The organism is Micromonospora citrea (assembly GCF_900090315.1).
In the GTDB taxonomy this organism is placed as follows: Bacteria; Actinomycetota; Actinomycetes; order Mycobacteriales; family Micromonosporaceae; genus Micromonospora; species Micromonospora citrea.
The window spans coordinates 6,318,714-6,780,086 of sequence record NZ_FMHZ01000002.1; the positions used below are offsets into that span (position 1 = coordinate 6,318,714).

Annotated in this window: 252 protein-coding genes, 1 tRNA gene and 7 pseudogenes (2 of these 260 running past the window's edge); 163 read left to right on the forward strand and 97 right to left on the reverse strand. The window is 75.2% G+C overall.

The genetic code is table 11. The features are described 5' to 3' along the window. Positions 1-676, reverse strand: the 5' end (the start) of a protein-coding gene (locus GA0070606_RS32775) for a hypothetical protein (protein WP_176737172.1). The gene continues 1,064 nt to the left of window position 1, outside the view; only the first 676 of its 1,740 coding nucleotides appear in the window; it begins with the start codon at positions 674-676; its stop codon lies off the left edge, out of view. Between GA0070606_RS32775 and GA0070606_RS28775 the strand changes: the two genes are divergently transcribed. Further along, complete coding sequence (locus GA0070606_RS28775; protein WP_245725000.1) at positions 587-1,618, forward strand: tetratricopeptide repeat protein; 1,032 nt, start codon at positions 587-589, stop codon at positions 1,616-1,618. The two genes, GA0070606_RS32775 and GA0070606_RS28775, sit on opposite strands and share 90 nt — an antisense overlap. Continuing rightward, positions 1,615-2,631: an HAD-IIA family hydrolase gene (locus GA0070606_RS28780; RefSeq protein ID WP_091106353.1), complete on the forward strand. Its 1,017-nt coding sequence runs from the start codon at positions 1,615-1,617 to the stop codon at positions 2,629-2,631. Before GA0070606_RS28775 ends, GA0070606_RS28780 begins: the two co-directional genes overlap by 4 nt. A 91-nt stretch (positions 2,632-2,722) precedes the next feature. Here GA0070606_RS28780 and GA0070606_RS28785 read toward each other — a convergent pair whose 3' ends face one another. Then, on the reverse strand, positions 2,723-3,061 hold the full coding sequence (locus GA0070606_RS28785) for an SCP2 sterol-binding domain-containing protein (protein ID WP_091108317.1): 339 nt from the start codon (positions 3,059-3,061) through the stop codon (positions 2,723-2,725). A 114-nt stretch (positions 3,062-3,175) separates the two neighbouring features. Between GA0070606_RS28785 and GA0070606_RS28790 the strand changes: the two genes are divergently transcribed. The 13 genes from GA0070606_RS28790 (at position 3,176) to GA0070606_RS28850 (ending at position 19,051) form a co-directional block, all read left to right on the forward strand. Beyond that, complete coding sequence (locus tag GA0070606_RS28790; RefSeq protein WP_091106354.1) at positions 3,176-3,874, forward strand: phasin family protein; 699 nt, start codon at positions 3,176-3,178, stop codon at positions 3,872-3,874. A 127-nt stretch (positions 3,875-4,001) separates the two neighbouring features. After that, positions 4,002-4,214, forward strand: a complete 213-nt coding sequence (locus GA0070606_RS33925; RefSeq protein ID WP_091108319.1) for a hypothetical protein — start codon at positions 4,002-4,004, stop codon at positions 4,212-4,214. A gap of 22 nt (positions 4,215-4,236) precedes the next feature. Next, the gene (locus GA0070606_RS28800) at positions 4,237-5,097 is read left to right on the forward strand and encodes a TlyA family RNA methyltransferase (protein WP_091106355.1); all 861 of its coding nucleotides are present in this window, start codon (positions 4,237-4,239) and stop codon (positions 5,095-5,097) included. Between the two features lie 67 nt (positions 5,098-5,164). Beyond that, complete coding sequence (locus tag GA0070606_RS28805; RefSeq protein ID WP_091106356.1) at positions 5,165-6,049, forward strand: NAD kinase; 885 nt, start codon at positions 5,165-5,167, stop codon at positions 6,047-6,049. A gap of 192 nt (positions 6,050-6,241) precedes the next feature. After that, a complete protein-coding gene (recN, locus tag GA0070606_RS28810; protein ID WP_091106357.1) occupies positions 6,242-7,999 on the forward strand; it encodes a DNA repair protein RecN in 1,758 nt (585 codons plus the stop codon). Positions 8,000-8,118: 119 nt separating this feature from the next. Continuing rightward, positions 8,119-9,297 carry a putative cytokinetic ring protein SteA gene (gene steA, locus GA0070606_RS28815; protein ID WP_091108321.1) on the forward strand — a complete coding sequence of 393 codons (1,179 nt, stop codon included), beginning with the start codon at positions 8,119-8,121 and terminating at the stop codon, positions 9,295-9,297. A gap of 27 nt (positions 9,298-9,324) precedes the next feature. Then, positions 9,325-10,266, forward strand: a complete 942-nt coding sequence (locus GA0070606_RS28820) for a copper transporter (RefSeq protein ID WP_091106358.1) — start codon at positions 9,325-9,327, stop codon at positions 10,264-10,266. A 58-nt stretch (positions 10,267-10,324) separates the two neighbouring features. Continuing rightward, positions 10,325-11,191, forward strand: coding sequence for a hypothetical protein (locus GA0070606_RS28825; protein WP_091106359.1), 867 nt, complete (start codon positions 10,325-10,327; stop codon positions 11,189-11,191). Position 11,192: 1 nt separating this feature from the next. Further along, complete coding sequence (murJ, locus tag GA0070606_RS28830; protein WP_091106360.1) at positions 11,193-12,890, forward strand: murein biosynthesis integral membrane protein MurJ; 1,698 nt, start codon at positions 11,193-11,195, stop codon at positions 12,888-12,890. A gap of 55 nt (positions 12,891-12,945) precedes the next feature. Beyond that, a complete protein-coding gene (locus GA0070606_RS28835) occupies positions 12,946-14,127 on the forward strand; it encodes a glycosyltransferase family 4 protein (protein ID WP_091108323.1) in 1,182 nt (393 codons plus the stop codon). Continuing rightward, positions 14,127-16,517, forward strand: a complete 2,391-nt coding sequence (locus tag GA0070606_RS28840; protein ID WP_245725001.1) for a hypothetical protein — start codon at positions 14,127-14,129, stop codon at positions 16,515-16,517. The genes GA0070606_RS28835 and GA0070606_RS28840 overlap by 1 nt, the downstream gene beginning before the upstream one ends. 150 nt (positions 16,518-16,667) lie before the next feature. After that, a complete protein-coding gene (locus GA0070606_RS28845; protein WP_091106361.1) occupies positions 16,668-18,419 on the forward strand; it encodes a CTP synthase in 1,752 nt (583 codons plus the stop codon). A 26-nt stretch (positions 18,420-18,445) separates the two neighbouring features. Then, a complete protein-coding gene (locus GA0070606_RS28850) occupies positions 18,446-19,051 on the forward strand; it encodes an NUDIX domain-containing protein (protein WP_091108325.1) in 606 nt (201 codons plus the stop codon). Positions 19,052-19,130: 79 nt separating this feature from the next. On the opposite strand, the gene GA0070606_RS28855 is transcribed toward GA0070606_RS28850, so the two are convergent. Then, positions 19,131-19,454 (reverse strand): TM2 domain-containing protein, encoded by a 324-nt coding sequence (locus GA0070606_RS28855; RefSeq protein WP_342672196.1) that lies wholly within the window; start codon positions 19,452-19,454, stop codon positions 19,131-19,133. A 224-nt stretch (positions 19,455-19,678) separates the two neighbouring features. Here GA0070606_RS28855 and ald point away from each other — a divergent pair, with 224 nt between their 5' ends. From ald to GA0070606_RS28900, 9 genes are all read left to right on the forward strand, one after another. Beyond that, positions 19,679-20,794, forward strand: coding sequence for an alanine dehydrogenase (gene ald, locus GA0070606_RS28860; protein ID WP_091106363.1), 1,116 nt, complete (start codon positions 19,679-19,681; stop codon positions 20,792-20,794). 11 nt (positions 20,795-20,805) lie between these two features. Continuing rightward, entirely contained in the window at positions 20,806-21,798 is a 993-nt protein-coding gene (locus GA0070606_RS28865) for a site-specific tyrosine recombinase XerD (protein ID WP_091108327.1), read from the forward strand. Between the two features lie 226 nt (positions 21,799-22,024). After that, positions 22,025-22,948, forward strand: a complete 924-nt coding sequence (locus GA0070606_RS28870; protein WP_091106364.1) for a ParA family protein — start codon at positions 22,025-22,027, stop codon at positions 22,946-22,948. A gap of 35 nt (positions 22,949-22,983) precedes the next feature. Continuing rightward, the gene (locus tag GA0070606_RS28875) at positions 22,984-24,198 is read left to right on the forward strand and encodes a segregation and condensation protein A (protein ID WP_091106365.1); all 1,215 of its coding nucleotides are present in this window, start codon (positions 22,984-22,986) and stop codon (positions 24,196-24,198) included. Continuing rightward, a complete protein-coding gene (gene scpB / locus GA0070606_RS28880) occupies positions 24,195-25,217 on the forward strand; it encodes an SMC-Scp complex subunit ScpB (protein WP_091106366.1) in 1,023 nt (340 codons plus the stop codon). The genes GA0070606_RS28875 and scpB overlap by 4 nt, the downstream gene beginning before the upstream one ends. Continuing rightward, positions 25,204-25,974, forward strand: coding sequence for a pseudouridine synthase (locus tag GA0070606_RS28885; protein ID WP_091106367.1), 771 nt, complete (start codon positions 25,204-25,206; stop codon positions 25,972-25,974). The genes scpB and GA0070606_RS28885 overlap by 14 nt, the downstream gene beginning before the upstream one ends. 155 nt (positions 25,975-26,129) lie before the next feature. Then, positions 26,130-26,810 carry a (d)CMP kinase gene (gene cmk, locus GA0070606_RS28890; RefSeq protein WP_091106368.1) on the forward strand — a complete coding sequence of 227 codons (681 nt, stop codon included), beginning with the start codon at positions 26,130-26,132 and terminating at the stop codon, positions 26,808-26,810. Beyond that, the gene (gene der / locus GA0070606_RS28895) at positions 26,807-28,210 is read left to right on the forward strand and encodes a ribosome biogenesis GTPase Der (RefSeq protein ID WP_091106369.1); all 1,404 of its coding nucleotides are present in this window, start codon (positions 26,807-26,809) and stop codon (positions 28,208-28,210) included. Before cmk ends, der begins: the two co-directional genes overlap by 4 nt. A 196-nt stretch (positions 28,211-28,406) precedes the next feature. Continuing rightward, positions 28,407-28,480 (forward strand) — tRNA-Pro (locus tag GA0070606_RS28900). Between the two features lie 84 nt (positions 28,481-28,564). Here GA0070606_RS28900 and GA0070606_RS28905 read toward each other — a convergent pair. Beyond that, positions 28,565-29,786, reverse strand: a pseudogene (locus tag GA0070606_RS28905) (tyrosine-type recombinase/integrase). A gap of 3 nt (positions 29,787-29,789) precedes the next feature. Between GA0070606_RS28905 and GA0070606_RS28910 the strand changes: the two are divergent. Then, positions 29,790-31,079 (forward strand): IS256 family transposase, encoded by a 1,290-nt coding sequence (locus tag GA0070606_RS28910; RefSeq protein ID WP_091106370.1) that lies wholly within the window; start codon positions 29,790-29,792, stop codon positions 31,077-31,079. Positions 31,080-31,130: 51 nt separating this feature from the next. Further along, on the forward strand, positions 31,131-31,256 hold the full coding sequence (locus GA0070606_RS33795) for a hypothetical protein (RefSeq protein WP_281191030.1): 126 nt from the start codon (positions 31,131-31,133) through the stop codon (positions 31,254-31,256). Here the strand turns inward: GA0070606_RS33795 and GA0070606_RS28915 are convergent. Continuing rightward, positions 31,239-32,639: a pentapeptide repeat-containing protein gene (locus GA0070606_RS28915; RefSeq protein WP_176737464.1), complete on the reverse strand. Its 1,401-nt coding sequence runs from the start codon at positions 32,637-32,639 to the stop codon at positions 31,239-31,241. The two genes, GA0070606_RS33795 and GA0070606_RS28915, sit on opposite strands and share 18 nt — an antisense overlap. 315 nt (positions 32,640-32,954) lie before the next feature. Here GA0070606_RS28915 and GA0070606_RS34075 point away from each other — a divergent pair. Next, positions 32,955-33,167: pseudogene (locus GA0070606_RS34075) on the forward strand (transposase); the annotation flags it as partial. A gap of 70 nt (positions 33,168-33,237) precedes the next feature. Further along, a pseudogene (locus GA0070606_RS28920) lies at positions 33,238-34,158 on the forward strand (IS3 family transposase); the annotation flags it as partial. 409 nt (positions 34,159-34,567) lie between these two features. Here the strand turns inward: GA0070606_RS28920 and GA0070606_RS28925 are convergent. From GA0070606_RS28925 to GA0070606_RS34085, 6 genes and pseudogenes are all read right to left on the reverse strand, one after another. Beyond that, the gene (locus tag GA0070606_RS28925; RefSeq protein ID WP_091094740.1) at positions 34,568-35,854 is read right to left on the reverse strand and encodes an IS256 family transposase; all 1,287 of its coding nucleotides are present in this window, start codon (positions 35,852-35,854) and stop codon (positions 34,568-34,570) included. Positions 35,855-36,015: 161 nt separating this feature from the next. Then, a complete protein-coding gene (locus GA0070606_RS28930; RefSeq protein WP_091106373.1) occupies positions 36,016-36,378 on the reverse strand; it encodes a hypothetical protein in 363 nt (120 codons plus the stop codon). 554 nt (positions 36,379-36,932) lie between these two features. After that, the gene (locus GA0070606_RS32985) at positions 36,933-37,382 is read right to left on the reverse strand and encodes a hypothetical protein (protein WP_218106084.1); all 450 of its coding nucleotides are present in this window, start codon (positions 37,380-37,382) and stop codon (positions 36,933-36,935) included. Next, the gene (locus GA0070606_RS33590) at positions 37,379-37,519 is read right to left on the reverse strand and encodes a hypothetical protein (RefSeq protein ID WP_245724857.1); all 141 of its coding nucleotides are present in this window, start codon (positions 37,517-37,519) and stop codon (positions 37,379-37,381) included. The genes GA0070606_RS32985 and GA0070606_RS33590 overlap by 4 nt, the downstream gene beginning before the upstream one ends. Positions 37,520-37,871: 352 nt before the next feature. Continuing rightward, positions 37,872-38,210, reverse strand: a pseudogene (locus GA0070606_RS34080) (DUF2254 family protein); the annotation flags it as partial. Continuing rightward, a pseudogene (locus GA0070606_RS34085) lies at positions 38,144-38,635 on the reverse strand (DUF2254 family protein); the annotation flags it as partial. The pseudogenes GA0070606_RS34085 and GA0070606_RS34080, both read right to left, overlap by 67 nt. A 27-nt stretch (positions 38,636-38,662) precedes the next feature. Here GA0070606_RS34085 and GA0070606_RS28945 point away from each other — a divergent pair. Next, positions 38,663-40,372, forward strand: coding sequence for a glycoside hydrolase family 3 protein (locus GA0070606_RS28945; protein ID WP_176737465.1), 1,710 nt, complete (start codon positions 38,663-38,665; stop codon positions 40,370-40,372). A 284-nt stretch (positions 40,373-40,656) separates the two neighbouring features. Next, complete coding sequence (locus tag GA0070606_RS28950; RefSeq protein WP_091106375.1) at positions 40,657-41,391, forward strand: VOC family protein; 735 nt, start codon at positions 40,657-40,659, stop codon at positions 41,389-41,391. Between the two features lie 103 nt (positions 41,392-41,494). Here the strand turns inward: GA0070606_RS28950 and GA0070606_RS28955 are convergent, their stop codons facing one another. Then, the gene (locus GA0070606_RS28955; protein ID WP_091106376.1) at positions 41,495-42,370 is read right to left on the reverse strand and encodes an alpha/beta fold hydrolase; all 876 of its coding nucleotides are present in this window, start codon (positions 42,368-42,370) and stop codon (positions 41,495-41,497) included. Positions 42,371-42,863: 493 nt separating this feature from the next. On the opposite strand from GA0070606_RS28955, the gene GA0070606_RS28960 reads away from it, so the two are divergent. Continuing rightward, positions 42,864-43,490, forward strand: coding sequence for an ATP-binding protein (locus GA0070606_RS28960; RefSeq protein ID WP_091106377.1), 627 nt, complete (start codon positions 42,864-42,866; stop codon positions 43,488-43,490). Between the two features lie 308 nt (positions 43,491-43,798). Here GA0070606_RS28960 and GA0070606_RS28965 read toward each other — a convergent pair whose 3' ends face one another. Together GA0070606_RS28965 and GA0070606_RS28970 are read right to left on the reverse strand one after the other, a co-directional pair. Next, positions 43,799-44,329, reverse strand: a complete 531-nt coding sequence (locus tag GA0070606_RS28965) for a hypothetical protein (protein ID WP_141721874.1) — start codon at positions 44,327-44,329, stop codon at positions 43,799-43,801. A 108-nt stretch (positions 44,330-44,437) separates the two neighbouring features. Continuing rightward, positions 44,438-45,025, reverse strand: coding sequence for a TetR/AcrR family transcriptional regulator (locus GA0070606_RS28970; protein ID WP_091106379.1), 588 nt, complete (start codon positions 45,023-45,025; stop codon positions 44,438-44,440). 47 nt (positions 45,026-45,072) lie between these two features. Between GA0070606_RS28970 and GA0070606_RS33595 the strand changes: the two are divergent. Next, positions 45,073-45,621 (forward strand): annotated as a pseudogene (locus GA0070606_RS33595) (GNAT family N-acetyltransferase); the annotation flags it as partial. An 856-nt stretch (positions 45,622-46,477) separates the two neighbouring features. Here the strand turns inward: GA0070606_RS33595 and GA0070606_RS28985 are convergent. The 4 genes and pseudogenes from GA0070606_RS28985 to GA0070606_RS29000 form a co-directional block, all read right to left on the reverse strand. Further along, positions 46,478-47,185: a VOC family protein gene (locus GA0070606_RS28985; RefSeq protein ID WP_091106382.1), complete on the reverse strand. Its 708-nt coding sequence runs from the start codon at positions 47,183-47,185 to the stop codon at positions 46,478-46,480. Between the two features lie 265 nt (positions 47,186-47,450). Beyond that, a pseudogene (locus GA0070606_RS28990) lies at positions 47,451-48,445 on the reverse strand (glycosyltransferase family 2 protein); the annotation flags it as partial. Between the two features lie 60 nt (positions 48,446-48,505). Then, on the reverse strand, positions 48,506-50,290 hold the full coding sequence (locus tag GA0070606_RS28995) for a hypothetical protein (RefSeq protein WP_091106384.1): 1,785 nt from the start codon (positions 50,288-50,290) through the stop codon (positions 48,506-48,508). 165 nt (positions 50,291-50,455) lie between these two features. Then, the gene (locus GA0070606_RS29000; protein ID WP_176737466.1) at positions 50,456-51,418 is read right to left on the reverse strand and encodes a leucine-rich repeat domain-containing protein; all 963 of its coding nucleotides are present in this window, start codon (positions 51,416-51,418) and stop codon (positions 50,456-50,458) included. 293 nt (positions 51,419-51,711) lie between these two features. Between GA0070606_RS29000 and GA0070606_RS29005 the strand changes: the two genes are divergently transcribed. From GA0070606_RS29005 to GA0070606_RS29015, 3 genes are all read left to right on the forward strand, one after another. Continuing rightward, positions 51,712-52,386 (forward strand): formylglycine-generating enzyme family protein, encoded by a 675-nt coding sequence (locus GA0070606_RS29005; RefSeq protein ID WP_245724858.1) that lies wholly within the window; start codon positions 51,712-51,714, stop codon positions 52,384-52,386. Positions 52,387-52,552: 166 nt separating this feature from the next. Then, positions 52,553-53,098 carry an RNA polymerase sigma factor gene (locus GA0070606_RS29010; protein ID WP_245724859.1) on the forward strand — a complete coding sequence of 182 codons (546 nt, stop codon included), beginning with the start codon at positions 52,553-52,555 and terminating at the stop codon, positions 53,096-53,098. Next, positions 53,091-54,410 (forward strand): WD40/YVTN/BNR-like repeat-containing protein, encoded by a 1,320-nt coding sequence (locus GA0070606_RS29015; protein ID WP_091106386.1) that lies wholly within the window; start codon positions 53,091-53,093, stop codon positions 54,408-54,410. Before GA0070606_RS29010 ends, GA0070606_RS29015 begins: the two co-directional genes overlap by 8 nt. 196 nt (positions 54,411-54,606) lie before the next feature. Here GA0070606_RS29015 and GA0070606_RS29020 read toward each other — a convergent pair whose 3' ends face one another. Beyond that, complete coding sequence (locus tag GA0070606_RS29020; RefSeq protein WP_091106387.1) at positions 54,607-55,227, reverse strand: TetR/AcrR family transcriptional regulator; 621 nt, start codon at positions 55,225-55,227, stop codon at positions 54,607-54,609. A gap of 109 nt (positions 55,228-55,336) precedes the next feature. Here GA0070606_RS29020 and GA0070606_RS29025 point away from each other — a divergent pair, with 109 nt between their 5' ends. Together GA0070606_RS29025 and GA0070606_RS29030 are read left to right on the forward strand one after the other, a co-directional pair. Continuing rightward, a complete protein-coding gene (locus tag GA0070606_RS29025) occupies positions 55,337-55,804 on the forward strand; it encodes a MarR family winged helix-turn-helix transcriptional regulator (RefSeq protein WP_218106086.1) in 468 nt (155 codons plus the stop codon). Beyond that, positions 55,801-57,438 (forward strand): MFS transporter, encoded by a 1,638-nt coding sequence (locus GA0070606_RS29030; protein ID WP_091106388.1) that lies wholly within the window; start codon positions 55,801-55,803, stop codon positions 57,436-57,438. The genes GA0070606_RS29025 and GA0070606_RS29030 overlap by 4 nt, the downstream gene beginning before the upstream one ends. A gap of 174 nt (positions 57,439-57,612) precedes the next feature. On the opposite strand, the gene GA0070606_RS29035 is transcribed toward GA0070606_RS29030, so the two are convergent. Then, positions 57,613-58,470: a hypothetical protein gene (locus GA0070606_RS29035; protein ID WP_091106389.1), complete on the reverse strand. Its 858-nt coding sequence runs from the start codon at positions 58,468-58,470 to the stop codon at positions 57,613-57,615. A 71-nt stretch (positions 58,471-58,541) separates the two neighbouring features. Then, positions 58,542-59,246 (reverse strand): cellulose binding domain-containing protein, encoded by a 705-nt coding sequence (locus tag GA0070606_RS34090; RefSeq protein WP_091106390.1) that lies wholly within the window; start codon positions 59,244-59,246, stop codon positions 58,542-58,544. Between the two features lie 160 nt (positions 59,247-59,406). Between GA0070606_RS34090 and GA0070606_RS29045 the strand changes: the two genes are divergently transcribed. Continuing rightward, a complete protein-coding gene (locus GA0070606_RS29045; protein ID WP_091106391.1) occupies positions 59,407-60,645 on the forward strand; it encodes a S8 family peptidase in 1,239 nt (412 codons plus the stop codon). A 122-nt stretch (positions 60,646-60,767) separates the two neighbouring features. On the opposite strand, the gene GA0070606_RS29050 is transcribed toward GA0070606_RS29045, so the two are convergent. Next, the gene (locus GA0070606_RS29050; RefSeq protein ID WP_091106392.1) at positions 60,768-61,328 is read right to left on the reverse strand and encodes a GNAT family N-acetyltransferase; all 561 of its coding nucleotides are present in this window, start codon (positions 61,326-61,328) and stop codon (positions 60,768-60,770) included. Further along, a complete protein-coding gene (locus GA0070606_RS29055; RefSeq protein ID WP_091108341.1) occupies positions 61,325-63,391 on the reverse strand; it encodes a penicillin acylase family protein in 2,067 nt (688 codons plus the stop codon). The genes GA0070606_RS29050 and GA0070606_RS29055 overlap by 4 nt, the downstream gene beginning before the upstream one ends. A 97-nt stretch (positions 63,392-63,488) precedes the next feature. Between GA0070606_RS29055 and GA0070606_RS29060 the strand changes: the two genes are divergently transcribed. From GA0070606_RS29060 to GA0070606_RS29090, 7 genes are all read left to right on the forward strand, one after another. After that, on the forward strand, positions 63,489-64,199 hold the full coding sequence (locus GA0070606_RS29060; protein WP_091106393.1) for a siderophore-interacting protein: 711 nt from the start codon (positions 63,489-63,491) through the stop codon (positions 64,197-64,199). Next, a complete protein-coding gene (locus tag GA0070606_RS29065) occupies positions 64,196-64,774 on the forward strand; it encodes a hypothetical protein (protein ID WP_091106394.1) in 579 nt (192 codons plus the stop codon). The genes GA0070606_RS29060 and GA0070606_RS29065 overlap by 4 nt, the downstream gene beginning before the upstream one ends. A 143-nt stretch (positions 64,775-64,917) precedes the next feature. Continuing rightward, positions 64,918-66,474 (forward strand): pyridoxal phosphate-dependent decarboxylase family protein, encoded by a 1,557-nt coding sequence (locus GA0070606_RS29070; protein ID WP_091106395.1) that lies wholly within the window; start codon positions 64,918-64,920, stop codon positions 66,472-66,474. Between the two features lie 27 nt (positions 66,475-66,501). Then, the gene (locus tag GA0070606_RS29075; protein WP_091106396.1) at positions 66,502-67,800 is read left to right on the forward strand and encodes a lysine N(6)-hydroxylase/L-ornithine N(5)-oxygenase family protein; all 1,299 of its coding nucleotides are present in this window, start codon (positions 66,502-66,504) and stop codon (positions 67,798-67,800) included. A 5-nt stretch (positions 67,801-67,805) separates the two neighbouring features. Beyond that, positions 67,806-68,402, forward strand: coding sequence for a GNAT family N-acetyltransferase (locus GA0070606_RS29080; protein WP_091108343.1), 597 nt, complete (start codon positions 67,806-67,808; stop codon positions 68,400-68,402). Beyond that, positions 68,399-70,210, forward strand: coding sequence for an IucA/IucC family protein (locus GA0070606_RS29085; RefSeq protein WP_091106397.1), 1,812 nt, complete (start codon positions 68,399-68,401; stop codon positions 70,208-70,210). Before GA0070606_RS29080 ends, GA0070606_RS29085 begins: the two co-directional genes overlap by 4 nt. Then, the gene (locus GA0070606_RS29090) at positions 70,207-71,712 is read left to right on the forward strand and encodes an MFS transporter (protein WP_091106398.1); all 1,506 of its coding nucleotides are present in this window, start codon (positions 70,207-70,209) and stop codon (positions 71,710-71,712) included. Before GA0070606_RS29085 ends, GA0070606_RS29090 begins: the two co-directional genes overlap by 4 nt. Before the next feature lie 104 nt (positions 71,713-71,816). Here GA0070606_RS29090 and GA0070606_RS29095 read toward each other — a convergent pair whose 3' ends face one another. The 4 genes from GA0070606_RS29095 to GA0070606_RS29110 form a co-directional block, all read right to left on the reverse strand. Then, positions 71,817-72,374: an NADPH-dependent FMN reductase gene (locus GA0070606_RS29095; protein WP_091106399.1), complete on the reverse strand. Its 558-nt coding sequence runs from the start codon at positions 72,372-72,374 to the stop codon at positions 71,817-71,819. Between the two features lie 12 nt (positions 72,375-72,386). Then, positions 72,387-73,346, reverse strand: a complete 960-nt coding sequence (locus GA0070606_RS29100; RefSeq protein WP_091108345.1) for an ROK family protein — start codon at positions 73,344-73,346, stop codon at positions 72,387-72,389. Between the two features lie 84 nt (positions 73,347-73,430). Then, positions 73,431-73,784 carry a DoxX family protein gene (locus GA0070606_RS29105; RefSeq protein ID WP_091106400.1) on the reverse strand — a complete coding sequence of 118 codons (354 nt, stop codon included), beginning with the start codon at positions 73,782-73,784 and terminating at the stop codon, positions 73,431-73,433. A 94-nt stretch (positions 73,785-73,878) separates the two neighbouring features. Next, positions 73,879-74,310 carry a type II 3-dehydroquinate dehydratase gene (locus GA0070606_RS29110; RefSeq protein WP_091106401.1) on the reverse strand — a complete coding sequence of 144 codons (432 nt, stop codon included), beginning with the start codon at positions 74,308-74,310 and terminating at the stop codon, positions 73,879-73,881. 335 nt (positions 74,311-74,645) lie between these two features. On the opposite strand from GA0070606_RS29110, the gene GA0070606_RS29115 reads away from it, so the two are divergent. From GA0070606_RS29115 to GA0070606_RS29125, 3 genes are read left to right on the forward strand one after another with little or no spacing between them, the layout of a single operon-like run. Then, a complete protein-coding gene (locus GA0070606_RS29115) occupies positions 74,646-75,809 on the forward strand; it encodes a DegT/DnrJ/EryC1/StrS family aminotransferase (RefSeq protein ID WP_091106402.1) in 1,164 nt (387 codons plus the stop codon). Then, the gene (locus tag GA0070606_RS29120) at positions 75,806-76,939 is read left to right on the forward strand and encodes a Gfo/Idh/MocA family protein (RefSeq protein ID WP_091106403.1); all 1,134 of its coding nucleotides are present in this window, start codon (positions 75,806-75,808) and stop codon (positions 76,937-76,939) included. The genes GA0070606_RS29115 and GA0070606_RS29120 overlap by 4 nt, the downstream gene beginning before the upstream one ends. Before the next feature lie 37 nt (positions 76,940-76,976). Then, the gene (locus GA0070606_RS29125) at positions 76,977-77,672 is read left to right on the forward strand and encodes an HAD-IA family hydrolase (protein ID WP_091106404.1); all 696 of its coding nucleotides are present in this window, start codon (positions 76,977-76,979) and stop codon (positions 77,670-77,672) included. Between the two features lie 153 nt (positions 77,673-77,825). On the opposite strand, the gene GA0070606_RS29130 is transcribed toward GA0070606_RS29125, so the two are convergent. Together GA0070606_RS29130 and GA0070606_RS29135 are read right to left on the reverse strand one after the other, a co-directional pair. Then, the gene (locus tag GA0070606_RS29130; protein ID WP_091106405.1) at positions 77,826-81,533 is read right to left on the reverse strand and encodes a non-ribosomal peptide synthetase; all 3,708 of its coding nucleotides are present in this window, start codon (positions 81,531-81,533) and stop codon (positions 77,826-77,828) included. A gap of 77 nt (positions 81,534-81,610) precedes the next feature. Next, positions 81,611-85,270 (reverse strand): non-ribosomal peptide synthetase, encoded by a 3,660-nt coding sequence (locus GA0070606_RS29135; protein WP_091106406.1) that lies wholly within the window; start codon positions 85,268-85,270, stop codon positions 81,611-81,613. 1,071 nt (positions 85,271-86,341) lie between these two features. On the opposite strand from GA0070606_RS29135, the gene GA0070606_RS29140 reads away from it, so the two are divergent. Next, positions 86,342-87,535 carry an ATP-grasp domain-containing protein gene (locus tag GA0070606_RS29140; RefSeq protein WP_091106407.1) on the forward strand — a complete coding sequence of 398 codons (1,194 nt, stop codon included), beginning with the start codon at positions 86,342-86,344 and terminating at the stop codon, positions 87,533-87,535. Positions 87,536-87,717: 182 nt separating this feature from the next. On the opposite strand, the gene GA0070606_RS29145 is transcribed toward GA0070606_RS29140, so the two are convergent. Together GA0070606_RS29145 and GA0070606_RS29150 are read right to left on the reverse strand one after the other, a co-directional pair. Beyond that, a complete protein-coding gene (locus GA0070606_RS29145) occupies positions 87,718-88,758 on the reverse strand; it encodes a 3-dehydroquinate synthase family protein (RefSeq protein ID WP_091106408.1) in 1,041 nt (346 codons plus the stop codon). Next, positions 88,739-89,578 (reverse strand): hypothetical protein, encoded by an 840-nt coding sequence (locus GA0070606_RS29150; RefSeq protein WP_245724860.1) that lies wholly within the window; start codon positions 89,576-89,578, stop codon positions 88,739-88,741. The genes GA0070606_RS29145 and GA0070606_RS29150 overlap by 20 nt, the downstream gene beginning before the upstream one ends. Before the next feature lie 226 nt (positions 89,579-89,804). On the opposite strand from GA0070606_RS29150, the gene GA0070606_RS29155 reads away from it, so the two are divergent. Genes GA0070606_RS29155 through GA0070606_RS29165 form a run of 3 tightly spaced genes read left to right on the forward strand, consistent with a single transcriptional unit; the run spans position 89,805 to position 107,457 of the window. Beyond that, complete coding sequence (locus GA0070606_RS29155; protein WP_091106409.1) at positions 89,805-104,903, forward strand: type I polyketide synthase; 15,099 nt, start codon at positions 89,805-89,807, stop codon at positions 104,901-104,903. A gap of 57 nt (positions 104,904-104,960) precedes the next feature. Next, positions 104,961-106,535: a bifunctional 3-(3-hydroxy-phenyl)propionate/3-hydroxycinnamic acid hydroxylase MhpA gene (gene mhpA, locus GA0070606_RS29160; RefSeq protein WP_245724861.1), complete on the forward strand. Its 1,575-nt coding sequence runs from the start codon at positions 104,961-104,963 to the stop codon at positions 106,533-106,535. Positions 106,536-106,569: 34 nt separating this feature from the next. Then, positions 106,570-107,457, forward strand: a complete 888-nt coding sequence (locus tag GA0070606_RS29165; RefSeq protein ID WP_091106410.1) for a class I SAM-dependent methyltransferase — start codon at positions 106,570-106,572, stop codon at positions 107,455-107,457. A 212-nt stretch (positions 107,458-107,669) separates the two neighbouring features. On the opposite strand, the gene GA0070606_RS29170 is transcribed toward GA0070606_RS29165, so the two are convergent. Beyond that, positions 107,670-108,431 carry a thioesterase II family protein gene (locus tag GA0070606_RS29170; protein WP_091106411.1) on the reverse strand — a complete coding sequence of 254 codons (762 nt, stop codon included), beginning with the start codon at positions 108,429-108,431 and terminating at the stop codon, positions 107,670-107,672. A 287-nt stretch (positions 108,432-108,718) separates the two neighbouring features. Between GA0070606_RS29170 and GA0070606_RS29175 the strand changes: the two genes are divergently transcribed. The 15 genes from GA0070606_RS29175 (at position 108,719) to GA0070606_RS29245 (ending at position 271,489) form a co-directional block, all read left to right on the forward strand. Continuing rightward, entirely contained in the window at positions 108,719-114,418 is a 5,700-nt protein-coding gene (locus GA0070606_RS29175) for a type I polyketide synthase (RefSeq protein WP_091106412.1), read from the forward strand. Positions 114,419-114,462: 44 nt separating this feature from the next. Continuing rightward, complete coding sequence (locus GA0070606_RS29180; RefSeq protein WP_091108351.1) at positions 114,463-134,037, forward strand: type I polyketide synthase; 19,575 nt, start codon at positions 114,463-114,465, stop codon at positions 134,035-134,037. A 238-nt stretch (positions 134,038-134,275) separates the two neighbouring features. Beyond that, a complete protein-coding gene (locus GA0070606_RS29185; RefSeq protein WP_091106413.1) occupies positions 134,276-135,136 on the forward strand; it encodes a metallophosphoesterase family protein in 861 nt (286 codons plus the stop codon). Between the two features lie 324 nt (positions 135,137-135,460). After that, entirely contained in the window at positions 135,461-158,059 is a 22,599-nt protein-coding gene (locus GA0070606_RS29190; protein ID WP_091106414.1) for a type I polyketide synthase, read from the forward strand. A 26-nt stretch (positions 158,060-158,085) separates the two neighbouring features. Beyond that, positions 158,086-187,896, forward strand: coding sequence for a type I polyketide synthase (locus GA0070606_RS29195; protein WP_091108353.1), 29,811 nt, complete (start codon positions 158,086-158,088; stop codon positions 187,894-187,896). 347 nt (positions 187,897-188,243) lie between these two features. Beyond that, on the forward strand, positions 188,244-198,398 hold the full coding sequence (locus GA0070606_RS29200; RefSeq protein ID WP_091106415.1) for a type I polyketide synthase: 10,155 nt from the start codon (positions 188,244-188,246) through the stop codon (positions 198,396-198,398). 43 nt (positions 198,399-198,441) lie between these two features. Further along, complete coding sequence (locus GA0070606_RS29205) at positions 198,442-213,078, forward strand: type I polyketide synthase (RefSeq protein ID WP_091106416.1); 14,637 nt, start codon at positions 198,442-198,444, stop codon at positions 213,076-213,078. Between the two features lie 42 nt (positions 213,079-213,120). Then, positions 213,121-224,337 (forward strand): type I polyketide synthase, encoded by an 11,217-nt coding sequence (locus GA0070606_RS29210; RefSeq protein ID WP_091106417.1) that lies wholly within the window; start codon positions 213,121-213,123, stop codon positions 224,335-224,337. Between the two features lie 61 nt (positions 224,338-224,398). Further along, entirely contained in the window at positions 224,399-238,549 is a 14,151-nt protein-coding gene (locus GA0070606_RS29215) for a type I polyketide synthase (RefSeq protein ID WP_091106418.1), read from the forward strand. Between the two features lie 47 nt (positions 238,550-238,596). Next, positions 238,597-249,555 (forward strand): type I polyketide synthase, encoded by a 10,959-nt coding sequence (locus tag GA0070606_RS29220; protein WP_091106419.1) that lies wholly within the window; start codon positions 238,597-238,599, stop codon positions 249,553-249,555. Between the two features lie 72 nt (positions 249,556-249,627). After that, the gene (locus tag GA0070606_RS29225) at positions 249,628-254,586 is read left to right on the forward strand and encodes a type I polyketide synthase (protein WP_425413113.1); all 4,959 of its coding nucleotides are present in this window, start codon (positions 249,628-249,630) and stop codon (positions 254,584-254,586) included. Continuing rightward, positions 254,583-264,053, forward strand: coding sequence for a type I polyketide synthase (locus GA0070606_RS29230; protein WP_425413114.1), 9,471 nt, complete (start codon positions 254,583-254,585; stop codon positions 264,051-264,053). Before GA0070606_RS29225 ends, GA0070606_RS29230 begins: the two co-directional genes overlap by 4 nt. 25 nt (positions 264,054-264,078) lie before the next feature. Beyond that, positions 264,079-269,529 (forward strand): type I polyketide synthase, encoded by a 5,451-nt coding sequence (locus GA0070606_RS29235; RefSeq protein ID WP_091106422.1) that lies wholly within the window; start codon positions 264,079-264,081, stop codon positions 269,527-269,529. 86 nt (positions 269,530-269,615) lie between these two features. Then, entirely contained in the window at positions 269,616-270,662 is a 1,047-nt protein-coding gene (locus GA0070606_RS29240; protein WP_091106423.1) for an ABC transporter ATP-binding protein, read from the forward strand. Further along, positions 270,659-271,489 (forward strand): ABC transporter permease, encoded by an 831-nt coding sequence (locus GA0070606_RS29245; protein ID WP_091106424.1) that lies wholly within the window; start codon positions 270,659-270,661, stop codon positions 271,487-271,489. Before GA0070606_RS29240 ends, GA0070606_RS29245 begins: the two co-directional genes overlap by 4 nt. 721 nt (positions 271,490-272,210) lie before the next feature. On the opposite strand, the gene GA0070606_RS29250 is transcribed toward GA0070606_RS29245, so the two are convergent. Next, positions 272,211-275,033 carry a helix-turn-helix transcriptional regulator gene (locus tag GA0070606_RS29250; RefSeq protein WP_091106425.1) on the reverse strand — a complete coding sequence of 941 codons (2,823 nt, stop codon included), beginning with the start codon at positions 275,031-275,033 and terminating at the stop codon, positions 272,211-272,213. 774 nt (positions 275,034-275,807) lie between these two features. Then, on the reverse strand, positions 275,808-278,651 hold the full coding sequence (locus GA0070606_RS29255; protein ID WP_091106426.1) for an AAA family ATPase: 2,844 nt from the start codon (positions 278,649-278,651) through the stop codon (positions 275,808-275,810). 1,210 nt (positions 278,652-279,861) lie between these two features. Between GA0070606_RS29255 and GA0070606_RS29260 the strand changes: the two genes are divergently transcribed. Next, the gene (locus GA0070606_RS29260) at positions 279,862-281,235 is read left to right on the forward strand and encodes an AMP-binding protein (protein ID WP_091106427.1); all 1,374 of its coding nucleotides are present in this window, start codon (positions 279,862-279,864) and stop codon (positions 281,233-281,235) included. 36 nt (positions 281,236-281,271) lie between these two features. Here the strand turns inward: GA0070606_RS29260 and GA0070606_RS29265 are convergent, their stop codons facing one another. Beyond that, positions 281,272-281,733: a cold-shock protein gene (locus GA0070606_RS29265; protein ID WP_091106428.1), complete on the reverse strand. Its 462-nt coding sequence runs from the start codon at positions 281,731-281,733 to the stop codon at positions 281,272-281,274. Positions 281,734-281,902: 169 nt separating this feature from the next. Between GA0070606_RS29265 and GA0070606_RS29270 the strand changes: the two genes are divergently transcribed. Next, positions 281,903-282,562 carry a 4'-phosphopantetheinyl transferase family protein gene (locus tag GA0070606_RS29270; protein ID WP_091106429.1) on the forward strand — a complete coding sequence of 220 codons (660 nt, stop codon included), beginning with the start codon at positions 281,903-281,905 and terminating at the stop codon, positions 282,560-282,562. A gap of 93 nt (positions 282,563-282,655) precedes the next feature. On the opposite strand, the gene GA0070606_RS29275 is transcribed toward GA0070606_RS29270, so the two are convergent. Then, on the reverse strand, positions 282,656-284,065 hold the full coding sequence (locus tag GA0070606_RS29275; protein ID WP_091106430.1) for an acyl-CoA synthetase: 1,410 nt from the start codon (positions 284,063-284,065) through the stop codon (positions 282,656-282,658). 253 nt (positions 284,066-284,318) lie between these two features. Here GA0070606_RS29275 and GA0070606_RS29280 point away from each other — a divergent pair, with 253 nt between their 5' ends. The 5 genes from GA0070606_RS29280 (at position 284,319) to GA0070606_RS29300 (ending at position 287,855) form a co-directional block, all read left to right on the forward strand. Next, positions 284,319-285,023 (forward strand): HAD-IA family hydrolase, encoded by a 705-nt coding sequence (locus GA0070606_RS29280; protein ID WP_218106088.1) that lies wholly within the window; start codon positions 284,319-284,321, stop codon positions 285,021-285,023. Between the two features lie 248 nt (positions 285,024-285,271). Beyond that, on the forward strand, positions 285,272-286,213 hold the full coding sequence (locus GA0070606_RS29285) for an ABC transporter ATP-binding protein (RefSeq protein ID WP_091106432.1): 942 nt from the start codon (positions 285,272-285,274) through the stop codon (positions 286,211-286,213). Continuing rightward, positions 286,210-286,947 carry an ABC transporter permease gene (locus tag GA0070606_RS29290; protein WP_091106433.1) on the forward strand — a complete coding sequence of 246 codons (738 nt, stop codon included), beginning with the start codon at positions 286,210-286,212 and terminating at the stop codon, positions 286,945-286,947. The genes GA0070606_RS29285 and GA0070606_RS29290 overlap by 4 nt, the downstream gene beginning before the upstream one ends. A 259-nt stretch (positions 286,948-287,206) precedes the next feature. After that, the gene (locus GA0070606_RS29295; protein WP_091106434.1) at positions 287,207-287,452 is read left to right on the forward strand and encodes a DUF5988 family protein; all 246 of its coding nucleotides are present in this window, start codon (positions 287,207-287,209) and stop codon (positions 287,450-287,452) included. A 22-nt stretch (positions 287,453-287,474) separates the two neighbouring features. Beyond that, the gene (locus GA0070606_RS29300; protein ID WP_091106435.1) at positions 287,475-287,855 is read left to right on the forward strand and encodes a VOC family protein; all 381 of its coding nucleotides are present in this window, start codon (positions 287,475-287,477) and stop codon (positions 287,853-287,855) included. Positions 287,856-287,951: 96 nt separating this feature from the next. On the opposite strand, the gene GA0070606_RS29305 is transcribed toward GA0070606_RS29300, so the two are convergent. From GA0070606_RS29305 to GA0070606_RS29335, 8 genes are all read right to left on the reverse strand, one after another. Continuing rightward, positions 287,952-288,902 (reverse strand): DUF6528 family protein, encoded by a 951-nt coding sequence (locus GA0070606_RS29305; protein ID WP_091106436.1) that lies wholly within the window; start codon positions 288,900-288,902, stop codon positions 287,952-287,954. 183 nt (positions 288,903-289,085) lie between these two features. Further along, positions 289,086-290,807: a hypothetical protein gene (locus GA0070606_RS32255; protein WP_141721876.1), complete on the reverse strand. Its 1,722-nt coding sequence runs from the start codon at positions 290,805-290,807 to the stop codon at positions 289,086-289,088. Between the two features lie 5 nt (positions 290,808-290,812). Then, a complete protein-coding gene (locus GA0070606_RS29310; RefSeq protein ID WP_091106437.1) occupies positions 290,813-292,264 on the reverse strand; it encodes a VWA domain-containing protein in 1,452 nt (483 codons plus the stop codon). A 36-nt stretch (positions 292,265-292,300) separates the two neighbouring features. Further along, the gene (locus GA0070606_RS29315) at positions 292,301-294,469 is read right to left on the reverse strand and encodes a serine/threonine-protein kinase (protein ID WP_091106438.1); all 2,169 of its coding nucleotides are present in this window, start codon (positions 294,467-294,469) and stop codon (positions 292,301-292,303) included. Continuing rightward, positions 294,466-295,329, reverse strand: a complete 864-nt coding sequence (locus GA0070606_RS29320) for a hypothetical protein (protein WP_141721878.1) — start codon at positions 295,327-295,329, stop codon at positions 294,466-294,468. Before GA0070606_RS29320 ends, GA0070606_RS29315 begins: the two co-directional genes overlap by 4 nt. A gap of 22 nt (positions 295,330-295,351) precedes the next feature. Further along, positions 295,352-296,491, reverse strand: a complete 1,140-nt coding sequence (locus GA0070606_RS29325; protein ID WP_091106440.1) for a transporter substrate-binding domain-containing protein — start codon at positions 296,489-296,491, stop codon at positions 295,352-295,354. Continuing rightward, positions 296,488-297,882, reverse strand: a complete 1,395-nt coding sequence (locus GA0070606_RS29330; RefSeq protein ID WP_091106441.1) for a hypothetical protein — start codon at positions 297,880-297,882, stop codon at positions 296,488-296,490. The genes GA0070606_RS29325 and GA0070606_RS29330 overlap by 4 nt, the downstream gene beginning before the upstream one ends. Before the next feature lie 235 nt (positions 297,883-298,117). Further along, positions 298,118-299,356, reverse strand: coding sequence for a PucR family transcriptional regulator (locus tag GA0070606_RS29335; RefSeq protein WP_091106442.1), 1,239 nt, complete (start codon positions 299,354-299,356; stop codon positions 298,118-298,120). 83 nt (positions 299,357-299,439) lie between these two features. Here GA0070606_RS29335 and GA0070606_RS29340 point away from each other — a divergent pair, with 83 nt between their 5' ends. From GA0070606_RS29340 to GA0070606_RS29360, 5 genes are all read left to right on the forward strand, one after another. Beyond that, the gene (locus GA0070606_RS29340; RefSeq protein ID WP_091106443.1) at positions 299,440-300,528 is read left to right on the forward strand and encodes a ferredoxin reductase; all 1,089 of its coding nucleotides are present in this window, start codon (positions 299,440-299,442) and stop codon (positions 300,526-300,528) included. Between the two features lie 14 nt (positions 300,529-300,542). Beyond that, entirely contained in the window at positions 300,543-301,688 is a 1,146-nt protein-coding gene (locus tag GA0070606_RS29345) for a fatty acid desaturase family protein (protein WP_091106444.1), read from the forward strand. 257 nt (positions 301,689-301,945) lie between these two features. Then, positions 301,946-303,118, forward strand: coding sequence for an alanine--tRNA ligase-related protein (locus GA0070606_RS29350; RefSeq protein ID WP_091106445.1), 1,173 nt, complete (start codon positions 301,946-301,948; stop codon positions 303,116-303,118). Between the two features lie 234 nt (positions 303,119-303,352). Then, positions 303,353-305,170 carry an acyl-CoA dehydrogenase gene (locus tag GA0070606_RS29355; RefSeq protein WP_091106446.1) on the forward strand — a complete coding sequence of 606 codons (1,818 nt, stop codon included), beginning with the start codon at positions 303,353-303,355 and terminating at the stop codon, positions 305,168-305,170. Positions 305,171-305,232: 62 nt separating this feature from the next. Next, positions 305,233-305,589 carry a hypothetical protein gene (locus GA0070606_RS29360; RefSeq protein ID WP_091106447.1) on the forward strand — a complete coding sequence of 119 codons (357 nt, stop codon included), beginning with the start codon at positions 305,233-305,235 and terminating at the stop codon, positions 305,587-305,589. Positions 305,590-305,624: 35 nt separating this feature from the next. On the opposite strand, the gene GA0070606_RS29365 is transcribed toward GA0070606_RS29360, so the two are convergent. Beyond that, positions 305,625-307,316, reverse strand: a complete 1,692-nt coding sequence (locus tag GA0070606_RS29365) for a long-chain-fatty-acid--CoA ligase (protein WP_091106448.1) — start codon at positions 307,314-307,316, stop codon at positions 305,625-305,627. A gap of 108 nt (positions 307,317-307,424) precedes the next feature. Here GA0070606_RS29365 and GA0070606_RS29370 point away from each other — a divergent pair, with 108 nt between their 5' ends. Then, entirely contained in the window at positions 307,425-309,056 is a 1,632-nt protein-coding gene (locus GA0070606_RS29370) for a glycosyltransferase 87 family protein (RefSeq protein WP_091106449.1), read from the forward strand. Here the strand turns inward: GA0070606_RS29370 and GA0070606_RS32780 are convergent. Then, positions 309,013-309,189 carry a hypothetical protein gene (locus tag GA0070606_RS32780; RefSeq protein WP_176737469.1) on the reverse strand — a complete coding sequence of 59 codons (177 nt, stop codon included), beginning with the start codon at positions 309,187-309,189 and terminating at the stop codon, positions 309,013-309,015. The two genes, GA0070606_RS29370 and GA0070606_RS32780, sit on opposite strands and share 44 nt — an antisense overlap. Positions 309,190-309,306: 117 nt before the next feature. Beyond that, positions 309,307-310,020, reverse strand: a complete 714-nt coding sequence (locus GA0070606_RS29380; protein WP_091106451.1) for a polyamine aminopropyltransferase — start codon at positions 310,018-310,020, stop codon at positions 309,307-309,309. Between the two features lie 132 nt (positions 310,021-310,152). On the opposite strand from GA0070606_RS29380, the gene GA0070606_RS29385 reads away from it, so the two are divergent. Beyond that, positions 310,153-311,157 (forward strand): alcohol dehydrogenase catalytic domain-containing protein, encoded by a 1,005-nt coding sequence (locus tag GA0070606_RS29385; RefSeq protein WP_218106089.1) that lies wholly within the window; start codon positions 310,153-310,155, stop codon positions 311,155-311,157. Positions 311,158-311,277: 120 nt separating this feature from the next. Here GA0070606_RS29385 and GA0070606_RS29390 read toward each other — a convergent pair whose 3' ends face one another. The 6 genes from GA0070606_RS29390 to GA0070606_RS29415 all read right to left on the reverse strand — a co-directional run bounded on the left by GA0070606_RS29390 (position 311,278) and on the right by GA0070606_RS29415 (position 316,499). Continuing rightward, positions 311,278-311,772: a hypothetical protein gene (locus GA0070606_RS29390; protein ID WP_141721880.1), complete on the reverse strand. Its 495-nt coding sequence runs from the start codon at positions 311,770-311,772 to the stop codon at positions 311,278-311,280. 124 nt (positions 311,773-311,896) lie between these two features. Further along, positions 311,897-312,553 carry a response regulator transcription factor gene (locus GA0070606_RS29395; protein WP_091106454.1) on the reverse strand — a complete coding sequence of 219 codons (657 nt, stop codon included), beginning with the start codon at positions 312,551-312,553 and terminating at the stop codon, positions 311,897-311,899. Beyond that, on the reverse strand, positions 312,535-313,659 hold the full coding sequence (locus GA0070606_RS29400; RefSeq protein WP_141721881.1) for a hypothetical protein: 1,125 nt from the start codon (positions 313,657-313,659) through the stop codon (positions 312,535-312,537). The genes GA0070606_RS29395 and GA0070606_RS29400 overlap by 19 nt, the downstream gene beginning before the upstream one ends. After that, complete coding sequence (locus GA0070606_RS29405; RefSeq protein ID WP_176737470.1) at positions 313,652-314,710, reverse strand: sensor histidine kinase; 1,059 nt, start codon at positions 314,708-314,710, stop codon at positions 313,652-313,654. Before GA0070606_RS29405 ends, GA0070606_RS29400 begins: the two co-directional genes overlap by 8 nt. A 287-nt stretch (positions 314,711-314,997) precedes the next feature. Further along, on the reverse strand, positions 314,998-315,612 hold the full coding sequence (locus GA0070606_RS29410) for a maleylpyruvate isomerase mycothiol-dependent enzyme family protein (RefSeq protein WP_091106457.1): 615 nt from the start codon (positions 315,610-315,612) through the stop codon (positions 314,998-315,000). A gap of 2 nt (positions 315,613-315,614) precedes the next feature. Beyond that, positions 315,615-316,499 carry an NAD(P)-dependent oxidoreductase gene (locus tag GA0070606_RS29415; protein WP_091106458.1) on the reverse strand — a complete coding sequence of 295 codons (885 nt, stop codon included), beginning with the start codon at positions 316,497-316,499 and terminating at the stop codon, positions 315,615-315,617. A 124-nt stretch (positions 316,500-316,623) separates the two neighbouring features. Between GA0070606_RS29415 and GA0070606_RS29420 the strand changes: the two genes are divergently transcribed. Further along, positions 316,624-317,631: a GlxA family transcriptional regulator gene (locus GA0070606_RS29420; protein WP_425413074.1), complete on the forward strand. Its 1,008-nt coding sequence runs from the start codon at positions 316,624-316,626 to the stop codon at positions 317,629-317,631. 303 nt (positions 317,632-317,934) lie between these two features. On the opposite strand, the gene GA0070606_RS29425 is transcribed toward GA0070606_RS29420, so the two are convergent. The 5 genes from GA0070606_RS29425 to GA0070606_RS29445 all read right to left on the reverse strand — a co-directional run bounded on the left by GA0070606_RS29425 (position 317,935) and on the right by GA0070606_RS29445 (position 320,687). Then, complete coding sequence (locus tag GA0070606_RS29425; RefSeq protein WP_091106459.1) at positions 317,935-318,321, reverse strand: DMT family transporter; 387 nt, start codon at positions 318,319-318,321, stop codon at positions 317,935-317,937. A 64-nt stretch (positions 318,322-318,385) separates the two neighbouring features. Further along, on the reverse strand, positions 318,386-318,706 hold the full coding sequence (locus GA0070606_RS29430; RefSeq protein WP_091106460.1) for a DMT family transporter: 321 nt from the start codon (positions 318,704-318,706) through the stop codon (positions 318,386-318,388). Beyond that, a complete protein-coding gene (locus GA0070606_RS29435; RefSeq protein WP_091106461.1) occupies positions 318,703-319,221 on the reverse strand; it encodes a tRNA-specific adenosine deaminase in 519 nt (172 codons plus the stop codon). The genes GA0070606_RS29430 and GA0070606_RS29435 overlap by 4 nt, the downstream gene beginning before the upstream one ends. After that, positions 319,218-319,829: a DsbA family oxidoreductase gene (locus tag GA0070606_RS29440; RefSeq protein ID WP_245724862.1), complete on the reverse strand. Its 612-nt coding sequence runs from the start codon at positions 319,827-319,829 to the stop codon at positions 319,218-319,220. Before GA0070606_RS29440 ends, GA0070606_RS29435 begins: the two co-directional genes overlap by 4 nt. A gap of 216 nt (positions 319,830-320,045) precedes the next feature. Beyond that, positions 320,046-320,687: a flavin reductase family protein gene (locus GA0070606_RS29445; RefSeq protein ID WP_091106462.1), complete on the reverse strand. Its 642-nt coding sequence runs from the start codon at positions 320,685-320,687 to the stop codon at positions 320,046-320,048. Positions 320,688-320,986: 299 nt separating this feature from the next. On the opposite strand from GA0070606_RS29445, the gene GA0070606_RS29450 reads away from it, so the two are divergent. The 3 genes from GA0070606_RS29450 to eccB all read left to right on the forward strand — a co-directional run bounded on the left by GA0070606_RS29450 (position 320,987) and on the right by eccB (position 323,451). After that, a complete protein-coding gene (locus GA0070606_RS29450) occupies positions 320,987-321,532 on the forward strand; it encodes a dihydrofolate reductase family protein (RefSeq protein WP_245724863.1) in 546 nt (181 codons plus the stop codon). A gap of 4 nt (positions 321,533-321,536) precedes the next feature. After that, positions 321,537-321,827: a DUF4287 domain-containing protein gene (locus tag GA0070606_RS29455; protein ID WP_091106463.1), complete on the forward strand. Its 291-nt coding sequence runs from the start codon at positions 321,537-321,539 to the stop codon at positions 321,825-321,827. Positions 321,828-322,062: 235 nt separating this feature from the next. Beyond that, positions 322,063-323,451, forward strand: coding sequence for a type VII secretion protein EccB (eccB, locus tag GA0070606_RS29460; RefSeq protein WP_091106464.1), 1,389 nt, complete (start codon positions 322,063-322,065; stop codon positions 323,449-323,451). Positions 323,452-323,536: 85 nt separating this feature from the next. Here eccB and GA0070606_RS29465 read toward each other — a convergent pair whose 3' ends face one another. The 4 genes from GA0070606_RS29465 to GA0070606_RS29480 all read right to left on the reverse strand — a co-directional run bounded on the left by GA0070606_RS29465 (position 323,537) and on the right by GA0070606_RS29480 (position 327,678). Further along, entirely contained in the window at positions 323,537-324,142 is a 606-nt protein-coding gene (locus GA0070606_RS29465) for a class I SAM-dependent methyltransferase (RefSeq protein WP_091106465.1), read from the reverse strand. A gap of 316 nt (positions 324,143-324,458) precedes the next feature. After that, positions 324,459-325,325, reverse strand: a complete 867-nt coding sequence (locus tag GA0070606_RS29470) for a carbohydrate ABC transporter permease (RefSeq protein WP_091106466.1) — start codon at positions 325,323-325,325, stop codon at positions 324,459-324,461. Next, complete coding sequence (locus tag GA0070606_RS29475) at positions 325,325-326,287, reverse strand: carbohydrate ABC transporter permease (protein ID WP_091106467.1); 963 nt, start codon at positions 326,285-326,287, stop codon at positions 325,325-325,327. The genes GA0070606_RS29470 and GA0070606_RS29475 overlap by 1 nt, the downstream gene beginning before the upstream one ends. Continuing rightward, positions 326,284-327,678 carry an ABC transporter substrate-binding protein gene (locus GA0070606_RS29480; RefSeq protein ID WP_091106468.1) on the reverse strand — a complete coding sequence of 465 codons (1,395 nt, stop codon included), beginning with the start codon at positions 327,676-327,678 and terminating at the stop codon, positions 326,284-326,286. Before GA0070606_RS29480 ends, GA0070606_RS29475 begins: the two co-directional genes overlap by 4 nt. Before the next feature lie 116 nt (positions 327,679-327,794). On the opposite strand from GA0070606_RS29480, the gene GA0070606_RS29485 reads away from it, so the two are divergent. From GA0070606_RS29485 to GA0070606_RS29495, 3 genes are read left to right on the forward strand one after another with little or no spacing between them, the layout of a single operon-like run. Then, on the forward strand, positions 327,795-328,832 hold the full coding sequence (locus tag GA0070606_RS29485) for a zinc-dependent alcohol dehydrogenase (protein WP_091106469.1): 1,038 nt from the start codon (positions 327,795-327,797) through the stop codon (positions 328,830-328,832). Beyond that, positions 328,833-329,651 carry a sugar phosphate isomerase/epimerase family protein gene (locus GA0070606_RS29490; protein ID WP_091106470.1) on the forward strand — a complete coding sequence of 273 codons (819 nt, stop codon included), beginning with the start codon at positions 328,833-328,835 and terminating at the stop codon, positions 329,649-329,651. It abuts the gene before it with no gap. Beyond that, positions 329,648-331,063 (forward strand): MGH1-like glycoside hydrolase domain-containing protein, encoded by a 1,416-nt coding sequence (locus GA0070606_RS29495; RefSeq protein ID WP_245724864.1) that lies wholly within the window; start codon positions 329,648-329,650, stop codon positions 331,061-331,063. Before GA0070606_RS29490 ends, GA0070606_RS29495 begins: the two co-directional genes overlap by 4 nt. 18 nt (positions 331,064-331,081) lie before the next feature. On the opposite strand, the gene GA0070606_RS29500 is transcribed toward GA0070606_RS29495, so the two are convergent. The 4 genes from GA0070606_RS29500 to GA0070606_RS29515 all read right to left on the reverse strand — a co-directional run bounded on the left by GA0070606_RS29500 (position 331,082) and on the right by GA0070606_RS29515 (position 333,825). Continuing rightward, positions 331,082-331,489 (reverse strand): arsenate reductase ArsC, encoded by a 408-nt coding sequence (locus GA0070606_RS29500; protein WP_091108362.1) that lies wholly within the window; start codon positions 331,487-331,489, stop codon positions 331,082-331,084. A 14-nt stretch (positions 331,490-331,503) separates the two neighbouring features. After that, a complete protein-coding gene (gene arsB, locus GA0070606_RS29505; RefSeq protein WP_091108364.1) occupies positions 331,504-332,613 on the reverse strand; it encodes an ACR3 family arsenite efflux transporter in 1,110 nt (369 codons plus the stop codon). A gap of 44 nt (positions 332,614-332,657) precedes the next feature. Beyond that, positions 332,658-333,341: an arsenate reductase/protein-tyrosine-phosphatase family protein gene (locus GA0070606_RS29510; RefSeq protein ID WP_091106471.1), complete on the reverse strand. Its 684-nt coding sequence runs from the start codon at positions 333,339-333,341 to the stop codon at positions 332,658-332,660. A 148-nt stretch (positions 333,342-333,489) separates the two neighbouring features. After that, positions 333,490-333,825, reverse strand: a complete 336-nt coding sequence (locus GA0070606_RS29515) for an ArsR/SmtB family transcription factor (protein WP_091106472.1) — start codon at positions 333,823-333,825, stop codon at positions 333,490-333,492. 62 nt (positions 333,826-333,887) lie between these two features. On the opposite strand from GA0070606_RS29515, the gene GA0070606_RS29520 reads away from it, so the two are divergent. Beyond that, entirely contained in the window at positions 333,888-334,991 is a 1,104-nt protein-coding gene (locus tag GA0070606_RS29520; RefSeq protein ID WP_218106091.1) for a flavin-containing monooxygenase, read from the forward strand. 94 nt (positions 334,992-335,085) lie between these two features. Here GA0070606_RS29520 and GA0070606_RS29525 read toward each other — a convergent pair whose 3' ends face one another. After that, a complete protein-coding gene (locus GA0070606_RS29525) occupies positions 335,086-335,463 on the reverse strand; it encodes an ArsR/SmtB family transcription factor (protein ID WP_091106473.1) in 378 nt (125 codons plus the stop codon). Positions 335,464-335,591: 128 nt separating this feature from the next. Between GA0070606_RS29525 and GA0070606_RS29530 the strand changes: the two genes are divergently transcribed. The 14 genes from GA0070606_RS29530 (at position 335,592) to GA0070606_RS29595 (ending at position 367,742) form a co-directional block, all read left to right on the forward strand. Beyond that, on the forward strand, positions 335,592-335,918 hold the full coding sequence (locus GA0070606_RS29530) for an ArsR/SmtB family transcription factor (RefSeq protein WP_091106474.1): 327 nt from the start codon (positions 335,592-335,594) through the stop codon (positions 335,916-335,918). Beyond that, the gene (locus tag GA0070606_RS29535; RefSeq protein ID WP_091108368.1) at positions 335,918-336,415 is read left to right on the forward strand and encodes a GNAT family N-acetyltransferase; all 498 of its coding nucleotides are present in this window, start codon (positions 335,918-335,920) and stop codon (positions 336,413-336,415) included. Before GA0070606_RS29530 ends, GA0070606_RS29535 begins: the two co-directional genes overlap by 1 nt. Before the next feature lie 76 nt (positions 336,416-336,491). Further along, a complete protein-coding gene (locus tag GA0070606_RS29540; protein WP_245724865.1) occupies positions 336,492-337,901 on the forward strand; it encodes an FAD-dependent oxidoreductase in 1,410 nt (469 codons plus the stop codon). Further along, complete coding sequence (locus GA0070606_RS29545) at positions 337,901-339,172, forward strand: MFS transporter (protein ID WP_218106092.1); 1,272 nt, start codon at positions 337,901-337,903, stop codon at positions 339,170-339,172. The genes GA0070606_RS29540 and GA0070606_RS29545 overlap by 1 nt, the downstream gene beginning before the upstream one ends. A 29-nt stretch (positions 339,173-339,201) precedes the next feature. Further along, complete coding sequence (locus tag GA0070606_RS29550) at positions 339,202-339,606, forward strand: DUF2267 domain-containing protein (RefSeq protein ID WP_091106476.1); 405 nt, start codon at positions 339,202-339,204, stop codon at positions 339,604-339,606. Between the two features lie 334 nt (positions 339,607-339,940). Next, positions 339,941-343,432 (forward strand): AMP-binding protein, encoded by a 3,492-nt coding sequence (locus tag GA0070606_RS29555; protein WP_091106477.1) that lies wholly within the window; start codon positions 339,941-339,943, stop codon positions 343,430-343,432. Next, entirely contained in the window at positions 343,429-346,644 is a 3,216-nt protein-coding gene (locus GA0070606_RS29560; RefSeq protein ID WP_091106478.1) for a thioesterase domain-containing protein, read from the forward strand. Before GA0070606_RS29555 ends, GA0070606_RS29560 begins: the two co-directional genes overlap by 4 nt. Further along, a complete protein-coding gene (locus GA0070606_RS29565) occupies positions 346,641-348,968 on the forward strand; it encodes a lantibiotic dehydratase (protein WP_245724866.1) in 2,328 nt (775 codons plus the stop codon). The genes GA0070606_RS29560 and GA0070606_RS29565 overlap by 4 nt, the downstream gene beginning before the upstream one ends. Further along, positions 348,965-352,471 carry a non-ribosomal peptide synthetase gene (locus tag GA0070606_RS29570; protein ID WP_091106480.1) on the forward strand — a complete coding sequence of 1,169 codons (3,507 nt, stop codon included), beginning with the start codon at positions 348,965-348,967 and terminating at the stop codon, positions 352,469-352,471. Before GA0070606_RS29565 ends, GA0070606_RS29570 begins: the two co-directional genes overlap by 4 nt. A 14-nt stretch (positions 352,472-352,485) precedes the next feature. Continuing rightward, positions 352,486-357,948, forward strand: coding sequence for a type I polyketide synthase (locus GA0070606_RS29575; RefSeq protein WP_091106481.1), 5,463 nt, complete (start codon positions 352,486-352,488; stop codon positions 357,946-357,948). Between the two features lie 29 nt (positions 357,949-357,977). Beyond that, positions 357,978-358,931 (forward strand): TauD/TfdA family dioxygenase, encoded by a 954-nt coding sequence (locus GA0070606_RS29580; protein ID WP_091106482.1) that lies wholly within the window; start codon positions 357,978-357,980, stop codon positions 358,929-358,931. After that, positions 358,931-359,119 (forward strand): MbtH family protein, encoded by a 189-nt coding sequence (locus GA0070606_RS29585; RefSeq protein WP_091106483.1) that lies wholly within the window; start codon positions 358,931-358,933, stop codon positions 359,117-359,119. Before GA0070606_RS29580 ends, GA0070606_RS29585 begins: the two co-directional genes overlap by 1 nt. Further along, positions 359,116-362,235 carry a non-ribosomal peptide synthetase gene (locus GA0070606_RS29590; RefSeq protein ID WP_091106484.1) on the forward strand — a complete coding sequence of 1,040 codons (3,120 nt, stop codon included), beginning with the start codon at positions 359,116-359,118 and terminating at the stop codon, positions 362,233-362,235. Before GA0070606_RS29585 ends, GA0070606_RS29590 begins: the two co-directional genes overlap by 4 nt. Then, positions 362,235-367,742 (forward strand): non-ribosomal peptide synthetase/MFS transporter, encoded by a 5,508-nt coding sequence (locus GA0070606_RS29595; protein WP_091106485.1) that lies wholly within the window; start codon positions 362,235-362,237, stop codon positions 367,740-367,742. The genes GA0070606_RS29590 and GA0070606_RS29595 overlap by 1 nt, the downstream gene beginning before the upstream one ends. A gap of 40 nt (positions 367,743-367,782) precedes the next feature. Here the strand turns inward: GA0070606_RS29595 and GA0070606_RS29600 are convergent, their stop codons facing one another. From GA0070606_RS29600 to GA0070606_RS29610, 3 genes are read right to left on the reverse strand one after another with little or no spacing between them, the layout of a single operon-like run. After that, positions 367,783-369,048, reverse strand: a complete 1,266-nt coding sequence (locus tag GA0070606_RS29600; RefSeq protein ID WP_091106486.1) for a hypothetical protein — start codon at positions 369,046-369,048, stop codon at positions 367,783-367,785. A 43-nt stretch (positions 369,049-369,091) separates the two neighbouring features. Further along, positions 369,092-369,607 (reverse strand): NUDIX hydrolase, encoded by a 516-nt coding sequence (locus GA0070606_RS29605; RefSeq protein WP_245724867.1) that lies wholly within the window; start codon positions 369,605-369,607, stop codon positions 369,092-369,094. Continuing rightward, on the reverse strand, positions 369,604-369,795 hold the full coding sequence (locus GA0070606_RS29610) for a hypothetical protein (RefSeq protein ID WP_091106487.1): 192 nt from the start codon (positions 369,793-369,795) through the stop codon (positions 369,604-369,606). Before GA0070606_RS29610 ends, GA0070606_RS29605 begins: the two co-directional genes overlap by 4 nt. 9 nt (positions 369,796-369,804) lie before the next feature. Here GA0070606_RS29610 and GA0070606_RS29615 point away from each other — a divergent pair, with 9 nt between their 5' ends. Next, positions 369,805-370,179: a hypothetical protein gene (locus GA0070606_RS29615; protein WP_091106488.1), complete on the forward strand. Its 375-nt coding sequence runs from the start codon at positions 369,805-369,807 to the stop codon at positions 370,177-370,179. Positions 370,180-370,474: 295 nt separating this feature from the next. Here GA0070606_RS29615 and GA0070606_RS29620 read toward each other — a convergent pair whose 3' ends face one another. Beyond that, entirely contained in the window at positions 370,475-371,077 is a 603-nt protein-coding gene (locus GA0070606_RS29620) for a DUF4291 domain-containing protein (RefSeq protein WP_091106489.1), read from the reverse strand. An 88-nt stretch (positions 371,078-371,165) separates the two neighbouring features. On the opposite strand from GA0070606_RS29620, the gene GA0070606_RS29625 reads away from it, so the two are divergent. Then, positions 371,166-371,648 (forward strand): type II toxin-antitoxin system PemK/MazF family toxin, encoded by a 483-nt coding sequence (locus GA0070606_RS29625; protein ID WP_091106490.1) that lies wholly within the window; start codon positions 371,166-371,168, stop codon positions 371,646-371,648. 24 nt (positions 371,649-371,672) lie between these two features. Here GA0070606_RS29625 and GA0070606_RS29630 read toward each other — a convergent pair whose 3' ends face one another. Together GA0070606_RS29630 and GA0070606_RS29635 are read right to left on the reverse strand one after the other, a co-directional pair. Continuing rightward, the gene (locus tag GA0070606_RS29630) at positions 371,673-372,323 is read right to left on the reverse strand and encodes a flavodoxin family protein (protein WP_091106491.1); all 651 of its coding nucleotides are present in this window, start codon (positions 372,321-372,323) and stop codon (positions 371,673-371,675) included. A 167-nt stretch (positions 372,324-372,490) separates the two neighbouring features. Beyond that, a complete protein-coding gene (locus tag GA0070606_RS29635) occupies positions 372,491-373,141 on the reverse strand; it encodes a GGDEF domain-containing protein (protein ID WP_091106492.1) in 651 nt (216 codons plus the stop codon). Positions 373,142-373,404: 263 nt separating this feature from the next. Here GA0070606_RS29635 and GA0070606_RS29640 point away from each other — a divergent pair, with 263 nt between their 5' ends. The 3 genes from GA0070606_RS29640 to GA0070606_RS29650 all read left to right on the forward strand — a co-directional run bounded on the left by GA0070606_RS29640 (position 373,405) and on the right by GA0070606_RS29650 (position 375,620). Further along, positions 373,405-373,644, forward strand: coding sequence for a DUF397 domain-containing protein (locus GA0070606_RS29640; protein ID WP_091106493.1), 240 nt, complete (start codon positions 373,405-373,407; stop codon positions 373,642-373,644). A gap of 136 nt (positions 373,645-373,780) precedes the next feature. Next, on the forward strand, positions 373,781-374,662 hold the full coding sequence (locus GA0070606_RS29645; protein WP_425413115.1) for a helix-turn-helix domain-containing protein: 882 nt from the start codon (positions 373,781-373,783) through the stop codon (positions 374,660-374,662). Between the two features lie 109 nt (positions 374,663-374,771). Beyond that, positions 374,772-375,620 carry an SAM-dependent methyltransferase gene (locus tag GA0070606_RS29650; RefSeq protein ID WP_091108373.1) on the forward strand — a complete coding sequence of 283 codons (849 nt, stop codon included), beginning with the start codon at positions 374,772-374,774 and terminating at the stop codon, positions 375,618-375,620. Positions 375,621-375,768: 148 nt separating this feature from the next. Here the strand turns inward: GA0070606_RS29650 and GA0070606_RS29655 are convergent, their stop codons facing one another. Then, positions 375,769-376,284, reverse strand: a complete 516-nt coding sequence (locus GA0070606_RS29655; protein WP_091106495.1) for a CGNR zinc finger domain-containing protein — start codon at positions 376,282-376,284, stop codon at positions 375,769-375,771. Between the two features lie 27 nt (positions 376,285-376,311). Between GA0070606_RS29655 and GA0070606_RS29660 the strand changes: the two genes are divergently transcribed. From GA0070606_RS29660 to GA0070606_RS29675, 4 genes are all read left to right on the forward strand, one after another. Further along, positions 376,312-377,556: an MFS transporter gene (locus GA0070606_RS29660; RefSeq protein WP_176737471.1), complete on the forward strand. Its 1,245-nt coding sequence runs from the start codon at positions 376,312-376,314 to the stop codon at positions 377,554-377,556. A 21-nt stretch (positions 377,557-377,577) separates the two neighbouring features. Next, positions 377,578-378,633 carry a LacI family DNA-binding transcriptional regulator gene (locus GA0070606_RS29665; RefSeq protein ID WP_091106497.1) on the forward strand — a complete coding sequence of 352 codons (1,056 nt, stop codon included), beginning with the start codon at positions 377,578-377,580 and terminating at the stop codon, positions 378,631-378,633. A gap of 2 nt (positions 378,634-378,635) precedes the next feature. Then, on the forward strand, positions 378,636-378,839 hold the full coding sequence (locus tag GA0070606_RS29670; protein WP_091106498.1) for a hypothetical protein: 204 nt from the start codon (positions 378,636-378,638) through the stop codon (positions 378,837-378,839). Between the two features lie 134 nt (positions 378,840-378,973). Continuing rightward, positions 378,974-380,497, forward strand: coding sequence for a serine/threonine-protein kinase (locus tag GA0070606_RS29675; protein ID WP_091106499.1), 1,524 nt, complete (start codon positions 378,974-378,976; stop codon positions 380,495-380,497). A 27-nt stretch (positions 380,498-380,524) separates the two neighbouring features. On the opposite strand, the gene GA0070606_RS29680 is transcribed toward GA0070606_RS29675, so the two are convergent. After that, entirely contained in the window at positions 380,525-381,352 is an 828-nt protein-coding gene (locus GA0070606_RS29680; protein WP_245724868.1) for an MOSC domain-containing protein, read from the reverse strand. Positions 381,353-381,500: 148 nt separating this feature from the next. Further along, entirely contained in the window at positions 381,501-382,379 is an 879-nt protein-coding gene (locus GA0070606_RS29685; protein WP_091106500.1) for an alpha/beta fold hydrolase, read from the reverse strand. Positions 382,380-382,546: 167 nt separating this feature from the next. Between GA0070606_RS29685 and GA0070606_RS29690 the strand changes: the two genes are divergently transcribed. The 7 genes from GA0070606_RS29690 to GA0070606_RS29720 all read left to right on the forward strand — a co-directional run bounded on the left by GA0070606_RS29690 (position 382,547) and on the right by GA0070606_RS29720 (position 392,043). Continuing rightward, positions 382,547-386,080, forward strand: coding sequence for an ATP-binding protein (locus GA0070606_RS29690; protein WP_091106501.1), 3,534 nt, complete (start codon positions 382,547-382,549; stop codon positions 386,078-386,080). A 123-nt stretch (positions 386,081-386,203) separates the two neighbouring features. Beyond that, a complete protein-coding gene (locus tag GA0070606_RS29695) occupies positions 386,204-387,016 on the forward strand; it encodes a DedA family protein (RefSeq protein WP_091106502.1) in 813 nt (270 codons plus the stop codon). A gap of 4 nt (positions 387,017-387,020) precedes the next feature. Further along, a complete protein-coding gene (locus GA0070606_RS29700) occupies positions 387,021-388,166 on the forward strand; it encodes a sensor histidine kinase (RefSeq protein WP_176737472.1) in 1,146 nt (381 codons plus the stop codon). Beyond that, positions 388,157-388,801, forward strand: a complete 645-nt coding sequence (locus GA0070606_RS29705; protein WP_091106503.1) for a response regulator — start codon at positions 388,157-388,159, stop codon at positions 388,799-388,801. Before GA0070606_RS29700 ends, GA0070606_RS29705 begins: the two co-directional genes overlap by 10 nt. An 834-nt stretch (positions 388,802-389,635) precedes the next feature. Then, on the forward strand, positions 389,636-390,229 hold the full coding sequence (locus tag GA0070606_RS29710) for a hypothetical protein (protein ID WP_091108379.1): 594 nt from the start codon (positions 389,636-389,638) through the stop codon (positions 390,227-390,229). A gap of 134 nt (positions 390,230-390,363) precedes the next feature. Beyond that, on the forward strand, positions 390,364-391,335 hold the full coding sequence (locus tag GA0070606_RS29715) for a pirin family protein (RefSeq protein WP_091106504.1): 972 nt from the start codon (positions 390,364-390,366) through the stop codon (positions 391,333-391,335). A gap of 42 nt (positions 391,336-391,377) precedes the next feature. After that, positions 391,378-392,043, forward strand: coding sequence for a hypothetical protein (locus tag GA0070606_RS29720; protein ID WP_091106505.1), 666 nt, complete (start codon positions 391,378-391,380; stop codon positions 392,041-392,043). Between the two features lie 220 nt (positions 392,044-392,263). Here the strand turns inward: GA0070606_RS29720 and GA0070606_RS29725 are convergent, their stop codons facing one another. Further along, a complete protein-coding gene (locus GA0070606_RS29725; RefSeq protein WP_218106093.1) occupies positions 392,264-392,911 on the reverse strand; it encodes a DUF1345 domain-containing protein in 648 nt (215 codons plus the stop codon). A 62-nt stretch (positions 392,912-392,973) separates the two neighbouring features. Next, positions 392,974-393,243: a DUF2795 domain-containing protein gene (locus GA0070606_RS29730; protein WP_091106506.1), complete on the reverse strand. Its 270-nt coding sequence runs from the start codon at positions 393,241-393,243 to the stop codon at positions 392,974-392,976. Positions 393,244-393,397: 154 nt separating this feature from the next. On the opposite strand from GA0070606_RS29730, the gene GA0070606_RS29735 reads away from it, so the two are divergent. Next, the gene (locus GA0070606_RS29735; RefSeq protein ID WP_091106507.1) at positions 393,398-393,808 is read left to right on the forward strand and encodes a DUF2267 domain-containing protein; all 411 of its coding nucleotides are present in this window, start codon (positions 393,398-393,400) and stop codon (positions 393,806-393,808) included. A gap of 65 nt (positions 393,809-393,873) precedes the next feature. On the opposite strand, the gene GA0070606_RS29740 is transcribed toward GA0070606_RS29735, so the two are convergent. Beyond that, entirely contained in the window at positions 393,874-395,040 is a 1,167-nt protein-coding gene (locus GA0070606_RS29740) for a CaiB/BaiF CoA transferase family protein (RefSeq protein ID WP_091106508.1), read from the reverse strand. A gap of 74 nt (positions 395,041-395,114) precedes the next feature. Between GA0070606_RS29740 and GA0070606_RS29745 the strand changes: the two genes are divergently transcribed. The 9 genes from GA0070606_RS29745 to GA0070606_RS29785 all read left to right on the forward strand — a co-directional run bounded on the left by GA0070606_RS29745 (position 395,115) and on the right by GA0070606_RS29785 (position 402,658). Further along, entirely contained in the window at positions 395,115-396,293 is a 1,179-nt protein-coding gene (locus tag GA0070606_RS29745) for a glycosyltransferase family 4 protein (protein ID WP_091106509.1), read from the forward strand. After that, a complete protein-coding gene (locus tag GA0070606_RS29750; protein WP_218106095.1) occupies positions 396,286-397,275 on the forward strand; it encodes a glycosyltransferase family 9 protein in 990 nt (329 codons plus the stop codon). The genes GA0070606_RS29745 and GA0070606_RS29750 overlap by 8 nt, the downstream gene beginning before the upstream one ends. Positions 397,276-397,438: 163 nt before the next feature. After that, positions 397,439-398,653, forward strand: coding sequence for a DUF418 domain-containing protein (locus GA0070606_RS29755; protein WP_218106097.1), 1,215 nt, complete (start codon positions 397,439-397,441; stop codon positions 398,651-398,653). A gap of 239 nt (positions 398,654-398,892) precedes the next feature. Further along, positions 398,893-399,912, forward strand: a complete 1,020-nt coding sequence (locus tag GA0070606_RS29760) for a TerC family protein (RefSeq protein ID WP_091106510.1) — start codon at positions 398,893-398,895, stop codon at positions 399,910-399,912. 80 nt (positions 399,913-399,992) lie between these two features. Then, positions 399,993-400,583: a sulfite oxidase-like oxidoreductase gene (locus GA0070606_RS29765; RefSeq protein WP_218106193.1), complete on the forward strand. Its 591-nt coding sequence runs from the start codon at positions 399,993-399,995 to the stop codon at positions 400,581-400,583. Then, entirely contained in the window at positions 400,580-401,320 is a 741-nt protein-coding gene (locus tag GA0070606_RS29770; RefSeq protein WP_091106512.1) for a ferredoxin reductase, read from the forward strand. The genes GA0070606_RS29765 and GA0070606_RS29770 overlap by 4 nt, the downstream gene beginning before the upstream one ends. A gap of 14 nt (positions 401,321-401,334) precedes the next feature. Further along, positions 401,335-401,628 (forward strand): DUF6510 family protein, encoded by a 294-nt coding sequence (locus tag GA0070606_RS29775; protein ID WP_091106513.1) that lies wholly within the window; start codon positions 401,335-401,337, stop codon positions 401,626-401,628. A gap of 59 nt (positions 401,629-401,687) precedes the next feature. Then, a complete protein-coding gene (locus tag GA0070606_RS29780; protein WP_091106514.1) occupies positions 401,688-402,059 on the forward strand; it encodes a nuclear transport factor 2 family protein in 372 nt (123 codons plus the stop codon). 62 nt (positions 402,060-402,121) lie between these two features. Beyond that, positions 402,122-402,658: a GNAT family N-acetyltransferase gene (locus GA0070606_RS29785; RefSeq protein ID WP_245724869.1), complete on the forward strand. Its 537-nt coding sequence runs from the start codon at positions 402,122-402,124 to the stop codon at positions 402,656-402,658. A gap of 36 nt (positions 402,659-402,694) precedes the next feature. Here GA0070606_RS29785 and GA0070606_RS32785 read toward each other — a convergent pair whose 3' ends face one another. Both GA0070606_RS32785 and GA0070606_RS29790 read right to left on the reverse strand, forming a co-directional pair. After that, positions 402,695-402,856 (reverse strand): hypothetical protein, encoded by a 162-nt coding sequence (locus GA0070606_RS32785; RefSeq protein ID WP_176737473.1) that lies wholly within the window; start codon positions 402,854-402,856, stop codon positions 402,695-402,697. A 148-nt stretch (positions 402,857-403,004) separates the two neighbouring features. After that, complete coding sequence (locus GA0070606_RS29790; RefSeq protein WP_091106516.1) at positions 403,005-404,453, reverse strand: M20/M25/M40 family metallo-hydrolase; 1,449 nt, start codon at positions 404,451-404,453, stop codon at positions 403,005-403,007. 107 nt (positions 404,454-404,560) lie between these two features. Here GA0070606_RS29790 and GA0070606_RS29795 point away from each other — a divergent pair, with 107 nt between their 5' ends. The 3 genes from GA0070606_RS29795 (at position 404,561) to GA0070606_RS29805 (ending at position 409,488) form a co-directional block, all read left to right on the forward strand. Then, positions 404,561-406,714, forward strand: a complete 2,154-nt coding sequence (locus GA0070606_RS29795; protein ID WP_091106517.1) for an amylo-alpha-1,6-glucosidase — start codon at positions 404,561-404,563, stop codon at positions 406,712-406,714. A gap of 51 nt (positions 406,715-406,765) precedes the next feature. Beyond that, positions 406,766-408,067 (forward strand): NAD(P)/FAD-dependent oxidoreductase, encoded by a 1,302-nt coding sequence (locus GA0070606_RS29800; protein WP_091106518.1) that lies wholly within the window; start codon positions 406,766-406,768, stop codon positions 408,065-408,067. Between the two features lie 236 nt (positions 408,068-408,303). Then, a complete protein-coding gene (locus tag GA0070606_RS29805; RefSeq protein WP_091106519.1) occupies positions 408,304-409,488 on the forward strand; it encodes an alpha/beta hydrolase family protein in 1,185 nt (394 codons plus the stop codon). Between the two features lie 47 nt (positions 409,489-409,535). Here the strand turns inward: GA0070606_RS29805 and GA0070606_RS29810 are convergent, their stop codons facing one another. After that, entirely contained in the window at positions 409,536-410,372 is an 837-nt protein-coding gene (locus tag GA0070606_RS29810) for a spermidine synthase (protein WP_091108387.1), read from the reverse strand. Positions 410,373-410,439: 67 nt separating this feature from the next. Beyond that, positions 410,440-411,420: a DUF2267 domain-containing protein gene (locus GA0070606_RS29815; RefSeq protein ID WP_091106520.1), complete on the reverse strand. Its 981-nt coding sequence runs from the start codon at positions 411,418-411,420 to the stop codon at positions 410,440-410,442. Between the two features lie 213 nt (positions 411,421-411,633). On the opposite strand from GA0070606_RS29815, the gene GA0070606_RS29820 reads away from it, so the two are divergent. Continuing rightward, a complete protein-coding gene (locus tag GA0070606_RS29820) occupies positions 411,634-411,948 on the forward strand; it encodes a hypothetical protein (protein WP_091106521.1) in 315 nt (104 codons plus the stop codon). Positions 411,949-412,023: 75 nt separating this feature from the next. Here the strand turns inward: GA0070606_RS29820 and GA0070606_RS29825 are convergent, their stop codons facing one another. Then, positions 412,024-412,422, reverse strand: coding sequence for an STAS domain-containing protein (locus GA0070606_RS29825; RefSeq protein WP_091106522.1), 399 nt, complete (start codon positions 412,420-412,422; stop codon positions 412,024-412,026). Between the two features lie 60 nt (positions 412,423-412,482). Next, positions 412,483-412,881, reverse strand: a complete 399-nt coding sequence (locus GA0070606_RS29830) for an STAS domain-containing protein (protein WP_245724870.1) — start codon at positions 412,879-412,881, stop codon at positions 412,483-412,485. A 250-nt stretch (positions 412,882-413,131) separates the two neighbouring features. On the opposite strand from GA0070606_RS29830, the gene GA0070606_RS29835 reads away from it, so the two are divergent. The 5 genes from GA0070606_RS29835 to GA0070606_RS29855 all read left to right on the forward strand — a co-directional run bounded on the left by GA0070606_RS29835 (position 413,132) and on the right by GA0070606_RS29855 (position 417,566). Continuing rightward, the gene (locus tag GA0070606_RS29835; RefSeq protein ID WP_091106524.1) at positions 413,132-414,886 is read left to right on the forward strand and encodes a PP2C family protein-serine/threonine phosphatase; all 1,755 of its coding nucleotides are present in this window, start codon (positions 413,132-413,134) and stop codon (positions 414,884-414,886) included. After that, positions 414,883-415,932, forward strand: a complete 1,050-nt coding sequence (locus tag GA0070606_RS29840) for a cobalamin B12-binding domain-containing protein (protein WP_091106525.1) — start codon at positions 414,883-414,885, stop codon at positions 415,930-415,932. The genes GA0070606_RS29835 and GA0070606_RS29840 overlap by 4 nt, the downstream gene beginning before the upstream one ends. An 84-nt stretch (positions 415,933-416,016) precedes the next feature. Beyond that, entirely contained in the window at positions 416,017-416,364 is a 348-nt protein-coding gene (locus tag GA0070606_RS29845) for an STAS domain-containing protein (protein ID WP_091106526.1), read from the forward strand. A gap of 69 nt (positions 416,365-416,433) precedes the next feature. Further along, positions 416,434-416,880 carry a response regulator gene (locus tag GA0070606_RS29850; protein ID WP_091106527.1) on the forward strand — a complete coding sequence of 149 codons (447 nt, stop codon included), beginning with the start codon at positions 416,434-416,436 and terminating at the stop codon, positions 416,878-416,880. Positions 416,881-417,038: 158 nt separating this feature from the next. Next, the gene (locus tag GA0070606_RS29855) at positions 417,039-417,566 is read left to right on the forward strand and encodes a F0F1 ATP synthase subunit B family protein (RefSeq protein ID WP_091106528.1); all 528 of its coding nucleotides are present in this window, start codon (positions 417,039-417,041) and stop codon (positions 417,564-417,566) included. Positions 417,567-417,624: 58 nt separating this feature from the next. Here the strand turns inward: GA0070606_RS29855 and GA0070606_RS29860 are convergent, their stop codons facing one another. From GA0070606_RS29860 to GA0070606_RS29870, 3 genes are all read right to left on the reverse strand, one after another. After that, complete coding sequence (locus tag GA0070606_RS29860) at positions 417,625-418,461, reverse strand: hypothetical protein (protein ID WP_091106529.1); 837 nt, start codon at positions 418,459-418,461, stop codon at positions 417,625-417,627. A gap of 620 nt (positions 418,462-419,081) precedes the next feature. After that, positions 419,082-419,510: an OsmC family protein gene (locus GA0070606_RS29865; protein ID WP_091106530.1), complete on the reverse strand. Its 429-nt coding sequence runs from the start codon at positions 419,508-419,510 to the stop codon at positions 419,082-419,084. A 127-nt stretch (positions 419,511-419,637) separates the two neighbouring features. Further along, a complete protein-coding gene (locus GA0070606_RS29870) occupies positions 419,638-420,585 on the reverse strand; it encodes a serine/threonine-protein kinase (protein ID WP_091106531.1) in 948 nt (315 codons plus the stop codon). A gap of 169 nt (positions 420,586-420,754) precedes the next feature. Here GA0070606_RS29870 and GA0070606_RS29875 point away from each other — a divergent pair, with 169 nt between their 5' ends. The 3 genes from GA0070606_RS29875 (at position 420,755) to GA0070606_RS29885 (ending at position 423,451) form a co-directional block, all read left to right on the forward strand. After that, on the forward strand, positions 420,755-420,988 hold the full coding sequence (locus GA0070606_RS29875; protein WP_091106532.1) for a hypothetical protein: 234 nt from the start codon (positions 420,755-420,757) through the stop codon (positions 420,986-420,988). A 251-nt stretch (positions 420,989-421,239) separates the two neighbouring features. Further along, the gene (locus GA0070606_RS29880; RefSeq protein WP_245725004.1) at positions 421,240-421,983 is read left to right on the forward strand and encodes a response regulator transcription factor; all 744 of its coding nucleotides are present in this window, start codon (positions 421,240-421,242) and stop codon (positions 421,981-421,983) included. Between the two features lie 28 nt (positions 421,984-422,011). Next, entirely contained in the window at positions 422,012-423,451 is a 1,440-nt protein-coding gene (locus GA0070606_RS29885; protein ID WP_245725005.1) for a sensor histidine kinase, read from the forward strand. Positions 423,452-423,464: 13 nt separating this feature from the next. Here GA0070606_RS29885 and GA0070606_RS29890 read toward each other — a convergent pair whose 3' ends face one another. Next, positions 423,465-424,319 carry an arginase family protein gene (locus GA0070606_RS29890; protein WP_091106534.1) on the reverse strand — a complete coding sequence of 285 codons (855 nt, stop codon included), beginning with the start codon at positions 424,317-424,319 and terminating at the stop codon, positions 423,465-423,467. Between the two features lie 37 nt (positions 424,320-424,356). Between GA0070606_RS29890 and GA0070606_RS33800 the strand changes: the two genes are divergently transcribed. Further along, positions 424,357-425,043 (forward strand): helix-turn-helix domain-containing protein, encoded by a 687-nt coding sequence (locus GA0070606_RS33800; protein WP_091106535.1) that lies wholly within the window; start codon positions 424,357-424,359, stop codon positions 425,041-425,043. Positions 425,044-425,086: 43 nt separating this feature from the next. On the opposite strand, the gene GA0070606_RS29900 is transcribed toward GA0070606_RS33800, so the two are convergent. After that, positions 425,087-425,482: a VOC family protein gene (locus GA0070606_RS29900; protein WP_091106536.1), complete on the reverse strand. Its 396-nt coding sequence runs from the start codon at positions 425,480-425,482 to the stop codon at positions 425,087-425,089. Between the two features lie 191 nt (positions 425,483-425,673). Between GA0070606_RS29900 and GA0070606_RS32790 the strand changes: the two genes are divergently transcribed. The 4 genes from GA0070606_RS32790 (at position 425,674) to GA0070606_RS29915 (ending at position 430,979) form a co-directional block, all read left to right on the forward strand. Beyond that, positions 425,674-425,823 carry a hypothetical protein gene (locus tag GA0070606_RS32790; protein ID WP_165947858.1) on the forward strand — a complete coding sequence of 50 codons (150 nt, stop codon included), beginning with the start codon at positions 425,674-425,676 and terminating at the stop codon, positions 425,821-425,823. Positions 425,824-425,829: 6 nt separating this feature from the next. Then, positions 425,830-427,254 carry a class I SAM-dependent methyltransferase gene (locus GA0070606_RS29905; RefSeq protein WP_091106537.1) on the forward strand — a complete coding sequence of 475 codons (1,425 nt, stop codon included), beginning with the start codon at positions 425,830-425,832 and terminating at the stop codon, positions 427,252-427,254. Then, positions 427,247-429,460: a sulfatase-like hydrolase/transferase gene (locus GA0070606_RS29910; RefSeq protein ID WP_342672180.1), complete on the forward strand. Its 2,214-nt coding sequence runs from the start codon at positions 427,247-427,249 to the stop codon at positions 429,458-429,460. The genes GA0070606_RS29905 and GA0070606_RS29910 overlap by 8 nt, the downstream gene beginning before the upstream one ends. A 235-nt stretch (positions 429,461-429,695) precedes the next feature. Continuing rightward, positions 429,696-430,979: a citrate synthase gene (locus GA0070606_RS29915; protein WP_091106538.1), complete on the forward strand. Its 1,284-nt coding sequence runs from the start codon at positions 429,696-429,698 to the stop codon at positions 430,977-430,979. Between the two features lie 96 nt (positions 430,980-431,075). Here GA0070606_RS29915 and GA0070606_RS29920 read toward each other — a convergent pair whose 3' ends face one another. After that, complete coding sequence (locus GA0070606_RS29920) at positions 431,076-432,479, reverse strand: glycosyltransferase family 4 protein (protein WP_091106539.1); 1,404 nt, start codon at positions 432,477-432,479, stop codon at positions 431,076-431,078. 333 nt (positions 432,480-432,812) lie between these two features. On the opposite strand from GA0070606_RS29920, the gene glgX reads away from it, so the two are divergent. Genes glgX through treZ form a run of 3 tightly spaced genes read left to right on the forward strand, consistent with a single transcriptional unit; the run spans position 432,813 to position 438,986 of the window. After that, positions 432,813-434,930, forward strand: a complete 2,118-nt coding sequence (gene glgX / locus GA0070606_RS29925; RefSeq protein ID WP_091106540.1) for a glycogen debranching protein GlgX — start codon at positions 432,813-432,815, stop codon at positions 434,928-434,930. A gap of 1 nt (position 434,931) precedes the next feature. Then, complete coding sequence (gene treY, locus GA0070606_RS29930) at positions 434,932-437,256, forward strand: malto-oligosyltrehalose synthase (RefSeq protein ID WP_091106541.1); 2,325 nt, start codon at positions 434,932-434,934, stop codon at positions 437,254-437,256. Next, on the forward strand, positions 437,253-438,986 hold the full coding sequence (gene treZ / locus GA0070606_RS29935; RefSeq protein ID WP_091106542.1) for a malto-oligosyltrehalose trehalohydrolase: 1,734 nt from the start codon (positions 437,253-437,255) through the stop codon (positions 438,984-438,986). Before treY ends, treZ begins: the two co-directional genes overlap by 4 nt. Positions 438,987-439,023: 37 nt before the next feature. On the opposite strand, the gene GA0070606_RS29940 is transcribed toward treZ, so the two are convergent. Next, positions 439,024-439,899 (reverse strand): alpha/beta fold hydrolase, encoded by an 876-nt coding sequence (locus GA0070606_RS29940; protein ID WP_091106543.1) that lies wholly within the window; start codon positions 439,897-439,899, stop codon positions 439,024-439,026. Between the two features lie 185 nt (positions 439,900-440,084). Here GA0070606_RS29940 and GA0070606_RS33605 point away from each other — a divergent pair, with 185 nt between their 5' ends. The 7 genes from GA0070606_RS33605 (at position 440,085) to GA0070606_RS29970 (ending at position 448,065) form a co-directional block, all read left to right on the forward strand. Then, on the forward strand, positions 440,085-440,420 hold the full coding sequence (locus tag GA0070606_RS33605) for a helix-turn-helix domain-containing protein (RefSeq protein WP_281191042.1): 336 nt from the start codon (positions 440,085-440,087) through the stop codon (positions 440,418-440,420). Between the two features lie 327 nt (positions 440,421-440,747). Beyond that, positions 440,748-440,951 (forward strand): hypothetical protein, encoded by a 204-nt coding sequence (locus GA0070606_RS33610; protein WP_245724872.1) that lies wholly within the window; start codon positions 440,748-440,750, stop codon positions 440,949-440,951. 613 nt (positions 440,952-441,564) lie between these two features. After that, a complete protein-coding gene (locus GA0070606_RS29950; protein WP_091106544.1) occupies positions 441,565-442,572 on the forward strand; it encodes a trypsin-like serine peptidase in 1,008 nt (335 codons plus the stop codon). A gap of 125 nt (positions 442,573-442,697) precedes the next feature. Beyond that, on the forward strand, positions 442,698-443,249 hold the full coding sequence (locus GA0070606_RS29955) for a YciI family protein (RefSeq protein WP_091106545.1): 552 nt from the start codon (positions 442,698-442,700) through the stop codon (positions 443,247-443,249). A gap of 566 nt (positions 443,250-443,815) precedes the next feature. Then, positions 443,816-445,384 (forward strand): pectate lyase family protein, encoded by a 1,569-nt coding sequence (locus GA0070606_RS29960; RefSeq protein ID WP_091106546.1) that lies wholly within the window; start codon positions 443,816-443,818, stop codon positions 445,382-445,384. 531 nt (positions 445,385-445,915) lie between these two features. Beyond that, entirely contained in the window at positions 445,916-446,869 is a 954-nt protein-coding gene (locus tag GA0070606_RS29965) for an SRPBCC family protein (RefSeq protein WP_091106547.1), read from the forward strand. 23 nt (positions 446,870-446,892) lie between these two features. After that, on the forward strand, positions 446,893-448,065 hold the full coding sequence (locus GA0070606_RS29970) for a zinc-dependent alcohol dehydrogenase (RefSeq protein ID WP_091106548.1): 1,173 nt from the start codon (positions 446,893-446,895) through the stop codon (positions 448,063-448,065). Positions 448,066-448,117: 52 nt separating this feature from the next. Here the strand turns inward: GA0070606_RS29970 and GA0070606_RS29975 are convergent, their stop codons facing one another. Further along, positions 448,118-449,116 carry a hypothetical protein gene (locus tag GA0070606_RS29975; protein WP_091106549.1) on the reverse strand — a complete coding sequence of 333 codons (999 nt, stop codon included), beginning with the start codon at positions 449,114-449,116 and terminating at the stop codon, positions 448,118-448,120. A 1,024-nt stretch (positions 449,117-450,140) separates the two neighbouring features. On the opposite strand from GA0070606_RS29975, the gene GA0070606_RS29980 reads away from it, so the two are divergent. Then, positions 450,141-450,827: a GNAT family N-acetyltransferase gene (locus tag GA0070606_RS29980; RefSeq protein WP_091106550.1), complete on the forward strand. Its 687-nt coding sequence runs from the start codon at positions 450,141-450,143 to the stop codon at positions 450,825-450,827. A gap of 13 nt (positions 450,828-450,840) precedes the next feature. On the opposite strand, the gene GA0070606_RS29985 is transcribed toward GA0070606_RS29980, so the two are convergent. After that, complete coding sequence (locus tag GA0070606_RS29985) at positions 450,841-452,319, reverse strand: glutamate-cysteine ligase family protein (protein WP_091106551.1); 1,479 nt, start codon at positions 452,317-452,319, stop codon at positions 450,841-450,843. Between the two features lie 185 nt (positions 452,320-452,504). Between GA0070606_RS29985 and GA0070606_RS29990 the strand changes: the two genes are divergently transcribed. Next, on the forward strand, positions 452,505-452,843 hold the full coding sequence (locus GA0070606_RS29990; RefSeq protein WP_091108392.1) for a DUF3817 domain-containing protein: 339 nt from the start codon (positions 452,505-452,507) through the stop codon (positions 452,841-452,843). 157 nt (positions 452,844-453,000) lie between these two features. Here the strand turns inward: GA0070606_RS29990 and GA0070606_RS29995 are convergent, their stop codons facing one another. Together GA0070606_RS29995 and GA0070606_RS30000 are read right to left on the reverse strand one after the other, a co-directional pair. Next, positions 453,001-453,861: an alpha/beta fold hydrolase gene (locus GA0070606_RS29995; RefSeq protein WP_091106552.1), complete on the reverse strand. Its 861-nt coding sequence runs from the start codon at positions 453,859-453,861 to the stop codon at positions 453,001-453,003. 61 nt (positions 453,862-453,922) lie between these two features. Next, positions 453,923-454,471 (reverse strand): hypothetical protein, encoded by a 549-nt coding sequence (locus GA0070606_RS30000; protein ID WP_091106553.1) that lies wholly within the window; start codon positions 454,469-454,471, stop codon positions 453,923-453,925. Positions 454,472-454,611: 140 nt separating this feature from the next. Between GA0070606_RS30000 and GA0070606_RS30005 the strand changes: the two genes are divergently transcribed. The 3 genes from GA0070606_RS30005 to GA0070606_RS30015 are packed head-to-tail and all read left to right on the forward strand — an operon-like array spanning position 454,612 to position 458,641. Then, entirely contained in the window at positions 454,612-455,736 is a 1,125-nt protein-coding gene (locus GA0070606_RS30005) for a baeRF2 domain-containing protein (RefSeq protein WP_091106554.1), read from the forward strand. Further along, complete coding sequence (locus tag GA0070606_RS30010) at positions 455,729-457,492, forward strand: thiamine pyrophosphate-binding protein (RefSeq protein WP_091106555.1); 1,764 nt, start codon at positions 455,729-455,731, stop codon at positions 457,490-457,492. Before GA0070606_RS30005 ends, GA0070606_RS30010 begins: the two co-directional genes overlap by 8 nt. 51 nt (positions 457,493-457,543) lie before the next feature. Beyond that, positions 457,544-458,641, forward strand: a complete 1,098-nt coding sequence (locus GA0070606_RS30015; protein ID WP_091106557.1) for an iron-containing redox enzyme family protein — start codon at positions 457,544-457,546, stop codon at positions 458,639-458,641. A 123-nt stretch (positions 458,642-458,764) separates the two neighbouring features. Here GA0070606_RS30015 and GA0070606_RS30020 read toward each other — a convergent pair whose 3' ends face one another. Beyond that, positions 458,765-458,995 (reverse strand): CDGSH iron-sulfur domain-containing protein, encoded by a 231-nt coding sequence (locus GA0070606_RS30020; RefSeq protein WP_091106559.1) that lies wholly within the window; start codon positions 458,993-458,995, stop codon positions 458,765-458,767. A 199-nt stretch (positions 458,996-459,194) separates the two neighbouring features. Here GA0070606_RS30020 and GA0070606_RS30025 point away from each other — a divergent pair, with 199 nt between their 5' ends. Continuing rightward, a complete protein-coding gene (locus tag GA0070606_RS30025) occupies positions 459,195-460,607 on the forward strand; it encodes a hypothetical protein (RefSeq protein ID WP_091108394.1) in 1,413 nt (470 codons plus the stop codon). A gap of 229 nt (positions 460,608-460,836) precedes the next feature. After that, positions 460,837-461,373, forward strand: partial view of a SigB/SigF/SigG family RNA polymerase sigma factor gene (locus GA0070606_RS30030; protein WP_091106561.1) — the 5' portion only. Its footprint extends 603 nt past the window's final position; 537 of the gene's 1,140 nt are visible here — the first part of the coding sequence; its start codon is at positions 460,837-460,839; the stop codon falls past the right edge of the window.

The following is a 461,373-nucleotide window of genomic DNA, read 5'->3' on the forward strand; positions in this document are numbered from 1 at the left end:
CGGCTACCGCGGCGGTGACCGCGAAGGCTTCCGTGGCGGTGACCGTCGTGAGGGTGGCTTCCGCGGTGGTGACCGCGAAGGTGGCTTCCGTGGCGGCGACCGTCGTGAGGGTGGTTTCCGTCGTGAGGGCGGAGACCGTGCGGGCGGCGGCTTCCGTGGCGGTGACCGCGAGGGCGGCTTCCGCGGTGGCGAGCGTCGTGAGGGCGGCGACCGTCCAGGTGGCGGCTACCGCGGCGGTGACCGCGAAGGCTTCCGTGGCGGTGACCGTCGTGAGGGTGGCTTCCGCGGTGGTGACCGCGAGGGTGGCTTCCGTGGCGGCGACCGTCGTGAGGGTGGTTTCCGTCGTGAGGGCGGAGACCGTCCGGGCGGTGGTTTCCGCGGTGGTGACCGCGAAGGCTTCCGCAGTGGCGAGCGTCGTGAAGGTGGCTACCGGGGTGGTGACCGTGAGGGCGGTTACCGGGGCGGTGAGCGCCGCGACGAGCGGCGGGACCGTCCGGAGTCGGAGGAGCGTACGCAGGCTCCGGCGCTGCCCGACGAGATCGTCGCCACCGACCTCGACAAGGACGTCCGGGCCGAGCTGCTGTCGCTGGCCAAGCCGGTCGCCGAGACGGTCGCCCGGCATCTGGTTGCCACGGGTCAGCTGATCGACGAGGACCCGGCGGAGGCGTTGGCGCACGCGCTGGCCGCCCGTCGGCTGGCGTCCCGGATCGCCGCCGTCCGCGAGGCGGTCGGGCTGGCCGCGTACCACGCGGGGGAGTGGCAGAGCGCGATCGCGGAGCTGCGCACGTACCACCGGATGACCGGGCTGCAGAGCCACCTGGCGGTGCTGGCGGACTGCGAGCGGGCACTGGGCCGGCCGGAGCGGGCGATCGACCTGTTCCGTGGCGCGGACCGGGAGAAGCTGGACCAGGCGGTGGCGATCGAGCTGCTGATCGTGGCGGCCGGCGCGCGCGGCGATCTCGGCCAGAAGGACGCCGCGGTGGCCATGCTCCAGGTTCCGGAACTGACCACGGAGGCGACCGAGCCGTGGACGGCGAGGCTGCGTTACGCGTACGCCGACGCGCTCCTCGCGGTCGGTCGTAGCGAGGAGGCCCGCGAGTGGTTCTCCCGGGCGGCCGACGTGGACGCGGAGGGCGAGACGGACGCCGCCGAGCGCCTGCTGGAGCTCGACGGGGTGCTGATCGAGGGCGACGAGGAGGACGAGGCCGAGGCCATCGCCTCCGGTCCCGGCGCCCCCGGTGCGGTGCCGGCCCGTCCGGACGCCGACCTGACCGGCGACGCCGAGTCCACGGGCCCCGACGACGAGCGGCGCGAGCCGACCGGGGCCACCGACGAGGCGGACACGGTCGGGACCCTCGACGATCGGGACGAGGGCGCCGACGAGCGCGGTGAGACCGTGGCTCTCGACGAGCGCGGCGAGGCTGCGGTCGAGGCGGTGCAGACGGACGATCTGGCCGACGACGAGCTGACCGACGACGAGGCGCGTGTTGTCGCGGCCGGCCCTGGCCGCACCGCCGACGCCACCGTCAGCGAGGGCGACAGCAGCGACGCCTCCGGCACCGGAGGCGACGGCAGCGACGCTGTCGGCACCGGCGAGTCGGGCACCGCGCAGCGATGACGACGCGCGCCGGGGAGCGGCTTGTCGACGGGTACGCCCTGGTCGTCTTCGACCTGGACGGCGTGATCTACCTGATCGACCGGCCGATCCCCGGCGCGGTCGAGGCGGTCGGCCGGCTGCACGCGGAGGGGCGGGCGGTCGCGTACGCGACCAACAACGCCTCGCGCCGCTCCAGTGAGGTGGCCGACCTGCTGACCGGGATGGGCGTCGCCGCCCGGCCGGAGGAGGTTCTCACCTCCGCGGCGGCCGCCGCCGAACTGCTCCGCGACCAGCTTCCCGCCGGCGCCGCGGTGCTGGTGGTCGGCGCCGAGGCGCTGCGGGCCGAGGTCCGCGCCGCCGGCCTGACCCCGGTGTCCCGGGCCGACGAGTCGCCGGTCGCGGTGGTGCAGGGGTACGGGCCGCAGGTCGGCTGGGCCGACCTGGCCGAGGCGTCGGTGGCGGTACGCGGCGGGGCGACCTGGATCGCCACCAACACCGACCGGACGCTGCCCAGCGGTCGTGGCCCGTTGCCGGGCAACGGCGCGCTGGTCGCCGCGCTGCGCACCGCGCTCGGCCGCGATCCCGACGTGGTGGTGGGCAAGCCCGAGCCGGCGTTGTTCGCCACCGCGGCCCGTCGCGCCGGGGACGGCCGTGCGCTGGTGGTCGGCGACCGCCTGGACACCGACATCGAGGGAGCCCGACGGGCGGGGCTGGACAGCCTGCTGGTGCTCACCGGCGTCAGTGACGTGGCCGAGCTGCTCGCCGCCGCGCCGCAGCGTCGGCCGACGTACGTCTCGATGGACCTGGCCGGGCTCTTCGACCCGACGGCGGTGGTGCGGGTCCCGGCTGCCGGGGACTCCGGCGGATGGTCGGTGGCCTCGCGGGACGGCGTGCTGGAACTGTCCGGGCAGGGCCGTGCGCTGGACGCGCTGGCGGCGCTGTGCGCGGGCGCCTGGTCGGCCGGGTCGGCGCGGGTGCGTGCCGGGTCGGCGCAGGCCGGGCAGGCACTGACCGCGCTGGGTCTGGCCGGCTGAGCGACCCGGGGAGCCGCGCCGGGCGGCCCGCCCGGGGCGGCACCGGGAGTCTGAGGACCCGGCCGGACCGCACCGCGGCCCTCGCCCGGGATCAGAGCAGCTTGCGCAGCTTCATCAGGTCGAACGGGTTCGCCTTGATCGACACTCGGCGGGACGTGACCGCCCGGGTGACGTCCAGCTCACCGCGGACCAGGGCGAGCAGGTCGTCGCTGCTCGTGCTGAGCGCGATCTTGGCCTTCGGGTCGTCGCCGTCGGCCAGGTCGACCAGGCGTCCACCGGCGAGCCGACCGTGGAACGCCGTGTCGAGGTCGGTGATCCGGCAGGCCAGCGTGCGGTCCAGGTCGATCTTCTCCCGTACCGTCTCCGCGTCGCGGTCCAGCCGGGCGGCCAGATCCCGCAACGCCTGTCGGCACTCGTCCACGCTGGCCACGATCGCCCCCTCGCCGTCTCGCCACGCCGTCCCCGGCACCGTACCGCACAGGGCGTCGCGGGGTGCCCGGTAGCGTGACACCTGCACACCCCCGCCCCGCGGAAGGACTCAGGCATGCAGGACGCGTGGCGCGCCTACCTCGAGCTGGCCATGGGCCTGACGGAGGCGCCCCGGAAGAAGGCCCAGGACGCGGTGCGCCGCCTCGTCGGCTCCGGCGGCGCGACCGCCGGTCAGCTGCAGGCGCTCGCCGAGGAACTCGTCTCCACCGGTGCGGCGAACCGGGAGGCGCTGACCAAGCTGGTCCGGTTCGAGGTCGACCGGGCCCTCGGCGCGGTGGGGCTCGCCACCGCCGACGAGGTCGCCGAGCTGACCCGTCGCGTGCACGAGCTGGAGCGTCAGCTCCGGGAAGCCCGCACGACGTCCGCCGCCCCGTCGCCGGCCGCGTCCGCCGTCCCGCCGGCCGCGTCGGGTGTCTCGGTCGACGCCGGTGCGACGTCGGTGGTCCCGGGTGCCGCCGAGCCGGCCGCGCCCCCCGCCGCCGCGTCGGGCGGCCCCGCCGCGACGCCGCCGGTCGCGAAGAAGGCGCTGGCCAAGAAGGCCGTCGCGAAGAAGGCCGTCGCGAAGAAAGCCGTCGCCAAGAAGGCCGTCGCCAAGCGGGCGCCGTCGGCCGTGACCCCGGCCGGGGACACCGCCGTGGACGCGGTCCGGCCGGCGAAGAAGGCACCGGGCCGCACGGAACAGCCGGGCGGCACCGGACAGCTCAACGGTATGGAGCAGCCGGGTCGCACCGAACAGCCGGGCGGCGGGGCGTGACCCGCCCCAGGCCGGCGGCCGGGAGCGGGTCGTGACCGGCCCGTACCGCCCCGGGCCGCCGCCGGGCGCCGCGCCGGGTGTCAGACCGGGCCCGCCGGGAGGTGCCCGACCCGGACCGCCGCCGGGCGTGCGGCCCGGACCGCCGCCCGGACCGCGCCCGGGGCCGCCGCCGCGTCCGGAGCCGCCCGAGGATTACGCGGAGGCGCGGCACCCCGCCGTCGACGCCGCCGTGCGGGCGATGGCCAACGCCGCGACGCTCGCCCCGGCCGACCAGATCGCGCAGTACGAGGCGGCGTACGAGACGCTGCGGGAGACCCTCGCCACCATCGACCAGGCCTGACCGGACCGGAGAAGAACCACGCATGGCACGTCGTAACCGGCTGGACGCCGAACTCGTCCGCCGCGGTCTGGCCCGGTCCCGGGAGCAGGCCGCCGCGCTGGTGGAGGCCGGCCGGGTCCAACTGCGCGGGGTGCCCGCCCGCAAGCCCGCCGCGATGGTCGACCCCGCCGACCCGTTGCTGGTCACGGGAGAGGATCCCAGTTCGGAGTACGTCTCCCGGGGCGGGCACAAGCTGGCCGGCGCGCTGGCCGCCTTCGCCCCCGGCGGGCTGGGGGTGGCCGGTCGGCGCTGCCTGGACGCGGGCGCCTCCACCGGCGGTTTCACCGACGTGCTGCTGCGCGCCGACGCGGCCGAGGTGGTCGCCGTCGACGTCGGCTACGGGCAGCTCGCCTGGCCGCTGCGCAACGACCCGCGGGTGCGGGTCTTCGAGCGCACCAACGTCCGTACGCTGACTCCGGAGACCATCGGCGGGCCGGTGGACCTCACGGTCGCCGACCTGTCGTTCATCTCACTGCGGTTGGTGCTGCCGGCGTTGGCCGGCTGCACCCGGCCCGACGGCGACCTCGCACTGATGGTGAAGCCACAGTTCGAGGTGGGCAAGGAGCGGGTCGGTGCCGGCGGGGTGGTCCGCGACCCGGCGCTGCGGGCCGAGGCGGTGCTCGACGTGGCCGGCGCGGCGGCGCGGCTCGACCTGGGCCTGGCCGACGTGGCCGCCAGCCCGCTGCCGGGGCCGAGCGGCAACGTCGAGTTCTTCGTATGGTTACGCCGGGACGCACCGCCGGCCGACCCGGAGCGGGTGCGTGCCGTGGTGACCGCCGGGCCGCAGGGCCCGGCGCCGTCCGGCGACCTGCCGGGCGCGGCGACGGAGGAGGTGGCCGGGTGAGCGAGCTGGCGAATCCCGCGGTCGCGGCTGCGCCGCGTCGGGCGGGAGCGACGGGACGGCCGTCCCGGTGAGCCGCACCGCCCTGCTGGTCACGCACACCGGGCGCCGCCGCAGCACCGAGCACGCGCGGGCGGTGGCCGCCGACCTCATCGCCGCCGGTTTCGAGGTGCGCGTCGTCGCCGAGGAGGCCGACGACCTCGACCTGCCCGGCGTGGTCCCGATGACCGGCCCGGAGGCCGCCGAGGGTGCGGAGATCGTCTTCGCGCTGGGTGGGGACGGCACGTTCCTGCGCGCCGCGGAGCTGGCCCGGCCGGCGAAGGCGCCGCTGATCGGCATCAACCTCGGCAAGGTCGGCTTCCTCGCCGAGGCGGAGATCGACGACCTCGACAGCGCCGTACGCGACGTGGTGGACCGCAACTACACGGTGGACGAGCGGCTCACCCTCGACGTGACCGCCGAGTTCGACGGCGGCCCGACCATCGAGTCGTGGGCGCTCAACGAGATCAGCGTCGAGAAGGGCGAGCGCGCCCAGATGCTGGAGCTCCTCGTCGACGTGGACGGCCGCCCGTTGTCCCGGTACGGCTGCGACGGCGTGGTCTGCGCGACCCCCACCGGCTCGACGGCGTACGCGTTCTCCGGCGGCGGCCCGGTGGTCTGGCCCGAGGTGGAGGCCCTGCTGCTGGTGCCGATCAGCGCGCACGCGCTGTTCAGCCGCCCGCTGGTCACCGCGCCCACCTCCACGTTCGCCATCACCGTCGACCCGTTCACCACCCTCGCGGTGCTCTCGTGCGACGGCCGGCGCGTCTACGATTTGCCGCCCGGGGCCCGGGTCACCGTGCGGCGCGGCGCGCTGCCAGTGCGCATCGTGCGGCTGCGCGACCGCCCGTTCACCGACCGGCTGGTGGCGAAGTTCGACCTGCCGGTGCAGGGCTGGCGCGGCAACCGCCGCTGACCCGCGACCGCCCTCTCGGCCGGTCGGGTCCGGCGGTGACCACGGCCGACCCTGTTGCCGGCTGCCGGCCTCGTCCGGGGTCGGGCCCGTCACGTCCGACACCGGGCTGAGCTGTACGACGCCGTCGGGCACGCCACGACGCCGCGTCGCCGGCTGGTCAACTGTCGGGGGCCGCGTCTACTGTCGGATGCTGTGCTGGAAGAGCTGCGCATCACCGGACTGGGCGTCATCGAGGACACGACGCTGCCGCTGACCGGCGGCATGAACGTCATCACCGGCGAGACCGGTGCGGGCAAGACGATGGTCGTCACCGGCCTCGGCCTGCTCTTCGGTGGCCGCGCCGACGCCGGGCGGGTCCGGGCGCAACCCGGCCGGGCGGTGGTGGAGGGGCGGCTGCGTCTCGACGGCCGGGTGGCCGCCGCGGTGCACGCCCGGATCATCGACGCCGGGGGCGAGCCCGACGAGGACGGCTCGGTGCTGCTCAGCCGCACCGTCACCGTGGAGGGCCGCTCCCGGGCCCACCTGGGCGGGCGCAGCATGCCGGTGTCCATGCTCGGCGAGGTGGGCGAGCAGGTCGTCGCCGTGCACGGCCAGTCCGACCAGCTGCGGCTGCTGCGCCCGGCCGAGCAGCGGGCCGCGCTGGACCGTTTCGCCGGCCCGGAGCACGAGAAACTGCTCGACGCGCTGCGCGAGGCGTACACCCGTTGGCGCGGGGTGGTCGACGACCTGGCCGACCGGCGGCGCAACGCCCGCGAGCGCAACCAGGAGGCCGACCTGCTGCGGCTCGGGCTGGACGAGATCACCCGGGTCGACCCGCAGCCCGGCGAGGACGACGAGCTGAAGGCCGAGGCGCAGCGGCTGGAGCACGCCGAGGGGCTGCGCACCGCGGCGCAGGTGGCCCACCAGTGCGTGGCCGGCGGCGTGGAGGCCGCCGACGAGACCCCCGACGCCACGGTGCTGCTGGGCACGGCCCGGCGCACCCTGGAGGCGCAGGCCGGCACGGATCCGGCGCTGGGGGAGCTGGCGGGGCGGCTGGAGGAGGCGGCCACGCTGGTGGCGGACGTCTCCGCCGAGCTGTCGGCCTACCTCGCCGCGCTCGACGCCGACCCGGCGCGGTTGCAGGCGATCTACGAGCGTCGGGCGGCGCTGCGCGCGCTGACCCGCAAGTACGCCGACGACGTCGACGGGGTGATCGCCTGGGCGGAGCGGGCCCGCACCCGACTGTCCGACCTGGACACCTCCGACGAGCTCCTCGACGAGTTGGAGCGGGAGTCGTCGCGGCTGGCCGGCGAGGTGGCCGACCTGGCCGGCCGGGTGTCGACCTCCCGCCAGGAGGCGGCGACCCGCTTCGCCGAGCAGGTCACCGTGGAGCTGGCCGGCCTGGCCATGCCGCACGCCCGCATCGAGGTGGCGGTGCTGCCCCGACCGGCCGGCCGCGCCGAGCCGAGCCTGCGGGTCAACGGCGCCGAGGTCGGCGTCGGCCCGGACGGCGGCGACGAGGTCGAGCTGCGTCTGCTGGCCCACCCCGGCGCGCCGTCGCTGCCGTTGCAGCGGGGCGCCTCCGGCGGCGAGCTGTCCCGGGTGATGCTCGCCATCGAGGTGGTCTTCGCCGGCTCGGGCGGGCCGCCGACGCTGGTCTTCGACGAGGTGGACGCCGGCGTCGGCGGTCAGGCGGCGGTGGAGATCGGCCGGCGCCTGGCCCGGCTGGCCCGCAGCCACCAGGTCCTCGTCGTCACCCACCTGCCGCAGGTCGCCGCGTTCGCCGACCGGCACCTGGTGGTGGCGAAGGACACGGGCGGGGCGGTCACCACGAGCGGGGTGCGGGTGGTGGAGGACACGGAGCGGGCCCGGGAGCTGGCCCGGATGCTCGCGGGTTTGCCCGATTCCGACCTGGGTATCGCCCATGCCGAGGAGCTTCTCGCCGTGGCGGCCCGGGAAAGGCGCCCCTGAGACCGGCGATTGTGAGCACAGGCACACCGGCCCGCGCGCCGGTGTGCTTCCCTGGGTAGGCGGCCCTGCTCAGGCATGTCGCGACAGATTTGCCTGCCTCACATGCCAGGATGGTCACGATGCGTCTACCCACGTTGCGCCGGACCCGGAACGCGGAACCGGGCAAGATCCTCGGCACCGCACGCCTGGACCGCCGGACGAAGCGCCTGGTCGGCCGGCTCCGCCCCGGTGACATCGCGGTCATCGACCACGTCGACCTCGACCGGGTCGCCGCCGACTCGCTCGTCGCCGTCGGTGTCGCCGCCGTGCTCAACGCGAAGCCGTCGGTCTCCGGGCGCTACCCGAACCTCGGCCCCGAGGTGTTGATCGGCGCGGGCATCCCGCTGCTCGACGACCTGGGCGAGGGCATCTTCGAGCGGCTGCGCGAGGGCGACACGGTCCGCATCGAGGGCAACACCGTCTTCGCCGGCGACGAGCCGGTGGCGCACGGCAGCCTCCAGGACGCCGAGACGGTGGCCAAGGCGATGGCCGACGCCCGGGAGGGCCTGTCGGTCCAGCTCGAGGCGTTCGCCGCCAACACGATGGACTATCTCAAGCAGGAGCGCGACCTGCTCCTCGACGGCGTCGGCGTGCCGGAGATCCAGACCGAGATCCAGGGGCGGCACTGCCTGATCGTGGTGCGCGGCTACGACTACAAGGCCGACCTGGACGTGCTGCGTCCCTACATCCGCGAGTTCAAGCCGGTGTTGATCGGCGTCGACGGCGGCGCGGACGCGCTGGTGGAGGCCGGCTACACCCCCGACATGATCATCGGCGACATGGACTCCGTCACCGACGACGTGCTGCGGTGCGGCGCCGAGGTGATCGTGCACGCCTACCCGGACGGGCGGGCGCCCGGCCTGGCCCGGGTCACCGGGCTCGGCGTGCCGGCGGTGACCTTCCCGGCGGCGGCGACCAGCGAGGACCTGGCCATGCTGCTGGCCGACGAGAAGGGCGCCTCGCTGCTGGTCGCCGTCGGCACCCACGCCACGCTCGTGGAGTTCCTCGACAAGGGCCGTGGCGGCATGGCCTCGACGTTCCTGACCCGGCTCAAGGTCGGCGGCAAGCTGGTCGACGCCAAGGGCGTGAGCCGGCTCTACCGGCAGAGCATCTCCGGCTCCTCGCTGCTGCTGCTGGTGCTCTCCGCGATCGCGGCGATGGCCTCCGCCGTGGCGGTGTCCACCGTCGGCAAGGCGTATTTGGGCGTGGTCTCCGAGTGGTGGAACAATTTCGTGTTCCAGCTTGAACAGCTTTTCTAGCGTCCGACCGATCAAGAGGCTGCAGGTGTGATCAACTTCCGGTACCACGTGGTGTCCCTGACCGCGGTCTTCCTGGCTTTGGCGATCGGTCTGGTGGTCGGCACCGCCGCCCTGAACGGCCCGGTGGCCGACTCGCTCAAGGAGAACGTCAACGAGCTGCGCAACCACAACCAGCAGATGCGCCAGCAGGTCCAGAGCATGGAGCGCGAGCTGGAGCTCGAGGAGGACTTCGCCGCCCAGATCGCGGAGGTCGTCCTGCCCGGCACCCTGACCGGCAAGCGGGTGCTGGTGCTCAGCCTGCCCACCGGGCGCGACCACACCGAGGGCGTGGTCAAGATGCTCCAGCTCGCCGGGGCCGAGGTGACCGGCCGCGTCGACCTGCAGGACAAGTTCATCAACCCCGACAACAACAACAACCTGCTGGAGCTGGCGGTGACCGCCGCGCGGCCGACCAGCGCGCCGACGTCCGGGCTGCCCGGCAACGGGCACGGGGTGGAGACGTCCAGCGCGCTGCTGGCCAGCGTCCTGCTGGACCGGGCCCCCGGCGCCGCCCCGGTCAGCGAGGCCGACCGGCGGGCGGTGCTGGCCGCGTACACCAACGCCAACTACCTGACCACCGAGGAGCGGGTCAGCAAGGCGGCGGAGGCGGTCGTGGTGGTCAGCGGGCAGCCGTACGTGGACAAGGACTCGGCGAAGAAGGACGAGTCGGTGCTCAAGGTCGCCGAGCAGTTCGACCAGGCCGGGACGCTCGTCGTGGCCGGCAACGGCTCGGCCGGCGGCAACCTGGTGGCGGCTGTGCGCAGCGACCCGGTGCTGGTGCAGAGCATCTCCACCGTCGACAACGCCAACACCGTCCAGGGCCAGCTGGTCACCGCCCTCGCGCTGGTGCAGCAGGTCACCGAGAAGAAGGCCGGTCAGTACGGCGTCGCCGACAACGCCGCGTCCCTGCTGCCTAGACTGCCCCAGTGAGCGAGCGACGTACCCCGGTGTCCGGATCCAGGTTCTCCGCAGAGCGGGAGGGGGCCGCGTGAGCGTGCTCGGTCGACTGTTGATCGCCGGGGCGGGCGCCGCCGTCGCCCGGTACGCGCTGCGCGAGGTGCGCACCTCGCCGGCCGGACCGGCGCTGGACCGGACGAACTTCCGTGGCTGCACGGTGACCCTGGCCGCCGGGCCGGCCCTCGCCGTCGGCGCCGCCGGGGCGGGCGCGTTCGGCGCCTCCAGCGCGTCCTCGGGCGCCGCGGCCCTCGTCGCCGGGGTCGGCGCCGGCGCGGTCGGGCTCTACGACGACGTGGTCGGGGCGCGGCCGGAGCAGAAGGCCGCCAAGGGCTTCGCCGGGCACCTGGCCGCGCTGCGGGAGGGGCGGGTCACCGCCGGGCTCGTGAAGGTCGTCGGGGTGGGCGCGGCCGGTCTCGGCGCCGCCGCGCTGCTCGCCGCCGACCCCCGGGTCGCCGGGCACCGGCGCCGCCAGCGGCAGGGTGCCCTGGGCCGGGGCGTCGACGTGCTGCTCGGCGCGGGCGTCATCGCCGGCACCGCCAACCTGCTCAACCTGCTCGACCTGCGCCCCGGCCGGGCCCTGAAGTCCGGCATCCTGCTCGGCGCCCCGCTGGCCGGCGGCCCGCACGGGGGCATCGCCGCCGGCGCGGTCGGCGCCGCCGCCGGGCTGGTGGCCGACGACCTCGCCGAGGACGTGATGCTCGGCGACAGTGGCGCCAACGCCCTCGGCGCGCTGCTCGGCGTGGCGCTGGCCGCCCGCAGCGGCCCGGTCGGGCGGGCCGGGCTGCTCGCCGTGCTCGCCGGCCTCACCGCGGCCAGCGAGAAGGTCAGCTTCACCCAGGTCATCCAGCGCACCCCGGGGCTGCGCGAACTCGACGCGCTGGGCCGTCGCGCCGACTGACGTGACGACCCCGGCACCCCTCGCCGGCGCCGGCCGCGTGGCCGGAGCGGCCGCGCTCATCGCCGTACTCACCGTGGTCAGCCGGCTCGCCGGCTTCGGCCGCACCGCCGTCTTCACCTGGGTGGTGCAGAAGAGCGACCTCGGCGGCATGTACGTGATCGCCAACACGGTCCCGAACATCATCTTCGAGATCGTCGCGGGTGGCGCGCTGGCGAGCCTGGTCGTACCGCTGCTGGCCGGACCCGTCGCGGCCGGCGACCGGCGGGCGGTGGCCGCCACCACGGGCGCCCTGCTCACCTGGACGGTCACCCTGCTGGTGCCGCTGGCCGTGCTCGTCGCGGTGGCCGCCGGCCCGATCGTGTCGCTGATCAGCGAGGGGCGCTCGCCGGCCGAGCTGGAAGCCGGCGCGCGGATGCTGCGGGTGTTCGCCCCGCAGCTGCCGCTCTACGGCATCGGCATCGTGCTCACCGGCGTGCTCCAGGCGCACCGCCGGTTCGCCTGGCCGGTGATCGCGCCGCTGCTGTCCAGCCTCACCGTGATCGTGGTCTACCTCGCCTTCGGCGGCGTCGAGGGGCGCGGCGCCGGGGTGGGACAGGTGAGCCGCGGGGGAGAGCTGATCCTGTCGGCCGGGACGACGGCGGGCGTGGTGGTGCTGTCGCTGTCGCTGCTGGTCCCGCTGCGCCGGCTAGGGCTGCGGCTGCGTCCCGGGTACGCCTTCCCCGCCGACGCGCGGGCGCGGGTGACGGGGCTGGCGGTGGCCGGCGCGGTGACCGTCACCGCGCAGCAGCTGGCGTTGCTGGTGCTGCTGAACCGGGTCTCCGGCGGCCCGACCGGCTCGCCGCAGGTGTTCAACCTGGCCCAGACCATGTACCTGCTGCCCTGGGCGGTGCTGGCGGTGCCGCTGGCGACCGCGGCGTACCCGGCGCTGGCGACCGCGGCGACCGCCGGGGACGACGACGACTACCGGCGCACGCTCTCCTCGACGACGCGCGGGGTGCTGCTGTTCAGCTGTTTCGGCGCGGCGGCGCTGGTCGGCACGGCCGGGCCGGTCGCGGCGTTCTTCTACCCGACCGGTCCCGGCTCGACGGCCGCCGGGATCGCCGGCTTCGCCCCCGGGCTGCTCGGCTACGGCCTCTTCGCGGTGCTCTCCCGGGCCCTCTACGCCCGGGGCGACACCCGCCCCGCCACGGTGGCGATCTCGGCCGGCTGGCTGGCCGTGCCGGCGGCGGCGGTGCCGCTGGCGGCGGTGTTCCCGGTGGCGGACCGGGTGCTGGCCGTCACCCTCGCCAACTCGGTCGGGATGCTGCTGCTCGGTGGCCTGCTGCTCGTCGCCGTGCGGCGCGCGGCCGGGCCCGCCGCGCTCGCCGGCGTGGCCCGCGCCGGCGCCGCCGGACTGCTCGCCGGGGCCCTGGCGGCGCTCGCCGGTGCGGCCGCCGCGCGCTGGCTGGACGCGGCCGGCGACGGCACCCCGACGACACCGGCCGCACTCGTGCAGGGCATGCTGTCCGGAGTCCTGGTCGGTGTCGTGTTCCTCGCCGTCGTGTGGCTGGTCGACCGGCGGGACGTGCGACCGCTGCTCGCCGGGGTGCTCCGGCGACTGGGGCGGGGCCGGCGCGGGCCGACGGCCCCCGCCGGACGGACGGGTGCGGGCGAGATCCCCCCGGAACGGGGTGACGGGAAGGAGACGGTGTCCCGGTGAGCGGGTGCAGGACGGGTGACCGGCCGGCGGCGACCGACGAGCGGGGGTGGTCGAGGTGACGGAACCGGCACCGGTCACCGACTGGCGCGGCACCGTGGCCCTGCTGCTCGCCTCCAGCACCGGCGGGGTCGGGCAGCACGTGCGTTCGCTCGCCCGGGGGCTGACCGCCGCGGGCGCCTCCGTGCTGGTCTGCGGGCCCGCCGCGACGCAGGAGCAGTTCGACTTCACCGGTGTCGGCGCCCGGTTCACGCCGGTGGAGATCCCGGCCAGCCCGACCCCGGCCGACGCCCGCGCGGTCGCCGCGCTGCGCCGGGCCCTCGCCGCCGAACGGGTCGACGTGCTGCACGCCCACGGGCTGCGCGCCGGGCTGGTCGCCGTCCTCGCCCGCCCGGCCGCGCCACTCGTGGTCACCTGGCACAACGCGGTGCTCGCCGGCGGGTTGCGCGGCGGCGTGTCCCGCCTCGTCGAGCGGGTCGTCGCCCGGGGCGTCCGCGTGGCGCTCGGCGCCTCCGCCGACCTGGTCGAGCGGGCCGCCGCGCTGGGCGCGACGGACGCCCGGCTCGCCCCGGTCGCCGCGCCCGCGCTGCCCGCGCCGCGCCGCCGCCGGGCCGCCGTCCGCGCCGAGTTCGGCGTCGGCCCGGACCAGCCGCTCGTCCTCTCCGTCGGCCGGCTGCACCCGCAGAAGCGGTACGACGTGCTCATCGACGCGGCCGCCCGATGGCGCTCCCGGACCCCGGCGCCGGTCGTGGTGGTCGCCGGCAGCGGCCCGGCCTACCTGCCGCTGGCCGCCCGGATCTCCGCCGCCCGCGCCCCGGTGACCCTGCTCGGGCACCGCACCGACGTGGCCGACCTGCTCGCCGGGGCCGACCTGGCGCTGGTCACCAGCGACTGGGAGGCCCGCCAGCTCTTCGCCCAGGAGGCGATGCGGGCGGGCGTACCGCTGGTGGCGACCGCCGTCGGCGGGCTGCCGGAGCTGGTCGGCGACGCCGCGGTGCTGGTGCCGCCGGGGGACGTGGACGCGGTCGACGCGGCCGTGTGCGGCCTGCTCGACGACGCGGCCGGCCGGGCCGACCTGGGCCGGCGCGGCGCCGAACGGGCCGCGACCTGGCCCGGCGAGGCCGACACCCTCGCCCAGCTGGGCGCGCTCTACGCCGAGCTGGCGCCGGCCCCCGGCGCCGACGGCGGGCCCACGGAGCCCGGACGTGACGGCCACGCCCCGTCGACGGGACGCCGGTGATGCTGCGCAGACTCGCCCCGGCCCTGTTGACCCTGGTCGTGGTGGCGCTCGGCATCACGGCGCTGACCGCCCGGCCGCAGCGGGCGGCGCCCGAGCGCACCGCCGACTTCGTCGTGCTGGCCGGCGTGGCCGGGCTGCGCTGGGAGGACGTTGACGCGCAGACCACGCCGACGCTGTGGCGGATGGCGCGGGACGGCTCGATCGGCTCCCTCTCGGTGCGCTCCGCGCACCGGCCGACCTGTCCCGTGGACGGCTGGCTGACCCTCGGCGCGGGCAGCTACGCGGCGTGGAACGGAAGCCGGCAGAGCGAGGGCTGTCCCCCGACGGCGGTGACCGTCGAGCAGCCCGACGGCATCGGCGCGAACCTGCCCGACCAGGAGAGCGTCGTCCGGCACAACCAGGAGCGGCTGCCGTGGGGCACGGTGCCCGGGGCGCTGTCGGAGTCGGTGCGCTGCTCGGTGGCGGTGGGGCCGGGCGCGGCGGTGGCCGCCGCCCGGCCGTTCGGCCGGGTCGACCGGTACGCGGCCGCGCTGCCCGAGGACCCCGCCGAGCTGCTCGGCTCGTGCGTGCTGAGCATCGTCGACCTCGGCACGGTGACCGGCGAGGACCCGGCGAGGCGGGCCGCGGCGGCCCGCGAGGCCGACGCCCGGCTGGCCCGGGTGCTCGCCGCCCGGCCGCCCCGCTCGGTGGTGTTCGTCGCCGGGGTGTCCGACACCGACGTGCCGTCCCGGCTGCACGTGGCCGTCGCCGACGGGCCGGGCTGGGAGCGCGGGTGGCTCACCTCGGCCAGCACCGGCCGGGAGGGCTACCTGCAACTGGTCGATCTCGCGCCGACCGCGCTCACCGCGCTGGGCCGGCCGATGCCCGAGCGGCTCTTCCTCGGCCGGCCGGCCGTGTCGGTCGACGGCCGCCCGGCGGACCTCGCCACCGCGATCGCCCAGCCCGCCGACGCCGACCGGGAGGCCGCCGCCCAGCGCCGGGTGGCCGACTGGTTCTTCGCCCTGCTCGCCGGCGTCCAGGTGCTGCTGGCGGTGGCGGTGCTGCCGCTGCTGCGCCGGGCCCGCCGGCACGCCGGCCCGTACGGCCCGGAACCGGTGTCGCCGCGCGTCGTGTCGGTCGTGGAGCTGCTGCTGATCGCGGCCGCCCTGGCCGTCCCGGCCGCGCTGCTCGCGGACGCGGTGCCGTGGTGGCGCGGCGACCACGCCGGCGTCTACTTCGCCGGGGTGACCGTCGTGCTGCTGGCCGCCGCGACCGCGGTGGTCCGGCTGGCGCCCGGCTACGCCAGCACCCTCGGCCCGCTCGGCGCGGTGGCCGGCCTGACCACCCTGGCGGTCGGCGTGGACGTGCTCACCGGCGCCCGCCTGCAGCTCAACGGGGTGGTCGGCTACTCGGCCCTGGAGGGCGGCCGGTACGCGGGGCTGGGCACGGTCGGGCTCGGGGTGTTCCTGGCCGGGGCCCTGCTGAGCGCGGGCTGGCTGGCCCAACGGGTCCGCCGGTCCTGGCGGCCGATGGTCGTGGTGGCCGTCGGCGGCGTGGCCGTGGTGGTCGTGGGCAGCCCGTACCTGGGCGCCGACCCGATCGGCGCGATCGCGCTGACCGCCGGGCTGAGCGTCGCCGCCGCGATCAGTGCCGGCGGTTGGCTGACGATCAGCCGGCTGGCCTGGGCGACCATGGCCGGGCTGGCGCTGACCATCGGCTTCGCGGTGCTGGACCTGCGCCGGCCCGCCGCTGAGCGGGGCAGCCTGGGCCGCTTCCTGGCCGCCGTCGGCGACGGCACCGGCGGGCTGACGGTGCACCGCTCCAGCACGGCCAACTTCGAGACCCTGGTCAACAGCCCGTTGACGGTGCTGGCCCTGGCCGGCGCCCTGCTGGTCTGGTTCGCCCTGCTCCAGCCCTGGGGCGGGCTGATGCGGCTGTTCGGCATCTACCCGGCGGTGCGGGCGGCCATGGCCGGCACGGCGGTCGCCGCGGTGATCGGCGGGCTGCTCGGCGGCGACGCCCTGGACGTGGCCGGCGCGGCGGGCGCCCTGGTGGTGCCGATGGCGGCGCTGGCCGCGCTGCGGGTGCTCGACCACTCCACCGACCGCACCCTGCCTGACGCGGCCGGCCAGCGCGACGGCGAGCCGGACGGCGACGACGCATCCGGCGGCGACGCACCCGGCGGGGACGGCGACGGGCCGGGTGGTGGCGACGGGCCGGGTGGTGGCCACACCGGAGGCCCGGGCGGCGACGGACCGGACGGTGACGGCGACGGACCGGACGACGGCGGACCGGGCGGCGACGGCGGGGGACCGACCACCGGGTCCCGCGCGGACGGGCGGGCGACCCGGGCGAACGACGGCGACCGCGCGTCGACCGACCGGCCATCGACCGAGGTCACGGCCTCCTGACCCGGCACGGCGACCCCGGGAGGCCGGTACGGGTGCGCCCGGCGGCGACGGCGGGTGAGGTGTTACCGTGGAATCCCGTGGATCGCGTGATCACTTTGCTGATCGGCACGGCGGTCTGCACGACCGCGACGGACGACACGGGAGCAGGCCTTGGCCCCTTCAGCACGGACGACCAGGCACATTTTCGTCACCGGGGGAGTCGCCTCCTCGCTGGGTAAGGGCCTCACCGCCTCCAGCCTCGGCAACCTGCTCACCGCGCGCGGTCTGCGCGTGGTCATGCAGAAGCTCGACCCCTACCTCAACGTCGACCCGGGGACGATGAACCCGTTCCAGCACGGCGAGGTCTTCGTCACCGAGGACGGCGCCGAGACCGACCTCGACGTCGGGCACTACGAGCGGTTCCTGGACCGGGCGCTCTCCGGCAAGGCGAACGTCACCACCGGCCAGATCTACTCCGACGTGATCGCCAAGGAGCGGCGCGGCGAATACCTGGGCGACACCGTCCAGGTCATCCCGCACATCACCAACGAGATCAAGTCCCGGATCCTGGCGATGGCCGACCCGGACGACGACGGCCAGGTGCCGGACGTGGTGATCACCGAGGTCGGCGGCACGGTCGGCGACATCGAGTCGCTGCCGTTCCTGGAGGCGATCCGCCAGGTCCGCCACGACCTGGGCCGGGACAACTGCTTCTACCTGCACGTCTCGCTGGTGCCCTACCTGGCGCCGTCGGGGGAGCTGAAGACCAAGCCGACCCAGCACTCGGTGGCGCAGCTGCGCAGCATCGGCATCCAGCCGGACGCGCTGGTGCTGCGCTGCGACCGGGAGATTCCCGACAAGGTCAAGCAGAAGCTGTCGCTCTACTGCGACGTCGACCGGGAGGCCGTCACCGCCGCCCCGGACGCGCCGAGCATCTACGACATCCCGAAGGTGCTGCACCGCGAGGGCCTGGACGCGTACGTGGTGCGCCGGCTCGGCCTCTCCTTCCGGGACGTGGACTGGGCCAGCTGGGACGACCTGCTGGACCGGGTGCACCAGCCCCGGCACACCGTCACCGTCGCCGTGGTCGGCAAGTACGTCGACCTGCCCGACGCGTACCTGTCGGTGAGCGAGGCGATCCGGGCCGCCGGCTTCGGCCACCGGGCCCGGGTGCAGCTGCGCTGGGTGCCCAGCGACGAGTGCGTCACCCCGACCGGCGCCGCGGCCGCCCTGGCCGGCGTGGACGGCATCGTGATCCCGGGCGGCTTCGGGGTGCGCGGCATCGAGGGCAAGATCGGCACCGCCCGGTACGCCCGGGAGAACGGCATCCCCCTGCTCGGCCTCTGCCTCGGCCTGCAGTGCATGACCATCGAGGTGGCCCGGCACCTGGCCGGCCTCGAGGGCGCCAACTCGCTGGAGTTCGACGAGGAGGCCAGGCACCCGGTCATCGCCACCATGGCCGACCAGGAGGACATCGTCGCCGGCAGGGGCGACCTGGGCGGCACGATGCGGCTCGGGGCGTACCCGGCGAAGCTGGCCGAGGGCTCGCTGGTGGCCGAGGCGTACGGCAGCACCGAGGTCAGCGAGCGGCACCGGCACCGGTACGAGGTGAACAACGCCTACCGCGACGCGCTGACCAAGGCGGGCCTGCACATCTCGGGCACCTCGCCGGACGGTCGCCTGGTCGAGTTCATCGAGCTGGACCGCAGCCTGCACCCGTACTTCGTGGCGACCCAGGCGCACCCGGAGCTGAAGAGCCGGCCCACCCGGCCGCACCCGCTCTTCGCCTCCTTCGTCAGGGCGGCCGTGGCCTACTCCGAGGCCGACCAGCTTCCGGTGGACCTGGAGCCGGCGGAGAACGCGGCGGCGAAGAAGGCCGCCCGCAACGGCGGCGCCGCCGCGAAGGCGGCGTCGGCCTCGTGAGCGGGCGCACCGGCGGGCAGGGCGGCGTGAGCCCCGTCGAGCACCGCTACGAGGTGCGTTCCCGCACCGAGCGCTACCACGGGCGGATCTTCGACGTGGTCAGCGAGGAGGTGACCATGCCGGGCGGCGGGACCGGGGTCCGCGACTTCGTCCGGCACGTCGGCGCGGTGGCCGTGGTGGCGCTCGACACAGCCGGCCAGGTGGTGCTGATCCGCCAGTACCGGCACCCGGTCGGGCGGCACCTGTGGGAGCTTCCCGCCGGGCTGACCGACGTCTCCGGCGAGGACCTGGCCGCCGCCGCGGCCCGGGAACTGGCCGAGGAGGTCGACCTCGTGGCGGGCCGGCTCGACGTCCTGGTCGACCTGCACAGTTCGCCGGGCTTCACCGACGAGCTGGTCCGGGTGTTCCTCGCCCGGGAGCTGACCGACGTGCCGGCCGAGCGGCGCCACGAGCGCAGCGAGGAGGAGGCCGATCTCCAGGTCGTCCGCATCGACCTCGACGAGGCCGTCGGCATGGTGCTGGCGGGGGAGATCACCAACGCGTCGTGCGTGGCCGGGCTGCTCGCCGCCGCCCGGGCCCGCGACACCGGCTGGTCGGCGCTGCGCCGGGCGGACACCCCGCCGCCGCGCTGAGCCGGCGCGGGGTGGCGGTACGACGAGAGGGGCCGTGCGGTTCGCCGCACGGCCCCTCTCGTCGTCTCTAGGTCGGGGGTCAGTCGCGCAGCGGCCGGCCCTGGCCGTCGACGCCACCGTTGACCAGGATCAGGATGCCGTCGATGACGCCCCAGATGCCGCCGAGACCGCAGGTCACGAGGGTCACCACGAGTTGGAGGACGCCGGTCTTGGTGTCGCCCATGTAGAACCGGCCGGCGCCGAAGCCGCCCAGCACGATGCCGAGGATGCCGGCGACGACCTTGCTCTTGTCGGAGACGCCCGTCGGGTAACCGGGCTGGTAAGGAGGAGTGGTCATGAGGCGACACCCTAGTGATCGACTCTCGTCCTGTCCGCAGCGGTACCCGGTGGATGGGACGATAATGGGTGAACACTGTCCTGACGGCTGAGGTGACGTCCCACCGTCGGCCGGGTCGATGCCTGACACTTCGTCAGGGTGGGCGGTCACCGGATGTCACTGTGCTGGCTCGCCGAGGGCGTCGGCGCGCCTAGACTGCCGCCGGCGGGACGGTGGACCGCGGCGGCAACGGGGCCGTCGTGGCACCGCGCAGTCGGGGGAGCGCAGCCCCGAAGAGAGGTGTCTGCATCGTGAAGGTCGGAATCCCCCGCGAGGTCAAGAACCACGAGTACCGCGTGGCGATCACGCCGGCGGGCGTCAACGAGTTCGTCCGCAGCGGTCACCAGGTCTTCGTCGAGTCCGGCGCCGGGGTCGGGTCCAGCATCAGCGACGACGAGTTCGCCGCCGCCGGAGCCAAGATCCTGGCCAGCGCCGACGAGGTGTGGGACACCGCCGAGCTGGTGCTCAAGGTCAAGGAGCCGATCGCCGAGGAGTACCACCGCATGCGCGAGGGGCAGGTGCTCTTCACCTACCTGCACCTGGCCGCGTCGAAGGCGTGCACCGACGCGTTGATCGACCGCAAGGTCACCGGCATCGCCTACGAGACCGTCGAGCTGCCCGACCGGTCGCTGCCGCTGCTCGCCCCGATGTCCGAGGTGGCCGGCCGGCTGGCCCCGCAGGTCGGCGCGTACCACCTGCAGCGGCAGGGCGGCGGGCGCGGAATCCTGATGGGCGGCGTCTCCGGCGTCTACGCGGCCAAGACCGTCGTCATCGGGGCCGGCGTCTCCGGCATGAACGCCGCCGCGATCGCGCTGGGCCTGCAGGCCGAGGTGCTGCTGCTGGACAAGAACGTCGCGCGGCTGCGCCAGGCCGACGCCATCTACCGCGGCCACCTCCAGACGGTCGCCTCCAACGCGTACGAGATCGAGCGGGCCGTGCTCGACGCGGACCTGGTCATCGGCGCGGTGCTCGTGCCCGGCGCGAAGGCCCCGACCCTGATCTCCAACGAGCTGGTCTCCCGGATGAAGCCGGGCAGCGTGCTCGTCGACATCTCCATCGACCAGGGCGGCTGCTTCGAGGACTCGCGTCCCACCACGCACGCCGACCCGACCTACCAGGTCCACGAGTCGATCTTCTACTGCGTGGCGAACATGCCGGGCGCCGTGCCGCACACCAGCACCTACGCGCTGACCAACGTCACCCTGCCGTACGCCCTGGAACTCGCCAACCACGGCTGGCGCGAGGCGCTGCGCCGGGACCCGGCGCTGGCGCTGGGCCTGAACACCCACGACGGCCAGGTCACCTACGGCCCGGTCGCCGAGGCGCACGGCATGCCGGCCCTGTCGCTGGCCGACGCGCTGGCCTGAGAGGCGGCGGGCTGACCGGGACACCGGACGGGGCGGGCGCGGGCGCGGAGCCCGCGCCCGCCCTGCGCCGTGCCGTCCGCGGCTACCTCGACCATCTCACCGTCGAACGGGGACTGTCGGCGAACACGCTGTCGTCGTACCGCCGGGACCTGGAGCGCTACCTGGACAGCCTGGCGGCGGCCGGGGTGCCCGACCTGGCGTCCGTCGGCCCCGGCCAGGTCGAGGAGCACCTGGCCCGGTTGCGGGCCGGCGACGACGCGCACCCGCCGCTGGCGGTCTCCTCGGCCGCGCGGGCGGCCAGCGCGGTGCGCGGGCTGCACCGCTTCGCGCTGCGCGAGGGGCTGGCGGGCGCCGACCCCAGCCGCGACGTGCGGCCGCCCACCCCGCCGCGCCGGCTGCCCCGCGCGCTGCCGGTCGACGACGTGGTCCGGCTGCTGGAGACGGCCGGCGCCGTGACCGCCGCCGGCGACGGCGCGCCGCTCGCGCTGCGCGACCGGGCGCTGCTGGAGTTCCTGTACGGCACCGGGGCGCGGATCTCCGAGGCGGTCGGCGCGGCCGTCGACGACCTCGACGTCGACGAGGGCACCGTGCTGCTGCGCGGCAAGGGCGGCCGGACCCGGCTGGTGCCCATCGGCGGGTACGCGGTCGAGGCGCTGCGCGCCTGGCTGGTGCGCGCCCGGCCCGGGCTGGCCGCCGCCGGCCGGGGCACCCCGGCGGTGTTCCTCAACGCCCGCGGCGGCGCGCTGACCCGGCAGGGCGCCTGGACCATCCTGCGCCGCGCCGCCCAGCGGGCCGGCCTGTCCGTCGACGGGCCGCAGGCGGTCTCCCCGCACACCCTGCGCCACTCCTACGCCACCCACCTGCTCGACGGCGGCGCGGACGTGCGGGTGGTGCAGGAGTTGCTCGGCCACGCCTCGGTGACCACCACCCAGGTCTACACGCTGGTGACCGTCGAGCGGCTGCGCGAGGTGTACGCCACGGCCCATCCCCGGGCGCGCGGCTGACGGATTCCGGCCGAACCGCCCGCCCGCGCTGACCGGTTCGGCGGGGGTGACCTGGTCGGCGGGGCGGCGACACGCCGAGCGGGTGCGACCGGCCCGCGGAGCGGTGGCGTACAGTCGGCATCGGCGCGGACCTCCTGGGGCAGGCGGACCGGGGTGCGCAGCGGCGCCGCGAAGGACGTCGGACGGCTCCGACGCCGGGTGGTCGTCGGGAGGGGGCAACGAGGACATGGCTGGCAACGGTGACCGTGCCGAGACCTGGACGTCGGAGCTCCGCGAGCAGCAGGCCACGCTCGGAGCGGATCTGGGTCCGGCGGATCCGGCGGCCTACACGATGCGCAAGCCGATCCCCGAGCCGATGCCGACCGATCGGCACGGCCCGGCGCGGATCATCGCGATGGCCAACCAGAAGGGCGGCGTGGGCAAGACCACCACGACGATCAACCTGGGCGCCGCGCTGGCCGAGTACGGCCGCAGGGTCCTGCTCGTCGACTTCGACCCGCAGGGCGCGCTCTCGGTCGGGCTGGGCGTCAACCCGCACAACCTCGACCTGTCGGTCTACAACCTGCTCATGCAGGACGACGTCACCGCCGAGGACGTCCTGATCAAGACCGACGTGGCGGGGCTGCACCTGCTGCCGGCCAACATCGACCTCTCGGCGGCCGAGATCCAGCTGGTCAACGAGGTCGCCCGCGAGATGGCCCTGGCCCGGGTGCTGCGGTCCATCCGCAAGGAATACGACTACATCCTGATCGACTGCCAGCCCTCGCTGGGCCTGCTGGCGATCAACGCGCTGACCGTCGCGCACGGCGTGCTCATCCCGCTGGAGTGCGAGTTCTTCAGCCTGCGCGGTGTCGCGCTGCTGCTGGACACCATCGACAAGGTGCGCGAGCGGCTCAACTTCGACCTGGAGCTCGAGGGCATCCTCGCCACCATGTACGACAGCCGCACCACCCACTGCCGGCAGGTGCTCCAGCGGGTGGTGGAGGCGTTCGGCGACAAGGTCTACCAGACGGTCATCACCAAGACCGTCAAGTTCCCCGAGTCGACCGTCGCCGGCGCGCCGATCACCACGCTCGACCCGGCCTCGTCCGGCGCCCGCAACTACCGCCAGCTGGCCCGCGAGGTGATCGCCGCCCAGGCGGAGCGGTAGGCCGGGGTGCACCTTCGCGCCGTACCGGCCGGGGCGTGGACTACGGTCTTCCGGTGACCGCGCCCCCCCTCGATCCTCCGACGACGCCGGAGCAGCCGCCCGTGCGGGCCGCCGGGCCCGCCGCCGCGCCGACCGACCCGGCGGGCGTGTCCGGGGCCCCGGCCGGATCCGCAGGCACGTCCGGCGCGGCTGACGCGGAGGCGCCGGCCGATCCGACCGCGACTGATCCGGCGGCGACGGACTCGGCGGTCGCGGGCGAGTCCGGGGCGGCGGGCGCGTCCGAGGGTGCGGCCGATCCGGCGGACGCGTCGGAGGCGGCGGAGGCCGGCGGTGGGTTCACCGTGCGGCTGGCGAACTTCACCGGGCCGTTCGACCTGCTGCTCCAGCTCATCAGCAAGCACAAGCTCGACGTCACCGAGGTGGCGCTGCACCGGGTCACCGACGAGTTCATCGCCTACATCCGGGCGATGGGCGACCAGTGGGACCTCGACGAGACCAGCGAGTTCCTGCTCATCGCCGCCACCCTGCTCGACCTGAAGGCGGCCCGGCTGCTGCCCGCCGCCGAGGTCGAGGACGAGGAGGACCTCGCCCTGCTGGAGGCACGGGACCTGCTCTTCGCCCGGCTGCTGCAGTACAAGGCGTACAAGGAGGCGGCGGCGCACATCGCCGCGCTGGAGGAGGTCGGCGGCCGGCGCTATCCCCGCGCGGTCACCCTGGAGCCCCGGTACGCCGAGGCACTGCCCGACCTGGTGCTCGGCATCGGCCCGGAGCGGCTGCTCAGGCTGGCCGTCAAGGCGATGACCCCGAAGCCGACGCCCGAGGTCTCCATCGCCCACGTGCACATGGTGCGGGTCAGCGTCCGCGAGCACGCGGCGATCCTCACCGAGCGGCTGCGCCGGGCCGGCACGGCGACCTTCTCGCTGCTCTGCGCCGACTGCGACGTCACCCTGGAGGTGGTGGCCCGGTTCCTGGCCCTGCTGGAGCTCTACCGGGAGGGGCTGGTCGCCTTCGTCCAGGAGCAGGCGCTGGAGGAGTTGACCGTACGCTGGACCGGCCCCGCCGACGGCGGCCCGGACCTGCACATCGACGAGTACGCCGGCACCCCGCCCGAGCCGGCATCGAACCCCGCCACGACCGAGGCGCCTGCCGAGGATCCGGCCGGCGGTGCTCCGGCCGCCGGCGGTACCTCGGCCGAGCCGTCGGGGGCGGCGGGGGGACCGGACGGGAACGAGGAAGGAACAGCGGGATGAGCAGCGACGAGCGTCGGGACTCCCTGGCCGACCAGGCGGCCGCCTGGGTGCCTCCCTGGCAACGTCCCACGCCCGCCACCACCCCCGAAACCGTCACCGAAACCGTCACCGTCACCGACGCCGTCACCGTCACCGTCACCGACGCCGTCACCGACACCGATGCCGTCACCGACACCGATGCCGCCACCGACACCGATGCCGTCGCCGAGGCTGACGCCGGCACGGTCCCCGAGACCGCTGCCGGCGCCGCCGAGGGTGGTGCCGGAGATCTTGACGAGTTGTCGCCCCTGGAGGGGCCGAAAGCTACCGACATCTCCGAAGGGCCGGCGGCGGCCGGGTCCGTGGCGGCCGGGCCTGCGGCGGGGGTGCCGGCGGGGGTGCCGGCGGGGGAGGGCGCGGGTGGCGGCGTACCGGAGAAGGCGTCGAGGGCCCGGCGGCGGGCGACGCCGGCTCCCGAGCCCGCGCCGGAGCTGGACGACGCGGAGCTACGCGGCGCGCTCGAGGCGATCCTGCTCGTGGTGGACGAGCCGGTCAGCGAGCTGACCCTCGCGCAGGTGCTGGAGCAGCCCGCCGAGCGGATCGGCCCGATGCTCGACGAGATCGCCGCGGGCTACACCGCCGCCGGGCACGGTTTCGAGCTGCGCCGGGCCGCGGGTGGCTGGCGTCTCTACACCCGGCCGGAATACGCGACCTACGTGGAACGGTTCGTGCTTGACGGGCAGTCCGTGCGACTGACCCAGGCCGCGCTGGAGACACTCGCCGTGATCGCCTACAAGCAGCCCGTCACCCGGTCGCGGATCTCCGCCATCCGGGGTGTCAACTGCGACGGGGTGATCCGTACCCTGGTCTCTCGCGGGCTGGTGGAGGAGTGCGGCACCGAACCGGACAGCGGGGCGTTCCTCTACCGGACCACCACGATGTTCCTGGAGAAGCTCGGGCTGAACAGCGTCGACGACCTCCCGCCGCTGGCCCCGTTCCTTCCCGACGACGTAGAAGAGCTTGCCGATGCCACGCGATGACCGCACCCCCCGCCCCGACGCGCCCGCCTTCGAGGGGGCCGAGCGCCTCCAGAAGGTGCTGGCCGCCGCCGGCGTCGGTTCCCGGCGCGCCTGCGAGGACCTGATCTTCCGCCGCCGGGTCACCGTGAACGGCCGGGTCGCCCAGCTCGGCGACAAGGTCGACCCCGCCACCGCCGTCATCCACGTCGACGGCGAGCGCCTCGTCGCCGACACCCGCCTGGTCTACCTCGCCATGAACAAGCCCCGCGGGGTCGTCTCCACGATGGCCGACGAGAAGGGGCGCACCGCGCTCGCCGACTTCCTCGGCAACCGGGTGGAGCAGCGGGTCTACCACGTCGGGCGGCTCGACGCCGACAGCGAGGGACTGCTGCTGCTCACCAACGACGGCACCCTCGCGCACCGGCTCATGCACCCGTCGTACGGGGTGCAGAAGACCTACCTGTGCGAGGTGTCCGGGCCGATCCCGCGCAACCTGGGCAAGAAGCTGACGGCCGGCGTGGAGCTGGAGGACGGCCCGGCGAAGGCGGACTCCTTCCGGGTGGTGGACACGCTGGGACGCACCGCCCAGGTGGAGCTGAGCCTGCACGAGGGGCGCAAACACATCGTCCGGCGGCTGCTCGCCGAGGTCGGCCACCCGGTGAGCCGGCTGGTGCGTACCGCCATCGGGCCCATCCGGCTGGGCGACCTGCGCGCCGGGCGCACCCGGCGGCTGACCAACGCGGAGGTCGCCGCCCTGTTCAAGGCCGTGGGTGACTGACCGCCCGGTTCGGGGGTACGGCTGCCGGTAGGCTCCGTGGCGGCCCGGCGGCCGGCGGCGACTCCGCGCGACGCCGGGCATCATTGAGAACGTTTGGACAACCGCTCGCGGGACGCGATGGGCGTGTCGTGAGGTACGGGCTGAGGAGGACAACGGTGGAGGAAAACGTACGGGCCGGGCGCTGCGTGGTCGCTGTGGACGGGCCGTCCGGTTCGGGTAAGTCCACCGTCTCCCGGCGGCTCGCCGTCGGCCTCGGTGCCCGCTACCTCGACACCGGCGCCATGTACCGGGCCATCACCTGGGCCGTGCTGCGCTCCGGCGTCGACCTGACCGACGCCGAGTCGGTGGCCAAGGTCGCCGGCGAGGTGGACCTGCGCATCGGCACCGACCCGAAGGGGTACGGCGTGACCGCCGACGGCGTGAACGTCGACGCCGAGATCCGCGGGCCGGAGGTGACCGGGGCGGTGTCCGCCGTGGCCGCCGTGCCGGCGGTACGCGCGCTGCTGGTCAACCGGCAGCGCGAGATGATCGCGAACGCCGGCCGGATCGTGGTCGAGGGCCGCGACATCGGGTCCGTGGTGGCCCCGGACGCCGACCTCAAGGTCTACCTGACCGCCTCCGAGGCGGCCCGGGCCGCCCGGCGCAGCGCCGAGGACGCCACCGACGTGGCGGCCACCGCGGCCGACCTGGCCCGGCGGGACCGGCTCGACTCGACCCGCAAGGCCGACCCGCTGACCCAGGCCGCCGACGCCGTGGTGCTGGACACCACCGAGCTGGGCATCGACGAGGTCGTCGAGCGGCTGCGCGCCCTGCTGACCGAACGGGGCGTGGCATGACCGAAGCCGAGGGTTGGGTGGAGCTGCGGGAACCCGACGTCGACACCGAGGAACCGACCGGCCCGCAGCCGGTCGTGGCCGTGGTCGGCCGCCCCAACGTGGGCAAGTCGACCCTGGTCAACCGCCTGATCGGCCGCCGGCAGGCGGTCGTGGAGGACATCCCCGGCGTGACCCGGGACCGCGTCCCGTACGACGCCCAGTGGGCCGGCCGTCAGTTCACCGTGGTGGACACCGGCGGTTGGGAGCCCGACGCCAAGGACCGGGCGGCCGCTATCGCGGCGCAGGCCGAGACGGCGGTAGCCACCGCCGACGTGGTGCTGTTCGTGGTCGACGCGATGGTCGGCTCGACCGATGTGGACGAGGCGGCGGTGCGGATGCTGCGCCGCAGCGCCAAGCCGGTGATCCTGGTCGCGAACAAGGCCGACAACACCTCCATCGAGATGGAGGCCACCTCGCTGTGGTCGCTCGGCCTCGGCGAGCCGTATCCGGTGTCGGCGCTGCACGGCCGCGGCTCGGGCGAGCTGCTCGACGCCATCATGGACGCGCTGCCGGAGGCGCCGAAGATCGTCGAGAACCGCCCGCGCGGGCCGCGCCGGGTGGCCCTGGTCGGCCGCCCGAACGTCGGCAAGTCCAGCCTGCTCAACCGCTTCTCGGGGGAGGAGCGGGCGGTCGTCGACTCGGTGGCCGGCACCACCGTCGACCCGGTCGACAGCCTGGTGGAGATCGGCGGGGAGACCTGGCAGCTCGTCGACACGGCGGGCCTGCGCAAGCGCGTCGGCAAGGCCAGCGGCACCGAGTACTACGCCAGCCTGCGCACCGCCTCGGCGATCGAGGCCGCCGAGGTCGCCGTGGTCCTGCTGGACTCCAGCGAGGTCATCAGCGAGCAGGACCAGCGGATCCTGTCCATGGTCACCGAGGCCGGCCGGGCGCTGGTGATCGCCTTCAACAAGTGGGACCTGGTCGACGCCGACCGTCGGTACTACCTGGACAAGGAGATCGAGCGCGAGCTGCGCCGCATCCCGTGGGCGATCCGGCTCAACCTGTCGGCGCGCACCGGCCGGGCGGTCGACAAGCTCGCGCCGGCGCTGCGCAAGGCCCTGGCGAGCTGGGAGACCCGGGTGCCGACCGCACAGCTCAACTCGTGGCTGACCGCGCTGGTGCAGGCCACCCCGCACCCGGTGCGCGGCGGCCGGGCGCCGAAGATCCTCTTCGCCACCCAGGCGGGCGTGGCCCCGCCGCGCTTCGTGCTCTTCACCACCGGCCCGCTGGACGCCGGCTACCAGCGCTTCGTCGAGCGCAAGCTGCGCGAGGAGTTCGGCTTCGAGGGCAGTCCGATCGAGATTTCGGTACGCCCCCGCAAGAAGCTCGGCCCCGGCGGCCGAGGCAAGGCGCACGGCTGACCCTGGCCCGACGATGCCGGGTGGGAGCACGCTCCCACCCGGCTTTTTCGGCCCCTCGCCCCACCTATCCTCCTAGGATGCCGTACGGGTAGTGGGGTGGTCGACGCGCCGGCGGTACGGGAGGGGCCGATGCGGAGGACGGGATGATCCTGCGCTAAGCTGTACCGGCTGCTGCGGGGAGAACCCACGGGAGCATCGGGACGTGGCGCAGCTTGGTAGCGCACTTGACTGGGGGTCAAGGGGTCGTCGGTTCGAATCCGGCCGTCCCGACAGCACGAAAAGAGGCCGTCGACCGGGGCATACGCCCTGGCCAACGGCCTCTAACTCGTACTGGGGTAGTAGGGATTTGCTGATCTAGACGGCGCGTAGCTGGGGACCATCTGGGGACCGGCGAGCCTTCAGGTGGGCGCTGAGCGCCGTTCCCGCATCGGTGATCGACTGCCGGTCGGGGTGCAGGTACCGCTGTGTCGTGCTGAGCGACCCATGCCCGGCGATCTTCGCAGTACGTGCACCGGAACCCCCGCATCGGCCATCCAGGTCAACCCGGTGTGCCGCAGGTCGTGCCGGCGTAGATGTTCGTAGCCCAGCTTCGTCACCACCTCATCCCAGTGCGTCGCGTCCCGCAGTACGGCAGTGCTGATCCGCCCCAACGCGGCCCGGTGAACAGTCGGGAGTGCGGCTCGGCGACCGAGTCCAGGCGGCGGGCGACGATCGGCCGCACTTCCTCGACCAGCGGAACCACGCGTGCGCGCTTTCCCTTGGTGCCCTTGTCGACCAGGCCGCCAGGGCTCGGCGTGGTCTGTCGACGTACCGTCCACATCCACGACTTCCGGTCGATTTCCTCGGCGCGGACGCCGGAAACCTCGCCGATTCTGGCCGCTGTGCAGGCGGCGAAGATGACCACGTCTCCCCATCCGGGAAAGGCGTTCGCGGACCGTTCCACCAGCGCGGCGGCGAGCGTGGTCAGCGATTCCCAGTTGGGCAGGGCGAGCGTGCGCGGGTCGTCCAACTCGTCCTCTGCCCGCCGGTATTCGCGCTGCCAACCGGTCACCTGTGCGGGATTGCGCGGGTTGATGCCGTCTCGCACGGCCTGCTCCATAACTCTGGCCAGCACGGCCAGGCTGTTCTTGACCGTGGAACGGCTGCACTCGTCGGCAATCCAGCCGTGCACGGCCCGGTGACCGGCACCGTTCGTGATCATTCGTACGGGGATGTGACCGAGGGCAGGCACCACCCGCTTCCGCCAGCCCGCGAGGTATGGATCTAGCGTCTTCCGCTCCAGACCACGTAGCGCCAGCGTCATCACGCTATCGCCGTACTCGGCCAGTCGCTTTGTCGCGGCGACCGGGTCGACGCCACCTTGCGCCGCACTGACCATCCCATCGATCCACGCTTGAGCCTCCTCGTGAGTGGCGGCTGTCGTGGACTTTGACAGCCGGCGCTTCGTCGTCGGGTCGACCCATCGGACGCGTGCCCGGTAGGGGCGATCTCGACCTGGGCGGCATTCCACATCGGAGGCGAGATGCACCGAGGGACTGTAAGACGAACGGTGTAACTCCTGATCAAGGAGCAGCATCTGATGTCTGATGGATCGACGATCGCCGTGGATACTGCCGCTGTGGCGAGGAACGTGCCGGGGCAACCGGCGGAGGGTGTCGACGCGGAGCTGGTCGCCCAGCTGGTGGAGCAGGCCCGTGCGGCGGGTCTTCAGTTGACCGGCGACGATGGTCTGCTGCAGCAGCTGACGAAGCGGGTTCTGGAATCCGAGATCACCGATCACCTGGGCTATGACAAGGGCGACCCGGCGGGCAAGAACAGCGGGAACTCCCGCAACGGTGTGCGGGCCAAGACGGTGCTCACCGACGTCGGCCCGGTCGAGATTGAGGTGCCGCGGGATCGCGATGGCAGCTTTGCCCCGCAGATCGTCAAGAAGCGGCAGCGCCGACTGTCCGGCGTGGATGACACGGTGATCTCCCTGTCGGCCAAGGGCCTGACCACCGGGGAGATCCAGACTCACCTGGCTGAGGTGTATGGCGCCGAGGTGTCGCGGCAGACGATCTCGACGATCACGGACAAGGTCGTCGAGGGGATGACCGAGTGGCAGAACCGGCCCCTGGACCCGGTCTATCCGGTGATCTTCCTCGACGCGGTGCACGTGAAGATCCGCGACGGGAAGGTCGCCAACCGGCCCATCTACCTGGCCCTGGCCGTCACCGTCGAGGGGACGCGGGACATCCTCGGTCTGTGGGCCGGCGACGGCGGCGAGGGCGCGAAGTTCTGGCTTCAGGTCCTCACCGAGCTGAAGAACCGCGGCGTTCAGGATGCGTGCATGGTGGTCTGTGACGGGCTCAAAGGGCTGCCTGATGCGATCGGCGAGGTGTGGCCGGAAGCGGTGGTGCAGACCTGCGTGATTCATCTGCTGCGGGCGTCGTTCCGGTATGCCGGCCGGCAGCACTGGGACGCCATCGCCAAAGCTCTCAAGCCCGTCTACACCGCGCCGACCGAAGCCGCCACCAGGGCTCGCTTCGCCGAGTTCACCGAGGCGTGGGGCGGCAAGTATCCAGCGATCGTCCGGTTGTGGCAGCAGGCGTGGGCGGAGTTCGTGCCGTTCCTGGCCTTCGACGCCGAGATCCGCACCGTCGTGTGCTCCACCAACGCCATCGAGAGCGTCAACGCCCGCATCCGCCGCGCCGTCCGCGCCCGTGGGCACTTCCCGAACGAGGCCGCCGCGCTCAAATGCGTCTACCTCGCCGTGATGAGCCTCGACCCGACCGGGCAGGGCCGCCGACGGTGGACCATGCGCTGGAAGCCCGCCCTGAACGCCTTCGACATCGCCTTCGAAGGACGCCTGTCCGCAGGCCGCAAGTAGCCGTCAACAACCCGAGTCACACCGTTCGTTTGACAGACCCGCCCTCAGGCCATGGCCGCCCTACGCAACGCCGCGATCGGTGCCCTGCGCACCGCCGGCATCACCAATATCGCCGCCGCCAACCGCCACCACGCCCGCGACAGCACACGCCCCCTTGCACTACTCGGCATCACCTGACGACTTTGCCGAGGCCCTGGGGGGAAGCCCATGCCCCGACGTGTCGCCACCAGCGGCATTCTGACGCGCCGCGAGAGCCGCAATTAGGGGACCTGTCCCCTGTACGTCGGCCTCTCGCAGATTCACCCAATCCAAGTTAGCAGCCCATAGGTTAGCCCCGCTCATGTTCGCGCACCGGAAATCCGCCATATGCAGGTTCGTGCGCCGGAGATCCGCCTTACGCAGATTCGCGTCCCTGAAATCCGCCTTACGCAGGTTTGCGCCCCGGAGCTTGGCCAGAGCCAGACCCGCAGCCCGGAGATTCGACTCCATCAAGTACGCATACCGAAGATCCGCCTCGGTCATGTTCGCGTTCTGGAAGTCCGCCCCAGCCAGGCCCGTGCGCCGGAGGTCCGCCCCGCGCAGATTCGCGTCCCTGAAATCCGCCACGAGCAGGTTTCCGCCCCTGAGATCCGCTCCAACCAGGTCAGTGCGCCGGAGATCCACCCTGCGCAGATTCGCGTTCCGAAGGTTCGCTCCAGGCAGCTTCGCGTCCCGGAGATCCGCTCCAACCAGGTGGGCGTCCCTGAGGTCCGCCTCCACCAGATTCGCGTTCCGAAGATCCACCCCGCGCAGGCGCGCCTTCCGAAGGTTCGCCTTAGCCAGGTGGACGTTCTGGAGATCCGCCTCCACCAGGTTCGCGTTTCGCAGATCCACCCCGCTCAGGTTCGCCTCCCGAAGGTTCGCCATAAGCAGGCACGAGTCCTGGAGATTCACGTTGTGTAAATCCGCAGCCCGGAGATCCGCCTCAGTCAGGTCTGCGCCCCTGAGATCCGCTCCACTCAGTTTCGAGCCTCGCAGGTGCAGGGTTGCCAGGTTGATGGGGTTGCGCTCGCGGCGGCGAGGGCGGTGGCCTAGAGCAGTGAGTGCTGCTTGCACGTCTGCCTCGGGTTCGGCAAGCGGAAGTGGCCGCGGATAGATCGAAGAGTCCACGTCGCCACGGACGCGGGGGGCACGGTGACGAATGAACGCTACGAGCACTTCGATGATGTCCGCGTGATGGTCGGCCGAGTCCCGCAAGACGTGTTCGAGCGCGTGGATACCACCGATGCGGATGTACAGTTCGTCAGATCCGAGCCGTTCGAGAGCCTTGGTGAACCGGTCGGTGACCTGACCGCGGTGGGCCAGTCGGTAGCTGCGGGCGGTGTAGAGCAGACCGACAAGCACGACCAGGGCGCCGCCAAAGGAGATGGCCAGCAACCGAGCGTTGTGGGCCGCGGTCAGCTTCTCCGCTGGGCTCAACGGCGCCGTTGACGGCCCCAGTGCTGGGGACGTGGCCTCGGGCGGCAGCAGCACCGCGGGCGCGCGCAGCACCATGAGCACGTAACCGACCAGGATCAGCACCGTCAGTACGGCAAGCGCGGATACTGCTAACACCCGACGCGTCGGCCAGACATCTCTCGCCACCCGACCATAATGGGTCACTACGGCAAGGGGCCCCAGGGCGTACCAGCCGATGGCTCCGGCGTAGCCGGATTTGTTGGCCACCCAGGCAGCGACGAACCGGCTGTGCGCGGGACCGGATCGTCGCGGCCGGCGGGTCGGCAGCGAGGAGTGGCTACTACGTGTCCGACAAACATCTCGACGGAGCCTGAAGTGACCCCCCTGAGACCGGACACCTCCTGACTTGGCATCCTGGCCGAGGAGGAGGAAACCGCTGTGGCTCGACATAGCAAGTACCCCGAGGAGTTCCGCCGCCAAGCCGCGGCTCTGGTGCTCGACTCCGGTCGCACGATCCGCGACGTGGGCCGAGAGTTGGGCGTCAACCACGAGACGCTGCGCAACTGGGTCGCGCAGCTGCGGCAGGAACGCGACGGCGGCCGGTCCAGCGACCTGGCCGCTGACGAGCGGGCCGAGCTGATCCGGTTGCGGCGGCAGGTCGCCCAGCTGGAGCTGGAGAAGGAGATCCTGAAAAAGCCGCGGTCTTCTTCGCACGCGAGACGGAGCGGTGAACCGGACCGACGTGTATCGGTTCATCGACGCGGAGAAGGCCACCTACCCGGTCCGTCTGCTCTGCCGCCTCCTCGGCGTGGGCCACAGCGCCTTCTACGACTGGCCTCGGCAGGGACGCCACCGCGCTGCCGAGCGGGAACGCCACGACCAGCGGCGCGTCGAGATCACCCAGCAGGCGTGGTCAGAGCACCGCGGCGTCTACGGCGCCAGGCGGCTCACCGCCGAGTTGCACGAACGCGGCTACCGCTGGAACCGCAAGGCGGTGGCAAGGCTGATGCGCCTGGCCGGTATCGAAGGCGCCCACCGCCGGCGGCGCGGGAAACCCCGTCGCGAGGCCGCGTCCACTGCGACAGCGCCGGACCTAGTCGGGCGCCAGCTCACCGCGACCGCCCCGAACCGTTTGTGGGTCGCTGACATCTCCTACCTGCGCACCTGGGAAGGGTTCCTCTACCTCGCCGTCGTGGTTGACGCCTACTCCCGTCGAGTCGTGGGTTGGGCGATGGCCGATCATCTGCGCACCGAACTGATCCTCGACGCGGTCGGCATGGCCATCCAGCACCGCCGACCCGCCCGAGACCAGGTCATCCACCACTCGGACCGCGGGACGCAGTACACGTCGTTCGAGTTCGGCCGGACCCTGCGTTCCTGCGGCGTCCTGGCCTCAATGGGCTCGGTCGCCGACTGCTACGACAACGCCATGGCCGAGACGTTCTTCGCCACCCTCAAGACCGAGCTGGTCTACACCCGGGCCTGGCCGTCACGACACGAGCTGGAGATGGAGGTCTTCTCCTACATCGAGGGCTTCTACAACCCTCGCCGCCGGCATAGCCGTCTGGGTAACGTCAGCCCTGACACCTACGAGAAGATCCACCACCAGTCCCTGACAGATACCGAGGTGTCCGGCCGATAGGGGTCACTTCACGTAGACGTCGCCCGCCTTCAGACGCTCTCAATAGGAAGAGCATCAGCGACGCTGTTTTTGGCCAGATGAGACGGGGCCCCTTTTTGCCAACGCTGCCTGTCTCACCGAGGCTTGGTGGCGACTACTCGGCTTTACGGGCGCCGGGTGGTTCAGCAACTCCGCAATCTCGGTGAAGTTCCTGAGAGAGAGTGACGAGAGGAGAGGCAAGCGATGGCTCATCTCCTCAAGCCATTGCTCTCGCTGGTTTCCGCCGTACTCGTTGAGGTCGTTCTTCAACTGCCGGACACGCTCCGCGACGCTGGCGGAGACAGCGCCTCAACGCGAGGCCGGTTGCGCTCAAACTCCTCAGCGGCCAGCTCTGGGGCTGTCTCGCCAACGGTGTTTCCGGCGATCTTGGTTAGTAGGTTTCAGCGGCTGGGAAGCGGTCGCTGAAGGTGATGGCGAAGGCGTTCAACGCGGGTTTCCAGCGCATCGTCCATCGGGCTCTGCCTGCTCCGGTGGGGTCCAGGGACCGGGTCACCAGGTACAGACACTTCAACGCGGCCTGCTCGTTCGGGAAGTGGCCGCGGGCCTTGATCGCTCGCCGGTAGCGGGCGTTGAGGGACTCGATCGCGTTGGTCGAGCAGATCACCGTGCGGATCTCGACGTCGTAGTCGAGGAACGGAATGAACTCCGTCCAGGCGTTGTCCCACAACCGGATCACCGCCGGATACCGGCCGCCCCACTTGTCGGCCAGGTCGTCGAACGCCGCCCTGGCGGCGGTGGCGTTGACCGCGGTGTAGATCGGCTTGATGTCACGCTTCAACTCGTCCCAGTACTTGCGGGAGGTCAACCGGAACGTGTTGCGGATCAGATGAATCACGCACGTCTGCACCACCGTCTGCGGCCACACGTTCGTGACCACCTCGGGCAGCCCTTTCAGCCCGTCGCAGACGAGGAAGAACACGTCCTTGACGCCGCGGTTGCGCAGGTCGGTCAGTACACTCATCCAGAACTTCGCGCCCTCACCACCTGTGCCGGCCCACAGCCCGAGGATGTCCTTCTCGCCGTCGAGAGAGACGCCGATCGCGGCGTAGAACGGCCGGTTCGCCACCTGCCCGTCCCTAACCTTGACCACGATGGCGTCGATGAACACCGCCGCGTAAATGGCGTCCAAGGGCCGGTGGGACCAGTCGGTCATCTCCTCGATGACCTTGTCGGTGATCCGGGAGATCGTCTCCTTCGACACCGACGCTCCATAGATCTCAGCGAAGTGCGCCGAGATCTCCCCGGTCGTCAATCCCTTGGCATACAACGACAACACCACCTCGTCGACCCCCGACAGGCGCCGCTGCCGCTTGCGGACGATCTGAGGATCGAACGTGCCGGCCCGGTCCCGTGGCACGTTGATCTGCACCGGCCCGCTGGTGTCGGTCAGCACCGTCTTCGGCCGGCTGCCGTTACGGATGTTGCCCGACCCCGCACCGGCCGCATCGTGCTTGGCGTAGCCGAGATGCTCGGTCATCTCCTCGTTCAACGCGGTCTCCAGGACCGTCTTGGTCAACTGCTTCAACAGACCGTCCGGCCCGGTCAACGACAGGCCCTGTTCCTTGGCCGCCCGAACGAGCTCGGCAGCGGCCTGCTCCTCCGCAGACGGCTCAGGCCGCTTCTTCCGTCCGGTCACGTCGTTCAGTGTCGCGGTCATCACGGCACCCTCCTCACCAGGCACAACGCCCGGTGGGTCAGGCCGGAAACACCGTTAGATCCACAGACCCCCAGCTCTGGGACGATTAGCCGAAGACGCTTCTGATGGTGGAGCAGGCGAATCGGGGGGAATCGTCAATACCTGTGGACAGGTGAGGCCCGTCAGTCCCCGGTGGTCTTGTGCCCGTTGGCCGCGAGTAGGTGGCGGAGCCTTCGGATCTCAGCGATCAAGCGTGGGACGTTGCGGCGGGCGGTGGCGATGAACTGGGCGTTCTCGTCCCATCGTTCATCCGCGATATCGACGTAGCGGGGGTGCTGGACGAGGGTGGCGGCCACCAACTCGTGATGGTCGAAGTTCGGCCAGCGTTCAGCGAGCCCGGTGTCCGGGTTCGTGCTGATAGCGACCAGGCCCATGGCGAAGTCATCGTCGAGTTGACGCACGTGCCAGGGGCCCGGAGTCGCTGCGTCGGCAAGCTCCTCGATCTCGGCGAGTTCCTCGTCGGTCATCGGTTGGGGGGCGTCCATCAGGCGACGAGCTCCTCACGTTCGACCAGGCGTCCGTTGGTAAACCGCGCAGCCAGCATCCGCCGCGCACCCTCCCGAACAATAATCCAGCAGCGAGACGCCATCGCGTCGCTGCCCGTCCTCGGCGACTACTGTCACCACCGGGCGTGCCTTCCCGACCGACGCGCCAACGTCGGCCTTGCTCGAGACCTACACGAATCGATCACCGGGAAGGTACGCCTTTCCCGGCTAATCCACAGGTCTTGAGCATTCCTCGCGAATCGGCACGATGAGCCTCTGGCCGTCTCGATGCTTTGCCGTGTCGAGCCAGACTGATGTGTCGACCAGCTACCGGAGCGCAGGTTGAGGATACTAGTTACTCAATGCAAGACCAGGTGCGCCCACATTTCCTGCCTGGCCCGCAGGGCCTTGGGGCACACAGGGGGCACAAGACACTGTCAAGCGTCATCAACCAGCGGCCAACGACGACAGCGTTCGCGTGGCCATAAGCAGGCGTCAGCCGCCGATACCGCTGGTGGATGTGCCGGGGAACTCGGTTCCGCTTCAACGTCTCACTATCGGATGGTCAGGGGATCGGTGGGATCGACTTCCCGAGCCAGGAGCGCGAAGCGGTGAGAGAACTCGATGCTTTCGTCTAGATGCAAGCTGGTGACCGGCGACTCGCCCGACGGCGGTGTGTCGATGCGGACCGCGAAGCGTGTGCGGACCAGCGTATGGTCCGGGCCGTCCTCATCGATCTCGACGAGGACGGGCGGCGTACCAGGGGAACCGCTGCCCGACGCCGTCCATCTGTATCGCAGTTCAACCGTGCCCTGGTGAGGGCAACTCCAGGTGAGTTGACTTACCGAGGCACCGCCGGCGGCGTTGGCCCATGCGGTCCAACCGGTGCCGTCACCCCGAAGGCAAAGCCAACTCGACTCCATCGACCCGTAGTCGTACGGGCCGCTGTCCCACAGGCCCACCAGGTTCTCGTCCCGCACGCGTAGCATGATCTCAGCGTTCACGCGCCGTATCCCTCCTCCCTGGGATTGATCCGACCGTCCGTCCAGGAGAGGTGGGTGACCAACTGGGTGACGACGGGCGCGAGCGGCGGTGGACGTCCATGGACCTTCGTGGACCGCTTCCGCAGTTCGGCAGTCATGGCGAGGCAGGTCAGCGAGCCCTGTCGGTTGCCTGGGGGCAAGGGGTCGCCGGTTCGAATCCGGCCGTCCCGACAACAACAATAGGCCGTTGACCGGAGCATATGCCCTGGTCGACGGCCTATTGCTTGTGCTGAGACCGACGTGGCTACTGGCTCCTGCGGGATGGTGTCTCGTCGGAGCGGGGCAGCCTGCGACACCGGTTGATGGCGGGCAAATGGTCGTCGATCGCGATGCTGGCGAGGTCGGTGAGGATCCGGTCGAGGAGGTGCGTGATCCTGGGTTGGTCGCATCCGGCGTGGGTGACACCGTCGATGGCGACGCCGAGGAAGCGGTCGAAGACTGGCGTCGCGCGATGGCACGTAGCTGCCCGTGCTTGTCTGTGACGGCGGTGGATCGGTCGGGTCGTGTGGCGATTCGGCGGAGCAGGTCGCGGAGTTCCTGGATGGCGCGTACGGCCGTGGTGAGGTCGTTGACGCCGGGGGACAGCGCGCGTTCGGCGGTATCGCCCAGTTGCCGGACCCCGAAGCCGGTGTCCTGGCCGGGGGTGCGTTCCGGGCCGATGCTGAAAGTCTCAGCCGCGGTGCGAGGCCGCAGTGGCTGCGGTGTGGCGCCGGGGACGGGTGGACCTCCAGCAGTGGTTGACCGGCGGTGACGAAGTCGCCTGGGGAAGGCCGTACGACGACGAGGCAGTGGTGGCGGGTAGCGGTGCGGGCCAGCCGTTCGACGTCGATGTCGGTGATCATGCCGCTGCTGTCGGCGGGGACGACCTGGACCGGCGGTCCGGGCGGGAGTCTCGGGCTCGCCTTCGACCAGAACCGGCAGGCGGTCGCTCCATCAGCCGGTGATGCTGCCACTACTGAGTGATTCGAAAGCGACAAAACCCCACATTCATTTCCGGTCGGGCAGGGTCCGAGGAGGTGGACGCCGAGAGCCGGGGTCCCTGATCGCTGGAGGAGAACGGCATGTTCCGTCGGACAACCGGAGCCGTCCTGCGGGTTCCCGCCGTGCTCGTCGCACTGGGCGGCCTCGTTCTCTCCGTGGGCGGATCGGCCGGGGTGGGCGCGCTCCCGGATAGACTCGCGTACCGGGCCGACGAGGGCCCGGACAGGGACCATTCAGTCGACCGGCGCATCCGAGCGATCATGGCTGACCTGACCCTGGCGGAGAAGGTCGGCCAGATGTTCGTCCTGCAAGTGAACGGCGACACCGCCACCACCACGAATCCCACCGATGTGGCGGCCAACCAAGCCCTCTACGGCAGCGACGTCCGCAACGGCGCGGAACTGCTGGCGAAGTTTCACCCCGGCGGCATCATCTACTTCAACGCCACCAACAACCTGGGCCACCCGCAGCAGGTCGCGCTGCTCTCCAACGGGCTGCAGAAGGCGGCGTTGGCCGACCACGGCGTGCCGGTGCAGATCAGCACCGACCAGGAGGGCGGCTCCGTCTCCCGGATCCCACCGCCCTCGGCGGTGTCGCCGGGCAACATGGCGATCGGCGCGACGTTCGACCGTGACGTGTCGTACTCGACGGCCGCCTCGACCGGCAGGCAGCTGCGGGCGATGGGTATCAACATGGACCACGCCCCGGTGGTGGACGTCAACACCAACCCCCGTAACACGGCCGACGGGACACGTGCGTTCAGCGACCGGACCGAAACCGTCTCCGCGTTCGGAGCGGCCGCCGTCCGCGGATACCAGCACAACGGGGTGGCCGCCACGGCCAAGCACTTCCCCGGCCTGGGCAGCGCGGAGGCCAACCCGGACACCGGGGTGGCAGTCGTCACCGAAACCCGCGAAGAGATCCTGCGGACCGACATCCCCCCGTTCCGGGCAGCGATCGACGCTGGGGTGAAGTCCATCATGCCGACCGCGGTGATCGTTCCCGCCCTGGATCCCACCAGGACCCCCGCCGTCCTGTCCAAGCCCATCATCACCGGGCTGCTTCGCGACACGCTGCACTACGACGGCGTGATCGTCACCGACGCGCTGCGCGCGGACGCGCTCAAGGACATCCCGCAGGACCAGGTGATTCTCGGCGCCATCAACGCCGGCAACGACGAGTTGCTCCTGCCGGCGGATCCGCCGGCCGCCATCGCCACCGTGCTCGACGCCGTACGCGAAGGCACCATCAGCCGGCACCGTATCGACCAGTCCGTGTACCGGATCCTGCGTATGAAGGCCGAACTGGGGCTGTTCGACGACCCGTTCACGACCAGCGAGGCGGTCGACTCGACGGTGGGCACCCCGCGCGAGCAGCAGATCATGGCCGACGCCGCGCACCGCTCGATCACCCTGCTCCGCAACCAGGCCGGCGTGCTGCCGCTGCCGGCGAACTCCGGCCAACATGTGCTGGTCACCGGCTGGGGCTTCAATTCGGTCCCGTCCCTGGCCGACAAGCTGTCCGCCAAGGGCCTGGTCGCCACCCCGATGTGGACCGGATCGCCCGACCAGCAGACCATCCAACAGGTGGTGGCGGCGGCCGGCGCGAGCGACGTCACCGTGGTGCTCACCAACAACGCCTGGGGCGACGTGACCCAGCAGAACCTGGTCAAGGCGCTGCTCGCCGCGAAGGTGAAAGTGGTGACGGTCGCCGTCGGAGGTCCCTACGACATCGCCTACTTCCCGTCGGCCCCCACCTACCTCGCGGCGTACGGCTACCGCGACGTCTCCCTCGCTGCCCTGGCGAACACCCTGGTCGGCACCGAGCCGATCGGCCGCCTGCCGGTCACCATCCGTACGCCGGACGGTACGCAGGTCCTCTACCGGTACGGATCGGGCATGGGTTTCGGTGACGGAGCCCAGGCAACTGCCCCAGGAGGGTCGGCGTTCGCCGGTCAGCCGGAGCGGTGACGCCGGACGCGGTCCTGTGCTAGCCCCTGTTTCGTAGGGCTTCCGGGCGGTGCGGCGGGGCCCGGCGTGACGGTGACGACAGAGGTTGAGGTCTCCGGTAGATCGGGTAGCGACCAAGCTGAGGTTCCCCCCGGCAGCTTGGAGAATTCCGGTCGTGGTCTTGTAGGCCCTGCACAGGAGGTTCTCTGTGCCCGCCCCTGGCAGGTGTCCGGACGAGCTGGGCACCGAGGTCGAGGCCGAGGCGACTGATCTTGATGTGCCGGACTGCCGTTAGTATCGTCGGCGTGGCGACCCGGCTGGTGCAGATCAACATGAAGGCTCGGGATGACTCCGCGCTGGGCGGTTTCTGGGCGAAGGCGCTCGGCTGGGAACTCTCCAGCGAGGGCCCGGGCGTGACCAACCTCGAACCTGAGGGCTTCGTCTACCCCGACCCTGTCGCCGTCTGCGTCGACCTCATCGTCTCCCCGGAACCCAAGACGGTGAAGAACCGGGTGCACGTCGACCTCGCGACCACCTCGGCGGCGCATCAGGCGGAGGTGGTCGCGCGCCTGACCGAACTCGGCGCGACGCCCGCCGACGTGGGCCAGGGTGACGTGCCGTGGACCGTCATGGCCGACCCGGAGGGCAACGAGTTCTGTGTGCTCGACCCCCGACCGGAGCACCGGGACATCGGACCGATCGCCGCGGTGGTGGTCGACTGCGTGGATCCGCGAGCCATGGCCGAATTCTGGGGCAGGGCCACGGACTGGACCGTGCACCGGGTGACCGACCACGAGGCGGTGCTGCGCTCGGCCAGGGGCGTCGGCCCGTATCTGCGGTTCGTCCGCGCGTCGGAGCCGAAGACCGTGTGGAACCGTGTCCATCTCGACGTCCGTCCGTACCCCGGTGACGACCTGGAGGTCGAGGCTGCCAGGCTGCGGACTCTCGGCGCCGCCTCCGTCGACCTGGACCACGATGTCCCGTGGCGGGTCATGGCTGACCCGGAGGGCAACGAGTTCTGCCTCCTCACCCCGGCCTGACCCAAAGCCTCGTCGTCCGCTCACGACGGCCACGAGCCCGCTGGTCACGCTGTCCGGGGTGAGAGCCGATCCGACGCCGTCCGCGTGCGGCGGTGGAGTCGGCTCACGCGTTGTCGAGCACGAACGTCCGCATGAGTTCGGCGCACTCGGCCGCGTGCGTCTCCAGCAGGAGATGGCCGCCGTCGTAGATGTGTGCGTCCATGCGATCGAGGGCGCGGTGGTAGGCGAGAACCTCGTCGACGTCGAAGTACGGGTCGTGCCGTCCCCACAGCACGAGCGCCGGCGGCTGGTGGGCGCGATGGTATTCGGCGAGCTCGTCGAAGCGGGCGACGTGGTTGGCGTAGTCGGTGAACAGCGCGAACTGCGCGTCGATGTTGCCGGGCCGGCTCATGCGTTCCCAGTCGAGGTGCCACGACTCGGGGGCGTGCAGGGTGCGCAGGCGATCCGGCAGCCCGGCGAGGTACTGGTCGCGGGTGCCGGCGAAGTTCAGCCAGTCCGGCAGTTCGGCGCGCTTCTCGTCGGTCGGGTCGGCCCAGTACGCCCTGGCGCTGTCCCACTGCTCGCCGAGGCCGTCGTCGTGCGCGTTGCCGCTCTGGACGATGAGGCCGCGGATGCGGGTCGGCGCGCGGGTGGCCAGGTGGTATCCCACCGGTGCGCCGAAGTCGTGCAGGTAGACGAAGAAGCGCTCGACCCCGAGCTGGTCGAGGAGACCCTCGATCGTCCGTGAGAGGTTCTCGAACGTGTAGTCGTAGTCGCCGACGGTGGGCGACGAGGACATGCCGAAGCCGGGAAGGTCGGGCGCGATGACGTGCGCGACGTCGGCGAGCGTGGGCATGGTCTCGCGGAACGTGTGCGACGAGCTGGGGAACCCGTGCAGCAGCAGTACCGTCGGCTGGCCGGGGCGCCCGGCCTCGCGGAAGAACACGTCCAGGCCGCCGACGTCGGCCTGGCGGTGGCGGACCCTCTGGACGGCCTGCATGGTGTCCTCCTCTGGTTCCCCCTGACGGCGGTCACCCGCCGCTGTGGGCTATGAGATCGACGAGCGCCATGCCGGCGATCGCCGTGGCGGTCGCCACGACGGCGGTCGCGACCGCTGGTGCGCCGGGCAGTGGCGCGAGCGCCGCCGCGCCCACTCACCAGCCCATCGTGCCGGACCCGGACCGATGCGTCGGACCGTTTCGACACCGGTGTCCGGAACCGCCGCGGATCGAGCCTTGCGTCGCCCCGGTCAGCGTGCCCCGTGCGTCGGCCCGGTCAGCGTCCACCGGGTCGGCCGCGACGGGTCGTGCGGTCATGGCCGCCTGCGCCGAGCGCCTGGCCCTGTGCCGTCGCCGCTGTCGGCGCGACAGCCGTGCACGGTCTGGGCAGCGTCAGCTGGGCTGTGGCGGCCGGTGTCCGCCCAACGCGACGGCGGCGCCGGCGAGACATCCCACGAACGGCCAGCAGACCAAGCTGGGCAGTAGCCTGCTGCTGTGACGGTGCAGGGGTACAGCGCGGCCGGGATCCAGGTCGTCGAGTTCGACGAGTCCGTACGGACCCGACCCGTCATGTACTTCGGGGCTGAACGCGGTGACCCTGACCTGGCCACGCACGTTCTGTGTGCCGTGCTGGCGCACGGGCTCCACCCGGCTGCTCGGGTCGCTGCGGCGCACACCCCGCAGGTCAGGGCGGAGATAATCGGCGACCTCGCCTTCGTGGTGAGCGACGACCGAGCTGATGCCCTTGACCCGCTCGGCTCCGCCCGCCCGGGCTACCACGGCTCGCTCCTCGGTGCCGGCCGGTGGGTCAGCGCCGCGGCGGGCGCCGTGAGTTCGCGCACCGTGGTCGAGGTGTGGCGGGACGGGCGCGGCCTCCGCCAGGAACTGGCCGGCCTACGTCCGGTCGCGGTTCCCCAGGTCATCGACCCACCGGCAGGAGCAGGGACACGCGTGTCCTTCGAACTGGACGATGCCTATTTCGGGCAGGGCCACGCCATGGCCGGGGACCTGACATCGCTGGACCTGCACGGCCCGCACTGCAACGACCCAGCCGGGCCCGGGCAGGTCACCCTCGTCGACTTCCGGCACGAGGGCGACCCGATCGTGAACCGTTACCGATGACTCCACCGCGCCCGCACCTACGAGGGGCAGGACGAGCCTGATCGGGGCCTGTCAGGCCACGATCGAGAGTCTGCGAGCGGGGAACCGCAACCCACCGTCGCGGTGCTCCTACTGCCCCTCGGTCAGGGCCCCTCGCCCGGTCACACATGTCGAGGAAGCCTCCTGCCGAATCCGTCGTGTCGCTGCGAGATTCGTGAACGGGAGGCTTCCTCGCCGAGTTCGTCACGGTCCGAGGAGGGGCCGACCGATGTCGCAGCCGGCGAGCCGGCGGTGGCGTTGGCCGAGCCGACCCGGGGGCTGCCTGGCAGTTACTTGTCGTACCAGGTCCAGAGGTAATCGAGATGCATGACGTAGAACTGTTCCAGGTATCCCGCGGACGTGGCGTGCCTGCCTGCCTCGGCCCAGTCGAAGTTGCACTTGGCCCAGGTGCCGTAGCCGTGGTTGTTCCGGCAATAGCGGCTGCCGACGCCGTTGGAAGAGCTGACGAAGCCCATCGCAGCGTAGCCGTCGGCCTTGCCATCCCTGACGTAGACGTGGTCGCCGTAGTAGTCGATGCAGATCTGCGTGTACGCGTAAGCGAGGCTCGTCGTCATGCATTCGCCCTGCGGTAGCCCGACCACCACACCGGTCTGGCAACTCGCGTTGTCGGACGCGCAGGTCTTGTAGTAGTTGCCTTCCGCCATGGCTGCGGGCGGCAGGGCGAACACCGTGACCATGGTGGCCGCGAGCAGGACCGCGCCGCGCTTGAAGGTCCGGTTCAGCTTGTGACGCAGGCGATGGGTGAGGGTCTTCAAAAGGAGCGTCCATTCTGGAGCGATGAATCGCACCTTGCGATCCATGCCCTTTATACGCGTTCGTTCGCCGTGGCGTTGCCCCACGATCAGTTCGTGTGCCGCAAGTCCGGTCGCTCGCTCGGCGGTGTGAGGTCGGCTGCGAATCGCCGAGGCTCAGCCGGTGAGCGCTGCGAGGAAGTCGTCGACGAGCCGGGTCTGCGTCGCGGCCGGCAGCCGCTCGGGATCGAAGAGCGCCTGAACCACCAGCCCGTGGGTGAACGACAGGACCGTCGTCGCGAGCGCGGCCGGGTCGCCGTCGGGCAGCTCGCCCAGCCGTTGGGCGTCCTCGATGCAGGTGCGCAGGCCCGCCCGGATGCGTTCGTAGCGGAGGGTCTGGGCGGCGAACAGCTCCGGGTCGGACAGGGCGACGTCCCAGGAGCCGACCCAGATGCGGTTCATCGCGGCGGCGTCGGGAGTCAGCGGGAGGATGTTGAGGATCTGCGTGCGCAGCGCCGCGAGTCCGGGAGCGGGAGCGGCCCGGCGGGGGCGTTGCGCGGTGCGGACCTCGAGGATGTCCAGGGCGTGCGCGATCAGTTCGCGCTTGCCGGCGAAGTAGTGGGTGACCAGCCCGGTGGACGATCCCAGGGCCGCCGCCACGGCGCGCATGGTGAGGCCGCCGAAGCCGTGCTCGGCCAGGACCTGCCAGACGGCCTCGGAGACGTCCTGGCGGCGGGAGTCGTGGTCGGTACGTGCGGGGCTCATGGTCTGCTAGCGTACATGCCAAACGTTTGTTATGTACGGAGGTCGTGATGTTCGCGTTGCCCCTCGCCGAATCGGCCGTGCTGCGCCCGCTGGAGACGTGGCAGGCCGAGGAGTTCCTCGCCCACCTGGACCGGGCGCGCGAGCACATCGCGCCGTGGGTGTCGCCCTCGTTCGTCGCCCGGGACGTCGGCGAGGCTCGCGCGGTCCTGCGGCGATTCGCGGACAAGCGGGCCCAGGACGGCGGCGGCATCTGGGGCATCTGGCTCGACGACGTGCTGGTCGGGGGCGTCATGTTCGTCTCCTTCGACACGGCGCTGGGCGTCTGCGAAGCGGGCTGCTGGCTGGAGCCCGGCGCGCAGGGCCGCGGGCTGATCACGCGCGCCGCGGAACGGGTCATCGACTGGGCCGTCGAGGAGCGCGGCATCGCCCGCGTCGAGTGGCGCACCAAGTCGCGCAACGAGCGCAGCATCGCGGTCGCGCGGCGGCTGGGCATGAGCCGGGACGGGACGCTGCGTCAGGTCTATCCGGAGGCCGGGGGCGGCCGGATCGACCTCGAGATCTGGTCGGTGCTGGCCGACGAGTGGCGGGCCCGCCGGCCGGCCGGCCGAGCCGCTTCGGCGTCGGGGAGCACGACCGCCGGTGATGCGAAGGCCGAGATCGACGCTCTGATGGCCACCTTCCTGGGTGCGTTCGCCAACCCGGGCGGCAGCAGACCCGACGTCGAGGCGATCTACGAGGTGTTCATCCCCGAGGGGACGATCATCAAGAACGTCGGCGGAAGCCCCGTCGTCCACGACCTGCGCCAGTTCGTCGAGCCACGCGTGAAGATCCTCACCGACGGGACGCTGACCGAGTTCCGGGAGTGGGAGGAGTCGGAGACCACCGAGATCCACGGCTCGATCGCCCACCGGCTGAGCGAGTACCGCAAGTCCGGCTGTCTCGACGGCGAGTGGTTCGAGGGCCGGGGCGTCAAGACGACGCAGTTCGTCAAGACCCCGGCCGGCTGGAGGATGAGCGCGCTGGCCTGGGACGACGAGCCCGCCGTCGAGCCCGCCCGGCGGGGGAGCGGGGCCGGCTGAGATCAGAGCCAGCCGCGGCGGACGGCCACGACGCCGGCCTCGAACCGGGTCGTCGCCCCAGCCGCTCCGTCAGCAGGGCGATGCGGCACACGCTGCCCGCCGAGCCGACCAGCGTGGGAGCCGATGATCATGCCGAGCTACCGGCTCGGCCTGTCGGAGGACAACACCGCCCCTGCCGCCCGGCACCGGATCACGGTCGGCGCGCAGTCCGGGGCCGGCGTCACGACGAAGCTCGCCGGCGTGAAGATGTGGATCTCACCGGACGGCGGCCGGACCTGGAAGCCGGCGTCGGTGAAGGCCGGTCCGGGCCGCACCTTCCAGGTCACCTACCAGCGCGGAACAGGTCAGGGCCAGAGGGCCACCGGAAGCGAGGTCAGCTCGCCCGCAGGCAGAACTCGTTGCCGTCGGGATCGGCCAGCACGACGGTGTCGCCCGCGCCGGCGTCGAGCAGCGTCGCCCCGAGGGAGACCAGCCGGTCGACCTCCGTCTGCCGGTCGACATCGGGCGAGGCGAGGTCGAGACGCTGCGGGTTCCGCACCTCCTTCGGTGCCAGCGGCGGGCCGCCCCACGCGACCTTCGTGCCGCCGTGCGGTGACTGGATCGCGGTCTGCTGGTCCTGGTCCCACACCAGCGGCCAGCCCAGCACCGCACCCCAGAAGAGACCCACCTCCCGGGTGCCGTCGCAGGCGAGTTCGCCGAGGAGCCCGCACCCGGCGAGGAACGCGTTGCCCGGCTCGATCACGCAGAACTCGTTGCCCTCGGGGTCGGCCAGGACGACGTGCCCCTCCTCGGGGCGCTGCCCGACGTCGAGATGGCCGGCGCCGAGGCCCAGCGCCGACTCCACAGTGTGCCGCTGGTCGGCCTGGCTGGCACTGGTCAGGTGGAGGTGCATGCGGCGGTGGGGCCCCACCCCCTCCGCGGCGCCCGGGACGAACCGGAGGCCGAGCTGGCCCTCCTCGCCGGGCAGGAGCACACCGCCGGCGTCCTCGACGACCTCCCGATGCAGCATGGCGGCCCAGAACCGCGCGAGGCGGACCGGGTCGCGGGCGTCGAAGGTCACCGTCAGCAGCTGCGAGATCATCGCCTCACAGTAGGCACGGGCCGGCACGGCAACAACGCGATTAACCCGGGCATCACCACCGCCTCCGGGAGGTCGGGCGCCGCGCCGGGCGCCCGACCTCGGTGGCGCGAGCAGCGGCCGTGGCACCCGCCGCGAGGAGGGCGAAACCGGTCGACCTTCCTACCGTTCCCGCCCCTCGCCCATGGGCCCGTCGGCCACGGGCCCGCCGGCGGCCCGGCGCGCCCGGCGCCGCGCCGGGTCCTCGCGCGCCGCCACGCCCTGCCGGCCGCGCTCGACCGTCCGCACCGCCGGCCCGGCGGGTGAGCGGGCCGCCTCCCCGGTCTGCGTGACGAGATGCTCGGTCTCCTGGACGAGATAGTGCGGCCGGCGCTTGGTCTCGTAGTAGATCCGGCCGATGTATTCCCCGACGACGCCCAGGATCGTCATCTGGACGCCCCCGAGGCCGATCACGCTGACGATGATGGTGGTGTAGCCCGGAACGTCGATCCCCTTGCTGACCGCGTCCGCGACCACCCAGGCCATGTAGACCACGGCGATCAGCGTCAGGAACAGCCCGCCGTAGATCGCCAGGCGCAGCGGCCGGTTGTTGAACGACAGCAGCCCGTCGAACGCGTAGTTGAGGAGCTTGCCGAACGTCCACCTGCTGTGGCCCGCCTGCCGGGTCTCGTTGCGGTGCGCGACCACCACGGTGCGGAACCCGATCCAGGAGAACAGTCCCTTGGAGAAACGGTTGTACTCGGGCATCGCCAGCACCGCGTCCACCGCGAGCCGGGACAGCAACCGGAAGTCGCCGGCCCCGTCGAGCAGCCGGACGTCGACCCACCAGTTGACGAGCCGGTAGAAGGAGCGCGACGCCAGCATCCGCAGGAGCCGGTCGCCGCGCCGGTCCCGGCGGGCGACCACCTGGTCGAAACCCTGCCGATAGAGGGCCACCATGTCGGGCAGCAGGCGGGGTGGATGCTGGAGGTCGGCGTCCATGATGACGACCGCCTCCCCGGTGGCCCGTTCCAGGCCGGCCAGCATCGCCGCCTCCTTGCCGAAGTTCCGGCTCAGCGACGTGTACCGCACGGCGGGGTCGGTGGCGGCGAGCCGGCGCAGCGCCGCCAGGGTGCCGTCGGAGCTGCCGTCGTCGACGTACACCACCTCGATCTCGACGTCGGAGAGTTCCGCGACGGCGGCGGTCACCGCCGCGTGCAACCGCTCGACCGACGCCTCCTCGTTGAAGCAGGGCACGACCAGCGAGAGGAGCACCTCGCTCACCCCGTCCGATCCGCGCCTACGCGTCCCCGCCCGGTGCCACGGCGCCCCGCGCCGACCCGGTCAGAGGTGGTAGACCAGCACACCGTCGATGTCCTCCCGGGTGATGCCCAGCCCGGCGACGGGCCGGGACGAGATGCCCTCCCACGGCGTTCCGGCGGCCCAGCCCGGCAGGGCCACCACGGTCCGGACCCCGATGCCGCGCAGGTACGCCACGCTGGCCGCGTCGGGAAAGGCGGCCGTCGCGGCCCGGGTGCGGGCCTGGGTGGCGGGCTCGAACCCGGCCAGGCCGTTGGTCACCCGGGGAAATCCGTCGGTCGTCCACAGCATGAAGACCAGGTCGATCGCGCCGCCGGCGGGCAGCACCAGCATCGGCTCCCCGGCCGTACGCATCGCGGCCGGCGGCGGCGGCACCACCGGGTGCGGCGTCCGGTTGATCCCCTCCAGGGTCACCAGGGCCAGCGGCACCAGCAGGACCGCCGGCGCCAGCAGCCGGGACCAGCCCCGCGCCGACCACCGCCGTGCCTCGTCGGCGAGCGCCGTCACCGCGCCGGCCGCCAGCGTCGCGAGCAGCAGGCTCGTCCAGTGCATCATCCGGCCCGGCGTGCGCAGCGCGTCCCAGCCCGGCAGGTGCTTCGACAGCGTCAGGTAGCCCGGGTCGCCGTCGCCGCCGAGGGTGGCACCCAGGCCCAGCAGCACCGTGCCGAGCACGCCGAGCCCCAGGGCGGCGCGGCGCCGGACCGGGTACACCGAGGCGGCCAGCCCCGCCGCGGCCAACGCGAGCAGCACCATGCCGGGCAGCAGCGCCATCTCCGGCGGCCAGGACAGCTGTTCCCGCGCCGCCGCGTGCCGCTCGCCCCACAGCCAGGAGTCGGCCGGCGCGGTGGCGAACCCGGTCAGCGGCGGCGAGAACATCTCCGTCCAGGCCAGCGTCCGTTCGGCCTGCGGATTGAGGTCGACGACCCGCAGGTAGACCAGGCCCAGCGCCAGCGTCACCGCGCCGAACACGGCGCCACCGGCCAGATCCGCGAGCAGCAGCCGACGGCCGAACGGGGGCCGCCGCCCGCGTCGCCACCAGGACCAGCCGTAGCCGCCCGCGCCGACGAGCACCACGGCCAGCAGGAAGTAGACCAGCGGCAGCCCGATGCCGAAGCCGAGGCTGACCTGCCAGGCGGCGACGAGCCAGCCGGCCAGCGCCCAGCCCGGCCGGCGTCGCTCCGGCCGGTACCCGTGTCGCAGCGACCAGCCGTGACCACGGGCCAGCATCGCCAGACACAGCGCGATCCCACCGCTGGACAGGATGTTCAGGTGGCCCGCGTGCGCCAGCCGCCAGGGCGCGTACGCCCACGCCACCCCGGCGACGGCCGCGCCCCACCGGCCCGCCCCGAGCTGCCGCACCAGCGCGTACGCACCGACGAAGGCCAACGCGTGCACCAGGACGTACAGGACGTTGTAGCGGATCAGGGCGGCCTCGAAGCCCGCGCCGAGCATGCCCGCCGGGGCGTACCCGAGCAGGGTGTCGCTGTAGGCGTACGTGTACGTCTCGGGGAAGAACGTGTTGGAGTGCCAGAGGCCGAACGGGTCGTTGCGCACGGCGTGCCCGGCCCACGCGATCTGCCACGCCTGCAGTGTCGGGTCGCCGATGTCGCCGGGCACCGTGCTCGCCGGGTGCCGCAACGTCGGCCAGGTCAGCGCCACCGCCAGCAGGAGCCCACCGAGCACCGCCGCCGTCCACTCGTGCCGCAGCCACCGCCGTCGTCGCCACCCGTCGCGGGGTGCGGCGGCGGGAGCCGGGTCGCGGTCGGTCACGTCGGCGGGTGGTGGGGCGTCGGTCGACCCGGTGGTCATGAAGATAGATGATTCACGATGCCCGACACGGTGTCGACGTGCGCCCGGAATGTGGGCGGGCGTAGGCCGCTCGGCCCGCTCTGGCGAGCCGCTGCCACAGCTGGGCACCCACGAAGTCGCGCGTGCCACCCGGACAGGCCGGGCCCGGCGCGCGCGACAGGTCCGTCACGGCGTTCGGCTTCGTGGCGCGCGACAAGCGCGTCTGGCAGCGCGTCCGGTCAGCGTCCTGCCGTCCAGGTTGAGCGACACGAGACTGGTGAGGCGCCCCAGCGTCTCGGGCAACACGTCGAACGGATTGCCGTCGAGGGACAGACTCTCGAGGTTGGTCAGGTTTCCCAGCGTGTCCGGCAGCACGGTGAGCCGGTTGTCACTCAGGTCGAGCGCCACGAGAGCGGTCAGCTTTCCCACCGCGTCGGGCAACTCGGTGAGCTGGTTGCCGCCGAGCAACAGAAGGGTGAGGCCGGTCAGCTTCCCCAGTGTGCCCGGTAGTGCGCGAAGCTGGTTGCCGCCCAGGTCGAGCGTCACGAGGTTGGTCAGGTCTCCGAGCGCGTCCGGCAGCGCGGTGAGCTGGTTGCCGCTCAGGAAGAGCATGGTGAGACTGGTCAGGCTCCCCAACCCGGCCGGCACCGCCGTGAGCTCGTTGTCGCGTACGTCAAGCCGGGTGAGGGTGGTGGAATGCGCCAGTGCGTCCGGTAGCGCGGTGAGCTGGTTGCCGCCGAGGTCGAGGGTTTTGAGGTTTGTCAGGTTCCCCAGCGCGTCCGGCAGCGCGGTGAGCCGGTTGCCGGCCAGCAAGAGCTGTTCGAGGTCGGTCAGGTTCCCGAGCGCGTCCGGTAGTACGGCGAGCTCGTTGTCGCGTAGGTCAAGCTCGGTGAGGTTGGTCAGGCTTCCCAGTGCGTCCGGTAGCGCGGTGAGCTGGTTGCCGCCCAGGTCGAGGGTTTGCAGGTTGGTCAGGTTTCCCAGTGCGTCCGGCAGCACGGTGAGCCGATTGCCGCGCAGGTCGAGCCGCCTGAGCCTGGTCAGTCCGCCCACGGCTTCGGGGGCGGCGTCGAGCCCGAGCCAGCTCAGGTCCAACGTCCGGGCGCCGTTGCGACGCGCTTCCCGTACCCGTTCCGCGGCTTCGGAATTCACGCGCCCCCCCGGCCCGTCCACAGCATCTCGACCGGCTGCCCACGCCGGCAGCCAGCCGGACAACCCGTGACCCGATCATAGAAGACCAGCACTGCACGCCCGCCCGGGACGACCGTGGTCAGCAGTTGCCGGTGCTGGCGCGCGATCCGCGGTGGTGGGCGCAGCCGTCTGCCACGGGCGGCCCGGGCGTGGCGGGCTTCTGCCGGGCCGACCGCCGGGTAGCCCAGCATTTGCCTCCGACCGGCGGCGGTGCCCACGCCGCCGGTCGGACGGCCGGTAAGCTCGGTGCGCCGATGAACGGATATCCGACGACCACGATGGTCACCGTGCCGGCAGGACGGGTGAGCCTGTCGGACCGGCGGACGCGACGTGTCTGGTCGGTCGAACTCGCGCCCTACCAACTCGCGGCGTTCCCGGTCACCCGGGCGCAGTACCTGGACCTCACCGGCCAGCGGTCGGGCACCCCCGAGGGGGACCGCCTTCCGGTCGTGGGCGTCTCGTGGTGGGACGCGGTCCGGTTCTGCAACGCCCTGTCCCGACGCCACGGGCTCGCCCCCGTCTACCACCTGCACGGTGACGGCGACGAAATCGAGCGGGACGCGACCGCCGACGGGTACCGGCTGCCGACCGAGGCGGAGTGGGAGTACGGCTGCCGTGCCGGTACGGCGGGACCGCGCTACGGGCCGCTCGACGACATTGCCTGGTACCGGGGCAACTCCCAGGAGCGGATCCACGACGTGGGCGGCAGGCGGCCCAACGCGTGGGGCCTGCACGACATGCTCGGCAACTCGTGGGACTGGTGCTGGGACATCTACGACGCCGAGGTCTACGGCAGTTACCGGGTGCTCCGTGGCGGTGGCTGGTTCGACGAGCACTGGAGCTGCCGGGCCTCCGTGCGTCGCCGCAGCCATCCGAGCCTGCAGATCGACGATGTGGGGTTCCGCGTCGCGCGTTCCATCCTGCGCTGACGCGCCTCGGGTGCCGTGACGGCGCACGCCCCACGGTGCCGCCGCCGTCTGCCGGGCACCGCGCACCGCCGTGCGCGAGAGAACGGCGATTCGACGGCCCGAGGGTGTCACCGGGTCGGCTGCCGGTTGGTCCTATGAGTGCACGGGCCGACGAGGAGGGGACGATGTGACCAACATCCACGAGCAGATCCGGGAGCTGTACGCCGTCGCGGCGCCGCGCCTGGTCTCGCAACTGTTCGCGATCACCGGCGACTACGCGGAGGCTCAGGACGTGGTCCAGGACGCCTTCGTTCGGGCGCTGGACCGGCCGGGCCGGTTCGGCGAGGTGGAGCACCCGGAGGCGTGGCTGCGTACGGTGGCACTCAACATCGCCCGGAGCCGGCACCGCCGGCGGACGCTCTTCGCCCGGCTGGCGCGCGCCGGCCGCCTCGACGACGCACGGCAGGGCTCCGCGGGCCTGTCGCCCGACCACGTCGCCGTCGTCGCCGCGCTTCAGCGGCTTTCGCGTCCCGCGCGGGAGGCCGTCGTGCTCCACCACATCGCGGACATGTCGGTGGCCGACGTGGCCGAAGCCCTGGGCTGTTCGGTCGAGGCGGTCAAGACCCGCCTCGTCCGGGCCCGGCGCGCCCTCGCCCCCGATCTCGACGACAGGGCCGACAGCGCCGACGCCCGGCCAGGAATCATGATCGAGAGAGGTTCCCTCCATGCCTGACCTGGATTTCGCCGGACTCGACCGCGCCGCGCAGGCGGCCTTCAAGCCGGACTTCACCGAGGTGCGCCGCCGGGCGGCACGCCGGCGGCGGACCCGACTGGCCGCGGCCTCGATGGCGACGCTCTCGCTGGTCGCCGTCGCCGGGGCGGCGGTGGCCTCCGGCGGTCTGCGCGACGCGAACCCCCAGGTGTCGGTTCCCGGCTTCGGCGGGACCTCGACGCCGCCCTTCATCCCCACGGCCGCGCCCTCCGGCACGCCGAGTCCCCTTCCCACCACGGGGCGGACCGTCCGGCGGGGCAGCGTCGTCGCGGGCGACCTCGACCACTTCTACCTGCGGTGGAGCGACTGCCGGGGAGACGGGCCCGCCATGATCGCCAGCGCCGGGGTCGAACCGCCCGTCGACTGCGCGCTGATGGTGGCCGGCACGGCCGACCGGGGCGCGACCTGGCAGAGCCGGGAACTCCCGCTGCCCCGCAACGCGCATGTCGTCCTCGCCGCGGCGGGACCGCGGACCCTGATCGCGTCGTACCAGGACGGGTCCGGGATGCGGCAGGGCTGGCTCGCGAGCGTCGACGGGGGCGAACGGTGGCGGGAGGTCACCGTCGGCACGGCTTCCCGGGTGCCGGACGGCTGGCGTGTGCTCGACGAGCTGTCGCGCCCGCACATCGACGCGATCGTGGCGGCGAACCCGGTCACGGGCGACGTCGTGCGGGTGACGCACACCGCGGGGCTGAAGCTGGCCACGCTCGTCGATGACGTGCCCCCCGGGGCGGGCATCTGGGTCAGCGGGTACGAGAACGAGGACACGGAGCCCGACGGCCGGCTCGTCGGCCGGGGCAGCGCGATCGCGGTGAGCCGCGACGGGGGCCGGACCTGGACGCGGCACGTCTTCGCCGGTCGACTCACCGCCGGCGAGGACGTCGCGCTCGACGTGGCCACCCGGGACGGTCGGACCGTCTACGCCGTCGGCAGCATCGACGGCACCCTGGTCGTCCACCGCAGCGGCGACGGAGGCCTTACCTGGCGGCGCGCCGCCGGCACGGCGGACGTCGGCGACCGGCCGCTGCGTGCCTCCGTGCGTGCCGACGGGACGCTGCTCGTCCAGGCGGGCCTCGTGGCCGGCGACCGGCCGCTGATGTTCAGCAGCGGTGACGGCGGGCAGCGGTTCTTCCCGATGGAGCCCGCGCCGGGCGCGGCCGTCGTGCCGGTGCCGGGCGGGTACACGCAGAGCGGGGGGCCGCACGTGGCGGGCATGTGGTGGTCCGCCGACGGAGTCGCCTGGTCCTTCCTGGGCGCCCCCGACCTGCCCTGAGGTGGGCGCGGCTCCCCGCGGCAGCGGCGACGGCGGGGGCCGCGCAGCGGCGACGGTCAGGTTCCGGTCGGCCGACCGGAACCTGACCGTCACGCGGTGCCCCGGCCGGTCGGGCTTGCCTCGCGCCGCCCGGTGCGGCCGGCCGGTCGGGCGTGCCTCGCCGGGCGGGCCCGGCGGTGCGTGCCGGGACGCTGGCTCAGCCGGCGTACGGAGGGGGACCGGCGGCCGGGCCGGGCGGTGCGGACGCCTGTGCGAGGGCGGCCCGGATGACGTCGCGCAGCGGCCCGTCGGGGTGGTCGATCCAGTGCTGGACGGCGACCCGGAGGCTGGCCAGGAAGGTCGCCGCCAGCACCCGTGAGCGCAGCGCCGGGTCGGGGCCGTCGAGGCGGGGGACCAGCTCGTCGGCCAGGTCCCGCTCGATGGTGGTGTACGCGGCGATCTGGTGGGCGACGAGCGCCGGGTGGCCCCGCAGTTGGCGGCGGCGGACCAGCCAGGAGGGCGGGGCGTTGCCGTACGCCTCCTCGGCGAGGCGCTCGGCGGCCCGGCTCAGCACCTGCCACGGCGACGCGTCGGGCGGCTGCCGGCGGACCAGCTCCAGCAGCCGGCGCAGCCGTACGGCGTCGCCGTGGAAGATCGCCTCCTCCTTGCTGGAGAAGTAGTTGGAGAACGTCCTGCGGGAGACGTTGGCGGTGTCGGCGATCGCCTCGACGGTGACCCGGTCCAGCCCGTGCTCGGTGGCCAGGCGCAGGGCGGCCTCGTGCAGGGCGAGGCGGGTCGCCGCCTTCTTCCGCTCCCGTAGCCCGGGGGACTCGTCCATGCCGACAGCCTAGTGGCGACGTGATTCGTTTCTCATCGCGCAAACTTGCCCATAGGGCAAGATCTGCAGATGCTTGTATGCGGCAACCATCTGCGACGCGGGAGGAACGGTGGACGGCACCGCTCGTCAACTCGGCACCAGGCTGCACGAACTGGTCCGGACCGTACGGCTGATCCGGCGTCGCCGGGCCGACGCCCGGCCCCTCGTGCCGCTCGGCCTGGTCGGCATGCTCATGCAGATCGACCAGCTTCCGCCCGGCTGCCACGCGCGGGAACTCGCCGCCCGCACCGGCCTCGACCCGTCGACCGTCAGCCGCGCCGTCGCCTCGCTCGTCGGACTCGGCCTGGTCGAGCGGGGCACCGACCCCGCCGACATGCGGGCCAGGGTCCTGGCCCTGACCCCGGCCGGCCGCACCGCCCTGGCCGAGGTCTTCGACTGGTACGGCGGGGTGCTCGACCGGGCGCTCGCCGACTGGACGCCCGACGAGATCGCGGCGCTGAGCGGGGCGCTCGGCCGGTTCACCCGTGACATCGAGACCGCCCTCGGACACCCCGACAACCTGGAGGCCGCGCGATGAGCGCACCCACCACGACGACCGGCGACGCGCCGATGACCCATCGGCAGACGCTGGAGGCGCTCAGCGGCCTGCTGCTGGTGCTCTTCGTCGCCATGCTCAGCGGCACCGTCGTCTCGACGGCGCTACCGAAGATCATCGGCGCCCTCGACGGGTCGCAGACCCAGTACACCTGGGTGGTCACCGCCACCCTGCTCACCGCCACCGCGACCACGCCGATCTGGGGCAAGCTCGCCGACCTGTTCAACAAGAAGCTGCTGGTGCAGGTCGCCATCGTCGTCTTCCTGGTGGGCTCGGTGGTCGCCGGCCTCGCCCAGACCGCCGGCCAGCTCATCGCCGCCCGCGCGTTCCAGGGCATCGGCGTCGGCGGCCTCCAGGCGCTCGTCCAGGTCGCCATCGCCGCGATGATCCCGCCGCGTGAGCGCGGCCGCTACAACGGCTACCTCGGCGGCGTCATGGCCGTGGCGACGGTCGGCGGCCCGCTGCTGGGCGGGCTCATCGTCGACACGTCCTGGCTCGGCTGGCGCTGGTGCTTCTTCGTCGGGGTCCCCGTCGCCGTCATCGCGCTGATCCTCCTCCAGTTCACCCTGCGACTGCCGACGGTCCGCCGCGACAACGTGAAGATCGACTACCTGGGCGCGACCCTGATCGCCGCCGGGGTCAGCGTGCTGCTCATCTGGATCTCCTTCGTCGACGACTCGTTTTCCTGGATCTCCTGGCAGAGCGCGGCCATGGTGGGCGGCTCGGTCGTCCTGCTGGCCCTGGCCGTCCTGGTGGAGTCGCGCGCCGCCGAGCCGGTGGTCCCGCTCGACCTGGTCCGCCAGCGCACCACCGCCCTGGCCATCCTGGGCAGCCTGGCGGTCGGCATGGCCATGTTCGGCGGCGCCGTCTTCCTCGGTCAGTACTTCCAGATCGGCCGGGGCTACAGCCCGACGGAGGCCGGGCTGCTGACCATCCCGATGATGGCCGGCGTCCTCGGCTCCTCGATCGTGGCCGGCCGCATGATCACGAAGTCGGGGAAGATCAAGCCCTACATCCTCGTCGGGGCGGTCGTGCTCGTCGTCGGATTCGCCCTGCTCGGCACCATCGACCACCGGACGTCGCTGGTGCTGGTCGGCGCGGCCATGTTCATCGTCGGCGTCGGGGTCGGCATGACCATGCAGAACCTCGTCCTCGCCGTGCAGAACACCGTCTCCCTCAAGGACATCGGCGCGGCCAGCTCCACCGTCGCGTTCTTCCGCTCCCTCGGCGGCACCATCGGGGTGTCGGTGCTCGGCGCGGTCCTCGCCCGCCGGGTCACCGACCAGATCACCACCGACCTCGCCGCCGCGGGCATCCCCACCTCCGGCGACGCCGGCGGCAGCCTCAACGTCGACGCCATGCCGGCCGTGGTCCAGCAGATCGTCCGGGCCGCGTACGGCGACGCCACCGGCCACATCTTCGTCATCTCGGCGGCCATCGCCGTGGTCGGCATCGTCGCCGCGGCCCTGCTCAAGCCGGTCACCCTGCGCACCAGCCTGGACCTGCCGGACGCCGCCACCTCGGCCGCCGTCGCCGCCGACGCCGTCGACGGTGCTCCCGCCCTCGACCAGGTGGACGTGGACGCCGCGGCGAAGGGGGCGCCGGTCCGCCGCTGAGGCCCGACCCGACAACGCAGCCGGGGCCGCCGCCGTCGCTTGCGCGACGGTGGCGGCCCCGGCTCGTGTCCGCGAGGGGTGCGGACGGTCGCGCGAAGGGCCCGCCCAGGGGGCGCGGAAACGCATCGGGGAGGGACGGTGGCCCGTCCCTCCCCGATCGTCGAACCGTGCCCGTCAGGCCAGGAACTTGTCCAGCGCGGCCTCGACGGTGCCGGCGTCCGGCGACGCGTACGCCTTCATGGTGTTCTTGTTGTACGAGATGAAGCTCGGGCACCGGCTCGCCGGGGCGCTCACGGTGCCGCCGTCGCCGATCTTCTCACCGGTCTTCGCGGCGTGGAAGGTCAGCGTGTAGCGCGACGAGACGTAGTCGATCGTGACCTGCTTGCCCGAGCTGGTGTACTGGCACTTCTTCGGCGTGCCCTCGCTGCCCTCCACGAACTTCAGGCAGCCGACCACCGAGACCGTCTCGAACTGGGCGCTCCTGGCGTAGTACGGCTTGTTCGAGGCGATCGTCTTCGACGACCAGAACGTCGGCCGGTCGGGGTTGTTCGAGAAGACGTACGCCTTGGCCCCGGACGGCCCGTTGTAGGGCGCCGCGTTCAGGATCTGGCTGCCCTCGCAGACGTCGCCCAGGTCGCTGGAGTAGCGGGCGGTCACCGCGTTGTTGCTGTTCGGCTGCTCCGACTCGGACTGCTCGGGGCTGGGCGAGGTGGAGGTGTCGGGGCCTGGGTTGCCGGCGGTCGGGTTGGCGGTGGCGGACGCGATCGGGGTGGGATCGTCGTCGTCGTTGTTGACGAGGAGGAAGCCGATTCCGCCACCGCAGAGCACGAGCAGGACCACCACGGCGGCCGCCGACAGGCCGATGATCAGGCCCTTGTTCGACTTCTGCGGCGGCGGGACGGGGGCCCCGAACTGCGGCGGCTGCCCGGGCTGGCCGTATCCCGGGTACCCGGCCGGCGGGGCCGGCGGCCCGCTCCACGGGGTGACGTTCGGGTCCGGCTGCCCTCCGTACGGGGGGTGACTGTCGGTCATCTGAAGCCCTTATCGCTGTCGACGTGTGCCCAGGGACGGGGAACATGCAACAGGGTAGTGAGGGCTCCAAATCACGCCAGTTGTCGGCGAGCGGCCGGAGGCCCGGTCTTCGGCGACGGACACCCCGCTCGATCACGCTGCGTGCGCGACATGATCCCGTACGTCGATGCGGTCGGCGGCGGGATCGAGGGCCCGAGGAAGCGGATCCCGGTTTCCGGCGCGGGAATCGGACGTCTGGCCGCCTCGGTGTCGGCGCCGGGGCGGCCCCGGACGATCTCCGTGACGTAGATCACTGTAACGTTTGTGGAACCGGCGCGACGGTAGTGGCGGGACGCCCTCGCGTCCGCGCCGTCGGGGTGTCGTCCCGGTCGGGCCGAGGCGCACCCGACCGTCGGCGCGGTGCCGCCGTCTCCGCTGCCCGGGAACCCGAACGAGGTCTGACCGCCGGGTGGGAGGGCGCCGTTCCCGCCCGCGTCGCGTGCCGTCGCCTCGGCCCCGTCCTGCGTCAGCCGGGCGTTGCACGACTGGGTGACCCGGTCGCCGGCCGGAAGGGTCAGGCGCGCGGTCCAACCGGTGGTCGCGATGGCGCCGGAGTTGCGCACCGTCACCTCACCCTGGAAGCCGCCCGGCCATCGGCCCACCGGCCGGTGGTGCGCCTCGCACCCGGCGGGCGGGCCGGTGGGCGTCGGGTCGGGGTGTGCTGTGTGACGGCCCGTCGCTTTCCCCCCCGCAGTCAACCAGAGGCGCTGACGTATCTCAATGGAATCTCGCCTCACGCAAGGGTTTCACGTCGACATCTTCAACATCGTCCTCAGACTGTGAACACCAAAGAAATATACGGACGTGAATGTGATGGCTAAGGTTTCCTCATCGTTCACCGCCTCGGCGGGTGCGCCACGAGCCGCCCGCGGGCCAGGACAGCAGGAGGACCGGGAGATGACACTCCCTCGCACTCAACGGCGTATCGTCGCCGGCGCCGTCGGCGTGCTCGCCAGTGCCGCCATGGTCACCACCATGATCGGCTCCCCGGCGGCGGCAGCCCCGGCGACCGGTGAGATCCGCGGCGCCGGCGGCGCGACGGCCGTGACCGACAGCTACATCGTCGTGCTCAAGGACAGCGGCGTCGGCGGTCGCGCCGGCACCCGGCAGGCCGAGGTGCGCAGCGCCGCCGGCACGCTGGCCGCGCGCTTCGGCGGGACGGTGGGGCACGTCTACGGCGACGCGCTCAACGGCTTCGAGGTGCGGCTGTCGGAGCGGGCCGCCAAGCGCCTCGCCGCGCACCCCGCCGTCGACTACGTCGAGCAGAACCACACCGTGACGACGACGGCCACCCAGAACAACCCGCCGTGGGGCCTCGACCGCATCGACCAGCGCGCCCTGCCGCTGAGCCGCACGTACACGTACAACAGCAGCGGCACCGGCGTCACCGCGTACGTCATCGACACCGGCATCCGGACCACCCACGTCGACTTCGCCGGCCAGGCCGTCGACGGCTTCGACGCGGTCGACAACGCGCTGCCGGCCACCGACTGCAACGGCCACGGCACCCACGTCGCGGGCACCGTCGGCGGCAACACCTACGGGGTGGCGAAGAACGTCCGGCTGGTGGGCGTGCGGGTGCTGAACTGCCAGGGCAGCGGCACCTGGGCACAGGTCATCGCCGGCATCAACTGGGTCACCTCCAACCACCAGGCGGGTCAGCCGGCGGTGGCGAACATGAGCCTCGGCGGCTCCTACAACGCGTCGCTGAACACCGCGGTGGCGAACTCGATCGCCGACGGCATCACCTACGCCGTGGCCTCCGGCAACTCGAACGCCAACGCCTGCAACTTCTCGCCGGCCTCCGTGCCGACGGCGCTGACCGTCAACGCCTCGCAGAGCAACGACGCGCGGGCCTCGTTCTCCAACTGGGGCACCTGCACCGACATGTTCGCCCCCGGCGTGGGCGTCCTGTCGGCCTGGTCCACCAGCGACACCGCCACCTCGTCGATCAGCGGCACGTCGATGGCCTCGCCGCACGTCGCGGGCGCTGCCGCCCGGGTGCTCAGCGTCAACCCGAGCTGGACCCCCGCCCAGGTGCACTCCTACCTGGTCAGCCAGGCCACGCCCAACGTGATCACCAACCCGGGCACCGGCTCGCCGAACCGGCTGCTCTACCTCGCGCCCACCTTCTGACCGTCGCGTCGCGGCGCCGGCCCCGGGGCCTTCCGCCCCGGGGTCGGTACGCGTGCGGCGGGCCGAGCGGACGCGGGTGCTCCGGCCCCGAGCCCTCGTCGGCCGCCCGGTCCCGCCGGCCGTCAGACCGGTACCGGCTGGTCCGACTCGAACCGTTCCCTGGTCAGGAACGCCAGCCGGGCCCGCTTGTCGGGCATGTCGACCTCGTCGCCGAAGGTGAAGCCCTCCCGCTCCAGCCGCTCCAGCGCGCGCTGGTTGCGCACGTCGGGCTCGACCACGACCCGCTGCCGCGTCGGGTCGCTGAACAGGAACCGGACCAGCGCCGAGCCGACGCCGGCGGTGAGGCCGCGCGGCGGGCGGTTGCCGGGCGCGAGCAGCAGGTGCATCCCGACGTCGCCGGGCCGGACGGCATAGCGCTCGCCGACCGGGTCCGCCTCCGGCTGGTAGGTCTGGAACAGCCCGACCGGCGCGTCGTCAAGCATGATCAGGTATGCGTGGTGGGTGGCGAGCCCGTCGACGAACTCGTAGATCTCCCGCACGTCGTCCACCGAGTACGACCCCATGCCCCAGAACGACGCCCGGGGCTCGGTCACCCAGCCGTGCACCAGTTCCGCGTCGCGCTTCGGGTCCAGCACGACGAGCGACAGCTCGCCGAGCCCGGGAATCTTCTCCTGGTGGGTCACGGTGTCTCTGCTCCTGGTTCCGGGGTGAGTTCTCGCCAGTCGGTGACCACCGGGGCCAGCGCGCCGCCGGCCCACAGCGGCAGTTGGTCGTCGAAGTGCACGTCGCCGGGCCGTCCGGACGCGCCGAACGGCACCACCCAGCGGCTCTGCGCGCGATCGGTCAGGTCCCACACGTAGCGGGCCACCGGGCCGCGCCAGCACGCGTCGGACACGCCGGGGACGCTGGAGGTGGCCAGCACGCACTCCGTGTCGCCGGGCAGCGCGACCCGCGCCCGCATCGCCTCCACCGCCGCGCCGACCGCCGGCGCGACCCCGAGGTGGACCGGGTGCAGCAGGTGCCGCCGCCCCCACGGCCCCGGCGGGTCGCCCGCCGCGACGTCCTCGAGGGCGGCGGCGGCCACCGGGTCGACGTCGCCGCCGAGGCGGTGCAGGCCGGCGACGACGCCGTCCAGGGCGTGACCGATGCGCGACAGCGGGTCGGTCCACGGCGCGAACAGCCCGTCGAAGGCGCTCGGGGCGTGCAGCGGGCGCAGGCTCGGGTGCTCGTGCAGCCGGCGGGCCAGGGCCGCGCGCCAGGCCGCGAACGCGCCCGCGTCGGTGCTGTCGGCCCGCATCCGGCCGTCCCAGGCGACCAGCCGGTCCCGCAGGCGCCGCGCCGGCGCGCCGAGGCCGTCGGGGTGGAGCCGGTCGAGCACGCCGCGCAGGGTCGCGGCCTCCAGCCGGGTGTCGGTGTGTACGGCCTCCGGGCCGGCGCCGTCGGCCAGCAGGGCCCGGATGCGGCGGGCGCGGTGCGGCGGGGCGAAGTCGGCGCCGAGGTCGGCGGTGTCGGCGCGGCGGTCGTTGGCGCACACCGCGACACCGTCGACGCGCGTGCGGCGTGGCGGCGCGTAGTCGCCCCGCCACCGGTACCGCGGGTCCCAGCCGGGCACCGGCTCGCGCCGGCACCGCTCGTCGCGGATCGGCACGAGCCCCGCGACGAGTTGGGCCACCGCCCCGCGCCGGTCGGCGACGAGGACGCTGTTGACCGGCTCGACCCAGTCCCGCAGCGCCTCGGCGACGTCGTCGACGCTGCGCGCCCGCAGCAGCGGCAGCAGAGCGTCGAAACCGAGCCGCGCCTCGACCCGCGCGGGGGCCCGCAGGCTGATCGCCTCGCCGGTGCCCCGGTCGTGGTCGACGACCGGTCCGCGCGGGGTCTCGATCACCTCGACGGATTCCGGCTCGTCGCCGCGCACCGCGATCCGCTCGACGTGGCGGTGCGCCGGCACCCAGCCGTCGCCGTCGCGGACCAGCACGCGGTCGCCGTCGCGGCGCAACCGCTCCCGGTAGAGGTCCTGGTAGTCGGCCATCGCGTTGGTGACGGCCCAGGCCACCTCGCCGGCGTGGCCGAAGTGGGGCAGGCCCGGGACGCCCGGGAACGCGAGGCCGAACACGTCGAACTCGGGGCAGGCGAGGCGCACCTGCTGGTAGATGCCGGGCAGTTCGAGGACGCGGTGCGGGTCGCCGGCGACGACCGGCGCCCGGCCGGTGACCGGGTCGCCGGGCACCGCCCAGGCGTTGCTGCCCGACCCGCCGGGCCCCTCGACGGCGAACAGGCCGGTCGCCGCCGGGCCGAGGGTGCCGGCGACGTGGGCGTGCCACAGCTTGTTGGGGAAGGTGGAGAAAAGCACGTGCTGGACGAGGAAGACGCCCAGCGGCGACCACGGCCGCCACGCGCCCGGCGCGCAGCCGACCGCCGCGAACTCGGGCGCCGCGGCGGCGCCCTCGGCCAGCCCTTCATTGACCCCGTCGACGTAGGCGCCGACCCAGCGCCGGGTCGCCGGGGCGAGCCGGTCGAAGCAGCGCCGGGCGGTGTCGTCGAGGCGGGCCCGGCGGGCGAACCTGTCCCAGCCCAGCTCGGCGGGGCCGACGTGCTCGGCGAGTCGGCCCTCCGATCGCCACCGCTCGACCTCGATCTGCCAGGCCCGGTCGAGGGCGGCCACCCGGCCCTGCAGCCGGGCGAGGTCGTCGACGGTGTCGGCGCGCAGGTGGGGGATCCCCCACCGGTCGCGATGGACCCCGGTCATCGCGGCGCTGGTCGCACGGGCGGCCGTACCGCCTGCCACAGGAACATCAACTTAGGTTACCCTCCCCTAACTGAGGTGGACCTTACCTGGAGGGTGCGTGAAGCGAAACTGGGAGGCCCTGGTGCTGAAGGCCATGGGCGGCCGGGACTTCCGGCTGACCGTGCTCGGCGCCGAGTCGGTCGGTGGGAACTACCGCCGGCTGCGCATGGACGGCGGCGGGCTGCTGGAGGCGTACGGCGTCCACCCCACCATGTGGGTCCGGCTGTGGTTCGACAACGACGGCCGTCCCCACCAGCGCGCGTACACCCTCGTCGACCCGGACCCGGCGACCGGCCGGTTCGACCTCGAGTTCGCCATCCACGACGGGTGCGCCGCCCGCTGGGCCGCCGCCGCCGAGCCCGGCGACACCATCGACGCCACGATGCAGGGCAGCGCGTTCAGCCTGCCGGACCCCGCCCCGCGGCACCTCTACCTGGTCGGCGACGCCGCCTCGCTCCCGGCCGTGAACAGCCTGCTCGACGCGGCCCCCGACGTCCCGGCGACGGTCTGGCTGGAGTACGCCGACGAGGGCGAGAAGGCCCTCACGCCGCGCGCCCGGGAGCGGCACGAGGTCACCTGGGTGCCGCGCCGCGACGAGGGGCGGCACCTGGTCGACACCGTCTGCGCGGCCCTGCCCGCCGCCGACGACGCGCACTACTGGGTGGCCTGCGAGGCGGCCAGCACGCGCGGCATCACCAGGCACGTGCGGCGGACGCTGGGCGTCGGCAAGCACCAGCTCACCTCGCTCGCCTACTGGAGCGCCAGGTGAGGGGTCGGCTCGGCACGCTCACCGCGCTCTACGTCACCCAGTACCTCGGCATCGGCTTCATCACCGTCGGGCTGACCGCCATCCTGCGCGACGGCGGCACCTCGCTGGACACGCTGGCGCTGCTCCAGGTCGTCGGCCTGGTCTGGCCGGTCAAGTTCCTCTGGGCGCCGATCCTCGACCGGTACGGCTCCCGCCATCGGGGCCACTCCCGGTCCTGGCTGCTGGTGCTCCAGGGCGGCCTGGTGCTGGCCCTGCTGGCCCTGCTGCCGTTCGACCGCCCGGCCGAGCGGCTCGGCCCGGTCGTCGCGGTCTGTCTCGCGTACATGGACTACTCCCGGCCCGGCACCGGCGGCACCGACTTCACGGTGCTGTCGTCGTTCGGGCTGGTCTGCTCGTTCGTGGCCGCCTGGCTCGCGCTGGTCGCCGCCGACCTGGTCGGCGATCCCGCCGTCGCGGTGGCCTCCGTCGTCCTGGTGGCGCTCGGTGTCGCGGCCGGTGTGGGGCACCGGAGGCGGTTCCGGCGCCCCGCCGCGGCGACGCCGGTGGAGTGGGTGCCGGCGGCGGTTTCGAACTGAGCGATATCGATATCACTCGGCAACAATGTTGACACGAACTTAGGTTAGGGTAACCTAAGTTCGCTCGATCATCGGATCACGCGCGGAAGGCGACGTCCACCGTCCCCCGCCATCGTGTCCACTCCCGACCGTTGAGGACCCGCATGAGCCTGCCCGGATCCACCGCCCAGGCACCGTCGACCCGGGTGACCCCCGGCGCCGACGGCGCCCGCGCCCACCTGCTCACCGCCGGCTCGGTCGACGACTACCGGCGCGTGCTCGCCGCCGGCGTCGACCGGGTGGCGACCCGGGTGGCCGGCGCGGACCGGCCGTTCACGGGCGTGACGCCGGACGAACTGGCGCCGCGGATCGCCGGCATCGACCTGGACCGGCCGCTCGGCGACACCGACGCCGCGCTCGACGAACTCCAGGACGTCTACCTGCGCGACGCCGTCTGGTTCCACCACCCCCGCTACCTGGCGCACCTCAACTGCCCGGTGGTGATCCCGGCCCTGCTCGCCGAGGCGGTGCTCAGCGCCGTCAACTCCTCCCTGGACACCTGGGACCAGAGCGCCGGAGCCACCCTGATCGAGCGCCGGCTCATCGACTGGACGGCCGAGCGGATCGGCCTCGGCCCGGTCGCCGACGGCGTCTTCACCAGCGGCGGCACCCAGTCCAACCTCCAGGCGATGCTGCTGGCCCGCGAGGAGAGCTGCGCCCGGGAGACCGGCCGGTCGACCGAACGTCCGTCCCGTCCCGAGCTGCTGTCCCGGCTGCGCATCGTCACCTCGGCCGCCGGCCACTTCAGCGTGCAGAAGGCGGCAAAGCTGCTCGGCCTCGGCGCGGACGCGGTGGTCGCCGTGCCCACCGACGCCGAGCGGCGGATGCGCACCGACGAACTGGCCCGCGAGATCGACCGCTGCCGCCGCGAGGGCCTGGTGGTGATGGCCGTGGTCGCCACCGCCGGCACCACCGACTTCGGCACCGTCGACCCGCTGCCACAGATCGCCGACATCTGCGCCGCCGCCGGCGTCTGGCTGCACGTCGACGCCGCGTACGGCTGCGGGCTGCTCGTGTCGCCGACCCGGCGGCACCTGCTCGACGGCATCGAACGGGCCGACTCCGTCACCGTCGACTACCACAAGTCGTTCTTCCAGCCGGTCAGCTCCAGCGCCCTGCTGGTGCGCGACCGGCGGACGCTGCGGCACGCCACCTGGCACGCCGACTACCTCAACCCGGCCCGCATGGTCGAGCAGCGCATCCCCAACCAGGTCGACAAGAGCCTTCAGACCACCCGCCGCTTCGACGCCCTCAAGCTCTGGCTGACGCTGCGGATCATGGGCCCGGACGCGATCGGCGCGCTCTTCGACGAGGTGGTGGACCGCGCCGCCGACGCCTGGCAGATGCTCACCGAGGACCCCCGCTTCGAGGTGGTCACCCGGTCACAGTTGAGCACCGTGGTCTTCCGCTACCTGCCGACCGACGCCGGCCGCGACGTCGTCGACGAGGCCAACCTGCACGCCCGCGAGGCGCTGGCGGCCTCCGGCGCCGGGCTCGTCGCCGGCACCAAGGTCGACGGCGCGCACTACCTCAAGTTCACCCTGCTCAACCCCGAGACCACGCGGGACGACATCGCCCACGTCCTCGACCTCGTCGCCGAACACGCCGGCTGGTACGCGCGGACCACGGCCACCGCCGAGCTGTCCTGCCCCGTCGGCTGACGACCCGACCCCGCCCTGGAGAACCGCATGTCCGCGTACGACTTCATCGCCGTCGGGCTGGGCCCGTACAACCTGGGCCTGGCGTGCCTGACCGAGCCGATCGACGACCTCGACGGCCTCTTCTTCGAGGAGCGGGAGAGCATCAGCTGGCATCCCGGGATGCTGCTGGAGTCCACCCGCCTCCAGACGCCGTTCATCGCCGACCTCGTCACGCTCGCCGACCCGACCTCGCCGTACTCCTTCCTCAACTACCTCAAGGAGACCGGGCGGCTCTACCCGTTCTACATCCGGGAGAGCTTCTTCCCGCTGCGCAGCGAGTACGACGACTACTGCCGGTGGGCCGCCGCCAAGCTGCGCAACGTCCGGTACGGGCACCGGGTCACCGCCGTCGAGTACGACCCGACCGACGAGCACTACGTCGTGACGGCCACGGTGACCGCCACCGGGGAGCGGGTCAGCCACCGCGCCCGGCACCTCGTGCTCGGCACCGGCACCCCGCCGTACGTGCCCGACGCCTGCCGGGGGCTCGGCGGCGACGCGATCCACAACTCCCGCTACCTGGAGCACCGGGCGGCGCTGCGCGCCAAGCGGAGCGTCACCGTGGTCGGCAGCGGGCAGAGCGCCGCCGAGATCTACCACGACCTGCTCGGCGACATCGACGCCCACGGCTACCAGCTGAACTGGGTCACCCGGTCGCCGCGGTTCTTCCCCCTCGAATACACCAAGCTGACCCTGGAGATGACCTCGCCGGACTACGTGGACTACTTCCACGCCCTGCCGGAGGCGACCCGCTACCAGCTGGAGTCCGCGCAGAAGGGGCTGTTCAAGGGCGTCAACTCCGACCTGATCAACGACATCTACGACCTGCTCTACGCCAAGAGCCTCGGCGGCCCGCTCCCGACCCGGCTGCTGACCAACACCGAGCTGACCACCGCCGCGTACGACGAGGCCAGCGGGGCCTACACGCTGGGGCTGCGCAACGTCGAGCAGGGCCGCGACCTCACCCTGGACACCGAGGGACTGGTGCTGGCCACCGGCTACCACTACCGCGTCCCCGAGTTCCTGCGGCCGGTGCGGGACCGGATCCGCTGGGACGGCCACGGCCGCTTCGACGTGGCCCGCAACTACAGCATCGACCACACCGGCCGGGGCATCTTCCTGCAGAACGCCGGCACCCACACGCACAGCGTCACCTCGCCCGACCTTGGCATGGGCCCGTACCGCAACTCGTGGATCATCCGGGAGCTGCTCGGCCGCGAGCACTACCCGATCGAGAAGCGCATCGCGTTCCAGGAGTTCGGGGCACCGGCCGGGGTCGCGTCGTGACCGACGTGCTCCACCGCCGCGTCGACGACCGGCTCGGCGAGTTCGCCCTGTGCGCCCTCGACCCCGACGCCCACGCCGCGCTGCTGCACCGCTGGGTCACCCACCCCAAGGCGGCGTTCTGGCTGATGCAGGACGCCGACGTGGCCCGCGTCGCCGAGGAGTACCGGCGCATCGCCGCCCACCCCCACCACGACGCGTTCCTCGGCCTGCACGACGGCCGGCCCGCCTTCCTCGCCGAGCGGTACGACCCCGCCCGCGTCGAACTCGTCGGCCTGTACGACGCGGCCGACGGCGACGTCGGCATGCACTTCCTCTGCGCGCCCGCGGACACACCGGTCCACGGCTTCACCCACGCGGTCATCACCACCGTGATGACGTGGCTGTTCGCCGACCCGGCCACCCGACGCGTCGTGGTCGAGCCCGACGTGCGCAACACGGCGGTGCACGCGCTCAACGCGGCCGTCGGCTTCACCGTCGTCGGTCGGATCGCCAAGCCCGAGAAGGACGCGCTGCTCAGCGTCTGCACCCGCGCCCAGTTCGAGGCCGCGACCGGCGCCGCCCACACCCCTCCCGCCGCAACCCGAGGAGACCTGCCCACGTGAACCCCTCCGCATCCGTGGCCCACCTGACGCCGGAGAGCTGGGCCCGCGCCAACCGGCTGCTGGTCCGCAAGGCCCTGGCCGAGTTCGCCCACGAACGGCTGCTCACGCCCGAGCCGGTGCCCGCCGAGGCGGACGGTCCCGCGACGCGGGAGCGCCGGTACGAGGTGCGCGGCGACGACGGCGAGGTGGCCTACCGGTTCACCGCCGACCTGCTGGCCCTGGACCACTGGCGGATCGACGCCGACAGCATCACCCGCCACCGCGGCGACGCCGAGCTGCCGCTGGACGCCCTCGAGTTCTGCCTCGACCTGCGCGGCGCGCTGGGCCTGAGCGACGAGATCCTCCCCGTCTACCTGGAGGAGATCAGCTCCACCCTGGCCAGCACCGCGTACAAGCTCGACAAGCCGGCGACCAGCGCCGCCGACCTCGCCCGCGCCGACTTCCAGACCATCGAGACCGAGATGACCGAGGGCCACCCCGGCTTCGTGGCGAACAACGGCCGCATCGGCTTCGACATCGACGAATACCGCGCGTACGCCCCGGAGGCGGGCCAGCCGGTGCGGCTGATCTGGCTGGCCGCGCACCGCGACCGGACGACGTTCACCTGCGCCGCCGACCTGGACTACGACACCCTGCTGCGCGCCGAACTCGGCGACGACACCCTCGCCCGGTTCGCCGACACCCTGACCGGGCTCGGCCTCGACCCGGCCGACTACCTGCTCATCCCCGTGCACCCGTGGCAGTGGTGGAACAGGATCTCCGTCACGTTCGCCGCCGAGGTCGCGCGGCGCCGGCTCGTCTGCCTCGGCCCCGGCCCCGACGAGTACCTCGCCCAGCAGTCCATCCGCACCTTCTTCAACGTCACCGACCCGACCCGGCACTACGTCAAGACCGCCCTGTCGGTGCTGAACATGGGCTTCATGCGAGGGCTGTCGGCCGCGTACATGGAGGCCACCCCGGCCATCAACGACTGGCTCGCCGACCTGATCGCCGGCGACGAGGTGTTCGCCCGCACCGGGCTGACGATCATCCGCGAGCGCGCGGCGATCGGGTACCGGCACCTGGAGTACGAGGCGGCCACCGACCGGTACTCCCCGTACCGCAAGATGCTGGCCGCGCTGTGGCGCGAGAGCCCGGTGCCCGGCCTGGAGCCCGGGCGGCGGCTGGCCACGATGGCGTCCCTGCTGCACACCGACCGCGACGGCCGCTCGTTCGCCGCCGCGCTGATCGCCCAGTCCGGGCTGGCGCCGCGGGTGTGGCTGCGCCGCTACCTCGACGCCTACCTCACCCCGCTGCTGCACAGCTTCTACGCCCACGACCTGGCGTTCATGCCGCACGGCGAGAACGTCATCCTCGTCCTCGACGGCGGGACGGTCGAGCGGGCCATCTTCAAGGACATCGCCGAGGAGATCGTGGTCATGGACCCGGAGGCCGACCTGCCGCCGCAGGTGCGGCGGATCCGGGCCGACGTGCCGGAGGACATGAAGCTGCTGTCGATCTTCACCGACGTCTTCGACTGCTTCCTGCGCTACCTCAACGCGATCCTGGCCACCGAGGGCGTGCTCGACGAGGAGACCTTCTGGCGCACCGTCGCCGAGTGCGCGGCCGACTACGCCGACAGCGTCCCGCACCTGGCCGACCGGCTGCGGCGCTACGACCTGTTCGCCCCGCAGTTCGCGCTGTCCTGCCTCAACCGGCTCCAGCTGCGTAACAACCGGCAGATGGTCGACCTGGCCGACCCGTCGGCGGCGCTGCAACTGGTCGGCACCCTGGCCAACCCCATCGCCCGCTTCGCGCCGACCCGATGACCGCCGTCACGGCCGCGCCGGCCGTCGGGGCGGCGGTCGGCGCGGACGGCCGGGTGCGGGGGCGGTGGCTGATCCTCGCCGTGCTCTGCCTCGCTCAGGTCACCGTGGTGCTCGACAACACCGTGCTGACGGTGGCGATCCCCGTGCTGACGACCGAGCTGTCCGCCGGCACCGCCGACGTCCAGTGGATGATCAACGCGTACGCGCTGGTCCAGTGCGGCCTGCTGCTCAGCGCGGGCAGCGCCGCCGACCGGTACGGCCGACGCCGGATGCTGCTGGCCGGCCTGGTGCTGTTCGGGCTCGGGTCGCTGGCCGCCGGGCTCGCCCAGACCAGCGGCCAACTGATCGCCGCCCGGGCCGGCATGGGCGTCGGCGGCGCGCTGCTGGTGACCGCCACCCTCGCGGTGGCGATGCAGGTCTTCGACGACGCCGAGCGGTCCCGGGCCATCGGGCTCTGGGCCGCGGCGAGCGCGCTGGGCTTCGCGGCCGGGCCGCCCTTCGGCGGGCTCGTCCTCGCCCACCTCCCGTGGGGCGCGATCTTCCTGGTCAACGTGCCGATCGTGCTGGTCTGCCTGGTGGCGTCGTGGGCGCTGGTGCCGGAGTCGCGCCGCCCGAGCGGCGGGCGCCTCGACCTGGGCGGGGTGCTGCTGTCCACGGCGGGCCTGACCGGGGTCGTCCACGCGATCATCGCCGGGCCGGAACGCGGCTGGACGGCCCCGCCGGTGCTCGGCACGGCGGGCGCCGGCGTGCTCCTGCTCGCCGCCTTCGTGGCCTGGGAGCGGCGGGTCGCCGACCCCATGCTCGACATGCACTTCTTCCGCAGCCGCCGCTTCGTCGGGGCGGTCTCCGGCGTCGTCCTGATCACCTTCGGGGCCACCGGCGCGCTGTTCCTGCTGACCCAGCACCTCCAGTTCGTCCGGGGCTACCCCGCCTGGGAGGCGGGCCTGCGGATGGTGCCGTTCGCGCTCTCCATCGTCCTGCTCAACGTGGCCGGGGTCGCCGCGCGGGTGATCCGGCGGCTCGGGCTGGCGTGGTCGATCGCGCTCGGCATGGCGCTGCTCGCCGGCGGCCTCGCCCTAGTCACCCACGCCCCGTCGGACGGCTACGAGGTGCTGCTGCCGGGGCTGCTCGTGATGGGCGCCGGCTGCGCCCTGGCCAACCCGGCCATCGTCGAGGCGGTGATGAGCGCCATCCCGCCGGAGAAGGCCGGGGCCGGGGCGGGAGTCGACGGCACCATGACGGAGGTCGGCGGCAGCCTCGGCATCGCCGTGCTGGGGGCGATCCTCAACGCCCGCTTCGCCGCCCTGCTGCCCGCCGCCCTCGCCGGCGCGGGATCGTTTCCCGCCGCCCTGGCCGCGGCGCGGAGCGAGACCGAACGCGCGGTCGTCGCCGAGGCGTTCCGCTCCGCGTTGGAGACCGGCCAGACGGTCGGCGCCGTGGCCGTCTTCGCCGGCGGCTGCGTCGCCGCCGCGCTGCTGCGCCGGGCCGAGCGGGCCGGCTGAGCCGGGCGCTCACCGCCACCTCGGCCGCCGGGGCGTCGACGGGGACGGGCGGGTCGCGCCCGCCCGGCCCGGGGCGTCCGGGCCGGGCGGGCGCGCCCGGACGGTCAGGCCCGCAGCGTCCGCAGCGCGCCGGCCCAGGCGACCACCTCGTCGAGCATGGTGCCGACGGCCTGCTCGTGGTGGGCCACCGGCCGGAAGTCGCGGAAGTTGACGAAGTCGGTCGTCAGGGAGAGCGCCACCTGCGAGCGGACGTCGGCCACCCCGAGCTGCCCGAGCACCAGCCGCAGGTGCTCCGCCGCCCGGGTGCCGCCGTGCACGCCGTAGCTGACGAAACCGGCGGACTTGTGCTGCCACTCCTGGAACAGGAAGTCGACGGCGTCCTTCAGCGCGCCGGGGATCGAGTGGTTGTACTCCGGGGTGACGAAGACGAACCCGTCGCACCGGGCGACGGTCGCCGCCCAGCGGCGCACGGCGGGGCGGGTGGACGGCGCCATCGACGGTGGCAGCACCTCGTCGAAGTGGGGCAGGCCGTAGTCGGCGAGGTCGACCAGCTCGGCGGTGAGGTCGCCCCGTTTGGCGGCGAGGTCACGCACCCAGCGGGCCACGACGTCCGCCTTGCGCCCGGGCCGCGTGCTGCCGGCGATGACACCGATCCTGACCATGGTCGATCTCCTTCACGGGGTGGAAACGGGACTGCGGGAGTGCGGCGCCCCGGCCAGCCCTCGGGCCAGCTCCACGGCGCCGTGCAGGGACGAGAGCCCACCGAGGGCGGCGGGGAGCACCGGCGGCGCGGGACGGCCGGGCCGGCCGGCCGACCGGGCCCGGTCGGCGACGAGCGGGACGAAGCCCGGCAGTCCGGCGGCGAACCCGCCGCCGACGATCGCCACCGCCGGATCCAGCAGCTCGCCGAGGCTGACCACCGCCGCCGCCAGGGCGCGGCAGCTCGCCTCGACCGCGTCGACGGCCCAGGTTCGGCCGTCGCGCAGCCCCGCCCGCAGGTCGTCGAAGCTCACCTCGGCGCCTCGGGCGGCGCCCGCCCGGCGCAGCGTGGCCGGGCCCGACGCCACCGACTGGAGGCAGCCGCGCCGCCCGCAGTCGCAGCGCGCGCCGTCGAGGGCGACGACCATGTGCCCGACCTCGGCGGACGAGCGGCCGGGCACCGACCGCCCCGCCAGCACCACCCCGCCGCCCACACCGGTGCCTACGCCCAGATAGACCACGTCGTCGTGGCCGGCGTGCCGGGCCTCGGCCAGCGCGGCGAGGTCGCCGTCGTCGGCGACGGCCGTGGTCGCGTCGGGGAAGACGCGACGCAGCGCGCCGGCGAGGTCCAGGCCCGCCCAGCCCGGCCGGCCGGGCCACGTCGTGACGGTGCCCGCCGCGTCGGTGGTCGCCGGCATCGCCACTCCGACCGCGCCGACGGGTCCCCACGCCCCGCGCAGCCGGTCCGCCTCGGCGGCCAGTACGGCCAGGTCCGCCGTCGCGTCGCCGCCGCGCGGCCAGTGGAAGACCCGGTCGTACGCGGGCCGGCCGGCCGCCTCGGCGCGCAGCGCCACCTTGGTGCCGCCGACGTCGACGCCCAGCACGCCGTCGGGGCGTCGCGGGTCGGGCCCGGCCGGACGCCGGGGGTCGGGCACGCCGTCGGGGCGTCGCGGGTCGGGCCCGGCCGGACGTTGCGGGCCGGGCCCGACGGCGGGGCCCTGCGGGTCGGGCACGGCGGCTCAGCCCTCCAGCACGTGGAGGACCACCAGCGCCACCGCGGCGACGGCGAAGATCACCGGCGTCAGGGTCATGGCGGCAGGATCCTTCGCCCGGGCGTGGTAGACCACCGCGCCGACCATCTGCAGGGCGAGGCCGACGGCCGCCGCGATCCCCAGCGGCGCCCAGAGCAGCCCGAGCAGCAGCCCGGCGACGGCGGCGAGTTCCAGCACCCCGAGCGCGCGGGTGAGGCCTGGGGAGACGCCCAGGTGGTCCATCCGCTCGCGCATCTGCGCCTGCCCGGTCAGCTTCGGCACGGCGGTGCCGAGGAATACCGCGGCGAGGACGGCGGTCAGGACGATGACGGGAATCTGCACGGGAGGTCCTTCGCGTCAGGGGGCAGGATGCGCACGACCGTACCGGTGTCGGGTCGGCGCGGCCGGGGGCGGCGGGCGGCGGCGCGTCCGGTCCTCACGGGACGGTCGCGACGAGGGCGCGGGCGGCCAACCGGTAGCCCAGCGGCCCGAGCCCGACGATGACCCCGCTGGCCAGCGGGGCGATGACCGAGTCGTGCCGGAAGCTCTCCCGGGCCCAGACGTTGGACAGGTGCACCTCGACGAACGGCCGCGGGTAGTTGGCCAGCGCGTCGCGTAGGCTCCAACCGGCGATCATCAGCGCGCCCGGGTTGACGATGGCGCCGACGGTGTCGTAGCGGTCCTGGATCGCGCGGATCATGGCACCCTCGCAGTCGTGCTGCTCGGCCACCACCCGCCAGCCCCGCGCGGCGACCTCCTCGCCGACCGCCCGTTCGATGTCGTCGAGGGTGTCGGTGCCGTAAATTTCCGGCTCCCGCCTGCCGAGGATGCCCAGGTTCGGGCCGTTGAGCAGCAGCACGTCCGACACGCTTCACCTCGCGGGGGCACGGCCCTGTCCCCACAGGACCCGATGACTGGTCCTCCGCAGTCTTACCGGACGGCCGGCGTCGGGCGACCCGGCGGCGGCCGGGCAGCGGGTGGACTAAGGGGTGCCTAGGGGCTGTTAGGGGAGGTGACCCCGCGCCCCGTTCGGTTACCGTCCTCCCTGCTGAGGCGATGCCGCCGGCCCCACGGGGGCGTCACCCGTCTCGAACCGGCCATTCGGCGCCCCGGCGCGTCCGGACCGCGTACCGGCGGTCCCGGGTCGTCCCGCCCGATGTCCGGCGAAGCCCCTGGTCTGCCCGAGTTGGGAAGTGGGAAGTCATGAGTGGTCAGCCCTCGACGGTGTCGGAACTCCCCGAGTGGCCGCAGTTCGGTGACGAGGAGCGCGCCGGACTGATCCGCGCCCTCGAGCAGGGCCAGTGGTGGCGGATGGGCGGCAGCGAGGTCGACTCCTTCGAGCAGGAGTTCGGCGCCTACCACGGCACGCCGCACGCGCTCGCCGTCACCAACGGCACCCACGCCCTCGAGGTCGCCCTGGAGGTGCTCGGCGTCGGTCCCGGCACCGAGGTGATCGTCCCCGCCTTCACGTTCATCTCGTCCTCGCTGGCCGCGCAGCGCCTCGGCGCGGTCGCGGTGCCGGTCGACGTCGACCTGGACACCTACTGCGTCGACCCGGCCGCCGTCGAGGCCGCCATCACCCCCCGCACCCGGGCCATCATGCCCGTGCACATGGCCGGCCAGTTCGCCGACATGGACGCGCTGAGCAAGCTCGCCGCCGACGCCGGGGTGGCGCTGCTTCAGGACGCCGCGCACGCCCAGGGCGCGCAGTGGCAGGGCAAGCGGGCCGGCGAGCTGGGCTCGGTGGCCGCGTTCAGCTTCCAGAACGGCAAGCTGATGACCGCCGGCGAGGGCGGCGCCATCCTCTTCCCCGACGAGGAGCTGCGCGAGCGGGCGTTCCTCGTGCACAGCTGCGGCCGGCCCCGCACCGACCGGGACTACCTGCACAGCACCACCGGCTCGAACTACCGGATGGGCGAGTTCACCGCCGCCGTGCTGCGCGCCCAACTGGCCCGGCTCGACGCGCAGATCGCGGTGCGCGAGCAGCGCTGGCCGCTGCTGGCGAGCCTGCTCGCCGAGATCCCCGGCGTCGTGCCGCAGGGGCGCGACGAGCGCGGCGACCGCAACCCGCACTACATGGCGATGTTCCGGGTCCCCGGCATCACGCTGGAGCGCCGCCGCGCCGTGGTGGACGCCCTGATCGCCCGGGGCGTCCCGGCGTTCGTGGCGTTCCGGGCCATCTACCGGTGCGACGGCTTCTGGAAGGCCGGCGCCCCCGACGAGTCGATCGAGTCGATCGCGGCCCGCTGCCCGAACGTCGAGCAGATCCACGCCGACTGCGTCTGGCTGCACCACCGCACCCTGCTCGGCACCGAGCAGCAGATGCACGAGATCGCCACCGTGCTCGCCGACGTCCTCGCCGGATGACCGGCCTGCCCCCGGCCGCCGCGACCGACCGACCGGTCCGGGTCGCGGTGGCCGGTCTCGGGTGGGCCGGGCGCGAGATCTGGCTGCCCCGGCTGGCCGCGCACCCGGGCTTCACGGTGACCGCCGTGGTCGACCCGGAGCCGGGCGTCCGCGACCGGGCCCGCGACAGCCACCACGTCCCCGCCTCGTACGCCGACGTCGACGAGTTGCCCGCCGACACGGTCGACCTGGTCGTCGTCGCCGTGCCGAACCACCTGCACGCCGCCGTGGCCGCCCGGCTGCTGCGCCGGGGCGTGCCGGTGTTCCTGGAGAAGCCGGTCTGCCTGACCTCCGCCGAGGCGACCCTGCTCGCCGACGCGGAGCGCGCCGGCGGCGCGGTGCTGCTGGCCGGCAGCGCCGCCCGCTACCGGGCCGACGTGCGGGCACTGGCCGAGGCGGCCGGCGAGCTGGGCAAGATCCGGCACGTCGACGTGGCCTGGGTCCGCGCCCGGGGCGTGCCCGACGCGGGCGGCTGGTTCACCCGCCGCGACCTCTCCGGCGGGGGCGCGCTTGTCGACCTCGGCTGGCACCTGCTCGACACCGTGCTGCCGCTGCTGGGCCCCACCACGGTCACCCACGCCATCGGCAGCGTCTCCGACGACTTCGTCAACGACAGCGCGGCCCACGCCGCCTGGCGCGGCGACGCCGTCGCCGGTGGCCGCGCCCCCGGCGACGTCGAGGACACCGCCCGGGGCTTCCTGCTCACCGCCGACGGGTCCTCCGTGGCGCTGCACGCCTGCTGGGCCTCGCACGAGTCGCTGGACCGCACCACCATCACGGTGCACGGCGCCACCGGCTCGGCGACGCTGCGCTGCACCTTCGGATTCAGCCCCAACCGGGAGCCGTCACCCGTGCTGACCCGCACCCGCGACGGCGAAACCGTCCGGCTGCCGCTGGCCGAGGAGCCGATCGGCGCCGAGTACGGTCGTCAGCTCGACGCCCTCCCCGGGCTGCTGGCGGACCCTGCCGGCCGGGGCGCGGCCGTCGCCGAGGCGCGCCGCACCATCGACGTCATCGAACGGATCTACCACGCCGCCCGGCCCACCGAGCCGGAGCGGCAGCACGCGCTGACGGGCCATCGCGACAGGTGAGAACCACCGTCGGCCCCATTCGCCTCCGGGAGCAGCCATGAGCCATCCACCGTCCACCGTCGAGGTGACCCCGCGATCGCCGACGCGCGGCCCGATCCGCGCGGTCGTCTTCGACCTCGACGGCGTCGTCGTCGACAGCTCGGCCGTCATGCGGGAGGCGTTCAGCATCGCGTACGCCGAGGTGGTGGGCGACGGGCCGGCGCCGTTCGAGGAGTACAACCGGCACATGGGCCGGTACTTTCCGGACATCATGCGGCTCATGGGGTTGCCGCTGGAGATGGAGGAGCCCTTCGTCCGGGAGAGCTACCGGATGGCCCACCTGGTGCCGCTCTTCCCCGGCGTCCGGGAGACCCTGGAGACGCTGCACGCGAGGGGCGTCCGGATGGCCGTCGCCACCGGCAAGAGCGGCCCCCGGGCCCGCTCGCTGCTCGACACGCTCGGTGTGCTGGGGCTGTTCGACCAGGTGATCGGCTCCGACGAGGTGGCCCGCCCGAAGCCCGCCCCGGACATCGTGCTCCAGGCGCTCGGCCACCTCGGCGTGCCGCCGGAGCAGGCCATGATGGTCGGCGACGCGGTCATCGACCTGCTCAGCGGCCGGGACGCCGGCGCCACCGCGGTCGCCACCACCTGGCACGGCGGGGACGTCGCCGCGCTGCTGGCCGCCGGCCCCGACCTGGTCCTGCACGCCCCGGGCGAACTGCTCGCGCACTGCCCCGCCGTCCTCGTCCACTGATTCCCTGTCGGGGATCGGTTGTCAAGGTGGTGGCTGACCCGCACCGACGGCACCCGGTCGCTCCGGCGGTTCGCGCGACGCACGTACCCGGCCGGCCGCCACCCCCTGCCGCCGGGCCCGCCGCACCGGCCGGCCACGGCGGCTGCGGGGCTGTCAGCGTGCCTCGTCGGCGGCCTCCGGGCCGGCCCGCAGGAAGCGCAGCACGGAGGTGGCCAGCACCTCGGCGACCTCGGGCGGGACCAGGTCGGTGCGGACGGTCACGCGCACGAGCACGTCCTCGTCGCCGGGCAGCACCTCGACGAGGCAGGCGCCCGACCACTCGCGGGCGTACGGCTCGACGACCTCCTCGGTGCGGCAGCCGGGCAGCTCGAGCGGAAGGACGACGTTGTCCTGGTACGCGAAGGTCGGCAGGCTGTTGGCCACCTCCCGCGACAGGCCGACGGCCGGGTCGGCGGTGCTCTCCAGGAAGGGGACGTCCTGCGCGGCCATCAGCTCGTCGATGCTCTGCTGCACGGCCCGCACCAGGTCCCTCCCGGGGGCGTCGAACCGGACCCGGAGGCAGTTGGAGTTGATCCTGCTCGTGAAGGTGGAGTCGAGGACCCGGCTGCCGCGCTGGGCGACGATCATCAGCATGCCGATGTCGTCCTGCCCGTGGACGGCGCGCAGCGCCGAGGCGTAGGCGGCGGCGAAGTAGGCGGAGCGGCTGAACCGGCGTTCGCGGCCGGCCCGGTCCCAGCGCTCCAGCACGTCGCGGCCGACGGTGACGGCGTATCCGGTCTTCGGGCCCCAGGCCGGCGTCCGCTCCAGCAACTCCTGGGACCGGCCCTGGCCCTGCCGGGGCAGGCCGCGTAGCTGTTCGCGCCAGTAGGCGCGTTGCGCCGCCAGGTCGGCGGCGTCGCGCAGGCGGGTGTGTTCGTCGTGGTACTCGCGCAGGGTGGGCGCTGGTTGGTTCCAGGTGGGGGTCTTGCCGGTGAGTCGGGCGGTGTAGGCGTGGGCGAGGTCGCGTACGAGCAGGGAGTGGGACCAGCCGTCGTAGGCGATGTGGTGGATGCCGATGCCGAGGAGGGTGCGGTCGGTGGAGCGTTCGCGGAGGAGGGCGGCGCGCCAGTTGTGGCCCTGGGTGTAGTCGAGGGGTTGTTGGACGGCTTCGGTGAGTCGGTCGAGTGCCTGTTGTGGGTTGGTGGCGTCGGTGAGGAGTCGGAGTTGGGGCATGCCGGGGTTGGGTGGGATGAGGGCGACGGGTGGGTCGGTGCGGCGGTAGCGGGCGTGGAGGGCTTGGTGGCGGCGGTGGACGTCGCCGAGGGCTGCCATCAGCGCGCGCAGGTCCAGCGCACCCTCGATCCACCAGGTGACCGGGCAGACCAGGTCGGGCGGGAGCATGACGAACTTGGCGACCGAGAGGGCCAGCGGAACGGGCCCGGACGGGTCGGGGCGTGCGGTGCCGGGCGTCTCCGTCCCGACGCGGCGGCGGGGCGCGGTGGTGAGCCACCGCGCCAGCTCGCGGGGAGTGGGGGTGCGGTGGATCTGCGAGACGGGCACGAGCACGTCGGTGGCCTCGTCGATGGCGGCGGCCACCGCGGCGGACTGGAGGGAGGTGCCGCCGAGGTCGAAGAAGCTGTCGCGGGCGCCGACGCCCTCGACGCCCAGCACCGTGGAGAACACGCCCGTGACCAGTCGTTCCTCGGCGGTCACGGGCTCGACGAACTCCACGCCGAGGTCGGGGCGCTGCGAGCCGGGCTCGGGCAGGGCCTGCCGGTCGATCTTGCCGGTGCCGCCGACGGGGAACCGGTCGAGGACCATGACCACGGCGGGGACCATGTAGGAGGGCAGGGCGGCCGTGGCGTGTGCGCGCAGCTCGCTGACTACCGGGGTGCGGCTGTCGCGGCCGGTCACGTAGCCGACGAGGCGGGCGACGCCTTGCTTCTCCCGGCGCACGACCACGGCCGTGCCGACGTCGGGGTGCTGTTCCAGGACGGCCTCGATCTCGCCGAGTTCGATGCGGATGCCGTTGACCTTGACCTGGTGGTCCATCCGGCCGAGGATCTCCAGCGCCCCGGCGGCGTTCCACCGGCCCAGGTCGCCGGTGCGGTAGGCGGTCCCGCCGCCGTACGGGTCGGTGACGAACCGTTGCGCGGTCAGTTCGGGGCGGTGCAGGTAGCCGTCGGCGACGCCCCTGCCGGTGATGAGGATCTCGCCGGGGACGCCCATGGGGACGAGGTTCAACCGCGCGTCGACGACGCGGATCTGCCGGTTGGGCATGGGCCGGCCGATCGGCACGTACGCGCCGTCCCAGCCGGTCGACGCGTCGTACCAGGTGCAGGCGATGGCGGCCTCCGCCGGCCCGTAGGCGTTGACCAGGCGGGCGCCGGCGTCCAGCCAGCGTCGGGCCATGCGGGGCGGGACGGGCTCCCCGGCGAGCGTCACGCAGGACATGCTCGGGCAGTCGGCGGGGTCGACCGCGGCGAGGTTGGTGGGCGGGCAGAACGCGTGGGTCACCTGCTCCTTGGCGATCAGGTCGGTCAGCCGGCGGGCGTCGAGCAGGTCGTCGCGGGAGCACACCACGACCCGGGCGCCGGACGTCAGCGCGGTGTAGATCTCGCCCAGCGCCACGTCGAAGACCGGGGCGCAGCAGTGCAACATCCGGCTGTCGGGCCCGACCCCGCACTCCTCGCGCATCCAGGCGAGGAAGTTCGTCAGCATGGCGTGGGTCAACACGACACCCTTCGGGGTGCCCGTGGAGCCGGACGTGTAGATCACGAACGCCGGCCCGGAGGCGTCCACCGCCGGCAGGTCGACCGGCCCGGTCGCCGCCACCGCGGGCCACTCGTCGTCGAGGGCGATCACCCGCACGCCGTCGGGCCGGGGGACACGCGGGGCGACCTCGCCGACGGTGAGCACGACGCGGGCGCCGTGGTCGGCCAGGAGCATCCGCATCCGCTCCGCCGGCCACGACACGTCCATCGGCGTGTACGCCGCCCCGGCGCGCAGCACCGCGAGCGTGGCGACGAGGGTCCACAGGCTGCGGTCCAGCGCCAGCGACACCACGTCCCCGACGCCGACGCCGGCCGAGCGCAGGTGGCGGGCCAGCAGCTCCGACCGGCGCGCCAGCTCACCGTACGTGAGGACCTCGCCGCCGGCGACGCCCGCGACCGCGTCGGGTGCCCGGCGCGCCCACGCCAGGACCAGGTCGTGGATCGGCCCGTCCGGCACCGGACGGTCCGGACCCCGGCCCCACCCGAGCAGCCGCTCGCGGTCGGCCGCGTCCAGCAGCGGCAACCCCGACAGCGGTACGTCGGGCTGCCGGATCCCGGCCGACGCCAGCAGCACGGTCTGGTCCAGCAGGCCCCGCGCCCAGTCCGCGGACCAGCCCTCCGCCGCGTGGTCCACCCGCAGCCCGGACCCGTCCGAGGCCACCGTCACCACCAGGTCGACGCCCACCGTCTCCGGGCCGGCCTCGGCGACCGGACCGTCGACGAGGTCCACCGCGACCGGGCCCGGCGCACCCGCACCCGTCACCGGTGCGGCCCACGCCGCGGCCACCCGCCGCACCAGCGCACCGAAGGTCGGATCGTCCGCGACGGCCACCCGCACGACCGACGTGCCCGACCGCAGGCCCAGCGCCACCTCGTCCTGCCCGGTGTACCGGGCCAGCACCGCGACGAGGCCGGCCAGCAGCACCACGCCGGCGGGCTCCGGGCCCGTCAGGTCGGGCAGCTCGGGCCTGCGCGACTGCGAGGCCGAGCGGGCCGGCCACAGCAGGGGCCGCCGCAGGTCCGCCATCAGGTCGAGGGCCTCGATGTCGGCGCCGGGGCCGGCGGCACCCGTGGCCCCGGCCGCACCATCAACGATCCCGACAGACATGGGCGAACCTCCGATCAGGGCCGGCGCCACCTGTGCGGCCGCGGCCGGGTCGACGAGTCAGGAACTCCGTGCGCGATTCAGCCGGCGGTGGGGGCCGCCGGGGGCCCGGCCTCGAGGAACCGGAGCATGTGGCCGTTCAGCTCCTCGGCGAAGCGGTACGGCAGGTAGTCGGTGCGGATGGTGACGCGCAGCAGGGCGTGGTCGGCGCGGGGCAGCACCTCGACCGTCAGCCCGTTGGGGACCTCCCGGGCGTACGGCTCCACGACCTCCTCGGTCCGGCAGCCCGGCAGTTCCAGCGGAAGGACGACGTTGTCCTGGTAGACGAACGTCGGCAGGCTGGCGACCACCTCGCCGGAGATTCCGGCGGCGGGGTCGTCGGCGATCTCCGCGAAGGGGACGTCCTGGGCTCGCATCAGGTCGCCGACCGTCTCGTTGACCCGCAGGACGAGCCCGCCGTCCTCCGGCCCGTCGAACCGGACCCGGACGCAGTTGAGGTTGAGCCGGGTCGTGAAGGCGGAGTCGAGGACTCGGCTGCCCCGCTTCGCCACGACCATCAGCAGGCCGATGTCGTCCTGCTGATGGACGGCGCGCAGCGCGGAGGCGAACGCGGCCACGAAGCAGCTCGACCGGCTGAACCGCTGTTGCCGCGCCGCCTCGTCCCAGCGGCGCATGATCTGGGGGCCGACCTCGGCGATGTGCCCGGTCTTCGGGCCCCACGCCAGCGCTTGCTCCAGCGACGCCGTGGGCTGGGCCCGGCCCTGCCGGGGCAGGCCGCGTAGCTGTTCGCGCCAGTAGGCGCGTTGTGCCGCCAGGTCGGCGGCGTCGCGCAGGCGGGTGTGTTCGTCGTGGTACTCGCGCAGGGTGGGCGCTGGTTGGTTCCAGGTGGGGGTCTTGCCGGTGAGTCGGGCGGTGTAGGCGTGGGCGAGGTCGCGTACGAGCAGGGAGTGGGACCAGCCGTCGTAGGCGATGTGGTGGATGCCGATGCCGAGGAGGGTGCGGTCGGTGGAGCGTTCGCGGAGGAGGGCGGCGCGCCAGTTGTGGCCCTGGGTGTAGTCGAGGGGTTGTTGGACGGCTTCGGTGAGTCGGTCGAGTGCCTGTTGTGGGTTGGTGGCGTCGGTGAGGAGTCGGAGTTGGGGCATGCCGGGGTTGGGTGGGATGAGGGCGACGGGTGGGTCGGTGCGGCGGTAGCGGGCGTGGAGGGCTTGGTGGCGGCGGTGGACGTCGCCGAGGGCTGCCATCAGCGCGCGCAGGTCCAGCGCACCCTCGATCCACCAGGTGACCGGGTTGACGACCTCCAGGGGCGACATCAGGCACTTGGCCACCTGCTGCGCGAGCGGAACCGGGCCGGGACGCTGGCGGGCCTGGCCGGCCGCCGCGCCGCTGTGGGGGCGGCGGGGCGCGGCGGTGAGCCAGCGGGCCAGGGCCTGCGGCGTCGGGGTGCGGTGGATCTGCGACACGGGCACGACCACGTCCGTGGCCTCGTCGATGCGCGTGGCGACGGTCGCCGACTGCAACGACGTGCCGCCCAGGTCGAAAAAGCTGTCGCGGGTGCCGACCCGGTCGATGCCGAGGACGGTCGCGAACACCCCGGCGACGAGCCGTTCGGAGTTCGTCGCGGGCTCGACGAACTCCACGCCGAGGTCGGGGCGCTGCGAGCCGGGCTCGGGCAGGGCCCGCCGGTCGATCTTGCCGGTGCCGCCGAGGGGGAACCGGTCGAGGACCATGACCACGGCGGGGACCATGTAGGAGGGCAGGGCGGCCGTGGCGTGTGCGCGCAGCTCGCTGACTACCGGGGTGCGGCCGTCGCGGCCGGTCACGTAGCCGACGAGGCGGGCGACGCCTTGCTTCTCCCGGCGCACGACCACGGCCGTGCCGACGTCGGGGTGCTGTTCCAGGACGGCCTCGATCTCGCCGAGTTCGATGCGGATGCCGTTGACCTTGACCTGGTGGTCCATCCGGCCGAGGATCTCCAGCGCCCCGGCGGCGTTCCACCGGCCCAGGTCGCCGGTGCGGTAGGCGGTCCCGCCGCCGTACGGGTCGGTGACGAACCGCTGCGCGGTCAGTTCGGGGCGGTGCAGGTAGCCGTCGGCGACGCCCCTGCCGGTGATGAGGATCTCGCCGGGGACGCCCATGGGGACGAGGTTCAACCGCGTGTCGACGACGCGGATCTGCCGGTTGGGCATGGGCCGGCCGATCGGCACGTACGCGCCGTCCCAGCCGGTCGACGCGTCGTACCAGGTGCAGGCGATGGCGGCCTCCGCCGGCCCGTAGGCGTTGACCAGGCGGGCGCCGGCGTCCAGCCAGCGTCGGGCCATGCGGGGCGGGACGGGCTCCCCGGCGAGCGTCACGCAGGACATGCTCGGGCAGTCGGCGGGGTCGACCGCGGCGAGGTTGGTGGGCGGGCAGAACGCGTGGGTCACCTGCTCCTTGGCGATCAGGTCGGTCAGCCGGCGGGCGTCGAGCAGGTCGTCGCGGGAGCACACCACGACCCGGGCGCCGGACGTCAGCGCGGTGTAGATCTCGCCCAGCGCCACGTCGAAGACCGGGGCGCAGCAGTGCAACATCCGGCTGTCGGGCCCGACCCGGCACTCCTCGGGCATCCAGGCGAGGAAGTTCGTCAGCATGGCGTGGGTCAACACCACGCCCTTCGGCTTCCCCGTCGATCCCGATGTGTAGATCACGAACGCCGGCCCGGAGGCGTCCACCGCCGGCAGGTCCACCGGCCCGGTCGCCGCCACCGCGGGCCACTCGTCGTCGAGGGCGATCACCCGCACGCCGTCGGGCCGGGGGACACGCGGGGCGACCTCGCCGACGGTGAGCACGACGCGGGCGCCGTGGTCGGCCAGGAGCATCCGCATCCGCTCCGCCGGCCACGACACGTCCATCGGCGTGTACGCCGCGCCCGCCCGCAGCACGCCCAGGGTCGCCACCAGCGACCACAGGCTGCGGTCCAAGGCCAGCGACACCACGGCGCCGGCGCCCACGCCCATCGACCGCAGGTACCCGGCCAGCGAGGCCGACCGGCGGTCCAGCTCCGCGTACGTCAACACCTCCGCGCCGGCGACGCCCGCCACCGCGTCCGGCGTGCGCCGCGCCCACCGCAGCACCAACTCGTGGATCGGCTCGGCCGGCACCTGCCGCTCGGCGCCCCGGCCCCACGCCAGCAGCCGCTCCCGCTCCGCGTCCTCCAGCAGCGGCAGCCCCGACAGATCCCGCTCGGGCGCATCCAGCCCCGCCCGCGTCACGGTGGCCACCTGGTCGAGCAGGCCCCGCGTCCAGTCCGCCGAGAACCCCTCCGCCGCGTAGTCCACCCGCACCGCCGACCCGTCGGCCGCCACCGTCACCACCAGGTCCACCGCCACCACCGCCGGCCCGGCCTCGGCCACCGGAGCGTCCACCAGCCCCACCACCACCGGGCCGGCGTCCGCCGCGACCGGCGTCGCCAACGCCGTGCCCACCCGCGACACCAGCTCCCCGAAACCCGGATCGTCCGTCACGTCCACCCGCAACCCGCCACCGGACGACAGACCCACCACCACCTGGCTCTGACCGGTGTACCGGGCCAGCACGCCCACGAGTCCCGCCAGCACCGCCTCGCCGGTCGCCCCGCCGGGCAGCAGGCGGTGCGCCGACGCGGCCCGGGCCGGCCATGCCGTCGGCCGACGCAGGTCGCCCACCAGCTCCAGAGCCTCGGCGTCCACGGCGCCGGCCCGGGCCCGCTCGTACCCGACAGACATGAGCTCAACCTCCGATTGACTGGGGTGACCGGACACCGGGTGGCCGCGGCGGCCGGTCAGCCGGTGTGCCGTACGCCGGACGGCACGCCGTGTCGGGCCGGGTGGCCGTCGGTCGGGCGCACCCCGGCCCCGTGCGGCGGCCGGGCCGGCTCGCGAGCCCGGCGGCCGGAGGTGTGGCCGTGGCGCGGGAACAGCCGTGCCGTCGGGTGGGGTCGCGGCCCGGATCGCGGACCGCGACCACGTCGCCGGTCGACGGGGGCGGGCGGGTGTCCGCTCCGGTCACCCGCGCCTCCCGTCCGTCCGGGCGCCGCACACCCACCGCCGCCCCGCGATCCGTTGGGGTGAAAGGGAACGACGAACCGATGGGGCCCGACCCTACGAAGCCTCGGGCCCGGGAGTACACCCCTAGAGCTACGCCCCGTCGACCCCTAGTGCCGCCGCCGGGCCGACCGGTGGCCGGTGCCGCGTGCCGGCCGGCACGGCCGCCCGGCGCGGTGCCGGAGTCGCCACGCCCGCCATTTGCGCCGGTCAACGTGTTCCGGTCGGGGCACGCCGGCGGAATTGCCCCGGCGGACATTGTCCACCGTGGAACGGCGTCGTACTCCGAAACGGCCGGTGCGCGATCGTCCGGACGCGACCGTGGACGATCGCGTGGCCTTTCGAATGCAGCTTTTCGGTCAGCCGGGGACGAGGGCGCCGCTCGGAGAATCGGCGATTCCGGCGGCGGAAAGGGCCGTCCGTGCTCGGCTGACCGGCCCATCCCGGGGTAATGAGACCTGACTATGCTTTCCCGATCATGACCCAGTCGGTGGCTGCGATCGCGGACACCGCCTGACGGTGTGCACCTCGCCGAGGCAGCGCTGACCACAAGCCAGCCCGCAACCCTGGCCGGTCCAGCCTGAACCCCCGTTCGGCCGGTGCACGCGGCACGCCCGACTCTCGTGGCCGAGCGGCCCCACCCGACGCCGGGAGCCCACTCGACGACCACGGTCACCGCTCGACCGTGGTCGTGGCGCACCCGGACTCCGTGCCACCCCGAGGCCCCCGTGGGCCGGCATGTCAGGAGATCTCATGGATGAGCCCGTCCAGGTGCAGGTGTTCGCTCCCGAGGGAGTGCTGCTCGCCCGGCCACCGGACCCGGTGGCGACCGCCGGCAGCCGCTATCTCGCCGGCGCCGGCTCAGCACTGCACAACGGCCTGGACATGATCACCGGGCTGCACCTGACCCTGCCGCACCAGGCGGCGGTCATCTGCAGCACCGGATCGAGCGCCGACAAGTCGCTGCGCCTGCTCGCCCGGTGCGGGCTGAAGACCCCGACCGATCTGCGCGAGTTCCGCTCCGGCGCCCAGGCGACGCGGCTCGCCCGGGAGGCCGCCGAACGGGGCGAACTGCTGGAGTTCCAGTTCCCCCCGCACGATCCGCGGCTGCGACAGGCGCGGGCCCGGGTGTCGCCGGATCTGCTGGCCCGCCTCAACAACAAGACCGTGCTGGAGACACTGATCGCACCGGAACACCTGCCCCGCCGCCAGGTCGCCACCCCCGCCGAGGTGCGACGAATCGTCCGGCAGGATCGCCGACCGGCCGTCGTGAAACCGGCCGGTGTCGAGGTGTACAGCGGAATCGCCATCTTCACCAGGCGATTGCAGGAACGGCTGAACAGGTCGCTGTTCAACCAACTGGAACAGATCAGCGACCGGTGGATCGTCGAGGAGGAGGTGCCCTTCCGCACCATCTGGGGACTCCAGTTCGGCGTGACGGAAAGCGGGTCGGCGCACTACTTCGGCGCGTCCGTGCACCTGCCCCAGCCCACCTCCACGTGGGTCGGCTGCGTGATGGACGACGACGCCCCGCCACCGGCGGAGCTGGTCGAGGCGCTGACCGTAGGGGTCCGCAAGGCCAGCGCGCTCGGATACCGGGGCTACTGCGCGTTCGACGCCGGCATCAGCCGGGACGGCCGGCTGCGGGTCATCGACCCGAACTTCCGGGTCAGCGGGGCCACCGCGTCCGTGCTGCACCGCAGCTCGCTGCTGGGCCGGCACCCGTGCGCGATGACGACCTTCTTCTCCCTCGCGCCCGGCGTCGACGCCGAGCCGATCCTCGCCCCGTTCATCGATCGCGGGCAGCTCGTCGTGTTCATGCACCACGACCCGGCGGAGACCGACAACGGCCCGCAGCCGGCGACCATCGTCGGCATGGTCGGCGCCTCCGACCGGTACGCCTGCGGGGTGCTGGTCGCGCAGATCCAGCGAGCCCTCGGCAGCTGACGCGGCACCCCCGGGCCGCGGCGGCGGCCCGGGGGAGACCCGACGACCGGCCGGGCCCGGTGGGCATCCCGCACCGCGGATCGGCGGCGCGGTGCTGCCGGCCCCGCGCCGAGCCGACCCCGCGCACCCTCATCGGACGCCGACCCGCCCGGCCGGTCCCGGCGACGGCCAGGACCCGCCCGTCACATGCCCGTGAGGGCGGCGCGGACGGCCGCCTCGGGAACGTCGGCGACCAGCTCGGGGCCGGCCGGCCCGTCCAGCACGAACGACAGGCCGGACGTGGTCTTCTTGTCCCGCCGCATCAGCGCGACCAGCTCGTCGTGGTCGACGCCGCCCGGCAGCGCCGGGTCCAGGCCGTAGTCGACCACCACCTCCCGGTGCTCGGCGACCCGGTCGGGCGGGACGCGGCCGAGGACGCCGGCCAGCCGGCCCGCGAAGACCGTGCCGACGCCGACCGCCTCGCCGTGGCGCAGCCGGAAGTCGGTGGCCCGCTCCAGCGCGTGCCCCAACGTGTGCCCGTAGTTGAGGATGTGCCGCAGCCCGGCGTCGCGCTCGTCGGCGGCCACCACCGACGCCTTGAGCGCGACGCAGGCGGCGATCTGCTCCGCCACGGGCCGGTCGCGCAGCTCGCCGGCGCCGATGAAGTGCGCCCGGGCGATCTCCCCGTAGCCGTTGCGCCACTCCCGCTCCGGCAGCGTGCCCAGGTGCTCGGTGTCGCAGAGCACCGCCCGGGGCTGCCAGTACACCCCGACGAGGTTCTTGCCCTCCGGCAGGTTGACCGCCGTCTTCCCGCCGACGCTCGCGTCCACCTGGGCCAGCAGCGAGGTCGGCAGGTGGATCACCGCGACACCCCGGTGGTAGAGCCCGGCGGCCAGCCCCACCACGTCCGTGGTGGTGCCGCCGCCGCAGGAGACCACCGCGTCGGCGCGGGTCAGCCCGAACTCCGCGAACACCCGGCAGAGCTGCTCCACGGTGGCCAGGGTCTTGTCGTGCTCGCCGTCGCGGGCCGGCACCACCCGGTGCGGTACGCCCGGGTCGGGTGTCCACTCCGGCGGTCGGGCCGAGACCACCACGACCCGCCGCGCGCCGATCCGCGCCACCTCCGCCGGCAACCGGTGGCGCACGCCGGGGCCGATCAGCACCGGGTACGCGCGCTCGCCGAGCGCCACCTCGATCCGGGCCGGGTCGGCGAGGGCGGGACGGTCAGGTGCGGACGCGTGCATGCGGTTGCGCTCTCCTCTGCTGCGGGACGGGGGCCGGTGCGCCGACGGCGGGGCGGTCACGGACCATCGACAGGCGCAGCGCCAGCGCCGCAAGCGAGTCGACGTCCGCCCCGATGCCCCACCGCTCGTGGGTGAGTTGCGCGTGGTGCGCCAGCAGGAAGCCGCGCGGCGCCGCCGGGTGGTCCCGGTCGACCACGTCGGACACCCGGTCCAGGTAGAGCCGCCAGGCGGCGGCGACCTCCCCGCTCAGCGGCAGGTCGCCGGCCGTCAGGACGATCTTCTCCGCCTCGGCGTCCGCCTGCGCGGCCAGGTCCCGCCGCTGCGCCCCGGTGAGCCGCTGGGCGCGGTCCTGCCAGTGCAGGAAGAGGAACGCCAGCCGGTTGGCTTGCGGCACCAGCCCGGTCAGGTGCCGCAGGTGCGCCACCGCCAGCGGCAGCTCGACGCCGGCCAGCCAGGGGGCGTCCCCGCCGAGCAGGACCAGGGCCAGGTCGCTGCCAGCCGAGGCCAGCGGGCCGCCCCGGGCGGCGTCGCGCACCGCGTCCGGCGCCGGGGCGAAGGACACCCCCGGGTCGTACGCGAGCAGCCGCGCCCGGACCGCGTCGAGCGCGCTCCGGTCCCCGTGGAACCCGAGGCGCAGCCACCGTCCGGTGGCGGTGTCGGGCAGGTCGAAGAACCAGTCCGTGCCCGGATCGGCGCGGCGGGCGGCGGTGACGAGGTCGGTGAGGACCGTGCCGACCAGCTCGGGCACCCGCGCCTGCGGGCGTCCGTCGGGCGGTACGGCCAGGCGGGCGAACAACCAGCAGCGTTCCAACGACGGCACCTCGGCTGACGGGCGGGTGGAGCACGGGGCTCGACGGTCTGCGGGGGTCGCCCCATCATCGACCTGCGGAGACTCCCGCCATCGGATCGGCGCTCGGATCTGGGGACGACTTAGGGGGTGACAGGGGTAGGTTGCCGGCGGGGCGCTGGGAAGACTTGGGCCGTTACGGCGAGCGAGGTCTACGCCGCGGACGAGGGAGTCTCGCCGACGGACGGAATGTGGTGACATGCTTCGGAGCGACCTGATCCAGCCGTTGCCCGACCTGCTCGCGGCCCATGCCGCCAGCTTCGGCGACAAGGTCGCGTTCCGCGACGACCGCCGGTCGGTCCGGTACGCCGATCTGCACGCGCGTACCCGCCGACTGGCCGGGCACCTCGCGGCCTCGGGCGTCGGCCGGGGCGACCGGGTGGCCTTCTGCCTCGGCAACCGGGTGGAGACCGTGGAGACCTGGCTGGCCGTCACGCGGGCCGCCGCCGTCGGCGTACCGCTGAACCCCCGCAGCACGGACGCGGAGCTGGCCCACCTGCTCGACGACTCCGGCGCGGTGCTGGTGGTCACCGACCCGGAACACCTCGACCAGGTGCTGCGGCTGCGCGCCGAGCGGCCGGCGCTGCGGGTGGTGGCCACCGGGGGCGTTCCGGTGCCCGACGGGGTCACCTCCTGGGACGCGCTCGTCGACACCGAGCCCGGGGTGGACGCCCGCGACGACCTGGGCCTCGACGAGGTCGCCTGGATGCTCTACACCTCCGGCACCACCGGCCGGCCCAAGGGCGTGCTCTCCACCCAGCGCACCTGCCTCTGGTCGGTCGCCTCCTGTTACGTGCCGATCCCCGGGCTCACCGCCGCCGACCGGGTGGTCTGGCCGCTGCCGCTGTTCCACAGCCTCTCCCACATCGGGTGCGTGCTCAGCGTGACCGCGGTCGGCGCCACGGCCCGGCTCGTCGACGGCTTCTCCGCCGACGACGTGCTGCGCGCCGTCGACGCCGACGAGGCCACCGTGCTGGCCGGCGTGCCGGCGATGTACCACCACCTGGTCACCGCCGCCCGGGAGACCGGGTTCCGCGCTCCGGCCCTGCGGGTCTGCCTCGTCGGCGGGGCGATCACCACCGGCGCGCTGCGGCGGGCGTTCGAGGAGGTCTTCGACGCGCCGCTGCTCGACGCGTACGGCAGCACGGAGACCTGCGGCTCGATCGCCGTCACCCGGCCGGACCAGCCCCGCGTGGAGGGCTCCTGCGGGCGCGCCGTGCCGGGCGTCGACGTGCGCCTGGTCGATCCGCAGAGCGGCCTGGACGTGCCGACCGGCGCCGAGGGCGAGGTCTGGGTGCGCGGGCCGAGTCTCATGCTCGGCTACCACGGCCTGCCGGAGGTCACCGCCGCCGCGCTGCGCGACGGCTGGTACCGCACCGGGGACCTGGCCCGGCGCGACGCCGACGGCAACATCTTCGTCACCGGACGGCACCGGGAACTCGTCATCCGCGGCGGCGAGAAGATCCATCCCGCCGAGGTGGAGGAGGCGCTGCGCGCCGTGCCCGGCGTCGCCGACGTGGCGGTGACCGGCCGCCCGCACGACGTCCTCGGCGAGGTGCCGGTGGCGTTCGTGGTGCCCGGCCCGGCGGGCTTCGACCCCCGGGCGGCGTACGCGGCCTGCCGGAAGGAACTCTCCTACCACAAGGTGCCGGAGGCGCTGTACGAGATCGCGCGGGTGCCCCGCACCGCCTCCGGCAAGGTCACCCGCCGGCTGCTGCACGACGAGCCGGCCCGGCTGCGCGCGGTCAACGGCAGCCACCACGAGACGCTGCGCCGGCTCGTCTGGCGACCGCTGGACCTGACCGCCGTACCGCCGGTCGAGACGCCCGTCCCGACGGCGGCCCTGGCCGCCGCCCCGGCCCGCCGCTGGGCGGTCGTCGGGCCCGACGGCACGGCACTGGCCGACACGCTGCGGGCGGCGTCGACGGCCGACCGGTTCCGGTCCCACCCGGACCTCGCCGCCCTGCGCGCCGCCCCGGACGTGCCCGACGTGACGGTGCTGGCCGTCGACCCGGCCGACGCCGACCCGACGGACCTCGCCGACCGGCTGCGCGGCTGGCTCGACGACGACCGCTTCGCCGGCACCCGCCTGGTGCTGCTGACCGCCGCGGCCGGCGACGCCACGAGCGGGCCCGGCGCGTCCAGCCAGGCGGACGCCGACCCCGGCGCGGGGCGCGCGACGGCGGGTCCAGGCACCGGCGGCTCGCCCGGCCACCCCGGCGCGGGGCGCGCGGCCGCCGCAGGCGATGCCGCCGGGTGGACCGGACCCGATCCGTCGGCCGGCGCCGTCCCGGCGATCGGGCGCGCCCTCCAGGCCGCGCACCCGGACCGGATCGTGCTGGTCGACGCCGACGCCGCCTCGCTCGGCCTGCTGCCCGCCGTGGTGGACGCCGGCGCCGCCCAGGTCGCCCTCCGCGCCGGGACCGCCCGGCACGCCGTCCTCGCGCCCGCCCCCGCGACCGTGCCGGCGCGGCCGGCGGTGGTGGCCGACCCGGCCCACCCCGTCGTGGTGGCCGGCGCCGACGGGCCGACCGGCGCGGCGCTGGCCCGGCACCTCGTCGCCGTGCACCACGTCCGCCGGCTGCGGCTGCTCCACGTCGGCGACACCGCCGGGGCCGCCCTGACGGAGCTGGCCGCCGAACTCACCGCCGCCGGCGCCGAGGTCACCGCGCTGCCCGCCGACCTGGCGGGCGTCGACCCGCCCGGCGGGGTCTTCCTCTGCCCGTCCGACCGCGACCTGGCCGACGACGACGCCGTGGCCCGGCTGCTCGGTCTCGCCGGGAGGCTGGACGCCGCCGCCCGGCAGCCGGCCGCCGCGTTCATCGTCCTCGTCCCGTCCGCCCTGCTGCTGGGCGCCGCCGACCGGGAACGGGCCGCGTCGGCCGCCGGCGCGCTGCACGCCCTGGCCGCCCGCCGCCGGGCCGCCGGCCTCCCGGCCCGGATCGTCGGCACGACCGGCGTCGACCGGGCGTCGTCGCCGACCGCCGGGGCGACCGGACGGCACCCGGGGGAGGGGACCGGCGTCCGGCCGGCGGAGGCCCGCGTCGACCTCGACGCGTTCGACGTGGCCCACGACGGCGACGAACTGCTGCTGCTCGCCCGCCCCCCGGGGCACACCGACGCCGCCCACCCCGCCTGGCGTACGCCCGCCGGGGCCGACCGCGACGCCGCCGACGACCGGGACGCCGCCGCGCTGCGCCGCCGGCTGGCCGGGCTGGGCACCGCCGAGGGCGACCGGATCCTGCTCGACCTGGTCCGCGCCGCCACCGCCGAGGTGGCCGGCCTGCCCGGGCCGGCCGCCGTCCGCCCTGCCCGGGCCTTCAAGGAACTCGGCTTCACGTCGGTCAGCGCGGTCGCCCTGCGCGACCGGCTGGCCCGGGCCACCGGCGTACGGCTCTCCGCCACGGCCGCCTTCGACCAGCCCAGCCCGGACGCCCTCGCCCGGCACCTCGCCGCCCGGCTGCGCGGTGCCGCCCCGGAGCCCGGCACGGCACCGGACCGGTCCGCGCCGCCGCCCACGGTCGACGACCCGGTGGTCGTCGTCGCCATGGCCTGCCGGCTGCCCGGCGGCGTCGGCTCCCCCGAGGAGCTGTGGGAGCTGGTCGACCAGGGCCGGGAAGGGCTCACGGGGTTCCCCGCCGACAGGGGCTGGGACCTGGCACACCTGTTCTCCGACGACCCCGACCGCCCCGGCACCTCCTACGTGCGGGTGGGCGGCTTCCTGAGCGACGCGGCCGACTTCGACGCCACCCTGTTCGCGATCAGCCCCCGCGAGGCGCTGGCCATGGACCCGCAGCAGCGGCTGCTGCTGGAGACGTCCTGGGAGCTGTTCGAACGCGCCGGCATCGACCCCACCTCGCTGCGGGGCAGCGCCACCGGCGTCTTCACCGGCGTCATGCACCACGACTACGCCGCGAACCTGCGCCAGGCCCCGCCCGGCACCGAGGGCTACCTCGGCGTCGGCACCGCCGGCAGCGTCGTCTCCGGCCGGGTCGCGTACGCGCTCGGACTGGAGGGGCCGGCGGTCACCGTCGACACCGCCTGCTCGTCGTCGCTGGTGGCGCTGCACCTGGCCGCCCAGGCGCTGCGCTCCGGGGACTGCTCCCTCGCGGTGGCCGGCGGCGTGGCGGTGATGGGCACCCCGCAGGCGTTCGTGGAGTTCAGCCGGCAGCGCGGGCTCGCCCCGGACGGCCGGTGCAAGGCGTTCGCCGACGGCGCCGACGGCACCGGCTGGTCCGAGGGCGTCGCGGTGCTGCTGCTGGAACGGCTCTCCGACGCCCGCCGGCGCGGCCACCCCGTCCTCGCCGTGCTGCGCGGCTCCGCCGTCAACTCCGACGGCGCGTCGAACGGGCTGACCGCCCCCAACGGCCCCGCCCAGGAGCGGGTCATCCGTCGGGCGCTGGCCGCCGCCGGCCTCGCCGCCGCCGACGTGGACGTCGTCGAGGCGCACGGCACGGGTACCCGGCTCGGCGACCCGATCGAGGCGCAGGCGCTGCTCGGCACGTACGGCTCCGGCCGCGGCGACGCCGAACCGCTGCGGGTGGGCTCGCTGAAGTCCAACCTCGGACACACCCAGGCCGCCGCCGGCGCCGCCGGTGTGATCAAGATGGTGCTCGCCATGCGGCACGCGACGATGCCCCGCACCCTGCACGTGGACAGGCCGACGTCCGAGGTGGACTGGTCGGCCGGGGCCGTCGAGGTGCTCACCGAGGCCCGGCCGTGGCCCGACGCGGGCCGCCCGCGCCGGGCCGGCGTCTCGTCGTTCGGCATCAGCGGCACCAACGCCCACGTCATCGTCGAGGCGCCCCCCGCCGGCCCGGCGGCGGACGGGCCGCCCGCGTCGCGGCCCGAAACGGCCGACCGGCGGACGTCGCCCGGGGCCGTCGCGCGGCCGCCCGTGCCGTGGCTGCTCGCCGGCGCCTCCCCGGAGGCGCTGCGGGACCAGGCCGCCCGGCTGCTGACCTGGCTCGACGGGCCCGGGGCGGACGCCGACGCCGCCGACGTCGGGCACGCGCTCGCCACCACCCGGGCCGCCCTGGAGCACCGCGCCGTGGTGCTGGCCGGCGATCCGGCCGCCGCCCGCGCCGGGCTGACCGCGCTGAGCCGGGGCGAACCCGATCCGGACGTCCCGGAACTGCTGACCGGCCGGGTCGTCGACGGCCGACTCGGCCTGCTCTTCGGTGGGCAGGGCGGCCAACGGCCCGGCATGGGCCGCGAGCTGCACGCGGCGTACCCCGTCTTCGCCGACGCCTTCGACGCCGCCTGCGCCGAACTGGACCGCTGCCTCGCCGGCCACGCCCCGCACCCCGTCGCGGACGTGGTGTTCGCCGCCGACGGCGGCGAGCCGGCCGCGCGGCTCGACCAGACCCTCTACACCCAGCCGGGGCTGTTCGCCTTCGAGGTGGCGCTGTACCGCCTGCTGGAGAGCTGGGGCGTGCGCCCCGACGCGGTGCTCGGGCACTCCGTCGGCGAACTGGCCGCCGCGCACGTGGCCGGGGTGTTCTCCCTCGCCGACGCGGCGGCGCTCGTCGCCGCCCGGGCGCGGCTCATGCAGCAGCTGCCCGCCGGGGGCGCGATGGTCGCCGTCGAGGCCGACGAGGCCGAGGTCGCCGCCCACCTGACCGACCGGGTCGGCCTCGCCGCCGTCAACGGCCCGACCTCCGTGGTGATCTCCGGCGACGCCGACGCCGCGCTGGCCGTCGCGGCCACCCTGCGCGCCGCCGGGCGGCGGACCAGCCGGCTGCGGGTGTCGCACGCGTTCCACTCGCCGCGAATGGAGCCGATCCTCGACGAGTTCCGCGCGGTGGCGGCCGGCCTCACGTACCGCACCCCGCACCTGCCGGTGGTGTCCAACCTGACCGGGCACCCCGTAGACCCGGCCCGGCTCTGCTCGCCCGACTACTGGGTGGCGCACGTGCGCGGCACCGTCCGCTTCCACGACGGCGTGCGGGCCCTGCACGGGCAGGGCGTCACCACCTTCCTGGAGGTCGGGCCGGCCGGCGTGCTCACCGCGATGGCCCAGGACTGCCTCGCCGCCGAGGCCGACGAGCTGGCCTTCGTGCCCGCCGTGCGGGGCGTCTCCGGCGAGCCGGCGGCGCTGCTCGCCGCCGTGGCGCGACTGCACGTGCGGGGCGTCGCCGTGGACCGCGCCGCCCTCGCCGGCCCCGGCCCGCACCGCCCGGTCGACCTGCCCACGTACGCCTTCCAGCGCCGGCACTACTGGCTGCCCGCCGGCACCACGGCCGGCGGCCCCACCGGCGCGGGACTGGCCGACGCCGGGCACCCGCTGCTCGGCGCGGTGCTGCCGGTCGCCGGCACCGGGGAGGTGGTCTGCACCGGCCAGGTCTCCGCGGCCGCCCAGCCGTGGCTGGCCGCCCCCGACGACGGCACGCCGGCGCTGCTGCCCACCACGGCGCTGCTGGACATGCTCACCCATCTCGGCGAGCGGCTCGGCGCCCCGACCGTGCGGCGGCTGCGCGTCCCCGAGCCGGTGCCGCTGCCCGCCGAGCTGACCGTCGAGATGCAGGTCCGCGTGTCCGCGCCGGACGAGCACGGGCACCGGACGGCGCAATGCCACGCCCGGCCCGGCGACGGACATCCGTGGCGGGAGGTCGCCGAGGCGGTGCTCGGTCCCGCCGACCCGGCGATCGGGCACCGCGCCCTCGCCCCGGCCTGGCCGCCCGCCGGCGCCCGGCCGGTCGACCTGACCACCCCGCAGCGCCGGGCGGCCGCCGGGGAACTGGCCCGGGCCGCGTGGGTCGCCGCCGGCCGGCTCCACGTCGACGTACGCCTGCCCGAGGACGCCCGGGACCCGGACGCCGAGCGGTACGGCGTGCACCCGCAGGTGCTGGACGCGGCCCTGCGCCTGCTCCCGTTCGCCGACCTCGCCCCCGCCGGACCGGGCGGCGCGACCACCGGCGACGCCGCGCCCACGGCCCGGCTGGCGGCCACCGACTGGACGGGGGTACGCGTCCACGCCACCGGCGCGCACGCCCTGCGCGTGACCCTGGCCCCCGCCGGGGCGGACGCGGTGACGCTGAGCGCTGTCGACGCCACCGGCGCGCCCGTGCTCGACGCGGACCGGGTGGTGCTGCGGCCCGTGGAGCTGCCGCCCGCCGACGCGCCGACGCCCGCGCCCGCCGGGCTGTACGCCGTCGACTGGTTGCCGGCGGCCTTCCCGGCGACGCCGGCGCCCGCCTGGGCGCTCGCCGACGACGCACCCCCGGACGGGCCGCTGCCGCCGCTGCTGGTGCTGCGCGTTCCCGACGGCGACCCGACCGCCCCGGTGCCCGACCGGGCGCACGCCGTCGGCCTCGCCGTCCTCGACGCGCTCCAGCGCTGGCTGGCCGACCCCCGCGCGGAGACCTCCCGGCTGGCCGTGGCGGTCCGCGACGCCGACCCGGTGCACGCCCCGGTCATCGGGCTGGTCCGGGTCGCCCAGGCCGAGCACCCGGACCGCTTCCTGCTGCTGCGCCTCGACGCCACCGACGACGCCACCGTCCGGGCGGCGCTGGCCGTCGCCGCCGGCGAGCCCGAGGTCGCCGTCCGCGACGGCAGGGCGGCGCTGCCCCGGCTCAGGCCCGTCGCGCACCCGCCGGCCGGCACGCCGGCCCCGGCGCTGGCCGGCGGCACCGTGCTCGTCACCGGCGGCACGGGCGGGATCGGCCGGCACGTCGCCACCCACCTCGCCACCGTGCACGGCGTCGCCGAGCTGGTCCTGCTCAGCCGCACCGGCCGGGCCGACGACTGGACCACCGACCTGACCGACGCCGGCGTCACGGTCCGCGTGGTCGCGGCCGACGTGGCCGACCGGGCCGCCCTCGCCGAGGTCGTCGCCCCGCTGGCCGACCGGCTGGTGGCCGTGGTCCACGCCGCCGGGGCCACCGACGACGCGCTGCTCACCGACCTCGACCCGGACCGCTGGGACCGGGCCCTGCGGTCCAAGGTGCACGGGGCGTGGCACCTGCACGAACTCACCGCCGAGCTGGACCTGGCCGCGTTCGTGCTGTTCTCCTCGGCGGCCGCCGTCTTCGGCAGCCCCGGCCAGGGCAACTACGCCGCCGGCAACGCGTTCCTCGACGCGCTGGCCGCGCACCGCCGCGCCCACGGCCTGCCGGCGACCGCCCTGGCCTGGGGGCTGTGGGCCACCGAGGACGGCATGGCCGGCCGGCTCACCCCCGCCGACCTGGCCCGGCTCGCCCGGGGCGGCACCCGCCCCCTGGACACGGCCGCCGGCCTGGCGCTGCTCGACGCCGCGCTGCGCGCCGACCGGCCGGCCGTGGTGCCGATCGGCCTCGACCTCGCGGCCGTCCGCGCCTCCGGCGAGGCTCCCGCCCTGCTGCGGGCCCTGCTGCCGCCGCCGCCCCGCCGGGCCGTCAACGCCGGCGCCGCGCCCGCCACCACCGAGGGCTTCGCCGACCGGCTGGCCGAACTGGCCGAGCCCGACCGCGCCGCCCTGCTGCTGGAGGTCGTACGCGCCCGCTGCGCCACCGTGGTCGGGCACACCGGCCCCGACCAGGTCGAGCCGCGCCGCCCCTTCAAGGAGCTCGGCTTCGACTCGCTGATGGCGGTGGAACTGAGCAACCGGCTCACCGCCGTCACCGGCGTCCGGCTCGCCCCGCACGCCGTGTTCAACCATCCCACCCCCGAGCTGCTCGCCGCCCACCTGCACGCCCGCCTGCTCGGCACCGCCGCCACCGAGGTCACCGACGCCACCACCGTCGCCCTGGACGAGCCGGTCGCCGTCGTCGCCATGGCCTGCCGGTTCCCCGGCGGCATCGGCTCCCCGGAGGAGCTGTGGCGGCTGCTCGACGCCGGCGGCGACGTCATCGGCGACCTGCCCGACGACCGGGGCTGGCCGCTGGCCGACCTCTACGACCCGGTGCCCGGCACCCCCGGCCGGACGTACGTGCGCGCCGGCGGGTTCCTCACCGGCGTCGCCGACTTCGACGCCGAGTTCTTCGGCATCAGCCCCCGCGAGGCCCTCGCCATGGACCCGCAGCACCGGCTGCTGCTGGAGACGTCGTGGGAGGCGCTGGAACGGGCCGGCATCGCCCCGGTCACCCTGCGCGGCAGCCGCACCGGCGTCTTCGCCGGCACCCACGGGCAGGACTACGCCGACCGGATCGCCCCGGGCGTCGCCTCCGACGACGGGGAGGTCACCGCCGACGAGGGGCACCTGCTCACCGGCACCGCCGGCAGCGTCCTGTCCGGGCGGGTCGCGTACGCGCTCGGGCTGGAGGGACCCGCCGTCACCGTGGACACCGCCTGCTCGGCGTCGCTGGTGGCGCTGCACCTGGCCGTGCAGGCGCTGCGCCAGGGCGACTGCGACCTGGCCCTGGCCGGCGGCGTGTCCGTGATGTCCACCCCGGCCGGGCTGACCGGGTTCAGCCGGCAGCGCGGTCTCGCCGCCGACGGGCGGTGCAAGGCGTTCGCCGAGGACGCCGACGGCTTCGGCATGTCCGAGGGCGTCGGGGTGCTGGTGGTGGAACGGCTCTCCGAGGCCCGCCGCCGGGGACACCCGGTGCTCGCCGTGGTCCGCGGCTCGGCGGTCAACTCCGACGGCGCGTCCAACGGGCTCACCGCCCCGAACGGACCGAGCCAGGAGCGCGTCATCCGGGCCGCGCTGGACGCCGCCGGGCTGACCCCCGCCGACGTGGACGTGGTGGAGGCGCACGGCACCGGCACGTCGCTGGGCGACCCCATCGAGGCGGAGGCGATCCTCGCCACGTACGGGCAGCGTCCCGCCGGCGCCGCGCCGGTGCTGCTCGGCTCGGTCAAGTCCAACCTCGGCCACACCCAGGCCGCGGCCGGCGTCGCCGGGGTGCTGAAGATGGTCCTCGCCATGCGGCACGGTCGGCTGCCCCGCACCCTGCACGCCGAGCGCCGCAGCTCCCGGGTCGACTGGGACGCCGGGTCGGTGGAGCTGCTCACCGAGGCCCGCCCCTGGCCCCGGACGGACCGGCCGGCCCGCGCCGGCGTCTCGTCGTTCGGCATCAGCGGCACCAACGCGCACGTGATCGTCGAGGCCGCCGCCGAGCCGCCACCGGTCGCCGCCGAGCCGCCACCGGTCGCCGCCGGGCCGGCGTCGGTCGCCGCCGGGCCGGCGTCGGTGGCGGTCGGGTCGGCACCGGTCGCCGTCGGGTCGGCACCGGTCGCGGGCGGGCCGGCGTCGGAACCGCACGGCGGGGCGGGGGCGAACCCGGAGGCCGCCGCCGGCACGCCCCGCGCGCTGCCGTGGCTGCTCTCCGCGCGCACCCCGCAGGCACTGGCCGGGCAGGCCCGCCGGCTGCGTGCCCACCTCGCCGACCGGCCCGACCAGCGCCCCCTCGACCTGGCGTGGTCGCTGGCCACCAGCCGGAGCGTCTTCGACACCCGGGCGGTGCTCGTCGGCGCCGGCCCCGACCGGATCGCCGCGGCCCTCGACGTGCTCGCCGAGGGCCGCCCCGACCCGACAGTGGTACGCGGCGACGCCCGCCCCGCCGGCAGGTGCGTCTTCGTCTTCCCCGGCCAGGGCTCCCAGTGGCTCGGCATGGGGCTGGACCTGCTCGACGAGTCCCCGGTGTTCGCCGAGCGGATGGCCGCCTGCGACGCGGCACTGCGGCCGCACCTGGACTGGTCGCTGCTGGACGTGCTGCGCCAGGTGCCCGGCGCGCCCGGCCTCGACGAGGTCGACGTGGTGCAGCCCGCCCTGTTCGCGATGATGGTGTCCCTCGCCGAGCTGTGGCGCTCGTACGGCGTGCAGCCGGCCGCCGTGGTCGGCCACTCGCAGGGCGAGATCGCCGCCGCCTGCGTCGCGGGGGTGCTCTCCCTGCCCGACGCCGCCCGGGTGGTGGCGCTGCGCAGCCGCGCGCTGCGGGCGCTGGCCGGGCACGGGGCGATGGCCTCCGTCGCGCTGCCCGCCGACACGGTCCGGGACCGCGTCGCCCGCTTCGGCGACCGGATCGCGGTGGCCGCCGTGAACGGCCCGGCCGCCGTGGTGGTCTCCGGCGAGCCCGACGCGGTGGCGGAACTCCTCGCCGAACTGGCCACCGAGCAGGTGCGGGTCCGTCGGATCGCGGTGGACTACGCCTCCCACTCCGCGCACGTGGAACGCATCCGCGACGAGCTGGCCGACGCCCTCGCCGGCATCGCCCCCGGCCCGGCGGCCGTGCCGCTGTTCTCCACCACCGACCTGCGCTGGCTCGACGGCGAGGAGATGGGCCCCGACTACTGGTACCGCAACCTGCGGCAGCCGGTCGAACTGGAACGGGCCGTCCGGTCGCTGCACGACCAGGGCCACGACACGTACGTCGAGTGCAGCCCGCATCCGGTGCTCACCGTCGGGATCGAGGAGACCCTCGCCGACCACGACGGCGGGGCCGTGGTGGTCGGCTCGGTGCAGCGGGACCAGGGCGGCCACGACAGGTTCCTGCTCTCCCTGGCCCAGCTGCACGTCGCCGGGTCCGCAGTGGACTGGCGGCCGGCGCTGGCCGGCGGCCGGCGGGTCGACCTGCCCACGTACGCGTTCGCCCACCGCCGCTACTGGCCCCGGCCCGTCGCCGGTCCCGGCGACGTCGGCGCGGCCGGCCTCGACGCCGCCGGGCACCCGCTGCTCGGGGCGTCGGTGGCGCTCGCCGAGGCGAGGGGACACCTGTTCACCGGGCGGCTGTCGACCGACGCCCAGCCGTGGCTCGCCGACCACCGGGTCACCGACAGCGTGCTCGTGCCCGGCACCGGGCTGGTGGAGCTCTGCCTGCGTGCCGGCGACGAACTCGGTCACCCCGTCCTCGACGAGCTGGTCATCGAGGCCCCGCTGACCCTGTCCGCCGGTGGTGGCGCCACCCAGGTGCAGGTGGCGGTCGGCCCGGCGGGCGACGACGGACGCCGCGCCGTGACCCTGCACTCCCGTCCCGCCGAAGGGTCGGCCGGCGGCCCCTGGACCCGGCACGCCAGCGCCACCCTCTCCGCCGCCCAGCCCGCCGCGCCGGCGCCGCTGACCGAGTGGCCGCCGCGCGACGCCCGCCCCGTCGACCTGACCGGGTTCTACGCCGGCCTCGCCGCCGACGGCTACGCGTACGGGCCGGCGTTCCAGGGGCTGCGCGCCGTGTGGACCAGCGGCGACGAGGTCTACGCCGAGGTGGAGCTGCCGGCGGCCCAGCGCCTCGACGCCGACCGCTACGGCCTGCACCCGGCCCTGCTCGACGCCGCCCTGCACGCCGCCCACTTCGGCGGCCTCGCCGAGGCGGGCGCCGGCCGGCTGCTGCTGCCGTTCGCCTGGAACGGCGTCGCCCTGCACGCCACCGGCGCGACCGCGCTGCGGGTCCGGCTCACCCAGGTCGGGCCGCACGCCATCGCGCTGACCGCCGCCGACCCCACCGGCGCTCCGGTCGCCGACGTGACCGCCCTGACGATGCGGCCGATCTCGGCCGGCGAACTGGCCGTCGGCGACGACCGGGCCACCCGGGACGCCCTGTTCCGTGTCGACTGGACGCCCCTGCCGCCGACCGACGGCGTCGCCCCGGTCACGGCCGTGGCGGTCGCCCCCGGCCTCGACGGGTTCCCGCTCCACGCGGGTCTCGACGGGCTCGCCGCCGCCGTCGACGCGGGGCTGGACCTGCCCGGGGTCGTCCTCGTGCCCCTCGACGCGGACCCGGCGCGGCCGACGCCCCGGGCGGCCCGGCACGCCGCCGTCGCGGCCCTCGACGCGGTGCGGCGCTGGCTCACCGAACCCCGCTGGGCTTCGTCGCGGCTGCTGCTGGTGACCCGGGGCGCGGTGGCCGTGCACCACGCCGGCGAGGTGACCGACCCGGCCGCCGCCGCCGCGTGGGGGCTGGTCCGCTCCGCCCAGTCTGAGAACCCCGACCAGGTGCTCGTCGTCGACGTCGACGCCGACGGCATCGACCCCGACCGGGTCGCCGCGCTGTTGGCGGCGGACGAGCCGCAGGCCGCGATCCGCGGCGGCGTCGCGTACGTGCCACGGCTGGCGCGCGCCGCCTCGGCGGGCGAGCTGACCGCACCGCCCGCCGCCGCGTGGCGGCTCGACGCGCCGGTGCGCGGCAGCCTGGAGAACCTCACCCTCAGCCCGACCGACGCGGCCGACACCGCCCTCGGCCCCCGCGAGGTCCGCGTCCGCGTCCGCGCCGCCGGCCTGAACTTCCGCGACGTGCTCAACGCGCTCGGCCTCTACCCGGGCGACGCGGGGCCGCTCGGCGGCGAGGGCGCCGGCGAGGTCGTCGAGGTGGGCGCCGAGGTGACCGACCTGCGCCCCGGCGACCCGGTGTTCGGGGTCTTCGTGGGCTGCTTCGGGCCCGTCGCCGTCACCGACCGCCGACTGCTGGCCCCGATGCCGGCCGGCTGGTCGTACGTCGAGGCCGCCTCCGTGCCGGTGGTCTTCCTAACCGCCTACCACGGCCTGGTCAACCTGGCCGGGCTCGGCCGGGGCGAGTCGGTGCTGGTGCACGCCGCGGCCGGCGGCGTCGGCATGGCCGCCGTGCAGCTCGCCCGCCACCTCGGCGCCGAGGTGTACGCCACCGCCAGCCCCGCCAAGTGGGACACGCTGCGGGCGATGGGCCTCGACGAGGAGCACCTGGCCTCGTCCCGAACCCTCGACTTCGAGACCCGGTTCGCCGCCGCCACCGGCGGGCGGGGCGTCGACGTGGTGCTGGACTCCCTGGCCCGCGAGTTCGTCGACGCCTCGCTGCGGCTGCTGCCGCGCGGCGGGCGGTTCGTCGAGATGGGCAAGACCGACATCCGCGACGCCGACCGCGTCGCCGCCGACCACCCGGGAGTCGCCTACACGGCCTTCGACCTGACCCTGGAGGACCCCGACGAGGTGCAGCGCATGCTCGCCGTGCTGCTGGGGCTCTTCGAACGTGGCGTGCTCACCCCGCTGCCCACCCAGGTGTGGGACGTGCGCCAGGCACCGGAGGCGTTCCGCCACGTCAGCCAGGCCCGGCATGTCGGCAAGGTCGTGCTCACCATGCCCCGGCCGTGGGACCCCGACGGCACGGTGCTGCTCACCGGCGGCACCGGCACCCTGGGCCGACTGGTCGCCCGGCGGCTGGTCGAGACCCACGGCGTGCGGCGGCTGCTGCTCGTCAGCCGGCGCGGCGAGCGGGCCCCGGGCGCGGCCGAGGCGCTCGCCGAGCTGCGGGCCCTGGGTGCCGAGGCCACGGCCGTGGCCGCCGACGTGTCCGACCGGGACAGCCTCGCCGGGGTGCTGGCGGCCGTGCCCGCGCGACACCCGCTGACCGCGGTCGTGCACCTCGCCGGGGTGCTCGACGACGGGGTGGTCACCGCCCTCACCCCGCAACGCCTCGACACGGTGTTCGCGCCGAAGCTCGACGCCGCGTGGCACCTGCACGAGCTGACCCGGCACCTCGACCTCGCCGGATTCGTGCTGTTCTCCTCCGGCGCCGGCGTCTTCGGCGTGCCCGGTCAGGGGAACTACGCGGCGGCCAACGCGTTCCTCGACGCCCTCGCCCAGGCCCGTCGCGCCGAGGGCCTGCCGGGCCGCTCGCTGGCCTGGGGCCTGTGGGAGCAGGCCAGCGAGATGACCGCCAGGCTGGACCGGACCGACCCCCGCGTCACCGCCCGCGACGGGCAGCTCGCCATCCCGTCCGACCTCGGCATGGCCCTGTTCGACGCGGGCCTGCGGACGGCCGCGCCGGTGCTGGTGCCGACCAGGATCGACGTCGCCACGCTCGGCGGGATCGACCGCCCGCCGGCCCTGCTGCGCGGGCTGACCCGGCGGGAACGCCCCACCGCCCGGTCGGCCGCGCCGGCCACCGGCGGCCGCACCCTCGCCGACGAACTGGCGGCCCTGGCCGGCCCCGACCGGCACGCCCTGCTGGTCGACCTAGTCCGCGAGCAGGCGGCCGGCGTACTCGGGCACGGCAGCCGCGCGGCGGTCGCCCCCGGCCGGGCGTTCAGCCAGCTCGGCTTCGACTCGCTGACCGCCGTCGAGCTGCGCAACCGGCTCACCACGGCGACCGGCCTGCGGCTGCCGGCCACGCTGATCTTCGACTACCCGGACCCGAACGCGCTGGCCGCGTTCCTGCTCGCCCAGCTCGCGCCCGACACCGGGCCCGACGTGCCGCCGGTCCTGACAGACCTGGAGAACCTGGAACGGTCGTTGACCGAGGCCAGCGTGGAGCCGGAGCTGCACGCCCAGATCGGCTCCCGGCTGGAGGTGCTCGTCGCCAAGTGGCGCACGATGCGCGCCGGCTCGGGCGGCGACCCCGACCTCGACATCGACCTCGACCGGGCCAGCGACGACGAGATCTTCGACCTCATCGACGCCGAACTCGGCCTCTGACCCCGGACGCGCACGCCGTCCCACCACACCCTGCCCGACCGACCCGCGAGGAATGCGATGGCGATGCCGATGACCGACGTGCTGATCGTGGGCTACGGCCCGGTCGGTGAGATGCTCACGATCCTGCTGGCGCAGCGCGGTCTCACCGTCACCGCCGTCGAGCGGTGGGCCACCCCGTACAACTTCCCCCGCGCCGTGTCGTACGACGGTGAGGCGAGCCGCATCCTGGCCGCCGCCGGGGTCGCCGACCGGCTCGGCCCCGTGGTGGAGTCGTCCGGGGAGTACACCTTCAAGAACGGCTTCGGGCGGACCCTGCTGCACGTCAAGGTCACCGGCGACGGGCCGATGGGCTGGCCCGACTCGGTCTCCTTCTACCAGCCCGGCCTCGAGGCGCTGCTCGCCGAGCGGGGCGCGGAACTGCCGGGCGTCACGGTGCTGCGCCCGTACCAGGTGACCGGCCTGGCCGAGCACGACGACCGGGTCGAGGTCACCGTCGCCGGCCCGGACGGCGAGGAGGTGCGCGCCGCCCGCTGGGTCGTCGGCTGCGACGGGGCCAACAGCTTCGTCCGCGAGCACCTGGGCGGCGGCGTCACCGACCTCGACTTCACGTACGACTGGCTGGTCTGCGACGTGGTGCCGCACGAGGCCCGCGAGTTCAAGCCGAACAACCTCCAGGTCTGCGACCCGGCCCGGCCCCGCACCGCCGTGTCGGCCGGGCCGGGGCACCGGCGGTGGGAGTTCATGCGGGTGCCGGGGGAGAACCGGGCGGAGTTCGAGAGCGTCGAGAGCGTGTGGCGGCTGCTCGGCCTCTTCGACATCACCCCCGACAACGCGACCCTGGAGCGGTACGGCGTCTACACCACCCAGGCCTGCTCGGCCGACCGCTGGCGCTCCGGGCGGATCCTGATCGCCGGCGACGCGGCGCACGTGATGCCGCCGTTCATGGGGCAGGGGATGAGCTCCGGCTTCCGCGACGCCCTCAACCTCGCCTGGAAGCTCGACCTGGTGCACCGCGGCCTCGCCGACGACGCCCTGCTCGACACCTACCAGGAGGAGCGCTGCGCGCACGTGCAGCACGCCATCCGGATGTCCATGGACTCCGGCACGGTGATCTGCGAGACCGACCGCGCCGCCGCGGCCGGCCGCGACGCCGCCATGCTCGCCGAGCTGCGCCGGCGCACCGCCCGGCCGCGCACCCGTTCCCTGCTGGAGCCGCTGGCCGGCGGGCTCCTGCACGACCGGGCCGGCGAGACCGGCGCCGGCGCGCCGATGCCGCAGGGGCGCGTCGAGGTCGACGACCGTGCCGGGCGCTTCGACGAGGTCGTCGGCACCGGCTTCGTCCTGCTCTGCGCCGAGGACCTCGACGGCCTGCTCGACGCGGACGCCCGGGAGTTCCTGGCCTCGCTCGGCACCCGGGTCGTCCGGGTCGTTCCCGCCGGCGCGCCCGCCCCCGGGCCCGGCGCCGCGCCGACCGCGTACGACCTCGACGACGTGTACCTGCCCCTGCTCAAGCGGTACGACGCCGTGGCGGTGCTCGTCCGGCCCGACTTCTACGTCTTCGGCACGGCCGCCGACCCGGCCGGTGTGCCCGCGCTCGTCGAGGACCTGCGCCGGCAGGTACGGCGCGGCTGACCGGCATCCCACCCCCACCGGAAGGAACACCCGCATGTTCGAGAACCTGAAGATCGCCGGCCGGGCGATCCGCACGGTCTTCACCGCCGACCCCATCACCCGGGTCCGGCGCTTCTACGAGATCCAGTCGCCCGACGTGGAGTTCGCGGCGCGCCGCACCCACTACATGAACGTCGGCTACTGGACCGACGGGGTCACCGACCTCGACACGGCGGCCGAGGCGCTGGCCGACAAGCTCGCCGACGCCGCCGGGCTCAAGCCCGACGACACCGTCCTCGACGTCGGCTTCGGCTACGCCGACCAGGACTTCAAGTGGCTGCGCGAGCGCCGGATCGCCAAGGTGTACGGCCTCAACATCACCCCGCACCACGTCGAGGCCGCCCAGCGCCGGGCCCAGGAGGAGGGGCTGGCCGACCGCACCGACTTCCGCCTCGGCAGCGCCACCGAACTGCCCTTCGAGGACGACACCTTCGACCGGGTCGTGGCGCTGGAGTCCGCGTTCCACTTCTATCCGCGCAGCGCGTTCTTCGCCGAGGCGCTGCGGGTGCTCCGCCCGGGCGGCGTGCTGGCCACGGCCGACATCATCCCGGTCAGCGGCAACGTCGTCCGGGCCGCCATCCAGTCGGGGCCGCTGAGCTTCGTCAAGTTCAGCATCCCCAAGGAGAACTGGCACGACCGGGACACCTACCGGCAGGAGCTGGTCGAGGCCGGCTTCGCCAACCCGGAGGTGCACTCGATCAAGGACCGGACCTGGGAGGGCTGGCGGGCGTACATGGCCGACCGGACCAACGATCCCGAGTTCCGCGCCGTCGTCAAGCCCGCCGTGCGCAAGAGCATGGCCGCGCACTGGAAGAACCAGGACCTGATGAAGCGCGAGCTGGCGCAGCTCGACTACGTGATCGCGGTGGGCCACAAGCGGTGACGCCGTACGCGGCCGAGGGGCCCGCCGACCGGTGGCGACACCGGTGGACGGGCCCCTCGACCGTCGGGCACGGGACGACCGGCGCGGCGACGCCGCTGGCCGGGCCTTCCACCTACCGGGACGACCGGCGCGGCGACGCCGGTGGCCGGGCCTTCGGCCGTCGTGGGCCACGGCCGGTCGGCGGCCTGCGGCGGCCCGCCGGGCGGGGTGGATCAGACGGCCGGCGCCGCCGTCAGGGCCGTCGAGATGGCGCGCAGGACGGCCGCCTGGTGCTCGGCCAGGAAGAAGTGCCCGCCCGGATAGACCTTCAGGTCGAACGGGCCGGTGGTGTGGGTCGACCAGGAGCGGGCCTCCTCGACCGTCGTCTTCGGGTCGCTGTCGCCCGTGAAGACCGTGATCGGGCAGCTCAGCGGCGGACCCGGCCGGTAGGTGTAGGTCTCCGCGGCCCGGTAGTCGCTGCGGATCGCCGGCAGCGCCGCCCGCAGCATCTCCTGGTCGCCGAGGACGGCAGGGTTGGTGCCGCTCAGCTTCCGTACGTCGGCCAGCAGGCCCTCGTCGTCGAGCAGGTGCACGGTCTCGTGCCGGGCCTGCGACGGCGCCCGGCGACCGGAGGCGAACAGGTGTGCCGCGGCGCCGCCGTCCTGCTCGATCAGCCGGGCCAGCTCGAAGCCGACGCTGGCGCCCATGCTGTGCCCGAAGACGGCCACCGGCTCGTCCAGCCACGGCCGCAGCACCGTGAACACCTCCCGCGCGAGCTGGTGGATGTCGCCGACGCACGGCTCGTGGCGCCGGTCCTGCCGGCCCGGGTACTGGATCGCCAGCACCTCCACGGCGGGGGAGAGGCTGCGGGAGACGGGAAAGTAGAAGCTGGCCGACCCGCCGGCGTGGGGCAGGCACACCAACCGCCTGGCGCCGCCCGGCGCCGGGTGGAAACGTCGCACCCACAGGCCGTTGTCGGTATCTGGCGTGGTCATCCTCGGCGGTCCTTCCCGGCGGCTGGAGTTCCCGACCGGGCCGTACGCGCACCCGGTCGAGGCGACGCTAGTGCGACTGGTCGGCACCGGGACACCCCTAGCTGGCCGGACGCCCGGTTAGGGGTTGTCCGCCCTCGCGCACACCCAATAACTTCTCCCCGCAGATGGGGATCCTCGTGGCTCTCGGCCGAGCGAGCCGAACGACAGATACAGGTGTCGCCTGAGACTTCTGCGCATTCGTACCGTCGCTTACGTCGAGTCTCCGCCGTGCATCGCGATGGGCTGGGTTGATGGACACCGAAGACAAGCTCCGGGAGTACCTGAAGAGAGTCACCGCCGACCTGCGGCGGACCCGGCAACGGCTCCGCGACGTCGAGGCCGACGCGCAGCAGCCGATCGCGATCGTCGGCACCGGCTGCCGGTTCCCCGGCGGCGTGCGGACGGCCGAGGAGCTGTGGGACCTCGTCGCCGCCGGCGGGGACGCCATCGCCTCCTTCCCCACCGACCGCGGCTGGGACCTGGACGCGCTCTACGACCCGGAGCGGTCCCGGCCGGGCACCTCGTCGGTGCGGGAGGGCGGCTTCCTGCCCGACGCCGCCGACTTCGACCCCCGGCTGTTCGGGGTGTCGCCGCGTGAGGCCCTCGCCATGGACCCCCAGCAGCGGCTGCTGCTGGAGACCTCCTGGGAGGCCGTCGAGTCCGCCGGCATCGACCCGACCAGCCTGAAGGGCGCCCGCGTCGGCGTCTTCGCCGGCATGACCCACAGCGGGTACGCCCACCCGCCCGAGACCCCGCCGGCGGGCGTGGAGGACTACCTGGGCCTCGGCAACGCCGGCAGCATCGCCTCCGGCCGGGTGGCGTACTCGTTCGGCTTCGAGGGGCCGGCGGTGACGGTGGACACCGCGTGTTCGTCGTCGCTGGTGGCGCTGCACCTGGCCGTGCAGGCGCTGCGGTCAGGCGAGTGCGACCTGGCCCTCGCGGGCGGCGTGACGGTGATGCCGACCCCGGCGGTCTTCGTCGACTTCACCCGGCAGGGCAACCTCTCTCCCGTGGCCCGGTGCCGGGCGTTCGCCGACGCGGCGGACGGCACCGCGCTCGCCGAGGGCGTGGGCGTGCTGCTGGTGCAGCGGCTGTCGGATGCGCGGCGGGACGGTCGGCGGGTCCTGGCGGTGGTCCGGGCCACGGCGGTGAACTCCGATGGCGCGTCGAACGGGTTGACGGCGCCGAACGGCCCGTCGCAGCAGCGGGTGATCCGGCAGGCGCTCGCGTCGGCGGGGTTGTCGGCCGCCGACGTGGACGTGGTGGAGGCGCACGGTACGGGCACCACCCTTGGCGATCCGATCGAGGCGCAGGCGTTGCTCGCGACGTACGGGCAGGGTCGGGACGGCCACGAGCCGTTGTTGTTGGGTTCGGTGAAGTCGAACATCGGTCACACGCAGGCGGCTGCCGGGGTGGCCGGCGTGATCAAGATGGTCCTGGCGATGCGGCACGGGGTGGTGCCGGCGACCCTGCACGTCGACGCGCCGTCGTCGCACGTGGACTGGGCGTCCGGTGCGGTCGAGTTGGTGACCGAGACGCGGGACTGGCCGGCGGTGGGGCGTCCGCGTCGGGCGGGTGTGTCGTCGTTCGGCATCTCCGGCACCAACGCGCACGTGATCATCGAGCAGCCGGAGCCGGGTCTTGCGGCGCCGACTGCGGGCGAGGTGGTGGCTGCGGAGCCCGCGGCCCCGCTGGGTGCGGCGCTGGTGGAGTCGGTGCCGGCGGTGGGCGGCGGAACCGGTTGGACCGGGTCGGCGGACGCGGAGTCGGAGACCGTCGCGGCGCCAGCGGTGGGCGTGCCGGTGCCGTGGGTGGTGTCGGCGCGTTCGGAGCGGGGTCTGGTGGGTCAGGCGGCGCGGTTGGCGTCGTTCGTGCGGGGCCGGTCTGGTCTTGGTGTGGTGGATGTGTCGTGGTCGTTGGTGGTGTCGCGGGCGGCGTTGGAGCACCGTGCGGTGGTGTGGGGCTCGGACGTCGACGAGTTGGTCGCGGGTTTGTCGGCTGTCGCCGAGGGTCGGTCGTCGGTGGTGTCGGGTGTGGTGTCGGCGGGTCGTCGGGCGGTGTTGTTCACGGGTCAGGGTTCGCAGCGTGTGGGTATGGGTCGGGAGTTGTACGGGGCGTTCCCGGTGTTCGCGTCGTCGTTCGACGCGGTGTGTCGGGAGATTGATCCGCTGTTGCCGCGTCCGTTGCGTGAGGTGGTGTTCGCCGAGCCGGGCACGTCCGACGCTGGTCTGGTGGATCAGACGGTGTTCGCGCAGGCGGGGTTGTTCGCGGTGGAGGTGGCGTTGTGGGAGCTACTTGCTTCGTGGGGTGTGCGGGCGGATTTCCTGGCGGGTCATTCGATCGGTGAGGTGACGGCGGCGTATGTGGCGGGGATGTTGTCGCTGTCGGACGCGTGTGTTCTGGTGGCGGCGCGGGGTCGGTTGATGCAGGCGTTGCCGGCTGGTGGGGTGATGGCGGCGGTCGGTGCGTCGGAGGAGGCTGTCGCCGAGCTGGTCGGTGTGACCGGTGCTGCGGTGGATGTGGCGGCGGTGAACGGTCCGGCGTCGGTGGTGGTGTCGGGGGCTGCCGGTGAGGTGGCGTCGGTGGTGGCAACCTGTCGTGGGCGGGGGTGGCGGGTCAAGGAGTTGTCGGTCAGTCATGCGTTCCATTCGCGCCTGATGGATCCGATGCTGGACGAGTTCCGGGCGGTGGTGGCGGGGCTGGACTGGCAGCCGCCGAAGGTGCCGATCGTGTCGAACGTGACCGGCGCGGTGGCCGACGCCGCCGAGGTCACCGACCCGGGCTACTGGGTGCGGCACGTACGTCAGCCGGTGCGGTTCGCCGACGCGGTGCGGACCCTCCACCAGCAGGACGTGACGCAGTTCCTGGAGGTGGGCCCCGACGCCGTGCTGACCGCGATGGCGCAGGACTGCGTCGAGGAGACCGGCGACGTCCGGTTCACCGCCACGCTGCGCGCCGGCCACCCCGAGGCCGACACCCTGCGCACCGCCCTCGCCGAGCGGTACGTCACCGGCGGCCACGTCGACTGGGCCGGCTACCTCACCGCCCTCGACGGGGCCGGCCCCGAGCGGGCAGCCGGGGCACGCCCCCGCACCATCGACCTGCCCACGTACGCCTTCGACCACCAGCGCTACTGGCTCAACGCCACCACGACCGCCGGCGCGGGGGCACCCGGCCTCGGCGTCCGCCCCGTCGACCACGCGCTGCTCGGCGCCGCCGTACGCGTGGCCGACGACGACGTGCGGATCTTCGGTGCCGAACTCTCCACGCGTACCCATCCGTGGATTGCCGAACACGTCGTCTGGGACTCGGTGGTGGTGCCCGGCGCCGCCCTGGTCGAGATGGTCCTGCACGCGGGCGCGCAGGTCGGCTGCGACACCCTCGACGAACTGACCCTCCAGGCGCCGCTGACGCTCGCCGAGCAGGACACCCGGGTGGTACAGGTGAAACTGGGCACGGCGGACGAGGAGGGTCGCCGGCCCGTCACCATCCACTCCCGGTCCGCCGCCGACCCGGACGCCGAGTGGGACCGCCACGCGGTGGGCGTCCTCGCCCCGGCCGCACCGCAGCCCTGGCCCGATCCGTCGCCCTGGCCGCCCACCGCAGCCCACGGCGTCGCGGTCGACGGGATCTACACCGAACTGTCCCGCCTCGGCGTCGAGTACGGCCCGCTCTTCCGTGGTCTGCGCGCCGTCTGGCGCGCCGACGACGAGGTCTGCGCCGAGGTGGCGGTGCCCGACGACACCGACATCACCGGGTTCGGCATCCACCCCGCCCTGCTCGATGCGGCGCTGCACGTCGTCGGCCTGCTCGACTCCGACGCGGAGGCGTCCGCCGTACGCCTGCCCTTCGCCTGGACCGGCGTCACCCTCGCGGCGGTCGGCGCGACCGCGCTGCGCGTGCGCGCCCGGCGCAGCGGCGGCGGCGTCACCCTGACCCTGGCCGACCCGGCCGGCGCCCCCGTCGCCCGGATCGGCTCGCTGGTCTCCCGCCCGGTCACCGCCGAGCAGGTACGCGGCACCGGCACGGGCGTCGGCTCCCTGTACGACGTCGGCTGGCAGACCGTGCCGTCGGGCGCCCCGGCGACCGGCCGCGCCGTGCTCCTCGGCGACGCCCCGTCCGACCTGTCCGGGCTCCCCCGCTACGGGCTCACCGAGCTGGCCGAGGCGGTCGACGTCGGCCTGCTCGACCAGGAGCTGGTGCTGCTCGCCGCGTACGCCGACGAGGAGCGCGACCCCGTCCCCGCCGCGACGCGCGCCCGGCTCGCCGCCGTGCTGACGGCCGTCCAGGGTTGGCTCGCCGACGGGCGGCTGGCGGACCGGCGGCTGGTCGTGCTGACCCGGGGGGCTGTGCCCGCCGGCGACACCGACCGGGCGACCGACCTGCCCGGCGCCGCGGTCTGGGGACTGCTGCGGTCGGCCCAGGCGGAGCACCCCGACCGCTTCGTGCTCGTCGACCTCGACGAAGGGCGGCGTCCGGAGCCCGGCACGGTGGACCTGGTGGCTCGCGCGGTCGCCACCGGCGAACCCCAGCTCGCCGTCCGGGGCGACCGGATCCTGGCGCCCCGCCTCGCGCCCGCCGCCCTCGACCCCGCGCTGGGCGTCGAACCCGACCCCGACGGGACGGTACTGGTCACCGGCGCCACCGGCGCCCTCGGCGGCCTGCTGGCCCGACACCTGGTCACCGCGCACAAGGTGCGTCACCTGCTGCTGGTCAGCCGTCGGGGGTCCGACGCCCCCGGCTCGGCCGAGCTGCTGGCCGGGCTCACCGCGCTCGGCGCGCAGGCTCGGCTGGTGGCCGGTGACATCGCCGACCGGGACACCGTCGCCGCCCTGCTGGCCGACGTCCCCGCCGAGCACCCGCTCACCGGGGTGGTCCACGCCGCCGGCGTCCTCGACGACGCGGTGGTCTCGGCGCTGACGCCGGAGCGGATGTCGGCCGTGCTGTCCGCCAAGGCCGACGCCGCGTGGCACCTGCACGAGCTGACCCGGGGCCGCAACCTGTCGATGTTCGTCCTCTTCTCGTCGGTCGCCGGCGTCCTCGGCGGCCCCGGGCAGGGCAACTACGCCGCCGCGAACGCGTTCCTCGACGGCCTGGCCCACCACCGGCGCGCCGCCGGCCTCGCCGCCACCTCCCTGGCCTGGGGCCTCTGGGCCGCCGACAGCGGGATGACGGGCACCCTCGACGCCGCCCAGCGGCAACGGATGAGCCGCAACGGCCTCAGCCCGCTCGACACCGACCACGGGCTGCGCCTGTTCGACGCCGCCCTGCGCGGCGGCCGCCCCCACCTCGTGCCGGCGCTGCTCGACCTCGCCGCGCTGCGCCGTCAGTCCGACACCGGCCAGCTCCCGGCCCCGCTGCGCGGCCTGGTCCGGGCCCGGCGGCGCGTCGCCGACGGCGCCCGCGACGGCGGGCCGTCCTTCGCGCAGCGCCTCGCCGGCACGCCGGAGGCCGAGCGCGGCCGGCTGGTGGAGGAACTGATCAAGGCGCAGGTCGTCGAGGTGCTCGGCTACCCGCCGGCGACCGTCGTCCCGTCCGCGCAGACGTTCACCGGTCTCGGCTTCGACTCGCTCACCGCGGTGGAACTGCGCAACCGGCTCACCGCCGCCACCGGGATCCGCCTGCCCGCGAGCCTGATCTTCGACTGCCCCACGCCCGCCGCGCTGGCCGACTTCCTGCTGGCCGACGTCGCGCCGCCCGCGCCCGCGCCGAGCCTGCTGGCCGAGCTGGACCGGCTGGAGGCCGCGTTCGGCGCGACCGGGCCCGACGAGCTGGCACGACTGGCCGGCGACGACGAGACGCGCACCGCCGTCGCGGTCCGCCTCCGGGCGCTGGTCACCCGGTGGAGCGACGCCACCGACCGGCCGGCCGACGTCAGCCAGGCCATCGACGACGCCTCCGACGACGAACTCTTCGACTTCATCGACCAGAAGTTCGGCCGATCCTGACCACGAATCCGCCGCTTGCCCCTCAGCGACAGGTGATCATCCCGATGGCGAACGAAGCCAAGCTCCGCGAGTACCTCAAGCGCGTCACCGCTGACCTGCACGAAACCAGCGAACGCCTGCGGGCCGTCGACGAGCAGAACCACGAGCCCGTCGCGATCGTGGGGATGAGCTGTCGCTACCCGGGCGGGGTGCACAGCCCCGAGGCGCTGTGGCGGCTGGTCGAGTCCGGCACCGACGCCGTCACGGAGTTCCCGGCCGACCGGGGCTGGGACGTGGCGAACCTCTACGACCCCGACCCCGACGCGCACGGCAGGTCGTACACCCGCGAGGGCGGCTTCCTGCACGACGCCGGCGAGTTCGACGGCGGGTTCTTCGGCATCTCCCCCCGGGAGGCCCTGGCGATGGACCCGCAGCAGCGCCTGCTGCTGGAGGTCGCCTGGGAGGCCGTCGAGCGGGCCGGGATCGCCGCCGACTCGCTCAAGGGCAGCCGCACCGGCGTCTTCACCGGCGTCATGTACCACGACTACGTCTCCCGCCTGGACGGCGTGCCGGAGGAGGTCGAGGCGTTCGTCGGCACCGGCAACCACGGCAGCGTCGTCTCCGGCCGGATCGCCTACACCTTCGGCTTCGAGGGCCCGGCCGTCACCGTCGACACCGCCTGCTCGTCCTCGCTGGTGGCGCTGCACCTCGCCGTCCAGGCCCTGCGCTCCGGCGAGTGCACCCTCGCGCTGGCCGGCGGCGTCACCGTCATGTCCAGCCCCGACACGTTCATCGGCTTCAGCCGCCAGCGCGGACTGTCCCCGGACGGGCGGTGCAAGTCCTTCGCCGCCGCCGCCGACGGCACCGGCTGGAGCGAGGGCGCCGGGCTGCTGCTGCTGGAACGGCTCTCCGACGCCCAGCGCAACGGCCACCCCGTGCTCGCCGTGGTGCGCGGCACCGCCGTCAACTCCGACGGCGCCTCCAACGGCCTCACCGCCCCGCACGGCCCGTCGCAGCAGCGGGTGATCCGCCAGGCCCTCGCCAACGCCCGGCTCGCCCCGGCCGACGTCGACGCCGTCGAGGCCCACGGCACCGGCACCCGCCTCGGCGACCCCATCGAGGCGCAGGCGCTGCTCGCCACGTACGGCCGCGACCGGGCCGCCGACCAGCCCCTCTGGCTCGGCTCGATCAAGTCCAACCTCGGCCACACCCAGGCCGCCGCCGGCGTCGCCGGCGTGATCAAGATGGTCATGGCGATGCGGCACGGCGTCCTGCCGAGGACCCTGCACGTCGACGAGCCGTCCCCCCACGTCGACTGGTCGGCCGGCGCGGTGAGCCTGCTCCGCGAGGCGCGCCCGTGGCCGCGCGGGACCCGGCCGATGCGCGCCGGCGTCTCCTCGTTCGGCGTCAGCGGCACCAACGCCCACGTCGTCGTCGAGGCCGCCCCGCCCGCGCCGCAGCCGCCCGCCGACGCCGTCGCCGGCCCCGACCCGATGCCGTGGGTCGTCTCCGCGCGCAGCGCCGCCGCCCTCACCGCCCAGGCCGACCGGCTGCGCTCCTGGCTCGCCGAGCACCCCGACGCCGCGCCGGCCGCCGTCGGCCGGGCGCTGGCCACCGGACGGTCCGCACTGGAGCACCGGGCCGTGGTGCTCGGTACCGACCGGGACGACCTGGTCGCCGGGCTCGGCGCGCTGGCCGACGGCGTCCCGGCGGCGTCCGTGCGGCGCGGGGTCGCCAGCCCCACCCGCGTCGCCGTGCTCTGCACCGGCCAGGGCGCCCAGCGCGTCGGCATGGGCCGGCAGTTGTACGCGGCGTTCCCGGCCTTCGCCGAGGCGTTCGACGCCGCCTGCGCCGAGCTGGACAGGCACCTCGACCGGCCCCTGCGCGAGGCCCTCGACGGCCCCGCCGACCTGCTCGACCGCACCGGAAACGCCCAGGCGGCGCTGTTCGCCGTCGAGGTGGCGGCCTACCGGCTCGTCGAGTCCTGGGGCGTCGTGCCGGACTTCGTGGCCGGCCACTCGGTCGGCGAGGTCGCCGCCGCGCACGTCGCCGGCGTGCTGTCGCTGCCCGACGCCGCCCGCCTGGTCGCCGCCCGGGGCACCCTGATGCAGGCGCTGCCCACCGGCGGCGCCATGGTGTCGATCCGCGCCACGGAGGCCGAGGTGCGCCAGCACCTCGACACCGCCGCCGAGGCCGCCGGCGCCGGGCTGGCCGCCGTCAACGGCCCGGAGTCCGTCGTCGTCTCCGGCGACGAGGACGCCGTGCTGGCCGTCGCCGCACACTTCGCGGCCCTGGGCCGCAGCACGAAGCGGCTGCGGGTCAGCCACGCGTTCCACTCCGCCCGGATGGACCCGATGCTCGACGCGTTCGGCGACGTGCTCGGGCAACTGACCTTCGCCGCGCCCCGGATCCCCGTGGTCTCCACCGTGACGGGCGCGGTGCTCGACCCCGACGAGGTGCGCTCCCCGGCGTACTGGCTGCGCAACGTCCGCGACACCGTCCGCTTCGACGCGGCCGTGACCACCCTGCGCGAACTCGGGGTGGGCGCGTACGTCGAGGTGGGCCCGGGCGGCGTGCTCTCCGCGCTCACCCAGGAGATCGTCGGCACCGACCAGGCGGTGTGCGCCCCGATGCTGCGCGCCGACCACGACGAGGCGGCGACCGCGCTGGCCGCCGCCGCCACCGTGTGGGCGCGGGGCGTGCCGGTGGACTGGGCCGCCCTGTTCGCCGGCCCGCCCGCGCCCGTCGACCTGCCCACGTACGCGTTCCAGCGCGAACGCTACTGGCTGCTGCCGCTGCCGCAGCCCGCCGACGTGACCGCCGCCGGGCTGACGCCGACCGGCCACCCGCTGCTCGGCGCGGTGTTCCGCTCCGCCGACGGCGACGAGGTGACGCTCACCGGCCGGCTGTCCGTGGAGACCCAGCCCTGGCTGGCCGAGCACGCCGTACGCGACGTGCTGCTCTTTCCCGGCACCGGCTTCGTGGAACTGGCGTTGCGGCTCGGCGCGGAGGTCGGCGCGGACCGGCTCGCCGAGCTGACCCTCCAGGCGCCGCTGGTGCTGCCCGAGACCGGCGGCGTCGACGTGCAGGTCGCCGCCGAGCGCACCGGCGGCGGATCGTGGCGGCTCACCGTCCATGCCCGCCGCTCCGGCACCGACGACCTGTGGGTGCGGCACGCCACCGGCCTGCTCACCCCGGAACCGGGGGAGGACGGCACCCCGCTGACGGCCTGGCCGCCGGCCGGCGCCACCGCCCTCGACGTGTCCGAGCTGACCGGGCGGGCGGCACAGGCCGGGTTCGCGTACGGCCCGGCCTTCTCCGGGCTGCGCGCCGCCTGGCGGGTCGGGGCCGACGTGTACGCCGAGGTGGCGCTGCCCGGGCCGGCGGCCGACGAGGCCGGCGCGTACGGGCTGCACCCGGCGCTGCTCGACGCCGCCGTGCAGGCGGTCGGGCTGGGCATCGTCGGCCCCGGCGAGGCCCGGCTGCCGTTCGCCTGGTCGGACGTGACGCTGTCCGCCCACGGCGCCGCCACGCTGCGCGTACGCCTGACCCCCACCGGAGTGGACACGGTGGCCATGCTGGTCGCCGACGCGGCCGGTGACCCGGTCGCCCGGGTCGGGGCCCTGGTGCTGCGGCCCCTGCCGGCGGGGGACCTCATCTCCGGCGGGTCCCCGTGGCGTCGCTCGCTGTTCCGCCTCGACTGGCCCCGGCACGCCGGCGGTGCCGGCGGCGCCGCCGACGGCACGAGCTGGGCGGTGCTCGGCGACCGTCCCGCGCCGCTGCCCGCCGACCTGCCCGTCGCCCGGCACGCCGACCTCGACGCGTTGCTCGCCGCCGGGGTCCCCGACGTGGTGCTGCTCCCGGTGGCCGGCGCCGCCGCGACCGGCCCCGGCCCGGTCCACGACCTGCTCGCCGAGGTCCTCGCCGTGCTCCAGGGCTGGCTCGCCGCCGAGCGGCACACCGGCGGTTCCCGGCTGGTCGTCCTCACCAGCGGCGCCGTCGCCGTGGACGACGACGCGGACGTCACCGACCTGGCCGGTGCCGCCGTGTGGGGCCTGCTGCGCTCCGCGCAGGCCGAGCACCCCGGCCGCTTCCTGGTCGTCGACGCCGACGACCGGGAGCCCTCGGCGGCCGCCCTCGCCGGCCTGCTGCGCACCGACGAGCCGCAGGCGGCGGTACGCGACGGCGTGGTGCGCGTGCCCCGCCTCGTCGCCGCCCCGGAACCCGACGCGCCGGCACCGGCGCTCGACCCGGAGGGCACGGTGCTGGTCACCGGCGGCACCGGCGCCCTCGGCGCGCTGACCGCCCGCCACCTGGTCACCCGGCACGGCGTCCGCCACCTGGTGCTGACCAGCCGGCGCGGGGCCGACGCCGAAGGCGCCGCCGATCTGCTCGCCGACCTCGCCGACCTGGGCGCCACCGCGACGGTCGAGGCGTGCGACGCCGCCGACCGGGCCGCCCTCGCCACGCTGCTGGAGCGGATCGACCCGGCGCATCCGCTCACCGGCGTGGTGCACACCGCCGGCGTGCTGGCCGACCGCACCCTGACCTCGCTGACCGCCGAGTCCCTCGCCGACGTGCTGGGGCCGAAGGTGGACGCCGCCGCGAACCTGCACGAGCTGACCGCCGGCAGCGGGCTGGCCCTGTTCGTCACCTACTCGTCGGCGGCGGGCGTCACGGGCAGCCCCGGCCAGGCCAACTACGCGGCGGCCAACGCCTTCCTGGACGCGCTCGCCCACCGGCGGCGCGCATCGGGCCTCCCCGCGCACTCCCTGGCCTGGGGGCCGTGGGCCGGATCGGGCGGCGGCATGACCGCCGGCCTCGACCGGGCCGACACCGACCGGCTGGCCCGCGCGGGCGTCCGGCCGCTCCCCGAGGCGGACGGCCTCGCCCTCCTCGACGCCGCCCTGTCGACCGGCCTGCCCACGACGGTGCCGATGGCGCTGGACGGGCCGGCGCTGCGCGCCCAGGCCGAGGCGGGCACCCTGCCGTCGGTCCTGCGCGGCCTGGTCCGGGCGCCCCGGCGCCGCGCCGCCCGGTCCGGGCCGGCGGAGACCGCCGCCCTGACCGAACGGCTCGCCGGGCTCGACCGCGAGGAGCGCGCCGCAGCCCTGCTGCGGCTCGTCCTCGACCAGGTCGCGGCGGTGCTGGGGTACGCCGACGCCGCGGCCGTCGAGGCCGCCCGCCCGTTCACCGAGCTGGGCTTCGACTCGCTGACCGCCGTCGAGTTGCGCAACCGGCTGGGCGCGGTCACCGGCCTGCGCCTGCCCGCGACCCTGATCTTCGACCACCCGACCCCGCTCGCCCTCGCCGAGCACCTGGACGCCGAGACCGGAACCGACGCCGGCGCGCTGCCGGCCCCGGTCGCCGCCGTCGCGGCGCTCGACGAGCCCATCGCGATCGTCGGCATGAGCTGCCGCTACCCCGGCGGCGTACGCAGCCCCGAGCAACTGTGGGACCTCCTCGTCTCCGGTGGCGACGGCATCACCGGCTTCCCGGCCGACCGCGGCTGGGACGTCGAGGACCTGTACGACCCGTCGGGCGCGCGCCGGGGCAGCAGCTACGCCCGCGAGGGCGGCTTCCTGACCGACGCCGGCGACTTCGACGCCGACCTGTTCAAGATCTCGCCGCACGAGGCCCTCGCCATGGACCCGCAGCAGCGCCTGCTGCTGGAGACCTCGTGGGAGGCGCTCGAGGACGCCCGGATCGATCCGCTCGCGCTGCGGGGCCGCCCCGTCGGCGTGTTCGCCGGCATGATGTACCACAACCACGCCGCCGGGCTGGCCGACGTTCCGGAGACCCTCGACGGCTACCTCGGCGTCGGCACGGCCAGCAGCGTGCTCTCGGGTCGGGTGGCGTACTCGTTCGGGTTCGAGGGGCCGGCGGTGACGGTGGACACGGCGTGTTCGTCGTCGCTGGTCGCTCTGCACCTGGCGGTGCAGGCGCTGCGGTCCGGGGAGTGCGACCTCGCCCTGGCCGGCGGCGTCACCGTCATGGCGACGCCCGAGACGTTCATCGACTTCTCCCGCCAGCGGGGCATGGCCCCCGACGGCCGGTGCAAGTCGTTCTCCGACGCGGCGGACGGCACCGGCTGGTCCGAGGGCGTCGGCGTGCTGCTGGTGCAGCGGCTGTCGGACGCGCGGCGGGACGGCCGCCGGATCCTGGCGGTGGTGCGAGGCACGGCGGTGAATCAGGATGGTGCGTCGAACGGGTTGACGGCGCCGAACGGCCCCTCGCAGCAGCGGGTGATCCGGCAGGCCCTCGCCAACGCCCGGCTGGGGGTCGCCGACGTCGACGTGGTGGAGGCGCACGGCACGGGTACGACGTTGGGCGACCCGATCGAGGCGCAGGCCCTGCTCGCCACGTACGGGCAGGATCGCGACGAGCCCTTCCTGCTGGGCTCGGTGAAGTCGAACATCGGTCACACGCAGGCGGCTGCGGGGGTGGCCGGGATCATCAAGATGATCTTGGCGATGCGGCACGGTGTGGTGCCGGCGACCCTGCACGTGGACGCGCCGTCGTCGCACGTGGACTGGTCGTCGGGTGCGGTGGAGCTGGTGACCGAGTCTCGGCGGTGGCCGGGCGTGGGTCGTGCGCGTCGCGCGGGCGTGTCGTCGTTCGGCATCTCGGGAACCAACGCGCACGTGATCATCGAGCAGCCGGAGCCGGCTGCTGTGGCGCTGCCGGCGGACGGGGCGGCGGTCGCGGAGTCCGCCGTGGCGTCGGTCGTGCGGGTGCCGGTGCCGTGGGTGGTGTCGGGACGCTCCGAGCGGGGTCTGGCGGGTCAGGCGGCGCGGCTGGCGTCGTTCGTGCGGGAGCGGTCCGATCTCGCGGCGGTGGATGTGTCGTGGTCGTTGGCGACGACCCGGGCGGCGTTGGAGCACCGTGCGGTGGTGTGGGGCCGGGACGCGGACGAGTTGGTGGCCGGTTTGTCGGCGGTCGCCGAGGGTCGGTCGGCGGTGTCGGGTGTGGTGTCGGCGGGCCGTCGGGCGGTGTTGTTCACGGGTCAGGGTTCGCAGCGTGCGGGCATGGGCCGCGAGCCGTACGAGGCGTTCCCGGTCTTCGCGTCGGCGTTCGACGCGGTGTGCGCGCACTTCGACGGTCTGTTGCCGCGTCCACTGCGGGAGGTGGTGTTCGCCGAGGCGGGCAGTGCCGACGCCGACCTGGTGGACCAGACCGTCTTCGCGCAGGCTGGTCTGTTCGCGGTCGAGGTGGCGTTGTGGGAGTTGCTCGCCTCGTGGGGTGTGCGGGCCGACTTCCTGGCGGGTCACTCGATCGGTGAGGTGACTGCCGCGTACGTGGCGGGGATGGTGTCGCTGCCGGACGCGTGCACGCTGGTGGCGGCGCGGGGCAGGTTGATGCAGGCGTTGCCGGCCGGTGGGGTGATGGCGGCGGTCGGCGCGTCGGAGGCCGATGTGCGCGACGTCATCGATGCTGCGCGTGCAGCGGTGGACGTGGCGGCGGTGAACGGGCCGGCGTCGGTGGTGGTGTCGGGTGGCGCCGAAGAGGTTGCGTCGGTGGTGGCGTCCTGCCGTGGGCGGGGCTGGCGGGTCAAGGAGTTGTCGGTCAGTCACGCGTTTCACTCGCGGTTGATGGAGCCGATGCTGGACGAGTTCGCGTCGGTGGTGGCGGGGCTGTCGTGGCAGCCGCCGAGGATCCCGGTCGTGTCGAACGTGACGGGTGCGGTGGCGGACGCGGGGGAGATCACCGACCCCGGCTACTGGGTGCGGCATGTGCGGCAGGCGGTGCGGTTCGCCGACGGGGTGGCGGCTCTGCGGGCACAGGGTGTCGACACGTTCCTGGAGGTGGGTCCGGATGCGACGTTGACGGCGATGGTGGCGGAGATCGTCGCGGATGCCGGTGTGCGGCGGGTTGCGGCGTCGCGGCGGGATCAGTCGGAGGTCGCCGCGCTGGCGTCCGCGTTGGGGCAGTTGTGGGTGGCGGGTGTGCCGGTGGACTGGGCGGCGTACCACGGGCAGACCGGCGCCCGGCCGCGCGTGGTCGACCTGCCCACGTACGCCTTCGATCATCGGCGCTACTGGATCAATGCGGGGACGCGGTCCTACCGGCCGCCGGTCGCGGGGCGTACCGAGGCCGACGAGGACTTCTGGCGGGCCATCGAGGCGGAGGACGTCGCGAGCCTCGCCGCGAGCCTCGCCGTCGACGCGGACGCCCCGCTCGCGGACGTGCTGCCGGCGCTGACCGCCTGGCGGCGCCGCCGAGACGCCGAGGCCACCCTCGACTCGTGGCGCTACCGGGTGACGTGGCACCCGCTCACCGACGAACCCGCCGACACCGGGCCGGCCGACTTCCTGCTCGTCGTACCGGCCGACGCGAACGCGACCGTGACGGACTGGATGACCGCCCTCGGCGCGGACGGCGCGCGGGTCGTCCGGGTCGACGCCGCGTGCGACCGCAAGCGCATCGCCCACGACCTCGTCCAGGCCTCCGTCGGGCACGCCGGCGACCCGCTGCCCGTGCTCTCCCTCCTCGCGATCGACGACCGGCCGTACGCCGAATCCGTTCCGGCCGGGCTCGCGGGCACCATCGCGCTCGCCCAGGCAATCGGGGACGCCGGGATCGCCGCCCGACTCTGGATCGCCACCCGCGGCGCGGTCTCCATCGGCGCCCGCGACCGGCTCGTCGACCCCGTGCAGGCGATGGCGTGGGGCTTCGGCAGCGTGCTGCGGGCCGAGCACCCGCACCGCTGGGGCGGCCTCGTCGACCTGCCCGAGCAGCCGGCACAGGGCGTCGCGCACAGGATCCGTACGCTCATCGGCGGCACCGGCCGGGAGGACGAGGTCGCCCTGCGCCAGGCCGGCGCGCACGCCCGCAGACTGGTACGCGCGGACCGGGACGCCCGCCCGCGCCGTTCCTGGACGCCGCGCGGCACGGTGCTGGTCACCGGCGGCACCGGCGCCCTCGGTGGGCACGTCGCCCGGGCGTTGGCCGGCGACGGCGCCGAACACCTCCTGCTGGTCAGCCGGCGCGGTGCCGAGGCGCCGGGCGCCGCCGCGCTCGCCGACGAACTCACCGGGCTCGGCAGCCGGGTCACCGTGGCGTCCTGTGACGTGGCCGACCGGGCCGCGCTCGCGGCGCTGCTCGACTCGGTCCCCGACGAGCTTCCGCTGACCGCCGTCGTGCACACCGCCGCCGCCCTCGACGACAACGTGATCGACGCGGTCAGCGTCGACCAGCTCGCCACCGCGCTGCGGGCGAAGGTCGACGCCGCGCGCAACCTGGACGAACTGACCCGGGGCCAGGACCTCTCCGCGTTCGTCCTCTTCTCCTCGCTCGCCGGTCTCCTGGGCGCCGCCGGTCAGGCGACCTACGCGCCCGGCAACGCCTTCCTCGACGCCCTGGCGCAGCGGCGTCGCGCCGAGGGGCTGCCGGGGACCTCGCTCGCCTGGGGCCTCTGGGCCGACGGCGGGGTGAGCGCCGGCGAGTTCGAGCGGCGCCTGCGCCGCACCGGGTTCGGCGCGATGGCGCCGGAGACCGCCGTGCGCGCCCTCACCCGGGCGCTGGACCGCGACGAGACGTACGTCGTGGTGGCCGACATCGACTGGGCCCGGGCGGCCGCCGCCGGTCGACGGCACGCCCCGCTGGTCCGGGACCTGCTGGCCGACGCGGGCCCGGCGGCGGCAGCCGCCTCCGCGCCGGCGGCCGACCTGCGCCTCCGCCTGTCCGGAATGTCCGGCACCGAGCAGCTGCACGCGCTCCGCGAGCTCGTCCGCGCCGAGGTGGCGGCCGTGCTGGGGCACGAGTCCGCCGACCGGGTGGCGCCGGAGCGGGCCTTCCAGGACCTGGGCTTCACCTCGCTGGCGGCGGTCGAGCTGCGGAACCGGCTCGACGCGGCCACCGGCCTCACGCTGCCCAGCACGCTCGCGTTCGACTACCCGAACTCGACAGTCCTCGCCGGGCACATCCACGCCGAACTGCTCGGCGGCCAGGTACTTCCCGCCGCCGCCACCGTGACCGGTCCCGTCGTGGATGACGACCCGATCGTCATCGTCGGCATGGGCTGCCGTTTCCCCGCCGGAGCCGAGTCGCCCGACGGGCTCTGGAGCCTGCTGACGGCCGGCGTCGACGCGATGTCGCCCTTCCCGACCAACCGGCACTGGGACCTGGCGTCGCTGACCGGCCCCGATGCCGAGGGGGACGGCCACTCCTACGTCACCCGTGGCGCGTTCCTGGCCGACGCGGGCGGCTTCGACGCCGACTTCTTCGGAATCTCGCCCCGCGAGGCACTCGCCATGGACCCGCAGCAGCGGCTCCTGCTGGAGGTCACCTGGGAGGCGTTCGAGGACGCCCGGATCGAGCCCCTCGCGCTGCGCGGCAGCCGCGTCGGAGTGTTCGCCGGCACCAACGGACAGGACTACGAGACCGTCGTGCGCCAGGCCGGCGAGTCCCTCACCGGGTTCGGCGCGACCGGCGCCTCCGCGAGCGTGCTGTCGGGCCGGGTGGCGTACTCGTTCGGCTTCGAGGGGCCGGCGGTGACGGTGGACACCGCGTGTTCGTCGTCGCTGGTGGCGCTGCACCTGGCCGTGCAGGCGCTGCGGTCCGGCGAGTGCGACCTGGCCCTCGCGGGCGGCGTGACGGTGATGGCGACGCCGGGCGCCTTCATCGAGTTCTCCCGGCAGGGCGGACTCTCGGCGGACGGCCGCTGCAAGGCGTTCGCCGAGTCTGCGGACGGCACCGCGTGGGGCGAGGGCGTCGGCGTCCTGGTCGTGCAGCGGCTGTCGGACGCGCGGCGGGACGGTCGGCGGGTCCTGGCGGTGGTCCGGGCCACGGCGGTGAACTCCGACGGTGCGTCGAACGGGTTGACGGCGCCGAACGGCCCGTCGCAGCAGCGGGTGATCCGGCAGGCGCTCGCGTCGGCGGGGTTGTCGGCCGCCGACGTGGACGTGGTGGAGGCGCACGGTACGGGCACCACCCTTGGCGATCCGATCGAGGCGCAGGCGTTGCTCGCGACGTACGGGCAGGGTCGGGACGGCCACGAGCCGTTGTTGTTGGGTTCGGTGAAGTCGAACATCGGTCACGCGCAGGCGGCTGCCGGGGTGGCCGGCGTGATCAAGATGGTCCTGGCGATGCGGCACGGGGTGGTGCCGGCGACGCTGCACGTCGACGCGCCGTCGTCGCACGTGGACTGGGCGTCCGGTGCGGTGGAGTTGGTGACCGAGACGCGGGACTGGCCGGCGGTGGGGCGTCCGCGTCGGGCGGGTGTGTCGTCGTTCGGCATCTCCGGCACCAACGCGCACGTGATCATCGAGCAGCCGGAGCCGGGTCTTGCGGCGCCGACTGCGGGCGAGGTGGTGGCTGCGGAGCCCGCGGCCCCGCTGGGTGCGGCGCTGGTGGAGTCGGTGCCGGCGGTGGGCGGCGAAACCGGTTGGACCGGGTCGGCGGACGCGGAGTCGGAGACCGTCGCGGCGCCAGCCGTGGGCGTGCCGGTGCCGTGGGTGGTGTCGGCGCGTTCGGAGCGGGGTCTGGTGGGTCAGGCGGCGCGGTTGGTGTCGTTCGTGCGGGGCGGGTCTGGTCTTGGTGTGGTGGATGTGTCGTGGTCGTTGGTGGTGTCGCGGGCGGCGTTGGAGCACCGTGCGGTGGTGTGGGGCTCGGACGTCGATGAGTTGGTCGCGGGTTTGTCGGCTGTCGTCGAGGGTCGGTTGTCGGGTGTGGTGTCGGCGGGTCGTCGGGCGGTGTTGTTCACGGGTCAGGGTTCGCAGCGTGCGGGCATGGGTCGGGAGTTGTACGGGGCGTTTGCGGTGTTCGCGTCGTCGTTCGACGGGGTGTGTCGGGAGATTGATCCGCTGTTGCCGCGTCCGTTGCGTGAGGTGGTGTTCGCGGAGCCGGGCACGTCCGACGCTGGTCTGGTGGATCAGACGGTGTTTGCGCAGGCGGGGTTGTTCGCGGTGGAGGTGGCGTTGTGGGAGTTGTTGGCGTCGTGGGGTGTGCGGGCGGATTTCTTGGCGGGTCATTCGATCGGTGAGGTGACGGCGGCGTATGTGGCGGGGATGTTGTCGCTGTCGGATGCGTGTGTTCTGGTGGCGGCGCGGGGTCGGTTGATGCAGGCGTTGCCGGCTGGTGGGGTGATGGCGGCGGTCGGTGCGTCGGAGGAGGCTGTCGCCGAGCTGGTCGGTGTGACCGGTGCTGCGGTGGATGTGGCGGCGGTGAACGGTCCGGCGTCGGTGGTGGTGTCGGGGGCTGCCGGTGAGGTGGCGTCGGTGGTGGCAACCTGTCGTGGGCGGGGGTGGCGGGTCAAGGAGTTGTCGGTCAGTCATGCGTTCCATTCGCGCCTGATGGATCCGATGCTGGACGAGTTCCGGGCGGTGGTGGCGGGGCTGGACTGGCGGGTGCCTCGGGTGCCGGTCGTGTCGAACGTGACCGGTGTGGTCGCGGATCCGTTGGAACTGGTGGATCCGGAGTACTGGGTGCGGCACGTACGTCAGCCGGTGCGGTTCGCCGACGGGGTGGCGGCGTTGCGGCAGCAGGGTGTCGACACGTTCCTGGAGGTCGGCCCGGACGCGACGTTGACCGCGATGGTGGCGGAGATCGTCGCCGACGTGCGGCGGATCCCGACGGCGCGACGGGACCAGGCGGAGGTCGGCGCGCTGACCGCCGCCGTCGGGCAGCTCTGGGTGGCCGGTGTCGCGGTGGACTGGGCGGCCTACCACGGGCAGATTGGCGCCCGGCCGCGCGTGGTCGACCTGCCCACGTACGCCTTCGACCACACCTGGTACTGGCCTGAGGCCGCCGTCCCGACCCGGCGGGACGCCCACGCCGACGCGCTCGACGGGCGGTTCTGGGCGGCCGTGGAGTCCGGCGACCCCGACCGGATCGGTGGCGAGTTGGGCGTCCGCGCGGACGAGCCGTTCAGCGAGGTCCTGCCGAAGCTCGCGCAGTGGCGGCGGTTTGCCCGGCAGAAGTCGACGGTGGACTCGTGGCGGTACCGGGTCGAGTGGCGGCCCGCGACCGTGGCCGCGCGCGACGGCCTGACCGGCACGTGGCTGGTGCTGATCGTCCCCGGTCAGGAGGACCACCCGCTGCTCGCCGGGCTGGCGGAGCGCGGCGCCGACGTGGTGCCGGTGGTGCTGGACGAGTGGGACCGCGACCGCATCGCCGGCCAGCTCACCGAGGCACGGGAGACCAGCGGGCCGGTCGCCGGCATGGTCTCCCTGCTGTCGCTGGCCGGCGCGGGCGTGGTCGAGGCACTGGCGGTGGCGCAGGCGCTGGCCGTGGCGACGGTCGACGCGCGCCTGTGGTGGCTGACCTCCGGCGCCGTCGCGGTGGACGACTCGGAGACCCCGGGCGACCTGGCGGGTGCGGCGGTGTGGGGTTTGGGTCGGGTGGTGGGTTTGGAGTTGCCGTTGCGGTGGGGTGGGTTGGTGGATGTGTCGGGTGGTTGGGGTGGGGTTGTGTGGGGTGGTTTGTGTGGGGTGTTGTCGGGTGTGTCTGGTGAGGATCAGGTGGCGGTGCGGTCGTCGGGTGTGTTTGTGCGGCGGTTGGTGCGGGCGGGTTCGGTGGGTTCGTCGGGTGGTTCTGGGTCCGGTGGTTTTCGGTTGTCGGGGACGGTGTTGGTGACGGGTGGTACGGGTGCGTTGGGTGGTCGGGTGGCGCAGTGGGCGGTGGGTGTGGGTGCGGAGCATGTGGTGTTGGTGTCGCGGTCTGGTGGTGGTGCGGTGGGTGTGGGTGAGTTGGTGGGGCGGTTGGAGGGGTTGGGTGTGCGGGTGTCGGTGGTGGCGTGTGATGTGGCGGATCGGGGTGCGGTGGCGGGGTTGTTGGGGGAGTTGGCGGGTCGTGGTGAGCGGTTGCGGGCGGTGGTGCATGCGGCGGGTGCGGGGCAGTTGACGTCGTTGGGTGAGGTGGGTGTGGGTGAGGTGGAGGAGGTGTTGCGGGCGAAGGTTGGTGGTGCGGTGGTGTTGGATGAGTTGACTGCTGGTTTGGATTTGGATGCGTTTGTGGTGTTTTCGTCGATTGCGGGGGTGTGGGGTTCGGCGGGTCAGGTGGGGTATGCGGCGGCGAATGCGTGTGTGGATGGGTTGGTGGGGTTGCGGCGTGGGCGTGGGTTGGTGGGGACGTCGGTGGCGTGGGGTCCGTGGGGTGAGGCGGGTATGGCGGTGGGGGTGGCGGGGGAGCAGTTGAGTCGGCGTGGTTTGCCGGGGATGGCTCCGGAGTTGGCGGTGGCGGCGTTGCAGCGGGTGTTGGAGGGTGGTGAGTCTCATGTGGTGGTGGCGGATGTGCGGTGGGAGCGGTTCGTGTCGTCGTTCACGGCGTTGCGGCCGTCTCGGTTGTTCACCGAGATCCCCGAGGCGCAGTTGGCCATCGAGGCGGCGGCCCGCACCGAGGACGGCCCCACCGACCAGGCTTCCGCCTTCCGACAGCGGTATGCCGCACTTACGCCGTCGGAGGCCGAGGCCGCCCTGCTCGACCTCGTACGGAGCCAGGTCGCCGCGGTGCTCGGCCATGCCACCGTGGAGGCGGTGCCGCCGGACCGGGCGTTCCAGCGTCTCGGCTTCGACTCGCTCACCGCGGTCGAGTTGCGCAACCGGCTGACCGCCGAGACGGGCCTCGCACTGCCCACCACGCTCGTCTTCGACCACCCGACGCCGGCCGCCCTGGTCGCCTTCATCCGGGAGACCGTGCTCGGCGCACCGGGCGACGCGCCGGCCGGGCGTACGGTCACCGTCGTCGACGACGACCCGATCGTCATCGTGGGCATGGGTTGCCGCCTCCCCGGCGGCGTCGGTTCGCCGGACGAGTTCTGGCAACTGCTCGCCACGGGGCGCGACGGCATCTCCGACTTCCCCCTCGACCGGGGCTGGGACGCGTTCCTCGGCGGCGGCCTGTCCGACACGTCCTTCGTCCGCACCGGCGGCTTCGTCTACGACGCCACCGAGTTCGACGCCGAGTTCTTCGGCATCTCGCCGCGCGAGGCCCTCGCCATGGACCCTCAGCAGCGGCTGCTGCTGGAGACCTCCTGGGAGGCCGTCGAGTCCGCCGGCATCGACCCGACCAGCCTGAAGGGAAGCGCGGTCGGCGTCTTCGCCGGCGCCAGCTTCCAGGGGTACGCCAGCGGGTCGGTCGGCCGCGCCCAGGAGGTCGGCGGTCACCTGCTCACCGGCAACGCGACCAGTGTGCTGTCGGGCCGGGTGGCGTACTCGTTCGGCTTCGAGGGGCCGGCGGTGACGGTGGACACCGCGTGTTCGTCGTCGCTGGTGGCGCTGCACCTGGCCGTGCAGGCGCTGCGGTCCGGCGAGTGCGACCTCGCCCTCGCGGGCGGCGTCTGCGTCATGGCGTCCCCGGCCACCTTCGCCGAGTTCTCGATCCAGGGCGGCCTGTCGGCCGACGGCCGGTGCAAGTCGTTCTCGGAGGACGCGGACGGCACCGGCTGGTCCGAGGGCGTGGGCATGTTGCTGGTGCAGCGGTTGTCGGACGCGCGGCGGGACGGTCGGCGGGTCCTGGCGGTGGTCCGGGCCACGGCAGTGAACCAGGACGGTGCGTCGAACGGGTTGACGGCGCCGAACGGCCCGTCGCAGCAGCGGGTGATCCGGCAGGCGCTCGCGTCGGCGGGGTTGTCGGCCGCCGACGTCGACGTGGTGGAGGCGCACGGGACCGGCACCAGGCTCGGTGACCCGATCGAGGCGCAGGCGTTGCTGGCGACGTACGGGCAGGGGCGTGGGGAGGCCGCGCCGCTGCTCCTCGGCTCGGTGAAGTCGAACATCGGCCACACCCAGGCCGCCGCCGGCGTGGCGGGGATCATCAAGATGGTCCTGGCGATGCGGCACGGGGTGGTGCCGGCGTCGTTGCACGTGGGCGAGCCGTCGTCGCATGTGGACTGGGCGTCGGGTGCGGTGGAGTTGGTCACCGAGACGCGGGACTGGCCGGGGGTGGGGCGTCCGCGTCGGGCGGGTGTGTCGTCGTTCGGCATCTCGGGCACGAACGCCCACGTGATCCTGGAGCACCCGGGGCCGGCGGCTGAGCTTGAGCCGGTGTCGGCGGTGCAGCCGGCGCCTGTGGCGGAAAAGCCCTCGGCGGTGGTGGTGGAGTCCGTGGCGGGGGAGGACTCTGCCTCGGCACCCGTTGCGCCAGCCGTGGGCGTGCCGGTGCCGTGGGTGGTGTCGGCGCGTTCGGAGCGGGGTCTGGTGGGTCAGGCGGCGCGGTTGGCGTCGTTCGTGCGGGAGCGTTCCGGCCTTTCCGTGGCGGATGTGTCGTGGTCGTTGGTGGTGTCGCGGGCGGCGTTGGAGCACCGTGCGGTGGTGTGGGGCTCGGACGTCGACGAGTTGGTCGCGGGTTTGTCGGCTGTCGCCGAGGGTCGGTCGGCGGTGTCGGGTGTGGTGTCGGCGGGTCGTCGGGCGGTGTTGTTCACGGGTCAGGGTTCGCAGCGTGTGGGCATGGGTCGGGAGTTGTACGGGGTGTTCCCGGTGTTCGCGTCGTCCTTCGACGCGGTGTGCGGGCACCTGGAAGGGCTGCTGCCGCGTCCGTTGCGTGAGGTGGTGTTCGCCGAGCCGGGCACGTCCGACGCTGGTCTGGTGGATCAGACGGTGTTTGCGCAGGCGGGGTTGTTCGCGGTGGAGGTGGCGTTGTGGGAGCTACTTGCTTCGTGGGGTGTGCGGGCGGATTTCTTGGCGGGTCATTCGATCGGTGAGGTGACGGCGGCGTATGTGGCGGGGATGTTGTCGCTGTCGGACGCGTGTGTTCTGGTGGCGGCGCGGGGTCGGTTGATGCAGGCGTTGCCGGCTGGTGGGGTGATGGCGGCGGTCGGTGCGTCGGAGGAGTCGGTCGTCGAGTTGATCGAACTCGTGGGCGTGGCGGTGGATGTTGCGGCGGTGAACGGTCCGGCGTCGGTGGTGGTGTCGGGGGCTGCCGGTGAGGTGGCGTCGGTGGTGGCGGCGTGTCGTGGGCGGGGGTGGCGGGTCAAGGAGTTGTCGGTCAGTCACGCGTTCCATTCGCGCCTGATGGATCCGATGCTGGACGAGTTCGCGTCGGTGGTGGCGGGGCTGGACTGGCAGCCGCCGAAGGTGCCGATCGTGTCGAACGTGACCGGCGCGGTGGCCGATGCCGCCGAGGTGACCGACCCGGGCTACTGGGTGCGGCACGTACGTCAGCCGGTGCGGTTCGCCGATGGTGTGGCGGCGTTGCGGGCGCAGGGGGTGGACACCTTCCTGGAGGTCGGCCCTGACGCGGTCCTCACCGCCATGGCCGCCGAGGCGGACACGGCCGACGATGTGCGGTACGTCGCCACGCTGCGCCGCAGCCAGCCCGACGTCACCACCCTCACCAATGCCGTCGGGCAGCTCTGGGCTGCCGGCGTGGCCGTCGACTGGAGGGCGTACCTCGGCCAGGCCGGTGCCCGGCCGCGCGCGGTGGACCTGCCCACGTACGCCTTCGACCGGCAGCGCTACTGGCTGGAGGATCCCCGGCCCGCCTCGCCCGGCGCGGGTGCCGTCACCCCGTCCGACGAGCAGTTCTGGGCGGCCGTCGAGTCCGGGGACCTCGGCGTGCTGGGCGAGGAGTTGGCGGTGGGCGCGGACGAGCCGTCCACGGCGCTGCTGCCCAAGCTCGCCCGGTGGCGGCGGGCGACGCAGCAGCGGGCCGCCGTCGACTCCTGGCGGTACCGGGCGACGTGGCGTACGGCAGACATGCCCGCCTCGGCGACGTTGGCGGGGACCTGGCTGCTGCTGATGGCGCCCGGGCAGGAGGACCACCCGGTGGCCGCGGAGCTGACGGCCCGTGCCGACCGCGCGGTACCGGTGCTGGTCCCGGCCGGCGCTGACCGTGACCGGGTGGCGCGGCTGCTGCGGGAGGCGATGGGATCCGACGACAGGGACGCCCACGTGGTGTCCCTGCTGTCGCTGGCCGACCCCCGGGAGCCGTCCACCACCCGGGAGCCGTCCACCACCCGGGAGCCGTCCACCTCTCCGGAGCCGGACGCCGTGCCGGCCGCCGCCGAGGTGACGACGGCGCTGGTCGTGGCGCAGGCGCTGACCGACGTCGGCGGGGCGGGCCGGCTGTGGTGGCTGACGCGCGGGGCGGTGTCGGTCGGCGGATCCGACGAGTTGACCGATGTCGCGGGTGCTGCGGTGTGGGGTTTGGGTCGGGTGGTGGGTTTGGAGGTGCCGTTGCGGTGGGGTGGTTTGGTGGATTTGCCGGGGTTGTTGGGTGGGGGTGTGTGGGGTTGGTTGTGTGGGGTGTTGTCGTCGGCTGGTGGTGAGGATCAGGTGGCGGTGCGGTCGTCGGGTGTGTTTGTGCGGCGGTTGGTGCGTGCGGGTTCTCCGACGGGTGTGGGTTCTGGGGCGGGTGTGGGTGCGGGTTCGGGTGGTTTCCGGTTGTCGGGGACGGTGTTGGTGACGGGTGGTACGGGTGCGTTGGGTGGTCGGGTGGCGCAGTGGGCGGTGGGTGTGGGTGCGGAGCATGTGGTGTTGGTGTCGCGGTCTGGTGGTGGTGCGGTGGGTGTGGGTGAGTTGGTGGGGCGGTTGGAGGGGTTGGGTGTGCGGGTGTCGGTGGTGGCGTGTGATGTGGCGGATCGGGGTGCGGTGGCGGGGTTGTTGGGGGAGTTGGCGGGTCGTGGTGAGCGGTTGCGGGCGGTGGTGCATGCGGCGGGTGCGGCGCAGTTGACGTCGTTGGGTGAGGTGGGTGTGGGTGAGGTGGAGGAGGTGTTGCGGGCGAAGGTTGGTGGTGCGGTGGTGTTGGATGAGTTGACTGCTGGTTTGGATTTGGATGCGTTTGTGGTGTTTTCGTCGATTGCGGGGGTGTGGGGTTCGGCGGGTCAGGTGGGGTATGCGGCGGCGAATGCGTTTTTGGATGGGTTGGTGGTGTCCCGGCGTGGGCGTGGGTTGGTGGGGACGTCGGTGGCGTGGGGTCCGTGGGCTGAGGCGGGTATGGCGGTGGGGGTGGCGGGGGAGCAGTTGAGTCGGCGTGGTTTGCCGGGGATGGCTCCGGAGTTGGCGGTGGCGGCGTTGCAGCGGGTGTTGGAGGGTGGTGAGTCTCATGTGGTGGTGGCGGATGTGCGGTGGGATCGGTTCGTGTCGTCGTTCACGGCGTTGCGTCCGTCGCGTCTGTTCACCGACATCCCCGAAGCACAGCCCGCACAAGCCGAGGAGACGCCGAAGGGCGAGGACCGCGGCGCGGCGTCGGCGCTGCGCGAGCGGCTCGCCGCCGCCTCCGGACCGGAGCGCGACCGCATCCTGCTCGACCTGGTCCGCGGCACCGCCGCGGCGGTGCTCGGCCACGCCACGCCGAGCGGGATCAGGCCCAGCCGTGGCTTCCTCGAACTGGGCTTCGACTCGCTCACGGCGGTCGAGCTGCGCAACCGGCTGACCGCCGCAACGGGCATCGGGCTGCCCGCCACCCTCGTCTTCGACCATCCCACCCCGAACGCGCTCGCCGGGCACCTGCGGGCCGAACTGGCGCCCGAGCAGCCGGCGTTGCCGATCGTGGCGGAGATCGAGCGCCTCGACCAGCTCCTCGGCGGCCTGCCCGGCGACCAGGTCGACGACGCGGTCATCGGCCGGCTGGAGGACCTGGTGGCCAGGTGGCGGGGACGACCCGCCGCCGTCGCGCCGGCGCCGGCCGCCGGGCAGGAGTTGGAGTCGGCGAGCCGGGAGGAGTTGTTCGACATCATCCAGCGCGAGTTCGGCAAGTCCTGACCGGACCCCGCAGGTCCCGACCGGACGCGAGGAGTCCCCGACGGCACCGGAAGCCGTGACCTGACCGGCGTCGGCCAGGTCACGGCCGCCTAGGGGTCCGCGCGGCCCGTCTAGGGGTGTGCCTGCGTGGACCCGGCTCCGTAGGGTCGGAGCCTGTCAGGCCGTTTCGCCATGCCCACCGGCGGCGAGCGGTGCGGATGTGGGTGCGTGCGGTGCCCCGGATGGACGGGAGGTCCGCATGGCCGGATCCGGCCTGCCTCAGTTGCTCGCCATCAGTGACCTGCACGTGGTCCACGCGGAGAACAAGGCCATCGTCGAGCGGCTGCGCCCGGAGCGGGACGGCGACTGGCTCATCGTCGCCGGGGACGTCGGCGAGTTCGTCGCCGACGTCGAGTGGGCGCTGGGACTGCTCAGCCGCCGCTTCGCCAAGGTGATCTGGGCCCCCGGCAACCACGAGCTGTGGACGCCCCGCGAGGACCCGGTGCAGCTGCGCGGGGACGCGCGCTACCAGCACCTGGTGCAGCTCTGCCGAGGTCTCGGGGTGGTCACCCCGGAGGACCCGTACCCCGTCTGGGATGCGCAGGGCGACGACCCGGTCCTCATCGCGCCGCTGTTCCTGCTCTACGACTACAGCTTCCGGCCGCCGGGGACGTACACGAAGGAGCAGGCCCTGGCGCGGGCCCACGAGGTCGGCGTGGTCTGCACCGACGAGATCCTGCTGCACCCGGACCCGTACCCGACGCGGGACGCCTGGTGCCGGGCGCGGCTGGCCCTGACCGAGCGTCGGCTCACGGCCGAACGCGGCGGCCTGCCCACCGTCCTGGTCAACCACTTCCCGCTCGTCCGCGAACCCACCCGGATCCTCCGCTACCCGGAGTTCGCGCAGTGGTGCGGCACCGAGGCCACCGCCGACTGGCACGTCCGCTTCGACGCCCGCGTCGCCGTCTACGGCCACCTGCACATCCCGCGCACCACCTGGTACGACGGGGTGCGGTTCGAAGAGGTGTCGGTCGGCTACCCACGGGAGTGGCGTCGCCGCTCGACGCCGCCGGGACGGCTGCGTCGCATCCTGCCCGCGGTCGCCGGACAGCCCGCCTGAGCGCCGTCGCAATGCTGGTCACCGCTTCGTCCGGGACCCGCCGCGACGGCCCTCACGGGCCAGTCGATCAGGGGTTCTCTAGGGGTTGGGCGCGTGATGGGCGCTCAGTACCGTCCAGTCACGGTGGCGGGCATGTGTCGGCGGGACGGCCCGGCGTGGCGGGCGCCTGAGCAGGCACGACAACCGGAATCAGGAACAGGTGTCGGGTTCGTGGCCGAGCGGCCGTGTCTCCCACCCACCTGTGCACGAGGCCGGTCCGTCGGCGGTGGTGTGGTCAACGATTCGGCAGATTCCGATCGATAGCAAGCTCTGGGCGGGTGGGTCATGGCGGACGAAGACAAGCTCCTCGAACACCTCAAGTGGGTGACCTCCGAGCTCCGCCTGGCGCGCCGGCGCCTGAGCGAGCTGGAGGACGGGGACGCCGAGCCGATCGCGATCGTCGGGATGGCCTGCCGGTTCCCCGGCGGGGTCGCCTCCCCGGAGGACCTCTGGGACCTCGTCGCGGGCGGCGTCGACGCCACCGGCACGTTCCCCGACGACCGGGGCTGGGACCTCGACGGACTCTACGATCCCGACCCGGACCACCCCGGCACCACCTACAGCAACCGGGGCGGCTTCCTGCGCGACGCCGGCCTGTTCGACCCCACCCTGTTCGGCATCTCGCCGCGCGAGGCGCTGGCCATGGACCCGCAGCAGCGGCTGCTGCTGGAGGTCACCTGGGAGGTCTTCGAACGGGCCGGCATCGACGCCACGTCGGTGCGGGGCAGCCGTACCGGGGTGTTCGTCGGCACGGCGGGGCAGGACTACACCTCCGTGCTGCGGCAGCTGCCCGAGGGCGCGGAGGGCCACGTCCTCACCGGCACCGCCGCGAGCGTCATGTCGGGCCGGCTGGCGTACTCCTTCGGGCTGGAGGGGCCAGCCGTCACCATCGACACCGCCTGCTCCTCGTCGCTGGTCGCGCTGCACCTCGCCGGCCAGGCCCTGCGCGACGGCGAGTGCTCGCTCGCGGTCGCCGGCGGCGTCACCGTGCTGGCCACGCCCGGCGCCTTCGTGGAGTTCTCCCGCCAGCGGGGGCTCGCCTCCGACGGCCGGTGCAAGGCGTTCTCGGCCGACGCCGACGGGACCGGCTGGTCCGAGGGCGTCGCCATGCTGCTGGTCGAGAAGCTCTCCGACGCCCGGCGCAACGGGCACCCCGTCCTCGCCGTCATCCGGGGCAGCGCCGTGAACTCCGACGGCGCCAGCAGCGGCCTGACCGCCCCCAACGGCCCCTCCCAGCAGCGGGTCATCCGGCAGGCGCTGGAGAACGCCCGACTCACCCCCGCCGACGTGGACGTGGTCGAGGCGCACGGCACCGGCACCCGCCTCGGCGACCCGATCGAGGCGCAGGCGCTGCTGGCCACGTACGGCAAGGGGCGGCCCGCCGACCGGCCGCTGTGGCTGGGGTCGCTGAAGTCGAACATCGGCCACCCGCAGGCCGCCGCCGGCGCCGGTGGCGTCATCAAGATGGTGATGGCGATGCGGCACGGCGTGCTGCCGCCGACCCTGCACGTCGACCGGCCGTCCCCGCACGTCGACTGGTCGACCGGGGCCGTGTCCCTGCTCGACGAGGCGCGCCCGTGGGCGGGCGGCGACCACGTCCGCAGGGCCGGCGTGTCGTCCTTCGGCATGAGCGGCACGAACGCCCATCTGATCCTGGAGCAGGCGCCGGCCCCCGACCCGGCCGAGGGCGACGCCACCGGGTCGCGCCCTCGCGCCGTCGCGCCGGTGCTGCTCTCCGCCGCGCAGCCGGCCGCGCTCCGCGCCCAGGCCGACCGGTGGGCCCGCTGGCTCGCCGACGACGAGGGGGCGCGCCCGCTCGACGTGGCGTGGTCGTCGGTGGTGTCCCGCCCGGCGCTCGACCGGCGCGCGGTGGTGCTCGCCGACGACCGGGCGGGCCTGCTGGCGGGCCTGGCGGCCGTGGCGGCGGGGGAGTCGTCGGGCACGGTCGTCACGGGCCAGGCCGGGGACCGGGGTCCGCTGGCGGTGCTCTTCTCCGGCCAGGGCGCGCAGCGCGCCGGCATGGGCCGGGAGCTGTACGGCGAGTTCCCCGTCTTCGCCGCCGCCCTCGACGAGGCGTGCGGGCACCTGGACCGGGTGCTGCCGCGCCCGCTCAAGGAGGTGCTGTTCGCGCCGGAGGGCTCCGCCGAGGCGGAACTGCTGCACCAGACCGTGTTCACCCAGGCCGGACTCTTCGCCGTCGAGGTGGCGCTGTTCCGGCTGGTCCGGTCGCTCGGCGTCGCGCCGGACTTCGTGGGCGGGCACTCGATCGGTGAGATCGCCGCCGCGCACGTGGCCGGGGTGCTGTCCCTCCAGGACGCCTGCCTGCTCGTGGCCGCGCGGGGCCGGCTGATGCAGTCGCTGCCCGACGGCGGCGGGATGCTCGCCGTGGCCGCCGACGAGGCGGCGGTGACGGAGGCGATCGCCGGGCTGACCGACCGGGTCGGCGTCGCGGCCGTGAACGGCCCGACGTCGGTCGTGGTCTCCGGAGCCGTCGACGCCCTCGACGAGGTCGAGCGGGTCTGGCGCGACCGGGGTGTGCGTACCCGTCGGCTGACCGTGAGCCACGCGTTCCACAGCCCGCTGATGGAGCCGGTGCTGGAGCGGTTCCGGGGCATCGTCGCGCGTCTGGCCTTCGCCGCGCCGACGCTGCCGCTGGTGTCGAACCTGACCGGCGCGCTCGCCGACCCCGACGAGATCCGCACCCCGGAGTACTGGGTGCGGCACGTCCGCGAGGCCGTCCGCTACGCCGACGGGCTCGCCGCACTGCGCGCCGCCGGCGCCGACACGTTTCTGGAGATCGGCCCGCAGAGCGTGCTGACCGCGATGGCGGCCGACGTCCTGCCCGACGACGACGTGCTGGCGGTCGCCGCCCAGCGCCGGGACCGGCCGGAGGCGCACGCGCTGCTGCACGCCCTCGCCGAGCTGCACGTGCACGGCGTGCCGGTGACCTGGCGGGAGTGGTTCGCCGACACCGGCGCCCGCCGGATCGACCTGCCCACGTACGCCTTCCAGCGGGAGCGGTTCTGGCCTGAGGTGGTGCCGTGGCGCGTCGGCGACGTGTCGGGCGCGGGCCTGGGCGTGGCGGGGCATCCGCTGCTCGGCGCGGCGGTGCGGCTCGCCGGCGACGACGAGGTGGTGCTGACCGGCCGGCTGTCGGCGTCGACGCACCCGTGGCTGACGGACCACGTCGTGTCCGGGGCCGTGGTGGTGCCGGGCACCGCGCTGGTGGAGCTGGCCGTTCGCGCCGGCGACGAGGTGGGCGCGCCCCGGGTGGGTGAGCTGACCGTGGCCGCGCCGCTGGTGCTGCCGGCGTCCGGCGCGGTACGCGTGCAGGTGCGCGTGGGCGCGGCCGACGACTCCGGCGCCCGGTCGGTCGCCGTCCACTCCCAGCCCGAGGAGGACGCCGACGCCGAGTGGGTGCGGCACGCCGACGGTGTGCTGGAACCGACGCCGGCCGACGAGCCGGGCGTCGGGGCGTGGCCGCCGGCGGACGCGTCCGAGGTGGACCTCGCCGGGTGGTATCCGAGGCTGGCCGAGCACGGCCTGGCGTACGGGCCCGTGTTTCGGGGCGTGCGTCGGGTCTGGGCGACCGACGGCGAGGTGTACGCCGAGGTGGCGCTGCCCGACGAGGCGGCCGGCGCGGCCGGCGCGTTCGGCGTGCACCCGGCGCTGCTGGACGCCGCGCTGCACCCGGTGGCGCTGCTGCTCGCGGGGGAGCCGTCGGGCGGGCCGCGGGTGCCGTTCGCGTTCGAGGGCGTGCAGGTGCACGCCTCGGGCGCCCGTACGCTGCGGGTGCGACTGACCCGCGACGGCTCCGGCGTACGCCTGGTCGCCTGCGACGGCGCGGGCGCGCCGGTGGTGTCGGTGGACTCCCTGGTGCTGCGGGAGATGACCGGCGTGACGCCCCGGGGCGCCGCCGCCCGGTCGCTGTTCGACGTGGCGTGGCAGGCCGAGCCGGTCGTCGGGGTCGACGACGTCGCGGGATGGGCGGTGCTGGGCGGGCCGGCGCCGGCCGCGTTGCCGGAGCTGCCGGTCCACGCCGACGTGGCGGCGCTGGCGGCGAGCGGGCGCCCGGCCCGGCAGGTGCTGCTGGTCGTGCCGGCCGGCGGGGCCGGCGTCGTCGTGCCCGAGGCCGTGCGCGCGGTCACCACCGGCGTCCTGGACACGCTGCGGTCCTGGCTGGCCGCCGACGAACTGGCGGACGCGAAGCTGGTCGTGGTGACCCGGGGCGCGGTGGCCGCCGGGGACGACGACCGGGTCACCGACCTGGCCGGCGCGGCGGTCTGGGGGCTGCTGCGCTCCGCCCAGTCCGAGCATCCGGGGCGCGTCGTCGTCGCCGACGTCGACGGCGACCTGGATCCGGCCGTCCTCGCCGTGCTGACCGGCGCGGCCGTCGACCCGTCGGTCTCCGGCGGCCAGCTCGCGCTGCGCGGCGACCGGACCCTCGTGCCGAGGCTGGTGCGGCCGGTGGGCGACGAGCTGACGCCGCCCGCCTCCGGGCCGTGGCACCTGGCCGCCGTCGCCCCCGGCACCCTCGACGGCGTCGACCTCGTGTCCGCCCCGGCCGTGGCGTTGGACGCGGGTCAGGTGCGGATCGCGGTGCGGGCGGCGGGGGTGAACTTCCGGGACGTGCTGATCGGGCTGGGGATGTATCCGGATCCGGCGGCGGTGATGGGCAGCGAGGGCGCGGGCGTGGTGGTCGAGGTCGGTCCCGGGGTGACCGACCTGGCGCCCGGCGACCGGGTGCTCGGCATGTTCGAGTACGCCTTCGGCCCGCAGGCGGTCGCCGCGCGGGAGCGGATCGCCCGGATGCCCGCCGGCTGGTCGTTCACCGAGGCGGCGTCGATGCCCCTGGTCTTCCTGACGGCGTACTACGCGCTGCGTGACCTGGCGGGTCTGCGGGCCGGGGAGTCGGTGCTGATCCACAACGGGGCGGGCGGGGTCGGCATGGCCGCCATCCAGCTCGCCCGGCACTGGGGCGCGACGGTGTTCGCCACGGCGAGTCCCGGCAAGTGGGGCGTGCTGCGTGGCCTGGGGGTGGCCGAGGAGCGGATCGCGTCGTCGCGGACGACGGGGTTCGAGCAGACCTTCGGCGCGGCCACCGGCGGGGCAGGGGTGGACGTGGTCCTCGATGCCCTCGCCGGTGAGTTCGTCGACGCGTCGCTGCGGTTGCTGCCGCGTGGTGGCCGGTTCGTGGAGATGGGCAAGGCCGATCTGCGCGATCCCGCCGTGGTCGCCGCCGAGCACCCGGGCGTCACCTACCGCGCCTTCGACCTCAACGAGGCGGGCAGCACCCGGATCGGCGAGATGCTCACCGAGATCCTGGCGCTGTTCGAGCGGGGCGCGCTGCGCCCGCTGCCGGTGCGGGCGTGGGACGTGCGCCACGCCCGGCAGGCGCTGCGCCACGTCAGCCAGGCCCGCCACGTCGGCAAGGTGGTGCTCCGCGTTCCCAACCCGGTGGACCCCGAGGGCACCGTGCTGGTCACCGGCGCCGCCGGGACGCTGGCCGGCGTGGTCGCCCGGCACCTCGTCGCCACCGGCCAGGCCCGGCACCTGCTGCTGGCCTCCCGCCGCCACCCCGACGGGGTCGGCGGTGACGACTACGCCACCCTCGTCAGGGAGTTGACCGACGCGGGCGCCGACGTCACCGCCGTGGCCGTCGACGTCAGCGACCCCGCGCAGGTCACCCGCCTGGTCGCCGGGATCGATCCGGCCCACCCGCTGACCGCCGTCATCCACACCGCCGGGGTGATCGCCGACGCGACGATCGGCTCGCTCGACGCGCCGGCCCTGCACGCCGTGCTGGCGCCGAAGGTGGACGCCGGCTGGGCGCTGCACGAGGCCACCCGGCACCTTGACCTGTCGGCGTTCGTGCTGTTCTCCTCGGTCGCGGCCACCCTCGGCTCCCCGGGGCAGGGCAACTACGCCGCCGCGAACGCGTTCCTCGACGCCCTCGCCCGGCACCGCCACCAGCAGGGGCTGCCCGCCACCAGCCTCGCCTGGGGCATGTGGGCCACCGACAGCGCGATGACCGCGCACCTCGACGGCGACGACCAGCAGCGGCTGCGGCGGGTCGGGATGAGCCAGCTCTCCCCGGCCGAGGGCGCCGAACTCTTCGACGCCGCCCTGCCGGCGGCCCAACCGGTCGTCGTCGCGGCCCGCCTCCACGTCACCGGCGAGGCGAGCGGTGTACCGCCGCTGATGCGGCACCTGCTGCGCGGCGGCGGCCGACGCCGCACCGCCAGCGACCGGCCGAGCGCCGGGGCGTCGTGGCGGGAGCGGCTCGACGGCCTGTCCGAGGCGGACGCCCGCCAGGCGCTGGTCGACCTCGTCTGCGGCCAGGCCGCCACGGTGCTGGGTCACGCCTCGGCGCAGGCGGTCCCCGCCACCCGCGCCTTCAGGGACCTGGGCTTCGACTCGCTGACCTCGGTGGAGCTGCGCAACCGGCTGGGCGCCGCCACCGGGCTGCGGCTGACCGCCACGCTGGCCTTCGACCACCCCACCCCGGCCCGGCTCGCCGACCACCTGTTCGCGCAGCTCGGCCGGACCACCGGCGCCGGCACCACCGTCCGTACCGTCGTCACCGCCGACGCCGACGAGCCCATCGCCATCATCGGCATGGCCTGCCGCTACCCCGGCGGCGTCGCCACCCCCGAGCAGCTGTGGCAGCTCGTCACCTCCGGCTCCGACGCCATCGGCGGCTTCCCCACCGACCGCGGCTGGGACCTCGACCGGCTCTACGGCACCGACGGCGACCAGGCCGGCGGCACCGTCACCGACCAGGGCGGCTTCCTCTACGACGCGGCCGACTTCGACGCCGGCTTCTTCAACATCAGCCCCCGCGAGGCCCTCGCCATGGACCCGCAGCAGCGGCTGCTGCTGGAGACCGCCTGGGAGAGCTTCGAGTACGCCCGCATCGACCCCACCGCCCTCGGCGGCACCGCCACCGGCGTCTTCGTCGGCGCCGCCTCCTCCGGCTACGCCACCAGCGGACGCGACGACCTGGACGGCCTCGAGGGACACCTGCTCACCGGTACGGCCGGCAGCGTCGCCTCCGGGCGGGTCGCCTACATGTTCGGTCTCGAAGGACCGGCGGTCACCGTCGACACCGCCTGCTCCTCGTCGCTGGTGGCGTTGCACCTCGCCGCCCAGGCGCTGCGCGGCGGCGAGTGCGACCTGGCCCTGGCCGGCGGGGTGGCACTGATGGCGCAGCCCGGCATGTTCTCCGAGTTCTCCCGGCAGGGCGGCCTCGCCCCGGACGGGCGGTGCAAGGCGTTCGCCGCCGGCGCCGACGGCACCGGCTGGTCCGAGGGCGTGGGCATGCTGCTGGTGGAGCGCCTCTCCGACGCCCGGCGCAACGGGCACCGGGTGCTCGCCGTCCTGCGCGGCTCCGCGGTCAACCAGGACGGCGCGTCGAACGGGCTGACCGCCCCGAACGGCCCGTCGCAGCAGCGGGTGATCCGGCAGGCCCTCGCCAACGCGCGGCTCGCCGCCGCCGACGTGGACGCCGTCGAGGCGCACGGCACCGGGACCGTCCTCGGCGACCCGATCGAGGCGCAGGCGCTGCTGGCCACGTACGGGCAGGGCCGCGCCGACGCCGAGCCGCTCTGGCTCGGCTCGATCAAGTCGAACATCGGCCACTCCCAGGCCGCGGCCGGGGTGGCCGGTGTGATCAAGATGGTGCTGGCGATGCGGCACGGCGTGCTGCCGCCGACCCTGCACGTGGACGAGCCGTCGCCCCACGTCGACTGGAGCGCCGGGGCGGTCGCCCTGCTCACCGAGGCCCGGCCGTGGCCGGCGGTGCGCCGGCCCCGCCGGGCTGCCGTGTCGTCGTTCGGCATCAGCGGCACCAACGCGCACACCATCATCGAGCAGGCGCCCGACGAGGCGGCCCCGGCGACGACCCCGCCGGCGGGGCCCGTCCCCGGCCTGGTCGGCCCCGCCGCCGTACCCCTGCTGGTCTCCGGCCGCAGCCCCCGCGCGCTCGGGGCGCAGGCCGCCCGGATCGGCGAACGGCTGGCCGGCGACGCCGACCTGGACCTGCGCGACCTCGGGTTCTCCCTGGCCGCCCAGCGGGCCCACCACCCCTACCGGGCGGTCGTCGTGGCTGCCGACCGGGACGACGCGGCCGCCCGGCTGGCCGCCCTCGCCGCCCGCGACGGTTCGCCGGCCGGCGCGGACGCCGCGTCGAAGGTCGTCTTCGTCTTCCCCGGCCAGGGCTCCCAGTGGGCGGGGATGGCGCTTGACCTGCTGGACACCTCGCCGGTCTTCCGGCAACGGATGACGGAGTGCGCCGAGGAGCTGTCCCGGCTGGTGGACTGGTCCCTCACCGACGTGCTCCGGCAGGCACCCGGCGCGCCGTCCCTGGACCGGGTCGACGTGGTCCAGCCCGTGCTGTTCTCCGTCATGGTGTCCCTCGCCCAGCTCTGGCGCTCGTGCGGCATCGTGCCGGCCGCCGTCGTCGGGCACTCGCAGGGTGAGATCGCCGCGGCCTGCGCGGCCGGCGCGCTGACCCTCGCCGACGCGGTGCGGCTCGTCGTGGCGCGCAGCCGTGGCCTGCTCGCCATCTCGGGCCGGGGCGGCATGGTCTCCGTCCCGCTGCCGGCCGCCGACACCGAGCAGCTCATCGCGCAGTGGCGTGGCACCCTCTCCGTGGCCGCCCTCAACGGCGCCGCCGCGACCGTGGTCTCCGGTGACGCGGCGTCGGTCGCCGAACTGCTCGCGCACTGCGCCGAGCGGGACATCCGGGCCCGCGCGATCGCCGTCGACTACGCCTCACACTGCGACCACGTCGACGCCGTACGCGACGACCTGGTGGCCGCGCTCGGCACGGTCGACTCCCGCTCGACCGGGGTGGCCTTCCACTCGACGGTCACCGGCGAGCCCATCGACACGGCCGAACTCGACGCCGACTACTGGTACCGCAACCTGCGGGAACCCGTCCGGCTCGCGCCCGTGCTGGACCAGCTGATCGAGCAGGGCTTCCGGGTATTCGTCGAGGTCAGCCCGCACCCCGTGCTGAAGGTGGTGGTCCAGGACGCGCTGGAGAAGGCCACCGGCGCCGTCGACGCGGGCGTCGTGGTCGGTTCGCTGCGCCGCGACGAGAACGGGCCGCACCAGCTGCTGACCGGCCTCGGCGATCTGCACGTCGCCGGGGTGCCCGTCGACTGGGCGGCGGTGTTCGCCGGCTCCGGCGCCACCGGCGTCGACCTGCCGACGTACGCCTTCCAGCGGGAGCGGTTCTGGCCGGCGGTGGACCACTCCGCCGGCGGCGACGTGTCGGGTGCGGGCCTCGGGGCGGCGGGGCATCCGCTGCTCGGCGCGGCGGTGCGCCTCGCCGGTGACGACGAGGTGGTGCTGACCGGCCGGCTGTCGGTGTCGACGCACCCGTGGCTGGCCGACCACGTGGTCGGCGGTGCGGTGCTGGCGCCGGGCACCGCGCTGGTGGAGCTCGTGGTGCGCGCCGGCGACGAGGTGGGCGCGTCGCGGGTACGCGAGCTGACGGTGGCCGCGCCGCTGGTGCTGCCCGCGTCCGGCGCCGTCCGTGTGCAGGTACGCGTCGGCGCGGCCGACGGCTCCGGCGTCCGGTCGGTGGCGGTCCACTCGCAGCCCGACGGCGACCCGGACGCCGACTGGACGCGGCACGCCGACGGTGTGCTGGAGCCTGCCGCCGACGAGCCGGAGCTGGGCGCCTGGCCGCCCGCCGGGGTGCCCGAGGTGGACCTCGCCGGCTGGTATCCGGCGCTGGCGGAGCGGGGCCTCACCTACGGCCCGTCGTTCCAGGGGCTACGCCGGCTGTGGGCCGCCGGCGACCACGCGTACGCCGAGGTGGCGCTGCCGGACGAGGCGATCGCCGACACCGACCGGTTCGCCGTGCACCCGGCGCTGCTGGACGCCGCGCTGCACCCCGTGGGGCTGCTGCTGGCCGACCGCTCCGGCGGGCCGCGGGTGCCCTTCGCCTTCGAGGGCGTGCAGGTGCACGCCTCCGGGGCCCGGGTGCTGCGGGTGCGGTTGACCCGCACGGGTTCCCGGGTGCGGCTGGTGGCCGGCGACGAGTCGGGCGCGCCCGTGGTGTCGGTGGACGCGCTCGCGTTGCGGGAGATGACCGCAGCCGCCGGCCAGGACCCCGCCGAGCGGGCGCTGTTCGAGGTGACGTGGCAGCCCGAGCGGGTCACGCCGGCGCACGACGTCAGCGGCTGGGTGCTGCTCGGCGACGCCGACGTGCCGGCGGAGCTGTCCACGCCGGCGTTCCCGACCGTCGACGACCTGGTCACGGCGGTCTCCGGCGGCGTGGTCGAGGCGCCCCGCGCGCTGGTGCTCCCGGTCCGGGCGGACACGCCGGACGCCGGGCTGCCCGAGCTGGTGGGCACGGTCACCGCCCAGGTGCTGGACGTGCTGCGGTCCTGGCTGGACGCCGAGGCCCTGGCCGACACGAAGCTGGTGGTCCTGACCCGCGGCGCGGTGCTCGCCGCACCGGCCGACGCGCTGCGGGACCTGGCCGGCGCGACGGTCTGGGGCCTGCTGCGCTCGGCGCAGTCCGAGCACCCGGGACGGATCGTCCTCGCCGACGTCGACGGCGCGCTCACCCCGGCGGTCCTCGCGGTGCTGGCCGCGGTGGCCGAGGACCCGTCGGCCACCGGCGGCCAGGTGGCCGTACGCGGCGACGAGGTGCGCACCCCGCGCCTGGGCCGGCCCACCGGCCAGGCCGCCGAGGAACTCGTCGCGCCGGACGGACTGTGGCGGGTCGGCGCGGTGAGCCCCGGCACCCTCGACGGGATCGGCATGGTGCCCGCCGCGCCCGTCGCCCTGGACGCGGGCCAGGTGCGCGTCGCGGTGCGCGCGGCCGGCGTGAACTTCCGGGACGTGCTGATCGGCCTGGGCATGTACCCGGATCCGGCGGCCGTGATGGGCAGCGAGGGCGCGGGCGTCGTGGTCGAGGTCGGCCCCGGCGTGACCGACCTGGTGCCCGGCGACCGGGTGCTTGGCATGTTCGAGCCGGCCTTCGCCCCCGAGGTGATCGCCACCCGCGACCTCGTCGCGAAGATCCCCGACGGCTGGTCCTTCACGCAGGCCGCGTCGGTGCCGGTGGTGTTCCTGACCGCGTACTACGCGCTGCGTGACCTGGCCGGGCTGCGGGCCGGCGAGTCGGTGCTGATCCACAACGGCGCCGGTGGCGTCGGGATGGCCGCCATCCAGCTCGCCCGGCACTGGGGCGCGACGGTGTACGCGACCGCCAGCCCCGGCAAGTGGGATGTGCTGCGGGGTCTCGGGGTGGCCGGGGAGCGGATCGCGTCGTCGCGGACCACGGAGTTCGAGCAGGCGTTCGGCGCGGCCACCGGCGGCGCCGGTGTCGACGTGGTGCTCGACGCCCTCGCCGGTGAGTTCGTCGACGCGTCGCTGCGGCTGCTGCCGCGCGGCGGCCGGTTCGTGGAGATGGGCAAGGCCGACGTGCGTGACCCGCAGACGGTCGCCGCCCACCACCCCGGCGTCGCCTACCGCGCGTTCGACCTCAACGAGGCCGGGCACCCGCGCATCGGCGAGATGCTGACCGAGATCCTCGACCTGTTCGCGCAGGGCGCGCTGCGCCCGCTGCCCGCACGGGCGTGGGACGTGCGCCAGGCCCGGCAGGCGCTGCGACACATCAGCCAGGCCCGCCACATCGGCAAGGTCGTGCTGCGGGTTCCCGCGCCCGCCGACCCCGACGGCACCGTGCTGCTCACCGGCGCGGGAGGCGCCCTCGCCCGGGTCTTCGCTAGGCACCTGGTCGCCACCGGTCAGGCGCGGCACCTGCTGCTGGCCTCGCGCCGTGGCCCCGAGCAGTACCAGGACCTGGTCGAGGAGCTCACCCAGGCCGGTGCCCGGGTCACCGCCGGCACCGCCGACGTCACCGACCCCCGGCAGGTGACCCGGCTGCTGGAACTGGTGGACCCGGCGCACCCGCTGACGGCGGTGGTGCACACCGCCGGCGTGATCGCCGACGCGACCATCGGTTCGTTGGACGAGTCCGCCCTGCGTGCGGTGCTGGCGCCGAAGGTGGACGCCGGCTGGGCGCTGCACGAGGCCACCCGGCACCTGGACCTGTCGGCGTTCGTGCTGTTCTCGTCGGTGGCGGCCACCCTCGGCTCCCCGGGGCAGGGCAACTACGCGGCGGCCAACGCGTTCCTCGACGCCCTCGCGCAGCACCGCCGGCAGCAGGGGCTGCCCGCCACCAGCCTCGCCTGGGGACTGTGGGCCACCAGCAGCGCCATGACCGCCCACCTGCACGGCAACGAGCACCGCAAGGCGATCCGCGCCACCAGCGCCCCGCTGACCGACCAGCAGGGCGTCGCGCTCTTCGAGGCGGCGCGGCGGCGCGGCAGCGCCCACCTCGTACTCATGAACCTGCCGCCGGCGACCGCGCGGCCGGCCGGCGGCACCGTGCCCAGCCTGCTGCGTGACCTGGTCCGCGCCTCCGCCCCGGCCCGCCGCGCGGTGGGCCGGGGCCTGGCCGACACCGCGTCGGTGCGGGACCGCCTGGCCATGCTCAGCCCGGCCGAGCGGCGCAACCACCTGCTCGACCTGGTGGCCACGAACGTCGCCAGCGTGCTCGGGCACCGCTCCGCGGAGAACGTCGACCCCCACCGCGCCTTCAAGGAGCTGGGCTTCGACTCGCTCACCTCGGTCGAACTGCGCAACCGGCTCTCCGCCGCGACCGGGCTGCGGCTGCCCGCGACCGTGGCGTTCGACCACCCGGCCCCCGCGGTGCTCGCCGACTTCCTCGACCGGGAACTGGGCGGCGGTTCGGACGCCGCCCGCCCAGCGGTAGTCGGTACGGCCGCCGCGCTCGACGAGCCGATCGCCATCATCGGCATGGCCTGCCGCTTCCCCGGAGACGTGCAGACCCCCGAGCAGCTCTGGCAGGTGGTCACCGCCGGCGCCGACGTCATCTCGCCGTTCCCCACCGACCGGGGCTGGGACCTGGACGACCTGAGGGCCAGCGGCGAGGACGACACGTCCGTACCCCGCCAGGGCGGCTTCCTGCACGACGCCGCCCAGTTCGACGCCGCCTTCTTCGGCATCTCGCCCCGGGAGGCGCTGGCCATGGACCCGCAGCAGCGGTTGCTGCTGGAGACGTCCTGGGAGGCCTTCGAACGGGCGGGGATCGACCCGCACTCGGCGCGGGGCAGCAGCACCGGCGTCTACGTCGGGCTCATCTACCACGACTACGCCTCCCAGGCCGCCGGAACGACCGACGAGGTGGACGGCTACGTCGGCAACGGCAGCGCGGGAAGCGTCGCCTCGGGACGCATCTCGTACCTGTTCGGCCTCGAAGGGCCGGCGGTCACCGTCGACACCGCCTGCTCGTCGTCGCTGGTCGCGCTGCACCTCGCCACCCAGGCGCTGCGGCAGGACGAGTGCCGGCTCGCACTCGCCGGCGGGGTGAGCGTGATGTCCACCCCCGGCATGCTGACCGAGTTCTCCCGGCAGCGCGGCCTGTCGCCCGACGGCCGGTGCAAGGCCTTCGGCGCGGGCGCCGACGGCACGGGCTTCGCCGAGGGCGTCGGCATGCTCCTGCTGGAGCGCCTCTCCGACGCGCAGCGCAACGGCCACCGCGTCCTCGCCGTCGTGCGGGGCAGCGCGGTGAACCAGGACGGGGCCAGCAGCGGCCTGACCGCGCCGAACGGTCCCGCGCAGCAGCGGGTCATCCGGCAGGCGCTGGCGAACGCCCGGCTGACCCCGGGCGACGTTGACGCCGTCGAGGCGCACGGCACGGGCACCGCGCTGGGCGACCCGATCGAGGCGCAGGCCCTCCTGGCCACGTACGGGCAGGACCGGCCGCAGGACCGGCCGCTGTGGCTCGGCTCGATCAAGTCGAACATCGGTCACGCCCAGGCGGCGGCGGGCGTCGCCGGGGTGATCAAGATGGTGTTGGCGATGCGGCACGGTGTGCTGCCGCCGACCCTGCACGCGGACGAGCCGTCGCCGCACATCGACTGGACCGCCGGATCGGTGGCCCTGCTCACCGGCACCCGGTCGTGGCCGGCCGTCGACCGGCCGCGCCGGGCCGCGGTGTCGTCGTTCGGCATCAGCGGCACCAACGCGCACACGATCATCGAGCAGGCGCCGGAGTTCGTCCCGCCGCCGGCCGGGCCGTCCGCGACGCCCCCGGTCGACCTCGTCGCCTGCGTCCTCTCGGCCCGCGACGACGCCGCCCTGCGCGAGCAGGCACGCCGGCTGCGGGGCCTGCTGGACGACGAGCCGGACCTGACGCCCGCCGACGTCGCCCACGCGCTCGCCACCCGCCGCACGGCCTTCGAGCACCGCGTGGTGCTGCTGGCCCGGGACCGCGACGACCTGCTCACCGCCCTCGACGCGGTGGCCGACGGGCAGCCCTCGGCCGCCGTCGTCGGCGGGGTGGCCCGTGGCGGACGCACCGCGATCCTCTTCTCCGGCCAGGGCGCCCAGCGTCCCGGGATGGGACGTGAGCTGTACGACGCCCATCCGGCCTTCGCCGCCGCCCTCGACGAGGTGTGCGGGCACCTGGACCAGCACCTGCCCCGTCCGCTGCGCGAGGTGCTGTTCGCCGAGGCGGGCACGCCGGAGGCGGAGCTGCTGGACCAGACCGTCTTCACCCAGGCCGGGCTGTTCGCCGTCGAGGTGGCCCTGTTCCGGCTCGTCGAGTCGTTCGGCGTCCGGGCGGACCTGGTGGCCGGGCACTCGATCGGCGAGGTGGCCGCCGCCCACGTCGCCGGGCTGTTCAGCCTCGCCGACGCCTGCGCGCTGGTCGGGGCCCGTGGCCGGCTCATGCAGGCCCTGCCGCAGGGCGGCGGGATGCTCGCGGTCGGCACCGACGAGCAGGCCGTCGTGGAGTCGTTGGCCGGGCTCACCGACCGGCTCGGCGTCGCGGCGGTGAACGCCCCGACCGCCGTGGTGGTCTCCGGCGAGGTCGGGGCCCTCGACGAGGTGGAGCGGACCTGGCAGGACCGGGGCGTACGCACCCGCCGGCTGAACGTCAGCCACGCCTTCCACAGCCCGCTGATGGAACCGATGCTGCGCGAGTTCCGGCAGGTGCTCGACACCCTGACGTTCCGCTGGCCGACCCTGCCGATCGTGTCGAACCTGACGGGGGAGATCGTCGACCCCGACGAGATCGGCACCCCCGACTACTGGGTCCGGCACGTGCGCGAGACCGTCCGGTTCGCCGACGGGGTCGCCAGCCTGCGTACGCGCAACGTCCGGGTCTTCCTCGAACTGGGCCCCGACGCGGTGCTCGCCGGCATGGTGCGCGGCTGCCTGCCCGACGACGGCGACACCCTTCCGGCGGCCGTCGTGGCGAGCCTGCGTCCGGGCCGCCCGGAACCGGTGTCGCTGATGAACGCGCTGGCGGAGCTGCACGTGCACGGGGTGCCGGTCACCTGGACCGACCTCCTGCCGGGCACCGCGACCCGCCCGGTGGACCTGCCGACGTACCCGTTCCAGCGGCAGCGGTTCTGGCCGGCGGTGGGGCGGCTGCGGGCCGGTGACGTCAGCGGCGCGGGCCTCGGTGTGGCGGGGCACGGCCTGCTCGGCGCGGCGGTGGACCTCGCCGGCGACGACGAGCTGGTGCTGACCGGCCGGCTGTCGCTGGCCACCCACCCCTGGCTGGCCGACCACGTGGTCTCGGGCGTGCCGCTGGTCCCCGGCACGGCGCTGCTGGAGCTGGCCGTGCGCGCGGGCGACGAGGCGGGCGTGTCCCGGCTGCGTGACCTGGCGGTGTTGACGCCGCTGGTGCTCCCCGACGCGGGCGCCGTGCGGATCCAGGTCCGGGTGTCGGCGGGCGACCCGTCGCAGCGTCCCGTCGCCGTCTACTCGCGCCCCGACGACGACCCCGAGGCGGGCTGGCTCCAGCACGCCGAGGGTGTGCTGGAGCCGGCGACGGCGGACGAGCCGAGGACGGGCACCTGGCCGCCGATCGGCGCGACCGAGGTCGACCTGGCGGGCTGGTACCCGGCGCTCGTCGCGCGCGGCCTGGCGTACGGGCCGGTGTTCCAGGGTCTGCGACGCGCGTGGGTGGGCGACGGCGAGGTGTACGCCGAGGTGGTCCTGCCGGACGACGCGGTGGCGGGCATCGACCGGTTCGGGGTGCACCCGGCGCTGCTGGACGCGGCCCTGCACCCGGTCGGTCTGCTGCTGGGCGAGGAGCCGGGCGGGCCGCGGGTTCCGTTCGCGTTCGAGGGCGTGCAGGTGCACGCCTCGGGTGCCAGCGTGCTGCGGGTCCGGTTGTCCCGCAGCGGTGCCGGGGTGCGCCTGGTGGCGTGCGACGAGGTGGGTGCGCCGGTGGTGTCGGTGGACTCCCTCGTCCTGCGCGAGCTGGCTGGCACGGCCACGGCGGGCGTGGCGTCCCGGTCGATGTTCGAGGTGGTCTGGCAGGCGGAGGAGACCGAACCGGTCGACGACGTGTCGGGCTGGGCGGTGCTGGGCGGTCCGGCCCTGCCGGGCGTTCCCGGCGGTCCCTCCGCCGAGACGATCAGGCAGCTGCTGGCCGCGATCGACACCGGCACCACGCCGCCGCGCCGACTGCTGTTCACGCCGACCGGGCCGGACGCCGACGGCGTCGACACGGCGCAGCGGGCCCGGGCCATGACGTCGGACGTGCTGGGCCTCGTGCAGGCGTGGCTGGCCGCCGACGTCCTGGCGGACTCGAAGCTGGTGGTGGCCACCCGACGTGCCGTGTCCGTCGGCGACGAGGACCAGGTGACGGACCCGGCCGCCGCGGCGGTGTGGGGTCTGCTGCGCTCGGCGCAGTCCGAGCATCCGGGCCGCATCGTCCTGGCCGACGTGGACCGTGGCGTGAACCCGAGCGTGCTGGGCACCCTGACCCGCTACGCCGCGGACCCGACCGGCGGTCAGGTGGCCGTCCGTGGCGGCGAGGTCTTCGTGCCGCGCCTGGTGCGTGCGGTGGTTCCGGCGTCGGCGCCGGTCGTGGGTGACGGCGTGGTGCTGGTGACCGGCGGTACGGGCGCGCTCGGGGCGCTGGTCGCGGAGCACCTGGTGGCGGTGCACGGCGTGCGGTCGCTGGTGCTGGTGTCGCGGCGCGGCCCGGAGGCCGCGGGTGCCGGCGAGCTGACCGGGCGGCTGACGGCGTTGGGCGCCGACGTGCGGGTGGTCGCCGGTGACGTGACGGAACGGGACCAGGTGTTCGGGCTGGTGGCCGAGATCGGTGCCGAGGGTCGCCTGGCGGGTGTGGTGCACACGGCCGGTGTCCTGGACGACGGTGTCGTGGAGGGGCTGACCGCCGAGCGTCTGGCGGGGGTGTTGGCGCCGAAGGTGTCGGCGGGTTGGTTCCTGCACGAGGCGACGGCGGGCCTGGACCTGGATCTGTTCGTGGTGTTCTCGTCGGTGGCGGGTGTGTTGGGTTCGCCGGGGCAGTCGGCGTACGCGGCGGGCAACGCGTTCCTGGACGGGCTTGCGGTGTGGCGGCGGCAGCTCGGGTTGCCGGCCGTCAGCCTCGCATGGGGTATGTGGGACACCGCCGGCATGGCGGCATCGATCGGTGGGGTCGAGCGGGCCCGCTCGGCGCGCGCCGGCCTCCGGGGCATGAACGCCCGGACCGGTCTGGAGCTGTTCGACGCGGCCCTGGGCGCCGGCCGGCCGGCCCTGGTGCCGGCCGTGATCGACGTGCCCGCGCTGCGCTCGGCGGCCTCCGGCGGGATGGTGCCGCCGATGCTGCGGGTCCTCATCGGCACGGCGAACACCCGCCGCCAGGCGGGCAAGGGCGGTGACGGCTGGGCCGACCGGCTCGCCCGGCTCAGCGAGGAGAACGGCCTCACCGAGGTGGACCAGCTGGTGCGGGGTCTCGTCGCGCAGGTGCTGGGGCACGGCGGCGCCGAGGCGGTGCCGGCGGACCGGGCGTTCCGCGAGCTGGGCTTCGACTCGCTGACCGCCGTCGAGCTGCGCAACCGGGTCAACGGCGCGACCGGCCTGAGGCTGGCCTCGACCCTGGTGTTCGACCATCCGACCCCGCAGGCCCTGACCGCCCACGTGTACGCGGAACTGGTCGGCGAACGGCTCACCGCCGTCGTCTCCGACGAGCCGGCCGCCGGCGACGCCGACGAGCCGATCGCGATCGTGGGGATGGCCTGCCGCTACCCCGGCGGCGTCCAGTCTCCCGACCTGCTGTGGAAGCTGGTCAGCACCGGCGGGGAGGGCATCGGCGAGTTCCCGGCCGACCGGGGCTGGGACCTCGACACGCTCTTCCACCCCGATCCGGACCACCCCGGCACGTCGTACACCCGGCACGGCGGTTTCCTGTACGACGCCGGCGCGTTCGACCCCGCGTTCTTCGGCATCTCGCCGCGCGAGGCCCTGGCGATGGATCCGCAGCAGCGGTTGCTGCTGGAGGCGTCGTGGGAGACGTTCGAGTCCGCCGGGCTGGACCCGTCGCGGCTGCGGGGCAGCCGGACGGGTGTCTTCGCCGGGGTCATGTACCACGACTACGCGACGCAGCTGATGGAGCTGGCCGGCGAGGTCGAGGGCTACGTCGGCACCGGCAACTCGGGCAGCGTGCTGTCGGGTCGGGTGGCGTACACGTTCGGGCTGGAGGGCCCGGCGGTCAGCGTCGACACGGCGTGCTCGTCGTCGCTGGTGGCGCTGCACCTGGCGGTGCAGGCGTTGCGGTCTGGTGAGTGCGATCTGGCGTTGGCCGGTGGTGTGACGGTGATGGCGACGCCGGGGACGTTCATCGAGTTCTCGCGTCAGCGTGGTCTGTCGGCCGACGGCCGGTGCAGGTCGTTCGCGGCGTCGGCGGACGGCACGGGCTGGTCCGAGGGTGTGGGTGTGCTGTTGGTGCAGCGGCTGTCGGACGCGCAGCGCGAGGGCCGGCGGATCTACGCGGTCGTGCGGGGCACTGCGGTGAACCAGGACGGCGCGTCGAACGGTTTGACGGCGCCGAACGGTCCGTCGCAGCAGCGGGTGATCCGGCAGGCCCTGGCGAACGCGCGGCTGACCCCGGCGGACGTGGACGCGGTGGAGGCGCACGGTACGGGAACGACGTTGGGTGATCCGATCGAGGCGCAGGCGTTGCTGGCCACGTACGGGCAGGACCGGCCGCAGGACCGCCCGTTGTTGTTGGGCTCGATCAAGTCGAACATCGGGCACACGCAGGCCGCCGCCGGTGTGGCTGGTGTGATCAAGATGGTCATGGCGATGCGGCACGGTGTGGTGCCGTCGACCCTGCACGTGGACGAGCCGTCCCCGCACGTGGACTGGTCGGCGGGGGCGGTCGCCCTCGCCACCGAGCCCACGCCGTGGCCGGCGGTGGATCGGCCGCGTCGGGCGGCGGTGTCGTCGTTCGGCATCTCCGGCACCAACGCGCACGTGATCATCGAGGAGCCGCCGGCCGAGCTGGTCGAGGGTGAGATCGTCGCCGGGCACGTACCGCCGCTGGTGCCGGTGCTGCTGTCGGCCCGCGACGGTGCGTCGCTGGCCGCGCAGGCGGGCCGGTGGGCGAACTGGCTGGCCGCCGCCGGCGGCGTACGTCCGCTGGACATGGCGTGGTCGAGCGTGGTGTCGCGGTCGATGCTCGAACATCGTGCGGTCGTGGCCGGAACGGGCCGCGACGAGCTGCTGGCGGGCCTGACGGCGTTGGCGGCGGGCGAGCCGTCCGGCGGGGTCTCCGTGGGGTCGGGCGGGCAGCGGGACCAGTTGGCGCTGGTGTTCTCGGGCCAGGGCGCGCAGCGCGCCGGCATGGGCCGGGAGCTGTCCGAGGCGTTCCCGGTGTTCGCGGCCGCCCTGGACGAGGTGTGTGGACACCTCGACCCGTTGCTGCCGCGCGCGCTGCGGGAGGTGCTGTTCGCCGAGGCGGGCACGCCGGAGGCGGAACTGCTTGACCACACGGTGTTCACGCAGGCCGGGCTCTTCGCCGTCGAGGTGGCGCTGTTCCGGCTGGTGGAGTCGTTCGGCATCGTGCCCGACATGGTCGCCGGCCACTCGATCGGCGAGGTGACGGCGGCGTACGTGGCCGGGGTGCTGTCCCTGACCGACGCGTGCGCCCTCGTCGCCGCGCGGGGCCGGTTGATGCAGGCGCTGCCGGCCGGCGGCGGGATGCTGGCCGTGGCCGCCGCCGAGGAGGCGGTGACGGAGTCGATCGCCGGCCTGGCCGACCGGGTCGGTGTCGCGGCGGTGAACGGGCCGACGTCGATCGTCGTGTCCGGCGCGGTGGAGGCCCTCGACGAGATCGAGCGCACCTGGCGGGACCGGGGCGCACGGACCCGTCGGCTCGCCGTCAGCCACGCGTTCCACAGCCCGCTGATGGAGCCGATGCTCGCGGAGTTCCGGACGGTCCTGGACGGCTTGACGTTCGCCGCACCGGCACTGCCGGTGGTGTCGAACGTGACCGGTGCGCTCGCCGATCCCGACGAGATCCGCACGGCCGACTACTGGGTGCGCCACGTCCGGGAGGCCGTCCGCTACGCCGACGGGGTGACCGCCCTGCGTGCCGCCGGGGTGGACACGTTCCTGGAGATCGGGCCGCAGAGCGTGCTGACCGCGATGGCGGCGGACATCCTGCCCGACGACGACGTCCTGTCGGTCGCCGTCCAGCGTCGGGACCGGTCGCAGGCCCAGGCGCTGCTCGGCGCGCTGGCGGAACTGCACGTGCACGGCGTGCCGGTGACCTGGCAGGAGTGGTTCACCGACAGCGGGCCGCGGCGGGTCGACCTGCCGACGTACACCTTCCAGCACCAGCGCTACTGGCCGGAGCCGGCGGGCAGGCCGCGTACGAGGGCGATCGACAGCGGCGACGCCGACTTCTGGGCCGCCGTCGAGCAGGGCGACCTGAGCGCCCTCGCCACGCAGTTCGGCGACGACGGCGCCGCCCTGGACGCCCTCGGCCCGGCCCTGCCGGTCCTGTCGACCTGGCACCGGGCGCGTACGCGGCGGGCGGTCGTGGACGCGTGGTCGTACCGGGTCGGGTGGAAGCGGACCGACATCACCGCCGATCCGGCGCGGCCCGGCGCGTGGCTGCTCGTGACGGCGGAGGACGACCTGACGGACGGCACCCGCGCGGAGGCGGCCACCAAGGCCCTCGCCGAGGTCGGCGCCGACGTGGTCCGGCTGACCGTCGACCCGGTCGGCGCCGACCGGGCGGAACTCGCCCGCCGGCTGGCCGACGCGCTGGCCGACGGACCCGCCACCGGCGTGCTGTCCCTGCTCGGCCTCCGCGACCAGCCGCACCCCGCCCACCCGGCCGTACCGGTCGGGACGGCCGCCACGCTGCTGCTGCTCCAGGCCCTGCACGACACCGGGACGACGACCCGGCTGTGGTGCCTGACCCAGGGCGCGGTCGCCACCGGCGACGCCGACGCGGTGCACGGCGTCGCCCAGAGCGGGCTCTGGGGCCTGGGGCTCGTGGCGGGCCTGGAACACCCCCAGCTCTGGGGCGGGCTGGTGGACCTGCCCGAGCAGGTCGACGCGACGGCGTGGGACCGGGTGGCGCGGGTGGTGACCGGCGCCGGCGACGAGGACCAGTTGGCCGTACGTCCCTCCGGGGTGTTCGTCCGCCGCCTGGTCCGTGCGGCACCCGCCGCCCCCGACACGGCGCAGCGGTGGCGACCGTCCGGCACGGTGCTGGTCACCGGCGGTACCGGCGCCCTGGGCGCCCACGTCGCCCGGTGGGTGGCGGCCAACGGGGCCGCGCACGTCGTGCTGACCAGCCGCCGGGGCGAGCGCACCCCCGGGGCGACGGAGCTGCGCGAGGAGCTGACCGCGCAGGGCGTACGGGCGTCGGTCGTGGCCTGCGACGTGGCCGACCGAGACCAGGTGGCGGCACTGCTGGCCCGCCTCGACGAGGACCCCGCGCCGTTGACGGCCGTGGTCCACGCGGCGGGTGCCGGCGAGCCCGGCCTGATCGCCGACACCGACCTGGCCGCGTTCGCCGCCGTGCTCGACGGCAAGGTCGCCGGCGCGGTGCACCTGGACGCGCTGCTCGGCGACCGGCCGTTGGACGCCTTCGTGCTGTTCGCCTCCATCGCCGGGGTGTGGGGCAGCGGCGGGCAGTCCGCGTACGCCGCCGGCAACTCCTTCCTGGACGCGCTGGCGGAGCAGCGTCGCGGCCGGGGCCTGCCGGCGACGTCCGTGGCCTGGGGGCCGTGGGCCGACGGCGGCATGGCCACCGGCGAGGCCCAGCAGGCGCTGGCCCGGCGCGGCCTGACCGCCATGGCACCGGACGACGCCGTGCACGCCATGCGGTACGCCGTCGGCCTGCCCCGGGCGGCGCTGACCGTGGTCGACGTCGACTGGGCGGTCTTCGCCCCGGCGTACGCCTCTGCGCGCCCCCGGCCGCTGCTCGACGACATCGCCGAGGCCCGCGAGGCGCTGCACGTCCAGGCCGGGCGGCAGCAGCCCGGCGGGGCCGTCGACGCCCTGCGGGAGCACCTGCTCACGCTGCCCCGGCCCGAGCGGGTGCGGCACCTGGTCGACCTCGTCCGCACCCACGCCTCCGCCGTGCTCGGCCACCCGGGCACGGACCGGGTCAAACCGCAGCGCGCCTTCAAGGAGCTCGGATTCGACTCGCTGACGGCGGTCGAGCTGCGCAACCGACTGATCGGGGCCACCGGCCTGTCGCTGCCCGCGACCCTCGTCTTCGACTACCCGAACCCGGCCGTGCTCGCCGAGAACCTGCTCGACGGCCTGCTGCCAGAGGGGGCACAGGCGGAGAGCGGCGACCCGGCGGAGGTGGCCGTCCGGCAGGCGCTCGCGGCGATCCCGTTGACCCGTCTGCGGGAGGCCGGGCTGCTGGACCTGCTGCTCAACCTCGCCGACGCCGACGGCGGCGACGGTGACGAGTCCACCGACGAGGCCCTGGACCTCGACGACCTCGACACCGACGCCCTCATCAGGCTGGCGCTTGACGGAACCGATTCCTGACCGTTGTCCCCAGTACGGAGCTCATGATGTCTACGTCCGCAGACAAGGTCGTCGAGGCGCTTCGCGCCTCGCTCAAGGAGACGGGCCGCCTCCGTCAGCTCAACCAGCAGTTGACCGCTGCCGCCCGGGAGCCCATCGCGATCGTCGCGATGTCCTGCCGCTACCCGGGCGGCGTGGCCAGCCCCGAGCAGCTCTGGGACCTGGTGGCCTCCGGCGGCGACGCCATCGGCGGCTTCCCGACCGACCGGGGCTGGGACCTGGACAACCTGTACGACCCGGACGCCGACCGGGCCGGGCACTCCACCACCCGCGAGGGCGGCTTCCTCTACGACGCGGCCGACTTCGACGCCGAGTTCTTCGGCATCTCGCCGCGCGAGGCCGTGGCGATGGACCCGCAGCAGCGGCTGTTGCTGGAGACGTCGTGGGAGGCGTTCGAGCAGGCCCGGATCGCACCCTCGTCCATGCGCGGGCAGAAGGTCGGCGTCTTCGTCGGGACCGCCGCCAACGGCTACGGCGTGGGCCCGCAGACCGAGGTCGAGGGCACCGACGAGGGCTACCTGCTGACCGGCACGGCCACCAGCATCGTCTCGGGGCGGATCGCGTACGCCCTCGGCCTGGAGGGCCCCGCCGTCACGGTCGACACCGCCTGCTCGTCGTCGCTGGTCGCCCTGCACCTGGCCTGCCAGGCGCTGCGGCAGGGCGACTTCGACCTGGCCCTGGCCGGCGGCGTCTGCGTGATGGCCACCCCCGCCCCGTTCGTGGGCTTCTCCCGGCAGCGAGGGCTCGCCCCCGACGGCCGGTGCAAGTCGTTCGCCGCCGCCGCCGACGGCACCGGCTGGTCCGAGGGCGTCGGCATCCTGCTGGTGGAGCGGCTGTCGGACGCCCAGCGCAAGGGGCACCCCGTCCTCGCCGTGATCGCCGGCAGCGCCGTCAACCAGGACGGCGCGTCCAACGGCCTCACCGCCCCCAACGGGCCGGCCCAGCAGCGGGTCATCCGGCAGGCCCTCGCGAACGCCCGGCTGACCACGGCCGACGTGGACGCCGTCGAGGCGCACGGCACCGGCACCGTCCTCGGCGACCCCATCGAGGCGCAGGCGCTGCTGGCCACGTACGGGCGGGACCGGCCCGCCGACCGGCCGCTGCTGCTCGGCTCGATCAAGTCGAACATCGGTCACAGCCAGTCTGCCGCGGGCGTGGCCGGCGTGATCAAGATGGTGATGGCGATGCGGCACGGGCTCGTGCCGTCCACCCTGCACGTCGACGAGCCGACGCCGAAGGTGGACTGGTCGGCCGGCGAGGTGTCGCTGGTGACCGAGGCGACGCCGTGGCCGGTCACCGACCGTCCCCGCCGGGCGGCGGTGTCGTCGTTCGGCATCTCCGGCACGAACGCGCACACCATCCTGGAGGAGCCACCCGCCCCCGACGCCGACGAGCCCGCCGACTCCGGTCCGGCCCCCGCCCTGCCGGCGGCGCCCGTGCTGCTGTCGGCCCGCTCCGAGGCCGCCCTCAGCGCGCAGGCGGGTCGCTGGGCCCGGTGGCTGGACGCCGACGAGACCCTCCGCACGGTGGACGTCGGCTGGTCGTCGGTGGTGTCGCGTTCCGCGCTGGAACACCGCGCGGTGCTCACCGCCACCGACCGGGGGGAACTGCTGGCCGGGCTGCGCGCCCTCGCCGCCGGCCAGCCGTCCGGCGCGGTCGTCGCCGGCCAGTCGGCCGACCGGGGCCCGCTCGCCGTGCTCTTCTCCGGTCAGGGCGCGCAGCGCGCCGGCATGGGCCGCGAGCTGTACGCCGAGTTCCCCGTCTTCGCCGCCGCCCTCGACGAGGTCTGCGCGCAGCTGGACCCGCTGCTGCCGCGCCCGCTGAAGGAGGTGCTGTTCGCTCCCGAGGGTTCCGCCGAGGCGGAGCTGCTGGACCAGACCGTGTTCACCCAGGCCGGCCTGTTCGCCGTCGAGGTGGCGCTGTTCCGGCTGGTCGAGTCGTACGGCGTGGTGCCGGACTTCGTGGGCGGCCACTCCATCGGCGAGATCGCCGCCGCGCACGTGGCCGGGGTGCTGTCCCTGGCCGACGCGGCGGCGCTGGTGGCGGCGCGGGGCCGGCTGATGCAGGCCCTGCCGGCCGGGGGCGGGATGCTGGCCGTCGCGGCGGCCGAGGCCGACGTCCTCGCCACGCTCGACGGGCTCGCCGACGTGGGGATCGCGGCCGTCAACGGGCCCACCTCGGTGGTGGTCTCCGGTGCCGTCGACGCGCTCGACGAGGTGGAGCGGGTCTGGCGCGACCGGGGCGTGCGCACGCGCCGGCTCACGGTGAGTCACGCGTTCCACAGCCCGCTGATGGAGCCGATGCTCGCCGAGTTCCGCACCGTCCTCGACGGGCTGGAGTTCTCCGCGCCGTCGCTGCCGCTCGTGTCGAACGTGACCGGGGCGCTCGCCGACCCCGACGAGATCCGCACCGCCGACTACTGGGTGCGCCACGTGCGCGAGGCCGTCCGGTACGCCGACGGGGTCGCCGCGCTGCGCGCCGCCGGCGTGGACGCGTTCCTGGAGATCGGTCCGCGCAGCGTACTGACTGCCATGACCCGCGACGCGCTGAGCCGGCAGGAGGCGGCCGACGACGACACCCCGGTGATCGCCGTGCCTGCTCTGCGTGCCGACCGTCCCGAGGCGCGGGCCCTGCTCGCCGCCCTCTCCGAGCTGCACGTCAACGGCGTGCCCGTCGACTGGCCGGCCCTCTACGCCGGTGCCGGCGCGACCCCGGTCGCCCTGCCCACGTACGCGTTCCAGCGGCAGCGCTACTGGCCCGAGCAGATGCCGGTCCCGGTCACCGGTCCGGTCAGCCCGGACGTGGTGGACGTCGAGTTCTGGTCAGCGGTGGAACGCTCCGACGTGGCGGCCCTCGCCGCGCAGCTCGGCGCCGACGGCGCGGCCCTGGACGTCCTGGCCCCGGCCCTGCCGGTCCTGTCGTCCTGGCGCAAGGCGCGGCTGCGGGACGCCGTCGTCGACGGCTGGTCGTACCGGGTGGTGTGGAAGCGGACCGCCGCCCCCGCACCGGTCTCCCCGTCGGGCCGCTGGCTGCTCGTGGAGCCGGCCGACGACGCCCCCACCACCGACTGGGCCGAGGCGCTCGCGGGGGCGTTGGCCGCCGCCGGCGGCGCGGTGTCCCGGCTGGCGGTGGACCCCCTCGCCGAGCGCGACCAGGTGACGTCACGGGTGGCCGAGGCCGTGGGGGACACCCCGCTCACGGGGATCGTCTCCCTGTTGGGCCTGCTGGACCGGCCGCACCCCGACCACCCGGCGGTGCCGCTCGGCACGGCCGTCACGATGACGCTGGTGCAGGCCCTGCACGCCGCCGACGTCGCGGCGCCCCTGTGGACGGTCACCCGGGGCGCGGTCGGCACCGGCGACGCCGACCCGGTGCGCAGCGTCGCGCAGGGCGGTTTGTGGGGCCTGGCCCGGGTCGCCGGGCTGGAACACCCGCAGCTCTGGGGCGGTCTGGTCGACCTGCCGGACGGACCCGACCGCAGCGACTGGGACCACCTGGTGGGCGTCCTGACCGGCGGCGGCCACGAGGACCAGGTCGCCGTCCGGCCCTCGGGCGTGTTCGTGCGGCGGCTGGTGCGCGCCACGCCGGCCGCCGTGGGCACCGTCGAGCGCTGGCAGCCGTCGGGCACCGTCCTCATCACCGGCGGCACCGGGGCGCTCGGCGCCCACGTGGCCCGCTGGGCGGCCGGCAACGGCGCGGCGCACGTCGTGCTGACCAGCCGCCGGGGCGAGCGCGCCCCCGGGGCGGCCGAGCTGCGCGACGAACTGACCGGGCTCGGCGCCCGGGTGACCCTGGTCGCCGCCGACATGGCCGACCGCGCCCGCGTCGAGGCGCTGCTGCGCGACGTCGACGCCGACCCGGCGCCGCTGACCGCGGTGGTGCACGCCGCCGGGGTGGGCCAGCTGAACATGCTTGCCGACACCGACCTCGCCGGGCTGGCCGGGGTGCTGGACGGCAAGATCGCCGGTGCGGTGCACCTGGACGAGCTGCTGGGCGACCGGGCGCTCGACGCGTTCGTGCTGTTCTCCTCCATCGCCGGCATCTGGGGCAGCGGCGGACAGGCCGCGTACGCCGCCGGCAACGCCTTCCTCGACGCCCTCGCCGAGCGGCGCCGCGCCCGTGGCCTGGCCGCCACCGCCGTGGCCTGGGGACCCTGGGCCGAGGGCGGCATGGCCAGCGGCGAGGGGCAGGAACTGCTGGCCCGCCGCGGCCTCAGCCTGATGTCGCCGGCCCAGGCCGTGTACGCGCTGCGCAGCGCCGTCGGCCGGGCCGTGCCGTCGGTGACCGTGGCGGACGTCGACTGGTCCCTGTTCACCCCGGCGTTCGCCGCCGCCCGCGCCCGCCCCCTGCTCGACGACATCGCCGAGGCGCGCGACGCCCTGCGCGTGGTCGACGCCGAACCGGAGGACACCGCCGGCGGCGGGCTGCGCCAGCACCTGCTGACGCTGCCCCGCGCCGAGCAGGACCGCCACCTGACCGACCTCGTACACACGCACACCGCCGCCGTGCTCGGCCACTCCGGCACCGAGCTGGTCAAGGCCAACCGGGCGTTCAAGGAACTGGGCTTCGACTCGCTGACCGCCGTCGAGCTGCGCAACCGGCTCGGCTCCGCCACCGGGCTCACCCTGCCCACCACCCTGGTCTTCGACTACCCGAACCCGGCGGCCCTCGCCGACCACCTGGCGGCGACGCTGCGCCTGCACGAGGTCGAGACCGTCACCACCTGGGGCCCCGCCGGGCCGGTGGACGACGACCCGATCGTCATCGTCGGCATGAGCTGCCGCTACCCGGGCGGCGTGGCCAACCCGGACGACCTGTGGAACCTGGTCGCCACCGGGCGCGACGGCATCACCGGCTTCCCCGACGACCGCAACTGGGACATGGGCCGGCTGCTGGCCGTCGACGCCGACGGGCGACCCGTCTCGCACACCCGCGAGGGCGGCTTCGTCGACGGCGCCACCACGTTCGACCCCGGCTTCTTCGGCATCTCGCCGCGCGAGGCCGTCGCCATGGACCCGCAGCAGCGCCTGCTGCTGGAGGCGTCCTGGGAGGCCATGGAGCAGGCCGGCATCGACCCGGACGAGCTGCGCGGCAGCCGTACCGGCGTCTTCGTCGGCGCCTCCCCGTCGGGCTACGGCACCACCGACACCCCGGCCGAGCTGGCCGGCTACCAGCTCACCGGTGGCGCGCACAGCGTCATCTCCGGGCGGGTGTCGTACACCTTCGGGCTGGAGGGTCCGGCGGTGACGGTCGACACCGCCTGCTCGTCGTCGCTGGTGGCGGTGCACCTGGCCGCCCAGGCCCTGCGCGGCGGCGAGTGCGACCTGGCGCTGGCCGGCGGCGTCACCGTCATGGTGACCCCCGGTGCCTTCGTCGAGTTCTCCCGCCAGGGCGGCCTCGCCCCGGACGGGCGCTGCAAGTCCTTCGCCGCCGACGCCGACGGCACCGGCTGGTCCGAGGGCGTCGGCGTGCTGCTGGTCCAGCGGCTCTCCGACGCCCGGCGGCAGGGCCGCCAGGTGCTCGCCGTGATCGCCGGCAGCGCCGTCAACCAGGACGGCGCGTCCAACGGCCTCACCGCCCCGAACGGGCCGGCCCAGCAACGGGTCATCCGCCAGGCCCTCGCGAACGCCCGGCTGACCACGGCCGACGTGGACGCCGTCGAGGCGCACGGCACGGGAACGACGCTCGGCGACCCGATCGAGGCGCAGGCCCTGCTGGCCACCTACGGCCAGGGCCGCCCCGCCGACCGGCCGCTGCTGCTCGGCTCGATCAAGTCGAACATCGGCCACAGTCAGGCCGCGGCCGGCGTCGCCGGCATGATCAAGATGGTGCAGGCGATGCGGTACGGCCTGCTCCCGCAGACCCTGCACCTCGACGAGCCGACCCCCCACGTGGACTGGTCCGCCGGCGCGGTGTCCCTGCTGGCCGAGGCGCGCCCCTGGCCGGCGGTGGACCGGCCGCGCCGGGCCGCCGTGTCGTCGTTCGGCATCAGCGGTACGAACGTCCACCTGATCCTGGAGCAGCCGCCCGCGCCGACCGACGCGGACGAGCCGGAAACCGGCGACGAGCCTTCCCGGGCACCGGCCGTGCTGCCGGTGCTGCTCTCGGCCCGCGACGCGGCCGGGCTGTCGGCGCAGGCCGGCCGCTGGGCGCAGTGGCTCGGTGGCGCCGGAACCGCGCGCCCGCTCGACGTGGCGTGGTCGTCGGTGGCGTCGCGCTCGGCGCTGGAGCACCGGGCCGTCGTGTCCGGGGCGAGCCGGGAAGAGCTGCTGGCGGGCCTCGAAGCCGTGGCGGCGGGCGAGCCCTCGGTTGGCGTGGTCAGCGGCCCAGGCGGTCAGCGCGGCCAACTCGCGCTGCTGTTCTCGGGTCAGGGTGCGCAGCGTGCCGGCATGGGTCGGGAGTTGTACGCCGGGTTCCCGGTGTTCGCGGCGGCGTTGGACGAGGTGTGTGCGCAGCTCGATCCGCTGCTGCCGCGTCCGTTGCGGGAGGTGCTGTTCGCCGAGCCGGGCACCCCGGAGGCGGAGCTGCTGGACCAGACCGTGTTCACGCAGGCCGGGCTGTTCGCGGTCGAGGTGGCGCTGTTCCGTCTCGTGGAGTCGTTCGGCATCGTGCCGGACATGCTGGCCGGTCACTCGATCGGCGAGGTCACGGCCGCGCATGTAGCCGGGGTGCTGTCCCTGGCGGACGCGTGTCAGCTCGTGGCCGCGCGGGGTCGGTTGATGCAGGCGCTGCCGGCCGGTGGCGGGATGCTGGCGGTGGCGGCGGACGAGGCTTCAGTGGTGGAGTCTCTGGCCGGGCTGACCGACCGGGTGGGCGTCGCGGCGGTCAACGGGCCCACCGCCGTGGTGGTGTCGGGTGCCGTGGAGGCGCTGGACGAGGTGGAGCGGCTCTGGCGGGACCGGGGTACCCGCACCCGTCGGCTGACCGTGAGCCACGCGTTCCACAGTCCGTTGATGGAGCCGATGCTCGACGAGTTCCGGGCGGTCCTGTCCGGGCTGACCTTCGACGCGCCGTTGCTGCCGGTGGTGTCGAACGTGACGGGGGCGCTGGCCGGCGACGAGATCCGCACGGCCGACTACTGGGTACGCCACGTGCGGGAGGCCGTGCGCTTCGCCGACGGGATCACCGCCCTGAAGGCCACCGGGGTCGACACGTTCCTGGAGATCGGGCCGCAGAGCGTCCTGACCGCGTTGGCCGCCGACGTGCTGCCCGACGACGACGGCGTGCTGGCCGTCGCCGCGCAGCGGCGGGACCGGCCCGAGACGCAGGCGCTGCTGCACGCCCTCGCCGAGCTGCACGTGCACGGCGTGCCGGTGACCTGGCGGCAGTGGTTCGCCGACAGCGGGGCGCGGCGGGTGGACCTGCCCACGTACGCCTTCCACCGGGAGCGGTACTGGCTGCCGCCGGCCGGCCAGTCCGCCGACGTCTCCGGGGCGGGCCTCGGCGTGGCGCGGCACCCGCTGCTCGGCGCGGCGGTGTCGGTCGCCGGCGAGGACATGGTGGTGCTGACCGGCCGGCTGTCGGTGTCGACCCACCCGTGGCTCGCCGACCACGTCGTCTCCGGCGCCGTGGTCGTGCCGGGTACCGCGCTGGTGGACCTCGTCGTCCGGGCGGGCGACGAGGTCGGCGCGTCCCGCGTGCGTGAGCTGACCGTGCTCGCCCCGCTCGTGCTGCCCGCCACCGGCGGTGGGGTACGGGTCCAGGTCCGGGTCGGTCCCGTCGACGGGACCGGCAGCCGCTCGGTGACCGTGCACTCCCAGCCCGAGGACGACCCGGAGTCGGGCTGGACCCGGCACGCCGACGGCCTCGTCGGCACCCCCACGGTCGACGAGCCCACGGTGGGCGCCTGGCCGCCGCCGGGAGCGTCCGAGGTGGACGTCACCGGCTGGTACGCGACGGTCGCCGAGCACGGCCTGGCGTACGGACCGGTCTTCCGGGGCCTGCGCCGGGCGTGGGCCGCCGACGGCGAGGTGTTCGCCGAGGTCGCCCTCCCCGACGAGGTCATGGGCGACCCGGCGGGCTTCGGGGTGCACCCGGCGCTGCTGGACGCCGCCCTGCACCCCGTCGGGCTGCTGCCCGCCGACGAGTCGGGCGGCGGCCCCCGGGTGCCGTTCGCGTTCGAGGGGGTGCAGGTCCACGCGGTCGGGGCCCGGACGCTCCGGGTCCGCCTCACCGCCACCGGCAACTCCGTGCGGCTGGTCGCCGTCGACGAGACCGGTGTGCCGGTGGTGTCGGTGGACTCGCTGACGTTACGCGAGATGACCGGTCTGGCGGCCGCCCCGGACGAGGCGTACCGCTCCCTGTTCGAGGTCTCCTGGCAGCCCGAGCAGATCACCGCGCCCGACGGCGTGTACGGCTGGGTCGTGCTCGGCGACCGCCCGCTCGACGGCGCCCCGCAGCTTCCGGCGTACGCCGACGTCGCGGCCGTGACCACGGCCGTGACGGACGCGACCGCCCCGGCGGCCCTGCTGCTGCCCGTCGCCTCGGCCGCCTCCGGGTCGGACGTGCCCGGCGCGGTGCGCTCGGTCTCGGCGGACGTCCTCGGCACGGTGCAGGCGTGGCTGGCCGCCGACCCCCTCGCCGACGCGCGGCTGGTCGTGGTGACCCGCGGCGCGGTGGCCACCGGCGCCGACGACCGCGTCACCGACCTGGCGGGCGCCGCGGTCTGGGGCCTGCTGCGCTCGGCCCAGTCGGAACACCCCGGCCGGATCGTGCTGGCCGACCTGGAACCCGGCGTCGACCTGGACGCCGACCTGCTGGGCCTGCTCGCCGCCGCCGCCGACGACCCCACCCTCGGCGGGCAGCTCGCGGTACGGGCGGGCACGGCGTACCTGCCGCGGCTGGTCCGCGCCACCGGCGGCGCGCGCACCCCCGCGACCCTGGGCCGGGGGACCGTCCTCGTCACCGGCGGCACCGGCTCGCTCGGCGCCCTGGTGTCCGAACGCCTCGTCACCGCCTACGGCGTGCGCTCGCTGGTGCTGGCGTCCCGCCAGGGCCCGGCGGCCCCCGGCGCCGACGAACTGGTGCGGCGGCTGGCCGCGCTGGGCGCGACCGCCCGGGTGGTCGCCACGGACGTGACCGACCGCGAGCGCGTCAGCGAGCTGGTCCGGGCGATCACCGCCGAGGACCGCCTGGCCGGGGTGGTCCACACCGCCGGCGTCCTCGACGACGGCATCGTCAGCGGGATCACCGCCGAGCGGCTGGCGGACGTGCTGGCCCCGAAGGTCACGGCGGGCTGGTGGCTGCACGAGGCGACCGCCGAGCTGGACCTCGACCTGTTCGTGCTCTTCTCCTCCGTCGCCGGGGTGCTCGGCTCTCCCGGCCAGGCCGCCTACGCGGCCGGCAACGCCTTCCTGGACGCCCTCGCCGTGCTGCGGGCGCAGCGCGGGCTGCCCGCCGTCAGTCTCGCCTGGGGCATGTGGGACACCGACGGCATGGCCGCGTCGATCAACGACGCCGACCGGGCGCGGGTGACCCGGGCCGGCCTGGTCCCGATGACCGCCCCCGTCGGGCTCGGGCTGTGGGACGCCGCCCTCACCCACGGCGGCGCGGCCCTGGTGCCGGCCGTGGTCGACCTGCCCGCCATGCGGGCGCAGACCGCCGCGGGCCGGGTGCCGGTGATGCTGCGGGCCCTCGTCGGGTCGGCCGCGAAGCGCCGCCGCTCCGGCACCGGCGCGTGGGCCGACCGGCTGGCCGGACTCGACCCGCAGGAGGCGCGCACGCAGGTGGCCCTGCTGGTGCGCGGGATGATCGCGCAGGTCCTCGGCCACGGCGGCGCCGAGGCGGTGCCGGCGGACCGGGCGTTCCGGGAGCTGGGCTTCGACTCGCTGACCGCCGTCGAACTGCGCAACCGGATCAACGGCGCGACCGGGCTGCGGCTCACGTCGACGCTCGTCTTCGACTACCCGACCCCCGGCGCCCTGTCGGAGCACCTGTTCGAGCAGCTCTCCGGCCAGGTCGCCGAGCAGCAGCAGGCCGTACGGGCGACCACCGTCGACGAGCCGATCGCCATCGTGGGCATGGCCTGCCGTTACCCGGGCGGCGTGACGAACCCGCAGCAGCTGTGGGACCTGGTCGCCGCCGGTGCCGACGGCATCGGCGAGTTCCCCACCGACCGGGGCTGGGACCTCGACCGGCTCTTCCACCCCGACCCGGACAACCCCGGCACGTCGTACACCCGCCACGGTGGCTTCCTGTACGGGGCCGCCGAGTTCGACCCGGACTTCTTCGGCATCTCGCCGCGCGAGGCGATCGCGATGGACCCGCAGCAGCGCCTGCTGCTGGAGACCTCGTGGGAGACGTTCGAGTCCGCCGGCCTCGACCCGCAGCGGTTGCGCGGCAGCCGGACCGGCGTCTTCGCCGGGCTCATGTACCACGACTACGCCTCCGGAGTGCAGGACCTGCCCGAGGGCGTGGGCGGTTACCTCGGCACCGGCACCTCCGGCAGCGTGCTGTCCGGCCGGGTGGCGTACACGTTCGGCCTCGAAGGCCCGGCGGTCACGGTGGACACGGCGTGTTCGTCGTCGCTGGTGGCGCTGCACCTGGCGGTGCAGGCGCTGCGGTCCGGTGAGTGCGATCTGGCGCTGGCCGGTGGTGTGACGGTGATGGCGACGCCGGGGACGTTCATCGAGTTCTCGCGTCAGCGGGGTCTGTCGGCCGACGGCCGGTGCAGGTCGTTCGCCGCGTCGGCGGACGGCACGGGTTGGTCCGAGGGCGTGGGTGTGTTGCTGGTGCAGCGGCTGTCGGACGCGCAGCGCGAGGGCCGGCGGATCTACGCCGTCGTGCGGGGCACTGCGGTGAACCAGGACGGCGCGTCGAACGGTCTGACCGCCCCGAACGGCCCGTCGCAGCAGCGCGTGATCCGGCAGGCCCTGGCGAACGCGCGGCTGACGCCGGCGGACGTGGACGCGGTCGAGGCGCACGGCACGGGCACGACGCTGGGCGACCCGATCGAGGCGCAGGCGCTGCTGGCCACGTACGGGCAGGAGCGTCCGCAGGACCGGCCGCTGTGGCTGGGCTCGATCAAGTCGAACATCGGCCACACCCAGGCCGCCGCCGGGGTGGCCGGCATCATCAAGATGATCATGGCGATGCGCAACGGACTGCTGCCGTCGACGCTGCACGTCGACGAGCCGTCCCCGCACATCGAGTGGAGCGCCGGGGCGGTCACCCTGCTCACCGAGGCGCGCGACTGGCCCGTGGCGGGCCGGCCCCGCCGGGCGGCGATCTCGTCCTTCGGCGTCAGCGGCACCAACGCGCACGTGATCATCGAGCAGCCGCCCGCCGAGGCGGGACCGGCCCGGGGCGAGGGCGCGCCGACGCGCGCCGACGAAACCGTCGCCGGGTCGCTGCCGACGCCCGTGCTGCTGTCGGCCCGGTCCGAGGCCTCCGTCGCGGCGCAGGCGGACCGCTGGGCCCGCTGGATCGCCGGCGACGAGGCGCTGCGCCCCGCCGACGTCGGCTGGTCGTCGACCGTCAGCCGGGCAGTGCTGGAGCACCGCGCGGTGGTCACCGCGACGGGCCGGGACGAACTGCTGGCCGGGCTGCGTGCCCTCGCCGCCGGTGAGCCGGCCGCCGCCGTGGTCACGGGCACCGGCACGACGCGTACGCAGCTGGCCGTGCTCTTCTCCGGTCAGGGTGCGCAGCGTGCGGGCATGGGTCGGGAGTTGTACGCCGGGTTCCCGGTGTTCGCGGCGGCGTTGGACGAGGTGTGTGCGCAGCTGGATCCGTTGCTGCCGCGTGCGTTGCGGGAGGTGCTGTTCGCTGTCGAGGGTTCCGTCGAGGCGGCGCTGTTGGACCAGACCGTGTTCACCCAGGCCGGGTTGTTCGCGGTCGAGGTGGCGTTGTTCCGTCTGGTGGAGTCGTTCGGGGTCGTTCCGGACATGCTGGCCGGTCATTCGATCGGTGAGGTGACGGCCGCGCATGTGGCGGGCGTGTTGTCCCTGGCGGACGCGTGTGCGCTGGTGGCGGCGCGTGGTCGGTTGATGCAGGCGCTGCCGGCCGGTGGCGGGATGTTGGCCGTCGCGGCGACCGAGGCCGACGTGGCAGCCACGCTGGACGGGCTGGCCGAGGTGGGGATCGCGGCCGTGAACGGGCCGGCCGCAGTGGTGGTGTCGGGTGCCGTGGAGGCGCTGGACGAGGTGGAGCGGGTCTGGCGGGAGCGAGGCACCCGTACGCGCCGGTTGACCGTGAGCCACGCGTTCCACAGTCCGTTGATGGAGCCGATGCTGGCCGAGTTCCGTGCGGTCCTGGAGGGGTTGGCGTTCTCCGCGCCGCTGCTGCCGGTCGTGTCGAACGTGACCGGTGCGCTGGCCGACGCCGACGAGATCCGCACGGTCGACTACTGGGTACGCCACGTGCGCGAGGCGGTGCGGTACGCCGACGGGATCACCGCCCTGCGCGAGGCGGGCGTCGACACGTTCCTGGAGATCGGGCCGCAGAGCGTCCTGACCGCGCTGAACGCCGACCTGCTCGCCGACGACGCGCTCGCGGTGGCCGTCCAGCGCCGGGACCGTCCCGCCCCGCAGGCGCTGCTGCACACGCTCGCCGAACTGCACGTGCACGGCGTAGCGGTGACCTGGACGCAGTGGTTCACCGACACCGGCGCGCGGCGGGTCGACCTGCCGACGTACGCCTTCCAGCACCAGCGGTACTGGCTCGGCGCCGGGCAGGCGCGTACCGCCGACGTCTCCGGCGCCGGCCTCGGCGTTGCCGGGCATCCGCTGCTCGGCGCGGCGGTCACCGTCGCCGGCGCGGACATGGTGGTGCTGACCGGCCGGCTGTCCCTCGCCACCCACGCGTGGCTCGCCGACCACGTCGTCTCCGGCGCGGTGATCGTGCCCGGCACCGCTCTGGTGGAGCTGGCCGTGCGTGCGGGCGACGAGGTGGGGGCGTCGCGGGTGCGGGAGCTGACCGTGGCCACGCCGCTGGTCCTGCCGCCGGTCGGGGCGGTGCGGGTACAGGTGCGCGTCGGCGCGGCCGACGAGGCCGGCACCCGGGTCGTGGCGGTGCACTCGCAGTCCGAGGGCGACCCGGAGGCCGAGTGGGTCCACCACGCCGAGGGCGTGCTGGAGCCGGCGTCGGCCGACGAGCCGGGCGTGGGGGAGTGGCCCCCGGCTGGCGCGTCCGAGGTGGACGTCACGGGCTGGTATCCGACGCTGGCCGAGCACGGCCTGGCGTACGGGCCGGTGTTCCAGGGGCTGCGCCGGATCTGGACCGCCGGCGACGAGGTGTACGCCGAGGTGGCGTTGCCGGACGAGGCGGCGACGGAGGCGGCGCGCTTCGGCGTGCACCCGGCGCTGCTGGACGCCGCCCTGCACCCGATCGGGCTGCTGGCCGGTGCGGAGGGTTCGGGCGGGGCGCGGGTGCCGTTCGCGTTCGAGGGCGTGCAGGTGCACGCCTCGGGCGCGCGGGTGCTGCGGGCGCGGCTGTCGCGTACGGGCTCGGCGGTGCGCCTGGTCGCGTACGACGAGTCGGGTGCGGCCGTGGTGTCGGTCGACTCCCTCGCCCTGCGCGAGCTGACCGGCGTGGCCGCGGCGGGCGCGGCGGCCCGCTCGCTGTTCGAACTCACCTGGCAGGCCGAGGAGTTCGGCGCCGCCGGGGACCTCTCCGGATGGGCGCTGGTCGGCTCGCCGGCAACCGCCGACCTGCCGGCGTACGGCGACGTCGAGGCGCTCGTCGCGGCGGTCGACGCCGGCCGGACGGTCGCACCGAAGGCGCTGCTGCTGCCGCTCGACGCGCCCGAGACCGCCGTCCCCGACGCGGTACGCGCGGCGACCACGGCCGTGCTGGCGACCGTCCGGTCCTGGCTGGCGGCCGACGTGCTCGCGGAGTCGCGGCTGGTGGTGGTGACCCGGGGCGCGGTGTCCGTCGGTGACGACGACCGGGTGTCCGATCTGGGCGGTGCGGCGGTGTGGGGTCTGCTGCGTTCGGCGCAGTCGGAGCACCCGGGCCGCATCGTCCTCGCGGATGTCGACGGCGACGTGGATGCCGGGACGTTGGCCGCGCTGGCGGCGGTGACCGACGAGCCGTTGACGCACGGTGGTCAGCTCGCGGTGCGTGCGGGTGGGGTGTTCGTGCCGCGTCTGGTGCGCGCGGTCGCCCCGGCGTCGGTGGAGACGCCGGTGGTGGGTGACGGTGCGGTGCTGGTGACCGGCGGTACGGGCGCGCTCGGGGCGTTGGTCGCGGAGCACCTGGTGTCGGTGCACGGCGTGCGGTCGCTGGTGCTGGTGTCGCGGCGCGGCCCGGAGGCCGCGGGTGCCGGCGATCTGTCGGAGCGGCTGTCGGCCCTGGGCGCGTCGGTGCGGGTGGTCGCCTGCGACGTGACGGACCGGGGCCAGGTCGGCGCGCTGGTGGCCGAGGTCACCGCCGGGGGTCGTCTGGCGGGTGTGGTGCACACGGCCGGTGTCCTGGACGACGGAATCGTGGAAGGGCTGACGGCCGAGCGTCTGGCGGCGGTGTTGGCGCCGAAGGTGTCGGCGGGTTGGCTGTTGCACGAGGCGACGGCTTCGCTGGATCTCGACCTGTTCGTGGTGTTCTCGTCGGTGGCGGGTGTGCTGGGTTCGCCGGGGCAGTCGGCGTACGCGGCGGGTAACGCGTTCCTGGACGGGTTGGCGGTGTGGCGTCGGCAGCTCGGGTTGCCGGCGGTCAGCCTGGCGTGGGGCATGTGGGACACCGCCGGTATGGCGGCGTCTCTCGAGGAGGCGGACCGGGCGCGGTCGGCGCGGGCGGGCCTGACGCCGATGAGCGCCGAGACCGGGCTGGAGCTGTTCGACGCCGCGCTGATGACGGACCGGTCGGCGTTGGTGCCGGCCGTGATCGACGTACCGGCGATGCGGGCAGCGCTCGGCGCCGGCCCGGTGCCGGCCGTGCTGCGTACCCTCATCGGCTCGACGGCGTCCAGGCGGCGGGCCGCGCGGGGCGGCGACTGGGCCAACCAGCTCGCGGGCCTGGCGCCCGACGAGGCCCGCGCCCACATCGACGTGCTGGTGCGCGGCCTGGTGGCGCAGGTGTTGGGGCACGGTGGCGCGGAGTCGGTGCCGGCGGACCGGGCGTTCCGGGAGTTGGGCTTCGACTCGCTGACGGCGGTGGACCTGCGTAACCGGTTGAACGCGGCGACGGGGCTGCGGTTGGCCTCGACGCTGGTCTTCGACTACCCGACCCCGGCCGTGCTCGTCGACCACCTCCACGAGCAGGTCTCCGGTCAGATCACCGCCCGGCAGACGGCGGTGCGCACCGCCGACACCGACGAGCCGATCGCCATCGTCGGCATGGCCTGCCGCTACCCCGGCGGCGTCGAGTCTCCCGACCAGCTGTGGGCGCTGCTTGCCGGCGGTGGCGACGGGATCTCCGAGTTCCCCACCGATCGCGGCTGGGACCTGGAGTCGCTGTTCGACCCGGACCCGGAGCACAGCGGTACGTCGTACACGCGCCACGGTGGTTTCCTGTACGGGGCGGCCGAATTCGACCCGGCCTTCTTCGGGATCTCGCCGCGTGAGGCCCTGGCGATGGATCCGCAGCAGCGGTTGCTGCTGGAGGCGTCGTGGGAGTCGTTCGAGTCGGCAGGGCTGGACCCGCAGCGGCTGCGGGGCAGCCGGACGGGCGTCTTCGCCGGGGTCATGTACCACGACTACGCCTCCCGGCTGATGGACCTGCCGCCGGACGCCGAGGGCTTCGTCGGCACCGGTACGTCGGGCAGCGTGCTGTCCGGGCGGGTCGCCTACACGTTCGGGCTCGAAGGCCCGGCGGTCACCGTCGACACGGCGTGTTCTTCGTCGCTGGTGGCGCTGCATCTCGCCGCGCAGGCGTTGCGGTCTGGTGAGTGCGATCTGGCGTTGGCCGGTGGTGTGACCGTGATGGCGACGCCGGGGACCTTCATCGAGTTCTCGCGTCAGCGTGGCCTGTCGCAGGACGGCCGGTGCAAGTCGTTCGCGGCGTCTGCCGACGGGACCGGCTGGTCCGAGGGCGTCGGCGTGCTCCTCGTGGAGCGGCTGTCGGACGCGCAGCGCAACGGGCACCGCGTGCTGGCGGTGGTGCGGGGCACGGCGGTGAACCAGGACGGCGCGTCGAACGGTCTGACCGCCCCGAACGGCCCGTCGCAGCAGCGCGTGATCCACCAGGCCCTGGCGAACGCCCGCCTCACCCCGGCGGACGTGGACGCCGTGGAGGCGCACGGCACGGGCACCACCCTCGGTGACCCGATCGAGGCGCAGGCGTTGCTGGCCACGTACGGGCAGGAGCGTCCCGTCGACCGTCCGCTGTTGTTGGGGTCGGTGAAGTCGAACATCGGACACACGCAGGCCGCCGCCGGCGTGGCCGGTGTGATCAAGATGGTCATGGCGATGCGGCACGGCCTCGTCCCGCCGACCCTGCACGTGGACGAGCCCTCCCCACACGTCGACTGGACCGCCGGGGCGGTCGCCCTCGCCACCGAGCCCACCCCGTGGCCGGTCGTGGATCGGCCGCGTCGGGCGGCGGTGTCGTCGTTCGGGATCTCCGGCACGAACGCGCACGTGATCATCGAGCAGCCGCCGGCCGAGACGATCGAGGGTGAGATCGTCGTCCGTGAGGTGCCGCCGGTGGTGCCGGTGCTGCTGTCGGCCCGCTCCGACGCGGCACTGGCCGGCCAGGCGGGCCGGTGGGCGCGCTGGCTGGGCGTCGACGAGGCCGCGCGTCCGTTGGACGTCGCCTGGTCCTCGGTGACCACCCGGCCCGCCCTGGAGCACCGTGCGGTGGTCACCGCCGCCGACCGGGACGACCTGGTCACGGCGCTGACCGCCCTCGCCGACGGCGACCCCACCGGTACGGTCGTCTCCGGCTCCGCCGGTCAGCGCGGCCAGCTCGCCCTGCTGTTCTCGGGTCAGGGCGCGCAGCGTGCCGGCATGGGCCGGGACCTGTACGCCGGGTTCCCGGCCTTCGCCGCCGCGCTGGACGAGGTGTGCGCGCACCTGGATGCGTTGTTGCCGCGCCCGCTGCTGGAGGTGTTGTTCGCGTCGGCGGGCAGTACCGAGGCGGAGCTGTTGGACCAGACCGTGTTCACGCAGGCCGGGCTGTTCGCGGTCGAGGTGGCGCTGTTCCGTCTCGTGGAGTCGTTCGGAATCGTCCCCGACATGCTGGCCGGTCACTCGATCGGCGAGGTGACCGCCGCGCATGTCGCCGGGGTGCTGTCCCTGGCCGACGCGTGCCAGTTGGTGGCGGCGCGGGGTCGGCTGATGCAGGCGCTGCCGGCCGGTGGCGGGATGCTGGCCGTTGCCGCCGACGAGGCCGCGGTGGCGGAGTCTCTCACCGGGCTGACCGACCGCGTCGGCATTGCGGCCGTCAACGGGCCGGCCGCCGTGGTGATCTCCGGTGCCGTCGACGCGCTCGACGAGGTGGAGCGGGTCTGGCGCGACCGGGGCGTGCGCACGCGCCGGCTCACGGTCAGCCACGCGTTCCACAGTCCGCTGATGGAGCCGATGCTGGCCGAGTTCCGGGCGGTCCTGGAGGGGTTGGCGTTCTCCGCGCCGCTGCTGCCGGTCGTGTCGAACGTGACCGGTGCCCTGGCCGGCGACGAGATCGGCACCCCGGAGTACTGGGTGCGGCACGTGCGCGAGGCGGTGCGTTACGCCGACGGGATCACCGCCCTGCGCGAGGCGGGCGTCGACACGTTCCTGGAGATCGGGCCGCAGAGCGTCCTGACCGCGATGGCCGCCGACGTGCTGCCCGACGACGACGCCGTGCTGGCCGTCGCCGTGCAGCGGCGGGACCGGCCCGAGACGCAGGCGCTGCTGCACGCCCTCGCCGAGCTGCACGTGCACGGGGTTCCCGTGACGTGGCGGCAGTGGTTCGCCGACACCGGCGCGCGGCGGGTGGACCTGCCCACGTACGCCTTCCAGCACCAGCGCTACTGGCCCGCCGCCAACCGGACGCGTACGGGCGACGTGTCCGGGGCCGGGCTCGGCCGCACCGGGCACCCGCTGCTCGGCGCGACCGTGGACCTGGCCGGCGACGACGAGATGGTGCTGACGGGCCGACTCTCCCTGGCCACGCACCCGTGGCTGGCCGACCACACGGTCTCCGGGCTGACGCTGGTCCCGGGCACCGCCCTGGTCGAGCTGGCCGTGCGGGCCGGCGACGAGGTGGGCCTCTCCCGGCTGCGGGAGCTGACCATGGCCGCCCCGCTGGCCCTCCCCGGAACGGGAGGCGTGCGGATCCAGGTGCGGGTGTCCACGTCGGAGTCGCCGCAGCGTCTGGTCGCCGTCTACTCCCGCCCCGACGACGACCCCGAGGCGGGCTGGACCCGGCACGCGGAGGGCGTGCTGGAGTCGTCCACCGCCGACGAGCCCGACCCGATCACCTGGCCCCCGGCCGGCGCGGCCGAGGTGGACCTGGCGAGCTGGTATCCGACGCTGGCGGAACACGGCCTGACGTACGGGCCGGCCTTCCGAGGGCTCCGGCGTGCCTGGACCAGCGGCGCCGAGGTGTACGCCGAGGTGGTCCTCCCGGACGACGCCGCGACGGAGGCCGCCGGATTCGGCGTGCACCCGGCGCTGCTGGACGCCGCCCTGCACCCGATCGGGCTGCTGCCGGGTGGCGAGGAGTCGGGCGGGCCACGGGTGCCGTTCTCGTTCGAGGGCGTGCAGGTGCACGCCTCCGGGGCGGCCCTGCTGCGGGTACGCCTGAGCCGCGACGGCTCCGGGCTGCGACTGGCCGCGTACGACGAGTCGGGAGCGCCGGTCGTGTCGGTGGACTCCCTCGCCCTGCGAGAGCTGACCGGCGTGGCCGCGCCGGGCGTGGCGTCGCGGTCGCTGTTCGAGCTGCGGTGGCCGCTGGTGGAGGCCGCGTCCACCGGGGAGCTCTCCGGATGGGCGCTGGTGACCGGCGGCCAGGAACTGCCGGCACCCGTCGGAGTGCCCACGTACCCCGACGTGGCGACGGTCGCGGGGGAGGAGTCCGTCCCCCGGACGCTGCTGCTGCCGGTGTTCCCCACACCCGGCTCGGCGACGCCGGAGTCGGTCGGGGCGGTGACCTCGGACGTGCTGGCGACGCTGCGGTCCTGGCTGGCGGCGGACGCCTTGGCGGAGTCGCGGCTGGTGGTGGTGACCCGGGGCGCGGTGTCCGTCGGCGACGACGACCGGGTGACCGACCTGGGCGGTGCGACGGTGTGGGGTCTGCTGCGTTCGGCGCAGTCGGAGCACCCGGGCCGCGTCGTCCTCGCGGACGTCGACGGCGACCTGGATGCCGCGCTGGTGGCCCTGCTGGACGGCGTCCTGCGGGAGCCGGCCGCGACCGGCGGCCAGCTCGCCGTCCGCGGGGGTGCGGTGTATTCGCCGCGCCTGGTCCGGGCCGGCATCACGGCCGCGCAGACGCCCCGCCTGGGCGACGGCGCGGTGCTGGTGACCGGCGGTACGGGCGCGCTCGGCGCGCTGGTCGCGGAGCACCTGGTGTCGGCGCACGGCGTGCGGTCGCTGGTGCTGGTGTCGCGGCGCGGTCCGGAGGCTGCGGGCGCGGGTGAGCTGTCCGAGCGGCTGACGGCGTTGGGCGCGTCCGTGCGGATCGTCGCCGGTGACGTGACCGACCGGGACCAGGTGTTCGGTCTGGTGGCCGAGATCGGTGCCGGGGGTCGCCTGGCGGGTGTGGTGCACACGGCCGGTGTCCTGGACGACGGTGTCGTGGAGGGGCTGACGGCCGAGCGTCTGGCGGGGGTGTTGGCGCCGAAGGTGTCGGCGGGTTGGTTCCTGCACGAGGCGACGGCGTCGCTGGACCTGGATCTGTTCGTGGTGTTCTCGTCGGTGGCGGGTGTGTTGGGTTCGCCGGGGCAGTCGGCGTACGCGGCGGGCAACGCGTTCCTGGACGGGCTTGCGGTGTGGCGGCGGCAGCTCGGGCTGCCGGCCGTCAGCCTCGCATGGGGCATGTGGGACACGGACGGCATGGCGGCGTCTCTCGACGAGGCGGATCGGGCGCGGTCGGCACGGGCGGGCCTCACCCCGATGAGCGCCGAGACCGGTCTGGAGCTGTTCGACGCGGCCCTGGGCGCCGGCCGGCCGGCCCTGGTGCCGGCCGTGATCGACGTTCCCGCGCTGCGGGCGGCGACCTCCGGCGGCCCCGTGCCGGCCGTGCTGCGCACCCTGATCGGCGTGACCGGCACCCGCCGCCAGGCGGGGCAGGGCGGTGGCGGCTGGGCCGAGCGGCTCGCCGGGCTGACCGAGGACGAGGGCCGCGCCCAGGTCGACGTGCTGGTGCGGGGCCTGGTGGCGCAGGTGTTGGGGCACGGCGGCGCGGAGGCGGTGCCGGCGGACCGGGCGTTCCGGGAGTTGGGCTTCGACTCGCTGACGGCGGTGGATCTGCGTAACCGGTTGAACGCGGCGACGGGGCTGCGGTTGGCCTCGACGTTGGTCTTCGACTACCCGACCCCGGCCGTGCTCGCCGAGCACCTGTGGTCGGAGCTGGCCGGCGTTCGCGCGTCGGCCGCCGGCCCGGTCGCCGGTGTCATCGTCGGCACCGACGAGCCGATCGCCATCGTCGGCATGGCCTGCCGCTACCCGGGCGGGGTGGAATCCCCCGACGAGCTGTGGGCGCTGCTGGCCGGCGGCGGGGACGGGATCTCCGAGTTCCCGGCGGACCGCGGCTGGGACCTGGAGTCGCTGTTCGACCCGGACCCCAACCGCAGCGGTACGTCGTACACGCGCCACGGTGGTTTCCTGTACGGGGCGGCCGAGTTCGACCCGGCCTTCTTCGGTATCTCGCCGCGTGAGGCCCTGGCGATGGATCCGCAGCAGCGGTTGCTGCTGGAGGCGTCGTGGGAGACGTTCGAGTCCGCCGGGCTGGACCCGCAGCGGCTGCGGGGCAGCCGGACGGGCGTCTTCGCCGGGGTCATGTACCACGACTACGCCTCCCGCCTCATGGAGCAGCCGGGCGAGGTGGAGGGTTACGTCGGCACCGGCACCTCCGGCAGCGTCCTCTCCGGCCGGGTCGCCTACACGTTCGGGCTCGAAGGTCCGGCGGTCACCGTCGACACGGCGTGTTCTTCGTCGCTGGTGGCGCTGCACCTCGCCGCGCAGGCGTTGCGGTCGGGTGAGTGCGATCTGGCGTTGGCCGGTGGTGTGACGGTGATGGCGACGCCGGGGACCTTCATCGAGTTCTCGCGTCAGCGTGGTCTGTCGGCCGACGGCCGGTGCAGGTCGTTCGCGGCGTCTGCCGACGGCACGGGCTGGTCCGAGGGCGTCGGCGTGTTGCTGGTGCAGCGGCTGTCGGACGCGCAGCGCGAGGGCCGGCGGATCTACGCCGTCGTGCGGGGCACTGCGGTGAACCAGGACGGCGCGTCGAACGGTCTGACCGCCCCGAACGGCCCGTCGCAGCAGCGCGTGATCCGGCAGGCCCTGGCGAACGCCCGGCTGACCCCGGCGGACGTGGACGCGGTCGAGGCGCACGGCACGGGCACCACCCTCGGTGATCCGATCGAGGCGCAGGCGTTGCTGGCCACGTACGGGCAGGAGCGTCCCGTCGACCGTCCGCTGCTGTTGGGGTCGATCAAGTCGAACATCGGGCACACGCAGGCCGCCGCCGGTGTCGCCGGTGTGATCAAGATGGTCATGGCGATGCGCCACGGCCTCGTCCCGCCGACCCTGCACGTGGACGAGCCCTCCCCGCACGTCGACTGGACCGCCGGGGCGGTCGCCCTCGCCACCGAGCCCACCCCGTGGCCGGTCGTGGGTCGGCCGCGTCGGGCGGCGGTGTCGTCGTTCGGGATCTCCGGCACCAACGCGCACGTGATCATCGAGCAGCCGCCGGCCGAGACGATCGAGGGCGAGATCGTCGCCCGGGACGTGCCGCCGGTCGTACCGGTGCTGCTCTCCGCGCGCTCCGACGCGGCCCTGGCCGGCCAGGCGGGCCGGTGGGCGCGCTGGCTCGCCGCCGACGAGGCCGCGCGTCCGTTGGACGTCGCCTGGTCCTCGGTGACCACCCGGCCCGCCCTGGAACAGCGCGCCGTCGCCGTGGTGACCGACGGCAACGACCTGCTCGCCGCGCTGCGGGCACTCGACGCGGGCGAGCCCTCCGGGGCCGTCGTGACCGGCTCCACCGCCGTGCGCGGCCAGCTCGCGTTGCTGTTCTCGGGTCAGGGTGCGCAGCGCGCCGGCATGGGCCGGGACCTGTACGCCGGGTTCCCGGCCTTCGCCGCCGCGCTGGACGAGGTGTGCGCGCAGCTCGATGCGCTGCTGCCGCGTCCGTTGCGGGAGGTGCTGTTCGCCGAGCCGGGCACCCCGGAGGCGGAGCTGCTGGACCAGACCGTGTTCACGCAGGCCGGGCTGTTCGCGGTCGAGGTGGCGCTGTTCCGCCTCGTCGAGTCGTTCGGAATCGTCCCCGACATGCTGGCCGGTCACTCGATCGGCGAGGTGACCGCCGCGCACGTCGCCGGGGTGCTGTCCCTGGCCGACGCGTGCCAGCTCGTGGCCGCGCGGGGCCGGTTGATGCAGGCGCTGCCGACCGGTGGCGGGATGCTGGCGGTGGCGGCGGACGAGGCGGCGGTGGTGGAGTCGATCGCCGGGCTGACCGACCGCCTCGGTGTCGCGGCGGTCAATGGTCCGGCCGCCGTGGTGGTGTCGGGTGCCGTCGACGCGCTCGACGAGGTGGAGCGGGTCTGGCGCGACCGGGGCGTGCGCACGCGCCGGCTCACGGTGAGCCACGCGTTCCACAGTCCGCTGATGGAGCCGATGCTGGCCGAGTTCCGGGCGGTCCTGGAGGGGTTGGCGTTCTCCGCGCCGCTGCTGCCGGTCGTGTCGAACGTGACCGGCTCCCTGGTCGGCGACGAGGTCGGCACCCCGGAGTACTGGGTGCGGCACGTGCGCGAGGCGGTGCGTTACGCCGACGGGATCACCGCCCTGCGCGAGGCGGGCGTCGACACGTTCCTGGAGATCGGGCCGCAGAGCGTCCTGACCGCGATGGCCGCCGACGTGCTGCCCGACGACGACGCCGTGCTGGCCGTCGCCGTGCAGCGGCGGGACCGGCCCGAGACGCAGGCGCTGCTGCACGCCCTCGCCGAGCTGCACGTGCACGGCGTGCCGGTGACCTGGCGGCAGTGGTTCGCCGACACCGGCGCGCGGCGGGTGGATCTGCCGACGTACGCCTTCCAGCACCAGCGCTACTGGCCGGAGGGCACGCCCGCGAAGCAGGCCGCCCCGGACGGCGGCGACACCGAGTTCTGGGCCGCCGTCGAGCGCGGCGACCTGGCCGCCCTCGCCGCCGAACTCGGCGACGACACCGAGGACCTGGACGCCCTCGGCCCGGCCCTGCCGCTCCTGGCGCGCTGGCGTCAGCACCGGAACCGGGACACCGCCCTGGACGGGTGGTCGTACCGGGTCGCGTGGGAGCCGGTGCGCCCGGCCCCGGCGACCGGGCTGTCCGGGCGGTGGCTGGTCGTCACCGTCGACGGCGGCGCCGACGCGGGCGTGGCGAAGACCCTCACCCAGGCCGGCGCCCGGGTGGACACGCTCACCGTGTCGTCCACCCTCGCCCGCGCCGAACTGGGCGAGCGGCTGGGCCGGATCAGCGGGGACGGCTGGGCCGGGGTGCTCTGCGTGCTGCCCCGGCAGGACCGGCCCCTGGCGCACACCCCGGCGATACCCGCCGGCGCGGCCGCCCTGCTCACCCTCACCCGGGCCCTCACCGACACCGGCCTGCCGGGACGGGTGTGGGCGCTGAGCCGAACCGCCATGCCGGTCACGGCCGGGGAGCGGGCCGGCGACGTCTGGGCGGCCCTGGCCTGGGGCCTGGGTCGGGTCGTCGCCCTCGAACAGCCCGACCGCTGGGGCGGCCTGGTCGACCTGCCCGACCGCGCCGACCGCGGCGCCCGCGCCGGGCTCGTCGCGGTCCTCGCCGACGGCACCCTGGACCAGGTGGCCGTCCGCCGCAACGGCCTCTTCGGCCGGCGGCTGGTGTCGGCCGCGCCGCCGGCCGGTTCGGGTTGGCGGCCCGCCGGGACGGTGCTGGTGACCGGGGGTACGGGTGCCCTGGGTCGGCACGTCGCGCGCTGGTTGCTGGCCAACGGGGCCGGCGAGGTGGTGCTCGCATCGCGGCGGGGTCCGGCTGCGCCGGGCGCGGCCGAGCTGAGGGCCGAGTTGGGCGCGGTGCGGGTGGTGGCGTGCGACGTCACCGACCGGGCCGCCGTCGACGCGCTCGTGGCAGACCTGCCCGGGCTGACCGCCGTCGTGCACACCGCCGGGGCGTCCGGCGGCACCACCCCGGCGTACGAGGTGACCGACGGCGAGCTGTCGGAGACCCTGGCCGGCAAGGTGCTCGGCGCCCTGCACCTCGACGCCGCCTGCCGGGACCGGGACCTCGACGCGTTCGTGGTCTTCTCCTCCGTCGCCGGCGTCTGGGGCGGCGGCGGGCAGGCCGGCTACGCGGCCGGCAACGCCCTGCTCGACGCGCTCGTCGCCGCCCGCCGGTCGGCCGGCCTGCCCGCCACCGCCCTGGCCTACGGCCCGTGGGCGGAGGACGGCATGGCCACCGGCGAGACGGCGGACGGCCTGCGCCGCCGCGGGTTCAGCCCGCTCGCGCCCGACGCCGCCGTCGCGGCGCTGGGCCGCTGGGTGAACGCCCCCGAGGCGGCGCCGGTGATCGTGGACGTCGACTGGTCCCGGTTCGTCACGGCGTTCACCGCCGCCCGGCCGAGCCACCTCTTCGACCGGGTCGCCCCGGCCGTCGCCGAGGAACCGGAGCGGCCGGAGAGCGCCGCCACCACCGACGCGCTGCGGGCCAGGCTCGCCACGCTGCCGGCGACCGGCCAGGAGGCGCTGCTGGTCGACCTCGTCCGCGCGGAGGCGGCGGCCGTCCTCGGTCACCCCACCACCGACCAGGTGCCGGCCGGCCGGGCGTTCCGCGAGCTGGGCTTCGACTCCCTCGCCGCCGTGCAGCTGCGCGACCGGCTGGGCCGGGTCACCGGCCTGACCCTGCCGTCGACAGTGGTCTTCGACCACCCGTCGGCGGCGGAACTGGCCCGCTTCCTGCGTACCGAAATCGTGGTCGACGCGGACGGCGGACCGGTCACCGGCGGCGCGGCCCCGGCCCGGCCGCCGGCGGACGAGCCGATCGCGATCGTCTCCATGGCCTGCCGCTTCCCCGGCGGGGTGTCCTCGCCGCAGGAGCTGTGGCGGCTGCTGGCCGACGGGGTGGACGCGGTGACGCCGATGCCCACCGACCGGGGCTGGGACCTCGACGCCCTGTTCGACAGCGACCCGGAGCGGATCGGCACCAGCTACACCCGCAGCGGCGGCTTCCTGCGGGACGTCGCCGGCTTCGACGCCGCGTTCTTCGGCATCAACCCGCGCGAGGCCCTCGCCATGGACCCGCAGCAGCGGCTGCTGCTGCACACCACCTGGGAGGTCTTCGAACGGGCCGGCATCGACCCGCACCGGGTCCGCGGCTCCGCCACCGGCGTCTTCATGGGCACCAACGGGCAGGACTACGCGACGCTGCTGCTGGGCGCCCGCTCCCAGGTGGAGGGCTACCAGGCGACCGGCAACGGCGCGTCGGTGGTCTCCGGCCGCCTGGCGTACTCGTTCGGGCTGCACGGCCCCGCCGTCACCGTCGACACGGCCTGCTCGTCGTCGCTGGTCGCGCTGCACCTGGCCGCACAGGCGCTGCGCAGCGGCGAGTGCGACCTCGCACTGGCCGGCGGCGTCACGGTGATGTCGACCCCGGGCGCGTTCCTGGAGTTCTCCCGGCAGCGCGGCCTGGCCGCCGACGGGCGGGTCAAGGCGTTCGCCGAGGCCGCCGACGGCACCGGCTGGGGCGAGGGCGTCGGCGTCCTGCTGCTCCAGCGGCTCTCCGACGCCCAGCGCGACGGCAACCGGATCCTCGCCGTCGTACGGGGCAGCGCCGTCAACCAGGACGGCGCGAGCAACGGCCTCACCGCCCCGAACGGGCCCGCGCAGCAGCGGGTCATCCGGCAGGCGCTGGACAACGCTGGCCTCACCCCCGGTGACGTGGACGTCGTCGAGGCGCACGGCACCGGCACCACCCTCGGCGACCCGATCGAGGCGCAGGCGCTGCTGGCCACGTACGGCAGGGAGCGCCCCGCCGACCGGCCGCTGTGGCTCGGATCGGTCAAGTCGAACATCGGCCACACCCAGGCGGCGGCGGGCGCGGCGAGCCTGATGAAGATGGTGCTGGCCCTGCAACACGGGGTGCTGCCCGCGACCCTGCACGTGGACGCGCCGACCCCGCACGTCGACTGGACCTCCGGCACGCTGGCGCTGCTCACCGAGGCACGACCGTGGACCGCCACGGACGGGCCGCGCCGGGCCGGCGTCTCCTCGTTCGGGATCAGCGGCACCAACGCCCACGTGATCATCGAAGAGGCCCCGCAGCCGGTCGCCGCCGCCGAAGGGCCAGAATCGACCGGCGGGCGCGGCGAAGCGCCACGCGACCAGCGCGCCGTGGCCCTGCCGTGGCCGGTCTCCGCCGCCGACCTGCCCGCGCTGCGCGCGCAGGCCGGCCGGCTGGCCGACCGGGTGGCGACGGACGCCGCCCCCGCCGACCTGGTCGCCTGGGCGCTCGCCGACGGCCGGGCCCACCTCGGCCGGCGGGCCACCGTGGTCGCCGCCGACCGGGAGACCCGGCTGGCCGCCCTGCGGGCCCTGGCCGGCGGGGAGGACCACCCCGCGCTGGTCACCGCCCGCCGGCACGGAGGTGGCCTCGCGGTCCTCTTCTCCGGCCAGGGCGCCCAGCGCCCCGGCGCCGGCCGGCAGCTGTACGACACGTTCCCCGTGTTCGCGGCGGCCCTCGACGAGGTCTGCGCGGCGCTCGACCACCAGCTGCCGCAGCCGCTGAAGCCGGTGCTGTTCGCGGCCGACGGCAGCGCCGAGGCGACGCTGCTCGACGAGACGGTGTTCACCCAGGCGGGGCTGTTCGCGCTGGAGGTGGCCCTGTTCCGGCTGGTCGAGTCGTTCGGCGTGGTGCCCGGGCACGTCGCCGGGCACTCGATCGGCGAGATCACCGCCGCGCACGTCGCCGGGGTGCTGTCCCTCGCGGACGCCGCCACGCTGGTGGCCGCCCGGGGCCGGCTCATGCAGGCCCTGCCCGCCGGGGGCGGGATGCTCGCCGTCGCCGCCGACGAGGCGGCCGTGGTCGAGTCCCTCGCCGGGCTGACCGACCGGGTCGGCGTCGCCGCCGTCAACGGCCCCACCGCCGTGGTGCTCGCCGGAGCCGTCGACGCCCTCGACGGGCTGGAGCGGACCTGGCGGGAGCGCGGCGTACGCACCCGGCGGCTGCGGGTCAGCCACGCGTTCCACAGCCCGCTGATGGAGCCGATGCTGGCCGAGTTCCGGACCGTCCTCGACGGGCTGACGTTCGCCGCGCCGCTGCTGCCGATCGTGTCGAACCTGACCGGGCGGCTCGCCGAGCCCGCCGAGATCCGTACGCCCGACTACTGGGTGCGCCACGTGCGGCAGGCCGTCCGGTACGCCGACGGGATCGCCGCGCTGCGCGACGCGGGCGTGGACACCTTCCTGGAACTCGGCCCGCAGGCGGTGCTGACCGCGATGACCGCCGGACTGCTGCCCGACGACGGCGGCACGGCCGTGGCGGCGCTGCGCGCCGGCACCGACGAGCCGACCGCCCTGCTCTCCGCGCTGGCCGTCGTGGACGGCACCGGACGCGACGTCGACTGGTCGGCGGTGCTCGCCGCGCTGGCCGGTCCCCGTCCGGATCCCCGCCGGCTGCCCGAGCTGCCGACGTACGCGTTCCGGCCGCAGCGCTACTGGCCGACCCTCGACGCGGTGCCGACCGCCGACCCGGTCGACGACGCGTTCTGGCGGGCCGTCACCGACGGCGACCTGGGCCGCCTCGGCCTCGACCCGGACCAGCCGCTGCGCGAGCTGCTGCCGGAACTGGAGTCGTGGCGGCGCCGCCAGCGCCTCGACGGCACCCTGGCCGGCTGGCGGTACCGGATCACCTGGGAACGCCGGGCGCTGACCGGCGCCGACCCCGGCACGTGGCTGGTGGTGGCCCCGCCGCACCAGGTCACCGACCGGGTGCTCGCCGCCCTCACGGCCGGCGCCGCGACGGTGCACCTGCTGACCGTCGACCCGGCCACCGCCACCCGCGACGGCCTGGCCGCCGACCTCGACCGGCTCGCCGCCGCGTACCAGCCGACGGCACTGCTGTCCCTGCTGGCGCTGGACGAGGCGCCGCACCCGGAGCAGACCGCGCTGCCGACCGGCCTGGCGGCGAACCTGCTGCTCGTGCAGGCGCACACCGGCCGCTCCGGCCCGGCCGTGCCGCTGTGGCTGGCGACCACCGGCGCCGTCGCCGTGGACGACGAACCGGTCGCGCACCCGACGCAGGCCACCACGTGGGGTCTCGGGCTCGTCGCCGCGCTGGAGCACCCCCGGCACGTCGGCGGAGTCGTCGACCTGCCGGCGGGTCCCGACGAGGCGGCGTACGCGGCCCTGGTCTCGGCGCTGGTCAACGTCAACGGGGAGGACCAGCTCGCCGTCCGGCAGGCCGGCGTGCACGCCCGGCGGCTCGTCCGCGACACCGGGCGGCCGGCGACGGGCGACGGCTACCGGCCGAACGGCACCGTCCTGCTCACCGGCGGGACCGGGGCGCTCGCCCGGCACACCACCGACTGGCTGGCCCGCCACGGCGCCGAGGTGCTCCCGCTGACCGAGCCGGCCACGGGCAAGCTCGGCGACCTGATGGAGCAGCTCGCCGCCGAGAGCCGGCCGGTGACCGCGCTCGTGCACGTGCCGGCGGAGACCGGCTCGGTGCCGCTGGGCGAGCTGACCCTCGCCGGCCTGGCCGCCGACCTCGCCGCCACCGTCGGCGACGTCCCGAGGTACGCCGACGAGCTGGCCCACCGGCCGCTCGACGCGTTCGTGCTGTGCACCTCCACGACGGGGGTGTGGGGCGCGGGCGGCCGGGCCGGCCAGTCCGCCGGTGACGCGCTGCTGCACGCGCTCGCGGCGAACCGGCGGCACGGCGGACTGGCGGCCACCGCCGTGGCGTGGGGCCCGTGGCACGACGATCCCGAGTCGGCCGAGCTGGCGCAACTGCGCAGGCGGGGCCTGCCGGGCCTGCCCCCGGAACTGGCCGTCGAGGCGTTCGGGCAGGCGCTGCGGGGCGAGGCGGCACTGGTGGTCGCCGACGTGCGCTGGGACCGGTTCGTGCCGACGTTCGCGTCGATGCGGCCGTGCCCGCTGCTGACCGGGGTCCCCGAGGCGGGCGCGGCGATGCCCGCCGACGACGACCACCGGCCGGCGGACGACGAGGCGGCCGCCGCGCTGCGGGAGCGGCTGCGCCCGCTGAGCCCCGGCGAACGCGAGGGCGTCCTCGTCGACCTGGTGGGTGGCCTCGCGGCGGCCGTACTCGGCCACACCGGGGGTGCGGGGCTGGAGCCCGACCGGGCGTTCCGCGAGGTCGGCTTCGACTCGATGACGGCCGTGGAGCTGCGCAACCGGCTCCGCGCCGCCACCGGCGTCCAGCTGCCCGCCGCCGTGGTGTTCGACTACCCGACGCCGGTGGCGCTCGCCCGGCACCTGCGCGACCGGCTCGCCGAGGACGGCGCCGCCGCGGCGGCCCCGCTGCTCGCCGAGCTGGAGCGGCTCGACGGCGTCTTCGCGGCCGACGCGCCGGACCGGCTGACCCGCCAGAAGCTGCTGGTGCAGCTCCAGGCGTTCGTGGCCCGGTGGGGCGACGAGCGTGGTCCCGTCGAGGAGAAACCGGCCTCGCACACCCTCGACGACGCCACCGACGCCGAGATCTTCGATTTCATCCACCGCGAGCTGGGCGGTCCCGGCGGCAATTTGCCGGGGCTGTAGAAATGGGGCGGCGCGACGGTTGTCGACGGTCGCGCCGCCCTCGCCGGGGCGGGGTGCCGCATCCGCCCGGCCACCGCCCGTGGGGAGGGTGCGCCGGGTCGTCAGCAGGGCGGGTCGGCCCAGCCTGCGCCCGTGTCGGCTAGGGGCACCCGTAGGGGCAGGCTAGGGGTTGTGACCGCCGTCCGGCGACAATTACCTTTCCTCCGGCGAGTAAGACCTGGTGCGGGCTGAAACGCTTTTTGTCTGGCAATTCGTGGTCGGCTGAATGGGTTTGGATCTTCGCGGCTTGTGGCGTCTGTGGACGGTATTGGGTCGCTGTTTCTTTCCGGCCCGAAGAGGTGGCGTCAATGGCGACTGAAGATACGCTCCGCGAGTACCTGAAATGGGTGACGGCGGACCTTCACCAGACCAGGAGGAAGCTCGGCGAGCTCGAGGCGGCCAGCCGCGAGCCGATCGCCATCGTCGGCATGGCCTGCCGCTTCCCGGGCGGGGTGGGCTCGCCCGAGGAGCTGTGGGAGCTCGTCGACTCCCGCCGGGACGCCGTCTCCGCGTTCCCCGCCGACCGCGGCTGGGACCTGGCGCGGCTGTTCCACCCGGACCCCGACCACCCCGGCACGTCGTACGTCGCCGAGGGCGGCTTCGTCGACTCGGCCACCGACTTCGACGCCGCGTTCTTCGGCATCTCGCCGCGCGAGGCGATCGCCATGGACCCCCAGCAGCGGCTGCTGCTGGAGACCTCGTGGGAGGCGTTCGAGCACGCCGGCATCGACCCCTCGACGCTGCGCGGGCACCAGGTCGGGGTGTTCGCCAGCACCACCGGCCAGGACTACGTGGGCCTGCTCCAGCAGCCGCCGCCGGGCACCGAGGGCTACATCCTCACCGGCACCGCGGCCAGCGTCGTGTCCGGCCGGATCTCGTACGCGCTCGGCATCGAGGGCCCCGCCGTCACCGTCGACACCGCCTGCTCGTCGTCGCTGGTCGCCCTGCACCTGGCCTGCCAGGCGCTGCGGCAGGGGGAGTGCACCCTGGCGCTCGCCGGCGGGGCCACCGTCATGTCCACCCCGTCCGCCTTCATCGGCTTCAGCCGGCAGCGGGGCCTGGCCATGGACGGCCGGGTCAAGTCGTTCGCCGCCGCCGCCGACGGCACCGCCTGGGGCGAGGGGGTCGGCCTGCTGCTCGTCGAGCGGCTCTCCGACGCGCGGCGCAACGGCCACCCCGTCCTGGCCGTCGTACGCGGCAGCGCGGTCAACCAGGACGGCGCGAGCAACGGGCTGACCGCCCCCAACGGCCCGTCCCAGCAGCGGGTCGTGCTCCAGGCGCTGGCCAGCGCCCGGCTCGCCCCGGAGCAGGTCGACGTCGTGGAGGCGCACGGCACCGGCACCACCCTCGGCGACCCCATCGAGGCGCAGGCGCTGCTGTCGACGTACGGGCAGGGCCGGCCGGCGGACCGGCCGCTGTGGCTCGGCTCGGTCAAGTCGAACATCGGGCACACGCAGGCCGCCGCCGGCGTGGCCGGTGTGATCAAGATGGTGATGGCGCTGCGGCACGACACCGTGCCCGCCACCCTGCACGTCGACGAGCCCACCCCCAACGTGGACTGGACGGCCGGCGCGGTCGCGCTGGCGACCGAGCCGCGGCCGTGGCCCGCCGGGGAGCAGCCCCGCCGCGCGGGCATCTCCTCCTTCGGCATGAGCGGCACCAACGCCCACGTGATCATCGAGGAGGCGCCCGCCGCCGACCCGGCCCCGGCGGCCGACGCCCCGGACGCCCCCGCCGCCGCGACCGACGCCGGCACCGTGCCGGCCGCCGCCGACACCGCCTGCGTCGACGGGGCCGGCCTCGTGCCGGTGCTGGTCTCCGCCCGCGACGCCGAGTCCCTGGCCGCGCAGGGCACCCGCTGGGCCGACTGGCTCGACGGGCGCCCCGAGCTGCGGCTGACCGACGTCGGCTGGTCGTCGGCGCGCACCCGGGCCAGCCTCGAGCACCGGGCCGTACTGCTCGCCGCCGACCGTGCCGACCTGACCGCCGGCCTGCGCGCGCTGGCCGCCGGCGGCGACGCCCCGGGCCTGGTCACCGGCGCCGGCCCGCGCGGCGGCAAGCTCGCGTTCCTCTTCTCCGGCCAGGGCGCGCAGCGCAGCGGCATGGGCCGCGAGCTGGCCGCCGCGTTCCCCGTCTTCGGCCGGGCGCTGGCCGAGGTCTGCGCCGAGCTGGACCGGCACCTGCCCCGCCCGCTGGCCCCGGTGCTGTTCGCGCCCGAGGGCGACGAGGCCGCCGGGCTGCTCAACCAGACCCTCTACACCCAGGCCGGCCTGTTCGCCGTCGAGGTCGCGCTGTTCCGGCTCCTGGAGAGCTGGGGGATCGTCCCGGACGTCCTGCTCGGCCACTCGATCGGCGAGCTGTCCGCCGCGCACGCGGCCGGCGTGCTGTCGCTGCCCGACGCCGCCACGCTCGTCGCGGCCCGGGGCCGGCTGATGCAGGCCCTGCCGGCCGGCGGCGCGATGCTGGCCGTCCAGCTTCCCGCCGACGCCGTCCGGGCCGCCCTGTCCGGCGTCGAGGACCGGGTCGCCGTGGCGGCCGTCAACGGGCCCACCGCCGTGGTCGTCTCCGGCGCGGCCGACGCCGTCGAGGAACTCGAACGCCGCTGGGCCGACCAGGGCGTACGGACCAGGCCGCTGCGCGTCAGCCACGCCTTCCACAGCCCGCTGATGGAACCCATGCTCGCCGAGTTCGCCGCCGTGGTGCGCGGGCTGGAGCTGCACCCGCCGGCGCTGCCGATCGTGTCGAACCTGACCGGCGCGCTCGCCGACCCCGACGAGATCCGCACCGCCGACTACTGGGTGCGGCACGTGCGGGAGGCCGTCCGGTTCGCCGACGGCGTCGACCAGCTGCGGGCCCTCGGCGTGCGCACGTTCCTGGAGGTCGGCCCCAGCGGGGTGCTCACCGCGCTGGCCCGCGACGTCCTGACCGCCGCCGGCGCGGACGACGACACCGCCGCCGTGGCGCTGCTGCGCCGCGACCGCCCCGAGCCCGCATCCGCGCTCACCGCCCTCGCCGAGCTGCACGTCGGCGGGGTCGAGGTCGGCTGGGCGCAGCTGTACGCGGGCGCCGACACCGCGCGGGTGCCGCTGCCCGGGTACGCCTTCCGCCGGCAGCGCTTCTGGCCCGAGCCGCCGCCCGCCGCCCCCGGCACCGTCGCGGCGGACGGCGACGACGAGTTCTGGACCGCCCTGGAACAGGCGGACGCCGACACCCTGCGCGGCGAGCTGGGCGACGACGACGAGCAGGTCCAGGCGCTGCTGCCGGCCCTGCCCGTGCTCGCCTCCTGGCGCCGCTCCCGGCGGGAACGCTCCCTCGTGGACGGCTGGTCGTACCAGGTCACCTGGCAGCCCGTGCCGGTCGGGGACGGCGACGCCCCGGCGGGCCGCTGGTTGGTCGTGCTGCCCGCCGACGACGCGCCGGCGTGGGCCGACGGCCTGGCCGGGATTGTCGGCGACACCGAGCCGCTGGTGCTGCGCGTCGGCGCGGCCGACCTGGACCGCGCGGCGCTCGCCGCCCGGCTGCGGGAGCTGATCGACGGCCGGCCCGTCGCCGGCGTGCTCGCCGTCGTCGCCGGCCAGGACCGGCTGCTGCCCGAGCACCCCGGCGTGACCCTCGCCGCCGCCGGCACCCTCGCCCTGGTCCAGGCCATGACCGACCTGGACCTGGTGGCCCCGCTGTGGTGCGTCACCAGCGGCGCCGTGGCGGCGGCCCCGGGCGACCGGGTCGCGCACCCGTTGCAGACCGAGGTCTGGGGCCTCGGCCGCGCCGCGGCCGTCGAGCAGCCGCACCGCTGGGGCGGCCTGGTCGACCTGCCGGCCACCGTCGACGACGCCACCGCCCGGCGGCTCGTCGCCGTCCTGGCCGGCCACGGCGGCGAGGACCAGGTGGCCGTGCGGCCCGGCGGCACCTGGGCCCGCCGGCTCACCCCGGCCCCGCCGGCGGCGGACGAGCCGCCCGCCGGCGACTGGTGCTCCGGCGCCGTCCTGGTCACCGGCGGCACCGGCGCGCTCGGCGGCCACGTCACCCGCTGGCTGCTCGACCGCGGCGTCGGGCGGGTGGTCCTGGCCAGCCGCCGGGGCGCCGCCGCCCCGGCCGTGGCGGACCTGCTCGACGCGTACGGCGCCGACGGGCGGGTCACCGCCGCCACCTGCGACGTCACCGACCGGCGGTCCGTGGCGGCCCTGGTCGACTCGCTGCCCGACCTGACCGCGGTCGTGCACGCCGCCGGCACCGACCAGCTCACCCCGCTGACCGACACCACCCTCGACGAGTTCTCCCACGTCGTCGCGGGCAAGGTGCTCGGCGCCCTGCACCTCGACGCCTGCCTCGCCGACCGCGACCTCGGCGCGTTCGTGCTGTTCTCCTCCATCTCCGGCGTGTGGGGCAGTGCCGGGCAGTGCGCGTACGGCGCCGGCAACTCCCTGCTGGACGCCCTGGCCGTCAACCGGCGCGACCGGGGCCTGCCGGCCACCGCCGTGTCCTGGACGGCCTGGGGCGGCGCGCACGGCATGGCCGCCGAGAACGCGGCCACCGAGCAGCTCAACCGGATGGGCCTGCCGCCGGTCGACCCGGAGAAGGCGCTCGTCGCCCTCGACCGGGCGCTGCGTCGCCCGACGCCCTGCGTGACCGTCGCCGACGTCGACTGGACCCGGTTCCACCCCGCGTTCACCGTGGCCCGGCCCAGCCCGTTCCTCGGCGACCTGCCGCAGGTGCGGGCGCTCGTCGCGCAGGAGGAGGAGGCCGCCGCGCCCACGGGCGGGGTCGCCGCGCCGCTGCGCCACCTCGCGGCGCTGCCGGCGGCGGAGCAGGAGCGGGAGCTGCTGAAGCTGGTCAACGAGCAGACCGCCGCGGTGCTGGGCCACGCCACCCCCGACGAGCTGCGCGGACGCCCGTTCAAGGACCTCGGCTTCGACTCGCTGACCGCAGTGGACTTCCGGGGGCGGCTGAACGCGGCCACCGGCCTGCGGCTGCCCACCACGCTGGTCTTCGACTACCCGACCCCCGCCGAGCTGGCCGCGCACCTGCGCGAACTGGTCTCCGGCGCCGCCCCGGCCGACGCCCCGCAGACCGTCGTCGTCGACGCCGACGAGCCCGTCGCGATCGTCGGCATGGCCTGCCGCTACCCCGGCGGCGTCGACGGGCCCGAGGCGTTCTGGCGGCTGGTCGCCGACGGCGTCGACGCCATCTCGCCGTTCCCCACCGACCGGGGCTGGGAGATCCCCGAACCGGCGGAGGGGACGCACCCGCCGGCGGGCGGCTTCCTCTACGACGTGGCGGACTTCGACCCCGCGTTCTTCGAGATCTCGCCCCGCGAGGCCCTCGCCATGGACCCGCAGCAGCGGCTCACCCTCGAGACGTCCTGGGAGGCGCTGGAGCGGGCCGGGGTGGACCCGGCGACGCTGCGCGGCACCCGCACGGGCGTCTTCGTGGGCGCCTCCACCTCCGGCTACGGCACCGGGCTCACCGAGGTCCCCGAGGGCGTCGAGGGCTACCTGATGACCGGCGCCGCGCACAGCGTGATCTCCGGCCGGGTCGCGTACGCCCTCGGGCTGGAGGGACCGGCCGTCACCGTCGACACCGCCTGCTCCTCGTCCCTGGTGGCGCTGCACCTCGCCGGGGCGGCGCTGCGGCGCGGCGAGTGCGACCTGGCGCTGGCCGGCGGCGTGGCGGTGATGGCCACCCCGACGGCGTTCCAGGAGTTCTCCCGCCAGGGCGGCCTCGCCTCCGACGGGCGGTGCAAGTCGTTCGCCGCCACGGCGGACGGCACCGGCTGGTCCGAGGGCGTCGGCATGCTGCTCGTGCAGCGGCTCTCCGACGCCCGGCGGCAGGGCCGCCGCATCCTCGCCGTCGTACGCGGCTCCGCCGTCAACTCCGACGGCGCGTCCAACGGCCTGACCGCCCCCAACGGCCCCTCCCAGCAGCGGGTGATCCGGCAGGCGCTCGCCAGCGCCCGGCTGACGACCACCGACGTGGACGTCGTCGAGGCGCACGGCACCGGCACCGTCCTGGGTGACCCGATCGAGGCGCAGGCGCTGCTGGCCACGTACGGGCAGGACCGGGGCGACGCCGGCCCGCTGCTGCTGGGCTCGGTCAAGTCGAACATGGGCCACGCGCAGGCCGCCGCCGGCGTGGCCGGCGTGATCAAGATGATCCTGGCGATGCGGGAGGGCACCGTACCGGCGACGCTGCACGTGGACGAGCCGTCGCCGCACATCGACTGGTCGGCCGGCGACGTGGAGCTGGTGACCCGGTCCCGGCCGTGGCCGGCGGTGGACCGGCCCCGCCGGGCGGCGGTCTCGTCGTTCGGCATCTCCGGCACCAACGCCCACGTCGTCATCGAGCAGCCCGTCGACGCGCCCGCCGACGCCCCGACGCCGTCGGCGGCCGGCGCGGAGGAGCGGGAACGCGCCGCCGGGCTGCTCGCCGCCGACGTGGTGGCCTGGCCCGTGTCGGCCCGTTCGGGCTCCGCCCTGGCCGCGCAGGCGTCCCGGCTGGCCCGGCACCTGCGGGCGCACCCCGGCCTCGCCCCGGCGGTGGTCGGCTGGTCCCTCGCCGCCACGCGGTCGGCGTTCGACCGGCGCGCCGCCGTGGTCGGCGCGACCCCGGTCGAGCTGCTGGCCGGCCTGGACGCCCTCGCGGCCGGCACCCCGGCCGGCAACGTGGTGACCGGCACCGTCGCCAACCACGGCGCGGGCCCGGTGTTCGTCTTCCCGGCCGCCGCCCCGGCGGGCGCGGCGGCCGGACTCGTGGGCCGCTGCCCGGCGTTCGACGATGCCCTCGCCGAGTGCCGGCAGGCCCTCGCCCCCTGGGTCGACGTCGACCCGGCCGCCCTGCTCACCGGCTCCGACCCCTCCTGGGTCGAGCGGCCGGAGCTGGCCCGGCCCGTCCTGTTCGCCGTCGGCGTGGCGCTCGCCGCCGTCTGGCGGCACGCCGGACTCACCCCGGCCGCGGTCGTCGGCGACGGCGACGGCGAGGTCGTGGCCGCCTGCGTGGCGGGCCTGCTGTCGCTGCCCGACGCCGCCCGGACGGTGGCGCTGCGGGCCCGGGCCGCCGTCGGCGAGCTGGACCGCGACGGCCTCCGCGCCGCCCTGGCGGGGGTCGCGCCGCAACCCGGCACCGCCCGGCTGGCCTCCACCGTCACCGGGGACTGGACCGACCCGGCCGGCCCCGGTCCGGACCACTGGGCCGCGCTCGGGACCGGTGCTTCGTCGGCCGCCGGCGGGGACGCGGGAACGGAGCGGCTCGACGCCGCCCTGCGCGCCGCCGTCGACGCCGGGCACGTGACCTTCGTGGAGGTCTCGCCGGAGCCGGCGCTGACCGCCCGGGTCGCCGCCGTCCTCGACGCGGCCGGCGCCACGGGCCACGTCCTGGACACCCTCGGCGGGTCGGACGACGCGGCCACCCGGCTGCTGACCAGCCTCGTCACCGCGCACACCCTCGGCCTAGCGGTGGAGCACCGCCGGCTGCTGCCCGAGGCCGAGCCGGTCGACCTGCCCACGTACGCCTTCGACCGGAACCGCTACTGGCTGGAGCGTACCGGCGCGCACCGCTCCGTCCTGCCCGCCGTGGGCCTCGACGTGGTCGACCACCCACTGCTCAGCGCGGTGGCCGACCTGCCCGGCGACGAGGGCCTGCTCTTCACCGGCCGGATCACCCTCGCCACCCACCCGTGGCTCGCCGACCACGCCGTGCTGGGCACGGTGCTGCTGCCCGGGACGGCCCTGGTGGAGCTGGCGTCCTGGACCGGCCGGCAGGCCGGCGCGGCGACCGTCGCCGAGCTGAACCTGGAGGCGCCGCTGGCGATCCCCACCGAGGGTGGCATCGACCTGCGGGTCCGCGTCGGCCCGCCGGACGAGACCGGGCACCGGCCCGTCGCCGTCCATACCCGGGGCGACGACGACACCGCGCCCGACGGCGCCCGGGCCTGGCAGCGGCACGCCTCCGGCCAGCTCGCCGACACCGTCGACCCGGAACCCGCGCCGGCCGCCGTGTGGCCGCCCGCCGACGCCGAGCCGATCGCCCTCGACGGGCTCTACGCCCGGCTCGCCGCCCAGGGCTACCACTACGGCCCCGCCTTCCGCGCGCTGCGCGCCGCGTGGCGCTCGGGCCCGGACATCCTCGCCGAGGTCGCCCTCGACGCCGACGCGTCCACCGACACCGCGGCGTTCTCGGTGCACCCGGCCCTGATGGACGCGGCGCTGCACGCCATCGGCGCCAGCGCCACGGCAGATGCCCGCGCCACGGCAGACGTCGCCGCCGACGGTGCCGGCGCCGCGGCCGGAGCTGCCGACGGCGCCAGCGCGACGGTCGGAGCCGCCGCCGGTGGCGGCGCACCGGCCACCGGCGGTGGCCCCGACATCCGCCCGGGCCTGCCGTTCACCTGGTCGGGCGTGACCATCCGGCCCACCCGCGCCCGCGAACTGCGGATCCGGCTGCGCGCCACCGACGCCGGCTCGGTGGCCCTGACCGTCACCGACACCGGCGCCACCCCGGTCGCCTCCGTCGAGGGTCTGGTCCTGCGGCCCGTCTCCGGCGAGCAGCTCAGCGCCGCCCGCCGCTCGGCCAGCCGGTCCCTGCACCGCCTCGACTGGGTCGCCCCCGCCGCCGGCCGCGCCGACGGGACCCCCGGGCTCGTCGTCCTCGGCGACGACTGGCCCGGCACGGAGCGGCGCCCGGACCTCTCCGCGCTGGTCGCCGATGTCCGCGCGGGCGGCCCCGTGCCCGACGCGGTGGTGGTGACCTGCGCCGGACCGGCCGCCGACGAGCCGCACCCGGCCGCCCAGGCGCACCGCGTCGCCCACCGGATGCTCGCGCTGGTCCAGCAGTGGCTCGCCGAGGAGTCCCTCACCACCGCCCGGCTGGTGGTCGTCACCCGCGGCGCGGTCCGGGTCGACCCGGACGAGCGGATCGCCGACGTGCCGGCCGCCACCGCCTGGGGCCTGCTGCGCTCCGCCCAGTCGGAGAACCCCGACCGGATCGTGCTCCTCGACGTCGACGACGACGCTTCGGCCGCCGCGCTGCTGCCGGCCGCCCTCGCCACGGGCGAACCCCAGCTCGCCGTACGCGCCGGCCAGCTCCGGGTGCCCCGACTGACCCGGCTCGGCCCGCCCCCGGCCGACGCGCCCGGCCCCGACCTGGCCGCCGGCACCGTCCTGGTGACCGGGGCGACCGGCCTGCTCGGGCGGCTCGTGGCGCGACGGCTGGTGACCCGGCACGACGTACGGCACCTGCTGCTGGTCAGCCGCAGCGGGGCGGACGCCCCGGGCGTCGCCGCGCTGGTCGACGAGCTGGCCGGACTGGGCGCCACCGCCCGGGTGGTCGCCTGCGACGTCACCGACCGCGACGCGCTCGCCCTGCTGCTCGACCAGCTCCCCGCCGACCTGCCGCTGACCGGCGTGGTGCACGCGGCCGGGGTGCTCGACGACGGCGTGCTGCCCGCGCTCACCCCGGACCGCTTCGACACCGTGCTGCGTCCCAAGGTCGACGCGGCCTGGCACCTGCACGAGCTGACCGAGAAGCTGGACCTGGCCGCGTTCGTGCTCTTCTCCTCGGCGGCCGGCCTCTTCGGCGGCCCCGGGCAGGCCAACCACGCGGCGGCGAACTGCTTCCTCGACGCCCTCGCCCAGCACCGGCGCGACCGGGGACTCCCGGCGCTCTCGCTGGCCTGGGGTCCGTGGGTCAACGACACCGGCGACGGGCAGACCGGGCACGTCGACGAGGCCCGGATGAACCGGGGCGGCTTCGTGCCGCTCGGCGCCGAGGAGGGCATGGACCTGTTCAGCGAGGCGCTGCGCTTCGCCGAGCCGGTGGTCGTACCGGTCAACCTGGACCTCGCGTTGATCGGCCGGCACGGGCCGGCGGCGGTGCCGCCGGTGCTGCGGTCGCTGGTCCGCCCGGCGACGAGCGGCGCGGCCCGGGCCGTCGAGCGCGACCCCGCCGAGGCGCTGCGGGAGACCCTCGCCGCCACGGCGGAGGCCGACCGCGACCAGGTGCTCTCCGACCTGGTCCGTACCCATGCCGCCGCCGTCCTCGGCTACGCGTCGATCCGCTCGATCGACGCCGAGCGCGGCTTCGTCGAGCTGGGCTTCGACTCGCTGACCGCCGTCGAGTTCCGCAACCGGCTCAACGCGGCCACCGGCCTGCGGCTGCCGTCCACGCTGATCTACGACCGGCCGACCACGGCGGCGCTGGTCGAGTACCTGCGGGGCGCGCTGCTGGCGGAGCGGAGCACGTCCGCGCTGACGGTGCTCGGCGAGCTGAACAAGCTGGAGCACGCCATGCGGGCGGTCGCCACCGGTGACACCGACCGGGCCGGCGTCGGCGCCCGGCTGCGCGAGCTGCTCTCCCTGTGGACCTACACCGAGTCCGACGCGGACTCCGCCGCCGACGAGGGCGCCAGCCTCCAGTCGGCCTCCGCCGAGGAGATCTTCAGCCTGCTGGACGAAGAGCTCGGCTCGGCCTGATCCGGCATGCCGCACACCTCGAACCCCGATACGGAGTGGCCCGATGCCCACTGAGGCAGAGTTCCTCGACTACCTCCGGCGTGCGACTGCCGACCTGCGCGACGCGCGCCGGCGGGTGCGCGAGGTGGAGGCCAAGGACCGCGAGCCGATGGCCGTCATCGGCATGGCGTGCCGGTTCCCGGGTGGGGTGTCCAGCCCGGCCGAGCTGTGGGACCTCGTCGAGCGGGGCGGCGACGGGGTGGGCGACTTCCCGACCGACCGGGGCTGGGACCTGGAGCGGCTCTTCCACGCCGACCCGGACAACCCGGGCACGTCGACCAGCAACCAGGGCGGCTTCCTCCACGACGCGCCGCAGTTCGACCCGGGTTTCTTCGGCATCAGCCCCCGCGAGGCCCTGGCCATGGACCCGCACCAGCGGCTGCTGCTGGAGACGTCCTGGGAGGCGTTCGAGCACGCCGGCCTCGACCCGCAGCGGCTGCGCGGCAGCCGCACCGGCGTGTTCGCCGGGGTGATGTACCACGACTACGCGTCCCGGGTGCTGGACCTGCCCGACGGCGTCGAGGGCTACATCGGCACCGGCAACTCCGGCAGCGTCGTCTCCGGGCGGGTGGCGTACACCTTCGGGCTCGAGGGCCCGGCGGTCACGGTGGACACGGCGTGCTCGTCGTCGCTGGTCGCCGTGCACCTCGCGACGCAGGCGCTGCGCCAGCGGGACTGCGACTTCGCGCTCGCCGGCGGCGTGACGGTCATGTCCACCCCCGGCACCTTCGCCGACTTCTCCCGCCAGCGGGGCCTGGCCTCGGACGGGCGGTGCAAGTCGTTCGCCGCCGCCGCCGACGGCACCGGCTGGTCCGAGGGCGTCGGGGTGCTGCTGTTGCAGCGGCTCTCCGACGCCCGCCGCGACGGCCGGCGGATCCTCGCCGTGATCCGGGGCAGCGCCGTCAACCAGGACGGCGCCAGCAGCGGCCTCACCGCGCCCAACGGCCCGTCCCAGGAGCGGGTCATCCGGCAGGCCCTCGCCAACGCCCGGCTCTCCCCGGCCGACGTCGACGTGGTCGAGGCGCACGGCACCGGCACCACCCTCGGCGACCCCATCGAGGCGCAGGCGCTGCTGGCCACGTACGGGCAGGACCGGGGCGACGGCGGGCCGCTCTGGCTGGGCTCGGTCAAGTCGAACCTGGGCCACACCCAGGCCGCCGCCGGCGCCGCCGGTCTGATCAAGATGATCGAGGCGATCCGGCACCGGACCATGCCCGCCACCCTGCACGTCGACGCGCCGTCCCCGCACATCGACTGGTCCGCCGGGCAGGTCTCGCTGCTGACCGAGGCACGCCCGTGGTCGGCCGCCGACCGGCCGCGCCGGGCCGCCGTGTCGTCGTTCGGCATCAGCGGTACGAACGCCCACGTCATCCTGGAGGAGGCGCCCGCCGGGGACGCCCCGCCGGTGGACGAGGCCCCGCCGGTGGCGCTGCCGCTGGCCCCGGTGTTCCTCTCCGCCCGCACCCCGGAGGCGCTCGCCGCGCAGGCCGGGCGGTGGGCCGACCACCTCGGCCGCGCCGACTCCCTCCGGCCGGCGGACGTCGCGGCCTCGTCGGTCAGCCGGGCCGGGCTCGACCACCGCGCCGTCGTCCTGGCCGGCGCGGCCGACGACCTGCTGGCCGGACTGCGGGCCCTCGCCGCCGGCGAGCCGCACGGCGCCGTCACCACCGGCGTGGCCGCCCCGCGCGGCCGGACCGCGTTCCTCTTCTCCGGCCAGGGTGCGCAGCGCGCCGGCATGGGCCGGGAGCTGTACGCGGCGTTCCCGGTGTTCGCCGCCGCGCTGGACGAGGTGTGCGCGCAGCTCGATCCGCTGCTGCCGCGCCCACTGCGGGAGGTGCTGTTCGCCCCGGACGGCTCCGCCGAGGCGGAGCTGCTGGACCGGACGGTGTTCACCCAGGCCGGGCTGTTCGCCGTCGAGGTGGCGCTGTTCCGCCTCGTCGAGTCGTTCGGTGTCGTGCCCGACCTGGTGGCCGGGCACTCCATCGGCGAGATCGCGGCCGCGCACGTCGCCGGGGTGCTCTCCGTCGAGGACGCGTGCGCGCTGGTCGCCGCGCGCGGCCGGCTCATGCAGGCCCTGCCCGCCGGCGGCGGCATGCTCGCCGTGGCGGCGGACGAGGCGGCGGTGACCGCGTCCCTCGCCCGGCTGACCGACCGGCTGGACGTCGCCGCCGTGAACGGCCCCGCCGCCGTCGTGGTCGCCGGCGACGCCGAGGCGCTCGACGAGGTGCGGCGGGTGTGGTCGGAGCGGGGCGTGCAGACCCGCCGGCTACGGGTCAGCCACGCCTTCCACAGCGCCCGGATGGACCCGATGCTCGCCGACTTCGCGGCGGTCGCCGAGGGGCTGACGTTCCGGCCGCCGACCATCCCGGTGGTGTCCAACCTGACCGGCCGGGTCGCCGACGCCGACCAGCTCTGCGACCCCGGCTACTGGGTGCGCCACGTACGCGGCACGGTGCGCTTCGCCGACGCCGTCGACTGCCTGCGCGCCGAGGAGGTCGACACCTTCCTGGAGGTGGGGCCGAACGGCGTGCTGACCGCCATGGCGCAGGGCTGCCTCGCCGACCGCGCGGAGGACACGCCCACGCCCCTGCTGGTCCCGGCCTCGCGCCACGACCGCCCCGAGCCGCAGGCCCTCCTCGAGGCGCTCGCCCGGCTGCACGCGCACGGGGTGATCGTGGGCTGGGCGGACCTGCTCGGCGGCGGTGGCGGCGGCCGGCACGTGGACCTGCCGACGTACGCCTTCCAGCACCAGCGCTTCTGGCTGGAGCCGGCCGGCCGGTGGACCGACGTCTCCGGCGCCGGGCTCGGCGCGGCCGGGCATCCGCTGCTCGGCGCGGCGGTCTCCGTCGCCGGCGAGGACATGGTCGTGCTGACCGGCCGGCTTTCCACGGCGACGCACGCCTGGCTGGCCGACCACGCCGTGTCGGGCGTGGTGGTGGTGCCGGGCGCGGCGCTGGTGGAGCTGGCGGTGCGGGCCGGCGACGAGGTCGGCGCGTCCCGGGTGCGGGAGCTGACGGTCGCCGCGCCGCTGGTGCTGCCGGCCTCGGGCGGCGTGCGGGTGCAGGTGCGCGTCGGCGCGGCCGACGAGGCGGGCACCCGGTCGGTGACCGTGCACTCCCAGCCGGAGGAGGCCGTCGACCCGGAGTGGGTCCGGCACGCGGAGGGCGTTCTGGAACCCGCGTCGGCCGAGGAGCCGGGCGTGGGGGAGTGGCCCCCCGCCGGGGGCGTCGAGGTGGACCTGGCCGGCTGGTATCCGACGTTGGCGGAGCACGGCCTCGGGTACGGGCCGGTGTTCCGGGGGCTGCGCCGGGTGTGGGCCGGCGGCGACGAGGTGTTCGCCGAGGTGGCGTTGCCCGACGAGGTGGCCGGTGACGCGGCGGGCTTCGGGGTGCATCCGGCGTTGCTGGACGCGGCGTTGCATCCGATCGGGTTGTTGCTGGGTGCGGAGTCGGGCGGGCCGCGGGTGCCGTTCGCGTTCGAGGGTGTGCAGGTGCACGCCTCGGGCGCGCGGGCGCTGCGGGTGCGCCTGACGCGCGTGGGTACGGCGGTGCGGCTGGTCGCGTCCGACGAGTCGGACGCCGCCGTGGTGTCGGTGGACTCCCTCGCGCTGCGGGAGCTGACGGCGGTGTCGCCGGCGGGCACGGCGGCCCGCTCGATGTTCGAGGTCGCGTGGCGGGCCGAGGAGGTCGCCGCCGTCGGGGACGTCTCCGGGTGGGCGCTGGTGGGCCCGCCGGCCGCCGTGGACGTGCCGGTGTTCCCCGACGTCGAGGCGCTGGCCGCGACCGCCGCCGAGCCGTCGGGCGTGCCGCCCCGCCTGTTGCTGCTGCCGGTCGGGTCGGCCGGCGGCGTGGGCGGGAACGCCGCCCGCGCCGGGGACGCCGCCAACGGCCCCGACGCGGTACGCGCGGCGACCACGGCCGTCCTCGCCTCGGTCCGGTCCTGGCTGGCGGCCGACGCGTTGGTGGATTCGAAGCTGGTCGTGGTGACCCGGGGCGCCGTCTCCGTCGGGGCCGAGGACCGGGTCAGCGACCTGGCGGGCGCGGCGGTGTGGGGCCTGCTGCGTTCGGCGCAGTCGGAGCACCCGGGCCGCATCGTCCTCGCCGACGTCGACGGCGAGCTGCACGCGGGACTGCTGGGCGTGCTGGCCGGGGTGGCGGACGAGCCGGTGGCGACGGGCGGCCAGGTCGCCGTCCGCTCCGACGCGGTGTTCGTGCCGCGCCTGGCCCGGGCGGGCGTCGGTACGGCGGTGGCGGCGCCGGGCCTGGGCGAGGGCGCGGTGCTGGTGACCGGCGGTACGGGCGCGCTCGGGGCGCTGGTGGCGGAGCACCTGGTGTCGGCGCACGGGGTGCGCTCCCTGGTGCTGGTGTCGCGGCGTGGCCCGGAGGCCGTGGGCGCGGGCGAGCTGTCGGAGCGGCTGTCGGCGCTGGGTGCGTCGGTGCGGGTCGTCGCGTGTGACGTGACGGACCGGGACGAGGTGTTCGGCCTGGTCGACGGGATCTCCGCCGGGGGCCGGCTGGCGGGGGTGGTGCACACCGCCGGTGTGCTGGACGACGGGGTGGTCGAGGGGCTGACCGCCGAGCGTCTGGCGGGGGTGTTGGCGCCGAAGGTGTCGGCGGGCTGGTTCCTGCACGAGGCGACGGCGGGCCTGGACCTGGACCTGTTCGTGGTGTTCTCGTCGGTGGCGGGGGTGTTGGGTTCGCCGGGGCAGTCGGCGTACGCGGCGGGCAACGCGTTCCTGGACGGGCTGGCGGTGTGGCGGCGGCAGCTCGGGTTGCCGGCCGTCAGCCTCGCCTGGGGCATGTGGGACACCCCCGGCATGGCCGCCTCCCTCGACGAGGCGGACCGGGCCCGGTCGGCCCGGGGCGGCATGACCGCGATGAGCGCCGAGACGGGGCTGCGGCTGTTCGACGCCGCCCTCGGCGCCGACCGGCCCGCCCTGGTGCCCGCCGTGATCGACCCGGCCGCCCTCCGCGCCGCCGCCGGCGCCGGCCTGGTGCCACCCATGCTGCGGGCCCTGCTCGGCGCCACCACGACGCGCCGCCAGGCGGGACAGGGCGCCACCTGGGCGACCCGCGTCAGCGGCCTGGCGCCCGACGAGGCCCGCGCCCGGATCGGCGTGCTCGTGCGCGGCCTGGTCGCGCAGGTGCTCGGGCACGGCGGCGCGGAGGCGGTGCCGGCCGACCGGGCCTTCCGCGAGCTGGGCTTCGACTCGCTGACCGCGGTGGACCTGCGCAACCGGGTGAACGCGGCCACCGGGCTGCGGCTGCCGTCGACGCTGGTCTTCGACTACCCGACCCCCACCGTGCTCGCCGACCACGTGTGGTCGGAGCTGGCCGGCGTTCGCGCGTCGACCACCGGCCCGGTCGCCGGCACCGTCGTCGGCGCCGACGAGCCCATCGCCATCGTCGGCATGGCCTGCCGCTACCCGGGCGGCGTCGAGAGCCCGGACCAGCTGTGGGAGCTGCTGGCCGCCGGTGGCGACGGCATCTCCGAGTTCCCCGCCGACCGGGGCTGGGACCTGGAGTCGCTGTTCGACCCCGACCCGGACCACAGCGGCACCTCGTACACGCGGCACGGCGGATTCCTGCACGACGCGGCCGAGTTCGACCCGGCGTTCTTCGGGATCTCGCCCCGCGAGGCGCTCGCCATGGACCCGCAGCAGCGGCTGCTGCTGGAGACCTCCTGGGAGGCGTTCGAGCACGCCGGCCTCGACCCGCAGCGGCTGCGCGGCAGCCGCACCGGCGTCTTCGCCGGCGTCATGTACCACGACTACGCCTCTCGGCTCATGGACCAGCCGGGCGAGGTGGAGGGCTACATCGGCACCGGCACCTCCGGCAGCGTCCTCTCCGGCCGGGTGGCGTACACGTTCGGGCTGGAGGGCCCGGCCGTCACCGTGGACACCGCCTGCTCGTCGTCGCTGGTCGCGCTGCACCTGGCGGCGCAGGCGCTGCGGGCCGGGGAGTGCGAGTACGCGCTCGCCGGGGGCGTCACCGTGATGGCCACCCCCGGCACGTTCGTCGAGTTCTCCCGGCAGCGCGGCCTGTCGCCCGACGGCCGGTGCAAGTCGTTCGCCGCCGCCGCCGACGGCACCGGCTGGAGCGAGGGCGTCGGCGTGCTGCTCGTGCAGCGGCTCTCCGACGCCCGGCGCGAGGGTCGGCGCGTCCTCGCCGTCATCCGGGGCAGCGCCGTCAACTCCGACGGCGCGTCCAACGGCCTCACCGCGCCCAACGGCCCCTCCCAGCAGCGCGTCATCCGGCAGGCCCTCGCCGGCGCCCGGCTCATGCCCGCCGACGTGGACGCCGTCGAGGCGCACGGCACCGGCACCACCCTCGGCGACCCGATCGAGGCGCAGGCCCTGCTGGCCACGTACGGGCAGGACCGCCCCGCCGACCGGCCGCTGCTGCTCGGCTCGGTCAAGTCGAACCTCGGCCACACCCAGGCCGCCGCCGGCGTCGCCGGGATCATCAAGATGGTCCTGGCGATGCGGCACGGCCTGGTGCCGGCGACCCTGCACGTCGACGAGCCGTCACCGCACATCGACTGGACCGCCGGGGCGGTGGCGCTCGCCACCGAGCCCACCCCGTGGCCGGCCGTCGACCGCCCCCGCCGGGCGGCCGTGTCCTCGTTCGGCATCTCCGGCACCAACGCGCACGTCGTCATCGAGCAGGCCCCCGAGCAGCCCGCCGCGACCCCGCCCGACACCGCCGTGCCGTTCGCGCTCCCGGCATCCGCCGTCGTGCCGTTCGCGCTCTCCGCGGCGGACCCCGTCGCGCTGCGCGGCCAGGCGGGCCGGCTGCGGTCCCACCTGGCCGCGCACCCCGAGCTGGAGCCGGCCGACGTGGCGTACGCGCTGACCGCCAGCCGCGTGGCGTTCCCGTACCGGGCGGTGGTCCTCGGCGGCAACCGGGACGAACTGGCCCGCGGCCTCGACGCCCTCGCCGCAGGTGACATCTCGGCCGACGTGGTCACCGGCGCCACCCTGCGCAACGCCGCCCCGATCTTCGTCTTCTCCGGGCACGGCTCGCAGTGGCCCGGGACGGCCGCCGACCTGCTCGACACGTCCCCCGTCTTCGCCGCCGCCATCGCCGAGTGCGAGGAGGCGCTCGCGCCCTGGGTGGACTGGTCGCTCACCGGCGTGCTGCGCGCCGCCCCGGCCGCGCCGCCGCTGGTCGACCCGGCTGTGGCGCAGCCCGCGCTGTGGGCGGTGATGGTGTCGCTGGCCCGGCTGTGGGCCTCCCTCGGCGTACGGCCGGCGGGCGTGGTCGGCCACTCCCAGGGCGAGATCGCGGCGGCCTGCGTGGCCGGGGCGCTGTCCCTGGCCGACGGCGCGAAGATCGTCGCGCTGCGCGGCCGGGCGCTCGCCGACCGCGCGCCGCACGCCGAGGCCGTCGCCGACCGGCTGACCGGCAGCCTCGCCGGGATCGTCGGCCGGCCCGCCGAGACGCCGTTCTGGTCCGCCCTGACCGGCCGGCCCCTGGACACCACCGAACTCGACGCCGACCACTGGCACCGCGACCCGCGCGAGCCGGTGGACGTGGAACGCGTCGTGCGCGGCCTGCTCGACGAGGGCCACCAGGTCTTCCTGGAGGTCGGCCCGCACCCCGTGGTCAGCTCCGGGATCCAGGAGACCATCGACGCCGCCGGGCACGAGGCCGTCGTCGTCGACACCCTTCGCCGGGGCGACGGGGGCTGGCCGCGGGTGCTGACCGCCCTCGCCGCGCTGCACGCCCACGGCGTCGAGGTGGACTGGGCCGCCGTCCACGGCACGCGCACCGGCCCGGCCGTGCCGCTGCCCACGTACGCCTTCCACCGCCAGCGGTACTGGCCGGAGGCGCCGGCGCTGACCGGCGCGGTCGCGGGCGTCGGGGAACCGGCCGACCGGCGGTTCTGGGACGCCGTCGAGCGGGCCGACGCCGGGGCGCTCGCCGAGGCGATGCGGCTCGACGACACCGAGGCACGCCGCCTCGACGACGCGCTGCCGCTGCTCGCCGCCTGGCGGCGGCGCCGCCGCGACGAGTCCACGGTGGACGGCTGGCGCTACCGGGTCACCTGGACGCCGGTCACCGCGCCGACGACCGCCGCGCTGACCGGCGCCTGGCTGGTGCCGGTGCCGGCCGCGCACGCCGACGCCCCGCTGACCGGCGCGGTCCTGCGGGCCCTCGCCGAGGCCGGCGCGGAGCCCACCCTGCTCACCGTCGCCGACCCCGACCGGGCGGCGCTGGCCGACCTGCTGCGCGCCGGCGACTCGGACTCCCTCGCCGGGGTGTGCTCGCTGCTCGCCCTCGACGACGCGCCGCACCCGGAGCACCCCGTGGTGCCGGCCGGGCTCGCCGGCACCCTCGCCCTGGTGCAGGCGCTCGGCGACGCGGGGGTGACCGCCCCGCTCTGGTGCGTCAGCAGCGGCGCCGTCAGCACCGGACGGGCCGACCCCGTGGACCGGCCCGACCAGGCCACGGCCTGGGGGCTCGGGCGGGTCGCCGCCCTCGAACACCCGGACCGCTGGGGCGGCCTGGTCGACCTGCCCGCCGACCCGGACCAGCGGGCCCGCGCCCGGCTGGCCGCCGCGCTCGCCGGCATCGGGCACGAGGACCAGCTCGCCGTACGCTCCTCCGGGTTGTTCGCCCGGCGCCTCGTCCGGGCCGCCGCCGGCGACCGCCCGGCCGGCGACGGCTGGCGTCCCGCCGGCACCGTCCTGGTCACCGGCGGCCTCGGCTCGATCGGTGCCCACGTGGCTCGTTGGCTGGCCCGTGCGGGCGCCGCGCACCTCGTGCTGACCAGCCGGCAGGGACCCGCCGCGCCCGGCGCCGCCGAGCTGGAGGCCGAGCTGGCCGGCCACGGCGCGACCGTCACCGTGGCGGCCTGCGACGTGGCCGACCGGGAGTCGCTGCGCGCGCTCGTGGGCCGGCTCGCCGAGGGCGGTACCCGCATCGACGCGGTGTTCCACGCCGCCGGTGTGCCGCACGCCGGCGCGCTGGCCGACACCGACGTCGCCGAGCTGGCCGGCGTCCTGCGGGCCAAGGTCGCCGGGGCGGTCAACCTCGACGAGGTACTCGGCCCGGACCTCACCGCGTTCGTGCTCTTCTCCTCCGGCGCCGGCGTCTGGGGCGGCGGCCACCAGGGCGCGTACGCCGCCGGCAACGCCTTCCTCGACGCGCTCGCCGAGGACCGGCGTCGGCGCGGGCTGCCCGGCACCGCGCTGGCCTGGGGCGCCTGGGACGGCGGCGGCATGGTGGAGACCGAGGGCGCCGCCGACCAGATGTTCCGCTCCGGTGTCCGGCCGATGGACCCCGACCTGGCGGCCGCCGTGCTGGCCGGTGCCCTGGAACGGGACGAGATCGCCCTCACCGTCGCCGACGTCGCCTGGGACCGGTTCCTGCAGACGTTCGCGCTGGCCCGGCCCCGGCCGCTGATCGGCGACATCCCCGAGGTGGCCCGCGCCCTCGCCGCCGCCCGCACCGGCGACGGCGGCGAGACGCGGGAGGCGTCCCCGCTGCGCGGTCGGCTCGCCGGCCTCGCCGCGCCGGAGCGGCGCCGGCTCCTGCTGGACCTGGTGCGCGTCCACGCGGCGGCGGTGCTGCGCCTGCCCGCGCCGCAGGCGCTGGCGGCGGACCGGTCGTTCCGGGAGATCGGCTTCGACTCCCTCAGCGCCGTCGAGATGCGCAACCGGCTCGCCGAGGCGGTCGGGCTGACCCTGCCGGCGACGCTGGTGTTCGACCGGCCGACGCCCACGGCCCTCGCCGACCACCTGGTCACCCTCGTCACCGGCGACGACGCCGAGGCCGCCCCGGCCGTGCGGGCCGCCGTCGCCCCGGACGAGCCGATCGCCGTCGTCTCGATGAGTTGCCGGTACCCGGGCGGCGTCGCCGACCCGGAGGACCTGTGGCGACTGGTCAGCGAGGGGCGCGACGGCATCGCGGAGTTCCCGACCGACCGGGGCTGGGACCTGGACGCCATCTACCACCCCGACCCCGACCGGCTCGGCACCTCGTACGTCCGGGAGGGCGGCTTCCTCGCCGACGCCGCCGGATTCGACGCCGCCCTGTTCGGCATCTCCCCGCGCGAGGCGATGGTCATGGACCCGCAGCAGCGGGTGCTGCTGGAGAGCGCCTGGGAGCTGTTCGAGCGGGCCGGGACCGCGCCGGCCGACATGCGGGAGACCAACACCGGCGTCTTCGTCGGCACCAACGGCCAGGACTACGCGACGCTGCTGCTGGCCGCCCGCGTCGAGACCGAGGGCTACCAGGCCACCGGCAACGTGGCCGCCGTCATCAGCGGGCGCCTGGCGTACCACTTCGGGTTGCAGGGCCCCGCCGTCAGCGTCGACACCGCCTGCTCGTCGTCGCTGGTGGCGTTGCACCTGGCCTGCCAGTCGCTGCGGCAGGGCGAGTGCGACCTCGCCGTCGCCGGCGGCGTGACCGTGATGGCCACCCCCGGGCCGTTCCTGGAGTTCGCCCGGCAGCGGGGGCTCGCCCTCGACGGCCGGTGCAAGTCGTTCGCCGGGGCCGCCGACGGCACCGGCTGGGGCGAGGGCGTCGGCCTGGTCATGTTGCAGCGGCTCTCCGACGCCCAGCGCGAGGGTCGGCGGATCCTGGCCGTCGTGCGCGGCTCGGCGATGAACCAGGACGGCGCCAGCAACGGCCTCACCGCGCCCAACGGGCCGGCCCAGGAGCGGGTGATCCGCCAGGCGCTGGCCAACGCGCGGCTGACCGCCGCCGAGGTGGACGCGGTCGACGGGCACGGCACCGGCACCCGGCTCGGCGACCCCATCGAGGCGCAGGCGCTGCTCGCCACCTACGGGCGGGACCGCCCCGCCGACCGGCCGCTGCTGCTCGGCTCCGTCAAGTCGAACATCGGCCACACCCAGGCCGCCGCCGGCGTCTCCGGCGTGATCAAGATGGTGATGGCGCTCCAGCACGACCTGCTCCCGCCCACCCTGCACGTCGACGAGCCCTCGCCGCACGTCGACTGGTCGGCGGGCGCCGTCGCGCTCCTGACCGACCCGCGGCCGTGGCCGCAGGTGGACCGGCCCCGCCGGGCCGGGGTGTCGTCGTTCGGGGTCAGCGGCACCAACGTGCACGTCATCCTCGAACAGGCGCCGACCGACGCCGGGGCGTCCCGCCCGGCCGACGGGCCGCCCGCCCGGCTGCCGGTGCTGCCCTTCGTCGTCTCGGCCGACAGCGCGGACAGCCTGCCGGCCCAGGCGGCCCGGCTCGCCGACTGGCTGCCGGGCAGCGCCACCTCCGCCGCAGACGTCGCCCGGGCCCTCGCCGCCGGCCGGTCCCCGCTGCGGCACCGCGCGGTGCTGCTCGCCGCCGACGCGGACACCGCCCTCGCCGGCCTGCGGGCCCTCGCCGCCGGGCAGGACCACCCCGGCCTCACCCGGGGCGTCGCCGAGCCCGGCGGCCCGCTGGCGGTGCTCTTCTCCGGCCAGGGCGCCCAGCACGCCGGCATGGGACGCCAGCTCTACGCGGCGTTCCCGCGCTTCGCCGCCGCCCTCGACGAGGCGTGCCAGCACCTCGACGCGCACCTGCCGCGGCCCCTGCGCGAGGTGCTGTTCGCCGAGCCCGGCACCGCCGAGGCCGACCTGCTCGACCAGACGGCCTTCACCCAGGCCGGACTCTTCGCCGTCGAGGTGGCGCTGTTCCGGCTGCTCGAGGACTGGGGGATCCGGCCCGACCTGGTGGCCGGCCACTCCGTGGGGGAGATCGTCGCCGCCCACGTGGCCGGGGTGCTCTCCCTGCCCGACGCGTGCACGCTCGTCGGCCACCGGGGCCGGCTCATGCAGGCACTGCCCGCCGGCGGCGGGATGCTCGCCGTCGCCGCCCCCGAGGTCGACGTGCGGCGGGCGCTGGCCGACACGCCGGGACAGCTCGACGTCGCCGCCGTGAACGGGCCGGCCGCCGTCGTCGTCGCCGGGGCACAGGACGCGCTGACCGGGCTGGCCGACCACTTCGCCGACCTCGGCGTGCGTACGAAGCGGCTGCGGGTCAGCCACGCCTTCCACAGCGCGCTGATGGAGCCGATGCTGGCCGACTTCGCGGCCGTGGCGGCCACCCTGTCGTACGCGCCGCCGACGGTGCCGCTCGTGTCGAACCTGACCGGCACTGTCGTCGACGCCGACACCCTGTGCGGCCCCGACCACTGGGTCCGGCACGTGCGGGAGGCGGTCCGCTTCGCCGACACCGTCACCCACCTGCACGCCCACGGGGTGACGAGGTTCCTGGAGGTCGGGCCGGACACGGTGCTGACCGCCCTGACCGCCGACGCGCTGCCGCCGGACGCCCCGGTCGTCGTGACCGGCGTGCAGCGGCCCGGCCAGGACGAGGTGGCCACCCTGCTCGGCGCGGTCGCCCGGCTGCACTGCCAGGGCGTGCCCGTACGCTGGACGCGGCTGCTGCCCGGCGGCGCCGGCCCGGTGGACCTGCCCACCTACGCGTTCGCCCACCAGCGCTTCTGGCCGACCCTCGACGCGGCGGCGAGCCACGCGCCCGCCACCGGCTCGGACGACGTCGACTCGGCGTTCTGGCAGGCGGTGACGTCCGGCGACGGCGACGCGCTCGCCGACCGGCTCGGCGTCGACGCCGACCGGCCGCTGCGGGACCTCCTGCCGGAGCTGGCGCGGTGGCGACGCCAGCAGCGGGAGGACACCCTCGCGGGCGGCTGGCGGTACCGGATCACCTGGCGTCCCCGGGCCCTCCCGGCCGGCGCCGCGGACGGCGACTGGATCCTCGTCCACACGGATGCGGACCGCCCGGTCGTCGACCGGCTCGCCGAACTCGTGACCGCGCGCGGCGGCACCGTGCGGCTGCTCGCCGTCGACCCGGCGACGACCGACCGGACGGCACTCGCCGAGCGGTTGGCCGGCGACCCTGCCACGGCCGGACGGGCGGCGCCCACCCGGATCGTGTCGCTGCTCGCCCTCGACGAGCGACCGCACCCCGACCGGCCCGCCGTGCCCCTCGGCCTGACCGCCAACCTCGCCCTCGTGCAGGCGGTCACCGACGCCCTGCCACCGGTGCCGCTCTGGCTGCTCACCCGGCAGGCTGTCAGCACCGCCCCCGACGACCCGGTCGCGCGCCCCGCACAGGCCACCACCTGGGGTCTCGGCCTGGTGACCGCGCTGGAACACCCCCGGCACTGGGGCGGCCTGCTGGACCTGCCCGCCGCGCTGGACACCGCCACCGCCGAGGGAGTGCTGGCGGCGCTCACCGCCGCCGGCGACGAGGACCAGCTGGCGGTGCGCGACTCCGGCACCTACCTGCGCCGGCTGGCCCGCGCGCCCCGCACCGAGGCGCCGGCCGGCTGGCAGCCGCCGGACACCGTCCTGGTCACCGGCGGCACCGGCGCCGTCGGCCGGTACGCGGCCGGCTGGTTCGCCCGGCACGGCGCGCGCCGGCTGCTGCTGGTCAGCCGGCGCGGCGCGGCGGCCCCCGGCGCCGACGAGGCGGTGGCGGAGCTGGCCGGCCTCGGCGCCGAGGCCCGCGTGCTGGCGTGCGACCTGGCCGACCGGGACGCGGTCGCGGCGCTCGCCCGCGGACTGCGGGCCGACGGCGAGACCGTGCACGCCGTGGTGCACGCCGCCGGGGTGGGACGGCTCAACCCGGTCGCCGCGGTGACCGAGGCCGAACTCGCCGACGTCGTCTCCGGCAAGATCGCCGGCGCCCGCCACCTCGACGAGTTCCTCGACCCGGGGCCGCTCGACCTGGTCGTGCACTTCTCCTCCATCGCGGCCGTCTGGGGCGTCGGCGACCACGGTGCGTACGCCGCCGGCAACGCCTTCCTGGACGCCTGGGCGCAGTCCCGACCGGCCGGAAGCCCCCGGCACCTCTCGGTGAACTGGGGCCCGTGGGCCGGCGGCGGCATGGTGACCGACGCGCACGCGGCGGCCATGAGCCGGCGCGGGGTGTCGCTGCTCGACCGGGAACCGGCGATGGCCGCCCTGCGTGCCGGCCTCGCCGGCGACGACACCGCCCTCACCGTGGCCGACGTCGACTGGGATCGCTTCGCCCCGGTGTTCGCCTCCGCCCGGCCCCGGCCGCTGATCAGCGACATCGCCGAGGTGGCCGCCCAGGCGGCGGCGGAGCGCGCGGACGCCGAGGACGGCGACCAGGTCGCCGGCGAGCTGCGCAAGCGGCTCGGGGAGCTGACCCCGGCCGAACAGGCCCGGGTGCTGGTCGACCTGATCCGCGCCGCCGCCGGCGAGGTCATCGGCCACGACAGCCCGTACGCCGTGGAGGCCGACCGGCCCTTCCGGGACCTCGGCTTCGACTCGCTGACCGCCGTGGAGCTGCGGGGCCGGCTCGCCCGGTCGACCGGCCTGACCCTGCCCAGCTCGGTCGTCTTCGACTACCCGACCCCGCAGGCGCTCGCCGAGCACCTCCGGGCCGAGCTGCTCAGCGAGGCCTCGGTGGAGGCGCTGCCGACCCTGGCGGAGCTGGACCGGTTGGAGAGCGTCCTCGCGCTGCGCGACCCGGACGACATCGGCCGGGTGCGGATCACGATGCGGCTGCACAGCCTGCTCGAACGGCTCGGCGCCGCCGAGGAAAGCCGGGAGGAGACCGCCGAGGTGGCGGACCGGCTGCGGGCGGCCAGCAACCAGGAGCTGTTCGACCTCATCGACCAGGACCTCGGGCTCTCCTGAGCCGCCCGCGGGACCTGTGGTGTCACGAGAAAGCGAGAAGTCATGGCGGACGAAGAGCGGCTGCGCGAATACCTGACGCGGGTCGTCGCCGAGCTGCAGCAGACCCGCCAACGGCTCCGCGAGGTCACCGCCGAGGAGTCCGAGCCGGTGGCCATCGTGGCGATGAGCTGCCGCTACCCGGGCGGCATCAACTCGCCCGAGGACCTCTGGCAGTTCGTCTCGTCCGGCGGGGACGCCATCGGCGACTTCCCGACCGACCGGGGCTGGGACCTGGAGCGGCTCTACCACGCCGACCCCGACAACCCCGGCACCTCGTACACCACCGCCGGCGGGTTCCTGCCCGACGCCGGGCAGTTCGACGCCGCGCTGTTCGGCGTCTCGCCGCGCGAGGCCGTCGCCATGGACCCGCAGCAGCGGCTGCTGCTGGAGGTCACCTGGGAGCTGCTCGAGCGGGCCGGCATCGCCCCGCTGTCGCTGCGCGGCAGCCGGTCCGGCGTCTTCGTCGGCACCTCCGGGCAGGACTACGCCGCCGTGCTGCACCGGGCGCCCGGCGTCGAGGGGTACGTGCTGACCGGCACCGCCGCCAGCGTCGTCTCGGGCCGGCTCGCGTACACGTTCGGGCTGGAGGGCCCGTCGGTCACCGTGGACACCGCCTGCTCGTCGGCGTCGGTCGCCATCCACCTCGCCTGTCAGGCGCTGCGCCAGCGGGAGTGCGGCCTCGCCCTGGCCGGCGGGGCGACCGTGCTGGCCACCCCCGGCCCGTTCGTCGAGTTCTCCCGGCAACGCGGCCTGGCCGCCGACGGCCGGTGCAAGTCGTTCGCGGCCGCCGCCGACGGCACCGGCTGGTCGGAGGGCGTCGGCATGCTGCTGCTGGAACGCCTCGGCGACGCCCGCCGCAACGGCCACCCGGTGCTCGGGATCATCCGCAGCTCCGCCGTCAACGCCGACGGCGCGTCCAACGGGCTCACCGCCCCCAACGGCCCGTCCCAGCAGCGCGTCATCCGGCAGGCCCTGGCCGGTGCGAAGCTCACCCCCGACCTGGTCGACGTGGTGGAGGCGCACGGCACCGGCACCACCCTCGGCGACCCGATCGAGGCGCAGGCGCTGCTCGCCACCTACGGCCAGGAGCGGGGCGACGCCGCGCCGCTGCTGCTCGGCTCGATCAAGTCGAACATCGGCCACACCCAGGCCGCCGCCGGTATCGCCGGGGTGATCAAGATGGTGGAGGCGATGCGGCACGGGATCGTGCCGGCCACCCTGCACGTCGACGAGCCCACCCCGCACGTCGACTGGGCCGCCGGCGCGGTCAGCCTGGTCACCGAGCCCACGCCGTGGCCGGCCGTGGACCGGCCGCGCCGGGCCGCCGTGTCGTCGTTCGGGATGAGCGGCACCAACACCCACCTCATCCTCGAACAGCCCGAGCCGACCGCCGCCGGGACCCACCGGCCGGACCTTCCCCCGCCCGCGCCGGTGCTGCTCACCGGCCGCACCCGCACCGCGCTGCGCCGCCAGGCCGAGCGCTGGTCCCGGTACGTCGCCGACGACGCGGACCTGCGGCCGGCCGACGTGGCCTGGACCTCGGTGGTCTCCCGATCGCCCCTGGCGCACCGGGCGGTCGTCCTCGCCGAGGACCGCGACGGCCTGCTCGCCGCCCTGCACGCCCTCGCCGACGACCGGCCCGCCCCCGGCCTGCTCACCGGCGCCGCCGCCGAACGCGGCGGGGTCGCGTTCCTCTACTCCGGCCAGGGCGCCCAGCGCGCCGGCGCCGGCCGGGAGCTGTACGAGACGTACCCCGCCTTCGCGGCGGCGCTCGACGAGGTCTGTGCCCACCTCGACCACCGGCTGCCCCGGCCGCTGAAGCCGCTGCTGTTCGCCGAGCCCGGCACCGACGAGGCGGCGCTGCTCGACCAGACCGGCTTCACCCAGGCCGCGCTCTTCGCCGTCGAGGTGGCGCTGCACCGGCTGCTCGGCTCCTGGGGGCTGGCCCCCGACATGGTCGCCGGGCACTCCGTCGGCGAGCTGACCGCCGCCCACGTCGCCGGCGTGCTCACCCTCGACGACGCCTGCGCCCTCGTCGCCGCCCGGGGTCGGCTCATGCAGGCCCTGCCGGCCGGCGGGGCGATGCTGGCCGTCGCCGCCGACGAGGCCCGGGTCGCCGAGTCGATCGCCGGGCTGACCGACCGGGTCGCCGTCGCCGCCGTCAACGGACCCGACGCCGTCGTCGTCTCCGGCGACGCGACGGCCGTCGACGAGCTGGCGGAACTCTGGACCGGCCGGGGGGTGAAGGTGCGCCGGCTGCGGGTCAGCCACGCCTTCCACAGCCCGCTGATGGAGCCGATGCTCGCCGAGTTCGCCGCCGTGGCCGCCAGCCTCGACCTGCGCGCCCCCAGCCTGCCGGTGGTGTCCAACCTGACCGGCGCGCTGGCCGACCCGGCGCAGCTCACCGACCCCGGCTACTGGGTGCGCCACGTCCGGGAGGCGGTCCGCTTCGCCGACGGCGTACGCACCCTGCGTGCCCACGGCGTCGGCACCTTCGTCGAGGTCGGCCCCGACGCCGTCCTCGCCGCCGGCATCCAGGAGACTCTCGCCGGAGCCGGAGCCGGAGCCGGAGCCGGAGCCGGAGCCGGAGCCGGAGCCCTCGACGCCGCCCCCGCCGTGGTGGTGCCGGTGCTGCGCCGCGACCGCCCGGACCGTCGCGCCCTGCTCGCCGCCCTCGCCCAGCTCCACGTCGCCGGCACGTCGCTGCGCTGGGCGGACGTCCTCGCCGACCGGCCCGGCCGGCTCGTCGGGCTGCCCACCTACCCGTTCGAGCGGCAGCACTACTGGGTGCCGGCCGAGGCGCCCGCCGACGAGGCCGCCACGGGCGGAGCCGGCGCGCTCGACCGGCGGTTCTGGGCGGCCGTCGAACGCGCCGATCTCGACGCCCTGCGGGACACCCTCGCCGTGCGGGACGAGGACGCCGCCGAGTCGCTGCGTACCCTGCTGCCCGTGCTCGCCGACTGGCGGCGCCAGCGGCAGGAACACTCGGTGCTCGACGGCTGGCGGTACCGGGCCGACTGGCAGGTCACCGGCGAACCCGCTCCCGCCCGGTTGGCCGGCACCTGGCTGCTGGCGCTGCCCGCCGGCGGCGCCGACGACCCGGCGGTGCAGACCGTCCGGGCCGCGCTGACCGGCGCCGGGGCCGACGTGCTGCCGCTGACCGTGGAGCCGGACGCCGACCGGGCCGGCCTCGCCGCGTCCCTCGCCGGCGCCGACCCCGCCGGGATCGTCTCCCTGCTCGCGGGCGAGCCACCCGCCGGCGGCACGACCCTGCCCGGCCTCGCCGCCACCCTCGCGCTCGTGCAGGCGCTCGGCGACGCCGCGATCGACGCGCCCCTGTGGCTGGTCACCCGGGGCGCGGTCGCCGCCGCCTCCTACGACCGGGTCACCGACCCCGCCCAGGCCGCGATCTGGGGGCTCGGCCGGGTGGTGGGCGTGGAGGCCCCGCACCGCTGGGGCGGGCTCGTCGACCTGCCACCTCGCCCCGACCACCGCAGCGGCGGCCGGCTCGCCGCGATCCTCACCGGATCGACCGGCGAGGACCAGCTCGCCGTACGCGGACCCGGCGTCTTCGCCCGCCGCCTCGTCCGCGCCGCCCTCGGCGACCGCCCCCCGGCCCGCCGGTTCGCGCCCACCGGCACCGCCCTGGTCACCGGCGGCACCGGCGGACTCGGCGCCCGCGCCGCCCGCTGGCTCGCCGCCGCCGGAGCCGAACACGTCGTGCTGGTCAGCCGGCGGGGACCGGCCGCCCTCGGCGCCGCCGAGCTGGAGGCCGAGCTGACGGGCCTCGGTGCCCGGGTCACCGTCGTCGCCTGCGACATCGCCGACCGGGAAGCCCTCGCCGCCCTGCTCGACCGGGTCGAGGCCGACGGGCCGCCGGTGCGTACCGTCGTGCACGCCGCCGGCCTCGCCCAGGCCACCCCGCTGGCCGAGGTCACCCCCGCCGAACTGGCCGAGGTGACCGCCGGCAAGACCGCCGGCGCCGCCCACCTCGCCGACCTGCTCGCCGACCGGGAACTGGACGCCTTCGTCGTCTACTCGTCCATCGCCGCCACCTGGGGCAGCGGCGGCCAGGCCGGGTACGCGGCCGGCAACGCCTACCTCGACGCGCTGGTGCAGCGGCGGCGGGCCGAGGGCCGGGCCGGCACCGCCGTCGCCTGGGGACCGTGGGCCGACGGCGGCATGCACGCGGCCGACGCCGAGCGCGACCTGCGCCGCCGGGGCCTGCCCGCCATGGACCCGACCGTCGCCATGGGCGCGTTGCAGCAGGCCCTCGACCACGACGACGTCACCGTGACGGTGGCCGACGTCGACTGGACCCGGTTCGCCCCCGCGTACGCCTCCGCCCGCCGCCGGCCACTGCTGGACGGCGTACCGGAGGCGCGGGCCGCCCTCGACGGCGGCGCGCCGGTCGACGACGGCGACGACGGCCCGGCGGCGACCCTGCGCCGGCGGCTCGCCGGGCTGGCCCCGGCCCGGCGCGAGGAGACCGTCGCCGACCTGGTCCGGGACCTCGCCGCCGACGTGCTCGGCCACGACGGCGGGGCCGCGGCCATCCCGGCGACCACCGCGTTCCGGGACCTCGGCTTCGACTCGCTGACCGCCGTGGAGCTGCGCAACCGGCTCGTCGCCGCCACCGGGCAGGCGCTGCCCACGACCCTGGTGTTCGACCACCCCACCCCGGTCGTGCTGGCCCGCTTCCTGCTCGCCGGCCTCTTCGACGCCGCCACCGGGCCGAACCCCGTCGCGACGCCGTCCACGGTGGACGACGACGAGCCGGTGGCCATCGTGGCCATGGCCTGCCGCTACCCCGGCGGCGCCGACGACCCCGAGCGGCTGTGGCGCCTCGTCGCGGACGGCGTGGACGCCATCGGCGACTTCCCTAGCGACCGGGGCTGGGACCTCGACCGGCTCTACGATCCCGACCCGGCCAACCCCAGCACCACCTACACCGACAAGGGCGGCTTCCTGCACGGTGCGGCGGAGTTCGACCCGGGCTTCTTCGGGATCTCGCCGCGCGAGGCGGCGGCGATGGACCCGCAGCAGCGGTTGCTGCTGGAGGTCTCGTGGGAGGCGGTCGAGCGGGCAGGGGTTGAGCCTGGGGTCCTTCGGGGTTCGCGAACAGGGGTGTTCGTGGGCACGAATGGTCAGGACTATGGGGCCCTGCTCATGGCTGCGGGGGAGCAGGCCGAAGGGTTCGGGGCCACGGGCAACGCCGCGAGTGTGGTGTCGGGTCGGGTGGCGTACGCGTTGGGGTTGGAGGGGCCGGCGGTGTCGGTGGACACGGCGTGTTCGTCGTCGTTGGTGGCGTTGCACCTGGCGGTGCAGTCGCTGCGGCGCGGCGAGTGCGACCTGGCCCTCGCCGGTGGCGTCACGGTCATGGCCACCCCCGGCACCTTCTTCGAGTTCTCCCGGCAGCGTGGGCTGGCCGCCGACGGCCGGTGCAAGGCGTTCGCGGCGGCCGCGGACGGCACCGGCTGGGGCGAGGGCGTCGGGGTGCTGCTGGTGGAGCGGCTGTCCGACGCGCGGCGCAACGGCCACGAGGTGCTGGCGGTCGTGCGGGGGAGCGCGGTCAACCAGGACGGTGCCTCCAACGGGTTGACGGCGCCGAACGGGCCGTCGCAGCAGCGGGTGATCCGGCAGGCCCTCGCGGCGGCGCGCCTCACCGCCGCCGACGTGGACGTGGTCGAGGCGCACGGTACGGGCACCACGCTGGGCGACCCGATCGAGGCGCAGGCGCTGCTGGCCACGTACGGACAGGGCCGCGAGGGGCACGAGCCGCTGCTGCTCGGCTCGATCAAGTCGAACCTCGGGCACACCCAGGCCGCCTCGGGCGTGGCGGGTGTGATCAAGATGGTGCAGGCCATCCGGCACGGCCTCGTCCCGGCGACGCTGCACGTGGACGAGCCGTCGCCGCACATCGACTGGACCTCCGGGGCGGTGGAACTGGCGATCGAGTCGCGCCCCTGGCCGGCGGTGGAGCGCCCGCGCCGGGCGGCGGTGTCGTCGTTCGGCATGTCCGGCACGAACGCCCACGTGATCATCGAGCAGGCCGACGAGCCGGAGGCAGTCGCCCCGGCCGTGGCGGGCCCCGGACTGGTGGCGTCGGGCGTCGTGGTGTGGCCGGTGTCGGCGCGGTCGAAGGGCGCCCTGGCGGGCCAGGCGGCCCGGCTGGCGCAGTACGTGCGCGAGCGCGGTGAGGTCGACGCGGCGGCGGTGGGCTGGTCCCTCGCCGCCACCCGGTCGACGTTCGACCAGCGGGCGGCCGTGGTCGGGTCGAGCGCGGAGGAGTTGCTGGCGGGGCTGGACGCCCTGGCATCGGGGACGCCGGCGGGCAACGTCGTCGCCGGCACCGTCACGCCCCACGGGGCGGGCCCGGTGTTCGTGTTCCCGGGTCAGGGTGCGCAGTCGGCGCGGATGGCGGCGGGCCTGGTGGGTCGTACGCCGGTGTTCGACGCGCGTCTGGCGGAGTGTCAGCGGGCCCTGGCCCCGTACCTGGACGTGGATCTGGTGTCGGTGTTGACCGGTGACGACGAGTCGTGGTTGGCGCGGGTCGAGGTGGTGCAGCCGGTGCTGTGGGCCGTGGGCATGGGTCTGGCGGCGGTGTGGCAGCACGTCGGGGTGGCCCCGGCGGCGGTGGTGGGTCACTCGCAGGGCGAGATCGGCGCCGCGTGTGTGGCCGGGATTTTGTCGCTGGAGGACGCGGCGAAGGCGGTCGCGTTGCGGTCGCGGGCGCTGACGGTGCTGCGGGGCACGGGCACGATGGCGTCGGTGGACCTGTCGGCCGAGGCGGTCGCCGAGCGGCTGTCGGCGTTCCCGGGTGTCGGGGTGGCGGCGGTGAACGGCCCGTCCACCGTCGTGGTGTCGGGTCCGCCGCAGCCGGTGGCGGACCTGGTGGAGGCGTGTCAGGCCGACGGGGTGCGCGCGCGGTTGATCCCGGTGGACTACGCGTCGCACTCGGCAGCGGTGCAGGACGTCGCCGAGCAGTTGCGCGCCGACCTGGCCGACGTGACCCCGCGACAGGGCCATACCCGTCTCGTGTCGACGTTGACCGGGGACTGGGTGGACCCGGCGTCGATGACGGCGGACTACTGGTACGACAACCTGCGACAGACGGTCCAGTTCGACGCGGCGGTGCGGGTGGCGGTCGCCGCCGGGCACACGACGTTCGTGGAGATCTCCCCGCATCCGGTGTTGACGATGCCGGTGACGGCGATCCTCGACGCCGCGGGCGCCACCGGGCACACCCTGGGCAGCCTGCGGCGCGGTGACGACGATCCGACGCGGCTGCTGACCAACCTCGCCACCGTCCACACCATCGGCCTGCCCGTCGACCTCTCCACTGTCCTGGCCGAGACCGACGTCGTGGCGCTGCCCACCTACGCCTTCGAGCACGGACGCTTCTGGCTGGACGCGCCCGCGCACCGGGTGCGCGACGTCGGCTCCGCCGGCCTCCAGGACACCGGGCACCCGCTGCTCAGCGCGGCCGTACCCGTCGCGGACGACCGAACGGTGGTGCTGACCGGGCGGCTGTCGGTGCGTACCCACCCGTGGCTCGCCGACCACGCCGTCGGCGGGACGGTGATCGTGCCCGGCACCGGCGTCGTCGACATGGTGGTCCGGGCCGGCGACGAGGTCGACGCCGGCCAGGTGGGCGACCTGACCCTGGTCAACCCGCTGGTGCTCCCGACGACCGGGGCGGTGCAGGTGCAGGTACGCGTGGGCCCGCCCGGCGACACCGGCGAGCGCACCGTGACCGTGCACTCCCGCCCCGAGGACGGCGGCGACGCCGGGTGGACCCGGCACGCCGAGGGCCTGCTGCTGGCGCGGCTGCCCGCCCCGACGGTGGTGCCGGGGGAGTGGCCGCCGGCCGGCGCCGTCGAGGTCGAGGTCGACCTGGACGCCTGGTACGCCCGGATGGCCGACGGCGGCCTCGGCTACGGCCCCGCCTTCCGGGGCCTGCGTCGGGTGTGGCGCGGCGACGACGGCGTCCACGCCGAGGTAGCCCTGCCCGACGAGGCGAGCGCCGACGCGTCCCGGTTCGGGCTGCACCCCGCCCTGTTCGACGCGGCCCTCCAGGCCGGCGGGGTCGCCGGGCTTCTCGGCGACGCGGGCGACGCCTCCGGCGCGGGCTGGATGCCGTTCGCCTTCCGTTCCGTCGCCCTGCACGCCCACGGCGCGACCCGGCTGCGGGTGCGGCTGCGGTCGCTCGGTCCGGACACGGTCGCGCTCACCCTCGCCGACACCGCCGGCCAGCCGGTCGCCACCGTGGAGTCGCTGACCTTCCGGCCGGTCGCCGCCGGCCGGGCCGACGAGGCCGCCGCGCTGCGCCGCACCTCGGTGTTCCACCTGGACTGGACGCCGCTGCCGGCCCCCGACGCGGCGGCGGGGCAGAGCCGCTGGGCGCTGCTCGGCGACGACACCCTCGGCCTCGCCGAGGCGCTGGCCGCCGCCGGGCATCCCGTCCGCGGCCACGCCGACCTGGCGACCCTGGTCGCCGCCATCGAGCGGTACGGGGACGTACCCGATGTGGTGCTGGACCTGCGGTCGGGCGCCGAACCGGACCCGGACCGGGCCGGCGAGGCCGCGCACGACGCGGCCCGGGACGCGCTCGCGCTGGTGCGGGGCTGGCTCGGCGAGCCCCGGCTGGAGCGGTCCCGACTGGTGCTGCACACCCGGGGCGCGGTCGGCGCCGCCCCCGGCGAGGCCCCCCGCGACCTGGCCCGGGCGAGCCTGTGGGGGCTGGTGCGTTCGGCGCAGTCCGAACATCCCGGCCGGTTCACGCTGCTCGACACCGACGCCGCCGCCGCCTCCCTCGCGGCGGTCCCGGCGGCCGTCGCCTGCGGCGAGCCACAGCTCGCGGTCCGCGACGGTGCCCTGCTGGTGCCCCGGCTGGCCCGGGCGCGCGCCGCCGGGGTGCTGCCGCTGCCCGCCGACGAGGTGCCGTGGCGGCTCGACGTCATCGAGAAGGGCACGCTGGAGAACCTGGCCCTGCTGCCCGCCCCCGAGGCCGCCGGGGAGCTGCCGGCCGGCCACGTCCTGGTCGGGATGCGCGCCTCCGGGCTGAACTTCCGGGACGTGGTGCTGGCCCTCGGCATGGTCCCCGACCAGCAGGTGCTGGGCAACGAGGGCTCCGGCGTGGTGCTCGACGTCGGAGCGGGGGTCACCGACCTCGCCCCCGGCGACCGGGTCATGGGCATCTTCTCCGGCTCGTTCGCCTCGGCGGCGGTCACCGACCGCCGGCTGCTCACCCGCGTCCCCGACGGCTGGTCGTACACCGACGCCGCCGCCGTGCCGGTGGTCTTCCTGACCGCCTGGTACGGCCTGGTGGAGCTGGCCCGGCTGCGCGCCGGGGAGTCCGTGCTCGTCCACGCGGCGGCCGGCGGCGTCGGCATGGCCGCCGTCCAGATCGCCCGCCACCTCGGCGCGGAGGTCTACGGCACGGCCAGCCCCGGCAAGTGGCCGGCGCTGCGCGCCACCGGCTTCGACGACGCGCACCTCGCCTCCTCCCGCAGCCTCGACTTCGCCGGGGAGTTCCGCGACCGCACGGGCGGGCGGGGCGTCGACGTGGTGCTCAACGCGCTCAGCGGCGAGTTCGTCGACGCGTCGCTGGGGCTGCTCGCCGACGGCGGCCGGTTCGTCGAGATGGGCAAGACCGACAAGCGCGACCCGGAGCGGGTCGCCGCCGACCACCCCGGCGTCAGCTACCAGGTCTTCGACCTGATCGAGGCCGGCCCGGAGAAGATCGGCGCGATGCTGGGCGAGCTGATGGCGCTCTTCGCCACCGGCGCGCTGCGGCCGCTGCCCCGGCGCACGTGGGACGTCCGGCGCGCCCCCGAGGCGTTCCGCTTCCTCAGCCAGGCCCGGCACGTCGGCAAGCTCGCCCTGAGCATTCCGCAGGCGCCCCGGCTCGACGGCACGGTCCTGGTCTCCGGGGCGACCGGTACCCTCGGCGCGTCGCTCTGCCGGCACCTGGTCACCGCGCACGACGCCCGGCAGTTGCTCCTGGTCAGCCGGCGCGGCCCGGACGCCGAGGGCGCCGACGAGCTGCTCGCCGACCTCAAGGCGCTCGGCGCGGACGTGTCGATCGTCGCCGCCGACCTGGCCGACCCGGACGCCGTCGCGGACGTGCTGTCCATGGTGGACAGGCGGCACCCGCTGCGGGCGGTCGTGCACGCCGCCGGGGTCCTCGACGACGCCACCGTCGAGTCGCTCACCCCGGACCGGCTCGACGCGGTGCTGCGACCCAAGGTCGACGCGGCCTGGAACCTGCACCGGGCCACCCTCGACCACGAGCTGAGCGCGTTCGTGCTCTTCTCCGCCGCCGCCGGCGTCTTCGGCGGCCCGGGCCAGGGCAACTACGCCGCCGGCAACGCGTTCCTCGACGCCCTCGCCGAACACCGGCGGGCCCTCGGCCTGCCGGCGGTCGCCCTGGCGTGGGGGCGCTGGGCGCAGGCCAGCGGCATGACCGGGCACCTCGACTCGGCCGACATCCGCCGGCTCGACCGGGGTGGCATGGCCGCCCTGGCCAACGAGGAGGCACTCGCCCTGTTCGACGCGGTCTGGCGCGCCGAGCGGGCGACCCTGATGCCCGCCAAGATCGTCACCGGAGTGGCGGCGCCCGGGGCGCCCGTCCACCCGCTGCTGGCCAACCTGGTCCGCGCCGGAGGTCGCCGGGCCGCCGCCGGCGAGGCCGCCGACGGGCAGGCGTACGCCGAGACGCTGCGCGCCCTGCCCGACGACAAGCGGACCCGCGCCCTGCGCGAGCTGGTGCTGGCGCACGTGGCGGTCGTCCTCGGCCACGGCGACCCGGCAGGCGTCGAGCCGACCCGCGCGTTCCGGGAACTCGGCTTCGACTCGCTCACCGCCGTCGAGCTGCGCAACCGGCTCGGCGCGGCCACCGGGCTGCGGCTGCCGGCGACGCTGGTCTTCGACAACCCGACGCCCGAGGCGCTCGCCACCCACCTGGCCGGGCAGTTCGCCCCGGTGACCCCGGCGGGCGAGGCGTCGACGGCGGGCCGGGAACTGGACCGGCTGGAGGCGGCGCTCGTCGGGCTCGACCCGACCGACGACGAGTTCCGCCGGATCACCGACCGGCTGCACGGCCTGCTGGGCCGGCTGACCGAGCGGCAGGCGGACGCGGACGGCGACGACGACCTGGAGTCGGCCACCGCCGAGAACATCTTCGACCTGATCGACCGCGAGCTGGAGACGTCGTGACCACCAGCCGCAACGACATCAGCCGCAACGACATCGGCATGCCGAGTGAGGTAGGTCCACGGTGAGCAACGAGGACGAGAAGTACGTCGAGTACCTGAAGCGTACGACCTCGGAGCTGCGGCGTACCCGGCGTCGGCTGCGCGAGCTGGAGACCCGGGACGCCGAGCCCATCGCCATCGTCGCGATGAGCTGCCGCTACCCGGGCGGGGTCGACAGTCCCGAGGCGCTGTGGCAGCTCGTGCACGACGGCGGCGACGGGATCGGGCCGTTCCCCGCCGATCGGGGCTGGGACCTGGAGCACCTCTTCCACCCCGACCCCGACCACCCGGGCACCAGCTACGTGCGCGAGGGCGGCTTCGTCTACGCCGCCGCCGACTTCGACGCCGACCTGTTCGGCATCTCGCCCCGCGAGGCCGTCGCCATGGACCCGCAGCAGCGGCTGCTGCTGGAGACCTCCTGGGAGGCGTTCGAGCGGGCCGGGCTGCCGCTGCCGGCGGTACGGGGCAGCCGTACCGGCGTGTTCGTCGGGGCGGCCTCGCACGGCTACGACGGCATGATGGCGCAGGCCGAGAACGGCGAGGGGCACCTGCTGACCGGCAACGCCACAAGCGTCATCTCCGGCCGAGTCGCGTACACCCTCGGGCTGGAGGGGCCGGCGGTCACCGTCGACACCGCCTGCTCGTCCTCGCTGGTCGCCGTCCACCTGGCCGCGCAGGCCCTGCGCAACGGCGACTGCGAGCTGGCCCTCGCGGGCGGCGTGACGGTGATGCCCACCCCGGCGGTCTTCGTGGGCTTCAGCCGGCAGCGCGGCCTCGCCGCCGACGGCCGGTGCAAGGCGTTCGCCGCCGCCGCCGACGGCACCTCCTGGTCGGAGGGCACCGGCATGCTGCTGCTCGCCCGCCTCTCCGACGCGCAGCGGCACGGGTACCCGGTGCTCGCCGTGGTGCGCGGCAGCGCGGTGAACCAGGACGGCGCGTCCAACGGGCTCAGCGCCCCGCACGGCCCGTCCCAGGTGCGCGTCATCCACCAGGCCCTCGCGAACGCCCGGCTCACCCCCGAGCAGGTCGACGTGGTCGAGGCGCACGGCACCGGCACCCGGCTCGGCGACCCCATCGAGGCGCAGGCGCTGCTCGCCACCTACGGCCAGGACCGGGGCGACGCCCCGCCGCTGCTGCTCGGCTCGGTCAAGTCGAACATCGGCCACACCCAGGCCGCGGCCGGCGTCGCCGGCATGATCAAGATGGTCATGGCGATCCGCCACGGCGTCGTACCGCCGACCCTGCACGTCGACGAGCCGTCCCCGCACATCGACTGGACCGCCGGGTCCGTCGCCCTCGCCACCGCCGCCACGCCGTGGCCCGCGACGGACCGGCCGCGCCGGGCCGCGGTGTCGTCGTTCGGGGTGTCCGGCACCAACGCCCACACCATCATCGAGCAGGCACCGACCCCGATAGCGGCCGAGGACGAGCCGACCGTGGTGGCCGACCGTCCGGTGTCGCCGGTGCTGCTCTCCGCCCGCTCCGACGCCGCGCTCGCCGCGCAGGCCGGCCGCTGGGCCGCCCGGCTCGCCGCCGACGACACCCTGCGCCCGCTCGACGTGGCGTTCTCGTCGGTCACCTGTCGGTCCATCCTGGACCGCCGCGCCGTGGTCTCGGCGACCGGCCGCGAGGACCTGCTCGCCGCGCTGCGCGCCCTCGCCGCCGGGGAACCGGCCGGCACCGTCGTCACCGGCGCCGGCTCGCCGCGCGGCCAGCTCGCGGTGCTCTTCTCCGGCCAGGGCGCGCAGCGCGCCGGCATGGGCCGGGAGCTGTACGCCGAGTTCCCCGTCTTCGCCGCCGCGCTGGACGAGGCGTGCGGTCACCTGGACCGGGCCCTGCCGCAGCCGCTGCGCGGGGTGCTCTTCGCCGAGCCGGGCACCCCGGAGGCCGACCTGCTGGACCAGACCGTCTTCACCCAGGCCGGGCTGTTCGCCGTCGAGGTGGCGCTGTTCCGCCTCGTCGAGTCGTTCGGGATCGTGCCGGACTTCGTCGGCGGCCACTCGGTCGGCGAGATCGCCGCCGCGCACGTGGCGGGGGTGCTCTCCCCGGAGCACGCCTGCGCGCTGGTGGCCGCGCGGGGCCGGCTGATGCAGGCCCTGCCGGCCGGGGGCGGGATGCTGGCCGTCGCGGCGGCCGAGGCCGACGTCCTCGCCACGCTCGACGGGCTCGCCGACGTGGGGATCGCGGCCGTCAACGGGCCCACCTCGGTCGTGGTCTCCGGTGCCGTCGAGGCCCTGGACGAGGTGGAGCGGGTCTGGCGGGATCGGGGCGTACGCACGCGCCGGCTCACGGTCAGCCACGCGTTCCACAGCCCGCTGATGGAGCCGATGCTCGCCAGGTTCCGCGCGGTGCTCGACAAGCTCACCTTCTCCGCGCCGTCGCTGCCGGTCGTGTCGAACGTGACCGGCGCGCTCGCCGACCCCGACGAGATCCGCACCGCCGACCACTGGGTGCGGCACGTCCGCGAGGCCGTCCGCTTCGCCGACGGGATCGCCGCCCTGCGCGCGGCGGGCGCGGGCACATTCCTGGAGGTCGGCCCGCAGAGCGTGCTGACCGCGATGACCCGGGACGCCCTGCCCGCCTCGGACGACGTGCTCGCCGTCGCCGCGCAGCGCAGGGACCGGACCGAGCCGCAGGCCCTGCTGGCCGCCCTCGCCGAGCTGCACGTGCACGGCACGCCGGTGACCTGGCGGCCGTGGTTCGCCGACACCGACGCCCACCGCGTCGACCTGCCCACGTACGCCTTCCAGCACCAGCGCTACTGGCCGGAGGTCGGCGGCGCCGCCGGGCATGCCGCCCCGGCCGACGCCGCCGAGGGCGACTTCTGGGCGGCGGTGGAACGCGGCGACCTGACCGAGGTGGCGTCCCACCTGGCCGTGCAGGACGACCCGACCGCCGTGGAGGCGCTCGCCCCCGCCGTGCCGGTGCTGTCGTCGTGGCGCCGGGCCCGGCACCGCGACGCCCTCGTGGCCGGCTGGTCGCACCGGATCGACTGGGAACCCGTCCGCCCCGCCGCGGCGGCGGCGCTCACCGGCCGCTGGCTGGTCGTCACCGTGGCCGGGACCGACGGTGGCGCCGCTCCCGTCGACGCGTGGGCGGCCGGGACGCTGACCGGCGCGGGCGCCCACGTCGACACCCTCGCCGTCGCCCCCGGCGTCGGCCGCGCCGAACTGGCCGAGCTGCTGCGCGGGCACGGCGACCACGGCTGGACGGGCGTGCTCTGCGTGCTCCCCGCGACCGACCGGGCCCTGCCGGACGCCCCGGCCGTCTCCGTCGGCGCCGCGCTGCTGCTCACCCTCACCCAGGCGCTCGCCGACACCGGCCTGCCCGGCCGGCTCTGGTGCCTCACCCGGGGCGCCGTCTCCGTCGGCGGCGAGGCCGTCGCCGACCCGTGGCCCGCGCTGGCCTGGGGGCTGGGCCGCGTCGTCGCCCTCGAACAGCCGGACCGCTGGGGCGGCCTGGTGGACCTGCCCGCCCGCGCCGACCGGAGCGCCGGGGACGCGCTGCTCGCCGTCCTCGCCGACGCCGGCCACGACCAGGTGGCGATCCGCCCGCAGGGAACCTTCGGCCGGCGGCTGGTGCCGGCCGCGCCGCCCGCGGGCGGGGGTTGGCGGCCCGCCGGCACGGTGCTGGTGACCGGCGGTACGGGTGCGCTGGGCCGGCACGTGGCCCGCTGGCTGTCGGCCAACGGGGCGGCCGAGGTGGTGCTCGCGTCGCGGCGGGGCCCGGCGGCGCCGGGCGCGGCCGAACTGGTCGACGAGCTGGGGTCGGTGCGGGTGGTGGCGTGCGACGTCACCGACCGGGCGGCCGTCGACGCCCTCGTCGCGGGGCTGCCGGAGCTGACCGCCGTCGTGCACACCGCCGGGGTCGTCGACGACGGCGTCCTCGACGGGCTCGACCTGACCCGCATGCAGACCGTACTCGACGGCAAGGTCCGCGCCGCCCAGGTGCTGCACGAGGCCACCGCCGGCCGCGACCTCGACGCGTTCGTGCTCTTCTCCTCCCTCGCCGGGGTCGTCGGCAGCGCCGGCCAGGGCAACTACGCGGCGGCTAACGCCTACCTCGACGCGTTCGCGGCCTGGCGGCGCGACCAGGGGCTGCCCGGCACCGCGATCGCCTGGGGCGCCTGGGCCGAGGACGGCATGGCCGCCGCGACCGCCGCCCTGACCGCCCGGCTCGCCCGGGGCGGCATCAACCCGCTCCCCGCCGCCGAGGCCGTCACCGCCCTCGGCCGGGTCGTCAACGCCGCGGAGCCCGCCCTCACCGTCGCGGACGTCGACTGGGGACGTCTCGCCGCCGCCTGGGGTCGACCCACCCCGCTGATCGCCGCCCTGCCCGGGGTGCCCGCCGTGCCCACCGGGCCCGCCCGCGCCGTGGTGGTCGGCCGGTCCCTGCCGCAGCTCGCCGACCTCGTCCGTACCCAGGCCGCCGTCGTGCTCGGCTACCCGGCCGGCCAGCCGCTGCCCGAGCGCACCTTCCGCGACCTCGGCTTCGACTCGCTCACCGCCGTCGAGCTGCGTAACCGGCTCACCGCCGAGACCGGCATGACCCTGCCCGCCACGCTGGTCTTCGACCACCCCACGGTCGCCGAACTCGCCGCCCACCTGCACGCCCGCAGCGCCGGCCAGGCCACCGGCGAGGTCGTCGCCGACGGCACCGGCCGCGACCGCGAGCCGATCGCCATCGTCGCGATGAGCTGCCGCTTCCCCGGCGGCGTCGCCTCGCCCGAGCAGCTCTGGGACCTCGTCGCCACCGGCACCGACGCGATGAGCCTGATGCCCGCCGAGCGCGGTTGGAACCTCGCCGAGCTGTACCACCCCGACCCCGAGCACCTCGGCACCAGCTACGTGCGCGAGGGCGGCTTCCTCGCCGGGGCCGGCGAGTTCGACCCCGCCTTCTTCGGCATCAGCCCTCGCGAGGCCCTCGCCATGGACCCGCAGCAGCGGCTGCTGCTGGAGGCCACCTGGGAGGCGTTCGAGCGGGCCCGGATCGACCCGACCGCCCTGCGCGGCAGCCGCACCGGCGTGTACGTCGGCACCAACGGCCAGGACTACGGCTCGCTGCTGATGGCCGCCGGGGACGTCGACGAGAACTACCTCGCCACCGGCACCTCCGCCAGCGTCATCTCCGGCCGGCTGGCGTACACCTTCGGGCTGCACGGCCCGGCCGTCACCGTCGACACCGCCTGCTCGTCGTCGCTGGTCGCGATGCACCTGGCCGCGCAGGCCCTCCAGACGGGCGAGTGCGACCTCGCCCTGGCCGGCGGCGCCACCGTGATGGCCACCCCCGGCATCTTCGTCGGCTTCTCCCGTCAGCGCGGCCTCGCCGCCGACGGCCGGTGCAAGCCGTTCGCCGGGGCCGCCGACGGCACCGGCTGGGGCGAGGGCGTCGGCCTGCTGGTGCTCCAGCGGCTCTCCGACGCCCGCCGCGACGGCAACCCCGTCCTCGCCGTGCTGCGCGGCAGCGCCGTCAACTCCGACGGCGCCTCCAACGGCCTCACCGCTCCCAACGGCCCCGCCCAGCAGCGGGTGATCCGGCAGGCCCTCGCCAACGCCGGACTCACCGCCGACCAGGTCGACGCCGTCGAGGCGCACGGCACCGGCACCACCCTCGGCGACCCGATCGAGGCGCAGGCGCTCATCGCCACGTACGGGCAGGACCGGCCCGCCGACCGGCCGCTGTGGCTCGGCTCGGTCAAGTCGAACATCGGGCACACCCAGGCCGCCGCCGGCGTCGCCGGGGTGATGAAGATGGTCCTGGCGATGCGGCACGGGGTGCTGCCGCCCACCCTGCACGTCGACGAGCCCACCCCGCACGTCGACTGGACCGCCGGCAGCGTCGAGCTGCTCACCTCGGCCCGCCCCTGGGAGCCGGCCGACGGCGTACGCCGCGCCGCAGTGTCCTCGTTCGGCATCAGCGGCACCAACGTGCACACCATCCTCGAACAGGCCCCCGCCGACGAGCCCGAGCCCGAGCCGGCGCCCGCCGCGCCGGCCGGCGAGCTGACCTGGGTGCTCTCCGGGCGCACCGCCGACGCCCTCGCCGCCCGGGCCCGGGACCTGCGCGCCCACCTCGACACCGTCGACGACGCCGCGCTCGCCGACGTCGGCTGGTCGCTGGCCGCCACCCGCGCGTCCCACGACCACCGGGCCGTCGTCTTCGCCGCCGCCCGCGACGAGCTGTCCGCCGCCCTCGACGCGCTCGCCGCCGGCCGGTCCACCCCGCAGACCGTCACCCGCGCCCCCGGCACGCCGGGCGAGGTGGCCTTCGTCTTCCCCGGCCAGGGCTCCCAGTGGGTCGGCATGGCCGCCGAACTGCTCGACACCGCCCCCGTCTTCGCGGAGAGGTTCGCCGCCTGCGCCGAGGCGCTGCGCCCGTACGTCGACTGGTCGCCCACCGACGTGGTGCGCGGCGCGCCCGACGCCCCGTCGCTGGAACGGGTCGACGTCGTACAGCCCACCCTGTTCGCGGTCAGCGTCTCGCTCGCCGCGCTCTGGGAGTCGTACGGGGTGCGCCCCTCCGCCGTCGTCGGCCACTCCCAGGGCGAGATCGCCGCCGCGCACGTCGCCGGGGCACTCACCCTCGACGACGCGGCGGCCGTGGTGGCCCTGCGCAGCCGGATCATCGCCGGCATCGCCGGGGACGGCGGCATGGTCTCGGTCGCCACCACCGCCGACGAGGCCACGGAGACGATCACCCGCTGGGCCGGCCGGGTCGCCCTGGCCGCCGTCAACGGCCCCACCTCCGTGGTGGTCTCCGGCGACAGCGCCGCCCTCGACGACCTCGTCGCCCACTACGAGTCCCGCGAGGTGCGGGTGCGCCGGATCCCGGTGGACTACGCCTCCCACTCCGCCCACGTCGAGCCGCTGCGCGAGCAGCTCCTGGAACTGCTCGCCGGGCTGCGCCCCCGCACCGGCGACGTCCGCTTCCGCTCCACGGTGGACGGCGACTGGCTCGACACCACCGCCCTCGACGCCGACTACTGGTACCGCAACCTGCGGCAGACCGTCCGCTTCGACGAGGCGGTGCGCAGCCTCGTCGCCGCCGGCTACCAGACCTTCGTCGAGGTCAGCGCCCACCCGGTGCTCACCATGGCCGTGCAGGAGAGCGTCGAGCTGGCCGCCGCCGACCCGGCCGCGGCCACCGTCACCGGCACCCTCCGGCGGGGCGAGGGCGGCCTCGACCGTTTCCTCCGCGCCCTCGCCGAGGTGTACGCCGGGGGAGCACCGGTGGACTGGCGGCCCGCGTTCGCCGGTCTCGCCGGCCGCCGCCTCGACCTGCCCACGTACCCGTTCCAGCGGCAGCTGTACTGGCCGCAGCCGTCCGCCGCGCCCGCCCCGGCCGCCGGCAGCGGCACCGCGCCCGTGGCCGACGACGAGGTCGACGCCCGGTTCTGGGCGGCCGTCGAGGCGGAGGACCTGAACGCGCTCACCGCCGAACTCGCCGCCCCGACCGACGCGGAGCCCGTCCCGGACGCCGCGTTCGCCGACGTGCTGCCGGTCCTCGCCGCCTGGCGTCGCCGCCACCGCGACCAGGCCACCGTCGACTCCTGGCGGTACCGGGACAGCTGGACGCCCGTCGCCGGCGACGCCGCCGGCGAGCCCGCCGTCACCGGCACCTGGTGGCTGCTCACCGGCCCCGACGACACCGGCGCGGCCGAGGCCGCCTTCTGCGCCGAGGCCGTGCGGCGCCACGGCGGCACCGTCGTACCGCTGGCGTTGGACGCCGACCGCACGGACCGCGCGGCGCTCGCCGCCCGGCTGCGCGACCTCGCCGACGGCGGCACGCCCGCCGGCATCCTGTCGCTGCTGCCGCTCGACGAGACGCCCGCCCCGGCGCACCCGTCGGTGCCGGTCGGCTTCGCCGGCACGGTCACCCTCGTGCAGGCGCTCGGCGACGCCGGCGTCCGCGCGCCGCTGTGGTGCCTCACCCGGGGCGCCGTCGCCACCGGCCCGGCCGACCCGCTGCCGCACCCGCTCCAGCAGCTCACCTGGGGCTTCGGCCGGGTCGCCGCCCTCGAGCACCCCGACCGCTGGGGCGGCCTCGTGGACCTCCCCGACGAGCTGGACGACGCCGCCGGCCGTCGGCTGGTCCGCGTGGTCACCGGCGCCGACGGGGAGGACCAGGTCGCGCTGCGGCGGGCCGGCGCGTTCGGCCGTCGGCTCCTGCACGCCCCGATCGGCGACACGCCCGCCACCCGCGAGTGGCGGCCCTCCGGCACCGCCCTGGTCACCGGCGGCACCGGCGCGCTCGGCGGGCACATGGCCCGCTGGCTCGCCGCCAACGGCGCCGCGCACCTGGTGCTGCTCAGCCGGCGCGGCCGGCAGGCCGAGGGCATCGCGGAGCTGGAGGCCGAACTGGTCGGCCTCGGCGCCCGCGTCACCATCGCCGCCTGCGACGCCGCCGACCGCTCCGCGCTCGCGGCCGTCCTCGCGGCCGTGCCGCCCGAGCACCCGCTGACCACGGTCGTGCACACCGCCGCCGTGCTCGACGACTCGGTGATCAACTCGCTGACCCTCGACCAGGTCGACTACGCGCTCAGCGCGAAGGTCACCGCCGCGCTCAACCTGCACGAGCTGACCCGCGACCGGGACCTCGACGCGTTCATCCTGTTCTCCTCGATGGCCGGCACCGTCGGCAGCTCCGGCGTCGGCAACTACGCCCCCGGCAACGCGTTCCTCAACGCCCTCGCCGAGCACCGGCGCGGCCTCGGCCTGCCCGCCACCTCCATCGGCTGGGGCGCCTGGGGTGGCGGCGGCATGGCCGACGGTGAGTTCGGCCGGATGCTGCACCGCCACGGCGCACCCGAGATGCCCCCGCGGCTCGCCGTCGCGGCCCTGCACCAGGCCGTCGAGCACGACGAGACGTTCCTGACCATCTCGAACATCGCCTGGGACCGGTTCTTCGTCGCGTTCACCGCCACCCGACCCGGCCCGCTGATCGCCGAGATCCCCGAGGCGCAGGCGCTCGCGAAGACCAAGGGCCTCGCCGAGGCGAAGCAGAACGACGAGGCCGGCCCGTCCGGCGCGTTCACCCGGATGAGCGCCGCCGAGCGCCAGCAGGCGCTGCTCGACCTGGTCCGCGACCAGGCCGCCACCGTCCTGAAGTACGCCGACGGCCAGGCCGTCGACCCGCACCACGCGTTCCGTGACCTCGGCTTCGACTCGGTGACGGCGGTGGAGCTGCGCAACCGGCTCGCCACCGCCACCTCGCTGCGGCTGCCGGTGACCCTGGTCTTCGACTACCCGTCGCCGACCGCGCTCGCGCGGCACCTGCACGAGGAGCTGGGCGGCGAGGCCGCCGTGGCCGTCGAGACCGCCCCGGTGGCGCTCGGCGACGACGAGCCGGTGGCCATCGTCGCCATGTCCTGCCGCTTCCCGGGCGGGGCCAACGACCCCGAGCGGTTCTGGGAGATGCTGCACGCCGGCCGGGACGCCGTCTCCGACCTGCCCGGCGACCGGGGCTGGGACGTCGAGCGCCTCTACGACCCCGACCCCTATTCCGCCGGCACCTCCTACGTCCGCAGTGGCGCCTTCCTCTACGAGGCGGCGGAGTTCGACGCGGGCTTCTTCGGGATCTCGCCGCGCGAGGCCCTGGCGATGGACCCGCAGCAGCGGTTGCTGTTGGAGGCGTCGTGGGAGGCGGTGGAGCGGGCAGGGGTTGACCCGGCGGGGTTGCGGGGTTCACGAACAGGGGTGTTCGTGGGCACGAATGGTCAGGACTATGGGGCCCTGTTGATGGTGGCCAGTGCGGACGAGGTGGAGGGGTTCGCGGGCACGGGCAACGCCGCGAGTGTGGTGTCGGGTCGGGTGGCGTACGCGTTGGGGTTGGAGGGGCCGGCGGTGTCGGTGGACACGGCGTGTTCGTCGTCGTTGGTGGCGTTGCACCTGGCGGTGCAGTCGCTGCGGCGCGGCGAGTGCGACCTGGCCTTCGCGGGCGGCGTGACCGTCATGGCGACGCCGGGGCTGTTCGTGGAGTTCTCCCGGCAGCGTGGGCTGGCCGCCGACGGCCGGTGCAAGGCGTTCGCGGCGGCCGCGGACGGCACCGGGTGGGGTGAGGGCGTCGGGGTGCTCCTGGTGGAGCGGCTGTCCGACGCGCGGCGCAACGGCCACGAGGTGCTGGCGGTCGTGCGGGGCAGCGCGGTCAACCAGGACGGTGCCTCCAACGGGTTGACGGCGCCGAACGGGCCGTCGCAGCAGCGGGTGATCCGGCAGGCCCTCGCGTCGGCGCGGTTGTCCGCGGCCGACGTGGACGTGGTCGAGGCGCACGGTACGGGCACCACGCTGGGCGACCCGATCGAGGCGCAGGCGCTGCTGGCCACGTACGGGCAGGAGCGCGACGAGCCGCTGCTGCTCGGCTCGGTCAAGTCGAACATCGGGCACACGCAGGCGGCCGCCGGTGTGGCGGGTGTGATCAAGATGGTGCTGGCGATGCGGGAGGGCGTGGTCCCCGCGACGCTGCACGTGGACGAGCCGTCGCCGCACATCGACTGGGCCTCCGGCGCGGTGGAGCTGGCCACGGAGTCGCGGCCGTGGCCGGCGGTGGACCGGCCGCGTCGGGCGGCGGTGTCGTCGTTCGGCATCTCCGGCACCAACGCCCACGTCATCGTCGAACTGCCCGAGGACCGGCCCGCCGGGAGCGCCGAACCCGAGGCGGCCGAGAGCCGCAGCCCTGGGCTCGTGGCCTCCGACGTCGTCGTCTGGACGGTGTCCGGGCGGTCGAAGGGCGCCCTGGCCGGTCAGGCCGCCCGCCTGGCCCACCACGTCCGGGCGCACGCCGACATCGACGCGGCGGCCGTGGGCTGGTCTCTCGCCGCCACCCGGTCGACGTTCGACCACCGGGCCGCCGTCGTCGGCGCCGGGGTGGCCGAGCTGCTGGCGGGGCTCGACGCCCTGTCGGCCGGCGCGCCGGCGGGGAACCTGGTCACGGGCACGGCCTCGACAACGGGTGCGGTGTTCGTGTTCCCGGGTCAGGGTGCGCAGTCGGCGCGGATGGCGGCGGGCCTGGTGGGTCGTACGCCGGTGTTCGACGCGCGTCTGGCGGAGTGTCAGCGGGCCCTGGCCCCGTACCTGGACGTGGACCTGGTGTCGGTGTTGACCGGTGACGACGAGTCGTGGCTGGGGCGGGTCGAGGTCGTGCAGCCGGTGCTGTGGGCCGTGGGCATGGGCCTGGCGGCGGTGTGGCAGCACGCCGGGGTGGCCCCGGCTGCGGTGGTGGGTCACTCGCAGGGCGAGATCGGCGCGGCATGCGTGGCCGGCATTCTGTCGCTGGAGGACGCGGCGAAGGCCGTGGCGTTGCGGTCGCGGGCGCTGACGGTGCTGCGGGGTACCGGGACGATGGCGTCGGTGGACCTCTCCGCCGACGCGGTCGGCGAGCGCCTCGGGGAGTTTCCCGGCGTGGGTGTGGCGGCGGTGAACGGCCCGTCGACTGTGGTGGTGTCGGGTCCGCCGCAGCCGGTGGCGGACCTGGTGGAGGCGTGTCAGGCCGACGGGGTGCGGGCCCGGTTGATCCCGGTGGACTACGCGTCGCACTCGGCAGCGGTGCAGGACGTCGCCGAGCAGTTGCGCGCCGACCTGGCCGACGTGACCCCGCGACAGGGCCATACCCGTCTCGTGTCGACGTTGACGGGGGACTGGGTGGATCCGGAGTCGATGACTGCGGACTACTGGTACGACAACCTGCGACAGACGGTCCAGTTCGACTCGGCGGTGCGGGTGGCGGTCGCCGCCGGGCACACGACGTTCGTGGAGATCTCCCCGCATCCGGTGTTGACGATGCCGGTGACGGCGATCCTCGACGCCGCGGGTGCCACCGGGCACACCCTGGGCAGCCTGCGCAGGGGCGACGACGACGCGACGCGGTTGCTGACGAACCTGGCCACCGCCCACACGATCGGCCTGCCCGTCGACCTGACGGCCGTCCTCGCCGAGACCGACATCGTCGCGCTGCCCACGTACGCCTTCGACCGCAGCCGCTTCTGGCCCACCGCGGCGACCGGGCAGGGCGACACCGAGGAGACCCCCGGCGGCGTCGACTCCGCGTTCTGGGCGGCCGTCGAACGCGAGGACCTGGCCGCGCTCGCCGAACTCACCGAGCAGGACGCCACGGAATCCCTGGAACGGCTGGGCGCGGCCCTGCCCGTGCTCGCCTCCTGGCGGCGGCAGCAGCGCAACCGGTCCAGCCTCGACGACCTGCGGTACCGCAGCGTCTGGCAGCCGTACACCGGGACGCCCGTCAGCTTCCTGCCCGGTGCCTGGTGGGTCGTCGCCGACGAGCGGCACCCGGAGGAGGGCGAGGCCGCCGCCGCCGGGCTGACCCGCCGGGGCGCCGACGTCCGGCTGGTGTCGCTGCCGGAGAACCTGACCGACCGCGCCGCCCTCGCCGCGCGCCTGACCGGCGTCACCCGCACCGCCGACGGCGGGCCGGCCCCGGTGGACGGGGTGCTGTCGCTGCTCGCCCTCGCCGACGGCGCGGTCGACGACACCCAGCCGGTCCCGCTGTTCCTCGCCCGGTCGCTCGCGCTGATCCAGGCGCTCGGCGACCTCGACGTCGCCGCGCCGCTGTGGTGCGTCACCCGGGGCGCGGCCGGCACCACCCGGGGCGCGGCGCCCGGCCGGCCGGAGCAGTCGCTGCTCTGGGGTCTCGGCCGGGTCGTGGCCCTCGAACACCCCGAGCGGTGGGGCGGCCTGGTCGACGTACCGGCCACCCTGGACGACCACGGCTGGGACCTGCTCTGCGCCGCCCTCGCCGGCCTCGACGGCGAGGACCAGCTCGCGATCGACGGCGCCACCATCCTGGTACGCCGGCTGGTGCGGGCGTCCGGCGGCGAGACGCCCACCGACGAGGTCGGCTACCCGGGCACCACGCTGGTCACCGGCGGCACCGGCGCGCTCGGCGCGGAGGTGGCCCGCTGGCTGGCCGCCCGGGGCGCCGAGCACCTGATGCTCGTCAGCCGCCGCGGCGCGGACGCCCCCGGCGCCGCCGAACTCGTCCGCGAGCTGACCGGGGCGGGCACCCGGGTGACCGTCGCGGCCTGCGACGTCGCCGACCGGGCCGCGCTGGCCAAGCTGCTCGACGAGGTACCCGCCGACGCGCCGCTGACCAGCGTCGTGCACGCGGCCGGCGTTCTGGAGGACGGGGTGCTCGACGGGCTCACCGCCGACCGCCTCGCCACCGTCCTGCGGCCCAAGGTGCTCGGCGCCCTGCACCTGCACGAGCTGACCGTCGGGCGGGAACTGCGCGCGTTCGTGCTGTTCTCCGCGATGGCCGGGCAGCTCGGCGCCGCCGGCCAGGGCAGCTACGCCGCCGCCAACGCCTACCTCGACGCCCTCGCCGAGCAGCGGCACCGGCAGGGCCTGCCGGCCACCTCGGTCGCCTGGGGCCCCTGGGCGGCCGGCGGGATGGCCGCCACCGACCAGGCCGTGGAGGAGCGCCGCCGCCGCACCGGCGTGGCCCGCCTCGACACCGAGGCCGCGCTCACGGCGCTCGCGCAGTGCGTCGCGCGGGGCGAGCCGGCGACGATGGTGGCCGGCATCGACTGGGCCCGCTACGTGCCCGGGTTCGTGGCCGTGCGGCCCAGCCCGCTCATCGCGGGCGTGGCCGAGGCGCGCCGGGCCGTCGCCGAGCGGGCCGAGGACACCGGCGTCTCCGCGGAGTCCCTGGCCGCCCTGCTCGCCGGGCAGACCGACGCCGAACGACGCAAGACCCTGCTGGAGCTGGTACGCGGGCAGGCCGCCGCGGTGCTCGGCCACGCCTCGATGGACGCCGTCGAGCCGGAGCGGGCGTTCCGGGAACTCGGCTTCGACTCGCTGACCGCCGTGGAGCTGCGTAACCGGCTCACCGCGGCGACCGGCGTCCGGCTGCCCGCCACGGTGGTGTTCGACTACCCGACCGCCGCCGGGCTGGCCGATTACGTGCGGGCCGCGATCGTCGACGGCGGCGTGGTCGGGGTCGCGCCGGTCTTCGGTGAGCTGGACAGGTTGGAAGCGGCGCTCTCCGGCTCGGCGCCGGACCGCAGCGCCCGGATTCGGATCACCGAGCGGCTGCGGGCGCTGCTGGCCTCCCTCAACGAGGCCGACGCGCCGGCGGACGGCGACACCGTCGCCGAGAAGCTCCAGGACGCGACGCCCGACGAGGTCTTCGACTTCATCGACCGCGAGCTGGGGATGTCCTGACGTGATCGCTGCTGCGACGACGGGTCAACACAAGGAGTGCGCGGTCCATGGCTGACGAGGCGAAGCTTCTCGACTACCTCAAGCGGGTCACCGCTGACCTGCACCAGGTGCGCCAGCGCCTGCGCGAGGTGGAGGCCGGTGAACAGGAACCGGTCGCCATCGTCTCCATGAGCTGCCGCTTCCCCGGCGGGGTGCGGTCGCCCGAGGACCTGTGGGAGGTGGTCGCGTCCGGCCGGGACGTGGTCTCCGACTTCCCGGAGGACCGGGGCTGGGACCTCGGTTCGCTCTACGACAGCGACCCCGAGCAGGCCGGCACGTCGTACACGCGGCAGGGCGGCTTCGTCCACGACCTGGCCGACTTCGACCCGGGCTTCTTCGCGATCTCCCCCCGGGAGGCGCTGGCGATGGACCCGCAGCAGCGCTGGCTGCTGGAGACCTCGTGGGAGGCCCTTGAGCGGGCCGGCATCGACCCGCACTCGCTGCGCGGCAGCCGCACCGGCGTCTTCGCCGGCAGCACCGGCCAGGATTACGGCACCGTGCTGATGGGCGCCGCGCAGGGCCTGGAAGGGCACCTGATGACCGGCAACGCCGGCAGCGTGGTCTCCGGCCGCATCGCCTACACCTTCGGGCTGGAGGGGCCGGCGGTGACCATCGACACCGCCTGCTCGTCCTCCCTGGTCGCCCTGCACCTCGCCGGGCAGGCGCTGCGGCAGCGGGAGTGCACCCTGGCCATCGTCGCCGGGGTCACCGCCATGTGCACCCCGGCCGCCTTCGTCGAGTTCTCCCGGCAGCGCGGCCTCGCCGCCGACGGCCGGTGCAAGGCGTTCGCCGCCGCCGCCGACGGCACCGGCTGGTCCGAGGGTGTCGGCGTCCTGGTGCTGGAACGGCTGTCGGACGCGCAGCGCAACGGCCACCCGATCCTCGCCGTGGTGCGGGGCAGCGCGGTGAACCAGGACGGCGCCTCCAACGGCCTGAGCGCCCCGAACGGCCCGTCGCAGCAGCGGGTGATCCAGCAGGCCCTGGCCAACGCCGGCCTCGCCGCGGGCGGCGTGGACGTGGTGGAGGCGCACGGCACCGGCACCCGGCTCGGCGACCCGATCGAGGCGCAGGCGCTGCTGGCCACGTACGGGCAGGACCGGGGCGACTCGGCGCCGCTGCTGCTCGGCTCGGTCAAGTCGAACATCGGCCACGCGCAGGCCGCCGCCGGGGTCGCCGGCGTCATCAAGATGGTCATGGCGATGCGGCACGGGCTCGTACCGCCCACCCTGCACGTCGACGAGCCGACCCCCGAGGTCGACTGGTCGGCCGGCGACGTCTCGCTGGTGACCGAGGCGACGCCGTGGCCGGCGGTGGACCGGCCGCGCCGCTCGGCGGTCTCCTCGTTCGGGGTGTCCGGCACCAACGCGCACACCATCCTGGAGCAGGCCCCGGCACCGCAGCCGTCCCCGTCGGCCGCCGCGCCGGTGGTCGAGCGGCCGGTCGTACCGGTGCCGGTGTCGGCCCGCGACGCGGCCGGCCTCGCCGCGCAGGCGACCCGCTGGGCGGACCGGATCGCCGCCGACGACACCCTGCGCCCCCTCGACCTGGGCTTCTCGTCGGTCACGTCCCGCTCCAGCCTGGACCACCGCGCCGTGGTCTGCGCGACCGGCCGCGAGGACCTGCTGGCCGGGCTGCGCGCCCTCGCCGCCGGCCAGCCGTCCGGCGCGCTGGTCGCCAGCCAGGCCGGGGGCCGGGGCTCGCTGGCGGTGCTCTTCTCGGGCCAGGGCGCGCAGCGCGCCGGCATGGGCCGCGAGTTGTACGCCGGCTTCCCGGTGTTCGCCGCCGCGCTGGACGAGGTGTGCGTGTACCTGGACGCGTTGCTGCCGCGTCCGTTGCGGGAGGTGCTGTTCGCGCCGGAGGGCTCCGCCGAGGCGGCGCTGCTGGACCAGACGGTGTTCACGCAGGCCGGCCTGTTCGCGGTCGAGGTGGCGCTGTTCCGCCTCGTCGAGTCGTTCGGGGTCGCGCCGGAGTTCGTGGGTGGTCACTCGATCGGTGAGGTGACAGCCGCGTACGTGGCGGGGGTGCTGTCGCTGGCCGACGCGTGTGCGCTGGTGGCGGCGCGGGGCCGGCTGATGCAGGCACTGCCCTCGGGCGGCGGGATGCTCGCGGTGGCCGCCGACGAGGCGGCGGTGGTCGAGTCGCTCGCCGGCTCGACCGACCGGGTCGGGATCGCCGCGGTGAACGGGCCGACCTCGGTCGTGGTCTCCGGTGCCGTCGACGCCCTCGACGAGGTGGAGCGGGTCTGGCGCGACCGGGGCGTACGCACGCGCCGGCTCGCCGTCAGCCACGCGTTCCACAGCCCGCTGATGGAGCCGATGCTCGCCGAGTTCCGGGCGGTCCTGGACGGGTTGACGTTCTCCGCGCCGTCGCTGCCGATCGTGTCGAACGTGACCGGTGCGCTCGCCGACGCCGATGAGATCCGCACGGCCGACTACTGGGTGCGGCACGTCCGCGAGGCCGTCCGCTTCGCCGACGGGGTCACCGCGCTGCGCGCCGCCGGGGCGGACACGTTCCTGGAGATCGGGCCGCAGAGCGTACTGACCGCGATGGTCGGCGAGATCCTGCCCGGCGACGACGTCGTGCTGGCCGTCGCCGCGCAGCGCAAGGACCGGCCCGAGACGCACGGGCTGCTGGCCGGGCTGGCCGAGCTGCACACGCACGGGGTGGCCGTCGACTGGCAGCCGTGGTTCGCCGACACCGGCGCCCGGCGGGTGGACCTGCCCACGTACGCCTTCCAGCACCAGCGCTACTGGCCTGAGGCGGGCGCCGGGTGGACCGGCGACGTCACCGCGTTCGGTCTGCGGCCCGCGCAACACCCCCTGCTCGGGGCCGCCGTCGGCGTCGCGCACGCCGAGGGCTTCCTGTTCACCGGACGGCTGGCCCGGCGTACCCACCCGTGGATCTCCGACCACGTCGTCTTCGACACCGTGCTGCTGCCCGGCACCGGCTTCGTGGAACTCGCCCTCCAGGCCGGCGCGCACGTCGGCGCGGACCACGTCCGCGAACTGACCCTGGAGTCGCCGCTGATCCTGCCCGAGACCGGCGGCGTCGACATCCAGCTCTGGATCGGCCCGGCCGACGAGACCGGCTGCCGGTCCGTGTCGCTGCACTCCGCCGCCGACGGCGACCCCGCCGCCGACGCGGGCGAGCGGGCCTGGACCCGCAACGCCAGCGGCGTGCTGGCCGGCGGCCCCGCCGGACCGGGCGGGCCCTCCGGCTGGTCCGACCTGACCACCTGGCCGCCCCCGGGCGCGACCGAGGTCGCCACCGACGACCTCTACCTCAACCTCGCCGCCCAGGGCTACGACTACGGCCCGTCCTTCATCGCGCTTCGCTCCGCCTGGCGGCGCGGCGACGACCTCTTCGCCGAGCTGGCCCTGCCGGAGACCCCCGCCGCCGAGGCCGGCGGGTACGGCCTGCACCCGGCCCTGCTCGACGCCGCGCTGCACACCCTCGGACTGACCACCCCCGGCGACACGCCGTCCGGGGCCGGCATGCCCCCGGGGTACGGCCGGCTGCCGTTCTCCTGGAACGACGTCGCCCTGCACGCCGCGGGCGCGGCGGCGGCCCGGGTCCGGGTCTCGCACACCGGCGCCGACACCATCTCCCTGCTGCTCGCCGACGTCGCCGGCGCGCCGATCATCTCCGTCGGCTCCCTCGTCCTGCGGCCCGTCTCCGCCGACCAGTTGCGCACCGCCGGGGGCGGCGGCACCGAGTCGCTGTTCCGGATCGAGTGGGCCCCGCTCGCGCTGCCCGCCGGCCCGGCCACCGTCGACTGGGCGGTGATCGGCGACGCGGCGGCGCTCACCGACGCGGTCGCCGCCACCGGCACGGCCGTGGCGGCGTACGCCGACCTGACCGCCCTGGCCGCCGCGGTGGACGACGGGGCGGACGCACCCGGCGTGCTGGTCGTGCCGTTGCTCGACCCGCCCGCGACGGCGGACGTGCCGCGCGCCGTCGCCGAGGCGACCCACCGGGCGCTCGCCGTGCTCCAGCGGTTCCTCGCCGACGACCGCTACGCTGCCTCCCGGCTGGTCGTGCTGACCCGGGGCGCGGTCGCCACCGACCGGGACGCCGACCTGACCGACCTGGCCGGCGCCGCCGTGATCGGCCTGCTCCGCTCCGCCCAGTCGGAGAACCCCGACCGGTTCGTGCTGGTCGACGTCGACGACGTCGACGACATCGCCGGCTGCGCCGCCGCGCTCGTCCCGGCCGTCGCCACCGACGAGCCGCAGGTCGTCATCCGGGCGGGCGTCGCCGCCGGCGCCCGGCTCACCCGGGTCCCCGCCGTGGCCGAGCCGCCGGCCGCCCCGTTCGACTCCGACGGCACCGTCCTGGTCACCGGCGCCACCGGCACCCTCGGCCAGCTCATGAGCCGGCACCTGGTGACCACGTACGGCGTCCGGCACCTGATCCTCACCAGCCGGCGCGGCCGCGCCGCCGGGGGTGTCGCCGAGCTCTGCGCCGAACTGGAGGCGCTCGGCGTGAGCGTCACCGTCGCCGCCTGCGACGTCGCCGACCGCGCCGCCGTGGCCGAACTGCTGGCCGGCATCCCGGCGGAACACCCGCTCACCGCCGTCATCCACGCCGCCGGCGTCCGCGACGACGGCGTCATCTCCTCGCTCACCCCCGAGCGGATGGACGGCGTGCTGCGGCCGAAGGTCGACGCCGCCTGGCACCTGCACGAGCTGACCGCCGACCTCGACCTGAAGGCGTTCGTCTCGTACTCCTCCCTCGCCGCCACCGCCGGCGGTCCCGGCCAGGGCAACTACGCTGCCGCCAACGCGTTCCTCGACGGGCTGGCCCGGCACCGCAAGGCGCACGGTCTCGCCGCCCTCACCCTCGCCTGGGGCCTCTGGGCCGACCGCAGCGGCATGACCACCGAGCTGGACGACGTCCACCTCAACCGGATCTCCCGCTCCGGCGTCGCCGCGATGGAGGCCGAGGAGGGGCTCGCCCTCTTCGACGCGGCCTGCCGCACCACCGACGCCGCGCTCGTCCCCGCCCGGCTGGACCTCGCCGCGATGAAGGTGCAGTTCGCCGGCGGCAGCATTCCGCCGCTGTACCGGGCGCTGATCCGCACGCCCGCCCGCGCCGCCACCACCACCGGCGCCTCGCTGGTGCAGCAGCTCGCCGGGCTCGGCGACGCCGACCGGGCCGCCGCGCTCGTCGAGATCGTCCGTGGCCAGGCCGCCGCCGTGCTCGGCTACCCCGACCCGGCGGCCATCGAGCCGCGCCGGGCGTTCAGCGAGTTCGGCTTCGACTCGCTCACCGCCGTCGAGATGCGCAATCGGCTCAACAACGCGTTCGGGATGCGGCTGCCGGCCACCCTCGTCTTCGACTACCCGACCCCGCACGACCTGGCGGCCTTCCTGGGTACGGAGATCGCCGGCACCCCCGTCCCCGTACGGCCCGCGACGACCGCCGTGTCGGTCGGCGACGACGAACCCCTGGCGATCATCGGCATGGCGTGCCGGCTGCCCGGCGGGGTGTGGTCGCCCGACGACCTGTGGCGGCTGGTGGTCGACGGCGTCGACGCGATCAGCGACCTGCCGACCGACCGGGGCTGGGACCTCGACAGCCTCTACAGCCCCGACCCGGACGCCCCCGGCACCTTCTACGCCCGCGGCGGCGGCTTCCTCAGCGGCGTCGACAAGTTCGACCCCGGCTTCTTCGGCATCTCGCCCCGCGAGGCCCTGGCCATGGACCCGCAGCAGCGGCTGCTGCTGGAGACCACCTGGGAGTCCTTCGAGTCCGCCGGCATCGACCCGGCCGACGTACGGGGCAGCAGCACCGGCGTCTTCGTCGGCACCAGCGGCCAGGACTACGGCTCGCTGCTCGCGTACTCGCCGGAGGCCGCCGAGGGCTACATGCTGACCGGGATGACCAGCAGCGTCATCTCCGGCCGGGTGGCGTACACGTTCGGGCTGGAGGGGCCGGCGGTGTCGCTGGACACGGCCTGCTCGTCCTCCCTCGTCGCCCTGCACTGGGCCGGCCAGGCGCTGCGGCGCGGCGAGTGCGACATGGCCCTCGCCGGTGGCGTCATGGTGATGGCCACCCCGACCGCGTTCGTCGAGTTCTCCCGGCAGCGTGGCCTGGCCGCCGACGGCCGGTGCAAGTCCTTCGCCGCGTCCGCCGACGGCACCGGCTGGTCCGAGGGCGTCGGCATGCTGCTCGTGCAGCGGCTCTCCGACGCCCGCCGGCAGGGCCGCACCGTGTACGCGGTGGTGCGCGGCTCCGCGATCAACTCCGACGGCGCCTCCAACGGGCTGACCGCCCCGAACGGCCCCTCGCAGCAGCGGGTGATCCGGCAGGCCCTCGCGTCGGCACGCCTCACCGCCGCCGACGTGGACGTGGTGGAGGCGCACGGCACCGGCACGACCCTCGGCGACCCGATCGAGGCACAGGCCCTGCTCGCCACGTACGGGCGGGAGCGGCCCGCCGACCGGCCGCTGCTGCTCGGCTCGATCAAGTCGAACATCGGCCACGCCCAGGCCGCCGCCGGTGTGGCCGGCGTGATCAAGATGGTGCAGGCCATCCGGCACGGCCTCGTCCCGGCGACGCTGCACGTGGACGAGCCGTCGCCGCACATCGACTGGACCTCCGGCGCGGTGGAACTGGCGACGCAGTCGCGGCCGTGGCCGGCGGTGGACCGGCCGCGCCGGGCGGCGGTGTCCTCGTTCGGCATCTCCGGCACCAACGCCCACGTGATCATCGAGCAGGCCGACGAGCCGCAGGCCGTCGCCCCGGCCGAGCACGGCCCCGGGCTCGTGACCTCCGACGCGGTGCTGTGGTCGCTGTCGGGGCGGTCGAAGGGCGCCCTGACCGGCCAGGCGGCCCGCCTGGCGCAGTACGTGCGTGAGCACGGCGATCTCGCCCCAGCGGCGGTGGGCTGGTCCCTCGCCGCCACCCGGTCGACGTTCGACCACCGCGCCGCCGTGATCGGGTCGAGCGCGGAGGAGCTGCTGGCGGGGCTGGACGCCGTGGCGTCGGGGACGCCGGCCGGGAACGTCGTCGCCGGCACCGCCACGCCCCACGGCGCAGGGCCGGTGTTCGTCTTCCCCGGTCAGGGTGCGCAGTCGGCGCGGATGGCGGCTGGCCTGGTGGGTCGTACGCCGGTGTTCGACGCGAGGCTGTCCGAGTGTGAGCGGGCCCTGGCCCCGTACCTGGACGTGGACCTGGTGTCGGTGTTGACCGGTGACGACGAGTCGTGGCTGGCGCGCGTCGAGGTCGTGCAGCCGGTGCTGTGGGCCGTGGGCATGGCCCTCGCCGCCGTGTGGCAGCACGCCGGGGTGACCCCGGCCGCGGTGATCGGTCACTCGCAGGGCGAGATCGGCGCGGCTTGCGTGGCCGGCATCCTGAGCCTGGAGGACGCGGCGAAGGCGGTCGCGTTGCGGTCGCGGGCGCTGACGGTGCTGCGGGGCACGGGCACGATGGCGTCGGTGGACCTGTCGGCCGAGGCGGTCGCCGGGCGGTTGCCGGCGTTCCCGGGCGTGGGTGTGGCGGCGGTGAACGGCCCGTCCACCGTCGTGGTGTCGGGTCCGCCGCAGCCGGTGGCGGACCTGGTGGAGGCGTGTCAGGCCGACGGGGTGCGGGCGCGGTTGATTCCGGTGGACTACGCGTCGCACTCGGCAGCGGTGCAGGACGTCGCGGAGCAGCTCCGCGCGGACCTGGCGGAGGTGACTCCGCAGCCGGGGCACACGCGGCTGGTGTCGACCTTGACCGGTGACTGGATCGACCCGTCGTCGATGACCGCCGGTTACTGGTACGACAACCTGCGGCAGACGGTGCAGTTCGACGCCGCCGTGCGGGTGGCGGTCGCCGCCGGGCACACGACGTTCGTGGAGATCTCCCCGCATCCGGTGTTGACGATGCCGGTGACGGCGATCCTCGACGACGCGGGCGCCACCGGGCACACCCTGGGCAGCCTGCGGCGCGGTGACGACGATCCGACGCGGCTGCTGACCAACCTCGCCACCGCGCACACGATCGGCCTGCCCGTCGACCTGACGGCCGTGCTGACCCGCACCGACGCCGTGGCGCTGCCCACGTACGCCTTCGACCACCAGCGGTACTGGGTCGAGCCGCCGGCGCACCGGGCGCAGGACGTCAGCTCCGCCGGCCTCCAGGACGCCGGACACCCGCTGCTCAGCGCCACGCTGACCTTTCCCGACAGCGAGCGGATGGTCTTCACCGGGCGGCTGTCGGTGCGTACCCACCCGTGGCTCGGCGAGCACCGGGTGATGGACAACATCCTGCTGCCCGGCACCGCCTTCGTCGAGCTGGCCACGTACGCCGGCGAGCAGGCCGGCTGCCCGACGGTGGAGGAGCTGACCCTGCTCGCCCCGCTCGTCCTGCCCGAACTCGGCGCGCTCCAGGTGCAGCTGACGGTCGGCGACCGCGACGACGACGGGCGGCGCGGCGTCCAGCTCCACTCCCGGCCCTACCGGGACGGCTCCGACGAGATCCTGGCCGACGTGGCCTGGACCTGCCACGCCACCGGCCTGCTCGGCCCGCAGCCGGCCGACGCCGCACCCGCCTTCGACCTGGGGGTGTGGCCGCCGCCCGGCGCGACGCGCGTCGAGTCCGACGACTTCTACTCCGGCATCGAGGCGACCGTCTTCGGGTACGGCCCGGCGTTCCGGGGCCTGCGTGCCGCGTGGACCCGTGACGACGAGGTCTTCGCCGAGGTCGAACTGCCCGCCGACCACCACGCCGAGGCCGGCCGCTTCGGCGTGCACCCGGCGCTGCTGGACGGCGCGTTGCAGGCCATGTCGATCGGCGGCTTCCTCGGCCGGATGGGCGACGGCGCCGACGCCACCGTGCCCCGCCTGCCGTTCGCCTGGACCGGCGTCTCCCTGCTCGCCGCCGGGGCCACCGCCCTGCGCGTCCGCGTCGCCGCCGCCGGCGAGGTCGGTGTCTCCTTCCAGGTGGCCGACGCCACCGGCGCCCCGGTGCTGCACGTCGACTCGCTGATCATGCGCCGGGTCTCCGGCGACTCGCTCGGCGCGGCCCGCTCCGGCCGGCACGAGTCGCTGTTCCAGGTGGACTGGCCGGCGCTGCCGGTGCCCACCGGCCCCGTACCGGCGGCCACCCGCTGGGTGGCGCTCGGCGACGACCTGGCCCTCAGCGCCGCCTGCGAGACGGCCGGCGCCCGGGTGCGTACCGACGTCGGCCTCGACACCCTCGGCGACCTGCTCGCCGGGGGCGAGCCGGCACCCGAGGCGGTGATCGTGCCGATCGGCGACGTCGGGGACCCGACGGACCCGGCGCTGGCCGGGCAGGCCCGGGCCACCACGCACCGTACCCTCGCCGCGTTGCGGACCTGGCTCGCCGACGACCGGTTCGCCGACTCGCGGCTGGTGCTGGTCACCCGCGACGCGGTCGCGGCGGGCGAGCAGCAGACGGTCAACCTCCGCCAGGCCCCGGTCTGGGGCCTGCTGCGCACCGCGCAGCTCGAACACCCGGGCCGGTGCCAGCTCGTCGACCTCGACGACAGCCCGGACAGTGCCGCCGCGCTGGCCGCCGCCGTCGCCTCCGGCGAGCCGCAGCTCGCCGTGCGGGCCGGGCAGGTCCGCACGCCACGGCTCGGGCGGGTCCCGGCCGGCGTGGAGCCGCTGCCCGGCGGCATCGACCCCGACGGCACCGTGCTGATCACCGGCGGCACCGGCGTCCTGGGCCGCATCCTGGCCCGCCACCTCGCCACCACCCACGGCGTACGGCACCTGCTGCTGGCCGGGCGGCGCGGCGCGGCAGCCGAGGGGATCGGCGACCTGGTCGCCGAACTCGCCGGCGCCGGTACGGAGGTGACCGTCGCGGCCTGCGACGCCGCCGACCCCGACGCCCTGGCGGCGCTGCTGGCCGGGGTGCCCGCCGCGCACCCGCTCACCGCCGTGGTGCACGCCGCCGGTGTCCTCGACGACGGCGTGCTGGAGTCGATGACCCCCGAGCGGGTGGACGCGGTCGCCGTACCCAAGATCGACGCGGCGTGGCACCTGCACCGCCTCACGGCCGACGCGAACCTCGCGGCCTTCGTGCTGTTCTCCTCGGCGGCGGCCACCCTGGGCAGCGCCGGCCAGTCCAACTACGCGGCGTCGAACGCCTTCCTCGACGCCCTCGCGGCACACCGCCGGGCCGGCGGGCTCGCCGGCATCTCGCTCGCATGGGGCCTGTGGGAACAGGCCAGCGGCATGACCGGGCATCTCGGCGACGACGACGTGCGGCGGATGGCCGAGCAGGGCGCCGCCGGCCTCGCCACCGAGCAGGCGCTGAACCTCTTCGACGCCGCGTGGCGGCTCGACACGGCCGCCGTCGTACCGATGCGCCTCGACGTCGGGACCCTGCGCGGGCAGGCGGAGACCGGCACCCTCGCGCCCATGCTCCGGGCCCTGGTGCGGGTGCCGCTGCGGCGCTCCGTCGACGCCACCGGCGCCCGCTCCAACGGGGTGCAGCTCAGCCAGCGACTCGCCGGCCTGGCCGGCCCGGAGCGGCTCAAGGTGGTGCTCGACGTGGTACGGGCGAACATCGCCGCCGTCCTCGGCCACGCGGGCGCCGACGCCGTCGACCCGAACCGGCTCTTCACCGACCTGGGCTTCGACTCGCTCACCGCCGTCGACCTGCGCAACCGGCTCAACGGCCTGTCCGGGCTGCGGCTGCCGGCGACGCTGGTCTTCGACTACCCGACGCCGACGGCGCTCGCCGAGAAGCTGACCAGCGAGATCGCCGCCGACGCGGCGCCCTCCACGCAACCGCTCTTCCAGGGCATCGACACGGTGGAGAGCCTGCTCAACAGCATCCCGCTCGACCCGGCGGCCCGGGCCCGGTTCACCGCCCGGATGCAGGACCTGCTCGCCAAGGCGTCCGATCTGGCGGCCGGGCCCGCCGCCGAGCCGGACCGGCCCGACCTCGACTCGGCCAGCGACGACGAGATCTTCGACTTCATCAGCAAAGAGTTTGGAATCTCCTGAGATGACCAACCTTCGGATCGAGGCAGGGGCCACCCGATGAGCGACGACAAGCTGCGGTACTTCCTCAAGCGGGTGACCGCCGACCTGCACGACACCAGGCGCAAGCTGCAGACCGTCGAGGCCCGGGATCAGGAGCCGCTGGCCATCGTCTCCATGAGCTGCCGCTTCCCCGGTGGCGTCCGGTCGCCGGAGGACCTGTGGGACCTCGTCGCCGACGGCCGGGACGCGCTCACCGAGTTCCCCGACGACCGGGGGTGGGACCTGGAGGCGCTCTACGACCCCGACCCCAACAAGCCGGGCAAGAGCTACACCCGCATCGGCGGGTTCCTCGACGCCGCCGGTGACTTCGACCCGTCCCTGTTCGGCATCTCCCCGCGTGAGGCCCTCGCCATGGACCCGCAGCAGCGGCTGCTGCTGGAGACGTCCTGGGAGGCCGTCGAGCGGGCCGGCATCGACCCGCTGTCGCTGCGCGGCAGCTCCACGGGCGTCTTCGTCGGGCTGAGCACGTCCAACTACGGCATGGGTCTGCCGAACGTGCCCGAGGGCGTCGACATGTACATCGGCACCGGCAACACCACGAGCGTCGCGTCCGGCCGGATCTCGTTCACCCTCGGCCTCAACGGCCCGGCCGTCACCGTGGACACCGCCTGCTCCTCCTCGCTGGTGGCCCTGCACCTCGCCGTGAACGCGCTGCGTCGCGGCGAGTGCGACCTGGCCATCGCCGGTGGCGTCACCGTCATGGTCACCCCCGGCGTGTTCGTCGTCTTCTCCCGGCAGCGCGGCATGTCCGTCGACGGCAGGTGCAGGGCCTTCGCGGCGGGCGCGGACGGCACCGGCTGGGGTGAGGGCGGCGGCGTGCTCGTCGTGGAGCGGCTGGCAGACGCCGAGCGCAACGGCCACCCCATCCTCGCCGTGATCCGGGGCAGCGCCCTCAACCAGGACGGCGCGTCCAACGGGCTCACCGCCCCGAACGGCCCCTCCCAGCAGCGGGTCATCCGGCAGGCCCTCGCCAACGCCCGGCTCGGCACCGCCGACGTCGACATGGTCGAGGCGCACGGCACCGGCACCACCCTCGGCGACCCCATCGAGGCGCAGGCGCTCATCGCCACGTACGGGCAGGACCGGCCCGCCGACCGGCCGCTGTGGCTGGGCTCGGTGAAGTCGAACATCGGCCACACCCAGAGCGCCGCCGGCGTGGCCGGGCTGGTCAAGATGGTGATGGCGCTGCGCAACGGCGTCATGCCGGAGACCCTGCACGTCGACGAGCCCTCCCCGCACGTGGACTGGAGCGCCGGGGCCGTGTCCCTGCTCACCGAGTCCAAGCCGTGGCCGGAACTGGACCGCCCCCGCCGCGGCGGCGTCTCCTCCTTCGGCGTCAGCGGCACCAACGCGCACGTGATCCTGGAGGAGTACCGGCCGCGCGTCGCCGAGCCGGTCGCCGTCGACGGCGAGGCGGCCACCGAGGCCGCCGCCGTCGAGCCCGCACGACGGCCCGGCCTGGTCGCCTCCGACGTCACCGTCTGGCCGGTGTCGGCCCGGTCGAAGACCGCCCTCGCCGGCCAGGCCGCCCGGCTCGCGCGGCACGTGCGCGAGCACGGCGACCTCGCCCCGGCGGCGGTCGGCTGGTCGCTGGCCACCACCCGCTCCACGTTCGACCACCGCGCCGCAGTCGTCGCCTCGACCGCCGACGAGCTGCGCGCCGGGCTGGACGCCCTCGCCGCCGGCCAGCCGGCCGGCAACCTCGTCACCGGTACGGTCACCAGCGCCGGCGCCGGCCCCGTGTTCGTCTTCCCCGGCCAGGGGGCCCAGTCGGCGCGGATGGCGGCGGGCCTGGTGGGTCGTACACCGGTGTTCGACGCGAAGCTGGCGGAGTGTCAGCGGGCCCTCGCCCCGTACCTGGACGTCGACCTGGTGTCGGTGCTCACCGGCGACGACGAGTCGTGGCTGGAGCGCGTCGAGGTCGTGCAGCCCGTGCTGTGGGCCGTCGGCATCGCCCTCGCGGCCGTGTGGCGCGCGGCGGGCGTCGTCCCGGACGCGGTCGTCGGCCACTCGCAGGGCGAGATCGGCGCGGCGTGCGTGGCCGGGATCCTCAGCATCGACGACGCGGCGAAGGCCGTGGCCCTGCGCTCGCGGGCGCTGACCGTGCTGCGCGGCACCGGCACGATGGCGTCGGTCGACCTGCCGGCCGAGGCGGTCGCCGAGCGGCTGCCGGCGTTCCCGGGCGTCGGGGTCGCGGCCGTCAACGGGCCGTCCACCGTCGTGGTCTCCGGCCCGCCGCAGCCCGTGGCCGACCTCGTCGCGGCGTGCCAGGCCGACGGCCTGCGCGCCCGGCTCATCCCCGTCGACTACGCCTCCCACTCCGAGGCCGTGCAGCAGGTCGCCGAGCAGCTCCGCGCGGACCTGGCCGACGTCACCCCGCAGGCCGGTCACACCCGCCTCGTCTCCACCCTGACCGGGGACTGGGTCGACCCCGCCACGATGACCGCCGACTACTGGTACGACAACCTGCGGCAGACCGTGCGCTTCGACACGGCCGTGCGCACGGCGATCGCCGCCGGGCACACCACCTTCGTGGAGATCAGCCCGCACCCGGTGCTGACGATGCCGGTCACGGCGATCCTCGACGACGCCGGCGTCACCGGCCACACCCTGGGCAGCCTGCGCCGCGGCGACGACGACCCGACGCGACTGCTGACCAACCTCGCCACCGCGCACGCCGTCGGCCTGCCCGTCGACCTGGCGGACGTCCTCGCCGAGACCGACGTCGCGCCGCTGCCCACGTACGCCTTCGACCACCAGCGGTTCTGGCTCGACGGCAGTGGCGGCCCCGACCTGGAGAGCCTGCTCTCGGCCGCCGGCGACCCCAGCGACGCGAGCTTCTGGGCGGCCGTGGAAAGCGGCGACGTCACCGCCCTCGCCGAGACCGTCGCCACCGAGGACGTTCCCGCGCACGAGGCCCTCGACGCGCTGCTGCCGGCGCTGCCGCTGCTCACCTCGTGGCGACGGCAGCGCCGCCGGCAGTCCGACATCGACAGCTGGCGCTACCAGGACACGTGGAAGCCCCTCACCGGCGTGACCAACCGGGGCATGGGCGGCACCTGGGTCGTCGTCATGCCGACCGGCGACATCGTCGAACCCTGGCAGGACGCCTGCGTCGAGGCGTTCACGACGGCCGGCGCGACCCTGGTCCCGGTGGCCGTCTCCACCAGCGACGTCGACCGTGACCTGCTGGGCAAGCTGCTGCAGGAGGCGCTGGCCGCGACGCCGGGCGGGGAGCGGGAGGCCGCCGAGGTGACCGGCGTCGTCTCGCTGCTCGCCTTCGACGAGCTGGCCCACCCGCTGCACCCGTCCGTGCCCGGCGGCTTCGCCGCCACCGTCGCGCTCTTCCAGGCCCTCGGCGACATCGGCCTGCGCGCCCCCATGTGGAGCGTCACCTCCGGTGCCGTGTCCGTCGGCATGGCCGACCTGCTGCGCTCCCCGGTGCAGTCGCTGGTGTGGGGCTTCGGCCGGGTCGCCGCCCTCGAACACCCGCAGCGCTGGGGCGGCCTCGTGGACCTGCCCGAGGCCGTGGAGGAACGCTCCGCGGCCCTGCTGGTCGCGGCCCTCACCGCCGCCGGGGAGGAGGACCAGATCGCCGTACGCCCCGGTGGCGTGCTCGCCCGCCGGCTCACCCGGGTCCCGCTCGGCGACAGCCAGCCCGCGAACCCCTGGCAGCCGTACGGCACGGCGCTGGTCACCGGCGGCACCGGCGCGCTCGGCGGGCACGCCGCCCGCTGGCTGGCCCGCAGCGGTGTGGAGAACATCGTCGTGGTCAGCCGGCGGGGCATGGCCGCCCCGGGCGCGCAGCAGCTCGTCGACGACCTCACCGCGCTGGGCGCCCAGGCCACGGTGGTGGCCTGCGACGCCTCCGACCGGGACGCGCTGGCCGACCTGATCGGCGCGATCCCCGCCGAGTACCCGCTCACCACCGTCGTGCACGCCACCGCCGTGCTCGACGACGCGATGATCAACGACATCCGGCCGGAGCAGATCGAACGGGTGCTCCAGGCCAAGGTCGACGTCGCGTACAACCTGCACGAACTCACCCTCGACCTGGACCTGTCCGCGTTCGTCATGTTCTCGTCCTTCGCCGGCAGCGTGGCCAGCTCCGGCGTCGGGAACTACGCCCCGAGCAACGCGTTCCTCGACGCCCTGGCCCAGCACCGGCGCGGGCTCGGCCTGCCCGCCACCTCCATCGCCTGGGGCGCGTGGGCCGGCGGCGGCATGGCCGACGGGCCGCTCGGCGAGCTGCTGCACCGCCACGGCGTACCCGAGATGACCCCGGACGCGGCCATCGCCGCGCTGCACCAGGCCGTGGACCACGGCGAGGCGTTCCTCACCATCGCCGACATCGCCTGGGAACGCTTCGCCGTAGCCTTCACCGCCACCCGGCCCGGCCCGCTGATCAGCGACCTGCCGGACGTCCGCCGGCTCGCCACCGCCGAACAGGTGGCCGGCGTGGAGGCCGGCGACGGCCCGGACTCGCTGCGGGAGCGGTTCGCCGGGCTGCCCGCCGCCGAGCGGCTCGCCGTCCTGCTCGGCCTGGTCCGCAGCCAGGTCGCCGCCGTGCTCAACTACCCGTCCGCCGAGTCGGTGGACGAGCACCGGGCGTTCCGGGAGCTGGGCTTCGACTCCGTCACCGCCGTCGAACTGCGCAACCGGCTCGGCTCGGCCACCGGCGTGGCCCTGCCGGTCACCCTGGTCTTCGACTACCCGACCCCGACGACGCTGGCGGAGTACCTCTTCGCCGAGGTCGCCCACGACGACGTGGTCACCCCGACCGCGCTCCTCGACGACCTCGACCGGATCGCCGACAGCCTCGACATGGTGGCCCGGGACGAGGCGGCGCGGGTGCGGGCCACCGTACGCCTCCAGGCGATGCTCTCCCGGCTCGCCCAGAACAACGGCGGCAGCGACATCGGCCGGCACCTCGACGACGCCACCGACGACGAACTGTTCGCCATGGTGGACAGGGACCTCGGCATCTCCTGACCCCAGCTCCGGCCCCCCTCCGTCCCTGCTCAGGAAGCGGCACTCCGATGGCCAATGAAGACAAGCTCCGCGACTACCTCAAGCGGGTCATGGCTGATCTCCACGACACCCGCCGCCGGCTCAGTGAGGCACAGTCCCAGGAACTGGAGCCGGTGGCGATCGTGGCCATGAGCTGCCGCCTGCCCGGCGGGGTACGCAACCCCGACGAGCTGTGGGAGCTGCTGCGCGACGGCCGGGACGCCGTCGCGCCCTTCCCCGACGACCGGGGCTGGGACCTGGAGCGCCTCTACCACCCCGACCCCGACCACCCCGGCACCTCGTACGCCCGGGAGGGCGGGTTCGTCGACGGCGCCGGCGACTTCGACTCCGCCTTCTTCGGCATCTCGCCCCGCGAGGCGCTGGCCATGGACCCCCAGCAGCGGCTGCTGCTGGAGACGTCCTGGGAGGCGGTCGAGGCCGCCGGCATCGACCCGGCCGCGCTGCGCGGCAGCCGGACCGGGGTGTTCGTGGGCACCAACGGGCAGGACTACGGCACCCTGCTGATGATGTCGCCGGACGGCGACGAGGGGCACTCGATGACCGGCGGCGCGGCGGCCGTCGCGTCCGGCCGGGTGTCGTACACCCTCGGGCTGGAGGGGCCCGCCGTCTCCATCGACACGGCCTGCTCGTCGTCGCTGGTGGCGCTGCACCTCGCCGTGCAGGCGCTGCGGGCGGGGGAGTGCGACCTCGCCCTGGCCGGCGGCGTGACCGTGATGGCCACCCCCGGCCTGTACATCGGGTCGAGCCGGCAGCGGGCCCTCGCCCCGGACGGCCGGTGCAAGTCCTTCGCCGCCGCCGCCGACGGTGCCGGGTTCTCCGAGGGCGTCGGCTGGCTGCTGGTCGAGCGGCTGTCCGACGCCCGCCGCAACGGCCGCCGCGTCCTCGCCGTGGTACGCGGCACCGCCGTCAACCAGGACGGCGCCTCCAACGGGCTGAGCGCCCCGAACGGCCCCGCCCAGCAGCGGGTCATCAGCCAGGCCCTCACGAGCGCCCGGCTCGCCACCGCCGACGTGGACGTGGTGGAGGCGCACGGCACCGGCACCAGGCTCGGCGACCCGATCGAGGCGCAGGCGCTGCTCGCCACGTACGGGCAGGACCGGGAGGACGCCGAACCGCTGCTCCTCGGCTCGTTGAAGTCCAACATCGGGCACGCCCAGGCCGCCGCCGGCGTGGCCAGCGTCATCAAGATGGTGCTGGCGATGCGGCACGGGGTCGTGCCGGCGACGCTGCACGTCGACGAACCGTCCCCGCACGTCGACTGGTCGGCGGGCGCCATCGAGCTGGCGACCGAGGCGCGGCCGTGGCCCGAGACGGGCCGGGCGCGCCGGGCGGCCGTGTCGTCCTTCGGCATCTCCGGCACCAACGCCCACGTCATCATCGAGCAGCCGACCGAGCCGGTCGAGAGCCCGTCCGGCCGCACCCCGGGCCTGGTCGCCGCCGACGCGTTCCTCTGGCCGGTGTCGGCCCGGTCGACGGCCGCCCTCGCCGGTCAGGCCGCCCGGCTGGCGGCGTACGTGCGGCAGCGGGAGGGCCTGGACCCGGCGGCGGTCGGCTGGTCCCTGGCCACCACACGGTCGGCGTTCGACCAGCGGGCCGCCGTGGTCGGGTCGACCGTCGACGAGCTGCTGGCCGGGCTGGACGCCGTCGCGGCGGGTCTTCCGGCCGCGAACGTGACCAGCGGCGTGGCGTCCGGCGCGGGCGCGGGGCCGGTGTTCGTGTTCCCCGGTCAGGGCGCCCAGTCGGCGCGGATGGCGGCCGGCCTGGTGGGTCGTACGCCGGTGTTCGACGCGAAGCTCGCGGCGTGCCAGCGGGCCCTGGCTCCCTACCTCGACGTGGACCTGGTGTCGGTGTTGACCGGCGACGACGAGTCGTGGCTGGAGCGGGTGGAGGTCGTGCAGCCGGTCCTGTGGGCCGTCGGTGTCGCTCTCGCCGCCGTGTGGCAGCACGCCGGCGTGACGCCGGCGGCGGTGGTCGGTCACTCGCAGGGCGAGATCGGCGCGGCGTGTGTGGCCGGCATTCTGTCGCTGGAGGACGCGGCGAAGGCCGTGGCGTTGCGGTCGCGGGCGCTGACGGTGCTGCGGGGCACGGGCACGATGGCGTCGGTGGACCTGTCGGCTGAGGCGTTGGCCGAGCGGCTGTCGGCGTTCCCGGGTGTCGGGGTGGCGGCGGTGAACGGTCCGTCGACGGTGGTGGTGTCGGGTCCGCCGCAGCCGGTGGCCGACCTCGTCGAAGCGTGTCAGGCCGACGGCGTGCGGGCCCGCCTGATTCCCGTGGACTACGCCTCCCACTCGGCGGCCGTGCAGGAGGTGGCGGAGCAACTCCGCGCGGACCTGGCCGGCATCGCCCCGCACCAGGGCCACACCCGTCTCGTGTCGACGTTGACCGGGGACTGGGTGGATCCGGAGTCGATGACGGCGGACTACTGGTACGACAACCTGCGGCAGACCGTGCGGTTCGACGCCGCGGTGCGGGTGGCGGTCGCCGCGGGTCACACGACGTTCGTGGAGATCTCTCCGCATCCGGTGCTGACGATGCCGGTGACGGCGATCCTGGACGACGCCGGCGCCACGGGCCACACCCTGGGCAGCCTGCGCCGGGGTGACGACGATCCGGCGCGGCTGCTGACGAACCTCGCCACCGCCCACGCCGTCGGCCTGCCCGTCGACCTCACCACCGTCCTCGCCGAGACCGACACCGTCGACCTGCCCACCTACGCCTTCGACCACCACCGGTACTGGCCCGCGCCGCCGGCCTTCCTCGCCGCCCCCGACAGCCCCCCGGACATCGACCGGTGGCGCTACCGGGTCACCTGGCGGGCCGTGCCCGACCTGCCGCTGACCTGGCTGGCCGGCACCTGGCTCGTACCGCTGCCCGCCGGGCGGGGCGACGACCCCCTGATCGCCGGGGTGCTGGGCGCGCTCGGCAACTTCGGCGCGGACGTCGTACCCGTGGAGCTGGACGTCACCGACGAGCCGGCGGCGCTGGCCGACCGGCTGCGCGCCGCGCTCACCGGCCCGGAGCGGCCCACCGCCGTGCTCTCGCTGCTCGGCCTCGACGAACGGGCGCACCCCGGGCACCCGGCGACCTCGCTGGCCGCCTCGGGCACCGCCCTGCTGGTGCAGGCGCTCGGCACGCTCGACGTCGAGGCGCCCCTGTGGTGCGCGACCCGGGGCGCCGTCGCGGTCTCCGCCGACGACCTGCCGCCGCACCCCGTGGCGGCCTCCGTGTGGGGGCTCGGCCGCGCCGTCGCCCTCGAACACCCCGGCCGCTGGGGCGGCCTGCTCGACCTGCCGCAGACCCTCGACGCCCAGGCCGGCGCCCTGCTCTGCGCGGCGCTCGGCGACGACGGCGGCGAGGACCAGCTCGCCGTCCGCGACTCCGGCGTGTTCGTCCGCCGGCTCGCCCGGATCACCGAACCCGAGCCGGCCGGCGACTGGCGGGCGCGCGGCACCGTCCTGATCACCGGCGGCACCGGCGGGCTGGGCGGGCACCTGGCCCGCTGGGCCGCCCGGTCCGGCGCCGCGCACGTCCTGCTGGCCAGCCGGCGCGGCCCGGACGCCCCGGGCGCCGCCGAGCTGGAGGCGGAGCTGACCGAGCTCGGCGTACGGGTCACCGTGGCCCGCTGCGACGTCAGCGACCGCGCGCAGGTGGCCGACCTGCTGGCCGCCGTCCCCGCCGACGCACCGCTGACCGCCGTGCTGCACACCGCCGCCGTCCTCGACGACGGCATCGTCGACACCGCCACCCCGCAACGCCTGCACACCGTCGCCGCACCCAAGTGCGCCGCCGCCGTCCACCTCGACGAGCTGACCCGCGACCTCGAACTGGACGCCTTCGTGCTCTTCTCCTCGGTCGCCGGTACCACCGGCAACGCCGGGCAGGGCGCGTACGGGGCGGCGAACGCCTTCCTCGACGCGCTCGCCGAGCGGCGCCGGGCCGAGGGCCGGACCGCCCTCTCCGTCGCCTGGGGCGCGTGGCGCGGCGCCGGTCTGCCCGCCGACAACGAGCGCGCCCAGCAGCGGCTGCGCCGGGGCGGCATGGTCGGCATGGACCCCGACCTGGCCGTCGAGGCCCTCGCGCGGGCGCTGCGCCGTGCCGACACGACCACCGTCATCGCCGACGTCGACTGGGCCCGGTTCGCCCCGGCGTTCACCCTGGTCCGACCCAGCCCTCTGATCGGCGACCTCGCCGAGGTGCGGGACGCGGCCCGGCAGGCCGCGCCGGAGAACGCCGGGGACGAGCCGGAGCCGTCGGGGGCAGCGGCCCGACGCTTCGCCGGGCTTCCCCCGGCGGAGCGCGCCTCGGCGCTGCTGGAGCTGGTCCGCCAGTGCGCCGCGACCGCGCTCGGGTACGGCGGGGCCGACGACATCCCGGCCACCCGCCCCTTCCGCGACCTGGGCCTGGACTCGCTGACCGCGGTGGACATGCGCAACTTCCTGGCCACCGCCACCGACCTGCGGCTACCCGCGACGCTCGCCTTCGACTACCCGAACCCGACGGTGCTCGCCGCGCACCTCGACGAACTGCTCACCGGGGTGACCGCGGACCCGGCCACGCCCGCACCGGCCACCACGGCCGCCGACGACGAGCCGATCGCCATCGTGGCGATGAGCTGCCGTCTCCCCGGCGGGGCGGACACCCCGGAGCAGCTGTGGCAGCTCCTCGCCGCCGGCGGCGACGCGATCGGCGAGTTCCCCACCGACCGGGGCTGGGACCTCGACCGGCTCTTCGACCCCGACCCAGAGAACGAGGGCACCAGCTACGCCCGCGAGGGCGGCTTCGTCGCCGGGGCCGCCGACTTCGACCCCGGGTTCTTCGGCATCAGCCCCCGCGAGGCGCTGGCCATGGACCCGCAGCAGCGGCTGCTGCTGGAGGCGTCCTGGGAGGCCATCGAGCGGGCCGGCATCGACCCGCAGGCCCTGCGCGGCAGCCCCACCGGCGTCTTCGTCGGCACCAACTACCAGGACTACCGGAACCTGATGTACGGCGCGGAGGGCGCCGAGGGGCACCTGATGACCGGCAACGCCGGCAGCGTCCTCTCCGGGCGGGTGTCGTACACCCTCGGGCTGGAGGGGCCCGCCGTCTCGGTGGACACCGCCTGCTCCTCGTCGCTGGTGGCGCTGCACTGGGCCTGCCAGGCGCTCCGCCGGGCGGAGTGCTCCCTCGCCCTCGTCGGGGGCGTCACCGTGATGTCCACCCCCGGCGTGTTCGTCGGCTTCAGCCGGCAGCGGGGCCTGGCCCCGGACAGCCGGGTCAAGGCGTTCGCCTCCGCCGCCGACGGCACGAGCTGGGGCGAGGGACTCGGCCTGCTGCTGGTCGAGCGGCTCTCCGACGCCCGCCGCAACGGCCACCCCGTGCTCGCGGTGATCCGGGGCAGCGCCGTCAACTCCGACGGCGCGTCCAACGGCCTCACCGCGCCCAACGGGCCGTCGCAGCAGCGGGTGATCCGGCAGGCCCTCGCCAACGCCGGACTCGCCCCGGCCGACGTGGACGCCGTCGAGGCGCACGGCACCGGCACCAGGCTCGGCGACCCGATCGAGGCCCAGGCCCTGCTCGCCACGTACGGCCGGGAGCGCCCCGCCGACCAGCCCCTCTGGCTCGGCTCGATCAAGTCCAACATCGGCCACACCCAGGCCGCGGCCGGCGTCGCCGGGATCATCAAGATGGTGCTGGCCCTCCAGCACGGCTACCTGCCGCAGACCCTGCACGTCGACGAGCCGACCGATCAGGTGGACTGGAGCGTCGGCGCGGTCGAGCTGCTCGACGAGGGCCGCCCGTGGCCCGTCACCGGCCACCCGCGCCGGGCCGCCGTCTCCTCGTTCGGGATCAGCGGCACCAACGCGCACACCATCCTGGAGCAGGCGCCCGAGCCGGTCGAGCCGGCCGAGCCGACGGGCGGGACGGCCCGGCTGCCGGTCGTGCCGGTGCTGCTGTCGGCGCGTACGCCCACGGCGCTGGCCGCCCAGGCCGACCGCTGGGCCGACCGGCTCACCGGGCCGGCGGCCCCGCCACTTGTCGACGTCGGCTGGTCGTCGGCCGTCTCCCGGGCCACCCTGGACCACCGGGCCGTCGTTCTCGCCGCCGACCGGGGCGACCTGGACGCCGGGCTGCGCGCCCTCGCCGCCGGCGAGGACTCGCCGCTGCTGGTCACCGGCGCGGCCGCGCCCCGGCCGAAGGTGGCGTACCTCTTCTCCGGGCAGGGGGCCCAGCGGGCCGGGATGGGCCGCGAGCTGGCCGAGGCCTTCCCGGTCTTCGCCGCCGCCCTCGACGAGGTGTGTGCCGCCCTCGACCCGCACCTGCCCCGCCCGCTGAAGCCGGTGCTGCTCGCCGAGGCCGGCACCCCCGACGCGGAGCTGCTGGACCGCACCGAGTTCACCCAGCCGGCGCTCTTCGCCGTCGAGGTGGCGATGTTCCGGCTGCTGGAGGCGTGGGGCCTGCGCCCCGACGCGGTCGCCGGGCACTCCGTCGGCGAGTTCGCCGCCGCCCACGCCGCCGGGGTGCTCTCCCTGGCCGACGCCGCCGAGCTGGTCGCCGCCCGCGGCCGGCTGATGCAGACGCTGCCGGCCGGCGGCGCGATGCTCGCCATCGCCGCCGCCGAGGCGGAGGTGACCGCCGCGCTCGGCGACCGCGCCGACCGGGTCTCGGTCGCCGCCGTCAACGGCCCCGCCGCCGTCGTGGTTTCCGGGGCCGGCGACGCCGTCGAGGAGCTGGCCGCCGAGTGGACCGCCCGGGGCGTACGGGTCCGGCGGCTGACGGTCAGCCACGCGTTCCACAGCCCGCTGATGGACCCGGTGCTCGACGACCTCGCCGCCGTCGCCGGGCGGCTGCGGTACCAGGCCCCGACCGTCCCGATGGTCTCCACCGTCACCGGCGCGCCGGTCGACGTGACCGAGATCGGCACGCCCGGGTACTGGGTGCGGCACGCCCGCGACGCGGTGCGCTTCGCCGACGCCGTCGCGGCGCTGCGGGACCGCAACGTCACCGGCTACCTGGAGGTCGGCCCGGACGGGGTGCTCACCGCCCTCGTCCAGGCCGTCCTCGCCGAGGGCGCCCCGGCCGCCGGCCGCGCCCCGCTGGTCGTGGCCGCCCTGCGCCGGGAGCGCCCCGAGCCGGCCACCCTGCTGCGGGCGGTCGCCGCGTTGCACGCCCACGGCGTCTGCCCGCACTGGCCGGCCCTGTACGAGGGCACCGGCGCCCGCCGAACCGACCTGCCCACGTACGTCTTCGACCGGCAGCGCTACTGGCCGGAGCCGCCGCCCTGGGCCGCGCTGGCGGCCGCCGAGGACGGCGCCGACGTCGAGCGCCGCTTCTGGGCGGCCGTCGAGGCCGAGGACTTCGACTCGCTCGTCCGCGATCTCGAGGTGGACCCCGACCAGCCGTTCGGGGCGGTGCTGCCCGCGCTGTCCGCGTGGCGGCGACGCGGCCGGGAACGCTCCCTCGTGGACGGCACCCGGTACCGGGCGGTCTGGGAACCCCTCGCCGACACGCCCGCGGCGGACGGGTCCGGCCGCTGGCTCGTGCTGCTGCCCGCCGACCGGGCGGACGACCCGGAACTCAACTCGTGCACCTGGGCGCTGGGCGGGGACGTCGCCACCGTGCCCGTCGACACCGCCGCCGACCCGGACGAGCTGACCGACGAACTCGCCGCCGTCCTCACCGACGCGCTGGGCGGGGCAGGCGAGCCGCTGACGATCCTGTCCTTCCTCGGCCTGGACGACGCCCCGCACGCCGAGCACCCCGCGCTGCCCCGCGGCCTCGCCGCGACCGTGCGGCTGCTCCAGCAGCTGACCGACCTGGACGCGCCGGCCCGGCTCTGGTGCGTCACCCAGGGCGCCGTCGGGGTCGGCGACGGCGACGTCCCGCTCAACCCCCGACAGGCGATGCTGTGGGGCCTGGGCCGGGTGGCCGCGCTCGAGCAGCCCGCCCGCTGGGCCGGGCTGGTCGACCTTCCCACCACCCTCGAAGCCTGGACGGCGATGCGCCTCGGCGGCGTCCTCACCGGCGACGGCGTCGAGGACCAGATCGCCGTCCGCGACTCGGGCGTGCTGGTCCGGCGGCTCGCCCCCGCCGTCACCACCGGGGAACCCGAGCCGTGGCAGCCCCGGGGCACCGTGCTGATCACCGGCGGCGTCGGCGCCCTCGGCGGGCACGTGGCCCGCTGGGTGGCCGGCTCCGGCGCCGAGCGGGTGGTGCTGACCAGCCGCCGCGGCACCGACACCCCGGGCGCCACCGACCTGCTCGCCGAGCTGACCGACCTCGGGGTGGACTGCCGGATCGCCCGGTGCGACGCCGCCGACCGGGCCGCGATGACCGACCTCCTGGCCGACCTGCGGCGCGAGGGTCCGCCGCTGCGCGCGGTGGTGCACGCCGCCGGGGTCAGCGAGGTGGTGCCGCTGGCCGACACCACCCTGGAGGACCTGGCGTACGTCATCGCCCCGAAGCTCCGCGGCGCCGAACTGCTCGACGAGCTGCTCGACGGCGTCGAGCTGGACGCGTTCGTGCTCTTCTCCTCCATCTCGGCGGTGTGGGGCAGCGGCGGGCAGGGCGCGTACGCGGCCGGCAACGCCTACCTGGACGCGCTCGCCGAGCGGCGACGCGCCCGGGGCCTGGCGGCCACCTCCGTCGCCTGGGGGCCGTGGACGGAGTCGGGCATGTACACCGAGGGCGCGGCGGAGCAGCTGCGCCGGCGCGGCCTGCGGGTGATGCCGCCCGGCGTGGCGATGGCGGGGCTGCGGCACGCCCTGGCGGCCGGCGACACCTGCGTCACCGTCGCCGACGTCGACTGGGCCGTCTTCCAGCCGCTGTTCACCTCGCTGCGGCCCAGCCCGCTGCTGGCGGACCTGCCGGCCGTACGCGCGCTCGCCGCCGCCCCCGTCGCCGAGCCGGACGTGCCCGCGCCGGTCGCCCGGGACCTGCTCGCCGGCCTGCGGGCGCTGCCCGGCGCCGAGCGGCGGGCCGCGCTGCTGGACATGGTGCGGGTCGACGCCGCGAAGGTGCTCGGCCATTCCTCGGCCGACGTGATCGACACCGACCGGGGCTTCCTGGACCTCGGCTTCGACTCACTCACCGCCGTGGAGCTGCGCAACCTGCTCGTCGCGGCCACCGGGCACGAACTGCCCACCACCGTCGTCTTCGACTACCCCACGCCCGAGGGCCTCGCCGACCACCTGCACGAGGAACTCTTCCCCGACCACGGCGGGGACGCCGGTGGCGTGGGCGACGAGGAGTCGGTCCGCCGGACCATCGCCGCGATCCCGCTGGACCAGCTGCGGCAGGCGGGCCTGCTCGACCAACTGCTCCAGCTGGCCCGTACGAGCGCCGACCCGGCGCCCGCCGCCCCGGCCGCGTCGCCCGCGCCCGAGGCCCAGATCCACGAACTCGACGTCGCCGGCCTGGTCAGGATGGCCCTGGAAGGCTCCGACTCGTGACCCGCCCGGCCCTGAGGAGCCTTCGATGAGTGTGTCGCTGGACGAGGTCGTCAAGGCGCTGCGCGCGGCCCTGCTCGACAACCAGAAGCTCAAGCAGCAGAACCAGCAGCTCACCGCCGCGCTCAGCGAACCGGTGGCGATCATCGGGATGAGCTGCCGGTTCCCCGGTGGCGTCGGCTCCCCGGAGCAGCTGTGGGACCTCGTCGCGGCGGGCACCGACGCGATGTCGGCGTTCCCCGCCGACCGGGGCTGGAACCTGGGCGCGCTCTACGACACCGACCCCGACAGCCGGGGCACGTCGTACGTGCGGGAGGGCGGCTTCCTCTACTCCGCCGGGGACTTCGATCCCGCGTTCTTCGGCATCAGTCCCCGCGAGGCCCTCGCCATGGACCCGCAGCAGCGGCTGCTGCTGGAGGCCGCCTGGGAGGCGTTCGAACGGGCCGGCATCGACCCGACCACGCTGCGCGGCGCGCCCACCGGCGTGTACGCGGCGACCAGCCAGGGCGACTACGCGGCGCTGCTCACCGGGGTCAGCGGCGGCGTCGAGGGCTACCTCGGCACCGGCAGCGCCGCCGCCGTGGCCAGCGGCCGGATCTCGTACGCGCTGGGCCTGGAGGGGCCGGCGGTCACCGTCGACACCGCCTGCTCGTCGTCGCTGGTCGCGCTGCACCTGGCCTGCCAGGCGCTGCGGCTGGGGGAGTGCACCCTGGCGCTGGCCGGCGGGGTGTCCGTGATGGCGACCCCGACCGTGTTCGTCGAGTTCTCCCGGCAGCGCGGCCTGTCCACCGACGGCCGGTGCAAGTCGTTCGCCGCCGCCGCCGACGGCACCGGCTGGTCCGAGGGCGTCGGCATGCTGCTCGTCGAGCGGCTCTCCGACGCCCGCCGCAACGGCCACCCGATCCTCGCCGTGGTGCGCGGCAGCGCCGTCAACCAGGACGGCGCGAGCAGCGGGCTGACCGCCCCGAACGGCCCCTCGCAGCGGCGGGTCATCCGGCAGGCCCTCGCCAACGCCGGACTCACCGCCGACCAGGTCGACGCGGTGGAGGCGCACGGCACCGGCACCACCCTCGGCGACCCGATCGAGGCGCAGGCGCTGCTGGCCACGTACGGCCAGGACCGGCCCGCCGACCGGCCGCTGTGGCTCGGCTCGGTCAAGTCGAACATCGGGCACACCCAGGCCGCCGCCGGCGTCGCCGGGGTGATGAAGATGGTCCTGGCGATGCGGCACGGGGTGCTGCCGCCCACCCTGCACGTCGACGAGCCCACCCCGCACGTCGACTGGAGCTGCGGGGCGGTGTCCCTGCTGACCGGGGCGCAGCCCTGGCCGGAGACCGGGCAGCCGCGCCGGGCCGGGGTCTCCGCGTTCGGCATCAGCGGCACCAACGCGCACGTCATCATCGAGCAGGCTGCGGCGGCGGACACCGGTGCCGCCCGGCCCGCCGGCGCACCCGCCCCGCCCGCCCCGTGGCTCGTCTCGGCCCGCTCCGCGCCGGCCCTGGCCGGACAGGCCCGGCGGCTGCTCGACCACCTCGCCGCCCACCCCGACCTGGCGCCGGCCGACGTGGCGTACTCGCTGGTCACCACCCGGGCGGCGCTGCCGCACCGGGCCGCGGTGACCGGCGACGACTCCGACGCCCTGCTGGCCGGCCTGCGCGCGGTCGCCGAGGACCGGCCCGCGCCCGGCGTGGTGCGAGGGGTGGCCCGCCCCGCCGGCAAGGTGGCGTTCCTCTTCACCGGTCAGGGCGCGCAGCGCCCCGGCATGGGCGCCGAACTGCGCCGCCGGTACCCCGTGTTCGCGGCCGCCTTCGACGAGGTGGCCGCGGAGCTGGACCAGCACCTGAGCCGCCCGCTGCGGGAGGTGGTCCTCGCCGACCCCGGCTCGCCCGGGGCGGAGCTGCTGGACCGCACCGAGTTCACCCAGCCGGCGCTGTTCGCGTACGAGGTGGCCGCCTACCGGCTGGTCACCGCGTGGGGGCTGCGCCCGCAGCACCTGCTCGGCCACTCGGTCGGCGGGCTGGCCGCCGCGCACGTGGCCGGCGTGCTGTCGCTGGCGGACGCGGCGGCGCTGGTCGCCGCCCGGGGCCGGCTGATGCAGGCGCTGCCGGCCGGCGGGGCCATGCTGGCGGTCGGGGCGTCCGAGGCCGAGGTGACCGCGCTGCTCGGCGACCGGGTCGCGCTGGCCGCCGTGAACGGCCCGTCGTCGGTGGTGCTCTCCGGCGACGAGGACGCCGTCCTGGCGGCCGGCGAGCGGCTGGCCGCCCAGGGCCGGCGGACCCGTCGGCTGCGCGTCAGCCACGCCTTCCACTCCGCCCGGATGGACGCCATGCTGGCCGACTTCCGCGTCGTCGCGGAGAAGGTCACCTGGCACCCGCCGGCCCTGCCGGTCGTCTCCGACCGTACGGGTGCTCCGCTGACGGCCGCCGAGGCCACCGACCCGGGCTACTGGGTCGACCACGTCCGCGACACCGTCCGCTTCCACGACGCGGTGGCCACCCTCGCCGCCGCCGGGGTGGCGACCTTCCTGGAACTCGGCCCCGACGGGGTGCTGACCGCGATGGCCCGGGAGTGCCTGCCCGACGCCGACCCGGCGGCCTTCGCGTGCGTCGGCCGCCGCGACCAGCCGGAGCCGGCCACCCTGCTCGGCGCGCTCGCCGCCGTCGACCTGCGGGGAGCCGGCGTCGACTGGCCGGCCCTGTTCGCCGGCAGCGACGCCGCCCGGATCGAGCTGCCCACCTACGCCTTCCACCACGACCGGTACTGGCCGGACCCGCCAACGGTCGACCTCGGGCAGCCGGCCACGGCGGGCGAGGACGACGAGTTCTGGTCCGCCGTCCAGGCCGGGCGCCCCGCCGCGCTGGCCGACGTGCTCGGCCTGGACACCGACGGGCAGGATTCGCTGACGGCGCTGCTGCCCGCCCTCGCGGCCTACCGGAGCCGCCGGCGTCTCGGTGCCGAGCTGGACGGTCTGCGGTACCGCACCGACTGGGTCCTCGTCGACCCGTCGCCGGCCGGTGCCGCGCCGACCGGCCCCTGCCTGGTGGTCGCCGAGGCCGACACCGACGCCACGGCGGTGCTGGCCGCGCTGCGGGCGGCGAACCTGGACCCGGTGCTCGTGACCGTGGGCGACGACCCGGGCGAGGCCGCGCGGGCCCTGCCCGCCGGGGGCGGCCCGTCGGCGGTGGTCTCGCTGCTGGCGGTGAGGGCCGGGGCGACCGGGACCGCCGCGCTGGCCGGCACCGCCGCGCTGCTGCGTGCCCTGGCCGCCGCCGGGAGCCTCGGGCCGGTGTGGACCGTGACCCGGGGCGCCGTCGCCGTCGACGCGGACGACCCCGCGCCCGGCGTCGCCGGCGCGTACCTCTGGGGTCTGGGCCGGGTGCTGGCGTTGGAACAGCCGCGGCTGTGGGGCGGGCTGGTCGACCTGCCGGCGCGGCCCGACGGCGCCGCCCTCGAGGCGCTCGCCCGCCTCGTCGCGGCCGGCGGCGACGAGGACCAGCTCGCGGTCCGATCGAGCGGGGTGTACGCGCGGCGGCTGCGCCGCGCCCCGGCCGGCCCCGCCGGGGACTGGCGGCCCCGGGGCGCGGTCCTCGTGCACGGCGCGGCGGGGGCGCGCGCCCCGCACCTGCTGCGCTGGCTCGTCGGGCAGGGCGCGACCCGTCTCGTGCTCGCCGGTCCCGCCGCGCCCGCCGGGCTGGCCGCCGCCGTCACCGCCGTCGACGACCTGGACCGGCTGCCCGGCGTGCTGGACGCGCTCGCCGCCGACGGCGTCGAGGTGCGCACCGTCCTGCACGTCGCCGACTCCGACGGCCCCGGCGAGCCGGTCTCGGCCCTGGAGCCGGCCGACCTGGCCGCCGCCGTGGCCGCCCGCACCGCCGCCGTGGAACTGCTCGACCGGGCGTGCGGCGACCGGCAGATCGACGAGTTCGTCGTCTTCTCCTCCACCGCCGCCGTCTGGGGCGGCGGGGGCGCGGCGGTCGCCGCCGCCGCCGGCGAGGGGTTGGCGGCGCTGGCCGCGCGCCGCCGCGCCGCCGGCCGGGCGGCCACCGTCGTCGCCTGGGTGCCCTGGGCCGACGAGGCCGCCGAACCGGAGCAGATGCGCCGCCGCGGGGTCCGCCCGCTCGCCACCGACGTGGCCCTGTCCGCGCTGCGACTGGCCCTGGCCCGCGGCGACGACCAGATCGCGGTCGCCGACCTCGACTGGTCCGCGTTCGTGCCGGCCTTCACCGCCGTACGGCCCAGCCCGCTGCTGCGCGGGGTGCCCGAGGCGGTCGCGGCGGACCGGGACGCCCCACCGGCGGTCGAGGCCGGCGACCCCGCCCGGGTGCTGCGGGAACGGTTGACCGCGGCCTCACCCGTCGACCGGCACCGCATCCTGCTGGACCTGGTCCGGGCACGCGTGGCCACCGTGCTCGGGCACGCCTCGCCCGGGGCGGTCGAGGCCGACCGCGACTTCCTGGAGCTCGGCTTCGACTCGCTGACCGCGCTGGAGCTGCGGGACGCGCTGCGTCAGGAGACCGGTGCGGAGCTGTCCGCCACCCTGCTCTTCGACCACCCCACCCCGACGGCGCTGGCCCGCCACCTGCTCGACCAGACCGTCGACGCGACCGAGGCCGCCCCGGACACCGCCGGGGAGCCCGCACCGGAAGGCGCCGGCGGCGGGCTGCTCGGCGGGCTGTTCAACCAGCCCAAGGCCCGCGAGGATCCGGCGGGGTACGCCGAACTCCTGGTCAAGCTCGCCCAGTTCCGGCCCAGCTTCAGCGAGCCCGGACAGCTCACCCGCCCGGCCGGCATCCTCCGGCTGGCCCGGGGCGGCGCCGGGGCCCCGCTGGTGTGCTGCTGCACCATGTCGCTGCTCTCCGGGGCCCACGAGTACGCCCGGCTCGCCTCCGGATTCCGGGGGATGCGCGACGTCTGGGCCCTGCCCAACCCGGGCTTCGGGGTGGGCGAGGAGCTGCCCGCCGACCTCGGCGCGCTGCTGCGGGTGCACGCCGACACGGTGCTGCGCGCGGTCGGCTCCGGCCCGTTCGTGCTCGCCGGCCACTCCGGCGGCGCGATGGTGGCCAACCTGCTCGCCGGCGAGCTGGAACGGCAGGGCCGGTCGCCGGCCGCGGTCGTGCTGATGGACACCTACCCGGCCGACAGCGAGGTGCTCGGCCGGTGGGTGCCGCAACTGCTCGACGGGATGATCGACCGGGACAGCGCGTACACGCCGATGGACGACTGGCGGACGACGGCCTGGGCCGGATACCTGCCGCTGTTCCTGGACTGGCAGCCCGCCCCGATGGCGGCGTCGACGCTGCTGGTCCGGGCCAGCGAGCCGTTGGGGGAGTGGGACGGCGAGGAGGGCGGCTGGCGGTCCCGCTGGCCGTACCCGCACGAGGCGGTGGACGCGGCCGGCGACCACTTCAGCATGGTCGCCGACCGGGGGCCCGAGCTGGCCGGCACGGTGCAGCGGTGGCTGACCGGGCAGCGGCTCTGACGGCCCGCCCCTGGCGTGCCCCTAGCGCCCCCTATCGGCGCACGCACATCTATCGGATTGCAGGAACAGGACGGGAGCATGACGACGTGGACGAGGCAGTGGTGGTCACGGAGCTGGTCAAGCAGTACCAGCCCAACATGCCGCCGGCCGTTGACGGGCTGAGTTTCTCCGTCGCAGCCGGTGAGGTCTTCGGTCTGCTCGGGCCGAACGGCGCGGGCAAGACGACAACGATCGGGGTGCTGACCACGCGGGTGCGGGCCACCTCCGGGCGCGCCCAGGTGTGCGGCGCCGACGTGATCGGCGCTCCCGCCGTCGCCCGGCAGTTGCTGGCGGTCGTGCCGCAGCGGGTCAACCTGGACCGGGCGCTGACCGTCCGGCAGAACCTGCTGTTCCACGCGGCGTACCACCGGGTGCCCCGGGCCGAGCGCGTCCGCCGCGCCGACGAGCTGCTGGAGCAGATGGGGCTCAAGGAGTTCGCGAACTCCCGCACCGACTTCCTCTCCGGCGGCCTCGCCCAGCGCACCATGATCGCGCGGGCGCTCATGCACTCGCCCCGGGTGCTCTTCCTCGACGAGCCCTCCGGCGGCCTCGACCCGCAGTCCCGCCTCTTCGTGCACGACCGGGTCGCCGAGCTGAAGCGGGCCGGCGTGACCGTGGTGGTCACCACCCACGACATGGACGAGGCGGAGAAGCTCTGCGACCGGGTCGGCATCATCGACCACGGCAAGCTGCTCACGCTGGACACCCCCGCCGCGCTGACCCGTACCCTGCCGGGCAGCAGCACGCTCACCCTCGTGGTGGCCGCCGGCGCCCCCGCCGAGGAGGTGCGGACCGCGCTCGGCGCCATCCCGCACGTGGAGCGGGTGGAGCACTTCAAGGCGAGCCCGGGCGCCCCCGCCGCCGCGCCGCCGGCGTTCCCCGGCATGCCGCCGATGCCGGCGCCCCCGCCGGCGCCCGCCGAATCCGACGGCACCCTCTCCTTCCGGGTCTACACCGGCACCCAGCCGGCCAACGCCATCCCGATGGCGCTGAAGATCCTCGCCGACCTGGGCTGCGAGGTCCGCGATCTCAACATCGGCCAGCCCAGCCTGGAAGACGTCTTCATCCACCTGACCGGAAGGGAACTTCGGTGAGCGTCACCGCCCCCGCCACCCCCACGACGGCCGCGGCGCCGCCGCCGGTACGCGCGATGGACCAGTTCGCCACGTTCCGCGCGGTGCTCTCGCGGGACCTGTTCGTCACCGGCCGGGAACTGGTGGGCTTCCTGCTTCAGGTCTTCATCCAGCCGCTGTTCATGCTGCTGATCTTCGGCAAGGTGCTCGGTGACCTGGGCTACGCCAGCGACGACTTCTCCAACGTGCTGCTGCCCGGCGTCATCGCGCTCAACGCCTTCCTGATCGGGCTGGAGAACACCGCGCTGCCGATGGTGATGGACTTCTCCTTCACCCGCGAGATCGAGGACCGCCTCCTGTCGCCCATGGCGATCCCCCTGGTGGCCCTGGAGAAGATCGTCTTCGGTGGCATCCGCGGGCTGATCGCCGGCGTGGTGCTGATCCCGGTCGGCATGCTCATGCTCGGCGTCACCTGGCCCTGGGCCGTGGTGCTGAAGGTGGTCGGGGTGCTGGCGATCGGCGCGCTGGTCGGCGCGGCGGTCGGCCTGACCTTCGGCACCCTGGTGCCGACGCAGCACATCCAGATCATGTTCACCGTCGTGATGACCCCGCTGATGTTCACCGGCGCGACCCAGTTCCCGCTGCTCGGCCTGGACATGCTGCGCTGGTACCAGGTGGTCTGCGCGCTCAACCCGCTCACCTACATCAGCGAGGCGACCCGGTCCCTGGTCGCCCCGCCGGGGGTCGAGTCCGTGCCGCTCTGGCTGTGCATGACCGTCCTCACCGGCGTCTTCGTGGTGTTCTCGGCCATCGGCATGCGCGGCTTCATGCGCCGCTCGATGGACTAGCCGTCGCCCTCCGCCGACGACCCGGCGGAAACCGTGCGGTGGTGGGAGACCTCCGGGTGAGGTGGGGCCTGACGAGGCCCGCGCCTCACCCGGAGGTCTCTTCGTGTCCACCGTGGCCGAGGGCCGGGCGGGTACCTGCCGCTCCATGGCGGCGGGCCCGGCGGGTGTTGCCACGTCGGCCCCGCCGGCCGGTCGACCTCGGGGGCGCCGACGCCGTGGGCGTGGGCGTGTGCCTCGCCGCGCCGGGGCCCGTGACCGTACCGACCGCGCCGGTCGGGTGGCGCGGTGCTCGCCGTCGACGGCGTCGGCCGTCGAGCACACCGACGCCGTCGACGTCGGGGACCTTCCCGCCGGGTGCGCGCGCCTGCCGGGCGGGGACGGGCTGTGCGTGCCCGCCGTCGCCGGGACGCGGGGGAGCCGTTCGCGCCGGGTGCCGACGACGCCGGGCGCGGGCCGATCAGCGGCCGGCGGATGCGGCGCACCGGCGGGGTCGCCGCCGGTCTCGTGTCGCGCGCCCGGGTCGAGGCCGCCGGCAGCGCGCCCGGGTCGGGGCCGCCGGCAGCGCGCCCGGGTCGGGGCCGCCGGCAGCGCGCCCGGGTCGAGGCCGCCGGCGCTGCTGCCGGCCGAGCCAGCGGCGGCGGTACGCGCCGAAGGGGGCGCCGCGTGATCCGCGCGGCGCCCCCTTCGGCGTCAGTCAGGAGGCGGCGCCCCTCGGCGTGGGTCAGGAGGCGGCGCCCTGCGTCTCCTCGGCCAGCCCTTCGGCGTACGCGACGAGCCGGGACGGCAGGTCGGTGCGCCGCTTCACGTCGAGCTTGCGGTAGACCCGCGTCAGGTGCTGCTCGACGGTACTCACCGTGATGAACAGCTTGCTGGAGATCTGCCGGTTGGTGTGTCCCTGGGCGGCCAGCGCGGCCACCCGGCGCTCGGCGTCGCTGAGCCCGTCGTCCGGCTCCTGCATCTCGACGGCCGTCGGGTACGCCGGCAGCCCGGTGCCCGGCTCCCGCCGGATGAGGCGCTGGGCCAGCACCGACGCGCCGCAGTCCTGGGCGAGCTGGTAGGCCCGGCGGACGAGCAGCCGCGCGCGGGCGGAGTCGCCGGCCCGCTGCAGCGTCTGGCCGGTGTCGCCGAGGGCCCGGACGAGCTCCAGCCGGTCACCGCTGGACTGGAGCAGGCTGACGGCCTCGGAGAGCAGCTTGCGGCGGTGGTCGGGGGCGGCCGTGGTGGCGAGCAGCCGCAGCGTCCGTCCCCGGGTCCGGTCGTCGACCCCGTGCGGCACCCGCAGTTGCTCCTGGAGGAGTTGGGTGGCCTGCGTCTTGTTGCCGACGCTGAGCTGCACCCGGGCCAGCTCCAGCCGCCACGGCACCAGTCCGGCCGCGTCGATGCCCCAGGCGCGCATCAGCTCGCCGCACCGCCGCAGGTCGGTGATCGCCGCGTGGGGCCGCCGTACGGCCAGGTGGTGCCGGGCGCGGGCGGCCAGGTAGTGCAGGCCCAGGGGGGTGCGGAAGATGCCGGGCGGAACCGGGTGGGCGAGCCACCGGTCGGCCTCGGAGAGCCGGACCGACTCGGTCGCGCAGGCGATGAGAGTGGCCAGCGGGCCCGCGACCGCCACGCCCCAGGCGGGGGCGGGGATCTCCTCCAACGCCGTGCGCGCGTGATGCTCGGCGCCGGGCAGGTCGCCGACCCGCAGGGCCGCCTCGGCCCGGATGGCCCGGATGACGGCCCGCCACACCGGCGCGTGCCGGGTGGCCGCGCGGTCGAGCAGGACGTCCCCCCAGGCGGCGGCCCGGTCGGACCGGCCCGCCCACAGCAGCGCCAGCAGGGGGGCGGTCAGCAGGCCCAGCGAGCCGTCGTCCGTGTGGTGGCGCTGGAGGAGCTGCTCGGCGGTCGCCACGGTGTCGTTCTCCGCGGCCGGGGTCAGCGCGGTGTGCAGCACCGTCACCGCCTGCAGCAGCGGGCTGACGCCGGTCGGCGCGCTCGCCGCCCGGCTCCACGTGGTCGGGGTCTCCCGGACGGCGGGCAGGTGGTCGGGGTGGGAGAGGGCGACCAGCAGCTGCATCATCCGCAGCCGCGCGCCCGCGCCGCCCGGGCCGTGCTCGTCCTCGGCGGAGAAGCCGCCGACCGCCTCGGTGGCCTCCTCGACGCGGCCCTGCCAGAGCAGGTACGGCACGGCGGAGAGGCCGACGTCGCCGGCCCAGCCGGCGGCCCGCGCCGCCTCGACCAGCTCGCCGAGCTGCCCGTTCACGGCCAGCGGATTGACCTGCCAGCGGGCGCTCACCAGCATCTCGGTGGTGGCGGCGCGCTGCCGCTCGTCCACGCACACCCGGGAGACCAGGCGCAGGCAGGCCGCGGCCACGTCGGGGCGGCCCGAGGCCAGGGCGTGCCCGGCGGCGTCCTGGAGCACCGGCACCACCCACGGCGCGTCCGCCCAGCCGGCGGCGACCAGGTGCTCGGCCACCACGCTCGGCTCGGCGCCGTGGTCGTGCAGCACCTCGGCGGCCCGCTGGTGCAGGGCGCGTCGTTCGTCGGGCGACATGTCGCCGAGGATCGAGTGCATGATGCGCGGGTGGCGGAGGCGGTCGGCCACCATCAGGCCGGAGGTGCGCAGCACCCGCACCGCCGGGGCGGTGGACTCGGGCGCCACGTCGAGGAGGTGGCCGAGCAGTTCGGTCGGGGCCGGCCGGTCGAGCACCGCCAGCGCCTGTGCCACCCGGCGCACCCCCGGCTCGTGCCGGTAGAGGCAGCCGAGCACAGCCTGGTCGAACGCGTCGCCGACGGCCTGGTCGCAGCCGTCGGCCGTCCCGCCGCCGGCGCCGTCCTCGAGCAGCGCCCGGGTGAGCAGCGGGTTGCCGCCGGTCATGTCCACGCAGCGTTCGGCGGTCTCCCGGGCCTCGGGGGTCTCGGCCTCGCCGCCGACGAGCCGGGTGACGGCGTCCACGGTCAACGGCGTCAGGGTGATCCGGGCGAAGTGCGGCTGGCTGAGCAACTCGGCCCGGAACAACGGGTGCGGCGGGCGCAGCGTCGACGCCTCGGCCAGCACCACCATGATCCGGGCGTGGCGCAGCCGGCGCGTCACGTAGAGAAGGCAGTGCAGCGAGGCCGGGTCGGCGTGGTGCACGTCGTCGACGACGAGGACCAGGGGCCCGGTGCCGGTCAGGTCGAGCAGCGTGGCGAAGAGACCGTGCAGCAGGGGAGCCCAGGCCCGGTCGCCCTCGACGGCCTCACCGCCGGGCTCGGGCAGGGACGTGGCGAGGGCGGCGTCGCCCAGCAGCCGCTCGACCCGGGCCGCCGCGTCGGGCGCCAGCCGTGCACTGTGGAACAGTTGCCCGATCACGCCCAGGTGGAGCCCCCGCTCCGCCCGGGAGCCCGCGGCGCTCATCACCTGCCCTCCGGTGGCGGCGGCCCACTCGCTGAACGCCTCCAACAGGCTGGTCTTGCCGCTCCCCACCGCTCCGGTGACCAGCGCGACGTGTCCACGCTGCTGCTCCTCGCACGCGTGGAACGCCCGCCGGAGTCGGGACGTCTGCTCCTCCTGCTGCACCAACACCCGCGTGTCAGCCCCTCTCGTACGCGGCGCGGAACCGGAACCCCGGCGCTGCCCGGCACCGCCCCCTCCGCCACACGTCAGCCCCTCCACCGCGCCTACCGGGTAGGGGTGGAGCGCACCGGGCTGCCGTGCCGGGTGGACCTGGAAATTCTTCGCCGCACCGCGCCGTTCGACGGACGGTCTCGGGTGCTGTGGCGAGTCTGGCACCGGGTGGGTTGTGCGACAACGGGCGCTTGACCCCATCGTTTCGCGCGCAAACCTGCGGATCTTGTTCGCCGTTAGGGGTTGCGTCAGGGGCCGGAAGGGGTGTCGAGTTCGGCCGGAGATGACGACGCGGTGAACACCGGGTGTCGGTGGTAGGCCTCGACGGTGCCACACCGCGCGTCCCGGCGCAGGCCCGAACGTCCGACTGTGACCTGACGAACAGCCGACGGTGGCCGCCCCTGTCGCGGCGGGACGGCGAGGCCGGCCGGCAGGCGGGCGTGGGCGGTCGACGGGCGCCGGCGGCGTGCGGTCCGCCGCGGTGGGACGGTGCGGCCGGCAGGCGGGCGCGGGCGGCGTGCGGTCTGTCGCGGCGGGACGGTTCTGCCGCGGCGGACGGGCGCGGGCGGCGGACGGGCGCGGGCGGCGTGCGGTCCGCCGCGGCGGGACGTTCAGGCTGGCCGGGGCGAGCGCGGAGGGCGCCGTCCCGCGGGGGAGCGCGGGACGGCGCCATGGGGGCGGACCCGGCGGCGGGAGGACGGCGGGCGCGCCGGCGGCGGTCGGCGGCGACCGTCAGCGGAACCGGGGCCCGGGCGGGCGGCCCCCCGGTTCGCTCTGCCCCGGCGGCGGCGGGTGCGGCAGGGTCGCGCCGGGCCGGTGCAGCCGCAGCCGGGTGGCCAGTTCGTTGCGCGAGTTGACGTGCAGCTTCCGGTAGATCCGGGTCAGCCGCTGCTCGATGGTGCTGACCGTCAGGAAGAGCTTCTCGGCGATCTCGCGGTTGGTGTGCCCCTGGGCGGCCAGGGCGGCCACCTGGGACTCCGCGTCGTTGAGGCCGTCGACCACCAGGGCCGTGCCGGCGGGGCCCTCGGCCGAACCGGAGCCGCTGGTGGCCGTGCTGGCTCGCAGCAGGGGGATGCCGCACTCCTCGGCGAGGGCCCGGGCGGCCCGGGCCGCGACGCGGGCCTCCCGCCGGTCGCCGGCCTGCTGATAGGCGTGGCCGAGGTCGGTCAGGTTGTGCGCCAGCTCCATCCGGTCGCCGCACTGCCGCAGCAGTCGCACGGCGCTGCGCAGGTGGGTGATCCGGTCCGGCCCGTCCTCGGCGGAGGCCAGCACCCGCAGGGCGGCGGCCCGATAGCGCAACTGGACGGGGCGCAGCCGGGCCAACTCCTCCCGGACCAGCTTCCGGGCCTGTTGGCGGCGGCCCATCCGGAGCAGCGCCCGGGCGCACTCGGTACGCCACGGGACGAGAGCCGAGAAGTCCAGCCGCCACGCGGTCATCAACTGCCCGCAGAGCTGGAAGTCGGCCAGCGCGTCCTCGGGGCTTCCCGCGGCGAGCGCGTGTGTCCCGCGGGCGTGGAGGTAGTGCAGCCCGATCGGGGTCTCGAACATCGCCGGCGGAACCGGCACCTGGAGGCAGTCGGCCGCCGCGTCGAGTTCGTTCATGAAGGTGAGGGCCCGCAGGCGGATGGAGAGTGGCATGCCGATCACCACTCCCCAACCCTTCAGGGAGAGCTGGCGCAGCGCCTCGTCGGCGAGCCGCTCCGCGCGCGGCAGGTCGCCGAGACGTCCGCTGACGGACGCCCGGAGGGCCGCGAGGGTCGCCGACGGCGAGGGATAGCGCCGGGCGGCCGGGTTGCGGTCCAGCCGGTCGCACCAGTCGCCGGCCAGGTCCAGCCGGTCGGCGTAGATCATGGCGATGATGGCGCAGACGCTCGACCACACGCGGGGCTCGTCGTCCAGCCCGCCGGCGTGCAGCGCCCGCTCGGCCTGCTCCACCACCGTGGCGTCGCCCCGTTCCAGCACGGCGGACAACAGGGAGGCTCCCTCGAGCCCGCGCTTGACCTTGGCCAGCGTGAGCGGGTCGCGGGCGACGGCGGTGGGATTCGGACGGTCGACCGACACCCCGGGATAGAGGGTGGACATCCAGCCGGTGGTGACGAGCAGTTCGGCCGCCGAACGCGGGTCGGCGCTGTCGGCGCCGTCGCTCAGGTGCTGGACCAGCTCGACGGCCTTGTCGATCTCGCCGTGCCAGAGCAGGTACTGGATCGGCCCCGCCGCCTGCTGGCTGCCCAGGTGGCCGGCGCGTACGGCGGTGGCGACGCCGAGCAGGTGGGGGACGGCGGCCTGCGGGTCGAGCTGCCACTCCGCGCGGGCCAGCGCGGAGCGGATCCGTGCCCGCAGGCAGTCACCGGCGCAGCTCCGGTTCGCCCGGCGCAGGTATCCCAGGGCGGTCTCCACCTCGCCGTCGAGCAACGCCTGCTCGCCGGCGTCCAGCAGGCTGTGCGCCATCCAGGGCTCGGTCAACTCGTCGACATTCACCAGGTGCGGGGCGATCCGCGCGGGGGGCGCGCCCTCGTCGTGCAACAGGCGGGCCGCCTCCAGGTGCAGCCGGGCGCGTTCCTCGGCGGTCGTCCCGTCGAGCACCGCCCGGCTCACCGCCGGGTGCCGCAGCCCCGCCTCGGTGACCAGCCCCGCGCTGGTCGAGCAGTCGACGGCGCCCAGCGCGGACCGCGACCGGGCGTCGACGAGCTGGGGCAGCAGGCTGCCGTGCGGGGGGTCGCCGGTCACGGCGAGCACCCGGGCGGCGTCGAGCACGAGGTGGTCGCAGCGGTACAGGCAGCTCAGCACGGCCTCCCGGAACGACTCGCCGGCGACGGGGCGGTCCGCGGGTCGGGGTGCGACGGCCTGGTCGTCGGCGAGCGCGTGCACCAGCAGCGGGTTGCCGCCGCTGATCCGGTGGCTCTCCTCGGCGATGGTCCGGGCGACGGGAACGCCGAGGCGGTGGGCGAGCACCTGGAACGTTCCCTCCACGGTGAGCAGCGGGAGCCGGATGCGGTGCAGCCGCGCGGGCTGCAGCAGCTCGGCGTAGACCTCGGGGCGCCACGGCCTGGTGCGCGGCGCCTCGGTCAGCAGGACGAGCACGGGCAGGCCGGAGATCCGCCGGGCCACGTAGTCGAGGCACCGCAGCGACGCCACGTCGGCGTGGTGGACGTCGTCGACGGTGATGACGAGTGGGCCGCGCGTGGTCAGCTCGAGCAGCGCGCCGCCGATCGCGGCGGTGTGACGAGCGGTGTCCTCGTCGTCGGCGCCCTCGACGTCGGCCCAGGCCAGAGAGCCCGCGTCCAGCAGTCGCCCGAAGCGTGCCCGGTCCTCGGGATCCGACGCGACCCGGACGAGTTGGCGGACGACCTCCAGCGGGACGGAGCGTTCGGCGCGGGACGCGCTCGCGCCGAGGACACGTGCCCCCGCCTCGATGGCCCGCCGGGTGAAGGTCTGCAACAGCGCGGTCTTGCCGGAGCCGACCGGGCCGGCCAGCACGGTCACGGTCCGGCCGGTGGGGGTGCCGCCGGTGGCGATCAGTTCCGCGAGCCGGCGCTCCAGCAGGTCGAGCTGGCACGACCGCTCGGTCAGCTCCATCGACGCGGCCTCCGAAGGGGCGGACGGCCCGCCGTCACCGGACGCGCCACCCGCCCTGCGCGGCCCTGGAGCTCGACGAAATCGGAGACCGGCAATTCTCGACCCATTCCAAGTTTTGGTTATATCGATCGCCATCGAGGGCTGGCGGGTAGTCATCGACCGACTTGACCGGCTGGCGGCTCCGAGTCGGAGCCCGCCGGCGCCAGCGATAATTACCCAGCCCTCTTGGCCGGCCTCCCCCTATCGACCGCCATGATGGTGGGAGTATGGCAGTTCGGCAATTGGGCGGCAAGCCGAGGTTTGTAAAGGATGGGCAAACATCGGTCGGGCCGTCCGTGTCGGCGTCGGCGGCGGGCCGGATGTGTGGCCGACAACGGAAAGTTGTCGCCCGGTCCCGTTACGTGACCGAGCGTCACGTCGGTCGTAAGGGCGCCTTTTCTGGCGATGTCGGCCATTGGTTGCCGTGTCATTGCATGGTATCCGCGGGCGGGGTGCGGGTGCTGGCCGGCCCCCGTGTCGTCCGGTGGTGACCCGCGCCTCCACTGCTGGTCGTCGAGGGCTCCGTGCGCTCGCGCCGATCGGGTGAATTGCGAGAGATTCTCTGTTTGCTCCGCCGAAACGCACCCCTCGCCCAGAAAGCGTGACTCCTCCGGTTGTCGGCGGGCCGGAGTGGCCGGGGCTCCTGTCGCGACGCGACCAAGGCGTGCCCGATTCGGACCTTTGAGCACATTGAATAATTATGTCGTTAAAGATGAATTATGTGACCAGGATTGCCGGCCGGGCACTCCTGCCGGAGCCGAAGGCGTCTCGAATGCGTGGGGGCGGGGCGTCGTTCGATCGATTTTCCGTGATCTATGAAATAGTCGAGCATCAATTTCGAGCCCGACGCGAGCAAATTGTCGGAAACTGTCCGCGGGTGTTATCTGCTCCACAGCGCCGTCCGCGAGGGGGAGCATGCGGACCGACAATCACCAAAGGCGACCGCACATCGCGTCCTACCTGGCCTGTCGTCCGCGGGCAGGGGACCGGGCGGGACGGCTAGGGGTTGTGCCTGATCATTGCGCAGCCTAATTTCGGGGCACCCCGCACGGATGGCGGGATGGCCGGATATGGGGTTGCCCGCACCCCATGAAGTGAAGGGTCCTGTGGCCGTCGTGATGCCCCAGTCGTTGCCGCGACTCGTCCACGTACCCGGCAGGGGATAACGGGGATGACACTGCTGCCGGCGCTCCGGGGATCGGGCGCGGACCGGGCCGATGCGGTCAGGGTGGCCGGCGGCACGCTTTCCAGCGAAGCCCTGCTCGGCTGCGTCGTCGCCGTCGCCGACCGGATCAGCGGCGCGGGCGTGGTCGCGGTCGACGCCACGCCGACCCTGGAGACGGTCGTCGGCATGCTCGGTGCCGTCCACGCGGGCGTGCCGCTCGTCCCGCTGCCGCCCCGCGCCGGGCGGCGCGAGCGGGACCGCATCCTGCGCCACGCGGGGGCGACGGCGCTCCTCGGCGCACGCTCGTCCGAGGACGACCGACTGCCGACGATTCCAGTCGACCTGCGCCAGCGCTCCGCCAGCCACCATCCCGAGCCCGATCCGGGTGCCGACGCGGTCATCCTCTACACCGGGGGAGCCGCCGGGCCGTCGCGCGGCGTGCGCATCTCGCGCCGCGCCATCGCCGCCGACCTCGACCTGCTGGCCGACGCCTGGCGTTGGAGCGACGAGGACGTCGTGGTCCAGGGCGCACCGCTGTTCCGGGCGTACGGTCTGGTCGTCGGTCTGCTCGGCGCGCTGCGGGTCGGCAGCCGCTTCGTCCACTTCGACCGCGACGCCGCCGCCCGGGCCGGCGGCACCATGTACCTCGCGCTGCCCGCGCAGTGGGCGAGGATCGCGCGGAACGGCCCCCTGGCCCGGTCGCTCGCCGCCGCGCGCATCCTGATCTCCGCGGACGCCCCGCTGGCCACCGCCGTGGCCGAGCGGCTGCGGCTGCTCACCTCGCACACCCCGGTCCAGGCGTACGGCACGACCGAGACGCTCATCGCGGTGGCCGGCCGGGCCGGCGAGCCGCCGGTCGACGGAGCCGTCGGCACCCCCCTGCCCGGCGTGCGGACCAGGGTGCTGGACCGCGACGCCCGGCCCGTCCCGGCCGACGGCGAGTCGGTGGGGGAGTTGAGCGTCCGCGGGCCCACCCTGTTCAGCGGCTACGTCCGCGGGGAACCCGACACGGCCGGCCCCTGGCACGCCACGGGCGACCTGGCGACCGTGGCCGCCGACGGGTCGCACCGGATCGTCGGACGGCGGCTCGACGTGGTGCGCTGCCGGGGCCGGTGGCTGCGCGCCGGCCAGGTGGAGGAGGCGCTGATGAGCCATGCCGGCGTCCGGGACGCCGCCGTCGTCGGCACGCCGCACCCCACGCTCGGCGAGCAGGTCACGGCGTACGTGGTCGCCGAGGGACTGACCGCGCAGGTGCTGATCGACCACGTCGGACGGCACCTCTCGGCCGCCCACCGTCCCCGGCGGGTGCACTTCGTCGACGAGTTGCCCCGCACCGCGTTCGGCCGGATCAGGAAGTCCCTGCTCGTCGACGCCGGCTGACCCGGCCGACCCGGCCGACCCGCGTCGTGGCGGCGGTCAGCCCTCCACCCAGCCGTGCCGCCGGGCCAGCGCCAGCATCCGGGCGCGTACCGCCACGATCTGCGCCCCGGTCAGGTCCGGCACGGAGGTCACCAGCGCCTCGGTGGTCTCCGCGGAGAACGCCCGCTCGGAGAGCACGTCGCAGAGGCCCTCCTCGTCGTCCCCGCCCGTCGCGGCGTGCCCGCTCTCCCGGCCGCGCCCACCGGCTACCGCCACACCCGCCCGGGCCGCCGCGCTCCGCTCCGCTCCCGCGGGAGCACCGACGACCCGCACCAGCACCGCCTTGGGGCCTCGGTCAGTCTCCACCGCGTCGTACTCCACCGGGACACCGGGCGCCAACGCCCACTTGTCACCGTCCAGCATGTTCGCGTGCACGAACACGTCGTCGCTGCCGTCGTCCGGGGCGATGAAACCGTAGCCCCGCACCTCGTCGAACCGCACCACCTTGCCAGTCAGCATCGCTTTCCCGCATCCATCCGACCAATCCGCGTGCCCCCGCCCTAGGCCGGGGGCACCCTTAGACTGGCAGCCGCCCGCGCGGCCCGGCACCCGTACCCGACCCCTATGGTGCACCCTCCGGCCGACGTCGCTGCGGCGCGGGTCGCCGCAGCGCCTAGCATCGGCGAACGTGATCGAGCAGATCCTGCCCCCCACCGTGGCGGTGGCCGAGTCGTTCACCGACCCCGCCGGCCTGACCCTCTTCCCCGAGGAGCAGGCGCTCGTCGCCGCGTCGGTGGAGAAGCGCCGCCGGGAGTTCACCACCGTCCGGCACTGCGCCCGCCGGGCGCTCGGCGAGCTGGGCATCGCCCCGGCGCCGATCCTGTCCGGCGCGCGCGGCGCACCGGTCTGGCCCGCCGGCGTGGTGGGCAGCATGACGCACTGCGAGGGCTACCGGGCCGCCGTCCTCGGCCGTACGGCGGCGTTCGCCACCCTCGGGGTGGACGCGGAGCCGCACGCGCCGCTGCCCGACGGAGTGCTCGAGGCGATCGCGCTGCCGGCCGAGCGGGCCCGCACCGCGACGCTGGGCGCCGCCCGCCCGTCGGTCTGCTGGGACCGCCTGCTGTTCAGCGCGAAGGAGTCGGTCTACAAGGCGTGGTTCCCGCTCACCGGCCGGTGGCTGGACTTCGCCGAGGCGGACATATTCCTCGACCCGGCCGGGACCTTCACCGCGCACCTGCTGGTGCCCGGCCCGGTGCTCGGCGGGGCGCCGGTGACCGCATTCGCCGGCCGGTTCCTGGTCGCCCGGGGCCTGGTCGTCACCGCGATCAGCGTTCCGGCGACCACCTGAGCCGTGATCAGCGTTCCGGCGGCCGTCTGAGCCGTGATCGGCGTTCCGGCGGCCGTCTGAGCCGCGCGTCCCGGCCCGGGTGACGCCGACCGGTCACTCCGCCAGCAGCCGGTTCTTCTGCACCTTCCCGAGGGCGTTGCGGGGCAGCGCGTCGACCAGGCGCACCTCGCGCGGCCGCTTGTGCGCGGACAGGTGACGGGCCACGAAGTCCACCAGCTCGGGCCCCTCCACCCCGTCGCCCACCACGTACGCGGTGACCTGCTGGCCGAGGTCCGGGTGCGGGACGCCCACCACGGCGGCCTCCCGGACCGCCGGGTGTGCCAGCAGGGCGTCCTCGACCTCGCCCGCGCCGATCCGGTAGCCGCCGCTCTTGATCAGGTCGGTGGTCGCCCGGCCGACGATGCGGTGCCAGCCGTCCGGGTCGATCGTGGCGACGTCGCCCGTGCGGAACCAGCCGTCCGGCGTGCGGCTCGCCGCGTCGGCGTCCGGGCGGTCGAGGTATCCGTCGAAGAGGGTGGGGCCGGCGACCTGGAGTTCGCCCATCGCCGCCCCGTCGGCGGGCAGCGTCGCGCCGTGCTCGTCGACCAGCCGCGTCCGCACGCCCGGCAGCGGCAGCCCGACGGTGCCCGGCCGGCGCGGCCCGTCCGCCCGGGCGCTGACCGTGATCAGGGTCTCGGTCATCCCGTACCGCTCCACGACCCGGTGGCCGGTGAGCGCGGCGAGGTCCGCGAAGACCGCCGCCGGCAGCGCCGCGCTGCCGGAGACGAGCAGCCGCGCCGGGCGCAGCGCCCGCGCGGCGTCCGGGTCGGCGGCGATGCGGGACCACACCGTGGGCACGCCGAAGTACATCGAGCCCGCGGCGGCCGCGTACCGCTGCGGGCGGGGCCGGCCGACGTGGTGCAGCCGGCTGCCCAGGCGCAGCGGCCCGAGCACGCCGAGCACCAGCCCGTGCACGTGGAACAGCGGCAGGCCGTGCACCAGCAGGTCGTCGGGAGTCCAGGCCCAGGCGTCGGCCAGGCCGTCCAGGCACGCGGCGACGGCCCGACGCGAGATCACCGCGCCCTTCGGCGCGCCGGTGGTGCCGCTGGTGTAGAGGATCAGCGCGGTACGCGCCGGGTCCGGCTCGGGGTGGACGGTGTCCGACCGGCGGGCCAGGTCGACGGGTACGACGGCCCGGCCCGCGCCCTCGGCGGTGCCCGCGGCGCCGGCCGGGACCAGCAGCGCGGTCGCCCCCGAGTCGCGCAGGACGTGGTCGCGCTCCATCGGCCCGGCGTCCGGCGGCACCGGCACCACGGCCGCCCCGGCGGTCAGCGCCCCGACCACGCCGACCACCGTCTCCAGGGTCGAGGTCGCCTCGACCGCCACCCGGTCGACGCCCCGCAGCTCGTCCGCCACCGCCGCGGCCAGGCGGCGCAGCTCCACCCAGGACACCGCCCGGTCGTCGACCCGGATCGCGTCCGGACGCTCGTCGGCGTTGTCCGCGAGCCAACTCAACAGCGGCATGGTGCGACCCTCCCCAGCGACACGGCCCGGCGGCCCGGACGGCACGCCCCGGCGTCGGGCCGGGGGGCGCGGCGCGACCGGACCGGGGCGGCTGCGGACCGGGGGCGGGGACGCCGGTAGGGTCGGCGGGGCGCCGGTGGACCGGGGCGGACGTACGCCCGGCCGGCAGGCCCGGGACGACGACACCGACCGTAGTCGGGGCGTGCCCCGCCCTGCCACCCCTACCGGCGGGGACGGGCGGGAGGTGGCGTCGGTGTCCGGGGCGACGACAGGACGGGCACCGGTGCCCGTGACCGTCCGGGCCGTGGTGCTCGACCTCGACGGGGTGCTGGTCGACAGCCTCGCCGTGGCGAGGGAGGCGTTCGCCCGCGCGTACGGCGAGGTGGTGGGCGACGGCGTCGCCCCGGTGGAGGAGTACTGCCGTCACCCTGGCCGGTACCTGCCGGAGGTGCTGGAGCTGATGGGCCTGCCGGCGGCGCTGGCGGAGCCTTTCGTCCGGGAGAGCAACCGCCTCGCGCACCGGGTCACGCCGGTCGACGGGGCGGCGGAGCTGCTCCGCACGCTGCGCCGGCGGGGGATCGGGCTGGCCGTGGCGACCGGCCGCAGCGGCGTACGGGCCAGGGACCTGCTCGGCCGGCTCGACCTGCTGCCGCTCGTCGACCACGTGGTGGGCTCGGACGAGGTGCCCCGGCCCAAGCCCGCGCCGGACATCGTGCGCCGGGCGCTGCGGCTGCTCGGGGCGCGGCCGGCGGAGGCGCTCATGGTCGGCGACGCGCCGAGCGACCTGCTCAGCGCGCGGGCGGCCGGGGTGGTGGCGGTGGCCGCGCTGTGGGGCGAGTCCGACGAGGAGGCCCTGCGCGCAGCCCGCCCCGACGTGGTGCTGACGCGGCTCGACGACCTGCTGCCGCTCTGCCCGGGGCGCGACCGGCCCGCCGGCGCCGACGGACACGCGCGGTGACCGGCCGACACCCCTGCCGCCTCGGCCGCCGCCGCCGCACACCCCCTGTCCACGGGCCGGGTCCCGGGGCGACGCCCCCGATTCATCGACTGATCGATTGATTCGTGCCTCCGTTGGTCGGATGATGTCGGGCGTCGGCCGGCCTCGCGGGCGTGCCGGCGCCGGCGCCCACCCGCGGCCGACGCCGCGATCAGCCGAGGGGTCCCGCCCTGTCCGACGGCCGCCGCCCCCGAAGGAGGACCACGCCCATGCCGGTCATCGAGGTCGATCATCTGCAGAAACGGTACGGGGAGAAGGTCGCCGTCGCGGACGTCTCCTTCACCGTCGAGCAGGGCGAGATCTTCGGCGTGCTGGGCCCCAACGGGGCGGGCAAGACCACGACCGTGGAGTGCGTGCAGGGGCTGCGCCGGCCCGACGGCGGCACCATCCGGGTGCTCGGTCTCGACCCGATCCGCGACCGCGCCGAGGTGCGTCAGCGCGTCGGCGCCCAGCTCCAGGAGAGCCAACTGCCCGACAAGGTGCGGGTGTGGGAGGCGCTGGACCTGTACCGGTCCTTCTACCGCAACCGGGCGGACATCGACGAGCTGCTGACCGACCTCGGCCTGGCCGAGCAGCGCGACACGTACTTCCAGAAGCTCTCCGGCGGGCAGAAGCAGCGGCTGTCGGTGGCGCTGGCCCTGGTCGGGCGGCCCGAGGTCGCCATCCTCGACGAGCTGACCACAGGGCTCGACCCGCAGGGCCGCCGGGACACCTGGGACCTGGTCGAGCGGATCCGCGACCGGGGTGTCACCGTCGTGCTGGTCACCCACTTCATGGAGGAGGCGGAACGCCTCTGCGACCGGCTGGCGATCATCGACCGCGGGCGGGTGGTGGCGATCGACAGCCCGTCCGGCCTGCTCGACCGGGTCGGCGCCGACCACCGGGTGCGCTTCCGCCCCGAGGGGCCGGTCGAGGACGCGCTGCTGCTCGCGTCGCCCGGCGTGACGGGGGTGTCCCGCCACGGTGCCGAGGTGACGGTGACCGGCACCAGGGACGTGCTCCAGTCGGTGCTGTCCACGCTCAACGGGGCCGGCACCAGCTACACCGACCTGCGGGTCGAGCAGCCCAGCCTCGACGACGCGTTCGTCTCCCTCACCGGCCGCGGGGGCCGGACCGCCACGCAGTCCAAGACCGACGGAAGGTCATCGTGAGCGCCCTGACGAAGCTGATCGCCGTCGAGACGAAGCTGTTCCTGCGGGAGCCGGTGTCGCTGTTCTTCGTCTTCGCCCTGCCGATCGGCCTGATGCTCGTCTTCGGGCTGCCGCAGCGCGCCGGCACGGCCGCCGACAGCGGGCAGCACGCCGAGCAGACCTTCCTGCCGTCGCTCGCGCTGGCCCTGACGATCGGCATGCTCGCGCTCTTCACCCTGCCGATGGCGCTCGGCATCTACCGCGAACGTCGGGTCCTGCGCCGCCTGGCGACCACCCCGGTGCGGCCCGCTCTGCTGCTGGTGGCGCAGGTCGTGGTCAACCTCGTGATGGGCGTCCTCGGCGCGGTGGTCACCGCGATCGCCGTACGGTTCCTGCTGGACCAGCCGGCGCCGGCCAACCTGCCCGGGTTCGTGCTGGCGTTCCTGCTCGGGGTGGCCTGCCTCTTCGCCGTCGGGCTGCTGATCGCGGCGCTGGCGCCGTCCGCGCGGGCGGCGCAGTCCATCGGCCCCGCGCTGTTCTTCCCGCTGCTCTTCCTGGCCGGCGCCTGGCTGCCCCGCGACCGGATGCCGACCGTCGTGGCCTTCATCGGCGACTACTCGCCGCTGGGCGCGACGGTGGACACGATCGGCGCGGCGTGGGCGGGCGCCAGCCCGGAGTGGGGGCAACTGCTCGCCCTGGCGGTGACGGCCGTGGCCGGCGCCGCGGCGGCCACCCGCTTCTTCCGCTGGGAGTGAGCCGGGCGGTGGCCGCCGCCCGGCCCCTGCCGGGGCATCGTCGCTGCCCAGGGCCGTTCCTAGGGGTCCGCTAAGGGTGTTCGGCGGGTGTGACCTGGATTACGTTCGCTGCGGAACGGGCGGTCGGCCATCGGAACGACGGAGTTCGGCCCGCAGCGTCCGTTCACCCCGGCAACGGGTGTCGTCAGGCCTGTGTGGACGCGTCCGCCGGCGAGCGGTGGGCCGTCCGAGGTGTGCGGAATGCGACGGAGGTCGTGCCATGAAGGACTTTTCGCAAGCGGAGCCGGTCGCCCGGGACGCCGCCGGCATCATCGATGTCGTTCTGGAGGGCGGCCCGGCCGACCTGCCGGCCGACCTGCGCAGCCGCCGGGTGGCGCGGGCGGAGGAGAAGATCAAGGTCCGGCACTACGGGGGGTACGAGCACTTCGAGCGGGGCGGCGCCCCGGAGGCGGCCAACGTGCCGGTGGTCTTCCGCTGGACCGGTCGCACCCGGATCGCCGAGTAACGGAGAGGGCGGCGCCAGTCTCATGAGGGCATTGAACGACGGGCCGGGGCCTCACCTCACGGTCAGCGACACGACCGAGGCCATCGCCTTCTACACGGACGTCTTCGACGCCGTCGCGCTCCAGCGGGAGTGCCTGCCCGACGGTCGCGTCCTGCACGCCGAGCTGGCCGTCGGCGGTCACCGCCTGACGGTCAGCGAGTGGTGGGAGGCGGGGGCGCCGGCCGGCGCCGAGGGCCGCGACGACGTGTTGACCATCGAGCGGGCAGACCCCGAGGCGGTGCTGCGGCGCGCGCTGGCCGCCGGCGCCCGCGTCGAGCCGGCCGCCGACCCGTCGCGCCAGCCGCTGCTGCGCGATCCCGCCGGCCTGTGCTGGACCGTCGTCGGACCACCCCGCCCGGTGTAGGCCGATCCTGCCCTCGACGCGACGGGGCCCGCGCTCGCCGAGCGCGGGCCCCGCCGGGGTATGGCTACCCGGGCACGCGGTGCCGGGCCCCCGGGGTCACTCGAAGCCCGGCGTCCAGATGCGCGCCTTGTAGAACTCGGCGCCCGAGCGCTTGCGGTCCGGCGACTGGGAGAAGCGCACGGTCGGGCTGCCCCAGGTGCGGGAGCCGGTGTTGTCGGCGCGTACGGACACCACCTCCCCGGAGGAGTGCCGCACGTACGACTTCACCCGCGTCTCGCTGGAGATCTTCCGCTTGGTGAACGAGCCGCCCGAGGTGTTGATCTCGTAGACGCCGTCGGTCGCGGTGCACAGCAGCTTGTACTTGTTGCCGTAGTCGGGCTGCAGGTCGTGCCCGAGGTTGTTGCTGCCGAGGCTCACCGAACCGCCGTAGTACTTGAGCCGGGTGTTGCGGCGGGAGCCCTCGACCGCGTAGTGCACCAGCTTGCCCTTGCCGATCGCCCAGAGGATCTTGTAGGTCGGGTCCCAGAGGACGCCGTGGGCGCCGGGGAGGCTGACCGTCTGCACCTTGGCCAGCGACCCGAGGTCGCCGACGCTCTTCGGGGCGTAGAGCGTGAGGTAGCCGTGCGAGCTGGCCACCACGACCGCGCCCTTCTCCGGGATCCGCTCGATCGCGTGCGGGTTGCCGCCCGGGGTCGCGCTCCAGGCCAGGTCGTTGAGCTCGGTGTGCTTCTCGCTGTCGATGTCGACGATGCCCGCCCGGCCGCCGGAGGAGACCATGAGGGCGATCCAGCCCTGCTTCTGCGTAGAGCGGATCTTCACGTCCGACAGGTTGGCCCACGCGCCGCCGCCGGGGCTGAAGCTCCAGTGCACGTTGGCGTCGGTCCAGCTCTTGTTCTTGTGGAACACCAGGATCTTGTTCTTGACCTGCTCCGTGGTGGCCACGTAGTAGCTGGTCGCCGCCTGCGCGGGGGCCGGGCCCAACAGGGCCGCGGTCGGCGCGGCGACCGCCCCGGCCGCCAGCCCGCGGAGAATCGTGCGTCGCTGCATCCTCAACATCCTCCCGTTATCCTGTCGGGTCACACATCCTGCCACGGTCGTCCACATTGGTTCGCCCCTTTCGCCGAGGAGCGAAGGGGTCTCCGCTCCCGGGCGCGGGCTGCTGCCCGGCAGCGGGAGGCGCCGGGGCTGCAGGGACGGCGGTCGATGCGCTCAGGGCGGCGGCGATCGCGCTCAGGGGCGGTGGGCGTTGCGCCTGCGTACCGCGAAGAGAAGCGCCGCGGCCCGACGGACGTCGCCCGGCCGTCGCGGGTCCGCGGCGATGTCGTGCAGCAGGTCCCGGTCGGCCCGCCCGGCGGCCAGCGTGATGAGCAGGGCGAAGCACTCCCGCGCGGCGTCCCGACCGGTGGGGCCGTCGGCGCCGCCGGCCCAGTGCGTCAGCAGTGCCGCGAGCACGTCCGCGCGGAACGACGGCGTGCCGGCCTCGCCGGCCCCGGCGCTGCCGACGAGCAGGTGCCCGGCGGCGATCGCGCCGTCCGGCTCCGCGAGGCGGTCCCGCAGGAAGGCCGGCGCGACGGCGGCCCGGCTGATCGCCTGCAACGCGACGAACCGCGTCGAGCGGGTGTTCATCAGCGTCACCCACTCGTCCGGCCGCCAGTCGCGGGCCAGCGGACCGGCCGCCAGGTATTCCACCAGGCTCGGCCAGACCGAGGCCAGGCCGTGCCGGTCGGCCCGGAACAGGTCCGTGGCGAGCAGGATCCGCCGCACGTGGTCGGGCCAGTCGGGCAGCGCCCGGGCCGGGGGAGCCGGCGCGTGGGCCGCCGTCCAGTCGACGACCGCCGCGACCGGATCGCGGCCGGCGACGGCGGCGGTCGCCGCCACCTCGACGAGGTCGGTGTGCCGCGCGGCCAGCCAGCCGGCGGTCCGCTCGCCCCCGGGCGGGCGGCGCCGCAGCGCCTCGCACGCGGCGTCCAGGCTGTCCCGGCCGCCGCGCAGCAGGGCGCGGACGAACTCGTCGAGCAGGGCCGCCGGGCCGGGCGGCGGGGCCGCCCCCGCCTGCCCGTTCTCCCAGACGAGCACGGCGACGGTGGCGGTGAGCGGGTTGTGCACCGGGCCGGTGATGCGCTGGGCGTGGGTCCAGTCGAGGAACCGGCGGGCCGCGGCGTCGTCCGCGAACCACCGGGCGGCCAGCAGCGCGACGTCGGCGTCGGTGAAGTGCGCCAGGTGGTACGCCGGATACCCGTCGCTGAGCACGGCCAGCTCGTCCTCGGCCAGGTGCCGCGTGGTGACCAGGACGCGCCACGGCCCCGGCGCGGCGCCCGGGTCGGGGGAGCGGGCCAGGGCGGCGAGCCGGTTGAGGACGACGGCCCGCTCGTCCGGGTCGGCGACGGCGTCGACCCCGTCCACGCAGACCAGCCACCGCCGGCCGGGCGCGGGCGGCTGCTCGACGTCGAGCGGGGCGCCGTCGCGGGGGTACGCCTCGGCGAGCGCGGCGGGCAGCGGCCGGTGCACCAGGGCGCCGGCCGGCAGGCTCACCAGCACCGGCCCCGGCGGGCAGCGGCGTCGCCGGCCCCGCCCGGCGAGCCAGCGCCGCGCCGACCGGGCGCTCTCGTAGCGGATGAGAGCCGTCTTGCCGCTGCCCGGCTCGCCGATCAGCAGCACGTTGCCGGCGCCGGTGAGCAGGTCCGCCACGTCGACGCCGTCGCCGGCCGGGGCGAGCCGGGGCACCGCGCGACGCGGCACGTACACCTCCGACAGCGGCTTGACGTACCCGCCGAAGCGGTGCGGGTGGACGATGCCGGCGTCCGCCTCCCGCCTCCAGACCGGCTGCAGCGCGGACCACCAGCCGCGCCGGTCCCGGTCCCGGGTGGCGCGGCGCACGGCGACGACCGCGCCGGCCAGCGCCAGCGCGCCGCTGACGACGCCCGCGACCTGGTTGCCGATCTCCAGGTCCATCGGCGTCAGGGCCGGCCCGCGCCGGGCCGCTCCGCCGCCAGGTGGTGGATCCCGCACCCCTCGCAGTACGCGCCGGTCTGCGCCTCGCCGCAGTGCCGCCACGGCGCGGGCGGCGCGGCCGGCGCGGCCCGCTGCGCCGGCGGTTCCTGCGGCCCCCACCGCGACGTGTGGTGGGACACCACCAGCGACGACTGGGTCAGCCGGGCGTCCACGTCGGGCTTGAGACGGACCCGCCCACCGGCGGCGTCCAGCACGTCCACCACGCGGGTGAGCAGGCGGACGTCGTCGTCGCGGCCCGCCGCCCCGGCCAGCGCCACCGCGCGCCCGAGGTGCTCCTCGGCCTCGGCGACCCGGCCGGCCCGGGCGGCCGCCAGCCCTCGCTGGACCGCCGCCGCGTAGTCCTGCTGCCGGGTGTAGTAGGCGACGCTCTCGTTGATCTCCGAGTACCGCAGGGCGTCCTCGGTCCACTCCACGGTCAGCGGCGCCTCGACCGGCTCCGCGTCCGTGCCGGCGTGCACGCTCAACCAGCCGACCCGTCGCCGCGCTCCCGGCGGCATCGCGTCGACCTCCAGTGCGACGTGGTAGTCCCGCTGGTCGTGCGGGCTCCACGCGCCCACCGGGTAGTCGGTGCTCAGCTCGCCGGCCGGCTCGCCGCGCGCGCCCAGGTCGGCGAGCACCGGGTGCACCTGCTTGACGAAGCGCACCCGGGCCAGCCCGGTGGTCCGGACCCGCAGGCGGACGTCGGCGACCCGCCGCGACATCGCGCGGGCCAGCACCGCCCGGAAGTCGTCGGCGAGCCCGGCGAGGTCCTCCACCGGCACGACGGGGTTGGCGCCCAACGCCTCCGCGATGCCCAGCAGTTCCGCCGCGTCCCAGTCGTGCACGCCGTCGGCGGAACCGACGGCGCGGCAGTCGACGGTGAAGCGGCCCACGCACTCCTCCACCGCCGCGCGCAGGTCGGCGGGGCGCTGGGACTCGTTGCGGCCGTCGGTGAGCAGGATGACGTGCCCGATCGCCTCCGGCCGCGTGGCCAGCAGTTGCCGGGCCAGCGACAGCCACGTGCCGATGGCGGTGCCGCCGTGCGGCGCCACGTGCCGCAGGGCGCTTCGGGCGGCGGCGCGGGTGGCCTCGTCGGCGACCGCCAGCCGCCGGTCGCCCGGGTAGACCATCGTGGCGCGGGCGGTGCCGGAGACCACCGCGAACGCCACCCCGTCGGGCAGGGCGTCGACGGCCGCGGCGGTCGCCTGCCGGGCGGCGCGCATCTTGGCCTGGGGCGCCCCCATCGAACCCGACGAGTCGAGCAGGATCACCTCCGCGAGGCCGCCCTGCGGGACCTCCGCGTGGGCCGGCTCCACGCCCCGGACGGTGGCCACCACGTCGAGGACCGCCCCGTCGGCCGAGACGCACTCGGTGTGGTGCACGCTGAGCCGCAGCGGCAGATCGTCAGCGGAGGACACGGACCACCTCTTTCCCTCGGGGCCGGCGGCCGAGGATCACCACCACGTCACCGGCCGGTACGCGTTGGCCAGGTCGACGAGCGCGATCCGCTCCCGTCGGTCCGCCGTGCGCCGGGCGCGGGACCGGCACCGGCGCTCGAACGCGCGGCGCAGCGCGTCCTCGTCGAGCGGCTGGCCGAAGAGCCGCCGCCCGTCGTGGCGCCCCTCGGTCAGGTCGCAGCCGAGCGCGATGCGCAGGATGTGCGCCTCCACCTCCTCGCGCTCGCCGAACGGGGGGAGCTTGTCGACGGTCGCGGCGGCGTCGATCGCCGCGTCGAGCCGGCGCCCGTCGTCCGGCGCGTCGAGCAGGATCCGCACGGCGCAGGTGACCGCCACCGTCGAGGCGCGGGAGGACTCCGGCACCCTCAGCAGGGCGTCGGCGGCGCCGCGCGGGTCGGCGGCCGCCAGCAGACAGCGGGCCAGCCCGAACGCCGCGGCCACCACGCCCGGGTCTGCGTCCCAGACCCCCCGGTAGTGGTCCGCGGCCGACCGCGGGTCGCCGTCGAGCTCGCAGGCGACGGCGTACGCGAGCCGGGTGGAGACCTCGCCGGGCAGCCACCCGTACACCTGCTCGAAGCGGCGGCGCGCGGTGGCGAGGTCGCCGCCGACCAGGGCCACCAGGCCGCGGTGCCACCACAGCGACCAGTCCCGCAGCTCCTCGGGGAAGTCGGCGAGCAGCGGCCCCGCCTCGTCCGCCCGGCCGGCCGCGAGGAGGGCCCGGACGGCGCGGTAGGTGACCTGCGCCGTCCGCTCGGGCGCGGTCTTCAGCAGTTCGACGAGCTCGGCCGGGTCGGCCGGCCCGAGCGAGGCGAGGAACCCGGCGGCCGGGTCGGCGCCGTCGACCAGGGGCGCCGGCAGGCCGAGCATGATCTCCACGACGTCGAGGGCGTCGCCGTCGGTGTGCAGCCCGAACGCGCACGCCGAGGGGCTGAACAGCGTCGACCGGGTCGGCCGGGGCACGCCGTCGCCGGCGGAGCTGACCTGCCGCCGCACCCCCCGCACCTGCTCGCGCATCTCGGCCGCCGAGCCGAAACGGTCGTCCGGGTCGGCGGCGGTGGCGCGGGCCAGCAGCCGCAGGAACGGGTCGAGCCGGGCCGGCACGGGCAGCCGCAGCACGTCCTGTCCCGCCGGGATCCGGGTCACGTCGACGGACCGGGGCACCAGGGTCAGCGCGGCGAGGGTCCGGCCGACGGTGTAGAGGTCCGAGCGGACGCTGGGGCCCGCCGGGCCGAGGCGCTCCACCTCGGGGGCGGTGAAGCCGGCGGTGCCCCAGGCCGGGCTCACCGTGTTGTCGATCCGGCGGGCCGCGCCGAAGTCGACCAGCTTGATCGGGTCGGCGGCGCCCCGACCGCCGACGCGCATCACGTTCTCGGGCTTCAGGTCGCAGTACAGCCAGCCCTGGTCGTGGAGGTACTCGAAGGCGTCGAGGATCTGCACGCCGTAGCCGAGCGCCTGCGCCACGTCGACCGCGCTGGCGCCGCCGCCCGGGCCGGCCGTGCTGCGCGCCTCCTCCAGGCTGCCGCCGTCGACGTACTCCATCACCAGGTAGCCGACGTCCCGGTCGGACTCGGGGCGCAGCGCGTGGGTGATCGTGACGATGCGCGGGTGGTTCAACGCGATAAGCGCCTGCCGTTCGGCGACGAAGGCCGCGGCGGCCTCCCGGTCCTCCGGGTTGCGCTGCCCCTTGAGCACCCGCCACGCGCCGTCCATGTCCTCGTCGCGGGCGAGGAACACCCAGCCGACCCCGCCGTTGCCGAGGCAGCCCTCGATCCGGTAACGCCCGGCGCGCAGGTCGCCGTCGGCCAGGGGCGGGGTGAAGGAGTAGCGGGTGCCGCAGTCCGGGCAGTACCCGGCGACCCGGGGCAGCCGGCGCCGGCAGGTCGTCTGCGGGCAGTAGCGGGAGTGTTCGGGGACGACCGGCTGCGCCACCACCGCCGACAGCGGGTCGTGGGGCCGGGCGGTGGGCAGCACGGCCGGTCGCTCCCAGGGACGGGACGCGGTGCGCGGCGGTCGCGGGTCGGGGGCCGGCTCCCGGGCGGGTCCGTCGACCACGTCGGACCCGGCGCTCGCCCCGGCGCACTCGTGCCCCCACAGCCGGCAGAACCCGTCCTGGTCGACCCGGCCCGGGCAGTTGCGTTCCGCGCAGCCGCGGCTGACCGCCGTCATGGCGTACCCCCGTTCACGGCCCGTTGGTAGGCCTGTACCGCCCGGCTCGCGTCGGTCACGGCGAAGACGTCGGGCCGCAGCGCGGCCACCGCCTCCCGGTAGGCGCGTTCGACCTCCGGGTGCTCCGCCCGGCCCACGTCGGCGGCCCTCTGCCGGTACGCCTCCAGCCGGCCCGTCAGCTCCGCGTGACAGCCCCGGCGCAGCCGCCGCCGCGCGGTGTCGACCTGTTCGACGGCCCGGTCGACGGCCGCCTCCAGCGCCCCGTCGTCGCGTTCCGGCCGGACGTCGCCCCGCCACCACCGGCCCCGACCAGCCGCCTCGGCGGCGGCGAGCCGGTCCAGCAGCCCGTCGACCGCGAGCGCCGCCAGCGGGTCAGCCCCGTCGCCCAGCCCTTCGGCGGCGGCCTCCGTCGCGAGTTGCCGGAGCCGCTCGACCGAGGAGCGCAACCGCCGCGCCCGGACCGTCAGCCGGTCCCGGCCGTACGCCTCGACGATCCGGCGGATGCCGGCGACGTGCTCGCGGGCCGCGACCAGGATCTCCTGGACGGTCATCGCCTCCACTGTCACCGGTTCGCCGGTGGCCGCGGTGAACCGCACCTCGCACGGGGCGGCCAGCAGCCGGGCCAGCGCCTCCTCGCCCGCGCCCGTCGACCGGTCGACCGCGTCGACGTCGTCCACCAGCCGGTCGAGGGCCAGCGACAGGCAGCCCAGCCGGTGCAGCAGCACCCGGGCCTCCTGCGCGGGCGCGGCGGCCGGGCCGGCGGGCTGCCGGAAGGCGTCCGTGACCAGCTGCTGCACGTCGAGCAGGTGCTCGCAGACCCAGGCGTGCGCGGCCAGGGCGGCGTCGAGGCGTTCCCGCACGGCCACTTCCACCCACCGCCCGTCAGTCGGCCGGCCGGGCGGTGGCCGGCGCGGGGTCGGGGGGCGGCCACACGGTGGTGGCCGGCCCGGGCGACGGCATGCCCCGGTCCCGGTGGCCGGCGAGCCACCGGTCGTGGGCCCGCTGCCACACCGAGGCGGTACGCGGCTGCGCCAGCACGTGGTTGACGAACGCGACCAGCTCACGGCCGTCGGTCAGGTGGAACGCGAAGGCGTGCGGCTCGTCGGTGAACCAGGTGCAGTTCTCGTCCCGGTGGTGGTCGCAGGACCGCCGCTCCGGCCGGGGCGCCTCGGTCACCAGCGTCGTGTCGGGGGCCATCCGGACGAAGCCCAGCAGGATGTTGTCGTCGGTGCTGACCCCGTCCACCTGGCCCTGGCGCAGCATGACGAGGCAGTCGACCGGGTGGGGCGCCTGCACCGGGACCGGCCGCGCGCCCCCGGCGGTGCGGTAGCCGGCGATCATCGCCAGCGAGGTGGTGTTCGCGGCGGCGCAGACCCGCCGGCCGCCGAGCTGTTCCATGCCCGCGAACTCGGGCGTGCCGTCGGCGTGCCTGCGCACCAGCACCGTCTGGCCGGAGTCGAGGTAGTCGTTGGAGAACAGCACCCGCCGGGCCCGTTCGCAGGACGCCGTCAGCGAGGTGGCGACGACGTCGATCTCGCCGTTCTCCAGCATGGTGAAGGCGCCCTGACCGGGCGGCACCGCCTTGAAGGTGAGCCGGCTGCGCGGGTCGTCGGCCGGCCACAGGGCCCGGGCCACCGCCAGCATCAGCTCGATGTTGAAGCCCTCGAACCGCTGGGTGCGGGCGTCCCAGTGGCTCATGGTGGCGTCGGACGGGTCGACGCCCGCGACCAGTTCGCCCCGGGCGAGGATCCGGCGCGGCGGCGTCGGGTCGGGCGGGAGGCTGCGGCGCACCGGGCAGACCCCGCCGGTCGCGTCGGTGGTCGGCACCGTCGCCACCCCCGGTGGCCGCGCCGGGGGCGCGGGGGCGGGTGACGCGGGCGCGGCGCACCCGGCCAGGGCCGCCAGCAGCGCGAGCGACGCGGCCCGGCCGGCGGCCCGCGGGTGGGGGAGCCGCGCGGCCGCCTCGACGAGGTGGTGTGCCCGGCGTCGGGCGCGCGTCGGAGCCGGTCGGGGTGCGGTCACTGGTACTCCAGGTAGCGCCCGCGCAGCCCGGCGACCACACCGGCGGCGGCGAGCAGGGTGAGCCAGGCGGCCGCGGCGCCCAGGTGGCGACGCGCCTCGGGCAGGTCGGCGACCATCCGGGAGACCTCCTCGTTGCGGGTGGTCAGTTCGGTCAGCAGGTGCTCCTCGGCGGCGACGAACGCGCGGCCGGCCGACCCCTCGGCGAGCACGGTGTCGACGGCGGTGCGGAAGGCGTCGGGTGTGCGGCTCTGCCGCGCCGGCCAGACCGTCTCCTCCAGGGCGGTGCAGTCGATCCGGTCCCCGGGCGGCAGCGGCCCCGAGGCCGGGCGGAGGCAGAGGTCCCGGCCGTCGAAGTCCGCCTTGTGCCCGGCCGGGTCGACGCTCGCGCCGAGCCCCAGGTAGACGTCGGCACGACCGGCCAGCAGGGCGCCGAGCCGCTGCTGGGTGGCGCTCTGCGCGTCGATCGCCCGTTCCAGCTCCGGCAACCCCCGGTCGGCGGCCGGCCAGTGCCACCACGACGAGACCAGCATGGCCAGCACGACCGCGGTGGCCACCGAGGCCAGCAGGAGGCCCGCGTTCAGCCGGCGCCGGGTCCGCCGGCGCAGCCACACCTGCACCAGCATCAGGGCGGCGAGGGTGCCCAGGGGCGCCAGGAGGGACGCGGCCAGCCACGGGCGGGCGTCGGCGCGGGCGTCGCGCAGCAGCCTGGTGTCGTAGTTCCACAGGCCCTGGGCCGCCGTCAGCAACTCGGTGGACATGTAGTGCGACGCCTGGCGCGCGTAGGCGGAGGCGAGGACGGCGCGGGCGGCCGCGTCGCCCGTGTCGGCCTGCTCCGCCGCTGCGGCCGGCGGGCAGGGTCGCCGGTTCCCCGTGGCCGTCGCGGACAGCGGGCCGGACACGCGCAGGGCGGCGCAGACCACGTCGCGGTAGACCTTCAGCCGCGCGGCGATCGTCGCCAGCCGGGTCAGGCGGTCGGGGTCGCCGGCGGCGTTGCCCATCGAGACGGTGAGCGTGCGCTCGACCTCGTGGACGGACGCGTCGTAGTCGGCCACCAGCGAGGCCCGCCGCTCCTCGGTCGGCGGGAGCAGGAAGACGGCGCTGGCGGCGACGTCCGCGTCGGCGAGGCCCTGGTAGATCTCCCGGGCGGTCGTGCTGGTGCCCACGGCGGTCGCCGCCGACCGCTCGCCCAGCGTGGTGGCCGGCGTGCGGGACTGCACGGCGACGGCGGCGGTCACCGTCAGCGCGGCGACCAGCAGGGCGCCGCTGAGCACGATCAGCGCCGGGGTCGTCCGGAGCGCGTCGCGGAGCCGGCCCGTGCCGTCCGGGCGTGTCGGCCCGGTGGCCGGAGCCGGCCGGTCCGCCCCGGGCTCGTCCCCCGTGTGCGACGCCATGCGCCGTCCTCCCGCTCGCGAGGACCGTCCGGCGGCCTCCTGGCGGAAGCGTCGCGGCCCCGTTCGTTCCGCCCGCGGGGTCACCGGCGGCCTCCGGCGCGGGGGGCCGGCGGCGGGTCGGGTGATCACGGTCGGGCGACGATCAGGGTGACATTCCCGCTGCCGGGGCGGCACGCGTATGTCCGGTATCTGACCTGAGCGCGACCATTCGAACACGGTGGGAGAGGGGCGGTGGTCAGGGTGGTGTGTCGTCGACCGCGTCCCGGGGCGGGAAGGCCAGGGCGAGGGTGAGGTCCAGGACGGTCGCCGGCTCGGTCAGGCGGTCGCCGTACAGCTCGCGGAGCTTGCCCATCCGGTAGCGCACCGTCTGCGGGTGCACGAAGAGGTCGGCGGCGACGTCGTCGCGCCGGCCGTGGTGCAGCAGCCAGGAGCGCAGCGTCTCGGCGAGCCGGTCGGCGGTGGCGGGTGGCAGCGCCGCCAGCGGGGCCAGGGCCCGGGCGCGCAGGTCGGCCAGGCCCTCCGGGTCCGTGCTCAGCACCAGCTCGGCGAGGTGCTCCTCGGTGTCGAGCGCCGCGCCGTCGGCGGCCGGGCGCAGGCCGAGCGACCAGGCCCGGATCGCGCGCTGGTAGGAGGCCGACACCCGGGTCCAGGGACGGGCGGGGCCGAGCACGGCGCGCCGTCCGTGCAGCACCCGGACGAGCTGGCGTCGCCGGTCGCCGTGGGTGTCGGGCACCAGCAGCACCGCCAGGTCCTCACCCGCCCCGCCCGCCGGCAGGTCGTCGCCGCTCTCCAGCGTGCGCGGGTGCAGCAGGGCCAGCGCCGCCCGCAGGTTGGCCCGGGGCAGCAGGACGACGGTGAGGGTCTGCGGCGGCGGCCAGTCGGCCCGTTCGGCGCTGCGCAGCAGCGCCTCCTCGGACTCGCCGGCGAGCAGCCGCTGGGTGAGCCGTTCCAGGTTGCGCCGCCGGGCTCGGCCCACGCTGGCCAGCTCGTCCGCGTGCCCGGCCACGCTGGCCGCCGAGAGCTCGTCGATGTACGCGAACATCAGCTCCGCGAACTCGGCGACGGTGGCCGCGGAGAGCCCGCCCCGTACCGTGGTGGTGGACATCTCCCGCCACGACACCCGGGCGCCCACCCGGTACGCCGCGAGCAGCGCGTCCATGCTCCGCCCGGAGCGCGCCTCGCCGCTGCCCAGTGCGTACGCGGCCTCCAGGGCGCCGACCAGGGGCGTGCTCGCGTCTGCGCCCTGGGACCGCTCGATGAGCTGGAGGAACGTGCCGAGCGCCACCTGCACCGCGGTCTCGATCTTCTCGCGCATCTGGCCGGTGAGGGTGCCGGAGTAGCTGGGCACCTCCGCGGTGATCGCGGTGATCGTACGCTCGGCGAGCAGCGGCAACTGGTCCCGCAGCGCGCCGGCCACCCGCGCGTCCAGCTCCAGGCGGGCCGCGCGCCGGGTGGCCTCGGAGCGTTCCGTCAACTTGTTCCCTCCGCACAAAAAGACGCGACCGGTTCACCTTTGCAGGCCAAGATTTTATGCCAGTCTGCCGCGACGATCGAATCATGACCACCACCGCTCCGCGCCCACCCGCGCCGGTGTCCCTCCGGGGACGCATCCTGCGGCTGGCCGCGTCGGTCACCACCCCGCTGCTGCCCGACGACTACCTCGACCTGGTGGCCCCGCTGCGCTCCGGCGCGGACCTGCGCGGCCGGATCCTCGACGTGCGCCCCGAGACCCCCGACGCGGCGACGCTGGTGATCCAGCCGGGCCGGGACTGGCGCGGGCACACCCCCGGCCAGTACGTCCGCCTCGGCGTCGACGTCGACGGCGTGCGCCAGTGGCGGGCCTACTCGCTCACCTCGGCCCCGGCCCGCCGCGGCCCGATCTCGATCACGGTGAAGGCGATCCCGGACGGCGTGGTCAGCAACCACCTCGTCCGCCGGGCGCGGCCCGGGACGCTGGTCCACCTCGACCAGGCCCAGGGCGACTTCGTGCTCCCCGCGCGGACGCCGGCCCGGGTGCTGTTCGTGACCGCCGGCAGCGGGATCACGCCCGTCATGGGGATGCTGCGCGCGGGCGTCCTGGCCGGCGCCGACGTCGCCGTGGTGCACTCCGCGCCCACGCCGGCCGACGTGATCTTCGGCGCCGAGCTGCGCGGCCTCGCCGAGCGGGGCACGGTGCGGCTCGTGGAGCGGCACACCGACACCGACGGGCTGCTCACCCTGGACGACCTCGCCGGTCTCGTGCCCGACCACCTCGACCGGGAGACCTGGGCCTGCGGCCCGGTCGGCCTGCTCGACGCGCTGACCGAGCACTGGACGGCGCGGGGGCGCGGCGACCGGCTGCACACCGAGCGGTTCCGGCCCACCGTCATCTCGACCGGCGAGGGCGGCGCCGTCACGTTCGGGCGTTCGGGTGTCACGGTCGAGGCCGACGGCGCCACCCCGCTGCTCGACGCCGGCGAGAACGCCGGGGTGCTGATGCCCTCGGGCTGCCGGATGGGCATCTGCTACGGCTGCGTCCTGCCACTGCGCCAGGGCGCGGTCCGCGACCTGCGCAACGGGGACCTGACCACGGCGACGCCCGGCGACGGCGTCCTCATCCAGACCTGCGTGTCGGCCGCGGCCGGCCCCTGCGACATCGACCACTGACCGGAGTACCCGACGTGACCGTGACTGAGAAGAAGCCCGTCAACCCGATCGCCCACCTGACCGCCGAGGACATCGAGGTCATCGGCAAGGAACTCGACGCCATCCGCGACCGGGTGATCGCCGACCGGGGCGAGCGGGACGCCGCGTACATCCGTCGGCTCATCTCCACCCAGCGCAAGCTGGAGCTGGGCAGCCGGGTGGTGCTGCTGTTCTCGCTCTTCCCGCCGGCCTGGGTCGTGGGGACGGCCGGGCTCACCGTGGCCAAGATCCTGGAGAACATGGAGATCGGCCACAACGTCCTGCACGGTCAGTGGGACTGGATGCGGGACCCGAAGATCCACTCCACGACGTGGGAGTGGGACATGGCCAGCCCGGCCGAACAGTGGAAGCACTCGCACAACGAGCTGCACCACACCTACACCAACGTCCTCGGCAAGGACAACGACCTCGGCTACGGCATCATGCGCGTCGACGAGGACCAGCGCTGGCACCCCATGCACCTGGGCCAGCCGCTGTGGAACTTCGTCAACGCCTGCTTCTTCGAGTACGGCATCGCCGCGTACGACCTGGAGCTGGGGCGCAACCTGCGCAAGGGCCGTCACAAGGACCCGGAGTTCCGGGCCCGGGCCCGCGCGGTGGGCCGCAAGATCCGCCGGCAGGTCCTCAAGGACTACGTCCTGCACCCGCTGCTGTCGGGGCCGTCCTTCCTGCACACCCTGGCCGCCACCTTCACCGCCAACGTGCTGCGCAACCTGTGGAGCCACTCGGTGATCATGTGCGGGCACTTCCCGGAGGGCGTGGAGACCTTCTCCAAGCGCTCGATCGAGGGGGAGACGCGCGGCGAGTGGTACCTGCGGCAGATGCTGGGCTCGGCCAACATCAGCGGCAGCAGGCTGATGCACATCATGACCGGCAACCTGTCCTACCAGATCGAGCACCACCTCTTCCCCGACCTGCCCAGCAACCGCTACCAGGAGATCGCCCCCGACGTGCGAGCCCTCTTCGACCGGTACGGGCTGAGGTACACCACCGGCTCGCTGCCCCGGCAGGTCTTCTCCGCGTGGCGGAAGGTCGTCCGGCTGTCCCTGCCCAACCGGAAGGCGCCCCGCCGGGTCGACGACCGATCCGCACCGGCCCTCGTCGCCTCCGCCAACGCCTGACCGCCACCGACGCCGCCGCCCGGCCGGTAATCCGCTGGGCGGCGGGCCGTGGCCCGCGATACAGTCGGGGCATGGAGATCAGGCACCAGCACGCCGCCGCGGCCGCGCGAGCTTCGCGCTCGTCGGTCGCCGCCGCCTGACCCCACCAAATCCCGCCGGCGACCGGAAACGGTCCGCCGGCGTCCTCCTTTCTCCGGCCCGCCGGTTCTCCGGCGGTGGACCCTTTCCGGCCGCCCTGCCCGGAAAGGCCACCCGCCATGACGTACGACCCGATCAGCCGGACGTTCCTCGACTTCTTCCGCGAGCGCGGCCACGAGACCGTGCCCGACTGCTCCCTGATCCCGCCGCCGGGCGACCCGGTGCTGTTCACCACCTCCGGGATGCACCCCCTGACGCCCTACCTGGAGGGTCGCCCGCACCCCCTGGGTCGGCGGCTGGTCAACGTGCAGCGCTGCCTGCGCACCACCGACCTGGACGAGGTCGGCGACTCCACCCATCTGACCCTCTTCCGGATGCTCGGCTCCTGGTCGCTCGGCGACTACGACCTGCCGCAGAGCCTGCGCTGGGGCTACGTTCTGCTGCGTGACGGCTTCGGCATCGACCACGACCGGCTGCATGTGACCGTCTTCGGCGGCGACGACCAGGTCGGCCCCGACGAGGCCTCCCAGCGCATCTGGGAGGAGATCGGCCTGCCCGTGGAGCTGACCGGGGAGGAGAACTGGTGGTCCAACGGCCCGACCGGGCCGTGCGGGCCCGACACGGAGCTCTTCGTGTGGACCGGCGACGGCCCGCCGCGGGGCACCCCCGGCACCGACGACCGGTGGATGGAGCTCTGGAACCACGTCGGCATGCGCTACCACCGGCACCCCGACGGCCGGCTGACGCCGCTGCGACAGTCCAACGTGGACACCGGAATGGGTTTCGAACGGCTGGAGATGGTGCTGCGCGGGCACCGCTCGGTCTTCGAGGGCGACGGGCTCGTGCCGTGGGTGCGCGGCGTCGGCGACGTGTGGGGCCTGCGCGACGAGCCGCTGCGCCTGGTCGGCGACCACCTGCGGTCGAGCGTGGCGGTCGTCGGCGACGGCGTGTGCCCCTCGAACACCGGCCGCGGCTACGTGCTGCGCCGGCTGCTGCGCCGCGCGCTGACGACCCTCTGGCGCGACGACCCGTCCCGCAGCCTGTCCGACCTGCCCACCGGGCCGGTGCGGCACACCCTCGACGGGTTCGGACAGCGGGTCACCGTCGACGAGGTGCGGCAGGTGTTCTCCGGAGAGGAACGACGGTTCCGCGAGCTGCTGCGGCGCGGGCGGCCCGTCGTCTCCCGGCGGCGGTCCCGGGGCCCGCTGACCGACGAGGACTACCGCGACCTGCACGACACCCACGGGCTCCCGCGCGACCTGGTCGACGGGCTGCTGAGCGAGGCGCGGTAGCCGGCCCGGCCCGGCCCGGCCCGGCCCCGCGCGGCCCGGCCCGGCCCCGCGCGGCACGGCCCGGCCCCGCACGGCACGGCCCGGCCCCGCACGGCCCGGCCCGGCCCGGGCGGTCCGGGCGCGACCCGCCGCGTCGACTGGTGCGCCGGCCGCCCGATCGGTCAGGATGGGCCTGCGCGGGGGCGTCGCCGGGCCGTCGGCCGACGGCGTGCCCCGCCGACGGAAGGAGACCCGTTGTCGTCCACCCTGCTCTCCCGTCGCGACCTGCGCTTCCTCCTGCACGACTGGCTGGAGGTGACCCGGCTGACCGAGCGGCCCCGCTACGCCGAGCACTCGCGGGAGACCTTCGACGCCGTGCTGGACCTCGCCGAGCGGGTGGCCACCGAGCGCTTCGCCCCGCACAACCGGGCCGCCGACCTCACCGAGCCCACCTTCGACGGTCGTCGGGTGCACATCATTCCGCAGGTCCGGCAGGCCCTCGACGTGTTCGCCGAGACCGGGCTGCTGGCCGCCAGCATGGACGCCTCGGTCGGCGGGATGCAGTTGCCGCACGCCGTGCGGGCCGCCTGCTTCGCCTGGTTCCAGGCCGCCAACATCGGCACCTCGGCCTACCCGTTCCTGACCCTCGGCAACGCCAACCTGCTGCTGGCGCACGGCAGCGCGGAGCAGATCGACACCTGGGTCCGGCCGATGGTGGAGGGCCGGTTCTTCGGCACCATGTGCCTGTCCGAGCCGCAGGCCGGCAGCTCGCTGGCCGACATCACCACCCGCGCCGAGCCGCAGGACGACGGGACCTACCGGCTCCACGGCACCAAGATGTGGATCTCCGGCGGCGACCACGAGCTGTCGGAGAACATCGTCCACCTGGTCCTCGCCCGGATCCCCGGCGGGCCGCCCGGGGTCAAGGGCATCTCGCTGTTCATCGTGCCCAAGGTGCTGCTCGACGCCGACGGCGCGCCCGGCGCGCGCAACGACGTGGTGCTGGTCGGCCTCAACCACAAGATGGGCTACCGGGGCACCACCAACACGCTGCTCAACTTCGGCGAGGGCGTGCACCGACCGGGTGGCCGCCCCGGCGCGGTCGGTCACCTGGTCGGCGAACCGCACCAGGGCCTGGCGCAGATGTTCCACATGATGAACGAGGCCCGGATCGGGGTGGGCGCCGGCGCCACCGCCCTCGGCTACACCGGCTACCTGAAGTCGCTCGCGTACGCCCGCCAGCGACCGCAGGGGCGCCCGCTCGCCGACAAGGACCCGGGCGCGCCGCAGGTGCCGATCGTCGCGCACCCCGACGTGCGGCGGATGCTGCTGGCGCAGAAGAGCTACGTGGAGGGCGCGCTGGCGCTGGTTCTCTACTGTGGCCGGCTGCTCGACGAGGAGAAGACCGCGCCGGAGGCGGCGGACCGCGAGCGGGCGCGCCTGCTGCTGGACGTGCTCACCCCGATCGCGAAGAGCTGGCCGTCGCAGTGGTGCCTGGTCGCCAACGACCTCGCCATCCAGGTGCACGGGGGCTACGGCTACACCCGCGACTACGACGTCGAGCAGCACTGGCGGGACAACCGGCTCAATCCGATCCACGAGGGCACGCACGGCATCCAGGCGCTGGACCTGCTGGGCCGCAAGGTGACCATGCGCGACGGGGCCGGGCTGGCGCTGCTGGTGGAGACGGTCCGCGCCACGGTCACCCGGGCGTGGAAGGCCGAGGGCGAGGCCGCCGAGCTGGCCGCCTCGCTCGGCGCGGCGCTGGACCGGGTCACCCTGGTCACCCGGCGGCTGTGGGGCACCGGCGACCCGGAGGTGGCGCTGGCCAACGCCAGCGTCTACCTGGAGGCGGTCGGCCACGTGGTGATCGCCTGGATGTGGCTGGAACAGCTGCTCGTCGTCGAGGCCGACGGCGGCCCGGGCGACGGTCCGGACGCCGACCTGCACGCCGGCAAGCGGCAGGCGGCGCGCTACTTCTTCCGCCACGAGCTGCCCCGCACCGGTCCGCAGTTCGACCTGCTGGACAGCCTCGACCGGACCACCCTGGACATGCGCGACGACTGGTTCTGAGCCGTCGCACGGGCCTCGCCCCGGGCGGTGGGGGGCCGCTGGCCGGCCTATCCTTGCCAGTCATGAACCCCGGTGACACGACCGCCCCCACCCCCGCCGAAGAGCGGCTCGCGGACCTGCGGCGGTGGTGGCGGCTGCCGGCGTCCGCGCGCTCCGAGGTCCGGCGGCTCAGCCGCGCGGGACGCCACCATCCGGACCGGGAGGTCGCCTGGGTGGCCTGGCGGTGGGCGCAGGCCGTGCTGCCGCCGGGCGCGCCGGAACCGGGTCACGCCCGCAACATCGTCAGCGCGGCCGGCTTCTGGGTGATGCTCCTGCTGGACCTGGTCCTCGGCGCCGAACCGACGGACCCGCCCGAGCCGCGGTGGCTCGACCGCCGCCGGGCCCGGCGCATCCTGCGGGCCGGCCCGCCCGTCGCCTGACGCGGCACAGGAGCGTCGGACCGGCCGGGCCCGTCTCAGCGTGCGGCGAGCAGCCGGTCGCGGACCTCGCGGCGCAGGACCTTGCCGATCTGGGAGCGGGGCAGGTCGTCGACCAGGACGACCCGGCGGGGCACCTTGTACGCGGTGAGGTGCTCCCGGCACGCGGCGCGGACGCCCGCCTCGTCCAGGTCGGCGTCCTCGTGCGGCACGACCGCCGCCACGACCTCCTCGCCGCCGTGCCCGCCAGGCAGGCCGACCGCCGCGGCGTCGCGGACGCCGGGAATCCGGCGCAGGGCGTCCTCCACCTCGGAGGGGTAGACGTTGAACCCGCCGGTGATGATCAGTTCCTTGATCCGGTCGACCACCGTGACGAATCCGTCGTCGTCCATCACCACGACGTCCCCGGTGCGCAGCCACCCGCCCGGCAGCAGCACCGCCGCCGTCTCCTCCGGTCGCCGCCAGTACCCGGCGAACACCTGCGGCCCTCGCACCAGCAGCTCGCCCGCCTGGCCCGGATCGCGGTCGCGCGCGGGATCCTCGGGGTCGACGATGCGGATCTCGGTGGACGGGAACGGCACGCCGACCGTGCCCGGCCGCCGGGCGGGGGAGACCGGGTTGCCCAGCGCCACCGGGGAGGTCTCGGTCATGCCGTAGCCCTCCACGAGCAGCCCGCCGGTGACCGACTCCCACAGCTCGACCGTCGCCGGGGGCAGCGCCATGGCTCCGGAGATGGCGTACCGGGCCGAGGTGAGGTCGATCCCGCGTTCCCGGGCGGCGGTGGCGAGCTTCTCGTAGATCGGCGGGACGGCCGGCAGGAAGGTCGGCGGGCGGCGGCGCACCGCCTCCAGGGTCTGGTCGACGTCGAAGCGGGGGAACAGCACGAGCGTGGCGCCGATGCCCACCGCGAAGGTGAGGCAGAGCGTCAGCCCGTACGCGTGGAACAGCGGCAGCACCGCGTAGACGGTCTCCTCGCCGTCGCGCAGGCCCGGCACCCAGGCGCGGCCCTGCGCGGCGTTGGCGCGCAGGTTGCGGTGGGTCAGGACGGCGCCCTTCGGGGTGCCGGTGGTGCCGCCCGTGTACTGCAGCAGCGCCGTGTCGTCCGGGCCGGGGGCCGGGTGCGCGGGATCGAGAGGGCTCGCCCCGGCCACCAGCCGTTCCCAGGACAGCGCCCCCGGCGCGGGGCCGGTCATCGCCGCCCGGGTGGCCCGCGCGCGGGCCAGCGGCAGCCGCAGCGCCCAGCGCTTGCGCCGGGGCAGCGCCCGGGTCAGGTCCACGGCGACCACGGTCTCGACCGCCGTACTCGCGGCGGTGCGGGCGACGAGGAGGGCGACCCTGTCCCAGACGACCGCGACCCGGGCCCCGTGGTCGGCGAGCTGGTGGGTGAGCTCCTGCTCGGTGTAGAGCGGGTTGTGCTCCACGACCACCGCGCCGAGGCGCAGCACGGCGTAGAAGGCGACGACGTGCTGGGGGCAGTTGGGCAGCACCAGGGCCACCCGGTCGCCCCGGCCCACGCCGAGCCGGCGCAGGGCCTCGGCCGCCCGGGCCACCTGGCCGGCCAGGTCGGCGTACGTGGTGGTGGCGCCGAAGAAGTCGAGGGCGACGCGGGCGCCGAACCCGCGGTCCGCCTCGCGCAGCAGGTCGACCAGCGACTCGTCGGAGGGCGGGACGGTCGCCGGCACGTCCGGGGCGTAGCTGCGCAGCCAGGGCCGCTCCGCACTCAGGTCCATGTCTCTCCTCCGCACCTCACGCCGCAGGCATACCTCACGGTAACCTACGGTACCGTAGGTATCGTGTCGGGTCCCCCGGCGGAGGGCGTCCGGACGTAGAATCCGACGATGCGTGATCGGCGGGTGGCGGCGCTCTGGTCGATCTTCGTCGCTCTCGCCGCGGCGTCGTCGGCGCTCGTGGCCCTCCGCCCCGACCGCCTCTCCGACCTGCACATCTACCGTGGCGCGCTGCTGCACCTGCATGCCGGCCGCCCCCTCTACGACTTCGTCGCCGAGAACGGCGGGCCCTTCACCTACCCGCCGTTCGCGGCCCTCGTGCTGTGGCCGGTCGCGGCCGTCCCCGAGGGCGTCGCGCAGGGGGTCTGGCTGGCGCTGACCTGCCTCGCCGTGGTCGCCATCGCGGTGGCGGTCGGTCGCGTGCTCGTCGGCCCGGGGCGACGACGCGCCCTCGTCGTGCCGGCCGTCGCCTGCGCGCTCATGCTCTCCGCCCCGGTGCAGAGCAACCTGCGCTTCGGCCAGGTCAGCATCTTCATCGTGCTGCTCGCCCTGCTGGACGGCACGGGCGTCGTGCCGCCCCGGCTGCGGGGCGTGCTCGTCGGGGTGGCCGCGGCGGTCAAGCTCACCCCGCTGCTGTTCGTGGTCTACTTCCTCGCCACCGGCCGCTACCGGGACGCCGGGCGGGCCGCGGCCACCTTCCTTGCCTGCGCGGCGCTCGGCGCGGCGGTCCTGCCGGCGGCGAGCTGGACGTACTGGGCCGAGGCGGTCCGGGACACGTCCCGGGTCGGCAACCTCGCCTCCCTCGGCAACCAGTCGGTGCACGGCATGCTGCTGCGACTCGGGCTCGACGAGGCGTCCCTGCCGCTGCTCTGGGCGGCCCTGGTGGCCGTCGTCTGCGGGGTGGCCCTGCTGCGGGCCCGGCACCTCGCCGCGCAGGGGCGGCCCGGCCACGCCGCCGTGCTCGTCGGGTGCGCCACCGTGGCGGCGTCCCCGGTGTCCTGGACCCACCACCAGATCTGGCCGGTGCTGGCGGCGATGCTGCTGGTCGGCGCCCACGGGGTCGCCCGGCGGGTGGCCGGCGCCGCCCTGCTGGTGACGATGGTGGTCTCGCTGGGGGTGGTGCTCGCCCCGGTCTCGACCACCCCCGGCATCCAGTTCCTCCTCGAGAACGCCCGGGCGCTCGGCGTCGCGGCGCTCTGCCTGGCCGGGTTCGGCGGGGCGGCGCTGGCCGTGGCCGGGGCGGAGCGGCGGCCCCCGGCCGCCCGTGGCTGGCTGCGGGTGGGCACCACCGCCGCGCTGGCCCTGGCGTTCTTCGCCGTGCAGCCGCTGCCGGCCGGCGCCGACCCCACGTTCAAGGCCTACACGCTCTCCGACGTGCACAATCCGCGCTACTTCTTCGTCTGCCGGGGCCCGGCGGAGTGCGCCGCGTACGGGACCGGCTCCCCGGTCACCTTCGGCACCCGGCGGGAGAAGACCAAGGTCAGGGTCAACGGGGTGGTGTCGGCGGAGGTCGCCCGGCTGGAATACCACTCGGCCCCCGGGGGCGCGCCGCGGGGCATCCCGCTGCTGGCGGCCCACCCTGGGCCCCGGACGTTCTCGTTCCGGTCGGCGACCATGACGCACGGCCGGCTGGTGGCCTACGCGGCCGACGGGCGGCCGCTCGCCAGCTACGACGAGGAACTGGCCGCCGCGCTCGACGTCACCGGCGCCCGGCGGAGTGGTGCATCGCCTGCCGCCCCTTGACCACGGCCAGGACGACGGCCGCGATCAGCGCCACCGCACCGATGATCGCCAGCCAGCGCACCGCCTCGAGGATCAGCCCGAGCAGGACGAGCGCGCCGCCGACGACGGCGACGACCCAGAGCATGGCCCGCATGTCCACCTCCCGTGACTCCCGGCCGCGCCGCGCGGCCCCCACCCGCCTTCCCGGTCCGGGCGGCAGCATGCCGGCGCGGGCGGCGGCGTCCGGTCACGGCCCGGCGGGGACGGCGCGTCAGCGCTGGGCGACGTACACGGTGTTCGCCGACTCGCCGCCGGTCAGCGGGTTGGCGAACGGGACGACGTGCGCCCGCGCGGTGCGGAACACGGCGGCGAGCGCCTCGCCGAACGCGGGATCGGGCGGATCGTCCGACCAGAGGGCGAACACCCCGTCCGGGTGCAGGTGGGCGGCGAGGCGGCGCAGGCCGTCCGGCGTGTAGAAGGCGGCGTGGGCGGGGTGCAGCACGTTGCGCGGCGAGTGGTCGACGTCGAGCAGCACGGCGTGGAACCGCCGCCCCGGCTCCCCCGGGTCGAAGCCGGTGCCGTCGGCGACGGCGGCGAAGAAGTCGGCCCGCACGAAGCGGGTACGCGCGTCGGAGGCCAGCCCGGCGGCGAAGGGCAGCAGCTCCCGGCGGTGCCAGTCGATGACGTCCTCGATCGCCTCCACCACCAGCAGCGAACCGACCCGGTCGTCGGAGAGCGCGGTGCGGGCGGTGTAGCCGAGGCCGAGGCCGCCGACGACCACGTCGAGGCCGTGCCCGGCAAGCGGGGCGAGCCCCAGCCGGGCCAGCTCGATCTCCGCGACGGGGAAGAGGCTGGACATCAGGAACTCGTCGTCGAGCTTGACCTCGTACACCTCGACGCCGAGCGACGGGTCGCGTCGCCGGCGCAGGCTGATGAGGCCGATGGGGGTCTCCCGCCAGGCCAGTTCCTCGAATCGCACGCCCACGGGGCGCGATGCTACCCGGCGGTGCCCCGGACGCCGGCCCTCGCCGCGCATTCCTGCCGCCCGGCCGGGTATGCCCTCGGCGTCGAGGGCCGCCGACCGGAGGCCGGACAGGGGGCGCGCACAGTGGCGGACATGCTGGCCGGGCGGCTGCACCTGGCGGACCGGACGCTGCGGATGGAGTCGGTGGCGGTGCCGGAGCCGGCGCCGGGGCAGGTGCGGATCAGGGTCGAGGCGGCGGGGGTCTGCCTCTCCGACGTGCACCTGATCGACGGCACCCTCACCCCGCTCTACCTGCCCGGCGACGTGGTGACGCTCGGTCACGAGGTGGCCGGGGTCGTCGACGCGCTGGGCGATGACGTCGAGGGGTGGGAGCCGGGCCGGCGGGTGCTGCTCCAGGCGGGGGAGCGGGACCGGCGCGGCACGGTGTTCACCCGCGGCGTGGACTACGACGGCGGCTGGGCCGAGTACGCGGTGGCCAGCGAGGACACGGTGGTGCCGATCCCGGACGACCTGCCGTTCGAGCAGGCCTGCATCATTCCGGACGCGGTCTCCACGCCGTGGGCGGCGGTGACGGACACCGCGCGTACCCGCCCCGGCGAGGCGGTCGGGGTGTGGGGCGTGGGCGGCCTGGGCGCGCACGCCGTGCAGTTGCTGCGCCTGGTCGGCGCGGCCCCGGTCATCGCGGTGGAGCCGTTGGCCACGGCACGGGACCGGGCGGTGGCCCTCGGGGCCGACGCGGTGCTCGACCCGGCCGACCCCGCGTTCCGCGACGCCGTGCTGGAGCTGACCGACGGGCGCGGGCTGGACGTGGCGTTCGACTTCGCCGGGGTGACCGCCGTGCGCGAGCAGGCGCTGACCGTCCTCGGCCGCCGCGGCCGGCTGGTCCTCGCCGGCATCGCCGGCAAGCCGGTCACCATCGCCTCCGACAGCCCGTTCAACTACTTCCAGCAGGCGGTGCTCGGCCACTACGGCTCCGAGTCCGAGCACGTCGTGCAGCTCGTGTCCCTGGCCCGGCAGCGGCGGCTCGACCTGAGCGGCTCGGTCAGCGACGTGCTGCCGCTCGCCGAGGCCGAGGAGGCGGTGCGGCGGGTGCACACCAAGCAGGGCAACCCGATCCGGCTGATCCTGCGCCCCTGATCCGGCACGGGCGAACCGACGGGTCGAGCGCCGTCCTCCGCAGCCACGGAGGACGGCGCTCGACCCGTCGGACCACCGGGACGGCGGAGCCGGCCCGACGCGTCGCGACGCGCGGGACGGTCAGCCGTTGTTGACGATCCAGGTGTACCCCTGGCAGCCGACCAGGGCGTCGCACGAGTACAGCCGGATACCGCTGCCACGGCCCCCGACCGCGTTGGGGCTCGTGCCGTTCTCGTAGAACTCCTTGTTGCAGTAGCCCCACACCCCGGTGGTCAGAGCGTTGCCGCAGGTGCCTCGCCGGTACAGCACCCAGGTACTTCCGTTGTGCAGCCAGTTCTCCCACTGGGCGTAGTGGCCGCGGCCGTTGGTGTAGCTGTCCACCACCCAGATCTTGTCGCCGTACTTCTGGAAACACGACCTGCCGCCCGGGCCGCCCTGGCAGACGGTGCTCGGCAGGCCGGGGGACGACGCGGCCACCACGTCGTCGTTCTCCCAACCGGGTGCCGCAGTCGTGATCGGACTCGCGGACGCCCCGGCGCTGGTCACGACAAGACCAGTGAGCACCAGGACGGCCGCTGCCGCCGCCGCGGCGAGGCGGGCTCGTAGCTTCTGCATGATCTCCTCCGATTGGGTCGTGGGGGACACACGGCGTCGTGTCCGCCCGTCCACTGCCCGAAGGCTAGGGCGCGGCGCGGGTGCGTCGTGACGGTCGAGCGACCCACGACCCGGGTCGGGTTCCCTACAACTCGTCGAGCCGGACGAGACCGTCCTGGATGGCCCGGGCGACCAGCGCGGCCTTCGTGGAGGCGGGACGCCCGGCGTTGGCGTACCGGATGCGGACCCGGTCGATGTAGCTGTTGACCGTGCGCACCGACAGGCCGAGCTTGCGGGCCACCATCTCCTTGGACTCGCAGGCGAACCAGCTGACCAGCACGTCGGTCTCCCTCGGCGTGAGCCGTGGCCGGTCGGGTCGGGCGTCCGTGCTGATGGCGCGGGCCATCGACGGCGACGTGTAGGGCAGGTCCGCGCCCGCCGCGCGGATCGCGTGGACCAGGTGGCCGGGCCCCTCCGTCTTGGCCAGACAGGTGAACGCGCCGAGGTCGAGGCACGTGAGGATCGTGTCGCGGTCCTCCCGCATGGTGTAGACGATCACCCGGCGGCCGGCCTCGACGAGCCGTCGCAGGTCGGGGTACGCCGGGACCTGCCCGTCGAGCAGCAGGTCGAGCACGATGACGTCGGCGTAGAGGCCCGGATCCGTCCACGCCACCGCCGGTGTCCCGCCGGAGTCGACGACCCGGACCGGCGGGTCGGCGGCGGCACACCACGCCTCGATCCCGGAGACGATCGCCGGGTGGTCGTCGACGACCACCACCGTGTTCAGCCCCGCGGTCGCCATGTGGCCTCCACCCACACTCTCGACCCGTCCACGAGTCGGTTGACGGCGACGTCGTCATGGCCGGCGGCGCCGCCCGAGGGATCGGTACCGGCAAGCTCGTCGGCCCCGACGTCGGCGAGGACGCTCACCGTGACGCCGGCGGTCGACCCGAGCACCGTGACCCGCGCCTGCGAGGTGGCCCTCGCCGTGACGCGCAGCGCGGGATCGGTCAACGCGCGACGTACCGCCAGGGGCGGCGTCGGCCAGGCCCCGCACGTTCCGATGTAGATCGCGACCCCGTTGCGCTCGGCCGGATCCAGGCAGGCGCGTAGCTCGTGCAACAGCGGGTCGGCCGCCTCGTCGTGTTCGGCGAACAGGCGGCGTAGTCGTGCCGCCGCCACGGCGTAGGCGCCGCGGACCCGTTCGTCGCCCAGGTTCGCCGAACCCCTCGCCAGGTCGGCCAGCAGCGGCATGGCCGTGGCGGTGAGGTCCGCGCACCTCGACCGGCGGTCGGCGTGCAGGTGCTCCGCGATGGCCTCGGCGGTGCGGACCCGCTCCGCGTCGGCCGTCGCGGCTGCCGAGGCGGCCACGAGGCCACGCAGCGCGACGGCGCCGGCCAGGACCGGCAGCTCGCAGCCGAGCATGACCACGGTGACGACGACCAGGTCGTCGGTCTCGTGCCGCTGCCCGACCAGGGCGAGCTGCGTGAAGCTCGCGACGGTGTACGCGCCGAGGAAGACGGCCGCGCCCACGACGCTGCGGTCGACGAGCAGCAGCAGCCCGAACCAGCCGATGACGCCGTAGGACCACTCCTCCTCGGACATGAGGTCGGCGGCCGGGATCCCGGTGGTCGCCAGCGCCGCCGCCACGACCACCGCCGCCACCAGGACCCGGCGCGGCCGGCCGAGCGGCTCGTCCCGCAGGATCCGCACCCCGGCCACCACGACGACCACGGTGAGGATCGCGAAGGCGAGCACCTGGCGCGCCAGGCTGCTGTAGGTCTGCGGGTTCGCGACCAGCAGCGGCAGGGCGAAGCCGAACAACGTGGTGGCCGCGATCGCCAGCGTGGCCAGGCGTAACCCGCGCAGCAGCTTTCCCGCCATCAGGTGGGGAAGCGGCTCAGCCACTCGGCACCTCCAGGGAGACCAGGGTGCCGGCGCCGGGACGGGACGTCACGACCGCCCGCCCGCCGACCCGCGCCACGCGCTGCGCTATGGACTGCGACACCCCGCGCCGGTGCGGCGGCACCCCCTCCGGCGCGAAGCCCCCGCCCCGGTCGGAGACCTCCACCAGGATCCGGCCACCCGCCGGCCTGACCACCAGTTCCGCGGTGTCGACGCCGGAATGGCGGGCCACGTTCGTCAGCGCCTCCCGGACCGCCGCGCTGACCGCCGTGGCCCGGACCGCCGGCATCGGCAGGGCCGCCGGCGCGCGCACGTCCACCGCGACCGGGGCGTGCCGCGCCACCTGGGCCAGCAGCCGTACGAGGTCCGTGTCGCCGCCGGGAAGGCCGGGCTGCCCGGCCAGGACCTCCAGGTCGCGGGCGGCCTGCTCGGCCAGCCACGGCTCGGTGCCGTCGACCATGCGTGCGCCTACCGCGAGCAGGGTGGCTGCCGCGGTGTCGTGCAGCACCGCCAGGTGCTCCCGCTCGTCCGCACGCCGGGCAGCCGCGACCGCCGCTTCGCGCCGGGCCCGTGCGCTGGCCGCGAGGGCGAGGTCGGCCTGTCGGGCCCCGGCCCGGACGAGCAGGAACAGCACCCTGGACAGGCCGGCCTCGGCGAAGGTCCACAGGCCGAGCGGAACGGTGCCCCACCAGGTGTCGGGCAGGGCGAGGGCGTTCCCGGCCAGGTGCGCCACCACGACCGCGGCGGTCAGCAGCACGCCGCCGGCCGCGGTGGTGAGCCACTGGTGGGCGACGGCCGTGACCGACACGAGGGCGAGAACCCAGTTCGTGCTGTCCGCCACCGCGTCCGGGGGCACGGTCCACCGTTGGGTCAGGCACAGCAGCATGATCACCAGCGTGTCCGCGGGCAACAGCCAGCGCCGGGAGCTGAAGCGGGCGTACGCGACGGTCCAGGCGACGAGCCCGACGACCGTGCCGACGACCAGGGCACGCCGGTCCGGGCCGGCCTGGAACAGCGCGGCGCCGCTCACGCAGCACAGCGCCGTGGCGCGCATGACCACGGCGTACCGTCGGCCCAACCGGTGCGACTCGCGTTCGGTGGCACCTGCGGGCCCGGGCGGTGCCGGCCCCGGTCGCCACGGATTCATGACGGCGTCCCGTCCTTCGGTCGAAACAGGCTCACCCCAGGTGGCACGGCCTGCCCGGCAAGGTGGCGCGCCTCCTGGCCGACGAGTCCTGTCGAACGTTCACCCCGAGCCAGCGTAGGTGCGTCATCGACCGGTGTCTCCGTCGAGTCGCATTCGAGTCAGACGGCGCCGGGCGGGCGGGGACGGTGGGTGGATCAGCGCACGGTCCCGTCCCACTGCCAGGTCGTCCGCCGGGGCAGCCCGGGCAGCGCGGTCCGACCGGTGCACCAGAGCAGGGTGTCCGAGGGACGGTGCCCGGTCGGCGCGTCGGGGAACAGCCGAGCCACGGCGGCGACGCTGGCCTGCTCCGGCGGCGCCCAGGTGACGCCGAGGGCGCGGGCGATGTCGTACGTGTGCGCGGTCAGCTCGACGATCCCCATCGCGGCGAACCCGGCCGGGTCGGAGTGGCCCCACGGGTGCCAGGCCCGCACCTGCCCGACGCTGTGCCGGACCGTGCCGGCCAGCAGCGTCGCGGCGATCCCGATGCCCTCCAGGCAGGCCGTGATCTCCGCCTGCGGGTCGAGCGCGGCGAACAGGGTGATGTACCTGTCGGTGGGGCGAGCGATGAGCAGGCCCGCGTATCCGACCAGGCCCAGAGCCAGATGGTCGAGGGTCTGGCGGCAGGTCCAGTCGAGACCGGCGGCGGGGACCGACCAGTCCCGGTCGGCGCCGCCGGCGAGGACCGCCCGGCACTCGTCCGACGTGGCGGAGACCAGGTCGGCCCAGGCCCGGGTGTCGCCGGGGAGCGCCGTCGTCGGTGACGCGGTCATGGTCACCTCGCCCCGGCCGACGGGCGCAGGACCGTGATCAGGCTCGCGTAGCTGTCCGCGCCGTGGCCGCCGGCCTCCGCCTTGCGCATCATGTCCCGCAGCAACTCGGGCAGCGCGTTGTCGACGCCCCGGTCGGCGGCGGCGTGGATGAGGTGCTCGATGGCCGCGATCTGGATGTCGACGGTCGCGTCGTCGCCCGGGTACCGTCCGGCGTCCACCTGACCGGCGTACCGGGTCAGGAAGGTGCCGACCGTCGCCAACCAGCGCAGCGCCACCGGCGTGAACGCCGTGGCTGGCGTCCGCTCCGCGCCGACCAGGGCGGTGCCGTGCAGCCAGCCGGTCATGGTCGACCACATCAGGCCGAGCAGCGCCACGTCGTAGAGCGAGGCCAGCCCCGGGTCGGTGCCCAGGTGCAGCGGGTCGCCCAGCGCCGCCAGGGTCGGCCGGTGAGTGGTGAAGGCCGCCTCCGCGCCAGCGAAGAGGAACATCACCTCCGGACTGCCGACTCCCGGTGGTGTCGTCATGATCGCTCCGTCGAGGTAGTCGACCCCGTGCGTCGCGGCCCAGGTGGCCGTCTCCCGGGCCTGCTCGGGCGAGCCGGAGGTGAGGTTGACCAGGGTCCGGCCGGCGAGCGCGTCGACGACCGGGTCGAGGACGGCGTGCACCGCGGCGTAGTCCCGCAGGCAGACGACGACGAGACGGCTCGCCGTGATCGCCTCCCGGGGCGTCTCCGCGACGCGGACGCCCCGGTCGGCCACGGCCCGGGCCCTGCCGGCGGACCGGTTCCAGGCCGTGACCGGGTGGCCGGTTTCCACGAGGGTGGTGGCCAGCGCCGATCCCATCTGGCCCAGCCCGACGACGGTCACCGGTGCGCGTCCGGTATCCATGTACATCTCCTTGTCCGTGGTGCTGCGGTCGATCAGGTACGCCGCAACCCTCGCAGCGTCGGACGCGCCCGGACAGTGGCACTGGTGCCGGCTGTCACCAAATTCCTGCCATAGGATCGGCGGCGTGAGCGTGGGAACCGTCGCCGTGGTGGTGACCGAGCAGATCGGGCTCCCCTCGTGGGACCTCTACGAGCTCGCCATACCGTGCACGGTCTTCGGCAAGCCGCAGCCCGACCTCGTCGACCCGTGGTACGAGCTGCGGCTCTGCGGGATGGATCCGGGGCCGGCCGACCGCCCGGCGGAGTCCGGCATCGCGATGCGCTGCCGGTACGGGCTCGACGACCTGGTCGGCGCCGACACGGTGATCGTGCCGTCGGTGCCTGACGCCTGCGTCGAGGACGGCGCGCCGCTGCCGGCGGAGCTGGTCACGGCGCTGCGCCGGGCGTACGACTCGGGCGCCCGGATGGTGTCGCTGTGCACCGGGGCCTTCGCGCTGGCCGAGGCCGGGCTGCTCGACGGCCGCCGCGCCACCGCGCACTGGATGCACACCGCGCAGCTCGCGGCGCGCTACCCGAAGGTGCTGGTCGACGACTCGGTGCTCTACGTCGACGACGGTGACGTGCTGACCAGCGCGGGGTTGACGGCCGGGCTCGACCTGTGTCTGCACCTGGTGCGTCGGGACCTAGGTGCGCACGTCGCCAACCAGCTCGCCCGGCGGATGGTGGTGCCCGCCCACCGGCCGGGCGGTCAGGCGCAGTTCATCGACCTGTCAGTGCCGGTCCGGGACGACGCGGGTCTGGCGCCCGTGCTGGAATGGGCCCGCGCCCGCCTGGACCGCCCGTTGACGGTGGAGGACCTGGCGCGTCGGGCGTCGATGAGCCCGCGCACGTTCTATCGGCGGCTACACGCGGCCACCGGCACGACACCGGTGCAGTGGCTGCTCCAGCAGCGCCTGGCCCGGGCGCAGGATCTGCTGGAGACGACCGGCCTGTCGATGGAGAAGATCGGCGAGCTGAGCGGGCTCGGCACCGCCAACAACCTCCGTCACCACTTCCTGAAGCAGGTCGGGGTGTCGCCGCGCGAATACCGGCGGGCCTTCTCCCGGACGGTGCGGCAGCCGCACGTCGCCTGACACTGCGGACGTCGGGGGTGCGGCGCCCGGTCCGACCGTGGGCACGGCGGGCCGGGCAGCGATGGGCTTGACCCGGCGCCGGACCACCGAACGGGGGCGACCGCCGGGCCGTCGGCCACGGCGCCGACGCCGCTGTGGGCCGTGCCGCCGGCGATCCACGAGGACGAGGCATGAACGGCGCACACCGCTGGTGGCCGAACGTTGACGGTTCCCGTGTGGATCGCCGGCGGCGCATCCCGCCGCTGCCGGTCGGTCCGCAGCCGGTGGCTGCGCCGCCCGGCAGCGGCGTGGCGTGGCGTGGCGTCAGAGCGCCGCGGGCTGCTCCGCGGCGGGCCTCGCGCCGTCCGCGAGCTTCAGCCAGACGACCCCCGCGATGATCACAGCCAGCCAGAACGCCCGGGTGGGAGTGAGGGACTCGTCGAAGAACACCGGGCCGAGGACGGCCGCGCCGACGGCGCCGATGCCCGCCCAGACGGCGTAGCCGATGCCGACATCGATGTTCCGCAGGGCGAGGCTGAGGCAGAAGAGCGTCAGGAGGAAGAAGACGACGGCGGAGACGGACCAGCCGATGCGGGTGAATCCTTCGCTGCCGCCGACGCTGAGCGCGTAGCCGACTTCGAACGCTCCGGCCAGGAGCAGCACGAGCCAGGCGCCGGCCTTCGTGTGGTGTCGGGCAACTGCCGCGGTCATGGAAGTGGTCCTTTCGATCGGGTCGAGGGTGTGGACGGGGCCGGCGTGAGCGCCGGCCGGTCGGTCACGCCGCTCCACTGAGCTGCAGTCCGACGACGCCGCCGATGACGACGAGGATGCCGAGGAGTTTCCGCACGCTCAGGCGCTGCCCGATGAACAGCGCGCCGACGACGACGATCCCGACCCCCGCCACGGAGGTCCAGAGCGCGTAGCCGACGCCGACGTCGAAGGTCAGCAGCGCCAGGCTGAGGAAGAAGGTCGCGATCGCGCCGCTGACGAGGGTCGCGACGGTCCACCACAGGTGGGTGAAGCCTCTCGCCTTGCTCGCCGCGAAGGCCACCGTGATCTCGAAGACGACGGCGATGCCCAGGTGGATCCAGTTCATGCTGTTCCTTTCGTTAGCGGGGAGAAGGGGTGCGCGCGCCGTCCGGTGGCGAGGAGGCGGAAGCGCTCGAACGGCTCCAGTGCCCGTGCGACAGGCAGGCGGTGCACGGGGACGGGCAGGGCGGAACGGTCGATCCGGAACGCGGGGTAGCTTCCGCGATAGTCGAATCCGTACGCCGCGACGGTGTCGGCGTCCACGGCGACGTGGACTCGCCCGACCCCGTGGTCGAGGGCGAAGCGGTAGCACAGGCCGCACGGCTCGCCCGTCGCCAGCAGCCGGGTGCCCGCCAGGTCGCCGCCGTCGCGGTCGCGCAGCGCGGCCCGCATCGCGACGATCTCGGCGTGCGCGGTCGGGTCTCCCGATTCCCGTACGAGGTTGACCCCGGGCGTCGAGACGTAGCCGTCCTCGCCGACGAGCACGCCCACGAACGGCAGGCCGCCGCCCTCGACGTGGCGGACGCCGAACTGCACCGCGTCGGCCATGAGCGACGCCAGCGCCGCGTCGGTCCAGCTCATCGCGGTGACTCCCGACCGGCCGCCTCGTCCACGGCCCTCTTCAGGCGGTTCGCGTCGAGCACCCCGGAATGGAGGCGGCCACCGATGCGGAAGCTGGGCACGGCGCGTACGCCCACCGAATCGGCCGCGTACCGTTGGTCGGCGAGTTGGCGGGAGCGTCGTGCCTCGCTCGCCAGCGAGCGTTGCACCTCGGACCGGTCGAGACCGACCGCGGCGCCGACGTCGACGATCACCTCGTCATCGCCGATGTCGCGGTCGTGCTGGAAGAACGCGCGGAACATCGCCGACGAGTACTCCCGCGCGACGCCGCGTTCCGTCGCCAGTTGCAGGGCCATGAACGCCTTGGCGGTGCGTGGCTGCGGAGAAACCGAGGGCAGGACGACGTCCACGCCGAGCCGCCGCGCCAGCGGGTGGACGGAGGCGCGCCAGACCCGTGGCAGGTAGTCGTCCTCCGGCCTCAGCGTCGGCACCGGATCGGGTCGCAGCTCGTACGGCCGGACGACGACCTCGACGTCGCGTTCGCGCTCCAGTTCCGCCACCGCGTCCTCGACGAGGAAGCAGTAGGGGCACACGTAGTCCACGAACAGCTCCACAGTGGTGGTGCTCACTCTTCCCCGCTCCGCTGCGGAACCGAGGTTGGCTGTGCATACATGTGTCGGCTTCGGGGCGGCGTCGATGGAGCCCCGACGGCTGCCGCACTCAAGTGCATGTGCATGCAAGTAAACTACCACGCTTCTCCGTCGTGGCAAGCCCGCACCGTGCACGCCCCTGAGGCCGGCCGCCGCCGGGCCGGCGGGCCCGCAGGGGCTGGTCCGGCGGCTCGATCACGAGGCGGCGGCCGGTGTGCGACGGGGTGCGCCCCAACCCTCCGCCAGCCGCGACGGATGCAGATTGCGTCCGCCGCCGTAGAACTCGAGGAACTTCATGATCAGCGGATCCCACCGGTCCGGGTCGATGTACCGGGTCGAGCCTGCCATGAGCAGGTCCTGCTCGACGTGCACCCGCACGACCTGCACGTCGATCGCGACGACGCCGGAGCCCTCCTCGCCGAACGGGTGGATCCGGTTCACCACCGCCTCGAGGTGGACCGGGCACTCCGCGACCCTGGGCGGCGCGACCTTGTCCGACGGCACGGGTGTCAGGCCCGCCGCGCCGAACTTGTCGGCCTCGTGCCGGTACCCCTTGCGGAGCTTGTGGTCGGGGACGGTCGGCGTGCCGGTCAGCAGCGCGAGCCGGTCGACGGCGCCCACGAGCCCCGCGTCCGCCAGGTTGAGCACGCATTCGCCGGTGCGGGCCAGGTTGAGCGTGGTCTGGGAGGTCTCGTCCAGGCCGAGCATGCCCGAGGACCCCACCCAGAACGCCGACGACATCGGCGCGAGGTTTGCGGAACCGTCCTCGTTGGAGGAGCTGATCAGTACGACCGGGGTGCCGAAGTAGAGCACTCGCGGTTCGGCGACGTGATGCATGATGGCGACTGTGCCAACGAAAGGCCCGCCGCCGCTGGCGGGAAACGGACGGCGAACTGGATCGATGCGCCCGCGCCCGGTGGCACCGGGACGGTCCCGTGGTCGCCGTCGGGCCGGGTCCGACCGGTGGTTGGCGCGACCGGTCGGCGATGCCGTCGAAGGGTGGTGTCGACCGAACGGCCTCCCGCCGACCGTTGAATCTGACGCAACGATCGTGGCGCACACCCGTCTTGATCGTCTCCTGGCGCTCGCGGAGAGTAGTTGGCGTCACCCCCGCACAAAGCGCAAAGGACATCGACGTGACGCACCGCAAGATCGTGGCCGGGCTGTTCATCTCCGCCGACGGCGTGGTCGGCGCCCCCGAGCAGTGGACCTTCCAGCACATGGACGACCAGGCGGCGACGGCCATCGGCGGGCTGATCGCCGACGCCGACACGATGCTGTTGGGCCGGCGCACCTACGAGGAGTTCGCCGGCTACTGGGCCAGCCAGACCGGTCCGATGGCCGACGCCATGAACGGGATCCGCAAGATCGTGGCGTCCACCACCCTGACCGCGCCCGACTGGGCCAACAGCGAGGTCCTCGACGGCGACCTGGTGCGGCGGCTGACCGAACTCAGGCAGCAGCCGGGCCGCAACATCAACATCTCCGGCAGCATCCGGGTCGTCCGCACCCTGCTCGAGGCCGGGCTGATCGACGACCTGCACCTGATGGTGTTCCCCGTCGCGCTCGGCGAGGGGATGCGGCTGTTCCCCGAGCAGGGCAAGCGGATCGACATGACGCTCGAAGGCGCCACGACGTTCCGCACCGGCGTGGTCCACCTGCACTACCGGATCGGAGGCTGACCCCATGTCCTTCCAGGCGTACCTCGACGCGATCGAGGACAAGACCGGCAAGACCCCGCGCGCCCTGGTCGACGAGGCCGTACAGCGCGGCCACCACGCCGCCGACGTCAAGGCCGGCGTCATCGTCGACTGGCTCAAGAACGACTACGGCCTCGGCCGCGGCCACGCGATGGCCCTGGTCCACGTCATCAGGAACGGGCCGAAGATCAGTGCCAAGCACGTCGGTTCCGCCGGTTCGCACCGGGACGCCACCGACACCCTCTGGCTCGACGGCAAGGCGACCCGGCCGACCTGACCCCCCGTCGCGGCGCGGGCCTGCCGGGGCGGGCGACCCGACCCGGCAGGCCGCCGAGATCGCCGCGCGGAGGGCGGCGCGCCGGGCGACCGCCGAGGCCGTACCTCCGCGGGGCGGCGCCGTCGTGGTCCACCGCCGCCGCCACCCACGCGGCCCGCCCGTCGCGACGCAGGGTCCTCGGCACATCGACGCAACGCTTATCCTGTGCCCCGACCGCACCACCGGAAGGGATCGCATGCCGTCGCGGCAGGACCAGCTGCACTCGTACCAGTTCACCGTCCAGCGGGCGGTCGCCGCCCTGGTGATGCGGGAGACCGACCCGGCGCAGTCGCCGTTCCGGCGGTTGGCCGGCGCGGCCCTGGCCAGCGTCCTGGTCGCGGCCATCGGCCTGGGCGGCTTCGCGCTCTACGGCCTCTTCGCCGGCGGCGGCAAGACGTGGCGCGACCCGGGCGCGGTGATCGTGGAGAAGGAGTCCGGCGCGCGGTTCGTCTACCGGGAGCAGAAGCTGCACCCCGTGCTCAACTACGCCTCCGCTCTGCTGATCATCGGCGCGGACCGGCCGAAGACCGTGCTCGTCTCCCGCCGGGCCATCGACGGCGTGCCGCGTGGGCTGCCGCTGGGCATCGCCGACGCCCCCGACTCGCTACCCGCCCGGGGCCGGCTCTCCACGGCGCCGTGGACGGTCTGTTCGGTGGCCTCCCCCGGCGAGGACCGGTCGGCGCCGCGGTCGGCGCTGCTCATCGGCGCGGCCGGCACCGGCGGCCGGGCCCTCGGCGAGGACGCCCTGCTGCTGCGCGATCCCGACGGCGGGCTGCACCTGGTCTGGCACCAGCGGCGGCACCTCCTGCGCGATCCCAACCGGGTGCTCGCCGCCCTGGCGGCCACCCGGGCCCGGGCGGTTCCGGTGGCGCCCGCACTGCTCAACAGCCTGCCGGCCGGCGCCGACCTGGCCCCGCTGGCCCTGCCCGGCGAGGGGGAGCCGTCGGCCCGGGTGGACCGGGCGCGGATCGGCGACGTCTACCTGGTGCGCAACTCCGGCGGCGGCCGGCAGTACGCCGTCGCGCTGCGCGACGGCCTGGCCGGCATCACCGAGTTGCAGGCCGGCCTGCTGCTCGCCCGCACCGGCCAGGGCGAGCCGGAGCCGATCACCCTCGGGCGCTTCGCCGCGCTGCCCAAGCTGCCCGACCTCGCGCCGACCGGGCCGACCGCCCCGCCGACCGCGCCGCCCCGACTGGCCGCGCCCGAGGGGGCCGCGCTCTGCGTGCGGGTCGGCGACGACGGGGCGAGCGAGGTCACGCTCGGCGTACGCCTGCCCGACCTCGCCGCCGCGCCGCGCACCGCGCCCTCGTCGACCGGCGACGGGGTGCGGGCCGACCACGTCGTGGTGGAGCCGGGCCGGGGCGCCGTGGTCGAGTCGGTCGCGGCGCCCGACGCTTCCGGCGGCGCGATCTCCGTGGTCACCGACCTGGGCCGGCGGTACGTGCTCGCCAGCGGCGAGGTGCTCGGCATGCTGGGCTACCGCGACGTGCGGCCGGTGCGGCTGCCGGCCAGCCTGGTCAGCCTGGTGCCCGCCGGCGCGACCCTCGACCCCGCCGCCGCGCGCGTCGTCGCCACCCCCGCCTGACCCCGCCGGGCGCGGCGCGGCCGTCCAGGTCGGCGCGGCCGGTCACCGTCGGTCCCGGCGGTGCGGCGGAGGCGGCGGGCGCGGCTCAGCCGGCGGGGCGGCGCAGCACGGTGACGGCGAAGTCGGCGTCGTCGTGCCAGCGGCGCAGGTCCCAGGTGGCGAAGCGGTGTTCCAGCCGCAGCCCGGCGGCGACGGCGTCGGCGTCGAACTCCGTGAGCGGGTAGCCGCGGTCGGTGCCGAAGCCCACCGCCACCACGCCGTCGGGGCGCAGGTGGGTGGCGACCCGGCGGAGCACCTCCCGTTCGGTGCCGGGCGCGACGAAGGCCAGCACGTTGCCGGCGATCACGGCGGCGTCGAAGGGCTCCGGTTCGCCGGCCGCCGCCAGGTCCAGCTCCGCCAGGTCGGCCACCAGCCACCGCGGGCCCGGGTGGTCGGCGCGGGCGGCGTCGACCAGCGCCGGGTCGGCGTCCACGCCGACGACCGTGTGCCCGCGCGCGGCCAGCGCCGCGCCCACCCGGCCGGTGCCGCTGCCCGCGTCGAGGATCCGGGAGCCCGGCGGGACCAGGGCGTCCAGCAGACGGGCCTCGCCGGCCAGGTCCGCCCCCTCGGCGGCCAGCCGGCGGAACCGGTCGATGTACCACTGCGAGTGCTCCGGACCGGTCTCGGTCACCCAACGGGTCGGCTTTCCCATGCCGTCACCGTAGCCGGATCACCGCCGGCCCTCCGGCGGAGGGCGCGCCCACGCCGCGCCCGGCGGGGCGACGGGTGCCCGGGACGGGGACGACGCGCGGTCCCGGCGCGAGGACCCAGGCGATCGGGCGAGGCGGCGCCGGACGGGTCGGGCGCGTCCGCCCGGCTGCGCGACGAGGGTCAGGTCAGCGCGAGGAAGACGGCGGCGGTGAGCGGGGCGGCCGTGGGCGCGTCGCCGGGGCGGATTCCGGTGGCGGGGGAGGCTTCCACCGGGACATCCTTGGCCGGCGGGCGCCGGGCGGCAGTCCCGCCCCGCCTCACCCCTTCTCGGCGCCGCTGGTGAGCCCCTCCGTGAGCAGCCGCTCGCTGGCGAAGAAGAGGATCACGATAGGCAGGGTCAGGATCACCGAGCCCGCCATCAGCACCGTCTTCGGCACCTCGACACCGTCCGCCAGCTGCGCCAGCCCGAGCGACACCGTCCACCGGTTCGGCTTGTCGACCAGGAAGAGCAGGGCGAAGAGGAACTCGTTCCAGGCGATCATGAAGTCGTACAGGGCGACCGCCATGACCGACGGCGCGGCGAGGGGGAGGCTGACCCGGCGGATGATGCCGAGCCGCCCGGCGCCGTCGATGGCCGCCGACTCCTCCAGGCTGACGGGAATGGTCTCGAAGTAGTTGCGCAGCATGTAGACCGAGACCGGCAGGGTCTGCGAGATGTAGACCAGCACCAGGCCGAACAGGGAGCCGCGCAGCCCCGCCCGGGTGAAGACCACGAAGAGCGGGATGGCGATGACGATCGACGGGAAGAGGTAGACCGCCAGGAAGAGGAAGTCGACCTGCCGCCGGCCGAAGAACCGCAGCCGGGCGACCGCGTACGCGCCGGGGATCGCCACGAGCAGCGTCAACAGGGTCGCCGCGACGGCGACCAGGCCGCTGTTGCGCATGAAGGTCAGGAAACCCTGGCCGCCGTCGTCGACGGCCTTGACCACCTCGGCGTACGTGTCGAAGGTCAGCTCGCCCAGGCCCACCACCAGCGAGCCGGGGTCGAGCAGCAGCCGCTCGATGGGCCGCACCGAGAGCACCAGCATGTAGTAGAAGGGGAAGACGGTGACCAGCAGGAACGCGGCGATCACCAGCCGGCGCAGCCAGCGCAGGCCCACCGTCTCGATCCGGTCCCGGTCCATCAGTCGACCCTCCGTCCACCGAAGAAGCGCAGGTACACCAGCACGAACACGATCAGCACCACGGCGAGCACGACGGCCTGCGCCGCCGCCGCGCCGATGTCGGTCCGCGCGGTGAGGAACTCGTAGACCCGGACGCTGACCACCTCGGTGCCGGCGGCCCCGCCGGTGAGCAGATAGACGTCGTCGAACTTGTTGAACGTCATGATGAAGCGCAGCACCCCCAGCAGGCCGATCACCGGCAGCAGCTGCGGCAGCAGGATGTGCCGGAACCGCTGGGTGGGCGTGGCCCCGTCGACCCGGGCCGCCTCCTCCAACTCGCCCGGCACCGCCTGGAGCCGGGCGAGCAGGAACAGGAACGCGAACGGGAAGTAGCGCCACGCCTCGAACGCGACGACCGTGGCCAGGGCGGTCGACTCCTGCGAGAGGAACGGCACCGGGGTGTCCCAGCCGAGGAGGCGCCGGCCCCAGTCGTTGACGATGCCGAACTGCGGGTCGAGCATCACCTGCCAGACGAAGGTGACCGCGACCACCGGCGCCACGTACGGCAGCAGCATCGACGCGCGCACCAGGGTGCGACCCCGGAACGGCCGGCGTACGACCAGCGCCGCCACCAGGCCGAGCACGATCGACCCGGCGGTGCTGGCCACGGCGTAGACGAGCGTGGTCCACAGCGTGTCGGCGAAGCCGGGGGTGTTCAGCACCCGCTCGACGTTGTCCATCGTGAACTCGCCGAACAGCCCGGTGCGCCGCAGCGTGGCCAGACGTACGCGCTGGAAGGCCAGCACGACGGTCCAGACGATGGGGATGCCGATGACCGCGACCACGACGAGCAGGGTCGGCGCGACCAGCGCGAGCCCGGCGCGGGCCTCGCGGCGGCGCAGGGTCAGCGGGCGGCGACGGGGGGCCGGGGCCGGCCGCTCCCGGGCGGGGGAGCGGCCGGTGCCCGGTGGGGCGGTGGTCAATTGACGCCCGCCTTGATCGCCGCCACGTCCTTCTTCGCCCGGCCGGCGGCCGCCGCGGCGTCGGTCCTGCCGGCCACCACGTCGTTCAGTGCCTTCGGCACGGGCAGCTCGCCGAGGATCGCGCCGACCAGCTTGCCCTGGCCCTGGGTGAGGCCCCACCGCTGGAACGTGTCGGGGCTGCGCCGCAGGCCGGCGAGCACCTCCTCGCCGTAGACCTCGGCGAGCGGCTTCTTGGCGTCAACCCCGGCCTGGCTGGCGTTCCAGGCGGTGAGGAACTTCTCCGGCTCGGCCGTGGTGCCCTTGCGGACGGGGAAGCGCCCCTCGGGCGACATGCCGAACCAGCGCGGGTACGCCTCGTCGAGCATGTGCTCCACGAAGGACCTCGCCGGGTCGGCGGCGGCGCCGTCGAGCACCGCCCACGAGCTGATCTCGCCGTACTGGGCCGGGGCGGCACCGTTCGGGCCCTTGATCGCGGTGACGAAGCCGCTGTTCCTGGCGAGGAACGCCGGGTCGGACTGGCACTGCGGGCAGGTCGGCCTGGCGTCGTTGCGCAGCCCGGCCAGCTCGTCGAGGATGAACGGCGACCAGATCAGCATGGCCGCCTTGCCGGCGAAGTAGGTGGCCCGCGTGGTGTCCACGTCCTGCGCGCCCTTCACCGAGCTGGTGCGCATCAGGTCGCCGTAGAACCGGAACGCCTCGACGCACTCGGGGGAGTCCAGCCGCACGGCCCCGGAGTCGTCGGTGAGTTGGCAGTTGTTGGCCAGCGCCAGGTGTTCGAAGGTCTGCTGGGTGAACACGTCGCCGGGGGCCGTGGCGGCGGTGATGCCGGCGACGCCGCCGGTGTTGAGCCTCGCCGCGGCGGCGGCGATCCTCTCGTACGTGTCGGGGGCGGGCAGCCCGGCCGCGTCGAAGAGGTCCTTGCGGTAGACGAGGAGCTGGCCCCAGCCGTCGCTGGGTACGGCGAGCTGCCTGCCGTCCTCCGCCGTCAGCTCCAGGGCGCGCGGCGAGAAGGTCTGCCGGCCCAGCGCCTCGACGACCTCCCCGTTCGCCGAGGGGTGCAGCAGTTCGTTGCCGGCGAGGGTGCGCACTCCGGCCAGCGACACCGAGCCCACCACGTCGGGCAGCTCGCCCGCGGCGGCGCTGGAGGCGATCAGCGAGGGGAACTGGTCCTCGTTGACGGTGACGAGGTCGACCGTGACGCCGGTCTTCGCGGTGAAGTCCGCGACGATCGCCTTGGTGGCGGTGACCCGGTCCGCCACGTCCTCCAGGCTCCACACGGTGATCTTCCTGCTGTCGCTGTCGGAATCTTCGTCGCCGCAGGCCAGCAGGCCGGCCCCGGTGACTGCCATGATCAGGGTGGCGGCGAGTATCCGCATCGGAGGTGCTGACATCGATGGCACTCCTCTCGAAGGGTATACAAGGGATTCAACGCCTTCGATTGATCAATTACAAGACATATGCCGATTTTTTGCCTACGATGGAACCCAGTGCTACCGGGATGTGACTCATGGTCAACTGGGTTGTCTCACTCGCCGGGCCCCGACGGATCAGCCTCGAGCCCTGCCCCCCGGATCCGCTCGGCCCCGGTCAGGTCCGCGTCCGCACCTGCTACTCCGGCATCTCGGCGGGCACCGAGCTCACCCTCTACCGGGGCAGCAATCCCCGGCTGAGCAAGGACTGGGACGACGTCAGCCGGATGTTCGTGCCCCGGCAGAGTGCCGTCCCGTACCCGCTGGTGGGCTTCGGCTACGAGGAGGTCGGCGAGGTCGTCGAGGTCGCGCCCGACGTGACCGACCGGCGGGCCGGGCAGGTCGTCTGGGGCATCTGGGGGCACCGCGCCGAGGCGGTCGTGGCCGCCGACACGGTGCACCCGCTGCCCGCCGGGCTCGATCCGCTCGCGGCCGTCTTCGCCCGCCCCGGGGCGATCGCCCTCACCGCGGTGCTCGCCGGCGACCTGCACCTCGGCGACTGGGTCGGGGTCTTCGGGCAGGGCGTCATCGGGTTGCTCGCCACCCGGCTCGCCGCCCTCTCCGGCGCCCGGGTGGTCGCCGTCGACCGGGTGCCCGCCCGGCTGGCGCACGCCACCCGACTCGGCGCCCGCGTCGCCGTGGACGCGGGCACCGAGTCGGCGGCGGCCGTGCTGCGCCGGGCCACCGGCGGCCGGGGCGCGGACGTCTGTCTGGAACTGTCCGGGGCGTACCCGGCACTGCACGAGGCGATCCGCGCCACCACCCACGCCGGCCGCGTCGTGGCCGCCGGCTTCTACCAGGGGCAGGCCGACGGGCTGGGCCTGGGTGAGGAGTTCCACCACAACCGGATCCAGCTGGTGGCGGCCCAGGTCTCCGGGCCGACCCCGGCGCCCGGCATGGCCGGCCGGTGGACCGGGGCCCGCGTCGCACACACCTTCATGGACCTGGTGGCCGAGGGCAGCGTCGACCCGCTGCCGCTGGTGAGCCACGTCGTGGACGCCAGCGCGGTGGCCGACGCGCTGGCGCTGCTCGACCGCGGTGACGGTGACGCCCTCCAAGTGGTGCTGAGGTTCTAGATGACGATCCCGCTGGCCTGTCAGGAGCAGCTCCTGCCGGGCACCGACCTGATCCAGAAGTACGCGCTGGCCACAACGCTCGGCTACGACGCGATCGAGCTGCGCGGCTCCGGCGACCTCGGCCTCGCCCGCCGGCTGCCCGAGCTGCGCCGGGCCCGCGCCGCCGGGGTGGTGATGCCCACCGTCTGCGTCGAGATGGACCACTTCATCGGCGACTTCGATCCCGAGCGGTCCCGCGACGCGGTACGCAACCTGCGCTCCCAGCTCTCGGTCATCGCCGAGCTGGGCGGTGTCGGGGCGATGACCCCGGCCGCGTGGGGGATGTTCTCCCGGCGGCTGCCGCCGTTCGAGCCGCCCCGCTCGCCCGCCGGCGACCGGCAGGTGCTCGTCGACGCCCTGGGCGAGCTGGGCGAGCACGCCCGCGCCGAGGGGGTCGCCCTCTTCCTGGAACCGCTCAACCGGTACGAGGACCACATGGTCAACCGGCTCGACGACGCCGTCGCCCTCTGCGCGGCCGTCGGGCTGCCCTCGGTGCGGGTGGTGGCCGACACCTTCCACATGAACATCGAGGAGGACGACGTGCACCGGGCGCTGCGCGCCGCCGCGCCGTACCTCGGGCACGTGCAGGTCAGCGACTCCAACCGGTTCCAGCCCGGCGCGGGCCACCTCGACTGGCCGGCGCTGGTGCGTACCCTGCTGGAGATCGACTACCGGGGCTGGTTGGCGCTGGAGTGCCGGCTGCGCGGCGACCCCGTCCGCGCCCTGCACCAGGCCGCCGCCGTGCTGCGGCACGCGCAGCCCCGACAGGCGGCGGCATGAGCACCGGAACCGCCGACGCCGGGCGGGCCGGCACCGCCGCAGGCGGTCCGGGCGGCGGACGGGGCGGCGCGTCGGGCGCGGAGCCCGCGGCCGGCCTCCGGGACGCGGGGGCGCTGCGCCGGCTCGCCGTGGCCACCCTCGACGGCAACTGGGAGCACGACCACACCGTGCCCTCGCGCACCCTCTACCCGCACCAGTGGAGCTGGGACTCCGCGTTCAGCGCGATCGGCTGGGCCCACGTCCGTCCCGACCGCTCCTGGCGGGAGCTGGCCAGCCTGTTCCGGGCGCAGTGGGTCGACGGCCGGGTGCCGCACATCGTGTTCAACCCGGCGCTGCGGGTCGGCTCCTACTTCCCGGGGCCGGAGTTCTGGGACTCGGCCAGCGCCGACGGCGCCCCGACGGCCGCCACGTCCGGGCTGATCCAGCCTCCGGTGCACGCGCCGGCCGCGTTGCTGGCGTACCGCCGGTGCCCCTCCGAGCGGGCGCGGGCCGCGCTGCGCCGGCTCTATCCCCGACTGGTCGCGCAACAGCGCTACCTCGCCACCCGGCGGGACGTGGGCGGGGGCGGGCTGGCCTGCGTCGTGCACCCGTGGGAGTCCGGGCTGGACAACAGCCCGGCCTGGGACGCGTCGATGGCGGCGGTGCCGGCCGACGCCGCCGTCATGCGTGCGTACCGCCGGCACGACACCGCGCACGCCGACGCCGCGCACCGCCCCACGGACCTCGACTACGCGCGCTACGTCGCGATCGTGGCGGCCTACCGCGCGCGACGCTACCGTGACGACGACCTCGCCGCCCGGCACCCGTTCCTGGTGGAGTGCCCGCTGGTCAACGCGGCCCTGGGGGCGGCCGAGCACGCCCTCGCCCGGATCGCGCCGCTGGTCGGTGCGGACCCGGGCCCGCACCGGGAGCGCGCCGCCCGGATCACCGAGGCGCTGGTGCGCCGGCTCTACGACCCCGCGACCGGCACCTTCCGGCCCCGGGACCTGCGCGCCGACCGCCTCGTGCCGGCCCGGACGGTGCTCGGCCTGGCCCCGCTGATCCTGCCCGACCTGCCCGCGCCGCAGGTGTCGGCGCTGGTCGCCGAGGCGTGCTCGCCGCGGTTCGGGCTGGCCGCCCGGATGGAGCGACCGCTGCCCAGCCACGACCGCACGGCCCCGGACTTCGAGCCGCTGCGCTACTGGCGCGGCCCGAGCTGGATGAACGTCAACTGGCTGGTGCGCCGGGGGCTGCTCACCCACGGCCGCCCCGACCTGGCCGCCGGCCTGCGCGACTCGATGATCGAGCTGGTGGCGCGCGCCGGCTGCCACGAGTACTTCCACCCCGACACCGGGGCCGGGCTGGGCTCGCCGGCCTTCGGCTGGACGGCCGCGCTGCTGCTCGACGTCCTCGCCGACGATTCGGCCGGCTGAGCCCTGCCGTGCCGCCGGTCAGCCCGCCGGGATCAGCTCCCGCAGCAGCCGTTCCACCCGGGCCCGGATCTCGTCGCGGATCGGGCGGACGGCCTCGACGTCCTGGCCGGCCGGGTCGGCCAGCTTCCAGTCCTCGTAGCGCTTGCCGGGAAAGACCGGGCAGGCGTCGCCGCAGCCCATGGTGACGATGACGTCGGAGGACTCGGCGGTGGCGTACTCCAGCAGCTTCGGGGACTGGTCGCTGATGTCGACACCGACCTCCCGCATCGCCTCGACGGCGGCCGGGTTGACGGTCCCGGCCGGCGCCGAACCGGCGGAACGCACCTCGACGGCGTCGCCCGCGAGGTGGCGCAGCCAGCCGGCGGCCATCTGCGAGCGGCCGGCGTTGTGCACGCAGACGAACAGGACACTGGGCTTGTCGCTCACGGCGGTGTTCCCTCTCAACGCGGGGCGGGTTCGGTCGGCCGGCCCGGTGCCGGCGACGGGAAGAAGCGGCGGCGCGCCCACAGCGAGACGTAGACGAGGGCGACCAGGACCGGCACCTCGATCAGCGGCCCGACCACGCCCGCCAGGGCCTGCCCGGAGGTGACCCCGAAGGTGCCGATCGCGACGGCGATGGCGAGCTCGAAGTTGTTGCCGGCGGCGGTGAAGGCGAGCGTCGTGGTGCGTGCGTAGCCGAGGCCGACCGCCCGGCCGAGGAGGTAGGAGCCGGCCCACATCACGGCGAAGTAGACCAGCAGCGGCAGGGCGATGCGTACCACGTCCAGCGGGCGGTCGGTGATCGCCTCGCCCTGCAGGGCGAACAGGACGACGATGGTGAACAGCAGCCCGTGGAGCGCCGTCGGGCCGATTCTCGGCAGGAACCGGCGCTCGTACCAGTCGCGGCCCCGGGCCCGCTCGCCGAGGCGACGGCTGAGGTAGCCGGCCAGCAGCGGGATGCCGAGGAAGATCAGCACGTTGGCCGCGATGTCCCAGCCGGAGACGGCCAGCGCGGCGCCCTCCAGCCCCAGCCAGTCCGGCAGGACGGCGAGATAGAACCAGCCGAGCAGGCCGAACGCGAGCACCTGGAACACGGAGTTCAGCGCGACGAGCACCGCGGCGGCCTCCCGGTCGCCGCAGGCCAGGTCGTTCCAGATGATCACCATGGCGATGCAGCGGGCCAGCCCGACGATGATCAGCCCGGTGCGGTACTCCGGCTGGTCGGCCAGGAAGACCCAGGCCAGGGCGAACATCAGCGCGGGCCCGACGAGCCAGTTCAGCAGCAGCGAGGAGACCAGCAGCCGCCGGTCGCCGGTGACCGTGTCGAGGCGGTCGTAGCGGACCTTGGCCAGCACCGGGTACATCATGACCAGCAGGCCGAGGGCGATCGGCAGCGAGATGCCGCCGACCTGCACCGCGTCGAGCGCGGTGTCCAGGCCCGGCACCAGCCGGCCGAGCAGGAGGCCGGCGGCCATCGCGAGGCCGATCCAGACCGGCAGGAAGCGGTCGAGGCGGGACAGGCGTCCCACCACGGTGGCGGCGGCCGGATCGTCGAGGGTGGTGGTGCTCACGGGGCTCCCGTTCGGGTCGTGGGTGTCGGCGTGTCGGTGGCGGGTCACGGCGACGTCGCGGGGGTGACGGCGGGGACGAGCCGGTCGACCCGGGCCTCCAGCTCGGCGTACGCCGCCTCGAAGGCCTCGTCGGTGTCGACGCGGGCGGGGTCCGGCACCGACCAGTGCAGCCGCGGTCGGAGCGGGCCGGTGAGGTCCTCGTGGGCGTTGTCGCAGACGGCGACGACCAGGTCCTCGGGGCGGACGACGTCGTCGACGTGGGCGGTGCCGGCCGCGGCGAGGCGCAGGCCGTGGCGGCGGGCCACCGCGACGGCGCGCGGGTGCACCCGGGGCGCCGGGGTGGTGCCCGCCGAGGCGGTCGGGACGTGCGTGCGCCGCGTCCACAGGGCGGCGGCGAGCTGGGAGCGGGCGGAGTTGTGGGTGCAGACGAAGACCACCCGGCGCGCCTCGTCCAGCGGCGGCGGGGTCAGCGTCGCCAGCGCGTCCGGGCGCAGCCGCAGGTAGCTGCGGCGCCGGTCGCCCTCGGACCGCGAGCGGGCGACCAGGCCGGCGTCGGTGAGCACCCTGACGTGGTGGGCGACGAGGTTGGTGGTCAGGCGCAGCGCCTGCGCGATCTCGCCGGGGGAGGCGTCGCCCAGCAGCAGCGCGTCGACGATCGCGAGGCGCGCCGGTTCGCCGAGGGCGGCATGGATCCGGGCGCGCGCCGCCAGGGAAGCTTCAATGTCCATTGACTCAACAATTGCTGAGCTATCTGACGGATGTCAAGCGGCGGTGTCGCGTCGCACTCCCGCCGGGCCGCCCCGGCCCGTGCAGCAGAGGGCTGGTGGGGCCGGCGCGTCCCGCGCGGGCCGGCGGAGCGCCCGGGGAAGGCCCGGGTCAGCAGCAGGTCAGCAGGTAGGCGCGCAGGTCCGCCAGGGCGGCGAGCACCCCGTCGCGGTCCGCCCGGTAGTACACCGTCTTGCCGGCGCGCCGCGAGGTCACCACCCGGCCGCGACGCAGCAGGGTGAGCTGTTGCGACGCCGTGGCCTGGCTGATTCCCGCCCGCTCGGCCACCTCGCCGACGGACAGCTCGGCGCCCTGCGCGAAGAGCATCATGATCCGCTGCCGGGTCGGGCTGCCCAGGGCCCTGAGGAACTCCTGGGTGGCCGGCCCCAGCCCGCTCTCGGGGCCGGCGGACGGATCGGTCGCCGGGGTGGGCGTCGCCTGGTCCATGCCCCAAGCCTTCCGTACCATCATCATATTGTCATTCAACGAAAAGCCAATATGATGCTCGGGTGACCATCCCTTCCGAACCCGTGATCATCGTGGGCGGCGGCCAGTCGGGGCTCGCCGCCGCCCGCGCGGCCCTGGCCGCCCGGCTCCGCCCCGTCGTTCTGCACGCCGGGGCCGAGCCCGTCGGCTCCTGGCCCGACTACTACGACAGCCTCACCCTGTTCTCGCCCGCCCGGCACAGCGCCCTGCCGGGCCTCGCCTTCGGCGGGGCGGATCCCGACCGCTACCCGACCCGGGACGAGGTCGTCGACTACCTCCGCCGGTACGCCGACGGCACCGACGCCGAGATCCGCTCCGGCGTGCGCGTCACGGCGGTGCACGCGCGCCCCGGCGGCGGCTACCTCGTACGCACCGACGCCGGGGACGAGATCGCCGCGGCGGGCCTGGTGGCCGCCAGTGGCTCCTTCGGCAACCCGTACGTGCCCACCCTGCCCGGTCGGCGCGACTACGCCGGCGAGCTGCGGCACGTCGCCTCCTACCGGCGCCCCGAGCCGTACGCGGGCCGGCGGGTGGTGGTCGTCGGCGCGGGCAACTCCGCCGTGCAGGTCGCCCACGAGTTGGCTGCCCGGTCCACCGTCACCCTCGCCACCCGAGGGCCGGTCCGTTACCTGCCGCAGCGGGTCCGGGGTCGGGACCTGCACCACTGGCTCGACGTCACCGGCGCGGACCGGCTGCCCCGGCGGCTGATCGCACCCCTCGTCCGGCGTCCGGGCGTGCTGGACGACGGCACGTACCGCGCGGCCATCGCCGCCGGTCTGCTCGACCGTCGGGACATGTTCACCGCCTTCACCCCGGAGGGCGTCGTCTGGGCCGACGGCGTCGTCGAGCCGGTCGACGCGGTGATCTTCGCCACCGGGTACCGGCCGGCCCTGGGCTATCTCGCCCCGCTGGGCGTGCCGCGGGCGCGGGGCGGCGTGTCCACGTCCCATCCCGGCCTGGTGTACCTCGGGCTGGAGTTCCAGCGTTCGTTCGCGTCCAACACGCTGCGCGGGGTGGGCCGCGACGCCGCCCACGTGGTCGCGGCGCTGGCCGGGCGGTTGTCCGGCGCGGGCCGTCGGTCAGGCGCGGGCGGCGCGGCGCGCCGGGCGCGGGTGCGCGGCGTCTGACGGGGCCGCCCGCCGCCACCCGAGGTGGGGCGTGGGTCGGCCGGCGGTCACCGGTCGGGGGCCGGGTCCGCGGTGGGCGTGGGTCGACCGAGGGTCACCGGTCGGGGGCCGGGTCCACGGTCAGCAGGGCGGCGAGCTGGCGCAGGACGGCGGGACGGGCCCGGTAGTAGACCCAGGTGCCCCGGCGCTCGGCGTCCACCAGGCCCACCTCGCGCAGCGTCCGCAGGTGGTGCGAGATGGTCGGACCGCTGACGTCGAAGGCGGGCGTGAGGTCGCAGACGCACGCCTCTCCGCCGTCGGCCGACGCGATCATCGACATCAGGCGCAGCCGGATCGGGTCGCCGAGGGCCTTGAACGCCGGGGCCAGTACGACCGCGGTCTGTGCCGGGACCGGCCGGCGGGCCAGCGGCGGGCAGCAGGGGGTGTCGGCGGAGAGGTCGACCGGACCCGGGGTGGTCGCTTGCTTCGACATGCCCCTAGGTTGACATCCGTCTAATCAACCTGCAACTCTCTGATTAGACGGTCGTCGAGACAGGGTCGGCGCCGGTCGCCTGGTAGGGTCAATCGTCTATCGGCGATGAGCGATGATGGGGGTGCGGGGTGAGCGGTCTACTGGATCGGGCGACGGCGCTGACGTACGCCTCCTGGTTCCGGGCGCTGGCCGACCCGACCCGGGTGCAGATCGTGGAGTACCTGGCCCGGCAGGGCCGCCCGATGAGCGTCGGGGAGTTGGTGGCGGCGGTCGGCCTGGCCCAGTCCACCGTCTCCCAGCACCTCAAGATCCTTGCCGAGGTGCGGTTCGTGCTGGTGGAGTCGGTCGGCACCGCCCGCCACTACCGCGTCAACGACGCGTGCGTCGGCTGCTTCCCGTCGGCCGCCGACGTGGTCATGGGCCGCCCGGCCCCGAGCCCGAACGGAGCGTGCTGATGACCGAGGTCGGTGTCCGACCGATGCGCCCCGACGACGCCGCCCAGGTCCTGCGCATCTACCAGGCGGGCCTGGACGGCGGCGACGCCAGCTTCGAGACCGCCGCCCCCGCCTGGGCGGCCTTCGACGCCGGCCGGCTGCCCGGGCACCGGTTCGTGGCGGCCGACGGTGCCGACGCGGTGCTCGGCTGGGTCGCCGTCTCGCCGGTCTCGGCCCGGGCGGTCTACGCCGGCGTGGTCGAGCACTCGGTCTACGTCGACCCGGCGGCCCGGGGGCGCGGGGTTGCCCGGCTGCTGCTCGACACGCTGATCGCCTCGACCGAGGCCGCCGGGATCTGGACCGTCCAGTCCGGTGTGTTCCCGGAGAACACGGCCAGCCTCGCGCTGCACGAGCGGGCCGGGTTCCGGGTGGTCGGGGTGCGGGAACGGGTCGGCCGGCACCACGGCCGCTGGCGGGACGTCGTCCTGCTGGAACGGCGCAGCGCCGTCGTCGACTGATCCGCCCCGCCGGGTCGTCGTCGCCGGGTCTCCGTCGGCACGTTTGTTTCGAAATTCATCAAGACAGGAGATGGTGATGGACAGTCTTCCCGTGGTGGTCGTCGGCGCCGGGCCGGTCGGCCTCGCCGCCGCCGCGCACCTGCACGAGCGCGGCCTCGCGTTCACCGTCCTGGAGGCCGGCGCCGACGCCGGCGCGGCCGTCCGCCAGTGGGGCCACGTGCGGGTCTTCTCTCCGTGGCGCTACAACCTCGACTCGGCCGCCCGCGCCCTGCTCGACCGGGCCGGCTGGGTCGCCCCCGACCCCGACGCCCTGCCCACCGGGGCGGAGCTGGTCGCCGACTACCTCCAGCCGCTCGCCGAGTCGCCACAGCTCAAGCCGCACGTGCGCTACGGCGCCCGGGTGGTCGCCATCAGCCGGCTCGGGCTGGACCGGCTGCGTACCGCCGGCCGGGACCGCGCCCCGTTCCTGCTCCGGCTCGCCGACGGCGAGGAACTGCTCGCCCGGGCCGTCATCGACGCCTCCGGCACCTGGGGCACCCCGAACGTGCTGGGCGCCTCGGGCCTGCCGGCGCGGGGTGAGGCCGAGGCCGCCGCCCACCTGGAGCACGCGCTGCCCGACGTCCTCGGCGCCGACCGGGAACGCTTCGCCGGCCGGCACACCCTCGTCGTGGGTGCCGGCCACTCCGCCGCCAACACCCTGCTGTCGCTGGCCGAACTCGCCGCCGAGGCGCCGGGCACGGCCGTCACCTGGGCGATCCGCTCGACGAGCCCGGCGCGCACGTACGGGGGCGGCGACGCCGACGCGCTGCCGGCCCGTGGCGCCCTGGGCAGCCGGCTGCGCGCGCACGTCGACGCCGGCCGGATCCGGCTGCTGACGGGGTTCAACGTGCACGCCCTCAGCCCGGTCGACGGCCGGGTCGCCGTGGTCGTCCGGGCCGCCGGCGGCGTCGAGGATTCGGTCGTGGTCGACCGCATCGTGGCCGCCACCGGCTTCCGCCCCGACCACTCCATCGCCGCCGAGCTGCGGCTGGACCTCGACCCGGTGCTGGGCGCCACCCGGGCGCTCGCCCCGCTGATCGACCCCAACGAGCACTCGTGCGGCACCGTGCCCCCGCACGGCGTGGACCAGCTCGCCCACCCCGAGACCGGCTACTACGCGGTGGGGATGAAGAGCTACGGCCGGGCCCCGACCTTCCTCATGGCCACCGGCTACGAGCAGGTCCGGTCGGTGGTGGCGGCGCTGGCGGGGGACTGGGACGCCGCCCGCGACGTGCGGTTGGAGCTGCCGGAGACCGGAGTGTGCAACAGCAACCCCGCCGACTCGGCGAGCGGGGACGACTGCTGCGGCACCGCCCCGGCCCCGCGGTCGGCCGGACGGGGGCTCGCCACCGGCGTCGCCGGCGGGCTGCTCGCCGCGCCGGTCGAGTTGCTCCCCCTCGGCGGTGCCGCCGGCGGTGGCCAGACCGGCGGCTGCTGCGCCGGCTGATGCGCCTCGACGCGGCGGCGCCCGCCGGCCTCCGGGTCGGCGGGCGCCGTGCCTCCACCGGCGGGCGGCGGATGGTCGCCGCCCTCGCGGTCACCCAGACCGTCGGCTACGGCACCCTCTACTACGCCTTCGCGGTCCTGCTGGCCCCGATGTCGGGGTCGCTCGGGGCGTCCACCACCGCCGTGACCGGCGCGCTCACCGCGTCCGTGCTCGCCAGCGCGCTCGCCGCCGTGCCCGTCGGCCGGTGGCTCGACCGGCACGGCGGGCGCGGCCTGATGACCGTCGGCTCCCTCGCCGCGACCGGCCTCGTCCTGGCCTGGTCACAGGTGCACGCTCTCTGGCAGTTGTACGCGGTGATGATCGGCGTCGGCGTCGCCGGCGCGATGGTCCTCTACGAGCCCGCGTTCGCCGTCATCGTCTCCCGCTTCGCCCCGCCCCGCCGCGACGACGCCCTGCTCGCCGTCACCGTGGTGGCCGGTTTCGCCAGCACGGTCTTCCTGCCGCTCACCGGCCTGCTCGTCGACCGCCTCGACTGGCGGACCGCCCTGGTCGTCCTCGCCGTGGTGCACGGGGCGACCACCGTCCCGCTGCACGCCGCCGCGCTGCGCGTGCCGGCGTGCCGGCCACCCGCCGACGGCGCCCGGGTTCCGCCCGGCCGGTCGCGGAGCGCCCGGACGCGCGCGATCCGGGACCCACGGCTCTGGATCATCGCCGGCGCCCTCGTCGCCCACGGCGCGGCCACCAGCACGATGACGGTGCACCTGGTCGGCTACCTGGTCGACCGGGGACATCCCGCCACCTTCGCCGCGACCGCCGCCGGCCTGCTCGGCGTCCTCTCGGTCACCGGCCGACTCGTGCTCGCCGGCGCGCGCCGTCGGCTGCCGGTGACCGGGATCGTCGCCACGATCTTCGCCCTGCAGGCCGTCGCCGTGCTCGCCCTGCCCGCCGTGGCCGGCAACCGCGTCGGGGCGGTCCTCGGGGTCGTCGGCTTCGGCCTCGGGTTCGGCGTCGCCAGCCTGGCCACCCCGGCGTTGCTGGCCGACCGGTACGGCACCGCCGCGTACGCCGGCGTCGCCGGCCTGCTCGCCGCGCCTGTCACCGCCGCCAGGGCCACCGCCCCCCTCGCGGCGGCGGCCCTGCTGCACGCCGTCGGGTACGGGCCGCTGCTCGCCGCCGTCGCCGGCTGCTGCGCCCTCGCCGCCGTCGGGATGCTGGTGCGGTCGGCTGCGCCCCCGCCCGAGGCGTCGTTTGCCCAGGCCGCGCCGGGGTAAGCGCGGGGCCGGTGACGACAGGAGGCGCCGTGCGGTTTCCCCTATTCGTCGACGCGGTGTCCCGCCGGTCGGGACTGTCGACCGCGCAGTCCGCCACGATCGCGCGCGCCGTGCTCCAGACCATGGTGGAGCGGATGACCGGCGACAGCTCCGGTGACCCGGCCGGGCACCTCCCCGACGAACTGGACGGGTACCTGGCCGGGCCCGGTCCCGACGACGGCCGCCCGGCCGTCCCCGGGCCGGCGCAGTTCCTGCGTCAGGTGGGGGAGCGGGCCGGGGTGGACGAGGCAACCGCCCGGGCCGGCGCCGGCGCGGTCTTCGCCACCCTGCGGGAGGCGGTCACCGTCGAGGAGTTCCACGAGATGGTGGCCCGGCTGCCCCGGGACTTCGACGGGATGACGCAGCCGATACCTCGGCCGCCGTATGACGGTTGACGTCCACACCCGTCACGGGACGTTTGCAAGTCGCCTGTGGACATCGACGCGGATCGCAGGAAGACTCAAGGTGAGAAGGCCGTTTCGCCGGAAAATTACCGGACGGTAAGCGGCTACGCGGTAACTCCTCTACGCGCTAGAGGGATGATCGGACGGACTTCCCCGGCCATTCTCCGTCGGTTACTCGCCTCTTCGGCTGGACTCTAAACGATGATCTTTCGCCCCACGCATCGAGGCCTATGCTGCTTCCAATGTGACGTCCTGGGGGGGATCATGATCGCGTTTGCCGAGTGCTGCACGCTGCCCATGAGCAGGTCAGCCGTCGCGCGCTGACATGACAACATCGACGGTAATCAACCGATTCGGCGCGGTCGCCGCCCATCGACCCGGCCAGTCGGCAGTTCTCGGCGAGGGCGCCCCGCTCAGCTACGCCGCCCTCGCCGGCGCCGCCGGCGGACACGCCGCCGCGCTCGCCTCGGCCGGCTGCCGGCCCGGCGACCGGGTCGCCCTGCTCACCGGGCACGGGTCCGCCACCATCGCCGCCATCCTCGGCACCCTCGCGGCCGGGTGTGCGTACGTGCCGCTGGACCCGGGATTCCCGGAGCGGCGGCTGGGGCACATGCTCGCCGCCGCCGAGGTCGGCGTCGTCCTCTGTGGAGCCGAGCACGTCGAGCTGGCCCGCCGGCTCACCGCCGACCGGCCGGCAGTGCGGGTGCTGACCGTCGACGACGTCCCGGCCGCGCCGCTGCGGCCCGTGCCCGTCGACCCCGACGCGCTGGCGTACGTGCTGTTCACCTCCGGCTCCACCGGCGTGCCGAAGGCGGTCGGGCAGACCCACCGCAACCTGCTGCACGTGGTGGACAACCAGATCGCCACCCTCCAGATCGGAGCGGACGACCGGCTAAGCCTGCTCGCGTCGTTCAGCTTCGACGCGGCGATCCCCGACCTCTACCCGGCGCTGCTCGCCGGGGCCGCCGTCGTCCCGGTGGAGCTGCGCCGGCACGGCCTCGCCCACGCCGTCGAGCAGCTCGCCCGGCACCGGGTCACCGTCTACCACTCCACCCCGACCGTCTACCGCTTCCTGCTCGACACCCCCGGCCCCCGCCTCGACCGGGTGCGGGTCGTGCTGCTCGGCGGCGAGCAGGCCACCCACGCCGACGCGGTACGCGGGCGGGACCGGTTCGCCCCCGACTGCGTGCTGGTCAACGGCTACGGCGCCACCGAGATGACCTTCGCCGCCCGGTACGCGCTGCCGCTCGCCGACGCCGACCCCGCCGCCACCGGGCCGCTGCCCGTCGGCACGGCCCTGCCCGGGTACGAGCTGCGCCTCGCCGCCGACGGCACGGGGGCCGACGGGACCGGGGAGATCGTGGTGCGCAGCCGGCACCTCGCCCCCGGCTACCTCGGCCAGGACAGCGACCGGTTCTCCGTGGACCCCGACGGGGTGCCCATCTACCGGACGGGGGACCTCGGCGCGCGGCTGCCCGGCGGTGAGCTGGTCTGCCTCGGCCGGCTGGACCGGCAGGTCAAGGTGCGCGGGTTCCGGGTCGAGCTGACCGAGATCGAGACGGCGCTCGCCGACCAGCCCGGCGTCGCCGGGGTCCGCGCCATCGCCCGCGACGGCGAGCTGCTCGCGTACGCCCGACGGGCCGGCGGCGAGCTGGACCCGGCGGCCCTGCGCGACGCCCTCGCCCGGCGGCTGCCGGACTACGCGCTGCCGCGCGCGGTCGTCGTGGTCGACGAGTTCCCGCTGACCGTCACCGGCAAGATCGACGAGCGGGCGTTGCCCGACCCGGCCCGGGCCGTGCCCGCCGGGGCGGCGCCGACCACCCCCACCGAGCGGATCGTGCACGACATCTGGTGCGACGTGCTCGGGCGCGACGCCGTCGGCCGCACCGACAGCTTCTTCGACGTCGGCGGCCAGTCCCTGCTGCTCGGTCGCGTGCAGCAGCGGCTCGCCGAGCGGTTCGGGGTGCGGCTGCCCATGCTCCGCCTCTTCGAGCACCCGACCGTGGCCGCCCAGGCCCGGCTGCTCGACGCCCCGGCCGGGCCGGCCCGCGCGCCGGTCGTGCCCGCCCCCGTCGCGCCGGCGACCGCCGCCCGGGAGTACACCGGCGACGAGATCGCCGTGGTCGGCCTCGCCGGCCGGTTCCCGGGCGCGCCCGACCTCGCCACCTTCTGGTGGAACCTCTGCGCCGGGGTCGACTCCGTCCACGACCACACCGACGAGGAGCTGGCCGCCCTCGGCGTCGGCCCCGGCCTGCGCGCCGACCCCCGGCACGTCAAGGCGGCCGGCCGCCTCGACGGCGTGGCCGACTTCGACGCCGAGTTCTTCTCCTTCGGCGCCGACGAGGCCGCCCGCACCGACCCGCAGCACCGCATCTTCCTCGAGACCGCCTGGGAGGCGCTGGAGGACGCCGGGCACGACCCGGCCCGCTTCCCCGGCCTGGTCGGCGTCTACGCCGCCACCTCCGCCAACCGGTACTTCCACTTCCACCTGATGGACAACCCGGCAGTGGTCGGCGACGTCGACCCCGACGACTGGGAGGCCCGGCTCCTCGGCCGGCAGTTCACCGACCACCTGCCCGGGCAGGTCGCCTACCGGCTGGGCCTGACCGGCCCGGCGGTCGCCGTGCAGAGCGCCTGCTCCAGCTCGCTGGTCGCGGTCTGCCTCGCCGCGCAGAGCCTCGCCGACTACCAGTGCGACATCGCCCTGGCCGGCGGCGTCAACGTCACCTGGCCGCGCTACCGGCACACCCCCGGCGGCCTGGCCTCCCCGGACGGCCGCTGCCGCGCCTTCGACGAGGCGGCCGCCGGCGCCGGCTTCGGCTCCGGGGTCGGCGTGGTCGCGCTGCGCCGCCTCGCCGACGCCCAGGCCGACGGCGACCGGATCTACGCGGTGCTGCCCGGCTGGGCCGTCACCAACGACGGCGCCGACCGCGCCGGCTACGCCGTGCCCGGGCCGGCCGGGCAGGCCGCCGCCGTCGCCGGCGCGCTCGCCGCGGCCGAGGTCGCCCCCGGCGAGGTCCGTTTCATCGAGGCCCACGGCAGCGGTACGCCGCTCGGCGACGCCATCGAGGTCGCCGCGCTGCACGAGGTGTACGCGGGCGCCGGCCCCGCCGAGAGCTGCGCGCTCGGCTCGGTGAAGACCAACATCGGTCACCTCGACGCGGCCGCCGGCATCGCCGGGCTGATCAAGGCGGTGCTCGCCGTGCAGCACGGCGTCATCCCGCCGAACCTGCACTTCACCCGCCCGCACCCGGAGGTCGACCTGGCCGCCGGCCCGTTCTACGTGCCGACCAAGGTGCGGGACTGGCCCGAGGCGGCGCGCCGGGTGGCCGGGGTCAGCTCGTTCGGGCTGGGCGGCACGAACGCGCACGTGGTGGTCGAGCAGCCGCCACCGGCGGAGCCGGTCGACGGCGGGGACGCGCCCGCGTACCTGCTGCCCGTGTCGGCGCGGACCCCGATGGCGCTGCGGGCGGCGCTGACCCGGCTGCGGCAGCACCTCGCCGGGGCCGCCACGGCGCTGGCCGAGGTGGCCGCCACCCTCGCGCTGGGGCGGCGCGCCTTCGGCTGCCGGGCCGCCGTGGTGGCGGCCGATGCGGCGGGCGCCGTCGCCGCGCTGGACGAGCTGCTCGCCACCGACGCCCGGCTGGCCGGCGACCCCGGCGAGCTGCGCGAGCTGGCGGCGGCCTGGATCGCCGGCGGGGACGTGGACTGGACGGCGCTGCACCCCGAGGGCGCGGTCCGACGCACCGGGCTGCCCACCTACCCGTTCCAGCGTCAGCGGTACTGGATCGACCCCCCTCAGAAAGGCGCGAGGTGAACTGGTTCCTCTCCGCCGGCCGCCGTGACCCGGCACCGGTGCAACTGTTCTGCCTGCCCTACGCCGGCGGCGGCGCGAGCGTCTTCCGGCGCTGGCAGGACGGGCTCGGCGCGGATGTCGAGGTGCTGCCGGTGCAGCTGCCGGGGCGGGAGAACCGGATCAGCGAGGACCCGGAGTTCCGGGTGGTCGACGTCGCCTCCGCCATCGCCGACCGGGCCCGCGGCCCGTACGCGATCTACGGCCACTCGATGGGCGGCCGGGTCGGCTTCGAGGTGGTCCGCGAGCTGCGCCGCGCCGGCCGCCCGCTGCCGCTGCGGCTCTACGTCGGCGGTGCCCGGGCCCCGCACGTGACCGCGCCCAGCCTCTTCGACGGGCTGTCCCGGGTGGACGACGACGAGCTGCTGCGCCGTCTCGGCGCCGGCGGCGGCCTGCCCGCCGAGCTGCTGGCACACCCCGAGCTGGTCGAGCTGCTGCTGCCGTTGCTGCGTGCCGACTTCGGGCGGGTCGACAGCTACCGCTACGCCCCCGACGAGCCGCTGCCGGTGCCGATCGTGGCGTTCAGCGGCCGGCACGACCGCGCCGTCACCCGCGAGCACAGCGACGCCTGGCGCGAACACACCGCCGCCGGCTTCACCCTGTGCGAGATCGACGGCGGGCACTTCTTCCTCAACGACCGGCTGCCCGAGCTGCTCGCCGCGATCCGCACCGACCTCGACGACGCCGTGACCGCCGGCCTTGACGTGACCGCCGGCCTCGACGTGACCGCCGGCCTCGACGTGACCGCCGGCCTCGACGGGGCCGCCGGCCTTGACGGGACCGCGACCGCCGGCTTCGACGGGGCCGCCGGCCCGGTCGACGCCGACGACCGGGCGACGGTCGCCGCCGACGGGCCGGCGGGCGGGCACCGGGTGCCGCTCGGCGACACCGGCTGGTCGGTGTGGCGGGACGCCATCCTGCGCACCACCGGCTTCCCCGCCGACGGGCTGACCATGCTCTCCGCCCCGCAGGCCGCGGCCGCCGCCGACGAGCTGCTCGCCACCGGCGACGGCGCGGAACGCTACGACAAGGAGGTCGCCGAGGCCCTGACGGCGGCCGGGCGGCGGCTCACCGAGCTGGCCGCCGACCCGCTGCTGCGGGAGGCGGTCACCTGGCAGAACCGGGGCGCCCTGGTCGCGCTCGACGGCCTGGCGCGCGGCGGCCCCGACCCGGCCCGCAACGTGCGGCGCCGCGACCGGGAGCGCGCCCTGCTGAAGTACTGGCAGCGCTACTGCGGCAAGAACGAGACGGTCGGCTTCTTCGGGCCGAGCTGCTGGGTCACCCTCGACCCGGCGCGCCCGGAGACCGCCGACGTGCGTCCCGGCCCGGGCCTGACCCGACGCCGGTGGGTGTGGTTCGAGTCCTGGGCCCTCAGCGCCTACGCCGACCGCGTCGGCCGGGACCCGGCGGTGCGCGGCTGGTGGGCGCCGATGCTCTGCCCGCAGCTCAGCCTCGCCGACCGCACGGTCCGCCGGCCGGGCCGCCCGCCGGTGTCGCTCACCCCCGTCGAGGCGGCGCTGCTCGCCGCCGCCGACGGCCGGCGCCCGGCCCGCGACCTCGTCGCCGACCCGGCGATCGGGCTGCGCCGCCCCGAGGACGGCTACGCGCTGCTGGACCGCCTGGTCGAGCGCGAGCTGGTCACCTGGGACGCGGGGCTGCCGGTCAGCCCGGACGCGGAGGAGGTGCTGCTGCGGCGGATCGAGGCGATCGGCGACGAGCCCGCCCGGCGGGCCGCCCGGGCCGGCTTCGACCGGCTCCGCGCCGCCCGCGACGCGGTGGCCGAAGCGGCCGGCGACCCGGAGCGGCTGCGCACCGCCCTCGACGCGCTCGACGCGACCTTCACCGAGCTGACCGGACAACCGCCGCGCCGCCGCGCCGGGCAGATGTACGCCGGCCGCACCCTCTGCTACGAGGACACCGCCCGCGACCTCGACGTGGTCTTCGGCCGGCCCATGCTGGACCGGATCGCCGCCCCGCTCGCGGTGCTGCTCCAGGCGGCCCGCTGGCTGGTCGACGCGCTGGAGCGGGCGTACGACGCGGCCTTCCGGGAGCTGCACGACGAGCTGCGCGCCGAGGCGGGCGGCGCCCCGGTGGCCCTGTCCGACCTGTGGTTCCTGGCCCAGGGCCTGTTCTGGGGCGACGGGACCCGGCCGGTCGACGTGGTCGCCGCCGAGTTCGCCGACCGCTGGGCCGGGCTGTTCGGCCTCGCCACGCTGTCACCCGGGACGACCGAGGTCCGGCTGCCCGTGGCCGACCTGGCCGCCCGCGTCGCCGAGGTCTTCCCGGCCGCGCGGCCGGCCTGGCCCAACGCCCGGCTGCACAGCCCCGACCTGCAGATCTGCGCCGCCGACGCGGAGGCGCTGGCGCGCGGCGACTACACCGTGGTCCTCGGCGAGCTGCACGCCGCCTGGGCGTCCTTCGACTGTCAGGTCTTCACCCCGTCGCACCCCGACGTGGGCCGGCTGCGCGACGCGCTCACCGAGGACCTGGGCGAGCGGCGGATCCGGCTGCTCTTCCCGACCGACTGGCCCCGGCGCACCAGCCGGGTCGCCGAGTCGCTGGTCGGGCCCACCGACCGGCAGCTCGCCTTCGCGCCGGCGCCCGGCGCCGACCCGGACCGGGTGCTGCCCACGGTCGACCTGACCGTCACCGACTCCGACGGCCGGCTTGTCGCCACCGGCCCGGACGGGCAGCGCTGGACGCTCACCGAGATCTTCTCCCCGCTGCTCAGCGCCCACGCCGTCGACGGATTCAAGCTGGTCGCCGCCGCGCCGTACACGCCCCGCGTCACGGTCGGCGAGCTGGTCGTGGCGCGGCAGACCTGGCGCACCACGGTCGGCGCGAGCGGGCTCGCCGATGTCACCAGCGAACGCGACCGCTTCCTCGCGGTCCGGGACTGGCGCCGCCGCCTCGGCCTGCCCGAGCAGGTGTACGTCAAGCTCGGCACCGAGACCAAGCCCTGCTTCGTGGACCTGAGCAGCCCGGCGTTCGGCAGCATGTTCTGCGCGATGGTGCGGGCCGCCCGCACCGACGGTGGCGACGACGCCTCGCTCGTGGTCAGCGAGATGCTGCCCACCGTGGAGGACGCCTGGGTGCCCGACGCGGCCGGCCGACGCTACTTCAGCGAGCTGCGGCTGCACATCGTGGACGCCGACGAACGGGAGGACTCCCGATGAGCGAGCGTCAGCGAGTGCACCACCGGATCCCGCTCGGCGACACCGGCTGGTCGGTGTGGCGCGACGTCGTCCTGCGTACCGCCGGCTTCCCGGCGGCCGGGCTGGCCGCCTTCGCCGCGCCCGACGCGGCGGCGGCCGCCGACGCCGTGCTCGCCGGTGAGGACGCCGCCGAGCTGTTCGACAAGACCTTCGCGGTGGCACTGGCCGACGGCTCCGCCCAGGCCAACGAGATCGCCGCCGATCCGCTGCTGCGCGAGGCGGTCACCTGGCAGAACCCGGAGATGCTGATCGCGCTGGACGGCCTGCTGCGCACCGACCCGACGGTGCGCAACGTCCGGCGACGCAAGCGTGAGCTGAGCCTGCTGCGCTACTGGCAGCGCTACTGCGGCAAGGCCGAGACGATCGGCTTCTTCGGCCCGGTCTGCTGGGGCCGGCTCGACCCCGACGAGCCCGCCACCCGGCTGCGCCCCGGGCCGGCGCTGGTGTCCCGGCGCGAGGTCCACTTCGAGGCGTGGGCGCTGATCGCGTACGCCGACCGGCTCGCCGACGACCTGGCGGTGCGGCGCTGGTGGGCGCCGGCGCTGCCGCCGCACCTGAGCCTGTCCGACCGGCTGGTCACCCGGCCGCTGCTGCCACCGACCGAGCTGACCGCCGTGGAGGCCCGGCTGCTGGCCGCCTGCGACGGACGCACCCCCGCGGTGACGCTGGTGGAGCGGCTGCTGGCCGGCGGGGAGACCGGGCTGCGCAGCGCCGACGACGCCTACCTGCTGCTCGACCGGCTGGTCGACCGGAACCTGCTGACCTGGGACGCCGGCCTGCCCGTCAGCCCCGAGGCCGAGCGGGTGCTCGCCGAGCGCATCGACGCCATCGGCGACGCGCCGGTCCGCGCCGAGGCGGCGGCCGCCTTCGACCGGCTGCGCGCGGCGCGCGACGCGGTGGCCGCGGCGGCCGGCGACCCGGACCGGCTCGGCGCCGCCCTCGCCGCGCTGAACGCCGAGTTCACCGCCGTCACCGGCCGGCCCGCCACCCGCCAGGCCGGGCAGATGTACGCCGGCCGCACGGTGCTCTACGAGGAGACCGCCCGCGACCTGGACTGCACGGTCGGCTCCCGGGTGCTGGACGCGCTGGCCGAGCCGCTGGCGATCGTGCTGACGGCCGCGCGGTGGCTGACCGCCGAGGTCGGCGCCGCCGGCGAACGGCTCTTCGCGGAACTGCACGCCGAGCTGCGCGGCGACGGGCCGGTGCGGCTGGCCGACGTGTGGGCCCTGGCCCAGGGGCTGCTGCTCGCCCCGGACGGCCCGATCGCCCGGGCCGGCGCCGGGCTCACGACCCGCTGGGCGGAGCTGATCGGCCTGGACTCGGTGGCCCCCGGGCAGACCGAGCTGCGGCTGCGCGGTGCCGACCTGGCCGAGCGGGCCCGCGTCCTGTTCGCCGCCGACCGCCCCGGCTGGCCGTCGGCCCGCATCCACAGCCCCGACGTGCAGATCGCCGCCGCCGGGCTGGACGCGCTCAACCGGGGCGACTTCCTGCTCGTCCTCGGCGAGCTGCACCCGGCGTACGTGCCGTTCGACAGCGCGGTGCTTACCCCGTTCCACCCCGACCAGGCGGCGCTGCGGGCGGCGCTGGACGCGGAGCTCGGCCCGGCCCGGACCCGGGTGCTCTACCCGGAGAGCTTCCCGCGCACGACCACCCGCATGACGTACGCCCTCAACGGGCCCCGGGACCGCCAGTTCGGCATCGACACGGCACGGGGTGCCGACGTCGACCGGCTGGTCCGCGCCACCGAGGCGCGGGTGGAGCACGACGGCGACCAGTGGCTGGCGGTGCTGCCCGACGGCACCCGCTGGCCGCTGATGGAGATCTTCGCGAACCTGCTCGGCGCGTTGCTGCTGGACAGCTTCAAGCTCCTCGCGCCGGCGGCGCACACGCCCCGGATCTCCATCGACCGGCTGGTCGTGGCCCGGCGGACGTGGCGGACGACGGTGGCGGAGACCGGCCTGGCCGGCGTCACCGGCGAGGCCGAGCGGTTCCTCGCCGTGCGCCGGTGGCGGGCGCGTCTCGGGCTGCCCGAGCGGGTGTTCGTCAAGGTGGGCACCGAGATCAAGCCCTGCTACGCCGATCTCACCGCCCCGCTGCACGCCCAGTCCCTCTGCGCCATGGTCGACGCCGCCGCGAAGAGCGGCGCCGACGTCACCGTGACGGTGAGCGAGCTGCTGCCGGACCCGGCGGACGCCTGGGTGACCGACGAGCGGGGGCGCGGCTACGTCAGCGAGCTGCGGATGCAGATCACCGATCCAGTGAGCTACCGGGGAGAGAACGGGTGACCGACATCCTGTCCATCAGCGCCGTCCACGGGGAGACCCTGCCGTGGCCGGACGCGACCCTGGCCGAGCTGATCGCCGCCCAGGCCGCCCGGACCCCGGACGCGGTCGCCGTGCGCCAGTGGGACACGCGCCTGACCTACGCGGAGCTGCTGGGGCGGGCGGCCGGGGTGGCCGCGGCGCTGCGCGACCGCGGCGTCGGCCGGCAGAGCCGGGTCGGCGTCTGCGGGGCCCGCAACCCCGACCTCGTGGCGACCGTGCTCGGCGTGCTGCTCGCCGGCGGCTGCTACGTGCCGCTCGAGCCGGGCGGCCCCCGCCGGCGGCTGCGGGAGATCGCCGCCGACGCGGGGGTGTCCGTGGTGGTCGGCGACGCCGCCGTGGCAGAGTTCGGCGACGTGCCGGGCGTCGAGGCGCTCGGCCTGCCCGGGCCGGCGCCGCTGGCCGCCTGCCCCGCCCGCCCCGGCGACCCCGCGTACGTCCTGTTCACCTCGGGCTCCACCGGCCGGCCCAAGGGGGTGCTCACCACCCACCGCAACGTGGTCGAGTTCGTCACCGGCTGCGCCGCGATGACCGGCGCGGACGCGGGCGTGCGCAGCCTCGGCATCGCCTCGCTCGGCTTCGACGCGGCCACCATGGACCTCTTCGTCCCGCTGCTGCTCGGCGGCGCCGTCCAGCTCCTCGGCGCCGACGACCGGGCCGACCCCGTCCGGCTGGCCCGGTTCATCGCCGCGCACGAGGTGAACTGGGGCTTCATCACCCCGACCGTGCTGTCCGTGCTCGACCCGGCCGAGCTGCCGGCCTGGCGGGTCGTGCTCTGCGGCGGCGAGGCGGTGCCGGCCGAGCTGGCCGCGCGCTGGGCCCCCGGGCGGCTCTTCCTCAACGGGTACGGCCCGACCGAGACGACCGTGCTCGCGGTCAGCGGCGAGCTGACCGCCGCCGAGACCGACCCGGTGCCGATCGGCCGTCCGCTGCCCAACCACCGCGCGTACGTCGTCGACGCCGAGCTGCGTCCGGTGCCCCCGGGCGCGGCCGGCGAGCTGCTGATCGGCGGCCCGGGCCTGGCCGACGGCTACCTCAACCGGCCCGGCCTGACCGCCGAGCGGTTCGTCCCCGACCCGTTCGGCGGCCCGGGGGAGCGGCTCTACCGCACCGGCGACCTGGTCCGGCAGGACCCGGACGGCCGGATCGTCTACCTGGGCCGGCTCGACCGGCAGGTGAAGATCCGGGGCCAGCGCATCGAGCTGGGCGAGGTCGAGGCCGTGCTGGCCGGCGTGCCCGGCGTGCGGCAGGTCGCCGTGGAGGCCGTCCCCGGCCCGGCCGGCACCGAGCTGGTCGCCTTCCTCACCCCGGCCGACGCCCCCGACGACGAGCGGCTGCGGGCGTACGCCTTGCCGCGGCTGACCGCCGCGATGCTGCCGGCCCGGGTGCTGCGCCGCGACGACCTGCCGGTCAGCCCGACCACCGGGAAGCTGGACCGTCCGGCGCTGCGGGCGCTGGCCGCCACGACCCCCGCCTCCGCTCCCGCCGGCCCGGTCGACGCCGACGAGCCGCTCGCGGCGGCGGTGGCCCGGATCTGGGGCCGGCTGCTCGGCGCGACCCCCACCCCGGAGACCGACTTCCTCGCCGCCGGCGGCAACTCCATCGCGGCGATGCGCCTGGTCGCCGCCCTCCGGGCCGAGCTGGGCCGGCACGTCGACACCCGCGACGTGTTCACCGGCCGCACCCTGGCCGGCCTGGTCGAGCGGATCACCGCCGCCGCCCCGGCCGACGCCGACGGGTTGACCACCGGCAACCCGCCGACCCTCTCCCCGCCGCAGCGCCGGCTCTGGTTCGTCGACCAGCTCGCCCCCTCCAGCGCGCCCTACAACATCGCGGTGGCGCACCGGCTGCGCGGCCCGCTCGACACGACCGCCCTCGGTGCGGCGCTGCGGGCGGTCGCCGAGCGGCACGACGTGCTGCGCTGGCGGATCCCGCAGACCGCCGGCGTGCCGTACGCGGTCTGCGAGGAACCGACCGACGTGGCGGTGCCGGTGGTCGACCTGACCGGCAGCGCCGACGCCGAGGCGGAGCTGGCCGGGATGCTCGCCGCCGGTGCGGCGCACTCCTTCGACCTGGCCACCGGGCCGCCCTGGCAGGTGACCGTCTACCGGCTCGGGCCGGACGAGCACGTCCTGGCGATCACCCTGCACCACGCGGTCTTCGACGGCTGGTCCGAGAAGCTGCTTTACGACGACCTCGCGGCGGCGTACGACCGGGCGGTGCTGGGCGGCGACCCGACGCTGCCCGCGCTGCCCGCCACGTACGCCGACTACGCGGTCTGGCGGGCGGAGCGCGACCGGCGCCGCGGCGCCGCCGACCTGGACTGGTGGCTGGCGCACCTGCGCGACGTGCCGACGGTGCTGGAGCTGCCCCGCGACCGGCCCCGGCCGGCGGTGGCCACCTACGCCGGCGCCGAGGCGGCGGTGCGGCTGCCCGAGGCGTGCGACCGGGGGGTGCGGGAGCTGGCCGAGCGGCGCGGCACCACCGTGGCGGCGGTGCTGCTGGCCGGCTTCGGCGAGCTGCTGCGCCGCCTCACCGGCCGCGACGACCACGTGGTCGGCGCGATCGTCGCCGACCGCCGGCTGGCCGCCTTCGACGACGTGGTGGGCTTCTTCATCGACACCGTGCCCGTGCGGGTGCGCGGCGGCGGGGCCAGCTTCGCCGAACTGGTCGACCGGTGCGCGGGCGAGCTGCACGACGCGACCGCCCACCCGGGCGCCCCGCTGGAGCGGATCGTCGAGGGGCTCGGCGTGGGCCGGGACACCTCCCGCGCCCCGCTGGTGCAGGTGCTGTTCAACGTGCTCAACTTCGCGCCGCCCCGGCTGGCGCTGACCGGCCTGGACGGCGAGCCGGTCGCGGTGCCCAAGCCCGGATCGCCGTTCGACGTCACCGTCTACGTGGTGGAGCGGGCCGGCCGGTGCGGCGTCGAGGTCGTCTACAACCCGGACCTGTTCGACGCCGGGCGGATCGACGACCTGCTGGCCGACCTGGTCGCGCTCGTCGGCGCGCTGGTCGCCGCACCGGACGTCCCGACCGACCGGATCGCCGCCGAGCTGCCCCGGCCGACCGTGGCCACACCCCAGCTCGGCGCCATGACCGTCGCCGCCGGCGAGGCCCCGCGCGCCGTCCTGCCGACCGGCCCCGACGGGCTGACCGACACCGAGGAGCTGATCGCCGGCATCTGGCGCGAGGTGCTGGAACGCGACCGGGTCGGCGTCACCGACAACTTCTTCGACATCGGCGGGCACTCCCTGGCGCTGGCCGCCGTGCACGCCCGGCTCACCGCCGCCACCGGCCGGTCGATCAAGATGCTCGACCTCTTCCGCCACCCCACCATCCGGGCGCTCGCCGCCAGCCTCGACGGCGCCGCCGACCGACCGGAGCTGGCCCGCGCGGCGCTGCGCGCCGCCGCCCGACGCAGCCGTACCCGCCGCAACCCGCCCCGCCGCCCCGGCGGCACCGCGTGACGAAGGACAGCCTGATGAGCAACCCGACCACAACCGACCTGCCCGACGACGGCATCGAGCCCATCGCCATCGTCGGGATGGCCGCCCGCCTGCCCGGCGCGGCCGACGTGAACGAGTTCTGGCGCAACCTCGTCGACGGGGTCGAGTCGAGCACCGAGCTCACCCGGGAGGAGCAGATCGCCCGGGGGGCCAGCGAGGCGGAGGTAGACGACCCGGGCTGGGTCAACCGCGCCCCGCTGATCGACGGGTACGACGAGTTCGACGCCGGGCTGTTCGGGATGACCGCCCGGGAGGCGGAGATCACCGACCCGCAGCACCGGCTGTTCCTGGAGTCCTGCTACACCGCGTTGCAGGACGCCGGCTACGACCCGGGCCGCTACGACGGCGCGGTCGGCGTGTACGCCGGCACCGGCGGCAACTTCTACCTGCACCGCTACGTGTACCGCAACGAGCGGGTCGGCGGCAGCCCGCACGGGGCCGTCTCGCTGGCCACCGGCAACTCCCCGAACTACGTGGCCACCAACGTGTCGTACCGGCTGGACCTGCGCGGGCCGAGCCTGACCGTGCACACCGCCTGCTCCACCTCGCTTGTCGCGTTCCACCTGGCCTGCGAGGCGCTGCGCAACGGCGAGTGCGACATGGCCCTGGCCGGCGGCGTCAACATCGAGCTGCCGCACGTCGGCTACCTCGGCATGGACGGCTTCACCTCGCCCGACGGCCGGTGCCGCCCGTTCGACGCGGCCGCGAACGGCACCGTCTGGGGCAGCGGCGCGGGCGTCACCCTGCTCAAGCGCCTCTCCGACGCGATCGCCGACGGCGACACGATCCGCGCCGTGGTGCTGGGCAACGCGATCAACAACGACGGTGCCGGCAAGGTCGGCTTCACCGCCCCCAGCGTCGACGGGCAGATGGAGGCGATCGCCCAGGCCGTCGCGATGGCCGACGTCGACCCGCGCACCATCAGCTACGTCGAGGCCCACGGCACCGGCACCGCGATGGGCGACCCGATCGAGATCGCCGCGCTCTCCGCCGTCTACACCAAGGACACCGACGAGCGGGGCTGGTGCGGCATCGGCTCGGTGAAGTCCAACATCGGCCACCTCAGCCAGCCCTCCGGCATCGTCAGCGTGATCAAGACGGTGCTCGCGATGGAGCACGGGCTGATCCCGCCCACCATCAACTACGAGACGCCGAACCCGGCGATCGAGTTCTCCGACACCCCGTTCTACGTGGCGAACACGCTGAGCAAGTGGGACACCGACGGCACGCCCCGCCGCGCCGGGGTCAGCTCCTTCGGCATCGGCGGCACCAACGCGCACGTGGTGCTTCAGGAGGCGCCGGCCGCGTACCGGGAGCGGCGGGTCCGCCCCGCCCAGCTGCTGCACGTCTCGGCCAGGACCGCCAGCGCGTTGGAGACGGCGGTGACGCGCCTCGCCGAGCACCTGGAGTCCGCCACGGACCGGGGGCCGGAGCACCTCGCGGACGTCGCGCACACCCTGCGCGTCGGCCGGCAGGAATACCCGCACCGGGTCGCCGTGGTCGCCACCGACCTGCCCGACGCGGTCACCGCGCTGCGCACGAAGCGCCGCCGGCAGGCCGGCGTGGTCGAGGGCCCGGCGCCCCGGCCGGCCTTCCTCTTCTCCGGCCAGGGCTCCCAGTACGCGGGCATGGGCGCGCAGCTGTACGCCGAGGAGCCGGGCTTCGCGGCGGTGGTCGACGAGTGCGCCGAGCTGCTCCGCCCCGAGCTGGGCCTGGACATCCGCGACCTGATCCTCGGCCGCGACCCCGAGGCGGGGGAGAGGCTGACCGAGACCCGCTACACCCAGCCCGCCCTCTTCGTCGTCGAGTACGCCCTGGCCGTGCTGTGGCAGTCCGCCGGCGTGCGGCCGGCCGCGATGATCGGCCACTCGATCGGCGAGTACGTCGCCGCGACGGTGGCCGGGGTGCTGAGCCTGCCGGACGCCCTGCGGGTGGTCGCCGCCCGGGGCCGGCTGATGCAGTCCGTCGCGCCGGGGTCGATGCTCGCCGTGCCGCTGGACGAGTCGGTGGTCGCCGAGCGGCTGCCGGAGGGGGTGGCGATCGCCACCGTCAACGGGCCGGGCACCTGCGTGGTGGCGGGTCCGGGTGACGCGGTCGCCGCGTTCGCGGAGTCGCTGGACGTCAAGACCAAGGCGCTGCGCACCTCGCACGCCTTCCACTCGCCCATGATGGAGCCGGTCCTCGCCGAGTTCACCGCCCTGATGGGCACGGTGCCGCTGCGCCCGCCGGCCCTGCCGTTCCTGTCCAACGTGACCGGCACCTGGATCACCGACGAGCAGGCCACCGACCCGGCGTACTGGGCGGCGCACCTGCGCCAGCCGGTCCGCTTCGGCGCCTGCGTGGCGACCCTGCTCGCCGAGGGCACCTGGTCGCTGGTGGAGTGCGGCCCGGGTCGGCAGCTGGCGAACCTGGCCCGGATGCAGGTGGCCAAGGGGTCCGAGGCGCAGCGCAAGCTCGTCCCGCTGGGCAGCCTGCCCGGCCCGGGCGAGCCCACCGGCGACCTCGCCACCCTGCTCGGCACCGCGGCGGCGCTCTGGTGCGCCGGCACCCCGGTGCGGCTGGGCTCCGACCCGGACGCGCGGCGGGTGCCGCTGCCGACGTACCCCTTCGAGCGGCGCCGCTACTGGGTCGACCCGGACCCGGTCCAGCAGGGCGCCGCGGCGCCGGTCGAGACCGGCCCCCGGCCGCTGCCGGAGTGGTTCGCGGTGCCGGTGTGGCGGCAGGCGGCCCCGGAGCCGCGCACCGCGCCGCTGGGCCGCTGCCTGGTCCTCGCCGCCGGCCCGCGCGGCGACGCGCTGGTCGCGGCGCTGCGGGCCGCCGGTGAGCAGCCGCTGACGGTACGCCCCGGCGACGGCTTCGCCGCCGACGGCGACGGCTGGCGGCTGCGCCCCGGCGTCCGGGACGACTACGACGCGCTGGTTGCCGCCCTCGCCGCCGACGGCGTGCCGGCCCGGCTGGTGCACGCGTTCGCTCTCGACGGCGAGCCGACCGGCGTCGACATCGCGGCCACCTGGGCCGCCCAGGACCGGGGCTTCTTCAGCGCGCTGCACCTGGTGCAGGCCCTGGCGGGCGCCGGCCTGACCGCCGAGGAGGGGACGTTCACCCTCGACCTCGTCACCGCCGGCATCGGCGACGTGACCGGCACCGACCTGACCCGGCCCGAGCACGCCACCCTCGCCGGCCTGGCCCGGGTGCTGCCCGCCGAGGTGCCCGGCCTGACCGTCCGGCTGGTCGACGCCGGCCCCGCCGACGCGGGGGAGCGGGCCCTCGTGGCCGAGCTGCGTCGCCCGGTCGACCCGGAGCGGCCCGAGGTGACGCTGCGCGGCGGACGCCGCTGGGTGACCGGCTACGAGCAGGTCACCGTCGACGGCGAGGGAGAGCCGGGGGCGCTGCGCGAGGGCGGCCGGTACGTCATCACCGGCGGCCTCGGCGGCATCGGCATCACCCTCGCCGAGGACTTCGCGACCCGGGCGCGGGCGAAGCTGGTGCTGCTGGCCCGCTCGGGGCTGCCCGCCCGCGAGGAGTGGGACGACCACCTGGCCGTGCACGGCGGCGACCGGGCCGGCCGGGCCATCGCCGCGATCCGCCGGATGGAGGCCGCCGGCGCCGAGGTGCTGGTGCTCGCCGCCGACGTCACCGACCCGGCCGACCTCGCGCGGGTGCGCGCCGAGGCCGAGCGGGCGTACGGCGGGATCGACGGCGTCGTGCACGCGGCCGGGCTGCCCGGCGGCGGCATGGCCGAGATCAAGGACCGGGCCGAGGCGGAGCGGGTGCTCGCCCCGAAGCTCGCCGGCACCCTCGCGCTGGCCCGGGTCTTCGGCGACCTGCCGCTGGACTTCGTGGTGCTCTGCTCCTCGATCACCGCGGTGATCGGCGGTTTCGGCCAGGTCGACTACTGCGCGGCGAACAACTTCCTCGACGCGTACGCCCGGGCGGGGGCGGGCTTCGCCGCGCCGGTGGTGTCGCAGAACTGGGGTGGCTGGGCCGAGGTGGGCATGGCCGTGGAGACCAGCTCCCCGGCCGGCTTCCGGGCCGCCGGGCGGGACACCGTCACCACCACGGTCGACCACCCGGTGCTCACCACGAAGGTCGCCGGCGCCGACGGGACCGTCCTGCACGGCCTGGTCTCCGCCGCCAGCCACTGGCTGCTCGACGAGCACCGCATCGGCGGGGTGCCCGTCGTGCCGGGAACCGCCCACCTGGAGTGCGTCCGGGCGGCGGTCACGGCCGCGCTGCCCGCCCCCGCGGGGGACGCCGCCGTGGAGCTGCGCGACGTCGTCTTCCTGGAGCCGTTCTCGGTGCCGGACGGCACCGTCGCCCAGTACCGGGTGGAGCTGACCCCCACCGACGACGGCGTCGACTTCGCCGTGTGCAGCCTCGCCGCCGGCCAGAGCGCCACCCACGTGCGCGGCTCGGCGGGCTGGACGCTCGAGCCGGCCCCGCCGGCGCGGCAGCCGGCCGTGGCGGGCCGCCGGGTCGACGACGACTCGTCGTTCGGTCGGGGCCGCACCAGCATGCTCACCTTCGGGCCGCGCTGGACGGCGCTGCGCGAGCACCACCTCGGCGACGGCGAGGAACTGGCCCGCGTCGAGGCCCCCGCCGAGGCGGTCGGGGACCTGCCGTCGTGGGGCCTGCACCCCGCGCTGCTGGACGTGGCGACGGCGTTCGGCCGCGGCCAGGGCTCCGGCACCTACCTGCCGCTGTCGTACGGGCGGATGGTGGTGCGCGGGTCGCTGCCGGCGCGGTTCACCAGCCACCTGCGGCACCGCGACAGCGCCACGGACGAGGTGGTCGCCGCCGACCTGTCGCTGCGCGACGCCGACGGCCGGGAACTCGTGGCCGTCAGCGACTTCGTGCTGCGGCGGGTCGACCAGGGCGCCGTGACCGGCGGGCTGGCGGCCGCGCCGGAGGCGCAGCCGGCGACGCCCGCGGGACCGACCGAGGACATCCGGCCGGTGGACGGGGCGGAGGCGTTCCGGCGCAGCCTCACCGCCGGGCTGGGCGCCCAGGTCGTGATCACGACCCGGACGGTGGCGGACATCCGCGACCGCGCCGGCCGGGTGACCACCGAGAGCCTGGAGGGCGAGGCGGAGCCGACCACCACCGCGCCGGCCGGCGCCGGCGGCGGGTCGGCCGCGCCGAGCACCGAGTTGGAGATCACCATCGCGCGGGTCTGGAGGGACGGGCTGGGTGTCGCCGACGTCGGCGTCGACGACGACTTCTTCGCCCTCGGCGGCAACTCGCTGGTCGCGGTGCAGCTGATCGCCGCGATGCGCAAGGCCACCGGCGTGCGACTGCCGATGCGCAGCCTCTTCGAGACGCCGACCGTCGCCGGGCTCGCCGCCCGGATCGAGGAACTGCGGGCGACCGCCGCACCCACCGAGGAGCCGGCCGCGCCGGCCACCATCTCCGCCATCCCGCGGCTGCCCCGCGCGTGACGGCGAGCGACAACAGGAGTGAGGAAGCAATGAGCGACACGATCGCCACGCTGCCGGTGGTCGTCGAGAACGACGGCCGGGAGCTCACCGAGCTGATCGCCGCCCGCCGCGCGGAACTGCGCGCGAGCCTGGCGGCGCACGGCGGGCTGCTGTTCCGCGGCTTCGACGTCGGCGGCGTCGAGGGCTTCGACCGGGTGGTGCGGGCGCTGTCCGGCGAGCCGCTGGTCTACACGGAGCGCTCGTCGCCCCGGCACGCCATCGCCGGGCGGGTCTACACCTCGACGGACTACCCGCCGGACGAGGAGATCTTCCTGCACAACGAGAACTCGTACCAGGCCCGCTGGCCGCTGACGCTGTTCTTCTACTGCATCACCCCGCCGCAGACGCGGGGCGCGACCCCGCTCGCCGACGTGCGCCGGGTGTACGAACTGATCGACCCGGCGGTCCGCGAGGAGTTCGTCCGGCGCCGCTGGATGCTGGTGCGCAACTTCCACGGTGACTTCGGCACCCCGTGGCAGCAGGTGTTCAACACCGAGGACCGCGCCGAGGTCGAGGCGTACGCGGCGGCGAACCGGATCGAGCTGGAGTGGCGTGGCTCCGACGGGCTGCGCACCCGGGCGGTGCGGGACGTCGTGCACCACCGGCCCGGCTCGGACATCCCCCGCTGGTTCAACCACGCCACGTTCTTCCACATCAGCACCCTGCCGAAGGACTACCAGGAGGGGCTGCTGGCCATGTTCGGCCCCGAGGGGCTGCCGTCGAACACCTACTACGGCGACGGCGGCGAGATCCCCGCCGACGTCATGGACCACCTGCGGGCCGCGTACCGGGCGGCCAGCGTCCGCTTCGACTACCAGCGCGACGACGTGCTGGTCGTGGACAACATGACCGCCGCGCACGGCCGGGAGCCCTTCACCGGCCCCCGCAAGATCGCCGTCGCGATGGCCGAACCGCACACCCCCGAGAGCGCTGGAGAGAAGTGATGGCCGAAACCCGATTCCTGGTCGTCCGCAACGACGAGGAGCAGTACTCGATCTGGTCGGCCGACCGCGACCTCCCGGCGGGCTGGCACGAGGCCGGCTTCGCCGGCACCCGCGAGGAGTGCCTCGCGCACATCGACACCGTCTGGACGGACATGCGCCCGCGTTCGGTGCGGGAGGCCACCGCATGAGCACCGCCAAGGAATGGACCTTCCCGGCCTCCTACGCCCAGGAGCGGGTGTGGATGGCCAACCAGCTCGACACCGGCTCGCCCGTCTACAACATCTCCAGCCCGTGGCGGTTCCCGGCGGGGCTCACCCCGGAGCAGGCCAACGACGTGTTCGGTCGGATCGTCGCCCGCCACGAGTCGCTGCGCACCCACCTGCGCTCCGACGACGGCACCCTCACCCAGGTGGTGCGCGCCGCCGAGCCGGTCGCGCTGCCGGTCGACGACCTGCGCGGCCTCGCCGGCCCGGAGCGCGACGAGCGGGCGACGGAGCTGCTGAGCGAGCTGGGCCGCACGCCGATCCCGCTGGACGCCCCGCCGCTGTGGCGGGCCCGGCTGGTCCGGCTCGCCGACGACCAGGTCGTGCTGCTGTTCGTGGTGCACCACGCCGTCTTCGACAGCCACTCGGCGGTGCTGTTCATCGACGAGCTTGCCGCGTTCGGCCGGGCCGCGCTGACCGGCGCGCCCGCCGACGTGCCCGAGCTGCCCATCCAGTACGCCGACTTCGCGGTCTGGCAGCGCGAGCAGCTCACCGGCGCGGAGCTGGACCGGCAGCTCGCCTTCTGGCGGAGCCACCTGGTCGGGGCGCCGCCGGCGACCGCCCTGCCGCTGGACCGGCCCCGCCCGGCGCAGCTCGGCTTCGCCGGCGACGAGGTGCGCTTCGACCTGCCCGACGGCCTGCTCGACCGGGTCGCCCAGGTCGCCACCGGCGCCGCCGCCACCCCGTACATGGTGCTGCTCGCCGCGTTCACCGCGCTGCTGTCCCGGATCTCCGGCGACGACGACGTGGTCGTGGGCGTCTCCACCGCGGGCCGGGACACCGCCGAGGTGGCCCCGCTGATCGGCATGTTCGTCAACCCGGTCGCGCTGCGCTGCGACCTGACCGGCGACCCCACCTTCGCCGAGTTGCTCGGCCGGGTGCGCGGCGGGTTGGTCGACGCCATGGAGCACGGCTCGACCCCGTTCCAGAAGATCGTCGAGGCGGTCGCGCCGCAGCGTGACCCGTCGGTGCAGCCGATCTTCCAGACCGCGCTGAACTACATTCCGGGCTCCGGGCTCGACCTGGTGGAGCTGGGCACCACCAAGGACGACCTGGCCTTCGACATCACCACGGGGACCAGCCGGCTGGTCTACCGCACGGAGCTGTTCGACCGGTCCACCGCCGAGGCGGTGGTCGCCCGCTACGTCCGGCTGCTCGCCGCCGCCGTGGCCGACCCGGCGCAGCGGCTCTCCGCCCTGCCGCTGCTCGACGACGCCGAGCGGGAGCTGGTCCTGTCGACCTGGAACGACACCGCCCGCGACGTGCCGGCGGCCACCCTGGTCGCCGAGTTCGAGCGGCAGGCGGCGGCCACCCCCGCCGCCACCGCGCTCGTGCGGGACGGGGCCGCGCTGACGTACGCCGAGCTGAACGCCGCCGCGAACCGGCTGGCCCGGACGCTCGTGGCCCGGGGCGCCGGACCGGAGGCCCGGGTCGCGCTGGCCCTGCCTCGCTCCGTGGAGCTGGTGGTGGCGATCCTGGCGGTGCTCAAGTCCGGCGCCGCGTACGTGCCGGTGGACACCGGCTACCCGGCCGGGCGGATCGCCTACCTGCTGGCGGACTCCGAGCCGGCGCTGGTGCTCGCCGCGCCGGAGACCGCCGGGCTGGTGCCCGACGGCGCGCTGGTGCTCGACGGCCCGCTCGACGGGGACGACACCGACCTGACCGACGCCGACCGCATCGCCCCGCTGCGCCCCGGGCACCCCGCGTACGTGCTCTACACCTCCGGCTCCACCGGCCGGCCGAAGGGCGTGGTGGTGGAGCACGGGGCGGTCACGGCCTACCTGGCCTGGGCCCGGGACACCTACCCGGGGCTGGCCGGCACGGCGCTGCTGCACTCGCCGGTGTCGTTCGACCTGACCGTCACCGGCCTGCTCGGCCCGCTCACCGCCGGCGGCACCGTCCGGCTCGCCGCCGTCGACGAGGCCGCGGCCCGCGTCGGCGACCGCCCGACGTTCCTGAAGGCCACCCCCAGCCACCTGCCGCTGCTGGACGCCGAGCTGTCGCCGACGACCGACCTGGTCATCGGCGGCGAGGCGCTGACCGCGGAGCAGCTCGCCGACTGGCGCGCCGCCCACCCCGGCGTCGCCGTGATCAACGAGTACGGCCCGACCGAGGCGACCGTCGGCTGCGTGGCCGCCCGCGTCGCGCCCGGCGCGGAGCTGCCGGCCGGCGCGGTGTCGATCGGCCGGCCCACCTGGAACACCCGGGTCTACCTGCTCGACGCCGCGCTGAACCCGGTCCCGCCGGGCGTGGCCGGTGAGCTGTACGTCGCCGGTGACCAGCTCGCCCGGGGCTACCTGCGCCGGCCCGGCCTCACCGCCGAGCGCTTCCTGCCGTGCCCGTACGGGCCGCCGGGGCAGCGGATGTACCGCACCGGCGACCTGGCCCGCTGGCAGGCCGACGGCACGCTGGACTACCTCGGCCGCCGCGACAGCCAGGTCAAGATCCGTGGCATGCGGATCGAGCTGGGCGAGATCGAGTCGGTCCTGCGGGCCCGGCCGGACGTCCGCGAGGCGGCCGTCGTGGTGCGCGCCGACTCCGGGGAGCCGACCCTGGTCGGCTACGTCGTCGGCACGGCCGACGAGGCGGCGCTCGCGGCCGACCTGGCCAGGGAGTTGCCGGCGCACCTGGTGCCGGCGGCGTTCGTCCGCCTCGACGCGCTGCCGTTGACGCCGAACGGCAAGCTGGACGCCGCGGCGCTGCCCGCACCGGAGGCCGCACCGGCCGCCGACGCGTTCGTCGCCCCGCGCAGCGACGCCGAGGTGCTGGTCGCCGAGGTGTACGCCGAGATCCTCCAGGTGGACAAGGTCGGCGCGCTCGACGACTTCTTCGCCCTGGGCGGCAACTCGCTGCGAGGCATGCGGGCGATGGCCCGGATCCGGGCCGAGGTGGACGTCGACCTGCCGATGCGGGCGCTGTTCACCACCCCGGTGGTGGCCGACCTGGCCGCCCAGATCGAGCAGCGGATCGCCGCCGAGCTCGACGAGCTCTCCGACACCGAGGTCGCCGCGCTGCTCGCGGCGGAGAAGGACACCCCCTGATGACCGACCTGAAGGATCCGGCCCGGGAGGCGGCCCGGCAGGCGCTCATCGCGCAGCGCCTGCGCAAGCGGCAGGCCGCCGCGCCCACCGCCAGGATCACCCCGCGTCCGCCGGACGCCGAGGTGCCGTTGTCGTACGCCCAGGAGCGGGTCTGGTTCATGGACCAGCTCGCTCCGGGCGAGGCGGCGTACCACATCGCGGTGCCGCTGCGGGTGCGCGGGCCGCTCGACGTCGCGGCGCTGCGCACCGCGCTGGCCGGGCTGACCCGCCGGCACGAGTCGCTGCGCACCCGGTTCCCGGCGGACGCCGACGGCCGGCCGACCGTGGTGGTCGCGGACTCCGTCGAGGTGCCGCTGACCATCGTGGACGCCCCCGACGAGGCCGCCGCGCAGGCGCTGGTGGACGCCGCCGCCGCCGAACCGTTCGACCTGGCGCGGGGCCCGCTGCTGCGCGCCCTGCTGATCCGGCTGTCCGCCGAGGAGCACGTGCTGTTCCTCGGCAAGCACCACATCGTCGGCGACGGCTGGTCGGTCGACGTGCTGCTGCGCGACCTGATCACCCTCTACCGTGGCGCCGACCTGCCCGCCCTGCCCGTCCAGTACGGCGACTTCGCCCACTGGGAGGCCCGGGAGCTGGACGGGCCGGCCGCGCAGGGGCACCTGGAGTGGTGGAAGCGGCGGCTGGCCGGGATCACCCCGCTGGAGCTGCCGCTGGACCTGCCCCGGCCGGCCACCCAGACCTACGCCGGCGACTTCGTCGAGTTCCGGCTGGACCGGGCCGCCGCCGACGGGCTCGCGGCGCTCACCCGTTCCTACGGCGGCACCCTGTTCATGACGCTGCTCGCGGCGTACCAGGTGCTGCTGGCCCGGCACGCCGGGCAGGACGACTTCGCCGTCGGGGCGTCGGTGGCCGGCCGCTCCGCGCCGGAGCTGGAGAACGTGGTCGGCATGTTCATCAACATGCTGCCGCTGCGGGCCGAGCTGGCCGGCGATCCCACCTTCGCCGAGCTGCTGGAGCGCACCCGGCGCAGCGTGCTGGACGGGCTGGAGCACGGCGAGGTGCCGTTCGCCCGGGTGGTGCACGAGCTGGGCCTGCCCCGCGACGTGAGCCGCTCCCCGGTGTTCCAGGCGATGTTCGTGCTGCAGAACTACGAGATCGGCCGGTTCAACGAGGTCTCCGACGCCAGCGACGTCACCTTCGACTGGAAGCCGATGGAGCTGCGCGCCACCCGGTTCGACTTCGAGTTCCACGCCGTGGAGACCGTCGACGGGCTCTACGGCAAGCTCGTGTTCAACACCGACCTGTTCACCCGGGACACGGTGGAGCGGACGGCGCGGCGGTTCACCACGCTGCTGCGCGCGGCGGTGGCGGCCCCCGACACCCCGATCTCGGCGCTGGATCTGCTTCCGGTCGACGAGCGGGCCCTGCTGGCGGGCTGGAACGACACCGCCGCCGACTTCCCCGAGGCGCAGACGCTGCACGGGCCGATCGAGGAGCGGGCCGCCCGCACCCCCGACGCCGTGGCCGTCTCCTTCGAGGGCCGCGCCGTCACCTACGCCGAGCTGAACGCCGCCGCCAACCGGATCGCGCACCGGCTGCGCGCCGCCGGCGTGGGCCCGGAGACCCTGGTCGGGGTCTGCGCGGAGCGCTCGGTGGAACTGGTCGCGGGGCTGCTCGGCGTGCTCAAGGCCGGCGGGGCGTACCTCCCGCTGGACCCGGAGTACCCGGCCGACCGGCTGGCCTTCATGGTCACCGACGCGGCCGCTCCCGTGGTGCTGGTCCAGGAGCACCTGCGCGACGTGCTGCCGGACACCGGCGCCACCGTCCTCGCCCTCGACGACGAGCGCGTCTGGGCCGACCAGCCGACGGGCGACCCGGCTCCGACGGCCGGCCCGGGGCACCTGGCGTACGTCATCTACACCTCGGGCTCCACCGGCCGGCCGAAGGGGGTGCCGAACACCCACCGGGGCATCGTCAACCGGCTCGACTGGATGCAGAAGACCTACGGCCTCGGCGCCGACGACGCGGTGCTGCAGAAGACCCCGGCCAGCTTCGACGTGTCGGTGTGGGAGTTCTTCTGGCCGCTGCGCGAGGGCGCCCGGCTGGTGCTCGCGAAGCCCGGCGGGCACAAGGACGCCGGCTACCTGCGCGACCTGCTGGTCGCCGAGCGGGTGACCACCGCCCACTTCGTCCCGTCGATGCTCACCGTCTTCCTCGCCGAGGAGGGCGTCGAGGCGGCGACGGCGCTGCGCCGGGTGATCTGCTCAGGCGAGGAGCTGCCGCTGGCCTCGGCGGTCGACTTCACCGCCCGGCTGCCGTGGTGCGGGCTGCACAACCTGTACGGCCCGACCGAGGCGGCCATCGACGTCAGCTCCTGGCACTGCGACCCGGCCCTGCTGGCCGGGCTGACCAGCGTGCCGATCGGCGGGCCGATCGCCAACCTGCGGCTGCACGTGCTCGACGAGCGCGGCGCCGAGTGCCCGGTCGGGGTGGCCGGCGAGCTGCACATCGGCGGCGTCGGGCTGGCCCGCGGCTACCACCGCCGGCCGGCGTTGACCGCCGAGCGGTTCGTGCCGGACCCGTTCTCCGGGCAGCCGGGCGCGCGACTCTACCGCACCGGCGACCTGGCCCGCTGGCGGCCCGCGCCGGGCGGCGACGGCGGGGTGATCGAGTTCCTCGGCCGCATCGACCACCAGGTCAAGCTGCGCGGCCTGCGCATCGAGCTGGGCGAGATCGAGAGCGCGCTGCGCGAGCAGCCGGAGGTGGCCGAGGCGGCGGTCGTCGTCCGCGAGGACAGCCCCGGCGACAAGCGGCTGACCGCGTACGTGGTCGGCGGGGCGGAGCACGCCGCGCTGAAGTCGGCGCTGAAGGAGACGCTGCCCGAGTACATGGTGCCGAGCGCGTTCGTCACCCTCGACGCGCTGCCGCTGTCGCCGAACGGCAAGCTCGACCGCCGTGCGCTGCCCGCGCCGGTGGTCACCCGCGAGGCGTCCGTGGCGCTGGTGGAGCCGCGCGACGACACCGAGCGGCTGCTGGCCGGCATCTGGTCGGAGGTGCTCGGCGTCGACACGCTCGGCATCGACGACGACTTCTTCGACCTCGGCGGGCACTCGATGCTCGCCACCCAGGTCGTGGCGAAGATCCGCAAGGCGGAGCACGGCGGCCGGCCGGTCGGCGTGATGGACCTGTTCCAGCAGCGCACCATCCGCGAGCTGGCCGCGTTCATGTCCGGCACCGGCGAGGCCGAGGGCCCACGCCGGCTGCTCTACGAGCTGACCAAGCCGATCCCGGCGGGCAGGCGGGTGCTCTCGTACGTCTGCGTCCCGTACGGCGGCGGCAGCGCGATCGTCTATCAGCCGCTGGCCGACGCGCTGCCGGCCGGGCACGCGCTCTGGTCGCTCGCGATCCCCGGGCACGACGTCGGCCTCAGCGAGGACGCCCTGCCCTTCGACGAGCTGACCAGCCGGGTCGCCGAGGAGATCCTGGAACGCGTCGAGGGGCCGATCGCCCTGTACGGCCACTGTGGCGTCGGCAGCGCGATCGTCGCCGAGGTGGCCCGCAAGGTCGAGGCGGCCGGGCGGGACCTGGAGGCGCTCTACATCGGGGCGATGTTCCCGTTCGCCCGCCCGAAGGGCGCGTTCGCCGCCATGCGCAACCGCCTGGAGCAGCTGCGCAGCAACCGGCACTACGCGAGCTGGCTCAAGTCGATGGGCGTCGACACCGACGAGCTGGACCCGGAGCAGGCGGACCGCATCATCAGCAACATGCGGGCCGACTCGCGGGCCTCCGAGGAGTACTTCACCGGCCTGCTGGACCGGCGGGCGCCCAAGCTGCGCGCGCCGATCATCTCGGTGGTCGGCTCGGAGGACCCGGTCACCGACTACCACACCGAGCGGTACGCCGAGTGGCAGTTCCTCAGCGACACCCTCGGCCTGGTGGTGCTCGACCAGGCCGGGCACTTCTTCCTCAAGTACCGCGCCGAGGAGCTGGCCGAGATCGTCACCCGGGTGCACCCGGCGGTCGCGGCCGGGGACGTCTCGGCCCTCACCCCGGCGGCCCGGGGCGAGGACGCCGGCTGGTGGGTCGCCGACCACCAGCGCGTCGGCGTCGACGACCGGCCGGAGAAGGCGGTGGTCAAGCCGTCGATGGCGCGGTTCGTGGCGGTCACGACCGGGCAGCTCGTCTCCACCACCGGGTCGGCGCTCACCGCGTTCGCCCTGCCGATCTGGCTGTTCACGCAGACCGGCTCGGTGGCGAACCTGGGGCTGCTCTGGGCGCTCGCCCTGATCTGCGGCGTGCTGATGCTGCCGATCGCCGGGGCGATCACCGACCGGGTCAGCCGCCGGAAGATCATGATGATCGCCAGCAGCAGCGCCGGCTCGATCCAGCTGGTGCTGGCCGCCCTGCTCTGGACCGACAACCTCCAGCTGTGGAACATCTACGTGCTGGTGGCGTTGAGCCAGGTCGCCGGCTCGTTCCAGCGCATCGCGTTCCAGTCGGCGGTGCCGCAGCTCGTGCCGAAGCGCTACCTCGGCCACGCGATGGGCATCACCCAGCTCACCAACGGCTTCGCCATGCTGCTGATGCCGGTCTTCGCCGCCGGCCTGCTCGCCGCCATCGAACTCAAGGGCATCCTGCTCATCGACGTGGCGAGCTACGTGGTGGCGGTGCTGACCCTCGCCGTGGTCCGCTTCCCCGACCTGCTCGGGTGGCGGCCCAGGGAGCGGCTGCTGGTGGCCATCGCCAACGGCATGCGCTACTCCTGGCAGCACCGGGGCTTCCGGCTGATGCTCGGCTACTTCGCGCTGGGCAACATCTTCCTGGCGCCCGCCCTGGTGCTCACCACGCCGCTGGTGCTCTCCTTCGGCACCGCGACGCAGGTGGCCCAGGTGGCCCTGGCCGAGGCGCTCGGCGCGGTCGCCGGCGGCGTGCTCATGTCGCTGTGGGGCGGTCCCCGGCACCGCCGGATGATCGGCGTGCTGATCGGCAACCTCGGCACGGCGGTGGGCTGCGTGCTGATCGGCCTGGACGCCTCGGTGGCGATGATCTGCGTCGGCGCGTTCTGGCTGGCGATGGCGATGACCACGGCGCAGTCGATCTACGCCACCATCGTGCAGGTGAAGGTGCCGCAGCGCTTCCACGGCCGGGTGTTCAGCCTCAACCAGACCATCTCCTGGTCGACCCTGCCGATCGGGTTCGCGCTGATCGCCCCGGGCGCGACCGCCCTGTTCGAGCCCATGCTCGCCCCGGGCGGGTCGCTAGCCGGGTCGGTGGGCGCGGTGATCGGCACCGGGCCGGGCCGCGGCATCGGCTTCGCGTACGTCTGCTTCGGCGCGGCGCTGGTGCTGATCACCCTCGGCGGCTTCGCGATCCGGCTGCTGCGCCGGTTCGACGTCGAGGTGCCGGACTCGCTGCCCGACGACCTGATCGGCGCCCAGGAGCGGGAGAAGCGCCTCGCCGCCCGCGCCGCCGAGCGCGAGGGGGAGAAGGTGCCGGTCGCGGCGTGAGACGCGGGGCCTCCGGCGCGCGCCGGAGGCCCCGCCCTCGTCAGTACGCCGGCCGGTCGTCGAGGTCGGCCTCGGGCAGTTCCTCGGGTTCGGCGACCCACGCCGAGAAGACCGGCACGCCGTGCCACGGCCCGGTCGCGCCGCCGGGCCGGGTGTCGGTGGCCACCGCCACCACGGCGTACGGGTGGCCGAAGCGCAGCTCCGCGACCCGCGCGACCCCCTCGGGCGGCAGACTCATCCACGCCATCATCCCGGTGACCGCGGCGGCCTCGAAGCCGTGCCGACCGTAGCGGGCCATCGCGGCCTGCGCCGCCTCGAACTCCAGCCCCGGGGCGTCCAGCAACTCGCCGAACACCCGGGCGACGGCGGGGAGGCCCAGCTCGGGCGCGGCCAGCTCGTGCCGGCTCTCCGCCGACCAGCAGGGCAGGGCCGCCGTCACGCGTTCCTCCCGACCGTCCGGGGCCGAGGTCCGGACCGGCTCCTCCCGCAGCGTCCACAGCGGCGTCTCGCCGAGCGGAAGGTCGAACAGGGAGCGCCGGCCGGCCGGCAGCCGGTCGCCCGCGGCGGCGGCCTCCGCCGCGACGCCGTGGGCGGCGGCGAGGACGTCCCCGGCCGCCACCCGGGGCGCGGCCGCGACGGAGACCACCAGCAGCCCGGCCTCGCCGTCGGCGGTGCCGGCCGGCTGGGCGTGCGCGGCGTGCGCCGCGACGGTGCCGGCCCGCGCGGTGTCCGCGATCCAGCACCGGTGGCCGTGCTCCGGCGTGCGCAGCGCCCGGCTCAGCCGGCCGGCCCAGGCGCTGCCCGGCCCGAGCGCCGCGGCGGGCGCCACCTCGAACGGCTCGGCCCAGGACACCCGGGTGGCGAGGGCGCTCGCCAGGACCAGCAGCACGTCCGGCGTGACCGTCAACGGGAACGTCCCGATGAGGCCGAGGGTGTGCTCGCGGGCCCACGCGTCGAGCCCGCTCTGGTCGGGCACCGGCCCGGTGACGGTCGGCGCGGGCAGGGCCGACCGCCACGCGTCGAGCCCGGCGCTCGTCCCGCACCCCGGCCGGTGCCAGAACGCGGTGGCCGAGGGCACCAGCGGGTGCGGCGCCTCCAGCAGGGCGCGGGCGGCCTCGGCGGCGGTCCGCACGTCGGTGCCGAGCACCTCCTCCAGCTCCGCGCGGGTCGCACCGGTGGTCGCCGGCGCGGCGAGCGCCAGCAGCAGCCAGGCGCCGAGCGGGGAGGCGACGTGGTGCCCGTCGCCGGTCACGGCGTGCAGGCGTTCGGCGTAGCGGGCCAGGGGAGCGCGGATGTCCGTCGTCACCGCTCCACTGTGCCCGCCGCCGCCCCCGCCGTCACCACCGCCGTCAGGACCACAGCTCGAACGGCTCGTCGATCTCCTCGCCGGCGAGGAACGGGGTCAGCAGCTCCGGCAGCCGGCCCGGGTAGAACCGCTCCCGGCTCGCCACCACCTCCGGCACCGACCACCAGCGGAAGCCGAAGTAGTCCTCCACCTCGTAGTCGAGCCGGTGCGCCTCGTCCACGTCCGGCCCCGCTCCGGCGAGCCGCACGGGCACGATCACCTCGTCCTGGAGGTGCCGCCGCTGCCGGTGGACGAAGCTGGCCCGCCGCCGCCACGTCGGCGGGCCGACCTGCCCGGCGGTGGCGACGATGCCGGTCTCCTCCCGCAGCTCCCGCAGCGCCGTGTCCAGGTAGGTCTCGCCGGGGTCCGCGCCGCCGCCGGGCAGCTCCCACCAGGTGCCCAGCCGGGGGTGGTCCGGGTCTCGGGTGTGGAACAGCAGCACCCGGTCGGCGGCGTCCAGCACCACCACCCGCACCGCGCTGCGCTCGAAGACCGGCAGATCCCGCGGTAGTTCGATCACCGGTCCATCATGCCCGCGACGCGGTCCGTGGCCGTGCCCGGCCGACGGCCGGCCGCCCCGTCGACGTCGCGGACCGGGCTGGCGTCCTCGGCGGCACGGGCCCGAAGCGCACCCCCCGCCCGGCCGCCCGCCGGCGGGTCGCGGTCGCCGGCAGGGGAGCCGGCACGCCGGCGAGCGGGATCGGGCATCCTCGGACGGTGACGAAGCCGCGCCGCGCCCGACTGTCGGGCATCTACGCCGCGGACATCCAGGTGTTCCGCTTCTATCCCGACGGTCTCGCGCTCGACGTCCTCGTGAAGCCGGCCCCCGACGCGACCCACGGGCCGGCCATCGCCCGGTGGTTGCGCCGCGAGTCGCCCCTGAGCGGCGTCCACGCCGTCCGGTACGCCGTGTCCGCCGGCCGGATCTCGTTCACCACGCCCGGCCACTTCGGCGAAGGCGACGTCGAGCTGAGCGGCACGTGGCGTGCGGGCCGCCTCGTCCTGCGCGCGCGCCACGGCGGGCGCGCGGCACCGGATCGACACTTCCGCCTGATCTGGCCGGCGCGCATGCGGCACGGACCGGGCACCTGACCGCCGTCGGGCAATGCCGTCACGGCGGATCAGGGTGGGACCTCCCCGGCCGCTCGACCAGCTCCGGACGTGCCTCCGCTCAGGGGGGGGCGGTCAGTCGGTGGGCGGGGCGCCGAGGCGGTGCGGCAGTCGCCGGCCGAGCGGCAGCCGCTCGTCCGCGTCGGTGTCGGTGCGGATGTCCACGTTCAGGGCGAAGCAGTACAGCCGGTCGCCGCGTTCGACCCAGCCGACCCACCAGCCGGTGCCGGTGGCACGGCACCGGCGACGTCACGCCCCGCCCGCGCGGGCAGACCCCTCACGGGATCGTCGCGTCGACGACGGCGGCCACGTCGGGCGGCAGCGGGTACGGGCGCTCCGGCGGCAGCAGGGCCTCGGCGGCGGCGTCGTCGCCGGCGTCGAGCGCCGCGCGCACCGCGTGGGCGGTCGCGGTCACGTCGGTCAGGGCGACCAGCCACTCGTCGACGTACCGCCGCACCGCCTCGCCGGAGAGCCCGACCTGGAGCGACCGGTGCGGTAGCGGGGCGAGCCGCAGCGACCGCTCGGGGTCCCACTGCACCCGCACCGGGCTGTCGCGCAGCCGCCGCGACCAGGTCTCCCGGTCCGGGTACCGGTCGCGGTCGAAGCTGCTCGGGCACGAGTGGGCCAGCGCCCACTCGAAGCCGGAGCGGGTGATCTCGACGGCGAGCACCCGTTCCTGCCCGGGCTTCGTGCCCCAGCCGCAGCGGTACATCATCCAGCGGAACGAGGGCTTGACCCAGGTCATCCGTTCCCGCTTGAACGGCGGGACGAAGCGGCCGGCGGCCAGCGCCGCCCCGGCGATCTCCGGCGGGTACGCCTGGTACACGGTCACGGTGTCGGCGGTGAAGTCGGCGCGGACCTGGTGGGCGGGGACCGTCATGCCGCCGATACTGATCGACCGCCGGTCGCCGGTCCAGCGGATTGTCGCCGCCTCCGGGCGGCGGCGGGGCGGGGGATAGGCTGCCGGCGTGGCTGGACTTCTCAGGAGCGTGGCGGCGCGCATCGGCGGCGTCATCCCGTCGCCCCGTCGACCGGGGCCCGCGCCCGCGCAGGTGGCCCGGCGGCGCCAGGTCGCGGCGCTGCAACGCCGTGAGCTGACGTACGCCCCGGAGCTCGACGGGCACGCGGACCCGGGCGAGATCGTCTGGACCTGGGTGCCCTACGAGGACGATCCGCGCCAGGGCAAGGACCGCCCGGTGCTGGTGGTGGGCCGGCACAGCCGCACCCTGTTCGGGCTGATGCTCTCCAGCCAGAGCGAACGCGACGGCCAGCGGCACTGGCTGGCGTTGGGACCGGGCGAGTGGGACCGGGACAACCGGCCGAGCTGGGTGCGCCTGGACCGCGTGCTGACCATGCGGGAGGACAGCATCCGCCGGGAGGGCGCGGTGCTGGACCGGGCCCGTTTCGACCGGGTCGGGCAGGCCCTGCGCGCCGGCTACGGCTGGCGCTGACGAGGCCTCCGGGGCGCTCAGAGGTCAGGCCGGTTCCCGGCTGGGGGACACCCCGGCGTCCCGGGCGTCCGGCGGCGGGTACGGCTGCTCGGCCAGCAGGCGGGCCAGGTGCGCGCTGTTGAGCGCCAGCGCCTTCGTGGTGCGGCCCGTGGTGTCCGGCTTCGGCCGGGCGTCGATGTAGTCGACCTTGTGCAGCGCCTCGCCGACCCAGTACGTGGCGCCGGCCGCCGGGCAGGTGAAGCCGACCTCGTTGAGCGCCTGCTGCACCTGGCCGATCGTGTGGTGCGCGCCGTCCTCGTTGCCGACGACCGCGACGCCGCCCACCTTGCCGTAGGTGAGCAGCCGGCCCTCGGCGTCGGTCTCGGACAGTTCGGCGTCGAGCCGTTCGAGGACCATCTTGCACACGGCCGACGGCTGGCCGAGCCAGATCGGCGTGGCGACGACGAGGATCTGCGCGGCCAGCAGCCTGGACCGGATGGCCGGCCACCCGTCGCCGCCGCCCTCGTCGGTCGAGACCCCGAACCGCACGTCGTGGTCGACGACCCGGACGAGTTCGCCCTCGACTCCCTGGGTGGCGAGTTCGTCGAGGACCTCCCGCCCGAGCACCTCCGAACTCGACGGGGCGGGTGACCGCTTCAGGGTGCAGTTCAGGACCAGGGCCCGGATGGTCGCCACGATCGTTCCTCTCGGCCGCGCCGCGCTGATGTCCTTCGGCATACCCGGCAGGCGGCGCGAGACACGTCGGGACGCGGCGCGCCGCCGGGAGGTCCAGGTGTGCCGCTCGGCGTCCCGACGGCAGGGTGTCGGGACGGCCGACGGTCGGTGGACGGCTGCCGTGCTGCTCAGCACTCCGCGAGGCGTGCGGTGTCGACGAGTTGCCGGGGCGTGCGCGCCGACCCGAGGCTCTTGGCCCGGTACATCGCCGCGTCGGCCCGGTTCAGCGCCTCGGTGAGCTGCGCCGGGCCGGTGACCGGCGCCAGCCCGACGGAGGCGGTCACCCGGACGCTGAGGCCGCCGAGCGGGATCGGCGCGGCGAGGCTCTCGCAGAGCCGCCGGGTGGCGTGCTCGATCCACCGGCGGTCGACCGTCGGGCTGGCCAGCAGCCCGGCGAACTCGTCGCCGCCGAGCCGGGCGACGAGGTTGTCCCCGGCGAAGGCCGCGAGCCGCTGGGCGACGCTGACCAGCACCTGGTCGCCGGCGGCGTGGCCGTAGCGGTCGTTGATCTGCTTGAAGTCGTCGAGGTCGAGCACCACGGCGACCAGCGGTTGCCCGGCCGCGTCGGTGAGCAGCGCGGCCGCTATCCGGTAGAACGCGCGACGGTTGGGCAGGCCGGTGAGTGGGTCGTGGCTGGCGGCGTGCCGTTCGGCGGCGAGCTCGGCCTGGAGGTGCCGGATCTCGGCCTCGGCCCGCAGCGCCCGGCTGCGCAGTTGCCAGGTGGTCACGAGGGCCCCCGCGGCACAGATGCCGGACGCGATGGTGAGCGGATCCGGCACGGGACCTCCCGTCGTCACGATGGCCGCGGCCCGCGAGGCGTGGCGTGCCGCGCCTCTCGCGGGACCCTGTCGTCGCTGGTGACAGCCCAGCTGTCGGTAACACAGAGTGAACGGATCGGTACCGGTCACGTGCGTTATCATGCTCGCCGTCCGATGCAGATGCAAGAGCAGATGCACGTGCAGCAAGCCCTCGTCGATGCCGTGCGACTCTCCGCAGCCCCGCCGCGCGGCAGCGGCGCCCCTCGCGCAGAGAAAGACGCCCAATGCAGCAGCCACCCAACGGCGTTCCCACCACCCAGTTGCCCCCGCTCAACTGGCAGAAGAGCCGCCGGAGCAACCCCAGCGGCAACTGCGTCGAGCTGGCGGAACTGCCCGGCGGCGCCGGCATCGCCCTGCGCAACTCCCGCCACCCGGACGGCCCGGCACTGATCTACACGGTGGACGAGATCGCCGCGTTCGTGCTCGGCGCCCGCGACGGTGACTTCGATCACCTGATCGACTGACCGCCGCCCGGCCGGCCGCGGAGATCCGCCGTCGCCGGGGAGTTCTCCTCACTCACGGTTCATGGCATGCTTACACGTCGGCCGGGCCGGGGTCCCCGGTCGGCACCGTCGGGCATGCGGAGGGGCGGCAGTGACGATGGTTCCCGCCGAGGGAGGTTCGGCCACCGGGCCCACCGTGCTGCGGATGCTGCTCGGCGCCCAGTTGCGCCGGCTGCGCGAGTCCAGCGGGGTGACCCGCGAGGGCGCCGGCTGGGAGATCCGGGCCTCCGAGTCGAAGATCAGCCGGATGGAGCTGGGCCGGGTCGGCTTCAAGGAACGCGACGTCGCCGACCTGCTCACCCTCTACGGCGTCACCGAGCCGGACGAGCGCGAGGCGCTGCTCAAACTCGCCCGGGACGCCAACAGCCCCGGCTGGTGGCACCGCTACGGCGACGTCCTGCCGAGCTGGTTCCAGTCGTACCTCGGCCTGGAGGCCGCCGCGGCCCTGATCCGTTCCTATGAGGTCCAGTTCGTCCCCGGCCTGCTCCAGACCCGGGAGTACGCCCGGGCCGTGGTGCTGCTCGGCCACGGGCGGGCCGCGCCGGCGGAGATCGAGCGCCGGGTCGCCCTGCGCATGCAGCGCCAGCGGCTGCTGCGCCGGGAGAACCCGCCGCTGCTCTGGGCGGTGGTGGACGAGGCCGCCCTGCGCCGGCCCATCGGCGGGCCCGAGGTGATGCGCGGCCAGGTGGCGGCGCTGATCGAGGCGACCAGGTCGCCCCACATCCGGCTCCAGGTCATCCCCTTCGCCGCCGGCGGGCACGCGGCGGCGGGCGGCGCCTTCACGATCCTGCGCTTCGGCGACCAGGACCTGCCCGACATCGTCTACATCGAGCAGCTCACCAGCGCGCTCTACCTCGACAAGCGCGACGACCTCGACTACTACGCGGTGGCGATGGAGCGGCTCTGCGTCGAGGCCGAGCCGCCGGAGCGTACGCCCGAGATCCTCGGCCGGCTGCTGGACGAGGTCTACCCGGCGTGACCCCTCCGGGGGCCCTGCGCCGGGCGGTCCCTCGGTTAGCATGGTCGCCGACCGGCGACAGTGGACGGACGCCACCGGTGGCGGTTGGCGCAGAGTCGTGGAGGCAGCCTTGACCACCGACGCCCCGGGCGTGACCACCGGCCCCACCCACCCGAGCGACCGCATCGACACCTCGGTGGCCCACCCCGCGCGCCGCTACAACTACTGGCTGGGCGGCAAGGACAACTTCCAGGCCGACCGGGACTCCGGCGACGCCATGGCGGCGGCCTTCCCGACGATCCGCACCGCCGCCCTGGAGAACCGCCGCTTCCTCCAGCGGGCCGTGCGCCACCTGGCCCGGGAGGCGGGCATCCGCCAGTTCCTCGACATCGGCACCGGCATCCCGACCGCCGACAACACCCACGAGGTCGCCCAGGCGGTCGCCCCCGAGTCGCGGGTGGTCTACGTCGACAACGACCCGATCGTGCTCGCGCACGCCCGGGCGCTGCTCACCAGTTCCCCGCAGGGCGCCACCGCCTACATCGACGCCGACCTGCGCGACCCGGAGCGGATCCTGGCCCATCCCGACCTGCTGCGCACCATCGACCTGTCCCGGCCGGTCGGGTTGATGCTGGTGGCGATCCTGCACTTCGTTCCCGACGGCGACGACCCGTACGCCGTGGTCGCCCGGCTGCTCGACGCCCTGCCGCCGGGCAGTTACCTGGCTGCCTCCCACGCCACCCACGACTACCTGCCCCCGGAGATCGCCCGGGAGGCGAAGGCCGCCAGCCGGGGCGACGGCCCGCACGGCCTGATCAACCTGCGCAGCCGGGAGGAGTTCGTCCGGTTCTTCGACGGCCTCGAGCTGGTGGAGCCCGGTGTGACCTCGGTGGCCGAGTGGCGCGCCGACGACGCCCCGCAGCCCCGGCCGTCGGTGGCCGAGGTCAGCATGTACGGGGCGGTGGCCCGCAAGTCCTGACCCGCTCCTCGTCCGCCCGCCCCGCCCCGCGGGGCGGGCGCGTCTGTGCCCGGCCCGCCCGGCGGGGGGCACGCGTCTGTGCCCGGCCGATGCCCGTACCGTCGGTCACGCTGACCCGGCGATGTCGGTGGGCGCGGCGGGACGGCCGCTAGACGCGGGAGCGGTGGCTGGCGACGCGGGCCCGCGAGGAACAGGTGGCGGAGCAGTAGCGGCGGGGGCGTCCCGGGCTGTGCGTGGGGAAGACGCGGTCGCACCCCGGCGCCTGGCAGACGCCCAGGGGCGGCTGTTGGTGCTCGGCGACGAGGATGGCCAGGGCCATCGCCGAGGAGGCGGTGAACCACTCGCCCCAGCCGGCGTCGTCGCCGCTGTCGACGTGCAGGTGCCACGGCGTGTCCTCGTGCGCCGTCAGCCGCGGCGGCCCGCAGGCGGCGAGCACCTCGTTCAGCCGGGCGCAGGCCTCCTCGAGCGAGCCGGCCCGGGCGACCGGGCGGATCCTGGCGGCGGCGTCACGTAGCTGACGAGCCTCGTCGGGCCGCAACGACGGGACCGTCTCCCCGTGTGCCGCGAGGGCGGCGCACAGGCCCGCGTCGTCCCCGTCGGCCGCGTTGATCACGTCGGCGCAGCGCCGTGTCGCGGCTTCCGCCCCCGCCTTGAACATCGCCATGGCACCATCCTATGTAACGTAATGGCCGTGACAAACCGTTACACGGCCCCGCTCGGCGCGCTCATGTCACGCGCCGGGGACGAGATGGCCGGCACCGCGATCCTGCTCTTCGCCTACGGCGCGTCCTCGGCCGGTGACGGGGCCGCCGTGTTCGGGCTCCTCACCGTCGCCGCGGCGGTGGGCGGTCCGCTGCTCGGGGTCTGGCTGGACCGGGCCCGGTCCAGCGGCCCGCTGGCCCTGTCCCTGGCGTCGTTCACGGTCGGGCTGGCGGCGGTCGGGTTCGCGCTGCACCAGCGGCACGAGGGGCTGGCGATGGTGGTCGCGGTCCTGGCCGGCCTCTTCGCGCCCGCCGTCGCGGGCGGCTGGTCGGCGTCGCTCACCGACCTCGACGCCGTCCGGGCGCGGCGGTTGGCGGTCTTCGACGCGAGTTCCCACAGCATCGCCGGGTTGGCCGGCCCGGTTCTCGCCGGTGTCGCGTACGCGATCGCCGGGTCGAGCGCGCCGCTGGTCCTCACTCTTCTCCTGCTCGGGGTGGGCAGCGCGTGCGCGCCCTTCGCGCGCGTCCTGCGTCCCGAGGATCCGGGTGGGGCGTCTCGTCCGTTGGCCGACCTGCGCCGGGGCGTCGCCGTCATCGCGCGCCGGCCGAGGCTTCGGGCCGCGACCGCGTCGTCCTGCGTGGCCTCCTTCGGCTTCGGACTGTTCGCCGTCCTCGTCCCGGCGATCGGCCAGGAACGGTTCGGCAGCCCCGCCGCCGGGTCGATCCTGCTGGCGGTCCTCGCCGCAGCGGCCCTGGCGTCGAACGCCCTCCTCGAGCGCCGTGCGGCGCTGCGGCGCCCGGGGCGGGTCCTGACCTGGGCCACCGTCCTGGTCGGACTCGGCATCGCGATCGCGGCGGGCGGGCATCCGGTCGCCGCGATCCTCGCGGCCGTCGTCATCGGCGCGGGCGACGGGCCCCAACTCGCCGGGTTGATCCGGATCCGGCACCAGGAGGCGCCCGCCCGCCTGTGCGCCCAGGTCTTCACGACCGGGGCAAGTCTCAAGATCACCGCCTCGGGCGTCGGCGCGCTGGCCGCGGCCCCCCTCGCGCACGCCGGCCCGACCGTCGCGCTCCTCGTCGCCGCCGCCGCTCACCTCGTCGCGGCCCGCGTCGCGAGCAATGCCGGCGACCACCCGGACGGGGACCCCGACGCCGCCCCACCCTCGCCGCCGCCCGTCGCGGGCGTATTGACGGTGCCGACTCCCGCCGCTAATCTCTGTATCGATCCAGACTGAATCGATCCAGAGGAGCGCGCGGTGAAGCCCACCCTGCAGGCCGTCGCGGAGGCCGTCGGGGTCTCCCGCAGCACCGTCTCCAACGCCTACAGCCGTCCCGACCAGCTCTCCGCCGCGCTGCGCCAGCGCATCCTCGACACCGCCCGGCAGCTCGGCTACCCCGGCCCCAACCCCACCGCCCGGTCGCTGCGGCGCGGCTGGGTCGGCGCCATCGGGGTGCTGTTCGAGTCGCGGCTGTCGTACGCCTTCACCGACCCCTTCGCGGTCCGGTTCCTGGCCGGCGTCGCCGAGGCGGCCGAGCGGCACGGCACCAGCCTGCTGCTCGTGCCGCTGCCGGCGGACCAGGCGGGCGCGCGGCGTGCGGTGGAGGACGCGGCAGTCGACGGCTTCTGCGTCTACTGCGTGGGCGACGAGGGCTGGGTCGTCGACGTGCTGCGGGAGCGGGGCCTGCCCGTGGTCACCACCGCGCCCCGCGAGGACGCCGGCCCCGACGACCGCTACGTCGGCATCGACGAGCGCGCCGCCGCCCGCGCGGTCGCCGCGCACGTGGCCGGGCTCGGGCACCGCCGGGTCGCCCTGCTCGGCGACGCCGTCCGACCCGGCGTCGCCCCGGGCGAGCTGCGCCTGCCCGACGTGGCCGCCGTCGCCCACCCCACCACCCGGGCCCGGCTCGCCGGCTTCGCCGACGCCTTCGCCGAGGTGGGCGTCGCCTGGTCCGAGCTGACCCTGCTCGCCGCCACGGCCAACAGCCGGGCGGCCGGCGCCGCCGCCGTCGCCGCCGCGCTCGCCGCCCCCGAGCCGCCCACGGCCGTGCTCGCCTGCTCCGACGTGCTCGCCCTGGGCGTCCTCGACGCGCTCGCCGAGGCCGGCGGGCCACCGGTCTCCGTCACCGGCTTCGACGACATCGCCGAGGCCGCCGCGGCGGGCCTCACCACCGTGCGGCAACCCGCCGAGGAGAAGGGGCGCATCTCCGCCCAACTCCTGCTCGACCCGCCCGCCGACCCGGCGGCCGGCCACGTCCTGCTGCCCACCGCACTCGTCGTCCGGACCTCCACCGGACCCGTCCCTAGGAGCTGACCATGGACCAGCCCACCGGCCTGATCGTCGCCATCGACGCGGTGACCCGCCACGTCAACTCCGCCCGGCCGGACGCGCCGGTGGTCGCGGAGCGCCCGCGCGCGGCGCGGCTCGCCCCCACCCGGCTGGCCGCCGCCGGCGCCCTGCGCCGGCTCGCCGACCGGATCCAGCCGCCGCCGCTGCCCGCGCCACCGCGCTGTTCCTGACCCCCACCGGCGGTCGCGCGGGTGGCCACCGTCACCCGCGCGGCCGGTCGTCCGGTCCCACGGCGGGACGACCGGCACACAACCGGGCACCGCGGTTGGTGCCCGCCCACGCCGGCCAGGCAGACTGAACGGCTATGTCGCCGTTCTCGCCCACCCTGCGGTTGCACGACCGGTACGTCCTGCGCGAGCGCATCGGCCTCGGCGGAATGTCCGAGGTGTGGCGCGCCGACGACGAGGTGCTGCACCGACCCGTCGCCGTCAAGGCCCTCGCCGGGGAGTTCGGCACCGACCCGCACCTGCGGGCCACCATCGGGCGCGAGGCCCGCGCCGCCGCGCGGCTGACCCACCCGCACGTCACCCAGGTGTACGACTACGGCGAGGCGGCCCTCGGCGGGGCGGTCGTGCCGTACCTGGTGATGGAACTGGTGGAGGGGCGCAACCTCGCCGACCGGCTCGCCGACGGGCCGCTCGCCTGGCCGGACGCCGTCCGGATGGCCGGGCAGGTCGCCGCCGCGCTGGCCGCCGCCCACCGCATCGGGGTGGTGCACCGCGACATCAAGCCGGGCAACGTCATGCTCACCGAGACCGGCGCCAAGGTGCTCGACTTCGGCATCGCCGCGCTCGCCGGCCCGGACCACCCGCTCGTCGGGCAGACCGGCGAGCTGCTGATGGGTACGCCCGCCTACTTCGCCCCGGAGCGGATGCGGCCCGGGCCGCCGAACCCGGCCAGCGACGTCTACGCCCTCGGCGCGCTGCTCTACCGCGCTCTCACCGGCCGCGCCCCGCTGCCCGTGCGGACCTGGGAGGACGCGCTGGAGGTGCACGCCGGGCACCCGCCCGTGCCGCCGCCGCAGGTTCCCGGGCTGCCCGCCGACGTCGCCGAGTTGACCCTCGCCTGCCTCGCCGTGGATCCCGCCCGTCGGCCGACCGCCGCCCAACTGGCCGGGCGGTTCGCCGGCGTCGCGGCCGCCGGCCCGCACACGGCGGTCCTGCCGACCGTGACCGCCCCGAGCCCGGCCCACCCGCCGACGCTGATCGACCGCCCGCCGTCGCCCACCACGGTGGCCCCCGTCGGCCGGGCGACGCCGCCCTCGAGCAGCGGTCGGGCGGTGCCGCTCGGCGGATCGACCGCCGTCGGCCCGCGTCCCGCCCCGGGCACCGGGCCGGGGGCACGGGGGAACCGGCCGATCACGGTGCTGGTCGCCGTCGGTGTCGCGCTGGTCGTCGGGCTCGTCGGGGTGCTCGCCCTCGGCGACGACGGGAGCCCGCCACCCGCGGCCGCCCCGGTGACCGTCACGCCGGCCGAGGAACCGACCAGCGCCGCCCCGCCGGCCAGCAGCGCCGCCCCGCCGCCGACGTCCGCCCGGCCCGATCCGCTCGGCCTGCGTCAGCTCGCCGCCGAGTTCGCCGCGGTGCTCGTGCAGGCGCAGGTCCGCGGCGAGATCGACGGCAAGACGCTGGAGCAGTTCCGGGACAAGCTCGCCGATCTCAACCGCGGCAAGCCCAAGGACCGGGCCAAGCGGATCGAGGACCTGCGGAAGCGGGTGGCCGAGGCGGCCGAGGAGGAGCGGATCACGCCCGACACGGCGGCCCGCCTCGACGCCCTGCTGGACCGGGTGGACGTCGGGCTCCGCGGCGAGGACGACGACGACGACTGATCCCCGCCGGAGGTCGACGGGCCGCGCTCAGCCGACCTCGACCACCGCCCCCTGCTCCGCCCGGCCGCCGCGCACGACCTGCGCGTACGCCCCGACGCACGGCTGCGGGCCGAGCTGCGGCAGCGGCGCGACCCGGTTGAGGCGGGCGGGGACGCGCAGGGCGTCGGGCTGCCGGGGCAGCGACCCGTGTGTGAGGGTCGGCACGGCGCAGCGCGGCGTCGGCGCGAGCACCCGCAGCACGAGCGCCGGGCCGATCCGCAGCTCCCGGCCGACCCAGTCGTTCTCCGCGAAGGCGTCCACGTCGGCCTCGACGACGAGGTTGGGCCGGTAGCGGGCCGCGTCGAGCGTGCCGCCGGGCATCTCGGCGGCCAGCCGGGCCAGGGTCGCCGTGGTGACCAGGTGCACGGGGGCGAAGTCGAAGAACGTGCCCGGCGCCGCGGCCCCGAGAGGGCTGGCGTGCACCGGCACGTCGGCGGCGAACCCGCCGGCGAGCACCGCCTCCGGGTCCGCCCGGTCCAGCGTCGCCTCGGCGGGCGGCCGGTCGATCAGCGTCACCGGGACGCCGAGCACCCGGGACAGCACGCCGTCGACGTCGGCGTCCACGCTGGACACCTCGCGCCCGTCGGGCAGGGTGACGCGTACCGGGTCGGGCGCGGCGCCGGTCGCGCGGAGGGTGAGCAGGTCCCGCCAGAGCCGGGGGTGCTTCGCGCTGGCCACCCGCCCGGTGTCCCGGTGCCGCAGGGCCAGCCGCCGGTCGCCCGCCACGCCCGCCGCGTCCACCTCGGCGGCGGGCAGCCGTTCGCCCAGCAGGGACTTGACCGGGTACCGCCAGAGCTCGGCCAGCCGCCCGGTCACCGCGCCGCCCTCGCCACGTGGGCCGCCGCGAAGAGTGTCGACGGCGCGGCGGCGGGCCGGCCGCCGACGCCCGGAATGCGCTGTGTCACGCGGCCACCCTAGTCCCGTACGCCGCCCCCGGCCGCCCCGCCCGGCCCGCCCCGGCCGGCTACCTGGCCAGCAGGGCGCGCAGGGCCTTGACCACCTCGGCGGGAGACTCCTCGGCCATGAAGTGGCCGCAGGTGACGGTGCGGTGCTCCAGGTCCGGCGCCCACGCCCGCCACAACGCGGCGGCGTCGTAGCCCAGGGCGGCCCCCCAGTCCTGCTGGAGCACGGTCACCGGCATGCGCAGCGTGTTGCCCGCCGCGCGGTCGGCCCGGTCGTGCGCCACGTCGATGCCGGCCGACGCGCGGTAGTCGGCGACGATCGACGGGACCGCCTCCCGGGACGCCCGCAGGTACGCGGCCCGCACGTCGGCGGGCAGGGCGTCCGGGTCCCGGGTCCAGGCGTCGAGGAAGTGGCCGAAGAAGGCGTCGGGAGCGGCGCCGATGAGCTGCTCGGGCAGGCCGGGCGGCTGGGCCATCAGGTAGAGGTGGAAACCGACGGCCGCCATGGTGCCGCGCATGACCTCCCACATGTCGAGGGTGGGCAGCACGTCGAGCGCGGCCAGGTGGGTGACCGCCCGGGGATGGTCGAGGCCGGCGCGGACGGCGACCAGCGCGCCGCGGTCGTGCCCGGCCAGGGCGAAGCGGTCGTACCCGAGCGCGCGGGCGAGCGCGACGACGTCGGCGGCCATGGTGCGCTTCGCGTACGCCGTCCCGTCGGGGTCGGCGGGCTTGTCGCTGTCGCCGTAGCCGCGCAGGTCCGGGCAGATCACGGTGTGGTCGGCGGCGAGGTCGGCGGCGACGTGCCGCCACATGAGGTGGGTCTGCGGGAAGCCGTGCAGCAGCACCACCGGGCTGCCGGAGCCGGCGACCGCCACGTTGAGCGTCACGCCGTCGGCGACGCTGACGCGCCGGTGGTCGAATCCCCTGATCGTCGGGTTCATGGTGGGTCCCTTCCCGTCGTGCCGGTCGGTGGGAGGCGGTGGTTCCGCCCCGTGCGGCACCGAGCCTGCCCGGGGGCGATCAGCGGCCGGTCAGCAACGGATGAGCGGGACGCCCCGGGAACCCCCGACCGTGCGGAACGGCCGGCGGGCGCGCCTAGATTGGTGCCATGACCGGGCAGGCGGCGGCACCCACGGTGACCTTCGGCGTGCTGGGGCCGGTGGAGGCGGCGAACGCCACCGGCCCCGTCACGCTGAAAGGTCCCTGCCAGCGGGCGGTGCTGGCCCGCCTGCTCGTCGCCCGGGGCCGGGTGGTGCCGGTCGACCGGCTCGTCGGCGACCTGTGGGAGGCGCCATCGGACGGCGCGGTGGGAGCGATCCGGACGTTCGTCGCCGACCTGCGCCGCGCGCTGGAGCCGGACCGGCCGCCCCGGCAGCCGGCCCGGTTGCTGGTGACCGCCCCACCCGGGTACGCGCTGCGCGCCGAGCCCGACGCGGTGGACGCCTGGCGGTTCGAGGCGGCGGTCGCCGAAGCGGGCGAGCTGCTGACCGCCGGCCGTGGCGGGCCGGCGCTGGCCCGCCTGGACGACGCGCTGGCGCTCTGGCGGGGCCCGGCGTACGCCGAGGTCGCCGGCGAGCCCTGGGCCCGCGCGGAGGCCGACCGGCTCGACGAGCTGCGGCTGCTGGCCGTCGAACGGCGGGCCTCGGCGCTGCTGGCCCTGGAACGGGCCCCCGAGGCGGTCACGGGGCTGCGGGCCCACGCCGCCGACCACCCGCTGCGCGAGGACGCCTGGCAGTTGCTGGCCACCGCCCTGTACCGGTCGGGCCGCCAGGGGGAGGCGCTGGCCGCGCTGCGGCAGGCCCGCGACACCCTGGTGGCCGAACTCGGCGTCGACCCGGGTCCGCGACTGCGGCGACTGGAGGCCGACATCCTCGCCCAGGCGCCCGGGCTCCTCCCTCCCGCGCCATCCCCGGGCCCGATCGCGCCGCCTGCGGGCCCGACCGCGCCATCCCCGGGCCCGATCGCGCCGCCTGCGGGCCCGACCGCGCCATCCCCTGGCCCGATCGCGCCGCCTGCCGGCCCGACCGCGCCGCCCACGGGCCCTCCCACGCCGCCTGCCGGCCCGACCGGGTCCGGCACCTCCGTGGCCGCCCGTAGCACCGTGCCCGCCGGTGCGCGCGTCGGCCCGGACACGCCCGGGACGGCGCGGCCCGGCGGGGCGGTGGCGCGCGACGACCGCCGCCCGTTCGTCGGCCGCGACGAGGAGCTGGCCCGGCTGCGGCAGGCGGCCGGGCGGGCCGCCCGGCACGGCAACCCCGCCCTGGCCCTCGTCTCCGGGGAGGCCGGCGCGGGCAAGACCGCGCTCGCCGACGCGCTCGCCCGGGAACTGGCCGCCGCCGGCTGGGCGTCCGCGTGGGGCCACGTCCCCGAGTACGAGGGCGCACCGGCCGCCTGGCCGTGGACCCGGATCACCGACGCGCTCGCCCCCTCGGACGGTGCCGGGCCGGCTCCGGCCGGCGCGGTCGGCGGGAACGGCGCCGCGGCGGACGCCTCCGACCGGGCGCAGGATCCGGCGGCGGCCCGGTTCCGGCTGCACCGCGCCGTCGTCGCGCTCGTCTCGGCGGCGGCCGGGCGGGGGCCGGTGCTGCTGGTCGTCGACGACCTGCACCGCGCCGACGCCGACACCCTGGACCTGCTCACCGCCCTGGTCGGCGAGCCGGAGCCGGTCGCCGGGCCGGTGCTCGTCGTGGGGACGTACCGCGCCGCCGAGATCACCCCGGAGCTGACCGCCGCGCTGGCCCGGCTGGCCCGCGCCGAGCCGGTCCGGGTCTACCTCGGCGGCCTGTCCGAACAGGCGACCGGCGACGTGGCGCGGACGGTGACCGGGCGGGACCTCGACGCCGCCGTGGTCCGCCTGATCCACCGTCGCAGCGGCGGGAACCCGTTCTTCGTCCGGGAGTTGGCGCGGCTGCTCGCGGCGGAGGGTCCGGCCGCGCTGCACCAGGTCCCGGCGGGGGTGCGCGACGTGATCCGGCACCGCCTCGCCCGGCTGCCCGACCCGGCGCAGACCGTCCTGCGGCAGGCGGCGGTGCTCGGCCGCGACGTCGACCCGGACGTGCTGACCGCGCTGGCGGGCGACGCGACGGCGGTCCTCGACGCGCTGGACCGCGCCCTCGCGGCCGGCTTCCTCAGCGAGCGGGACGCCGACGGCCGGCTGCGGTTCACCCACGTCCTGACCCGCGACACGCTCTACGGCGACCTCTCCGCGCCGCGCCGGGCCCGCTGGCACGCCGCCGCAGGCGACGCGATCGAGCGGCTGTACCCACACGACGCCGCCGCCCTCGCCCACCACTTCGCGCACGCGGCGAGCCGGCCCACCGCACCCCGCGCGGCCCGCTACGCCCGCGCGGCCGCCGAGCAGGCCGAGCGGCGCTTCCACCCGCACGAGGCGGCCCGCCTGTGGCGGCAGGCGGTCACCGCCCACGACCGCGCCGCCGCCGACGACGTACGCGGGCGGCTGACGGCGGCCATGGGGCTGGGCCGCGCCCTCGCCGTCACCGGGAATCTCGACGAGGCGCGGCGGCTGCGGTCGGCGTCGATCGCCACGGCCGTCGGGCTCGACGACCCCGCCCTGGCAACGAACGTGCTGACCGCGTTCGACGTCCCGGCGCTGTGGACCCGCAACGACGACGAGCGCCTCTCCCGACAGGTGGTCCGGGCCGCCGAGTGGACCCTGGCCGCGCTCGGCGACGAGGAGCCGCGGCGGCGCGCCCGGCTGCTGAGCACCCTCGCGTTGGAGCTGCGGGGCACCACCACCGACCGCGGCCACCGGGCGGCCCGCGAGGCGGAGGCGATCGCCCGGCGACTGGCGGACCCGGCGCTGCTCGCCCACGCGCTCAACGCCCGCTTCCTGCACGCCTTCCGGCGGACCGGCCTCGCCGCCGAGCGGGCCCGCATCGGCGCCGAACTGGTCGACCTGGCGGCCCGGCACGAGCTGGTCAGCTTCGAGGTCCTCGGCCACCTGATCCTGGTGCAGGCGCACGGTGCGCTCGCGGACCTCGCCGTCGCCGACGCGCACGCCCGCGCCGCCGACCGCCTCGCCGGACGGTACGACCTGCCGCTGGTGGGCGTCTTCACCCGGTGGTACGCCGCGCTGCGGCTGGCTGTCCGCGGCGACCGGGCCGGGGCGGCGGACGCGTACCGCGCCGCGCACGCCAGCCTCGCCGGCAGCGGGATGCCCGGGATGGAACACGGCCTGCTCGCCCTCGTGCTGCTGTCCCTGCGCCTGCCGCCGGCGGGGGAGCGGGAAGAAGGCTGGCCGGGGAACCTCGACCCCGACGGGGACCTCGGACCGTACGAGCCCTGGGCACGCCCCCTGCTGCTGCTCTCCACCGGTCACCGGGGCGAGGCCGCCGCCGCGCTGCGCGCCCTCCCGGACTCGCCGAACGACCTGCTGCGCGAGGCCCGCGTCTGCCTCGCCGCCCGCGCCGCCGTCGCCCTCGCCGACGAGGCCACGATGCGGTGGGCGTACGCCGAACTCGCCCCCGCCGCCGGGGAGCTGGCCGGGGCCGGCAGCGGGATCCTCACCCTCGGCCCGGTCGCCGACCACCTCGGCGACCTCGCCGCCGCGCTGGGCCGCCCCGACGAGGCCGCCGCGCACCGGCGCACCGCCCGCGCGGTCGCGGCGCGGGCCGCCGGCTGACGAGGAGATCCGCCGGCCGGCCCGCCCCTGCGGTTTTCCGCACCCGCCCGCTGCGGTCGTCCGGCGCGACCGGGTGGCCGGCCCCATGGCCGGCTCTCAGGATGGGTTCGTAGCGTGGGTACCATGATTCGTACCGCGCACTCCCTGCTCGCCGCCGGAACCACCACCGGGGAGGCCGCACCACCCGAGGACGGCCTGGTAGGTTTCGTCATCGACCTGGTCGAACGGCTCGGCGGTCCGGGCGCGGGCCTGGCCGTGGCCCTGGAGAACCTCTTCCCGCCGATCCCCAGCGAGGTGATCCTGCCGCTCGCCGGCTTCGTCGCGGGCCAGGGACGGATGAGCGTGGTCGGCGCCATCTTCTGGACCACCCTCGGTTCCCTGCTCGGCGCCCTGGCTCTCTACTACATCGGCGCGGCGCTCGGCCGGGACCGGATCCGGGCCATCGCGCAGAAGCTGCCGCTGGTCAAGCTCAGCGACGTGGACCGCACCGAGGAGTGGTTCCTGCGGCACGGCGTCAAGGCCGTCTTCTTCGGCCGGATGATTCCGATCTTCCGCAGCCTGATCTCGATCCCGGCCGGCGTGGAGCGGATGCCCGTGTTGACCTTCATGGTCTACACGACCCTCGGCAGCCTGATCTGGAACACCACCTTCGTGATGGCCGGCTACCTCCTCGGCGACAACTGGCACCTGGTGGAGGGATACGCCGGCGCGCTGCAGAAGGTGGTCATCGTGGCCTGCGTGGCGGCCTTCGGCTGGTTCGTCGTGACCCGCGTGATGCGGGCCCGACGGGGCGTGGCGACCGCCGACGAGCCGGAGCCGGCCCCCGGACCCGCCCCGCTGAACCACGCGCCCGACCCGGCCGGGCGGGGCACCATCTACCGCAGCGTCCACTCCGACGGGCAGCCCGACCCGTGGCACCGCGACGGGGCGCGCTGAGCCGGTGGAGACCGCACGAACGCACCCGCCGAGGGCGACCCGGATCCCCGCCGGCGTCGCCCTCGGGATCGTCTCGGCCGTCGTGGAGGCGTTGTTCCTCGTCGTCTCGGCCGTCGCCGTGGCCGGCGCCGCGCCCGCCGCGCCGGCCCGCTGGCGGGTCCGCGCCACGATCCGGCGGTACGCCTCGACGCTCGCCCGCTGGGAACGGGACCGGCTGGCCCAATTCCACGGCGTCGAGGTCCCGCCCGGCGCGCCGCCCCGCCGCGAGGTGGCGTACCTCGCCGCCCGACTGCTGCCCGGCGCGCTGGGCCTGCTGGCGTACGGGGTGCTGGCCTTCGGCGTCGTGCTGGCGGCCATCGTGGTGCGGGCCGTGCTGCGCGGCGACCTCGGCGTGGCCGACGCGCTGCTCCAGGTCGTCATCGGGACGGCCCTGCTCCTGGTCAACGTGCAGGCCGTGGCGAGCGTGGCCACGCTGGACGCCCGGCTCGCCCGGCGCCTGCTCGGCCCGAACGAGCGAACCCTGCTGGAGGAGCGGGTCCGGGAGCTGGCCGCCAGCCGCGCCGGCGTCATCGCCGCCGTCGACGCCGAGCGGCAGCGCATCGAGCGGGATCTGCACGACGGTCTCCAACAGCGACTCGTCGCCCTCGGCATGCTGCTCGGCCGGGCCCGCCGCAGCCGGGACGCGGAGCGCACCGCCGCGCTGCTCGCCCAGGCGCACGCCGACGCCCAACAGGCCGTCGCGGAACTGCGCGAGGTGGCCTGGCGGGTGTACCCGTCGGCGCTCGACGGCGCCGACCTCGGACAGGTGCTGGAAATGGTCGCGCAACGCTCCGACGTTCCGGTCCGCGTCCGCTGTGACCTGCCGGTACGCCCGCAGCGGCAGGTCGAGACGGTGTTGTACTTCGTCGCCTGTGAGGCGCTGACCAACGCGGCGAAACACGCCGCCGCTACCCTGATCACCGTCGAGATCGGCACGGGGGAGGGGCACATCCGGATGGCGGTACACGACGACGGCGTCGGCGGCGCCGACCCGGCCGGGACGGGCCTGTCCGGCCTGGCCCGCCGGGTCGCCGCGCTCGACGGGCGGCTGCGGGTCGACAGCCCGGCCGGCGGGCCGACCAGGGTTTCGGTGGAACTGCCGTGCGGATAGTGCTCGCCGAGGACTCCACGCTGCTGCGCGAGGGACTGGCCCGGCTGCTGGCCGAGGAGGGCCACGAGGTCGCCGCCGCCGTCGCATCCGCGGACGACCTGGTGGACGCCGCCGCCCGGCACCGGCCCGACATCGTCGTCACCGACGTGCGGATGCCTCCCACCCACACCGACGACGGGCTGCGGGCGGCGCTGGAGATCCGGCGGCGCTGGCCCGGCACCGGTGTCCTGGTGCTCTCCCAGTACGTCGAGAAGCGGTACGCCACCCGGCTGCTCGCCGACCGTCCCGAGGGTGTCGGCTACGTGCTCAAGGACCGGGTCGCCCAGGTGGACGACTTCCTCGACGCCCTGGACCGGGTGGCCGAGGGCGCGACGGCGCTGGACCCGGAGGTGGTGCGGCAGGTTTTGGCCGGCACCGACCGGGCGGACCCGCTGGCGCGGCTCACGCCCCGCGAACGGGACGTGCTGCACCACATGGCGCAGGGCCACACCAACGCCACGATCGCCGAGCGGCTGCAGGTGTCGCAGAGCGCGGTGGAGAAGCACATCAACACGATCTTCGACAAGCTCGACCTGTCTCAGGCGGCGGGCTACAGCCGGCGGGTGCTCGCGGTGCTCCGGTACCTGGGGGTCTGATCGCTCCTTCTCGGGCTTCTCTTGGCTTGGGCTGTGTCGTTGCCGGTGGCTTGCGGTGCGTCGTGGTGGGGGTGTGGTCCGCCGTGGCCGGGTTCGGGTGGTCGGGTTGCGGTGCGTCGTGGTGGGGGTGTGGTCCGCCGTGGCCGGGTTCGGGTGGTCGGGTTGCGGTGCGTCGTGGTGGGGGTGTGGCCCGCCGTGCCCGGCTCCGGGCGGTCAGGCTTGATCCCTGCGCCGGGCACGGCGGGCCACACCCCGTCGGTGGTTGCGCGTCGTCCGTGCCTTCCTGTCCGTATTGGCGGTCGTGTCGGGGTGCGGGCCCAGCTTGGCGGTGCGTCTGGTCGCGGTCGGGGCGACCGGGCCGGGACGCGAGCGCGTGACGCGGCCGGTGCGGCCCCACGGGCGGGGCGGCTCGACAGCGCCCGACCACACCCACCATCTGCCGGCCCACGGGCGTTCGGCGTGTCGGGTGTCGGGTCGGGTGTCCGGTTTCGGGGTGTGATCGGGGGCATCGTGGGTGCGGAATCGTGGCGGGGTCGGGGTCGTTACACCCTGCGTACGGCCGAGTGAGGGCACGTCGCCGCCTGCGGGCGGGGGTGCCGGGCCCGGAATGACGGCGGGCCGGCGGTCGTTGGACATGGTCCGGCCGACGCGAGGGCGTCCCCCCGCCCCTGCGACAACGGGCCACGATCCGGCCCGCGCAAGGCCGGTCTGATTCTTCCCGGCACCCGTGCCGGATCCCCCCAGTTCCCTTTTGAGCGCCGGACGGTGCTTGCACCCGCGTTTCCGATCCCCCTCGGTAGTCGTGCGGGTGCCTTCCCCCGAATGGAGCCCATCGTGAACACGATCATGCGTAAGAGCGTTCTGGGTATTGCTGGTCTGGCTGTTGCCGGTGGTGTGTTCGCCGGTCCGGCCACCGCTCACGCCGCCCCGGTCGAGGCCGCTCCGGTCACCGCGGTGGCGGTGCAGGCTGACAAGCCGGGCGTGGACAAGGGCAAGCTGGTTCCGCACGGTGTGCAGGGTGCGCAGTCGCGGATCGATGTGTCGGACGAGCAGGTCGGTAACGTGAAGGCGATCGTCGCGGCGACGAAGAAGGCCGGGATGGACGAGCGTGCCGCTGTGGTGGCGATCGCGACGGCGTTGCAGGAGTCGAAGCTGGAGAACCTGGGTCATCTGGGTGAGCGCAACGACCATGACTCGCAGGGCCTGTTCCAGCAGCGCCCGTCCTCGGGTTGGGGCACGGTGGAGCAGATCACCGACCCGGAGTACTCGACCATGGCGTTCCTGAAGGGTCTCAAGCAGGTCGACGGGTGGCAGGACATGCCGCTGACGAAGGCGGCGCAGACGGTGCAGGTGTCGGCCTACCCCGACCACTACGCGCAGTGGGAGCAGCAGGCCGCCGACCTCGTCGCCGAGCACTGGAACAGCTGACACACGTGAACTACCGCCGCTGGCCGGTACCCCGCACGGGGTACCGGCCAGCGGCGTCTCCGCGTACGGCAGGTGAGCCGAACGGGCGGGCACGACCGGCGGCCGCCCGCCGTGCGCGGGCGTACAGTCGGGCGGTGGAACGCACCGAGAAGATGCCCGCGGAGACCCGGCCCCCCGGCGTGGCAGCCGTCGATCCCGGCAGTGTCCTGTTGCCCGGCCACGACGTGCCGTTGGGGCGCTACACCACGGTGCGGCGGTTGCTGCCGCAGCGCCAGCGGCGGATGGTCGGCGCCTGGTGCTTCGTGGACCACTTCGGGCCGGACGACGTCGCCGAGCGGCCCGGCATGGAGGTGCCGCCGCACCCGCACACCGGGCTGCAGACGGTGACCTGGCTGCTGGACGGGGAGATCCTGCACCGCGACAGCCTCGGCAACGTCCAGCCGATCCGGCCCGGCCAGCTCAACGTGATGACCTCCGGGCACGGCATCGCGCACTCCGAACGCTCACCGGAGCGGCACCCGCCGCTGATGCACGGCGTACAGCTCTGGGTGGCGCTGCCGGACCCGGCCCGCGCCGGGGCGGCCGACTTCGCCCACCACGCCGACCTGCCGCGCTGGCGCGACGGCGAGCTGGACGTCACCCTGCTGGTCGGCGAGCTGGCGGGCGAGCGGTCCCCGGCGGTGACGCACACCCCGCTGCTCGGCGCGCAGTTCGAGCTGCGCGGGTCCGCGGCAAGCACGCTGCCGCTGCGCCGCGACTTCGAGTACGGACTGCTGGCCATGTCCGGCGCCGCCGAGGTCGACGGCGTGTCGGTCGCGCCCGGGGCGCTGCTCTACCTCGGCGCCGGCCGGGACCGGCTGACCCTCGTCGGTGAGCCCGGCAGCCGGCTGCTGCTGCTCGGCGGGGCGCCCTTCGAGGAGCCGCTGGTGATGTGGTGGAACTTCGTCGGCCGCTCGCACGAGGAGGTCGCCGCCGCCCGGGAGGACTGGCTGGCCGGGCGGCGCTTCGGCGTCGTCGCCGACGATCCCGCCCCGCCGCTGCCCGCCCCCGCGCTGCCCACCACCCGGCTCAAGGCACGCGACCGCAGCGGCGGCATCCTCGGCTGACGCGGGCAGGCGTGGCCGGCCGTAGCGCGGGTAGTCGCCGGCATGCCGACCAGTGCCGTCTCCACCATCGAGGACAAGAAGCGCCTGGTACGCCGGCTCGCCGGCAGCGGGCGGGGCTTCGCGGAGCAGTACGGCTTCCGGGTCACCAACAACCCGTCGAGCCTGTTCCAGCTGCTCTGTCTCGCCGTGCTGCTGGCCCGCCGCGGCGACTTCCGGCGCGCTCTGGACAGCGCGCACGCCCTGCCCGACGCGGGCTGGGACAGCGCGGCCCGACTGGCCCGCTCGCTGCACGCCGACCGTGTTCGCGTGCTGCGCGACAGCGGCCAGCGCGGCGACGTCGACGCGCTCGCAGACGGCCTGGGCGACCTGGCCCGTGTCGTCGTCGAGCGCTACCGGGGCGACCTGCGCCGGCTGCGGGCGACGGCCCACCACGACCCGGCCCGGGAGCGGGAGCTGCTCACCGAGCTGCCCGGCGTGGACGGCGCGGTGGCCGACCTGTTCCTGCGCGAGGCGCAGGCGCTGTGGCGGGAGGTCGCGCCGGTCGCCGACCGCAGGGCGCTGGCCGCGGCCCGCCGGCTGGGGCTGGGACGCTCCGCCGACGACCTCGCCGGGCTGGCCGGCAGCGGCGAGTCGGAGCGCCTCGCGTGGCTGGTCGGCGCGCTGGCCCGGGTCGACCTCGAGCAGCGGTACGCGGAGCTGACCGGCTGACGCGCGGGGTGCGCTGGCCCACACTTCGCGGGATATCCTCCGAACGGGGGATGGCGGGTCGTATGCTGGTCGCGGCAGGGATGCCCGCCCGGTTCGGGCGTACATCAACCGCCTGGCGGTCGCGGCCCGGTTCGGGCCCGACGACCGCAGGTCAGGTTCTGCGTGGCGCCCCGGTTCGCGGTTCGCGGCTGGGGCGCCCGCCTGCCCGGCGGCATCCGCCTCACCGCGCCAGACCGGCCAGCAGGTTCACCGTCACCGCGATGATGAACGCCCCGAACAGGTACGACAGCATCGAGTGCCGCAGCACCGTCCGGCGCATCTCGTTGCTGGTCAGCGCGGTGTCGGAGACCTGGAACGTCGCCCCGACGGTGAACGCCAGGTAGGCGAAGTCGGAGTAGCGCGGCGGCTCCGGCTGGTTGAAGTCCACCCCGCCGTCCGGCCCGGTGTAGTAGATCCGCGCGTACCGGGCGGCGAACACGGTGTGCACCACCAACCACGACAGCAGCACGCTGAGCACGCCCAGCCCGCCGTAGACGTTGCGGCCGGCCGTGCCCTCGTGCGCGCGGGTCACCACGATGCCGACCGCGAGCAGACTGGCCAGGCAGGCGCCGAGGAGCAGGACGTCACGGGCCGCCCGGTTGGGGTCCTCGTACACCGCCAGTCGGGCCGTCGAGCGGGCGTCCATCGGCCACAGCTTGTGCCAGACCAGCACCAGCCAGCTCAGCGCGGCGGCGTCCCAGCCGACCAGCGGCGCGAGCGCCGGCGTGGCCGCCACCGCGGTGACCGCGCCGGCCAGCAGCCCGACCGCGCCCATCACGGTGAGCTGGACCACGACCGGGGGGTGCCCGGACGGCCGGCGCTCGGTCACCCGTCACCCGAGCGGTCCCGCCACGCGGGGGCGGCGCCGATCGGCCGAGGCGTGGGCAAGGCTCAGATGCCGCGCAGGTGCTGCGACACCCGCTGGTGCCGGTCCCGCGCCTGCGCCGCCCGCTGGGACGGGCCGACCTCGGGCGCGGCGTCGATGCCCGCCGAGCGGGCCACCTCGTTGCCGTTCGCGTAGTCGACCGGCGGCAGAGCCCGCAGGGCCCGCAGCACGTCCGGCGGGGCGCCCTCGCGTTCGGCCTCGCGTACCACGTCGTCCTTCCCGGCGGGGTAGTCCAGGCTCGACAGGTACTGCAGCACGTCGGCGTAGCTCGCCATGGTGTCGGCTCCTCCGGGCATCGATCCGGTCACGACCGGCGGCGGTTACCCGCCCGGCGGCCTCCCACGCGCCCGTCGGCGAGGAATTCCGCTGTCGTTTCCCGGCCCGGGCACCGGGTACGCGCAGGCCCCACGCAGCCCGAAGGAGCAACGGATGAACTACGACACCTTCGTCGACCAGGTCGCCCAGCGCACCCGCACCTCCTCCGAGCAGGCGGTGGAACTGACCCGGGCGACGCTGGAGACCCTCGCCGAGCGGCTGACCGGCGGGGAGGTGCTGGACCTGGCGGCCCAGTTGCCCAGGCCGTTGCAGGTGGTGATGAAGCCGAGCCCGCGCACCGAGCAGGCGGAGCGGTTCGGCGCGGCCGAGTTCGTCGCGCGGATCGCCCTGCGCGCCGGCGTCGACGAGTCGGCGGCCCGGGACGCGGCGCGGGCGGTCTTCACCACGCTCCGCGAGGCGATCACCGGGGGCGAGTTCGACGACGTGGCCACCCAGTTGCCGCGCGACTACCGGAAGCTGGTGGAGCCCGCGATGGCCCCCGGCGCCACCCTGCGCCGCTCCTGACCGCCCGGCCTGCCGTCGCCGCCGCGCCCGGCGGGACGCCCTCGTGCCGGGGCGGCCCGCGGCGGTCAGGCGACCGCGCGGGCGGCCCGCAGGTCGGCGACCCGACCGGGGTCGAAGCCGGCCTCGGCCAGCACCTCGTCGGTGTGCTCGCCGGGCTGCGGCGGCGGGCGCCGCAGCGCGGTCGGCGTGCCCGAGAAGCGGGGCGCGGGAGCGGGCTGGGTGACCCCGTCCCGCTCCACGAAGGTGCCCCGCGCGGCCAGGTGCGGGTGCTCGGGGGCCTCCCGCCAGTCCAGCACCGGCGCCACGCAGGCGTCCGAGGAGCCCAGCAGCGCCGTCCACTCGTCGCGGGTACGGGTGCGGAACAGGCGCGCCCACGCGCGGCGCAACGCCGGCCAGTTCGCCGGGTCGGTGCGGTCCAGCGCAGCGTCCGGGTGCAGCGGAAAGCCGCTGCGCCGGACCAACTCGTCGTAGAACTGCGGCTCCAGCGCGCCCACGGCCAGGTACCGGCCGTCGGCGCACTCGTACGTGTCGTAGAACGGGGCGCCACCGTCGAGCAGGTTCACCCCGCGCGGGTCCTGCCACATGCCCAACCGCCGCAGTGCGTGGATCTGGGTGCTGAGCACCGCCACGCCGTCCACGACGGCCGCGTCGACCACCTGCCCGCGCGCGCCGCCGCGCACCGCGTACAGGGCGGAGACCAGGCCCAGGGCGAGCATCATCCCGCCGCCTCCGAAGTCGCCGAGCAGGTTCATCGGCGGCACCGGGCGCTCCCCGGCCCGCCCGATGCCGTGCAGCGCCCCCGTCAGCGCCACGTAGCCGATGTCGTGCCCCGCGTACGCGGCCGCCGGGCCGTCCTGCCCCCACCCGGTCATCCGCCCGTAGACCAGCCGCGGGTTCACCGCCAGGCAGTCCGCCGGGCCGACGCCGAGGCGCTCGGTCACCCCCGGCCGGAAGCCCTCGACCAGCGCGTCGGCGCCGGCGACCAGCGCCAGCACCACCTCCCGGCCGCCGGGGGACTTCAGGTCCACCCCGATCGAGCGGCGCCCCCGGTTGAGCAGGTCGGGGTGCGGGGTGCCGAACGCGCCCGGGTCCACGTCGGTGGCCCGGTCCACGCGGACCACGTCCGCGCCCAGGTCGGCCAGCATCATCGCCGCGAACGGGCCGGGCCCGATGCCGGCCAGCTCGACCACCCGTACGCCGGCCAGCGGGCCCGCCGCCACCTCATCGACCATTGGCACACCATAGGCGCCGCGCGTTTGCGTCGTAAGGGGCCGGGAACCCGCCGGCCGAGACGCGGGGAGGTGGCGTGGTCGACGACCGGATCAGGGTGGCCATGCTGCACGGTCCCGGCCGGCCCGACACCGACGGCGTCAGCGACTACGTGACGCACCTGATCGAGGCGCTCGGCGGGGTGGGCGTCGAGGTGACCCCGGTGCCGGTGCGCCCCGACGGGGAGCGGGGTCGCTGGCGCGCCGCCGCCGCCCGGGCCGCGCGCCGGGTCCGCGAGCTGGCGCCCGACGTGGTGCACGTGCAGTTCGCGCCGTCGGCGTACCGGTTCTCCGGGCAGCCCGGTTTGCTGCCGTGGCGGCTGCCCCGGCGGGTGCCGCTGGTCACCACCCTGCACGAGTACGGCTGGTGGGCCTGCCCCGGCTGGCTGCCCGGCCGGGTCTGGTCGGTGGCGGAGCGGGCCCGCTGCTGGGACCGGGAGTCCGGCCGGCTGGTGCCGGCCAGCGCGGCGGTGATCGTCACGAATCCCGGCCACGGCGACGTGCTCCGGGCACGCACCGGCCGCGCCGCGACGCACATTCCGATCGCCCCGAACGTCGCCGACCACGTCGGCGCGGCCTCCGCCGGGCAGCGGCTGCGGGCCGAGCTGGGCCTGCCGGAGGGCGCCCCGCTGCTGGCCTTCTTCGGCTTCGTGCACCCGGTGAAGGGGCTGCGGTACCTGATCGAGGCGCTGCCCGAGCTGCGGCGGGCCCACCCGGACCTGCGGCTGCTGGTGGTCGGCGGGTTCACCTCCCAGGCGCTGCCCGAGGACGAGGCGCGGGCGTTCCGCGCCGAGCTGACCGGGCTGGCCGCCCGGTGCGGGGTGGTCGACGCGGTGACCTTCACCGGGCACCTGCCGGCCGAGCGGGTCTCCGCCGCGCTGCACGCCGCCGACGTGGCGGTGCTGCCGTTCACCGCCGGGGTGAGCACGAAGAGCGGGGCGCTGCTCGCCGCGCTGGCGCACGGCGTGCCGACGGCGGTCACGCTCCCCGACTCCGGCGACGACGAGGTGCGCCGCGGTGGGGCGGTGGCGGTCATCGCCGGGCGCCGGGACAGCGCCGCGATCGTGCGTACCGTCGGCAAGCTGCTCGCCGACCCGGTGCTGCGCCGCCGGCTCGCCGAGCGCGGGCGGGCGTTCGCCGCCGCGTACTCCTGGCCGAGGATCGCCGCCGCGCACCGCGACCTCTACGCGCGGACGCTGGGGCGGGCCGGTGCCTGAGACGTACGCGGAGATCCTGGTGGTGGACCTGCTCGGCGGGATCGGCGACCTGCTGATGCTGCTGCCGGCGGTGCACGGCCTGGCCCGCCGCAATCCCGGGGCGAGGCTGCGGGTGCTCACCCACGACCCGGGGGCCGACCTGGTGCGCGGCGACCCGGCGGTGGCCCAGGTGGTCACGCCCCGGCACGGCCGTCCCGGCGCCGAGCGGGAGGCGGTGGCGGCGGCGCTGGCGGCACGCCGCCCCGACCTGGCCGTCAGCACCACCCGGTACGACGGGATCCCCGAGCTGTTGGCGGCCGGCGCCGGGCGGGCGGTGACCAACCTGTGGCGCGACCCGCCGCCGCACCAGCCGGTCGGGGAGCGCTACCTGGAGATCCTGCACGCCGAAGGGCTGCTGGACGCCGCCGACCGGTCGGCCCGTCCCCGGGTGCACCTGACCGGCGCGGCGCGGCGGGCCGGGGAGCGGGCGGTGGCCCGTCTCGTCGGCGAGCCGCTCGCACCGCCGGTGGTGCTGGTCACCGACGCCGGGATGGCGGTGAAGCGGTGGCCCGGGCGACACTGGCGGGCCCTGGCCGGGGCGCTCGCCCGGCGCGGCCACCCGGTGCTCAGCGTGGGCCCGGTCGACCCCGCCGCGCCGCTCGGCGTGCCGCTGCCCCGCGCCGGCCTGCCCACCCTGGCGGGGCAGTTCGCGGCGGTGGGCCGGCGCGGCGGGGTGGTGGTCGGGCCGGACACCGGGCCGGTGCGGCTCGCCGCCGCGGCCGGCGCCCCGACGGTGGCGCTGTTCGGCCCGACCGACGCGCGGCGGTACGGAACGGGCGGCACCGACCTGCAGGGGCTCCCCGGGTGCCCGCACCGGCGCCCCACCGCCATCACCGAGCAGCCCTGCTGGTGGGAGGCGCGTTGCCCGCTCGACGCGGCCGAACCGGCGTGCCTGGCCGCCCTCGACGTCGACACGGTCCTCGCCGCCGTCACCGCCCGCTGACCGCCGCCGGCTGGTGTCGTCCGGCGCGACGGCGGTCTACCGGTCACGTCGCCGTGGCGGGGCGGGTCCGTCGAAGGACGCCCCCGGCGTCCGTCGAAAGCGGGACGCGGATCTCGGCGTCCGGCACGACGCCGGGCGCCGGCGGCGCTGACACGGTGAGGGTGTGACGACGAACGCCGCGCCGAGAACGCCCACCACCGACCCCGCCGCCCCACCCCGCCGCCTGCCCCTGCCGGACGTGCTGCGCGGGGTGGCGATCCTCGGCACGCTCGCCACCAACGTGTGGCTCTTCGCCACCCCGGGCGCCGAGGCCCGGTTCCTCACCGATGCCACCGCGATCTCGGCGGCGGCCGTCGCCGGCACGGATCCGGTCGCCGCCGTCGTCGAGGGCACGTTCCGCTTCCTCGCCAACGGCAAGTTCCTCGCGCTGCTGACCATCCTGTTCGGCGTCGGCCTGGCCATCCAGCACCGCTCCGCCGTCGACCGCGGGCGGCCCTGGCCCGGCCGGTACGGGTGGCGGGCCCTGCTGCTGTTCGTCGAGGGGACCCTGCACTTCGTCCTCGTCTTCGCCTTCGACGTCCTGATGGGGTACGCGGTCGTCGCGCTGCTGGTGGCGTGGCTGCTCGCCCGTGCGGAGCGGGTCCAGCGGGCGGTGCTGTACGCGGCCGGCGCACTGCACGTGGCGTTCATGGCGCTGCTCACCCTGGCCCTGGCGACCGCCCCGCCGGCCGACCCCGCCGACCCGGCCGCCGTCACCGCCGACGCCCGGGTGTTCACGGCCGGCAGTTGGGCCGACCAGGTGGCGTTCCGCCTGGACAACTGGCTCGCGCTGAGGGCCGAGCCGATCGTCAGCTTCGGCCTGCTGGTCTTCCTGTTCCTGCTCGGCGTCCGGCTGTTCCGGGCGGGCGCCTTCGACCCGGGCGTCCGGGGTCGCGCCCTGCGGCGCCGGCTGCTCGCGGTGGGTGTCGGCGTCGGGCTGCCGCTCAACGCGGCCACCACCCTCGCCGGGCCGGATTTCTTCCTGGTCGACCGCTACGTGTGCGCGCCGGTGCTGGCCCTGGGCTACCTGGGTCTGGTCGGGGTGCTGTTGGACCGGGTGCGCCGGCCGGGGCCCGTCACCGCCGGGCTGACCGCGGTGGGGCGTGCCGCCCTGTCCTGCTACGTGGCGCAGAACGTGCTCTGCGTGCTGGTCTGCTACGGGTGGGGGCTGGGCCTGGCCCGGGCCTGGCAGGAGGCGTCGCCGTGGTGGGTGCTGGGGCTCTGGGCGGCCGTCGGGCTGACCCTGGTCGGTGGGGCGCGTTGGTGCCTGCGCCGGTACGGGCAGGGCCCGCTGGAGGCCGTCCAGAAGGCGGCCCTGCGCCGGCTGCCGGCCGGCTGAGCAAGGCCGACGGCCGGTGGAGGGCCCGCGCGGCGGCCACCAGCGCAAACGGGGCACGCGGGATCGCGTGCCCCGTTTGCCGCGCCCGTTGAGCCTGCCCTAACCTTGGTCGGACGAGGGGAGTACTTCCCACGAACCATCCCGGTCAGTACGGCGCGCCCGGAGCGTGCCTCGGGTGGTTGCCCACGAAAGGTGGGTGAAGGAGACCTCGAACATGACACGGTGTTCGAGGAGGCTCCATGTCCGATTTGCCATACCTTGCCGCGACCGAGATCCAGTCGGTCGGCACGCCCACGCTGTGGGGCGTCACGATCGCCGGCGTCCTCGCCCTGCTGGTGCTGGACTTCCTGGTCACCCGCCGGCCGCACGAGGTCTCGATCCGGGAGGCGCTGGGCTGGTCCGCCTTCTACATCGCCCTGCCGCTGGCGTTCGGCGCCTGGGTCTGGTCCCGCTACGGCTCCCGCCAGGGCGTGGAATACCTCACCGGTTACCTGGTGGAGAAGTCCCTCTCCGTCGACAACCTGTTCGTCTTCATGCTGTTGCTCGCCGCGTTCGCGGTGCCGACGGCGCTCGCCCAGCGGGTCCTGCTCTACGGCATCGTCGGCGCCCTGGTGCTGCGGGCGGTCTTCATCGCCCTCGGCGCGGCGGCCCTGCAGACCCTGGACTTCGCCTTCCTGCTCTTCGCGATCATCCTGATCCTCACCGCGGTGAAGCTGCTGCGCGACGCCCTCTCCGGGCACGAGCAGGAAGTCGACATCAACAAGATGCGCTCGGTGAAGCTGCTGCGCAGGTTCATGCCGGTCACCGACGACTACCACGGCACCCGGATGACCGTGCGCCTCGCCGGCCGGCGGACGCTCACCCCGTTCGCCCTCGTGGTGGTCGCCATCCTCGCCACCGACGTGGTCTTCGCCGTCGACTCGGTGCCCGCCGTCTACGGCATCACCGAGGACCCGTACCTGGTCTTCGCCACCAACGCGTTCGCCCTGCTGGGGCTGCGCGCGCTCTACTTCGTGCTGCACGCCGCGCTGAGCCGGCTGGTCCACCTCAGCTACGGTCTGGCGGTCATCCTGGCGTTCATCGGCGTCAAGCTGGGCCTGCACTGGGCGCACGGCATCTGGTCGGGCGTGCCGGAGATCCCCACCCTGGCCTCGCTGGGCGTCATCATCGGCGTCCTGGTGATCGTCACGCTCACCAGCCTGCGGGCCACCCGCGGGAAAGTGACCGGCGAGAAGCAGGTCGTGGCCGAGCGGCGCTGAGGCGTCACCCGGCGCGGTGCGGTCCGGCCGACCGCGCCTGCCCGGCCCACCCCGGGTGGTACGACTGACGGGTGGGAATCGTGTCACCGGGCTTCCAGGGCCGGCCCCGCTCCGCGGAGCCGGCCCTGCCGCCGGGGCAGTACCTGACGGAGGACTTCCCGGTGCTCTCCGCCGGCCCGACACCGAGGGTGCCGGTGGAGACCTGGGAGTTCGTCATCACCACCGAGTCCGGCGCGGAGTTCCGGTGGAGCTGGGACGAGCTGATGGCCCTGCCCCAGGAGACGCCGACGGTGGACATCCACTGCGTCACCCGCTGGTCCAAGCGCGACACCGACTGGCAGGGCGTCTCCCTGGACACGCTGCTGGAGGGCGTCGACACGGGCGCGCACCACGCGCAGGCCCACTCGTACGGCGGCTACACCACCAACCTGCCGCTGGCCGACCTGCGCGGCGGGCGGGCCTGGGTGGCGCACCGGTACGCCGGCGACCCGCTGCCGGCCGAGCACGGCGGCCCGGCCCGGCTGCTCGTGCCGCACCTCTATTTCTGGAAGTCCGCCAAGTGGGTGCGCGGCATCCGGCTCACCACGCGGGACCAGCCCGGATTCTGGGAGACCGCCGGCTACCACGACTACGGTGACCCGTGGCGTGAGCAGCGGTACCAGGGCGATTGACCGGGCCGCTGCGGTGGCGGGTGGCCCGGCTCGCCGAGCGCCGGGTGGAGACGCCGACCGCGCAGACCCTCGTGCTGGAGGCCCCCGGCTGGCCGGGGCACCTGCCCGGGCAGCACCTCGACGTGCGGCTGACCGCCCCCGACGGCTACCAGGCGGCCCGGTCGTACTCGCTGGCCGCCCCTGCCGAGGGGGACCGGATCGCGCTGACCGTGCAGCGCGTCCCCGACGGCGAGGTGTCGCCGTACCTGACCGACGTCTACGCCGAGGGCGACCCGGTGGAGGTGCGCGGCCCGGTGGGCGGCTGGTTCGTCTGGCGGCCCGAGGAGACCGCCCCGGTGCTCCTGGTGGCCGGCGGCTCGGGCGTCGTGCCGCTGATGGCGATGGTCCGGGCGCGCCGCGCCGCCGGCAGCCGCGTGCCGTTCCGGCTGCTCTACTCGGTGCGCACCCCCGCGGACGTGTTCTACGCCGACGAGCTGCGCGCCCGCGTCCGCGACGACCACGGCCTGGACGTGGCGTACGTGTACACCCGCGAGGCGCCGGAGGGCTGGCGGGGCGAGCCGCACCGGATCGGACCGGCCGACGTGAACACCCACGGCTGGCCGCCCGAGCTGGAGCCGCTCTGCTACGTCTGCGGCCCGACGGGGTTCGTGGAGACCGTGGCGGACCTGCTGGTCGGGCTCGGCCACCAGACCCGGCGGGTGCGGACCGAACGGTTCGGCCCGACCGGCGCGCCGTAGAGGAGGAGTGTGCGATGACCGAGCTGTCGTACCTGGACGGCAACATGCTCGACGGCCCGCTGCGGGAGCTGTTCGCCGTCGACCTGAGCGCCGCCACCGGGCGGTGCGCGCACTGCGGCACGCTCGGCCCGCTGGCCGGCCTGCGGGTCTACCCGCACGCCCCGGGCCTGGTGGCCCGCTGCCCGAGCTGCGCGGAGGTGATGCTGCGGTTGGTCCGCTCGCCCGACCGGGCCTGGCTGGACCTGCGCGGAGCCACCTTCCTGGCGGTGCCGATGCCGCCGGACCAACCGCACCCTGGCCCGCTGTGAACGCGGGTCCGCGCGGGGGCGGGGCGACACCGGCGGCCGGAACGGATGGAGGCGGAACCGTGGACGAGGACCTGCGGGCGCGGTCGGCGCGGGAGGTGTTCGAGGACCACCTGCGGCTGGCGGCCGAGCACCGCTTCGCGGAGGACCTGGCGCGCAACGTGTCGCCGTCCTGCGTGGTGCTGGAGCGCCGGGGCGTGTTCCGTGGCCACGACGGGGTCCGGGAGCTGGCCCGCTGGCTGGAGGAGGAGCTGCCCGGCGGCGGCTACACCTACACCAACAAGCTGGTGGAGGGCCGGATGGCGTTCCTGGAGTGGACGGCGGACGCCGAGGGCGCGCGGGTCCTCGACGGGGCGGACTCGTTCCTGATCGAGCAGGGCTGGATCGTCGCCCAGACCATCCACTACACCGTCGAACGCGTCGGCGGCGGCTGACGGCCGCCCCGCGCGGACAATCGACTGGACTTCGCCGCCCCGCACGGTGACAGTTGTCCGCCGTGAGATACCTGCGCACCGCCGGGCCGGTCGGCATCCGCCGGCCCCGACCCACGGACGAGGCCGAGTTCATCGCGGCGGCCCGCCGCAGCCGAGACCTGCACCACCCCTGGCTGTCGGCCCCCGACGACCCGGCGCGGTACGCCGCCTACCTGGCCAGGATCCGCCGACGGGACCACGCCGGCTACCTGATCTGCGACCGCGGCTCCGACGCCATCGCCGGGTACGTCAACATCAGCGGGATCCTCATGGGCGCGCTGCGCGGCGGTTACCTGGGCTACGCGGCCTTCCTGCCGTACAGCGGCACCGGGCACGCCTCGGCCGGCGTCGGCCTGGTGGTCGCCCACGCCTTCGAGGCGCTCGGCCTGCACCGGCTGGAGGCGAACATCCAGCCGGGCAACGAGCCGTCCCGCCGGGTCGCGCGGAAGCTCGGCTTCCGGCTGGAGGGGTACTCGCCCGACTACCTGTTCATCGACGGGGCGTGGCGCGACCACGAGCGGTGGGCGATCACCGCGCCGGTCGGGACCGCGGCGGCGTGACGGTGGCGGCCGGGGCCGGCCGCCACCGCGCCCGGGTCAGCGCCCGGGCCGGCGCGCCTCGGGGCGCTGGCCGCCGAGACGTTCGATCCGTCCCTGCTTGTGCTCGACGCGCCGGCGCTGCCGGGGCGTGAGGTGTCTGCGGCCGCTCTGCCGCAGGTAGATCGGCTGTCGCTGGTCGTTGGACATCGGCATGCTCATGACGCTGCCCTCCCTTGGCCGCGGTGGCGGTGCGGCACCAGCGTGCCCACGGGTCGGGTGAGCGGACCCCACCCGATCCGGGTTACCGGCCCCCGCTGCGACGGGCCGCGAACGGTGCGCCGACACGCGGTGAGCTGTCGGGCCGCTGTCAGCTCCCGGGCTTCGGGAAGGCGACGGGGGACCGGAGCCCGTCGCGGCCGACCGCCCGGACGCCGAAGAAGACGTTGTCCTTGGACAGGTCGACGGTCGCCTCCGTGACGTCGCCGACGTCGACGACGCGCTGCCAGTCGGCCGCCGTCGTCTCCCGCCACACCACCTCGTAGCCGGCCACGTCCGGATCGTCATCCCGCTGCCAGCGCAGGGTGGTGTCGTTGGTGAGGTTCGTCGTGACGATCACCGCCCCCCTGGGCGTGCCGGGCGCGCGGGCCAGGGACCACAGCGCCGCGCCGTTGACCCGGGCCACCCGGGCGATGTACGCGAAGTCGCAGAACTCCGGCAGGTCGCCGTACTGCCTGCCGTCGACGACCCGGACGTCCTGGTGCTGGTGGGCGAAGTCCTCGTGGGGCTCGGTGAACCGGCCGGCCGGCCAGCCCTCGCGCAGGAACGGGATGTGGTCGCTGCCGCGCAGGTACCGGTCGCGGCGGTAGACCACCCGCACCCGCATCCCGGTGGCGTCGTTGTCGGCGACGTCGGTGACGAACCGGGCGAGCTGCCGGGACGGGGAGTCGTTCTCGCCGCCGACCGACTGCCGCACTGTCGCCTCGGCCGGTGTCTCCGCCGTGGGCACCCCCTCGGCGAACAGCCGGAGGGTGCGCGGGTCACGGGTGCCGTCGTCGGCGGTGCTGCTGCCGACGATGTCGTTGCTGAACATGCCCTGCACGTCGGCCCCGGCCGCCTTGAGCTGCCGGGCCAGGTGGGTCGAGCCGTACAGTCCCTGCTCCTCGCCGGCCACCGCGGCGAAGACGATCGTGGCGGCCGTCCGGCGGGTGGCCATCAACCGGGCCAGCTCCAGCACCACCGCCACGCCGGAGGCGTCGTCGTCGGCGCCGGGTGCGTCGGCGACGGCGTCCGCCACGTCCGAGGCGCGGGAGTCGTAGTGGCCGGTGACCACGTACGTCCGGTTCGGCGCGGTGTCCCCGCGCAGGGTGGCCACGACGTTGGTGATCCGCGTGGCGGTGGGGATGCGCGGCGCGGGATCCTGCACGTAGGACTGGAGTTCGACGGTCATCCGGCCGCCGGAGGCGGCGGCGTACGCGGTCATCCGCTCGTGGATCCAGTCGCGGGCGGCGCCGATGCCGCGGACCGGGTCGTCCTGGCTGGAGAGGGTGTGCCGGGTGCCGAACGCGGCCAGCCGGCGCACGGTGGCCTCGATCCGCTCCGGGTCGACCCGCCGCAGCAGTTCGCGCAGCTCGCGGTCGGGCGCCTGGGGTCGGATCCGGTGCCCGGGGCCGGGCGGCGGCGCGGCGGCGCCCGCGGCGGCCGGCTCGGCGATCAGGGGTACGGCGACGGCGGTGGCGGCGGCGGAGGCGGAGGCGGACAGGAAGGTGCGCCGGGTCGACCTCGCGGATCGGCCGTCGGCGGTGTCGTGGGAGCCCATCCCCGCATCCTCGCCATGGACGACCATCGTTGTCCATGGCGCGGGCCATGGTCATGTCACCCGAAGCGGGTGATGTCGGACCCCGCCGCCCCTCCTACCGTGGCGGTATGGCTGCCGTGCGTCCGACACCCGCCGATCCCACGCCGGGCCTGCTCTCCGAGCCGGAGGCCGGCGACCAGCGCGCCATGCCGCCCGAGCTGGGCCCGAACGCGATGGCCGTGCTGAGCGGCCCCACCTTCATGTACTCGGATCTGACCGGGGACGTGCCGCCGGGCAGCATCGGCGGCCTCGTGCACCTGGACACCCGGCTGATCAGCGGCTGGATGCTCTCGATCAACGGCAACCGGCCGCTGTTGGTGTTGCGCTCCGAGACCGTCGACCACTACTCGGCCCAGTACGTGCTGACCAACCCGGACGTGCCCGGCCTGCCGCCGGACAGCCTCGGGATCCGGCGGCTGCGGTACGTCGGCGACGGCTTCCACGAGCGCGTCGAGATGGTGTCCTTCCGGACCGAGCCGGTCCGGATCGAGCTGCGGCTGGCGGTCGGCGTCGACTTCGCCGACCTGTTCGAGGTCAAGTCCGGTGTCCGGGACCGCTCCGCGGAGATCACCCGCGGCCACGCGCCCGACGGCTCGGAACTCTGCTTCCGCTACGCGCGGAACGGCTTCTCCGCCGAGACGCGGGTCTGCTGCTCGCGACCGGCCAGCCGCGTCGAGGGCGACGACCTGGTGTGGGAGATCACCCTCGCGCCCCGCGAGGTGTGGCAGCTCGACCTGGACGTCCCGCTGCCGCCGGGCATGGGGGTCGTGGAGCCGACCCGGGGCGACATCGCGGACGTGATCCACCGGCGCGCCGACGACCCGGTGCGCCGCTGGTCCACCGCCCGGGCCCTGCTGCGCAGCGACAACCGTGCCTTGCAGGAGACGGTCCGGCAGTCCCGGGACGACCTCGCGGCGCTCCGGCTCGACCTGGAGGTCAAGGGGGAGCGGATCATGCTCCCCGGCGCCGGCCTGCCCTGGTTCCTCGCCGTCTTCGGCCGCGACACCCTCATCGCCGCCTACCAGACGCTGTCGGCCGGGCCGATGCTGGCCAAGGGCGCGCTGCTCGCGCTCGCCCGGTTGCAGGGCAACGAGTGCGACGACTTCACCGACGAGGAGCCCGGCAAGATCCTGCACGAGGTCCGCAGCGGCGAGCTCACCCGCACCGGGGTCAAGCCGTACGGGCCCTACTACGGCTCCGCCGACGCCACCCAGCTCTGGCTGATCCTGCTGTCGGAGTACTGGCGGTGGACCCGCGACGACCAGACGGTGCGGTTCCTGCGCGACAATGCGCTCGCCGCGCTGCACTGGATCGACAGGTACGGCGACCGCGACGGGGACGGCTACGTGGAGTACGCCACCCGCTCGCCGGAAGGGCTGGGCAACCAGTGCTGGCGGGACTCGCCGGACGGAATCTCCTTCTCCGACGGCCGGATCCCGGTGCTGCCGATCGCCAGCTCCGACCTGCAGGGCTACGTCTACGACGCCAAGTTGCGGCTGGCCGAGCTGGCCGACGGGCCGCTGGCCGACCCCGACCTGGCCCGTCGGTTGCGCGCCGAGGCGGCGGAGCTGTACGACCGGTTCAACCGGGACTTCTGGATCGAGGGGAGAGGCGGCTTCTACGCGGTCGGGCTGGACGGTGACAAGAACCCGATCGACTCGAAGACCTCCAACATGGGGCACCTGCTGTGGAGCGGCATCGTGCCGCCGGAGCGGGCCGACGCGGTGGTGCGGCAGCTGATGGCCGACCACATGTTCTCCGGCTGGGGCATCCGCACCCTGTCCCGGGAGGAGCGGCTGTACAACGCCCTCGGCTACCACCGCGGCACGGTCTGGCCGCACGACAACTCCCTCGCCGTGCTCGGCATGGCCCGCTACGGCTACCGGGCCGAGGCGAACCGGATCAGCCTGGCCCTGCTGGAGGCCGCCGAGCAGTTCGGTCACCGCCTGCCGGAGGCGATGAGCGGCTTCCCCCGCGAACAGTGGCTCTTCGCGGTGCCCTACCCGACCGCGTGCAGCCCGCAGGCCTGGGCGGCCGGCACGCCGCTGGCGCTGGTGCGGGCGATGCTCGGCGCCGAACCGGCTGACGGCCGGCTGGCGCTCGACCCCGACATACCCCCTGAGATCGGGCGAATCAGCGTCGAGCGGGTGCGTGCGTTCGGGCGCTGCTGGGAGGTGGAGGCGGTCGGCCGGACCGGGTACGCCCGGCTGGCCGAGTGCTGAACTGACCGATCCGCCACGTTTGTCATCGCGTGTCGTGGGAACGGGGCGGCAATGACGAAACCTCGTGTGGTGATCGTGGGGGCCGGGTTCGCCGGTTACCACGCGGCGAAGACGTTGAGCCGGCTGGCCCGGGGCCGGGCCGAGATCGTGGTGCTGAACTCCACCGACTACTTCCTCTACCTGCCGCTGCTGCCCGAGGTGGCCGCCGGCGTCGTCGAGCCCACCCGGATCTCCGTGCCGCTGACGGGAACGCTGCCCGGGGTGCGGGTGCTGATCGGCGAGGCCGACCATGTCGACCTGCAGAACCGCTGGGTCGGCTTCACCCAGCCGGAGGGGGACCGCAACCGGATCGCGTACGACCGGCTGGTCCTCGCCGTCGGCAGCGTCAACAAGCTGCTGCCGATCCCCGGCGTCACCCAGTACGCGCACGGCTTCCGCGGCCTGCCCGAGGCGCTCTACCTGCACGACCACGTGATCCGGCAGATCGAGCTGGCCGAGCAGGCCGACGACCCCGCCGAGCAGCAGGCGCGTGCCACCTTCGTGGTCGTCGGTGCCGGCTACACCGGCACCGAGGTGGCCGCGCACGGGCAGCTCTTCACCGACGAGCTGCTCGCCCAGCGCCCCCGACTCAAGATCCGCCCCAGGTGGATGCTGCTCGACGTCGCGCCCCGGGTCCTGCCCGAGCTGGACAAGCGGATGTCCGACACCGCCGACCGGGTGCTGCGCAAGCGCGGCGTTGACGTGCGGATGGGCACCTCGGTGGCCGTGGCGACCGCCGACGGCGTCACGCTCACCGACGGCGACTACGTCCCCACCTGCACCCTGGTCTGGTGCGTCGGCGTGCGCCCAGACCCGTTCGTCGCCGAGCTGGGGCTGCGCACCGAGAAGGGCCGCCTCGTCGTCGACGAGTACCTCACCGTGCCCGGATTCCCGGAGGTGTACGCCTGCGGCGACGCCGCCGCCGTGCCCGACCTGACCCGGCCGGGGCAGATCTGCACGATGACGGCGCAGCACGCCCAGCGGCAGGGCAAGCTGGCCGCCCACAACATCGCCGCCTCCTACGGGCAGGGCCGCCGCAGGCCGTACCGGCACCACGACCTGGGCTGGGTGGTCGACCTGGGCGGCAAGGACGCGGCGGCGAACCCGCTGAAGGTGTCGCTGTCGGGGCTGCCCGCCAAGGCGGTCACCCGGGGCTACCACCTGCTGGCGATGCCGGGCAACCGGGCGCGGGTGAGCGCCGACTGGGCGTTGGACGCCGCGCTGCCGCGCCCGGCGGTGCAGCTCGGCCTGGTCCCGGCGAACGCGGTGCCCCTGGAGAGCTCGTCGCCCGAGGTGGCCGTCCGGGCCCGCTGACGGCTGCCGCCGCGCCGGTGGCGGCCCCGCCGCCGCCGAGCCTCGGAAGCCGCCGTCAGGCGTTGGTCAGCGTGGAACTCCCCGGACGGCACGTCGGTCTGCCGGTCAGCCCGTGGATGTACGACCGGGGGTCGACAGTCGCCGCCGGGATTGTCACCTGCAGGGCGATGCGAGGTGGGTGCGTCCAGCGGCAACGTGGGCATGGATCGAAGTTGGCGAACCGGCCAAGGAGGACCATGACCACTGCACTCACCCGCCGACACCTGCTCACTGCCGCGCTCGCCACCGGGGTCGCCGTGCCGCTCGGCGCCACCGGCTGCAGCCGGGCCGCCTCGGCCGCGCCCCACCCGGCCCGGCTCACGCTGCCCCCACCCACCGGCCCGCACCGGGTCGGCACCGTGTCGCTGCACCTCGTCGACAGTTCCCGCCCGGATCCGGTCGCCGGCCCGGGACGGCACCGCGACCTCATGGTGAGCCTCTGGTACCCCGCCACCCGCGACGCTCGGGTTCATCCGGTGGCGCCGTGGATGCCCGTCGCGCCGATGCGCGCACTGCTCGCATCCGCCGGGTTCGACGCCGATGTCGCGGCGGCCCCCCGCACGTTCGGCCACGTGGGCGCTCCGGCGCTCCGGGCACCCGGTCGGCTGCCCGTGATCGTGTTCTCCCACGGCGCGGGGGGTCACCGTTCCGAGACCACCATCGTGGTCCAGGAACTCGCCAGCCACGGCTACGTCGTGGTCACGGTGGCTCACACGTACGACGCGTTCAGCGAGTTCCCCGACGGGCGGCTCACCGTACCGGTCGAGGATCCGTCGTTGACACCGTGGGACTACGCCCACGACATCCGATTCGTTCTCGACCGTATCGAGGACCTCGCCGCCGGCCGTAACCCCGACGCCGAGCGGCGTCGGCTGCCGGCCGGCCTGTGCGCCGCGCTCGACCCGCGTCGCGTCGGCATGTTCGGCTGGTCGAAGGGCGCGACCGCGACCGCCCTCGTCATGGGCGAGGACCGGCGCGTGCGGGCCGGGCTCGGCCTCGACGGCCCCATGGAGTCGCGGCCACCGGTCACCGACCTGGACCGGCCGTCCATGCTGATGACCGCCGAGTTCACCCGGGCCGCCGCGCCGAGCGTCGAGCGGTTCTGGTCGCACCTGCGCGGATGGCGGCTCGGCGTCCAGGCCGACGGCGCGCTCCACGGTGGATACTGCGACCACCAGTGGCTGATCCCGCAACTGGCGGCAGTCATCGGGATGAGCGACGAGGACCTCGCCGGCTGGGTCGGCACCCTCGACCCGGTCCGGGCGGTGCGGATCCAGCAGGCGTACCCGCTTGCCTTCTTCGACCTGCACCTACGCCACCGGCGCCGGCGCCTGCTCGAAGGCCCGGACCCGGATTTCCCGGACGTACGGTACATCCCCTGACGGCGACCCAGACGTGATCTTCGCTGACAGGGTCGGCGAGGATCACGTCAAGGTGCCATGGCGCTCTCTCCGGCGCTGGAAGCGGGCGGCGGGTCGGTCGCGGTGAGGGCGGCGTCGGCGGCGGGGCGAGCCCCCGCGACGAACCGGTCCAGGGCAGCCGCGTGCAGCACCCCGCCGGGCACCGCGTCCCTCGCCGCCCTCGCCGCCAGCCAGGCCACCGGCAGCCGTCCGGCGCGCGGCGCGGCGGCGAGGACCACGTTGCCGTACCGCCGGCCGCGCAGCATCCGCCGGTCGGCGACCAGGCACACGTCGGCGAAGACGGCCCGCAGGGTGGCCGCCTGCACCCGGGCGAACACCAGCGGCGGCAGGTCGGTCACGTTGACCACGTAGACGCCGTCCGGGCGCAGGGCCCGGGCCACCTCGGCGGCGAACTCCACGGTCGCCACGTGCCCCGGCATCCGGGCCGCCCGGTAGATGTCGGCGAGCACCAGGTCGTACCGGCCGGGCGGGGCGTCGGCCAGCGCGTCGCGGGCGTCGGCCACCCGCACGTCGATCCCGGCGGGCAGGGCCGGCAGCTCGCGCGCCACCAGCTCGACCACGGCCGCGTCCCGCTCGACGACCAGTTGCGCGGAGCCGGGCCGGGTCGCGGCCAGGTACCGGGGCAGGGTCAGCGCGCCGCCGCCGAGGTGCAGCACGGTCAGCGGCCGGCCGGGCGGCGCCGCCAGGTCCGCTGCGGCGGCCATCCGCCGCACGTACTCGAAGCGCAGGTGACGGGGGTCGGCGACGTCCACGTAGGACTGCTCGACGCCGGCGGCGAGCAGCGTGCGCCCGGTCGGCCGGGCCGGGTCCACGACCAGCTCCAGCCGGTGCGCGTCGACGTCCATGCCGGGCACGCTAGCCGAGCCCGGGGGCGGGGCCGGCGGGCGGTCGCCCACCGGCCCCGCCCCCGGGTCAGCCCGTGGCCATCCCGGCGCCCGCCTCGTCGATCGCGTCGTCGACGGCGTGGGCGAGGTCCACGTCCATGGCGGTCACGGCGCCGGCCTGCCGGGACCGTACGGTCAGCACGGCGGTCGTCGCGTCCGGGCGGCCGATCCGCGGTCCGCGCCCGGTCTCCTGCCGCAGTCGGTCGATCCGGTCGAGCACCCGGTCCAGGCCGTCGGCGGGCAGCTCCACGGTCCGGGACAGCGAGTCGCCGTCGCCGGACCAGTACGGCAGGCCGCGCAGCGCCTCCCGCAGCTCCGCGTCGCCGAGCGGCGGCGTCGCGGTGGCCGCGCCGACCACCCCGCCCCCGATCGGGGCCGGATCCAGCAGCTCGCGCAGGCCGTCCGGTACGCGCAGCGACTCGACCAGGTCGCCGTCGTGCTCGGCGAGCGCCGCCACTGTCGCCTCCGCCTGGTAGCGGGCCTGTTCCGGGGTGCGCCCGCTGATCCGGCCCACCTCGGCGAGGAAGCCCGGCAGGTCCCGGTGCCGCTCGATGCCGTCCACCGGGACGACGTCGTGCAGCTTCGTCGGCACCGCCGCCAGCAGCCGCCGGCGCTCCGCCTCGCCCAGCGCCCAGGCCAGGACCAGGACGGTCGACTCGACCCCCACCTTGGCGGTGCGGAAGTCGGTCCCGGTCCGGCGGACCACGTCGTCGACCAGCGCGTGGTAGCCGATCGGGGTCACGCCGGGCGTGCCCCGGCCCGGCTCCGGGAGGGGGCGGGGAGACTCGGGAACACCGGCCGGTGGCGGCGCCGGTCCGCCGCGGGTGCTGTCGGGCTTGTGCCGGCTGCCGGCCGGCGGCGGCCCGGCGCGCTTGCCCCGGTCCAGGTGGGTGAGCTGCTTGGCGGCGCTCAGGCTGGCGCCCGTCTCGCTGGCCCGCATGCCGCGCTCGCGGGCCTGGCGGGCCAGCGCGCGGCGGCGCTGGTTGTCGCCCTCCGTCTGCTTGCGCATGGTGACACCTCGCTTCCGCTGGTGTTCCCTCGCTTCCGCCGGTCGCCTTCCCGTCGTCCGCGGCGACGAAACGGCGCCCGACGGCCGGGCCGGCGCCGCCCGGAAGCGGCGCCGAGGCTTCATCCGCCCGGGGTGAGGGACGGTCACCCGGTGAGGGCCGACGATCGGGGCGGACCGGAGAACTTCCGACCGGACGCGGAAGGACAGGTCGTCATGAAGCGGATCGTCGAGATCGTCCCCGCCCGACCCGGCTGGTACGCCCGCTGGCGCCTCTCGCCCGAGGACACCCGCTGCTACGCGGTGAGCCTGTGGGCGCTGCTGGAGGAGCCCGACGGCTCGGGCCGCGAGGTCGTCGGGGTGGACTGCGTCGGGCAGTGGCCCGGCGCGGACGACAACGAGGCGGGTGGGGAGTTCGTCCGCTATCTCTTCCAGACTCCCGATTCCGGGCCACCGGAGGACGCGGAGCCGCCGGCCACCCGACCACAGCGTGCGACCGGGCCCCGGCTCCAGCCGGTCACCGCCCCCTGAGCCGCACTCCGGCCCCCGACCCCTGGTCCCAGGGTCGGGGGCCACCCCCCGGCGGGGGTGGCCGTCGTGGGCGGCTCAGCCGACCTGCCGCACGTCGCCGTCGGCGGGGCGCTCCCGGGCCGGCAGCTCGGTCATTGCCGTGCGCACGTCGCCGTCGGCGGGGCGCTCCCGGGCCAGCAGCTCGGTCATTCCCGTGCGGTCCAGCAACTGCTGGAGATGAGGGCTGACGCCCGAGAGCCGCACGGCACCCGGCGCGTCGCGGCGCAGCAGCACGAAGGCGCTCAGCCCGGACGAGTCGCACAGGGTGACCCCGCTGAGGTCGAACAGGAGCTCCGCGTAGCCGTCGCGACGCAGCTCGGCGGTCACGGTGAGCAGCTCGGGCGCGGTGTCGAAGTCGAGCTCACCGGCCAGCCGGAGCCGGGCGCGACCGGCGTCGAGCCGGGTCACGTCGATGGTCAACAGCTGGGCGGCCATTACGCCATGTTCCCAGCCGGGAGCCGGGACGCAAACCCGGGGGGGACGGGCGGCATGGCGTCAGGCCGTGCCTGCGGGCCGCTCGGTGGGAGCGGCGCGCGCGGTCAGACCGTCGCCCAGCGGCCGGTCGAGCAGGCCCGTGACGCCGGTCATGTCGAGGATCGTCGCCAGGAAGCGGGGCACCCCGCGCAGCCGGAGGGCGGTGCCGGCCTGCTGGCCCTCGCGCCAGGCGTGCACGATCACGCCGAGCCCGGTGCTGTCGATGAAGAGCAGGTCGCCGAAGTCCAGCACGAGGGCGGGCGGGGCTGCCGCGAGCGTCCGGTCGATCTCGGCGCGCAGGGGCGCGGCGGTCGTGTAGGCGAGGTCGCCGCCGACCCGGATGAGCGGTGCCTCCGGGTCTGACCGGTCGACGGTCATGCTCAGCGGAGTCGTCTCGGGGTGACTCCCATGGGACAGCACGATCACGCCTTTCCGCAGTTCTGCCGGTAGGGCAGGGTCGAGGGGATCGTAACAACCGCCGCGCGGCCCCGCCGGGTACGCGCCCGCCCGCCGCACAACCGCCGCGCGGCCCCGCCGGGTACGCGCCCGCCCGCCGCCCGGACGCCGTGGGGTGGCGCCGGGGTCGCACCGGCGTAGGGTGGGTGGCAGGACGTGACCACGAGCGCCTTCCGGCGCGGCACGGGTGTCGACAAGGAGTGGGGCTTAGCTGGTGACTGCTGCCGACGTGCGGGACTGGGATCCCGGCGACGGGCGGATCTCCACGCCGAGTGCCACACGGGCCCCGGCGTGGTCCGGCGACGCACCCCGGTCGACGCCGCCGCTGCCCGCGCTCTCTCCCGACCGGGAGCAGGCGACCCCGGACTGGTCCGAGGTCGTCGAGCACTTCCGCGAGGGCCTCGTCGTCTGCGACGCCCAGGGCGTCGTGCGTCACGTCAGCCCGGTCGCCGAGCGGCTGCTGCCCGAGGTCACCGTCGGCGAGCTGCTGGCGGCGGCCGGCATTTCCGGCCTGACGGTCGCCGGCGACTTCACCCACCACGGCCGCCGCCTGCGCGCCCGGCAGGTCTCGCTGTCGGCGGCCCGCTGCTGCTGGTACGTCGAGGACGTGACCGAGAGCGTGACGCGCGCCGACGCGCTGCTCGCCGAGCGGGCCCGCTCGGCGTTCCTGGCCGTGGTCGGCGAGAAGCTCGGCAACCCGCTGCACCCCGACCGGGCCGCCGCGGCGGTCGTCCGGCTCGCCGTGCCGACCCTGGCCGAGGTGGCGGTGCTGGTGCTGGCGCCCCGCTCCGGGCGGGCGCGCTGGTGGCGGGCCACCCGGGCCGACGACGACGGGCCCGCCGTCGACAGCGGCGTGCTGCCCGCCGTCGACCTGCCCGCGGCGATCGCCCAGGGTCTCGACGGCGGGGAGCCGCACACCCTCGACTGGCTGGTCGAGCAGGCGGTGGCGGCCGGGTGGCTGCCCGGCCTGTCCGCCGCCGACGCGTGCGCCCGGGTGGTGCCGCTGCCGGGCCGGGACGCCCCGGCGGGGGTGCTGCTGGTCGCCCGGCGCGCCACCCGCTGGTACGACGAGGCCGACACCGACCTCGTGCGGGCCTTCGCGGCGCGGGCCGGCGCCGCGCTGACCACGGCGCTGCTCTACCGCGACCAGGCGGAGGTGGCCGACACCCTCCAGGCGAGCCTGGTGCCGGTGGAGCCGGCCGAGGCCGTCGGGGTGCAGTGGGGCACCGCCTACCGGCCGGCCCAGGCCGGTCTGCGCATCGGCGGGGACTTCTACGGCTCGCACCGGCTGGCCGACGGCGGGTCGGTCTTCTTCCTCGGCGACGTCTCCGGCAAGGGGGTCGAGGCGGCGGTCTTCACCGGCCAGCTCCGCCAGTGCCTGCAGGCGCTGCACCGCGTCGAGTCGCAGCCGGGCCGGCTGCTGAAGCTGCTCAACGACGCGCTGCTGGAGACCACGCAGGCGCAGGGCCAGGGGCGGTTCGCGACCATGGTGCTGGGAGTGGCGCGGCCCCAGCGGGAGGGTGGCCTCACCCTGACCCTGGCCGGTGGCGGCCACCTGCCGCCGCTGGTGCTGCGCGACTCGGGCGAGGTGGAGACGGTGCCGCTGTCCGGCATGCTGGTCGGCGTGGTCCCCGACCCGCGGATCGGGGAGGTGACGGTGCGGCTGGAGCCCGGCGAGACGTGCCTGCTCTACAGCGACGGGGTCACCGAGGCGCGCGGCGGCCGCCGCGGCGACGAGCAGTTCGGCCCCGACCGGCTGGCCCACGCGATCGCCGGCTGCCAGCGGATGCCCGCACCCGCCCTCGCCGAGCGCGTCGAGCAGCTCACCTGCGACTGGCTCGCCCACGGCGACCACGACGACATCGCCGTGCTCGCGCTGCGCGCGACGGGCCCGGGCGGGCGTACGCCCCGGCACCTGCACGCGGTGCCCGACTCCACCGAGAACGCCGACGCCAGGGAGGCTCCGTGACCGCCCCGACCACCGCGGCCACCCCGGCCGACGCCTGGGCCGGTTACCTGCACTGCCTCCAGGAGGCGGACGAACACTGCGCCATCGAGGTCGCCACCGGGCTGCTCGCCGCCGGCGTGCCCGCCGAGCGTGTCCTGCTCGACCTGGTCGCCCCGGCGCAGGCCGAGGTGGGGGAGCGGTGGGCGCGTAACGAGTGGAGCGTGGCCCAGGAGCACGCGGCGACGCACATCAGCGAGCGGGTGGTGGCGGCGGTCGCCGCGTACGCGAACCCGCGCCCGAACCGGGGGCGGATCGTGGTGGCGTGCATGGACGGCGAGTGGCACGCCCTGCCGCCCCGGCTGGTCGCCGAGGTGCTGCGGCTGCGGGGCTGGCACGTCACGTTCCTCGGCGCGAGCGTCCCCGCCGCGCACCTGGTGTCGTACCTGCACCGGCACGACGCGGACGCGGTCGCCCTGGCCTGTGCGCTGCCGATGCGGCTGCCGCACGCGCACCGCATGATCGAGGCGTGCCGGCGCTCGGACGTGCCCGTGGTGGTCGGTGGCCGCGGCTTCGGCGCGGACGGGCGCTGGGCGCGGCGGCTCGGCGTGGCCTGGGCGCCTGACGCCCCGTCCGCCGCCGACCTGGTCGCCGACGAGCGCGCGCTGCGCCGGGCCCGGCCGGCGGAGCTGTCCCACCTGGCCGACGACGAGTACGCGAGCCTGGCGAAGCGGCGCGGCGAGCTGATCGACGGGGCGCTGGCGGACCTGCGGGAACGGGCCCCGGCGACGCGCGACTACACGCCCGCGCAACTCGACTCCACCGTCAGCGACCTCGGATACATCGTGGACTTCCTGGGCGCCGCGCTCTACGTCGACGACGCCTCGCTGTTCACCGAGTTCGTGGACTGGATGGTGGACATCCTCACCAGTCGCGGGGTGCCGGCCGCCGCGCTGGGGCTGACTCTGGAACACTACGGGCGGGTCCTGCGTGACTTTCCGCGTGCCACCCGGTTCCTGGCGGCGGCCGGATCGTCCGTCGCCGCGCGTGGCGGCGCCGTTTCCCGGTGAGCGCCGGTGCGGTAGCGGCCGACGACCCTGCTTATACTTGCTCCACTGCAAGCATCCGCCTGCGGTGGAGCGAAGGGGACCACGGTGACGTTCACCGTCACGTACGCCGATCGCCACGGCGGGGGGACGCGCCTGCGGCTGGCGGGCGAGCTCGACCTGAGCAGCGCACCTGAGCTCAACGCCGTGATCGACCGGCTGGTCGACGGGGGCGAGCGGCGGCTTCTGGTCGACCTGACCGAGCTGGTCTTCTGCGACTCCACCGGGATCGCCGCCTTCGTCCGGGGCGACAACCGCGTCGCCGCCGACGGTGGCTGGCTGCGGGTGACCGGCGCCAGCGGCCGGGTCGACCGGGTGCTCCAGGTCACCGGGCTGGCCGACGTGCTGAGGTATGAACCCGACATAGCCGACCCGGCGGCGCGCGCCGCCGGATGATGGGCTAGATTTCCCCGCCAGCATCGAGGGCCCACGGCCCTTCGTTCCAGCGACCCGAAGCAGGTAGTGATGCGCGCAGAGAGCCCGAGTCCGGTTCGCATCCTGGTGGTGGACGACGACCCGGGTGACGTGCTGATGATCGAGGAGGCCCTCGCGGACTCCGACGTCGACAAGGTCATCGACGTGGTCGGCGACGGCCAGGAGGCGATGGAGTTCCTGCGTCGCGAGGGCCGGCACACCGAGGCCCGGCGTCCCGACGTCATCCTGCTCGACCTCAACATGCCGCGCATGGACGGGCGGCAGGTGCTCGGCGCGGTCAAGAGCGACGAGGACCTGCGTACGATCCCGATCGTCGTGCTGACCACCTCCAACGCCGACACCGACATCGTGGGCAGCTACACGCTCCAGGCCAACGCGTACGTCACCAAGCCGATCGACCTGGACGACTTCAACGACGTGGTGCGCCGCATCGACGAGTTCTTCGGCCGGGTGGTCGTGCTGCCGAAGCGCACCTGACGCGCCGCCGCGCCCGCTGCCCCGGGGCGCCGGGTGGACGCCCCGCGCCCGCCCGGCGCTCGCATGCTGAACATTTTTCCGGAACCTCCCCGGCGGTCGCCGCGAGCGCCGGAGGATCGAGGTGGGGAAGAAACACCAGCTGCCTGGGGGGCGACAGTATGAGGTTCTCCGTCGTTGAGACCGGCTACGACCAGCGGCAGGTCGATTCCTGCCTGGACCAGCTCGGCATCCGGTTGACCCGGCTCGCGGCCAGGGCGGAGGGCGCCGCCGGGGCCGGGCGGGAGTGGGACGAGATCCGCGACGAGGCGGCGGCGCTGTGCGGCCTGCTCCAGCGGCTCGACCTCGGCGACCGTGCGGGGGGCCCGCGCCGGGCTCCGGACGCCGAGCGCGAGGCCGCCGACATCCTGGCGCAGGCGCGCTTCGAGCTCGACGCGGCCCGCGAGGAGGCCCGGCAGGTGCGCGAGCAGGCATACGCCGAGGCGGTGCAGGCCCGGCGGGACTTCGAGGCGGCGCTGTACGCCCGGCGGCGGCGCGAGGCCAGGGCGGACCGGATCCTCAGCGGCCTGACCGCCGAGCCGGTGCCGGCGGACACCCCGACCGCCGCCGCCGGCGTGCCGGCGACCCGGATCGCCGCCGGAGGCGGCGCGTCGAGCGAGCCGCCGGGCGGCCGGGCCGGGATCCGCTGACCCGGCCGCGCACCGCACGTTTCCGCGCATCCGCCCGCCGGCACCGACCGCGACCGGCTCAGGTCAGCGCGGCGACGATCGTCGTGGCCCGCTCCTCGTGCCGGGCGTACGCGTCGGGGAAGGCCGAGACCTGCACGGCTTGGGCCGCGGCGGCCACGCTCATCTCCTGCCAGCCCGGCACCTCGCGCAGCGCCTCGTAGAAGGCGCGGGCCGCGTACGCGGGGCGCATCAGCTCGCGTACGGTGCCCCAGCCGCTGCTCGGGCGCTGCTGGAACAGGCCCACGCTGTCGTGGTCGGAGCCGCTGCCCTGGTGCGGGTACTGCCGGGACTCCGGGAGCACGTCGCTGGCCAGGTTGTAGAGGTTGCTCTCCTGCATGGCGGTGGCCACGGCGACCACCATCGCGCGGCGGGGCATCTTCAGGTCGGCGCCCACGTCGACGATGACTTTCGCGTTGTCCATCTGCGCCTGGGTGAGCCCGGCGACCGGGCGGGGGCGGGCCGGCTTGGCCGGCTTGCGCGGCGCCTTGCGGGTGGCCGAGGGGGTCGGCTTCGGCGTCGGGCTGGGGCTGGCCACGGGGGAGGCGGCCCGGTCCAGGGAGCGGGAGGCGCGCTCGTCCGTACCGGCCCGCTCGGCCACCGCCTCCGCCACGGGCTCCCGTGGGGCGTCGGTGTCGCCCCGCGTGCCGGCGAACGCGGCCGCGCCGAGGCAGCAGGTCACCCCGGTGGCGAGGGCGACCCGCACGGGGGTCGAGGCGAGCAGCGCCCGGCCGGAGCGGCGCGTCCGCCCGAGGGCGCGGTGACGGCCGATCGTCCGTTCGGTCGAGGCGGGATCGGCCGCACCGGTGGCCGGCCGATCCTGGGTCAGCTTCTGGTCGAAGGGGTCGTCGGGGTGCACCCGCCGAGGCTAGATAGAGGAGCGCGGCTTGCCATCGGCGCGGTTGGTGGCATGCGCCACAATTTGCGCCGATCCGCGCCCTCATTACGCCCGGTCGATCATTAACCGTGCGTTGCTCTCCTGTCGACTGTTTCCCTCATATCCGATAAGCCCGGACGAAAAGGGCGAAGAGTCGATCTTGGGGCAGCGATCCCCACCGTCGCTCGCCCTCCACCTGACGGCCGATGCGTCACCCGGCCGACCGGGCAGCCCGACCGGCCGACCGTAGGATCGACCGCTTGCCCGGGCCCGACCGACGTCGCCGCCCCGGACCGACGACGGGTCGCGCCGGCGGCCCGCTCGCCCGAGCCCGACCAGCCGCCGCCGCGAGCCGGCGTGCCGCAGTCGAGCGCCGCGAGTGGGCGTGCCGCGAGTGGGCGTGCCGCGAGGCCGGGCTGCCCGCCGGCCCGCCGCACGGCGGGCCGAGAGCGTTCCTCACGGCCCCCGTGCAGGCGGGCCGAGCGCGTTCCTCACGGCCCCCCGTGCAGGCGGGCCGAGAGTGCTCTTCACGGCCCCCGTGCAGGCGGATGTCGGGCGACCGGAACTACCCCACCGACCTTGTCGGCGGCGCGCCGCCCTCGTCAGTGCCGGCCGTTCTCCGCAGGGGTCACGGTCAGCCGGTGGCGGCTGGCGTCGCCGCTGGAGAACGGCCACAGCCGGTCGGCGTGCTCGACCAGCTCGGCGAGTTGCTGGCGGGTGAGCCCGGCGGACGAGATGGAGGCGTGCACGTCGGCCCGGTACCGGCCGTCGTCGTCGCGCCCGAGCTTCGCCTCGGCGCGTACCTGCACGGTGTGCGCCTCGTCGGTGATCTCACCGGCCGCCTCCACCGCCGCGTGGTGCAGGCAGGACGCGAAGGCGGCGGCGAGCAGCTGCTCCGGCGTCAGGCCAGAGCAGTGCGGTGCCAGCGGGGACGCCAGGGCCGTGGAGAGCCCCCCGTCGTCGGTGCGTACGTGGCCGCCCTCGGCGGTCGCGGTGGCCGTCTCGTTCAGCCAGGAGCTCGATTCCGGCATCGCGTTCCTCCCGTTCACTCACCCGCCCGGCTACCCGGCCCCCGGTCGGTGAAACCGCAGGTGGTCGGCGGGAACCGCGGGCGTGACGGCGGTGGGCGGCGCGGGAGGAGGCAGCCCCCGGGCCGGCTCAGCCGGCGCGGGTGGACCAGTCGGGCAGGGGGGCCGCCTCGGTCGCCTCGGTCGCCGCCCGCCGGGTCCACGGCGACACCGGGCCGACCCGCTGCCGAGGCGCCAGCGGCTGCCCCATCGGCACGTACACCCGGGCGTCCACCGCCTCGGCCAGCAGCAGCGCGGCCACGAGGCTGGTCGGCCGCTCCGCCGGGTCGTCCGCCAGGCAGCGCGCGCACAACTCGGCCACCTCGGGCGGCAACCCGTCGATCTCCGGCAACGGTCGCGGGGCCTCCCGCCGCCGGGCGCCGAAGAGCTGGGTCGTCGTGCCCGCCTCGTACGGCAGCCGGCCGCTGAGGCAGTAGTAGAGCAGGACGCCGAGGGCGTACATGTCGGCGGCGGGGGTGGCGGGGGCCCGCTCCAGCTGCTCCGGCGCGAGGTAGGCCGGCGTGCCCACCACGATGCCCTCCGGGGAGCGGTCCGGCGTGCCCGAGGGGGTGGCGATGCCGAAGTCCAGCACCTTGACGCCGGCCGGGGTCAGGATGACGTTCGCCGGCTTCACGTCGCGGTGCACGATGCCGTGCGCGTGTGCGGCGGCCAGGGCGGCGCTGACCTCGGCACAGACCCGTACGGCGATCCGCCAGTCCAGCGGCCCCGCCCGCAGGTGCGCCGCGAGCGTCTCGCCCTCGGCCAGCTCCATCACGATGTAGGGCACGTTGCCGCCGGGCAGCGTCGAGCAGGTGCCGAAGTCGTGCACGCTCGCCACGTTCGGGTGCACAAGCCGGGCGGCGGAGCGCGCCTCGGCGCGGATCCGCTCGACCGAGGTGTCCTGCCCCTCCTGCCCGGGGGACATCACCTTCACCGCGACCGGCCGGTCCAGCACCGCGTCGTGGGCCCGCCAGACCTCCGACATGCCGCCGATGCCGATGCGCTGTTCGAGCCGGTACCGCCCGTCCAGCGTCCTCATCGACCGCTCCTCGTCTGCCGTCACCGCCCGCCCCCGGCGTCCGTCGTGTCGCCTGCGCTGCCCCCGTACCCGGCCTCCGATCAGGGCAAACCGGGGCCGGATCCGGGCGGCGCCCGCGCCGGCTGCGGTAGCTTGCGAGCCGGGGCCGTCGCAGGAGGGGGACGCGCGGATGGGTGAGGTGACCGTACGCTTCGTCGGCGGCCCGGCGCACGACCTCGTCCGGGCGCTGCCCGCCGAGCCCGACGGTTCCCCGCCGGCGCACTGGGTCCTGCGTCATCCCGACGGGACCGCGGCGGCCGGTCCGGGCGGGCCGGACCACCTCTACGAGCGGGAGCACCCCGTCGGCGGCGACACGTGGACGATGCGCTTCGTACACACCTATCCGGTGGGCATGACCGAGTGAGCGGCGCGACCGGATGAGACCGCCGGCCCCGGCCCGGTGACCGGTGGTGGCATCGTCGGGGACCGCCGGCCCCGGCCCGGTGACCGGTGGTGGCATCGTCGGGGACCGCCCGCCCCGGCCAGATGACCGGCGGCGGCATCGTCGGGGACCGCCCGCGCGCCGGTTGGCCGGTGGCGGCGCGGGCGCGCACAGCCGACGCACAGGTGGCCCACAAGCCGGCCACAGCCGGGCGTCCCACCATGGGGACCATGATGACCGAGGGGCGGGCCGCAGCGGGCCGCGTCGAGCTGCGCCGGCCGGACGGCGAGCCGGTCCGGGTGCTGGTGGTCGACGACGAGCCGAACCTTGCCGACCTGCTGTCGATGGCGCTGCGCTACGAGGGCTGGCAGGTGCGCACGGCGGGCGACGGCACGTCGGCGCTGAGCGCCGCGCGGCAGTTCCAGCCGGACGCGGTGGTGCTCGACGTGATGCTGCCGGACCTGGACGGCTTCCAGGTGCTGCGCCGGCTGCGCGAGCAGACCCCGACGGTGCCGGTGCTCTTCCTGACCGCCCGGGACGCGGTGGAGGAACGGATCGCCGGGCTGACCGTCGGCGGCGACGACTACGTCACCAAGCCGTTCAGCCTGGAGGAGGTGATCGCCCGGCTGCGGGCGCTGCTGCGCCGCTCCGGCTTCGCCGTCGCTGCCCGCCCGGACGCCGTGCTCACCGTCGGCGACCTCAGCCTCGACGAGGACAGCCACGAGGTCCGCCGGGCCGGCGAGTCGATCACGCTCACCGCCACCGAGTTCGAGCTGCTGCGCTACCTCATGCGCAACCCGCGCCGGGTGCTGAGCAAGGCGCAGATCCTGGACCGGGTGTGGAACTACGACTTCGGCGGCCAGGCCAACGTGGTCGAGCTCTACATCTCGTACCTGCGGAAGAAGATCGACGCCGGGCGGCGGCCGATGATCCACACGCTGCGCGGCGCGGGGTATGTCCTCAGACCGGCGGAGTGAGCGGGCCGGCGGCCGGGCGCGCCGCCGGCTGGCCGGCCTGTCCCTGCGCACCCGGCTGGTGGTCATCCTGGTCGGCCTGCTGGCCCTGGTCAGCGTCGCCATCGGCGGGATCACCACGGTCGCGCTGCGGGAGTTCCTCATCGACCGGGTCGACGAGCAGCTCGTGCCGATGCGCCCCGGTCCCGGCCGGGTCGTGCCGTCCCCGGTCGATCCGCCGCCGGGCGCGGCGCCCGACTCGCGGATCCCGCGCGGCCTGCCCCCCGGCACCCTCACCGCCGAGGTGGTCGACGGCCGGGTCGTGCGGGCGTGGACGCTGGCCGACCGGCAGGAGCGAACCGTCGGCGTCGACGAGGTCGCGGGCCTGGCCGACCTGCCCGCCGACGGGCGGCCCCGCACCCGTGCGGTGGGGGAGCGCGGCGACTACCGGGTGGTGGCGCGACAGTGGCCGGACGGCACCGTGCGGATCCTCGGCCTGCCGCTGTCGGGGGTGCGGGAGACCGTCTGGTGGATGGTCGCCGCGCAGGCCGGCGTGGCCACCGCCGGGCTGCTGGTCGCCGGCGGGGCCGGCGCGCTGATCGTGCGGGCCACCCTGCGCCCGCTGCGCCGGGTCGCCGCGACCGCCGGCCGGGTCAGCGAGCTGCCCCTGGACCGGGGCGAGGTGGCGCTGCCGGTGCGGGTCCCGGCCGCCGACACCGACCCGCGTACGGAGGTCGGGCAGGTGGGCGCGGCGCTGAACCGGATGCTCGGGCACGTCGCCGCCGCCCTCGCCGCCCGCCAGGCCAGCGAGACGCGGGTACGCCAGTTCGTCGCCGACGCCAGCCACGAGCTGCGCACCCCGCTGGCCGCCATCCGCGGGTACGCCGAGCTGGCCCGGCGCGGCCGGGAGGGGGTGCCGCCCGACGTGGCCCACGCGCTGCGCCGCGTCGAGTCCGAGAGCGCCCGGATGACCAGCCTCGTCGACGACCTGCTGCTGCTGGCCCGGCTGGACTCGGGTCGCCCGCTCGCGGCCGAGCCGGTGGACCTCTCCGCGCTGGTGGTGGACGCGGTCAGCGACGCCCGCGTCGCCGGGCCGGAGCACCACTGGCTGCTGGACCTGCCCGACACCCTGATCCGGGTGACCGGCGACCCGGCGCGGCTGCACCAGGTGCTGGCGAACCTGCTGGCCAACGCCCGGGTGCACACCCCGCCCGGTACCACCGTCACCACCACCCTGCGGATGGCCGGTGACGCCGCCGTGCTCAGCGTCGCCGACGACGGCCCCGGCGTGCCGCCGGAGCTGCGCGGCGAGGTGTTCGAACGCTTCTCCCGGGGCGACAGCTCCCGGTCCCGCGCGCACGGCAGCACGGGCCTCGGCCTGGCGATCGTGGCCGCCGTCGTGGAGGCGCACCACGGCACCGTCGGACTGGACAGCCGGCCGGGTCGGACGGCGTTCACCGTCCGGCTGCCGCACGCCGCCACCGAGCCGTAGGGGCCGGCGCGGCTCAGTCGGCCAGCAGTTCGGCGAGGACCTCCACGATCCGCTCCGCGTGGCGCCCGTCGGGGTCCTCGTCGGCGTTGAAGTCGGTGACGCTCACCCCGAGCAGCCGGCCCGAGCGCACCAGCGGCCCGGCCAGCGCCGTCACGTCGGCCCAGTCCAGGCCGCCCGGCTCGGGGTAGCTGACCGCCGGCAGGACGACCGGGTCGAGCACGTCGAGGTCGAGGTGCAGCCAGGTCGGCGTGGTGCCGACGGCCAGGGCCCGACCCATCGCCGCCGCGTCGGGCCCGCGCAGCCGGTCGGCCGGGACCCGGTGCACGGCCGGGTCGACCCGGAGGACCTCCAGCCCGCCCCCGGTGTCCCGGTCGGCGGCGCGGTGGCCGAGCACGTGCACCTGGTCGGGGTCCACCAGCGGCCCCTCCCGGTCCAGGACGCCCGCCGGCCCGTGGTCGGTGACGATCGACAGGTCCATGTCCGCCGCCTCGCCGGTGGGCGAGGCGCGCCCGTCCTCGAAGTCCAGGTGGGCGTCGAGGAACCACAGGTCGAAGCCGGACGGCAGCCCTTGCAGGATGCCCGGCAGGATGGCGCAGTCGCCGCCGAGGACCAGCGGGCGCCGCCCCGTGTCGAGCAGCTCCGTCATCCGGGCGGCGATCGCCCGGCTCGCGCGGCGCACCTGCTCGACGCCGATCACACCCGTCTCCGGGTCCCGGGCCGGATCGGTGACCAGGGCGTCGACGGTGCCGGCGTCCGCCGCGCCCAGCCGGCCCGGCAGCCCGGCCGCCCGCAGCGCCGCGGGCGCCCGCCGCTCGCCCCGGCCGCGGCCGGAGGAGTCGAGTGGGGCGTCCAGCACCGACCATCGCACATCCGGAGGCTAGCCCGGCCGTGGCAGGCTGGGCGGCATGTACCGGGAACGTCCCGCCGGGTTCGCCGACGCCGTGCTCTGGACCAGCACGACCAGCGCGGGTGCCGCGCCGACGCGGGTGCTTCCCGACGGCTGCGTCGACCTGCTGTGGACGAGCCGCTCCGGCCTGCTGGTGGCCGGTCCGGACCGCACCGCGCACCTCAGCGGCGGCGGCCCGGCCGAACGGTGGGTCGGGCTGCGGCTGCCGCCCGGTGTGGGGCCGGCGGTGCTCGGCCTGCCCGCCGCCGAGCTGCGCGACCGGCGGGTCCCCCTGGCACAGGTGTGGGGCGACCGGGAGGCCGACCGGCTGGGCGAGCGGGCGGAACAGGCCCCGGCCGCCGTGCTGACGGAGGTCGCCGTGGGGCGGTTGCGGGCGGTCGGCGGTCCGGAGCCGCTCGCCGCCCGGGTCGTCGCCGCGCTGGCCGGCGGCGCCACCGTGGCCGCGGCCGCCGCCGAGGTCGGCCTGGACGCGCGCGCCCTGCACCGCCGCAGCCGGCACCTGTTCGGGTACGGCCCGAAGACCCTGGCCCGGATCCTGCGGATGCGACGCGCCCTGGCGCTGGCCCGCGCGGGCACGCCGCTGGCCGAGGTGGCGGCCCGCTGCGGGTACGCCGACCAGGCCCACCTCACCCGGGACGTGCGGGACCTGGCCGGGGTGCCGCCGACGGTCCTGCTGTCCCGCTGAGCGGCACGGCGGGGCGCCCCGCCCTACCCTGGGGCGGGCCGGCTCAGCCCTGCGGGAGCGGGGCGAACAGGTCCACGCCGTTGCCGTCGGGGTCGAGCACCACCGCGTACCGCTGGCCCCAGTAGGCGTCCCACGGGGGCAGGTGGCCCTCGTGGCCCTCGGCGACCAGCTCCGCGTAGAGGCGGTCCACCTCGGCCGGGTCCGCGCACCGGAAGGCGAGGCTGGCCCCGCCGCCGCCCCCGGGCTTCCAGTCCGGGTCGAAGGAGCGGATGGTGTCGGCGGTGTCCCAGGCGAGCCGGAGGCCCCCGGGCAAAGTGATCTCCACGTGCGGTTGGGTGTCGGCGTCGGCCGGGATGTCGAGGCCGAGCCGGCGGTAGAAGGCGAGCGAGCGCGGCAGATCGCTGGCGACCATGCCGACGAGATCCAGTGTCGGTGCCATGACGTCGACGGTAGGGGCGACGCGCGCCCGTCGTCTTGAACGAAACGGACGCCCGGACGGAACGTCCGGTGTCGCCCTCACGGCCGGGACGATCGGCGTACGGTGTCAGACAAGTCCGGCTTTCCGGTCAAATCCGTCAGAGGATGTGGTCCGGCGCGCCGGTGTCGAGACGGCGAGGGAAGGAGCGGTCGGTGGAACACCTGGCCTACCTGGACGCGGGGTCCGGCAGCCTGATCGTGCAGGCGGTGGTCGGCGGGGTGGCCGGCGCCGCCGTGGCGGCCAAGCTCTACTGGCGACGGCTCGTCGACCGGTTCCGCCGCCAGCCCACCGACCAGCGCTGACCCGGCATGACGATCCCCCGCACCGGCGCGCGCGCCGAGCCCGGATCCTTCCGTGACCCGGCCAACCGGGTCTTCCACCTCGGCGACGACGTGCTGCGCGGGCTCGACGAGCGGGCCGCCCGGGAGTGGCGCGCGCTGACCGCCACCGACTTCTTCCCGCCGCTGCTCGCCGCCGGCAAGGTCTGCGCCACCGAGCCGGTCGATCCGGCGCCGGCGACCGTGGGCGCCCGGTGGGCCGCCGTGCTGCGCCACGAACGCATCCCGTTCGTCTCCCACCCGTACGAGTGGTCGTTCGCCATGCTCCGCGACGCGGCGCTGCTGCACCTGGAGATCCTGCGGGCGGCACTGCCGGCAGCGTTCACGCTCAAGGACGGCTCGGCCTACAACGTCCAGTGGCGGGGGGCGGAACCGGTCTTCATCGACGTCGGCTCGTTCACGCCGGCCCGCGACGGCGAGCCGTGGGCCGGGTACCGGCAGTACTGCCAGACCCTGCTCTACCCGCTGCTGCTCGGCGCCCACCTGGGGCTGGACTTCCGGCCCTGGCTGCGGGCCCAGGTCGACGGCATCGAGCCCGACCAGATGCGCCGGCTGTTCGGCGGGGCCCGTCGGCTGCTGCCCGGCGTGCTCACCCACGTGCACCTGCACGGGGCGATGCAGCGCCGCAACGCCCGCGCCAGCACGGCCGACGTCCGGTCCCAGCTCCGGGCGGCCGGCTACTCCCGTGAGCTGGCGCTGGCCACCGTACGGGGGATCGAGAAGCTCGTGCGACGGCTGGAGCACCAGCCGGCCGCCAGCCACTGGGTCGACTACCAGCGCACCTGCGCCTACACCGCCGACGACCGGGCCGCGAAGGAACGCTTCGTCGCCGGGGCGCTGGCCGACGGGCCGCGTCCCCGCCTCGTGCTCGACCTCGGCGCCAACGACGGCCGGTACGCCCGGCTCGCGGCCCGGCACGCCGACTACGTCGTCGCGGTGGAGCAGGACCCCGCCGTGGTCGACGGGCTCTACCGGGCGCTGCGTGCCGAGGGCCAGCGGCGGATCCTGCCGCTGGTGATGGACCTGGCCGACCCGTCCCCGGGCGGGGGCTGGCGGGGCGTCGAGCGGGCCTCGTTCGCCGACCGCGCCCGGGCGGACGCGGTGCTCGCCCTCGCGGTGGTGCACCACCTGGCGATCGGGCGCAACGTGCCGCTGCCCGAGGTGCTCGACTGGCTCGTCGGCCTCACCGCGCCCGGCGCCCGGATCGTGGTGGAGTTCGTGCACCCCGAGGACCCGATGGCCCGGCGGCTGCTGGCCAACAAGCCCGAGGGTCTCTTCCCGGACTATCGGCGCGCCGAGTTCGAACGCCTGCTGGGCGCCCGGTGCGGGATCACCCGCCGGCTCGACCTGCCCTCGGGCACCCGCACCCTCTACGCGGCGGTCGCGGGTGGCTGAGCCCGCCCCCACCGAGCCGTCCCGGCTGCCCGGCGTGGCCGCCCGACAGCCCACCCCGTCGTCCGAACCGACCGTCCCGTCCGGCGGTGCGGTCCCGTCCGGCGGTGCGGTCCCGTCCGGCGGTGCGGTCCCGTCCGGCGGTGCGGTCCCGTCCGGCGGTGCGGTCCCGTCCGGCGGTGCGGTCCCGTCCGGCGGTGCGGTCCCGTCCGGGGGTGCCGAGCCGTCGCGTGGCCGGCGGGCGGAACTCGGCCGGCTGGCGGAGGTCGCCGGGCTGGTCGGCCTCGTGGTGACCCAGCCGCTGCTGGACGTCCTCGGCCGCAGCCCGGACTTCTTCCTGTTCCACCGGGCGGACCGGCGGGAGATCCTGCTGCTGGTCGCGCTCGTCGCCCTGGCGCCCACGGCCGCCGTGGCGCTGCTCGCCGCGCTGACCCGGCTGGCCGGGCGGACCGCCCGTTCCGTGACGCACACGCTGCTGGTCGGGCTGCTGCTCGCCGCCCTGGCCGTGCAGGTGGGCCGGCACGGGACGCCGCTGCGGGGCGTACCGCTGCTGCTGGCGGCGGCGGTGGCCGGCGCGGCCGGGGCGGCCGCGCACCGGCGGTGGCGCGCACCGGGGCGGGCGCTGCGGCTGGCCGCGGCCGGCCCGCTGCTGTTCGTGGGGCTGTTCCTGTTCGCCTCGCCGACCTCGACGGTGGTGCTGCCCCGGGGGGAGGGTGGCGCGGCCGGGGCGGCCGGGCCCGGCAACCATCCGCCGGTGGTGCTGCTGGTCCTCGACGAGCTGCCGCTGGTCTCGCTGCTCGGCCCCGACGGTCGGATCGACGCCGCCCGCTTCCCGCACTTCGCCGAGCTGGCCGGCGGCTCCACCTGGTACCGCAACGCCACCGGGGTCGGCGGCTGGACGCCCTACGCGCTGCCGGCGATGCTGACCGGCCGGTACCCGCAGCGCGAGGCGGCCCCGCACTACTCGCAGTACCCGGACAACCTCTTCACCGCCTTCGGCGGCCTCTACGACATCCGCGCGGAGGAGAGCATCACCCGGCTCTGCCCGCCGAGCCGCTGCGAGTCACCGGTCACCCCCGAGCAGGGGATGGGCGTGCTGGTGCGGGAGACCGGCGGGCTGCTGCGCCGGCTGGCCGCCCCGGTGGACAGCCGCGTCGACCCGGAGGACTCCTACCGGGAGCGCACCCGCGCCGAGGCCGGCATCGACGACGCGGAGCCGGTGCCGGCGGACCCGAAGTTCCGGTGGGACAGCCTGAACGCCAACCAGCCGGCCCGGTTCACCAGCTTCCTGGCCGGGCTGCGGCCGGCGTCCCGCCCCACGCTGCACTTCCTGCACCTGCTGATGCCGCACTCGCCGTGGGCGTACCTGCCGTCGGGGGTGCGCTACGACGCGCCGGATGACCTGCCGAACGACGGCGACGGCTGGGCGGAGCTGGCCCGGCGGCGCCACCTCGCGCAGCTCGGCTACACCGACCGGCTGATCGGCGAGACGCTGCGCACCCTGCGGGCGCGCGGCCTCTACGACAAGGCCCTGCTGGTGGTGACCGCCGACCACGGCGTGAGCTTCACCAACGGCGCGCAGGGCCGGGGGATGGACGCCATCCGGGCCGCCCCCGGCGAGGTCGCCTGGGTGCCGATGTTCGTCAAGACCCCCGGGCAGCGCGCGGGCCGGGTCGACGACCGGAACTGGCAGCACGTCGACCTGCTCCCCACCGTCGCCGACGAGGCCGCCATCCGGCTGCCCTGGCGGGTCGACGGCCGCTCCGCCCGCCAGGCCCCCCGCGCCGAGCGGGGCAAGGTCTTCTACGACCGCCCCGGCCAGCCCACGCCGATCCCCGGGGGCGTGCCGGCGCCGCCCCCGCCGCCCGCGCCGCACCCGCTGGTGGGCACCACCGTCGGCGACCGCCCGCGCGGCGGCACCGCCCGCGTCGCCGGCCTGTCGGCGTTCCGGGCCGTCGACCCGGACACCGGGCGGCTGCCGGCGGCGGTCTGGGGCGACCTGCCGGACGACGTGCCCGACGGGACGCTGCTGGCGTTTGCCGTCAACGGCCGGGTCGGGGCCGTCGTCCCGGTGGTGCCCAGGGACGCCGGCGGTCGCCGCTTCGCCGCCCTGATCCCCGACGACCGGCTCTTCCACGCCGGCGCGAACCGCCTCGACGTCTACCGGATCGCCGCCGACGGCACGCTGAGCCGCCTCGACCTGTCCTGAGCCGGTACGGGCCGCCCGCGACGGGTGAGTGACCCACCGGTAGCGTTCCCATGCCTTCGTGCCGCCGGGACGTCTCCGCGTGGCCCGGAATCGACGGGGTTTCCCCGCCCGCTGGTCGGGAATCGGGTGACGCATGCCTCACCGCCGAACCACGGCGGGCGGTATCCCCGCGGCCGTGATTACGGTAAAAGCGAAGGCAATTCAACGCAGATCTGCCGGCGAAGCGAGGGACCACATGACGGAAGTCAAGCTCGATCACCCCGGTGGGCAGCTTTCGATGCCGGTGCAATCCGCGGTCGAGGGCCCCGCCGGTATCGGAGTGGGCAAGCTGCTCAAGGAAACCGGGATGACGACGTACGATCCCGGCTTCGTCAACACCGCGGCCTGCTCGTCCGCGATCACCTACATCGACGGCGACGCGGGGATCCTGCGTTACCGCGGCTACCCGATCGAGCAGCTCGCGGAGAAGTCCTCGTTCCTGGAGGTCTCCTACCTGCTGATCTACGGTGAGCTGCCGACCCCGCAGCAGCTGACCGAGTTCAGCGAGCGGATCCGGCGGCACTCGCTGCTGCACGAGGAGATGCGCCGGTTCTTCGACGGCTTCCCCCGCGACGCGCACCCGATGGCCGTGCTCTCCTCGGCCGTGAGCGCCATCTCGACCTTCTACCAGGACAGCCTGGACCCGTTCGACTCCTCGCACGTCGAGATGTCCACGGTGCGCCTGATGGCCAAGGTCCCCACCATCGCCTCCTACGCCTACAAGAAGTCCATCGGCCAGCCGCTGCTGTACCCGGACAACTCGCTGGGCTACGTGGAGAACTTCCTGCGGATGACCTTCGGCGTGCCGGCGGAGCCGTACGAGGTCGACCCGGTGATGGCCAAGGTGCTGGACATGCTGTTCATCCTGCACGCCGACCACGAGCAGAACTGCTCCACCTCGACCGTGCGGCTGGTCGGCTCCAGCAACGCCAACCTCTTCGCCTCGGTCTCGGCGGGCGTGAACGCGCTCTTCGGCCCGCTGCACGGCGGCGCCAACCAGGCCGTGCTGGAGATGCTGGAGAAGATCCAGGCCGACGGCGGCGACGTCGCGTCCTTCGTCCGCAAGGTGAAGGACAAGCAGGACGGCGTCAAGCTGATGGGCTTCGGCCACCGGGTCTACAAGAACTACGACCCGCGCGCGGCGATCGTGAAGAAGGCGGCGCAGGACGTCCTCGGCCGGATGGCGAAGCCGGACCCGCTGCTGGACATCGCCATGCAGCTGGAGGAGATCGCGCTCGCCGACGAGTTCTTCGTCTCCCGCAAGCTCTACCCGAACGTGGACTTCTACACCGGCCTGATCTACAAGGCCATGGGCTTCCCGACCAAGATGTTCACCGTCCTCTTCGCACTGGGCCGGCTCCCCGGCTGGATCGCCCAGTGGCGCGAGATGATCAACGACCCGGAGACCAAGATCGGCCGGCCGCGGCAGATCTACACCGGCTCCCCGGAGCGCGACTACACGCCGGTCACCGAGCGCTGACCGTCCCGCGCCCGCGTTCCGCGCCGCTCGACCGGCCGTCGACCCCGTGGGGGTCGGCGGCCGGTCGCGTGCTACCCCGGGAGCCCCGGGAGGCGGTCAGCGGAGGCCGGCGGCGGCGAGGAGGTTGCCCTCGGCGATCGACGGGAGGGCGTGGCCGCGGGCCATCCGCCGCGCCGCCCGCTCGGCGGTGAAGGCGGGCGCGCCGGCGATCGCCGCGGCGTAGGCGGCGGCCGTCCGGTGCGCGATGGCCGCCCAGCCGTACTGCTCATGGACCATGGCGCGGGCCCGCCGGGCCAGCTCGCGCGCCCGTTCGCGGTCCGACAGCAGGGCGTGCACGGCGTCGGTGAGCCCGTCCGGGTCGTGCGGCCGGAACGTCATCCCGGTGACGCCCGGCTCCACGATCTCGGCCAGCCCGCCGGTCGCGGCGACGGCCAGGGGCGCGCCCGCCGCGGCGCCCTCGAGGGCGACCATGCCGAACGGCTCGTAGATGCTCGGCACCGCGAAGCAGTCGGAGGCGGCCATCACGGCGGGCAGGTCGGTGCCGCCGAGGAAGCCCGGCATGCTGACCGTGCCGGCCAGACCGAGGCGGTGCACCTCGGCCTCCAGTTCGGCGCGGTACGGGCCGTCGCCCACGATCACCGCGCGCAGCCCGGGGTGCCGCTCGCGCAGCCGGGGGAGCCCGGCGATCAGGTGCTGCACGCCCTTCTCGTAGACCAGCCGACCGGCGAAGGTCACCAGCGGGCCGTCGCCGGCGAACCGGGCGCGGGCCTCCGCGACCGCGGCCACCGGCGCCCGCCAGCGGTGCGGCTCCACGCCGTTGGGCACCACGTCGACCCGCCCGGCCGGCACGCCGAACAGCCCGGTCACCTCGCCGCGCATGTATCCGGAGCAGACGATGACGCGGCCGGATTCGCCGGCGAGCCAGTGTTCGACGCCGTGGATGGTGCGGTTCATCTCGTCGGGTAGCCAGCCCTGGTGTCGGCCGGCCTCGGTGGCGTGGATGGTGGTGACGAGGGGGATGTCGAGGTGGTCGCGCAGGGTCATGGCGGTGTGGGCGACGAGCCAGTCGTGGGCGTGGATGACGTCGTAGGTGTCGGCTTCGGTGGCGCGTAGGGCGGCGCGGGTGAGGGTGTGGTTGAAGGCCATGGTCCAGGCGAGCAGGGAGGGGGTGGCCAGGGGGAAGGTGACGGGGTCCTCGGCGGCGCGGATGATGCGCACGCCGTCGGCGTATTCCTCCAGGGGTGCGCCGTCGGCGTGGCGGGTGACGACGGTGACGTCGTGGCCGGCGGCGGCCAGGGCCACGGAGAGGGCGTGCACGTGCCGGCCGAGGCCGCCGACCAGCACCGGCGGATATTCCCAGGAGAGCATGAGGATCCGGCGGGTCTGCGGGGGCGTGCCCGGCCCGGGCTGCGTCGGGACCTGGGGCCGGGAGGTGAGGGTGGGCCGGTGGACCCGGCCAGGGGACGTGGTGGGCTGCTCGCCGACCCGCAGGGTCGTCACATCAATCTCCGTCCATGCATGTGGGTATGCGCCGGCAGCGGTGACGGCGGAACAGTGGTGGGGGTGCCCGACGGGCCGAGTGGAGACGCGCGTACGCGCCCCGCGAACAAGCAAAGGGCATCACGCCGGATCCCGCATCTCGAAAAGGGCCAAGGTGACGGAGGACACCCGAAGGGGCATCGCAGGTCAGTCGGGCGGATACCGGTCGTCGGCCGAACGGGTGGATTGGCGGGGGAACGCGGGGGGCAATACCCGCACGCGCTCCGCCGGCCCCCGCCGTGTGGTGCGCTCATGGTGCGGCGCGCGCTCATGATCTTGCACTAGAGGAGCGACATGCAGGTCTGGCCGGGTGAGCGTTACCCCCTGGGGGCCACCTACGACGGGATGGGCACCAACTTCGCGATCTTCTCCGAGGTGGCCGAGCGGATCGAGCTGTGCCTGTTCGACGAGTGGGACACCGGGGCGGAGCGGCGGGTCGAGCTGCGCGAGGTCGACGCCTACGTCTGGCACGCGTACATCCCCGGCATCGAGCCGGGGCAGCGCTACGGCTACCGCGTGCACGGCCCGTACGACCCCGCGAACGGGCTGCGCTGCAACCCGGCGAAGCTGCTGCTCGACCCGTACGCCAAGGCCGTCGACGGCGACGTGCGGTGGGACCCGGCGGTCTACGACTACGAGCACGGCGACCCGGAGCGGATGAACACGACCGACTCGGCGCCGTTCATGCCGAAGTCGGTGGTGGTGAACCCGTACTTCGACTGGGGCAACGACTCCCCGCCCCGCATCCCCTACCACCACTCGGTCATCTACGAGGCGCACGTGCGCGGCCTGACCATGCGCCACCCCGACATCCCCGAGGAGCTGCGCGGCACGTACGCGGGCCTCGCCTCCCCGCCGATGATCGAACATCTGACGAGGCTCGGGGTGACCGCCGTCGAGCTGATGCCGGTGCACCAGTTCGTGCACGACCACCGGCTGGCCGACCTGGGGCTGCGCAACTACTGGGGCTACAACACCATCGGCTTCTTCGCCCCGCACCACGGCTACTCCGCCCTGGGCCGCCTCGGCCAGCAGGTGCAGGAGTTCCGGGGCATGGTCAAGGCGCTGCACGGCGCCGGCATCGAGGTCATCCTCGACGTGGTCTACAACCACACCGCCGAGGGCAACCACCTCGGCCCGACGCTGAGCTTCAAGGGCGTCGACAACCCCAGCTACTACCGCCTCAGCGAGGACGACCGCCGCCACTACGTCGACTACACCGGCACCGGCAACAGCCTCAACGTGCGCAGCCCGCACTCGCTGCAACTGATCATGGATTCGCTGCGCTACTGGGTCACCGAGATGCACGTCGACGGCTTCCGCTTCGACCTCGCCGCCACCCTGGCCCGCGAGTTCTACGAGGTCGACCGCCTCTCCACCTTCTTCGAGGTGGTGCAGCAGGACCCGGTGGTCAGCCAGGTCAAGCTGATCGCCGAGCCGTGGGACGTCGGGCCCGGCGGCTACCAGGTCGGCAACTTCCCGCCGGTGTGGACCGAGTGGAACGGCAAGTACCGCGACACCGTGCGCGACTTCTGGCGCGGCGAGCCCGCCACCCTGGCCGAGTTCGCCTCCCGCATCTCCGGCTCCGCCGACCTCTACCAGGACGACGGGCGCCGCCCCTTCCACAGCATCAACTTCGTCACCTGCCACGACGGGTTCACGTTGCGCGACCTGGTGTCGTACAACGACAAGCACAACGAGGCCAACGGCGAGGACAACCGCGACGGCGAGAGCCACAACCGGTCCTGGAACTGCGGGGCCGAGGGGGAGACCGACGACGAGGCGGTACGCACCCTGCGCGCCCGGCAGCGGCGCAACTTCCTGGCCACCCTGATGCTCTCGCAGGGCGTGCCGATGATCGGCCACGGCGACGAGCTGGGCCGCACCCAGCGCGGCAACAACAACGCCTACTGCCAGGACAGCGAGCTGGCCTGGATCGACTGGGACGACGCCGACACCGAGCTGCTGGAGTTCACCCGCCGGCTGGTCGACTTCCGCCGCCGCCACCAGGTGTTCCGCCGGCGGCGCTTCTTCACCGGGCTGCCCGTGCGTGGCCGGGAGGTCGACGAGCCCCTGCCCGACCTGGCCTGGTACACCCCCGACGGGCGGGAGATGACCGGCGAGGACTGGGGCAACGACTTCGGCCGCTCGGTGGCGCTCTTCGTCAACGGCGAGGGCATCCGCGAGCGCGGCCAGTACGGCCAGCGCCACGTCGACGCCTCCTTCCTGCTCTGCTTCAACGCCCACGACGCGCCGCTGGACTTCACCGTGCCCGGCCCCGAGTTCGGCCAGCGCTGGGAACTGGTGATCAGCACCGCGGAACCGGAACCGGAGAAGACCACCGTGGTCGAGGCCGGCGGCGTCCTCGGCGTACCGGACCGGTGCGTGGTGGTGCTGGAGAGGACGGCCTGACATGTCGAGCACCCCTCGGCCCGACGCGCCCCGCGTGGGCGCCACCTACCGGGTGCAGGTGCGCCCCGGCTTCGACCTGGACGCCACCGCCGACCTCGCCGGCTACCTCGCCGACCTCGGCGTCACCCACCTCTACAGCGCGCCCCTGCTGACCGCCACCCCCGGCTCGGCGCACGGCTACGACGTGGTCGACCACCGGACGGTCAACCCGGAGCTCGGCGGCGAGGCGGCCCGGCAACGCCTGCTGCGCGCCCTGCGCGCCGCCGGCCTCGGCCTGGTCGTCGACATCGTGCCCAACCACGCGGGGGTGGCCGTGCCGGCCGCCAACCCGGCCTGGTGGGACGTGCTGCGCCGGGGCCGCGACTCGGCGTACGCGAGCTGGTTCGACATCGACTGGGACCGTGGCCGGCTGCTGCTGCCGGTGCTCGCCGACACCCCGGACGCCCTCGACGACCTCAAGCTCGCCGACGGGGAGCTGCGCTACCACGAACACCGCTTCCCGATCGCCGACGGCACCGGCGACGGCGACCCCCGGCAGGTGCACGACCGGCAGCACTACGAGCTGGTCTCCTGGCGGCGCGGCGACGCCGAGCTGACGTACCGCCGGTTCTTCGCCGTCTCCGACCTGGCGGGACTGCGGGTGGAGGACCCGTCGGTCTTCGCCGCCACCCACGAGCTGGTGCTGCGATGGGCGGCCGACGGCGAGGTCGACGGCATCCGCGTCGACCACCCCGACGGGCTGCGCGACCCCTCGGCCTACCTGGCCCGGCTGCGCGCCGCCGCGCCCGACGCGTGGCTGGTGGTGGAGAAGATCCTGGAGTACGGCGAGGAACTGCCGGACTGGCCGGTGGACGGCACCACCGGCTACGACGCCCTCGCCGCCGTCTGCGGGCTCTTCGTCGACCCCGACGCCCAGGGCGACTTCACCGCCCTGGACACCCACCTCGTCGGCCGGCACACCACCTGGCAGGACCTCACCCACGACACCAGGCTCGCCGCGGCCACCCGGCTGCTGGCGACCGAGCTGAACCGCCTCGCCGCGCTCGCCGGCGACGTCGAGCGCGACGCGGCCCGGGCGGGGCTGGCCGAGCTGGCCGCCGCCTTCGCGGTCTACCGGGGCTACCCGCCGCACGGGGCACGCCACCTGGCCGCCGCCCGCGCCGAGGCCGGCCGCCGCCGCCCCGACCTGACCGGCACGCTCGACGCCCTCACCCGCCGGCTGCGCGACCCCGACGACGAGCTGGCGCAACGCTTCCCGCAGTTCACCGGCGCGGTCATGGCCAAGGGGGTGGAGGACACCGCCTTCTACCGGTGGAGCCGCTTCGTCGCGCTCAACGAGGTCGGCGGCAGCCCCGCGCACTTCGGCGTGCCGCCGGCCGAGTTCCACCGCTTCGCCGCCGCCCGGCAGGTGCGCTGGCCGGCGAGCATGACCACCCTCTCCACCCACGACACCAAGCGCTCCGAGGACGTGCGGGCCCGCCTCGCCGTGCTCAGCGAGCTGCCGGGACGCTGGGCCGACCTCGTGACCCGATGGGCGTCCCGCGCGCCCCTGCCCGACCCGGCCTTCGCGCACCTGCTCTGGCAGACCGCCGTCGGCGCCTGGCCGATCGAGCGGGAGCGGCTGCACGCGTACGCTGAGAAGGCCGCCCGCGAGGCGTCGGCGTCGACGAGCTGGACCGACCCCGACCCCGCCTTCGAACGCGCCATGCACGCCGTCGTCGACGCCATGTACGACGACCCGCAGCTGCACGCCGAGCTGACCGCTTTCGCCGCCGAGATCACCCCCGCCGGCTGGTCCAACTCGCTCGGGCAGAAGCTCGTGCAGCTCGCCATGCCCGGCGTGCCCGACACCTACCAGGGCACCGAGCTGTGGGACAACTCCCTGGTCGACCCCGACAACCGCCGCCCGGTCGACTTCGCCGTACGCCGGAACCTGCTGGCCCGCCTCGACGCCGGCCCGCCCCCGCCGGTCGACGCGAGCGGGGCGGCGAAGCTGCTGGTGGTGTCGCGGGCCCTGCGGTTGCGCCGCGACCGTCCCGAGCTGTTCACCGGCTACCGGCCGGTGCCGGCCCACGGGCCCGCCGGCCGGCACGCGGTCGCCTTCGACCGGGGCGGCGCGGTCGCGGTCGCCACCCGGCTGCCGCTCGGCCTGGCCCGCGCGGGCGGCTGGCGCGACACGGTCCTGTCACTTCCCGTTCACGAGCTGACCGACCTGTTCACCGGCCGGGTCTACAGTGGCGGACAGGTCCCGCTGGCCGACCTGCTGGCCACCTTTCCCGTCGCGCTGCTGGCTCCCACCACCGAGTCCGTGGAGGCTGCGAAATGACCGAGTTCGCGGTGTGGGCGCCGGAGGCCGCCCGGGTCCGGCTGCGCCTGCCGGGCGTCGCCGACCACGACATGCGCTCCGACACCGGAGGCTGGTGGCGGGTCGAGGTGCCCGCTGCCGGCCCCGGCACCGACTACTCCTTCCTCCTCGACGACGACGAGCGGGCGCTGCCCGATCCCCGCTCGGCGTGGCAGCCGGCGGGCGTGCACGGGCCGAGCCGGCTCTACGACCACGCGGCGTTCGAGTGGACCGACCGCGCCTGGACCGGCCGGCAACTGCCCGGCAGCGTCCTCTACGAGCTGCACGTGGGCACCTTCACCCCGGAGGGCACGTTCGACGCCGCCATCGGCCGCCTCGACCACCTCGTCGACCTCGGCGTCGACCTGATCGAGCTGCTGCCGGTCAACGCCTTCAACGGCGAGCACAACTGGGGCTACGACGGCGTCTGCTGGTATGCCCCGCACCAGCCCTACGGCGGGCCGGACGGCCTGAAACGGCTGGTCGACGCCGCCCACGCCAAGGGTCTGGGGGTGATCCTCGACGTCGTCTACAACCATTTCGGGCCCTCCGGGGCCTACGCGCCGATGTTCGCGCCGTACCTCGCCGAGCAGAGCAACCCCTGGGGCCGCACGGTCAACCTCGACGGCCCGCACTCCGACGGCGTACGCCGCTACATCCGCGACAGCGTGCTGATGTGGCTGCGTGACTACCACGTCGACGGGCTGCGGCTCGACGCCGTGCACGCCATGCCCGACAGCCGCGCCACCCATTTGCTGGAGGAGGTGGCGGCGGAGGTCGAGGCGCTCTCCACCCACCTCGGCCGGCCGCTGTCGCTGATCGCCGAGTCCGACCTCAACGACCCCCGGCTGATCAGCCCCCGCGAGGCCGGCGGCTACGGCCTGCACGCCCAGTGGAACGACGACGCCCACCACGCCCTGCACACCCTGCTCACCGGCGAGCGGCAGGGCTACTACGGCGACTTCGGCTCCCTGGAGTGCCTCACCGACGTGCTCACCGGCGCCTACTTCCACGCCGGCACCTGGTCCAGCTTCCGCAACCGCCACCACGGCCGGCCCGTCGACCGGCAGCGCACCCCCGGCCACCGCTTCGTGGCGTACCTGCAGAACCACGACCAGATCGGCAACCGGGCGACCGGCGACCGGATCTCCGCCACCCTCTCCCCGGGGCTGCTGCGCGTCGGCGCGACGCTGCTGTTCACCGCCCCGTTCACCCCGATGCTGTTCATGGGGGAGGAGTGGGCGGCCAGCACGCCGTGGCAGTTCTTCACCAGCCATCCCGAGCCGGAGCTGGCGACCGCCGTGGCCACCGGCCGCAGGCGGGAGTTCGCCGCCCACGGCTGGCCGGCCGGCGACGTGCCGGACCCGCAGGACCCGCAGACCTTCGTCCGCTCCCGGCTCGACTGGGCCGAGCTGGACAAACCCGAACACCGCGAGATGTACGAGTTCCACAAGCGGCTCATCGCCCTGCGCAAGAGCCGCCCCGACCTGTCCGACCCCCGGCTGCACGCCGTCGACGTCCGCCACGGCGACCAGTTCCTGGTGATGCGCCGAGGCGAGTGCCTGGTGGTGGCGAACCTGGCCGGGCGGGCGCAGGGCGTCTCGCTGCCGGGGGTGGTGCGGCGGGTGCTGCTGGCCACCGGCGAGGGCGTCACGGTGATGCGCGACCGGATCCAGTTGCCGGCGGAGACGGCGGCGATCGTGGCGCTCTGAGCGGCGCCCGCCACCGTCCCGTCGTTGCCCCCGCCGGTCAGCCGGCGGCCAGCACCTCGCGCAGCTTCGCCGCGAACTCGGCGGGCTTGCCCGCGTAGCCGTACTCGCCGCCGAGGAAGCCGCCGTGGTGGCTCGGGAACACCACGGCCTCCCGGCCGAGCAGCGCCGCCATGCCGACGGCCGTGCGCGCGGTGTAGGTCGTGCCGGTCTCCTCGCCGACCGCGATCACGATCCGGGTCGGCGCCGCGGTGAGCGCCGCCGCGTCGGGGCGGTAGTCCGTGATCGCCCAGGAAGCCTTCGACAGCAGCGGGTCGTCGCGGGAGCCGTCGTCCTCGGCCGGCATGCCGAACGCGGCGGGGTCGGGCGCGGGCTGGGCGAAGTAGGCCTCGGTGAACTCGCCCTGCCAGGACGTCATCGCGATGAAGGCGGCCATGCCGGCGCCAGTGCCCCCCGCCTGGTACGCCTCGTGGAAGCCGGCCCGGGCGCGCTCGGCGGCCTCGGCGTCGGGGAGCACCGCGTTGATCGGCGGCTCGTGCGCCACCAGCGTGGCCACGTCGCCGGGGTGGGACGCGACCAGTTCGAGCGCGGTCACCGCGCCGCCGCTGCTGGCGAACACGTCGACCGGGCCGGCGCCGAGCGCCTCGATCAGCAGGTGCAGGTCGGCCGCCTGCTGCTGCGGGGTGTGGTCCGACCGGCCGTCGGTGCGGACGCTGCGGCCCAGGCCGCGCGGGTCGTAGGTGACGACCGTCCGGTCGGTGAAGTGGGCGGCGAGCGCGTTGAAGCCCTCCGCCGTCATCGGCTGACCGACCATGAGCAGGGTGCGGTGCCCGCCAGCCGCCGACAGCGGACGCCGTACGTCGTAGACCAGGTCGGCGCCGGGCACGGCGAGAGTGCGGGTGTCTGTCGTCGTCATGCCGGCGAGCCTACGACCGACGGGCGACAGGTTGGGCTCGGACGCGCGGCGGCCGGTACGAGCTCCTGCCCGTCACCACGGGTGCTGCCGGGGGCGCTCCGGCTCGGTGCGAGGAGTGCGGTCGATCACCGCGCAGGGTATCGGTCCGTAGTGGCCGCCGGGCCACGCGACGTAGGAGTGTTGCCGTGCCCCCACGGGCGAGAACGGTCGTCGACCCACGGTTCGCGGCTGAGCTGCGACGGCTTCGAAAGGCGGGGGGCATGTCGCTGCGGCAGCTCGCGTCCCTCGTCAACCACGGCAAGAGCCTCATACACCAGTTGGAGACAGGACAGACGAAGCCGACCGTGGGCGTCGCGGCCCGGCTCGACGAGGCGCTCGCGGCCCAGGGCGCCCTGGCCCGGCTGGTCGCGGACGCGCCCGACGGCGGCGACGCCTGGCATACGCGACGGCGCACCAACGCCGGGCCGACGCCGCTGCGGCGCGAGCGCCGGCCGGCCTGCTCGCCGGTTACCGGCGGCTGAAGGACGCCGTCGGTTCCGGACCGATCACGGGGCCGATACGCGTCCACCTCGACACCGTGACCTGCCTGCTGCGGGACGCCCGACCCGACGTGCGGCCGAGTGTCCTCGACGTGGCCGCGCAGTGGGCGCAGTTCGCGGGCTGGCTGAGCATCGCGCGAGGCGAGGAGCGGGCGGCAACGGCGTGGCACGCGAGGGCACTGGACTGGCGACCGAGGCTGGCAACAGCGAACTCGTCGCGACCGTGTCGTCCTTCCAAGGGCACCAGGCGGAGTTGCGAGGCGACCTCCCCGCCATGATCCGGCTCTCCGACGGCCGGGGTCCGCGGGAGTGCACGAGCAGGCGGGCGGCGCGGACTGGCCCGGCCGCAACCTGGTGCATCTCGCCCTGGCACAGGCCAAGGGTGGAGACACGACGCTGGCCCGGCAGACCCTGACGACAGCCGAGTCCATCGCGACGGCCGCTGCATCCCGCCGACTGGCTCGTGAGGTGACCGAAACCGTCCACCGGCTCGGCCTGTCCGCGACCCCGTAGCGGACGCGTCTCGCCCGTGACGATTGCCGTTCGTGCCCCGGTTCTGCTTCCACACCGCATGCCCGAGAGAAAAACGCCGCTCCGAATCGAAACGGTCGGACATCCGACCCCTGGGGGCGGCAATATGGCGATTCGGCGGATGGGCTGCGATGCATTCCTGTCGACGGCCGTGAGGCCGCCTCCGCGTCCTGTCGGGCTCGCCACGGAATTGGGGGATTGAGAAGCCGGCCGGGAAGCGTCGGGGTGGACCGCTTCGTCGGAATCGAGGGCGTCCGCGCCGATGTGGCGGCGGCGCGCGCTCGGCCGTTCGTGGCTTCGCCGATCAGCCGACGGAGCGGCGTCTTTCCACTGGCCGGGCGGCCTCGCCGAAGGGCTGACGGAGGAAAAATCGCCGGGCGGCGGTAGCAGCGGAACAGATTCGCAGGCGCTGGGATTTGCGCCTTCAATGCTGAGGCATTTGCTCCGGCTGGACACTTCTGTCTGCGAAATGGCGCTCACCTTTTCGGTCGCGAAAGGGTCAGTGTCAATTACCTGGCACGGCGTCGCATTGAATTCGCGATGGGCGGTCGATACGTTTCGGTGGCCCCGATCGACCCACGACAAGGGAGAGCACTTGAAATCAACTCTGCGTTGGACCGCGACGGCCAGCCTGACGCTGGCACTGGTCCTCACCGGCTCGGCCGCCGCCCAGGCGAAACCGACCACGGCCGAGAGGAATGGCAACACCACCACCGTGGCCCGCACCAGTGACGGTCGGGCGATCACCAACGAGGCGACCGCGAGGGAGGTCGCCGCGTTCTGGACGCCGGAGCGGATGGCGGGCGCCGTCGACCTGGACATCGCCAGGCGCGCCAACGCCACCGAGTCGTCCGACCGGGTGGCGAGGCCCAACGGGCCGGCCGGCACCGTCGCGCCGGTGAAGCCGCGCGTCGCCAACGACGACGTCTCGATCCAGCTCAACGAGTCGGCGGTCGTCGGCAAGGTCTACTTCACCACCCCCGGCGGCGGCACCGCCTCCTGCTCGGCGAGCGCCGTCGCCAGCGGCAAGCGCCGGCTGGTCATGACCGCGGGCCACTGCGTGCACCAGGGTCGCGGCGGCCAGTGGTACAGCAACTGGCAGTTCGTGCCGCGCTACCGCAACGGCGCGCGGCCGTTCGGCACGTTCGTGGCCTACCAGCTCACGGCCCGCACCGCGTGGGTCAACAACAGCAGCCTCGACGAGGACATGGGCATCGCCATCATGCACAACGGCGGCAACTGGGGCCTGAAGGTCGTGGAGACGGTCGGCGGCCACGGCATGCGCTGGAACTGGGGCTACAACGTCTCCCTGATGACCGCCCTCGGCTACCCGTCGAACCTCGGCGGCGGCGAGAGCCAGTACTACTGCCAGAGCGGCACGTGGCACGCCGGCGGCCAGCAGATCCGGATGTGGTGCAACATGACCTACGGCTCCAGCGGCGGGCCGTGGCTGCAGGAATACAACGACCAGAACGGCCTCGGGTACATCAACAGCGTGGTCAGCCACGGCGACAACCCGGGCAACGGCCAGTTCGACGGCCCGTACTTCGACAACGACATCAAGAGCCTCTACGACTTCGCGGAGGGTCTCTCCCCGGCGTGAGGCGCCTGACCAGCAGAGCCCCGGCCCCGAGGGCCGGGGCTCTGCCCGCGTGCCCGAGGGCCGGGGCTCTGCCCGCGTGCTTTTTCACTTGTACCGCCCCGGGTGAGAACCACGATCATGCCGGCATGGAGTTCTTCTGCTACCACCGCGACCGGCGGGATTCCCTGGCGCTGCGCGCCGAGCTGCTCGAGGAGCACTGGTCCTACATGGACCGGTACGCGGCGGAGATGATCGCCCGCGGCCCGACCTTCGCCCCCGACGGGGAGACGCCGACCGGCAGCGTGCACATCGTCGACCTGCCCGATGCCGCCGCCGCCCGGGCGTTCGCCCTCGACGAGCCCAACTACCAGGCTGGCGCGTACCGCGACGTGCTGCTGCGCCGCTGGCACAACACGCTGGGGCGCACGATGTGGGACCTCCCCGGCGGCCGGAGCGGTGGAGACCGGTACCTGGTGCTCGGTCTCGGCGCGGGGGAGGCCGCCGACCGCGAGCCGAACGGGGACCGGGACGACCTGATCGCGTACGGGCCGCTGCTGTCCGACGACGGCGCCGCCTGGCTGGGCACGGCGGCCCTGACCAGGGCGGCGGGCCCGGCCGAGGCGCGGGCGCTGCTGACCCCGGACCGGTACGCCGACATCGAGGTGCACCTCTGGACGTTCGGCGGTCGGCGGCCCTAACCCGGGACCAACCACCCGCAGAGCGGTGCCGGACGCAGCCACCGCGCCGCTCGGCGGGGCGATACGGGACGCAACCACCGCGCCGCTCGGCGGGGCGATACGGGACGCAGCCACCGCGCCGCTCGGCGGGGCGATACGGGACGCAGCCACCGCGCCGCTCGGCGGGGTGATGCCGGACGCAAGATCCGCGCAGTTTCCCGGAATGAGTGGCCTCCCGAGGCAGGGAGGCCACTCTTTCCCGGAAGTTGTGCGGATCTTGGGAGGCACAGGGGGCCTCCCGTGCGGGCCGGCGGGCCCGGCTGCATGCCCGGCGTGCCCGGCTGCGTGCCCGTCGCGCGTCTGTTGGGCGCTTGTCGTCGGCGGGCGTCGGCGGGCGTTGGTGGGTGTCGGGCGGATCGTGGCGTTCGGCCGGACATTCTCCTGCAATGCGGACGCATCCTTGCCAGAAGAATCGACGTATTCCTATCCTCGCTGTGGAAAGCGCTTTCCAGACCCGAGCGGCGGACGCCGACGACCCCCGGAATCGGCCGGCGACCCCGAGCATTCGAGGACGAAGGTAGGCGAGGATGAGACGACCAGTCGCACTGCGGCTCCAGGCGGCGTTGGCCACGGCGGCCGTCGGGGCCGCGATCGTGGTGGCGTTGCCGACGCACCAGGCGTCGGCGGCGGCCGGCGCCGCCACCGGCTACGCGACCCGCAACGGTGGCACCACCGGCGGGGCGGGCGGGCAGACGGTACGGGCGACCACGGGCACCGCGATCCACGCGGCCCTGTGCAGCCGGGCCAGCAGCAGCACCCCGATCGTCATCGAGGTGACGGGCACCATCAACCACGGCAACACCAGCAAGGTGTCGGGCGGCAGTTGCAGCACCGCCGACGGCGTGATCGAACTCAAGCAGATCAGCAACGTCACGATCATCGGGGTCGGCAGCGGGGCCGTCTTCGACCAGGTGGGCATCCACATCCGCGAGGCCAGGAACATCATCATCCGGAACGTGACCGTCCGGAACGTCAAGAAGTCGGGCTCGCCCACGTCCAACGGTGGCGACGCGATCGGCATGGAGAGCAGCGTCCGCAACGTCTGGGTCGACCACGTCACCCTGGAGGCGTCGGGCGGGGAGTCGGAGGGGTACGACGGCCTCTTCGACATGAAGGACGACACCCAGTACGTGACCCTGTCCTACAGCGTCCTGCGCAACTCCGGCCGTGGCGGCCTGATCGGGTCCAGCGAGAGCGACCGCTCCAACGGCTTCGTCACCTTCCACCACAACCTGTACGAGAACATCGACTCCCGCACGCCCCTGCTGCGCGGCGGCGTCGCCCACATCTACAACAACCACTACGTCGGCATCCGCGAGTCGGGCATCAACTCGCGGGCCGGCGGGCAGGCGAAGGTGGAGAACAACTACTTCCGCAACTCCAAGGACGTCCTGGGCACCTTCTACACCAGCGAGCGCGGCTACTGGCAGGTGGCCGGCAACGTCTTCGACAACGTGACCTGGTCCAGCCCCGGCAGCGAGAACTACCCCGCCGGCCCCAACCCGCAGTCGAACACCACCGTCAGCGTCCCGTACCCGTACACCCTCGACGGGGCCGCCTGCGTGCCGGACGTCGTCCGCCAGACGGCGGGCGCGCACACCGGCCTGCGGGAGTCCGACGGCAACTGCTCGCCGCAGACGCCGCCGCCGACGTCGAGCAGCCCGACGCCGGGACCGACCAGCCCGACGCCGACGCCCACGGAGCCGACGCCGACGCCGACCCAGCCCGGCGGGCCCAACCTCAGCATCGGCGCCGGCTCCGACGGCTCCAGCAAGGCCGACGGGACGAGCTACGGCAACGTGCGCGACGGCAACATGAGCACCTACTGGTCGCCGGTGGGTTCGACCGGCCAGATCTCGATCAAGTGGGGCTCGGCCACCAGGGTGTCCAGGGTCGTCATCCGCGAGGCGTCCGGCGCCGTGGGCGTCATCGGCTCCTGGCGGGTCGTCAACCACGACACCGGCGCCGTCCTGGCCTCGGGCAGCGGCGCGGGCGCCGTCACCTTCCCGGCGACCTCGCTGGCCAAGATCACCTTCGACATCACCGGTTCGACCGGCACCCCGAGGGTCGCCGAGTTCGAGACGTACGCGGCGTAGCGGCGCGCTCCCGCCGCCGCCCGGGACGGCGGACCGTGCAGTCTGGGGCGGCGGGCCGGGCCGCCGGGAACCGCGGGCCGCATCGTCGGGGACGGCGGAGACCGTCCGGTGCGGAGGGGCGTCGTCCCGGGCACATCCCCGACGTGGGGCGGGGGTCGTCGGACGCGGCGGCCCCCGCACCGGGAGGTGGCCGACCGGCGCGGTTGGTGCGGGGCGCGGCCACCGCCGCTGCCGTGGCGAGCGCCGCCGACGAACTCGTCGCCGTCCCCGACCGGTCGTACCGCCGCTGACGGCGCCGGCGTGCCACGCCCCCGACACGGACGGGCGGCCCCGCGCGCCGCCCGGTGCTGATCGGGTTCTCGACCGCGCGCCCGGCAGCGTCGGGCCCTCGGCGACGCCTGCTCGGGTTCTGCGTCGATTCGGGGTTCATCGGCCGATTCGGGGGCATAGCGTCACGGTGGCGGTTTCCACCGCCCGAGCCGCCCGCCGCCTGGCCGGCGGCCTGCCGACGCCGAGCCGAGGAGGCAGACCGTGCACAGGGCCGACGAGGTGTCGCTGCCGGAACTGGACGGGCCGGAGGCGACCGTGTCGTCTCCCCGGGCGCTGGGGTGGCTCAGCCTCGCGCTCGGTGTGGGCGCGATCGCCGCGCCCGGCCCGCTGGCCCGACTGGCCGGTGTGGACGACTCGCCCGCCGCCCGCACGGCGATCCCGGCCGTGGGGGCCCGCGAGCTGGTCCACGGCGTCGGCCTGCTCAGCGGTCGCCGACCGGCCGGCTGGACGTGGACCAGGGTGGCGGGGGACGCGGCGGACCTCGCCCTGCTCGGCCGGGCCTTCGCGGACCGGCGCGGTGAGCGCCGCCGCCGGGTCGGCCTCACCGCCGCCGTGATCGCCGGCATCGCCGCCGTCGACCTGGCCACCGCCGTACGCCACGCCCGCGCGCGACGCGCCGGCCGGCGCGTCATCCGGATGGACCTCGGCGTCACCGTCAACCGGTCCCCGGCGGAGGCGTACCGCTTCTGGCGGGACGTGGAGAACCTGCCCCGCTTCATGTCCCACCTGGAGTCGGTGCGCGCGGAGGACCTGCGCCGGTCGCACTGGACGGCGCGGGGCCCGGCGGGCCGCGCCATCGAGTGGGACGCGGAGATCGTCGAGGACCGGCCGAACCGCTCGCTCGCCTGGCGGTCGCTGCCCGGCACCCGGGTGCCCAACGCCGGCCGGGTCCGGTTCCTGCCCGCCCCCGGAGACCGGGGCACCGAGGTGCGCGTCCAGCTCCGCTACGCCCCGCCGGCCGGCGCGCTCGGCCGGGCCGTGGCGAAGCTCTTCGGCGAGGAGCCCGAGCAGCAGGTCCGCGACGACCTGCGCCGGTTCAAGCAGGTGCTGGAGACCGGCGAGGTGGTCCGCTCCGAGGGCAGCCCGGACGGCATCTCCGTCCGCCAACAGCTCATGCAGCGCCCGGCCCAGCCGCTGCCCGCGGCCCGCCGCTGAACCCCGCCACGAAAGGACAGACGATGAAGGCCACCGCGTGGATGGGCAAGGACAGCGTCAAGGTCGTCAACGTGCCCGACCCGACCGTCATGAACGCCCGCGACGCGATCGTCCGGGTCACCTCCACCGCCATCTGCGGCTCCGACCTGCACCTCTACCACGGCTACATCCCCGCCATGCGCAAGGGCGACATCCTCGGCCACGAGTTCATGGGCGAGGTGGTCGAGGTCGGCCCGCAGGTGCGCAACCTGCGGGTGGGGGACCGGGTGGTGGTGCCCTTCCCGATCGCCTGCGGGCACTGCACCTCGTGCCAGCGTGGCCTCTACTCGGTCTGCGAGAACTCCAACCCCAACGCCGGCGTCGCCGAGAAGATCATGGGCCACTCGCCGGCCGGCATCTTCGGCTACTCCCACCTGCTCGGCGGGTACGCCGGCGGCCAGGCCGAGTACGCCCGGGTGCCGTTCGCCGACGTCGGGCCGATCAAGGTGCCCGACGAGGTGCCGGACGAGCAGGCGGTGATGCTCGCCGACGTCTTCCCCACCGGCTACATGGGCGCCGAGATGTGTGACATCAAGCCGGGCGACGTGGTCGCCGTCTGGGGCGCCGGCCCGGTCGGGCTGCTCGCCGCCGCCAGCGCCCGGCTGCTCGGCGCCGACCGGGTGATCGTCATCGACCGGTATCCGTACCGGCTGCGGCTGGCGCAGGAGCACGCCGGCGCCGAGACCCTCAACTACGAAGACGTCGACGTGCTCGACGCGCTCAACGAGATGACCGCCGGTCGGGGGCCGGACGCCTGCATCGACGCGGTCGGCCTGGAGGGGCACCACGGCAACACCGCCGTGTACGCGTACGACCGGGCGAAGCAGGCGGCCCGGGTCGAGACCGAGCGGCCCTTCGCGCTGCGCGAGGCGATCCTGGCCTGCCGCAGCGGCGGGGTGGTCTCGGTGGTCGGCGCGTACGGGGGCTTCGTCGACAAGTTCCCGATGGGCGCGTTCATGAACCGGTCGCTGATCATGCGTACCGGGCAGTGCCACGTCCAGCGGTACACCCGCCCGCTGCTGGAGCGGATCCGTCGTGGGGAGATCGACCCCAGCTTCATCATCAGCCACCGGATGCCGCTCAAGGACGCGGCCAAGGGTTACAAGATCTTCCAGAAGAAGCAGGACGACTGCACCAAGGTGCTGTTGAAGGTCTGAGGCGCCGAGCGCGGGACCGGGGCGGGGACTGTCCCGGTCCCGCGCTCGCCGATCAGGACCACGGAGCCGTCGGATACCAGGGGATGATCTCGCGGCGGGCGAGCAGCCGCACGTCCCAGTAGAGGAAGGTGAAGGCGCCGGCGACGATGAAGGCGACCGCGGTCAGGGTCGCCAGGCGGGCCGGCCGGGCGCTGAACCACCGTTGCAGGCGGGAGCCGGCCAGCCAGGCCAGCAGCAGGAACAGCACCGCCATGATGACGATGTTGCCGATCGACTGGAGGGTGAACGCCGCCGCGCCGTAGAGGGGGTTGCCGCTCTCGGCGGCGTCGCGGAACATCTGCCGGAACAGCGCGAAGGGCCGTCCGATGAGGAACCCGGCGATCAGCGCGCCCATGAAGACCATCGGCGCGTGGGGGTGCCGCCGGGCGATCCGGGCGAACGGGTCCGGCACCACGCCGAGCGCGGCCAGACCGAGATAGATCATCACCAGACCGATCACGCCGAAGACCACCATCGACTGGATGCTGCGCGGCGACAGGCTGCCGGGCGTGTTGGCGGCGGTGGAGAACTGCGGCATCGAGGTGCCGACTAGCCCCACGATCGCGCCGTAGGTGGCCGACACCGCGATCATGCCCACCGACATCCAGCCCAGCGGCTTCAGCGGCTGGACGAGCCTGCTGAACCTGCTGCCGGTGGTGCCGGTCAAGGGCGCGAGGGCGCCGAAGGCGGCGATGTTGCAGGCGGTGAACGTGCCCGCGATGCCGGAGACGAAGGCGAACAGGACGCCGGCCGCGATGCCCTGGATGGGGGTCTCCTTGGCATCGTGGCCGAGCAGCGTGTTGGCGACGTTGTCGCCGATGGTCTGATCGACGAACTCCGCCGACCAGACCACGGTCAGCAGGAAGCCGCCGAGGACGCTGAGCAGGATGATCAGCCCGCGCCGTCGGGGAAAGTGCCCGTTGACGAACGCGGACGTTCCGGTGCGCGGGGTGTCGGGCCGCAGCCGTACGGATGCGGCGGGCTGCTGGGGGGACCTCTGGGTCTGCGTCACGTGCGCTCCTCGGGGGTGGGGAGGGGCCGGTGGGGATCGGCCGCTGGGAGAACCCGGGCGCTGCGTCGACGCCTGCGACGGGCGCCGGATCGACATTGATGAAGAAGAATGCATCCGCTTGCATTCGGGCGCCGAGTGGCGGGCCGGTGTCCGCGTTCCATCATGGGTCGGTCACCGCCGGCCCGGTTCTTCCAACGTGCGCAATCTCTCCCGCTGGCGCCGGGCAACCCCGGACGGACCGGCTGCCCGTCCCGCCCGGTCCGTCCCGCCCCTTCCATCGCGCCCTTTCCGCCTCGTCGGTCCGCCTCGTCCGGGTCCCCTTGCCTGGTCCGCCTCGCCGTTGCCGCCCGGTCCGCCTTTCTCTGCGGTGTCTCGGGCGGTGGTGGGTAGGTCCTCGGCCCCTGTCGGGCTGATGTCGTAGGCGATTCGGTCGGTGCTCCAGATCGGCCCGGCGCGGTCGACGTGCCGGGGAGTCGGGTCAGGGTCTGGGGTGCGAGGTCGGCCAGGCCGGTCGAAGTGCCGGGGAGTCGGGTCAGGCCGTGGGGTGCGGCGGTCGGTGAACGTCGCAAGTCGTCCGGACCGGCGGCGGGGGAGGGATCGCGCCAGCGCGGTTCTGGGCCCGGTCGGGCGAGCTCGGCCCGCCGCCTCGCGTGAGTCGTTCACGACATCAGCTCGACAGGCGCTCGCGCACGAGGTGGGCCCGTGGCGGCCGGCGACGGCGCCGGTAGGGGCGATGGGGCGTCCGGAACGCCGTATCAGCTCGACAGGCGCTCGCGCACGAGGTGGGCCCGTGGCGGCCGGCGACGGCGTCGGTAGGGGCGATGGGGCGTCCGGAACGCCGTATCAGCTCGACAGGCGCTCGCGCACGAGGTGGGCCCGTGGCGGCCGGCGACGGCGTCGGTAGGGGCGATGGGGCGTCCGGAGCGCCGTCGGCCGGGCGGTCGGGTGGGCGGCGCGGCGCGCTTGTTGCCACAACTTTGCAATAAGGTGGGTGACGAATGATGTCGCCGCGGAAGGACAACTCATGTCGGATTCGCGCGTCCGGACCGTCGTGGCCGGCCCTCCGCAGACCGTGCCGGGGCTGATGACGGCCTGGGGGCGCGGCTGGGCCGTCTCCCGGGGCACTCCCGCCCCGGTCCCGATCCCCGGAGGCTTCCGCGTCGACGTCGGCCTGCCGGGCCATCGGGTACGCCACGTGCTGCACACCTACGACGCCGACTCGCTCGGGCGGCTCGGCCGGGAGTTGACGGCGCCGGGCACCTGGATCAAGGTCGGCGGGCGCCGCGCCGGCCTCCGCGCCGCCCTGCCCGACCGGTGGACGCTGGACAGCGCCGGATACCTGATGAGCGCGCCGCTGACCCCGGGCGCGGTCGAGCCGCCGGCACCGTACGCGACCCGGGTCCTCGCCGAGGGCGGGGTCGTCGTCGCGACCGTCCTCGACGCCCACGGGCGCAGGGCGGCCTCCGGGCGGCTGGCCGGCGCCGGGGAGTTCGCCGTCGTCGACCAGGTCGAGACGCTGCCCGCCCACCGTCGGCGCGGGCTGGGCAGCGTCGTCATGCGGGCGCTGTGCGACCACGCGGCGGGGCTCGGCATGCGTACGGGCGTCCTCGTCGCCACCGACGACGGGCGTGCCCTCTACCGCGCGCTCGGGTGGACCGTGCGCTCGGAGGTGTCGGGAGCGTACCTCCGGGAGGAACCGGGGCCGTCCTGACGCGGGTGCCCGGTCAGGGGATGGGCCACTCGTGGACCGGCCGGTTGCTGTGCATCAGCGTCACGTAGTGCCGCACCACCTCGCGCAGCGCCTCCGGCCGATCGAGGTGGTCGGTGGACTCCAACCGGTGCAGCGTCTCCACCTGCCAGCTCGCGCCGTTGCGCCCGGTCAGGCAGCGCTGCTCGATGATGCCGAGCAGGCGGTCTCGCTCGCTCGGCTCCAGGCCCCAGCGGTCCAGCCCGTGGTGGGCCAGCGGCAGCAGCCGGCGCAGCACCAGCTCGGTGACCGGAAGGTAGCCCAGGCCCGGCCAGAAGACCTGGGCGTCGATGCCGTGCCGGGCGCAGCTGGTGAAGTTCTCCTCGGCGGCGCTGAACGACATCTGCGACCACAGCGGCCGGTCGGCCTCGGCGAGGGCCCGGACCAGGCCGAAGTAGAAGGCGCCGTTGGCGACGGTGTCGAGCACGGTCGGCCCGGCCGGCAGCACCCGGTTCTCCACCCGCAGGTGCGGCCGCCCCTTGAGCACGTCGTAGACGGGTCGGTTCCACCGGTAGACGGTGCCGTTGTGCAGCCGCAGCTCGGCGAGCTTCGGCACCCCGCCGGCGGCGAGCGCCTCAGCCGGGTCCTCCGGGTCGCAGACCGGCAGCAGCGCCGGGAAGTAGCGGACGTTCTCCTCGAACAGGTCGAACACGGTGGTGATCCAGCGTTCCCCGAACCAGACGCGGGGGCGTACGCCCTGCGCCTTGATCTCCTCGGAGCGCGTGTCGGTGGCCTGTTGGAACAGCGGGATGCGGGTCTCCCGCCACAGTTCCCGGCCGAAGAACAGCGGCGCGTTGGCGCCGAGCGCCACCTGGATGCCGGCGATGGCCTGGGCGGCGTTCCAGTAGTCGGCGAACTGGGCGGGGCTGACCTGGAGGTGGAACTGCGTGCTGGTGCAGGCCGCCTCGGGGGTGATGGTGTCGGCGGTGACGGCGAGCCGCTCGATCCCGTTGATGGCGATCCGCAGGTCCTCGCCCCGCGCCGCGAAGATCTGCTCGTTGAGCAGTTCGTAGCGGGGGTTGGCGGAGAGCGTCGCCGCGGTCAGGTGCTCCGGGCGCAGCGTCGGCAGGATGCCGATCATCACCATGTGCGCGCCGATGGTGCGGGCCTTCTCCTCGGCGGCGTTCAGGCTGGCCCGCACGTGCTGCTCGAACTCGGCGGTGCCGGTGCCGGCGAGCCGCCGGGGCGCCACGTTGATCTCCACGTTGAACTGGCCCAGCTCGGTCTGGAAGTGCGGGTCAGCGATGGCGGCCAGCACGTCGGCGTTGCGCATCGCGGGCATCGACTCGTCGTCGACCAGGTTGAGCTCGATCTCCAGCCCCGTCATCGGCCGGTCGACGTCGAACCGCGACTCGCGCAGCATCTCGGCGAAGACGTCGAGGCAACGGCGTACCTTCTCCCGGTAGCGGGCCCGATCCTCGCGGCTGAAGGTCCGCGCGCCGACTTCCTCGCCCATGGTCACCACCCTGTCACCGCTGGTACCCCTAACCTTGCACGCCGCATCGGTGCCGGGGAAGACCTGACCTTCTTTCTCTACCCGGCCGCGCTCGCGGTGACGCCCGTCGCGGGCGGCGCCGGTCCCGGCCCGGCACTCGGGAGCCACCGCTAGCATGGCCCGCGGTGAAAGGTGGGAGTGTGCTGATGCGCGAGAAGGTGACCCGGCTGTTCGTGGTGGCGGCGATCGCCGAGGCGATCTCCTGGGCCGCCCTGCTGGCCGGCATGGCGGTGAAGTACGGCCCGCCCGCCAACGAGCTGGGCGTGCAGATCTTCGGGCCGATCCACGGCGGGCTCTTCGTCGCGTACGGCGTGCTGGTGCTCGCGGTGGCCCGGCTGCGCCGGTGGAGCCTGGTGGCCACCGGGGTGGCCCTGGCCTGCGCCGTGCCGCCCTTCGCCACGCTCGTGTTCGAGCGTTGGGCGCGGCGGCGGGGCATGCTCGACGCCGCCCGCCGGACGGCCCGCGAGGCCGCCCCGGTCGGCTGATCCGCCGGCGCGCTCGCGAGGCCGCCGCCCCGGTCGGCTGACCCGCCGGCGCGCTCGCGAGGCCGCCGCCCCGGTCGGCTGACCCGCCGGCGTGCTCGGCGACGTCGGCCGGACCGCCGTCCAGCAGCACCACCCGCCCGGGCCATGCCGGGGTCGCTCAGCCGGCGAGGAAGGCCGACAGCTCGGCGGCGAGTTGGTCCGGCGCCTCCTCGGCCATGTGGTGACCCGACTCGATCGGCGCGGCACGGACGTCGTCGGCCCAGTCGCGCCAGATCGCGGCGGGGTCGCCGTAGAGATCCACCATGTCGTCGCGGGTGGACCACAGGAAGAGCACCGGGCAGGTGATCCGGCGCCCGGCGGCGCGGTCGGCGTCGTCGGCCGCCCGGTCCGGGCCGAGGCCCGCCCGGTAGTCCTCGCACATGGCGTGCACGGTCGCCGGGTCGTGGATCGCCCGCCGGTAGTCGGCGTACGCCTCCTCGCCCATCTCGGCGGGCGAGCCGCCGTACCAGGCGTCCGGGTCGGCGTTGATCACCCGCTCGGCGGGCTTGGCGAGCTGGCCGAGGAAGAACCAGTGCCACCACCGGGCGGCGAAGCGGGCGTCGGCGCGGGCCAGGGCCTCCCCGATCGGCACCCCGTCGAGCACCCCGAGGCGGCTGACCCGGTCGGGGTGGTCCAGCGCGGCGCGCATCGCCACGTAGCAGCCCCGGTCGTGCCCCACCACCGCCGCGCGGTCGTGGCCGAGCGCGTCCAGCAGCGCCACCACGTCGGCCGCCATGGCCCGCTTCGAGTACGGGGCGTGGTCGGCGGTGCTCGGCGGCTTCGACGAGCCGCCGTAGCCGCGCAGGTCCGGGCAGACGACCGTGTGCCGCTCGGCGAGCAGGGGAGCGACCCGGTGCCAGGTGGCGTGGGTGCGGGGATGACCGTGCAGCAGCACCACCGGCGGTCCCGACCCGCCGTGGCGCACCCGCAGGCGTACGGGGCCGAGGTCGATCTCGTCGAGCGTGAATCCGGCGAACATGGCGGCTGCCGTGCCCCGACGCCCGGGGCGCGAAACGTGGCCCGGGCGTCGGGCGCGGAGGTCAGGTGAGGGCCGTCCAGGCCAGCAGGGCGGCGACCAGCAGCGCGCCCAGCGTGGCCTGGAGCAGCAGCGGCGGGCCCAGGTGCGACCACAGGGTGGCGGTGCGCGGCGTGAGCAACTGCCCGGTCGTCAGGTTGACGATCCGTTCGATCTTCGGCGGCAGGTCGGGGTCGTTCTGCCGGCGCAGCGTGAGCTGCACGTGGTCGGCGGGGTGCAGGGCGCTCTGCGGCAGGTGGCCGTGCAGCTCGACCTCGCAGAGCTGCCCGGCGGCGTCGCGCAGCCGCACCGGGGTGACCAGGTATTCCGGGCCCTTCTTCAGGTCCTTGAACCGGCGCCGGGTGCCGCCGGAGCCGGCGGAGAGCAGGGAGCGGACCAGCGCCGCCAGCAGCCCCGCCACGCCGGCCGCCGCGAGCACCGCCACCAGCACCGGCTGGCCGACCCGCACCTCGCGCGGATAGCCGTCCATCAGGCGGACGATCCGCCCCGTGACGATCCGCTCCGCGGGATGGACGATCCGCCGGATGTGGAGGTCGCTGTCCATGAACACCACCCAGAGTCCCGTTCAGTTCACTCATGGTATCGGTCGTCCGGGTTGAACGACGTGAATGAAACGGGGTCACGCGCTCACGGGCCAGGTGACAAGCCGACCGGCGCGGGTAAGCGGGGGGCCGAGCTGGAAAGGGGTCGAGCATGCAGCTGTCCTTCCTGCGCCCGCTCTACGACCGGCCGGGGCCGTGGGTCTCGGTGTACCTGGACGCCTCCGCCGACACCGAGGACGCCCACCCGGCCCTCGACCTGCGGTGGCGGGCCCTGCGCAACCAACTCCAGGAACAGCGCGCCGACGTGGCGACGATCGACGCGGTCGAACGGGTCGTCCGCGGGCACGACCCGATGCCGGGCGACTACGGTCTGGCGGTCTTCGGCGCCCGGGGGCGCGTGGTGCTGTCGGAGTACCTCTCCGCCCCGCCGCTGCGGGACCTGGCCGCGTACACCTCGCTGCCGCACGTGATGCCGCTGCTGGCGCAGCGCGGCGAGCAGGTGGCGTGGGTGCGGGTGCTGGCGGACCGGACCGGCGCCGACGCCATGGCGATCAGCGCGGGCGGCGTGCCGCGCCGCGCCCACGTGACCGGCCGCGAGGACTTCCAGTTGCGCCGGGTGCAGCCCGGCGGCTGGTCCCAGTCCAGGTACCAGAGGGCCGCCATGGAGGCCTGGCACCACAACGCGGGCGACGTCACGGCGGCGACGGTGGAGCTGGCCGAGAAGGTCGGCGCGGACGTGGTGGTGGTCGCCGGCGACGTGCGGGCCACCGGCGTGATCGCCGCGCAGATGCCGGAGCGCTGGCAGGACGTCATGGTGCGCACGGACGCCGGCTCCCGGGCCGGCGGCGCCGACCAGACCCTGCTCGACGACCTGACCGTGCAGACCATCGCCGAGGTGGCCGACCAGCGGGTGACCGCCGCGCTGGACCGGTTCGGGATGCAGGAGGACGTCGGCGCCGGACTCGACGCCGTCGTCTCGGCCCTGCAACGCAACCAGGTCGACACCATGCTCATCGTCGACGACCCGTCGGCGACCGGGGAGCTGTGGATCGGGCCCGAGCCCACCGAGATCGCCACCGACCCCGGGCAGCTCGCGGCCATGTCCGTACGCGACCCGGAGAAGGTCCGTGCCGACGCCGCGCTGGTGCGCGCGCTGGTCGGCACCGACGCCGAGCTGACCGTGCTCGGCCCCGACGAGGCGCCGGAGCTGACCGACGGCGTCGGGGCGGTGCTGCGGTACGTCGACGCGGGCACGCCGGGGCGTGGGAATGCCTGAGCGGACGGTGGCCGACCTGGTGGTCGAGCGGCTGCGGGCCTGGCGGGTGCCGCGGGCGTTCGGCTATCCCGGCGAGGCCATCGCCCCGGTGGTCGAGGCGCTGGACGCCTCGGGCGGCGACCCGGCGTTCATCCCGGCCCGGCACGAGGAGACCGCCTCCTACATGGCCACCGGGCACGCCAAGTTCACCGGCGGGATCGGGGTCTGCCTGGCCACCCAGGGGCCGAGCGCCGTGCAGCTGCTCAACGGGCTCTACGACGCCAAGCTGGACAGCAAGCCGGTGGTGGCGATCGTCGGGGAGGACGTCTCCGGCCCGCTCGGCGGCGCCCACCAGGAGATCGGGCTGAGCCGGCTCTTCGGCGACGTGTGCAACCAGTTCGTCCGCTACGGCCGCACCCCCACCGGGGTGCCGGCCCTGCTCGACCAGGCGTTCCGCACCGCCGCCGCGACCCGCAGCCCGGTCTGCGTGGTGCTGCCGCGGCAGTTGCAGGAGATGGCCGTGCCCGACCTGCAACCGCACGCGGCCGGCGTGTTCGCGGCGACGCCCGGGGAGCCGCTGGCCCGGGTGCTGCCGCACGAGGCCGACCTGGACGCCGCGGCCCAACTGCTCGCCAACGGCCAGCGCACCGCGATCCTGGTCGGCCAGGGCGGCCGGGGCGCGGCGGGAGAGATCGCCGCCCTCGCCGACCGGCTCGGCGCCGGGCTGGCGACCTCGCTGCTCGGCAAGCCGGTGCTCGACGAGCGGCTGTCCTTCCACACCGGCGTGCTCGGCGAGGTCGGCACCCCGGCCGCCGCCGAGCTGATGGGCGGCTGCGACACACTGCTGCTGGTCGGCACGAACGACCCGTGGACGGACTACTTCCCGATACCGGGGCAGGCCCGCACGGTGCAGATCGACATCGACGGTCGCCGCATCGGCACCCGCTACCCGGTGGACGTGCCGCTGGTGGGTGACGCCCAGGAGACGCTCCGGGCGCTGCTGACCCTGGTGCCGGACCGGCCCAACGCCCGCTGGCGGGAAACCGTGGAGGGCTCGGTCGACCGGTGGCGGGCCGAGCGGGCCGACCGGGCCGCCGCCCCCGCCGAGCCGGTGAACCCGCAGCTCGTGCTCCAGGAACTCGCCCGTCGCCTGCCGCGCCGCGGTGCCGTGGCGGTGGACGTCGGCTCGGTCATGTACTGGTACGCCCGGCACCTGGAACTGCCCCCGGGCGTCAACGCGCAGCTCTGCGGCACGCTCGGCTCGATGGGCTGCGCCCTGCCGTACGCGGTGTCGGCCAAGCTCGCCGCCCCCGACGAGCCGGTGGTCGCCCTGCTCGGGGACGGCGCCATGCAGCTCAACGGGTTGGCCGAGCTGGTCACCGTGGCGCACCACTGGCAGGAGTGGCACGATCCCCGGCTCGTGGTGCTGGTGCTCAACAACCGGGACCAGTCCGGCATGGGCGGGGGCCGCCCGCCGTCCCGCGACCCGGTGCGCCGCCGCCCCGACGTGCCGTACGCCGGCTGGGCCCGCCTGCTCGGCCTGCACGGGGTGCGGGTCGACCGCCCGGAGCTGGTGGGGGCGGCCTGGGACGAGGCGCTCGCCGCCGACCGGCCCTGCGTGCTGGAGGCGGTGGTCGACCCGACCGTACGCCTCGCTCCTCCCCAGCCCGCGTTCGCGGACCTGCGCCGGGTCTTCGCCGAGGGCGACGCGGCGCGGCGGGTCCGTGACCGGATGCTCGCCACCGGGGTCGCCGCCGAGGTCGACGACCTCGTTTAGCCGGTCCCAGGGAGGGCACTGAGCACCGGCAGTCAGACGCTGGAGGTCATCTTGTCCGAGCCCACCGATCGCCGGTACGGTCCGGCGCGCCTGCCGGAGCCCCGCGGACCTGTGTCGGCGGCGGTGCTGGACGCGCTGCGGCGGGCGCCGCACGACCTTCCGGCCGGGCTCGGCGCCGGGCTCGACCCGGCCGACCCGCTCACCGACGAGGACCTCCAGCTCACCCTCTTCTGCTGCTACGAGCTGCACTACCGGGGCTGGCGGGGCGTCGACGACGACTGGGAGTGGCAGCCGTCCCTGCTGGCGCTGCGGGCGCGGGTCGAACGGCTCTTCGAGGCGGCCGTGCGGGCGCTGGTGGGGCCGCTGCCGGCGGCGCTGCCCGGGGGCGTGCCGGCGGCCCTGGCCGACGTGGTCGCCGCCGACGACGGGCCGTCGCTCGCCGGGCACCTGCAGCGGCGGGCGACGCTGGGGCAGTTCCGGGAGTTCGTCACCCACCGTTCGATCTACCACCTGCGCGAGGCCGACCCGCACAGCTGGGCCCTGCCGCGCCTCGGCGGCCCGGCGAAGGCCGCCCTCGTCGAGATCCAGACGGACGAGTACGGCAACGGGCGGCTGGACCGGATGCACGCCGAGCTGTTCCGCGTCACCATGGACCGCCTCGGGCTGGACACCGGCTACGCCGCCCACCTGGACGCGGCGCCGGCGGTCACCCTGGCCACCAACAACCTGATGTCGCTGTTCGGGCTGCACCGGCGCTGGCGCGGGGCGCTGCTGGGGCACCTCGCCGCGTACGAGATGACCTCCTCGCTGCCGAACCGCCGCTACGGCAACGGGCTGCGCCGCCTCGGCCTGGACGAGGTGGCCACCCGCTTCTACGACGAGCACGTGGAGGCCGACGCGGTGCACGAGCAGATCGCCGCCCACGACCTGTGCGGCGGGCTCGTCCGGGTGGAACCGGGACTCGCCCCGGACGTGCTCTTCGGCGCCGCCGCCGCGCTGGCGGTGGACCGGCTCTTCGCCGCGCACCTGCTCGACGCGTGGGCCGCCGGTCGCAGTTCGTTGCGCCGCCCGGCGGCGGCTCCCCGGGTCACGCTGCGGGACCGCCCGCACGGCGGCACGGTGGCCGTGTCGGTCTCCGCCGTGGCCTGACGCCGCTGCACCTTCACTTTCCGCACGGGTGACCGCGCCGGCGTCGAGGCCGGCCAGCTCGTCGGAGTGCGGCCGCGAGGTCGCCCCGCTCACCGGCCGGCCCGGCGGGCGGGGTCGGGCGGGTCAGGACTCGCGTTCGGTGCCGGCGCGGAAGCCGATCGCCTTGTGCGTGCCGTCGCAGAACGGCTTGAGCGCGGACTTGCCGCAGCGGCACAGCGCCACGGTGCCCCGCCGCGCGTCGATGGTCTCACCGTCCGGGGTGACCAGGGCGAAGTCGCCCCGGACGAGCAGCGGCCCGTCCTGGTAGGGGGTGATGGTGGCCGCCGCGGCGGCGGTGTCGTCGTCTGCGCGCATGGGCGCTTCAGTGCCCGCCCTCCCGGTACCGAAACCCCTGCTCAGGGCCGGGAAAGCGGGGCCGGGGCCGGGGCGGCGGCAACCGCCCGGATCTTCTGATTACTCCCGCCCGGTGGGGGATGCCCCGTTTAGACCCCATCGGGACGGGAAGCCGGGCCGCGTGGTGAGCGAACGAGGCAAGGTGGGGCCGGTGCACAAGGTGCGCGAGGGGCTCACGGCCGACGGTGCCGGGCTGGCCGGGGACCGGGTGGTGGCCGCCGGCAGCGCGGCCCGGGTCCTGGTGGCCGCCACCGCGCGGGCGCTGCGCGGGACCGACTGCGCCGACCTGGGGCATCCGGGGCACCCGGGACCGCTGTCGCGGTTCACCGGCGCGCCCGAGCCGGTGCGGCGGGCGGCGGTGGTCCGGGCGGCCGGCCGGGTCGCGCTCACCCCCGGACAGACGGCCGAGGTCGACGCCGAGCGGGTCGCCCGCTGGTTCGCCGACCAGTACCCCCGGCGCCGCTACCCCGGGGTGCTGGTCGGCTCCCCGCACGGGGCCGCCGCGCACCTGGCCGCGGCGCTCGGCGTGCCCTGGCTGCCCGCCGGATTCGAGATGAGCGTGCACTGGGCGCAGGGCGCCGTCGACCGGCCGCAGGCCGCCCTCGACCACGGGGCGGCGCTGACGGCCCGCCTGCTCGCCGGCAACCCCGGCCTGCACGTACGCCAGGTGCACTGCCCCGCCAGCCGGGGCGCGCTGGCCGGCGCGACGGTCTCGCTCGCGGTCCGGTGGCGGTCGCTGCCGGCCGCGTACGCCCGGTTCCTGGCCGACCTGCTGGAGCCGGGTGCGGCCGTGCTGCTGCTGCGCGACGCCCGCACCTGGCCGGTGCTGGACTCCGCGCCCGGCCACAGCTTCCAGGTCGGCTGCCCCGGCAGCGGGCTGGACCCGGTGGACTTCCACCCGGACAGCCACGCCCTGCGCCAGGTGCTCCGCTCGGCCGGCGGGGACGGCGCGCACTGGCAGCCGCCGGAGGTCACCTCGCCGCCCGGCCCGGCGGAACACGGCGTGGAGTCCGACTTCGAGGCCGGGGTCGGGCAGTGGGCGGGGCGGCACGGACATCCGCTGCACCGGCTCCTCGTGCCCCGCCCGGACGCGCTCAGCGCCGCCACCGCCGACCTGTACCGGCGGTGGCTGCGCGCGGCCGGCAAGACCGGCAACCGGCTGGTGGTGGAGTGCGGCCGGCTGCTCGACCCGTGGCAGGTGGTACGGGCCGGGATGGTGCCGTACTGGTGCGAGAACGCCACCCGGCGCAGCGTGGAGGGGGTGGAGTGGTGGCTCGCCGGCAGCGAGCCGTTCAGCTCGGTCGACGTGCTGCCCGAGCCGCCCGGCCTGCGGTCGCCGGCGCTGGCCGGGCTGCCGCAGTGGCTGGCCGTCGCCGGCTTCGGACGCCGCCGGCGGGCGCTGGACCGCACCTCGGCGCGGGGCTACCCGGTCACCTCGGTGCCCACCCGCCGGGCCACGGAGGTGCTGCGGGCCCAGCCGTACGACCTGCCGACGCCGCCGCCGATGACCGTCGCCGAGGCGCTCGCTGCACTGCGCGACAGCGGCTCCCACCAGGGGTTACTGGTCTGTTGAGCCAGCCCTGTCGAAACATCCTCGCGAACCCGGGGTCCCGTGATTGAGTACCTACGGAGCGGGAACACCGCTGGCTGCGACGGCCTGATCCACGCCGTCCGGCGCGGCGTCGTCGCCCGCTGGCATCCCAGTCATGTGACCCACTTCCGGCCCGGTGCGTGGTGCGACCACGCGCGCGCACGACCGGTTTCCTGAATCCGGGCGGGGGACCTTCCTGAGGGAGGCGCGGATGTTCGGACAGAGCACCACAACCACACCACCTCCGACCGATCGGGGCCTGGAGGACCTGGACGCGGCCGCGCTGGCGTACGCGGCCCGGATCGAGGGCCTTCCGCCCGAACGGCGCCAGGAGGCGCGCGACGACCTGGTCCGCTTCGCCCTGCCGTTCGCCGGCCGGCTCGCCCGCCGGTACCGGGGGCGTGGGGAGCCGCTGGAGGACCTGGAGCAGGTCGCCCGCCTCGGCCTGGTCAACGCCGTCGACCGGTACGACCCCGAGCGGGGTTCGTTCACCGCGTACGCGGCGATCACCATCGTCGGCGAGATCAAGCGGCACTTCCGGGACCGCACCTGGGGCGTGCACGTGCCGCGCCGGCTGCGCGACCTGATCCTGGAGGTCGGGCAGGCGACGGCGGCGCTGACCAGCGAGCTGTCCCGGGCGCCGTCGGTCGCGGAGCTGGCGGAGCGGCTGGAGACGCCCGAGGAGGAGATCCTCGCCGCGCTCGAGTCGGCGGCCGGCTACAGCCCGGCCTCGCTCAACGCGCCGGTC

Excerpts from the sequence above, each read along its gene's own strand:
- GA0070606_RS28780 (WP_091106353.1), top strand. The coding sequence starts at position 1,615 with ATGACGACGCGCGCCGGGGAGCGGCTTGTCGACGGGTACGCCCTGGTC.
- GA0070606_RS28790 (WP_091106354.1), top strand. The coding sequence starts at position 3,176 with ATGCAGGACGCGTGGCGCGCCTACCTCGAGCTGGCCATGGGCCTGACG.
- GA0070606_RS28800 (WP_091106355.1), top strand. The coding sequence starts at position 4,237 with ATGGCACGTCGTAACCGGCTGGACGCCGAACTCGTCCGCCGCGGTCTG.
- steA (WP_091108321.1), top strand. The coding sequence starts at position 8,119 with ATGCGTCTACCCACGTTGCGCCGGACCCGGAACGCGGAACCGGGCAAG.
- GA0070606_RS28840 (WP_245725001.1), top strand. The coding sequence starts at position 14,127 with ATGCTGCGCAGACTCGCCCCGGCCCTGTTGACCCTGGTCGTGGTGGCG.
- GA0070606_RS28870 (WP_091106364.1), top strand. The coding sequence starts at position 22,025 with ATGGCTGGCAACGGTGACCGTGCCGAGACCTGGACGTCGGAGCTCCGC.
- scpB (WP_091106366.1), top strand. The coding sequence starts at position 24,195 with ATGAGCAGCGACGAGCGTCGGGACTCCCTGGCCGACCAGGCGGCCGCC.
- GA0070606_RS28885 (WP_091106367.1), top strand. The coding sequence starts at position 25,204 with ATGCCACGCGATGACCGCACCCCCCGCCCCGACGCGCCCGCCTTCGAG.
- der (WP_091106369.1), top strand. The coding sequence starts at position 26,807 with ATGACCGAAGCCGAGGGTTGGGTGGAGCTGCGGGAACCCGACGTCGAC.
- GA0070606_RS28910 (WP_091106370.1), top strand. The coding sequence starts at position 29,790 with ATGTCTGATGGATCGACGATCGCCGTGGATACTGCCGCTGTGGCGAGG.
- GA0070606_RS33795 (WP_281191030.1), top strand. The coding sequence starts at position 31,131 with ATGGCCGCCCTACGCAACGCCGCGATCGGTGCCCTGCGCACCGCCGGC.
- GA0070606_RS28925 (WP_091094740.1), bottom strand. The coding sequence starts at position 35,854 with ATGACCGCGACACTGAACGACGTGACCGGACGGAAGAAGCGGCCTGAG.
- GA0070606_RS28930 (WP_091106373.1), bottom strand. The coding sequence starts at position 36,378 with ATGGACGCCCCCCAACCGATGACCGACGAGGAACTCGCCGAGATCGAG.
- GA0070606_RS33590 (WP_245724857.1), bottom strand. The coding sequence starts at position 37,519 with ATGACTGCCGAACTGCGGAAGCGGTCCACGAAGGTCCATGGACGTCCA.
- GA0070606_RS28945 (WP_176737465.1), top strand. The coding sequence starts at position 38,663 with ATGGCTGACCTGACCCTGGCGGAGAAGGTCGGCCAGATGTTCGTCCTG.
- GA0070606_RS28955 (WP_091106376.1), bottom strand. The coding sequence starts at position 42,370 with ATGCAGGCCGTCCAGAGGGTCCGCCACCGCCAGGCCGACGTCGGCGGC.
- GA0070606_RS28965 (WP_141721874.1), bottom strand. The coding sequence starts at position 44,329 with ATGGATCGCAAGGTGCGATTCATCGCTCCAGAATGGACGCTCCTTTTG.
- GA0070606_RS28970 (WP_091106379.1), bottom strand. The coding sequence starts at position 45,025 with ATGAGCCCCGCACGTACCGACCACGACTCCCGCCGCCAGGACGTCTCC.
- GA0070606_RS28985 (WP_091106382.1), bottom strand. The coding sequence starts at position 47,185 with ATGATCTCGCAGCTGCTGACGGTGACCTTCGACGCCCGCGACCCGGTC.
- GA0070606_RS28995 (WP_091106384.1), bottom strand. The coding sequence starts at position 50,290 with ATGACCACCGGGTCGACCGACGCCCCACCACCCGCCGACGTGACCGAC.
- GA0070606_RS29005 (WP_245724858.1), top strand. The coding sequence starts at position 51,712 with ATGAACGGATATCCGACGACCACGATGGTCACCGTGCCGGCAGGACGG.
- GA0070606_RS29015 (WP_091106386.1), top strand. The coding sequence starts at position 53,091 with ATGCCTGACCTGGATTTCGCCGGACTCGACCGCGCCGCGCAGGCGGCC.
- GA0070606_RS29020 (WP_091106387.1), bottom strand. The coding sequence starts at position 55,227 with ATGGACGAGTCCCCCGGGCTACGGGAGCGGAAGAAGGCGGCGACCCGC.
- GA0070606_RS29030 (WP_091106388.1), top strand. The coding sequence starts at position 55,801 with ATGAGCGCACCCACCACGACGACCGGCGACGCGCCGATGACCCATCGG.
- GA0070606_RS29035 (WP_091106389.1), bottom strand. The coding sequence starts at position 58,470 with ATGACCGACAGTCACCCCCCGTACGGAGGGCAGCCGGACCCGAACGTC.
- GA0070606_RS29045 (WP_091106391.1), top strand. The coding sequence starts at position 59,407 with ATGACACTCCCTCGCACTCAACGGCGTATCGTCGCCGGCGCCGTCGGC.
- GA0070606_RS29055 (WP_091108341.1), bottom strand. The coding sequence starts at position 63,391 with ATGACCGGGGTCCATCGCGACCGGTGGGGGATCCCCCACCTGCGCGCC.
- GA0070606_RS29070 (WP_091106395.1), top strand. The coding sequence starts at position 64,918 with ATGAGCCTGCCCGGATCCACCGCCCAGGCACCGTCGACCCGGGTGACC.
- GA0070606_RS29075 (WP_091106396.1), top strand. The coding sequence starts at position 66,502 with ATGTCCGCGTACGACTTCATCGCCGTCGGGCTGGGCCCGTACAACCTG.
- GA0070606_RS29090 (WP_091106398.1), top strand. The coding sequence starts at position 70,207 with ATGACCGCCGTCACGGCCGCGCCGGCCGTCGGGGCGGCGGTCGGCGCG.
- GA0070606_RS29095 (WP_091106399.1), bottom strand. The coding sequence starts at position 72,374 with ATGGTCAGGATCGGTGTCATCGCCGGCAGCACGCGGCCCGGGCGCAAG.
- GA0070606_RS29115 (WP_091106402.1), top strand. The coding sequence starts at position 74,646 with ATGAGTGGTCAGCCCTCGACGGTGTCGGAACTCCCCGAGTGGCCGCAG.
- GA0070606_RS29120 (WP_091106403.1), top strand. The coding sequence starts at position 75,806 with ATGACCGGCCTGCCCCCGGCCGCCGCGACCGACCGACCGGTCCGGGTC.
- GA0070606_RS29125 (WP_091106404.1), top strand. The coding sequence starts at position 76,977 with ATGAGCCATCCACCGTCCACCGTCGAGGTGACCCCGCGATCGCCGACG.
- GA0070606_RS29130 (WP_091106405.1), bottom strand. The coding sequence starts at position 81,533 with ATGTCTGTCGGGATCGTTGATGGTGCGGCCGGGGCCACGGGTGCCGCC.
- GA0070606_RS29135 (WP_091106406.1), bottom strand. The coding sequence starts at position 85,270 with ATGTCTGTCGGGTACGAGCGGGCCCGGGCCGGCGCCGTGGACGCCGAG.
- GA0070606_RS29140 (WP_091106407.1), top strand. The coding sequence starts at position 86,342 with ATGGATGAGCCCGTCCAGGTGCAGGTGTTCGCTCCCGAGGGAGTGCTG.
- GA0070606_RS29145 (WP_091106408.1), bottom strand. The coding sequence starts at position 88,758 with ATGCACGCGTCCGCACCTGACCGTCCCGCCCTCGCCGACCCGGCCCGG.
- GA0070606_RS29155 (WP_091106409.1), top strand. The coding sequence starts at position 89,805 with ATGCTTCGGAGCGACCTGATCCAGCCGTTGCCCGACCTGCTCGCGGCC.
- mhpA (WP_245724861.1), top strand. The coding sequence starts at position 104,961 with ATGGCGATGCCGATGACCGACGTGCTGATCGTGGGCTACGGCCCGGTC.
- GA0070606_RS29165 (WP_091106410.1), top strand. The coding sequence starts at position 106,570 with ATGTTCGAGAACCTGAAGATCGCCGGCCGGGCGATCCGCACGGTCTTC.
- GA0070606_RS29170 (WP_091106411.1), bottom strand. The coding sequence starts at position 108,431 with ATGACCACGCCAGATACCGACAACGGCCTGTGGGTGCGACGTTTCCAC.
- GA0070606_RS29180 (WP_091108351.1), top strand. The coding sequence starts at position 114,463 with ATGGCGAACGAAGCCAAGCTCCGCGAGTACCTCAAGCGCGTCACCGCT.
- GA0070606_RS29185 (WP_091106413.1), top strand. The coding sequence starts at position 134,276 with ATGGCCGGATCCGGCCTGCCTCAGTTGCTCGCCATCAGTGACCTGCAC.
- GA0070606_RS29190 (WP_091106414.1), top strand. The coding sequence starts at position 135,461 with ATGGCGGACGAAGACAAGCTCCTCGAACACCTCAAGTGGGTGACCTCC.
- GA0070606_RS29195 (WP_091108353.1), top strand. The coding sequence starts at position 158,086 with ATGTCTACGTCCGCAGACAAGGTCGTCGAGGCGCTTCGCGCCTCGCTC.
- GA0070606_RS29200 (WP_091106415.1), top strand. The coding sequence starts at position 188,244 with ATGGCGACTGAAGATACGCTCCGCGAGTACCTGAAATGGGTGACGGCG.
- GA0070606_RS29205 (WP_091106416.1), top strand. The coding sequence starts at position 198,442 with ATGCCCACTGAGGCAGAGTTCCTCGACTACCTCCGGCGTGCGACTGCC.
- GA0070606_RS29210 (WP_091106417.1), top strand. The coding sequence starts at position 213,121 with ATGGCGGACGAAGAGCGGCTGCGCGAATACCTGACGCGGGTCGTCGCC.
- GA0070606_RS29220 (WP_091106419.1), top strand. The coding sequence starts at position 238,597 with ATGGCTGACGAGGCGAAGCTTCTCGACTACCTCAAGCGGGTCACCGCT.
- GA0070606_RS29235 (WP_091106422.1), top strand. The coding sequence starts at position 264,079 with ATGAGTGTGTCGCTGGACGAGGTCGTCAAGGCGCTGCGCGCGGCCCTG.
- GA0070606_RS29255 (WP_091106426.1), bottom strand. The coding sequence starts at position 278,651 with ATGGAGCTGACCGAGCGGTCGTGCCAGCTCGACCTGCTGGAGCGCCGG.
- GA0070606_RS29260 (WP_091106427.1), top strand. The coding sequence starts at position 279,862 with ATGACACTGCTGCCGGCGCTCCGGGGATCGGGCGCGGACCGGGCCGAT.
- GA0070606_RS29265 (WP_091106428.1), bottom strand. The coding sequence starts at position 281,733 with ATGCTGACTGGCAAGGTGGTGCGGTTCGACGAGGTGCGGGGCTACGGT.
- GA0070606_RS29275 (WP_091106430.1), bottom strand. The coding sequence starts at position 284,065 with ATGCCGCTGTTGAGTTGGCTCGCGGACAACGCCGACGAGCGTCCGGAC.
- GA0070606_RS29285 (WP_091106432.1), top strand. The coding sequence starts at position 285,272 with ATGCCGGTCATCGAGGTCGATCATCTGCAGAAACGGTACGGGGAGAAG.
- GA0070606_RS29295 (WP_091106434.1), top strand. The coding sequence starts at position 287,207 with ATGAAGGACTTTTCGCAAGCGGAGCCGGTCGCCCGGGACGCCGCCGGC.
- GA0070606_RS29300 (WP_091106435.1), top strand. The coding sequence starts at position 287,475 with ATGAGGGCATTGAACGACGGGCCGGGGCCTCACCTCACGGTCAGCGAC.
- GA0070606_RS29305 (WP_091106436.1), bottom strand. The coding sequence starts at position 288,902 with ATGCAGCGACGCACGATTCTCCGCGGGCTGGCGGCCGGGGCGGTCGCC.
- GA0070606_RS32255 (WP_141721876.1), bottom strand. The coding sequence starts at position 290,807 with ATGGACCTGGAGATCGGCAACCAGGTCGCGGGCGTCGTCAGCGGCGCG.
- GA0070606_RS29315 (WP_091106438.1), bottom strand. The coding sequence starts at position 294,469 with ATGACGGCGGTCAGCCGCGGCTGCGCGGAACGCAACTGCCCGGGCCGG.
- GA0070606_RS29330 (WP_091106441.1), bottom strand. The coding sequence starts at position 297,882 with ATGGCGTCGCACACGGGGGACGAGCCCGGGGCGGACCGGCCGGCTCCG.
- GA0070606_RS29340 (WP_091106443.1), top strand. The coding sequence starts at position 299,440 with ATGACCACCACCGCTCCGCGCCCACCCGCGCCGGTGTCCCTCCGGGGA.
- GA0070606_RS29350 (WP_091106445.1), top strand. The coding sequence starts at position 301,946 with ATGACGTACGACCCGATCAGCCGGACGTTCCTCGACTTCTTCCGCGAG.
- GA0070606_RS29360 (WP_091106447.1), top strand. The coding sequence starts at position 305,233 with ATGAACCCCGGTGACACGACCGCCCCCACCCCCGCCGAAGAGCGGCTC.
- GA0070606_RS29365 (WP_091106448.1), bottom strand. The coding sequence starts at position 307,316 with ATGGACCTGAGTGCGGAGCGGCCCTGGCTGCGCAGCTACGCCCCGGAC.
- GA0070606_RS29370 (WP_091106449.1), top strand. The coding sequence starts at position 307,425 with ATGCGTGATCGGCGGGTGGCGGCGCTCTGGTCGATCTTCGTCGCTCTC.
- GA0070606_RS32780 (WP_176737469.1), bottom strand. The coding sequence starts at position 309,189 with ATGCGGGCCATGCTCTGGGTCGTCGCCGTCGTCGGCGGCGCGCTCGTC.
- GA0070606_RS29385 (WP_218106089.1), top strand. The coding sequence starts at position 310,153 with ATGCTGGCCGGGCGGCTGCACCTGGCGGACCGGACGCTGCGGATGGAG.
- GA0070606_RS29390 (WP_141721880.1), bottom strand. The coding sequence starts at position 311,772 with ATGCAGAAGCTACGAGCCCGCCTCGCCGCGGCGGCGGCAGCGGCCGTC.
- GA0070606_RS29395 (WP_091106454.1), bottom strand. The coding sequence starts at position 312,553 with ATGGCGACCGCGGGGCTGAACACGGTGGTGGTCGTCGACGACCACCCG.
- GA0070606_RS29405 (WP_176737470.1), bottom strand. The coding sequence starts at position 314,710 with ATGCGCGCCACGGCGCTGTGCTGCGTGAGCGGCGCCGCGCTGTTCCAG.
- GA0070606_RS29410 (WP_091106457.1), bottom strand. The coding sequence starts at position 315,612 with ATGACCGCGTCACCGACGACGGCGCTCCCCGGCGACACCCGGGCCTGG.
- GA0070606_RS29415 (WP_091106458.1), bottom strand. The coding sequence starts at position 316,499 with ATGGATACCGGACGCGCACCGGTGACCGTCGTCGGGCTGGGCCAGATG.
- GA0070606_RS29425 (WP_091106459.1), bottom strand. The coding sequence starts at position 318,321 with ATGACCGCGGCAGTTGCCCGACACCACACGAAGGCCGGCGCCTGGCTC.
- GA0070606_RS29430 (WP_091106460.1), bottom strand. The coding sequence starts at position 318,706 with ATGAACTGGATCCACCTGGGCATCGCCGTCGTCTTCGAGATCACGGTG.
- GA0070606_RS29435 (WP_091106461.1), bottom strand. The coding sequence starts at position 319,221 with ATGAGCTGGACCGACGCGGCGCTGGCGTCGCTCATGGCCGACGCGGTG.
- GA0070606_RS29445 (WP_091106462.1), bottom strand. The coding sequence starts at position 320,687 with ATGCATCACGTCGCCGAACCGCGAGTGCTCTACTTCGGCACCCCGGTC.
- GA0070606_RS29455 (WP_091106463.1), top strand. The coding sequence starts at position 321,537 with ATGTCCTTCCAGGCGTACCTCGACGCGATCGAGGACAAGACCGGCAAG.
- eccB (WP_091106464.1), top strand. The coding sequence starts at position 322,063 with ATGCCGTCGCGGCAGGACCAGCTGCACTCGTACCAGTTCACCGTCCAG.
- GA0070606_RS29465 (WP_091106465.1), bottom strand. The coding sequence starts at position 324,142 with ATGGGAAAGCCGACCCGTTGGGTGACCGAGACCGGTCCGGAGCACTCG.
- GA0070606_RS29470 (WP_091106466.1), bottom strand. The coding sequence starts at position 325,325 with ATGGACCGGGACCGGATCGAGACGGTGGGCCTGCGCTGGCTGCGCCGG.
- GA0070606_RS29480 (WP_091106468.1), bottom strand. The coding sequence starts at position 327,678 with ATGTCAGCACCTCCGATGCGGATACTCGCCGCCACCCTGATCATGGCA.
- GA0070606_RS29485 (WP_091106469.1), top strand. The coding sequence starts at position 327,795 with ATGGTCAACTGGGTTGTCTCACTCGCCGGGCCCCGACGGATCAGCCTC.
- GA0070606_RS29490 (WP_091106470.1), top strand. The coding sequence starts at position 328,833 with ATGACGATCCCGCTGGCCTGTCAGGAGCAGCTCCTGCCGGGCACCGAC.
- GA0070606_RS29495 (WP_245724864.1), top strand. The coding sequence starts at position 329,648 with ATGAGCACCGGAACCGCCGACGCCGGGCGGGCCGGCACCGCCGCAGGC.
- GA0070606_RS29510 (WP_091106471.1), bottom strand. The coding sequence starts at position 333,341 with ATGGACATTGAAGCTTCCCTGGCGGCGCGCGCCCGGATCCATGCCGCC.
- GA0070606_RS29515 (WP_091106472.1), bottom strand. The coding sequence starts at position 333,825 with ATGGACCAGGCGACGCCCACCCCGGCGACCGATCCGTCCGCCGGCCCC.
- GA0070606_RS29525 (WP_091106473.1), bottom strand. The coding sequence starts at position 335,463 with ATGTCGAAGCAAGCGACCACCCCGGGTCCGGTCGACCTCTCCGCCGAC.
- GA0070606_RS29535 (WP_091108368.1), top strand. The coding sequence starts at position 335,918 with ATGACCGAGGTCGGTGTCCGACCGATGCGCCCCGACGACGCCGCCCAG.
- GA0070606_RS29540 (WP_245724865.1), top strand. The coding sequence starts at position 336,492 with ATGGACAGTCTTCCCGTGGTGGTCGTCGGCGCCGGGCCGGTCGGCCTC.
- GA0070606_RS29545 (WP_218106092.1), top strand. The coding sequence starts at position 337,901 with ATGCGCCTCGACGCGGCGGCGCCCGCCGGCCTCCGGGTCGGCGGGCGC.
- GA0070606_RS29555 (WP_091106477.1), top strand. The coding sequence starts at position 339,941 with ATGACAACATCGACGGTAATCAACCGATTCGGCGCGGTCGCCGCCCAT.
- GA0070606_RS29565 (WP_245724866.1), top strand. The coding sequence starts at position 346,641 with ATGAGCGAGCGTCAGCGAGTGCACCACCGGATCCCGCTCGGCGACACC.
- GA0070606_RS29575 (WP_091106481.1), top strand. The coding sequence starts at position 352,486 with ATGAGCAACCCGACCACAACCGACCTGCCCGACGACGGCATCGAGCCC.
- GA0070606_RS29580 (WP_091106482.1), top strand. The coding sequence starts at position 357,978 with ATGAGCGACACGATCGCCACGCTGCCGGTGGTCGTCGAGAACGACGGC.
- GA0070606_RS29585 (WP_091106483.1), top strand. The coding sequence starts at position 358,931 with ATGGCCGAAACCCGATTCCTGGTCGTCCGCAACGACGAGGAGCAGTAC.
- GA0070606_RS29590 (WP_091106484.1), top strand. The coding sequence starts at position 359,116 with ATGAGCACCGCCAAGGAATGGACCTTCCCGGCCTCCTACGCCCAGGAG.
- GA0070606_RS29595 (WP_091106485.1), top strand. The coding sequence starts at position 362,235 with ATGACCGACCTGAAGGATCCGGCCCGGGAGGCGGCCCGGCAGGCGCTC.
- GA0070606_RS29610 (WP_091106487.1), bottom strand. The coding sequence starts at position 369,795 with ATGCCCGATCCCGCTCGCCGGCGTGCCGGCTCCCCTGCCGGCGACCGC.
- GA0070606_RS29620 (WP_091106489.1), bottom strand. The coding sequence starts at position 371,077 with ATGACGGTCCCCGCCCACCAGGTCCGCGCCGACTTCACCGCCGACACC.
- GA0070606_RS29640 (WP_091106493.1), top strand. The coding sequence starts at position 373,405 with ATGCAGCAGCCACCCAACGGCGTTCCCACCACCCAGTTGCCCCCGCTC.
- GA0070606_RS29645 (WP_425413115.1), top strand. The coding sequence starts at position 373,781 with ATGGTTCCCGCCGAGGGAGGTTCGGCCACCGGGCCCACCGTGCTGCGG.
- GA0070606_RS29655 (WP_091106495.1), bottom strand. The coding sequence starts at position 376,284 with ATGGCGATGTTCAAGGCGGGGGCGGAAGCCGCGACACGGCGCTGCGCC.
- GA0070606_RS29670 (WP_091106498.1), top strand. The coding sequence starts at position 378,636 with ATGGACCAGCCCACCGGCCTGATCGTCGCCATCGACGCGGTGACCCGC.
- GA0070606_RS29675 (WP_091106499.1), top strand. The coding sequence starts at position 378,974 with ATGTCGCCGTTCTCGCCCACCCTGCGGTTGCACGACCGGTACGTCCTG.
- GA0070606_RS29685 (WP_091106500.1), bottom strand. The coding sequence starts at position 382,379 with ATGAACCCGACGATCAGGGGATTCGACCACCGGCGCGTCAGCGTCGCC.
- GA0070606_RS29690 (WP_091106501.1), top strand. The coding sequence starts at position 382,547 with ATGACCGGGCAGGCGGCGGCACCCACGGTGACCTTCGGCGTGCTGGGG.
- GA0070606_RS29695 (WP_091106502.1), top strand. The coding sequence starts at position 386,204 with ATGATTCGTACCGCGCACTCCCTGCTCGCCGCCGGAACCACCACCGGG.
- GA0070606_RS29720 (WP_091106505.1), top strand. The coding sequence starts at position 391,378 with ATGCCGACCAGTGCCGTCTCCACCATCGAGGACAAGAAGCGCCTGGTA.
- GA0070606_RS29730 (WP_091106506.1), bottom strand. The coding sequence starts at position 393,243 with ATGGCGAGCTACGCCGACGTGCTGCAGTACCTGTCGAGCCTGGACTAC.
- GA0070606_RS29735 (WP_091106507.1), top strand. The coding sequence starts at position 393,398 with ATGAACTACGACACCTTCGTCGACCAGGTCGCCCAGCGCACCCGCACC.
- GA0070606_RS29740 (WP_091106508.1), bottom strand. The coding sequence starts at position 395,040 with ATGGTCGATGAGGTGGCGGCGGGCCCGCTGGCCGGCGTACGGGTGGTC.
- GA0070606_RS29760 (WP_091106510.1), top strand. The coding sequence starts at position 398,893 with ATGTCCGATTTGCCATACCTTGCCGCGACCGAGATCCAGTCGGTCGGC.
- GA0070606_RS29775 (WP_091106513.1), top strand. The coding sequence starts at position 401,335 with ATGACCGAGCTGTCGTACCTGGACGGCAACATGCTCGACGGCCCGCTG.
- GA0070606_RS32785 (WP_176737473.1), bottom strand. The coding sequence starts at position 402,856 with ATGAGCATGCCGATGTCCAACGACCAGCGACAGCCGATCTACCTGCGG.
- GA0070606_RS29790 (WP_091106516.1), bottom strand. The coding sequence starts at position 404,453 with ATGGGCTCCCACGACACCGCCGACGGCCGATCCGCGAGGTCGACCCGG.
- GA0070606_RS29795 (WP_091106517.1), top strand. The coding sequence starts at position 404,561 with ATGGCTGCCGTGCGTCCGACACCCGCCGATCCCACGCCGGGCCTGCTC.
- GA0070606_RS29800 (WP_091106518.1), top strand. The coding sequence starts at position 406,766 with ATGACGAAACCTCGTGTGGTGATCGTGGGGGCCGGGTTCGCCGGTTAC.
- GA0070606_RS29805 (WP_091106519.1), top strand. The coding sequence starts at position 408,304 with ATGACCACTGCACTCACCCGCCGACACCTGCTCACTGCCGCGCTCGCC.
- GA0070606_RS29810 (WP_091108387.1), bottom strand. The coding sequence starts at position 410,372 with ATGGACGTCGACGCGCACCGGCTGGAGCTGGTCGTGGACCCGGCCCGG.
- GA0070606_RS29815 (WP_091106520.1), bottom strand. The coding sequence starts at position 411,420 with ATGCGCAAGCAGACGGAGGGCGACAACCAGCGCCGCCGCGCGCTGGCC.
- GA0070606_RS29820 (WP_091106521.1), top strand. The coding sequence starts at position 411,634 with ATGAAGCGGATCGTCGAGATCGTCCCCGCCCGACCCGGCTGGTACGCC.
- GA0070606_RS29825 (WP_091106522.1), bottom strand. The coding sequence starts at position 412,422 with ATGGCCGCCCAGCTGTTGACCATCGACGTGACCCGGCTCGACGCCGGT.
- GA0070606_RS29850 (WP_091106527.1), top strand. The coding sequence starts at position 416,434 with ATGCGCGCAGAGAGCCCGAGTCCGGTTCGCATCCTGGTGGTGGACGAC.
- GA0070606_RS29855 (WP_091106528.1), top strand. The coding sequence starts at position 417,039 with ATGAGGTTCTCCGTCGTTGAGACCGGCTACGACCAGCGGCAGGTCGAT.
- GA0070606_RS29865 (WP_091106530.1), bottom strand. The coding sequence starts at position 419,510 with ATGCCGGAATCGAGCTCCTGGCTGAACGAGACGGCCACCGCGACCGCC.
- GA0070606_RS29870 (WP_091106531.1), bottom strand. The coding sequence starts at position 420,585 with ATGAGGACGCTGGACGGGCGGTACCGGCTCGAACAGCGCATCGGCATC.
- GA0070606_RS29875 (WP_091106532.1), top strand. The coding sequence starts at position 420,755 with ATGGGTGAGGTGACCGTACGCTTCGTCGGCGGCCCGGCGCACGACCTC.
- GA0070606_RS29880 (WP_245725004.1), top strand. The coding sequence starts at position 421,240 with ATGACCGAGGGGCGGGCCGCAGCGGGCCGCGTCGAGCTGCGCCGGCCG.
- GA0070606_RS33800 (WP_091106535.1), top strand. The coding sequence starts at position 424,357 with ATGTACCGGGAACGTCCCGCCGGGTTCGCCGACGCCGTGCTCTGGACC.
- GA0070606_RS29900 (WP_091106536.1), bottom strand. The coding sequence starts at position 425,482 with ATGGCACCGACACTGGATCTCGTCGGCATGGTCGCCAGCGATCTGCCG.
- GA0070606_RS29905 (WP_091106537.1), top strand. The coding sequence starts at position 425,830 with ATGACGATCCCCCGCACCGGCGCGCGCGCCGAGCCCGGATCCTTCCGT.
- GA0070606_RS29915 (WP_091106538.1), top strand. The coding sequence starts at position 429,696 with ATGACGGAAGTCAAGCTCGATCACCCCGGTGGGCAGCTTTCGATGCCG.
- glgX (WP_091106540.1), top strand. The coding sequence starts at position 432,813 with ATGCAGGTCTGGCCGGGTGAGCGTTACCCCCTGGGGGCCACCTACGAC.
- treY (WP_091106541.1), top strand. The coding sequence starts at position 434,932 with ATGTCGAGCACCCCTCGGCCCGACGCGCCCCGCGTGGGCGCCACCTAC.
- treZ (WP_091106542.1), top strand. The coding sequence starts at position 437,253 with ATGACCGAGTTCGCGGTGTGGGCGCCGGAGGCCGCCCGGGTCCGGCTG.
- GA0070606_RS29940 (WP_091106543.1), bottom strand. The coding sequence starts at position 439,899 with ATGACGACGACAGACACCCGCACTCTCGCCGTGCCCGGCGCCGACCTG.
- GA0070606_RS29955 (WP_091106545.1), top strand. The coding sequence starts at position 442,698 with ATGGAGTTCTTCTGCTACCACCGCGACCGGCGGGATTCCCTGGCGCTG.
- GA0070606_RS29960 (WP_091106546.1), top strand. The coding sequence starts at position 443,816 with ATGAGACGACCAGTCGCACTGCGGCTCCAGGCGGCGTTGGCCACGGCG.
- GA0070606_RS29970 (WP_091106548.1), top strand. The coding sequence starts at position 446,893 with ATGAAGGCCACCGCGTGGATGGGCAAGGACAGCGTCAAGGTCGTCAAC.
- GA0070606_RS29980 (WP_091106550.1), top strand. The coding sequence starts at position 450,141 with ATGTCGGATTCGCGCGTCCGGACCGTCGTGGCCGGCCCTCCGCAGACC.
- GA0070606_RS29985 (WP_091106551.1), bottom strand. The coding sequence starts at position 452,319 with ATGGGCGAGGAAGTCGGCGCGCGGACCTTCAGCCGCGAGGATCGGGCC.
- GA0070606_RS29990 (WP_091108392.1), top strand. The coding sequence starts at position 452,505 with ATGCGCGAGAAGGTGACCCGGCTGTTCGTGGTGGCGGCGATCGCCGAG.
- GA0070606_RS29995 (WP_091106552.1), bottom strand. The coding sequence starts at position 453,861 with ATGTTCGCCGGATTCACGCTCGACGAGATCGACCTCGGCCCCGTACGC.
- GA0070606_RS30005 (WP_091106554.1), top strand. The coding sequence starts at position 454,612 with ATGCAGCTGTCCTTCCTGCGCCCGCTCTACGACCGGCCGGGGCCGTGG.
- GA0070606_RS30010 (WP_091106555.1), top strand. The coding sequence starts at position 455,729 with ATGCCTGAGCGGACGGTGGCCGACCTGGTGGTCGAGCGGCTGCGGGCC.
- GA0070606_RS30020 (WP_091106559.1), bottom strand. The coding sequence starts at position 458,995 with ATGCGCGCAGACGACGACACCGCCGCCGCGGCGGCCACCATCACCCCC.